400 protein-coding genes, 3 tRNA genes, 2 pseudogenes, 1 CRISPR repeat array and 1 riboswitch (1 of these 407 running past the window's edge) are annotated in these 444405 nt (G+C 32.8%); of the genes and pseudogenes, 152 read left to right on the forward strand and 253 right to left on the reverse strand.

All coding sequences use genetic code 11. From position 1 onward, the window contains the following. Nucleotides 1-968, reverse strand: partial view of a 2Fe-2S iron-sulfur cluster-binding protein gene (locus tag AC2A1C_RS00530; RefSeq protein ID WP_484022424.1) — the 5' portion only. The gene continues 154 nt to the left of window position 1, outside the view; only the first 968 of its 1122 coding nucleotides appear in the window; the start codon lies at nt 966-968; the stop codon falls past the left edge of the window. Nucleotides 969-996: 28 nt separating this feature from the next. Between AC2A1C_RS00530 and AC2A1C_RS00535 the strand changes: the two genes are divergently transcribed. The 12 genes from AC2A1C_RS00535 to AC2A1C_RS00590 all read left to right on the forward strand — a co-directional run bounded on the left by AC2A1C_RS00535 (nt 997) and on the right by AC2A1C_RS00590 (nt 15404). Beyond that, nucleotides 997-1566 (forward strand): TlpA family protein disulfide reductase, encoded by a 570-nt coding sequence (locus tag AC2A1C_RS00535; protein ID WP_484022426.1) that lies wholly within the window; start codon nt 997-999, stop codon nt 1564-1566. Nucleotides 1567-1573: 7 nt separating this feature from the next. After that, nucleotides 1574-2551 carry an iron chelate uptake ABC transporter family permease subunit gene (locus AC2A1C_RS00540; RefSeq protein WP_484022428.1) on the forward strand — a complete coding sequence of 326 codons (978 nt, stop codon included), beginning with the start codon at nt 1574-1576 and terminating at the stop codon, nt 2549-2551. A gap of 9 nt (nt 2552-2560) precedes the next feature. After that, a complete protein-coding gene (locus AC2A1C_RS00545) occupies nt 2561-3424 on the forward strand; it encodes an alpha/beta fold hydrolase (RefSeq protein ID WP_484022430.1) in 864 nt (287 codons plus the stop codon). Between the two features lie 122 nt (nt 3425-3546). Continuing rightward, nucleotides 3547-4470, forward strand: a complete 924-nt coding sequence (locus AC2A1C_RS00550) for an ABC transporter ATP-binding protein (protein ID WP_484022432.1) — start codon at nt 3547-3549, stop codon at nt 4468-4470. A 169-nt stretch (nt 4471-4639) separates the two neighbouring features. Further along, the gene (locus AC2A1C_RS00555; protein ID WP_484022434.1) at nt 4640-5092 is read left to right on the forward strand and encodes a MarR family winged helix-turn-helix transcriptional regulator; all 453 of its coding nucleotides are present in this window, start codon (nt 4640-4642) and stop codon (nt 5090-5092) included. A 3-nt stretch (nt 5093-5095) separates the two neighbouring features. After that, nucleotides 5096-7489, forward strand: coding sequence for a 3-hydroxyacyl-CoA dehydrogenase/enoyl-CoA hydratase family protein (locus AC2A1C_RS00560; RefSeq protein ID WP_484022435.1), 2394 nt, complete (start codon nt 5096-5098; stop codon nt 7487-7489). Between the two features lie 38 nt (nt 7490-7527). After that, the gene (locus AC2A1C_RS00565; RefSeq protein ID WP_484022437.1) at nt 7528-7890 is read left to right on the forward strand and encodes a four helix bundle protein; all 363 of its coding nucleotides are present in this window, start codon (nt 7528-7530) and stop codon (nt 7888-7890) included. Nucleotides 7891-7930: 40 nt separating this feature from the next. Next, on the forward strand, nt 7931-9109 hold the full coding sequence (locus tag AC2A1C_RS00570; protein WP_484022439.1) for an acetyl-CoA C-acyltransferase: 1179 nt from the start codon (nt 7931-7933) through the stop codon (nt 9107-9109). Between the two features lie 36 nt (nt 9110-9145). Beyond that, entirely contained in the window at nt 9146-9502 is a 357-nt protein-coding gene (locus AC2A1C_RS00575) for a four helix bundle protein (RefSeq protein ID WP_484022441.1), read from the forward strand. 48 nt (nt 9503-9550) lie between these two features. Further along, nucleotides 9551-11320 carry an acyl-CoA dehydrogenase family protein gene (locus AC2A1C_RS00580; RefSeq protein WP_484022443.1) on the forward strand — a complete coding sequence of 590 codons (1770 nt, stop codon included), beginning with the start codon at nt 9551-9553 and terminating at the stop codon, nt 11318-11320. A gap of 132 nt (nt 11321-11452) precedes the next feature. Continuing rightward, complete coding sequence (locus AC2A1C_RS00585) at nt 11453-14896, forward strand: trifunctional glycoside hydrolase family 18/polysaccharide deacetylase/glycosyltransferase family 2 protein (RefSeq protein WP_484022445.1); 3444 nt, start codon at nt 11453-11455, stop codon at nt 14894-14896. A gap of 64 nt (nt 14897-14960) precedes the next feature. Beyond that, nucleotides 14961-15404: a phosphohydrolase gene (locus AC2A1C_RS00590; RefSeq protein ID WP_484022447.1), complete on the forward strand. Its 444-nt coding sequence runs from the start codon at nt 14961-14963 to the stop codon at nt 15402-15404. A gap of 117 nt (nt 15405-15521) precedes the next feature. On the opposite strand, the gene truB is transcribed toward AC2A1C_RS00590, so the two are convergent. The 5 genes from truB to AC2A1C_RS00615 all read right to left on the reverse strand — a co-directional run bounded on the left by truB (nt 15522) and on the right by AC2A1C_RS00615 (nt 18810). Next, the gene (gene truB / locus AC2A1C_RS00595; RefSeq protein WP_484022449.1) at nt 15522-16217 is read right to left on the reverse strand and encodes a tRNA pseudouridine(55) synthase TruB; all 696 of its coding nucleotides are present in this window, start codon (nt 16215-16217) and stop codon (nt 15522-15524) included. A gap of 3 nt (nt 16218-16220) precedes the next feature. Further along, nucleotides 16221-16724 carry a hypothetical protein gene (locus AC2A1C_RS00600; protein WP_484022451.1) on the reverse strand — a complete coding sequence of 168 codons (504 nt, stop codon included), beginning with the start codon at nt 16722-16724 and terminating at the stop codon, nt 16221-16223. 3 nt (nt 16725-16727) lie between these two features. Then, nucleotides 16728-17540: an undecaprenyl-diphosphate phosphatase gene (locus AC2A1C_RS00605; RefSeq protein ID WP_484022453.1), complete on the reverse strand. Its 813-nt coding sequence runs from the start codon at nt 17538-17540 to the stop codon at nt 16728-16730. Nucleotides 17541-17602: 62 nt separating this feature from the next. Beyond that, nucleotides 17603-17908, reverse strand: a complete 306-nt coding sequence (locus AC2A1C_RS00610; RefSeq protein ID WP_484022455.1) for a DUF3098 domain-containing protein — start codon at nt 17906-17908, stop codon at nt 17603-17605. A 2-nt stretch (nt 17909-17910) separates the two neighbouring features. Then, nucleotides 17911-18810, reverse strand: a complete 900-nt coding sequence (locus tag AC2A1C_RS00615) for a cell division protein FtsX (protein ID WP_484022457.1) — start codon at nt 18808-18810, stop codon at nt 17911-17913. Between the two features lie 89 nt (nt 18811-18899). Here AC2A1C_RS00615 and rsmA point away from each other — a divergent pair, with 89 nt between their 5' ends. Then, nucleotides 18900-19676: a 16S rRNA (adenine(1518)-N(6)/adenine(1519)-N(6))-dimethyltransferase RsmA gene (gene rsmA, locus AC2A1C_RS00620; protein ID WP_484022459.1), complete on the forward strand. Its 777-nt coding sequence runs from the start codon at nt 18900-18902 to the stop codon at nt 19674-19676. On the opposite strand, the gene AC2A1C_RS00625 is transcribed toward rsmA, so the two are convergent. Then, nucleotides 19673-20440 carry a TIGR02757 family protein gene (locus AC2A1C_RS00625; RefSeq protein ID WP_484022461.1) on the reverse strand — a complete coding sequence of 256 codons (768 nt, stop codon included), beginning with the start codon at nt 20438-20440 and terminating at the stop codon, nt 19673-19675. The genes rsmA and AC2A1C_RS00625 overlap by 4 nt on opposite strands. Before the next feature lie 70 nt (nt 20441-20510). On the opposite strand from AC2A1C_RS00625, the gene AC2A1C_RS00630 reads away from it, so the two are divergent. Beyond that, nucleotides 20511-21437 carry a bifunctional riboflavin kinase/FAD synthetase gene (locus tag AC2A1C_RS00630; protein ID WP_484022462.1) on the forward strand — a complete coding sequence of 309 codons (927 nt, stop codon included), beginning with the start codon at nt 20511-20513 and terminating at the stop codon, nt 21435-21437. 1 nt (nt 21438) lies between these two features. Here the strand turns inward: AC2A1C_RS00630 and AC2A1C_RS00635 are convergent, their stop codons facing one another. Continuing rightward, nucleotides 21439-21795, reverse strand: coding sequence for an MmcQ/YjbR family DNA-binding protein (locus AC2A1C_RS00635; protein WP_484022464.1), 357 nt, complete (start codon nt 21793-21795; stop codon nt 21439-21441). Between the two features lie 104 nt (nt 21796-21899). On the opposite strand from AC2A1C_RS00635, the gene AC2A1C_RS00640 reads away from it, so the two are divergent. Continuing rightward, nucleotides 21900-22556 (forward strand): NAD(P)H-binding protein, encoded by a 657-nt coding sequence (locus tag AC2A1C_RS00640; RefSeq protein WP_484022466.1) that lies wholly within the window; start codon nt 21900-21902, stop codon nt 22554-22556. Between the two features lie 55 nt (nt 22557-22611). Here AC2A1C_RS00640 and AC2A1C_RS00645 read toward each other — a convergent pair whose 3' ends face one another. The 11 genes from AC2A1C_RS00645 to AC2A1C_RS00695 form a co-directional block, all read right to left on the reverse strand. Then, nucleotides 22612-23187, reverse strand: coding sequence for a glutathione peroxidase (locus AC2A1C_RS00645; protein ID WP_484022468.1), 576 nt, complete (start codon nt 23185-23187; stop codon nt 22612-22614). A 42-nt stretch (nt 23188-23229) separates the two neighbouring features. After that, nucleotides 23230-23892, reverse strand: a complete 663-nt coding sequence (locus AC2A1C_RS00650; protein ID WP_484022470.1) for a histidine kinase — start codon at nt 23890-23892, stop codon at nt 23230-23232. A 74-nt stretch (nt 23893-23966) separates the two neighbouring features. Then, nucleotides 23967-24701 carry a 3-deoxy-manno-octulosonate cytidylyltransferase gene (gene kdsB, locus AC2A1C_RS00655; RefSeq protein WP_484022472.1) on the reverse strand — a complete coding sequence of 245 codons (735 nt, stop codon included), beginning with the start codon at nt 24699-24701 and terminating at the stop codon, nt 23967-23969. A 164-nt stretch (nt 24702-24865) separates the two neighbouring features. After that, complete coding sequence (locus AC2A1C_RS00660) at nt 24866-26158, reverse strand: pyridoxal phosphate-dependent aminotransferase (RefSeq protein ID WP_484022474.1); 1293 nt, start codon at nt 26156-26158, stop codon at nt 24866-24868. A 285-nt stretch (nt 26159-26443) separates the two neighbouring features. Beyond that, nucleotides 26444-26863 (reverse strand): nucleoside-diphosphate kinase, encoded by a 420-nt coding sequence (locus tag AC2A1C_RS00665; RefSeq protein ID WP_484022476.1) that lies wholly within the window; start codon nt 26861-26863, stop codon nt 26444-26446. A 179-nt stretch (nt 26864-27042) separates the two neighbouring features. Further along, the gene (rsgA, locus tag AC2A1C_RS00670) at nt 27043-27969 is read right to left on the reverse strand and encodes a ribosome small subunit-dependent GTPase A (protein WP_484023146.1); all 927 of its coding nucleotides are present in this window, start codon (nt 27967-27969) and stop codon (nt 27043-27045) included. A 195-nt stretch (nt 27970-28164) separates the two neighbouring features. Continuing rightward, on the reverse strand, nt 28165-28581 hold the full coding sequence (locus AC2A1C_RS00675) for a VOC family protein (RefSeq protein WP_484022478.1): 417 nt from the start codon (nt 28579-28581) through the stop codon (nt 28165-28167). Between the two features lie 149 nt (nt 28582-28730). Continuing rightward, a complete protein-coding gene (locus AC2A1C_RS00680) occupies nt 28731-29693 on the reverse strand; it encodes a sodium-dependent bicarbonate transport family permease (protein WP_484022480.1) in 963 nt (320 codons plus the stop codon). A gap of 10 nt (nt 29694-29703) precedes the next feature. Continuing rightward, a complete protein-coding gene (locus AC2A1C_RS00685; protein ID WP_484022481.1) occupies nt 29704-30660 on the reverse strand; it encodes an L-threonylcarbamoyladenylate synthase in 957 nt (318 codons plus the stop codon). 6 nt (nt 30661-30666) lie between these two features. Beyond that, the gene (locus tag AC2A1C_RS00690; RefSeq protein WP_484022483.1) at nt 30667-31485 is read right to left on the reverse strand and encodes a DUF6671 family protein; all 819 of its coding nucleotides are present in this window, start codon (nt 31483-31485) and stop codon (nt 30667-30669) included. A gap of 28 nt (nt 31486-31513) precedes the next feature. Beyond that, complete coding sequence (locus AC2A1C_RS00695; RefSeq protein ID WP_484022485.1) at nt 31514-31792, reverse strand: hypothetical protein; 279 nt, start codon at nt 31790-31792, stop codon at nt 31514-31516. A 331-nt stretch (nt 31793-32123) separates the two neighbouring features. Here AC2A1C_RS00695 and AC2A1C_RS00700 point away from each other — a divergent pair, with 331 nt between their 5' ends. Continuing rightward, nucleotides 32124-33047 (forward strand): LysR family transcriptional regulator, encoded by a 924-nt coding sequence (locus AC2A1C_RS00700; RefSeq protein WP_484022487.1) that lies wholly within the window; start codon nt 32124-32126, stop codon nt 33045-33047. A gap of 87 nt (nt 33048-33134) precedes the next feature. Here the strand turns inward: AC2A1C_RS00700 and AC2A1C_RS00705 are convergent, their stop codons facing one another. Then, complete coding sequence (locus tag AC2A1C_RS00705; RefSeq protein ID WP_484022489.1) at nt 33135-34214, reverse strand: chorismate mutase; 1080 nt, start codon at nt 34212-34214, stop codon at nt 33135-33137. 77 nt (nt 34215-34291) lie between these two features. Between AC2A1C_RS00705 and AC2A1C_RS00710 the strand changes: the two genes are divergently transcribed. Next, nucleotides 34292-34444: a hypothetical protein gene (locus AC2A1C_RS00710; protein ID WP_484022491.1), complete on the forward strand. Its 153-nt coding sequence runs from the start codon at nt 34292-34294 to the stop codon at nt 34442-34444. Nucleotides 34445-34596: 152 nt separating this feature from the next. Here the strand turns inward: AC2A1C_RS00710 and AC2A1C_RS00715 are convergent, their stop codons facing one another. The 3 genes from AC2A1C_RS00715 to AC2A1C_RS00725 all read right to left on the reverse strand — a co-directional run bounded on the left by AC2A1C_RS00715 (nt 34597) and on the right by AC2A1C_RS00725 (nt 38081). Beyond that, nucleotides 34597-35166 carry a hypothetical protein gene (locus tag AC2A1C_RS00715; RefSeq protein WP_484022493.1) on the reverse strand — a complete coding sequence of 190 codons (570 nt, stop codon included), beginning with the start codon at nt 35164-35166 and terminating at the stop codon, nt 34597-34599. Between the two features lie 35 nt (nt 35167-35201). Next, nucleotides 35202-36287, reverse strand: a complete 1086-nt coding sequence (gene dnaX / locus AC2A1C_RS00720; RefSeq protein ID WP_484022495.1) for a DNA polymerase III subunit gamma/tau — start codon at nt 36285-36287, stop codon at nt 35202-35204. Nucleotides 36288-36386: 99 nt separating this feature from the next. Beyond that, nucleotides 36387-38081, reverse strand: a complete 1695-nt coding sequence (locus tag AC2A1C_RS00725; RefSeq protein WP_484022497.1) for a hypothetical protein — start codon at nt 38079-38081, stop codon at nt 36387-36389. A 117-nt stretch (nt 38082-38198) separates the two neighbouring features. Here AC2A1C_RS00725 and AC2A1C_RS00730 point away from each other — a divergent pair, with 117 nt between their 5' ends. Next, nucleotides 38199-39338, forward strand: coding sequence for a methionine aminotransferase (locus AC2A1C_RS00730; RefSeq protein WP_484022499.1), 1140 nt, complete (start codon nt 38199-38201; stop codon nt 39336-39338). Nucleotides 39339-39415: 77 nt separating this feature from the next. Here AC2A1C_RS00730 and AC2A1C_RS00735 read toward each other — a convergent pair whose 3' ends face one another. The 8 genes from AC2A1C_RS00735 to AC2A1C_RS00770 all read right to left on the reverse strand — a co-directional run bounded on the left by AC2A1C_RS00735 (nt 39416) and on the right by AC2A1C_RS00770 (nt 47448). Further along, complete coding sequence (locus AC2A1C_RS00735) at nt 39416-42157, reverse strand: sodium-translocating pyrophosphatase (protein WP_484022501.1); 2742 nt, start codon at nt 42155-42157, stop codon at nt 39416-39418. A gap of 176 nt (nt 42158-42333) precedes the next feature. Continuing rightward, a complete protein-coding gene (locus AC2A1C_RS00740; RefSeq protein WP_484022503.1) occupies nt 42334-42945 on the reverse strand; it encodes an inorganic pyrophosphatase in 612 nt (203 codons plus the stop codon). 2 nt (nt 42946-42947) lie between these two features. Then, nucleotides 42948-43469 (reverse strand): DUF7935 family protein, encoded by a 522-nt coding sequence (locus AC2A1C_RS00745; protein WP_484022505.1) that lies wholly within the window; start codon nt 43467-43469, stop codon nt 42948-42950. A gap of 35 nt (nt 43470-43504) precedes the next feature. After that, nucleotides 43505-44437: a phytanoyl-CoA dioxygenase family protein gene (locus AC2A1C_RS00750; RefSeq protein WP_484022507.1), complete on the reverse strand. Its 933-nt coding sequence runs from the start codon at nt 44435-44437 to the stop codon at nt 43505-43507. Nucleotides 44438-44498: 61 nt separating this feature from the next. Then, on the reverse strand, nt 44499-45413 hold the full coding sequence (locus AC2A1C_RS00755; RefSeq protein WP_484022509.1) for a hypothetical protein: 915 nt from the start codon (nt 45411-45413) through the stop codon (nt 44499-44501). Next, nucleotides 45410-46087, reverse strand: a complete 678-nt coding sequence (gene radC / locus AC2A1C_RS00760; RefSeq protein ID WP_484022511.1) for a RadC family protein — start codon at nt 46085-46087, stop codon at nt 45410-45412. The genes AC2A1C_RS00755 and radC overlap by 4 nt, the downstream gene beginning before the upstream one ends. Before the next feature lie 75 nt (nt 46088-46162). Continuing rightward, a complete protein-coding gene (locus AC2A1C_RS00765; protein WP_484022513.1) occupies nt 46163-46762 on the reverse strand; it encodes a murein L,D-transpeptidase catalytic domain-containing protein in 600 nt (199 codons plus the stop codon). A gap of 20 nt (nt 46763-46782) precedes the next feature. Next, a complete protein-coding gene (locus AC2A1C_RS00770) occupies nt 46783-47448 on the reverse strand; it encodes an ABC transporter ATP-binding protein (RefSeq protein WP_484022515.1) in 666 nt (221 codons plus the stop codon). 327 nt (nt 47449-47775) lie between these two features. On the opposite strand from AC2A1C_RS00770, the gene AC2A1C_RS00775 reads away from it, so the two are divergent. From AC2A1C_RS00775 to AC2A1C_RS00790, 4 genes are all read left to right on the forward strand, one after another. Then, nucleotides 47776-48237 (forward strand): DUF262 domain-containing protein, encoded by a 462-nt coding sequence (locus AC2A1C_RS00775; protein ID WP_484022517.1) that lies wholly within the window; start codon nt 47776-47778, stop codon nt 48235-48237. Beyond that, nucleotides 48238-49506: a GmrSD restriction endonuclease domain-containing protein gene (locus AC2A1C_RS00780; RefSeq protein WP_484022519.1), complete on the forward strand. Its 1269-nt coding sequence runs from the start codon at nt 48238-48240 to the stop codon at nt 49504-49506. Nucleotides 49507-49631: 125 nt separating this feature from the next. Then, nucleotides 49632-50405: a TSUP family transporter gene (locus AC2A1C_RS00785; RefSeq protein ID WP_484022521.1), complete on the forward strand. Its 774-nt coding sequence runs from the start codon at nt 49632-49634 to the stop codon at nt 50403-50405. Between the two features lie 125 nt (nt 50406-50530). Next, a complete protein-coding gene (locus AC2A1C_RS00790) occupies nt 50531-51091 on the forward strand; it encodes a hypothetical protein (RefSeq protein WP_484022523.1) in 561 nt (186 codons plus the stop codon). 120 nt (nt 51092-51211) lie between these two features. Here the strand turns inward: AC2A1C_RS00790 and AC2A1C_RS00795 are convergent, their stop codons facing one another. From AC2A1C_RS00795 to AC2A1C_RS00820, 6 genes are all read right to left on the reverse strand, one after another. Further along, entirely contained in the window at nt 51212-52813 is a 1602-nt protein-coding gene (locus AC2A1C_RS00795; RefSeq protein WP_484022525.1) for a 2-oxo acid dehydrogenase subunit E2, read from the reverse strand. 96 nt (nt 52814-52909) lie between these two features. Beyond that, nucleotides 52910-53914 (reverse strand): pyruvate dehydrogenase (acetyl-transferring) E1 component subunit alpha, encoded by a 1005-nt coding sequence (gene pdhA / locus AC2A1C_RS00800; RefSeq protein ID WP_484022527.1) that lies wholly within the window; start codon nt 53912-53914, stop codon nt 52910-52912. Nucleotides 53915-54003: 89 nt separating this feature from the next. Further along, nucleotides 54004-54660 carry a rhomboid family intramembrane serine protease gene (locus tag AC2A1C_RS00805; protein WP_484022529.1) on the reverse strand — a complete coding sequence of 219 codons (657 nt, stop codon included), beginning with the start codon at nt 54658-54660 and terminating at the stop codon, nt 54004-54006. Nucleotides 54661-54723: 63 nt separating this feature from the next. Further along, the gene (locus AC2A1C_RS00810; protein WP_484022531.1) at nt 54724-57327 is read right to left on the reverse strand and encodes a DNA gyrase/topoisomerase IV subunit A; all 2604 of its coding nucleotides are present in this window, start codon (nt 57325-57327) and stop codon (nt 54724-54726) included. Continuing rightward, the gene (locus AC2A1C_RS00815; protein WP_484022533.1) at nt 57327-57815 is read right to left on the reverse strand and encodes a hypothetical protein; all 489 of its coding nucleotides are present in this window, start codon (nt 57813-57815) and stop codon (nt 57327-57329) included. The genes AC2A1C_RS00810 and AC2A1C_RS00815 overlap by 1 nt, the downstream gene beginning before the upstream one ends. Nucleotides 57816-57845: 30 nt before the next feature. Then, entirely contained in the window at nt 57846-59729 is a 1884-nt protein-coding gene (locus tag AC2A1C_RS00820) for a DNA topoisomerase IV subunit B (RefSeq protein ID WP_484022535.1), read from the reverse strand. 389 nt (nt 59730-60118) lie between these two features. Between AC2A1C_RS00820 and AC2A1C_RS00825 the strand changes: the two genes are divergently transcribed. The 7 genes from AC2A1C_RS00825 (at nt 60119) to AC2A1C_RS00855 (ending at nt 70348) form a co-directional block, all read left to right on the forward strand. Next, nucleotides 60119-63043, forward strand: a complete 2925-nt coding sequence (locus AC2A1C_RS00825) for a sensor histidine kinase (protein ID WP_484022537.1) — start codon at nt 60119-60121, stop codon at nt 63041-63043. Further along, a complete protein-coding gene (locus AC2A1C_RS00830; protein ID WP_484022539.1) occupies nt 63012-63746 on the forward strand; it encodes a LytR/AlgR family response regulator transcription factor in 735 nt (244 codons plus the stop codon). Before AC2A1C_RS00825 ends, AC2A1C_RS00830 begins: the two co-directional genes overlap by 32 nt. A 101-nt stretch (nt 63747-63847) precedes the next feature. Beyond that, nucleotides 63848-64015 (forward strand): hypothetical protein, encoded by a 168-nt coding sequence (locus AC2A1C_RS00835; protein WP_484022541.1) that lies wholly within the window; start codon nt 63848-63850, stop codon nt 64013-64015. A 184-nt stretch (nt 64016-64199) separates the two neighbouring features. Beyond that, the gene (locus AC2A1C_RS00840) at nt 64200-66848 is read left to right on the forward strand and encodes a T9SS type A sorting domain-containing protein (protein ID WP_484022543.1); all 2649 of its coding nucleotides are present in this window, start codon (nt 64200-64202) and stop codon (nt 66846-66848) included. Between the two features lie 256 nt (nt 66849-67104). Further along, nucleotides 67105-68304 (forward strand): T9SS type A sorting domain-containing protein, encoded by a 1200-nt coding sequence (locus tag AC2A1C_RS00845; protein ID WP_484022545.1) that lies wholly within the window; start codon nt 67105-67107, stop codon nt 68302-68304. A gap of 293 nt (nt 68305-68597) precedes the next feature. After that, nucleotides 68598-69320 (forward strand): LytR/AlgR family response regulator transcription factor, encoded by a 723-nt coding sequence (locus tag AC2A1C_RS00850; protein WP_484022547.1) that lies wholly within the window; start codon nt 68598-68600, stop codon nt 69318-69320. Nucleotides 69321-69514: 194 nt separating this feature from the next. Next, nucleotides 69515-70348 carry a hypothetical protein gene (locus tag AC2A1C_RS00855; protein WP_484022549.1) on the forward strand — a complete coding sequence of 278 codons (834 nt, stop codon included), beginning with the start codon at nt 69515-69517 and terminating at the stop codon, nt 70346-70348. Between the two features lie 46 nt (nt 70349-70394). Here AC2A1C_RS00855 and AC2A1C_RS00860 read toward each other — a convergent pair whose 3' ends face one another. Then, nucleotides 70395-71183 (reverse strand): TIGR00266 family protein, encoded by a 789-nt coding sequence (locus AC2A1C_RS00860; protein ID WP_484022550.1) that lies wholly within the window; start codon nt 71181-71183, stop codon nt 70395-70397. Nucleotides 71184-71287: 104 nt separating this feature from the next. Here AC2A1C_RS00860 and AC2A1C_RS00865 point away from each other — a divergent pair, with 104 nt between their 5' ends. Next, complete coding sequence (locus AC2A1C_RS00865) at nt 71288-71605, forward strand: DUF6370 family protein (RefSeq protein ID WP_484022552.1); 318 nt, start codon at nt 71288-71290, stop codon at nt 71603-71605. A gap of 83 nt (nt 71606-71688) precedes the next feature. Here AC2A1C_RS00865 and AC2A1C_RS00870 read toward each other — a convergent pair whose 3' ends face one another. The 12 genes from AC2A1C_RS00870 to cas9 form a co-directional block, all read right to left on the reverse strand. After that, nucleotides 71689-71871, reverse strand: a complete 183-nt coding sequence (locus AC2A1C_RS00870) for a hypothetical protein (RefSeq protein ID WP_484022553.1) — start codon at nt 71869-71871, stop codon at nt 71689-71691. After that, on the reverse strand, nt 71853-72596 hold the full coding sequence (locus AC2A1C_RS00875) for a hypothetical protein (protein WP_484022555.1): 744 nt from the start codon (nt 72594-72596) through the stop codon (nt 71853-71855). The genes AC2A1C_RS00870 and AC2A1C_RS00875 overlap by 19 nt, the downstream gene beginning before the upstream one ends. 211 nt (nt 72597-72807) lie before the next feature. Beyond that, nucleotides 72808-73899, reverse strand: coding sequence for a redox-regulated ATPase YchF (ychF, locus tag AC2A1C_RS00880; protein ID WP_484022557.1), 1092 nt, complete (start codon nt 73897-73899; stop codon nt 72808-72810). 187 nt (nt 73900-74086) lie between these two features. Then, nucleotides 74087-74638: a ferritin gene (locus tag AC2A1C_RS00885; protein ID WP_484022559.1), complete on the reverse strand. Its 552-nt coding sequence runs from the start codon at nt 74636-74638 to the stop codon at nt 74087-74089. Between the two features lie 90 nt (nt 74639-74728). Beyond that, nucleotides 74729-75565, reverse strand: a complete 837-nt coding sequence (purU, locus tag AC2A1C_RS00890) for a formyltetrahydrofolate deformylase (RefSeq protein ID WP_484022561.1) — start codon at nt 75563-75565, stop codon at nt 74729-74731. A gap of 75 nt (nt 75566-75640) precedes the next feature. After that, nucleotides 75641-75943, reverse strand: coding sequence for an RNA recognition motif domain-containing protein (locus AC2A1C_RS00895; RefSeq protein WP_484022563.1), 303 nt, complete (start codon nt 75941-75943; stop codon nt 75641-75643). A 125-nt stretch (nt 75944-76068) separates the two neighbouring features. Then, entirely contained in the window at nt 76069-77655 is a 1587-nt protein-coding gene (locus AC2A1C_RS00900; protein ID WP_484022565.1) for a glycoside hydrolase family 10-like protein, read from the reverse strand. A 345-nt stretch (nt 77656-78000) separates the two neighbouring features. Next, nucleotides 78001-79809, reverse strand: coding sequence for a translational GTPase TypA (gene typA, locus AC2A1C_RS00905; RefSeq protein ID WP_484022567.1), 1809 nt, complete (start codon nt 79807-79809; stop codon nt 78001-78003). A gap of 281 nt (nt 79810-80090) precedes the next feature. Then, entirely contained in the window at nt 80091-81731 is a 1641-nt protein-coding gene (locus AC2A1C_RS00910) for a T9SS type A sorting domain-containing protein (protein WP_484022568.1), read from the reverse strand. 187 nt (nt 81732-81918) lie between these two features. Then, nucleotides 81919-84275: a CRISPR direct-repeat array (repeat unit 47 nt; unit sequence GTTGTGAATTGCTTTCAAAATTTTCTAACTTTGTGATTAGTCACAGC). Between the two features lie 58 nt (nt 84276-84333). Next, on the reverse strand, nt 84334-84672 hold the full coding sequence (cas2, locus tag AC2A1C_RS00915) for a CRISPR-associated endonuclease Cas2 (protein ID WP_484022570.1): 339 nt from the start codon (nt 84670-84672) through the stop codon (nt 84334-84336). Nucleotides 84673-84724: 52 nt separating this feature from the next. Beyond that, nucleotides 84725-85618, reverse strand: coding sequence for a type II CRISPR-associated endonuclease Cas1 (cas1, locus tag AC2A1C_RS00920; RefSeq protein WP_484022572.1), 894 nt, complete (start codon nt 85616-85618; stop codon nt 84725-84727). Further along, complete coding sequence (gene cas9 / locus AC2A1C_RS00925) at nt 85615-89187, reverse strand: type II CRISPR RNA-guided endonuclease Cas9 (protein WP_484022574.1); 3573 nt, start codon at nt 89185-89187, stop codon at nt 85615-85617. Before cas9 ends, cas1 begins: the two co-directional genes overlap by 4 nt. Nucleotides 89188-89653: 466 nt before the next feature. Here cas9 and AC2A1C_RS00930 point away from each other — a divergent pair, with 466 nt between their 5' ends. Then, nucleotides 89654-91777, forward strand: coding sequence for a Tex family protein (locus AC2A1C_RS00930; protein WP_484022576.1), 2124 nt, complete (start codon nt 89654-89656; stop codon nt 91775-91777). A 28-nt stretch (nt 91778-91805) separates the two neighbouring features. On the opposite strand, the gene AC2A1C_RS00935 is transcribed toward AC2A1C_RS00930, so the two are convergent. The 5 genes from AC2A1C_RS00935 to AC2A1C_RS00955 all read right to left on the reverse strand — a co-directional run bounded on the left by AC2A1C_RS00935 (nt 91806) and on the right by AC2A1C_RS00955 (nt 97897). Beyond that, nucleotides 91806-92261, reverse strand: coding sequence for a hypothetical protein (locus AC2A1C_RS00935; protein WP_484022578.1), 456 nt, complete (start codon nt 92259-92261; stop codon nt 91806-91808). Between the two features lie 111 nt (nt 92262-92372). Continuing rightward, nucleotides 92373-92444 (reverse strand) — tRNA-Arg (locus tag AC2A1C_RS00940). A gap of 42 nt (nt 92445-92486) precedes the next feature. Beyond that, nucleotides 92487-94262 carry a TonB-dependent receptor gene (locus AC2A1C_RS00945; protein WP_484022580.1) on the reverse strand — a complete coding sequence of 592 codons (1776 nt, stop codon included), beginning with the start codon at nt 94260-94262 and terminating at the stop codon, nt 92487-92489. Then, a complete protein-coding gene (locus AC2A1C_RS00950; RefSeq protein ID WP_484022582.1) occupies nt 94246-94806 on the reverse strand; it encodes a GNAT family N-acetyltransferase in 561 nt (186 codons plus the stop codon). Before AC2A1C_RS00950 ends, AC2A1C_RS00945 begins: the two co-directional genes overlap by 17 nt. Before the next feature lie 130 nt (nt 94807-94936). Further along, a complete protein-coding gene (locus AC2A1C_RS00955; RefSeq protein ID WP_484022584.1) occupies nt 94937-97897 on the reverse strand; it encodes a tetratricopeptide repeat protein in 2961 nt (986 codons plus the stop codon). Between the two features lie 256 nt (nt 97898-98153). Here AC2A1C_RS00955 and AC2A1C_RS00960 point away from each other — a divergent pair, with 256 nt between their 5' ends. Both AC2A1C_RS00960 and AC2A1C_RS00965 read left to right on the forward strand, forming a co-directional pair. Then, nucleotides 98154-99824 (forward strand): APC family permease, encoded by a 1671-nt coding sequence (locus AC2A1C_RS00960; protein ID WP_484022586.1) that lies wholly within the window; start codon nt 98154-98156, stop codon nt 99822-99824. A 24-nt stretch (nt 99825-99848) separates the two neighbouring features. Then, the gene (locus tag AC2A1C_RS00965; protein ID WP_484022588.1) at nt 99849-100160 is read left to right on the forward strand and encodes an Mpo1-like protein; all 312 of its coding nucleotides are present in this window, start codon (nt 99849-99851) and stop codon (nt 100158-100160) included. Nucleotides 100161-100201: 41 nt separating this feature from the next. Here AC2A1C_RS00965 and AC2A1C_RS00970 read toward each other — a convergent pair whose 3' ends face one another. The 3 genes from AC2A1C_RS00970 to AC2A1C_RS00980 all read right to left on the reverse strand — a co-directional run bounded on the left by AC2A1C_RS00970 (nt 100202) and on the right by AC2A1C_RS00980 (nt 103076). Continuing rightward, the gene (locus AC2A1C_RS00970; protein ID WP_484022590.1) at nt 100202-101302 is read right to left on the reverse strand and encodes a tetratricopeptide repeat protein; all 1101 of its coding nucleotides are present in this window, start codon (nt 101300-101302) and stop codon (nt 100202-100204) included. Nucleotides 101303-101530: 228 nt separating this feature from the next. Continuing rightward, entirely contained in the window at nt 101531-101896 is a 366-nt protein-coding gene (locus tag AC2A1C_RS00975; protein ID WP_484022592.1) for a hypothetical protein, read from the reverse strand. 37 nt (nt 101897-101933) lie between these two features. After that, nucleotides 101934-103076, reverse strand: a complete 1143-nt coding sequence (locus tag AC2A1C_RS00980; protein ID WP_484022594.1) for an acyl-CoA dehydrogenase — start codon at nt 103074-103076, stop codon at nt 101934-101936. Between the two features lie 117 nt (nt 103077-103193). Between AC2A1C_RS00980 and AC2A1C_RS00985 the strand changes: the two genes are divergently transcribed. Next, on the forward strand, nt 103194-104969 hold the full coding sequence (locus AC2A1C_RS00985) for an AMP-dependent synthetase/ligase (protein WP_484022596.1): 1776 nt from the start codon (nt 103194-103196) through the stop codon (nt 104967-104969). A gap of 75 nt (nt 104970-105044) precedes the next feature. Here AC2A1C_RS00985 and AC2A1C_RS00990 read toward each other — a convergent pair whose 3' ends face one another. The 5 genes from AC2A1C_RS00990 to AC2A1C_RS01010 form a co-directional block, all read right to left on the reverse strand. Beyond that, the gene (locus tag AC2A1C_RS00990) at nt 105045-105824 is read right to left on the reverse strand and encodes a zinc ribbon domain-containing protein (RefSeq protein ID WP_484022598.1); all 780 of its coding nucleotides are present in this window, start codon (nt 105822-105824) and stop codon (nt 105045-105047) included. 2 nt (nt 105825-105826) lie between these two features. Beyond that, complete coding sequence (locus AC2A1C_RS00995) at nt 105827-106924, reverse strand: Nif3-like dinuclear metal center hexameric protein (RefSeq protein ID WP_484022599.1); 1098 nt, start codon at nt 106922-106924, stop codon at nt 105827-105829. Nucleotides 106925-107083: 159 nt separating this feature from the next. Then, on the reverse strand, nt 107084-108145 hold the full coding sequence (locus tag AC2A1C_RS01000; RefSeq protein WP_484023147.1) for a peptidylprolyl isomerase: 1062 nt from the start codon (nt 108143-108145) through the stop codon (nt 107084-107086). A gap of 80 nt (nt 108146-108225) precedes the next feature. After that, nucleotides 108226-108735: an FKBP-type peptidyl-prolyl cis-trans isomerase gene (locus tag AC2A1C_RS01005; RefSeq protein WP_484022600.1), complete on the reverse strand. Its 510-nt coding sequence runs from the start codon at nt 108733-108735 to the stop codon at nt 108226-108228. A 99-nt stretch (nt 108736-108834) separates the two neighbouring features. Next, nucleotides 108835-109908 carry a branched-chain amino acid aminotransferase gene (locus AC2A1C_RS01010; RefSeq protein ID WP_484022601.1) on the reverse strand — a complete coding sequence of 358 codons (1074 nt, stop codon included), beginning with the start codon at nt 109906-109908 and terminating at the stop codon, nt 108835-108837. A gap of 84 nt (nt 109909-109992) precedes the next feature. On the opposite strand from AC2A1C_RS01010, the gene mnmC2 reads away from it, so the two are divergent. Next, complete coding sequence (gene mnmC2 / locus AC2A1C_RS01015) at nt 109993-110667, forward strand: tRNA (5-methylaminomethyl-2-thiouridine)(34)-methyltransferase MnmC2 (protein ID WP_484022602.1); 675 nt, start codon at nt 109993-109995, stop codon at nt 110665-110667. Nucleotides 110668-110704: 37 nt separating this feature from the next. Further along, nucleotides 110705-111121, forward strand: a complete 417-nt coding sequence (locus tag AC2A1C_RS01020) for an NUDIX hydrolase (protein ID WP_484022603.1) — start codon at nt 110705-110707, stop codon at nt 111119-111121. Between the two features lie 3 nt (nt 111122-111124). On the opposite strand, the gene AC2A1C_RS01025 is transcribed toward AC2A1C_RS01020, so the two are convergent. Beyond that, nucleotides 111125-111973: an AraC family transcriptional regulator gene (locus tag AC2A1C_RS01025; RefSeq protein WP_484022605.1), complete on the reverse strand. Its 849-nt coding sequence runs from the start codon at nt 111971-111973 to the stop codon at nt 111125-111127. 120 nt (nt 111974-112093) lie between these two features. On the opposite strand from AC2A1C_RS01025, the gene AC2A1C_RS01030 reads away from it, so the two are divergent. Genes AC2A1C_RS01030 through AC2A1C_RS01040 form a run of 3 tightly spaced genes read left to right on the forward strand, consistent with a single transcriptional unit; the run spans nt 112094 to nt 117270 of the window. Next, nucleotides 112094-113323, forward strand: coding sequence for an MFS transporter (locus AC2A1C_RS01030; protein ID WP_484022607.1), 1230 nt, complete (start codon nt 112094-112096; stop codon nt 113321-113323). Then, on the forward strand, nt 113323-114810 hold the full coding sequence (locus AC2A1C_RS01035; protein WP_484022609.1) for a trehalase family glycosidase: 1488 nt from the start codon (nt 113323-113325) through the stop codon (nt 114808-114810). Before AC2A1C_RS01030 ends, AC2A1C_RS01035 begins: the two co-directional genes overlap by 1 nt. Before the next feature lie 18 nt (nt 114811-114828). Continuing rightward, on the forward strand, nt 114829-117270 hold the full coding sequence (locus AC2A1C_RS01040; RefSeq protein ID WP_484022611.1) for a TonB-dependent receptor: 2442 nt from the start codon (nt 114829-114831) through the stop codon (nt 117268-117270). A 102-nt stretch (nt 117271-117372) separates the two neighbouring features. Here AC2A1C_RS01040 and AC2A1C_RS01045 read toward each other — a convergent pair whose 3' ends face one another. Next, entirely contained in the window at nt 117373-118077 is a 705-nt protein-coding gene (locus AC2A1C_RS01045; RefSeq protein ID WP_484022613.1) for a DUF4294 domain-containing protein, read from the reverse strand. Nucleotides 118078-118132: 55 nt separating this feature from the next. Here AC2A1C_RS01045 and chrP point away from each other — a divergent pair, with 55 nt between their 5' ends. Beyond that, nucleotides 118133-119206 carry a chryseobasin maturation metalloprotease ChrP gene (chrP, locus tag AC2A1C_RS01050; RefSeq protein WP_484022614.1) on the forward strand — a complete coding sequence of 358 codons (1074 nt, stop codon included), beginning with the start codon at nt 118133-118135 and terminating at the stop codon, nt 119204-119206. 111 nt (nt 119207-119317) lie between these two features. Beyond that, complete coding sequence (gene rpe / locus AC2A1C_RS01055) at nt 119318-119968, forward strand: ribulose-phosphate 3-epimerase (protein WP_484022616.1); 651 nt, start codon at nt 119318-119320, stop codon at nt 119966-119968. A gap of 118 nt (nt 119969-120086) precedes the next feature. On the opposite strand, the gene AC2A1C_RS01060 is transcribed toward rpe, so the two are convergent. The 8 genes from AC2A1C_RS01060 to AC2A1C_RS01095 all read right to left on the reverse strand — a co-directional run bounded on the left by AC2A1C_RS01060 (nt 120087) and on the right by AC2A1C_RS01095 (nt 127370). Further along, nucleotides 120087-120368 carry a FoF1 ATP synthase subunit delta/epsilon gene (locus tag AC2A1C_RS01060; protein ID WP_484022618.1) on the reverse strand — a complete coding sequence of 94 codons (282 nt, stop codon included), beginning with the start codon at nt 120366-120368 and terminating at the stop codon, nt 120087-120089. A 46-nt stretch (nt 120369-120414) separates the two neighbouring features. Continuing rightward, nucleotides 120415-121923, reverse strand: a complete 1509-nt coding sequence (atpD, locus tag AC2A1C_RS01065) for a F0F1 ATP synthase subunit beta (protein ID WP_484022620.1) — start codon at nt 121921-121923, stop codon at nt 120415-120417. Nucleotides 121924-122022: 99 nt separating this feature from the next. Further along, entirely contained in the window at nt 122023-122790 is a 768-nt protein-coding gene (locus AC2A1C_RS01070) for a class I SAM-dependent methyltransferase (RefSeq protein ID WP_484022622.1), read from the reverse strand. Nucleotides 122791-122810: 20 nt separating this feature from the next. Next, nucleotides 122811-123620, reverse strand: a complete 810-nt coding sequence (map, locus tag AC2A1C_RS01075) for a type I methionyl aminopeptidase (protein ID WP_484022624.1) — start codon at nt 123618-123620, stop codon at nt 122811-122813. A gap of 96 nt (nt 123621-123716) precedes the next feature. Further along, nucleotides 123717-124148 (reverse strand): BT0820 family HAD-type phosphatase, encoded by a 432-nt coding sequence (locus AC2A1C_RS01080; RefSeq protein ID WP_484023149.1) that lies wholly within the window; start codon nt 124146-124148, stop codon nt 123717-123719. Nucleotides 124149-124234: 86 nt separating this feature from the next. Continuing rightward, nucleotides 124235-125215: an acyl-ACP desaturase gene (locus AC2A1C_RS01085; protein WP_484022626.1), complete on the reverse strand. Its 981-nt coding sequence runs from the start codon at nt 125213-125215 to the stop codon at nt 124235-124237. A 105-nt stretch (nt 125216-125320) separates the two neighbouring features. Beyond that, the gene (gene gpmI / locus AC2A1C_RS01090; protein ID WP_484022628.1) at nt 125321-126850 is read right to left on the reverse strand and encodes a 2,3-bisphosphoglycerate-independent phosphoglycerate mutase; all 1530 of its coding nucleotides are present in this window, start codon (nt 126848-126850) and stop codon (nt 125321-125323) included. A gap of 91 nt (nt 126851-126941) precedes the next feature. Beyond that, nucleotides 126942-127370, reverse strand: a complete 429-nt coding sequence (locus AC2A1C_RS01095) for a DUF4268 domain-containing protein (RefSeq protein WP_484022630.1) — start codon at nt 127368-127370, stop codon at nt 126942-126944. A gap of 128 nt (nt 127371-127498) precedes the next feature. Between AC2A1C_RS01095 and AC2A1C_RS01100 the strand changes: the two genes are divergently transcribed. Next, nucleotides 127499-127912 (forward strand): RrF2 family transcriptional regulator, encoded by a 414-nt coding sequence (locus AC2A1C_RS01100; protein ID WP_484022632.1) that lies wholly within the window; start codon nt 127499-127501, stop codon nt 127910-127912. A 67-nt stretch (nt 127913-127979) separates the two neighbouring features. Here the strand turns inward: AC2A1C_RS01100 and apaG are convergent, their stop codons facing one another. The 16 genes from apaG to glgB form a co-directional block, all read right to left on the reverse strand. Next, nucleotides 127980-128366 carry a Co2+/Mg2+ efflux protein ApaG gene (gene apaG, locus AC2A1C_RS01105; protein ID WP_484022634.1) on the reverse strand — a complete coding sequence of 129 codons (387 nt, stop codon included), beginning with the start codon at nt 128364-128366 and terminating at the stop codon, nt 127980-127982. Nucleotides 128367-128479: 113 nt separating this feature from the next. After that, nucleotides 128480-129727 carry a 2-oxoglutarate dehydrogenase complex dihydrolipoyllysine-residue succinyltransferase gene (gene odhB / locus AC2A1C_RS01110; RefSeq protein ID WP_484022636.1) on the reverse strand — a complete coding sequence of 416 codons (1248 nt, stop codon included), beginning with the start codon at nt 129725-129727 and terminating at the stop codon, nt 128480-128482. A gap of 22 nt (nt 129728-129749) precedes the next feature. Next, entirely contained in the window at nt 129750-130316 is a 567-nt protein-coding gene (locus AC2A1C_RS01115; protein ID WP_484022638.1) for a hypothetical protein, read from the reverse strand. Between the two features lie 7 nt (nt 130317-130323). Further along, nucleotides 130324-133119, reverse strand: coding sequence for a 2-oxoglutarate dehydrogenase E1 component (locus AC2A1C_RS01120; RefSeq protein WP_484022640.1), 2796 nt, complete (start codon nt 133117-133119; stop codon nt 130324-130326). Between the two features lie 97 nt (nt 133120-133216). Continuing rightward, the gene (locus AC2A1C_RS01125; RefSeq protein WP_484022642.1) at nt 133217-134257 is read right to left on the reverse strand and encodes an SRPBCC family protein; all 1041 of its coding nucleotides are present in this window, start codon (nt 134255-134257) and stop codon (nt 133217-133219) included. Between the two features lie 75 nt (nt 134258-134332). Beyond that, the gene (locus AC2A1C_RS01130) at nt 134333-135601 is read right to left on the reverse strand and encodes a glucose-1-phosphate adenylyltransferase (RefSeq protein ID WP_484022644.1); all 1269 of its coding nucleotides are present in this window, start codon (nt 135599-135601) and stop codon (nt 134333-134335) included. A 317-nt stretch (nt 135602-135918) separates the two neighbouring features. Then, on the reverse strand, nt 135919-136281 hold the full coding sequence (locus AC2A1C_RS01135) for a VOC family protein (RefSeq protein WP_484022646.1): 363 nt from the start codon (nt 136279-136281) through the stop codon (nt 135919-135921). After that, nucleotides 136278-136730 carry a GNAT family N-acetyltransferase gene (locus AC2A1C_RS01140; protein WP_484022647.1) on the reverse strand — a complete coding sequence of 151 codons (453 nt, stop codon included), beginning with the start codon at nt 136728-136730 and terminating at the stop codon, nt 136278-136280. Before AC2A1C_RS01140 ends, AC2A1C_RS01135 begins: the two co-directional genes overlap by 4 nt. 88 nt (nt 136731-136818) lie before the next feature. Further along, entirely contained in the window at nt 136819-137835 is a 1017-nt protein-coding gene (locus tag AC2A1C_RS01145) for a M28 family metallopeptidase (RefSeq protein WP_484022649.1), read from the reverse strand. A gap of 281 nt (nt 137836-138116) precedes the next feature. After that, a complete protein-coding gene (locus AC2A1C_RS01150; RefSeq protein ID WP_484022651.1) occupies nt 138117-138815 on the reverse strand; it encodes a LytR/AlgR family response regulator transcription factor in 699 nt (232 codons plus the stop codon). Further along, on the reverse strand, nt 138808-139851 hold the full coding sequence (locus tag AC2A1C_RS01155) for a sensor histidine kinase (RefSeq protein ID WP_484022653.1): 1044 nt from the start codon (nt 139849-139851) through the stop codon (nt 138808-138810). The genes AC2A1C_RS01150 and AC2A1C_RS01155 overlap by 8 nt, the downstream gene beginning before the upstream one ends. Nucleotides 139852-139964: 113 nt before the next feature. After that, entirely contained in the window at nt 139965-140345 is a 381-nt protein-coding gene (locus AC2A1C_RS01160) for a DoxX family protein (protein ID WP_484022655.1), read from the reverse strand. A gap of 190 nt (nt 140346-140535) precedes the next feature. Next, nucleotides 140536-140706 (reverse strand): lmo0937 family membrane protein, encoded by a 171-nt coding sequence (locus AC2A1C_RS01165; RefSeq protein WP_484022657.1) that lies wholly within the window; start codon nt 140704-140706, stop codon nt 140536-140538. 124 nt (nt 140707-140830) lie between these two features. Next, on the reverse strand, nt 140831-142240 hold the full coding sequence (locus AC2A1C_RS01170) for a glycogen synthase (RefSeq protein ID WP_484022659.1): 1410 nt from the start codon (nt 142238-142240) through the stop codon (nt 140831-140833). A 67-nt stretch (nt 142241-142307) separates the two neighbouring features. After that, on the reverse strand, nt 142308-142871 hold the full coding sequence (locus AC2A1C_RS01175) for an N-acetyltransferase family protein (protein ID WP_484022661.1): 564 nt from the start codon (nt 142869-142871) through the stop codon (nt 142308-142310). A gap of 14 nt (nt 142872-142885) precedes the next feature. Beyond that, nucleotides 142886-145147: a 1,4-alpha-glucan branching protein GlgB gene (gene glgB / locus AC2A1C_RS01180; RefSeq protein WP_484022663.1), complete on the reverse strand. Its 2262-nt coding sequence runs from the start codon at nt 145145-145147 to the stop codon at nt 142886-142888. A 250-nt stretch (nt 145148-145397) separates the two neighbouring features. Between glgB and AC2A1C_RS01185 the strand changes: the two genes are divergently transcribed. The 8 genes from AC2A1C_RS01185 to AC2A1C_RS01220 all read left to right on the forward strand — a co-directional run bounded on the left by AC2A1C_RS01185 (nt 145398) and on the right by AC2A1C_RS01220 (nt 154637). Next, nucleotides 145398-146528, forward strand: coding sequence for an alpha/beta hydrolase (locus tag AC2A1C_RS01185; protein WP_484022665.1), 1131 nt, complete (start codon nt 145398-145400; stop codon nt 146526-146528). Nucleotides 146529-146643: 115 nt separating this feature from the next. After that, complete coding sequence (locus AC2A1C_RS01190) at nt 146644-148062, forward strand: leucyl aminopeptidase family protein (RefSeq protein ID WP_484022667.1); 1419 nt, start codon at nt 146644-146646, stop codon at nt 148060-148062. Nucleotides 148063-148202: 140 nt separating this feature from the next. Then, nucleotides 148203-149411, forward strand: a complete 1209-nt coding sequence (locus tag AC2A1C_RS01195) for an ATP-grasp domain-containing protein (RefSeq protein ID WP_484022669.1) — start codon at nt 148203-148205, stop codon at nt 149409-149411. A gap of 37 nt (nt 149412-149448) precedes the next feature. Continuing rightward, nucleotides 149449-150162, forward strand: coding sequence for an alpha/beta hydrolase-fold protein (locus tag AC2A1C_RS01200; protein ID WP_484022671.1), 714 nt, complete (start codon nt 149449-149451; stop codon nt 150160-150162). A gap of 47 nt (nt 150163-150209) precedes the next feature. Beyond that, nucleotides 150210-151163, forward strand: coding sequence for an ATP-grasp domain-containing protein (locus tag AC2A1C_RS01205; RefSeq protein ID WP_484022673.1), 954 nt, complete (start codon nt 150210-150212; stop codon nt 151161-151163). Between the two features lie 48 nt (nt 151164-151211). Next, entirely contained in the window at nt 151212-152318 is a 1107-nt protein-coding gene (locus AC2A1C_RS01210) for a carboxylate-amine ligase (RefSeq protein ID WP_484022675.1), read from the forward strand. A gap of 56 nt (nt 152319-152374) precedes the next feature. Further along, nucleotides 152375-153208: a type 1 glutamine amidotransferase gene (locus AC2A1C_RS01215; RefSeq protein ID WP_484022677.1), complete on the forward strand. Its 834-nt coding sequence runs from the start codon at nt 152375-152377 to the stop codon at nt 153206-153208. A gap of 247 nt (nt 153209-153455) precedes the next feature. After that, nucleotides 153456-154637 carry a hypothetical protein gene (locus AC2A1C_RS01220; protein WP_484022679.1) on the forward strand — a complete coding sequence of 394 codons (1182 nt, stop codon included), beginning with the start codon at nt 153456-153458 and terminating at the stop codon, nt 154635-154637. A gap of 63 nt (nt 154638-154700) precedes the next feature. On the opposite strand, the gene AC2A1C_RS01225 is transcribed toward AC2A1C_RS01220, so the two are convergent. Next, nucleotides 154701-155981: a replication-associated recombination protein A gene (locus AC2A1C_RS01225; protein WP_484022681.1), complete on the reverse strand. Its 1281-nt coding sequence runs from the start codon at nt 155979-155981 to the stop codon at nt 154701-154703. A 235-nt stretch (nt 155982-156216) separates the two neighbouring features. On the opposite strand from AC2A1C_RS01225, the gene yidD reads away from it, so the two are divergent. Further along, nucleotides 156217-156465 carry a membrane protein insertion efficiency factor YidD gene (gene yidD, locus AC2A1C_RS01230; protein ID WP_484022683.1) on the forward strand — a complete coding sequence of 83 codons (249 nt, stop codon included), beginning with the start codon at nt 156217-156219 and terminating at the stop codon, nt 156463-156465. Nucleotides 156466-156883: 418 nt separating this feature from the next. Next, the gene (gene lgt, locus AC2A1C_RS01235) at nt 156884-157750 is read left to right on the forward strand and encodes a prolipoprotein diacylglyceryl transferase (protein ID WP_484023151.1); all 867 of its coding nucleotides are present in this window, start codon (nt 156884-156886) and stop codon (nt 157748-157750) included. Nucleotides 157751-157804: 54 nt separating this feature from the next. Here the strand turns inward: lgt and AC2A1C_RS01240 are convergent, their stop codons facing one another. The 9 genes from AC2A1C_RS01240 to AC2A1C_RS01280 all read right to left on the reverse strand — a co-directional run bounded on the left by AC2A1C_RS01240 (nt 157805) and on the right by AC2A1C_RS01280 (nt 168440). Next, nucleotides 157805-158410 (reverse strand): DUF2911 domain-containing protein, encoded by a 606-nt coding sequence (locus tag AC2A1C_RS01240; RefSeq protein ID WP_484022685.1) that lies wholly within the window; start codon nt 158408-158410, stop codon nt 157805-157807. Nucleotides 158411-158433: 23 nt separating this feature from the next. After that, entirely contained in the window at nt 158434-160275 is a 1842-nt protein-coding gene (locus tag AC2A1C_RS01245) for a hypothetical protein (protein ID WP_484022687.1), read from the reverse strand. A gap of 17 nt (nt 160276-160292) precedes the next feature. Next, complete coding sequence (locus tag AC2A1C_RS01250) at nt 160293-161444, reverse strand: ABC transporter ATP-binding protein (RefSeq protein WP_484022689.1); 1152 nt, start codon at nt 161442-161444, stop codon at nt 160293-160295. A 141-nt stretch (nt 161445-161585) separates the two neighbouring features. Beyond that, nucleotides 161586-161993: a VOC family protein gene (locus AC2A1C_RS01255; RefSeq protein WP_484022691.1), complete on the reverse strand. Its 408-nt coding sequence runs from the start codon at nt 161991-161993 to the stop codon at nt 161586-161588. 63 nt (nt 161994-162056) lie between these two features. Further along, nucleotides 162057-162470, reverse strand: a complete 414-nt coding sequence (locus tag AC2A1C_RS01260) for a VOC family protein (RefSeq protein WP_484022693.1) — start codon at nt 162468-162470, stop codon at nt 162057-162059. Between the two features lie 69 nt (nt 162471-162539). Beyond that, nucleotides 162540-165737 (reverse strand): carbamoyl-phosphate synthase large subunit, encoded by a 3198-nt coding sequence (carB, locus tag AC2A1C_RS01265; protein WP_484022695.1) that lies wholly within the window; start codon nt 165735-165737, stop codon nt 162540-162542. Nucleotides 165738-165896: 159 nt separating this feature from the next. After that, nucleotides 165897-166361, reverse strand: a complete 465-nt coding sequence (locus AC2A1C_RS01270; RefSeq protein ID WP_484022697.1) for a DinB family protein — start codon at nt 166359-166361, stop codon at nt 165897-165899. Between the two features lie 43 nt (nt 166362-166404). Next, nucleotides 166405-167478, reverse strand: a complete 1074-nt coding sequence (locus AC2A1C_RS01275) for a carbamoyl phosphate synthase small subunit (protein WP_484022699.1) — start codon at nt 167476-167478, stop codon at nt 166405-166407. Nucleotides 167479-167549: 71 nt separating this feature from the next. Beyond that, nucleotides 167550-168440, reverse strand: coding sequence for an aspartate carbamoyltransferase catalytic subunit (locus tag AC2A1C_RS01280; RefSeq protein ID WP_484022701.1), 891 nt, complete (start codon nt 168438-168440; stop codon nt 167550-167552). Nucleotides 168441-168623: 183 nt separating this feature from the next. Between AC2A1C_RS01280 and acs the strand changes: the two genes are divergently transcribed. The 5 genes from acs (at nt 168624) to pheA (ending at nt 174927) form a co-directional block, all read left to right on the forward strand. Continuing rightward, the gene (gene acs / locus AC2A1C_RS01285) at nt 168624-170555 is read left to right on the forward strand and encodes an acetate--CoA ligase (protein WP_484023152.1); all 1932 of its coding nucleotides are present in this window, start codon (nt 168624-168626) and stop codon (nt 170553-170555) included. A 472-nt stretch (nt 170556-171027) separates the two neighbouring features. Then, nucleotides 171028-171399 (forward strand): hypothetical protein, encoded by a 372-nt coding sequence (locus AC2A1C_RS01290; protein ID WP_484022703.1) that lies wholly within the window; start codon nt 171028-171030, stop codon nt 171397-171399. Nucleotides 171400-171530: 131 nt separating this feature from the next. Next, a complete protein-coding gene (locus tag AC2A1C_RS01295; protein WP_484022705.1) occupies nt 171531-171887 on the forward strand; it encodes a hypothetical protein in 357 nt (118 codons plus the stop codon). Between the two features lie 75 nt (nt 171888-171962). Then, complete coding sequence (locus tag AC2A1C_RS01300; protein ID WP_484022707.1) at nt 171963-173723, forward strand: discoidin domain-containing protein; 1761 nt, start codon at nt 171963-171965, stop codon at nt 173721-173723. 364 nt (nt 173724-174087) lie between these two features. Next, complete coding sequence (gene pheA, locus AC2A1C_RS01305; protein WP_484022709.1) at nt 174088-174927, forward strand: prephenate dehydratase; 840 nt, start codon at nt 174088-174090, stop codon at nt 174925-174927. 146 nt (nt 174928-175073) lie between these two features. Here the strand turns inward: pheA and AC2A1C_RS01310 are convergent, their stop codons facing one another. The 7 genes from AC2A1C_RS01310 to AC2A1C_RS01340 form a co-directional block, all read right to left on the reverse strand. Then, complete coding sequence (locus AC2A1C_RS01310; RefSeq protein ID WP_484022711.1) at nt 175074-176312, reverse strand: T9SS type A sorting domain-containing protein; 1239 nt, start codon at nt 176310-176312, stop codon at nt 175074-175076. Nucleotides 176313-176371: 59 nt separating this feature from the next. After that, entirely contained in the window at nt 176372-177571 is a 1200-nt protein-coding gene (kbl, locus tag AC2A1C_RS01315; RefSeq protein WP_484022713.1) for a glycine C-acetyltransferase, read from the reverse strand. Nucleotides 177572-177644: 73 nt separating this feature from the next. Further along, a complete protein-coding gene (locus tag AC2A1C_RS01320; RefSeq protein ID WP_484022715.1) occupies nt 177645-179576 on the reverse strand; it encodes a M1 family metallopeptidase in 1932 nt (643 codons plus the stop codon). A gap of 248 nt (nt 179577-179824) precedes the next feature. Beyond that, a complete protein-coding gene (locus AC2A1C_RS01325) occupies nt 179825-181741 on the reverse strand; it encodes a M1 family aminopeptidase (protein WP_484022717.1) in 1917 nt (638 codons plus the stop codon). A 79-nt stretch (nt 181742-181820) separates the two neighbouring features. Continuing rightward, nucleotides 181821-183278, reverse strand: a complete 1458-nt coding sequence (gene dacB / locus AC2A1C_RS01330; protein WP_484022719.1) for a D-alanyl-D-alanine carboxypeptidase/D-alanyl-D-alanine endopeptidase — start codon at nt 183276-183278, stop codon at nt 181821-181823. Between the two features lie 150 nt (nt 183279-183428). Further along, the gene (priA, locus tag AC2A1C_RS01335) at nt 183429-185876 is read right to left on the reverse strand and encodes a replication restart helicase PriA (RefSeq protein ID WP_484022720.1); all 2448 of its coding nucleotides are present in this window, start codon (nt 185874-185876) and stop codon (nt 183429-183431) included. A 167-nt stretch (nt 185877-186043) separates the two neighbouring features. Beyond that, on the reverse strand, nt 186044-187210 hold the full coding sequence (locus AC2A1C_RS01340) for a proline dehydrogenase family protein (protein ID WP_484022722.1): 1167 nt from the start codon (nt 187208-187210) through the stop codon (nt 186044-186046). A 901-nt stretch (nt 187211-188111) separates the two neighbouring features. On the opposite strand from AC2A1C_RS01340, the gene aroB reads away from it, so the two are divergent. Both aroB and AC2A1C_RS01350 read left to right on the forward strand, forming a co-directional pair. Next, a complete protein-coding gene (aroB, locus tag AC2A1C_RS01345; protein WP_484022724.1) occupies nt 188112-189149 on the forward strand; it encodes a 3-dehydroquinate synthase in 1038 nt (345 codons plus the stop codon). A gap of 268 nt (nt 189150-189417) precedes the next feature. Beyond that, nucleotides 189418-190017 carry a porin family protein gene (locus tag AC2A1C_RS01350; protein WP_484022726.1) on the forward strand — a complete coding sequence of 200 codons (600 nt, stop codon included), beginning with the start codon at nt 189418-189420 and terminating at the stop codon, nt 190015-190017. Between the two features lie 69 nt (nt 190018-190086). Here AC2A1C_RS01350 and purF read toward each other — a convergent pair whose 3' ends face one another. From purF to AC2A1C_RS01380, 6 genes are all read right to left on the reverse strand, one after another. Next, nucleotides 190087-191580 (reverse strand): amidophosphoribosyltransferase, encoded by a 1494-nt coding sequence (gene purF, locus AC2A1C_RS01355; protein WP_484022728.1) that lies wholly within the window; start codon nt 191578-191580, stop codon nt 190087-190089. A 179-nt stretch (nt 191581-191759) separates the two neighbouring features. Then, a complete protein-coding gene (gene purC / locus AC2A1C_RS01360) occupies nt 191760-192479 on the reverse strand; it encodes a phosphoribosylaminoimidazolesuccinocarboxamide synthase (protein ID WP_484022730.1) in 720 nt (239 codons plus the stop codon). Between the two features lie 53 nt (nt 192480-192532). Beyond that, a complete protein-coding gene (locus AC2A1C_RS01365) occupies nt 192533-193447 on the reverse strand; it encodes a TolB family protein (RefSeq protein ID WP_484022732.1) in 915 nt (304 codons plus the stop codon). Nucleotides 193448-193516: 69 nt separating this feature from the next. Beyond that, nucleotides 193517-197212: a phosphoribosylformylglycinamidine synthase gene (locus AC2A1C_RS01370; protein WP_484022734.1), complete on the reverse strand. Its 3696-nt coding sequence runs from the start codon at nt 197210-197212 to the stop codon at nt 193517-193519. Between the two features lie 116 nt (nt 197213-197328). Then, nucleotides 197329-198756, reverse strand: coding sequence for an adenylosuccinate lyase (gene purB / locus AC2A1C_RS01375; protein ID WP_484022736.1), 1428 nt, complete (start codon nt 198754-198756; stop codon nt 197329-197331). 100 nt (nt 198757-198856) lie between these two features. After that, entirely contained in the window at nt 198857-199450 is a 594-nt protein-coding gene (locus tag AC2A1C_RS01380) for a thioredoxin family protein (protein WP_484022738.1), read from the reverse strand. Nucleotides 199451-199542: 92 nt separating this feature from the next. Here AC2A1C_RS01380 and AC2A1C_RS01385 point away from each other — a divergent pair, with 92 nt between their 5' ends. Genes AC2A1C_RS01385 through AC2A1C_RS01400 form a run of 4 tightly spaced genes read left to right on the forward strand, consistent with a single transcriptional unit; the run spans nt 199543 to nt 202635 of the window. Beyond that, complete coding sequence (locus tag AC2A1C_RS01385; protein ID WP_484022740.1) at nt 199543-200421, forward strand: lysophospholipid acyltransferase family protein; 879 nt, start codon at nt 199543-199545, stop codon at nt 200419-200421. A gap of 37 nt (nt 200422-200458) precedes the next feature. Then, a complete protein-coding gene (locus AC2A1C_RS01390) occupies nt 200459-201424 on the forward strand; it encodes a glycosyltransferase family 2 protein (RefSeq protein ID WP_484022741.1) in 966 nt (321 codons plus the stop codon). Between the two features lie 7 nt (nt 201425-201431). Continuing rightward, nucleotides 201432-202073, forward strand: coding sequence for an alpha/beta hydrolase (locus tag AC2A1C_RS01395; RefSeq protein ID WP_484022742.1), 642 nt, complete (start codon nt 201432-201434; stop codon nt 202071-202073). A 4-nt stretch (nt 202074-202077) separates the two neighbouring features. Next, nucleotides 202078-202635 (forward strand): 3'-5' exonuclease, encoded by a 558-nt coding sequence (locus tag AC2A1C_RS01400; protein ID WP_484022744.1) that lies wholly within the window; start codon nt 202078-202080, stop codon nt 202633-202635. Between the two features lie 129 nt (nt 202636-202764). Here the strand turns inward: AC2A1C_RS01400 and AC2A1C_RS01405 are convergent, their stop codons facing one another. The 7 genes from AC2A1C_RS01405 to AC2A1C_RS01435 all read right to left on the reverse strand — a co-directional run bounded on the left by AC2A1C_RS01405 (nt 202765) and on the right by AC2A1C_RS01435 (nt 210382). After that, the gene (locus AC2A1C_RS01405) at nt 202765-205155 is read right to left on the reverse strand and encodes an aldehyde dehydrogenase family protein (protein ID WP_484022746.1); all 2391 of its coding nucleotides are present in this window, start codon (nt 205153-205155) and stop codon (nt 202765-202767) included. Nucleotides 205156-205229: 74 nt separating this feature from the next. Beyond that, nucleotides 205230-206228, reverse strand: coding sequence for a deoxyribose-phosphate aldolase (deoC, locus tag AC2A1C_RS01410; protein WP_484022748.1), 999 nt, complete (start codon nt 206226-206228; stop codon nt 205230-205232). A 288-nt stretch (nt 206229-206516) separates the two neighbouring features. Next, nucleotides 206517-206987, reverse strand: a complete 471-nt coding sequence (locus AC2A1C_RS01415; RefSeq protein WP_484022750.1) for an Lrp/AsnC ligand binding domain-containing protein — start codon at nt 206985-206987, stop codon at nt 206517-206519. Nucleotides 206988-207038: 51 nt separating this feature from the next. Further along, nucleotides 207039-207998 carry an endonuclease/exonuclease/phosphatase family protein gene (locus tag AC2A1C_RS01420; RefSeq protein ID WP_484022751.1) on the reverse strand — a complete coding sequence of 320 codons (960 nt, stop codon included), beginning with the start codon at nt 207996-207998 and terminating at the stop codon, nt 207039-207041. 47 nt (nt 207999-208045) lie between these two features. After that, nucleotides 208046-208717 (reverse strand): tRNA (guanosine(37)-N1)-methyltransferase TrmD, encoded by a 672-nt coding sequence (gene trmD, locus AC2A1C_RS01425; RefSeq protein ID WP_484022753.1) that lies wholly within the window; start codon nt 208715-208717, stop codon nt 208046-208048. Then, on the reverse strand, nt 208714-209973 hold the full coding sequence (locus AC2A1C_RS01430; RefSeq protein WP_484022755.1) for an NAD(P)/FAD-dependent oxidoreductase: 1260 nt from the start codon (nt 209971-209973) through the stop codon (nt 208714-208716). The genes trmD and AC2A1C_RS01430 overlap by 4 nt, the downstream gene beginning before the upstream one ends. A gap of 58 nt (nt 209974-210031) precedes the next feature. Next, nucleotides 210032-210382 (reverse strand): T9SS type A sorting domain-containing protein, encoded by a 351-nt coding sequence (locus AC2A1C_RS01435; RefSeq protein ID WP_484022757.1) that lies wholly within the window; start codon nt 210380-210382, stop codon nt 210032-210034. A gap of 146 nt (nt 210383-210528) precedes the next feature. Here AC2A1C_RS01435 and AC2A1C_RS01440 point away from each other — a divergent pair, with 146 nt between their 5' ends. From AC2A1C_RS01440 to AC2A1C_RS01450, 3 genes and pseudogenes are all read left to right on the forward strand, one after another. Continuing rightward, on the forward strand, nt 210529-211146 hold the full coding sequence (locus AC2A1C_RS01440) for a class I SAM-dependent methyltransferase (protein WP_484022759.1): 618 nt from the start codon (nt 210529-210531) through the stop codon (nt 211144-211146). 55 nt (nt 211147-211201) lie between these two features. Next, nucleotides 211202-211927: pseudogene (gene lptB / locus AC2A1C_RS01445) on the forward strand (LPS export ABC transporter ATP-binding protein); the annotation flags it as partial. A gap of 481 nt (nt 211928-212408) precedes the next feature. After that, nucleotides 212409-213380 (forward strand): helix-turn-helix transcriptional regulator, encoded by a 972-nt coding sequence (locus AC2A1C_RS01450; RefSeq protein ID WP_484022760.1) that lies wholly within the window; start codon nt 212409-212411, stop codon nt 213378-213380. 4 nt (nt 213381-213384) lie between these two features. Here the strand turns inward: AC2A1C_RS01450 and AC2A1C_RS01455 are convergent, their stop codons facing one another. Genes AC2A1C_RS01455 through AC2A1C_RS01475 form a run of 5 tightly spaced genes read right to left on the reverse strand, consistent with a single transcriptional unit; the run spans nt 213385 to nt 216165 of the window. Further along, nucleotides 213385-213948, reverse strand: a complete 564-nt coding sequence (locus AC2A1C_RS01455; protein WP_484022762.1) for an RsmD family RNA methyltransferase — start codon at nt 213946-213948, stop codon at nt 213385-213387. A gap of 36 nt (nt 213949-213984) precedes the next feature. Next, nucleotides 213985-214338 carry a four helix bundle protein gene (locus AC2A1C_RS01460; protein WP_484022764.1) on the reverse strand — a complete coding sequence of 118 codons (354 nt, stop codon included), beginning with the start codon at nt 214336-214338 and terminating at the stop codon, nt 213985-213987. 49 nt (nt 214339-214387) lie between these two features. Then, the gene (locus tag AC2A1C_RS01465) at nt 214388-215101 is read right to left on the reverse strand and encodes a DUF3822 family protein (protein WP_484022766.1); all 714 of its coding nucleotides are present in this window, start codon (nt 215099-215101) and stop codon (nt 214388-214390) included. Between the two features lie 49 nt (nt 215102-215150). Then, nucleotides 215151-215645 (reverse strand): Smr/MutS family protein, encoded by a 495-nt coding sequence (locus AC2A1C_RS01470; protein ID WP_484022768.1) that lies wholly within the window; start codon nt 215643-215645, stop codon nt 215151-215153. Nucleotides 215646-215664: 19 nt separating this feature from the next. Then, entirely contained in the window at nt 215665-216165 is a 501-nt protein-coding gene (locus tag AC2A1C_RS01475; protein WP_484022770.1) for a metallophosphoesterase family protein, read from the reverse strand. 91 nt (nt 216166-216256) lie between these two features. Here AC2A1C_RS01475 and truA point away from each other — a divergent pair, with 91 nt between their 5' ends. The 3 genes from truA (at nt 216257) to AC2A1C_RS01490 (ending at nt 220286) form a co-directional block, all read left to right on the forward strand. Then, nucleotides 216257-216988 carry a tRNA pseudouridine(38-40) synthase TruA gene (truA, locus tag AC2A1C_RS01480; RefSeq protein ID WP_484022772.1) on the forward strand — a complete coding sequence of 244 codons (732 nt, stop codon included), beginning with the start codon at nt 216257-216259 and terminating at the stop codon, nt 216986-216988. A gap of 74 nt (nt 216989-217062) precedes the next feature. Continuing rightward, nucleotides 217063-218823, forward strand: coding sequence for an ABC transporter ATP-binding protein (locus AC2A1C_RS01485; protein ID WP_484022774.1), 1761 nt, complete (start codon nt 217063-217065; stop codon nt 218821-218823). 188 nt (nt 218824-219011) lie between these two features. Continuing rightward, nucleotides 219012-220286, forward strand: a complete 1275-nt coding sequence (locus AC2A1C_RS01490; protein WP_484022776.1) for a Y-family DNA polymerase — start codon at nt 219012-219014, stop codon at nt 220284-220286. A 68-nt stretch (nt 220287-220354) separates the two neighbouring features. Here AC2A1C_RS01490 and AC2A1C_RS01495 read toward each other — a convergent pair whose 3' ends face one another. The 33 genes from AC2A1C_RS01495 to AC2A1C_RS01655 form a co-directional block, all read right to left on the reverse strand. Beyond that, nucleotides 220355-221644 carry an ATP-binding protein gene (locus AC2A1C_RS01495; protein WP_484022778.1) on the reverse strand — a complete coding sequence of 430 codons (1290 nt, stop codon included), beginning with the start codon at nt 221642-221644 and terminating at the stop codon, nt 220355-220357. A gap of 2 nt (nt 221645-221646) precedes the next feature. Beyond that, nucleotides 221647-222969, reverse strand: a complete 1323-nt coding sequence (locus AC2A1C_RS01500; RefSeq protein ID WP_484022780.1) for a hypothetical protein — start codon at nt 222967-222969, stop codon at nt 221647-221649. Between the two features lie 54 nt (nt 222970-223023). Continuing rightward, nucleotides 223024-224091 carry a polysaccharide deacetylase family protein gene (locus AC2A1C_RS01505; protein WP_484022782.1) on the reverse strand — a complete coding sequence of 356 codons (1068 nt, stop codon included), beginning with the start codon at nt 224089-224091 and terminating at the stop codon, nt 223024-223026. 45 nt (nt 224092-224136) lie between these two features. After that, nucleotides 224137-225267, reverse strand: coding sequence for an eCIS core domain-containing protein (locus tag AC2A1C_RS01510; protein ID WP_484022784.1), 1131 nt, complete (start codon nt 225265-225267; stop codon nt 224137-224139). 15 nt (nt 225268-225282) lie between these two features. Then, nucleotides 225283-226413 carry an eCIS core domain-containing M35 family metalloendopeptidase gene (locus AC2A1C_RS01515; protein WP_484022786.1) on the reverse strand — a complete coding sequence of 377 codons (1131 nt, stop codon included), beginning with the start codon at nt 226411-226413 and terminating at the stop codon, nt 225283-225285. A 13-nt stretch (nt 226414-226426) separates the two neighbouring features. Next, complete coding sequence (locus tag AC2A1C_RS01520) at nt 226427-227878, reverse strand: contractile injection system tape measure protein (protein ID WP_484022788.1); 1452 nt, start codon at nt 227876-227878, stop codon at nt 226427-226429. Beyond that, a complete protein-coding gene (locus AC2A1C_RS01525) occupies nt 227878-228441 on the reverse strand; it encodes a hypothetical protein (RefSeq protein WP_484022789.1) in 564 nt (187 codons plus the stop codon). The genes AC2A1C_RS01520 and AC2A1C_RS01525 overlap by 1 nt, the downstream gene beginning before the upstream one ends. A gap of 24 nt (nt 228442-228465) precedes the next feature. Then, nucleotides 228466-230880, reverse strand: coding sequence for a hypothetical protein (locus tag AC2A1C_RS01530; protein WP_484022791.1), 2415 nt, complete (start codon nt 230878-230880; stop codon nt 228466-228468). A gap of 12 nt (nt 230881-230892) precedes the next feature. Continuing rightward, the gene (locus tag AC2A1C_RS01535; protein WP_484022793.1) at nt 230893-233919 is read right to left on the reverse strand and encodes a hypothetical protein; all 3027 of its coding nucleotides are present in this window, start codon (nt 233917-233919) and stop codon (nt 230893-230895) included. Between the two features lie 2 nt (nt 233920-233921). Then, nucleotides 233922-237161, reverse strand: a complete 3240-nt coding sequence (locus tag AC2A1C_RS01540) for a hypothetical protein (protein WP_484022795.1) — start codon at nt 237159-237161, stop codon at nt 233922-233924. A gap of 43 nt (nt 237162-237204) precedes the next feature. Then, nucleotides 237205-237621, reverse strand: a complete 417-nt coding sequence (locus tag AC2A1C_RS01545) for a GPW/gp25 family protein (RefSeq protein WP_484022797.1) — start codon at nt 237619-237621, stop codon at nt 237205-237207. Between the two features lie 354 nt (nt 237622-237975). Beyond that, entirely contained in the window at nt 237976-238266 is a 291-nt protein-coding gene (locus tag AC2A1C_RS01550; RefSeq protein WP_484022799.1) for a PAAR domain-containing protein, read from the reverse strand. Nucleotide 238267: 1 nt separating this feature from the next. After that, nucleotides 238268-239938 (reverse strand): phage baseplate assembly protein V, encoded by a 1671-nt coding sequence (locus AC2A1C_RS01555; protein WP_484022801.1) that lies wholly within the window; start codon nt 239936-239938, stop codon nt 238268-238270. A gap of 7 nt (nt 239939-239945) precedes the next feature. Then, complete coding sequence (locus AC2A1C_RS01560) at nt 239946-240713, reverse strand: CIS tube protein (protein ID WP_484022803.1); 768 nt, start codon at nt 240711-240713, stop codon at nt 239946-239948. Beyond that, nucleotides 240710-240883 (reverse strand): DUF5908 family protein, encoded by a 174-nt coding sequence (locus tag AC2A1C_RS01565; RefSeq protein ID WP_484022805.1) that lies wholly within the window; start codon nt 240881-240883, stop codon nt 240710-240712. Before AC2A1C_RS01565 ends, AC2A1C_RS01560 begins: the two co-directional genes overlap by 4 nt. Nucleotides 240884-240895: 12 nt before the next feature. Continuing rightward, a complete protein-coding gene (locus AC2A1C_RS01570; protein ID WP_484022806.1) occupies nt 240896-241354 on the reverse strand; it encodes a phage tail protein in 459 nt (152 codons plus the stop codon). 10 nt (nt 241355-241364) lie between these two features. Then, nucleotides 241365-241802 (reverse strand): phage tail protein, encoded by a 438-nt coding sequence (locus tag AC2A1C_RS01575; RefSeq protein WP_484022808.1) that lies wholly within the window; start codon nt 241800-241802, stop codon nt 241365-241367. 30 nt (nt 241803-241832) lie between these two features. Then, entirely contained in the window at nt 241833-243785 is a 1953-nt protein-coding gene (locus AC2A1C_RS01580; RefSeq protein ID WP_484022810.1) for a phage tail sheath family protein, read from the reverse strand. Between the two features lie 11 nt (nt 243786-243796). Further along, nucleotides 243797-244468 (reverse strand): Pvc16 family protein, encoded by a 672-nt coding sequence (locus AC2A1C_RS01585; protein WP_484022812.1) that lies wholly within the window; start codon nt 244466-244468, stop codon nt 243797-243799. Between the two features lie 480 nt (nt 244469-244948). Continuing rightward, complete coding sequence (locus tag AC2A1C_RS01590; RefSeq protein WP_484022814.1) at nt 244949-246349, reverse strand: RagB/SusD family nutrient uptake outer membrane protein; 1401 nt, start codon at nt 246347-246349, stop codon at nt 244949-244951. Between the two features lie 20 nt (nt 246350-246369). Beyond that, nucleotides 246370-247395 (reverse strand): T9SS type A sorting domain-containing protein, encoded by a 1026-nt coding sequence (locus tag AC2A1C_RS01595; protein ID WP_484022816.1) that lies wholly within the window; start codon nt 247393-247395, stop codon nt 246370-246372. 838 nt (nt 247396-248233) lie between these two features. Next, on the reverse strand, nt 248234-249562 hold the full coding sequence (locus AC2A1C_RS01600; RefSeq protein WP_484022818.1) for a TolC family protein: 1329 nt from the start codon (nt 249560-249562) through the stop codon (nt 248234-248236). Beyond that, a complete protein-coding gene (locus tag AC2A1C_RS01605; protein WP_484022820.1) occupies nt 249559-250440 on the reverse strand; it encodes a thiopeptide-type bacteriocin biosynthesis protein in 882 nt (293 codons plus the stop codon). Before AC2A1C_RS01605 ends, AC2A1C_RS01600 begins: the two co-directional genes overlap by 4 nt. A gap of 7 nt (nt 250441-250447) precedes the next feature. Then, complete coding sequence (locus tag AC2A1C_RS01610; RefSeq protein WP_484022822.1) at nt 250448-252937, reverse strand: lantibiotic dehydratase; 2490 nt, start codon at nt 252935-252937, stop codon at nt 250448-250450. 12 nt (nt 252938-252949) lie between these two features. After that, on the reverse strand, nt 252950-253423 hold the full coding sequence (locus AC2A1C_RS01615) for a hypothetical protein (RefSeq protein WP_484022824.1): 474 nt from the start codon (nt 253421-253423) through the stop codon (nt 252950-252952). Nucleotides 253424-253430: 7 nt separating this feature from the next. After that, entirely contained in the window at nt 253431-254177 is a 747-nt protein-coding gene (locus AC2A1C_RS01620) for a glycosyltransferase family 2 protein (RefSeq protein ID WP_484022826.1), read from the reverse strand. A gap of 8 nt (nt 254178-254185) precedes the next feature. After that, nucleotides 254186-254854, reverse strand: a complete 669-nt coding sequence (locus AC2A1C_RS01625) for a class I SAM-dependent methyltransferase (RefSeq protein WP_484022828.1) — start codon at nt 254852-254854, stop codon at nt 254186-254188. Continuing rightward, complete coding sequence (locus tag AC2A1C_RS01630; RefSeq protein ID WP_484022830.1) at nt 254851-256086, reverse strand: hypothetical protein; 1236 nt, start codon at nt 256084-256086, stop codon at nt 254851-254853. Before AC2A1C_RS01630 ends, AC2A1C_RS01625 begins: the two co-directional genes overlap by 4 nt. 8 nt (nt 256087-256094) lie before the next feature. Beyond that, nucleotides 256095-257381 carry a DUF2927 domain-containing protein gene (locus AC2A1C_RS01635; RefSeq protein ID WP_484022832.1) on the reverse strand — a complete coding sequence of 429 codons (1287 nt, stop codon included), beginning with the start codon at nt 257379-257381 and terminating at the stop codon, nt 256095-256097. Between the two features lie 72 nt (nt 257382-257453). Continuing rightward, nucleotides 257454-257711 (reverse strand): hypothetical protein, encoded by a 258-nt coding sequence (locus AC2A1C_RS01640; RefSeq protein WP_484022834.1) that lies wholly within the window; start codon nt 257709-257711, stop codon nt 257454-257456. A 93-nt stretch (nt 257712-257804) separates the two neighbouring features. Beyond that, complete coding sequence (locus tag AC2A1C_RS01645; RefSeq protein ID WP_484022836.1) at nt 257805-259094, reverse strand: hypothetical protein; 1290 nt, start codon at nt 259092-259094, stop codon at nt 257805-257807. Continuing rightward, a complete protein-coding gene (locus AC2A1C_RS01650; RefSeq protein WP_484022838.1) occupies nt 259094-261271 on the reverse strand; it encodes a peptidase domain-containing ABC transporter in 2178 nt (725 codons plus the stop codon). The genes AC2A1C_RS01645 and AC2A1C_RS01650 overlap by 1 nt, the downstream gene beginning before the upstream one ends. Before the next feature lie 34 nt (nt 261272-261305). Then, nucleotides 261306-262934, reverse strand: a complete 1629-nt coding sequence (locus AC2A1C_RS01655) for a cysteine peptidase family C39 domain-containing protein (RefSeq protein WP_484022840.1) — start codon at nt 262932-262934, stop codon at nt 261306-261308. Nucleotides 262935-263174: 240 nt separating this feature from the next. Here AC2A1C_RS01655 and AC2A1C_RS01660 point away from each other — a divergent pair, with 240 nt between their 5' ends. Continuing rightward, the gene (locus tag AC2A1C_RS01660) at nt 263175-263432 is read left to right on the forward strand and encodes a helix-turn-helix domain-containing protein (protein ID WP_484022842.1); all 258 of its coding nucleotides are present in this window, start codon (nt 263175-263177) and stop codon (nt 263430-263432) included. A gap of 6 nt (nt 263433-263438) precedes the next feature. On the opposite strand, the gene AC2A1C_RS01665 is transcribed toward AC2A1C_RS01660, so the two are convergent. Genes AC2A1C_RS01665 through AC2A1C_RS01675 form a run of 3 tightly spaced genes read right to left on the reverse strand, consistent with a single transcriptional unit; the run spans nt 263439 to nt 267064 of the window. Beyond that, the gene (locus tag AC2A1C_RS01665; protein WP_484022844.1) at nt 263439-266210 is read right to left on the reverse strand and encodes a T9SS type A sorting domain-containing protein; all 2772 of its coding nucleotides are present in this window, start codon (nt 266208-266210) and stop codon (nt 263439-263441) included. A 29-nt stretch (nt 266211-266239) separates the two neighbouring features. Continuing rightward, nucleotides 266240-266590: a hypothetical protein gene (locus AC2A1C_RS01670; protein ID WP_484022846.1), complete on the reverse strand. Its 351-nt coding sequence runs from the start codon at nt 266588-266590 to the stop codon at nt 266240-266242. Nucleotides 266591-266596: 6 nt separating this feature from the next. After that, nucleotides 266597-267064, reverse strand: coding sequence for a hypothetical protein (locus tag AC2A1C_RS01675; protein ID WP_484022848.1), 468 nt, complete (start codon nt 267062-267064; stop codon nt 266597-266599). A gap of 99 nt (nt 267065-267163) precedes the next feature. Between AC2A1C_RS01675 and AC2A1C_RS01680 the strand changes: the two genes are divergently transcribed. Beyond that, nucleotides 267164-267547 carry a helix-turn-helix domain-containing protein gene (locus tag AC2A1C_RS01680; RefSeq protein ID WP_484022851.1) on the forward strand — a complete coding sequence of 128 codons (384 nt, stop codon included), beginning with the start codon at nt 267164-267166 and terminating at the stop codon, nt 267545-267547. Nucleotides 267548-267595: 48 nt separating this feature from the next. Here the strand turns inward: AC2A1C_RS01680 and AC2A1C_RS01685 are convergent, their stop codons facing one another. The 17 genes and pseudogenes from AC2A1C_RS01685 to AC2A1C_RS01765 all read right to left on the reverse strand — a co-directional run bounded on the left by AC2A1C_RS01685 (nt 267596) and on the right by AC2A1C_RS01765 (nt 276259). Next, nucleotides 267596-267766: a hypothetical protein gene (locus AC2A1C_RS01685; protein WP_484022853.1), complete on the reverse strand. Its 171-nt coding sequence runs from the start codon at nt 267764-267766 to the stop codon at nt 267596-267598. A gap of 63 nt (nt 267767-267829) precedes the next feature. Beyond that, nucleotides 267830-268651, reverse strand: coding sequence for a hypothetical protein (locus tag AC2A1C_RS01690; RefSeq protein WP_484022854.1), 822 nt, complete (start codon nt 268649-268651; stop codon nt 267830-267832). Nucleotides 268652-268765: 114 nt separating this feature from the next. Next, nucleotides 268766-268945, reverse strand: a complete 180-nt coding sequence (locus AC2A1C_RS01695; protein WP_484022856.1) for a hypothetical protein — start codon at nt 268943-268945, stop codon at nt 268766-268768. 949 nt (nt 268946-269894) lie between these two features. After that, a complete protein-coding gene (locus AC2A1C_RS01700; RefSeq protein WP_484023154.1) occupies nt 269895-270476 on the reverse strand; it encodes a DNA cytosine methyltransferase in 582 nt (193 codons plus the stop codon). Nucleotides 270477-270598: 122 nt separating this feature from the next. Further along, the gene (locus AC2A1C_RS01705) at nt 270599-270784 is read right to left on the reverse strand and encodes a DNA cytosine methyltransferase (RefSeq protein ID WP_484023156.1); all 186 of its coding nucleotides are present in this window, start codon (nt 270782-270784) and stop codon (nt 270599-270601) included. A gap of 88 nt (nt 270785-270872) precedes the next feature. Further along, a complete protein-coding gene (locus AC2A1C_RS01710; protein ID WP_484022858.1) occupies nt 270873-271052 on the reverse strand; it encodes a hypothetical protein in 180 nt (59 codons plus the stop codon). A gap of 275 nt (nt 271053-271327) precedes the next feature. Further along, a pseudogene (locus AC2A1C_RS01715) lies at nt 271328-271564 on the reverse strand (DNA adenine methylase); the annotation flags it as partial. Nucleotides 271565-271591: 27 nt separating this feature from the next. Then, a complete protein-coding gene (locus AC2A1C_RS01720) occupies nt 271592-272002 on the reverse strand; it encodes a DNA adenine methylase (protein ID WP_484022859.1) in 411 nt (136 codons plus the stop codon). 118 nt (nt 272003-272120) lie between these two features. Next, a complete protein-coding gene (locus AC2A1C_RS01725; protein WP_484022861.1) occupies nt 272121-272741 on the reverse strand; it encodes a hypothetical protein in 621 nt (206 codons plus the stop codon). A 70-nt stretch (nt 272742-272811) separates the two neighbouring features. Then, nucleotides 272812-273312 (reverse strand): hypothetical protein, encoded by a 501-nt coding sequence (locus tag AC2A1C_RS01730; protein ID WP_484022863.1) that lies wholly within the window; start codon nt 273310-273312, stop codon nt 272812-272814. Nucleotides 273313-273350: 38 nt separating this feature from the next. Then, nucleotides 273351-273566 (reverse strand): hypothetical protein, encoded by a 216-nt coding sequence (locus AC2A1C_RS01735; protein WP_484022865.1) that lies wholly within the window; start codon nt 273564-273566, stop codon nt 273351-273353. After that, nucleotides 273563-273775: a hypothetical protein gene (locus tag AC2A1C_RS01740; protein ID WP_484022867.1), complete on the reverse strand. Its 213-nt coding sequence runs from the start codon at nt 273773-273775 to the stop codon at nt 273563-273565. The genes AC2A1C_RS01735 and AC2A1C_RS01740 overlap by 4 nt, the downstream gene beginning before the upstream one ends. Nucleotides 273776-273803: 28 nt before the next feature. Next, nucleotides 273804-274241: a hypothetical protein gene (locus tag AC2A1C_RS01745; RefSeq protein ID WP_484022869.1), complete on the reverse strand. Its 438-nt coding sequence runs from the start codon at nt 274239-274241 to the stop codon at nt 273804-273806. 31 nt (nt 274242-274272) lie between these two features. Beyond that, a complete protein-coding gene (locus AC2A1C_RS01750) occupies nt 274273-274857 on the reverse strand; it encodes a hypothetical protein (RefSeq protein WP_484022871.1) in 585 nt (194 codons plus the stop codon). A gap of 100 nt (nt 274858-274957) precedes the next feature. After that, a complete protein-coding gene (locus AC2A1C_RS01755; RefSeq protein ID WP_484022872.1) occupies nt 274958-275560 on the reverse strand; it encodes a hypothetical protein in 603 nt (200 codons plus the stop codon). Further along, the gene (locus tag AC2A1C_RS01760) at nt 275560-275799 is read right to left on the reverse strand and encodes a hypothetical protein (RefSeq protein WP_484022874.1); all 240 of its coding nucleotides are present in this window, start codon (nt 275797-275799) and stop codon (nt 275560-275562) included. The genes AC2A1C_RS01755 and AC2A1C_RS01760 overlap by 1 nt, the downstream gene beginning before the upstream one ends. Before the next feature lie 94 nt (nt 275800-275893). Beyond that, entirely contained in the window at nt 275894-276259 is a 366-nt protein-coding gene (locus tag AC2A1C_RS01765) for a hypothetical protein (RefSeq protein WP_484022876.1), read from the reverse strand. A 606-nt stretch (nt 276260-276865) separates the two neighbouring features. On the opposite strand from AC2A1C_RS01765, the gene AC2A1C_RS01770 reads away from it, so the two are divergent. After that, on the forward strand, nt 276866-277432 hold the full coding sequence (locus tag AC2A1C_RS01770; protein WP_484022878.1) for a type IV secretory system conjugative DNA transfer family protein: 567 nt from the start codon (nt 276866-276868) through the stop codon (nt 277430-277432). Between the two features lie 137 nt (nt 277433-277569). Here the strand turns inward: AC2A1C_RS01770 and AC2A1C_RS01775 are convergent, their stop codons facing one another. Next, nucleotides 277570-277794, reverse strand: a complete 225-nt coding sequence (locus AC2A1C_RS01775; protein ID WP_484022879.1) for a hypothetical protein — start codon at nt 277792-277794, stop codon at nt 277570-277572. Between AC2A1C_RS01775 and AC2A1C_RS01780 the strand changes: the two genes are divergently transcribed. From AC2A1C_RS01780 to AC2A1C_RS01790, 3 genes are all read left to right on the forward strand, one after another. Further along, the gene (locus tag AC2A1C_RS01780) at nt 277781-278113 is read left to right on the forward strand and encodes a hypothetical protein (protein ID WP_484022881.1); all 333 of its coding nucleotides are present in this window, start codon (nt 277781-277783) and stop codon (nt 278111-278113) included. The two genes, AC2A1C_RS01775 and AC2A1C_RS01780, sit on opposite strands and share 14 nt — an antisense overlap. 338 nt (nt 278114-278451) lie before the next feature. Continuing rightward, entirely contained in the window at nt 278452-278634 is a 183-nt protein-coding gene (locus AC2A1C_RS01785; protein ID WP_484022883.1) for a hypothetical protein, read from the forward strand. Between the two features lie 120 nt (nt 278635-278754). Further along, a complete protein-coding gene (locus tag AC2A1C_RS01790) occupies nt 278755-279084 on the forward strand; it encodes a hypothetical protein (RefSeq protein WP_484022885.1) in 330 nt (109 codons plus the stop codon). A 79-nt stretch (nt 279085-279163) separates the two neighbouring features. On the opposite strand, the gene AC2A1C_RS01795 is transcribed toward AC2A1C_RS01790, so the two are convergent. The 6 genes from AC2A1C_RS01795 to AC2A1C_RS01820 all read right to left on the reverse strand — a co-directional run bounded on the left by AC2A1C_RS01795 (nt 279164) and on the right by AC2A1C_RS01820 (nt 285046). Then, nucleotides 279164-279499, reverse strand: a complete 336-nt coding sequence (locus AC2A1C_RS01795) for a hypothetical protein (RefSeq protein ID WP_484022887.1) — start codon at nt 279497-279499, stop codon at nt 279164-279166. 129 nt (nt 279500-279628) lie between these two features. Beyond that, entirely contained in the window at nt 279629-280351 is a 723-nt protein-coding gene (locus AC2A1C_RS01800) for an ADP-ribosyltransferase (RefSeq protein ID WP_484022889.1), read from the reverse strand. 16 nt (nt 280352-280367) lie between these two features. Continuing rightward, entirely contained in the window at nt 280368-283847 is a 3480-nt protein-coding gene (locus tag AC2A1C_RS01805) for a tetratricopeptide repeat protein (protein ID WP_484022891.1), read from the reverse strand. A gap of 116 nt (nt 283848-283963) precedes the next feature. After that, on the reverse strand, nt 283964-284170 hold the full coding sequence (locus tag AC2A1C_RS01810) for a hypothetical protein (protein WP_484022893.1): 207 nt from the start codon (nt 284168-284170) through the stop codon (nt 283964-283966). A gap of 69 nt (nt 284171-284239) precedes the next feature. After that, nucleotides 284240-284728: a hypothetical protein gene (locus AC2A1C_RS01815; RefSeq protein WP_484022895.1), complete on the reverse strand. Its 489-nt coding sequence runs from the start codon at nt 284726-284728 to the stop codon at nt 284240-284242. Between the two features lie 42 nt (nt 284729-284770). Further along, nucleotides 284771-285046, reverse strand: a complete 276-nt coding sequence (locus AC2A1C_RS01820) for a hypothetical protein (RefSeq protein WP_484022897.1) — start codon at nt 285044-285046, stop codon at nt 284771-284773. A gap of 764 nt (nt 285047-285810) precedes the next feature. Here AC2A1C_RS01820 and AC2A1C_RS01825 point away from each other — a divergent pair. From AC2A1C_RS01825 to AC2A1C_RS01890, 14 genes are all read left to right on the forward strand, one after another. Further along, nucleotides 285811-286182 (forward strand): hypothetical protein, encoded by a 372-nt coding sequence (locus AC2A1C_RS01825; RefSeq protein ID WP_484022899.1) that lies wholly within the window; start codon nt 285811-285813, stop codon nt 286180-286182. A 27-nt stretch (nt 286183-286209) separates the two neighbouring features. After that, nucleotides 286210-286980 (forward strand): MPN domain-containing protein, encoded by a 771-nt coding sequence (locus AC2A1C_RS01830; protein ID WP_484022901.1) that lies wholly within the window; start codon nt 286210-286212, stop codon nt 286978-286980. A gap of 52 nt (nt 286981-287032) precedes the next feature. Continuing rightward, nucleotides 287033-287971, forward strand: coding sequence for a ThiF family adenylyltransferase (locus tag AC2A1C_RS01835; protein ID WP_484022903.1), 939 nt, complete (start codon nt 287033-287035; stop codon nt 287969-287971). Beyond that, a complete protein-coding gene (locus AC2A1C_RS01840) occupies nt 287958-288245 on the forward strand; it encodes a hypothetical protein (protein ID WP_484022904.1) in 288 nt (95 codons plus the stop codon). Before AC2A1C_RS01835 ends, AC2A1C_RS01840 begins: the two co-directional genes overlap by 14 nt. Further along, nucleotides 288242-289666, forward strand: a complete 1425-nt coding sequence (locus AC2A1C_RS01845; protein ID WP_484022906.1) for a type IV secretory system conjugative DNA transfer family protein — start codon at nt 288242-288244, stop codon at nt 289664-289666. The genes AC2A1C_RS01840 and AC2A1C_RS01845 overlap by 4 nt, the downstream gene beginning before the upstream one ends. 42 nt (nt 289667-289708) lie before the next feature. After that, nucleotides 289709-290035 (forward strand): DUF2958 domain-containing protein, encoded by a 327-nt coding sequence (locus tag AC2A1C_RS01850; RefSeq protein ID WP_484022908.1) that lies wholly within the window; start codon nt 289709-289711, stop codon nt 290033-290035. 18 nt (nt 290036-290053) lie between these two features. Then, nucleotides 290054-290695, forward strand: a complete 642-nt coding sequence (locus AC2A1C_RS01855) for a hypothetical protein (RefSeq protein WP_484022910.1) — start codon at nt 290054-290056, stop codon at nt 290693-290695. A gap of 6 nt (nt 290696-290701) precedes the next feature. Then, nucleotides 290702-291154 carry a hypothetical protein gene (locus tag AC2A1C_RS01860; protein ID WP_484022912.1) on the forward strand — a complete coding sequence of 151 codons (453 nt, stop codon included), beginning with the start codon at nt 290702-290704 and terminating at the stop codon, nt 291152-291154. A 75-nt stretch (nt 291155-291229) separates the two neighbouring features. Next, complete coding sequence (locus AC2A1C_RS01865; protein ID WP_484022914.1) at nt 291230-292087, forward strand: relaxase/mobilization nuclease domain-containing protein; 858 nt, start codon at nt 291230-291232, stop codon at nt 292085-292087. Nucleotides 292088-292102: 15 nt separating this feature from the next. Then, the gene (locus AC2A1C_RS01870) at nt 292103-292225 is read left to right on the forward strand and encodes a hypothetical protein (RefSeq protein ID WP_484022915.1); all 123 of its coding nucleotides are present in this window, start codon (nt 292103-292105) and stop codon (nt 292223-292225) included. A 230-nt stretch (nt 292226-292455) separates the two neighbouring features. Then, on the forward strand, nt 292456-292614 hold the full coding sequence (locus tag AC2A1C_RS01875; RefSeq protein WP_484022917.1) for a hypothetical protein: 159 nt from the start codon (nt 292456-292458) through the stop codon (nt 292612-292614). A gap of 4 nt (nt 292615-292618) precedes the next feature. After that, the gene (locus AC2A1C_RS01880; RefSeq protein WP_484022919.1) at nt 292619-294136 is read left to right on the forward strand and encodes a recombinase family protein; all 1518 of its coding nucleotides are present in this window, start codon (nt 292619-292621) and stop codon (nt 294134-294136) included. A 298-nt stretch (nt 294137-294434) separates the two neighbouring features. Next, nucleotides 294435-295913, forward strand: a complete 1479-nt coding sequence (locus AC2A1C_RS01885) for a hypothetical protein (protein ID WP_484022921.1) — start codon at nt 294435-294437, stop codon at nt 295911-295913. Then, complete coding sequence (locus AC2A1C_RS01890) at nt 295894-296115, forward strand: hypothetical protein (RefSeq protein WP_484022923.1); 222 nt, start codon at nt 295894-295896, stop codon at nt 296113-296115. The genes AC2A1C_RS01885 and AC2A1C_RS01890 overlap by 20 nt, the downstream gene beginning before the upstream one ends. 77 nt (nt 296116-296192) lie before the next feature. Here AC2A1C_RS01890 and AC2A1C_RS01895 read toward each other — a convergent pair whose 3' ends face one another. From AC2A1C_RS01895 to AC2A1C_RS02005, 23 genes are all read right to left on the reverse strand, one after another. Then, nucleotides 296193-298001 carry a hypothetical protein gene (locus tag AC2A1C_RS01895; protein ID WP_484022925.1) on the reverse strand — a complete coding sequence of 603 codons (1809 nt, stop codon included), beginning with the start codon at nt 297999-298001 and terminating at the stop codon, nt 296193-296195. 12 nt (nt 298002-298013) lie between these two features. Further along, nucleotides 298014-298799 carry a caspase family protein gene (locus AC2A1C_RS01900; protein ID WP_484022927.1) on the reverse strand — a complete coding sequence of 262 codons (786 nt, stop codon included), beginning with the start codon at nt 298797-298799 and terminating at the stop codon, nt 298014-298016. 9 nt (nt 298800-298808) lie between these two features. Then, complete coding sequence (locus AC2A1C_RS01905) at nt 298809-300290, reverse strand: hypothetical protein (protein WP_484022929.1); 1482 nt, start codon at nt 300288-300290, stop codon at nt 298809-298811. Between the two features lie 204 nt (nt 300291-300494). Then, complete coding sequence (locus tag AC2A1C_RS01910) at nt 300495-306560, reverse strand: NACHT domain-containing protein (protein WP_484022930.1); 6066 nt, start codon at nt 306558-306560, stop codon at nt 300495-300497. Between the two features lie 303 nt (nt 306561-306863). Beyond that, nucleotides 306864-306937: transfer RNA gene (locus AC2A1C_RS01915), tRNA-Asp, on the reverse strand. A gap of 35 nt (nt 306938-306972) precedes the next feature. After that, nucleotides 306973-307046 (reverse strand) — tRNA-Asp (locus tag AC2A1C_RS01920). Between the two features lie 128 nt (nt 307047-307174). Beyond that, a complete protein-coding gene (gene trxA, locus AC2A1C_RS01925; RefSeq protein ID WP_484022932.1) occupies nt 307175-307492 on the reverse strand; it encodes a thioredoxin in 318 nt (105 codons plus the stop codon). 74 nt (nt 307493-307566) lie between these two features. Beyond that, nucleotides 307567-308739 carry a cysteine desulfurase family protein gene (locus tag AC2A1C_RS01930; RefSeq protein WP_484022933.1) on the reverse strand — a complete coding sequence of 391 codons (1173 nt, stop codon included), beginning with the start codon at nt 308737-308739 and terminating at the stop codon, nt 307567-307569. A 31-nt stretch (nt 308740-308770) separates the two neighbouring features. Continuing rightward, a complete protein-coding gene (locus AC2A1C_RS01935; RefSeq protein WP_484022935.1) occupies nt 308771-309358 on the reverse strand; it encodes an HAD family hydrolase in 588 nt (195 codons plus the stop codon). Nucleotides 309359-309456: 98 nt separating this feature from the next. Continuing rightward, on the reverse strand, nt 309457-310182 hold the full coding sequence (locus AC2A1C_RS01940) for an SDR family NAD(P)-dependent oxidoreductase (RefSeq protein WP_484022937.1): 726 nt from the start codon (nt 310180-310182) through the stop codon (nt 309457-309459). Between the two features lie 45 nt (nt 310183-310227). Then, nucleotides 310228-311541 carry an FAD-binding oxidoreductase gene (locus tag AC2A1C_RS01945; RefSeq protein WP_484022938.1) on the reverse strand — a complete coding sequence of 438 codons (1314 nt, stop codon included), beginning with the start codon at nt 311539-311541 and terminating at the stop codon, nt 310228-310230. Continuing rightward, the gene (locus AC2A1C_RS01950; RefSeq protein WP_484022940.1) at nt 311538-312425 is read right to left on the reverse strand and encodes a decaprenyl-phosphate phosphoribosyltransferase; all 888 of its coding nucleotides are present in this window, start codon (nt 312423-312425) and stop codon (nt 311538-311540) included. The genes AC2A1C_RS01945 and AC2A1C_RS01950 overlap by 4 nt, the downstream gene beginning before the upstream one ends. A gap of 91 nt (nt 312426-312516) precedes the next feature. Continuing rightward, nucleotides 312517-313212 (reverse strand): YiaD family glycine zipper/OmpA-like lipoprotein, encoded by a 696-nt coding sequence (locus AC2A1C_RS01955; protein WP_484022942.1) that lies wholly within the window; start codon nt 313210-313212, stop codon nt 312517-312519. A 29-nt stretch (nt 313213-313241) separates the two neighbouring features. Next, complete coding sequence (locus AC2A1C_RS01960; protein ID WP_484022944.1) at nt 313242-313718, reverse strand: hypothetical protein; 477 nt, start codon at nt 313716-313718, stop codon at nt 313242-313244. A gap of 110 nt (nt 313719-313828) precedes the next feature. Continuing rightward, entirely contained in the window at nt 313829-315565 is a 1737-nt protein-coding gene (locus AC2A1C_RS01965; protein WP_484022945.1) for a S8 family serine peptidase, read from the reverse strand. Continuing rightward, the gene (locus tag AC2A1C_RS01970; RefSeq protein ID WP_484022947.1) at nt 315562-316185 is read right to left on the reverse strand and encodes a WbqC family protein; all 624 of its coding nucleotides are present in this window, start codon (nt 316183-316185) and stop codon (nt 315562-315564) included. Before AC2A1C_RS01970 ends, AC2A1C_RS01965 begins: the two co-directional genes overlap by 4 nt. Before the next feature lie 45 nt (nt 316186-316230). Beyond that, nucleotides 316231-317910: a signal peptidase I gene (gene lepB / locus AC2A1C_RS01975; RefSeq protein WP_484022949.1), complete on the reverse strand. Its 1680-nt coding sequence runs from the start codon at nt 317908-317910 to the stop codon at nt 316231-316233. An 82-nt stretch (nt 317911-317992) separates the two neighbouring features. Next, nucleotides 317993-318694 carry a 4-hydroxy-tetrahydrodipicolinate reductase gene (gene dapB / locus AC2A1C_RS01980; RefSeq protein WP_484022951.1) on the reverse strand — a complete coding sequence of 234 codons (702 nt, stop codon included), beginning with the start codon at nt 318692-318694 and terminating at the stop codon, nt 317993-317995. An 88-nt stretch (nt 318695-318782) separates the two neighbouring features. Beyond that, nucleotides 318783-319373: a DUF5683 domain-containing protein gene (locus AC2A1C_RS01985; RefSeq protein WP_484022953.1), complete on the reverse strand. Its 591-nt coding sequence runs from the start codon at nt 319371-319373 to the stop codon at nt 318783-318785. Beyond that, nucleotides 319373-320260: a ParB/RepB/Spo0J family partition protein gene (locus AC2A1C_RS01990; RefSeq protein WP_484022955.1), complete on the reverse strand. Its 888-nt coding sequence runs from the start codon at nt 320258-320260 to the stop codon at nt 319373-319375. The genes AC2A1C_RS01985 and AC2A1C_RS01990 overlap by 1 nt, the downstream gene beginning before the upstream one ends. 83 nt (nt 320261-320343) lie before the next feature. Next, nucleotides 320344-321117, reverse strand: coding sequence for a ParA family protein (locus AC2A1C_RS01995; RefSeq protein ID WP_484022956.1), 774 nt, complete (start codon nt 321115-321117; stop codon nt 320344-320346). Between the two features lie 167 nt (nt 321118-321284). Continuing rightward, nucleotides 321285-322112, reverse strand: coding sequence for an energy transducer TonB (locus AC2A1C_RS02000; protein WP_484022957.1), 828 nt, complete (start codon nt 322110-322112; stop codon nt 321285-321287). Between the two features lie 216 nt (nt 322113-322328). Beyond that, complete coding sequence (locus AC2A1C_RS02005; RefSeq protein ID WP_484022958.1) at nt 322329-323615, reverse strand: adenylosuccinate synthase; 1287 nt, start codon at nt 323613-323615, stop codon at nt 322329-322331. Nucleotides 323616-323746: 131 nt separating this feature from the next. On the opposite strand from AC2A1C_RS02005, the gene hpt reads away from it, so the two are divergent. The 4 genes from hpt to AC2A1C_RS02025 all read left to right on the forward strand — a co-directional run bounded on the left by hpt (nt 323747) and on the right by AC2A1C_RS02025 (nt 326651). Further along, entirely contained in the window at nt 323747-324301 is a 555-nt protein-coding gene (gene hpt / locus AC2A1C_RS02010) for a hypoxanthine phosphoribosyltransferase (protein WP_484022960.1), read from the forward strand. Nucleotides 324302-324333: 32 nt separating this feature from the next. Continuing rightward, nucleotides 324334-324912 (forward strand): adenylate kinase, encoded by a 579-nt coding sequence (locus AC2A1C_RS02015; RefSeq protein WP_484022961.1) that lies wholly within the window; start codon nt 324334-324336, stop codon nt 324910-324912. 101 nt (nt 324913-325013) lie between these two features. Continuing rightward, complete coding sequence (obgE, locus tag AC2A1C_RS02020) at nt 325014-325997, forward strand: GTPase ObgE (RefSeq protein WP_484022963.1); 984 nt, start codon at nt 325014-325016, stop codon at nt 325995-325997. An 18-nt stretch (nt 325998-326015) separates the two neighbouring features. Further along, nucleotides 326016-326651 carry a porin family protein gene (locus AC2A1C_RS02025; RefSeq protein ID WP_484022965.1) on the forward strand — a complete coding sequence of 212 codons (636 nt, stop codon included), beginning with the start codon at nt 326016-326018 and terminating at the stop codon, nt 326649-326651. Nucleotides 326652-326713: 62 nt separating this feature from the next. Here the strand turns inward: AC2A1C_RS02025 and AC2A1C_RS02030 are convergent, their stop codons facing one another. Next, nucleotides 326714-327736 (reverse strand): 3-oxoacyl-ACP synthase III family protein, encoded by a 1023-nt coding sequence (locus AC2A1C_RS02030; RefSeq protein WP_484022967.1) that lies wholly within the window; start codon nt 327734-327736, stop codon nt 326714-326716. Between the two features lie 159 nt (nt 327737-327895). Here AC2A1C_RS02030 and AC2A1C_RS02035 point away from each other — a divergent pair, with 159 nt between their 5' ends. Beyond that, entirely contained in the window at nt 327896-328795 is a 900-nt protein-coding gene (locus AC2A1C_RS02035; protein WP_484022969.1) for a magnesium transporter CorA family protein, read from the forward strand. 54 nt (nt 328796-328849) lie between these two features. After that, a complete protein-coding gene (locus tag AC2A1C_RS02040) occupies nt 328850-330436 on the forward strand; it encodes a patatin-like phospholipase family protein (RefSeq protein WP_484022971.1) in 1587 nt (528 codons plus the stop codon). Between the two features lie 57 nt (nt 330437-330493). Here AC2A1C_RS02040 and AC2A1C_RS02045 read toward each other — a convergent pair whose 3' ends face one another. The 4 genes from AC2A1C_RS02045 to AC2A1C_RS02060 all read right to left on the reverse strand — a co-directional run bounded on the left by AC2A1C_RS02045 (nt 330494) and on the right by AC2A1C_RS02060 (nt 335245). Beyond that, nucleotides 330494-332074, reverse strand: a complete 1581-nt coding sequence (locus tag AC2A1C_RS02045) for a DHA2 family efflux MFS transporter permease subunit (RefSeq protein WP_484022972.1) — start codon at nt 332072-332074, stop codon at nt 330494-330496. Between the two features lie 105 nt (nt 332075-332179). Further along, nucleotides 332180-333295: an HlyD family secretion protein gene (locus AC2A1C_RS02050; RefSeq protein WP_484022974.1), complete on the reverse strand. Its 1116-nt coding sequence runs from the start codon at nt 333293-333295 to the stop codon at nt 332180-332182. Nucleotides 333296-333315: 20 nt separating this feature from the next. Next, on the reverse strand, nt 333316-334635 hold the full coding sequence (locus tag AC2A1C_RS02055) for a TolC family protein (RefSeq protein WP_484022975.1): 1320 nt from the start codon (nt 334633-334635) through the stop codon (nt 333316-333318). Further along, nucleotides 334619-335245, reverse strand: coding sequence for a TetR/AcrR family transcriptional regulator (locus tag AC2A1C_RS02060; protein WP_484022976.1), 627 nt, complete (start codon nt 335243-335245; stop codon nt 334619-334621). Before AC2A1C_RS02060 ends, AC2A1C_RS02055 begins: the two co-directional genes overlap by 17 nt. A 167-nt stretch (nt 335246-335412) precedes the next feature. Here AC2A1C_RS02060 and AC2A1C_RS02065 point away from each other — a divergent pair, with 167 nt between their 5' ends. Beyond that, a complete protein-coding gene (locus AC2A1C_RS02065) occupies nt 335413-335619 on the forward strand; it encodes a hypothetical protein (RefSeq protein ID WP_484022978.1) in 207 nt (68 codons plus the stop codon). 33 nt (nt 335620-335652) lie between these two features. On the opposite strand, the gene AC2A1C_RS02070 is transcribed toward AC2A1C_RS02065, so the two are convergent. The 9 genes from AC2A1C_RS02070 to AC2A1C_RS02110 form a co-directional block, all read right to left on the reverse strand. Continuing rightward, nucleotides 335653-336771, reverse strand: coding sequence for a DNA polymerase III subunit (locus AC2A1C_RS02070; RefSeq protein WP_484022980.1), 1119 nt, complete (start codon nt 336769-336771; stop codon nt 335653-335655). A gap of 229 nt (nt 336772-337000) precedes the next feature. After that, nucleotides 337001-337852 carry a diacylglycerol/lipid kinase family protein gene (locus AC2A1C_RS02075; RefSeq protein ID WP_484023158.1) on the reverse strand — a complete coding sequence of 284 codons (852 nt, stop codon included), beginning with the start codon at nt 337850-337852 and terminating at the stop codon, nt 337001-337003. Between the two features lie 45 nt (nt 337853-337897). Next, nucleotides 337898-338716, reverse strand: coding sequence for a DUF3298 and DUF4163 domain-containing protein (locus AC2A1C_RS02080; protein ID WP_484022982.1), 819 nt, complete (start codon nt 338714-338716; stop codon nt 337898-337900). A gap of 60 nt (nt 338717-338776) precedes the next feature. Further along, nucleotides 338777-339196, reverse strand: a complete 420-nt coding sequence (locus AC2A1C_RS02085; protein ID WP_484022983.1) for a DUF5684 domain-containing protein — start codon at nt 339194-339196, stop codon at nt 338777-338779. An 89-nt stretch (nt 339197-339285) separates the two neighbouring features. Beyond that, nucleotides 339286-341220, reverse strand: coding sequence for a DNA topoisomerase (ATP-hydrolyzing) subunit B (gene gyrB, locus AC2A1C_RS02090; RefSeq protein ID WP_484022985.1), 1935 nt, complete (start codon nt 341218-341220; stop codon nt 339286-339288). Between the two features lie 232 nt (nt 341221-341452). After that, nucleotides 341453-342874, reverse strand: coding sequence for a T9SS type A sorting domain-containing protein (locus AC2A1C_RS02095; RefSeq protein ID WP_484022987.1), 1422 nt, complete (start codon nt 342872-342874; stop codon nt 341453-341455). Between the two features lie 151 nt (nt 342875-343025). Continuing rightward, nucleotides 343026-344723, reverse strand: a complete 1698-nt coding sequence (lysS, locus tag AC2A1C_RS02100; RefSeq protein WP_484022988.1) for a lysine--tRNA ligase — start codon at nt 344721-344723, stop codon at nt 343026-343028. A gap of 290 nt (nt 344724-345013) precedes the next feature. Further along, nucleotides 345014-345382, reverse strand: coding sequence for a c-type cytochrome (locus AC2A1C_RS02105; RefSeq protein ID WP_484022989.1), 369 nt, complete (start codon nt 345380-345382; stop codon nt 345014-345016). An 8-nt stretch (nt 345383-345390) separates the two neighbouring features. Beyond that, nucleotides 345391-345633, reverse strand: a complete 243-nt coding sequence (locus AC2A1C_RS02110) for a hypothetical protein (protein WP_484022991.1) — start codon at nt 345631-345633, stop codon at nt 345391-345393. Between the two features lie 268 nt (nt 345634-345901). On the opposite strand from AC2A1C_RS02110, the gene AC2A1C_RS02115 reads away from it, so the two are divergent. The 9 genes from AC2A1C_RS02115 to lipB all read left to right on the forward strand — a co-directional run bounded on the left by AC2A1C_RS02115 (nt 345902) and on the right by lipB (nt 354065). Then, nucleotides 345902-347320, forward strand: a complete 1419-nt coding sequence (locus tag AC2A1C_RS02115) for an anthranilate synthase component I family protein (RefSeq protein WP_484022993.1) — start codon at nt 345902-345904, stop codon at nt 347318-347320. A 73-nt stretch (nt 347321-347393) separates the two neighbouring features. Continuing rightward, entirely contained in the window at nt 347394-347987 is a 594-nt protein-coding gene (locus tag AC2A1C_RS02120) for an anthranilate synthase component II (protein ID WP_484022995.1), read from the forward strand. 54 nt (nt 347988-348041) lie between these two features. After that, nucleotides 348042-349031, forward strand: coding sequence for an anthranilate phosphoribosyltransferase (gene trpD, locus AC2A1C_RS02125; RefSeq protein ID WP_484022997.1), 990 nt, complete (start codon nt 348042-348044; stop codon nt 349029-349031). A 169-nt stretch (nt 349032-349200) separates the two neighbouring features. Then, nucleotides 349201-349977 carry an indole-3-glycerol phosphate synthase TrpC gene (gene trpC, locus AC2A1C_RS02130; RefSeq protein ID WP_484022998.1) on the forward strand — a complete coding sequence of 259 codons (777 nt, stop codon included), beginning with the start codon at nt 349201-349203 and terminating at the stop codon, nt 349975-349977. A 13-nt stretch (nt 349978-349990) separates the two neighbouring features. Continuing rightward, nucleotides 349991-350701, forward strand: coding sequence for a phosphoribosylanthranilate isomerase (locus AC2A1C_RS02135; protein WP_484023000.1), 711 nt, complete (start codon nt 349991-349993; stop codon nt 350699-350701). A gap of 47 nt (nt 350702-350748) precedes the next feature. Beyond that, nucleotides 350749-351201 carry an IS200/IS605 family transposase gene (gene tnpA, locus AC2A1C_RS02140; RefSeq protein WP_484023001.1) on the forward strand — a complete coding sequence of 151 codons (453 nt, stop codon included), beginning with the start codon at nt 350749-350751 and terminating at the stop codon, nt 351199-351201. A gap of 93 nt (nt 351202-351294) precedes the next feature. Then, a complete protein-coding gene (trpB, locus tag AC2A1C_RS02145) occupies nt 351295-352482 on the forward strand; it encodes a tryptophan synthase subunit beta (RefSeq protein WP_484023003.1) in 1188 nt (395 codons plus the stop codon). Nucleotides 352483-352570: 88 nt separating this feature from the next. After that, the gene (gene trpA, locus AC2A1C_RS02150) at nt 352571-353302 is read left to right on the forward strand and encodes a tryptophan synthase subunit alpha (RefSeq protein WP_484023005.1); all 732 of its coding nucleotides are present in this window, start codon (nt 352571-352573) and stop codon (nt 353300-353302) included. Between the two features lie 37 nt (nt 353303-353339). Next, a complete protein-coding gene (lipB, locus tag AC2A1C_RS02155; RefSeq protein ID WP_484023007.1) occupies nt 353340-354065 on the forward strand; it encodes a lipoyl(octanoyl) transferase LipB in 726 nt (241 codons plus the stop codon). Nucleotides 354066-354173: 108 nt separating this feature from the next. Here lipB and AC2A1C_RS02160 read toward each other — a convergent pair whose 3' ends face one another. The 3 genes from AC2A1C_RS02160 to AC2A1C_RS02170 all read right to left on the reverse strand — a co-directional run bounded on the left by AC2A1C_RS02160 (nt 354174) and on the right by AC2A1C_RS02170 (nt 356810). Continuing rightward, entirely contained in the window at nt 354174-355730 is a 1557-nt protein-coding gene (locus tag AC2A1C_RS02160) for a glycosyl hydrolase family 28-related protein (protein ID WP_484023009.1), read from the reverse strand. Between the two features lie 162 nt (nt 355731-355892). After that, nucleotides 355893-356516 (reverse strand): peptide deformylase, encoded by a 624-nt coding sequence (locus AC2A1C_RS02165; RefSeq protein ID WP_484023010.1) that lies wholly within the window; start codon nt 356514-356516, stop codon nt 355893-355895. Between the two features lie 3 nt (nt 356517-356519). Continuing rightward, nucleotides 356520-356810 (reverse strand): putative quinol monooxygenase, encoded by a 291-nt coding sequence (locus AC2A1C_RS02170; RefSeq protein ID WP_484023012.1) that lies wholly within the window; start codon nt 356808-356810, stop codon nt 356520-356522. Between the two features lie 151 nt (nt 356811-356961). Here AC2A1C_RS02170 and AC2A1C_RS02175 point away from each other — a divergent pair, with 151 nt between their 5' ends. The 11 genes from AC2A1C_RS02175 (at nt 356962) to AC2A1C_RS02225 (ending at nt 368179) form a co-directional block, all read left to right on the forward strand. Beyond that, nucleotides 356962-358314, forward strand: coding sequence for a dihydrolipoamide acetyltransferase family protein (locus tag AC2A1C_RS02175; protein WP_484023014.1), 1353 nt, complete (start codon nt 356962-356964; stop codon nt 358312-358314). A 197-nt stretch (nt 358315-358511) separates the two neighbouring features. Further along, a complete protein-coding gene (locus tag AC2A1C_RS02180; protein ID WP_484023016.1) occupies nt 358512-359861 on the forward strand; it encodes a chloride channel protein in 1350 nt (449 codons plus the stop codon). Nucleotides 359862-360023: 162 nt separating this feature from the next. After that, entirely contained in the window at nt 360024-361619 is a 1596-nt protein-coding gene (locus tag AC2A1C_RS02185; protein ID WP_484023018.1) for a choice-of-anchor J domain-containing protein, read from the forward strand. A 113-nt stretch (nt 361620-361732) separates the two neighbouring features. Beyond that, a complete protein-coding gene (gene rpsF / locus AC2A1C_RS02190) occupies nt 361733-362074 on the forward strand; it encodes a 30S ribosomal protein S6 (RefSeq protein ID WP_484023019.1) in 342 nt (113 codons plus the stop codon). Between the two features lie 26 nt (nt 362075-362100). Then, nucleotides 362101-362403, forward strand: a complete 303-nt coding sequence (gene rpsR / locus AC2A1C_RS02195) for a 30S ribosomal protein S18 (protein ID WP_484023021.1) — start codon at nt 362101-362103, stop codon at nt 362401-362403. Nucleotides 362404-362583: 180 nt separating this feature from the next. Then, complete coding sequence (gene rplI / locus AC2A1C_RS02200; protein WP_484023023.1) at nt 362584-363078, forward strand: 50S ribosomal protein L9; 495 nt, start codon at nt 362584-362586, stop codon at nt 363076-363078. 99 nt (nt 363079-363177) lie between these two features. Continuing rightward, on the forward strand, nt 363178-363906 hold the full coding sequence (locus AC2A1C_RS02205) for a shikimate dehydrogenase family protein (RefSeq protein WP_484023024.1): 729 nt from the start codon (nt 363178-363180) through the stop codon (nt 363904-363906). 87 nt (nt 363907-363993) lie between these two features. After that, on the forward strand, nt 363994-365874 hold the full coding sequence (locus tag AC2A1C_RS02210; protein ID WP_484023026.1) for a DUF349 domain-containing protein: 1881 nt from the start codon (nt 363994-363996) through the stop codon (nt 365872-365874). After that, nucleotides 365861-366478, forward strand: coding sequence for a hypothetical protein (locus AC2A1C_RS02215; RefSeq protein WP_484023028.1), 618 nt, complete (start codon nt 365861-365863; stop codon nt 366476-366478). The genes AC2A1C_RS02210 and AC2A1C_RS02215 overlap by 14 nt, the downstream gene beginning before the upstream one ends. 60 nt (nt 366479-366538) lie before the next feature. Continuing rightward, the gene (ribD, locus tag AC2A1C_RS02220) at nt 366539-367564 is read left to right on the forward strand and encodes a bifunctional diaminohydroxyphosphoribosylaminopyrimidine deaminase/5-amino-6-(5-phosphoribosylamino)uracil reductase RibD (protein WP_484023029.1); all 1026 of its coding nucleotides are present in this window, start codon (nt 366539-366541) and stop codon (nt 367562-367564) included. Between the two features lie 9 nt (nt 367565-367573). Continuing rightward, complete coding sequence (locus AC2A1C_RS02225) at nt 367574-368179, forward strand: IMPACT family protein (protein WP_484023031.1); 606 nt, start codon at nt 367574-367576, stop codon at nt 368177-368179. Here AC2A1C_RS02225 and AC2A1C_RS02230 read toward each other — a convergent pair. Then, on the reverse strand, nt 368176-368886 hold the full coding sequence (locus AC2A1C_RS02230; RefSeq protein ID WP_484023033.1) for a zinc metallopeptidase: 711 nt from the start codon (nt 368884-368886) through the stop codon (nt 368176-368178). The genes AC2A1C_RS02225 and AC2A1C_RS02230 overlap by 4 nt on opposite strands. A 101-nt stretch (nt 368887-368987) precedes the next feature. Here AC2A1C_RS02230 and AC2A1C_RS02235 point away from each other — a divergent pair, with 101 nt between their 5' ends. The 19 genes from AC2A1C_RS02235 to AC2A1C_RS02325 all read left to right on the forward strand — a co-directional run bounded on the left by AC2A1C_RS02235 (nt 368988) and on the right by AC2A1C_RS02325 (nt 388610). Further along, nucleotides 368988-370127 (forward strand): GNAT family N-acetyltransferase, encoded by a 1140-nt coding sequence (locus AC2A1C_RS02235; RefSeq protein ID WP_484023035.1) that lies wholly within the window; start codon nt 368988-368990, stop codon nt 370125-370127. Between the two features lie 493 nt (nt 370128-370620). Next, nucleotides 370621-370992, forward strand: coding sequence for an NADH-quinone oxidoreductase subunit A (locus AC2A1C_RS02240; RefSeq protein WP_484023037.1), 372 nt, complete (start codon nt 370621-370623; stop codon nt 370990-370992). 58 nt (nt 370993-371050) lie between these two features. Next, nucleotides 371051-371608 (forward strand): NADH-quinone oxidoreductase subunit B, encoded by a 558-nt coding sequence (locus tag AC2A1C_RS02245; protein ID WP_484023039.1) that lies wholly within the window; start codon nt 371051-371053, stop codon nt 371606-371608. 2 nt (nt 371609-371610) lie between these two features. Continuing rightward, on the forward strand, nt 371611-372105 hold the full coding sequence (locus AC2A1C_RS02250) for an NADH-quinone oxidoreductase subunit C (protein WP_484023041.1): 495 nt from the start codon (nt 371611-371613) through the stop codon (nt 372103-372105). Between the two features lie 43 nt (nt 372106-372148). Beyond that, nucleotides 372149-373372 carry an NADH-quinone oxidoreductase subunit D gene (locus AC2A1C_RS02255; protein WP_484023043.1) on the forward strand — a complete coding sequence of 408 codons (1224 nt, stop codon included), beginning with the start codon at nt 372149-372151 and terminating at the stop codon, nt 373370-373372. 98 nt (nt 373373-373470) lie between these two features. After that, nucleotides 373471-373980 (forward strand): NADH-quinone oxidoreductase subunit NuoE family protein, encoded by a 510-nt coding sequence (locus AC2A1C_RS02260; protein ID WP_484023044.1) that lies wholly within the window; start codon nt 373471-373473, stop codon nt 373978-373980. 6 nt (nt 373981-373986) lie between these two features. Beyond that, a complete protein-coding gene (locus AC2A1C_RS02265) occupies nt 373987-374991 on the forward strand; it encodes an AAA family ATPase (RefSeq protein WP_484023046.1) in 1005 nt (334 codons plus the stop codon). Then, nucleotides 374991-375629 carry a DUF3226 domain-containing protein gene (locus AC2A1C_RS02270; protein WP_484023048.1) on the forward strand — a complete coding sequence of 213 codons (639 nt, stop codon included), beginning with the start codon at nt 374991-374993 and terminating at the stop codon, nt 375627-375629. The genes AC2A1C_RS02265 and AC2A1C_RS02270 overlap by 1 nt, the downstream gene beginning before the upstream one ends. A 2-nt stretch (nt 375630-375631) precedes the next feature. Continuing rightward, complete coding sequence (gene nuoF, locus AC2A1C_RS02275; RefSeq protein ID WP_484023050.1) at nt 375632-376984, forward strand: NADH-quinone oxidoreductase subunit NuoF; 1353 nt, start codon at nt 375632-375634, stop codon at nt 376982-376984. A gap of 66 nt (nt 376985-377050) precedes the next feature. Beyond that, nucleotides 377051-377827 (forward strand): hypothetical protein, encoded by a 777-nt coding sequence (locus tag AC2A1C_RS02280; RefSeq protein ID WP_484023052.1) that lies wholly within the window; start codon nt 377051-377053, stop codon nt 377825-377827. A 47-nt stretch (nt 377828-377874) separates the two neighbouring features. Beyond that, nucleotides 377875-378888 (forward strand): NADH-quinone oxidoreductase subunit G, encoded by a 1014-nt coding sequence (locus AC2A1C_RS02285; RefSeq protein WP_484023054.1) that lies wholly within the window; start codon nt 377875-377877, stop codon nt 378886-378888. Between the two features lie 19 nt (nt 378889-378907). Further along, the gene (gene nuoH / locus AC2A1C_RS02290; protein ID WP_484023056.1) at nt 378908-379981 is read left to right on the forward strand and encodes an NADH-quinone oxidoreductase subunit NuoH; all 1074 of its coding nucleotides are present in this window, start codon (nt 378908-378910) and stop codon (nt 379979-379981) included. Nucleotides 379982-380048: 67 nt separating this feature from the next. Further along, nucleotides 380049-380591, forward strand: coding sequence for a NuoI/complex I 23 kDa subunit family protein (locus tag AC2A1C_RS02295; RefSeq protein WP_484023058.1), 543 nt, complete (start codon nt 380049-380051; stop codon nt 380589-380591). After that, nucleotides 380592-381089, forward strand: a complete 498-nt coding sequence (locus AC2A1C_RS02300; RefSeq protein ID WP_484023060.1) for an NADH-quinone oxidoreductase subunit J family protein — start codon at nt 380592-380594, stop codon at nt 381087-381089. Between the two features lie 3 nt (nt 381090-381092). Continuing rightward, nucleotides 381093-381422: an NADH-quinone oxidoreductase subunit NuoK gene (gene nuoK / locus AC2A1C_RS02305; RefSeq protein ID WP_484023062.1), complete on the forward strand. Its 330-nt coding sequence runs from the start codon at nt 381093-381095 to the stop codon at nt 381420-381422. Between the two features lie 3 nt (nt 381423-381425). Continuing rightward, nucleotides 381426-383342 carry an NADH-quinone oxidoreductase subunit L gene (nuoL, locus tag AC2A1C_RS02310; protein ID WP_484023064.1) on the forward strand — a complete coding sequence of 639 codons (1917 nt, stop codon included), beginning with the start codon at nt 381426-381428 and terminating at the stop codon, nt 383340-383342. After that, nucleotides 383342-384835, forward strand: a complete 1494-nt coding sequence (locus tag AC2A1C_RS02315) for a complex I subunit 4 family protein (RefSeq protein WP_484023066.1) — start codon at nt 383342-383344, stop codon at nt 384833-384835. The genes nuoL and AC2A1C_RS02315 overlap by 1 nt, the downstream gene beginning before the upstream one ends. A 16-nt stretch (nt 384836-384851) precedes the next feature. Continuing rightward, nucleotides 384852-386231 (forward strand): NADH-quinone oxidoreductase subunit N, encoded by a 1380-nt coding sequence (locus AC2A1C_RS02320; protein WP_484023068.1) that lies wholly within the window; start codon nt 384852-384854, stop codon nt 386229-386231. A 75-nt stretch (nt 386232-386306) separates the two neighbouring features. After that, nucleotides 386307-388610: a GAF domain-containing protein gene (locus tag AC2A1C_RS02325; RefSeq protein WP_484023070.1), complete on the forward strand. Its 2304-nt coding sequence runs from the start codon at nt 386307-386309 to the stop codon at nt 388608-388610. Here the strand turns inward: AC2A1C_RS02325 and AC2A1C_RS02330 are convergent. Next, nucleotides 388607-389776, reverse strand: coding sequence for a Pycsar system effector family protein (locus AC2A1C_RS02330; protein WP_484023072.1), 1170 nt, complete (start codon nt 389774-389776; stop codon nt 388607-388609). The genes AC2A1C_RS02325 and AC2A1C_RS02330 overlap by 4 nt on opposite strands. Nucleotides 389777-389806: 30 nt before the next feature. On the opposite strand from AC2A1C_RS02330, the gene AC2A1C_RS02335 reads away from it, so the two are divergent. Beyond that, entirely contained in the window at nt 389807-393520 is a 3714-nt protein-coding gene (locus tag AC2A1C_RS02335) for a metallophosphoesterase (RefSeq protein ID WP_484023074.1), read from the forward strand. A 37-nt stretch (nt 393521-393557) separates the two neighbouring features. Here AC2A1C_RS02335 and AC2A1C_RS02340 read toward each other — a convergent pair whose 3' ends face one another. The 6 genes from AC2A1C_RS02340 to AC2A1C_RS02365 all read right to left on the reverse strand — a co-directional run bounded on the left by AC2A1C_RS02340 (nt 393558) and on the right by AC2A1C_RS02365 (nt 397462). Further along, nucleotides 393558-394442 (reverse strand): hypothetical protein, encoded by an 885-nt coding sequence (locus tag AC2A1C_RS02340; protein WP_484023076.1) that lies wholly within the window; start codon nt 394440-394442, stop codon nt 393558-393560. Next, on the reverse strand, nt 394439-395212 hold the full coding sequence (mazG, locus tag AC2A1C_RS02345) for a nucleoside triphosphate pyrophosphohydrolase (RefSeq protein WP_484023078.1): 774 nt from the start codon (nt 395210-395212) through the stop codon (nt 394439-394441). Before mazG ends, AC2A1C_RS02340 begins: the two co-directional genes overlap by 4 nt. A 98-nt stretch (nt 395213-395310) precedes the next feature. Continuing rightward, nucleotides 395311-395874: a DUF5606 family protein gene (locus tag AC2A1C_RS02350; RefSeq protein WP_484023080.1), complete on the reverse strand. Its 564-nt coding sequence runs from the start codon at nt 395872-395874 to the stop codon at nt 395311-395313. Between the two features lie 39 nt (nt 395875-395913). Next, on the reverse strand, nt 395914-396486 hold the full coding sequence (gene def, locus AC2A1C_RS02355) for a peptide deformylase (protein ID WP_484023082.1): 573 nt from the start codon (nt 396484-396486) through the stop codon (nt 395914-395916). Beyond that, nucleotides 396483-396899 (reverse strand): Holliday junction resolvase RuvX, encoded by a 417-nt coding sequence (ruvX, locus tag AC2A1C_RS02360; protein ID WP_484023083.1) that lies wholly within the window; start codon nt 396897-396899, stop codon nt 396483-396485. Before ruvX ends, def begins: the two co-directional genes overlap by 4 nt. Before the next feature lie 86 nt (nt 396900-396985). Further along, complete coding sequence (locus AC2A1C_RS02365; protein ID WP_484023085.1) at nt 396986-397462, reverse strand: hypothetical protein; 477 nt, start codon at nt 397460-397462, stop codon at nt 396986-396988. Between the two features lie 83 nt (nt 397463-397545). Here AC2A1C_RS02365 and AC2A1C_RS02370 point away from each other — a divergent pair, with 83 nt between their 5' ends. After that, entirely contained in the window at nt 397546-398025 is a 480-nt protein-coding gene (locus AC2A1C_RS02370; RefSeq protein ID WP_484023087.1) for a SixA phosphatase family protein, read from the forward strand. A gap of 101 nt (nt 398026-398126) precedes the next feature. Here the strand turns inward: AC2A1C_RS02370 and AC2A1C_RS02375 are convergent, their stop codons facing one another. Continuing rightward, nucleotides 398127-399680, reverse strand: coding sequence for a serine hydrolase (locus tag AC2A1C_RS02375; protein ID WP_484023088.1), 1554 nt, complete (start codon nt 399678-399680; stop codon nt 398127-398129). A 131-nt stretch (nt 399681-399811) separates the two neighbouring features. Here AC2A1C_RS02375 and pyrF point away from each other — a divergent pair, with 131 nt between their 5' ends. Continuing rightward, on the forward strand, nt 399812-401179 hold the full coding sequence (gene pyrF / locus AC2A1C_RS02380) for an orotidine-5'-phosphate decarboxylase (RefSeq protein WP_484023090.1): 1368 nt from the start codon (nt 399812-399814) through the stop codon (nt 401177-401179). 67 nt (nt 401180-401246) lie between these two features. On the opposite strand, the gene AC2A1C_RS02385 is transcribed toward pyrF, so the two are convergent. After that, complete coding sequence (locus AC2A1C_RS02385; protein ID WP_484023091.1) at nt 401247-401435, reverse strand: hypothetical protein; 189 nt, start codon at nt 401433-401435, stop codon at nt 401247-401249. A gap of 113 nt (nt 401436-401548) precedes the next feature. Continuing rightward, on the reverse strand, nt 401549-402412 hold the full coding sequence (locus tag AC2A1C_RS02390; protein ID WP_484023092.1) for a DUF4846 domain-containing protein: 864 nt from the start codon (nt 402410-402412) through the stop codon (nt 401549-401551). A gap of 141 nt (nt 402413-402553) precedes the next feature. Between AC2A1C_RS02390 and AC2A1C_RS02395 the strand changes: the two genes are divergently transcribed. Continuing rightward, nucleotides 402554-405325 (forward strand): aminopeptidase, encoded by a 2772-nt coding sequence (locus AC2A1C_RS02395; RefSeq protein ID WP_484023094.1) that lies wholly within the window; start codon nt 402554-402556, stop codon nt 405323-405325. Between the two features lie 31 nt (nt 405326-405356). Next, nucleotides 405357-406481 carry a hypothetical protein gene (locus tag AC2A1C_RS02400; protein ID WP_484023096.1) on the forward strand — a complete coding sequence of 375 codons (1125 nt, stop codon included), beginning with the start codon at nt 405357-405359 and terminating at the stop codon, nt 406479-406481. Nucleotides 406482-406539: 58 nt separating this feature from the next. Here AC2A1C_RS02400 and AC2A1C_RS02405 read toward each other — a convergent pair whose 3' ends face one another. The 5 genes from AC2A1C_RS02405 to AC2A1C_RS02425 form a co-directional block, all read right to left on the reverse strand. After that, on the reverse strand, nt 406540-407358 hold the full coding sequence (locus AC2A1C_RS02405; RefSeq protein ID WP_484023098.1) for a T9SS type A sorting domain-containing protein: 819 nt from the start codon (nt 407356-407358) through the stop codon (nt 406540-406542). A 110-nt stretch (nt 407359-407468) separates the two neighbouring features. Continuing rightward, nucleotides 407469-408818: an alpha-amylase family glycosyl hydrolase gene (locus AC2A1C_RS02410; RefSeq protein WP_484023099.1), complete on the reverse strand. Its 1350-nt coding sequence runs from the start codon at nt 408816-408818 to the stop codon at nt 407469-407471. Nucleotides 408819-408908: 90 nt separating this feature from the next. Further along, nucleotides 408909-409499 carry an IS1096 element passenger TnpR family protein gene (locus tag AC2A1C_RS02415; RefSeq protein ID WP_484023159.1) on the reverse strand — a complete coding sequence of 197 codons (591 nt, stop codon included), beginning with the start codon at nt 409497-409499 and terminating at the stop codon, nt 408909-408911. Between the two features lie 120 nt (nt 409500-409619). Continuing rightward, nucleotides 409620-410648 carry a sensor histidine kinase gene (locus AC2A1C_RS02420; RefSeq protein ID WP_484023101.1) on the reverse strand — a complete coding sequence of 343 codons (1029 nt, stop codon included), beginning with the start codon at nt 410646-410648 and terminating at the stop codon, nt 409620-409622. A gap of 10 nt (nt 410649-410658) precedes the next feature. Beyond that, nucleotides 410659-411336 (reverse strand): response regulator transcription factor, encoded by a 678-nt coding sequence (locus tag AC2A1C_RS02425; protein WP_484023103.1) that lies wholly within the window; start codon nt 411334-411336, stop codon nt 410659-410661. Between the two features lie 186 nt (nt 411337-411522). Here AC2A1C_RS02425 and AC2A1C_RS02430 point away from each other — a divergent pair, with 186 nt between their 5' ends. Together AC2A1C_RS02430 and AC2A1C_RS02435 are read left to right on the forward strand one after the other, a co-directional pair. Then, on the forward strand, nt 411523-414321 hold the full coding sequence (locus AC2A1C_RS02430; protein ID WP_484023105.1) for a TonB-dependent receptor domain-containing protein: 2799 nt from the start codon (nt 411523-411525) through the stop codon (nt 414319-414321). Between the two features lie 33 nt (nt 414322-414354). Next, nucleotides 414355-415797, forward strand: coding sequence for a hypothetical protein (locus AC2A1C_RS02435; RefSeq protein ID WP_484023107.1), 1443 nt, complete (start codon nt 414355-414357; stop codon nt 415795-415797). A 61-nt stretch (nt 415798-415858) separates the two neighbouring features. On the opposite strand, the gene AC2A1C_RS02440 is transcribed toward AC2A1C_RS02435, so the two are convergent. The 5 genes from AC2A1C_RS02440 to AC2A1C_RS02460 form a co-directional block, all read right to left on the reverse strand. Continuing rightward, on the reverse strand, nt 415859-416149 hold the full coding sequence (locus AC2A1C_RS02440) for a barstar family protein (RefSeq protein WP_484023109.1): 291 nt from the start codon (nt 416147-416149) through the stop codon (nt 415859-415861). Between the two features lie 225 nt (nt 416150-416374). Next, on the reverse strand, nt 416375-417016 hold the full coding sequence (locus AC2A1C_RS02445) for a matrixin family metalloprotease (protein ID WP_484023110.1): 642 nt from the start codon (nt 417014-417016) through the stop codon (nt 416375-416377). Between the two features lie 4 nt (nt 417017-417020). Further along, the gene (locus tag AC2A1C_RS02450) at nt 417021-417542 is read right to left on the reverse strand and encodes a ribonuclease domain-containing protein (protein ID WP_484023111.1); all 522 of its coding nucleotides are present in this window, start codon (nt 417540-417542) and stop codon (nt 417021-417023) included. Nucleotides 417543-417589: 47 nt separating this feature from the next. Next, nucleotides 417590-418378 carry an NAD(+) synthase gene (gene nadE / locus AC2A1C_RS02455; protein WP_484023113.1) on the reverse strand — a complete coding sequence of 263 codons (789 nt, stop codon included), beginning with the start codon at nt 418376-418378 and terminating at the stop codon, nt 417590-417592. A 19-nt stretch (nt 418379-418397) separates the two neighbouring features. Beyond that, the gene (locus AC2A1C_RS02460) at nt 418398-418931 is read right to left on the reverse strand and encodes a GNAT family N-acetyltransferase (protein WP_484023114.1); all 534 of its coding nucleotides are present in this window, start codon (nt 418929-418931) and stop codon (nt 418398-418400) included. 45 nt (nt 418932-418976) lie between these two features. On the opposite strand from AC2A1C_RS02460, the gene gldB reads away from it, so the two are divergent. From gldB to AC2A1C_RS02505, 9 genes are all read left to right on the forward strand, one after another. After that, entirely contained in the window at nt 418977-419957 is a 981-nt protein-coding gene (gene gldB, locus AC2A1C_RS02465; RefSeq protein ID WP_484023115.1) for a gliding motility lipoprotein GldB, read from the forward strand. 92 nt (nt 419958-420049) lie between these two features. After that, entirely contained in the window at nt 420050-420376 is a 327-nt protein-coding gene (gene gldC, locus AC2A1C_RS02470) for a gliding motility protein GldC (RefSeq protein ID WP_484023116.1), read from the forward strand. Between the two features lie 80 nt (nt 420377-420456). Further along, on the forward strand, nt 420457-421599 hold the full coding sequence (locus AC2A1C_RS02475; RefSeq protein WP_484023118.1) for a cystathionine gamma-synthase: 1143 nt from the start codon (nt 420457-420459) through the stop codon (nt 421597-421599). A gap of 8 nt (nt 421600-421607) precedes the next feature. Next, on the forward strand, nt 421608-422054 hold the full coding sequence (locus tag AC2A1C_RS02480; protein WP_484023119.1) for a GNAT family N-acetyltransferase: 447 nt from the start codon (nt 421608-421610) through the stop codon (nt 422052-422054). A 100-nt stretch (nt 422055-422154) separates the two neighbouring features. After that, on the forward strand, nt 422155-422658 hold the full coding sequence (locus AC2A1C_RS02485; RefSeq protein WP_484023121.1) for a DinB family protein: 504 nt from the start codon (nt 422155-422157) through the stop codon (nt 422656-422658). Between the two features lie 89 nt (nt 422659-422747). Then, a complete protein-coding gene (locus AC2A1C_RS02490; protein WP_484023123.1) occupies nt 422748-423257 on the forward strand; it encodes a DinB family protein in 510 nt (169 codons plus the stop codon). Between the two features lie 92 nt (nt 423258-423349). Beyond that, the gene (tnpA, locus tag AC2A1C_RS02495; protein ID WP_484023124.1) at nt 423350-423781 is read left to right on the forward strand and encodes an IS200/IS605 family transposase; all 432 of its coding nucleotides are present in this window, start codon (nt 423350-423352) and stop codon (nt 423779-423781) included. A gap of 64 nt (nt 423782-423845) precedes the next feature. After that, nucleotides 423846-424394, forward strand: a complete 549-nt coding sequence (locus AC2A1C_RS02500) for an L-threonylcarbamoyladenylate synthase (protein WP_484023126.1) — start codon at nt 423846-423848, stop codon at nt 424392-424394. 104 nt (nt 424395-424498) lie between these two features. After that, on the forward strand, nt 424499-425920 hold the full coding sequence (locus tag AC2A1C_RS02505; RefSeq protein ID WP_484023127.1) for a CCA tRNA nucleotidyltransferase: 1422 nt from the start codon (nt 424499-424501) through the stop codon (nt 425918-425920). Between the two features lie 172 nt (nt 425921-426092). On the opposite strand, the gene AC2A1C_RS02510 is transcribed toward AC2A1C_RS02505, so the two are convergent. Next, the gene (locus tag AC2A1C_RS02510; RefSeq protein ID WP_484023129.1) at nt 426093-428009 is read right to left on the reverse strand and encodes a TonB-dependent receptor plug domain-containing protein; all 1917 of its coding nucleotides are present in this window, start codon (nt 428007-428009) and stop codon (nt 426093-426095) included. Nucleotides 428010-428106: 97 nt separating this feature from the next. After that, a riboswitch (cobalamin riboswitch) is annotated at nt 428107-428328 on the reverse strand. A gap of 8 nt (nt 428329-428336) precedes the next feature. Further along, on the reverse strand, nt 428337-428819 hold the full coding sequence (locus AC2A1C_RS02515; protein ID WP_484023161.1) for a cytidine deaminase: 483 nt from the start codon (nt 428817-428819) through the stop codon (nt 428337-428339). A 498-nt stretch (nt 428820-429317) separates the two neighbouring features. Here AC2A1C_RS02515 and AC2A1C_RS02520 point away from each other — a divergent pair, with 498 nt between their 5' ends. Continuing rightward, complete coding sequence (locus AC2A1C_RS02520; protein WP_484023131.1) at nt 429318-432215, forward strand: T9SS type A sorting domain-containing protein; 2898 nt, start codon at nt 429318-429320, stop codon at nt 432213-432215. Nucleotides 432216-432464: 249 nt separating this feature from the next. Here the strand turns inward: AC2A1C_RS02520 and AC2A1C_RS02525 are convergent, their stop codons facing one another. The 6 genes from AC2A1C_RS02525 to AC2A1C_RS02550 all read right to left on the reverse strand — a co-directional run. Then, nucleotides 432465-433970: an FMN-binding glutamate synthase family protein gene (locus AC2A1C_RS02525; RefSeq protein WP_484023132.1), complete on the reverse strand. Its 1506-nt coding sequence runs from the start codon at nt 433968-433970 to the stop codon at nt 432465-432467. A gap of 126 nt (nt 433971-434096) precedes the next feature. Next, the gene (locus AC2A1C_RS02530) at nt 434097-436022 is read right to left on the reverse strand and encodes a hypothetical protein (protein WP_484023134.1); all 1926 of its coding nucleotides are present in this window, start codon (nt 436020-436022) and stop codon (nt 434097-434099) included. 142 nt (nt 436023-436164) lie between these two features. Continuing rightward, the gene (locus tag AC2A1C_RS02535) at nt 436165-437343 is read right to left on the reverse strand and encodes a hypothetical protein (protein WP_484023136.1); all 1179 of its coding nucleotides are present in this window, start codon (nt 437341-437343) and stop codon (nt 436165-436167) included. Nucleotides 437344-437350: 7 nt separating this feature from the next. Beyond that, nucleotides 437351-439261 carry a peptidoglycan DD-metalloendopeptidase family protein gene (locus AC2A1C_RS02540; RefSeq protein ID WP_484023137.1) on the reverse strand — a complete coding sequence of 637 codons (1911 nt, stop codon included), beginning with the start codon at nt 439259-439261 and terminating at the stop codon, nt 437351-437353. Between the two features lie 22 nt (nt 439262-439283). Further along, complete coding sequence (locus AC2A1C_RS02545; RefSeq protein ID WP_484023139.1) at nt 439284-440531, reverse strand: hypothetical protein; 1248 nt, start codon at nt 440529-440531, stop codon at nt 439284-439286. A gap of 4 nt (nt 440532-440535) precedes the next feature. After that, nucleotides 440536-444405 (reverse strand): N-acetylmuramoyl-L-alanine amidase (locus tag AC2A1C_RS02550; RefSeq protein ID WP_484023141.1); only part of this gene is annotated, 3870 nt, incomplete at its 5' end.

Below are 444405 nucleotides of genomic sequence, written 5' to 3' on the forward strand. Positions count from 1 at the left end.
ATACCGGATTTACAAGAATATGGAACAGGAAATTTCTGTATCAATAATTGCTGCAAAAGTCTTGTTTCATTATTCTTAAGAGTTGTGACATACTCTTTACCGAAAAGTTTAAAATCCACTTCGATATCTTCTACCAAAGGAAATTCTTTTTCCTGCGGATAAATATCATCATTAAATTCTTCAAACAATTCAAAATGAATATTTTTTTTAGGAATTCCGTTTTCAAAACAAGCATTTGCAAGAGTTTTAATCATATCGCCTTTTCCACAGATCAATACTTCATCTACAGAATCCCAAATTGTAGATTCTTCATCCGTTTCATCCAAATGCAAAATCTGATTGATAATAAGTTCCAATTTATGTTCATCAATTCTTCCGAAAAGCAAATAATCATTAGTCTTTTCCTGAGATAAAAAATAATAAACCTGCAATCGGTCTCCGTATTTTTCCACCAAATTATGAAGCTCTTTTTTAAATGCAATTTCTTCCGAATTTTTATTACCATAAAACAAAAAAAGCCGGGTTCTTGGTTCGGTATGAAGAATATTTTTGAAATGACTAAGAATGGGTGTAATTCCTATTCCACCAGCGAAACCAAGAATGGTACGAAATTCATGAGGTTTGGAAACAAGTGTAAATCTTCCTTGCGGAGCGCCTACTTCCAAAATTTCTCCTATTTCTTTGGTTATGATTTCATTAGCGGAACTTTCCGGGGAATTTGCTTTTATTCCGAGGGTAATTTTATTTTCATACGGAGCAGAAGTTATGGAATAATCATTCACATAAATGCTTCCTTTATATTGGTATTTTATAGGAACGTATTGCCCCGATTGAAATTTGAAAATTTCTTTTAAATTCTCCGGAACTTCAAATTCCAGAGCAAAGGTGGTTTTGGTAAGTTGATCTTTTTTCGCTAATTTTAGCGGGTAAAAGTTAGTCTTTTTAGTATTTGGTAAATAATTTTCCATATCTGATATTCAAAAATATAAAAAAATTATGAAGAAGCTCATATTCGTATTTTCCTTTAGCATTTTATTAACTTCATGTAAAAAAGAAACGCAATTAGTTGAAGAAAACAATGCTCAAGATTCCGTTTCAGTTGCAAAAAATGATTCAGTTTCTATAGAAAATAAAGAAAACTCTATGATTAAAGAATTCAAACCTAATGAAATTACAGATTTTTTGAAAGGAGAATCTAAAGATACACTATATGTAACTAATTTTTTTGCAACGTGGTGTGGACCTTGCGTAAAAGAAATCCCACATTTTAAGGAAAAAATGGAAGAATTGAAGGGTAAACCTGTGAAATTTACTTTTATCAGTCTTGATAGCAAAGAAGATTGGAATACAAAAGTTTCTGATTTTATAGATGAACAAGGTATCCGAAATCAAACTCTTCTTCTTGATGGGCAACTTCTTGATAGTAATTTCTTTACCTCAAATTTTAAAACTTGGAATGGCGATAGTATTCCATTTACACTAATACGAAAAGGGAAAAAAACAGAAGAAATTATAGGTTCTGTAAATAAAGAAGAATTGGAAGCCAAGTTAAATTCTTTCAACTAAAAATTGGATGGGCAAAAACTTCAAAATTCTTGTAATTATACTGAGTGTTTTTGCTCTTATTTCTATATTCTGGAATTTAAATACCGGTTTTCTAAAACTCAGTTTTACTGATTTTTTTTCGCAAAATTCTCAGCATTCAGAGATTATACAACTTAGAATAAATCGGGCTTTTGTAATGCTTTTAGCAGGAATTTCCATTCCTACTTCAGGATTTCTTTTGCAGGAATATTTTCAGAATCCTTTAGCCGGACCCGATATTTTAGGAATCACTTCAGTAGCAAGTCTTTCTGTGGCATTTTATATTTTCCTTTCTCATGATCTTTTGCTTCCGGAATTTTTGCAAAATAGTTTTATGAGTTTTTCTGCTTTTGCAGGAAGTCTGGTTTTAATGTTTGCTTTAATAGGATTTTCAAAACGCTTTCAAGATAAATCTTTCATTATTATTTTTGGATTTTTGATTTCGGCTTTGGCTGGTGCTGTTGTTTCATTGCTTCAATTTTATTCTGATAATCAAAGTCTTAAAAATTATATTTTATGGAGTTTCGGAGCAAATAGTATGATAAGTTCTTCGCAAATTCCGGTTTTGTGTTTTTTTGTGCTAATTGGCTTGCTTTTAAGTTTTAAAACCATAAAACCATTGATTGGAAATGCTTTAGGATCATCTTATGCACAAAGTTTGGGCGTGAATTTAAATATTTTGAAATATTTAATAATAATTGCTTCTTCTTTGCTTTCGGCATCTATTACTGCTTTCTTAGGCCCAATTTTGTTTATCGGAATTGTAGTTCCGCATTTTTGCAGAATGATTTATAATCCCGCAAAACTTTGGCAGCAATGGATTTTGAATATGATTTTAGGAATCCTGATCATGGAGATTTTTTCTTCGGTTTCAGAAATTTCGCAATTGCCTTTGAATGTGATCACTTCGTTATTTGGAATTCCTGTAATTTTGGCAATGCTACTAAAGCGTAAAAGTTTAACCTAAATTCATTTCATGAAAAAAAAGAGATATAAAACAGTTAAAATCCTGTCATTATTCATTTTAGCACTAATAATAGCTGCAGGAATTATGATGCTTCGGATGTCTTTTTATTCTAGTAATGAAACCATTAAAAATAGTTTTGAATCTAACCATTTTTTGGTCAAAATTAAAAATCTAAACGGTGTCCGTTATATAGAATCTGGAAATTCGGAATCCAATACCGGAATTTTTTTCGTGCATGGAGCTCCAGGAGGATTAACGATGTTTAGCAAAGAGATGCAAGATTCTTTGCTGCAAAAAAAAGCATTTATGATTTCGGCAGATCGTTTAGGATACGGCGGTTCGGGAAACGGAAAATCTGAAGTCTCTATCATAAAACAAGCAGAAGCACTTGCTTCCATCATTAAAATTTATCCTAATAAAAAATGGATTATTTACGGACATTCTTTTGGCGCACCAATAGCAGCATATATAGCATATTTATGTCCCCAAAATACCAAAACTGTTGTATTAGCAGGTGGGGCCATCTCTCCAGAAAAAGAGCAATTTGAATGGCTTGCAAACATCAGTAATTTAAAAATATTGCGTTTGATCGCTTCTGATGATACCAATACAGCAACAGACGAAAAACTTTCACATGTACAATCACTAAAAAATATATTGCCGATTTGGAAAAATATAAAATCGCCCATTATTGCACAGCATGGAACAGCAGATTGGGTAGTCCCATACGAAAATGTGGATTTCCTGAAAAAACAAATAAAAAATAATCAACTTACTATTTATGAAATGAAAGGAGAAAATCATTTTTTTGTGGAAAATAAAGAGAAAGTAAAAATGGTATTATTGCCTTTATTGGAAAAAACAAGTTTTTAATATCTTGAAATTTATAAATAATAATCTTAACTGTTTTAAAATTCAGCGTTTTTGAATTTTAATTTTTTTTAACCTAATCTTTTAATTTTCAAACCACAAAAAACGAAATTCCATCAGCAATCATGTTTTTGCAGCTTAAAAATATAGACATTGGGTACCAATCCTCTTTAATTTCAAAGATTGAAACTTCTTTGGAATTAGGAGATATTTGCTTACTTATTGGAAATAATGGAGTTGGAAAAACGACTTTAATAAAAAGTATTCTCAACCAGACTGCTTTATTGGATGGCAAAATCTTAATCGGTCAAAAAAATATTCAAAATCTTTCTGCTAAAGAAATTGCAAAACAAATTGCTGTGGTTTTTTCCAAATCGCCAATTCCCACAAATTATACCGTTACAGATTTAATTTCTCTTGGAAAATATATTCATTATCCTTTCTATTTTGAATTGAATGATGAAGACAAAAAAGAAGTTGAAAATATAATTGAAGAATTAGATCTATCACAATACCAAGATCTTCCCCTATCAAAACTGTCGGATGGAAATTTACAAAAGGCTTTTATAGGAAGGGCAATTGCGCAAAATTCTCCCTTTATCATTCTGGATGAACCAACCACTCATCTTGACGAAAAAAATAAAATCAGCATTCTCAAACTTCTGAGAAATTTGGCTAAAGAAAAAAATCGTCTCATACTTTTTTCTTCTCACGATTGGCGATTGGCAAAAGAATTCTCAGACAAGATCTGGTATATCAAAGACAAATCTTTATTTTCGGGAATTACGGAAGACATTCTTTCTCAGCATGAGGATTTAACAAAACCCAGTCTTTTTCATTTTAATAACACATTTCTTCCACCACATATTTTAGCACCTGAATTTGAAAAGGAAATGTTGTATTCATTTTTACAGAAAAATTTCGACGAAAATATGACAAATCTCAGTTTTGAATATAAAAATGGGATTTGGGAGATCAAAAACGGGGAAAAAATACAATTCGCAAAAAATTTCTCAGAAATTCTGCATTTAATTCAAAACCTTCATTAATTCTACGTTTCTGAATAATGTTTAAATATTATGCATGCATAATATTATGCATTTCATATTAATTAAATATTTGAATATCAATTATTTAAGCGAAATTTCAACGCTTATATATTATGCATGCATAATATTTGGTATATTTGGTAAAACACTCATAAAGCTCTTTTGAAGTATGGAAAATTACGACAAAACAAAATCAGAAAATATAGACTTAATTTTAAAGCAAACTTGGATTTCTGTACAGAAAATGTATTCAGAATTAGCTCACGAATATGATTCTACCGCTGTTCAGGCTCTTACATTGCTAAAAATAGATCCAAAAGAAGGAACCAGAAGTACCAATCTCGGACCAAAAATGGCAATAGAGCCCACCTCACTTACAAGAATCATAAAACTTTTGGAAGACAATGGCTATATCTATAAAGAAAAAACAACACAAGATAAGCGTGAAGTAATAATCAAACTCACGGAAAAAGGATTAAATTATAGAAACATATCGAAAGAAATAGTTGTGAACTTTAACAAAAAAGTAATAGATAGAATCCCTCATGAAAAACTCGAAATTTTTAAAGAAGTAATGAATGAAATCATGAAAATTTCTGTAGACCTAAACAATAAAAAATAAATAATGAAAAGAAGAATCAAACACATTACAGTTCTTGGTTCAGGAATTATGGGAAGCGGTATTGCAGCGCACTTTGCCAATATTGGTGTAGAAGTTTCGCTGTTGGATATTGTTCCTTTTGAACTGACTGAAGCAGAACAGAAGAAAGGTTTGACCAAAGACGACAAAGCGGTGAGAAACAGAATCGCTTCTGAAAACTTTGAAAAACTGAAAAAAGCAAGTCCGGCTCTACTCTATTCACAGAAATTTGCGGACAGAATAAAAATCGGAAACTTTGATGATGATCTGTCAAAAATAAAAGATACAGACTGGATTATTGAGGTTGTGGTAGAAAGACTCGACATCAAAAAATCAGTTTATGAAAAAATTGAGCAGTTCAGAAAACCGGGAACATTAATTTCTTCTAATACATCAGGAATTCCTATTCATCTATTAACAGAAGGAAGAAGCGATGATTTCAAAAAATATTTTGCAGGAACCCATTTCTTTAATCCTGTAAGATACCTTCCTCTTTTAGAGATTATTCCTACCAATGATACCGATCCTGAAATTGTAGATTTCTACATGAATTACGGAGCAAAATTCTTAGGAAAAACAACCGTTTTAGCAAAAGATACTCCTGCATTTATCGCCAACAGAATCGGAGTTTTCTCTATGATGGATTTGCTTCACAATGTTCAAAAACTTGGATTAACAGTTTCTGAGGTTGATAAATTAACAGGTCCTGTTATTGGAAGACCAAAATCTGCGACATTCAGAACTGCGGATGTTGTAGGTTTAGATACATTGGTTCATGTTGCAAACGGAGTTCGCCAAAGTGGAGCTGAAAGTAATGATTTCAACAATGTTTTTGCTCTTCCTGACTATATCCAGAAAATGGTTGACAACAAATGGTTAGGCTCTAAAACAGAACAAGGATTCTATAAAAAAGTAAAAAATGCAGAAGGAAAATCTGAAATTCACGGATTAAACCTTGATACATTGGAATATGAACTTCAAGGAAAATCTTCTTTCCCAACCTTAGAATTAACCAAAAATATTGATAAACCAATTGACAGATTTAAAGTTTTAATTGGTGGAAAAGATAAAGCCGGAGAATTATACAGAAAATCTTTAGGAGCATTATTTGCTTATATTTCTCATAAAGTTCCTGAAATTTCCGATGAAGTTTATAAAATAGACGATGCGATGAGAGCCGGTTTCGGTTGGGAAAACGGACCATTTGAAATCTGGGATGCTGTTGGTGTTCAAAAAGGTATCGAATTGGCTAAAGAAGCTGGTTACGAAGTTTCAGACTGGGTAAAAAATGTGGAAACCTTCTATAAAGTGAATGATGAAGGACAAAGCATTTATGTCGATAAAAGCTCAGTAGCGTACAATACAATTCCGGGACAGGATTCTTTTATTATTCTAGATAATATCAGAAAAAATAAAACGCTTTGGAGCAACTCCGGTTCTGCTATACAGGATTTAGGAGACGGCATTATCAACTTTGAAATCCGTTCTAAAATGAATTCTTTGGGAGGCGAAGTTTTGGACGGCTTAAACAGAGCAATTGATTTAGCTGAAAAAGAATATGACGGATTGGTTGTAGGAAATCAAGGAACAAATTTCTCCGTCGGAGCGAATTTAGCGATGATCTTAATGATGGCAATCGAACAGGATTGGGATGATTTGAATATGGCAATTGCATATTTCCAGAAATCTATGATGAGAGTTCGCTACTCCTCTATTCCTGTTGTTGTCGCACCGCACGGAATGACGCTTGGTGGCGGTTGTGAAATGACCATGCACGCCGACAGAGTGGTTGCAGCAGCAGAAACTTACATTGGTTTGGTTGAAACCGGAGTTGGTGTAATTCCTGGTGGTGGTGGAACGAAAGAACTGACTTTGAGAACGTCAAGAGAATTCCACAGCGATGATGTGAAAAACAACAGACTTCGTGAAGCTTTTATGAATATCGCCATGGGTAAAGTGGCAACTTCAGCTTACGAAGCTTATGATATGGGAATTCTTGAAAAAGGAAAAGACATTGTTTCCGTAAGCAAAAACAGACAGATCGCTGAAGCTAAAAAAGTCGCAAAATTATTGGCAGAACAAGGTTACACACAACCTATCGAACAGAAAGTAAAAGTTTTAGGTAAAGATGCATTAGGAATGTTCTATGTAGGAACCGACCAAATGTTGACTGGAAACTATATTTCTGAACACGACAAAAAAATAGCTGACAAATTAGCCTATGTAATGGTGGGAGGAAATCTTTCTGAACCAACTGTTGTGACTGAACAATACTTACTGAATCTTGAAAGAGAAACTTTCCTTAAACTTTGTGGAGAAAGAAAAACTTTAGAGAGAATTCAGTACATGTTACAGAATGGTAAACCGTTGAGAAATTAGATTATTTGTAAAATGTAAAAAGTATTAATGTATTAACGATGCACAACTTTAGAGATTTAGAAGTTTGGACAAAATCAATGAAACTTTGTAAAATGTTTTACTTGGCTTCTAATAATTTTCCAAAAGATGAATTATTCGGATTGACTTCTCAGTCGAGAAGAAGTTTATACTCTATCCCTTCTAATATCGCTGAAGGTGCAGGACGAGATACAAACGCACAATTTTCACATTTTCTTAATATTGCATTAGGATCTTCTTTTGAATTTGAAACCCAAATCTTAATTGCTAATGATTTAGGGTTCTTTAAAAATGATGATTTTACTATTATCTATTCTGAAATTAAACATATACAAAATATGTTGGCAAAATTAAAGCTGAAATTTAATACTCAAACATTTTAAATCATAAATACATTTTACGTTAATACATTAATAAAAACAAATGAAAACAGCATATATAGTAAAAGGGTTCAGAACTGCCGTTGGAAAAGCACCAAAAGGAAGTTTGAGATTTACAAGACCCGATGTAATGGCGGCAACCGTGATTGAAAAATTAATGGCTGAACTTCCGCAATTGGATAAAAACAGAATAGACGACCTTATCGTTGGAAATGCAATGCCCGAAGCTGAACAAGGCTTGAATGTAGCACGATTAATTTCCCTGATGGGTTTAAACACAGACAAAGTTCCCGGAGTTACAGTAAATAGATATTGCGCTTCAGGAAGTGAGGCGATTGCCATTGCTTCTGCAAAAATTCAGGCAGGAATGGCAGACTGCATTATTGCAGGAGGAACAGAATCAATGTCTTATATTCCGATGGGAGGTTACAAACCGGTTCCTGAAACGGATATTGCAAAAACAAACCCCGATTATTATTGGGGAATGGGTTACACCGCTGAAGAAGTTGCCAAACAATATAAAATCACAAGAGAAGAACAGGATCAGTTTGCTTTTGAATCCCATAAGAAAGCTTTAAAAGCAAATCAGGAAAGTAAATTTGCGAACCAAATCGTTCCGATTCCTGTAGAATATAATTTTCTGGATGAAAACCAAAAAATTCAGACTAAAAAATTTGACTTTTCAGTAGATGAAGGTCCAAGAGCAGATACTTCTTTGGAAGGTCTGGCTAAACTAAAACCCGTTTTCGCCAACGGAGGAAGCGTAACAGCCGGAAATTCATCTCAAATGAGTGACGGTGCCGCTTTTGTAATGGTGATGAGTGAGGAAATGGTTAAAGAATTAGGATTACAGCCAGAAGCAAGATTAGTGGCTTATGCAGCAGCAGGTTTGGAACCAAGAATTATGGGAATGGGACCTATTTATGCCATTCCAAAAGCGCTAAAACAAGCAGGTTTAGAATTAAAAGATATTGATTTAATCGAATTAAACGAAGCATTCGCATCACAATCGGTTGCTATCAAAAAAGAATTAGGCTTAAATCCTGATATTTTAAACGTAAATGGAGGTGCAATCGCTCTTGGTCATCCACTTGGTTGTACCGGAACAAAATTAACCGTTCAGCTTCTTGACGAAATGAGAAAACGCGGAAACAAATACGGAATGGTTTCAATGTGTGTGGGAACAGGACAAGGAGCGGCGAGTATTTTTGAACTTCTTTAATTAATTATAGATTTTAAATTATAAATTATAGATGAAATGAGTTTTAAGGAAGACAATTTGATTCAGATTAAAACATTTGAATTTGCATTAAGAATTATTAAATTTTATATCCAATGCAAAGCTCAGAATGAATTTATTTTATCAAAACAAATTCTTCGTTGCGGAACTTCAATTGGAGCCAATGTTGAAGAAGGAATTGCAGCTCAATCTAAAAAAGACTTTATTTCCAAACTTTCAATTGCAAACAAAGAAGCTCGGGAAACCAGATATTGGCTGAGACTTTACCAGTCTTCAAATTTAGTTCAAATCGAAATTGATTCTTATTTAAAAGAAATTGAAAGTATCATTAATATTTTAACGAAGATTATTAAAACTTCATCTGAAAATTTATAACTGAAATCTAATTTAAAATTTATAATCTAAAATTTAAAATAAACAATAATGAGCAATATAGTAAAAGGCGGCGAATTCCTGATCAAAGAAATTCCTGCAAGCGAAATTTTCAGTCTTGAAGAACTGAATGAAGAACAAAAAATGCTTCGCGATTCTGCGAAGGAATTTATAGACAGAGAAGTAATCCCTAATAGAGAACGTTTTGAGCATAAAGACTATGCTTTAACGGAAGAAACCATGCGCAAACTTGGTGAAATGGGAATGTTGGGAATTGCCGTTCCCGAAGAATATGGCGGACTCGGAATGGGTTTTGTAACTACCATGTTAGCTTGTGATTATGTTTCTGGTGCAAATGGTTCATTAGCAACAGCTTACGGAGCTCATACAGGAATTGGTACGCTTCCAATACTGCTTTACGGAACTGAAGAACAAAAGAAAAAATATCTTCCGGATTTGGCAACAGGAACAAAATTCGGGGCGTATTGTCTTACCGAACCGGATGCAGGTTCTGATGCCAATTCAGGAAAAACAAGAGCCAAACTTTCTGAAGACGGAAAACATTACATCATCAACGGACAAAAAATGTGGATTTCCAATGCAGGTTTTGCAGAAATTTTTATTGTTTTTGCCAAAATTGATGACGATAAAAATATTACAGGCTTTATTGTAGAAAAAGAAGGAACAGAAGGATTGTCTTTTGGAGAAGAAGAGCACAAACTAGGAATCAGAGCCTCTTCTACCCGTCAGGTTTTCTTCAATGACATGAAAGTTCCTGTAGAAAATCTTTTAGGTGAAAGAAATAACGGATTCAAAATTGCTCTGAATGCTTTGAATGTTGGTAGAATTAAATTAGCTGCAGCAAACCTTGACGGACAAAGAAGAATTTTAAATCATTCCATTCAATATTCTAACGAAAGAAAGCAATTTGGAGTTTCAATTTCCACTTTCGGGGCGATCAGAAAAAAAATTGCTGAAATGGCAACCGGAGTTTTTGTGAGTGAAGCAGGTTCTTACAGGGCCGCTAAAAATATTGAAGATAAGGTTAATGAATTAGTTGCCGGTGGAATGAACCATCAGGCTGCAGAACTGAAAGGTGTAGAAGAATTTGCCGTAGAATGTTCTATTTTAAAAGTATTTGTTTCAGATCTTACACAGAATACCGCAGATGAAGGAATTCAGGTTTATGGAGGAATGGGCTTCTCAGAGGAAACACCAATGGAAACAGCCTGGAGAGATTCCAGAATTGCAAGAATTTATGAAGGAACCAACGAAATAAATAGACTTTTAGCTGTTGGAATGTTAATTAAAAGAGCGATGAAAGGCGAATTAGACCTTTTATCTCCTGCAATGGCTATTTCAAAAGAATTGATGGGCATTCCTTCGTTTGAAGTTCCGGATTATTCTGCATTTATGAGTGAAGAAAAAGCAATTATTGCGAATCTTAAGAAAGTTTTCTTAATGGTTTCCGGTGCTGCACTTCAAAAATATATGATGGATATTGAGAAACAACAACATTTGTTATTAAATGCTTCAGAGATTCTTAATCAGATTTATATGGCTGAATCTGCAGTATTAAGAGCGGAAAAACATTTCTCTCCTGATTCTATAGAAGCATCAATGGCGCAGCTCAACCTTTACAAAGCCGTAGAAAAAATCATTGTGGCTGCAAAAGAAGGTATTATTTCCTTTGCAGAAGGTGATGAACAAAGAATGATGCTTTCCGGATTAAGAAGATTTACAAAGTATACCAACAATCCGAATGTAGTCGCTCTTACAGAGAAAATTGCAGCTCATTATATTGAAAAAGGGACTTATTAAAATATCAATATTACCTTATGAACGTCTCGCAAAAATTTGTGAGACGTTTTTATTTTAATAATTTTATTTTTAACTAAATAATCTTATTAATTTTGGCTTCATTTCTGATATAGAAATGTAAAGAATTATATAATGCCCGATAACAATTTTCAGGTTTTTCAAACTCAAAGTTCCACTCGTTTCAAAGCTACACAGTGGATATTCAGAATTATAAGTTTTGTATTGGCTTTTATTTTTGTATTGGTTGCAATTACGGTAATAAGAGGCAAAAATCCTTCAATGCCCCAAATAAACTCTGTAGGAAATTCATTTAAAACAAAAATAGATCCAACTAATCCTTTCACATTCGAAACCAAACTCAACAAAAAATTTCATGGCTTTAAAGATTTTTTAAACAAACGTATTGATTTAGAAAAACACCAAAATAATTATAATACTTCTAAATTAATTAAAGCTGCGTTTTATACGCCTTGGTCTTCCCTTTCTTTGGTGGATTTGAAAATTAATGGAAATAAGCTTAATACCATTTATCCTGAATGGTTTTTTATTAACCCAAAAACTTTTGAACTTGATTCCAGAATTGATAAAAATGCTTTGGCAGTTATGAGAGAACACAACTTGAGTATTCAACCCATTTTAAATAATTTCATTTCCGTACCTAAAAAACAGGGAGATTTTAGTGGTGAACTTTTGCACACAGTTCTACATAACGAAAAAATTCAGAATAAGCTTATTGCTCAAATGATTAAAACTCTAAAAGACAATAAACTTCAAGGAATAAATATCGATTTTGAGGAAATGAATGAATCGTCTGATATTTATCTTAATGAATTTCAAAAAAAACTATATTCTGAATTTAAGAAAAATGGGTTATTGGTTTCCATTGATATTATGGCCGACAATAATGATTACAATGTAGATTTTCTTAAAAATTATACTGATTATTTTATTTTGATGGCTTATGATCAGTTTAATGATGCAAGTGCAGCTGGCCCAATAAGTGACCAAAAATGGATAGAAAAACAACTGGATATTATTGCTCAGAAAGTTCCTTCCGAAAAAATAATTTTGGGAGTTGGCGCTTATGGAAGGCAATGGATAAAAGACGAAACAGGCACACATACAGAAGATATTACCTATAGTCAGGCTATTGACCGCGCAAAAATTTCAAAATCCGTTATTGATTTTGATAATGATTCTTATAATCTACATTATGCTTATCATTTTGACGGAAGTGAAGACGAATATGAAAGTGATAATGAAATTTGGTTTACAGATGCCATAACAACTTTTAATATTTTAAGATTTAGTGATGATTACCGTAATGCAGGAACTGCAATATGGAGGTTAGGAAGCGAAGATCCAAGAATATGGACTTTCTATGGAAGAGATTTAAGTTCTGAATCTCTGGCAAAAAAACCATTTAATTTTAACCTTTTAGAAGTAATGCCACCCAATTTCAATGCAAAACCAACTGCCATTGGAAGCGGAGAAATTCTTAACATTATCTCTTCTCCCGAAAAAGGACGGACTGAACTTGAAATTGACAAAAACGAAAACTTGATTTCTGAGGAGAACTATTCTCAATTACCTTCAGGATTTTTGTATGAAAAATTTGCTGAAGACACTACAAAAATTGGTCCTGGTCATAAAATTATTTTAACATTCGATGATGGGCCAAATGCAGAATTTACACCCAAAATTTTAGACATTCTTGAAAAAGAAAAAATTCCTGCCACATTTTTCTTAATTGGTGAAAACGCAGAATCCAATATTCCTTTGGTAAAGAGAATTAACCGTGATGGTTTTGAGATTGGAAATCATACCTTCACTCATGGAAATCTTGCAAAAATGTCATCAGAAAGAGCCGATTTGGAACTCAGAACAACACGAGCTTTAATAGAATGTATTACAGGAAAATCTACTATTCTTTTCAGAGCACCATATAATGCGGACTCTGAACCTCAAACCTATGAAGAACTCGAGCCTTTAGCAAGAGGCAAAAAAAGCAATTATATCACTATTGGAGAAAGTATAGATCCAAATGATTGGGATCCAAAAATGAATGCAGATTCGATAGTGAACAGAACCATCAGATTTGCCAATGAAAATAATGCTAGTATAATACTTCTTCATGATTCGGGTGGAGAAACAAGGCAACCAACTGTAGATGCTCTTCCCAGAATTATTAAATATTTTAAAAGCAAAGGTTGCAAATTTACAACAGTTGCAGATTTGATGGGAGTTCCTGAAAAAGAATTAATGCCTCCTGTAAAACAAAGCTGGAAAAATGATCTTAATTTTTATTTTGCTTCAGCAAGTTATTGGGCAGGGCAACTTATATATTCTCTTTTTCTAATAGGAATTATTCTATCCATTGGAAGAATGATAATTATGGCTATTCTCGCATGGAAAGAAAAAGTACGGGATAAAAAATTAAAAGCTCAATTCAAAGGAATTTCTGAAGAGCCAAAAGTATGCGTTATTGTTCCTGCTTACAATGAAGAAGTAAATGCTGTGAGAACAATAAACTCCCTCTTAAAACAGGATTACAAAAATTTGAATATCATTTTCGTGGATGACGGAAGCAAGGACAATACATTTGAGAAAGTAAAAATAAAATTTGAAGGAAATTCAAAAGTAATTGTACTTACTAAATCAAACGGAGGAAAAGCTTCAGCTCTGAATTATGGAATTTCAAAAACGAATTCCGAATTTGTAGTTTGCATTGATGCAGACACTCAACTCAAAAATGATGCTGTTTCGCATCTTATAAAAACATTTTATCTTGATGGAAAACCTTTGGAGACAGCTGCAGTTGCAGGAAATGTAAAAGTAGGCAATGAAATTAATATGATTACCAAATGGCAAAGTATAGAATATATTACTTCCCAGAATTTTGACAGAAGAGCATTCAATTTATTGAATTGCATTACTGTTGTTCCCGGAGCAATTGGAGCTTTCAGAAGACAGGCAATTTTAGATGCAGGTGGTTTTACCACTGATACTTTGGCAGAAGATTGTGATTTAACCATGAGATTACACAAAGCCGGTTATATTATTTCTAATTGTAATGAGGCTATTTCTTATACAGAAGCTCCGGAAACATTAAAACAATTCTTAAAACAAAGATTTCGCTGGAGTTTTGGTATTCTTCAAAGTTTTTGGAAACACAGAGATGCTATTTTCAGAAATCAATATAAAAATTTCGGAAAAGTGGCATTACCTAATATATTACTATATCAAATCATACTTCCATTTTTGGCTCCGTTAGCAGATTTGCTGCTTGTTATAAGTTTAATATTATCAGGATTAGGTTTAATTGTTGCTGATCCTATTCATATTATTTTCTATTATGTTCTCTTTTCTTTAATTGATATTGCAGGTGCAGCTTTGGCATTTGCATTTGAGAAAGAAGATCATAAAAAATTGATTTGGATGATTCCGCAAAGGTTAATTTACAGACAATTAATGTATTACATTTTATTCAAATCCATAAGAAAAGCCGTAAAAGGAGAAATACAAAATTGGGGGGTGCTTAAAATAACCGGACATGTAAAAGCAAATACTATATAAATACTTAATTTATTGTGGTTTTTTTCTGTTTTTTTTATTTTTACAAAAATTCTGATACTAAAAAATGACGAAGGAAGAACTACTAAACAAAGCCATCAAAATTGCAACAAAAGCACATAAAGGACAAACTGACAAATATGATGCTCCCTACATTGGACATATAATGCGTGTAATGGAATATGGTAAAACTTTGGATGAAAAAATTGTAGGTATTTTACATGATGTTGTAGAAGATAATCCGAAATATTCTTTTGAATTTCTTTTAGAAGAAGGCTTCCCAAATTATATTGTCTTTGCGATTGAGTGTCTGACTAAAGCTCATCCAGGCGAAGACTACAATGTATTTATTAAGCGCATCGAAAAATCTCCACTTGCAATTGCCGTAAAACTCAATGATCTTCGTGACAATATGGATTTGCGAAGAATAAACCGCGAACTTACAGAAAAAGATATTAAAAGATTGAATAAATATTTGAAAGCCTATCGGTATTTGTCTGAGAAATATTAATAACTAAGTTGTTATACCAAATAATCTTTTTTAAGATGCTGTAAAGATAGTTTGCTCCGTAGGAGCAACATCTGTATCTCTGTAGCTATATTTATGGGAATTTAATGACAAATAGTTTTAAAATTCCAGAAAATTGAATTCATTCGTGAGATATTTCTCCGAAGCATTTTCTATTCGGTACTCTCCTATTTTAGTTCTTCGCAATTGTGTAAGATAGGCACCAACTCCCAGTTCCTGACCAATATCATGAGCCAGACTACGGATATAAGTTCCTTTGGAACAACCAACTGTAAAACTAATAAAAGGAAAATTTAGTTTTATATCATTGATATAAAAAATAGTCGTTTTTCGGGATTTCATTTCTACTTCTTCTCCTGCTCTTGCTAAATTATAAGCACGTTCTCCATCAATTTTTATTGCTGAAAAAACAGGAGGTTTTTGTTCTATTTCGCCTAAAAATTTTTCTAATGCTTTATAAATAATTTCTTCCGAAATATGTGAGCAATTCTGATGCAAAATTTCCGGCTTTTCAGTGTCATAGCTTTCCGTTTGCGCACCGATTTTTATTTCGGTAAAATATTCCTTTGGAGCATCTTGAATTTCCTGAATTTTTTTGGTTGCCTTTCCGGTACACACAATGAGAAGTCCGGTTGCTTTCGGATCTAAAGTTCCGGCATGTCCTACTTTTATTTTTCTAAGTTTGAACTCTCTTTTAAGTTTGTATTTTATTTTATTTACAGCCTGAAATGATGTCCAATCCAATGGTTTATCCACCAATAGAATTTGTCCGGATTGTATTTCTTCGAGAGTCATATATTAATTTTTTATCTCAATAAAATCAGCAATTTTTTTGGGAGTTTGATCTTTTTTCAATACTTCTTTATGATATATATTGAAATTACAGCTATCATTTTTCTTCAAAGGAACTACAAAACACTTTTGCCCATTTTGAATGTAATATACTTTTTCAAATGGATAAATAGAAATACTATTATTAGGATCTATATTTGTGATTAAGTTTGATTCCAATACAAAATTATATTCCAAGTTCGATGTGAAATTATATTTTTTTTGAGAAACTTTATTTTTAGGGAAATAGAACCTCATCAAATCTAGAGAAAATTCATCAATATTATTGAACTTATTATATTTGTACATAGTTCTCTTTTCGAATATTTTTCTATAATTTTCAGCAAATTTTCTGTCTTTTAACTCCACATATATTTCAACAGAATTTTGAGTATTATTTTGAATATTTAATGTATAAAGAGGCGAACAAGAGACTAAAAGAAAAGGCAAAATAAAAAATATTTTTTTCATTTCTTATTTAAAAACGGTAAAGTAAATCAACAAAGCAATCCCAACAACAATTCTGTACCAACCCCAAGGTTTGAAGCCATATTTCATTAAAACTCCAATAAAAAATTTAATTGCAAGAACAGCCACTACAAAAGCCACTGCATTTCCAACTAAAAATAATACCAGATTATTACCTTGCAATAGAAGTTCATATCCTTTTTGTTCTATTCCGTTGTGATTCCAATCTTTTAAAAATATAGAATACGCAGTTACCGCCAACATAGTAGGAACTGCAAGAAAAAAGGAAAATTCTGCGGCCGCTTTTCGTGTGAGTTTTTGTTGCATTCCGCCAATAATGGAAGCGGCACTTCTGCTCGTTCCGGGCATCATAGCAAGACATTGCCAAAAACCAATTGTGATGGCTGTTTTAAAGGAAATTTCCTTTTCGTCTTCAATGGTATGAATCGTGAAAATTTTATCAATAAAGAGTAAAACAATCCCTCCCAAAATTAATACAAATGCAATAGGAATAGGATCTCCAAGAATTGCTTCTATCTTATCATCAAAAAGTTTTCCCAATACTAAAGCAGGTATTACAGCAGCTGCCAATTTCAGATAGAAATTAAGATTTTTAAAATCAAAGAATTTTTTCCAATATAGAAATACCACCGCCAAAATAGCCCCAAATTGTATGGAAACCTGAAACATTTTTACAAATTCATCTTCCTGAATTCCAAAAATAGAGCTTGTAAAAATCATGTGTGCTGTAGATGAAACAGGTAAATATTCTGTAAGCCCCTCTACAATTGCGATAATAATTGCTTTTATTAAATCCATTATTTTAAAAAAACTTTGCCAAATAACTCTGACAAAGTGTAAATTATATTTTTATAAATTTTCTATTTGTTCCTTTTAAGTATAGCAAATGCTTCCACTGCAAATCCTGCAATCACAAGAAATGGTGCGATTCGGATTCTCAGTACAGAAAAAATACCGTCGTTCCAATAATTGGGATCAAAAGTTCCGTCTGGTCTTGTATTGGCTCCATTCCCCATCATCAGAAGAAATCCTGCTACAATTAGTGCCAATCCGATCAGCATCCATTTAAAATTTTCTTTTCCAAAATAATACGTACTTTCAACAGGAACGTTAGGATCGTTTTTTCCAAACTGATCCGAGGAAAATTGTTGTTTTTTCTTTGCCATGATTAAGAATAATAAAGATCATCAACGTTTGATCTCAGGAATCTCCAGGTCGCAAAAATCGTGCTTAGAACAGTAATCAGAATTCCGAGGAGTACAACTCCAAGAATAAGAAAAATATACTGATTAGAATCCTGAACAAAATCTGTCCCGATTTCTTTTGTGAAGTAATACCAAACTCCGAATAAAGCTAAAAGTCCCACAAATGCACCTATAATTCCTAAAACAACAGCTTCTATAATGAAAGGTTTAAGAATAAATCTTCTCTTTGCACCCACAAGCTGCATGGTTTTGATGATAAAACGTTTTGAAAATATTTTTAGACGTATCGAGTTATTAATCAACACAATAGCTAAAATTAAAAATAATATTGAAAACCCAAAAATCCATTTTAGAATTCTTTCAAGGTTATTAAAAATATCGGCTGTAAAAGAAGAATTATTTTTCACTTCTTTAATTCCTGCTACGGTTCCAAGCTGCTTAATTACACCATCTATTTTGTCAGGAGCTACATATTCAGGCTTTAAGGAAACTTCTACAGAAGAAGGGAAAATATTGGCTTCAAAAAGTGCCTCTCCATCTATTCCTAAACTTTTTTTAGCTTCTTCAGTTGCCATTTCTCTTGAAATATAAGTAGCTTTTTTCACAAACGGCATTTTTTCGATTTGTGATAATGCTTCTTTTTCTATTTTATCAATTTTTGCAGAATCCTTTATATCGTAGTTTTCATCAAAAAAAGCATTTACAACAAGTTGTTCTTTTATATAATCTGAATATTTTTGGGCATTAATCAAAATAAGTCCGAAAAGTCCTACCAAAAACAAAACCAAAGCAATACTAATAGTTACGGTAATGTTGCTGGAACGTAATCTTCTTTTGTTAAAATCATCTACAGTTTTAGCCATCAAGAAAAATTTTTGGCTAAAATAGAAAAAATCTTCCGAAATTTGCGGAGATTCTATAAAAATCAGTGTTAATAAAATCATAAATAATCTTGACTGTAAAAGCAAAAAAACATCTTGGGCAACACTTTCTGAAAGATGAAAATATTGCCCGAAAAATTGTGGAAAGTTTAGGCTTTCATGGCTATGAAAAAATCCTTGAAGTAGGACCGGGAACTGGTGTGCTTACCAAATATCTATTAGAAAAAAATCAGGATCTTTTTCTTGCCGAGATTGATCAGGAATCTATTGATTATTTGAAAATAAATTATCCAAAACTAAATGACACTCATTTTGTTGGGGATTTTCTGAAGCTGGACATTGATGCCTTTTTTAAGGAATCTGTGGCTGTTATCGGAAATTTTCCATATAATATTTCGTCTCAGATTCTTTTCAAAATAGTAGATCATTTTGAAAAAATTCCTGAAATGTGCGGAATGTTTCAAAAAGAAGTAGCTGAAAGAACAGCCGCTTTGCCACGTAATAAAGATTACGGAATTCTCTCCGTTCTTATTCAGGCGTATTATGATGTGGAATATCTTTTTACGGTTTCGGAAAATGTTTTTAATCCTCCTCCAAAAGTAAAATCAGGTGTTATTAGATTGATTCGAAATGTAAAGGAAGGATTAATAGGAAACGAAGAATTGTTCAAAAAAATTGTAAAAGCGGGATTCAACCAAAGGCGGAAAAAACTTTCAAATGCTCTCAAAGTTTTGAATATTCCTGAAAACCTGAAAACCCATCCTTTTTTAGATAAACGAGCGGAAGAGCTTTCGGTGGAAGATTTTATTTATTTTACCAAAATTTGGAAGGAAAACTCCCCGTCCTAAAAATCTTTGGAAACTCCCAATCCGAAAAGTGCAAAATCATATTTTGCAGGATCATTTTCGTCAAATTTTCGTAAAACTAAATCCATTTCTTCCACTGTTTTCCAGTCGTTTTGCTTTCTGGAAATCAGGTTTAGTTTTCGCGAAATATTTCCGGTATGAACATCCAAAGGAACAGACAAATATTTCTGGTCAATATTTTTCCAAATTCCAAAGTCTACTTTGCGGTTGTCTTCACGAATCATCCATCGTAAAAACATCATTAATCGTTTTGCTGAAGAATTTTTGTATGGAGAACTAATGTGCTTTTTTGCTCTATGGATTTCGTCAAACTCTAAAAAAGTTTTTCGGAAACGTTCAAGAGCATGATAAAAGTTGGTCTCATCTTCTTTTAACAAAAATAAATTTTCAAGGCTGTCATTTTGCTGATAGATTCTTTTCAGATTTTGAAGAAAAAATACAAAATCGTCGGAATTAAAAGTTCTGTGAATTGCTTTATTTTCAATTGAATTCAAATCATTTTCTTTAAAATTCATCACAAAATCATACGGAGAATTTCCAAGAATATCCATCATTTTTGATGCACTTTTGATGATGGATTTTCGGTTTCCCCAAGAAATTGTTGCCGTCAAAAATCCCGAAATTTCAATATCCTGTTTCAGAGAAAAACGATGCGGAATCCGAATCGGATCATCTTCAATAAAGAAAGTATGATTGTATTCGTCTGCTTTTTGATTCAGAAAATCTTTTAGTTCCTGTTCATTCATTTCACAAAAATATTCAAAAATATCGAGGCTTATTTCAATAAAATTTTGAAATCCCGTATTTTTGTACTTTATGAATATTTATAAAGAGTTTTCAGATTATACACCAAAAAAACCGTTGGCATTATCTTTAGGAATGTTTGACGGAGTTCATATCGGACACAAATCCATTATTGATGAGCTAAACAAAACCTCCACAGAAAAAAATCTTGAATCTTCCATCCTTACTTTCTGGCCGCATCCAAGATTGGTTTTCAATCCTAATGATGATCTAAAATTGCTGAATACTTTAAAAGAAAAGACAGAACTTTTAGAAAAGTATGGAGTTCAGAATTTATTTTTAAAAAATTTCGATGAAGAATTTAGAAATCTTACAGGAGAAGAATTTGTAAGGCAAATTCTAGTAGAAAAGTTAAATGTAAAATATCTAATGGTAGGCTACGATCATGTTTTCGGGAAAAATAAAAGCGGAAATTTTGAACTCTTGGAAAAATTAGCTCCACAACTTGGTTTTGAAGTAGAACGTATGGAAGCCGTAAATATTCACGACAAAAATATTTCTTCCACAAAAATCCGAAATGCTCTATCTGAAGGAAAAATTTTGGAAGCCAATGAAATGTTAGGCTATTTTTATCCTCTTTCCGGAAAGGTAATTCATGGAAAAAAAATAGGAAGAACTATTGGATATCCAACTGCAAATATCGATACCGAAAATATCAAACTTCTTCCTAAAAAAGGAGCTTATATTGTAGATGTTTTTGTGAAAAATCAGCAATATAAAGGAATGTTGAGTATCGGAACCAATCCTACTATTGATGCCAATGGAAAATCTGTGCATACAGAAGTATATATTCTGGATTTTGACGAGGATATTTATGGAGAAGAAATTACTGTAAAGCTAAGGGATTTTCTTCATAATGAAATACAATTCGACGGTTTGGAAAAATTGATCGAACGATTGGATGAAGATAAAAGACTGACCGAAAAATTTTATCAATAATTTATTCTGAATTTAATATTTCTTCTTTAAGTTTCTTGGTAAGAGATTTAAAAATCAGTTCATAAGAATGATCAATTAATTTTAAGATCAAATCTTTTTTCAAACCTTCGCAGATAACGGAATTCCAATGTGTTTTATTCATGTGATACGCTCCTTTTATTTGATGGTGCTTTTCTCGTAATTCTTCGCTCCATTCCGGATTTGCTTTTGCTGCAAAAGTAGCAGGTCGATTTTCCAGTGGGATGATCAAAAATATTTTTCCTCCTACTTTAAAAACCAAAGTTTCATTATCGAAAGGAAAACTTTCGGTTACTCCCCTTTTTTGTAAACAATATTCACGGATTTCTTCTACTTCCATCTTGTACTATTTTATATTGAATAATAGAACCAATATTAATTAAAAATTTGTAAATTTATTCTACAAAATTCATAAATTTCAATTTAAAAAAATCAAAACACAGCATGAAGGCTTTAGTAATTGGTGCAACTGGCGCTACAGGAAAAGATTTAGTCAATCGATTGCTTCAGGATAAAGATTTTGAAGAAATTCATGCTTTTGTTCGCAGACCTCTAAGTATTGAAAATGAAAAATTAAAATCTCACATCATTGATTTTGAAAAACCTGAACAATGGAAAAATCTTGTAAAAGGAGATGTTGCTTTTTCCTGCCTTGGAACAACACTGAAAGATGCCGGAAGCAAAGAAGCACAGCGAAAAGTGGATTTTGATTACCAGTATAATTTTGCAAAAGCAGCAAAAGAAAATGACGTGGAAGATTATATCTTAGTTTCCGCTTATGGAGCTAATCCTAAGTCTAAAATTTTCTATTCCAGAATGAAAGGAGAATTAGAACAGGCAGTAAAAGATCTTCATTTCAGTAAGATCACGATTTTCAATCCGGGAATGTTGGAAAGAAAAGATTCTGAAAGAAATGGAGAAGTTCTGGGTGGAAAAATTATAAAATTTGCCAATAAATTGGGCTTACTGGAAAGTCAAAAACCTTTACCTACTGATATTCTTGCACAAGCAATGGTGAATTCTGCAAAAATAAAATCGAACGGCTATTCTAAAATAAAATTAGGATGTATTTTTAGTTTTGCTGAGAAAGGGAAAGATTAGTGATACATAAAATGAATGCGCCTTTTTGGCGCATTCCTACAAATGTTTATATATTTTATTTCAAATATTTTGTGATGGCTTCATCTGTGGGTCTTGTAGAACTCACAAAACTGTCGATAAGTTTGCCGTTTTCATCTACTAAAAATTTTGTAAAATTCCAGAGAATATCGGAGTTTTTTACACCGTTCAATTCTTTCTCGGTAAGAAATTTAAAAATCGGAGCTGTATCATCACCTTTCACGGAAACCTTTGCGGCCATCGGAAAAGAAACTCCGTAATTTTTCTGGCAAAATGCACCAATTTCAGCATTAGTTCCCGGTTCTTGTGCTCCAAAATTATTAGCCGGAAAACCAATAATCACGAGTTTATCCTTATATTTTTCGTATAATTCTTCTAAATCTGCATATTGCGGTGTAAAACCACATTCTGATGCCGTATTCACAATCAGTATTTTTTTTCCTTTGAAATCGGCAAAATTGATTTCGCCACCAATAAGACTTTCTACTTTATAGTCATAGATTGTTTTTCCCATAAGTTCTTTGGTTTTTGCTTTGGATACTTCAGATTTTTTCTGTGCACAACTTTGTATCATTGCGACAAATGAAAGCATCAAGATGAATATTTTTCTCATTACGATCTAATTTTATATTCAAATTTACAATTTAATTTTCTTTTAAAATTTAAAAGTATTGGCAGGAAGAGCTTTATTGGTTTCGATTTTATTTAAAAGAATAACATAATCACTATCTTTTTTAGGGGAAGAACTTTCTATGTGAAAAGGAAACATAAGATTTCCCACTTTTTTATAATCAGCATACAAAAGAGTTTCATCTTTTTTGATTTCTTTAATGAGCATATAATTTTTGGTATCAAAAAAATAGAGATTCTTATTCACATTTTTGGTAAGTTCTACCTTGTGACAATAGATATCCCCTACTTTTTCTTTTCCCAAATATTTAGCTTCAAAACCTTTGCTTTCCCAATCAATAAAATCATTATCAAAACTTTCCGCTACATAATTGGGATATTCCTGAAGTTTATTAGCAGCGTAATTCATGGCATATCCTTTTTTCCCGTCATATCCTTCAATTACAGTTTCTTTTTTATTTATAATGATTGAAGTTTTGGTAAGATTAGGTCTCTGTTGGCAAATCTTTATTGGATATTCTTCATTAACACCTAATGTAACTTTGCCACTTAAAATTACGGAATTCAGAAGTTTCCAGTTTGTAAGACCTCCGGAATTTTCAATATTCTGATCTATAATTTCTTTCGCAGTTTGTGAAAATAAAAAAATAGAAAAGAATAAAGCTATGATAAAAAAGAGTCGTTTCATTAAATAAAAATTGGATTCAAATATAATTTTTTTGATTCGAACATTAAAAAATACCGAACATTCTTAACAAAATTTTATGATTGATTTTTCAGAATTTCTTTGGCTTTTTCCAAATCTTCAGGGACATCAATACCCACTCCTACAAAATCCGTTTCCACCATTTTGATTTTCATTCCGTATTCCAAATAGCGGATGCATTCTATTTTTTCAGCAATTTCCAAAGGCTTCATCGGAAGTTTTGAAAAATTTAAAAGAGCTGCTTTCCTAAAAGCATAAACGCCGATATGCTTGAAATATTCTAATGTTTCGGATTTTTCGCGCGGATAAGGAATTACGGAACGACTGAAATACAAAGCAAAATTATCTTTATCGGTAATTACTTTTACATTATTTGGGTTTGAAATTTCTGCCTCGTCCTTCAGTTTTATTTTTAGAGAAGCAAGGGAAATTTTTTCTTCCGAATCTTCATTAAAAACAGAAATGAGTTGTCTTAAAGGTTCTGTTTTCAGAAAAGGTTCATCACCCTGAACATTTACCACAATGTCGCATTCAATATTACGAACCGCTTCTGCAATTCGATCACTTCCTGTTTCATGCTGTGTTGTCATTATTGCATTTCCTCCAATTTTTTGTATTTCATCAAAAATAATTTCGGAATCTGTAGCTACAAAAACATTATCAAACAACCTCGTTTCCACTACATTTTGATACGTTGTGGAAATCACGGTTTTACCTCCCAAAATCTGCATCAATTTTCCAGAAAAACGGCTGGCTTCGTAACGAGCAGGAATAACGGCGATGATTTTCATTATAGTTATGAATGATAATTGATAATTGATAATTGATGAATGAATAACTACTTTTCGAGAAAGAATTTGAAATTAGAAATCCTACTTCAAAAATTTTAAAAAACAGTAAGAAGTATTATTAAAATTTCAAAAAATAAATCTGAAAATTAATTCATAACTCATACTTATTTTAATCGGCTTAAAGCATTTTCCAATTTCGGAAGCATGGTTTGAATTTCTTCTAATGAAAGTCCACCAACAGAAGCGCGAAACCAAGGTTCCGTTTTTTCGTCACCAAAAGCAGAAAAAGGAACCAATGCTACTCCACCTTCATTAATCAGATAAAAAACCAAATCCGAAGAGTTTTCAATTTTTTCTCCGTCCGGTTTTGTTTTTCCAATATAATCTAATTTTATCGTTAAATACAAAGCGCCCATTGGTTCAATACTTTCTACGGAAAGACCTTTGGATTTTAGATCCTGAATTCCTTCATGAAGAACTTTAAGGCTTGCTTCCAATTTATTTTTGAAATTTTCTACAAAAGAGTCTACATTTCCAGAATTTTCAAAAAACTTAGCGGTAGCCTCTTGCTCCGGTTTTGGAGCCCAAGCTCCAACGTGCGTAAGAAGCGCCTTCATTTTATCAATAATATGATCCGGACCAAAACCCCAACCAACACGAACTCCTGTCGCAGCTAAACATTTTGAAATTCCATCAATATAAATAGTAAAGTCCTTCATTTCCGGATAAAGTGAAACCGGATCTACATGTTCTTCACCAAAAGTCAGATTTGAATAAATCTGGTCATACATTAGATAAAGAGCCTTTTCATCTTCATTTCTTTTTGAATTTTCTTCAAGAATCATTTCACAAATTTCCGAAAGCTGTTCTTTGGTGAACATCGTTCCGGTAGGATTCAGAGGTGAGCAAAGGCAAATCAAAACGGCATCTTTCAAATGTGGTTTTAGATCTTCTGCAGTAGGAAGAAAATTATTTTCCGCTGTTGTTTTCACTTCGGTTGCATCAGCAGAAGTAAGATAAGCGTAATGATTATTATTCCATGAAGGAATTGGATAAATCACTTTATCTCCTTCATCTACAATAGTTTTATAAACCGCATAAATCAGCGGTCTGGAACCGGCAGTTATTAAAATATCATTGGGCGAATAATTCAGATTCCATCTGTTTTTCAAATCTATGGAAACTGCTTTTCTAAGCGAAAGCAAACCATTTGCAGGTGGATAATTGGTAAGATTATTCTGATAGGCTTTCTGGATTTCTTCTTTTAGAAGTGCAGGAATGGGATAAATAGTAGAATTCAAATCTCCAATGGTAAGATTGGCAATTTCAGCTCCTTTTGCTTTCAGATCATTCACTTCATTTCCTATCTTCACAATTTCAGATCCTATCAGGTGAGAAGCCAGTTTGGAAACTTTAGTTTTTTTATTATTTATCGAAGTGCTAAATTCATTAGTCATAATGGTAAATTCAAGAAATTTTTAAAAAAAATTCCCAAAAATTAATCATTAATTATTGAGAATATTATTTTTTAAAACATTTATGTTAATACTATTTAATGCAAAAAATATCAATCTACAAAATAACAATCATTTTATTATTCTAAAAATTTAATGCTTTTCGCTTATTCACAAATTTAGGCAAAATTAAAATAAATGCAACTTTTATAATGATTTTTTTTGAATCAAGAACAAAAAAATATTCAGGAAAAGATTCCTGAATATCTTATATATGAGATTATTTTATTAGAAAATTTCTCTTCCTGAAAAATGGAATTTTGCTTCTATCAAAGCATTTTCATCAGAATCAGAACCGTGAACTGCGTTTTCTCCTACACTTCTTGCATACATTTTTCTGATAGTACCTTCAGCAGCATTTTCAGGATTGGTAGCACCGATTAAAGTTCTGAAATCTTCTACAGCATTTTCTTTTTCCAAAACCGCTGCTACAATAGGACCTCTGCTCATAAATTCTACCAATTCTCCATAAAATGGTCTTTCACTATGGATTTCATAGAATTTTTTTGCATCATCTAAAGTAAGCTGAGTAAGTTTTAGTGCTTTGAACTTAAATCCTGCTTCTGCAATTTTTCCTAAAATCGCTCCAATGTGCCCGTCTTCCACTGCATCGGGTTTGATCATTGTAAATGTTAAATTTCCTGACATATTTTTTAAAATTTAGTTGCACAAAAGTAAGAAAAGTTTTTATATTTGTCTTTGAAAATTCTAAATGAGAATTTAATCGGAAATTTTTGGCACACTTGTTGCTTATCTTTTTTCGATTCTCATGTTTAATTTGAGTTTTCATGGTTATTAGTTTTTACCCGGCTTAATTGCCGGGTTTTTTATTTTGCAGAATTTTCTTCCGCTTCATCCATGATTTTAAGATAAGTACTGTATCGGGATTCTTCTATTTCGTCTTGTTCTACACTTTCAAGGACTGCACATTTTGGTTCATTAATATGAAGACAATTATGAAATTTGCATTCTCTTCCTTTTTCAAAGATTTCGGGAAAATAATGCTGAATTTCCTCTTTTTCGACATCAATCATCGCAAATTCCCGAACTCCGGGAGTATCAATTACACTTCCGCCAAAATCCCAAAAATACATTTGTGCAAAGGTTGTAGTATGCTTTCCTTTTAAATGAACTTCAGAAATCTCTGAAGTTTTTAAATTCAATCCGGGCTGTAAAGCATTTACCAAAGTGGATTTTCCGCTTCCTGAATGTCCAAAAAAGACGGATGTTTTATTCCTAATTTTTTCCTCCAAAATTTGAAGATTCAATTTAGAATAAGAAGAAATCTCCAAAGTTTCATAACCTATTTTGTCATAAATTTCTTTAATATTCTGAACAATTTCTTTATCCTCTTCACCCAAAACATCCATTTTGTTAAATAAAATCAAAGGCTGAATAGTATAAGCTTCACAGCAAGCTAAAAAACGATCCAAAAAACCAAGAGAAGTTTCCGGAAAACGCAGGGTGTAAATAAAACATGCAATATCTATATTGGAAGCAATAATATGAGATTCCTTGGAAAGATTTACGGATTTTCGGATAAGGTAGTTTTTCCGAGGTTCAATCTTCGTAATCCACGCAATATCATCTTGTTCCAACTGAAATTCTACAAAATCTCCTACAGCAATCGGATTGGTTAATCGGTTTTTCAAAAGTTTGAATTTCCCCCGAATTCTTGCCTCAAAAACTTTTTTGTCATCAAGATCTAAAACCTGATACCAGCTTCCTGTTGATTTTGTAATAAGTCCTTTCAAATGTACAATATTGAATTTCTGCAAATTTAATTCAAAAAAAATAAAGACATCATTTTATAGACATTAGAATTGAGATGAAAGATATAAGATTGAAAATATAAATAGTATATATTTAAAATAAAAGAATGAGTATTTGAAAAATCTTGGAATATTTAACTGATAATCAATATTTTGAAACTGATTTATTAGTTTTTCTTATTGTTTACCTGTCATTTTTTTAAACTTGTCGATATTCAAATATAATATACTCCAAATATGTCCATCAAGATTTTCAATATTTCTTATTTGCATATATCCTTCATCCAACATCAGTGTATTTTCTACACCGCCAGCTTTCAAAGCATTTTCAATAATTTCATTCACTTTATCAAGACTTTCTACCGAAAGCGTAAAAGTTGTAATTGCATTTTCTTTAGGATTCGGAATACTTTTTTTGTTGCCATATTTAAACATTTCATACGACTGTAACATCACAAATATTTGGTCACACCAAACCATATATTTTTGATCATCGAATGTAAATAAAGGGTTAACCGTAAATCCCATTTGCTGGTAAAACTTCATGGATGCATCTACATTTTTTACTGGCAAATTGATAAATACTTGTTTCATCTTCTACTCCTTTTTATTTTTTAATAGGATCTCATCATATCCTTTGTTAAATCTCCACTTTGTGGCTCTCAGAGAATGTAAGATCAAAAATAAATAAAATTTACAAATTTATTTTTTTGTGAAGAAAAAATATTGATATTAACTCAAGATCATGTATTTTGTGCAATCAGAAAATAGATGGGCATCCCTATTGTTATATTTACAGGGAAAGTTACTGCAAGAGCCATAGGCAATAAAAGTCCTGGATTTGACTGAGGAACCGAAATTTTCATAGCAGCAGGAACGGCAATATAAGAAGCACTTGCCGCCAAAACTGAAAACATAAAACGACTACTTAAGTCTTGCGTTACCATAGAACTTAAAAGAGCAATGACACAACCATTAATAAGAGGAATTAGTATAGCAAAAATAATCGGGAACCATCCGAATGAAAAAAAGGCTTTTAACTTTTTGCCACTAGTTATCCCCATATCAAGTAAAAAAATAGCCAGAAATCCTTTAAAAAGGTCGTTTGTAAATGGTTTTATTCCTTCCGCTTGTTTGGCATTTGCCAGATAGCCTATGATTAAACTTCCAAGAATAAGTAATACACTTCCATTTGTAAAAGAATGCTTGATTGCAGTTCGTTTTTTTATTTTTTCATTTTCGTCCTGATTATAAATCGAAACTAATAAAAGACCAACAATAATTGCAGGAGATTCCATTAAAGCCATAATAGCAACCATATGACCGTGTAAATGTAATTGTTGTGATTCCAAAAAATTTACTCCGGTAACGAAAGTAACGGCACTTACTGAACCATAAGCCGCCGCTACTGCACCCGCATCAAAAACATTCAGTTTTCTTTTTAGAATAAAGAATGTGTAAAACGGAATGGTTAATGAAATCAATATTCCAAACAGCATTGAAAATCCGATTTCGGTTGTCAATGATTCATGAGATAATTCTTGCCCACCTTTGAAGCCAATAGCAAACAAGAGGTATAACGAGATAAACTTTGACGAATTTGGAGGTATTTCCAAATCACTTTTTAAATAAACCGCAACAATTCCGAGTACAAAAAACAGCAACGCTGGGTTTGTAAGATTATCAATAAGTAAACTAAAATTCATAATATTTTTATTATTGCGTTTTTGTTGCTCTTTCTAGCTTATCATTAATGGTTTTTCCTAAACCTCTATCAGGAAGTCTTTCTACTATAATTATATCAAGATTTTTACTATCTAAGCAATGTAAAAAAGCATATAAATTTTTGGCTGCTTCCTCCATATTGGCAGATCTACTCAATATCTCTTGATGAACTACGTTTTCGTTTTCAATTCGATTGTTAAAAAGTAACAAGCCGATTTTTTTTCCTTCAAATGAATTTAAAGATTTTGAAACATCATCTGTTAAGTATGTACTTGTATTTGGAGCATAATGTCTTGAAAGCATACCCGGAGCGTTGGGAGATTGATCATTACTAGTTACAATCGTTAATGTTCCCGTAATTTTTTCTATCTCTTCTACAGAAATTGCACCATGCCTAAAAAGAATGGGATGTCCATTTTCAAACCCAATGATAGTAGATTCTACACCTTTTACACATTGACCGCCATCTAAAATCACTTTGAGTGAATCACCAAAATAATTGAAAACATGTTCTGCACATGTTGGACTAATGGAGCCAAAAGGATTTGCACTCGGAGCAACCAGAGGAAATGTAAGATTCTGTAAAAGCTCCAGTGTAAGAGGATGATCAGGTACTCGTACTGCTACCGTTCTTTTTCCGGCTGTAATTAAATCCGAAATATGTGGTTTTTTTTCTAACAATAAAGTTAGTGGACCAGACCAAAATTTATCCGCCAACTTAAAGGCGATTTCAGGAATATTTTGGGCGATTTCGTTGAGATAAGATGCCGATTTAATATGAATAATTAAGGGATTGTATAGCGGCCTTTTTTTTAAATGAAAAATTTTTTTAACTGCTTGCTCGCTAAATGCATTTGCTGCTAATCCATAAACAGTTTCCGTAGGTATTGCCACTAATTCGTCATTTAGCAAAGTCTGTATCGCTTTATCAATATTTTTTGTTGTCATTGTTTACTAAGGATTACATATATCACAGTACATAGGATCTTCTGCATACTTATTATAAGGGTATTTTTTCTCTTTTGCATAGTGGCAATTTTTGCATATATATACATAAGAAAGTGTGCTACGTGTCGGAAAATTGCACAGTTCACATGGCAAACCTTGTTTGGTATCTGTAATTCCAAATCCAGGTGTTCCACACTGCGGGCAAAGCGAATTTATTTTATCAACCAATTTTATCGCTGCTTTTTCAATCACTTTCATTCGTGTAGGATTGTGCATCGCTCTCATATCAGTTTCTACGTAAGCAGTTCCAAACGAACTTATCATTTCATTAAATGCTATATACAATTTTTTCCAATCATTTATCCCTTTTACAATTTTGGTATTGCTTTCTTTTTCGTTTCGCAAAATCAAAGCATGAGAAGGAAATAAAACTTTTTGTGCGAATTCTTTTAATTGCTTTTCTGTTTTGATTTCGGCACCATTGAAATTTGTTTCTATGCTTAATTCTCTTACAATTATTTCAAGATTATTTTTACTGTCAATGAACATTAGTAATTCATCATCCGCATTTGCAAAAAAAATGGTTGGATGTTGTCCAAACGAACCCTCACTTGCTACTGCCAAGTCGAAATTAAATTTATCCATTGCCATCAGACATTTATTGCGCAGTGTAGTAACAGGATTATCTTTGCGTTCAACTTCTCCAGTAAACGTTCCTAGCAAATCGGTATCTAAAGAAGTTTCAATAATACATTCAACCCCCAATTCTTTTTCTAAAATAGGAGCAATAATTTTTTCCTTTTCATGCTTTGTCGCTATAATCAATTTTCTTCCCTTGAACATATCGAAGTTACTAATCAGATAAGGTGATATTAATTTCAGATGTTACAACAAGTTTTTTATTATGTGTTTTTGCCTCTGATAGAGTAGATTGCAATTTTTCGATTTCTTTTTTTAATTCTGGAATTCTTTTTTGCGCAATTTCATCATCTTTACCAAAACGCTCATTTGAACTCCAGTCTTTTATTTTATGAAAATTCAATTTAGAATTTAGTAAATTCATTAAAATTTCCTTTGCATCTTCATGAGTGAAGACGCCTTCAATTAGAATTAGTTTTTTAGTATTCTCCATTTTTATCGATTTTAAAATTTGATGCAAATTTGTTTACAAAAACTCCTGTTATTATTCCTAAAGCTGTAAAAAGTTGGCTATTTATAGGGTCATTTGTTGTAAAAGCCATTATCAAAAAAGTAATTGTTAGTACTAAGCAAAAAATAGTTTTTATTGTCATTAAATTCATTTTGTTTCATTTTTAGTAATTCGTTTTCTTTAATAACATTGTTACTGTTGCAAGGGTTATTCTTGTCATATTTTTTTAAGATTTTAATTCACATAGCAAAAATGCTAAATCTTAATCATTTATTTTTATTTATATTTGTGATATTAAGTATAAAAATAATTTATGAATTATACATTGAATCAACTACAGATTTTTTTGAAAATAGTACAAACCCAAAGCGTTACAAAGGCTTCTGAAGAATTACATCTTACTCAACCAGCAGTATCTATCCAATTAAAAAATTTTCAAGATCAGTTTGATATTCCATTAACGGAAGTTATTGGACGCAAAATTTATATCACCGATTTCGGCCATGAAATTGCGGAAGCTGCGGAAAGCATTCTTCATCAAGTTCATGCCATTAATTATAAAACATTGGCATACAAAGGACAATTAGCAGGTAGATTAAGGATTTCTGTAGTATCAACGGGAAAATATGTAATGCCTTATTTTCTTACCAATTTCATCCAAAAACATTCAGGAATCGAATTATTGATGGATGTTACTAATAAAAGTAAAGTAGTGGAGAGCTTAGAAAACAATGAAGTGGATTTTGCATTAGTTTCGTTATTACCCGACAACTTGAGTATTGAAAAACTTGATTTACTTCAAAATAAATTGTATTTGGTAGGAAGAACTAAACCAGGATCAAAAAAAACAATTAATGCAAAGGAAATATTTAAAAGCCTACCTTTAATTTTTAGAGAAAAAGGCTCTGGAACGAGGCAAATAATGGAAAAATTTATAGAACGTAATACTATACAGATCTTAAAAAAGATGGAATTAACGTCTAATGAAGCAGTAAAGCAGGCATTATTAGCTGGATTAGGATATTCCATTATGCCTTTAATTGGAATTAAAAACGAATTACACAATGATGAATTGCAAATTATTCCCGTTAAAGGATTGCCTATTAAAACTACCTGGAGTTTAATCTGGCTTAAAAATAAAAAACATTCTCCTGTTTCACTTTCATTTTTAGAATACTTAAAAAATGAAAATTCAAATATTGTACATGAACAATTTAGCTGGTATGAAGATTATTAGGACAGAATAAAACATTTTTGCTGTTTAAAAAATACCCTTTCAGAATTCAAAATCTGAAAGGGTGTGTTCTTTTTAAATGATTCAAAATTATTTCTCGATCATAATACTATTCTGAACCTCAATACTCTCTTCATGAATAGCTTTAAAAACCTTTTCAATAAATTCCTGAGACATTCCTGTTTCAAAGGCTTTTTGAGAAGCATATTCGGTAATTACTTTCCAACGATTCGGTTGAAAAATCGCTATATTATTCTGTTTTTTGATCGTTCCTATTTTTTCTGCGATTTTCATTCTTTGAGAAAGAAGCTCGATCAACTGAAAATCAATATCCGAAATCAAAGTTCTGTGTTTTCCTAAATCTTCTTCATAGCCAGAAACATCCGCATTTCTGATTTTTAAATTCGCAATCAAGTCCGCCAAAACTTCAGGAGTAATTTGCTGGGAAGCGTCACTCCATGCTTCATCAGGATTGCTGTGTGTTTCAATCATCATTCCTTCATAACCAACATTTAACGCTTCCTGCGCAATTCCGGCTAAACCTGTTCTGTTTCCACAAATATGAGAAGGATCTACAACCATTGGAATATTGGGAAACTGATTTTTAAAATCCAGTGCAATCTGCCAATTTGGCGTATTTCTATATTTTGTTTTTTGGTAAGACGAAAAACCTCTGTGAATAGCTCCCAGATTTTCAATACCTTGACCCAAAAGTCTTTCCATTGCCCCAATCCAAAGTGCTAAATCAGGATTTACAGGATTTTTCACTAAAACAGGTTTGTTTGTTCCTCTTAAAGCAACTGCAATTTCCTGAACGGTAAAAGGATTTACAGTAGAACGAGCTCCAATCCATAAAATATCAACATCGGCTTCCAATGCTGCAAAAACATGATGAGCATTTGCAACTTCTGTCGCTGTTTTAAAACCATATTCTTCTTTTACTTTTTTCAGCCAATTGAGACCAATTACTCCTACTCCTTCAAAACCATTTGGTTTTGTTCTTGGTTTCCAAATTCCTGCACGAAAAACAGGAACCGGAGCTCCGGATTCTTTTATTCTTTTTGCCGTTTCTAGCATTTGTGCTTCACTTTCTGCGCTGCAAGGACCTGCAATAACGAGTGGTTCTGAGAATTCTTTGATCCAATCGTTTTTTAGTTCATTCAAGTTCATTTTATCTAATACTTTATTTTTAATTTGTACAATATCTATTCTATTATAAATTTTACTTTATAATTCTTTTTCAAAAAATGTCGTTCAAAATTCTAAATGAGGCTGGAAAATTGAAAATTATTTTCCGTTATTTTTTGAGAAAGAAATTCAGTTTAGCTCAACCAATAAAATCGGTAATAGGTTCTGAAATTTCTGTAATAAAAGCTAAAATAATAATTTCCAAAACCTGAAAACAGATTTTTTACAATCGGGTGATATGGAAATTTTAATGTTTGCACTTTTAATTTTTAAAATTTTTAGCTCAATTTTATTTTAGAGATTGCTCGCAAAAAGTTCAATTTTTCTTTCCACCAACAAAATCTATGGACAAATATAGAAAAAATTATGACAAATCAAACTTCATTAGATCGTCTAAATCTTTCAACAATGGATTAATTTCTACAAATTTTTCAAAAATTTTACGTTTGGTAAGTACTTCTTTTTTAAGAGTAACATCCATTTGATACTCTACAGAAATTCTAAAATGATTGACTTTATGCCTGAAATGGTTGAAAAATTCTGCCTGTACTTTTTCAAATTCTTTCTTTGCCGATTCAGAAGGATAATTCACATATATTGTATTTTCATCTCTTTTGTGAAATTTGAATCCATTGATTGCACTATACAAAATGATATCTTTCGTCTTAATGCTTTCCAAAAATTTATTCCATTCTGTTTGCAAATCGGTTTCTGTAAAGTGATTGGTTGGAAGATTTTCTTCTTTTTCCGTAAGAAGTTTATTTTCTTCTTTCTCCTCTTTTTTATTCAGTGTTTGCTGAATACTGAATTTAGAAACGGTTTTCTGAGCTTGCAACGGAATTGCTGATTTTTCAATTTTCAGCTCCGGTTCTTTTTGTTCGATCTTTGGTTGTGATAGCTCTTTAGTAGAATTCTCTGGTTTTTTTTCAACCAATTTTTCAGAAAATTCTTTAAGGAGCGGCGATAGAATTAAGAACTTTTTTTTTTAGAATCTGTTCCGTTTGCGGTAAGACTTGCCAGTTGCATCAATGCGATTTCCACCGTAAGTCTCGGATTTTTAGAATTTTTATAATTGATGTCTGCGTAATTGCAAATTTCAATGGCATCAATCAATTGTTGAGCAGTCCATTTCTGACTTTGTTCGGAAAACTTGGCTTTTGTTTTTTCTCCTACTTCAATTAAAGCTAAAGTTGAAGAATTTTGTGCCATCATCAGATCACGGAAATGATTTCCCAAACCTGCAATGAAAATATGTGAATCAAATCCTTTTTTTACGATTTCATTAAAAACCGTCAGTGTTTCCGGAATTTTATTTTCGTGAGCCAAATCCACAATTCTCAGATACTGATCGTAATCTAAAATATTGAGAACTTCCGCCGCTTTTGCCAGTGTAATGTTTTTTTGGGAAAATGTAGAAAGTCTGTCAAAAATGGAAAGTGCATCACGAAGTGCACCATCTGCTTTCTGTGCAACAAGATATAACGCATCATCTTCATATTTCACATTTTCCTTTTCTGCAATTTTTCTTAAATGATCCTGAATATCTTCAATTGTGATTCTCTTGAAATCATAAATCTGACAACGTGATAAAATAGTCGGAATAATTTTATGTTTTTCCGTTGTTGCCAAAATGAAAATTGCGTGAGCAGGTGGTTCTTCCAAAGTTTTTAAAAATGCATTGAAAGCCGCAGTAGAAAGCATATGAACCTCATCAATGATATATACTTTATACTTCCCAATTTGCGGAGCAAAACGAACCTGATCGATCAGTTCACGGATATCATCTACGGAATTATTGGAAGCTGCATCCAATTCGTAAATATTGTATGCAAAACCATCTTCTGAAGTAGAACCATCCTGTTCATTAATTTTTCTCGCCAAAATTCTAGCGCAAGTTGTTTTTCCAACACCTCTCGGTCCACAGAAAAGCAATGCCTGTGCAAGCTGACTATTTTCAATGGCATGTTCCAAAGTATCCGTAACATGAGATTGCCCAACAACGGAATCAAATTCCTGTGGACGATATTTGCGTGCAGATACAATGAAGTTTTCCATGTGTCAAAAATAGGGATTATTCTTGGAAAAAGAAAAAATGAAAATCCAAAAAATGATAAACATTTTTTGGATTGATTTTAGATCAAAATATTGATAATATTAACTTAATTCTGTTACAGTTCCATTTACAGCTTTGTATGCTAGCTTTTGTCTATTCGTTGAAAAATATATACAATGGATTGGTGCACTTGCATCTATATAATCATTCGGACGGAAATCCGCTCGTAATAAATCAGCAACAATTTCTCTAAAATTTTGTAACATCAAATATTCTTGATTTTTACCTTTAATAACATCATATGCAGCAACATTATCTTTGATAGTATAAAGTTTAAATCCATTTGATTCATCAGGATTGCTTATTTCAACAAAATTATTTTCATCAGTATACAAATGTCTTAGTGGATTTCTTCTTATTTTATCTGGATGGTAATTGCTAAAGTATTTTTGATAATAAGGTATATGATTACCCATTTTTACAATTCCCAAATTCTTTACATTTTCATTGCTGCAAATAACTGTAGCTGTAGCATTAATATTACTTTGATTATTATTTAAAGAAACTGGAATAAACATTTCTTCAAATTTTCCCTGAAAATTACATCCGTTTATATTTATTGCTGTACTAAAATCTACATTACTATATGCTCCTGAAAGCTTAATTTTCATATTATATCCTTCTGGTAAATTTGTTATTGTAGATCCAACTATATTCATAGTTCCTCCTCCATGAAAAATAAGTACTCCATCCTCTGCAGGTTTAAAGCAATCTGGATGATTTTCTGGAACTAAACCAGAATACCATAAATTTTGAAGAGTAATATTATCTGGCGCATTATGCACTTCTGCTCCAGCATAAGATCCGATTGTTGTGTATATTCTTTTTGTTCCTTCTAGTCTGAAAGAAGATACCAAAAGAGTTTCATTAACTCCTTTTCTTAAAATGAAAGTATCTAAATTTGAGGCACCCCCACCTGTAATGGAACCACCAACTCCAGCAAAAATGAAAGCTGTTTTTACATTAGTAATATAATTATTTTGAAAATTATGAATTAAATTATTTCCTGTATTTCCATTACCAATATAATAAGCGGATTGAAAATATCCTTCTGCATCATTATCTGCTTTCCATTTTCCATTGAAACTACAGTTATACCACATTGATACATCATTTTGATTTTCTCCATCTATTCTTACTGCATGTTTGAATTTCCCAGCTATGTTTCTTATATTTTTAAAAGTATTTTGAGTAGAAGTACGCTTAGGATAATATCCTGGTTGATCTTCAGGATCAGGAGGCTGAATAGTACTTTCTTTATCTCCCCAATAAATATTAAAATAATGATCACAAGAACCTAAATCCCCTCCAAAATAAAAATTTTCATAAACTCCAAATGCTGTACCGTTTAGTTCAAAAACACTATCTACATGCGTATTATTTTTTATACAGAGTAAAGATCCTATTCCACCACCGAAAATATGCATTCCTTCCGTATTTTTTACCACAATTGTTTTATCAATTATATACTCTCCTTGAGGCAAATAAACAGAATACAAAGCTCTATTGTAAGCACCTACATTAAAAACAGCAAAATCAATAGCTTTCTGAATAGCATCAGAATCACTTCCCCACCAAAGAACATTTAAAATTTTGTCTGGTACAATTCTTTCATAAATTGGACTTGTTGGTGTCTCTTGAAAGTAAATGATATTATCTATATAAGGAGCTGAAGTAACTTCCCTTACACTAATCATTTCTTTTGTTTTTGGATCTTCCATTAAAATTGTTGTCATAATAATAAAGTTTTAATTGTTAAACATCTCAAAGGTATTGGTGGATAGCGACAAAACTTGACGCATTATAATTTTGTTAGTAATTAATAATTAAATTTGTTTAGAATAGTCTTTTTTATGAAACTAAAACCAAAACATTCAGCAAGCGACATTACCATTTTCTCAGAAATGACGGCTCTTGCTATTAAAAACAATGCTATAAATCTTGCACAAGGATTTCCGGATTATGAAATTGATGAGAAATTAAAAAAACTTCTGGCAAAAGCAACAGAACAGAATTTCAATCAATATGCTCCAATGTCAGGAAATTCTTTGCTAATCAATAATTTAATTGACTTCAATAAAAAAAGAGAAAATTCGATTGAGTTTTCAAATTCTGAAATCACCGTAATTCCGGGAGCAACATATGGAATTTATACCGCTCTTTCTGCTGTTTTACAACCAAATGATGAAGTGATTATTATAGAACCAGCCTATGATAGCTATCAACCAGCTGTAGAAATGAATGACGGAATTCCTGTTTTTGTTTCCCTAAATGAAAATTTTGAAATGGACTGGAATTTACTTCAATCCAAAATTTCAGAAAAAACCAGAGCCATTATTGTAAATTCACCTCATAATCCGACAGGAAAAATCTGGAAAAAAGATGACTGGGAAAAACTTTGGCAACTGATTAAAAATACTAAAATTATTGTAATTTCAGATGAAGTATATGATCTGATTCATTTCGATGATTTTGAATTTGTAAGCGCACTGCATCATTCGGAAATCAAGAAAAGGTGCTTTTCAGTTTTTTCGTTTGGAAAAATGTTTCATATCACCGGTTGGAAAATTGGATATATAGTTGCTAATGAAGATTTTATGGCAGCTTGCAGAAGAATACATCAATATTTAACATTTTCCGTAAATTCTCCTGCACAACAAGCATTAGCAGAATATATTGAAATTTTTGACCCGAAAAAAAATCAGCAAACGATGCAACAGAAAAGAGATTTTTTTCTTTCAGAAATTAGAGAAACTTCATTTACTTTGAAACATCTTTCAGAAGGAAGTTATTTTCAGGTTTTAGGATATGAAAAAATTTCCAGCCTCGATGAAAAATCTTTTGCCTATTGGCTTACTGAAAATCATAAAGTAGCGACCATTCCTTTAAGCGCTTTTTATAACGATCGAAAAAATACCAATTCTATCCGTTTTTGTTTTTCTAAAAAGGAGGAAACAATTGTAAAGGCAATAAAGAATTTGAAGAATTTATAAAATTTCAAGCAAAAAGCTTATTTCTATCATAAAAAATGCCGGAAAATCCGGCATTTAAAATTTATTAAAAAAGGAAATTACATTTCCAGAACTCTTACATCAATTCTCCTATTTTTCGCTTTGCATTCCTCCGTATCATTTGGAGGACAAACCGGAAATTGTGAACCGTAACCTTCCGCTTCAATTCTGTCTGAAGCAATTCCTGCTTCAATTAATTTCAGTTTAGCAGTTTGAGCTCTTAGATTGGAAAGTTTTTTATTTGCCTCTTCACTTCCTGTATTATCGGTGTAACCACCCAATTTTACCTTTAATTTCGGATAAGCATTTAGTATTTGTGCAAGATTGAGAAGTTGTTCTTCAGAACCCGGTTTCAGTTCACTACTTCCACTTTGGAAATATAAATTTTCAATTGTGAACCACACATTTTTATCCAACAATGCAGGATCATTATTTTTTACCCCATTGTAAAACGCCAATAACTGACTTTCTTTTCCTAAACCAAGTGACTTTCCGCCCACTAATTTTATTTCTTCAATTTCGCCAGTATCGTATACAAAATCTCCATCCGTATTTAGTTGACCTTTAATTACTTTTGGAGGAAGAGGCGCTTCAGGAATAGCCATTCCGGGAGCTGGAGGTGGTGGCATTATCATTCCTTTTCCCATTAGATTTTCGAGTTTTTCTTTTCTGTCAGCCTCAATCTTATCTTTGTGAAGTGAAGCTAAAGTAGGAGCAATTACCAAAGAAACGATAGACATTAGTTTAATCAAAATATTCATGGAAGGGCCAGAAGTATCTTTGAAAGGATCTCCAACTGTATCTCCTGTTACAGAAGCTTTGTGCGGATCAGAACCTTTGTAATAAATTTTTCCATTAATATCTGCTCCTTTTTCAAAAGATTTTTTTGCATTATCCCAAGCTCCACCTGCATTATTCTGGAACATTCCCATCAATACTCCGGAAACTGTAGCTCCTGCCAAAAATCCTCCCAAAACTTCAGGGCCGAAAATAAATCCAATCAAAAGAGGTGAAACAATAGCAATTGCACCCGGAAGCATCATTTTTTTGATGGAAGCATCTGTAGAAATGGCCACACATTTTTCATATTCCGGTTTTCCTTTTCCTTCTAAAATTCCGGGAATTTCGCGGAACTGTCTTCTCACTTCTTCCACCATTGCCATTGCCGCTTGTCCAACTGCCGTAATTGCCAAAGACGAAAAGATGAAAGGAATCATCGCTCCTACAAATAATCCGGCTAAAACATCGGCTCTGTAAATATCAATCCCGTCAATTCCTGCAATTCCCACAAAAGCAGCAAATAAAGCTAAAGCCGTAAGTGCAGCCGAAGCAATAGCAAAGCCTTTTCCAGTTGCAGCAGTGGTATTTCCAACTGCATCCAAAATATCTGTTTTTTCACGGACTTCTTTCGGAAGTTCACTCATTTCTGCAATTCCACCTGCATTATCAGCAATTGGCCCGAAAGCATCAATTGCTAATTGCATTGCTGTTGTCGCCATCATTCCGGCCGCTGCAATTGCTACTCCATAAAGTCCGGCGCAAAGATAGGAACCGTAAATTCCACCTGCCAAAACCAGAATCGGTAAAAGTGTAGATTCCATACCAACAGAAAGTCCGCCAATAATATTAGTAGCGTGACCAGTAGAAGATTGTCTCACAATACTTGAAACCGGTCTTTTTCCCATTGCTGTATAAAATTCTGTAATAAGACTCATCAAAGTTCCTACCACCAAACCAACCATGATAGCACCGAAAACTCCCATTTTAGAAAATTCGTGACCTCTTAAAACCATTTTTTCAGGAAGAAGATAATCCACCAAAAAATAAGAAGCAATTGCCGTAATTACAATACTTCCCCAGTTTCCTAAATTTAAAGCATTCTGAACATTAGAAGTAGACGAGCCTTCATTATCATTAATTCTCACAAAGAAAGTTCCTACGATAGAAAATATAATTCCAAGACCTGCAATAAGCATCGGCAAAAGAATCGGTGCAAAACCTCCAAAAGAATCATCAGAAACCGTTTCTCTTCCTAAAACCATCGTTGCTAATACCGTGGCAACGTAAGAACCAAATAAATCTGCTCCCATTCCTGCAACATCACCTACATTATCACCTACATTATCTGCAATTGTTGCGGGATTTCGCGGATCATCTTCCGGAATTCCAGCCTCCACTTTTCCTACTAAATCTGCACCAACATCAGCAGCTTTTGTATAAATTCCACCTCCTACTCTTGCAAAAAGCGCGATAGATTCTGCACCTAAAGAAAATCCTGTAAGAATTTCAATAGTTCTTTCCATTTCATGAGAGTCTACCCCAGAATGTGGTGCAAAAATTTGCTTAATAATTAGAAATAAAGATCCAAGTCCCAAAACTGCCAATCCGGCAACTCCCATTCCCATTACAGAACCACCTGTAAAAGAGACTTTAAGAGCTTTTGAGAGAGATGATTTTGCTGCTTCTGCTGTTCTTACGTTAGCTTTAGTTGCGATCTTCATTCCTATAAAACCTGCCATTGCTGAAAATATAGCTCCTACAACAAATGCAATTCCTATACTCCAATGCGAATTGGCATTACTCATTCCCATTACTGCAAGTAGAATTGCAACAATAACCACAAAATACATCAGTATCTTATATTCTGCTTTTAAGAAAGCCATTGCTCCATCCGCAATGTGACCACTGATTTCCTTCATTTTTTCGTTTCCGGAATCCTGTTTGCTTACCCAATTACTTTGTAAAAAGGTGTAAAGCAATGCAATAACTCCAAAAATCGGTACTAACACGAATAAGTTCATAGTTTATAGATTTTTAAAATAACTCTTAAATATAATAATTATTCGTAATGTTTTGATAAAATAAATGAATTCTTCATAATTTTCGCAAATATCGAATGTAACCACTTGATTATAAACAAAAAAAGCAAATGAAACGAATTCATTTGCCTTATATTTTTACAAAAATGAGATTAAAATTATCCCCCAAATTTATTAGCGTAATCTCTCTTTGAAGCCTTAATCACTTCTTTTGCATGATCCGCTCCATATACTTCCTGAATTCTGCATTTTGCAGGTTCATTAGGTAAATTTTTATAGGTAAGGAAATAATGCATTAATCTTTTTACTTCTGCCTGTGGAAGTTCAGAAATATCTCTAAAATGACCGAAAGCATGATCTCCAACCATTACTGCTACAATTTTATCGTCAGCTTCACCTTTGTCAATCATTTTAAAACCACCGATAGGAATAGCTTCCATCAACATTCCACCTGCATGGATACTGTGAGAGCTTAAAACGCAAATATCCAATGGATCATGATCTCCTTCTGTAACGTCTTCTGCTCCACTTTCAATAGCCAGTCTCATTACTTCGTCGTGGCAATATGTTCTTGGAACAAACCCATACAAAGCAGGGATAATATTGGAAAATTGCTGAGGACGATCTACTTTAAGATAGCCTGTCTCTTTATCCACTTCATATTTTATAGTGTCTGATGGTACAATTTCTACGAAAACATTTACCACATTTGGTGCATCTTCACCTGCTGAAATTCCATGCCATGGATGTGCTTTAAAATTTGGTATCATTATTATATGTTATAGTTTAGTATTAATAATTCTTTTTTCAATTCCTCAATATTATCAGAAATAAAATCTCCTTCATTGATATAATTCATCATGAAAAGAGTTTTAAAATCTTCCAGATTGGCGTTATTTCCCAAACCTTCGTGTGTACTATGCAAAAGTTTAATTACTTTATCTTTACCGAAAACAATATTCTGCCAATTTGTTTTACTCAAATAAATTTGCTGGGAAGCGTTATAATCAAACTCTTCCTGAATGCTTTTCTCAGTAAGAAAGAGAAATTCGTGAGGAGCAAGATTTTTATCAAATTTCCCTACAAGGTTTGAAGGTTTTATTCTTTCCAGAAATAAGGTCATCCTTTCAAAAGCCTGAAATCGTAAATCATTTCCTGCTTTTATTCCTAAAGCTTTCATTTCTTGCTTTTTAAGAGAAATGTAAGTGTACACAAATTGTCTTAGCAAAACCAAAAAAGGAATTGCAATGATAATTGCTACTGCATAAGGAAGATAATCCGATAGATTTGCCATAATTTGAGGTGGCAAAATTAAGAATTATTTATGAATTATAGCTCAAATAATGCAGGTCTTTCTGTAACTTCGTGATAACAAATGCTGTTTTCATCAAAATAATGATATACAAGACTCTTTCTTGTCCTTGATTTATCAAGGTGAGGCTCGCCTCCATGTAAAATATTGGCATGCCAAATCAAAGCATCCCCTTTTTTAGCACGAAAAATTTCTTTTTTCAAACCAAGCTCTTTCACTTTATTTTCAAGAAATAGCTCATAGCTTTTATAGCCCTTGTTTCCAATCTTTACAGCATTCCCTTCATTATCATAATCTCCATTCATATAATATGGTAGCTTATGGCTTTCCGGGATATAATGCAAAGCTCCATTATTTTCATCAATATCCTCAAGTGCAATCCAAACACCAAGAAGACCTCCAAGTGGATAAGTAGTCATGTGTATACTATCAGAATGCGTTTTTTGCTGGCTTCCATTAATGAAATTAATACTTTGAAATAATTTTGCCTTGCCATCCAAGAGTATAGACAAAAAATCCATAAAATCTTTATTGCTTCCTGTATCCTTAATAAGAGCTGAATGATGTATGGCAAACATGAGCTTGTTTCCATAACGGAATTTTAATGTTCCATTTTCCAGAAACTGATCTATTTCAGAATTGATCTGATCAACAGTTTGAGGAGAAATAAACTCTTTTAAAATAAGATATCCATTTTTATCATAATCATCTACATTCTTTTTGTTCTGTTCAGAAAGTGCTTTATAAAAAACGGAATTTTTTAATCTTTCTATATTTATCAATCTTTCTTTTGCCGGTAAATGCTTGAAATCTTTACTCGAAATCGAAGAATAATATTTTTTCTTCAAACCGAATTTTTTGAATAAAGGAATATTATGTTCCAATTTTTTTTTATGGAAAAAATTGTAAACAACATATGGTAATTTGTAATTTCTAATAGACTTCAGCATAATTAAACCTTTGTATACCTGTCGTAAAATTAAATAATTCTGATAAGATTTTTCAAAAAAACTAAGATTTTCTTAAAAATTTAAGTTTAAGTAAACTGAAAATTAACGACTTTTTGGAATTACTGTAAAAAGGGTACGATTTCATTATTGGACGAAAACCCCGGAAAAATTCTTCTACATTTGGGATATCTCCTCCTTCAAAATCAAAAATCTTATTGTGAATACACTTTTTTATCGCTTCATCAATGAGAACAGAAGCTCCGCTTAACTTTATAAAAGAAGGATCGTTATAAGTTCCAAGCAGTACATTTGCTTGATTATCTTCATATAGTATAATTAAATTTGTAAGGCTATTTTGATAATAATATCCGTACAATTTCAATTTATTTTCTTTATAAAATCCTTTTATGATTTGCAAAAAATCTTCACAATCATTAGGATTGTTGTCCGCCCCTCTCATATTATCCAGAATAAAATCTTCTACCAGATTAATATGTAGGTTTTCTTTAATTTTCGAATTTTCTTTAATTTCTGGTTCCTGACGTATTTTTCGTTTTCTTTTAGGAGAATATCGTTTATAAACGTTTTCATACTCATCCGGAAGAATCAAAAAGTTTTTTCTTGTTGGCAGATTTGTGGAGAAAACATTCTCATCATTAAAAGAATAATATCTTATTATATAGTTTTTTTCTAAAAAACTCAAAAAAGCATCATTTATTTTTGTAGAATCTTCTTTTGAAAAAACTCCCAATTGCTGACAAAGTTTAGGATTATGAACAAATTTAAATCCGAATTTTCTTACAAACGGAACCGGCATCACAGCTTCATAATCGTTATAAACCAACACTTCCCATTGCTTGTCCGAAGTAATATCCAAAAAATCCTTTGTAGCCGAATATTTCCGCTGGGCAGAATTTTCCAGACAAAAGGAATATTTATCAAAATCTATTTCGTTGTATTTCAATATTTTAATCATAATAATCCTTCTTCCGCAAAACTGAAAAATTGATTTTGTGCAATAATAAGATGATCGAGAAGCTGGATATTCAATAATTTTCCGGCTTCACTTATTTTTTTGGTGATGCTGATATCGGCACTACTTGGTTTTAAATTTCCGGATGGATGATTGTGGGCAACGATAATTCCGGTTGCAAAATGCTCAAGCGCAGTCTTAAAAAGAATCCTAATATCAACAATAGATTCACTGATTCCGCCTTTTGTAAGCCCGGTTTTATAAATCACCTGATTATTCTGATTCAGAAAAATTGCCCAAAATTCTTCTGTCTGCAAATCGGAAAGATGCGGACTCAAAATTCTGAATGCACTTTCTGAATTTGAAATTTTTGCACGCTCCGGAATTTCCTGAGCTGCTCTTCGATGTCCGATTTCCAAAGCTGCCGCAATAGAAATTGCCTTAGCCTCACCTACTCCATTGAATTTCATTAAATCTTTTAGGGAAAGTTTAGAAAGATGATTCCAATTATTTCCTACCGAATTCAAAATTTTTCTTGCCAATTCCACCGCAGATTCGTTTCTGTTTCCACTTCCCATAATAATGGCGAGAAGTTCAGAATCCGAAAGCGAATCTTTGCCTTTCAGTAAAAATTTTTCTCTCGGTCTGTCGTCTTCTGCAAGTAGTTTTATGGACATTTTTTTGTTAGTGGTTGTTGGTTATTAGTTGATGGTTGATAGTTGATGGTTGATAGTTGATGGTTTATAATATAATTAATAAAATGCATAAAGAATAATCGGTTGCTTTGATGCATCAATATAATTTTCTGCTTTTTTGAAAAAATTTGGAGAAAGCATCGGACATCCTAAACTTAAACAAGCCGGATTTTCAGATTCTGAATCCGGAACACAACTAAGAGAATGTAAAACAATTGCTCTTTTCATAGCATTACTATTGGTTTTGTCCAAACCTTTCAAACGGTAAGATTTTCCAAAAGTTCCTACATAGCTATTAGTGGCTATTTCGTATTTTCCTAAGGAGGATTGATAAGAGCCTTCGATATTACTAAATATCAATTCGTCAGAATTTTTAATTACAGAACCCGAACCATGAGAAACTATTCCTTTTTCCAGAATTTTGTTGGTTTCGATATCTACAATAAAAAACCTGTATTTTCCGGATGAAATTTTAAAATTGATGAAAAATGCCGTTTTCTGATTGTATTTTTTTCCTTTGATATAATTTTTGATCTCCGAAATTTTTTCAGATGGCAAAACCTCCGATGTTATTTTTACCGAAGAAGCATCATTTCCCTGAGATTTTATTTCACAAGAAATGATGACAATCAAGAGAAGAAAAATAAAATTTCGCATTTTTTTTTGCCAATTAACCGTTACAAAATAAGGCCATCCTTCATTACCAGTTTACGATCTGTAATTTCCGCAAGATGTGGATTGTGGGTTACGATCACAAAAGTTTGGTTGTATTTGTCCCTCAAATCAAAAAATAATTGGTGTAGATCATCCGCATTTTTAGAATCGAGATTTCCGGTAGGTTCATCTGCAAGAATAATTTTTGGGGAATTAATCAAAGCTCTTGCTACCGCCACTCTTTGCGCTTCACCTCCGGAAAGCTGGCTTGGTTTATGATGAAGCCGGTCTGCGATTTTCAAATCTTCAAAAAGTGAATAGGCTTTTTCTGTAGATTCTTTTTCGTTTTTTCCTGAAATACGAGTTGGCAAAAGTACATTTTCCAAAGCTGTAAACTCTGGCAAAAGCTGGTGAAACTGAAATACAAACCCAATATTCTGATTCCTGAATTTGGAAATTTCCTTATCTCTTATGTTGAGAAAGTGCTTTCCGTTGAGTGCTATTTCCGTGTGATAAAAATCCGGATTGGTAGGCTTATCCAATGTACCCAAAATCTGCAAAAGTGTAGATTTTCCAGCACCGGATTCTCCAACTATGGAAACCACCTCTCCCTCTTTGATATGAATATCCACGCCTTTCAGCACTTCCAGATCTCCATAAAATTTATGAATATTTTTTGCTCTGATCATAGTTTTCAAAAATAGTGATTTGCTTTTAGAATACAAATAAGAAAATGAGAAGGATTTTTTGCATGAAAATGTTTAAAAAAATTACTACTTTTAGTATGATTAAAAATAATTTATCAATAGATTTTCGCTATTTTTGGAAAATTAGTTTTTGCAAATTTTTGTTTCTTATTTTTTAATGTAATAACAAAAAAAATATAATAATTTGATTATAAATACAATACGATAGTATTAAAAAACAGATGAACGTATGTTACAAAGATGAAATTGACACAATGCGTACGTTTGGATGTTAGCAGAAATCGCAAACCAAAAAAACTCAAATAAACTATGAAATTTGATTCATTAGATAAATTCTTGAATTATGGAATTTTCATTATTCCAGAATATCAAAGAGGCTATTCTTGGAATAATGCACAATTAACGGATTTTGTAAATGATTTATCTGATGTGCAAGACATTCGAGAACATTATTTTGGAACTGTAACTCTTATAAAAACAGGAATCGAACAATTTGGAATAAGCGATAAAACTGTTTATGATATTGTAGATGGCCAACAAAGAATTACAACAATACATCTTTTTTTAGTTAGCTTATTTTTTAGAATAAAAGAAATAGATAGTTCAAAAGCAGATATAGAAATAATAAAACCTGTTTTTGATAAAGGTAAAACCTTGTTAAGATTAAACAACAAGTCAGACCAAGATTTTTACAATTATCTTATTAATGAAGAGGATATTAATGATATAATGAAAATCAAACCTGCCAGTAAAAGTCAAAAAATCTTTTGAATGCAAGGATCTTTTTTGATAAATACTTTAGAAGCTCAAAAAACTACTTCAATTAATGGTTTAATAGATATTCGTAGAAATTTATTATCAAAATTTAAACTTAATGTTTTTGAATTAGAAGAAGAAAGTGAAGTCGGCTTAGTATTTGAAACAATGAATGACAGAGGTTTACCTTTGTCAGATATGGATAAAATTAAGAACTATCTTATATATTTATCACATAAATTAAATGAAAAAAATCTTGCTAAAGATTTAAATAAAAAATTTGGCGAAATTTATTCAATTCTTATGCAAATCGAAAATGGAGATTCTATTAAAATTGAAAATCAATTTTTGAAAGATTGTTACATTATGTATAAAGGAGAGACAAGAAATTTGAATGATATCCATCAAAGAGTCAAAGAAATGATTTCTCGAAAAAATGTTATAAAAATTCAAAAATCATCTGACCAAAATCTAATATATAAAAAGGCAACGGAAATAAAAGATTTCTCAAGTTTACTTCATAAAAGTGCTTCTAATTATGCAATGCTCTTAAATCGAACATTTGAAAATGAAGAAGTTAATTGTGCATTACTTAGATTAAACATATTAGGGAAATTTGACACATTCATACCTCTCTTTTTAGCAATTTTATCACACAAAGGTTTCAGAAAAGAATTTCTTGTTCCAATTTGCGAAATACTAGAAGTTTTTTGTTTAAAGGTTTACGTATTTGGAAATAAAAAATCAAATACTGGTAACTCTGTAATAAATGATTTTGCACACAAAGTATTTTCAAGCAAATTAAATTTTAATGACTTAAAAAAGCAGCTAAGAATATTAGTTACAAAAAATTCAAACCAAGCTGAAATAAGAAATTCCATTTTAAACAAACCTGTTTATAATGATTTACAAGAAAACATTATAAAACTTGTGTTATATGATTATGAAACTTATTTACAGAAAAATCAAAAATACAAATATGAATTGGGAACTTTAAATGAATTCTTGGAAAACAAAAAAATAACTATTGAACATATCTATCCACAAAAATCACAACCAGGATTTGCGGAAGTAACTAACATTGATACTTTTGGAAATTTAGTTCTAACTTACGACAACTCACCACTAAACAACAGAACATTTATACAAAAGAAAAGTATATATCAAAAATCAAACTTGGAATCAGAAAGACAACTTTTTTATTATGATGATTGGAACGAAAAGACAATTAATGAAAGAGGGAAAAAGATTTCAAAATTTATTTTTGAAAGATGGAGTTTATAAAATTAAACTTAATGTGATTTCTGCTATCAAGTTATTGCCAAAAGTGAGGCTAAACTGCTTCTTTAAACATCTATGCTAAAAACCCACCACGTTTTCCGTTATCCGTGATACTAAAAACAATAATGATGGAGTATGTAATTATTTGCTTATTTGCGCTTTTAAGTTCAGGATTGACTTTGTTTTCTGGTTTTGGATTGGGAACAATTTTAGTTCCTGTGTTTGCCTTATTTTTCCCAATTGATATTGCCATCACTTTGACAGCAATAGTTCATTTCTTAAATAATATTTTCAAACTGATATTACTTGGAAAAAAAGCTGATAAAAAAGTTATCATCAAATTCGGTATTCCATCTATAATTGCTTCTTTTATTGGAGCTTATCTCTTGACCTATATCACCAAACTTGATCCCATATTTAATTACACCATTTTAGATAAGACTTTTTATATTGTCCCTGTAAAACTAACCATTGCCTTTTTGCTTTTTGTTTTTGCACTCTTCGATATCATCCCAAAATTGACCCAGCTACAATTTGATTCAAAATATCTTCCGCTCGGTGGATTTTTGAGTGGCTTTTTTGGTGGGCTTTCCGGAAATCAAGGAGCATTACGAACAGTCTTCTTAATTCGGGCAAACTTGACAAAAGAGGCTTTTATTGCAACAGGAATAGTAATTGCTTGTTTAGTCGATATTTCCAGACTTACAATTTATTTAAATCAAATTATCCGTTTTGGCGATCAATTGAATTATCCTCTCATTATTTCGGCTACGCTTTCTGCTTTTGCCGGAGCTTATTTCGGTAACAAACTTTTGAAAAAAGTGACAATAAAAACAATTCGCTTTATCGTGACGACAATGCTAGTGTTATTTTCAATACTGTTAGGGCTTGGAATAATATGACGAAAAAACTGCAATTTTATCGAAATTTGGTTCCAAAAATCCGTCACATTGCCAAACATCAATCGAAATAAAGAGGTAAAAAACAACTTTAAGACACTGAAAAACAAAAACTTTCAAAATAATATATGAACATAAAAGAATTTAAAGAAAATTTGGGATTAACTGAAATTCCGGAAGCGTTGGAAAAACTAATTGATTTTCAGGAAAATCGTTCAGGTTTTGAAAATTATTCGCATGGTTTTGGTGTGTTGATTGATGATAAATCAGGACTCAAAAGCTGGAGCAATGACAACTTATTTTTAGAAAAATTATTTCCTTTTGCTCAGGCAAATGGTTCAGGTTCGTTTTATGCAATTTGGAATGACGGATCAGCCAAACCTATGAATGAAATGCCTGTTGTAGTATTTGGCGATGAAGGTGGTGTTCATATCGTTGCGGAAAATTTTCTGCAACTATTGCATTTGCTATCGTATGATACTGAAATTTCAGTAGACCATGAAGAGGCATATTTTTATAAAGATGAAGATGATTATGAAGAAAGCGAGGATCTGGATAAATATTTGGAATGGCTCAAAAGTAATTACAATTTAGAACAAATTGATGAACCCGGTGAAATTATAGAAACAGCACGAGAAAAATATAAGTCTGATTTTGATGGGTGGTTTAGTCAATATTATAAAGATTAAAAGATTTAAATATATATAATCAAAGTATATTTTTTAAGGTATAATATAGTATCAGCTACCCACATTTCCATATAAAAAAACCTCTCGTTTTGAGAGGTTTTTATGGTTATATCAAAAAATTTACAGCAATAATGTTAATGGGCTTTCCAAATACGTTCTTAGTGTCTGCAAGAATTGAGCTCCGGTTGCACCATCTACAACTCTGTGATCACAAGCAAGAGAAAGTTTCATGGTATTTCCTACTACAATTTGTCCGTCTTTTACAATTGGTTTTTCTACAATTGCACCAACAGAAAGAATGGCTGAATTCGGCTGATTGATAATTGATGTAAAGGTTTCAATTCCGAACATTCCTAAATTGGAAACTGAGAATGTAGAGCCTTCCATTTCATTAGCTTTCAGAGCTTTGGTTTTTGCTCTTGAAGCCATATCTTTTACAGCAGCAGAAATCTGGTTGTAGTTCATAAAATCAGTATTTTTCAAAACAGGAACAACCAAACCGTCCGGAACTGCTACTGCAACTCCAACGTTGATATTTCCGTGATGAACGATTTTATCTCCAGCCCAAGAAGAATTTACTTGTGGATGTTTTCTTAAAGCCATAGCTACCGCTTTAATCACCATATCATTGAATGAAACTTTAGTGTCCGGTAAAGAATTTATTTCATTTCTGGCTTGGATTGCTTTATCCATATTGATTTCCACCATCAGGTAGTAATGCGGTGCTGTGAATTTACTTTCGGAAAGACGCTTCGCAATTACATTTCTCATTTGAGAATTTGGAGTTTCAGAATCTTCACCGGCAACAAAATTCATTGCAACCTGAGCAGCCGGACTTGCAGAAGGCTTAGCTTCAGTCGCAGGTTTAGCTGAAGGTGTATAATTTTCAATATCTTTTTTTACAATTCTTCCGTTCTCACCAGAACCTTGAAGTGCGGAAACATCAATTCCCTTTTCTTCCGCCATTTTTTTAGCTAATGGAGAAATAGCAACTCTTTCGTTGGATGCTGCTGATTGCTGATTGCTACTTGTTGGTTGTGAAGTATTTTCAGTTTTTTGTTCAGCTTTCGTTTCGGCTTTTGGTGCAGGTTTTCCACCTCCGGAAATAATTCCTGAAACATCAGTTCCAGCTGGGCCAATAATTGCCAATATAGAATCAACAGCTGCAGCATTTCCTTCGGAAACTCCCTGATAGAGAAGAGTTCCGTTGAATTCAGATTCAAAATCCTGAACCGCTTTATCAGTTTCGATCTCTGCAATAATATCGCCTTCTTTTACGCTGTCTCCAACATTTTTATTCCATTTTGCCACTTTACCTTCCGTCATCGTATCAGAAAGTCTTGGCATATTGATAACCTCTACTCCAGCAGGAATTTCAGTTGCAACAGAAACCACTTCTTCAGTTTTACTTTCAGGTTTTACTTCTTCTACAGCTTCAGCTTTTGGGAATGGCGTTCCTCCTTTCAAAGCTGAAACATCTTCTCCTTCATTTCCAATAATCGCCAAAACTGTATCTACAGCTGCAGAACCTCCTTCTTCCACACCAACGTATAAAAGCGTTCCATTGAATTCAGATTCAAAATCCTGAACTGCTTTGTCGGTTTCAATTTCTGCAAGAATGTCTCCTTCTTTTACTGCATCACCTACTTTTTTGTGCCATTTAGCAACTTTACCTTCCGTCATGGTATCGGAAAGACGGGGCATTGTAATTACTTCTGCCATAATTTTATTCGTTAATTTGTTAATGTGACGATGTGATGATAACTTAAAGGTGAAAATTTAATTAACACATCAGCATATCATCCTATCAGCAAATTATTATTGATTTTCTAATTTATCTAAGAATGGATAATCTTCCTGTGCATATACATAATCATATATTTTAGCTGCATCAGGATATGGTGAATTTTCCATAAAATCTACACATTCTTCTACAAAATCTCTGGATTTGTCGTCTAATTCTTCCAGCTCAGCTTCTGTAGCCCAGTTGTTTTGCAAAATTCTGTTTTTCACCAATTCGATAGGATCGTCTTCTTTACGAAGTGCCACTTCTTCTTTTGATCTGTAAGGTTCTGCATCCGACATAGAATGTCCTCTGTAACGGTATGTTCTTGCCTCAATAAAAGTAGGCCCGTCTCCTCTTCTTGCTCTTTCAATAGCTTCAAAAGCGGCTTCTGCTACTTTTACAGGATCCATTGCGTCTACAGGAAGACAAGGCATTTCATATCCAAGTCCTAATTTGTAAATATCTTCATGGTTTGCAGTTCTTTTTACGGAAGTTCCCATTGCGTATTGGTTATTTTCTACAACGAAAACTACAGGAAGTTTCCAATTCATCGCCATATTGAACGTTTCGTGCAATGAACCTTGTCTTGCTGCTCCGTCTCCGAAGAAGCAAATATTCACTGCTTTTCTGTCAAAATACTTATCGGCGAAAGCAATACCTGCTCCCAAAGGAATTTGACCTCCTACAATTCCATGACCTCCATAAAAACGATGTTCTTTGCTGAAAATATGCATAGAACCACCCATTCCTCCGGAAGTTCCGGTAGCTTTTCCGCAAAGCTCTGCCATGATTCTTTTCGGATCTACACCCATTGCCATTGGATGAATATGACATCTGTACGCAGTAATCATACTGTCTTTAGATAGATCCATTGCATGTGTAAAACCAGCAGGAATAGCCTCCTGACCGTTATACAAATGTAAAAAACCTCTGATTTTTTGTTTTAGATATAGAGAACGGCATTTATCTTCAAACCTTCTCCACATTGTCATATCTTCATACCACTTCAGGTATACTTCTTTTGAAAATTCCTTCATGCTTATTTGAAATTATGCAGCAAAAATAGTAAAAAAGAATTTTTTATTAAAGGCATATCAAATTAAATTTAGAAAAATTAAATTTCTATTTATCCTATTCTCTTTTTTACAAAAATTTCATACGCTAAATAAACAAGCGGAAGTGCCATAATTCCTAAATATAAAGCATTTGATATTGCCAATTGCGGAGCAAAAGCAACAGAATACACCAAACCGAAAAATGCTCCTCCCAAATGTGCAGCATGACCAGTATTATCGTGCATTCTTGGATTCAACATACTGTAAACGGAATATCCGAAATATAAAAGTCCAAAAATATAGCCCGGAATTGGAATCGGGATAAAGAAAAACATAATTCCAATCTGTGGATAAACTGCAATTGCCGCAAACAAAACTCCTGAAACACCACCACTTGCACCAATCGCAGAATACCATCCTTGATTTTTATAAATAAATAATGAAAACAAATTTCCTAACAATATCGAAGCAATATAGATAATTAAAAATCCGAAAGTTCCAAAAACCTGTATCACAATTGGTCCAAAGAAATACAAGGTCATCATATTAAAGACCAAATGCATAATATCCGCATGAAGAAATCCTGCCGAAAGCAAACGTATGTATTCTTTTCGATGTACAATTGCGCCTACATTGAATTTATATTTTTCAAAATTTTCCGATCCACTTGGAGCAGCAAAACTTGTGATGGCAGTAATGGCAATGGTAAGTAAAAGTATTGTGTTCATTTTTTATTTGTTATAATTAGAACACGCCAAGAGGCGTGTTCCTACAGATATTTTATTTAAAATTTATTCATCAAAAAGGCTAGGAATTGTTCCTTCTTCAGGAAAATCCCCGTCTTTTATATCATGATCTATGAATGAAATATGTCCGTCAGCAGATTCCACCTCATCAAATCCCGGATTTATTTCTTCTTCCGGTTCGGGAATGGTGATATTGATGGTTTTTACTTTATTTTTTGTCAATTGGTTTCCAATTGCTTTTATTCCTTTTACAGAAATAAACTCATCAATATTGATTGTTTCCGGATCTCTGATCTTATCTTTTTCTTTTGCAAAAACAATTTCGGCGGTAGCTTTATTGGCAACAATTACATTTTCGATAAAAGATTTCGGATGTTCCGAAGGCATAAAAATCTGAACATTCGGAGTATTTTCCAATAGGAATCTTTTAATGAAATAAATTCCTTTATCTCCATCGAAATAAATACAGGTAATCGGCTGTTCCGGATTCCATTTTTCGAGAACCAGATATTCATCATCAAAACGATTTCCTAAGTCAAATGAAACTAATTTTGCTTCGCCATTTGCATTGATGGTCAAAATTTTATCTTCACCTTTGAATGTTCCGAGTAAAGTTCCTCTTGCATCCGCATTCAATCTTTTTACGACATCATCAAACCAGATTTTTCTTGGAGCTAATGTGGAAACCCCTTCTTCCTTCATGTCAATTTTTTTGACTGCATATTTCGTTACCAAATTTCCTTTGGAATCACGACCTTTAATTGCCAGTTCGGAAAAGTCTATTTCCATTTTATTTTTCCGAATTCTTGCATTGGGTTTTAGAAGAACGGTAACCGTTTCGGCTTCACCATTCGGATTTGCTGAAAAATATAGCATTTCGGAGCCTTTTTTATCAGAAGCCAGTTTATAATCCGTATTTCTAGTAACTCCGGTCACAAAAAAACGCTTCATATAATATGGCCCTTCTCTTCCCTCTTTGTAGATCATATTATAAACCGTACGCTTGTCATTTTTTTTGAAAATTCCGACGTGTTCTATATTTTTTCCAATGAAGGTTTTGGCTTCTACTTTTACCACCTTCATAGTTCCGTCTTTCTGAAATGTAATGATATCATCAATATCAGAACAATCGAACAAATATTCATCTTTTTTCAATGAAGTTCCTATGAAGCCTTCTTCACGATTTACATAATATTTTACATTGGCAACTGCTACTTTCGTTGCATCAATGGTATCAAAAATTCGGAGTTCGGTTTTACGTTCCTTTCCTTTTCCGTATTTTTTTTGAATATTCAGGTAATAATCAATCGCATACTGAATAAGATTCGCCAAATGATATTTTACCTGCTCTATTTTTCCTTCAAGAGAAGCAATATTTTCTTTAAATTTATCTAAATCGAATCTTGAAATTCTCTTAATCCTGATTTCGGTTAATTTTACAATATCTTCTTCTGTAACAGCTCTCAGCAAATGTTTGGTGTGAGGTTTCAAACCTTCATCAATAGTTTTGATAACTTCTTCCCAAGATTTTACTTCTTCAATATCGTGATAAATTCTGTTTTCAATAAAGATTCTTTCCAATGAAGCAAAATGCCAGCTTTCCTGAAGCTCGTGAAGCTCAATTTCCAATTCTTTTTTCAGCAATGAAACGGTGTGATCCGTATTCATTCTCAAAATTTCGGAAACATTCAGAAACATCGGTTTGTCTCCAACAATTACACAGGCATTTGGAGAAATAGTAACCTGACAATCGGTGAATGCATACAACGCATCAATAGTTTTATCCGGCGAAACATCGTTGTGAAGATGAATAATAATTTCTACCTGATCCGAAGTGTTATCTTCAATTTTTTTGATTTTGATCTTGCCTTTTTCATTGGCTTTCAAAATGGAATCAATAAGATCACCAGTTGTTTTGGAAAAAGGAAGCTCTGTAATCGTTAATGTATGTTTATCAACCTGAGAAATTCTGGCTCTTGCACGTACTTTTCCTCCTCTTTGTCCGTCATTATATTCCGAAACGTCCAAATATCCTGCTGTCAAAAAATCGGGATAAATTTCAAATTTTTTGCCCTTAAGATGAGCAACAGAAGCATTGATAAGTTCATTAAAATTATGAGGAAGGATTTTTGTGGAAAGTCCGACTCCGATTCCTTCCACACCTTGTGCTAAAAGAAGAGGAAATTTTACAGGCAGATCTATTGGTTCGTTATTTCTTCCGTCATAGGATTTTGCCCATTCCGTAGTTTTAGGATTGAAGACCACTTCTAATGCAAAAGGCGTTAATCTCGCTTCAATATATCTTGCAGCTGCGGCTGAATCTCCTGTGTAAATATTCCCCCAATTTCCTTGGGTATCAATAAGCAGTTCTTTTTGCCCGATCTGAACCATTGCATCCGTAATGGAAGCATCTCCATGAGGATGATACTTCATGGTATTTCCTACAATATTGGCTACCTTATTGTAACGCCCGTCTTCCAGCTCTCGCATAGAATGCATGATTCTTCGCTGTACAGGTTTGAAACCATCATATACAGACGGAATAGCGCGATCAAGAATTACATATGAAGCATAATCCAAAAACCAGTCTTTGTACAGACCGGAAACTTTTTTTAAACTTTCTCCTTCGTGCGAATGTTCTTCTGTCATTATGTATTATTAGCTTTGGTTTTCTCCTGATTAGCTTTTACCACTTTATTCAGAGAGAGTTTCAAATCATATATTTCTCTTCTTGTTAAATATGAGACTTCATATTTCAAAATAGTTGGACCATTGTTTTTACTTGAAATAGTTATGTACAATCTTTTAATAAACAATAAAGAAACGAATTCATATTTTAACAATTTATATTTAGGAAATTCATCATTCAGAGGTTTGCTCAAAAAAGGAATAATATTCCTGTTTTTAAAATGCAACGCTTCTCCATCACTATCATATTCAAAAATTTGTCTTCCATTAAAATAAAATATTCCTAATAAAAAAAACGGAATAATTATGAATAAATAGGACTCCCATCCCAAAACATTAAACTTATATCTTTCTAAAAAAAATGCAGCAACTCCTGCTATCACAATCATTACCAATAATGTATTCACAAAATTGTATACTGGTATTTTGTTACGGTTATTTAATCTCATCTGTATTGTGTTTTTAAATTTTATTATTTTCTAATCATCTGCATCTGCTAAAACTTCTTTTTTGTCTATATCAGTATCTTCCACTACAAGATTATCCAGAATAAATATCTGTCTGTCCGGAGTATTTTTTCCCATGTAAAATTCCAGGAGCTGATCAATGGTTTGATCTTTTCCTATGACTACAGGCTCTAAGCGAATATCCTTTCCTATGAAAAACTTGAATTCGTCGGGAGAAATTTCGCCGAGACCTTTAAAACGTGTAATTTCAGGATTTTTTCCAAGTTCATTCAATGCTTTTACTCTTTCTGCGTCTGTATAACAATATCGCGTTTCTTTTTTGTTTCTTACCCTGAAAAGAGGAGTTTGTAAAATGTAAAGATGTCCATTTTTAATCAAATCCGGAAAAAACTGTAAGAAAAATGTAATCATCAAAAGACGAATATGCATCCCATCTACATCTGCATCTGTTGCAATAATGACCTGATTGTAACGCAAATCTTCTAAACTTTCTTCAATATTCAAAGCTGCCTGAAGCAGATTGAACTCTTCATTTTCATACACTACTTTTTTTGTTAAACCATAGCAGTTCAACGGTTTTCCTTTTAAAGAAAAAACTGCCTGAGTCTCTACATCTCTAGATTTTGTGATAGATCCGGATGCAGAATCTCCTTCTGTGATAAAAATCTGGGTTTCGGATTTTCTTATTGCTTTCTGGTCATTGTAATGCTGTCTGCAATCCCGCAACTTTTTATTGTGAAGCGAAACTTTCTTGGCTCTTTCTCTTGCTAATTTCTGAATTCCAGAAAGTTCTTTTCTTTCTCTTTCGGAGATTAAAATTTTTCGTTGAATAGCTTCGGCAGCTTCAGGATTTTTATGTAAAAAATTATCTAATTTATTTTTTAAAAAATCTATAATGAAAGTTCTGACAGTAGGTCCATTTGGTCCAATATCATTGGAACCCAATTTTGTTTTGGTTTGAGATTCGAAAACAGGCTCTTCCACATTAATGGAAATGGCTGCAATAATGGATTTTCGAATATCTGAAGCATCAAAATTTTTGTTAAAAAACTCTCGAATGGTTTTTACATACGCTTCCCGAAATGCATTCAAATGTGTTCCACCCTGAGTTGTATTTTGCCCATTTACAAAAGAAAAATAGGTCTCTGTCTGAGATTTATCCGAATGTGTAATGGCTACCTCAATATCTTCATCCTTCAAATGAATAATCGGATACAGAATATCATTTTCCAATTCTTCTTCCAAAAGATCTTTCAACCCATTTTCCGAGAAAAAAGTTTCTCCATTAAAAACAATTTTCAGTCCCGGATTAAGATAGGCATAATTGCGAAGCATTCTTTCGATATACTCTTTCCGAAATTTGAAATGAAGAAAAATCTCATGATCCGGAATAAAGGTAATTTCGGTTCCGTTTCTGTCGGAAGTATCTATTTCAGAATGGTTTTCGGTAATATTTCCTCTGGAAAATTCTGCCATTTTCATTTTGCCATCCCGAAAAGACCGTACTTTAAAATAATCTGAAAGTGCATTTACGGCTTTTGTACCAACACCGTTTAATCCAACAGATTTTTTGAAAGCTTTGCTATCATATTTTCCTCCCGTATTCATTTTGGAAACAGCATCTACTACTTTTCCGAGGGGAATTCCACGACCAAAATCTCGAATGACAACCTTTTTTTCATCCAGTTTGATTTCAATTCTTTTTCCCGATTTCATACGGAACTCATCGATGGAATTGTCGATAATTTCTTTCAGCAAAATATAAATTCCGTCATCAGCAGATGAACCATCACCCAATTTTCCGATATACATACCGGGACGCAAACGGATATGCTCCTGCCAATCAAGGGTTCTGATATTATCTTCGGAATAAGTTGGATTCAATTCTTGTGACATATATTTTCTGCAATTTTACAAAAATACAAATTTGGATATTACAAAACCAGTTAATATTCTCATTCATTTCCAGCAAATTCTAAATTGCATTTTGATAATAAAAAAAATACTTTTTACATTTATATTGTAAAAAAAACAACAATATATTGAAATATTTTCCGTTTAATTTTACATTTTAATTGATATTCTTATTTTTCAAATTTTTATATTAGTGAATTATAAAGAAAATAGGGAGTAAATTTCTTTGTTTTTTTAATTATTGAATTTCAACCAAAAAAATAAAAAATTCTAATTCATTTTCAGCATATAATAAAAATATACAGCTATTTTTCATCATATATTATAAAATTCATATTCTTATTCTTTATTTTTATGCTTTATTTTCAAATATGCAGAAAAACATAGTTTCATTTTTTTTATTTTTTATCTCATCCTTGCTTATTTCTCAAATTCCGGGATTAATCAATTATAATCAAGAAGATGGACTGAATAGTTCTAATACATACTTATTACACCAAGACAACAAAGGTTTCATGTGGATTGGAAGTGATAATGGTCTTTTTAGATTTGACGGAAAAGAATTTGTCCAATATGATAAAAAAGATGGACTTAAAAACATTGATATATTAGCAGGTATACCTTTGTCCAACGGAGAAATTTTCGTTGTTCCCTTTCTAAATGGTTTTGCTTATATCAAAAACAATAAGATCATTACTTCCGATTATAATAAAGAACTCGAAAAAATACAGTTTGACAATGCTCTGCCTGTTATTACTCCTAATGGTGAAGAAATATATATGTATAGTAGTGAAGATGTTAAGAGTATTTTCGTTTATAAAAATGGAAAAATAAATAAAATTCCTTTATTTCTACCGAATAAACTTTTTACTCCTTTAAGATTTGATTTTCGTACGAATATTTTGTATTTAGAGAATGAAAAAGCACAAATTGTAGCTTATAATATTATTAAAAGAAAACAAAAGATATGCAGTCCAAACCTACAGCCAAATGAAGGTTACTTAACTTATAAAAATGATGTATTTGTCTTCAAGAAGGATAAAACAATTAATATTTATAAACTTGAAAATCCTTATCAATTCAAAAAAATATATTCTTATACCGTAGAAGAAGGTGTTTATCAGGTATTTATAGATAAAAATAATAAACTATGGGTATCTCTGGAAAATGGTGGAGTATTATATTTTAATCAGTCTCTTTTGGAAGATAGGGCTTATTTGGCTACTCCGATCAAATTACTTGACGATTATATTATCAATGATATTTTAGTAGATAAAGACAATAATGTGTGGTTTTCTTCCAGAAACAGTGGAATTTTTTTTATAGCTGAACCTTATTTCAAAAATTATATTACTCTTCCTATCAAAAACAATTCGTCCTTTATCTCTGCAATTGCAGGAAATCAAAAATATGTTGTTTTGGGATACAATCAGTCTTCCGGTGGAATTTACAATTACAAAACCATACAAGATATTACATTAGTAAAAGATAAAAAACTTGAAAACAAATCAGTTTATGTTGATGATAAAGTTGCCATTTTTGGAGCAAATGGGTATATACTCATATATAATCTTGTCAATCACAAAAATAAAATTCTGAAAGTCCATGGATTGAAAAATGTTTTAGCAGGAAATGATAATACCATCTTTATTTGCAACATAAGTGGACTTACAATTTATGATTATATTAAAAATTCTTCCCGGTTAATTTTGACTAAAGAAAGAATCTATACTGCTTTATCGTATACACAAGATAGCCTATTTATGGGCGGTTTCAAGGATTTATATAAACTTGATCTGAAAACAAAATCAAAAAAAATATTTTTAAGGGACTACTATTTTACAGACATAAAAAAGCTGAAGCATGATCTTTTTGTAGGAGCTACCAATCTTAACGGCATTGTTTTTTTTGACAGAAAAAAGGCTCTGAAAACCATTACAGCAAAAGACGGATTGATCGCCAATCAGATCAAAAAAATAGAAATAGAGAATGAAAATGTATTTTGGGCAAGTACCAATTCAGGATTAAGCCGTATTGAACTAAAGGATAATAAATTTTTGATTAAAAATTTTACTCAGATTGATGGTCTTCCTTCTAATGCAGTAGCCGGATGTGTAATAAGAAATGATACCATCTATGTTGGAACATCCAAAGGATTAGGAATTTTTTCTATAAAAAATTTGCTTGAGCAAGAAAAGATGATTAATAAAAAAGTGATTATCAATTCTGCAATTATTGGCGGAAAAGAACATTTTGATTTTACTCACAATTTAATTGGTAAGACACCTAATAATGATGTTATTTTTAATCTCAGCTTTCTGGATTATGCATCTCAGGGAAAAATAAGTTATAAATACAAAATTGAAGGTTTTGCCAATACATGGCAAACCACGAATTCTTCAAAAATTATTCTCAGTTCAGTACCTCCGGGAAAATATATTTTTAAAGTATTTGGATTGGGGTATAATGGAAAACAGTCTTCTCAATACACACAATTAGCTTTTGAGATAAAGCCACGATTTTGGGAAACTTTATGGTTCAAGCTAATTATCTTATTGTTAGTAATAGCGTGCTTATTATTTATTTTTAATATTTATTCCCAAAAAAAGCGTAACAAAAAACTAAAAAATGCTCTAAATGAAAAAAAGATAGCAGAATTGGAGCTTCAAGCTATTAAAGCACAAATCAACCCACATTTTATTTATAATTGTTTGAATTCTATTCGGTTTTTGCTTTGCAAAGAAGATTATCAGAATGCTGACAATTATCTGAGTGCATTTTCCAAAATGATCAGGAAAACATTGTATTATTCAGAAAAAACATTTATGCCCATAAAAGAAGAAATAGATTATCTGTCCCTATATCTGGATATGGAAAAACTTCGTTTGAAAAATTTGTTTGATTATGAAATTGATGTGGCAAAAGAGGTAAATCCGGAAAGTGTAATTCCGTCATTATTGATTCAGCCTTTTGTAGAAAATGCTATCAAGCATGGCATCTCCAATTTGCAAGACAGAAAAGGAAATATAAAAATCACTTTTGAATACATAAATTCCACACTTTGCATCAGTATTGAAGATAATGGTATTGGTTTTACAGACAAATCCGAATTAACAAAGAAAATAAATTCATTTGGTGTAAAGCTTTCACAAAAAAGAATTGACACTTTTAAACAATTATTCAATACAAACATCATATTAGAAATTCATAATCTTTTAGAAAAACAACAACAAGGAACACAAATTAAACTTTATATATCACCTTATGAAAACACAACTACAAATAGGTATCATTGATGATGAGCAGGATGGAAGAGAGTATATTCGTTTTTTACTGAATAAAGAATTTCCGGAATTAGAGATAGTCTTTGAAGCAGCAAGTGTAGAAAATGCTTATACGTACCTTATTAAAAATACTCCCGATATTATATTTCTGGATATTCAGCTTGCTGATGGTAATGCATTCGACTTGCTTTCAAAATTCAAGGAAATTTCTTCACAGATTATTTTCATTACTGCTTTTGAACAATATGCTATTCAAGCTATTAAAAACGGTGCAACAGATTATCTTTTGAAACCCATTGAAAAAATTGATTTCATGATTGCCGTAAAAAAGGCTTTGGAAAATATTCAAAAAAATAAAACGGTTCTTTCTTTTAATTTACCAGCAAAAAATAAAATCCATTTACCTACTTTACAAGGCTTCAAACGAATAGATATTGATGATATTATCCGTTGCGAAGCAGATGCTAATTATACCACTTTTTATTTGACAGATAAAACTAAAATAATTGTATCAAAAAATTTGAAAGAATTTGAGAACCAACTTACAGGAAATAATTTTTTCAGAATACATAATAAGCATCTTATTAATTTAAAGCATTTCAGGGAGTATATAAAAGGAAAGGGCGGTCAGGTAATTATGTCTGATAATTCTGTTTTGGATATCTCTGTACGTAAAAAACAGGAATTTATGGATGTATTGCAATTATTGGGATAATGTCACAGTTATATGGATAACTGATACACTTATTCATTTCTGATAGGCATTTTCTGAATATTGTTATATTCTTGTAGTAGTATTCAAAAATTCAATTTATTATGAAAAAGATTTTAAAAATTGCCAACAGCAAAGAACTTGGTAGAGAACAGCAAAAACAGGTAAAAGGTGGATTATTAAAATGTTATAGTGCTCCAATTGGTGGAACTCCTTACTGCCCACAAGGAATGGTTTGCGTTAATGGAGTCTGTAGAGTGTTAGCTCCATAATCTTAAGGACATTTACTTCGATTGATAAAGACCATCCCTAAAAGAGATGGTTTTTTTAATATGTAATAATTTTCATAAAAAAATACACGCTTATTCATAAAACAATTACGTTTATACATTATAAGTGGTTTTTTGTATTTAGTTCCGGTAATCTTGTAACTGTTTAACTATAAAAAAAAAACTTATGAAAAAAACTCTTTCTTTGGCAGTTGTATTATCTGCTTTTTTCTTTGCTAAAGCGCAGCAACCGAAATGGACTATTCCACCTAATATGTATGACATATCTGGTCAAAATCCCACTCTTTTATCTTCATCATTGTTATCGAATACTTTGCCTTATCCGGCAACGAATTCAGCATATGATCAGAATGGAAATTTATTGTTTTATATAAAAGAAGGCCATGTCTATGATAATAGCAATAATGAAATAGGTAGTATATATTTATCCGGTACAGAAATACAGATTGTAAAAGTTCCCAATTCTCCTAATAAATTTTACATTATTGGTACAATAGCTTATGTAAATCAATCTCCTAAACTTGTATATTATCAGGTTGAACAAATTGGATCATACTTTTATATGAGTACACAAGCTATTGAGGTAGGTTCTGTAAGTTCAGTACCAACCCAATATAGCGACTCTTCGTATATCGGGATTGCTGTTAGTAAATTAAGATCTGATGGATCAAGATTTTTATTCGCATTTGGGTCAAACAAATCAGGTGGTCCTTTAAATACTACTACTATAATGGGCAAATATAAAATCACTCAAAACGGAATAATGCCTTATTCCAGTACATCGCTGCAAATTCCCAGAGATAAAATATCAGAATTGGATTTATATGAAGATAATAACGGATATAAACTTGTCTGGGGAACAATCGGTAAAGGTCCATTGATGCAATATGCTACGTATGACGGAAAAGGAATAGGAGTACTTACAATGGATTTAAATGCAAATGATATTAGTTATACTTCATTTAATAATGATGGTAATGGTGGTGAAATTGGAAATGTTTCCGGTGTGGAATTTTTAAACAACAATACAATTTTACTTTGCAATTCCCATAAGGGAATAGGAAAACTTAATTTAGATACGGGCTCAATAACTTTTCAATTTCATCCTTATTACAATAAATCTCAAATTGAAAAAGCTAAAAATGGAAAATATTATGTTTCCAGTAATAAAACTACTAATAATGACTTTTGGTTGGGTTTTATAAATATCAACAACCTGTCTGTAACTCCAGAAATTTCTTTCTCTAAAATGCCTTCTTATACTATATGGGATAATATTAATCAAGAAGATATACTCATCAAAACATTACCCGATCAAATACAGAATGAAGATTACATTTCAGCAAGCTATCCTGCAGATCTTATGGCAAGAGATGATGACGGAATGCCTAGCTCACCAGTAGATACAGGTACCGAACCTAATACCAATATTTTGGGATTTTCTCAAATTTGGAATAGCAGAGATTTATGGAACAGAGCTACTTATAGCAATTTATCCGTTGAAGCCAATTATTCTCCAGAAAATGTGGATTGTGCTACTGGTCATAGCAATTTATTACGTTTTAGGGTTAAAAATATTGGTGCAGTAGCTACCACAACATATAAACATGCTAAACTTTACTGGACTGTTGGCACAACAGGAGGTGAACCTTGGCCATCAGCTTGGGATGGAAGCACCTATATTAATAACAATGGAACATATATAGCAGTCGGAAGAGAGATTAAAACGGCATTTCCTACTCCTAATACTGCATTAAATCAATATCAGAATATTACTACAGGTGATGTAAATTTTCCTTCCACTTATGATAATGATGGATTTGTGATTCCTCCTTTACAACCAGGCCAAGAATATATAATTAATGCTTTATGGACTCCATCTTATCTTATCGATTGTGGAAACCATTCTCAAATCTGTTTCCTTGGCAGAATTGTGGAAGATATTTCAATTCCGGAACTGACGGGATTTAATACGATAGGTACTAATGTACAAAACAACAACAATATTGTTACCAGAAATACATCATTCATCAACTTATCTGGACAAAATCAATTTAGCAGAAAATCAGGCTCCATATTTGTAAGTAATTCTACACGTGAGCCAAAAGAATTCAACATTTATCTTGATGAAATTTCTAAACCCGAAAAACCATTTGGAGAAATTGGAAACATTATTCTTACATTGGACGAAATATTATGGGAAAAATGGCTAAATGCAGGAGCGATATCACAAGGAGTCGAAATTATAAATCGTAAAACACATGAATTAAAAGTTACTGATATTAAAAAAGTACAGCTGAATAATATCAACTTAGAACCAAATGAATACAGAAATTTAAAACTTTCATTTGAATTAAAAAAAGAAACAGATATGGTACAAAATTACCATTTTGCTTTATCACAAAGACTTTCGGATCAAACCGATGAAAAATATGGGAGCTACTGTAATTTTTTGGTATCTGTAAATGATAAAGAAGAAAATAAAGGTGAACCTATTTGCGAAGATGGAAAAAATTGCAAAGATGAAAATTCCGATACTTCTGATTCTATTTTTAAAGGTGAAATTAAACTTTCTCCAAATCCTGCATCAGACTATGCTTCTTTAGATTTTGAGTTGATAAAAGACAACCACATTACAGTTCAGATTGCAGATACGTATGGAAAGATTGTAAAAGTTCCTGTGGAACAAGAGTATCTAAAAGAAGGAGCTAATACCATAAAATTCTCAACATCAGACTTACAGAACGGAATTTATGTAGTCGCAATTACTACTAATGGTGAAAGAAAATCTTTACAATTAATAGTAAAACATTAATTTTTTAAACTTTATTATCCAAACAATCCGGTTCTTTTGAACCGGATTGTTCTTTATATCATAATAATATCTGTACAATTTTGTTTTGCAATATCTGTAGCAACGTATTTTCATGTTTTGCAACACTTTATTAAATAGAAATTCTAATTCATATTTATCGAATTCTAAATATTATTCATCTAATTCTAACTAATCGTCTTATAATATTTATTGGTTCTATATATTTGTTGCATAAACCTTTAAAAAACATTAAGTTATGAAAACAACAAAATTTCTTTTAGCACATTTTATGGTATCAAGTATTTTTTATTTTGGCCAATCAGTTTCAAAAAGCAACATTGCTGTGCCACAAACGAATAGCGGATGGCTACGTGCAGGAAATACCATTACCAATGGTAATTTTTTGGGCTCATTAAATAATTTGCCTGTATATTTTAAAAGCAATGCATCATCTACCAATCCGGGACAAGCTTTGTTAAATGAAAAAGGATCTTTTATAGTGGAAAGCATAAATAATTCTAATACTGCAAATACCAAAGGAAGTATAATAACAGGAGCGAGCAATAAATTAGGATATAATGCCAACAGTTCTTTAGTTAGTGGGTGGGAAAATAATCTGTTAGAAAGTGGGGGCGCCAATATTGTAGCAGGACAAGGAAATACCGTTCTGAATGGAGCCAGTAAATCGGTAGCATTGGGATGGGTAAATACTATCCGAAATCATAATCAGTTTGCTTTAGGAGTGGGTGTTGATTTAAGTTCTGAATATTCCGGAGGCTTTGGAATTGATTTAATTGCAACAGGTAATCGTTCTTTTGTTTTTGGTTCAGGGACAGGTTGGGGATCTAAACTAACGAACGATATACCTTTTTCTATGATGTTTGGACTAACAAGTACTTCCACCATGTTTATTCAGGATCAAATGGTAGGAATACGAACCACTGCTCCAACTGCTAATTTCCATACTGTAGGAACTGTTCGGCTTGAAGATCTACCGCAAGGTGAAGGAAATGCATTAGTAATCGATACCGATGGAAATGTAAAAGTGGCCAAAACACAGATATACAAAAATACAAACCAAGATAATCAAATTATAAAAGATTTGCAGGAACAGGTAAATGAGCTTAAACAACAATTAAACGAATTAAAAAATCTTCTGCAGAAAAAGGACGGTGAAGAATTAAAAATTTCATTTGAAGAAGCCAAACTATATCAAAATGTTCCTAATCCTGCAAATGGCGAAACTAAAATAAAATATTATCTACCAAATGATACGAAAAGTGCATCCATAAAAATTTATAACACTTCGGGACAACTTGTAAAATTATTTTCATTAAAAGAAAAAGGAAATGGATATGTTAATATTACAGGTCTTCGCTTTGGTGCTTATATCTATCAGCTAATTGTAGACGGAAAATTAATAGATAGTAAGAAAATTCTTTCCACTGAGAATTGATGTCATAGTATAATTCCTTTAATAACAAATATTTATTAAAAAATCAATTTGATTCTAAAGAATAAGATTGATTTTTTAATATTTTTATTTTCCATCAAATTCTAACCAAATACTATACAATTCTAAATGAAATTAAAAAAATACTAAATAAAAATTGTAAAATTGAAAAAAATTATATAAATTGAGCCATAATTGCATTTTAACAAATATTTATCCATAAAATATTTTAAAGCAATTATCTTTTTCAGAAATGATGGCATAAAAACAAAAACTAATAAAAACGCCATATAACTATGAAATCGAAAACACAAGTATGTATCATTAATGAAAATCCCAAAGAAGAAAATCATATTACTGTATTATTAAAAAGAGAATTTCCGGAACTTCACATTGCTTTTCAGGCAAGCAGTTTAGAAGAAGCCTGTATCTATCTCACCAAAAACTCACTGGATATTTTATTTCTGGATATTGAACTTACAGATATAGCTATATTCAAATTACTTTCAAAAATCCAATCCCAAATCATCTTTGTTACTGCCATAGAGCAATCTGCTATTCAGGCAATTAAAAACGGAATAACAGATTATCTTCTAAAACCTGTGAAAAGATTAGATTTTGTTATAACTGTAAATAAAGTTTTAGAAAATATCGAAAAAAGTAAATATCCATTGATGAGTAATTTTACTCGAAATAAAATCAATTTACCTACCTTACAAGGATTCAAACGTATTGATATCATGGATATTATCCGATGTGAGGCCGACTCAAGTTACACTATTTTTTATCTAACGGATAAAACTAAAATAGTAGTTTCCAAAAGCTTAAAAGAATTTGAAAACCAACTCAATGGAAATGATTTCTTTAGAATTCATAATAAGCATTTAATCAATTTAAAACACTTTAAAGAATATATTAAAGGAAAAGGAGGGCAGGTTATAATGACTGATAACACTACTTTAGATGTATCTGTACGAAAAAAACAAGAATTTATAGGAGCATTACATTTATTAAGTTAATTTAAAAAATTTTAACTTAAAATAAACAATATAAATCCCAATTTGTAAAAATTGGGATTTTAAATTAAAAAAAGTAACAATTACTTACAAATCATCCACACTTATTGATTTTTTTTCTACACTTACAAATTTTAAGTTTATAATTTAATTCATTTAAAGTACTTTTGAAGTACAAACAACTAATATTATTTATCATGAAAAAACGATTTTTACTATTCGCAAGTGTTATCAGCCTATTTATAGGCTGTCAGAATGAAGACCTTGAGACAGGTTCCAGCAAAAATCCTACTGGGAACAAAAGAGAGTCTAAAGGAGAGTACACCTCAAAAGTTACTCATAATTATGAATACAAAGGAGAAAAATTCAGTGTAACGTATGCTGTAGCATATGGAGAAAAAGATACTGATGTTTTGGATGTTGCCGGAGATGTAGAAAAAGCAAAAGAAGTTTTTGACAGAGAAGACAGTCCTGCTTATCTACTTTTTCCAAGTATGGCAGATACTAAAACAGATAATGTAGAAGAAATTATAAATAACATAGATCAATCATATGCAGATGAAGAAATAGATGTTAAAGTATTTGATTCACAAGAAGAGCAAGACGCTTATTTGAAAAAAATATCAGGGGGTAAACTTGTTCAGGGAAATAAATCTGATAAAGGTTCTTGTAGTAGTTATTCTTTTTCAGGAGTGGGAAATTTCTATTTTTATTATCATGCATGGCTTAATACAGAAATGACAGGATTAAGAAAATTGAATACTAATTATTTTCAAACTCATTCGGTAGGACCTGCTTATAATGACCAAATGTCTTCTTTGCTTTGTACAAAACCTTTTTTAGCTTTTACTCAATTAAGCTTATATGAGCATGATTGCTTCAATGGTCATGTTCTTAGTTTCTATCAAGGCTCCGGCAATTATGGATTTTATGTTCCTAATTTAACTAATTACACCCTTTCAGGCTGGTGGTGGTGGAGAAAATCATGGAATGATAAGGTTTCCTCAGTTTGGGGGCGCACATCTTACTAAATAAAAAGCCAGTCAAATTGACTGGCTTTTTATTTATTACAAATTCTTAAAATCCGTCACCATCCAACAAATTACCTAATTTCCCGAGAACACTTCCCTCTTCTCTTCTATCACCCACACTTCCGAATTGTAAAATTTTACTTGCTAACCTACTGATTGGCAATGTCTGTATCCATATTTTTCCGGGACCTTTCAATTGAGCAAAAAATAAACCCTCTCCTCCAAATAGTGTATTTTTAATACCTCCCACAAATTGAATATCATATTGTACACTTTGGGTAAACCCTACAATACAGCCTGTGTCTATTTTCAGAATTTCTCCTGCTTGCAATTCTTTTTCCATAACATAACCGCCGCTATGGACAAAACACATCCCATCACCTTCCAATTTTTGCATAATAAAACCTTCTCCTCCAAAAAGTCCGGTTCCTAATTTTTTCTGCAATTCAATTCCTATAGAAACGCCTTTTGCTGCACAGAGAAAACTATCCTTTTGGCAAATAATTTTACCACCATATTGTGACAAATCTAAAGGAATGATTTTACCGGTATAAGGTGAAGCAAAAGAAACTTGTCTTTTTTCATTTGAAGTGTTGGTAAAAACAGTCATAAAAAGGCTCTCGCCAGTCAAAAGTCTTTTTCCTGCTGTAAAAAGTTTTCCCATCAAACCGCCATTATTATTTCCATCCCCAAAAAGAGTTTCCATTTGAATTCCCTCCGTCATCATCATAAAACTTCCTGGCTCTGCAATGACCGCTTCTTGTGGATCTAATTCAATTTCTACACATTGGAGTTCCTCTCCATAAATTTTGTAGTCTATTTCGTGATTTCTCATTGTTTATTTTATTTATATTAGTTTAAAATTTAGTGCTTCTGTTACATTTCATCAATTTGAGTATTTTTGCTGAAACTTTTTTAGCAATTAATTTATTTCAAAATATGAAAGTAATCATTTCTTTCCTTGCATTCTTTATTTCCATGTCTGCTTTTTCACAAAAAAGTGAAAGAAAAAAGCAAATTGTGGAAGTTGCTTGTGGACAATGTATGTTTCATAAAAATGAAAAAAAAGGGTGCGATCTAGCAGTAAAAATTGATGGAAAGGTTTATTTTGTAGAAGGAACCGGAATTGATGATCATGGTGATGCACATGCTGAAACAGGATTTTGCAACAGAATACGAAAAGCCAAAGTAATTGGAAAAATTAAAGGAGATAAGTTTGTGATTTCGTATTTTAAATTACTTCATTCAAATTCATAAAAAAAACGAGACTGCCTGAAAAAGGCAGCTCTTTTTATTTGACTCATAGTTCAAATTTCCTGTATGTAAAATTTATAAACTGATTAAAAGACTATTAGTTTTCCCTTCCAAGTTCTACCTTGGTTTGTAATAGTATAAAAAAGAATATTGTTTTTACTAGTATTCTTCAAAGTGAAAGCCTTTTTTCCTTTAGTTTGAACTTCTTCTACCAAACGACCTGTAGATTCATAAAAACTAATTTTATAATCTAATAATGGATTACCCATATTTTGTAATCCTGAGTTTCTTTGGAATAATACAAGGTTAAATTTTTGTCAAGAGAACTTTCTGAAGTTGCCAAAACTAGTTGACTATTGCAAGATTTTCCTGAAGTATCTTCAAAGCAGTCCAACCAATAAGCTCCTATTTCAAAAGGTATGCTATCAGGCATAGAAAATAAACCAGATTGTGAACCAATTCCTTCGTAGATATTTCCTCGAAGAGTTTTAAAAGTTTTAACATTTTCTCTTCCAAACACAGATCCATATACAATATCATCTATAGTAATTGGAATATTATAATTATTCTCCCATCTCCAATTACTCTCAAAAACATCGTCATTTTGCACGGCAAAATCATAAATTAATTTTTCCGTATTGGTACTTGCATCTAAGAAATATACCTTTCTATTAATAGTATCTTCACGCATCAGACACTCAAAAACATCAGGATTATTAGTATAATATCCTGGAGAATTTGGAGGTCCGTTATAATCATATGGGTTTATAAAATATAGATTTGAATAAATTTTCTTATAAACTACACCATCAATTGTAGTCTCGCCATTTATAAAGATATAATAGCCTTTATATTGAGGATAACAAACATCGCAATATCCTTCTCTAAAATAAACCCACCATTTATTTCCTTCTTTCAAAAGAGGCGTATAAGATTGTGAAAATAGGCTAAAAGATGCAAAAAAGAGTAATAAAATAAATAGATTTTTTTTCATATGCTAAGTTTTAGGGTATTATTATTTCAACAAATGTAAAAATTAAATTTAGATATTTTCATCACATATTACCGTGATTTTAGAATTTGCGGTAACTTTTTAATAGAATATACTATTTACTAGGTCTTTGTTGCATATATTCCTCTAAAAATCAATAAAAAACACTTCCATTTATGAAAGTGTTTTTGCATTATTTTGAAAACTCTTATATTTATACATTAAACCTGAAATGCATCACATCTCCATCCTGAACCACATATTCTTTTCCTTCCACAGATAGTTTTCCGGCTTCTTTTACCTTGGCTTCAGAACCAAAATTTATAAAATCTTCATACTTGATAACTTCTGCACGGATAAAACCTTTTTCAAAATCGGTGTGAATTACACTTGCTGCTTTAGGAGCAGTCCAGCCTTTTTCAATAGTCCATGCACGAACTTCTTTTTCTCCGGCTGTAAAATATGTTTGAAGTTTTAATAATTCATACGCTTTTCTGATTAATCTGTTTACTCCGGGTTCTTCCAAACCAAGCTCTTCCAAAAACATTTGTCTTTCTTCGAAGGTTTCCAGTTCATTGATGTCTGCTTCTATTTGAGCAGCTAAAACTACAATCTCAGCACCTTCGCTTTTTGCCATTTCCTCAATTTTTCCGATCCATTCATTTCCGTTTTTAATAGAATTTTCATCTACATTACAAACATATAGAACCGGTTTTTTAGTCAGCAAATGAACTTCATCAATAATTGGTTTTGTAAGATCATCTAAAGGAAATTCTCTTGCATTTTTTCCATCCTCAACAAATTTTTGAAGATTTTGTAAAGTTTCATAAACCAAAATATCTTCTTTTTTACCGGATTTAATGAATTTTTTGGCTTTATCTACGGCTTTTCCAATAGTTTCAAGATCTTTTAATTGAAGCTCAATATCAATAATTTCTTTATCTCTCAATGGATCTACAGAACCTTCAACATGGACGATATTTCCGTTTTCAAAACATCTTAAAACATGGATAATAGCTTCACATTCACGGATATTGGCTAAAAATTGGTTTCCAAGACCTTCTCCTTTACTTGCACCTTTCACCAGACCTGCAATATCTACAATTTCTACAACAGCTGGCAAAACTCTTTCCGGTTTTACCAGTTTTTCCAATTCGAAAAGTCTCTGATCCGGAACAGAAACCGTTCCCAAATTAGGTTCTATAGTACAAAAAGGATAATTGGCAGATTGCGCTTTTGCATTGCTCAAGCAGTTAAATAATGTTGATTTACCAACATTCGGAAGTCCAACGATTCCACATTTCATTTTGTCAAAAGTTTAAAGTTCAAAATTTAAAATTCAAGGGTTTTACATTCGGAAAATCAAAACTTTGAAAATCTATGAGTTCCTTCCTTGAATTTTTGATTTGCAAAGATACTTATTTTAGCCAAAATTACATCAATAAAAAAGCCTATCAAAAATTGACAGGCTGAAAAAATTGAGTGTATATATATCATGGGTTTTCACTTGTTGCATTTCTTGCATCTGGTGCATTATCCGGAGCTTTTCCAAGAGTCCGATCTAAGGTGAAGAGCGACTCATCGGTAGCTTTATCTCCTCCTGCAATTTTTAGTTTATGTATCAAATCAAGAGCTAAAGTTTCTTCTTCAATTTGTTCTTTTACAAACCATTGCATAAAATTCCAAGTAGACCAGTCTTTTTCCTCAAAAGACAAATCAACGATTTTGTATATAGAATTGGTATTCTCCACTTCATGTTTAAAAATATTATCAAAACATTCTACTAAATTATGAGGATCGGCAGGTGGTACATCTATAGCATTCACTTTTGGCTTTCCACTTCTGTCCAGAATGTATTTCATAAATTTAATCGAATGGTTCCTTTCTTCCTGAGAATGCCTCCAAAGAAAATTAGAAATCCCGTTATAGCCCTGATCGTTTGCCCATATTCCGTAAGAAAGAAAAATATGTGATGCCTGAATTTCCTTATTCATCTGATCGCTCAATGTTTTTTCCATTTGTGCTGAAAGTCTATTCGTATCCATAAGTGCTATTGTAAATTTTTAATGAATTTACGACAACAACCTAGATCACGAAAGACAATATGGAAATTATGTAAATGATTTCAAGAAAACCTAATCGAAAACCACGGTTTTATTTTCGTCAATAAAAACTTTATCTTCAAAAACCAATTTAAGAGCTTCTGCCAAAACTTTTTTCTCCACATCTTTACCGATTTTTGAAAGATCTTTTGCCGTCATAGAATGGTTTACCTTGATAATATCCTGATAAATAATTGGTCCTTCATCCAAATCATCCGTTACAAAATGCGAAGTGGCACCTATCATTTTTACACCGCGCTGAAATGCTTGTTTGTAAGGATTTGCCCCAATAAAAGCCGGTAAAAAGGAATGATGAATATTCACGATCTGATGCTTGTATCTTTTCACAAAATCCGGAGTCAGTATTCTCATAAATTTTGCCAGAACAATATAATCGAAACGATATTGATTTAGAATTTCAACAATATTTTGTTCATGCGCTTCACGGGAAATATTTTCCGAAGGAATAGTATGAAACTGAATTCCGAATTTTTCTGTAAGATCCTGAAGAATATCATAATTACCAATCACCGCAACAATATTGAAATTCAATTCATTATAATGATTTCTGATCAACAGATCAGAAAGACAATGATGCTCTTTTGTCACTAAAATAATAACGTCTTTTACTTTTTTAGTAGAAATCTGCACTTTCGCATCGGAAGGCAATATATCTGCAACAGAATTTTTGATATGTTCAATTTCGCAAAGTCCGGAGAATTCTGTTCTCATAAAGAAAAGATTCTTTTCCTTGTCTACAAATTCATCGTTTCTCTCAATATTCAGATTATTTTCCAGTAATATTTTTGAAATCTTATAGACAAGCCCCATCTCATCGCTGCAAGTAATTCTTAACGTAAATTTATTCATCAATTTTCATATATTAAACAGGCTGCAAAGATACTTTTTCTAAATAAAAAATCCCTGAAATTCAGGGATTTTATCTTAGTATCTACTTCTTCTGTTATTATCTCTTCTGAAACCACCACCAGAATTGCTTCTCGGTTCTTTTGGTCTTGCCTCGGTTACATTTAAAACTTTAGTTTTAAATTCTCTTTGGTTTAGTTCTTCAATTGCTCTTAATGCTTCTTCATTGTTCGGCATTTCTACGAAACCGAAGCCTCTGCTTCTTCCGGTTTCTCTATCTGTGATAACTTTTGCAGATTCTACTTCTCCGTAATTTTCGAAAAGTGCTTGTAGCTCGGACTCAACAGTGTTGTAGTTGAGATTTGAAATAAAAATGTTCATTGTAAAAAAATAAATAATTGTTGATAAATAAAAGTTTAAAGCGAAGACAACAATTGAATGAACATTAATTGAATTCTTTTTAAAATTTTCTGCAAGCTACGATTAATTTTTAAATTGAACTAATTTTAATTAATTTTTACAGCCGAATAATCACTCTCATTTCCAAGCCTATCAATAGCTCTTATAGCAACCGTATTTAATTTTTTTCCGTTATTCAGTTTTTCTATGGTTTTGTGTGTGATTTCTTTTTCAAAAATTTCGGTTTCCCAAGAATCTCCATATTTTGCATAAAGCACCCACAAAAATGTTGATTTAGGCTGATCGGCTGTCCAATTTAGAACAATGGAATTTCCTGATGAGGTTTGTGCTAATACTGGTTTTGTTAAAGGTTCTATTTTCAGCCATGGAGTTTTCGGAATTAATGCTTTTTGTTTGTAAGGTCCGTTTTTCAGGGCATCCAACATTCCATAATTTTGGGTAAGACCGGCAATACTCCAATGTATTTCTCCTGCATCACTCTTCAAGATCTGTCTTGTTACCTGAATTTGATTTACAATTTCTGTTACTTTGTCAGACGCTTTTATGTCTACTGTATTTAATCCCGGCCAAAGATGTCTTTTCTGGGTATTTTCGCTTTTCCACCAATCGAGAAGAGACGTAAAACTTTGTCCTTTTGATTCAATAGGCCAATACAATTGAGGTGTAAAATAATCTACCCAACCTTGATTCAGCCAAAGTTTTGCATCGGCATACAATTCATCATATTGCGAAGAGCCTGTAATTCCTGAAGGATAACCCGGTTTCCAAATTCCAAAAGGACTAATACCGAATTTTACATAATTTTTTTCCGCTTTTATTTCGGTGTAAATTCTCTGCACGAATTTGTTTACGTTTCCTCTTCTCCAATCTGCTCTGGAAAGTGTTCCGCCGGATTTTATATAATTGTCCCAGCTTGCATGATCCGGAAAATCCGCACCTTTATTGTAAGTAGCATAAGGATAAAAATAATCATCGAAATGAACACCGTCAATATCATACCTTTTCACGATATCTTTTACCACATTGGAAACTTGATCCTGTGTTTTCTGATTTGCGGGATCAAACCAATACATTCCGTTTTTCAGTTTAACTACATTGTCCGGAGATTTTTTAACCATCGATTCATTGGTAATGCTTCCTCCGCTTGAATGATGAGCTCGAAAAGGATTCAACCAAACATGAAATTCCAAACCTCTTTTGTGGGATTCTTCCACCCAAAATTCCAACGGATCATAATTCGGACTTTTCCCAATTTCTCCGGTCAAAAAATATGACCAAGGTTCATAATTACTTTTATATAAAGCATCTGCGGAAGGACGAATCTGTAAGATCACAGCATTGAGATTATTATTTTTCAATATATCCAATAATTGTATCGCTTCTGATTTTTGCTGTTCAGCAGACAAATTATTTTTGGAAGGCCAATTGATATTGGCAACCGAAGCAATCCAAGCTGCACGGAATTCACGTTTTAGTTCCGGTAAAACCAATTTTAAATTTTCGTTATCAGAATCTTTTTTTGTGGTACTTCCGTTCGTTTTATCTGAAGTAGTAGTTTGAACTTTTTTTACAGGAGTTGCTTTTTTAGCTGTTTTTTTAGGTTGTGAAGAACAGGCAATTATTATGATTGATAGTAGTAATAGAGATAAGAATTTGAAAATGCGTTTATTCATATTTGAAATTATTCTTATGTTTCTTGAATTATTAAAAAAGCCTCGAAAAATTCGAGGCTCACAAATATAATATATAATTTTTAAATTCTACTTTTCAAATTCCTAGCTCCATGATGGACTAATAAAATGTAAATTTCAGTTTTGGCTAAAGTCTTTTCAATCTGATATTTTGCATACCTTTAGAATCTAAAGAAATATAGTCGTAAATATCTTTTAAATCTTCTTCTTCAATCGTTTCATTATTTTTAGATTCGCAAAATACGAGATTCTATTTTTTCAAGCATAATATTTCATTAGCTAATTTATAACAAAAAATCTTCCAAAAATTGGAAGATTCTTAATTTTTTATTCTGATTTTGCCATTCTTTCGGCACGTTTTCTATCTTCTTCTGCAAGAACTTTTTTACGCATTCTGATAAAGTTTGGCGTAACTTCGATGCATTCGTCATGCTGAATATATTCCATACATTCTTCTAATGAGAAAAGAATTTTCGGAGCAATATTTCCGTCTTTATCTTTTCCGGCAGCACGCATATTGTTCAATTGCTTTCCTTCCACAATATTTACTACCAAATCTCCCGGTTTATTTTGCTCGCCTACAATCATTCCCATGTAAACATCTTCTCCCGGATCTACAAAAAATCGACCTCTATCCTGTAGTTTTTCTATGGAATATGCAGTTGTTTGTCCCTGATTTTTAGAAATCAAAACGCCATTGTTTCTTCCTGCAATATTTCCTTTGAAAGGTTTATATTCAGAAAAACGGTGCGCCATAATTGCTTCTCCTGCTGTTGCAGTAAGCATCTGAGAACGAAGCCCGATCAAACCTCTTGAAGGAATATCAAATTCCAAATGCTGCATTTCTCCTTTGGTTTCCATAATCAAAAGGTCACCTTTTCTTTGAGTAGCCAAATCAATTACTTTTGAAGAATATTCTTCCGGAACATCGACTACCATTGTTTCATAAGGTTCACATTTTTCTCCGTCGATTTCTTTCAAAATAACTTGCGGCTGCCCGATTGTCATTTCATACCCTTCCCTTCTCATGGTTTCAATCAAAACGGAAAGGTGAAGAATTCCTCTACCAAAAACTAAAAATGTATTAGCATCATCCGTTGTCTGAACTCTCAAAGCAAGATTTTTTTCCAATTCTTTCTCCAATCTTTCTTTTAAGTGATTGGAAGTCACATATTTTCCGTCTTTTCCAAAGAAAGGAGAATTGTTGATGGAAAATGTCATGTTCAAAGTTGGTTCGTCAATTGCAATTCTTGGAAGTGGTTCCGGATTGTCAAGATCCACAAATGTATCTCCGATCTGGAATTTGTCAAAACCTACCACTGCACAAATATCACCCGCAAAAACTTCGCTTACTTTCTTTTTTCCAAGTCCTTCGAAAACGTATAATTCCTTTACTTTACCTTTTATAATATTCCCGCCTTCCTGAGCAAGACCAATCCATTGTCCTTCTTTCACGGAACCTCTTGCTACTTTTCCTACTGCAATTCTTCCCAAGAATGAGGAATAATCCAATGAAGTAACCTGCATTTGCAAAGTTCCTTCTTCTATTTTCGGTTCAGGAACGTATTCTAAAACTCCGTCCAAAATTGGCAAAATATTATCGGTAGGTTCTAAAGATGTATTGAACCAACCTTGCTTGGAAGAACCATAATACGTTGGAAAATCCAATTGCTCTTCAGTCGCATCAAGATTGAAGAACAGATCAAAAACCTGATCGTGAACTTCATCCGGACGGCAGTTTTCTTTGTCTACTTTATTAATAACTACAATTGGTCTTAAACCTAACTGTAATGCTTTGTGCAAAACGAATCTTGTTTGCGGCATCGGTCCTTCAAAAGCATCCACCAACAAAAGAACACCATCTGCCATTTTCAAAACTCTTTCCACTTCTCCACCGAAATCGGCGTGACCGGGAGTATCAATTACATTGATTTTGGTGTCTTTATAGCTTACGGAAATATTTTTGGATAAAATGGTGATTCCTCTTTCTCTTTCCAGATCGTTGTTATCCATGATCAGTTCTCCACTTTCCTGATTTTCCCTGAAAATATTGGTAGCGTGGATAATTTTATCAACCAAGGTTGTTTTTCCGTGGTCTACGTGAGCGATAATCGCAATATTTCTAATGTTTTGCATCGTTAAATTTTACGGGTGCAAAGGTAGGGTTTTTAATTGAGAGTGAAAAATAGTAAAATGAAAGATTAATTTATTGATTATGAAAATTTTAAACTTACTCAGCAGAACCCAAAAGAAATAGGAGTACGAATTGAATGGCAACTATTATAAAAACTTCATCATAAAACAGATAACAACCTATTAAAAACAATTTGTTTTGCGATCTTATAATAAATCTTTGTTAAATAAATTCTGAACAACATGAAAAACTCTTTAATTATAAATAAAAAGGCTTTTTGATTTTATTCTTTAATAAGTTTTTGACTTGTTATTTCTCCTGAAAGCAATATAATTTTGACAATATAAACGCCATTTGCTAAATCTTGTATGTTATATTTTCTTTGTTGTATAAATGTTTTAACCAATTTACCTTCCGAGTTGTAAAGTTGTATTTGCTTTACGTTTTTAGCAGTAGTAGCGAAAAAATCTTTTGCAGGATTAGGCAGTAAAGAAATTTGAATTTTATCATTGATATCTTGTGCTTGCAAAAGGCAATCAGAATTAACAATTGTATTATTCCCTTGACTTGTATAGAAATTTTGTATCGCATTTACAGAGTTTGAATTGGTACAAACATATTTAAGGCTATATAAATTTGCACCATAAAATGATTGCAAAGTATCTAATCCTGAAGTATCAAGACTTGGCTTCCAATTCATCCCATTATTAATGTAGATTGTTGTTAACAATGGATTGTTATAGCAATACAATAAATTAAGTTTTTTCAGATCATTTAAATATAGTGTTTTAATTAGATTTCCGCCTAATCCTAAAGCGTTTAATTGTGATAAATTCGTAATATTCAAATCCGTTAATTTGTTATTATTACACATTAAATAGATAAGATTATTATTATTAGTCATATCCAATGTTTGCAATAGATTGTTGGAGCAGTTAAGTTTTTTAAGTTGGAATAGTAAGCCTAGATCTAAATATGGCAATTGGTTATCCTCACAAAAAAGGAACTCCAAATTAGTATTTCCGCTTAAATTTAATGAGTTAATTTTATTTTTACCACACGATAAAAATTGAAGGTTGGGCAGATTATTTATATTTAAATTTGTGAGTTGATTATATGAACAGTCTAACGAATATAAATTTACACACCCACTTACATCTAAGAAAGTTAATTTTCCTTCAGAGCATAATAAACTTTGCAGGTTTATGTCATTGCTAACATTTAGTTTTTTTAAATTATACATAGAATGACAATCTAAAGATTGAAGATTAGGCAAATTGCTTGCATCTAATTCTTCTAAAGCATAAGATTGAAAACAATTTAAATGAGATAGGTTTACCAATCCACTTACATTTAAGTATTTTAATGTATTATTTATGCCACAATTAAGATCCGTTATTTGGTTATTATGACTTAAATTCAGGGAAACAATGGGATTATTAAAGCAATACAAATAAGAAAGATTGCTTAGATCTTTCGTATCTATTGTTGTTAATTTATTCTGAGAAACATCTAAATATGTAAGATTCACAAGACCACTTAAATCAATGGTGTCGAGCTGATTTCCCCAAAAATCTAAAAACTCAATATTTTTCAATGCACTTGCATCAAATTTTGTAATACCTGTATATCTTACAGTTAGTTTTTTTAAATTTATAAAAGCTTCAATACCTTTTAAATCTGAAATCTGGCTAGCCAAATCACCGTAAATTGAAATAGAAGTAGCAGCTAGTGCTTCATTTACTTGTATTTGCCCATCATTGTTGGTATCTACAGTTGAATCCGTAAATCCGTCATTGTTGGTATCCACACAATACTGGTTGAGCAAATAATTTAAAAAATTAGGATCGGCTATATTTACAGTTTGAGCATGTAATCCAAATGAACCAGCGATTAAAAAAAAATAAAGAATAGCTATTTTCATTTTTATTAATTTAGATGTTTAAAAATAATTAAAATCGTCATTATTAATTACAATTTTTAAAAATTTAACATTTAAATAATATTTCTTTTTAATAATATAATTTGCAAATTAAAAAAATTGATTATCTGTTATTATCATACATTTGATTTTAACGCTGCAAAGCATAATCATTTTAAGGACAACAACCAATCTGAATTGCTTTCAAAATTTTCTAACTTTGTGATTAGTCACAGCAAGTGTATCTATGGTAAATGAATACAATAGGTTGTGAATTGCTTTCAAAATTTTCTAACTTTGTGATTAGTCACAGCGAAAAAGCTAAAAGCCAAACATACCAACGTGTTGTGAATTGCTTTCAAAATTTTCTAACTTTGTGATTAGTCACAGCTTAAGTTTAAAGGAGCAAAAAAAGACCATAGTTGTGAATTGCTTTCAAAATTTTCTAACTTTGTGATTAGTCACAGCATTAAAAGATTACACGTTGAACGACTATAAGTTGTGAATTGCTTTCAAAATTTTCTAACTTTGTGATTAGTCACAGCCTTTTAATTTTGCGTTTGCTCCTGAATGCTGTTGTGAATTGCTTTCAAAATTTTCTAACTTTGTGATTAGTCACAGCAACCTTGAGATTTACAAAGATGATTTTGATGTTGTGAATTGCTTTCAAAATTTTCTAACTTTGTGATTAGTCACAGCATTTTTCATAATGGAACTTTCATCAACTATGTTGTGAATTGCTTTCAAAATTTTCTAACTTTGTGATTAGTCACAGCCGAATTATCAATAATATCAATAGACTTGTTGTTGTGAATTGCTTTCAAAATTTTCTAACTTTGTGATTAGTCACAGCAAATGTGTCGCACAGAATATGGAAGACTTCGTTGTGAATTGCTTTCAAAATTTTCTAACTTTGTGATTAGTCACAGCAAGTGATGAAAACTGGCAAGAAGTCAAACGGTTGTGAATTGCTTTCAAAATTTTCTAACTTTGTGATTAGTCACAGCCCGAAAATTCGTATGCAAAACGTAAGCAAGGTTGTGAATTGCTTTCAAAATTTTCTAACTTTGTGATTAGTCACAGCCAGACTCGCTTATGCTGCATCGGAAGAAGGGTTGTGAATTGCTTTCAAAATTTTCTAACTTTGTGATTAGTCACAGCACAAGAACAAACTGCTCAATGTGTTTTAATGTTGTGAATTGCTTTCAAAATTTTCTAACTTTGTGATTAGTCACAGCATAATTGCCGTAATCGTAGTATTTACTTTAGTTGTGAATTGCTTTCAAAATTTTCTAACTTTGTGATTAGTCACAGCAAAGAAAGGTTCAGGATAAAACCTAAAACCGTTGTGAATTGCTTTCAAAATTTTCTAACTTTGTGATTAGTCACAGCCCTAAGAATATGCAAAGCCCATGAAGTGTAGTTGTGAATTGCTTTCAAAATTTTCTAACTTTGTGATTAGTCACAGCTTTCCTGATTATTACAATCTCATTAACATTGTTGTGAATTGCTTTCAAAATTTTCTAACTTTGTGATTAGTCACAGCTTTCCAAAATTCAAGGTATTTCATTTCTTCGTTGTGAATTGCTTTCAAAATTTTCTAACTTTGTGATTAGTCACAGCAATTATTTGTTTAGCCTACTTAATCATCAAGTTGTGAATTGCTTTCAAAATTTTCTAACTTTGTGATTAGTCACAGCGAAATTAGAAACGTTGTCAGCGTATGGTGTGTTGTGAATTGCTTTCAAAATTTTCTAACTTTGTGATTAGTCACAGCATCCTTTAAATTCCGCTCTTACAGCTTTCGGTTGTGAATTGCTTTCAAAATTTTCTAACTTTGTGATTAGTCACAGCTTTGCCTCTGTTTTTGACAGCTATTGGCATGTTGTGAATTGCTTTCAAAATTTTCTAACTTTGTGATTAGTCACAGCTTAAACGAATAATTACCTAAATATCGTTATGTTGTGAATTGCTTTCAAAATTTTCTAACTTTGTGATTAGTCACAGCTTTAAAGTGAGTTAAAATGGCACGAAGCATGTTGTGAATTGCTTTCAAAATTTTCTAACTTTGTGATTAGTCACAGCGATACTTTGTTAATTCTTCTTTGTAATCATGTTGTGAATTGCTTTCAAAATTTTCTAACTTTGTGATTAGTCACAGCTACAGGGAGAATTAAAAAGTGATCCAATTTGTTGTGAATTGCTTTCAAAATTTTCTAACTTTGTGATTAGTCACAGCTTACAGTAGAAACTCTTGTAAAGAGAATGCGTTGTGAATTGCTTTCAAAATTTTCTAACTTTGTGATTAGTCACAGCCCTTTGATTGTCAGACAATGGAACGCTAATGTTGTGAATTGCTTTCAAAATTTTCTAACTTTGTGATTAGTCACAGCATGATGAAGAATTATTAGATGATGTTGTTGGTTGTGAATTGCTTTCAAAATTTTCTAACTTTGTGATTAGTCACAGCTCCTTTCAGATTTGCTACTCCAGATGCAATGTTGTGAATTGCTTTCAAAATTTTCTAACTTTGTGATTAGTCACAGCCTCAAAATTTAATCCGTTGAAAATCAACGGGTTTTTTATTAATTTAGAATTCGAAAAATTAAAATAATTCTAACTGTTGATAGGTTGGTGGTGGTTCTTCTTTATTTCTAGCAAAGAATATTTCAATATCTCCAAATTGCTTATCTGTAATACACATAATGGCCACTTTTCCCGCTTTCGGCAAAATAGCTTTTACTCTTTTTATATGGACTTCTGCATTTTCACGGCTTGGACAATGCCTTGCATACATTGAAAACTGAAATAAGGTAAAACCATCATCCAATAATCGTTTTCTGAAAAGATTAGCGTCTCTCATATTAGCTTTGGTCTCCGTTGGTAAATCATATAATACTAAAACCCACATAATTCGGTAGGCATTAAACCTTTCGGCGTTCATGTTTTTATCTGTAAAATGTACAATGTAAAAAGTAAAATGTAGCCCAAGTTCATCATATCAGTTCAGGATAAGAGATTTGGCGTTTTTCTCCTGTATAACATTTGTAAAGCGATGAAGCCGTTGTTTTTACTGCCACTAACAATGGTCTTGTTTTACTGTCTATTCGCACATCTTTTGTGGCGATTTGCAGAATATGAGCTTTGAAATCTTTTGTTAATTCTTCGGAATCGGGATTTTTTGTAAGCCAATCCATTACCAATAGATCTACGAATGGACGATATGGTTCCATCAGATCATCAGCAAGACAATAAGGGTTGTATTTATTTTTATGAAAAATTCCAAGAACAGGAAGCAAACCTGTTTCCACAATCGCTCTGGCAACAATACTTCGCAAAACTGAATATCCAAAATTAAAAAACTGATTGGGAGAATTTCCAAAACGTTCCCGAAGAAAATCTAAACTAATAAGATATTTCCAATAATGTTGTGCTGCAATTCCTTCCATATTAGTGACATCTCCACTTTTTACATTTCTCTGGTATTCAAGCATTGGTTCATAGTAATTTCCCAAACATTTTAAAACCTCTTTTTGGTTTTCTATTTTACATTCTACAGTTTGCTTCCAAAGTTGTTTTTTGAGAGGTTCGCTTACTTCTAATTGATCTTTTACCCGGTCGGAATGTTCTGTATGCCCGTAAAGTGGAAGCATAATTCCGTGAGGCAAATGAAAAGCATCACAACTCACTACGACCACATTATTTCCCATCATTTTCTGAATGAGTTGGTGCGAAATGGTAATCTGAAAATGATCTAGCATCAGCAAGCCTAAATCTTCTATAGAAACACTCCCCTTTTCCGCTTTAGTTTCCGGACAGAGAATTTTCATCTGCTCATCTTTGAGTTTGAGATAAGCGGGATTACCAATGTAAATACTTCTGGTAATCATTCTCCAATCTTTATAATTTCTCCTAAATGATTTATTTTAATTTTTTCAAGTCTTTTAAGATTTACATTTGAAGTAAATATTTCCCATGTTATACCTCTTAGTTTATTATTATTCCTTTCAATTGTAGATTCTAAATGATGCCGAAAATGTATCTCAAATGTACCATTTGATTTTTTGCTCATCTTCTGAACTCTGAATAATTTTTTACTGATAATATGCCTGTTCTTTTCGTCAAAAAAATCAAATTCATTTTCTTGTAATGGGTTTTTAGAATGTTTTAAATCCATAACAAACAAATCATTAATCTGCATCGAAAAATTAAATTTTCCTAAAACAGAATCATCATTACGATTTATTATGGGATATGGTTTTCCTATTTGCTTAATGTTTAATTTACCTATTTCAACAGCTTCCCAAAAAGAAATAACTTTCTCATTGTACTTTCCTTTTTCATCAAAATATATAAGTGCGTGATGATTTCCACCAGTTTTCACATAACCATTTCTGATATTTTCAACTTTGCTTTCTTCATAAACTGTGACAGCTTTTATAGAAATATTTTTTTCTTTATCCAGCCAAATCGGATCTTCTTCTAAATTAGAAAAAGCATTTTTAATATTACCTTTCTCTTTAATTCTTGGCTTTATGATTTCTTCCCGTATTCTCTTATCTACAATCTTATCAATCTGGGCTGTAGTTACATTTTCGTTTAACTGAATTCTTTTGGTACAAACATATTCATAAACTGATATTTCTTTTAGTTCTTCATTTTTAAAAATTATCGGATCTGATTTTAAATTTTTGGAACTAAAGGCTTCTTTTGCATTTCCATACTTTTGAATTCTGTTCTGAAGAAATTCTTTTATTCGAGGGTTTATTATAAAATCAATTTCATCAAATTTTTCATTAAGTTTTCTCTTTTTATCTGAGATTCTTTTAATGCATCCCATTACTGTTTCTTCATGTATTCTTCCTCTTGGTGTCCAGGTTATTTGTTCAGGAGCGTTTTTAGGTTTATTAATATTCTTGCTTAGAACTTTTGAAGATTTTTTAATGGAAATAAAAATACTATCCAAATGTTTCTTTGTTTCTTCTCGTAGATTAGGAATTGGCGTTTTAGACCAATCATTAAATTGATCTGCAAAAGCTTTCAAATCAAATTTTTCTGTTTCTAGGAATTTTTCAATTTCAACAATTTGTTCTTTTGTTAAATTTCCTTTTTCATATTGAAAAAGTTTATTCAGATTGTTGAGTTTGAAAATAATTTTTTGATCTGTTAATGCACAAATGAGAGCATCTATTGCATGATGTCTGTGATCGTCTCTTTTTGACCAGTCTTTTATTATTTTTATCTCTTTAGTCTGATTGATTTTGTCTTTAATTTCCTTTGTACCTACTTGTCCGAGTGCTTCATATTTTTCAAAATTTATTTCTTGCAAAAGTTCCCTTAAACCCCATTTATCTCTGAGAAAATCTGTAACCTGACCAGTTGTAGTATATACATTTTCACAAATATTTTTCAGCAGTTTTACTGTTTCTTTTGAGATATATTGTGAATCTTTTTTCATTCTTTCTACAAAATCAGAAGGAATATCTTCTCCTTTACACATTAAATTATCAAATTTTGCTTTAGAGATTTTACCCTTTCCGTCATTATATAATTCATTAACTTTTTCAAGATACTGATCAAAAATTCCGTCTTTTTTGGAACTCATAAAATCATAAGCTGTAAATTGATTTTTATTGGAATTACATTTTTTATGAGCCAAAATATAATTGTTTGTATTGTTTGTAAATGAACGGGATTTTGGAAGAATATGTTCCAAATCTGCCTGACTTGTAATAAAATCTGTCATTGTGATTTCTTTATTACAATACAAGCATTGTCTGTCAGTTTCTTGCCAAAGTCTATATCTTTGGATATCTCTTCCATTCACAATTTTATACTGATACTCATTAAGGAGAAGTTCTCTTATTTTATCATTCTCTTTTTTACTTTTCGAATTATTAAGACTTATCCTTTTTCTTTGTTTAGCACTATTTCTTAACTCTCTGGCTAATTCAACTCTAATTTCGTCAATTCTTCCATATTTTTCTATGATAAGATTAATGATATTTACTACCTGATTTAATATCTGTTCCACAACAGGATTTCTCAGAGAATTCTTAGGAATTGGTAATAATTTTTCAACGATTTGGGGTTTTGTTTTAAATCCACTGTGATCATATCCTACTTTATCACAAGCTTCGCTATATCCAAATCCTTCCTGAAGATAAGGCAATAATTTTTTTATAGCTCTTGTAGACAGATTCCCATAATCTGAAGGATAAGCTATTTCATTCGACAAAATTTTTGATTGCTCAATAGTAAAACCAAATCTTTTAGACAATGTATTTATAATTTCATCTTCTTGTGGTAGAGAATAGGTAATATGCCATAATTCAAACAGCCCACCTTTTTCATCATTTACAAAAGGGTCAAATGACAAAAATTTTTCGTAATCGTTTATTTCAGCTTTAATAAGTACATTTCTAATAACAGAATATGTTCTACTTCCATCAAGTTCAGGAAAATTCAGATACACATTTTTTCCTTTAAACGACAAATTTTTCTTAATTTCTGTCGATGTCATTTTGAATTTGGAATTCAATCCGATTCCTTCAAAAAGGTTTTTTGCCAATAGTTTTTTTTGTTCCAGAGTTGGCTTATATTTAGTTCCGTCTTCAAATGTAACTTCCAGATCATTTACTTTTTGCCAAATTCTGAAAAGCTCAAAATAGGGTGAAGATTTACTTATAGATTTATGATGTTTTTCAAAAGAACAATCTGAAACCAAACCTTTCTGGCTTTTTAGCGGACGTTGATAAAATAGAATTTCATTTTTAATTTTATGATACGTCGTATTTTTATCCTTGCTATTTTCATCACCAGTTAAAACATCAGGATAGAATTTTTTTTGAAAATTCCATATTTTATCAAATTCTCTGATATATGATTTCCTTAAATACGTTCGTTTTCTTAAAACAATATTGTTTAAAACATTTGCTTCATTTAGTTCTGCATATAACTCTTGCCCAATTGTTTTGTTTTCTAATTTACTTTCCAATTCGGCAATTCTCTTTTTATATTCGGTTGAATTCTCTTCTTCTGAATTTGATTTTCTGTTGCTTAGAAAACCTCTCCGTTGATTCAAATGAATTAAAACTCTCCCCAATTCCTGAAGTGTAATTTTTTCAGATACTGCATCATTTCTAAGTTTATACAAACTTAATGCATCTATTTTCATTAAATCTCCAGTAGGAAACATATTTAAATGTTTCAGAAAATTGTAAAGTCTGCTTTTTCTTATTTTGGTTCTTTGATAGCCTCTCCGGATTCCTCTTGATATTGTTCTTGGCAGATTTTTGCTTGCTGTATTTCCTGAATAGAATTTTCCCTGAAAATTTGGATCTTCGGGAACTATTCTCACTGCCATTTCTTTAATGCTTTTTATTCCATCAATCTCCTCTATCACAGAAACTCCTATAGAAGAAACTCCAACATCCAAACCTAAAATTATTTTTTTCATAAATAAAATGCATTGATTATTAGATAATTATATTTTATTTTCAACAAATATACAAATATTTAACCTTAACTTATCAACTAAATATAAAAAATATTATCTTTGTCATAAAATAAGATTCATTCTGACGAGAACGTTTTATTTGTAGTCCAACCCAAATTTATTTAGCTCCCAAGGTTAAATACTTATTTTTTCCTAACATTTATTTTCTATAAGTTGATAAGTGTTGTGGATTGCTTTATTTTCTACACCTTGAACAATGTTCAAGGTGTTTTACGAATTTAAAGAAATTAATTTATAATTATTTATGGGTTTCCGTAAATAATTAATTATAAAAAAAGTGTATATTTGAAATTAGAAATTTTAAAGCAATTCACAATAAGGATTATTCCGTTGTGAAAACATTTAAGGCGGGGCAACTCGCCTTTTTCATTTCAAAATACTATTTTCGCTTTTTCAAAATCTAAAAATGACTTCTTCAGAATTTATACAAAAACAGCTCAATATATCTTCCAAAAGCATAGAAAACACGCTTCAGCTATTATCCGAAGACTGCACTATTCCGTTTATTGCACGTTATAGAAAAGACAAAACCGAAAATCTGGACGAAGTAGCAATTGAGCAAATTGCGAAACTCAATAAACAATTTGAGGAAATCCTTAAAAGAAAAGAAAGCATCCTAAAATCCATTGAAGAACAAAATGCTTTAACCGCAGAACTTCAGCAAAAAATAGAGCAAAGTTTTGATTTGCAGGAATTGGAAGATCTTTACCTTCCCTACAAAAAACGTAAGAAAACCAAAGCCGATGCAGCAAGGGAAAAAGGATTAGAACCTCTGGCTAAAATCATCATGTCTCAAAAATCCGACGATGTGGAATATTTGGCTTCAAAATATGTGAATGATCTGGTTGCTGATGAAGACGAAGCTCTGCAAGGAGCAAGAGATATTATTGCAGAATGGCTGAATGAAAATCTATACATCCGAAAAAATCTGAGACGATTATTCCAACGGAAAGCGGTTATTTCTTCTAAAGCAGTAAAAACAAAAAAAGAGGAAGAAGAAGCTCAGAAATTTTCCCAATATTTTGAATGGGAAGAACCTTTGAATCGAATTCCTTCCCACCGTTTGTTGGCAATGCTTCGTGCGGAAAACGAAGGTTTTGTAAAAATTTCTGTAAATATAGATAAGGAAGAAGCATTGGAAATAATGGAAAAAGCGGTTATAAAAAACAGCAATGCTTCCGGAAAACAAATTGAAATTGCCATTACCGAAAGCTACAAAAGATTATTAGAACCTGCCATTTCCAATGAAATTTTGCAAGAAGCGAAACAAAAAGCAGACATCAAAGCAATTGACGTTTTCGCTGAAAATCTACAGCAACTTTTATTGGCTTCACCTTTGGGCGAAAAAAGAATTTTGGCGATTGATCCCGGTTACAGAACGGGTTGTAAAATCGTCTGTCTGGATGAAAAAGGAGATTTGCTGCACAACGAAACCATTTATCCTCATGCTCCGCAAAACGAGAGCGGAATGGCAATGAAAAAAATTCGTTCTATGGTGAATGCGTATACTATTGAAGCTATTTCCATCGGAAACGGAACGGCAAGTCGGGAAACTGAATTTTTTATCAAAAAAATTGCTTTCGACAAACCGATTCAGGTTTTTGTGGTTTCTGAAGCCGGTGCTTCCGTATATTCTGCAAGCAAAATCGCAAGAGACGAATTTCCGAGTTATGATGTTACGGTTCGTGGTGCGGTTTCCATTGGAAGAAGATTAGCCGATCCTTTGGCAGAATTGGTAAAAATTGATCCTAAATCAATCGGAGTCGGACAATATCAGCATGATGTAGATCAAGCTCTTTTGAAGGAACAATTGGATTCCACAGTGATACGATGCGTAAATTCCGTAGGAATTAATTTGAATACGGCAAGTAAATCTTTACTAAGTTACGTTTCGGGAATTGGTGAAAAAATGGCAGAAAATATTGTGAATTACAGAAGTGAAAACGGAGCATTCACCGAAAGAAGCCAACTGAAAAAAGTGCCGAGATTGGGTGAAAAAGTCTTTCAACAGGCAGCTGCATTCGTGAGAATCAAAAATGCTAAAAATCCTTTGGACAATTCTGCCGTTCATCCGGAAGCGTACAAATTAGTAGAAAAAATTGCAAAAGATTCCGGATTGAAAACCGAAGAATTGATCGGAAATAAAGAGAAAATTTCAGCAATTAATCCAGAAAAATATATTACAACCGAAATCGGAATTTTAGGAATTAAAGATATTCTAAAAGAGCTTGAAAAACCCGGACTTGATCCTAGAAAAGCTGCCAAAATTTTTGAGTTTGACCCGAATGTAAAATCTATAAAAGACTTAAGAACCGGAATGATTCTTCCCGGAATCGTGAATAATATTACAGCTTTTGGGTGCTTTGTAGATTTAGGAATTAAAGAAAGCGGACTGGTTCATATTTCCCAACTGAAAGACGGTTTTGTTTCGGATGTAAATGAAGTCGTAAAACTTCACCAACATGTTCAGGTAAAAGTTCTGGAAATAGATGAGCAAAGAAAAAGAATCCAACTGACCATGATCTTATAAAAAGAATCTTCCAAAATTTTGGAAGATTCTATACTATGATTTTATTGACCTTTGTATCATCAGGATTTGCCATCTCTTTTCCTGTAAGACAGTGGTAGAGATTCTGCAATTGATGCACATATTGACAATCAATATAATTGCCATAAACCATTAATCCTTCTAGAATTTTCTGAAAACAAAGATCAAAATCGTACTTCAAAAATTTTTCAGGTCTTTCAAACCGAACCCTTTCTTTAGATCGATATGTTTCTTGAAATCCTAATTTTTGTAGCCACTTCTCACTAATTTTTATAGGCTTGATAGTGTGGAAACTTACTTTTGCATTGTTATCAAGTTTCACCAGATAATTTCCGGCAGCATCACAAAAAATTTCTTTAATCTTCACTATTTCATCCCGAAAAAACACATAATTGTTAATTCTCAAATCAATTATATCCATAATAGACAGGTATTTATTTTTTTGAGGAATCAATATTTCTGCCATAATTACCCGATCAATTTTTGAAATTGAACCAAGAGTTTATATAATTTCTACCAGAATTTTCCACACAAAAAAAAGCATTTGCAAAAAATACAAATGCTTTACATATAATTGTAGCCCCATGAGGAATCGAACCTCAACCTAAAGAACCGGAATCTTTAATTCTATCCATTAAACTATAGGGCCATTTCTAAATAAGAAATTAGAATTTAGAAATTGGGAAAATGATTAAAAAGTGATCTTTACTCCTCCCAAAATCTGAGCTCCTAAAACTTTGTATCCATTGAAAGTCTGATACTTAGTATTCAGAAGGTTATTTCCGAGCGCAAAAATACTGAAATTTTTGTGAACTTTATACTCCGCAGAAAGGTTTAGATCCGCAAATCCTCCTACTTTTTCATTGGTTTTTTCTGAAGAAACTAAAACATTAGGATTTACTCCATTATTTGAAATATCAAAACTATTGGTAGTTCTGTCGCTCATAAAAATTCCTTTGAAACCAAGATTCAGCTTTTTATCCAACATCGAATATTTTGCGCCTAAAGTTGCTTTTAATAGAGGTTTGTTGTATATATTTTCGTAATTGTCAAGATCGTATTTTTTGAAATTCAGCTCTCCGTCTAAAACCAAATTTTCCAAAGGAAAATACTGAACACTACCCTTCACTTCGCTAATTGTCCCATTATCATACGTTGCAGAAAAAGTATTGGCAAAATCATAAGCAGAGCGATTTGTCGTAGCATTTTCATCAAAGTAAGAATTTCCACGGAAGAAAAGAATATTGTTGGCTTTCGCAAAACCCGCCGAAAAATCATACTTCAAATTTTGGTCAATATCTCCACGAAGTCCCACATAAAAATGATATTTTGTTTCGGTTGGTTTTATGGTTTGATCAGAAACCAGATACGGATTTTCCTGAAGCATTTCTACATAAGAATTCAGTTTCAGACCTCCATCAACTCCGGCATAAAATTTAAATTCGTCTGCTGCTGCAAATTGCAGTTCTGCTCTTGGAAACCAATACATTTTGGAAACTTTTTCCTGTTCCGCAAGCAGCAAATTATTATTTTTTGAATTCAGAAAAGAAAAATCCGAACCGATCATCAAGTATGAATTTCCTTTAAAAAAGGTAAGTTTTGGAGAAGCAATTCCATTAAAAAAACTGGAAGTATTCTTATTCAAAATACTGAAATCTGTGCTTTGCGTATTCAATCCCAAACTTAAATCTCCATTAAAAGAAATCTGATCCGTTACAGCTAATGCGTGTTTAGAAAGATTCACGCCCAAATCTACACTATTCTCTTTTGCATCAAAGGTATCGCTTAAAAACGAGGATTTTACAGTAACATCATTCAAAATATTGTTAGAATAAAAATCGTAATATCCGTTTACTTTGATCTGATTGGTTTTCTGCTGAATATCAATATCAGAACCTGGTTTAAAAGCATAGATTCCGTAATAATTATAATCATTCAGAGAATATTCCGCATTAAGATTGAACTTTCCTTTTTCCCCATAATTATTAAGAAAAACTCCAATATCAGCAGAACTTTGCTTGGATTTCCAATCGTAATCTTTTTTCAAACCATTGGTAGAAAGAAAATGAACATCGGCACCCAATTCCATTTTGTTTTCAAGCATAGTGGAAATATTTCCATCGGCAAGTATTTTTCCATAATTTCCCATTCCGAGCTGGAAATAATTGTTCTGATAATCATTATCAAATTTTGGCGAAATATCCGATCCCTGAATGGTAGACGTTTTAAAATCCGAAACTGCCGGAACATCGGTAATATCATATTTCAAATTGATAGAATCCTGAGTCTTCTTTTCTTTCGGCGGATAATTTTTAATGGTTTCCACAGAAGTTTTTTTCTTCTCAATTTTTTTTACTTCCGGCTCGCGTTTACGATTCAAAACCAGTTTTTCTTCTTTTATTTGGGAGAATGCTACGGTTGAAAATCCGAAAAACAATAAAAAAATTGCTTTATATGTATTGCTCATTTTTGTTTTGAGTTATAATATTTTCTTTATTAATTTGATATAATCTGAATTTTTTTCCTTTATAGATAACGTCTTTTTCATAATCCATTCCTAATTTCCCTACTACATTTTGACTGTTAGTATTTTCTTCATGGATAAGAGAAATTAACCGTTGATGAAAATTGTTTTCGAAGGCAAAATCTATACATTTTCTGGCAACTTCCTTTGCATATCCTTGTTTTCTAAAATTTGGAAGAATAGAATATGCTACTTCTATCTCAAAATTCCCTTCAATTTCTCTTATCAATAATCCAGCGTTTCCAACCATTTTATTAGTGATTCTGTCCACTAAAACATTATGGCCTCCTAAGTTATTTTTATATCGGTTAAAAGTCCATTCAAACCATTTTTCACAACATTCTTCAGAAGTTTTATATTCTTCCATACCGAACATTTTCACTACTTGCCTGTCATCAAATATCGTTTTCCAATTGGCAAAATCACTTTCCTCTAATTCTCTGAATCTTAATCTATCTGTTTCTTCTTGAAACAAGGTATATTTCATATTTCGCTTTTTTTGGAACACATCAAAAAATTGAATTCCTATATTGTTTTGTACAATTCTGATAATCAATTAATTGTAGTTCTACGAATTTTCTTTATTCTGAACACGCCTTTTTGGCGTGTTCCTACATTTATTTTATTTGTTTCTTCACTTCTTTTGCTTCCGTTACAATTTCAGGAAAATCACCGTAATTGACAATAATTTGATCACAAGTATAACTTGCCTGATAATTATCTTTCAAACCCAAATAATTTTTAGCCATTACTACCAGAGCTTTTGCGCCCCAATATTCTTCCGAAGCATAATTGTTTGCCAATTTGAAAATCGTTTCATTAGAAGATTTGAATGCTTTTGCTTTATTTTGATAAAAAGCTTTTGCATACAATGCTTCGGCAGCCACTTCTGTATTTGCAGATTTTTCAAGAGCAGCATAAGCATTTTGAGCATCTCTATCTTTTCCGTTGTTCATCAAACTTCTGGCTTTTATTACTTTAGCACTTTCCAGTACAGTTGCAGAATTTTTGGAATTGGACAAAACTGCATCTGCATATTTCTCCGCTTCTTTGAAATTTTTCTCGTCAGCAAAAATTTTCATCAGCTCTACACTTGCGAAATTCTTAATATTGGCATTTGCAGAATTGGCAAGATTTTGTAAATACCGTTTTGCTTCAGAAGTATTATTTTGATTAAGATAAATTTGAGCTACTCTGGTTGCTGCATCTTCCTGATAATCATTTTGAACATCGGCAACTTCCTTTAAAATCAAGAGTGCTTTTGCAGAATTTTTGGTTTGATAATAACTTTCTCCCAATTCATATTGAGCCTGATAGAAACCATCTCCGGTTGGATTTTGAGAAAGATATTTTTCATAATATGGAATTGCATTCTGATATTCTTTTTTCGCATACAGATTTTTTGCGGTTGTAAGGTTGATTTCGTCAATTTCCGATGCGTCTATTTTTACCCCTAAACTATTGGCAAAATTCTGGTAACCTGAAACATCATTTTTCTTGATAAATGCAGGACGTGCAGCCTGAACAATTTTTGAAGCATACGCAGTATTTTTGTACTGATTTCCGAGAGATCGCAATTCTGCAAGAGCTTTATCATCCTGATTTTGGTCAATATAATTTTGCGCTCTATAAATCTGCGAATTGGCAACCAAATCTTTATCAGAGCTGGATTTTATCACTTTTGAAAAATAATCGTTGGAATTAGTATAATCATCCTGAGCTGCATAAGCTGTCCCGATTTCGTATTGCGCATCATCTGTATATTCGGAATTCGGATATTTGGAAAGCAGGGATTTCAGGTTTGTAATTTTTGATTCTGTATCGCCTTTAAAACCTAAAGCCATTCCTTTTTGGAACAAAGTATAATCGTCTGCATTATCGGTTTTATCATAAATAGCAATTGCTTCATTCAGTTCATTATTAGCATAATATGTATCGGCTAAACGAAGTTCTGCATCGTTTTTAAATTCCGGTTTTGGATCTTCAAGATATTTTTTAAAATAATTTTTCGCCTGATCGAATTTTTTCGATTTGAAATATGCATATCCCAAATCGTAATTCAACTGTTGTTTTTCAGGGAATGCTTCATTTGCTAATTTTTCATAACGAACAATTGCAGAAGGATAGTTTCCTTTCTGATAGTACGTTTGTGCAAGCCAATATATTGCTCTTGGTGTAATTTCTTTATTTTCATTTAATTCAAGACTTCGCATCAAATATTTTTCTGCTTCGTCATAATTTCCTTTGTTGAATTCTTCCGTTCCTAATAAAAAGGAAACTTCCTGATCAATTTTATTGGTTTCCGGTGAAGAATTCGGGAGCTTATCAATTGCGGCAAGCGTTTCTTTATAATTTCCGGAATACAGATAGGATTTCACCAAAAGCGATTTCATTTCTGAAGTTTTCGGACTTAAAGGATATGTATTGATATATTCCTGAATTACTTTAGGAGCAGCTTCAAAAGGATTTCCGATGTCATAACTCAGTTTTGCATACTGTTCGTGAGCCAATTGCTGAACTTTTTTATCATAATTCATCTGATAAGCTGAACGAAAAGCAGAAAGCGCTTCCTGTTTTTTCTTGGTCTGCAAATATGCGTTACCTAATTGATAATAAGCATTTTGCGAAAGTTCAGAATTATTATTGATTAAACGGTTGTAGTATGATACCGCTTCGTCATATTTTCCTAATTTGGACGTAACAAAACCCATTTCGTAAAGATCACTTTCGGAAGGATTGTTTTGGGTTTCCAAATAATTTTTTAAATGCGGATAGGCTTCATCATATTCTCCAAGTCGGAAATAGCTCTCTCCTATTATTTTATGAACTTCAGCTTTATAATCAGGTGAAATATCATAATTCAAAAGTTGATTTCCTTCAGAAATTGCTTTTTCGTAATCTTTCTGGTTGTAGTATAGTTGAACATAATACGGACGCACTAATTGTGCATATTTTTCATTCTCTTTGATCTGATCAAAATATTGAAAAGCCTTTTCATTCTGCCCATCTTGGTAATACAAATGTCCAAGCATATACGCAACATCTCCCTTTTCAGATTCATCTATATTTTTATATGCTTCTTCCAACGCTTCAATTGCGCCTTTGGAATCTCCTGTCATGAATTTCGCATATCCAATTTTAAGGATATATTGCGTATTCTCTTCTTTAGAAAGTTGGTATTGATTTACTTTTTGCAATGTTTCCAGCGCTTTCTCAAAATCTTTCTGAGTAAGATAATAATCTGCCAAAGGAAGATTCGCTTGTGCGAAATAGGCAGAATTCGGATATTCTTTCATAAATGCTTCCAAACCCTGTTCCGCATGATTTTTCTGAAGAATCACTCCAACCACGTTATCAAAAAATTGTGTTGCTTCTTTCTTCGATTTTGAAAGCATTTCGTTATAAAAATACTGTTGGGCATATTCATATTGAGAAGCGTTGTACACTTTTGTTTGGTAAAGATTTTCTGCGAGATTGAATTTGTAATTATCACGATCGCTGAAATATTGAGACTGCTGTGCTTCAGAAAGTCCGAAATAAAAAACAGCTGTAGCCAGTAAGATTTTTTTTGAATTCATTAACGTCATGTTTAAATAACAACGGTTAGTCATTTTAAATCAGGATAAATTTTATTTCAAAAAAAGAAAAAGTTATCCACAATACTGCAACGAAAATATAGAAAAGATATTGTATAAACAACACTTTTCCACATAATGTGAATTTGTGGATAAAACTTGTTTGTTTTGCTAAACTAATTGTATTGAAATGTTAAAGAATAAAAAATTATATCACTGAAATTATTACATTTGTTGAAAACTCAAAATTAAGCATTACATGAATCAACTTTTCAAGCGTAAATTGTATAGTGAAAGCGACCATCCTTCCGGACTTTTGAGAGTACTTGGTGTTTGGGACATTGTATTTTTCGGAATTGCCGCTATTATTGGAGCAGGAAGTTTCAGTAGTTTGGGAGAAGCGGTTTTCAAGGGTGGTCCCGGTGTTATTCTTTTGTATATGATCTGTGGTTTTGCGTGTGCTTTTACGGCGCTTTGCTATGCAGAATTTGCAAGCCGAATTCCAACTGCCGGTTCTGCATACACTTATGCATACGCAAGTTTTGGGGAAATTATGGCTTGGATTATTGGTTGGGCTCTTATTATGGAATATTCTTTCGGGAATATTTATGTTGCTTTTTCATGGTCGGATTATTTTACGAGTTTTCTGGGACGTTTAGGCTATCATATTCCCGATTATTTAACGTGTAGCTATACGGAAGCCAAAAAAGCATTTTTAAACCATTCTGAAAATAAAGAACTAATCAGTGCATGGAATACAGCTCCTTTAATTGGAAGCCTGAAATTTATTGTAGATATTCCTGCATTGGTGATTAACGGATTGATAACGTGGTTGTGTTATATTGGAGTTCGTGAAAGTAAAAATTTCAATAATGCATTGGTTATCTTGAAATTAGCTGTAATTATTTTGGTAATTTTAGTTGGAGTTGCGTATGTAAGTACTGATAATTGGACACCCTTAAATCCTGAAACAGGAGTACAATCGTTCATGCCGAATGGTTTTGCAGGAGTTATGAGTGCCGTTTCCGGAGTTTTCTTTGCTTATATTGGTTTTGATGCGTTGAGCGTACTTTCAGAAGAAACTAAAGATCCACAAAAAAATCTTCCTCGTGGAATGATTATTTCACTGGTTTTGTGTACTGTCATTTATATTGCTTTAACACTCGTGCTTACCGGAATGGTAGATTACCGAAAATTCGACGGAGTTGGAGATCCACTTTCTTATATTTTTGAAAAAGGAAATGCGAATGTTGCATGGATGGAACTTATTGTTTCTTTTGTAGCAATTGTAGCGATTACTACGGTTCTTTTGGTTTTCCAAATGGGACAGCCGAGAATTTGGTATGCGATGAGCAGAGACGGACTAATGCCTCAAAAATTCATGGAAATCCATCCTAAATATAAAACGCCTTCTTTTGCTACAATTGTTACCGGAATTGTGGTAGGTGTTCCTATTTTATTTACGGATAAAAGTTTTATTCTTGATTTTACAAGTATCGGAACTATTTTCGCATTTGTGCTCGTTTGTGGTGGAGTTTTATTGCTTCCTGCAAAAGAAAAACTGAAAGGCAGATTTCATCTTCCTTATGTAAATGGAAAACTAATTTTTCCTGTTTTATTTATCGGTGGTTTGGTTGGTTTTTATTTCTGGCAACCTGAATTTTTTCAAAATTTAATGAACTGGAGCGATCCTGAAGAAGGAGAATTCAGGATTTCAATCTTCTTTTTTATTATTATCAACCTGATATTGTGCATTTTAACTTTCTGGAAAAATCTATCTTTAATTCCACTAATCGGTCTAAGTTCTTGCTTATACCTTTTAACAGGAATGAGCCATAATAATTGGTTTTGGTTCGGGCTTTGGTTTGCGATAGGATTGGTGATTTATTTCTTTTATGGGTATAGAAATAGTAAACTTAGAAAATCGTAAATTTATTGGAAATTTAAAATAACAATGTCTGACAAAATAAAATCTTTCCGTGAATTCTATCCTTTTTATCTCACGGAACACAGCAAAACGGGAACACGGATCTTCCATTTTATTGGAACGTTTTTAGTGTTTTTCGTGATAGGATATGTCATTTATTCCGGGAAGGAACGATTTCTTTGGTATATACCGATTCTCGGATATGGATTTGCATGGATTTCTCATGCTTTTATTGAAAAGAATAAACCCGCTACCTTCAAATATCCGCTTTGGTCATTAATTTCAGATTTCCGCTTGTTTTTTGAATTGCTGATCGGGAAAGAGAAATTTAAAAACTAGAAAAATAAAAAACCTTCCAGAAAATTCTGAAAGGTTTTTTATTATTTGTCCTTAATTATTTCATAATCTTCACAGGCTTTCTTGTTATTATTTTCACAGGCTTTTTTGTACCAATATTTTGCTTTGCTTATATTTTCTTCTACCAATAATCCTTTATAATATATCCAGCCCAAATTTATCATTGCATCTGAATTACCTTTATTTGCAGCTTTCTCGTACCAAATTCTTGCCTGTTCATAGTCTTGTGGAACATCATTTCCATTAAAAAATATTGTGCCCAAAGAGAACATTGCTTCAGAATTGTCATAATATGTAGCTCTTTCGTACCAATATTTAGCCATTGCATAGTCTTGTGAAACTCCATGTCCAAAATAATACATATGACCCAGTTTTAACATTGCATTATCATTATTTTTATCTATTGCCTTTTCGTACCAGTATTTCGCTTTTTCATAATCTTGTATTGTACCTGTCCCCGTGAAATACATATTCCCTAAATTATACATTGAATTTGATTTGCCATTATTTGCAGATTTTTCGTACCAATATTTTGCTTTTTCGTAATTCTGAGGCACCCCTTTTCCGGTGAAATATTGCCATCCAACGATATCCATAGCATCAAAATCATCGTTTATTGCGGCCATTTCGTACCAATATCTTGCATTTGAATAGTCTTCGTCATTGTAATAAAGTGAACCTAGATTTGTCATTGCAGCAACTATTTCCTTTTCAGCTGCTTTTTTAAACCAATATTTCGCTTTTTCATAATTTTTTTCAACACCAATTCCCATATAATATAAATATCCTAAGGCTAACATATTATGTGGTTTTTCATTTACTTTATAATTTAGAAAAACAAAGGATTTTTTTATAATATTTTCTGGTATTTTAAGTTTTTTCCAAGCAGCTGTATACAATACGCTTGTATAAAGATTTAGATTTTTCTCAGTAAGCTTTTCCGGTGTAATATTTTCATCTTCAATAGCTGTTGAAAAATAGCTAAGGTTGGACAACAATTGTTTTTCATCACCTGAATTAGCAGCTTTTAGTGCGTTTTCCAAAAAACCCGTCATCTGTTCTTGCTGAGCAAAACATAGTAAATTAAAAATAAGAGCAGAAATAATTAATAATCTAGTTTTCATTTTTGCTTTTTTAATACGATTTTTTTAAGTAAAAAGAATTTTGCTCCTTTAGGAGCAAAATTTGTGTAGAAATAAGAATACATCCATAAATCCGTAGATTGGTATCGGAATCTAACAGATGTTCCAAATTTAGCGTTCCTATGGAACGCTGAGCTTCTTCCTAATACGTTTTCTACACAGATAAAACTCCATAGAGTTTTCTTACATTTTACTTTGAATCTCAATATTTTATTTCATATTAACCACTTTGTCTACTACATATTTTGTATTTCCACGCCAAGGAATTATTCCGTGATATTCTTTATAATGTAGGTCGAAATATTTCCCACTGTTATTTTCCAATTGTTTGAAAATCGTTTCGTCTTCGATAGAAAATTCAAATTCATAGCTAGTAAGATTTCCTGTTTTCGGATTTCCTCCAAAACCTTGCTGAATCAATTTCCCTTCATACGTTTTGAAAATATTTCCTTTGTAAACTGCATAATTCAGATAGCCGGATTTCACACCCTCACCAAATACAAAAAAATATTTATACCAAACATATCCTCCTAAAAAAAGAAAAATAGCCGCTAGAACGATCCATACATATTTCATGGCAAAGTGTTTTTAATTTTCAATCAAACTTATGAAATTATTTTTTGGAAATCGCTCTTGAAATCACAATTTTCTGAATTTCAGAAGTTCCTTCATAAATTTGGGTAATTTTTGCATCACGCATCATACGTTCCACATGATATTCCTTCACATATCCATAACCTCCATGAATCTGAACCGCTTCCACAGTAGTATCCATTGCAACCTGAGACGCATATAATTTTGCCATTGCTCCGCTTTCGGAAATATCTTTACCTTCATCTTTTTCGGAAGCAGCTTTATACACTAACATTCTTGCAGCCATAATATTCACATGCATATCAGCAAGTTTGAAAGCAATTGCTTGATGGTTTATAATTTCCGTACCAAATGCTTTTCTGGTTTTCGCATATTTTAGAGCCAATTCATACGCTCCGCTTGCAATTCCCAAAGCTTGTGAAGCAATTCCGATTCTTCCTCCATTTAGAACCGCCATCGCAAAATTAAATCCAAAACCGTCTTCACCAATTCTATTTTCTTTCGGAACTTTCACATTATTGAAAATCAAAGAATGAGTATCGCTTCCTCTGATTCCTAATTTATCTTCCTTAAGGCCAATCTCAAAACCTTCCCAACCTTTTTCAACTATAAATGCATTGATTCCTTTATGCTTTTTTTCCGGATCGGTTTGTGCAATTACTACATAATATTGTGCAGTACCACCATTGGTAATCCAATTTTTGATACCGTTTAAGAGATAATGATCTCCTTTATCTTCAGCTGTTGTTTTTTGGGAAGTAGCATCCGATCCAGCTTCAGGCTCAGAAAGCGCGAAAGCTCCAATTACTTCCCCACTTGCAAGAGGAACAAGATATTTCATTTTTTGTTCTTCACTTGCATATTTTTCAATTCCGGCACAAACCAATGAATTATTAACAGACATGATAACGGCAGCAGAAGCATCTACTTTTGCTATTTCTTCCATCGCCACTACATATGAAACTGCATCCAGACCTGCTCCTCCATATTTGGGATCTACCATCATTCCCAGAAAACCCAATTCTGCCATTTTCTTTACCTGTTCATGTGGAAATTTCTGATCTCTGTCTCTTTCTATAACTCCGGGTAAAAGCTCATTTTGAGCAAAATCTCTTGCAGCTTGCTGAATCATCAACTGCTCTTCTGATAGATTAAAATTCATAATATTCTTAAAGTTGTTGTTCGTAAAAATACAATTTTTGGGAAAATCTTAAAAATATATTTTTTTGGGTAATTTTAAAAAATAAATTATATTTACAATTAAAGATTTTTGAACAATATGACTTTTACAAGACTATTTGATATAGCACATTTTGCGGCAAAAAATTTCCCAAAAGCTGATATGTTTGCCACCAAATATCATGGAGAATGGAAGAAAACTTCCTCTCAGGAATATATTTATTCAGGAAACCAATTTTCGAGAGGACTTCTGAAACTTGGTATAAAACCTGGAGACAAAATTGCGCTGATTACCTCTAACTCCCGTACCGAATGGGCTATATGTGATCTTGGAATTTTACAGATAGGTGCTATTTCCGTTCCTGTCTATCCTACTATCTCATCATCCGATTATGAATTTATTTTTAATAATGCAGAAGTAAAATTTTGCTTTGTTTCGGACAGAGAACTTTATGATAAAGTAATTGAAATTAAAGAAAATATTCCAAGTCTTAAAGGTATTTTCTCTTTTGATTCCATCGAAGGTGTACCAAATTGGAAAGAAATACTGGATGCAGGAGAAGATGACGCTTCACAAACTGAAGTGGAAGATATCTCTGCTTCTATCAATCCCACTGATCTTGCTACGATTATCTATACATCCGGAACAACAGGCAAACCTAAAGGTGTAATGCTAAGCCATGACAATATTGTTTCCAACATCAAGGCTTCCGATGAAAGAATTCCGCTAAAAAATGATTTCGATTTCAAAACTGCAAAAGCATTAAGCTTTTTACCTATTTGTCACATTTTTGAGAGAATGCTTTTTTATCTTTATCAGACTAAAGGTATTTCCATTTATTTTGCAGAAAGTGTAGAGAAAATGGGTGAAAATATAAAAGAAGTAAAACCTCATTATATGACTGTGGTTCCGAGACTTTTGGAAAAAGTATATGATAAAATTTATGATAAAGGTGTTTCATCCGGAGGTTTGAAAGCTAAAATTTTTCTATGGGCTTTAAAAATAAACGAGTCTAAAAAGAAAATCTCCAAACCAAGTGGTCTAAAAGAAATTATTGCAGATAAATTGGTTTTCTCAAAATGGAGAGAAGGTTTGGGTGGCGAATTGACAACCCTGGTTTCCGGTTCTGCTGCTTTATCCGAAAGATTGAACAGAATTTTTCAAAATGCAGGAATTCCAGTTTTGGAAGGTTATGGTCTTACTGAAACTTCTCCTGTAATTTCGGTAAATTCTTTTAATCATCTGAAAGTGGGAACCGTTGGAATTCCTTTAAAAAATGTGAAAGTAAAAATTCAGGAGGATGGAGAAATCACGGTAAAAGGTCCAAATGTTTTCTTAGGCTATTATAAAAATGAAGAAATGACCAAAGAAGCTTTTACAAGTGACGGCTATTTTAAAACCGGTGATATCGGGCATATTGATGAAGAAGGATTTTTGAAAATTACAGATCGTAAAAAAGAAATGTTCAAAACTTCCGGTGGAAAATATGTTGCTCCGCAAATTATTGAAAATTTAGCAAAGGCTTCAAAATTTATAGAACAGATTATGGTAGTTGGTGATGGCGAAAAAATGCCATGCGCAATTGTACAACCAGATTATGCTTTTGCAAAAAACTGGGCAGATCTTCATAAAATAAATATCGGCAGTACTCCAGCAGAAATGTCTCAAAGCAAAGAATTGAAAGACAGAATAGAAAAAGAAATCGAAGAAATAAATAAAGGGCTTGGAAACTGGGAACAAATCAAGAGAATTGAACTTTCTCCGAATGTTTGGTCTATCGAAGGAGGCGAACTTACGCCAACTCTTAAATTAAAAAGAAAAATTATTAAGGACAAATACATTGATCTGTACAACAAAATGTATGGACATTCTTAGAAAATAAGTAATGATTAGTAATGAAAAAAACCGCGAAAAATTTCGCGGTTTTATATTTTCACATAAAAGTGTTTATTAAAATTTAATCACTTCTTTCATTCTTTCATTCTCTTCATTTACCAATTCTTCATCTACCAAGATTTTTCCGGAATGCTCATCAATGATAATTTTCTTTCTTTGAGCAATTTCCATTTGCTTTTGTGGCGGAATAGTGAAAAAAGATCCTTTTGCTGCACCTCTTTCCAAACCTACAACAGCAAGACCATTTATAGAATTAGTTCTGATTCTGGTGTAAGATCCCAAAAGTCTCTCATCAATTTTTTCAGAGAATTCTTTAGATTTTTCCAAAAGATATTCTTCTTCTTTTTGAGTTTCTGCTACTAAACCGTCCAACTCTTCTCTCTTGAATTTCAAATGATTCTTCAGCTCTTCAATTTTTGTATTCAGATCATTAAGTGTTTCGTTTTTATGAGAAATTTTTGCTCCGAATTCTTTAATTCTCTTTTCAGCCAACTGAATTTCAAGTTCTTGGTATTCAATTTCTTTTCCAAGAGTTTCAAATTCTTTATTATTTCTTACGTTGTCTTGTTGAGATTTATATTTTTCGATCAAAGATTTAGAATGATTGATTACTTCATTTTTAGTATTAATTTCATCATTCTGTTCCTTGATTTCCTGTTGAAATTTTTCTGCTCTTTTTTCAAGACCAGCAATTTCTACTTCAAGATCTTCTACTTCTATAGGCAATTCTCCTCTTGTATTACGAATTTCGTCCAATCTGGAATCAATAATCTGAAGATCATAAAGTGCTCTTAGTTTTTCTTCAACAGAGATTTCGTTTGTTTTTTTAGTCATATTTATAAAAAATAATTTACAGGATTGGTATTCTTACTTGATTTTGAGATTGCAAATTTAGGAAAATTTTCCGATAATATTTCAAATAATTGTTGAGTTACAAATTGTTCTGATTCGAAATGACCAATATCACAAATCAGCATTTTGTTTTCGGCCTGAAAAAAATCATGATATTTAACATCTCCTGTAAGATAGACATCGCATTTTGCCGAAATTGCAGCCCGAATTCCACTCGCTCCACTTCCGCCCAAAACTCCTACTCTTTTGATTTTCTTTTCATTAAAAGAAGAATGTCTAATAATTTTCAAATTAAATTTTTCTTTTACAAAATGTAAAAAATCATGCTCATCCATTTCATCTTCCAAATCACCATACATTCCCAAACCTGAATACTGATTTTCATTTTCCAACCGAAAAATCTGATAAGCCACTTCTTCATAAGGATGCGCAGATCTCATGGCTGAAAGAATCTGATTTTGCTTATAATTTTCAAAAATAACAGAAATCATTATTTCATCAGCATTTTCACGAATATTTTGCGTTCCTGAAAATGGCTTGGAACCTTCAATTGGACGGAATGTTCCATTTCCTGAAACACTAAAACTGCATTCATCATAAAACCCAATATTTCCTGCACCTGCTTCAAATAGGGCTTCTTTCACTGTTTCGGAATAATCGTGTGGTACATAAACAGAAAGCTGCTTTAAATTGGAAGATTTTGGCATTAATATTTTTTGATTGTTTAAATTCAATGCTTTGCAAATTCCATGATTTACTCCAAAAACATCGTTATCGAAAGCAGTATGAATGGCATAAATGGCAATTTTATTTTCAATTGCTTTCAAAACGGATCTTTCTACATAATTTTTGCCTGTTATGGATTTTAGTCCGGAAAAAATAATAGGATGAAAAACTACAATAAGATTTAAATTTTTAGTAATTGCTTCCTCTACAACATTTTCCAAAGCATCATGGCAAATCAGGATACCTGAAATATCACGTTCCGGATTACCACATAACAAGCCTACATTATCAAAATCTTCCGCTTGGCTGAGCTTGAAAATTTCATCCATTTTTTTTACTGCCTCCCTTATTTTCATCTGAATTTTAAATTAAAAAATCAAAGTACAAAATAAGGAATTATTTCGAGAACAATCTAAATGCGTAATTAAAAAAGGTGAAAAAGAAAATTACAGCCAAAAAAAGAGGCATCGTTTTATAGAATGCCTCTTTTTATGATTAAAATTTATTTCTAAATTTTATTTTACATCTGATGTACTACCACCTGCTATTTTCACAAGTTCCACATCAAATACTAACCACGCATTTGGAGGAATTACACCACCTGCTCCTCTTTCACCATAACCCATTGCAGGCGGAATCAGTAAAGTAGCAGCTTCACCTTCTTTCAATAATAAAATTCCTTCATCCCATCCTCTAATTACTCTTCCTACTCCGATTGGAATATCAATAGGCTCATTTCTTTTGAAAGAAGAATCGAACTCAGTTCCGTCTACTAATTTTCCAGCGTAATGTACGGATACATTATCACCTGCTTTTGGTGCTTTTCCGCTGGTTGCTTTTGTAATTTTATAATATAAACCTGATTCTGTTTTTTGCATTCCCGCTTTTAAATCCTCAACCATTTTTTCCTGATTAGCTTTGAATTCTTCTTCTTTCTTCTTTTTTTCAGCTTCTTCTTTTGCCAGATATACTTTATTTTTTTCCTGAATTTTATCTTTTCCTTCAGTAAAGATTTTTACAGGATCATAATTTTTATATTCATCTCCTTTGCTGAATATGTTTACTTTTTGCAAAACAACATCCGTTTTTGGCTTATCTTGCGCACCTTTTTCCACATTAGCAATAGCATCAATTACTTCTTGTCCTTTCACTACTGCACCAAAAACAGTATGTCTACCATCTAACCAAGGAGTGGCAACTTCAGTAATAAAAAACTGAGAACCATTTGTATTAGGTCCAGAATTAGCCATTGATAAAATACCTTTTCCTGTGTGTTTCAAATCATTTTTTTCATCATCAAATTTGTAGCCGGGATCTCCCATTCCTGTTCCTTGCGGATCACCTCCTTGAATCATAAAATCTTTGATTACTCTATGAAAAATAGTACCATCATAATAAGGAACGCTTTTCGCTTTAGCCTTATTATCAAGTTTTCCTTCAGCAAGACCAACGAAATTAGCCACTGTTACCGGAGATTTTTCATCTTCAAACTTCACAATCATATTCCCTTTGGAAGTCTGAAGATTTGCGTAAAGCCCATCTTTCAGGCTTTCATAAGTTTCTTTGTCTACGTTCATTTTTTTATAAATTGGGGTACAACTTGTTAAAGAAACAGCTACTGCTGCTATCATTAATTTCTTTATCATTATTTTAAAAATTATACAGTTTTAATCTTTATAATTACAGGCATATCATTTGATATCTTTTTATTATCCCCATAAGTTCCGAAAGCCAAAACAGATGGAATAAGTAAAGTAGCCTCCTGATTTTTTTCCATATATCGTAATGCATCTTCCACAGCTTTCAGTTCCTCAAATTTTCCAAACTGCACATTCTTCATTACTTTCGGTTCATTATAAAGTTTCACTTTATCAAAATCATAAATATCATATTGATAGGATACAAATTCACCGTCTTTCTTTTTATTATTTTTATCTAAATCGGGAATATTAATCCAATAATTCATTTTCATCGGATAAAATTTTTCATCCTGCCCATTGATCCAATCCTGAATCTGAGCACGCTCCATCTCATTAAGGCTCTTTGCCCGATTTTTAGAAACTTCTATGTCTTTCTCACTCAAAATTCCTCCAATAGGAGGATGAACCTGCTGCTTATTGCAGGCTGCCAAAATGAGTGCAACTGAAGCCACAATTATTCTCTTCATAAAAACTTTTGCGAAAATACGCATTTTCAAAATTTTAAAAACAAAAAGTCAGGAAGAAAAATCCTGACTTATATCTAATATCTAAAAAAATTGAATTTTTTATACCGTTTCCAATATATGTTTTTCTACCAAAACTCTCCATCCGAAAGGATCTTCAGCTTTATTGGTTTGGATATCAACCAAGTCTTTTTGAAGAGTGAGAGCATAACTTTCCTCATGCTTCAATTGTGGTAATACATATTTTTTATCCTTATAACCAAGAGATTGGAAAACACTGGTAACAACTGCTGTTCCTACTCCCCAAACTTCTTTCAGTTCATTATTTTCATAAGCATCCAAAACTTTTTTTACAGAAATAGGTTCTATTCTTACTTCTATTCCCCTTCTTTTCGCCAATTGAATAAAGCTGTCTCTGGTAACACCATCAAGGATTTTTTCAGAAGTAGGAGGTGTATAAATAACGTCATTGATTCTTACAAAAACATTCATAGTTCCGCTTTCTTCAAAAAATTCGTGAGTAGCATCATCCGTCCAAATTACTTGTTCATATCCTTCGTCATTTGCCAATTTTGTAGGATAGAAAGAAGCCGCATAATTTCCAGCCGCTTTTGCCGAACCTACTCCTCCACTTGCAGCTCTGGAATAGTAATCGGAAATTTTGACGGAAACAGGTTCAGTATAATAATTTTTAGCAGGAGTCGCAACAATGGCAAACATATATTTATTAGCAATTCTGGCTTTCAGAGCTTCTTCTGTGGCGAAAATTAAAGGTCTGATATACAAAGACATTCCTTCTCCATAAGGAACCCAATCTCTGTCAATATCCATCAATGCTTTTAATCCATCAATAAACATTTCTTCCGTTATCTCAGGTATAGCAAGTCTTTTTGCAGATCTATTGATTCTTTCAAAATTTCTTTCCGGTCTGAAAAGAAATACCTGTCCTTCTTTATCCTTATATGCTTTCATTCCTTCAAAGCACGCTTGTCCGTAGTTCACTCCCATCATTGCTGGTGAAAAAGGAAGCGGACCATAAGGCATCAATCTCACATCTCCCCATTTCCCGTTTTCGTACTCACAAATCACCATGTGATCAATAAAAGTATTTCCGAAAGAGAAATTATTAGGATCAAATGTAGAAATTCTGGGGTTAGAAGATTTTTGAATTATCATTTTTTAAATTTTTATTGATGTTCTACAAATATAATATAATTTTTCAAATAAAGAAATTTTAACTTAAATTTGAAAAAAATAACAATGGAAAGAGAAATAAAAACCACTTCAGACGGAAGTAAAACATTATATATCAGTAACTTAAATGAATCTTACCACTCCCAACATGGAGCCTTAAACGAAGCCAATCATGTATTTATCAAAAATGGAATGAATTTGATAAATCATTGCGAAATTAATATTTTAGAACTTGGTTTTGGCACTGGTCTTAACCTTTTAGTAACATTTAATGAATTTTTAAAAAATGACAAAAATCATATCATTCATTATTTTACTGTCGAAAAATATCCCATTTCTGAAACTGAAATCAAAGAATTAAAATATTTTAATTTGTTCGATAATGAAATTATTGAGGATATTTACTATAAAAGTCATGCAGCAGAATGGAATCAACTCACAGAAATATATCCTAATTTTTATCTAAAAAAAATAAAATCCGATTTTTTTGATCTTAAAAATGAAGAGCTTCCAAAAATTAATCTTGTATATTATGATTGTTTTGGTGCGCGTGTACAGCCTGATCTTTGGGAAAAACCGCTTTTCGAAATCGTTACCGACAAAATGAAAACCGGTGGCTTACTGACTACCTATTCTTCTAAAGGAAGTGTAAGAAGAATATTGCAGGAACTTGGCTTTAAAGTAGAAAAAAAACAAGGACCTTCCGGAAAAAGAGAAATGATAAATGCTATAAAACTGTAAACAAAAATTCGCTATTTTAGCTTTACAAAATATTTTTATGATTGATAAAATTAATATTCGGGTATATGCAGCCGTAGTAAAGGAAAAAAAAGTTCTGGCTCTTTTTGAGGAATATGCCGGTGATCATCTGATGAAACTTCCTGGAGGCGGGTTGGAATTAGGAGAAGGAATTCTGGATTGCTTGCATCGTGAATTCGAAGAAGAACTAAATGTAAAAATCCGAATTATTGAACATCTTTATACTCAGGAAGATTTTTTGGTTTCACGTTTCCGTGAGAACGAACAGCTTCTCAGCATTTACTATCTTGTGGAAATAATAGATGAAAATGAATTTCTGATTCTTGATCCCTGCATCGAAAAAATTGACTGGATCTCTATTGATCAGCCGGAAAATCCATTCCCTCTTCCTATCGACAAAATCGTTTTTGAAAAACTAAAAGAACGATTTTTATGAAAATCAATAATTCAATTCTTTTATAAACTCCGATGGTGTTTTCTTAACATATTTTTTAAAAATCCGATTGAAATAAGAAACGTTATTAAAACCACAACTATAACAACATTCCGAAATACTTTTACCTTGTAGCAATAAGAAGCAAGCCTTATTCACGCGATATTGATTCACAAATTCTGTAAACGTGATCCGTGTGGCTTTCTTAAAAAAATTGCAAAAAGCAGGAAGTGTTAGATTTACCATTTCCGCCATATCATCAATACTTATTTCAGTATCATATTTTTTTTCCACGTATGTAAAAATAGTCTGAAGCCTTTCCTTATTCTTTGAAATAATTGTATAGGGCATCACTTCCTTATTCAGTAATGTATAATCCTTCGTCTCTGAAAGTTGGAAAAGTATTTCCAATAAAAGAAAATATCGTTTAGAATTTTCTGCTGCCAAAATCTGGTAAAATTTAGGCAAGAGATTGTCTTTCACATTTGGATGAAACATTATGCCAAGTTTGGATTGGTCAATCATTTTTTTCAATGCAGACGCTTCTTCCACATCATCCGGAAATTTTATGATTTCTTCCTTGAATTGTAATACAATTTCTTCATGCGGATCAATAGAATTTAATCCGAAACCTGAATGCGGAACATTTGATCCTATCAAAACAAGATCGCCATTGATAAAATTACTTTTATGATAACCAACATGGCGAGTTCCGCTTCCGGAAGTTACACAGATCAATTCTACTTCAGGATGATAATGATATTCCCATCTCAATTCTGAAGTCGGAATATTAATATGCAGAGTACGAAAAGAGCTGTTTTTATCCGGAAAAATATTTTCAAAACTGACTTTCATTGAATTAATATGTTATTTAGCAAATATATACAATTTATGTTAATATAGTTCAAATATTGATTTATTAGGTTAAATTACTGTTAACAGATTGGTTTTATCTTGCACCATAAATTTTAAAACATGAATCTCTTTAGAATTAAACTGGTTTTATTTTTAAACTATTTTGTATTTGCAATCTTACTGAATTCTGTCGGAACCGTAATTTTGAAAGTTCAGCAGAATTTTGATATCACCAAATCTCAGGCGAGCGTCTTGGAAGGTTTTAAAGATTTGCCGATTGCTATCTGCTCTTTCCTTCTTGCGTCTTTTCTTCCAAAAATAGGAATCAGAAATTCTATGCTTATTGCTCTTGCAATTGTAACCTGTTTATGTTTTACAATGCCTTTTGCGAATGAATTTTGGTTTTTCAAAATGCTTTTTGCAGGAGTTGGGATTTCATTTGCATTAATTAAAATTTCCGTTTTTACTTCTATTGGTTTGGTTACTAATTCTGAAAAAGAGCATTCCAGTATTATGGGATTTTTGGAAGGTTTTTTTATGGTAGGAGTTTTGTTCGGAAATTTGCTTTTCAGTTGGTTTATAGACGATAAAATGCCAAAATCCAAATCCTGGCTAACTGTATACTGGATTCTTGGAGCAATGACATTAATTGCATTTCTATTTTTATTATTTACAAAATTGGATGAAAGTGAGGCTAAAAACAATCAGTCCAATTTATTAGGAGATCTTAAAAATAGTGCAAGTTTGTTCAGTTACAAAAAAGTATTATTATTTCTATCTTGTGCTTTTCTTTTTGTTTTGGTAGAACAAAGTTTTCAAACATGGACTCCCACTTTTTATAAAGAAATACTAAAAGTTCCTACAAGTATGGGAGTACAAGCAGGGGCTGTTTTGGCAGGAGCTTTTGCAATAGGAAGATTTCTATCCGGTTTTTTTTCAAGAAAATTTAAATGGATATATGTAGTTTCGTTCTGTATTATTGGTTTTGCTGTAAGCATTCTTTTAGTACTTCCGCTTACTCACAACATCCGTATTTCCGAAAACACCAACTGGTTGAATGCACCTTTAGTTGCATATATTTTTCCATTGATGGGAATCTTTCTTGCACCAGTCTACCCAAGTATCAATTCTGTTATTCTTGCTTCTATTCCTAAATATCTTCACAGTGCAATGTCCGGACTAATTGTGGTATTTTCTGCAATTGGAGGAACAATTGGTTCTATCATTACAGGATTTGTATTTCAGGAATTTAGTGGACAGAATGCATTCTATTTTTCATTATTACCACTCTCATTATTGTTTGTAGCAGTGATATCAATGAATAAAATAAAAATAAACGCAGAAAAATAATGAACGATCAACTTTACATAGAAGATATAAAAGAAATATTTGAAAAAGTTCAGGAGTTAGAGGTTTTTGAAGATCAAAAAACGATGACCGATGTGTTGCCAAAATTTCCGACTGAAGAAATTAATAGAAAATATTCTGAACAAAAAAATTCACCGGATTTTGATATTAAAACCTTTGTTCTAGAAAATTTTGATCTTCCAACAAAAAATAGCTCAAACAAAATATCTTCAGAAAATCTTTCTATAAAAGAACATATCGAAAAACTCTGGAATGAGTTAGAAAGATCTTCTCCAAACAACAAAGGAACTCTTATGGAAATTCCTAAACCGTATGTTGTTCCGGGTGGAAGATTTGATGAGTTCTTTTATTGGGATAGTTTTTACATAATGCTTGGTTTGCAGGTTTCCGGAAGGATAGAAATGATGAAAAATATTGTGGAAAACTGTGCCTATCTTATCCGCAATATCGGATTTGTTCCAAATGCGAACAGAACTTATTTTTTAAGTCGATCACAGCCTCCTTATTTTTCTTTAATGCTTGATTTATTGGTGGATACTACAAATGAGGAAAGTATGTATGCACAATATTTCGACATTCTGGAAAAAGAATATCAATTCTGGATGGAAGGTTCTGAAAGCCTGAAAGAAAATGAACCTTACAAAAGAGTGGTGAAAATCTCAAATGATACGATATTAAACCGCCACTATGATGACTTGAACGAGCCAAGACCGGAAAGCTATTCAATTGATAGAAAAGATTTTGATAATGCTAATTCAAAAGAATTTTACAGACATATTCGTGCTGCATGTGAATCAGGTTGGGATTTTTCCAGCAGATGGTTTTCAGATTTAGAAAATATTGAAAGTATTAGAATTCTGGATTTGGCTACGGTAGATCTCAATTGTCTTTTATGGCACTTAGAAAAAACTCTTTCTAAAGCTGCCGGAATAAAAAATGATAAAGAAAAAGAAACCTATTATCATCTAAAATCCGAAAAAAGAAAAACGGCCATTCTACAATATTTTTGGGATGAAGAATCCGGATTATTCAAGGATTATGATTTTGCTAATCAAAAAAGAACTTCCTCTGAACATATAGGTACATTGTATCCCGTATTTCTTAAAATTTCAGATGAAGAAAAATCTTTAAAGGTTCTTCAAAATATTTCTTCAAAATTTTTGAAAACGGGTGGTATTGTAACGACAACCAAGGATTCTGGTCAGCAATGGGATTATCCTAATGCTTGGGCTCCATATCAATGGATGGGATATGTTTCCGCAAAAAATTATCTGCAAAACGATATCGCAGAAAAAATTGCAAAAAACTGGTGCGAAAATGTAGAAAGGATATACAAAAATACAGGAAAATTGATGGAAAAATATAATGCAATAGATACACAAAGTATTGCAGGAGGGGGAGAATATCCAAATCAGGATGGATTTGGGTGGACCAATGCAGTTTATCTTCAACTTAAAGAAAAGTATTAAACCCTAAATAAACATGTTATGAACAAAAAGTCAATTTTTTTGATGGCAGGAATTGCCACTTTTTACTTTCAGGGCATTTACGCACAGGAAACAAATGCAGCTGATACTTTAAGAACTAATACTGTAGAAGAAGTTGTTGTTACTGGTAGTGCAAATCCGAAGAAAAAAATCGAATCCAGTATTGCTATTACAACCATGAAAGCTGCTGAAATTCAAGAACGTGCACCTCAAAGTACAGCAGATCTATTACAGTATGTTCCCGGATTTGTAGCAGAATCTTCGGGTGGTGAAGTTGGTAACAACTTATTCTCAAGAGGTATTCCTTCTGCTGGTGCTTATGAATATGTACAGATTCAGGAAGATGGATTACCAATTTTTGAAGATGGAGCATTGCAATTTGCTAACATTGATAACTTCCAAAGAATAGATCTTACATTAAAAAATGTAGAAGCTGTAAGAGGAGGTACTGCTGCTGTATTTGCTTCAGGAGCACCTGGAGGTATCATCAACTTTATTTCTAATACCGGACAGAATAAATTTAAAGGTATTTTTAAATTAACTACTGGTACCACTAATATGTTCCGTACCGATTTTAATATGGGAGGTGCTATTATTGAGGATAAATTATTTTTCAATGTTGGTGGTTTTTACAGAATGGATGATGGTGTAAGATGGGCAGATTACAAAGCCAATAAAGGTGGGCAATTTAAAATGAATTTAACGTATAAATTCGATAAAGGTTTTGCCAGAGTTTATTATAAGTACTTGAATGACAGAAATATTTTTTATCAAGCAACACCATTCGTAAAAGATGGGGATAAGATAAAAGGATATCCAGGTTTTGATCCTAACTATGGTACTTTTGCTTCCGCAGAAATGGCTCACATCAGAGTACCACAATATGGAGGCGGTTTTTTTGAAGCAAATTTAGAAGATGGTGTTCATCCTATTTCTCACGCTGTAGGAGCAGAATTCCAATATGAAATTTCAGATAAAGTAAAATTCAGCAATAATTTTAAAGTAACCAGTATTGATGAAAATTACAACGCCATTTTTGCACCTTCTTGGATGGGTGGGATAGTAGATCAATATAATTATTTAATGCATAAAGATAACCAAGGAAACTGGGTAGAAACTTATGCAGGTTTCAATCCTAGTAATTCTACTTTTACATATGTAAATGGAGGAGGAACTTTGGCTTCTGATGTGAAATTAAAAAGAGCAGACCTTTGGTACATCAACAAGCAGATGAGCAATTTTGCTAATAATTTAAATTTTAATATTGATTTAAGCCCTGTAAAATTGAATATTGGACATTATTATTCTGATTTTTCTGATCGTCAATACTGGAATTGGAATTCTTTTTTAGTAACAGCATCTGATAGACCAAAGCTAGTTAATATTCAGAATACTGCTGGAATGAATCATACCTACAATGGTATTTCACAAATCACTTGGTTAGAAAGAGATGCACAATTGAAAGGAAACATCAATGCTGTTTTTGCAAATGCAGATTGGAAAATCAATGATAAATTTACCGCTAATTTAGGAGGTAGATATGATTTCAGCAAATATCAAGGTTTCCGTGATAATGCTGGTGATAATGGAAAATGGCAAAGTTACAATGTAGGAGTTTTAGCTAACAGTACTGCAGATGACGCCACAACTTCTATCAATGCTAATCCTTATACTCATTGGAAATATTTAGTGCATGAATTTTCTTACACTGGTGCTTTAAATTATAAAATCAATAATAAAACAGCAGTATATGTACGTCAATCTCATGGTTTCAGAGCTCCTATCGAAGAAGCTTTTTATACTTATGCCAACGATTTATCTCGCGTAAATCCTACTAAAATTGATCAAACAGAAGTAGGTTTCACGGGTCAGCTAAATCCAAATGTAGCAGTATATGCGACCTTATTTAGAATGAAGCTTAGAGATATTTTCTACGGAGATATTAAAACTGGAGGTAAATCAGAAGCATTAACTTCAGATGTAGAGAATTATGGAATTGAATTTGAATCTCAGATGAAATTCTTTAACAAATTGCATATTAATGTTAATGCTACTTATCAAAATCCTGAGTATACAAAATTTGATGCAAATACCACATTTATTGGAAACGAAGCAAGAAGGATACCTAAATTCTATTTCACCGTTAGACCAGATTTTGATATCACTAAAGATTTTAATGTATACGTAAAACTGGCTCATTTTGGTAAAAAATTCAATGACGAAGGAAATACTTCTACATTACCTAATTTTACAACGATAGATGCAGGAGCTTCATATCAGTGGAAAAATGTAAGATTTGCAATTGATGGAACCAACCTTACTAATACTATAGGTATTACAGAAGGCGAAGATGGATGGGATGCTAAACCAAGCGGAAGCGTTGTTTATGGTAGATCCATATTAGGCGCAATGGCGAGAGCATCTATTACTTTAGACTTTTAATTTCTAAAAAAATAGTTTTTTCATATCAGGATTAATTTTACGAGATCCGCTACAAAAATTTTGTAGCGGATTTTTTTATGAAAATAAATTTTTCAGATTGAATTACTTCTGAACTTTAAAATCCAGATATCCTTCATAAGGCTGAAGATATCCTGCATTCCAATTAGATTGAAGAAGAGATTCTAAATATTCGTCTGTTCTGTTTTTGTGTGGATCATAAGGCTCTTTCAGGCTAATATCTGCCATATTTCCTTTTACATTCCACCAAAAAGCGCTCCATCCACCTCTCAATTCTTTGATGATTTCGTATACCGTTTTTCCGGTTGCACGATTCATTAATTTTGCAAAAACCCTTCCTTCCGTTGTAGTAAGGTCTCGAAGTTGAGATTCATATTGATCGGCTAGAGCATCTTGCTTTTGTTTTACAAATTTTCTTTTTACATCACCATTCAATCCTTGCATATCTTTCTGGATATCTCTGTATTGATCTAATGCTTCCAGAAAAAGCGGGTAAACTCTGTAAAGTTTTTTGTTTATAAAATAATAGTAGTTTCTATCTAGCTCGTTATTGAACTTAGGCTTTTGTAATAGTACCAACTCATCCATTACTACTACTGTTTCACCATTAATATCATAAATTTTTGCTTTCTGCTTTTGATCATAATAATATTTTTGACCAAATTCGTCCGTTTTCAAATCACTTTCGGAATATTGACTTAGTGGTTTTGCGATTATAGAATCTTGCTGTGCAAAAGAAAAGAAACCTAAAAACAAAAAAGGGATATATATAATTTTACTGAAATTCATTATTTTTGACGTCATTATTTCAACTCTATTTTACCTCAAAAACTATTCCTTTTTTATGAAATTTGAAAAGAAATCCTTAAAATTTTTAGAAGAATATCTAAATATCTCATCTCCAACCGGCTACGAACATGAAGGTCAAAAAATATGGATGAATTATATCCAACCTTATGTAGACAAAATCGAAGTCGATAACTACGGAACATGCTACGGAATTATCAATCCTGAAGCTGAATTTAAAGTAGTGATCGAAGCTCACGCTGATGAAATTTCGTGGTATGTTAATTATATTACAGATGATGGTTTGATTTATGTAATCCGAAATGGTGGTTCGGATCAAACTATTGCTCCCTCCAAAGTGGTACACATTCATGGTGAAAAAGGAGTTGTAAAGGGTGTTTTCGGTTGGCCGGCTATTCATACAAGAACCAATCAGAATGAACCAACTCCGAAAATTGAAAATATTTTTATTGATTGTGGTGCAACCTCTAAAAAAGAGGTGGAAGATCTTGGAATTTTTGTAGGGTGCATGATTACCTATCCAGACGAATTTTTTGAAATGAACGACCGTTATTTTGTATGTCGAGCTTTGGATAACAGGATTGGCGGATTTATGATTGCAGAAGTTGCAAGATTATTAAAGGAAAACAAAAAGAAAATTCCTTTCGGATTATATATTACCAATTCTGTGCAGGAAGAAGTCGGGCTTTATGGAGCTGATATGATTGCTGATACCATAAAACCCAATATTGCAATTGTAACAGATGTAACACATGATACTACAACTCCAATGATCGAGAAGAAAAAAGAGGGAGATCAAAAATGTGGAGACGGGCCAGTTGTTTTCTTTGCACCAAGTATCCATCACACAATTCGTGAATTGATTATTGATACGGCAAAATCTAAAAAAATTCCATTTCAAAGAGCAGCAGCAAGCAGAGCTACCGGAACTGATACTGATGCATTTGCACACTCAAATGGAGGTGTTCCGAGTGCATTAATTTCCTTACCTTTGAGATATATGCACACTACTGTAGAAATGGTTTCAAAAGAAGATGTAGGAAATGTAATTAAACTTATTTATGAAACTCTTCTGAAAATAAAACCCGATATGAAACTAAAATATCATTAAAAGAGTAATGAGAAAAGAAGTAAGACTTAAATTACAATTTTAAATTTATGTTATTTATCTTTATTCTTTTCTCTTTATTCTAAAATCTAATATTAAGTATAAAAAGTAAAAATGAAAACAAAAATCATCGCTCCTTCCCTATTATCCGCAGATTTTGGAAACTTGCAACGTGACATTGAAATGCTTAATCATTCACAAGCAGATTGGTTTCATGTGGATGTAATGGATGGACGTTTTGTTCCGAATATTTCGTTCGGATTTCCCGTAATGAAAACCATACAGCAACACGCTAAAAAATTTGTAGATGTCCATTTGATGATTGTAGAGCCGGAGAAATATGTGGATGAATTTATCAATCAGGGAGCAGATCTTGTTTCTGTTCATTATGAAGCATGTACACATCTTCACAGAACTATTAATTTCATTCAGGATAAAGGTGCAAAAGCAGGAGTAGTTCTGAATCCGGCAACTCCGGTTCTTTTGTTGGAAGACATTATTTCTGAAGTAGATCTTGTTTTATTGATGAGCGTAAATCCTGGATTTGGAGGACAAAAATTCATCGAAAATACTTACAAAAAAATTGCAGAAACAAAAGATCTAATCTTATCTAATAATTCTACTGCTTTAATAGAAGTAGATGGTGGTGTAAATTTGGATAATGCATCTAAACTTTTTGAAGCAGGTGCTGATGTTTTAGTAGCCGGAAATGCAGTTTTTGCCAGTGAAAATCCTGAAAGAACAATAGAATTATTAAAAATTTAAAATCAATCTATTAATAAAAAATCCCGGTTAATAATAACCGGAATTTTTTTGAAATATTTTGTTTTAGTTTTGTCTAAATTTTGAACGTAAACTAAACTATCGAGTTCTTATAAATGAATTATTCTGCAAGAACAATTCCTTTATTATTGTTAAATTCAATCACGCCACTTTTGATTGGAAAAGAAAATACGCTTTTAGCCTCATTCTCTTTAGTAAAAAATTTAGCAAATTCACCTGAAATCTGGTTGGTATATAGCTTTACTCTTCCTCCCACCAAAGATGATACAATAGCTACGTGATCTTTCATAATCTGGAAATCTCCGTTTTTCCCGGGAAGTAAAACTGAATCTACTTCACCATCAAAAATTACAGATTCCGGAGTTAAAATTTTTATGTTCATATTTTTTAGCTTTAGGCTTTAAGCTTTAGGCATAAAGCAATATAAATTATGCGTTTTCAGCTAACATTTTTTCTCCAGCTTCGATAGCTTCTTCAATTGTTCCTTTAAGGTTGAATGCTGCTTCTGGATATTGGTCTAGTTCACCATCAATAATCATGTTGAATCCTTTAATAGTATCTTTGATATCAACCAAAGCTCCTTTTAGACCTGTAAATTGTTCTGCTACGTGGAAAGGCTGAGACAAGAATCTCTGAACTTTTCTTGCACGATATACAACCAATTTATCTTCTTCAGAAAGTTCTTCCATACCAAGAATGGCAATAATATCCTGAAGCGCTTTATATCTCTGTAGAATTTCTTTTACTCTTTGTGCAGTATCATAATGATCATTTCCTAAAATTTCAGGAGTAAGGATTCTGGAAGTAGAAGCCAATGGATCTACCGCCGGATAAATTCCTAATGAAGCAATTTTTCTATCCAATACCGTAGTTGCATCCAAGTGAGCAAATGTAGTTGCAGGAGCAGGGTCAGTTAAGTCATCCGCAGGAACATAGATAGCCTGAACAGAAGTAATGGAACCATTTTTTGTAGAAGTAATTCTTTCCTGCATTGCACCCATTTCGGAAGCAAGTGTCGGTTGGTAACCTACTGCAGAAGGCATACGTCCCAAAAGTGCAGAAACCTCAGAACCAGCCTGTGTAAAACGGAAAATATTATCTACGAAGAAAAGTACATCTCTTCCCTGTCCTTGTCCATCTCCATCTCTATAATATTCAGCTAATGTAAGACCGGAAAGTGCAACTCTTGCTCTTGCACCTGGAGGTTCATTCATTTGTCCAAAAACGAAAGCAGCTTTAGACTCTTTCATTAGTTCCGTATCTACTTTGGAAAGATCCCAACCTCCATTTTCCATAGAGTGCATGAAATCATCTCCATATTTAATAATTCCGGATTCCAACATTTCTCTCAAAAGGTCGTTTCCTTCTCTTGTTCTTTCACCAACACCGGCAAAAACAGAAAGACCACCGTGTCCTTTTGCAATATTGTTAATTAATTCCTGAATCAATACCGTTTTTCCTACACCAGCACCACCAAACAATCCGATTTTTCCTCCTTTTGCATACGGCTCAATAAGGTCAATTACTTTAATTCCTGTATATAAAACCTCAGCAGAAGTAGAAAGTTGGTCAAATTTCGGAGCTTCTCTGTGGATTGGCAAACCGCCTTCTTTAGATAAATTTTGAAGTCCATCAATTGCATCTCCTACTACATTGAACAATCTTCCATTTACGCCTTCACCAATCGGCATAGTAATTTGTCTTCCTTGTCCTGAAACTTCCTGACCTCTTTTAAGACCATCAGTAGCGTCCATAGAAATACATCTTACAGTGTCTTCACCGATGTGTTGTTCCACTTCAAGAACTACTTTTTCCCCGTTATCTTTAGTTAATTCAAGAGCATCATAAATTTTTGGAAGCTCCTCTATTTCAGTAAATACAACGTCGATAACCGGACCGATAATTTGTGAAATTTTTCCTTTTATTTGGTTTGCCATTGCTAAATTTTTTCGTGATGCAAATATAATGAATCTTCTTAAATCTGCAACCTGCTTAAAAGAAGATTTTTATCATATTTATTTTAAAGATTTCAAGATTTATTTTTTGAATACAACAGGCAGTATTTCGTTTCTGTTTAAACCGAATTTTCTAATTTCTTCATCCGAAAATTTTTGAGAATAGAAATTGATTTCTGTCTCAAAGCCTACATTTTTCAATCGATCGAAATAATCCATTCCGTACCAACGAACATGATCGTACTGTCCAAAATGTTTCTGACGTTCTTTTGGGTCTTTGATACTAAAATCTTCATACGTTTTTTCGAGCGAATTCTTCATCGGAACCTGAAAAATTCCCCAACCACCTTTTTTCATCACACGGAATAATTCTGACATCGCTTTTCGATCGTCTTCTATATGTTCCAAAACATGATTGCAAAAAACGACATCAAAACTTTCATTTTCAAAAGGCAAATCCAAAATATCCGCTTTCACATCGACAATCGGTGAAAATAGATCGGCAGAAATATAATCCAGATTTTTCATTTTTTTGAATTTCCGAAGAAATTCCTGTTCCGGAGCGATATGGAGAACTTTTAATTTTTTTGTAAAAAAATCGGTTTCGTTTTTTAGATACAACCACATTTGGCGGTGTCTTTCCAAAGAAAGTGTACCGGGAGAAAGTGCATTTTCTCTTTGTTTTCCATAACCGTAAGGAAGAAATTTGCGATACGATCTTCCGTCAATCGGATCCGTAAAATTATTTCCTTTGTAAAATTGGTAAATCAACGGACGAGCCCAAATACTCATTTTAATGAGCAACGGACGCGGAATTTTATTCAATAAAAATTTGGTCGTTTTTTTCAAATCAATTTATTTCAAAAAAATTACCAATCATACTGAAAAGCATCTTCTTCATTGCTTTTAATTCCCAATGCTTCATAAATATATTTAAAAGTGGAAAGCAAAACCGGTTTTCCATTGATAATGGTTACATCATGCTCAAAATGTGCAGACGGTTTTTTGTCCAAAGTAGTAACTGTCCAACCATCATTATGAAATTTTACCTTTTCAGTTCCGAGATTTATCATCGGTTCAATGGCAAGAACGATTCCGTCTTTCAAAACTTTACCACTACCTTTTCTCCCATAATTTGGAACTTGTGGATCTTCATGCATTACTCTTCCCAATCCATGCCCCACCAATTCGCGCACAACTCCATAACCTTCTTTTTCACAATAGGTTTGGATGGCATTAGAAATATCACCTACTCTTTTTCCGCGAATGCATTGTTCAATACCTTTATAAAGAGATTCTTTGGTAATTTTCAGAAGTTTTTTGGTTTCCGGAGCAACTTCTCCCACTTCAAAAGTATAAGCATGATCTCCCACAAAACCATTCATATATGTGCCACAATCTACAGAAATAATGTCGCCGTCTTTCAAAGGTTCATCAGTAGGAAATCCGTGAACAACCTGTTCATTTGGTGACATACATAAAGAATTTGGGAAACCGCCATAACCTAAAAATGCAGGTTCGGCTCCATGATCCTTGATAAAATCGTAAGCAAGTTTATCTAAATATTTAGTAGTGATTCCGGGCTTTATCTCTTTGGCAATCATTCCCAATGTTTTAGAAACCAATTGGGCAGATTCACGCATAAGATAAAGTTCTTCGAGAGATTTTAATTGTATCATTTAATCTTAATTAGGATTTAGGAATTAGAATATAGTTATTAAATATTGCACTATCACAAGCAAACTTTAATTCCTAAATCCTAATTTCTAATTAATTTACCAGAATAATCCTTTTTTCTTTTCTTTTTTGATTTTTGAGTAAGCCAAAACTTCTCCGCCATTTACACGAAATTCTATTTTTTCATTAATGATATTATAGATTTCGCCCCATCCCGGAAAGCCACCTAAATTTCTGTCATCAATAAAAAGATCAGCATCAATTTTTCTGGATTGAGTTTCTGAATCAAAAACTTCCCCTTCAAAACTGGAATTTACAGCATAGAATTCAATTCCGTTTTTTCTACAAAATTCAATAGCTTCATCCAAAGTTTTGCCATGTCTGTAAGTCCATAATATAAGTCTGTAACCTTCAGACTGGAGCTTTTTTAAAGTTTCAAAAGCAAAAGTTTTAGGTTTTCCAATTCCCGGATAAGCGTCATCTACAACAGTTCCGTCAAAATCAATAGCTAGTTTTTTGTTACTTTTTATCATTTGTTCAAAAATTAGATTTTGCAAAGATAATTAATTTGTAAAATAAAAATGACTGAAAATTCATCAGTCATTTATTTTATAGATTAAGATTTCACCCATTTAAAGCTATATGGTAATTCGGGTGTTTGGATTCTGTCTGTAATTTTCTGAAGACGTTCAGGAAGTTTTAGAAGATAATCTCTGGCTCTATCCGCAGAATCATTAAGACCTGTAATTGTCTCGATCTTCCATTCTACCAATAAATCTTTTAAAATATTGATATAATCTTGAGCTGTATATACAGTACAACGTTGAGCTGCATCAGAAAAATGTTGCCAAAGCTCTCCTACTTTCTGGCCAGACTCACGCATAAGATGTGCAGGCATTATAATTTTGCTTTTCATCATTTTTTCGAAGGCCATCATCATTTCAGAAGGATCCATTTCAAAAATTTCTGAAACAAAATTTTTATAGGCTTTTGCATGTCGGGCTTCATCTGCCGCAATCATGCCGCACATTTGAGCCAGCTTTTTATTTCCGCTTTGCTTTGCCATACTTCCTACTCTCCGGTGCGAAATATTAGTAGCCGTTTCCTGAAAACTAGTATATACAAAATTTTTATAAGGATCAGTTCCTGTATCAATATCAAATCCATCATTGATTAAATAATGTGTAGTGATCTCCATTTCACGCATATTCACTCTTCCACAGAGATACAGATATTTCCCCAAAAGATCTCCGTGCCTGTTTTCTTCGGCAGTCCATGCTCTTGTCCATTTTGTCCATCCATTATCTTTTTCTATTTGGTTTACACCATCAATCGACATGATCCAAGATTCGTAAGTGGGAAGTGCTTCTTCTGTAATACAGTCACCAATTAATGTAACAAATAAATCATAAGGCATTTCATGTGCAAACTCCCGAAGCTCATCTATTTCATCCTTGAAATTATCTTTAGAGCTATCAGGAAGAAAATCCGAAGGCTGCCATATTTTTTCGATGGGTGTAAGATAGCTGTTTATAAAACTGTCCATCTTTTTCCCAATAGTGTTCATTACATCTATTTTTGTAAGAAGTTCTTTCATTATAAAATTTAATTGGCAAATGTATGTAAATATTATTTAATGCATAATATTTTTTTGAATTAAAAAAACCGGAACAAAATATTCCGGCAATTTTTTTAATATTATTTAAGAAACAATAACATCTCCTGTCATTTTTTCAGGAATATCAATATCCATTACTTTCAGTATGGAAGGTGCAACATCACCTAATTTTCCGGGTTTCAGACTCCAGGTTTTTTCTTTATCCATTACAATTAACGGAACAAGATTTGTGGAATGTTGCGTATTCGGACTTCCATCAGGATTAATCATTACATCAGAATTCCCATGATCTGCAAGAATGAAAACCGTATATCCGTGATTGTAGCCTGCTGTTGCAACTTGTTCTATACATTTATCTACTGTTTCTGCTGCTTTCACTGCCGCTGAAAAAACTCCGGTGTGTCCTACCATATCTGTATTGGCAAAATTCAGACAAATAAAATCCGAAGTTTCATTTTCAATTTCCGGAAGAATATTTTTTGTAATATCAAAAGCTGACATTTCCGGTTTCAAATCATATGTAGGAACATCTTTCGGACTTGGGCAAAGAATTCTTTTTTCACCTTTGAAAGGTTCTTCTCTTCCTCCGGAAAAGAAAAATGTAACGTGAGGATATTTTTCCGTTTCTGCAACTCTGATCTGTGTTTTTCCATTTCTTTCCAAAACTTCGCCTAAAGTATTATCCAAAACTTCTTCATCAAAAACCACTTTTACATTTTTAAAATCCTTATCATAATTGGTCATTGTAACATAATAAAGATCCAAATGATGCATATCATAATCCGGAAAGTTTTGCTGAGAAAGAACTTCCGTTATTTCTCTTCCTCTGTCTGTCCTGAAATTGAAACAGAAAACTACATCGCCATTTTCAATTTTTGCAGTCGGAAGATTATCTTCTTTTAAACAAACTATTGGTTTGATAAATTCATCTGATACGCTATTATCATACGATTCTTGAATAGATACCAAAATATTATGAGACTGTTCTCCCACTCCTTTCGTTAAAGCATCATAAGCCAATTTTACACGCTCCCATCTTTTATCTCTGTCCATTGCATAATATCTTCCTACAACTGTTGCCAGTTTTCCAACAGTTTCATGCATGTGATCCAATAAATTTTCGATGAAGCCTTTTCCTGAATGAGGATCGCAATCTCTTCCATCTGTAAAAGCATGAACATACACTTTATCCTCAAATCCGAATTCTTTTGCCGCTGTAAGCAAGCCTTTCAAGTGATTGATATGTGAATGTACACCTCCATCTGAACAAAGTCCGATGAAATGTAAGTTTTTATTATTGCTTAATGCATATTCAAAAGCCTGGGTAATTACCTTTTCTTTTCCAAGAGTGGCATTATCTACTGCCATATTCAGTTTTACTAAATTTTGATAAACCACTCTTCCTGCTCCAAGATTCATGTGTCCTACTTCAGAATTTCCCATTTGTCCTATAGGAAGCCCAACTGCAAGACCACTTGCTTCTAATGTGGTGTGTGGAAATTTTTGAAAACATGAATCCATAAATGGTGTATTCGCTTGATCAATTGCTGAAACTTTTGGATCTGCACCCAAACCCCAACCATCTAAAATGGCAAGTATTGCTTTTTTTGACATTCTATATATTATTTGATTGTAAAATTACTTTGCAAATTTACGAAATTGTAAAGTGACAGCCGTCTTCTTATCCAAATTATAGGGCTGAAAATTAAATGTCTTTGATAAAATCTTCATATTCGTAATAAAATTCTTCAAAGCCTTTCATTTTTTTAACGAAAAACTCGAAAATCTCCTGCCAACTGTTTTTATTAAAAACTGAAACTCCATGCTTTTCTACCCAGATTCTGGAAATAATTTTTCCATTTTCCAATTCATAAAACTCTTCTTTATAAAACTCTCCAATGTACTCTTCCAAAATATTTTCTAAAGACCAAATTTTTTCAAAATAAGCATTCCTGAAAAGCTCTTCTTTCATTTCTATATCTAAAGAAACTTCTGCTTTTTTGCTATCTACCAAAAACTTAAATGAAAAATCTTTAATTTTGGTATCATACAAAATCCATTTTCTCGGAAAACTTTTCCCGAAAGCAATCCAGAATTCTTTTTTTAATTGTTGGGCTTCCTGTTTACTGAACATTTTATAATAGGTAAAAAGATAAAAATAAAACTTCTGAAATTCAAATCAAAATAGATGGCTTTCAAAAATAAAAAAAGACTTATAAAGTCCTTACATACAAATTATAAAAACTTTATTATTTTTGTGAAATGCTTTCCAAAAAATCTCAATACGCATTCAAAGCTCTTTCTTATCTTGTGGAAAACAGAGATAAAGGGCCATTATTGATTTCCGATATTTCGGAAATGAAAAAAATTCCGCTGAAATTTTTAGAGAATATACTTCTCCATCTAAAAAAAGCGGATATTCTTGATAGTAAAAAAGGAAAAGGAGGAGGCTATTTTCTGAAACAAAATCCTGAAACCGTTTCTCTTGCAAAAATTATCCGATTAGTGAACGGACCCATTGCTTTATTACCATGTGTAAGCCTTAATTTCTACGAAAAATGTGATAATTGCAATGAAGATCATTGCGGACTTCATGATGTACTTATCGAAGTTCGAGATGCTTCACTTCAAATTCTGGAAAGTAAAACATTATTGGATTTGGCCGATCATTCCTAATAAAGCAAATATTGCAATTGTAAAAATGAATTTTAATTGCTTAAAACTTCAGCCATCAAAATGAATTTTAATTGCTTAAAACTTCAGCCATCAAACTGAATTTTGGAATTTCCACTTCAAAATTTTTCTCGGTAAGTGCATTATTCAAAAGATAAGTACCATCCATATTTCCCACTCCGGAACGCAGAACAACATTAGAAAAATAGCTGAATATTTCTCCCGAGCGAATTTCAGGAGTCAAACCAATAACGCCATCTCCTGAAACTTCAGTAAAACCATAGCCTACATCATAAATCGTCCATCTTCTTTTCAATAGTCTGATTGTTTCTTTTCTTTGATTTTCAATAGTTATATGATAACGAAATACAAAACGGTTTTCTGAGGGATAACTATTTTTAGCATCATATTCTGTTACTACTGTCACCTTTACGGAATCAGTTATTTTGGAAACCATAACTATAGATTTTTATTACGGAAAGATAAATACAAATATCTCGCCTTTTTTATCAAACGTATTAAATTTATGTTAAATAAAAAATCCTGTTTTGTAACAGGATTTTTAAAGTATTAAAGTTCAAGTGCTTTTCTTTCATCTCCACCCATCAAAATTTCTACCGGGTTGTCTATTCCTTCTTTCACTGCTACCAAAAATCCTACTGATTCTCTACCATCAATAATTCGGTGATCGTAAGACATGGCAACATACATCATTGGTCTTATTTCCACTTGTCCGTTGATCGCAACTGGTCTCTGGATAATATTATGCATTCCTAAAATTGCGGATTGTGGCGGATTGATAATTGGTGTAGAAAGCATAGATCCGAAAACTCCTCCATTGGTAATGGTAAAAGTTCCTCCTGTCATTTCATCCACTGTAATTCTTCCATCTCTTACTTTGTCAGCAAGATTTTTAATATTCGCTTCCACTCCTCTGAAAGTCATATTTTCTGCATTTCTCAAAACAGGAACCATCAAACCTTTAGGACCGGAAACAGCAATTGAAATATCACAGAAATCATAATTTATTTTAAAATCTCCATCAATAGAAGCATTTACATCAGGATACATCTGAAGTGCTCTTGTTACTGCTTTTGTAAAGAAAGACATGAATCCAAGACCAATTCCGTGTTTTTGAGCAAATTCATCTTTATATTGCTTTCTAAGTCTGAAAATTTCCGACATATCTACTTCATTGAAAGTAGTGAGCATCGCTGTTTCATTCTTTACAGAAACTAATCTGGCAGATAATTTTCTTCTTAGAACTGAAAGTTTTGTAGTGGTAGTTCCTCTGTTTCCATTAGTAGATGAAATTGCTCCCATTGAAGGCACTCCAGTTGCAGATTGAGCATCTTCTTTGGTAATTCTTCCGTCTCTTCCTGAACCTTGTACTGATGAAGCAGAAATACCTTTTTCATCAAGAATTTTTTTAGCGGCAGGAGAAGGCGTTCCTGTTGCATACGTTGCAGATGCAGCCGGCTTCTCTTCTACTTTTGCTGGTTCTTGTTTTGGAGCTTCTGTTTTCGGAGCTTCTTTAGTTTCCGCTTTTGGAGCTTCGGAAGCACCTTCAGGTTTTGCAGCATCCATATCGATAAGACAAACTACTTGCCCAACCTGCACTACTTCTCCTTCTTCTGCTTTCAGAGTGATTACACCGCTTTGTTCCGCAGGAAGTTCCAATGTTGCTTTATCTGAGTCTACCTCTGCAATTGGCTGGTCTTTTTCCACATAATCGCCGTCTTTTACTAACCACGTTGCAATTTCTACTTCTGTGATCGATTCTCCCGGCGAAGGAACTTTCATTTCTAATATTGCCATTTGTACATTATATTTTTTATTGTTAATTCATATTGGTAAGCAGTTCTTTCGGCATAAACTGGGAAAGAAGCTGAAACTGATTTTTTTCCAAAACTGTAAATTTCCAGTTTTTCAGATCAGTAGAACTGGCAATAGCATTTTTATGAGTATGGATTTCATAAAATTTAGTCTGATCGTTAAACTTCACATTATTCGATCCAAATTCTCTTTGCAAAGCTGCAAACAGTTGATCTTTGGGAAGGTCTTTGCTATTGAATTTCAAATCAATTCTTTGATCGTAATTCAGTTTGACGTACGTTTTATTGCGTGATTTCAGTGTACTGTTTTCAGCTATAAAATTTTCAGGATCGTACGTTTTGAATTCCATTTCTTTTGAGTTGAAAACCTGATTCATCGTTTGCAACATTTGCTCTTTTGAAACAAGTTTTAAGAAATCTTCATTAGCATACACATCCAACGCTTTTTCAAAATTTTTATCCATAATCAGCCGAGTATAGTCCCGAAACTGCATTTCTATATCCTTCGAATAATCTTGGGAAAATCCGAAAAGAGATAAAAACAAAAACAGAGTAATTATGAATTTTTTCATTGGATGATTAGGCTGTTACAGGTCTGCTTACAGGAACATCATTACAATTGAAAACTTTATTGATGATGCCCGTCTGTATTTTTTCAAACATTTTATGATTTCCAGGAGCCGGAGTTCCGCTTGCAATCGGCGCGATTACCTGAATTCCCGTATCTCTGAAATTTCTTAAAATATATGACCAAGCTCCCATATTTTCCGGTTCTTCCTGAGCCCAAATCAAATCTTTTCTCTTATTGTATTTTGCAAAAATTTCGTTTATTTTATCCATCTGAAGTGGATACAATTGCTCAAATCTTACAATTGCAATAGTCTCGTCGTTGTTTTCTTCTTTCTTCACCAGTAAATCGAAATACAATTTTCCTGAGCAAAGTACCAATCTTTCTATTTTTTCAGGATTTGCAGTAGGATCGTCTAAAACAGGCTGGAATTCTCCATTTGCCATATCTTCTAATTTTGAAACTACTTTCGGATGTCTCAATAAAGATTTTGGCGTCATCACTACCAAAGGTTTTCTGAAAGGGAATTTCATCTGTCTTCTCAACAAATGGAAATAATTGGCAGGATTGGTCACATTCGCCACAAAAATATTTTCGTTGGCACAAAGTGTTAAAAATCTTTCCAATCTTGCAGAAGAGTGTTCAGCTCCTTGTCCTTCAGAACCGTGAGGAAGAAGCATTACCATTCCGTTCTGGATTTTCCATTTATCTTCCGCAGCTACCAAATATTGGTCTACAATAATTTGAGCTCCATTGGTAAAATCTCCAAATTGTGCTTCCCAAATAGTTAAAGTATTCGGAGCAGCCATTGCATAGCCATAATCGAATCCTAAAACTCCGTATTCAGAAAGATGGGAGTTGTAAATATCAAAATACTGATTTTCGTTTACATGTTTTAGAGGAACATATTCTTCTTCATTATCTTCCGTTTTGATCACAGCGTGACGATGAGAGAAAGTTCCTCTTTCTACGTCTTCACCGGAAATTCTAATATTTGAACCTTCATTTAATAAAGTTGCATAAGCAAGCAATTCTCCCATTGCCCAATCCAAAGAATTATTTTCTACCATTTTCAGGCGACTTTCAAATAATCTTGTGATCTTGCTAATGAATTTTTTATCGGCAGGAAGTGTAGAAATTTTAACCGCTAATTCTTTTAGCTTTTCCAGATCAAATTTTGTGTCATAAGTATTATAAACACTACCTTTTACAGCAATCGGATAATTTTTCCAGGCTTCTTCCATGAAGATGGCCATTGCATTTTTTTCAATTTCTTTTGAAGCATCAAAATCAATATCCAAAAGTGCTTTAAAATCCGCCTCCATTTTTTTCAAAACCTCATCCGAAACAATGTTTTCCTGAATCAGTTTTTGCTTATAAATTTCTCTCGGATTCGGGTGTTTAGCAATAGTTTTATATAAATTCGGTTGAGTAAATCTTGGTTCATCCCCTTCATTATGCCCATATTTTCTATATCCTAATAGATCTATATAGACATCTTTTCCAAATTTTGCTCTGAATTCTGCAGCAAATCTTATTGCATGAACCACAGCTTCTACATCATCTGCATTTACGTGCATTACAGGAGAATCCGTAACTTTTGCAATATCTGTACAATATAATGAAGAACGCGCATCCAAATAATTAGTAGTAAAAGAAACCTGATTGTTCACCACAATATGAACCGTACCTCCCGTTTTATAGCCGTCTAAAGTCATCATTTGTGCCACTTCGTACACAATTCCTTGTCCGGCAATTGCACCATCTCCATGGATAACAATCGGAAGAACTTTTTTATAATCATGATATTCGTTGTCTACTTTTGCACGGCAAATACCTTCCACCAAAGCAGCAACCGTTTCCAAATGTGAAGGATTCGGAGTAAGGTTGATTTTTACCTTTTCGCCAGAAGCTGTTTCTATAGTTTTTGTAGATCCTAAATGATATTTCACATCACCGGAAAATACATCTTCTTCAAATTCTTTTCCTTCAAATTCTGAGAAGATTTGTTTATAGGATTTTCCGAAAATATTGGTCAAAACATTTAATCTTCCTCTGTGAGCCATTCCCAAAACCACTTCATCCACTCCTAATTGGGAAGATTTTGAAATTAACTGATCCAAAGCCGGAATCAATGACTCTCCACCTTCCAGTGAAAAACGTTTTTGTCCCACAAATTTGGTATGAAGATAATTTTCAAATGCAACTGCCTGATTCAGTTTGTGAAGAATTTCTGTTTTTTCAGCAGCAGAAAGCACAGGATGATTTTCATTGACATGCACCCAGTTTTTGATAAACTGCTTTTCTTCCACATTCTGAATATGATAATACTCTACACCGATAGAATCGCAGTAAATATTCTGAAGATGCTTGAGAATATCTCTCAATGTTGCAGCTCCGGACATTCCCGTTTCTACCGCACAATTGAATTTTTTATCCAAATCTGCATCAGAAAGTCCAAAATTGCTTAAATCCAAAGTTGGAGCATGATGTCTTCTTTCACGAACAGGATTGGTTTTTGTAAATAAATGTCCTCTTTGTCTATACGCTTCAATGAGGTTTACTACTTTAAATTCTTTTTGGATATCTTCAGAAATAGCTCCGTTTGCTACAGAATTCTGAGCGTATTGCGAAACCTTTTCTACTGCGTAATCCTGATCATCGCTATAATTTTCCAGTGCGAAATCGAACCCTTGAAAAAAGGCTTTCCATGATGGTTCTAAAGAATCCGGATATTTTAAATATTGTTGGTATAAATCCTCTATAAGCTGAGAATGTGCTGCATTTAGAAATGAAAATCTATCCATTATATACAGTTTTGACTGTGGTTTTTATTAATAATAGTATGAACTACAAAAGTAAGAATTTTTTGCGATTAAATAAAGTATCCAAAAATAGCTTTTCTTAATGAAAAACCGGAAGTGAAATCTTCATCATCACATCTTTTCCTTCTTGTGGTGCTTCCAAAAAAGTCTGCATCATATCTCCGTTTCGCATATTGTCTTTTTTTGCTTTCTGTAAAAGTTTCTGAATACTGCCTATTCTTTTGGCATAATTTCCTTTATAATAAATGACATAAGTTTGCGAAGCATTCATTGTTCTAAAGCTGAAATTGTTATCCGAAATCCCTTCTCTTTTAGAAAGCGGAATACCGTAGAAATAAGAAACTTCTTTGTCCTTATAATTAGACGGTTCAGTAATAAGAACAGGAAATCCAAATTCGTCATCACTTTTACCTAAGTCTGTCGTTACAAAATTATAAACCTTATTATGATTGATCACAATATTTTTAAAAAGTGCATCTTTCTTATTGGAAGTACTCACATTTACTCCTAAAAGTAAAGCTCCTTCCTGATTTTCCACCATAAGGCTGTCGTATTTTATTTCCGCCATTTCGCTATCTCTTTCCACTTTATTTCCGAGTAAATTTTGGAGGTCTATCATACTTTTGTCAAGGTTATCTACAAAGACATCTTCTGTCCAGAAATTGACTGCACGTTTAAGCAATGGCTGTTTCGGAGTATGTACAAACCATGTGATTCTGGTTTTTTGTGGCGAAATTTGTTTAAATTTTATATTAACTTGAGAAGGATTACTATTTTTACCTTCAAACAACTGATATTTTAAAGTACTGTTCTTATTTTCATAACGAATAATCATTTCTCCACTTCTTCCAGATTTTTCATCAAAAAAACTCATACCACTTCCTTGTCCTTCATAAGGTTGGTAATAATCTACATTTAAAGTTTTGGAACCGGAAAAATAATTGTTCCATCGTGTGAAATTCTGGAGATTATTGAATTGTGGAAAAACTTTTTCTATCGGATAATTGATCTCTTTAACCACTGTGAAACTTTTACTTTCTTCAGCAAAAAAATACATCACAGCAGAATAAATTGCAAATAAAATGGCAACAATGGCAAAAACTATTTTTATCAAGCGCATCTGGCAAAATTATAATAAAAATAAAGAGCAGACAATTAATTTTGAATGCTCTTTATATTTAAAAAAAATAAAAATTTATCCGATCTGTGTTCCTGGTTTGATTACAGCATTTTTCTTTACTACCACAATTCCGTCTTTGATGGAATGGGTATCAAAATCGCCATCAGGAAGGTGTTTTCCACCAATAATACGAACATTATTACCTATACTACAATTCTTATCAAGAATAGCTTTTTCTATATAGCAGTATTTTCCTACTCCTAAATTGGGTGCACCAATCTCATCATTGGCAATAATATCTTTGGTATCCTGATAAAAATCGGCTCCCATAATATAAGAACTCACAATTGTGCTTCCTTTATCAATTCTTGTTCTGTTTCCTATAATGGAGTTTTCTATTTTATCCGCCATCACAATACATCCATCTGCAAAAATTGCCCTGTTTACATAAGAACTTAAAATTTTAGAAGGTGGAAGCATCCTTGCTCTTGTATATACCGGAGATGAACTGAAAAGATTGAATTTCGGGAAATCCTGACACAAATCTAAATTGGCATCAAAAAAGGAATCAATTGTTCCTATATCTGTCCAGTATCCATCATATTGATAGCTTAATGTTTTATATTTTCCGATTCCATTCGGGATAAGTTCACCACCAAAATCGTCACCCGGATCTTCTTCAAACATTTTTTTCAAAACTTCTTTGCTGAATACATAAATTCCCATAGAAGCTAAATATACTTTCCCTTCTGCTTTGCTTTTTTCCGAAGTTTCGGATTTCCAATCATCTAAAAGTTCCGCTTTCGGTTTTTCTATAAATGAGGTGATGTTTCCTGCCTCGTCAGACTTCAAAATTCCAAAACCGGAAGCATCTTTCGCATTTACAGGAATTGTAGCAATGGTAATATCTCCACCGTTTTCACAATGAAAATCGATCATTTTACGAAAATCCATCTGATAAAGTTGATCACCGGAAAGTATAAGAATATACTCATACTCATACTTATCCATATGTTTCATGGATTGGCGAACAGCATCTGCAGTTCCCTGATACCACTGATCGTTTTCCACATTTTGTTCGGCTGCGAGAATATCTACAAAACCTTTGCTGAAAATATCAAAATGATACGAATTTTTGATGTGTGAATTAAGTGAAGCGGAATTAAACTGTGTTAAAACTAAAATTTTATTATATCCTGAATTCAGGCAGTTGGATATTGGGATATCCACTAATCTGTATTTTCCGGCAATGGGAACTGCAGGCTTGGAACGGGAATATGTCAATGGAAAAAGCCTTGTTCCTCTACCACCACCTAATACGATTGAAATGACGTTGGGTTTCATACTCATCTATAATTTTTGTTTGATATTAATTTCTCAAATAAAGATAATATTTTTTTTCTTGTTACCTATTTTTATTTGACTTATTTGTTCTTTTTAATGAAATTTTCAGTCTATCGTATTTTGCTTTAATTCAAACTCAATCATTAAAAATAAAATAACACATTGATATTCAAAAAATTAAAATATTATCAAATTATCTTTTTAGCCTAATAATAAGGATCTTATAAAAATAATATTTTTGGTCGAAAATTTTATTTTTAGCTAAATTTTCCCTGAATAAAATCCAATTAAAACCTTATAAAAACCTTTACTATTTCCTAAAAAAATTCTCCAAAATGCCACAAAATTCCTGAAGGATCATGTACAAAACACTCTTTTCCCCAATGCAATGTTTTAATTGGCGTGAGTTTTACATTTTCGTATTTTTCAGTAAGATCCAAAGCTAACAGTTCTTTCCAATATTCTTCTGTATCTTCTATTTCCACAAAAATCATTGTATTATCTATCCAATCTTTTACATACGCGTTCTGAAGATAAAATCCAAAATTCTCCTTTTTGAATAAAGAAAAATTGTGATCTAAAACCACTTCTTCAAAACCAATATCTTTGTAAAAATTTCGGCTTATTTCAAAATTTTTTGCACCTATAAATGGACGTATGGATTTAATGTTTTGGTTCATTTTATTATTTTTTTTAAATTCTTCCAGCTTTCATAGCTCATTTCGAATTTGATTTCATTTTTTCCATGAATGCCTGTTTCCCTCCATCCGGATTTTCTATAAAATATTTCCGCTCTTGTCTCTGGTGATGTTCCGAGCCACAGATCTTCTTTGGTTTTTTGAAAATACCAGTCTAACATCGTATCATGCAATTGCCTTCCAATTCCCTGATTTTCAAATTCCGGATGCACAAACAAAGCCCAGATATTTTTCTCCTGCAAATCTGCGATGGCAAATCCTACAATTCTATCGTTTATTTCACAAACCCAGCCTTTTCCTCTTTTGGTAATGTATTCTTCACAATCTTTATCGGTGACAAGTTCAGGATTTGATAAAATATTTTCTTTTACAGAATTTCGTACTAACTGAATTTGTGAAATATCATCAATTTTGGCTTCTCGGATTTTCATAATCCGTAAATATATTCAAATTTTCCAATAAAAAAACCTACAAGAAAATCTTATAGGTCATATTATTTTAAAATATAGAAATTTAATTCTATTTCTTGTCCACAACTATTCTGGCCTCTCTATTGGCCAATTCCCAAGCAGTAGAAAAAACAAGTTGAGCTCGCTTTGATAAGAGTGGATAGTCTATTTTCTCAGGATCATCTGTTGGTTTATGATAATCTTCATGAATGCCATCAAAGAAAAATGCTACAGGAATTCCGTGTTTTGCAAAATTATAATGATCGGATCTGTAATACAATCTTTCAGGGTCTTTCGGATCATCATATTTATAATTCAACTCCAGTTTTACCGTACTATTATTTGCATTTTCATTAATCTTTTTTAGTTCTGAACTCAGCATTTCCGATCCGATTACATACACATATTGCTTTCCTCTATTTTCAGCATCGTCTCTTCCGATCATATCAATATTTAAATCTACTACTGTTTTTTCTATCGGGAAAATAGGGTTTTCAGAATACCATTCCGAACCAAAAAGCCCATGTTCTTCACCCGTCACATGCAAAAATAAGATCGACCGTTTTGGTCCGTGACCTGCTTTTTTTGCAGTTTGGAAAGCTTCTGCAATTTCCATTACTCCAACTGTTCCACTTCCATCATCATCTGCACCATTGTATACTACTCCGTTTTTTGTTCCAACATGGTCGTAATGTGCAGAAATTACAATAATCTCATCCGGTTTTTCACTTCCGGGAATAAAGGCAAGAATATTTTCTGAATCCGGAAGTTCTTCGCCCCATCCATTGCTATTCATAAAATCTGCCGGAACTTTCTGAAAATACGAATCCATGGAAGCAGGATGTCCGATTCCCAAATTTTTGTAAAAATTAACGATATATTCTCCTGCTTTTTTTTGTCCGGGACTACCGGTATCTCTTCCCTGCATTTCATCGGAAGCAATGGTGTAAAGATGTTTTTTTAGATCATCAGCTTTAATGGTAGTATACGATTGTTGGAAAGCCTTTCCTCCCAACCCAAGATTTGCAGCACAACTCTGAAGAAGTACAGCTCCAAATGCGACAATGTAGATTTTGTAATGTTTCATATCTTATTTTTGAGATGATTAAACTGGTTTTAAACTATTGGTAGTCCAAAAATGAATTATGTTACTCTTGCCTTGCTTATCATTTTTGAAAAAATCTTAGAATACAAAAAATCCGCTTTACAGAGCGGATTATAAAACCATAGAATGAGAAAAAATTTATTATTAAAACAAAATTCACTAATTACTAATACAGCAGGAAAACTTATCTATAAACAACTATTGCTGGTCTATTAAAAAAGAAACTTAATAAAATAACGCTTTAGAAATTTGACTGTAAATTCTTAAAACTCTATTGAATTTTTATAGGTTCTGCCAATTGGAAGTTTTTTCCCATTTACTTGTATTTCATTGGCAGATTTTATATCAATTTTAGATTTTGAAATAATATAAGATTTATGAATTCTGATAAACAAATTTTTGTCTAACACTTCTTCAATTTTACTTATGGGCATTTTTACTACATGTGTTTCATTTTTTACATGTATTTTGATGTATTCTCTCAGGCTTTCGATATAATAGATGTCTTGTAGAAATATTTTGATTTGCTTTTTGCCAATATGGATATAGATGTAGTCTCTATCTGCAAGTTCCGCAATTGCTTCTTCTGCCTGCATCAGATGTTTGAATCTATCTGTAGATGTTAAAAATCTGCTGTACGGAATTGGCTTTAGAAGATAATCTACAATATCCAATTCATAACCTTCCAAAGCATATTCGTGGTATGCTGTTGTTACAATCACAAATGGTGGATTTTTCAATTTTTTAAGAAAATCAAATCCTTTCAGAACGGGCAAATGCAAGTCCAGAAACATCAAGTCTACATCATAAATATTTAGCAAACTGGATGCGTAAACTGCATCAGAACATTTGCCTACTAACTGTAATTCAGGATCTTTAGAAACAAAATTTTCTATAATTTCTGCGGCAAGAGGTTCATCTTCTACAATAATGCATTTGTATTTTTTGTTTTGATTATTCATGGCTAAAGTTTATTTTCAATATAATTTTATATTTATCATCCGTATCTTCAATGTATAGATTGTGTTCCGGATACAGAATATCCAATTGCCTCATAATATTTTTAAAACCGATTTGGGTAGAGTCTTTTTTGCTAATTTTTTCTTTGGAATTTTCTACTTCAAATTCCAATAACTTGTTTTTCAATACAAGATTAACGTGGATGTAAGAATCATTAAAACTTTCGGAAGCGCCGTGTTTAAAAGCATTTTCGATAAAGTGTAATAAAATAAGTGGCGAGATTTCCTGAAACGGATTATCTATATCACTTTCAAATAAGATTTCCAGTTTTGAATGTCTGATTTTCTGAATATCAATAAAATCATGTATATTTTCTATTTCTTTTTCTAAAGTCACCTTCGTGTTTGCAGAATCATAAATATTGTAACGCATAATCTTGGATAGCTTAAGAATAATTTCCGGAGTATCTTCCGATTTTTTCATGGCAAGTCCGTAAATATTATTAAGAGTATTAAAAAGAAAATGCGGATTGATCTGGCTTTTGAGAAACTTAAGCTCCGTGTCTGATTTTTCTTTAAAAAATTCAGCTATTTTCTTTTGAGATTCATTTTGCTGAATAAATTTTTCAAAACCAAACGCCAAAGCTACTGCAAACGCTACATTCATAATAGAATTCATAATGCCATATTGTGAAAATCTGGAAATGTCTTCTGGAATATGGTAGTAGTAGGGATAGACCCAATCATGGCACAAAACTCTAAAAAGTATCACAAAAAGAACAAAAACGAACAAAACAGCTATAGTCTTGCCAAATTTAGAAGTAAAAAATTTTCCGTCAGCAATTGCCAATATCAAATAAAATGCAGGAATTTCAGCAAACAAAAATGTAAATTCTGAAATGATGGAAAAATATAATATTTTCAGCCAAGAAAACTGCTTGTATAATTCACGCAAAAACATGAATTCCGCATTGATTTCAAATAGAAAATATGCCAGCCAAAAATAAAAATGATATCTGATTTTTTGTGTAAGTTTCAAAATAAAACAAATCTTTAATTAAGAAAATAAACATACAAATTTCTTTACAAAGTTTTCATTTTGCCAATATCAGTCTATCAAAATGATTTTGAAGTCTACAAACTACATGAAAATTACAAATCCTTATAAAGTCCTTTTGGAAAAATAAAAGATAAAAAACAAAAAATCAGAAGAAAATTAAACTCAATACCATTTCTTCCTGCACCTACAACGTACCAACCTTCCGCTCCATGTATCATTAAAATACCGGAAACAAAAATGGCAATATTTAAAATGGAGATAATCTTCAGGTATTTATTCATTATAAGTAAAGGAATGCTTATCAGATGAATTCCTTTTACTAAAAAAGCCAGAGGCAATCCAAAAATTCCAAAGCCTTCCTGCGCCAGATATTCATTTCCAAAAACAATTACATTTCCTGAAATAATAGATGGAACAGAGTGCATCACCATAATCACAGCCAAACCAAAACGAAGTAAGAATGTATTTAGCATCTTTTTTATTTCAAACTTAGGATAACATTTAGATACTTCAATATCAATAAGTATCACTTACTATTTTCCATCTATCATCTACCAGACTAAAATATTTTTTAGCCTAAAAACGGGTAATTACTATGAACAAAAAAAGGTAACCATTAAGCTACCTTTATTTAAAATGCATTTTTAGTCTTTTTTGAAAAATTCAATCAATTGGTCTCCTTCCCGAAATAAGATTATAAAGAATTACAATAATTGCAATAACCAACAAAATATGAATTAAATAACCTGTGCTAATTCCCGGTACAATACCTAACATTCCTAAAAGCCAAACAACAATACAAATGACTGCAACTAACCATAAAATATTTCTCATGATAATAATATTTAAAGTTATCAATTACATCACTGCATATATTATACCTTTATTATCAAGTATATAGACTATTTAATAACTTTATAAAATATGATGAATATTTTGTAAAATCATTGACAAAAATCTACTTTTTGTATAAGTTCAAATAATTTTCCGCCGATTTTTCCCAAGAAAAATCTGCATTCATATTAGCATGAACCAGTTGTTCCATTAAACCTTTACTATGATAAATACTTAGCGCACGATGAATGGCATGAACAGCATCATCAGAACCTGCATTTACAAAATTAATACCTGCTCCTCCTAAAGAAATATCCTGAACTGTATCTCGCAAACCACCAATATAACGAACAACAGGAATAGTACCATAACGCATTGCATACATTTGGTTCAGACCACAAGGTTCTACTCTTGAAGGCATGAGAAGAAAATCTGCGGAAGCATAGATTTTATGGGAAAGATATTCTTTATATCCTAAATCCAGAGCAAAATTTGAAAAACTATGATCCATTTCTTTCAAACGATTTTCGACTCCTTTTTCTCCAGAACCCAAAATCATTATATTGATATTTCCCTGACTTTGCTGGATACTTTTCCAAACAATATCAGGAAGCAGATCAGCTCCTTTTTCTCCGGCAAATCTCCCGATAAACGCAAATAATGGTAAATCAGGATTAAGGCCATATTCTTTACAAAGTTCATTTTTATTTTTCCATTTTCCTTCCAGTACATTTTCCTGATTGTAATGAAAATCAAGAAAATCGTCAGTTTTAGGATTCCATACTTCGGTATCTATTCCGTTTATTATTCCATAGGCTTTTGCATGTTCTTGCCGAACCAAATTCTCCAAACCTTTGAAACTGTAATACAATTCTTCCATATATCCTTCGGAAACCGCATTGAAAGCATGACAACATTTAATCATTGCAGCTAATGGATTGATCCAACCTGCCCAATCCAAAAGTCCCAGATTGGCAGCTCCGTCTATCCATGGAAAATATTCCAGCATTTCCCAACGCATCTGTCCCTGATATTCTCCGTTATGAATGGTTCCGATGGTTTTTACTCCTTTCAAAAATTCAAATTCAGGACTGTGTTCTATTAAAAAGGGAACTAAACCGGTGTGATAATCATGACAATGCAAAACATCAGGACGAATCTTCATCGCCGAAAGCCAATGCAAAACTGCATGCTGAAATGCGAGAAACTGCTGGCTTTCATCCCAATATCCGTAAGGATTTTCCCGATCAAGAAGTCCCGGAATTTTCACTAAAAACAAGTCAAAACCCAAAACTGCCGATCGTTCCTTCATCACCTGAACCTGAAACATCTGATCTTTCTGATGAATAAATCCATCAAAAACAATTTCAAATTTTTGATCATGAATAAAAGGTTTATTATACCAAGGCATTACAACTTTGGCATTAATTCCTTTTATTTTATTCTGATATTTTGGTAATGCTCCTACTACATCTGCCAAACCGCCGACTTTTGCAACAGGATAACATTCCATGCTTAAATGGTAGATCGTCATGCTATACTTTATAATTTAATTTCTGGTTTTGATTATTTTTTTATTCTGAATTCAGTAAAACTCATCATTACTGATTTTTATGTTCTTTGTTTTTATAAATATCATACATCATATCGTAGTTTTTTCCATTGTACAAAAACTCACCGAGAGTATAAAATCCATTTTTTTGATAAAATTTAACCGCCTTATCATTGTCTGCCTGAACTCCACCCCAAAGAATAATTCGGTCTACTTCCAAATTTTCTAAATCCGATAAAATAAAATGAAACATCGTATTTCCCAAATTCTGACTTTGCCATGAATCGGCAACAGAAGGAGCAAAAGTTGCATCTTTTTGGTGATCCAAACTCAAACCGTAAGATTGAAGTCGAAAACTATCATGCTCTAAAAATCCTTTTCGAATAATGGAATATGCCACAAAATCCGATGTTTCCAAATCTTCAGCAATATATCCTAAATGATTTGGGTCATTGTAAAAATCAGCAACAGCATGCCAATCAAAACGATGCGGCTCGAATCTACTTTTTGTTTGATGACTCAACTGATCCAAATAATTGCACAATTTATGATAATCATGATCCGTTAGTCTACGAATTCTTACTTCCTTGTCATGTTTGGTTTTTACGATCATTTTTCACAAAGAAATTATGGATTTTTCTTTTTTACTTCACCGTCAGCTTTTTTTACACGAGAAGTTTTCGGTTTTACTTCTTCTTTCGGTGAAGAAGTAGATTTTTCGGAAATTTTAGGAGCTTTTACTACAGAAGTTTTTTTCTCCGGAGTAGCTTTGGCTTTTTCAACAGGAGTCTTTTTGGGTTTCGGAGTTTCCGTTTTATCGGCTTTTGTAGTTTTTTTACTTGCTGGTTTTAACGGTTTTTCCGCAGTTGTTTTCTCTAAAGAAGCATTTTTTACGGCCTTAGTTTTCGTTTCTTTTGCAGCAATTTCCCCATCAATAGTAGGTTTGGTAATTTCTAAATGCTTTTTAGAAACTTTAGCTTTCTTAATTTTTTTTTGTTTCAAAACAATTCCTGCAAGTGGTGGAAGTTTCAGAACGATATTATTCGGACGGAACATCCATTCATCATCTTCTTCATCTACAATTTCGGCTGCTACTCCACTTCCTCCATATTTTTCATCATCAGAATTTAAAATAACGTCCCAATTGGTACCTTCATCTACTCCAATTTTATAATCGAAAACTCTTGGTGTAAGATTTAGCACCGTCATCGTTACATCATCTTCATGTTTTCCTTTTCTTAAATAGACGTAAATAGAATTCAGTCCGTCATTGGCTTCGATCCATTCAAAACCTTTTGAATTGAACTGGTTTTCGTAAAGCGAAGTCTCCGTCTGATAAAGATGATTCAAATCTTTTACAAATCGCTGCAAACCTTTATGAACCGTATGTTCCAACAAATGCCAATCCAAAGAAGCTCCAAAATACCATTCATTAGTTTGCCCGAATTCATTTCCCATAAATAGCAATTTTGCGCCGGGATGCGTAAACATATAAGTATAAAGTGCACGAAGATTTGCAAATTTTTGCCATTCGTCTCCAGTCATTTTATAGATCATACTTGCTTTTCCATGCACCACTTCGTCATGAGAAAGCGGCATCATATAATTTTCATTATACATATACATGGAAGCAAAAGTGAGCTTATTGTGATGATATTTTCTGTTGATAGGATCTTCTTTAAAATATTTTAATGTATCATGCATCCATCCCATCATCCATTTCATTCCGAAACCAATTCCTCCATCATGAACGGGAGTTGTAAGCATCGGAAAATCCGAACTTTCTTCGGCAATCGTCATTACATCAGGATAATTTTTATATACATTGATATTAAACTCCTGAAGAAAATCTTTCGCTTCAAGATTCACATTTCCTCCAAACATATTCGGTTCCCACTCTCCTTCATTTCGTGCATAATCCAAATATAGCATAGAAGTTACTGCATCCACACGAAGTCCGTCTGCATGATAACGATCCAACCAAAATAATGCATTTGAAATTAAGAATGATTTTACTTCCGGTCTTCCGTAATTGAATAAATGTGAATTCCATTGCGGATGAAATCCTTTTCTCGGATCTTCATGCTCGTAAAGGAAAGTTCCGTCGAAATAATGCAATCCGTTTGCATCTCCCGGAAAATGGGACGGAACCCAGTCCAGAATTACTCCGATATCATTTTTGTGAAGTTCATCAATTAAAAACATCAAATCCTGTGGAGAACCAAATCTCGAATTTGCAGCATAAAATCCCGTAACCTGATATCCCCAACTTGGTTCATAAGGATGTTCCATTACCGGCATGAATTCTACATGAGTGAATTCCATTTCTTTTAAATAAGGAATCAGACGTTCTGCTATTTCCCGATAATTAAAAAACCGTTTTGGATCATCCGTTCCGCGCATCCACGAACCAAGATGCATTTCGTAAACAGAAATAGGAGCTTTAAGATTATTTTTTTTGTGGCGTTCTTTCATCCAGTTTTCATCTGTCCATTCATACCAATTGGTAGAAACTAAAGAAGCTGCCTGTAAATTTTGTTCCCAACTCAAAGCATAAGGATCGCTTTTTTCCAGAAGTTCGCCTTTATAGCTTCGGATGGCATATTTGTACAATGTTCCCCAAGTTAAACCAGGAATAAAGCCTTCCCAGATTCCGGACTGATCCCATCTTGGAAAAAGTTTGTGCGTTTCGGAATGCCATCGGTTAAAATTTCCGATTACCGAAACTTCTGTAGCATTGGGAGCCCAAACTGCAAAGTATACTCCGGACTGACCTTCTTGTTCCATTGAGTGAGAACCAAATTTTTCATAAAGCCTGAAGTGCTTTCCTTCACGAAAAAGATAAACATCTTGTTCTGTAAAACGTGTTGCGGGGCGGACAGAATTCATCAATAAAAAGTTTTTAAAAAATATTTATGCTCTAAAGTTAAATAAAATAACCCTTAATTAAGACTATATTTTTATCTATTAGAAAAGATTTTGTTTAAAAATTTATTTTCTAACTTCAATATTAAAAAATATACTTTTCAGAAACAATTAATTCCATCAATTTAGATAAAAAATCTTGATATGACGATTAGAATTTTTACCTGCCAAAAATATTTTCTAATTTTACCCCTTAAATACAGAAAACAGGGGAATGAGATTTAATCTTTTTACGGATGATTTGGATGCAAGAGATATATACATTACTGGAAATTTCAACTCTTGGAATCCAAAAGACCCAAACTTTAAACTTACAAAAAAAGACAACAACAATTTTTATATTGATATTGCTGATGAACGTCTTGCCGAAAAAATAGAATATAAATTCACAAAAGGAGGTTGGGAAAATGTAGAACTCGACCTACACGGAAATATTACACCTAACCGGAAAACTGAGAAAAAACTAAAGGAAACAAAAGATAAAGTCAAAAAATGGCGTTTGAACTGGGGACCTTTTAAACAGGAGTTTTTCCCGATTGTAGAAGTCATTTCGGAAGAATTTTACATTCCGCAATTGGATCGATACAGAAAAGTTTGGGCTTTGCTTCCTTATGATTATTACACTTCTGAAAAATCTTATCCTGTTTTATATCTTCAGGATGCTCAAAATCTTTTTAACGAAGGTAGCGAATACGGAAATTGGGAAATTGACAAAAAACTTTCGCTTTTAGCTGAATATGGAAGAGGCGATGTTATTGTAATAGCAATCGATCATGGAAAAGAATCCCGAATCAGTGAATATATTTTTGACAACGATACCGTTTCCAAAGGTTCGGAAGGCAAAAAATACATCCGTTTCATTACCGATACTCTAAAACCTTATGTAGATCAAAAATATCGAACAAAGAAGGAACGCGAATTCACCGGAATTGGCGGAAGTTCTTTAGGTGGATTGATTAGTATTTATAGTGGTTTTCTGTATCCTGAAGTCTATTCCAAACTTTTAATTTTTTCGCCGTCACTTTGGGTAGAGCCTCACAATAATTTTCCGATGCTCAGTTTCCGAAAACCTTTCAAAACCAAAGTATATCTTTATGGAGGCGAACTGGAAGGCTCTAAAATGGTAAAACGGATTCATATTTTTGAAGAAAGCCTTCATTTTTGGGAAGAAAAAAATCTTTTCGATTTTGAAATCCGCACCAATATCAATCCGGAAGGAACACACAACGAATTTTATTGGTCTCAGGAATTTCCAAGAGCAATAGAATGGCTATTTTACGACAATACGGAAAATCCTGTAGAAGTTACTCCGAAGCAAAATATGCAATATGAAGCGGATGATTAAAACATCAACCCTTTCAAAATTTGAAACTATGAAAAAGTTTATATAAAATTTAGTTTGTCAGGCTGAGCGAAGTCGAAGCCTCTTTCAAAAACTGTTCACACATTAAAAATCAAAAATGAAACTATCTCTTTCCTCAAAATCTCAAAAAAATTACAATCAGATTTTTTCTTTTTTCACTGAAAAAACATGGAAAAAAGCAAAGAAAAATTACCCGAAAAATACAGAACATTTTTTCTCCGGAAAAAAGAGTGAAACGTTCATTATCATCACTGAAAAATCGGCAAACTATCTGATTGGTTTGGGAAGTGATTTTCAAAATTTTGAAATCCAGAAAGTTGCAAACGATTTTTCACAAAAAAATAAAAAAAACCTCCAATCTGTTTCTACAAAAATTGAGGCTGAAGATTTGGATGAAAACCAATTTCAAGAAGTTATAAAAGGATTGTTTTTAGGAACGTATCAATACCCTTTCCAACCGGAACACCCATTTTGGAATGAAAAATTTGAAATTCATTTTGAAAATTCAGATCAAAAAAAACTGGACGAAATTTCAAAAAATACATTAGCAATTTGCAATGGGCAATTTGCGTGTATGGATTGGCTGAACAAACCGGCAAACTTCAAAAAAACAGATGATGTTTCTGCTTTTTTGAAAGATATTTCCAAAAAATATAAATTCAAATACACTGCATTTGATAGAAAAGAATCCAAAAAATTAGGTTTAGGTGCTTTTCTTTCCGTCAATCAGGGAAGTTCAATGGATTGTGCTTTCACGATTATCGAATATAAATCTTCAGCAAAAAATGCAAAAACAATCGGGCTTGTAGGAAAATGCGTTTTATTCGATACGGGAGGAATTTCTATAAAACCTTCCGATAATATGCATTACATGAAATCGGATATGGGAGGTGCAACCGCAGTAATCGGGACATTAATTGCTGCTGCTGAAATGAAACTCCCTGTTAATATAATTGCCATTTTGCCAATTACAGATAATGCAGTTTCCGAAAAATCCTATCTTCCAAGCGATGTTATTACAGCTTACAACGGAAAAACCATTGAAGTTCTGAATACTGATGCAGAAGGAAGAATGACACTTGCAGATGGACTCTCCTATATTTCCAAAAATTACAAGACCGATGTACTTATTGATTTAGCCACATTGACGGGAAGCGCAGTACGAATGTTCGGAGATACTTGCGGAGCTTTATTTTCTAACAATGAAAACCTGAAAAGTTCTTTGATAGAATCTGCTGATAAAACCAATCAAAGATTATGGAATCTTCCGCTTTGGGAAATATGGAAAGAAGATTTCAAATCGGATGTAGCAGATTTTAAAAATATTTCAATGAAACCAATTGGTGATTGCATTATTGCAGCCAAATTTTTAGAACAATTTATTGAAAATCATCCGAACTGGGCACATCTTGATATTGCAGGTGTAGCTTTTGGAAACGTAAATTACGCCAAAGAAAAGGCGGCAACAGGATATGGAGTTCAACTTTTGGTAAATTTCATAGAAAATTTACGCTAAAAATTAGGGTATTAAAAAAATTCTCTGTATAATTGAAAGGAGATTTTCAAATCTGAAGGTTTTTTGAAAAATCAATATTGATTATTTAATAAAAAAAATATTTCTTTTTTGAAAATTCATTAATTCTTTAAAAAAAGTATATGGAGGAGAAAACAATTGTTTGCATTTCTTGTTATTACAAAGGATATGATTTTATGGATGAGATGAAAAAACTCGGAAATAAAATAATCCTTATTACATCAGAAAATTTACGTGAAAAAAACTGGCCTTGGCATGCAATAGACGAAGTTTTTTATATGCCCGAAATTTCGCCTTCTGTCTGGAATTTGGAACACTTGGTTCAGGGATTTTCTCATCTGATGACCACCAGAAAGATTGATGCTATTGTTGCTTTAGATGATTATGATGTAGAAAAAGCGGCTCTCGTTCGGGAAACTTTCAGAATTCCGGGAATGGGACAAACAACACATCGATATTTCCGTGATAAACTGGCAATGCGACAACAGGCAAAAGATACAGGAATCAGCGTTCCCGAATTCACTTCCATATTTAACAACGATGTCGTTCACGAATTTACGCAAAAAGTTCCGGCTCCTTGGGTTTTAAAACCTCGTTCCGAGGCTTCAGCAAGCGGAATCAAAAAACTGAATTCTGCCGAAGAACTTTGGGCTGTTATTGATACATTGGGAGAAGAGCGTCATCTTTTCCTTTTGGAAAGTTTTAAACCGGGAGATGTATATCATGTTGATAGTTTGGTTTACAATAAGGAAATTGTTTTTACCTGTTGTTCAAAATATCTTGCAACACCAATGAAAGTTTCGCATGAAGGCGGTGTTTTCAGAACCAAAACATTGAATCGTTATTCGGAAGAATTCAAATCTTTGAATGAAATCAATACTGCTGTTCTTACAAAATTTGGTTTGGTAAACGGTGCTACTCACAGCGAATTCATAAAAGGAGAAGACGGAAAATATTATTTTCTGGAAACTTCTTCCAGAGTTGGTGGTGCACACATTCCTGATCTAGTGGAAGCTGCAACGGGAATCAATATTTGGAGAGAATGGGCAATTTTAGAAAATGCCCTTTTGAGAAGCCAAAAATATGAAGTAGGCAAACCAACCGGTTTTTTTGCAGGTCTAATTGTAGCTTTGGCAAAAGAACTACATCCTGATACTTCCGAGTTTGAATGCGAGGAAATATATCAGTTTCTTCCAATAGATTACCATATCGGTATTGTTTACAAATCTGACAGTGAAGAAAAAATTCAGGAAAAATTGGATGAAGCTACTGCAAAAATCACCGAAAAAATTCTAAACATTCTTCCTCCGAAGGATAAACCAACCTCATAAAAATAGAAATTAGAAAATAAATTTTAAAAAGTAAAAAATGCCGAGAATAGAGCACACCGATTATTATTCGCACATTTTAGGAATGAGTCTGAAAGTGGAAGTAACCGGACATTATGGATATCCGATTATAATGTTTCCCACTTCGCAAGGTTCTTATACACAAAATCACGATTTTCATCTTAATGACAGCATCAATTGGTTTGTAGATCAGGGAATTGTAAAATTATACAATGTACAGACAATAGATGGCTTAAGTTTTTATGATAAAGGAATTCATCCTCATGACAGAATCCGAAATTATGAATTATGGGTACAATTCATGCATCAGGAATTTATTCCTTATATTCAGAAAGTTCATCAGACACATAGAGTTGCATTAGCCGGAGCAAGTTTTGGTGGTTATCACGCTGCCAACTTAGCATTTCGTTTTCCGGATCTGGTTTCGCATCTTTTTTGTCTTTCCGGTGCATTTTCGATAAGGAATTTTATGGATGGATATTCCGGTGATTATGTTTACTTCAACTGCCCAAGAGAATTCGTAAAAAATGACGAAGCCTGGAAATACAAACACATGCACATTGTTCTAAGTACTTCCGATGAAGACATTTGCTTGGAACCAACTCGTGAAATGGCGGGACTTTTAAATTCCAAAGGAATCAACAATTGGTATGATGAACGAAAATGGATCAACCATGACTGGCCACTTTGGAGAATGGTTTTCCCAATGTTTATTGGTCGCTTTTTTGGGTAAAAGCGATGAAATTTAAATTAAAAAAATAAAATCTTTAAATAATAACTATGGCAAAAAAAGTAGGAATTTTATTCGGTATGGAAGACACATTTCCGTGGGCTTTCATTGATAAAGTAAATGAACTCGGAAACGGCGAGATTGTTGCAGAACCTGTTTCTATTGATAAATTGGAACAAGGAGCAGATTATGGTTATGCTGTAATCATCGACAGAATTTCGCAAGACGTTCCTTTTTACAGAGCATATTTGAAAAATGCTGCATTGAATGGAACTTACGTTATCAACAATCCTTTTTGGTGGAGTGCAGACGAAAAATTTTTTAATAATGCTTTGATGACAAAACTTGGAGTTCCGCTTCCGAAAACAGTTCTGCTTCCTTCACACGAAAGACCGACTAATACTACGGAAACTTCTTTCAGAAATTTGAAATTCCCTCATGATTGGGATTATATTTTCAATTATGTTGGCTTCCCGGCTTATATGAAACCTCATGACGGAGGTGGCTGGAGAAATGTTTACAGAGTTGAAAATCCTGAAGATATGTGGAATAAATTGGGCGAAACGGAACAATTGGTAATGATGGTTCAGGAAGAAATAATTTTTGAAGATTATTATAGAGTATATTGTCTTGGCAAAAAATACGTCCACATTATGCCTTATGAACCAAGAAATCCGCATCATTTAAGATATGCAACCACCCATAAAACAGAAGGTGAAGCAAGAGAAAAACTGTTAAAAGAAATCCATGATTTAACGATCAAAATGAATGAAGCATTGGGTTATGATTTCAATACAGTAGAATTTGCGGTAAGAGATGGAGTTCCTTATGCAATTGATTTTTGCAACCCAGCTCCTGATGCAGACAGAAATTCTGTAGGCGAAGAAAATTTTGCATGGATTGTAGAACATGCTGCAAAATTAGCTGTAGAAAAAGCAAAAGAATATGTTCCGGGAAAACCGAATATTTCATGGGGTAATTTTGTAAAAGATTCCGTTAAGTAAAAATATTCTGGTTTTGATATATCAATAATTGTAAAGAACACAAATATTATGCACACATTCACAATAGGCGTAGAAGAAGAATATCAGATCATTGATGCAGAATCTAGGGATTTGGTTTCGCACGTTTCCAAAATAATCGAAGGCGGAAAAGCAACCTTGAGCGAACACCTCAAACACGAAATGCATGAATCCGTTGTAGAAATGGAAACAGGAATTTGTGAGAATATCCAGCAGGCAAGAGACGAGCTGTATTCCTTGAGAAGAAGACTTATCAAAACTGCTCATGATCAAAATCTGCGTGTTTCCGGAGGCGGAACTCACCCATTTTCCAGATGGCAGGATATGACCATTACAAAACATGATCGTTACGACAAAATTGTGAATGATCTCGGAGACGTAGCAAGGTCAAATCTAATTTTTGGATTACACGTCCATATAGGGATTCCGGATCGTGAAGAAGGAGTAAGAATCCAGAATGTGATGCGGTATTTTCTACCCCACGTTTATACACTTTCTACCAACTCTCCTTTTTGGTTGGGAAGACAAACCGGATTCAAATCCTATCGTCAGGAAGTTTTTGCAAAATTTCCAAGAACGGGAATTCCAAGCTATTTTGCCAGTGTTGCAGAATTTGATGCTTATGTAAATTTGATGATCAAAACCGGAACCATCGACAATGCTAAAAAAATATGGTGGGATTTAAGAGTTCATCCCTTCTATCCTACTATAGAATTCAGAATTTGCGATATGCCTTTACGTGTAGATGAAACCGTTTGTCTTGCTGCAATTATGCAGGCTCTTACTGCAAAAATCTACAAACTTCATCAGCAAAACCTTACATTCCGCCCGTACAGAAGACTTCTTCTGAATGAAAATAAATGGCGTGCTTCCAAAGACGGAATCCATGCACATCTAATTGACTTCGGAAAAGAAGAAAGTGTACCTTATGAAAGTCTTTTGCAAGAACTTCTGGAATTTATAGATGATGTAGTAGATGATTTAGGATGCAGAAAAGAAGTAGAATATGCATGGGAAATTATGAAGCGTGGAACTGGGGCAGACAGACAACTAAAAGTTTTTGAAGAAACCGGAGATTTGAAAAGTGTTGTTGATTATATGATTTCTGAAACAGAATACGGAATTACACATCATTAGAATTTTAAATTCATTTTTATTAATTTTGCACCAGAATTAAATTATATTTAAAAATAATGAAGAAGATAAAACTTGCGCTTTTGGACATGAATAACAATACTGTCAATCAGGGTATGCGCAATATCAGGGAAATTTCTCAGTCTTTCAAGGAAAACTCCGAAGAAGATATAGAAATTGAAATTTTTGATGTACGCTACAAAAATGAAATTCCCAATGTAGCAGATTTTGATATTTTCATTTCATCAGGAGGTCCTGGAAATCCTCATCGCGAAGGTTATGAATGGGAACAAAAATTTGCCGATTTTCTTGATGAAATCTGGACTCACAATAAAAACAACGAAAACAAAAAATATTTGTTTCTGATTTGCCATTCTTTCCAATTGGCAAGTATCCATTGGAAATTGGGAAATATTTGTAAAAGAAAATCCTATTCTTTTGGTGTAATGCCTATTCATAAAACGGAAGAAGGAAAAGAAGATTTCCTTTTCAAAAATCTTCCTGATCCTTTCTATGCAGTAGATTCTAGAGCATATCAATTTATAGAACCAAACGAAGACCGTTTTGAAGAAATGGGTATGAAAATCGTGGCTCTCGAAAAAATTCGTCCACACATTAATCTGGAAAGAGCAGTGATGGCTATTCGTTTTTCCGACGAAATTTTCGGAACACAATTCCATCCGGAAGCTAATCCTGACGGTTTTTTGAAAAATCTGGAAGACGAAAAAAACAAGCAAGCCATGATTGATAATTACGGAATGGAAAAATATCTGGAAACTATCGACAGAATGGATGATCCTGATAAAATTCTTTTAACACAAGCACAAATCCTACCTCGCTTTTTGCAAGATGCTACTGAGCAAATTTTGCAGAAAGAATGCAGTATTTGTTAGATCATTTTAGAAGCTGTTTGAATTATATAATCCTTATTTAAAACCACAAAAGACACAAAAATTTTGTTAAGTTTAAAAACTTTGAAGACAAAAGTTCGCATAAGAAAATCTTTGATTTTCAAAACTTAAATGTTCTTTAATGAGCTTTTTAATAGTTTTAAATTTAACTTAAGTGTATAAAACTTTTGTGCCTTTTGTGGTCTTATTTTTGTCAATTTTAAATCTTTATTGAAACCAATTACCAACTATGATTCCAAAATACAGAGAGCAATTCAACAGTGAGTTTACTCCGGAAAAATATAACGAAGTTCTTGACAAACTTAAAGAAAAAGGCAGAATAAGACCTCTTTTCCGTGTTTCTGAAAGTCCGGTTTTCATGACAAAAGATTTTAAAGAAAAACTGAATGATGCCTGTGAAAGCATTATTACTCAAATTAAAAACATGGGTGATGAAGAACTGCAGAAAGCCATTCCTGAAAACTGTAATGTTCCGAATGATACAAAACAGCCTCATTTTTTCACTATAGATTTTGGAATTTGTGAAAATGAAAAAGGAGAAGTAATTCCGCAACTGATTGAACTTCAAGCATTCCCTACTTTATACGCTTTTCAAAAAGAACTTCAGAACGCTCTTTGCGAAGTGTATCCTTTTATTAATGAACTGAAGCCGGAGATGAATGATGAAGAATATTATCAGGAATTAAAAGAACTTTTAATCGGTGATGAAAATCCTGAAAATGTAATTCTTCTCGAAATATACCCTCACAAGCAGAAAACCAATATTGATTTCTATCTTACCGAAAATAAATTAGGAATCAGACCTGTTTGTCTTACCGAAGTAAAAAAAGACGGCAGAAAACTGTATTACGAAAAAGACGGAAAAAATATTGAAATTAAAAGAATCTACAATCGTGTGATTTTTGATGAACTGGACAATATTCCCGATTTGAAAACCGATTTCGATTTCCGTGAAGATGTGGATGTAAAATGGATAACGCATCCGAATTGGTTTTTCAAGATCTCAAAATTTCTTCTTCCAAAATTAGAGCATACTTATGTTCCGAAAAGTTATTTCCTGAATGAGTTCCCTGAAAATGAAAATCTTTCCGATTTTGTTTTAAAACCTCTATTTTCTTTTGCAGGAAGTGGTGTAAATCTCAATCCAACTCAGGAAGTTATTAATGAAATTTCTGATAAGGAAAATTATATCATGCAGCGAAAAGTTTCTTATGCTCCACTTTTCAAAGATCCGAACGGAGAATTTTCAAAAGCAGAAATTCGATTGCTATATATTTGGAAAGAAGATGAAGACCGTCCAAAACTAATGGAACATTTAGTAAGAATGACAAAAGTGGCAATGGTAAATGTAGATTTCAATAAAAAAGATGCAATCTGGATTGGCGGAACTACCGCTTTTTTTGAGAAATAGATTTACAATTCAAAAGTAATAATTACGAATTACGGCAAAGCAAAATCAACCGTAATTCGTAATTTATTTATACTTTCCTTTCCATTTCTTCTCAAGTTCTTCCTTAATTTTTTTCTCTGTAGAATTATTTCCCGGTTCGTAAAATTTAGTTCCGGAAATTTCGTTTGGCAAAAACTCTAAATCCACAAAATTCCCTTCATGAGAATGGGCATAATCATAATTTTTTCCATAATCCAAATCTTTCATTAGTTTGGTAGGTGCATTCCGCAAATGAAGCGGAACAGCTAGATTTCCTGTTTTTTTTACAAAATCCAATGCTTCATTTATGGCTAAATATGTAGAATTACTCTTTGGTGAAACCGCAAGATAAACCGCACATTCACTCAAAATAATTCTGGCTTCCGGATTTCCGATTACATTTATTGCCTGAAAACAATTATTGGCAATCACCAAAGCATTCGGATTTGCCAAACCGATATCTTCTGCTGCAAGAATCAACATTCTTCGTGCTATAAATTTAATATCTTCGCCACCTGCAATCATTCTGGCTAACCAATAAACAGCACCATTCGGATCACTTCCACGCATGGATTTTATAAAAGCCGAAATAATATCGTAATGCTGCTCTCCATTTTTGTCGTAAAGTGCCATTGTTTCTTGCAAAACACCCATTACATCATCATTGGAAATTTCTTTATTTTTAGAATTTTTGAACTGATTCAGAACCAATTCCACAGAATTAATCAATTTTCTGGCATCACCTCCGGAATATTGGATAAATGCTTCCTTGTCCTTGATTTTAAAATTTGCTCCTTCTTCTTCATTGAATTTCTCTAATGCAATCTCCACAAGTTCTTCTAATTTTTCATAGCTCAACGATTTCAGAACATAAACTTGTGAGCGTGAAAGCAAAGCGGAAACCACCTCAAAACTTGGATTTTCGGTAGTAGCACCAATCAATATGATCCAACCTTTTTCCACGGCATGAAGCAAAGAATCCTGCTGAGATTTATTAAAGCGGTGAATTTCATCAATAAACAAAATCGGAGATTTTCCTGAAAAAAGGTTTTGTTTTTTTGCCTCTTCAATCACATCACGAACGTCTTTTACTCCTGAAGAAACGGCTGAAAGCTTGAAAAATTTTCTACCGGATTTTTCAGAAATAATTTCTGCAAGAGTGGTTTTTCCGGTTCCGGGTGGTCCCCAGAAAATAAGGGAATTCAGAGTATCATTTTCCAGCATTTTACGGATTGTTCCGCTTTTTCCGGTAAGGTGTTCCTGTCCGAGAACTTCATCAAGTGTTTTCGGGCGTAGTTTTTCAGCAAGAGGAATATTAGAGTTCAAAATTTAAAGTTTATTGTTAAAAGTTCTGACATCCGAAAAATAGATACCCGAAATAATTAAAATTTTAAAGCACTTGATTTTAAAGCGAATATCTAAAATCTGAATTTTGCTACTAATTATTTTAAAATGAGGTGTAACATTTTTCAAAATGAGTTACTAACTGATGGGTGAAGCAACAGTATTTCAAACAAATTTACATTAATTTTAAAAAATTTTAGCCTATTTTTGCATTGTTTTGAAACTGACATTCAATAAAATCATTACTTTTCCTCTGGTAGTTTTCATCAAAATTTACCAATGGTTCATTTCGCCCCTACTTCCGAAAAATTGCCGCTACGAACCTACTTGTTCCCATTATATGGTGGAAGCATTGCACGTTCATGGAATTTTTAAAGGATTTTGGCTGGGACTGAAGAGAATCGGAAGATGTCATCCATGGGGCGGAAGCGGATATGATCCTGTCCCTCCAAAACACAATCATTAATTTTAAATTTTTACTAAAAAACATGAATACTATCTTTTTGAAACTTTGGATCATTATTTTATCCTTTTCTGTTCAGAGTTTTATTGCACAGGTTTATCCTGATGGACTTTCCGATGCGACGCTTCAGATAAATTCAGAAAAAATTCCGGTGAAGGTTTTTTCTTCCACTGATTTTTCGACTTTTCGGGATTTTTCTGAAAAAAATCTGAATAACTCATTGGTAATTGTAAATGAAATCAATTTCGAACCGGGAGATGAGGCTAAAAATGAATATAATAAAAATACGATTGCAAAATATCAGAAAGATGGCTATCAATTTTTAGATGAAAACTTCAAACCTTCTGCACCAGAAAATATTTCTACAGTAAAATATTTATTAAAAAGCGATAAAAAAATAACGACTACCGACAAAGTAGATTTGGAAACCGAATATAAAATCTGGGATCCATCAAAAGGCATTAAATTAGGACCAATCACGCTGCATTTTTATAGTCTGATGTTTATTTTTGCTTTCGGATTAGGCTATGTTTTGATGACCAAAATTTTCAAAATTGATAATGTAAACATAAAATATCTTGATCCTCTTTTTACATGGACTTTGATCGGAACCATTCTCGGAGCAAGATTAGGACACGTAATATTTTATCAACCGGAACTTTTCAAGCAGGATTTTTGGAGCGTTTTTCTTCCGATTCAGACAAAACCTGAATTCAAATTCACAGGATTTGCCGGATTGGCAAGTCATGGAGCTACAATCGCACTGATTTTCACCACTCTTTATTATTCCATTAAAATTATTAAGAAAAATCCTTTTTGGGTTTATGACAGATTGGGAATTGTAGTCGCTTTAGGCGGTGCTTTTGTGAGAATGGGAAATTTTTTCAATTCCGAAATCATTGGAAAACCTGTTGCCGAAACATCTCCATTTGCTTTTCTTTTTCCACAAATGAGTGATGAATACGGAGTGACCGTTCCACGTTATCCTACTCAGCTTTTTGAAGCAGCCGGATATTTTCTATTGTTTATTTTGCTTTGGTTTCTTTATAAAAAAACGGATAAAAAATATCAGCAAGGATGGCTTTTCGGATTATTTTTTATCATTCTTTGGGCAATACGTTTTTTTGTAGAATTTTTAAAAGAACCTCAAGGCGACGAATTCATCAGCTTTGCCGGATTGAATACGGGACAAATTCTTTCTATTCCATTCATCATTGCCGGATTTGTCATTATGATCACGTCTAAAAAATTCAGAATTACGCAAGCCGAAAACGAAAAACCAGAATAAAAATAAAACCGGAAATTTCCGGTTTTTTTATTTACTCAATAGATAAAAATGTTGTTATTCTTTTGTTTTCGCAGCATCTCTTTCTATCTGCTTTATATCTTTCAATTTTTCTATAATTTTTGTTACCACTTCCGGTTTTCCTTCTTTTACCGGTACAACTACTTTTGTAGTATCCCAAGTGAAAACAAGATTAGCAGAACGTTCATCAATTGGATCCAGAGCTATTTCGAACCATTCCTGCTTTTCATTCAACTTTTGTACAGGAACTGTAATTTCCAAAACGTTCAGTTTTTCATTATAATCAAAAGCGCCCCATTGTTGGGAATCTTTGTTCAGAATCACTTTCCACTCTTTTTCGGTAGGAATCACAAATAATGCATACGTTCCGGAAGGAACATATTTCCCTCCAAAATTTAAAGACTGACCAAACGAAATTTTAGTACTAGAATTAGCTCCGGCTCTCCAAACTTTTCCATAAGGAACCAAATCTCCGAAAATTTTTCTTCCTTTTACTCTTGGTCTTCCATAATCAATTGAAATTTTCGTTATTGAAAACTGTTGCTCTACTTTTTGTCTCGGACTTGCCGGTGACAAAGCAAATTCCTGAGAATAAGCAAAAACAGAAGCAGATAAAAATACAGTAAATATTAGCTTTTTCATTTGAATAAATTATAGGTTAAAAATTATTGTGGTAATGCTTTCCATTTCTGAAGAACAGCCGTGTAAAAATACATAAACAAAAAACCACAAACCAAAATAATGTAACTCAAATTAAATCCAAGATATTCAATAATATTTTGAGGACAATGAACATTAATTGCTCTATCACAATATTCTTTCTGGTGGATCGATATAATTCCGAAAAGAAGAAAAACAAAAAATACAAATCCGTTCATACTGATATTTACAAAAATAGAAAGCACAAATTTTCGGACACTTTTTATCATAAATACCGGAACAGAAAGTATAACACTACCCACAAATAAAAGCAGATAGGTTATAAAAAACTCTTCGTTACTTCCTACAGATACAGAATACAGAACTGAAATCAAAGTGATAATCAAAGTCAAAATCCCAGCGGAAACAACACTGAATAATAATGATCTCAAACCTGTTATCCTGAAACTAAACACCAACGCAGAAAACAAAAAAGCCAACCATAAATAAATATGAATGTTTTCCGAAACAAAATCGGTATTCTTAATGGTATCCACATTTGCTAAAACCTCTTTCAAATCCTTTGAATAATAATAGTAAGCTGTAAGATTTTCCTTAAAATAATTTTCCGGCGATAGCTGGCTATCTACATCCGGATTAAAATCTTTCACATTTATGGAATCATCTTGTACAGGAGCTGCTGCTTGATAATCAGGATAATTTTCTTCGTAATATCCATTAGGATTATAGCTTTCTTCATTTTGAGCTTTATATTTCATTATGAAATGACGCACTTCAAAATTTTCCGGATGATTCACCATTTTCGCCCATGCTTTTGCATCCAGATTATTTCTTATCTGATACTCTTTTGAAATTTTTAAAAAGTCTGAAAATAGTTTTTCAATTTCTGCAGGATTTTTCCGATTCAAGAGTTCTGTCGTTTCCTTATTAATTCTATAACTTTCTCTTTTATAAACATTGTCCACAATTGATCTCTGCTCATAATTTTCAGTATAGTAGCGATCAATAGTAAAGAAAGATCTGGGTGTTTTATCAATTTGATAAAAGACATTAGAAAAATTATAATAGCTTAAGCCTGTTGTTTTAATGTACGGAGAAACATCTACTACTTCTTTTTTAAAATAATATGTACATAAATTGCCTTTATCATCCCTAAAAACTTCTTCTATTCCGTTGCTTTTCTCCGGTTGCGGAATTTCAAAATCTCTATAACCTTCCTTACTATAAACCGTTTTGGAATAAAGAGAATAAAACTGATAAACTCTATTACTGAAAACAAAATATTTTTTGGTGCGATCTATCTTACTAATATCTCTTTCGCAATATAAATTGTAAAAAACATTGGGATACAGCCTGTTTTCCAAAGTATAATTTTCTAAATCCTGAGACAAGAAAGGTTGTACTCTATTGATAATTTCTACATTTTTCTTCATTGTTTCATCATCATATTTCTGGAAAATAAAAAGCCTGAAACCAAACATATAGGAAAAATAAAATGTGGTACACGCAAAAACAATGACAAAATATTGAAAAAATTGGGAAAAAAGTTTCCATCTTGATGAAGGATAAAAATTCTTGAATGCATTATTCCTGAACATCGTTACCAGCCAAATCACAATCAGTAAAAGTGAAATAATAAGGTGAATGAAAACAATCCCATTTTCGAAATAATCGAAAATAGCATTAGAATAGTGAAGCGAAACAGGATTATAATGAGAAAAATAGCCAACAGTAAAAAAGATAATATGAATAACTAAGCTCACCAGAAGCATCCATACTATTTTTGTATTCCATGTTGTAGGATAGTTTTCCAGAAGGTATTGATTGATTGTATTAATTTTTTTCATTTGTGATCGATTGAAAATTAGTTTACAAAAAATCTTCTCGTAGAAGAAGAAATATTGCGGATATAAATAATTTCGATTTTGGCATTTCCCAAAGCTACCATTATAGTAGAAAAATCGGTTTCAGGAGAAAAATACGCTACATACACTCCTCCATTGAAATTAAGTTTTTCAAGGCTGAAATTTTTGAAAATTTCCAATAAATCTTCTCTTGAATTTGGAGTATCAATTTCAATAATCAAACTATCACTTTCATTATTTTTCAATTCGGAATTGTCTTTGTATTGACCGTTTTTCAGGAAAATTACCTTATCTGAAACTTTTTCTACTTCATACAATTGTTGAGAACTTAAAATCAACGCAATTGGGTGATTCACAGAATTAGCTATTGATTTTAAATCTTCCAAAATGACCTGTTGTGCAAGAACGTCAAGATTTGCTAAAGGCTCATCCAAAAGCAGAATTTCAGGTTTTCGAAGAAGAGTTCGGGCTAGTTCAAAACGCATTTTGTATCCGGAAGAAAGTTCGCTCCATTTCAGATGCTTATAATTCCAAAGACCAAGACGTGCAATCATCATCAGTGTTCGTGTTTCGTTTTCATCAGGATGTATTCCGTAATTGGAAAGTACAAATTTTAGATTATCTTTCAGACTTCCGTACCATTTTGCCGTTCTTTGCGGAATGTAGACCAATTTTGTGCGGAGATCAAATTCATTTTTCGGTTCAATATCGAATGAATAATGAAGCTCACCTTCATTAAAAGAAATTTCTTTTGCTAAAATTCTTAAAAGTGTGGTTTTTCCGTTTCCGTTCTCTCCCACCAATCCGTAAACCTGCCCTTTATTGATTTCCAAAGAAACTGGACCTAAAGAAAACCGATTGCTTCCATAAGATTTCAAAATATTTCTTGCTCTCAACACGGATTTTTCCAGTGATTGTTCTTTCACCGGAATTTTTTCAATTTCCTGAAGAAGATTTTTTGATCTTTCAATAAGCTCATCTGTGTAGGTTGGATATTGCTCTTTCCAGTCGGTTAATGCGATGGTTTTTTTATAGATTTCCATATTTTGGGTATCCATTGCACAATCGAGCAATTTCCGAAAACCAAGAACAGTGTCTTTGTTGTCGAAAAAGTGATATACTTCACTCACACGTTGCTGATGTTTCGTCATTTGGTTTTTAATTATTAATTGTATTGCTTAAAGATAGAAATTTTTGAATCTGATTTCAATAATTCACAAAAAAAGAACGCAAAAATGCATTCTTTTATATTTAATATTCAAAAATTTAAAAATTCTAAATCTTATCTGAATTTAACTGGGTTCCCAAAGCTCTAGTTTATTTCCATCAGCATCCATAATATGAATGAATTTTCCATATTCATAGTTTTGGATTTCGTCTACAATGGTAACACCATTTTCTCTCAATTTTTCTACAAGTGCTTCCATATTCTGAACTCTGTAATTAATCATAAATTCTTTTTTTGAAAGTGCAAAATATTCGCTGCCATCTTTAAAAGGAGACCATTGAAGTTGATTGATCTTATCAGGATTTTCTATATCTCTGGATTCAAAAGTTGAGCCCCATTCATTGACATCAAGTCCTAAGTTTTTAGCATACCATTCTCTGGTTTCTTTTGGATTTTCTGTGAAAAAGAAAATTCCGCCAATTCCGGTTACTTTTGGAGTTTCATCCTCAGTTTTGTGATTTGATGCTTCCATATTGCTTTATTTTTTATTTATAATTCGTAAAAATATAAATATTCAAGTTTCTTTTTTAAATATTTACTTCATTTTGAGTTGTTTAAATTTATCTATATCCAAACAAATTATTCCCCAAATATTCCCATCCAAATCTTCAATTCCTCTCAATATCATAAAATCTTCATTCAAAATTTGCGCGGGTTCTTTCCCGCCAGCTTTTAAGCCATTTTCAATCATTTCATTCACTTTTTCAATGCTTTCTACAGGAAGTGTAAAAGTTGCTGCCAAATTATTTTTTATATCTGCTAAAGGCTTTTTAATCCACGAATTAAAGAATTTTTTGGACTGAAGCATCACATAAATTTGTTCACTCCAAACCATACACTTTTGATTTTCATCTGTAAATAAAGGATTACTTGTAAACCCTAATTGGATATAGAAATTCATTGATTTTTCTAAATCCTCTACCGGAAGATTAATAAAAATTTGTTTCATTTTGACATCCTGATTTATGTTATAAACGAGATTTTTTTACAAAACACTTAAAAATATATTAATCGAAAATTACATCGTTTCCATTTTGAAACTCATGCTTTCAATCACTTTCAAAATTGCTTCTACTGTATCCATCGATGTTAAACAAGGAACACCGTTTTCCACACTCATCCTTCTGATCTGAAAACCGTCTCTTTCTGCTTGTTTTCCTTTTGTCATGGTATTAACTACATATTGTACTTTTCCTTTTTGGATAAGATCAATAAGATTTACACTTTCCTCTCCTATTTTATATCCTATTTTGCAGGGAATTCCTTTTTCAGCAAAGAATTTTGCTGTTCCTTCCGTTGCCCAGATTCTGAAACCTATTTCGTGGAACCTTGCTGCTAAATCTGCTGCTTCCTGCTTATGTTTGTCTGCTACTGTAAATAAGATAGAACCATGCATCGGAACTTTTCTTCCCGCTGCAATCAGTCCTTTGTACAAGGCTTTTTCCAACGTGGTGTCTTTTCCCATCACTTCTCCTGTAGATTTCATTTCGGGACCTAGAGAAATATCCACTTTCGTTAGTTTTGAGAAAGAGAATACCGGAACTTTTACAAATACTCCTTCTTTATCGGGAACTAAACCACTTTCGTAGCCGAGATCTTTTAGTTTTTTTCCTAAAATAGCTTTTGTCGCAAGATTTGCCATCGGAACATTGGTAATTTTGGATAAGAAAGGAACGGTTCTGGATGAGCGTGGATTTACTTCAATTACATACACATTTCCTTCAAACAAAACGTATTGGATATTCATTAATCCTATCACATTCAATCCTTTAGCTAATCTTTTGGTATAGTCTACCAGTGTTTCTATCTGCTTTTGCGAAATATTTTGTGGTGGATAAACTGCAATTGAATCTCCAGAATGAACTCCGGCTCTTTCGATGTGTTCCATAATTCCGGGAATCACTACTGTTTCCCCATCACAGATCGCATCAATTTCCACTTCTTTTCCTACCATATATTTGTCTACCAAAACAGGGTGTTCCGGGCTTGCTTCTACCGCATTTTCCATATAATGAGCCAACTCGGTTTCTGTATAAACAATTTCCATTGCTCTACCTCCCAAAACGTAACTTGGACGTACCAAAACCGGGTAACCAATCTCATTGGCAATTTTTATTGCTTCTTCTTTGGATGTGGAAGTTTTTCCTAAAGGTTGAGGAATTCCCAATTCCTGAAGTGCTTTTTCAAATTTATCCCTGTTTTCTGCTCTGTCTAAATCTTCCAGTGATGTTCCTAAAATCTGAACTCCATGAGCAGCTAATTTATCAGCTAAATTGATGGCTGTTTGTCCGCCAAATTGTACAACAACTCCTTTTGGTTTTTCCAGCTCAATGATGTTCATTACATCTTCTTCCGTCAACGGTTCAAAGTACAATTTATCTGAGATCGAGAAGTCTGTAGAAACTGTTTCAGGGTTATTGTTGATGATAATTGCTTCATACCCCATTTCCTTAATTGCCCAAACTGAGTGAACTGTTGCATAATCAAATTCAACTCCCTGTCCGATTCTGATGGGTCCTGAACCTAAAACAATGATCTTTTCTTTATCCGAAACTACACTTTCATTTTCTTCTTCATACGTTCCGTAGAAGTATGGAGTTTCACTTTCAAATTCTGCGGCGCAAGTGTCTACCATTTTGTAAACCGGCATGACACCGTTTTCTTTTCTGAAATTGAAAACCTCCCGCTCAGTTTTACCCCAAAGATGAGCAATATTTATATCTGCAAAACCTATTTTTTTCGCTTCTCTGATGGTTTCTATCTGCTCAAACTTTGTCAAAGATTCTAACTTTGACAAAGTGCTTTCAAAATCAATTAGTTTTTTTAATTTCCAAATGAAGAATTTATCAATTTTACTCCATTCTACGATCTGTTCCCAATCATAACCTTTTCTTAAAGCATCTCCGATGATGAATAGTCTTTCGTCATCACAAACTCTGATTCTTCTCTCAATTTCCTCTGGTGTAAGAGCTTGAGCCTGTTTAGTTTTTAATCCTAAATGTCTTATTCCTGTTTCTAAGGAACGTATCGCTTTCTGTAATGATTCTTCAAAGTTTCTTCCGATTGCCATGACTTCTCCTGTTGCTTTCATTTGTGTTGAAAGTCTTCTGTCTGCTGTTTCAAATTTATCAAACGGGAATCTTGGGAATTTTGTTACTACATAATCCAGAGCCGGTTCGAAACAAGCGTAAGTCTTTCCTGTAACCGGATTCATGATTTCATCAAGCGTTAATCCTACGGCAATTTTTGCGGCAATTTTTGCGATCGGATACCCAGTTGCTTTTGACGCTAAAGCTGATGAACGGGAAACTCTTGGGTTTACCTCAATTACATAATAATCAAAGGAATTTGGGTCTAAAGCTAACTGTACGTTACATCCTCCTTCAATTCCTAATGCTCTGATAATCTTTAAGGAAGCATTTCTCAGCAACTGATATTCTCTGTCTGAAAGCGTCTGAGATGGTGCTACTACAATTGAGTCTCCTGTGTGAACTCCTACCGGATCTATATTTTCCATGTTACAAACCACAATCGCGTTGTCGTTTGCATCACGCATTACTTCATATTCTATTTCTTTGAAACCTGCAATTGATTTCTCTATTAGACATTGTGTAACAGGACTGTGTTTTAGTCCTAATTCCGCAATTTCCTTCAATTCTGTTTCGTTGGAAGCGATACCTCCTCCTGTTCCACCCATCGTGAAAGCGGGACGAACAATGACAGGATATCCAATTTCATCAGCAAAATTTAATGCTCCTTCTACAGTATTTACGATGTCAGATTCCGGAACGGGTTCGTTTAATTCTCTCATCAGTTCACGGAAAAGATCTCTGTCTTCTGCTCTGTTGATCGCTGAAAGTTTTGTTCCCAAAACCTCAACTTTACATTCTTCAAGAATTCCTGATTTTTCCAATTCTACTGCCATGTTCAGTCCAGTTTGTCCTCCAAGAGTCGGTAAAAGCGCATCAGGACGTTCTTTTCTGATGATATGACTTACAAACTGAAGTGAAATCGGCTCGATATATACTTTATCTGCGATTTCAACATCCGTCATAATGGTTGCAGGATTTGAATTGATCAAAATAACCTTGTAGCCTTCTTCTTTCAGAGAAAGACAAGCCTGCGTTCCTGCGTAATCAAATTCTGCTGCCTGACCAATGATAATGGGACCTGAACCGATTACTAAAATTGTTTTTATGTCTGTACGTTTTGCCATTTTTAATTTTGGATTAAAGAACCAATGACAAAGAGCCAAGATTCTAAACTTTATTTTTACTTTTTACTTGATTTATTTTCCAAACTTTGTCATTCCGAAGAATCCCCTTTTTGAGATTCTTCACTTCGCTACGCTTCGTTCAAAATAACAGGATAAATTTTATTTTACTAACTTTTTAATTAAAATAATCTGTCCCAAATGGTAATATCCATGTTCAATTAAAGCGTTGATGTTTTTAATTTTGGTTCCGTATTTATTTTCAGAAAAATCTTCTTCTAACTCTTCATCAGTCATCTTCTCTACAGTATTTGCAAATCTTTCACAATCATTCATAAATTTTGTGAAAAATTCTCTCCATTCTTCCTCTGATTCGGTAGGAGGAAAATCGAAACTGTATTTATCTCTGATATCTAATGTTCCGCCTTCTAAAACTCTTAGAACACCAGAAATATAATAATGAATATGAAATGATAACATTTCAATTGTATTCAATCCATCAATTTTTTTTGTCAGGATTTCTCTTGGTAGTTCAGAAAGCTGAGCTTTAAAGTTAGTACATACTACCCATTCTCCATTTAAATAGACCTCTCGAAAACGATTGGCTAATTGTGATGAAATATCCATGTTTAATATTTATTTTAGTAATCTTTACGTTTTAACAGGAAAATTATTTTTTAAAATTCTCCATTAGTTCAATAAACTCATCAAATAAATAGTTCGCGTCTTCCGGACCCGGACTTGCTTCCGGATGATACTGAACGGAGAAACAAGGGTGAATTTTGTGTTTCAGGCCTTCGTTGGTTCTGTCGTTCAATGCGATGTGCGTTTCTATTAAATCTGTTTCTTTCAAACTTTCTTGATCTACTGCATATCCGTGGTTTTGAGAAGTGATTGCCACTTTATTTTTTTCTAAATCCAAGACTGGATGATTTCCTCCTCTGTGTCCGAATTTTAGTTTGAACGTTTTTGCACCACAAGCCAAACCAATCAATTGATGTCCTAAACAAATCCCGAAAATTGGGACTTTTCCTAAGATTCCTCTAATCATTTCAAGAGCCTGCTGGTTATCTTCTGGATCACCGGGACCGTTTGACAACATTACTCCGTCCGGATTCATCAACAGAATTTCTTCTGCCGTTACATCTTGAGAAACTACCGTAATATCACAGTTTCTTTGAGATAATTCTCTTATAATTCCTAATTTTGAACCAAAATCCACCAAAACTACTTTCAAACCTCTTCCCGGATTTGCATAAGGCGTTTTTGTAGAAACCATTGCCACTTGGTTTGTAGGAAAATTTGTTGATTTTAATTCTGCAACTACTTCACTTTCGTTTGCATCTTCATTTACAATTTTTCCTTTTACTACTCCATGTTTACGAAGAATTCTTGTCAATCTTCTGGTATCAATTCCTGAAATTCCTGAAAGCCTTTTCTTTTTAAATAACTCATCTAAAGTGATCTGTGTCCGAAAGTTGGAGGGAAAATCACAAAGTTCTTTTACAATAAGACCTTTGATAGCCGGCTCAATACTCTCATAATCATCACGGTTAATACCATAATTTCCAATCAAAGGATAGGTCATACAAACGATTTGTCCGCAATAACTTGGGTCAGAAATCAGTTCCTGATATCCCGTCATTCCGGTATTGAAAACCACTTCTCCTTCGGTTTCCAATTCTGCTCCGAAACCTTCTCCATGAAATACTTCCCCGGATTCCAGTATTAGCTTTTTCTTCATTTCTTTTTATTTAGATTTCTATTTATTTTGTACAATGTCGGCTGTAAAATGTACATTGTACTTTCTACATTTTACTTAAAGGTAAATCCTTTTTCTTCCAAAATATCTTTAATGATTGCCATTCTTGCGAAAACGCCGTTCTGCATTTGTTTAAATATTCTTGATCTTTCGCATTCCACTAAATCAGTATCAATTTCAACACCTCTATTTATGGGAGCCGGATGCATTACAATGGCTTCTTTTTTCATGTTTTTTTCTCTTTCTTTTGTTAAACCATATTTTCTATGGTATTCTGAAGCCGAGAAACTCATTGCGGTATCATGTCTTTCGTGTTGGATTCTTAACAACATTAAAACATCCACTTCTCTTATTAATTCATCTACATTTAAGTATGTTCCGTTGATTAAAGCGCCTTCATCAAACCATTGTTCCGGTTCTGAAAAATAGACTTTAGCGCCTAATCTTCTTAATGCTTCTGCATTGGAATTGGCAACTCGACTGTGTTTTATGTCTCCTACAATTCCAACTTTCAGCCCTTCAAACTTTCCAAATTCCTGAAAAATCGTCATTAAATCTAACATACATTGTGATGGGTGGTTTCCTGTTCCGTCGCCACCGTTAATTATGGGGATTGTAATATTTTTTAATTCATCAAAATATCGGTCTTTTTTATCTCTGATTACAACGAGATTTACACCAAGACTTTCAATAGTTTTTACTGTGTCATAAAGACTTTCTCCTTTGTTTACCGAACTATGGGAAGTATCAAAAGGAATGACCTGCAATCCTAATTTTCTTTGGGCGATATCAAAACTGGTCTTTGTTCTTGTGCTGTCTTCAAAGAAAAGATTAGAACAAAAAACTTCCCCTTCTATTTTGGCTGTTTTTCCGTTTGCAAACTCAAGAGCTTCATTTAAAATTTTATGAATCCTCTCCAAACTCAATTCTTGTATTGTAAACATATTTCAAAATTTTGCAAAAAAAAACGAAGCCTAAATGACTTCGTTTAATAAAAATATCGTTATAATCGGCTCTTTGCCTATTAAAATAGCATCAAGTGGTTTCAATGTTTTCATTGAGTGCAAATATACCATTTATTTTCTGTAATCTAAAAAATTGTTTTTAAATTTAGTTTGAAAACTACTATCTTTAGTTGCAAACAATTTTATATGAAAAGCTATCAAATCAATAGTCTTCCTGAATATTTCAAAGAGTACAAAAAATCAATAAAGAATCCAAAAAAATTCTGGGACAAAATAGCCGATGAAAATTTCGTTTGGTATCAAAGATGGAATAAGGTGGTAAAATACGATATGAGTGAAGCCAAAATAAAATGGTTTAAAAATGCCAAACTCAACATTACCAAAAACTGTCTTGACAGGCATCTTTCTACCAGAGGAAATAAAACGGCTATCATTTGGGAACCTAATGATCCTAAAGAAACTGCCCAACATATTTCTTATCAGGATTTGTACGAACGGGTGAATAAAACTGCTAATATTCTGAAAGAAATGGGAATAAAAAAAGGAGATCGTGTTTGTATTTATCTTCCCATGATTCCGGAGCTTGCGGTTTCTATGCTGGCTTGTGCAAAACTGGGAGCCGTACATTCTGTTATTTTTGCGGGTTTTTCAGCTTCTGCTGTTGCTTCCAGAGTAAATGATTGTGAGGCGAAAATGATTATCACTTCCGACGGAAGTTATCGTGGAAATAAAATTCTGGATTTAAAAAGCATTATTGATGAAGCCTTAGAAAAATGTCCAAGTGTAGAAAAAGTTTTGGTGGTGAAAAGAACTCAAAACGATATCAAAATGCAACCCGAAAGAGATTTTTGGATGGAAGATTTGTACAATAAGGCTTCTCCAGATTTTGTAACACAAATTATGGATGCTGAAGATCCTTTATTTATATTATATACTTCCGGATCAACAGGAAAACCAAAAGGAATGCTTCATACTTGTGCCGGTTATATGGTTTATACAGCCTATACGTTCAAAAATGTTTTCAATTATCAGGAAAATGATATCTATTGGTGTACTGCCGATATTGGCTGGATTACCGGACATTCTTACATTCTTTATGGGCCATTATTGAACGGAGCAACCACTGTACTATTTGAAGGAATTCCTACATATCCTGAACCGGACAGATTTTGGGAAGTGATTGAAAAACATAAAATTACACAATTTTATACTGCTCCAACTGCCATTCGTTCTTTAGCAAAAGAAAGCGTAGATTGGGTAGAAAAGCACGATTTAAGTTCTTTAAAAGTGATTGGTTCTGTTGGTGAACCTATCAATGAAGAAGCTTGGCATTGGTACAACGATCATGTCGGAAAGAAAAAATGCCCGATTGTGGATACTTGGTGGCAAACGGAAACCGGCGGAATTATGATTTCACCCATTCCTTTTGTAACGCCTACAAAACCAACCTACGCTACTCTTCCACTTCCGGGAATACAGCCTGTTCTCATGGATGATAAACGCAACGAAATTACAGGAAATCAGGTTACGGGAAATTTATGCATCCGTTTTCCTTGGCCGGGAATTGCGAGAACTATTTGGGGAGATCATCAACGATATAAAGAAACATATTTCACTGCTTTTCCGGGAAAATATTTTACAGGAGACGGAGCTTTACGAGATGAAGTTGGATATTACAGAATTACGGGTCGGGTTGATGATGTGATTATTGTTTCGGGACATAATCTCGGAACTGCTCCAATTGAAGACAGCATCAATGAACATCCTGCTGTTGCAGAATCTGCCATTGTTGGCTATCCTCACGATATTAAAGGAAATGCTTTATATGGTTTTGTAATTTTAAAAGAAACAGGTGAAAGCCGAGATAAAGAAAATGTGAGAAAGGAAATCAATCAATTAATTTCTGATCAAATTGGTCCAATTGCAAAATTGGATAAAATACAATTCGTTTCCGGGTTGCCAAAAACACGTTCAGGAAAAATCATGCGTAGAATTTTACGAAAAATCGCTGAAGGAGATTTCAGTAATTTCGGAGATATTTCCACTTTATTGAATCCCGAAATTGTAGAAGAAATTAAAAATGAAAAAATTTAGATTTTAGATTATATTTTTATGAAGAGACCGTCTCAAAAGTATCATTCAGAAGGTAATGAAATGAAGTGAAGAATCTGTTTTATTGATTTACAAAAGATTTCTCCTTCGTCGAAATGACAAAATCCTAAGTTTTATGACTTTTGAGACAGTCTATTTTTGTAAATTTTTTCTACTCCAAAGGAGAATACACTTTCTTTTGATAATGAAGATGCAACCTATAAAATTTTCAATGATAAAATAGAAGTCAATTTTAGAGGAAAAAAGACCATTCTTTCTGCTGAACTCAATAGTAAAAAAGGAAATATTTCTGATATCTATCAAAATTTTAAAGAAGAAGGTGTAGAAAATATGGAAATCATTGATTGATTTTTGAATTTATATCTATCTGTTTTTTTAACAAAACTTTATCATTCTAAATACCGCTTTTGCATTAATCTTGATGGGACTTAAAAAATCACAAAATTAAAAAACCATGTCCAACATTATTGCCGGCTATTTTGCCAAAGAAAACGACTACAAAACTCTTGAAAGAGATTTGGAAAGTGCAGGTTTTACAGATTCTGATTATGTTGTATTTTTGGACGACAATACAGATAACTATCTTACCAGCGTAAAAGTAAAAGACAATGTAGAAATGCATACAGCTAAAGAGATATTTGCAGAAAACAGTGTACGCAAAACCTATTATTTCCAAAATCTTACGAATGACATTACATATAATGAATTGAAAACCCTAATACACGAAAGATCCAGAGCTGAAATTATTACTTCTCCGGAAGTCCATGTCAAATCTCCTTCTGATGGAATGGACTCTCAGGTTGGTTTCGGTGAAAAAAAGGAATAATTTTTCATTATAAAAAATAAAGACCGTTTCTGTATAGACGGTCTTTTTATATTTTTATCATACAAAAAATTTGTATAATTAAAATATTTTTCTTAATATTATTAAGAAATTAATAATTAAAAACATATGTAATGAAAACAACCAATGTTATTGGCTTATTTGTGAACAGCCAAAAAGCCAATAAAATTTCAAACAGTCTTCAAATTGCCGGTATTCAATCACAAGACTTTTCCTCACAGATTATTGATGAAAATGTAATTGCTGTTAATGTTGCAATAAAAGACCATTATGAACTACAGATGGTGAATAATATTTTTGATTTTTACAAAGCTTCAAAAATTTACGAAACAGACCATCCTATAGATAACTCTGACCTTAAAAATTTTATCCATGCCCATTCCAGAGCAGAAGTGCATGAGTCTCCTTTAATAAGACACAGAACTCCTCACGAAGGAATTAGTTCTGAAGTAAATTTCGGAGGGCATTAATTAAAAAATTTTAACCGGAGAAATCTCCGGTTTTTTTATGAAAAATTTTTATATTTACTCGCAAAACTCCTATTTATGAAGTATTCGCGCATTTTTGCATTTTTTGCGGTAGCTTTTTCTGCATTATTTTTTTCTCAGCAGAAAACCTATTGCAATCCTATTAACATAGATTATGGTTATACTCCTTTCGAGGTATTTTCAAAACAGGGAAAACATCGTGCTACAGCCGATCCTGTGATTGTCAATTTTCAGAAAAAATTATTTCTTTTCTCCACCAATCAGGAAGGTTACTGGTATAGTGATGATATGTTGAAATGGAATTTTGTTCACCGAAAATTTTTAAGGGACAATAAATATATCCATGATCTTAATGCTCCTGCAGTTTGGGCAATGAAGGATACATTGTATGTTTTCGGTTCCACTTGGGAACAAGATTTTCCAATTTGGAAATCTACAAATCCTACCAAAGACGATTGGAAAATTGCAGTAGATACACTGAAAGTCGGAGCTTGGGATCCCGCATTTCATTATGATGAAGATAAAAATAAATTGTATTTATATTGGGGTTCCAGCAATGATTGGCCGCTTTTAGGAACAGAAGTAAAAGTAAAAACTTTGCAATCCGAAGGTTTTGTAAAACCTGTTATCCGATTAAAACCTGAAGATCATGGCTGGGAAAGATTCGGGGAATATAATGACAATGTTTTCTTGCAACCTTTTGTAGAAGGAGCTTGGATGACGAAACATAACGATAAATATTATCTTCAATATGGAGCTCCGGCTACCGAATTTAGTGGATATTCTGATGGAGTTTATGTTTCTAAAAATCCTTTGGAAGGTTTTGAATACCAACAGCATAATCCTTTTTCTTATAAACCGGGAGGTTTTGCAAGAGGAGCCGGACATGGTGCTACTTTTCAGGATAATTATGGAAACTGGTGGCACATTTCAACCATTTTTGTTTCAGTAAAAAATAATTTTGAAAGACGTTTAGGAATTTGGCCTACCGGTTTTGACAAAGATGATGTCATGTACTGCAATACAGCGTATGGAGATTATCCTACTTTGCTTCCGCAATTTGCACAAGGAAAAGATTTTACAAAAGGATTATTTACAGGATGGATGCTTTTGAATTATAATAAACCTGTTCAGACTTCTTCTACTTTAGGAGGATATCAACCGAATTTTGCTGTGGATGAAGACATTAAAACCTATTGGTCGGCAAAAACAGCCAATTCCGGAGAGTGGTTTCAGACAGATTTAGGAGAAATTTCTACCATTAATGCAATACAGATCAATTATGCAGATCAGGATGTAGAATTTATGGGAAAAACCTTGGGGAAAATGCATCAATACAAAATTTACGGTTCTAATGACGGTAAAAAATGGGATGTAATTGTCGATAAATCTAAAAACCAGATGGATGTTCCGCATGATTATATCGAACTTGACAAACCTGCAAAAGCACGATTCCTGAAAATGGAAAATCTAAAAATGCCAACAGGAAAATTTGCATTAAGTGGATTCCGTGTTTTTGGAAAAGGAGGCGGAAAAGCTCCCGGAAAAGTAGAAGATTTTGTTCCTCTTCGTTCCGATCCTAAAAAATATGGAGAGAGAAGAAGCATTTGGATGAAATGGAAACAAAATTCCGAAGCAGATGGATACGTTATTTATTGGGGAAAATCTCCTGACAAACTATACGGAAATATTATGGTTTATGGAAAAAATGAATATTTCTTTACCGGGGCAGACAGAAACGATGCATATTATTTCCAGATTGAAGCATTCAATAATAACGGAATTTCAGAAAGAACCCAGATTGCAAAATCTGAATAAAATTTTGATTATCTGTTATCAATCATAATGCTTGATTTTAACGCTAAGTACGCAAAGATTTTTTACAAACAAACTGTTTTTAAGGTTCACAAAGACGTTAAAATTTAACCAAGATTGCAGAGGTTTTTTATTATGACAAATTGCGGACAATCAGAATAAAATTTAATGAAAATCTTTTAAATCATTAAAAAAAGCGAAGTTATTAAGAAGCATTAGGGTCAATAGTTAAAACTCGAATTCATCTGAAATTTAATAACGCTTAAAACCTAAATGCTCTTAATGATTTAATTAATTTTTGTAAAATTAAAGAGACTCCAAATTCTAAAAACCTCTCCAATTGAGAGGTTTTCTTTATTTTTGCTGAATGAAAATTGCATTTCTTGGTCCGGAAGCCAGCTTTACACAATTGGCGACTTCACAAATTTTTCAGGATGAAACTTTTTTGCCACAATCCAGTATTTTGGACTGTTTCAATGCTGTAAAAAACGGAATCGCCGACAAAGCCGTTGTTCCTTTGGAAAATTCTATTGAAGGAACGGTTTCCATGACATTGGATTATCTCTACGATTTTTCGACTATCTACATTGAAACGGAAGTTGTAATGCCGATTGCTCATCATTTGATGGTTCATCCGGAAAATGAAAACTTTGAAAAAGTGTTTTCTCATCCGCAAGCTCTAGCTCAAACGTTTCATTTCCGAAATGACCATTTTAAAGGAATTCCGACACAGGATTACAGCTCTACTGCTGCTTCTGCAAAATTGGTTTCCGAAAATCCTAAAGAAAAATGGGCAGCAGTTGCCAATCATTATGCTGCAAAATTATATGGTTTGAAAATTCTCCATGAAAATATTCAGGATTTTGAGCAAAACCACACCAAATTTATTGTAATCTCAAAAAAGAAAAATTCTCTGGAATTAAATTTCAAAAAAACTTCCGAAAAAACATCTTTGCTTGTCACGCTTCCGGAAGATCATGCAGGTGGATTGCATCAGGTTTTATCCGTTTTTGCATGGCGAAAAATGAATCTTTCCAAAATTGAAAGCCGAACTTTAAAAACAGGTTTGGGAAATTATTTTTTCTTCATCAATGTCGCCAATGAATGGCACCCTGTTTTAGCCAAAAATGTCCTTCAAGAACTACGTTCGCTTAATATCAGCGTGAAGTTTTTGGGGCATTATAATGAGTATTTGATTAGTGAATGATCCGAAAGCATGTTGTATGTCTTACAAAAATACACTTATACAGTAATACATTAAACTAATTAAATACAAATAATCAGTTTAAAACTAAAATGAATTGATTCAAAAAATAATCGTAAAATTATTCTTACACCAATTCATCAAAATACTTATTTTTTTATAATTTTTAACGTTTCTGAGGTATTGTCTGAGTATTGTACTTGTACTGTATAGATTCCGGAAGGGTATGAAGATAAATTAATTTTAGATTCTTTTTTATTAAAAATAAGTTGCCCTTCCATATTGAAAACAGCTACCGTTTTGATGCTTTTTTTAGACTGGATATTCAAAAAGTCTTTTGTAGGATTTGGATAGACAACACTATAGAAATTGGTATTATAATTTTGTACCGATAATTGTGTATCTACTAATTTATGCGGATCAGAATTTCCTTCTACACCAAAAGAACTATACAAAGCATTTTCCGTAGGATTTGCATTAAAAAGTCCTCCGAAAGGATATCCGGAAGTAGAAACTCCGGGAGGTAATGCTTTTTTCCATACAGAAGCAGATTCGTCATAGTAATATATTTCATCTAAAGTAGCAGCAAACAGGGAGTTTCCATATTTTGCAAAAGAAAAAGAATCATCTCCGCTGGAAGGTTTTGCCATAGTTGTCCATTGTGTTCCATCCCAAACATCATATTCTGAAGTTATCAGTTTATTATTCCAAACAAAAATTGTTCTCAAATAGGGAGTAGTAGGTTGTTGAACAGTTGTGCCTAGTGAAGACCATTCTACTCCATTCCATTTAGCAATATTTTTAACAGTAGTATTTTGACCCACCAAATTGAAATGTCCAAATGCATAGAGTTCATTATTAAACACCTCTAAACCACCATAATCATTGCCTCCTCTTGGAAGATTAGGCAAAACCTGCCAATTTCCATTCACTAATTTTGAAATATTCCCAACCCCGTCACTTACTTCTCCTATTGCATAGATTTCGCCTTTATATTCCTCAATATCATTTACCTGATCAGTAGGGAAAGAAGGCAAAGCTGTCCATACAATTCCATCATAAGAAGCAATATTTGTAAGCGAGCCATTCACAGTAATTCCGGTACCTCCAATATACATTTTACTATTAATAACTTTAATAACACTAACAGAAGAATTGATGCCGTTAAATTGAATTTGAGGCACATCCTGATAGCCATTTTCCGTTAATACTGCCAACTTGAACCATCCTCCGAAATAAGTATTGCCTTGATAATTTTGTATTGCATACAAATCTTTGCAGAAACATTCTTCACCGGAAGAAATAGGTTTAAACTCAAAATTATAAGTCTGTGCATTGCTAAAATTTGCTAAAAAAGCAAATAATAAAAAGATAATAAATTTTCTCATTTTATATTTTTTAAAGATTAAAGATAATTGTTATAATTTAATTTTTCTTAATTTACAAATTAAATATCAATCACTCCCAATTCCTTCCCTACTTTTTCAAAAGCTGCAATTGCTTTATCTAAATGTTCCTTAGTATGAGCAGCAGAAAGCTGAACTCTAATTCTTGCCTTTCCTTTCGGAACAACGGGATAAAAGAAGCCAATTACATAAATTCCTTCATCCATTAGTTTTTCTGCCATTTTTTGAGAAAGTGGAGCATCGTATAACATTACCGGAACTATTGCCGCATCTCCATCAGGAATATCAAAACCTTTGGCTTTCATTTCCGTTCTGAAATATTCTGCATTTTCCATTACTCTATCTCGCAGCGAGGTATCATCGGAAATCATATCCAAAACTTTCATCGCTGCACCTACAATTCCGGGAGCAAGAGAATTGGAAAATAAATACGGACGAGAACGCTGTCTCAGCATATCAATAATTTCTTTTTTTCCGGAAGTGAATCCGCCTAAAGCGCCACCCAAAGCTTTTCCCAAAGTGGAAGTAATAATATCCACTCTTCCCATTACTTCATTCGCTTCATGAGTTCCACGACCGGTTTTTCCGATAAATCCGGTTGCATGAGAATCATCAACCATCACCAAAGCATCATATTTTTCAGCTAAATCGCAAACTCCTTTTAGATCTGCTACAATTCCGTCCATTGAGAAAACTCCGTCCGTTACAATAATTTTAAAACGGTGATTTTTTTCTGAAGCAGCTTTTAACTGAGCTTCCAAATCTTCCATATTATTATTTTTATAACGATATCGTGCCGCTTTACAAAGACGTACTCCATCAATAATCGAAGCATGATTCAGTTCATCAGAAATAATGGCATCTTCTTCGGAAAATAATGGTTCGAAAACTCCTCCATTTGCATCAAAACAAGCAGCATACAAAATGGTATCTTCCATTCCCAAAAATTTTGAAATTTTATCCTCCAGTTCTTTATGAATATCCTGAGTTCCACAAATAAAACGGACGGACGACATTCCGTAGCCACGAGAAGCAATCATCTCCTGAGATGCTTTCATTACTTCCGGATGATTGGAAAGTCCCAAATAATTGTTGGCACAGAAATTTAAAAGTGTTTTTCCATTGGCTACAATTTCTGCCGATTGTTGGGAAACAATGATGCGTTCACGCTTATAAAGTCCTTCTTTATCAATATTTTGAAGCTCGTTCTGGATGTTTTCAAGAAATTTTTGAGAGATCATTTTTAGTTGTTTTCGATTTTAACAAAAATAAAAAAAAGCTCTGACAAACAGAGCTTCCTTATTAAGTTTAATTTTAGTCTTTAATAATCTTGACTGCTTTATTATCTATTTTCAGAATATAGTTTCCTTTTACTAAACTGGAAATATCAATTTGGGAATCTTTGTTTACGTTTCCTTTTTTCACCAATTTTCCGTCAGAAGAATACATTTCAAAAGCAGGATTTTTCACTCCGGAAATTTGTATATAGGATTTTGCAGGATTAGGAAATACCTGTAAACTTTCTTTTTCAACATCATCAACGGCAAGAGTATTATCTTTAATAACTGTAGATCCTTTTGTAATCATTTGGTTTTCATAATTGAATATCACACTTGTTACAGCAAAACCTACATCTTGTGTAAAATATTGATTATTAGAATTATTATCCAAAACAAAATATGCTGTTTGCCCACTAGAACCTGAAACTTTAATTGGCAAAGGCATTTCAAAAAAGCTAACGGTAGAACTGCTTTGAGTTTGGGAAACTTTAAAAGTTATTTTGTTGTTTGTTGTACTCTGCTTCCAACGGATTTGATAAATCGGATAGCCTTCTCCATAGATCCAATCATTGAAAAATTCTGTAAAATTTTTCCCAGTATAAGAAGTAAGAAAATCCCTGAAATCATTTGTTTTAACATATTTGTAAGCAAATGCAGGATTGCTGTTATATGCTTTAAGAGCATTGTAAAATTGAGTATCTCCTAAAACCCATTTTATCATTCTCAATACAAAACCTCCTTTGGAATACGACAATCTTCCATCAAAAATTCTATAAAAATCCAAGTCACCATCAGGAATATAAACGCTACCATCCGGAGAACTAGTGATATCATTGATTTCACTAGCCAGATAACTTTGAAATGCAGTAGGCGTCATTGTCAATTTTTCATAGGTAAGATGCTCTCCAAATGTTGCAAAACCTTCATTCAGCCAGATGTCATTCCATGCTCCACACGTCAATTTATCTCCAAACCATTGGTGCGCCATTTCGTGGGCAATCAATCCTTTTCCAAAACTAATCATAGAACTCATTGTTGCATGTTCCATTCCGCCTCCCCAATTAAACTGCATATGCCCATATTTTTCATTTCTGTAAGGATATGGTCCAAAATAATCTTCATAAAGCTGCATATCGGTTTTAGTCCAATCGAGATTACTAATAACACTACTACTTGAAGCTGATGCAGGATAAAGATAATTGACAAAAGGAAATTCATTTCCTGTAGATCCTAATGTAGACAAGATTTTAGTATAATTTGTAATTCCTAATGCAAAAAGATAAGCAGGAATTGGATAATTGGTTTGCCAGTATGTCAATTTTTTTCCGTTGGGAAGAATAGTTTCTGAAATTAATTTACCATTGGATGCAACATTATATTGAGAAGGAGTGGTAATTTTAATATCCATTTTCTCAATTTTATCGTTAAGGCTTTGTTTTGTAGGCCACCATTCCATCGCTCCAAAAGGTTCTGAAAGAGTTGCTAAAACAGGAGCTGTTCCGTTATATTGTGTAGAAGCTACAAAAGCATCTGCACTTGTATCGGGAACTCCGGAATAGGTAATAGCCAAAGTATCTAATGTTTGAGCTGTAACAGTGGAAGGAAATGTGATTTTGATCTCATCAGTAGCTAATTGCTGGAAAGTAAGATTCTGACCATGATACACCACTTTTGAAACAACCAAATTATCTGCAAGATCAAAATAAATGGTATTGGAGTTTTGCAGCATTTTAAAATTAAATGTAATAGTACCGGAAACATATTGCTGCGTAGGATCAAGATCCATTTCTACCAAAGCGTACTGTAAATCATAGTTAAGAGTATTAGGATTCACATTCACATCCTGAATATTCTTAAAAGATTTCATCTCAGATTTTATGAGATTTTTTCTTTCTACTTTATCTATCGTCTGAGAGAAAACCGAAGCGGAAAATAAACTACACAGAACAAAATAAAAATTCTTCATTATTATTAAAAATTTAAGTTAATGATGTTGAAAAACTTCAAAAAAAAATTTTCTAAGAGTAATATGCAATTCCTTTAATTACCTTAAAAACAATAAAACATTTTTTCTCTATAACCCTTTATTTTCCAATATTTTAAAGAATATCTAGAAACATTTGAGAAATTATCTTTCTTATTGAAGTTTTAATTTTGCTAATTTACTAAAAAAAGCCCTCAAAAGAAGGCTTCTAATTATTAAATATTTGATTTCTACTCTTTAATGAATTTATAACTCTGCCCCAGAAGTTTTATGATATAAGTTCCTTTGGATAATTCAGAAACTGATAAAGATTTTGTAACGGATCCTTTTCTTAGCAATCTTCCGTCAATAGAAAAAATTTCATAACTCTGTTTCGATGATATTCCTTCGATATTAAGAATATCCCTAACAGGATTTGGATAAATCTTTATGGTGTTTTGCGAAATATTTTCAACAGAAAGTAAAGGATCCATAGCAACAGTAGAATTACGCTCCAATATTTGATATTCATAATTGAATTCAACAGAGGAAACGGTAAAATTCACAATTTCATCAAAATATTGATCATTTGTGGTATTATTCAATGCAAAATACGCCACTTCTCCATTCGTTCCGTTCACTTTTATAGGTAATAGCATTTCAAAAAAACTTACAGAAGCATTGCTTTGTGTCTGGCTTACTTTAAAAACAATATGATTTGCTCCTTGTTTCCATTTTATAGTATATGTTGGATACCCTTCTCCATAAATCCAGTCATTGAAAAATCCTGTAAAATCCTTTCCTGTAGATTGAAACAATGATGCATTCAGATCCGGAGTTTTTGCATAGTTGTAAGCTAAATTTGAACGGCTTGCATAATCTTTTAGGGATTGATAAAAGATAGTATCACCAAGAATCCATTTCAGCATTCTCAGTACAAAACCGCCTTTGGAATAGGTAAGTCTTCCATCAAAAATTCTGAATTCACTTCCCAGATTATTATCCGGAACATATACCGAACCATTAGGATTGGAAGTAATATAATCCTTCTGACCGGCAAGATAATTCATAAATTCTGTATAAGTATTGAATAATTTTTCTTTTGCAAGATGTTGCCCGAATGTTGCAAAACCTTCATTCAGCCAAATGTCATTCCAAGCTCCACAAGTAATTTTATCTCCAAACCATTGATGAGCGAGTTCATGAGCAATAATATCTTTTCCCCAAGATCCCATTGTTGACATCGTTGCATGTTCCATTCCTGCTCCTAAAAATGTCATTTCCATGTGTCCATATTTTTCATTACGATATGGATAAGATCCAAAATATTCTTCAAAAGTATTCATTACTGTTTTTGTCCATTCAATTTCACTCATGCTTGATGTATTGGTAGCTGTAGAAGGAAATACATAATTCACAAAAGGAAACGGCGGATTCCCGATTGTATCATTGAATTTTACATAATTGGTAACTCCGATAGCTACAAGATATGCCGGAATTGGATAATTTGTTCTCCAAAATGTTTCTATTTTATTATTGGGCAAAACCGTTACAGAAACCAAAGTTCCATTTCCGGCAGTGCTGTATTGCGATGGAGAAGTTATTTTTAAGTCTACACGTTCTATTTTATCATTCAGACTTTGTTTGGTTGGAAACCATTCTTGAGGTCCATAAGGTTCTGTTATTGAAAAAGCAATAGATCCGTTTGCATGAGTTTTAAAATATAATCCTCGGGTAGACGAATTTGGAACTCCTGAATAAGATATAGAAAGCGAATCCAAAACATTTGCAGACAAAGCAGATGGAAAATCAATTTTAATCTCTTTGGAAGAAAGCTGAGAAAAAGAAAGATTGGTATTGTGATATTTCACTTCAGAAACGGTAAGTGTGTTTGTAAGATCAAAATAAATACTGGAAATATTCTGATTCGGAGTGAAATGTGAAGTTACTTTTCCTGAAATAAATACCTGACTCGGATCTATTTCTAATTCCAATCTCTGATACCGCAAATCATAATTTAATGTATTTGGATTTACATTATAATCTACCATTTTTAAAAAATTCTTCGCCTCTGCTGCAATGAGACCTTTCATCTCTGCCTCCTCATTTTTCTGCGAAAAGGCAAACATGTAGAAAAGAAAAAAGAGTACAAAATAGATATTTTTCATCCCGATAATTTTAGATTAAAGATACAAAAAAACCTTTCAGAAAATTCCCGAAAGGTTTTGTATTGTGTTTAAAAAAATTTTAATAGCTCAAAACAGGTTCCAATATTTGCTCCATTCTGGATTTCACCTGATCTACAGAACCTGAATAATTGTTAATCAACAAAGAAAAAACCAGTGTTTTTCCTGTGTTTGTTTTCAAATATCCGGCTAAAGTTTTTACTTTGCTCAGCGTTCCGGTTTTTGCATTTATATTTCCGTAGCCACTTCCGAAAAACATTCTTTTCAAAGTTCCGTCTTGTCCACCAATCGGAAGAGATTCAAAATACGATTTGAAATATTTTTTATCCATTAAAGAAGACAGAAATTTCACCTGTGAAATAGGTGTTACAGTATTACTTCTGGAAAGCCCGCTTCCGTCTGCATAATTAAATCCTGAAGCATCAAAACCAATATTTTGCAAATGCTCTATCACAGTACTTCTTCCGGAATCCAACGTCTGATCTCCTTTTTTCTGGAAGCCAACCATTCTAAGAGTAGCTTCAGCCAAAGAATTATCACTGTGTTTATTGGTGTAATTTACAATTTCTTCCAGAGTTGGAGATTTGTAAGATGAGATAATTTTTCTGTTTTCCGGCTGTGCATCTACCATTTTGGAAACCACTTTTCCTGAAATTCCTACTCCGTTTTTCAACATTGATGTTCTCATGTTATTCGCAAGATAAGCCGGTGCATCAGGAAGTTTTGTTTCGATGTAATTCCCATTAAATTCTTCAGCATACACAATTTTTTGCGTATAAGGAGAAATATAGAAATATCTTTTGGTTTCAGAAAAAGGACTGGATTGTTTCACCACCAGTTTTTCTTTTCTTGGATCAATATTTAGTGTACTTCCTACTGGTAAATAATAATTCCCATGCTCCATCCATACAATTTTTTCAGGCAGGCTTTCCAATTTATTTTCTTTAAAAACAGCCGTCTGAATGATGATATCTCCGTTTACTTTCTTTATACCTTCGTATTTGATACTATTGATAAAGTCAGAAATTATACTACTATATGTCGCTGCTCCTGCTTTTCCGGTACCAATAGAAGGATCTCCACTTCCTACTACATATAAATTTCCGTTCAGAATGCCATTTTCATCAATAGATCCGGAATACTCCAACTGCGTTACCCAACGAAATTTTTCGCCTAAAAGGCTCATTGCTGTTTCTGTTGTAAGAAGTTTGGTTGTAGATGCAGGAATTAATGGTGTATTCTCATTATAAGAGCTAATTACTTTTTTAGACTTCGGATCATAAACTACAAAACCCCAGTTTGCATTTCTCAGAACCGGATCATTCATCATTCCTTCAAGATTTACATCAATTTTTTCTTTTGGAGATAAAATGATATTTTCAGATAACGGAGTCTTTAATAAAGGATTAATATGATTATCATAAGAAGGAGCAAATGATGTAGAATAACTTCCCTGCCCAAAAGCAATTGCAGAAATTGCTAATGAAAAACCTGTTAAATAATTTTTAAGCCTACCCATCAAATATTTTTTCAATTATGAATTAAAAAATAATTATGTCAAATCAAAAAAGACAAACATAACATAGTTTCCAACGATCAAAAGTAAAAATTATTATTAAAAATCAATACGTTGAAATTATAAAACAGGCATAAATACTGTTAAAGTTTGTTAAAAATCAACAAAAACATTCTTTTTGATAGAATGATAAGCAGTAATATCATCAAATTCATCAAAACTCTGCAAAACCAGATTTTTAAATTCAGAATAGTTTTTTCCTCTCGGAAGTTTAAGCAAAATTTGATATTGATAAAGTGTATTGATTCTTGCAATCGGCGATTTTTCCGGACCAAAAACACATTCTTCCGGAAGATATTTTCGCAAAACCGAACCCATGAATTGTGAAGCTCGAAAAACTTTATCTTCTTTACGGTGTTTCAGTTCGATGAGGATTAGTTTGGAAAAAGGAGGATAATGAAATTTGTTTCGTTCCTCTAAAAAATAATGATAAATTTTTTCAGGATTATTTTCTTTAATTAATTGAAAAACAGAATGATTTGGATTAAATGTTTGAATCAGAATTTTCCCTTTTCCGGAGAATCTTCCTGCTCTTCCTGCAACTTGGGTAATTAATTGATACGCTTTTTCTTCCGCACGAAAATCCTGAACATACACCAATTGATCCGCCCTCGGAATTCCCACCAATTCTATACAATCGAAATCCAAACCTTTGGAAATCATTTGTGTACCGACTATAATATCCGTTTCTCTTTCTTCAATTTTTTCGTACAATTTTTCATACGCAAATTTTTTCCGCATAGAATCTACATCCATTCTGTCTACTTCTGCATCAGGAAAAACTTTAGAAATTTCTTCATGGATTTGCTCTACTCCAACTCCACGTTCGTTCAGATTTTGCGAATGGCATTTCGGGCAAAATGCTGGTTTTGAAGCTCTTTGTCCACAATAGTGGCATTTCATTTCGTTGGAAGATTTGTGATACGTCATCACCACATCACAATTGGAGCAATAGGTAACATATCCGCAACTTTCACATTCCACAACATTGGCATAGCCGCGACGATTGTGCAAAAGCATCACCTGATTTTTTTCTTCCAGATTTTTTCGGATTTCTTCTATTAATTCAAATGAAAAATTTCCGGAAACTTTTTTCAAATCCTGAGCTTCTTTAAAATTAACCAGTTCAAATTCAGGAAGTTTCACATTTCCGAAACGTTGCCCCAGAAAAACATACTGTAATTTATTTTTTTGGGCAGCGTAATAACTTTCAATAGAGGGAGTTGCAGAACCAAGAATGCACTTTGCATCGTAAAAATTTCCCAAAACCAAAGCTGCATCTTTCGCATTGAAATAAGGGGAAACTTCTTTCGGTTTGTAAGCGGAATCGTGCTCTTCATCCACAATAATTAGTCCTAAATTCTGAAACGGAAGAAAAAGTGAATTTCGGGTTCCGATAAGAATTTTTAATTCATTATTTTTAATTTTTCGCCAAACTTCAACTCTTTCAAAATCCGTAAGTTTCTGATGATAAAAACCTAATTGCTTTCCGTATTTTTTTTCAAGCCTTTGAGTAATTTGTTTGGTCAAAGAAATTTCGGGAAGCAGAAACAAAACATTTTTTCCTTCGGAAATGGTTCCTTCTATTTTCTCTAAATAAATATGCGTTTTTCCGGAAGAAGTAACGCCATGAAGCAACACATTTTTGTTTTCAGAAAAGGCTTTATCAATTTCGTTTTTTGCCAAAATCTGCGTTTCAGAAAGTTTTTCCAATTCTTCCGTTTCGCCTTCATAACCTTCAATTCTATCTTTCTGAAGAAGAAATTCCTGAACCAGATTTTTGTCAATCAAGGATTTTAAATGTACATTAGCGAAATTTCCATCAGCAAAAAGTTCTGATTTCCGAATCAGAGTTCCGGGATTTTCTACCTGTTTGGAAAGAATGAGAAGGAAAAGTTCTTTTTGTTTTGGGGCTTTATTCAGTTTAGATAAAATTTCCGAAAGTCTTTCATTCTGCAACAGTTCTTCTTCAATTTTTACATAGGAAATTTCTTTGGCTTTATATTTTTCCGAGATTTTTTCGTCTACTTCAATGTACTGTAAATCAATTAAAGAATTAATAGTTCTTACAATATCTTTTTTCGGGATAAAAGCCTCAATATCCGTAAGATTAATCAATTGCCGAACTTCCAGAGCCTGAATAAGATACATTTCGTTCACATCCAGAATTTCAAAATCTACAACAACGTTTGGTTTTAATTTCAAATACGTTTCACTTTCCAATTTCAAAGAACCGGGAAATGCAAAACGATAAATTTCGCCTAAAGTACAGAGATAATATTCGGAAAGCCAGTTCCAAAATTGAATTTGAGGCTTCGGCAAAATAGCAGCTTCGTCGAGCAAACTTATGATTTCCTTCGGAATAAAGTTTTCAGGCTGATTTTGATGAATTTCAAAAATGATTCCTGTATAAATTTTCTTGCCACGAAACGAAACCAAAACCCGCATTCCAATTTCAGTTTTCTCCAGAAGTTCTTCAGGAATTTTGTATGTAAAAGTTCCTTTCAGATTGAGCGGTAAAATGATTTCGGCAAAGTACATTTAATTACAAAAGTAAAATAAGTTTCGGCTAAAGCCAAATTGAGCATGAATAAAAAAAGCAGGCAAAAGCCCACTTCATTTTTGTATAGATAATAATTGATATGAATATTTATATTTTTATCTATGAAAGAATTGACACGCGATAAATCGCGTCTCTACAATTATTTTTATTTTTTTCTACGTTCTAATTCTTTTTGAATCAATCCCAATTCTCTTCCGGTTTGTCCAGCAACAGAAGTATTTTCCTGAGCTCTTCTCGTAAGATACGGAACTACATCTTTTACAGGACCATAAGGTAAATATTTGGCTACATTATATCCTTTGTCGGAAAGATAAAATGTGATATTGTCGCTCATTCCGTACAATTGTCCGAAATAAATATGCGGATTATCGTTTTCCAGATTTCGAGCTTCCATTTTATCCATTACCAATTCCGTAGATTTTTCGTTATGAGTTCCGAAAAAAGCAGAAACTCTATCCAGATTTTCCATTACGAAATCTATTCCGGCATTATAATTATGATCTGTTGCTTCCTTAGTTGGCTGAATCGGATCTTCATAATTTCTTTCTTCCGCTCTTGCTCTTTCTTTTTCCATGTATGCACCACGAACAATTTTATAACCGATAAAATATCCATTTTCTTTTGCACGATTCAGATGTTCCTGCATATATTCCAAACGTTTGGTTCTGTACATTTGAATGGTATTCCAGACAATAGGTTTTTCTTTATTGTATTTTTCCATCATTTCTTCACAAAGCTGATCGGCTGCATCTTGCATCCATGTTTCTTCCGCATCGATCATCACTTTTTTATCATTTTCCCAACATAGTTTGCACACCTCATCAAAACGCTGTACTACTCTATTCCATTCTTCCTTTTGACTGGTTGTAAGTTCTGCATTTTTTCCAATTTCTTCATACAATTCAATTCTTCCGAAAGCCGTCGGTTTGAAAACAATAAACGGAATGGCCGGATTGCCCATAGAAAATCGTACAATATCTTTAATCTCTTTGCAAACCGCATCAAACGTTTCTTCTTCTTCTTTTCCTTCAATGGAATAATCGAAAATGCTTCCTACTCTACGCTTGAAAAGTTGTTTTACCACTTTCATGCTTTCTTCTCTGGTCTCACCACCACAAAATTGTTCAAAAAGAGTTTTTTTTACGATTCCGCCTACAAAAGGAAAATTATTGTGAACCGTAAAATTAAGAACGGAAGTTCCCAATTTTGTAAGTTGCGGCTGCTCAATCATCTTAAACATCCAATATGCTTTTTTGAGTTGGGCATCCGTTTTGTCGGCAAAAGCGACTCTAGTATCATTGAAAATGGACATTATTTTGCTAAATTTTCTATTTCCCAAATCTACTAATAGTTCAAGAATTGGTAAAAATAAATTTTGAAAACTTTGTTTTTCTTTTCATACTAATAAAGTAACAAAAAAATTATGATTATCCGTATTTAATCATAACGTTTAACCTTAACGCAAAGTTTGCAAAGATTTTTATAACAAATATCCGTTTTTTTAAGCTCGCAAAGGCGTTTCATTTAACAAAGAACAAAACAACTTTTTCAATTATGACAAATTACGGACAATCATTAAAAAATTTATGGTTCTTCGCTAAAAACTGTGGAATTGAGTTTCAAATGTTTTTCATGATCTTCAATTCTCTGTTCTTTTGTCTTGAAACAAATCTTCGACTCCGCTCAGATTGACCAAAAGTTCAAGACTTGAAAACTCGGCTAAAATTTTGAAGAATTTCCTAAAATCTCCAAAACTCGGGCGGAAGCAAGGCTTGTCCTTCATAAAAAGAGTAGTGACGCCACTCAAACAGTGGAGATTTTTTAACGGAAATTCTTCAAAATTTTTTAACGCCTCCGTTTCCTATGTCGAGATAAATCCAATGGATAATAATTTAATTTCCATACTTTTTGGCGAAGAGTCAAATTTTTAATTACATACTATTATATATTTACAATTTTGATTTTCTATAAATTACAAAAATATGCACGAAATTTGTCATGCTGAAAGCATCTCTACAAAGATTATTTAGATTCCTACGGAATGACAAACTCCCTGTTTATAAGGATTTTTAAATATGAAGTTAAGTTATGGCCTCAAAAAATTTATTAAAAAAGTAATTCAAAGTTCAAAAAGCAATCTTACAAATAAATGAATTTACTCTTCGTAATTCAAAAAACTTTTGTGACTTTTGTAGTATTAATAATTCTATAAAATGATTTCTGTTTTAGATCAAAATTTTTCTCAACTCAATGGTTTTTTAGAAAAACAAAAACCAAGCAAAATTTTTATTCTTTGTGATGAAAATACCCATGAATATTGCCTTCCTTCACTTTTAGCCAATCTGGAAACAGAGATTCCTTTTGAAATTATTGAGATTGAACCGGGTGAAGAATTAAAAACCATAGAAACGGCAACACAATTGTGGGAAATCCTTTCAGAATTTGAAGCAGACAGAAAAGCATTAATGCTGAATTTAGGGGGCGGTGTTATTACGGATTTAGGCGGTTTTGTTGCTTCTACGTATAAAAGAGGAATTAAATTCATCAACATTCCGACTACTTTATTGGGAATGTGTGATGCTTCCATTGGCGGAAAAACGGGAATTGACCATCAGTTTCTGAAAAATATTGTCGGAACTTTTGCAATGCCGGAACAAATTTTTGTCTATCCGAAATTTTTGGAAACTCTTCCTTTTACAGAATTAAGAAGTGGTTTTGCAGAAATGCTGAAACACGGATTGATTGCCGATGAAAAACACTGGAATGACCTCATTTCCATTGAAGAACTGACAGCTGAACATATTGCTCCTTTCATCGAAAAATCTATGCAAATCAAACAAAATGTGGTGAATATAGATTTTAAAGAGCAAAACATTCGTAAAAATCTGAATTTCGGGCATACGATTGGTCATGCTTTGGAAAGTTTGTTTCTGCAAAAAGGAACTTTAATTCCTCATGGAGAAGCAGTTGCATTAGGAATGATTTGTGAAGCGAGGCTTTCTCTTTCAGAAAATCTGATTCCGGAAAATATCTTTCAAACTGTTGTTGAAAATATCCAAAAATTCTTTCCGTATATTTCTATCAATGAATTTCAAGATGAAGAAATAGTATCTTTAATGCAAAACGACAAAAAAAATACGGATGGGAATATCAGCTTTTCCCTAATTGATAAAATTGGAAGTTGCCAATACGATTACAAAGTAAAAAAAGAACACCTTATTTCCAGTTTGGCATACTATCGAAATCTTTGATTTTTTAAATAATTTCAATTTTAAAGATCAAATTTGGGGCGAAAAAAACAATTTTTTTTGCACTATTTTCTGTGTTACAAAATATTTTTCATTTTTCTCGAATTTTAAAAACAACAACTTGACAATCAACTATTTAATTCATCAATTTATTTAATCATTTGTTTAATTTTTGGCGTAATTTCTTTCATTTTTTCTTTTTTGGCAAGCATTTTGGAAACACCATTTCATATTAATCTTCTAAATATTTAGGAATTAAAATCAAAAAATTATGAAAAAGATTTTTTTAGGAATGGCAATCGCCATAAGTTCTTTGACATTCGCACAGACATTTGGTTTGAAAGCAGGAATAAACGTTTCATCCATTTCCGATGAAGGATTTGATGACACCAAATCAAAAGTAGGATTTGCAGGTGGTCTTTTTATGAATGCCCCACTTGGTGATAGTTTTAGCATTCAGCCAGAGGTGATGTATAGCCAATTAGGAGCAAAAACAGATTACACTATTGGCAATACAAAAGCATCCAGCGAATTAAAATTAGACTATATTACAGTTCCTGTAATGTTCCAATACAAAGCAACTCCACAATTCTATCTTGAAGCAGGACCAGAATTTGGATTTCTAGTGAGTGCAAAAGGTAAATCGACGGTGAACAACAATAGCTCCACTGTAGATTTGAAAACTGATAATTTTAATAAATTCAATTTTGGCTTAGGTTTAGGTGCAGGGTTTGACATTACCAAAAATTTTGGAGTCAATGCGAGATATATTGCAGGTTTCAGTGATGTAACAAAACCAGAATCCGATCCAAGCACAGATGCGAATAACAAAAACAATAATTTCCAAGCAGGAGTTTATTTTAAATTTTAATAAAAAACACAAATTCTTCATAAATAAAAAAGCCGTGAATTGTAATAATTCCCGGCTTTTTTCATTTTATTAGTTGAATAAGTCTATCTCTTCTCCTTTTTCTACAGGGTAATTTTCTGTAAAACATCCAAAACAATGATTGGGACTTCCCAGAATCTCTTTCAAATTTTCCAAACTTAAAAATTCTAAAGAATCAACACCCAAGTATTTACGCAATTCATTAATGGACATATTTGCCGAAATAAGATCATCTTTGGAAGGGGTATCAATTCCTAAAAAACAAGGTGCAATAATCGGTGGTGAAACGCTTCTGAAATGAATTTCCTTAACACCAGCATCTTTAAGAATTTTTACAAGTCGTTTTGAAGTTGTTCCGCGTACAATGGAATCATCAATAATTACTACTCTTTTTCCTTTTATTTCGGAAATGATGGGATTCAGTTTCAGATTTACCACTCTTTCTCTCATTTCCTGTGTAGGAATAATAAAACTTCTTCCAATATATCGGTTCTTGATTAAAACCGGACGGAAAGGAATGCCCGAAGCTTTGGAAAAACCAATAGCAGCCGGAACTCCGGAATCCGGAACTCCAATTACAATATCGGCTTCCACAGGTGCTTGTTCCCAAATTTTTTCACCGGATTTTTCACGGATCTCATATACATTTATTCCTTCCAATGTAGTGTCGGGACGAGCAAAATAAATATATTCAAAAGCACAAAGTCGCCTCTCACAATTTTCTTTCACCAAAAACGATTGTAATCCTTTTTCCGTATCACTGGTATATACGATCTCTCCCGGCAAAATATCTCGCACATATTGAGCACCAACTGCGTCCAAAGCTGCAGATTCTGAAGCTGCAACAAAAGTTTTTTCATCAATTGCTCCTAAAACCAAAGGACGTATTCCGCAAAAATCACGAAAAGCAAAAAATTTATTTCTCGTCATTCCTACTACAGAATAGGCTCCTTCTATTTTCTCCATGGTTGCTTTGATAGCACCTCTCAATCCCAAATCAAGATTTTTCTGAATTAGCCTCAAAATAACTTCGGAATCCGAAGTCGCTTTGAAAACCACCCCTTCATCTTCCAATTCTTTTTTCAGCTGCTTTGCATTGGTAAGATTGCCGTTGTGAGCAATGGAAAGAATAATCTGATCCCATTCGTTTTTTGCAAAAAATGGCTGAAAATTATATTTCTTTTTGTCTCCTGCTGTTGTATATCTGGTATGTCCGATCACTCCGTTTCCCATAAAAGTTTCCGGATCGCCGATACTTTTGAAAACATCCAACACCAAACCTTCATCCTTTACATTCAAAATTTTTCCATCTTTCGATACGGAAATTCCACACGCTTCCTGTCCACGATGCTGAAGTGCAAACAAACCAAACTGTGCAAGTGAAAATGTATCGATTTCCGCTTCGGAATAGAGACCGAAAATTCCACATTCTTCCTGTGGAGAATCTAATCTTTCTTCCTGTATGTTCCGAAAAAGATTTCTTCCATAATTTCTTTCCCGAAATTGTTTCAGATAGTTTCCTTTCTGAATTTTTAAATCTTTCATTTTTAAAATTCTACCGTTTTTTTGTATATATTTTTTAAATTTTATTCTACCACAAAAGTCACAAAAGATTTAAATCATTCAAAAGAACAAAAAGGCATTATTAAAAAACCAACAATTTTTTGTTCTTTGTTCATTCTTAAATGTATTCAAGTATTCTTTTGTGATTTTTGTGGTAGAATTTATTTATTCAAAGCTATTTTTAATCGTTCATAAATTTCTACATACGCTTCCGTAACTTCACCCAAATCTCTTCTGAAACGATCTTTGTCTAATTTTTTCAGGGTATCTTTATCCCAAAGTCTGCACGTATCGGGAGAAATTTCATCTGCAAGAATAATTTTTCCATCAGAGGTTTTTCCCAATTCTATTTTGAAATCCACAAGAATGATATTCATTTTGTCGAATAATTCTATTAATGCTTCATTGATGCTATCGGCAAGCTCATACATTTCGTCCAGTTCTTCATACGTTGCTGCACCAAGAAAAACTGCATGATGATCGTTAATAAGCGGATCTCCCAATTCATCTTTTTTATAGCAAATATCAAAAATGGTAACCGGAGATTTAATGCCTTCTTCTACGCCTAATCTTTGCGCCATACTTCCAGCCGAATAATTCCTAACCACCACTTCCAAAGGAATGATGGAAACTTTTTTTACCAATTGTTCACGTTCACTAATTTGTTTGATGAAATGAGTTTCAATTCCTTTTTCTTTCAGATAATCGAAAATTAAGGTGGTGATCGCATTATTCATTTCACCTTTTTTGTCTACCTGTCCACGTTTTTGTGCATTGAACGCAGTAGCATCATCTTTAAAATATACAATTACTTCCTCCGGATCATCGGTAATAAATATTTGTTTTGCTTTGCCTTCATATAGCATTTCTCTTTTTTCCATTTTTATTTTTGTATTAGCAATTTATTATACTTCAATTATACTATAATTTGTTATTAATTTAATTTGATTTTGATCTTATAAATTTTACTTAATCCATTCTCATTTTTCATTATATATTCCTGAAAATCATCCGTGTTTTTAAATTTTCTAGCAACCAAACTTTCTCTTTTACTTGTAAAATATAAAATACCTGTTCTGGCATCATAAAACGGGCAGTATTCCATATATTTTGAATTAACCGAATTTCCAAGATTTTCAGCTTTATTCCAGTTTCCCGATTTATCTTTTCGGGAAATATATAAATCTCCACTTCCGAAACCATCTTTCTCATTGTATTTGGTAAAAATTAAAAAGTCTTCTTTTGGAGAAACAAACGCATTGAATTCATATCCTGAACTATTAATACCCTCTCCAAGAAGTTGTGGCTTATCATAATTCCCTGATTTATAATTACTAAAATAAATATCATCTTTTCCTAAACCGCTCGGAGATTCCAGAGTAAAATATAAATTTCCGTTATCGGCAAGTGTAGGATAGAATTCATTCAATTCTGTATTTATAGGACTTCCGATATTTTTAGGCTCACTCCATTTTCCATTTAGTTCTCGCTCTACAAACCAAATATCAAAATTCTTTGCTTTAAACGAATTTGGACGATCCGAAACGAAAAAAAGTTTTTTCCCGTCAGATGAAAGAAACGGTTCAAGATATTGAAAATCATCACAAAAAGATAAAATTTCAGGTTTTGTCCATTTTCCATTTTGCTTTCTGGTAAACACAATCTGGGAAATTTGCTGAGATGGACTCTGGATAGAATAATACGCTTCCTTTCCATCTTTTGAAAGGGTAAAATCCCGAACATTCAGAAATTGATTGATTTGCGCATCAAACAATTCAACGTTTTCTGGATTCTGACCAAACAAAAAAGCTGAACCAAAAAGGAAAATCAAAATTTTTAAGATATTCATTTTTTTACTATAAATGTAAGAATTATACTATTTTAAAAATTATCAATCGTATTTAAAAACTTCATATTTCTATTTAAAATACTCCACTCCGTTTTTGAAAATATTATGATAATTGGCAGTTGGGATATTTTTCATCAAGCCTTCCGAAAAACGTTCCGGATGTCCCATTCTTCCATATATTTTTCCGTTCGGACTTGTGATTCCTTCAATTCCGAAAAGTGAATTATTGGGATTGAAAGGCATTCCATGAGCAATATTTCCGTCAAAATCAACATATTGAGTGGCGATTTGTCCTTTTTCATATAAATTTTTCAAAACTTCTTCCGAAGCCATAAATCTACCTTCACCGTGAGAAATCGGAATTGTATAGATATTTCCTTTCATTCCTTTCAGCCAAGGCGAATCATCGTTGGTCACTTTTACATTTACCATTTGAGAAATATGTCTTCCGATTGCATTATGAGCCAAAGTCGGCGAATTTTCATCCAAATTTCTGATTTCTCCGTAAGGAAGCAGCCCCGATTTCACCAAAGCCTGAAATCCGTTACAAATCCCAAGAATCATTCCGTCTCTTTCCAAAAACCGGTGAACCGCTTCCTTCATTTTTTCATTTTTCAGAACATTCACAATGAATTTTGCAGAACCATCAGGTTCATCACCGGCAGAAAATCCTCCTGAAAAAACAAGAATTTGAGATTTTCCAATTTCTGAAATCCATACATTCAGACTTTCATCAAGAAGCTGATGATTCAAATTGAGAAGTGGCAGACTTGACACTTCTGCACCTTCTTTTCGGAAAGCATTTTGCGTTTCGTATTCGCAATTGGTTCCCGGAAAAATTGGGGCAAAAATTTTAGGTTTCGCAATCAAATGTTTCTTAATGCTAATATTTCTTGGATGGATAGAATTCAGTTTTTCATCAAATTCTACTACTTTCTTTTCCAGTTCTTTTGTTGGAAAAACAGTTTCAAATGTTTTTGTATTTATTTCGAGTAAATTTGAAATATTAAATTCTAAATCACTGATTTTGATAATTTTTAAATTTGATACTTCACCTATTAATTGAAGTAAATCATTTTCTAATTTTTCTGTACTTTCAAGAATTAATCCTCCAATATTCTTCTCCAGAATTTTATTTTCATCCAAATGAATTTCAGCTCCTAAATGATTTCCGAAACTCATTTTTGCAACGGCAACAGCAACACCTCCATCTTTAATAGTCTTTACCGAAACAATCTTTTTGTCCTGAATTTTAGAATGGATAAATTCAAAAATTTCTTTTAATTTTTCATAATCCGGAAGCCCGTTTTCCTTTGATTGATGGTAAAAATGATAAATGTAATTTCCCGCTTTTTTAAATTCCGGAGAAATGACATCCTCTTTTTTTCCGTTTGCACAAGCAAAGGAAATCAAAGTTGGTGGCACATTGAGATTCTGATATGTCCCGCTCATGGAATCTTTTCCGCCAATTGCAGCTAAACCAAGATTTATCTGTGCATCATAAGCTCCCAAAAGTGAAGCAAGAGGTTTTCCCCATTTTTCAGGGCTGTTTCCTAACTTTTCAAAATATTCCTGAAAACTCAATCTGATTTTTTTGTAATTTCCGCCCATTGCAACAATTTTTGCAACACTTTCTACCACTGCATTTGCTGCACCAATCATTGAATTTTGAGAAGAAATATCCGCATCAAATCCCCAACTTGCCAATGAAACGGTTTCTATATTTTTTGCATTCAGAACGGGCAAAGTTTGGACACTTCCTTCCGTTTCTGTAAGCTGGTATTTTCCGCCAAAAGGCATTGCTACGGTAGTTCCACCAACTGAAGCGTCGAACATTTCCGATAAGCCTTTTTGTAAAGCTGAATTTTTACTGGAAAGAAGATTATCAAAATTTTCTTTATTGAAGTTTATACTTTGATTTTCAATATTTTGCAAGTGCGAAACTTCTACTCGCTGCGATTTCGGGCAACCGTTCGTATCTAGAAATTCTCGGCTGAGATCCACAATTTTAGTTCCCTTCCAAAACATCTGCATTCTCCCCGAATCCGTAACTTTCGCTACTTCTACCGCTTTTATATTTTCTTTTTCACAATATTTAATGAATATTTCTTTATGGTTTTTATCAATTACAACCGCCATTCTTTCCTGAGATTCGGAAATGGCTAATTCTGTTCCGTTCAAACCTTCATATTTTACAGGAAGAATATCTAAGTTAATTTCCAGTGAATCAGCAATTTCCCCAATTGCAACAGAAACACCACCAGCTCCAAAATCATTGGATTTTTTTATCAGTTTTGTGACTTCCGGATTTCTGAATAATCGCTGAATTTTTCTTTCTTCCACCGCATTTCCTTTCTGAACTTCCGTAGACATGGTATGAATACTGTTTTCGTCCTGTTCTTTGGAACTTCCGGTTGCACCACCAACTCCGTCTCTTCCGGTTGCACCACCCAAAAGAATTACAATATCTCCCGATTTTGGTTTTTCACGTTTTACCCAATCTTTCGGAACTGCTCCCACCACAAAACCGACTTCCATTCTTTTTGCTTTATAACCTTCATGGTAAATTTCATTCACCAAAGTAGTGGCCAAACCAATTTGATTTCCATAAGAAGAATAACCATTCGCCGCTTGTTTGGAAATAATTTTTTGAGGAAGTTTTCCGGGCAAAGTTTCAGAAACAGGCTCTAAAATATTGGCAGCTCCTGTCAATCTCATCGCCTGATATACAAAAGCTCTTCCTGACAACGGATCTCTGATTGCACCACCTAAACACGTAGAAGCACCACCAAAAGGTTCAATTTCTGTAGGATGATTATGTGTTTCATTTTTGAAAAGCAAATACCAAGGTTCTTTTTTTCCGTCAAATTCTGCTTCAATTTCAATTGTACAGGCATTGATTTCATCAGAAACAACCAAATTTTCCAGATTTCCGGTTTTATGAAAATAACGAGCGCAAACTGTAGCCAAATCCATTAAAGAAATAGGCTTTAATTCACGACCTAAAAATTTTCTTTTTTCTATGTAATCGTTAAAAATAGTTTCTAACGTATGTCTAAAATTTCCTTCGAATATAATGTCGCTAAGTTCTGTCTCAAAAGTGGTGTGACGGCAATGATCGCTCCAATAGGTATCCAAAACTTTCAGCTCAGTTTCGGTAGGATTTCTATTTTCTGATTTAAAATAATTCTGAATGAATTCCAGATCGTCGAATCCGAAAGCAAAACCATGCTGATTGTAAAATTCCTTGAGCTGTTGAGTTGTAAAATCGTTAAATTGCTCATAAACAACTACTTCATTAGGAATTTCATTGTCAGGAATTTCTAAAATCCCGAGATTTTTTTCCTGAGATTCTACTTTATTAATTAAATGATTTTTGATTTTTGATACATCAGCTTCTGAAACTCCGGAAACTTCGATTAGTTTTCCGCTTCGTACCATTGAATCTTCAATTCCAGTCAAAAGAGCAATGCATTGCTGTGCAGAATCGGCTCTCTGATCGTATTGTCCCGGTAAAAATTCCGTAGCGAAATGTAAAGATTTTGCAGGATTTTCGAGGTGAAGAATATCTGTGACAGGATCAACAAAAGTATTGCTTATTACTTTTTCAAAACCTTCCTCATCAAGACCAAAAACATCATAAATATTATACACTTTTACATTCTGAACATGAGGAATGATGTCTTTAATTTCATTAAAAATTTTCGGACTTTCTACATCGAAAATTTCTTTTTTTTCTACGAAAATTCTTTTACTATTAGACATTAGATTTGTATGATTTTATAAATTTTGGCTAAAGCCCATTTGTTTTTCTTTTTTGTGAACGGGCTAAAGCCCGTTCCTATTAATAAAAAAATTGCAGCCGACAAGGCTGCAACATGCTATACTTTTAAATCTGCTTCCAAGCCTATCAAGCCGGCATATTTATCTATAATTGGCTTCACTTCATTTTTGATAAACTCTTCTGTCTGAATCGGTGCAAATCCAATAAAATTTTTAGGATCAAGAACCTCCATAATTCTGGACTTGTCCATTTTCAGGGAGCTGTCATTCATTATTCTTTCGATCAAATCATTTTCCTTGCCTTCCATTTTCACTTTTTTGGACGCTTCCATAGAATGTTGTCTTATGGTTTCATGGATTTCCTGACGATCACCTCCTGCTTTCACTTCCTCCATAATAATATATTCCGTTGCCATGAAAGGTAGCTCTTCCATAATATGTTTATTGATCCTGTTTTCGTACACAACAAGTCCGTCCATAATGTTATTCCAAATCAATAAAATAGCATCAATTGCTAAAAATGCTTGTGGAATGGTCAATCTTTTATTAGCAGAATCGTCCAAAGTTCTTTCAAACCATTGTGTAGAAGCGACCATTGCAGAACTTGTGGATAAGGACATTACAAATTTTGCTAAGGCTCCGATTCTTTCAGAACGCATCGGATTTCTTTTATAAGCCATTGCTGAAGAACCGATCTGATGTTTTTCAAAAGGTTCTTCTATTTCTTTTAAATTTTGTAAAAGACGAATATCATTGGTAAATTTATGCGCAGATTGTGCAATATTGGAAAGCAAAGCCACCACTTTTGCATCTATTTTACGGTCATACGTTTGCCCGGAAACTCCGAAAACTTTATCAAAACCAAATCTCTTGGAAAGTTCCTTATCCAAATGTTTTACTTTGGAATAATCTCCGTTGAAAAGTTCGAGAAAACTTGCGGCAGTTCCAGTTGTTCCTTTTACACCACGAAATCTTAAAGTTTCCAGAAAAAATTCCAATTCTTCAAAATCCAGAATCAAGGATTGTAACCAAAGAGTAGCTCTTTTTCCAACCGTTGTCAATTGAGCCGGCTGAAAATGAGTAAAACCTAATGTTGGTAAATCTTTGAATTTCAGGGCAAAATCGGATAATTTTTGAATGACATTCACCAATTGTTTTCGGATAATCAAAAGTCCGTCACGAATCTGGATCAAATCCGTATTGTCTCCAACAAAAGCAGAAGTAGCTCCTAAATGTATAATTCCTTTTGCTGAAGGTGCAACATCTCCATATGTATGAACATGAGCCATTACATCATGACGAAATTTTTTTTCATATTCCGCAGCTTTTTCAAAGTCGATGTTTTCGGCTTGTTCTTTTAGCTCTGTAATCTGCTCATCGGAAATGTCAAGACCTAAATCTTTTTCAATTTCAGCCAGTGCAATCCAAAGTTTTCGCCAAGTTTTGAACTTATTATTTGGTGAAAAATTATAGAGCATTTCCTCACTTGAATAGCGTTCTTCAAGAGGGTTTTTATAGGAATTCATTTTTACTTTTACTTTTTAGATGCACAAATTTACGGAAATATGATGACAGTTGAAAATCCAAAAAAACAAATAAAAAAGCTCCGTAAAACAGAGCTTAAATTTATTGACTATATTTTGATATCCAAGTATTGAAGAAATCTTTTACTTTTTCCAAACTATATCCATTTCCTTCTTCTAAAACTCCAGAATCCTGAGTATGAATCTGTTTTCCATTTTTATCCAAAATTATAAAAACTGGATAGCCATATTGATCTCCTGGATTTCCATATTCTGAAAATATCTTTTCATTTTTATTTTCGGGAGAGTAATTAAGATGGTAATACAAATAATTTTTTTCTACCAATTCCTTAAGCTCCGGAGTTTGCTGAACAAAATTATTAAATCTCAAACACCAAACACACCAGTTTCCACCTGCCTGAATTATGATATTTTTGTTTTCTTTCTGAGCCAATTTTATGAGTTCTGCAATTTTTTCTTCAGCATTTTCTTCAGGATGATAGGGTTTTGAAAATTTTGCTTTTTCATCAACAGCAGCTTTTTTCTTGGCTTCAGCTATTGCTTTTTCATCCGTTTTTACAATCAGTGATTTGTCTTTTTTTTCGGACAAATCTTTACGATCCATATTCTGTCCAAATCCAAAGAAACCCACAAACAAAAAAGCAAAGCTTATATTTTTGATACAATATTTTTCCATTTTAATTTAGATTACTTTTCAAAGTTAAACAATTTTTCTTCTGCAAAAAATAAAGCGGATGTTATATTATTATCTTTAAATTTGCAAATTCTATGAATATACTTTTCCGACTTGTACTGCTTATTTCAAAACTTCCACTGAGAATACAATACTTTTTCTCAGACATCATTTTTGTGGTAAGCTACTACATTATTGGATACAGGAAAAAGATTGTAAAAGAAAATCTTAGTCTTTCTTTTCCTCAAAAATCGGAGAACGAAATCGAGAAAATTCAAAAACAATTTTATTGGAATTTTTCTGATTATCTGGTAGAAACCATTCGTTCATTTACCATTTCTTCCCATGAATTGAAAGTACGCGTTCAGCATATCAATCAAGATATTTTTCACGATGCCAAAAAAGAAGGAAAAAATGTAATTCTATTGGCTGGTCATGTATTTAACTGGGAGTGGTTCAATGCTTTAGCTACGATTATTCCACAAGAAAAATGCTATCCGGTTTACAGAAAAGTAAACAACAGCTTTTGGGAAGAAAAAATTAAAAATATTCGGAACAGTTATGGAAATCACGCACTGGAAGCTCGCGAGGTAATCCGCCATATTTTTAAAAATCCAAACGATGGAAACTCTGTGTATATGTTTGTTGCAGATCAAACTCCGCATTTTTCAGATATTACTTACGGATTAAAGTTTTTAAACCAAAAAACTCCCGCCTTTATTGGGTATGATAAACTTGCCACAAGATTGGATCTTGCCTTTGTATATTGTGAAATGAAGAAAGTGAAACGTGGCTATTATCAGGTAAATTATTATCGGATTTATCCTGATAATGAAAAATTTACAGAATATGAAGTTGTGAAAAAATTTCATAAACTTTTGGAAAATACTATCCATAAAAATCCTGATAATTATCTCTGGTCTCACCGAAAATGGAAATACAAAGATTCAGTAAAACTCTATGACGGAGAATAAAAAAATACTGGAAAAATAGAAATTTTAAATCTTCATTTTGAATACACTCGCTATTATCATATTAAACTGGAATGGAACATCATGGTTGGAAAAATTTCTTCCCAGTGTTTTGAAGCATTCGCAAAATGCTGATATCTATGTGATAGACAATGCATCTACAGATCATTCTGTTCAGTTTTTGAAACAAAATTTTCCTACGGTAAAAATTATTATCAATGAAAAAAATTTAGGATTTGCCGGTGGCTATAATGAAGGTCTGAAAAAAGTAAATGCCGAATTCTACTGCCTTTTGAATTCCGACGTAGAAGTTACAGAAAATTGGATTGAACCTATATTACAACTATACTACAAAGACGAAAATATTTCTGCCATCCAACCCAAAATATTATCCTACTCAGAAAAAGAAAAATTTGAATTTGCAGGAGCAGCTGGTGGTTTGATGGATAATTTAGGATATCCATATTGCAGAGGAAGAATTTTTGATGATCTGGAAAATGACAACGGACAATATGACGATGAATGCGAAATTTTCTGGGCTTCCGGTTGCGCATTTTTTATTCGTTCTAAAGATTTCTGGGAGCAAAATGGCTTTGATGAACGATTTTTTGCTCATCAGGAAGAAATAGATCTTTGCTGGAGATTGAAAAATTCCGGAAAGAAAATTTTTTATACCTACAAGTCCACTGTTTATCATGTAGGAGGTGGAACTTTGCAGAAACAAAATCCTCAAAAAACCTATCTTAATTTTCGTAATAATCTTTCTATGATGCTGAAAAACCTTCCTTTTCCACAATTGATCTGGATTATATTTTTTCGGCTTTCTCTTGACGGAATTGCCGGAATTTATTTTGGAATAAAAAATGGTTTTCCCCATCTTTGGGCAATTGTACGAGCGCATTTTGGATTTTATGCACAACTTCCGGGAACTTTAAAACTTCGACAAAAAAAACAAATCAAAAATTATTTCCAAACAAAATGGTTGATTTTCAAGCATTTTGTTTAACAAAATAATGAGGAAAATCTTTATTCTGAGTGGATTAGGAGTTGATCACAGAGTTTTTGACAGTATTGATTTCGGAAATTTTGAAATTCAACACATTCCTTGGATTGCTCCGAATAAAAATGAGAGTTTAGAAAAGTATGCAAATAGAATTTCTGAAAAAATAAATGATGAAAATCCAATATTAATCGGGCTTTCATTTGGTGGAATGGTTGCAACGGAAATTTCAAAAATCAGAAAAATAAATACACTCATCCTTATCGCTTCTGCAAAAACAAAATATGAATTACCATTGACTTATAGAATTATCGGAAAGCTAAAAATTTACAAAATTTTGCCTTCATATCTTTTGAAAAAAGCTAATTTTATTTCTTATTATTTGTTCGGAATTACAGAAATGGAAGATAAAATTTTATTTAAATCTATTTTAAATGACACTGATCCACAGTTTCTGAAATGGGCAATAAGCAAAATTGTAAATTGGAAAAACAATTCCCTTCCTGAAAATTACTATCACATTCACGGAGATAGAGATAAAATAATTCCGATTAAAAATGTGAAATTTAGCCACAAAATTAAAGATGCAGGCCATTTTATGACTGTTACAAATGCAATGGAAATTTCAAAAATTTTGAATACGATTTTAACCTGAAACTATGATTGATTTTTGCGCCATAGATTTTGAAACCGCAACTTACGAAAGGCATTCCGCTTGCGAAATGGGAATCTGTGTTGTAGAAAACGGCGAAATTGTACAAACTAAAACATGGCTCATCAAACCTCCTAGTTTTCCTTATTTTAACAAACATAATATTGCTGTTCATGGTATTCATCCTGAAGAAGTAGCAGATTCACCAACTTTTGATGAAATCTGGTATGAAGCTGAAGAACTGATGTATGGAAATTTGATGATTGCACATAATGCTTCCTTTGATGCAGCAGTTTTACGAGGTTGTCTTGATTATTATGGACTTTTTAAACCTAAATTAAAATATCTTTGCAGCATTCAGATTGCCAAAAAATCATGGAAGCATTTACCCAGATACGGACTTAAATCTTTGGCAGAACATCATCAGATTTCATTCAACCACCACAGAGCCGGAGATGATGCGGAAGTCTGTGCAAAAATTTCACTTTTGGGTTTTGAAAAACTAATGCTTACAAGAAACGATGAAATTCAGGAAGTAATGAAAAAGAATATGAAAATTTTATAAATCTAAGTGTCATCATTTATAACTTTTTCCTAAAATAAACCAACCATTTTTCTGTACATCACCATAATGCAAAAATAACAACTCCCGAAAATTAAATTTCGAGAGTTTGCTTTATTTATTTTCAAAAATCTAAGCTCCGTAAGGAATCCAGATATTTTTAATTTCTGTTGCGTGACGAAGAAATTCTTCACCTTCACCTTGAGCATTATCCAGCCAATTTCTATATTTTCCGAAATTCAGCCAAGTACGTTTCATACTATCACACGCTAAAAACTCAATATCTTTGCAACCTTCATTTGTTCCGAAATACCAAATTCCATCAACATTATAATGTTTTGTCATTTCTTTTGCTAATTCGTCTTTGTGTCCGGTTACAATATTTACCGTTCCACCCGGAACATCTGAGGTTTCCAAAATTTGGTAAAAATCTGTCGCAGAAAAAGGATGCTTTTCTGATGGAACCACCACAACATTATTTCCCATTGCAATTGCAGGAATTACCGTTGAAATAAATCCAAGTAAAGGATTTTCATCAGGACAAACAATTCCCATCACACCGACAGCTTCAGGCATGGCCAAAGTTACCATTCTCTGAACTGTAGAATGCGCCTGTCCATCATATTTATCCGCAAAAGCTGCATAAGTATAGATTCTTTCAATGGATTTTTCCACTTCTTCCTGAGCAGATTCCGGAGATTGATTGGTCATTTCCACAATTCTTTCCGCAAATTCTTCTGCGCGAATTGCCAGATTTTCAGCAACATAATACAAAACCTGAGCTCTTGCATGACCCGTCATTCCAGCCCAAGATTTTTCTGCGTGAGCCGCTTCCACTGCATTTCTGATGTCTTTTCTGTTTCCTTCGGAAACTTCGCCGATATATTCTCCGAAAGCATTTTTCACATCCAAACTATATCCTCCATCTGGTCGAGCTTGTTTTCCACCGATATACATTTTTGCAGTACGGTCAATATCTTCAAGAATATTTTTAGATTTTTTCTCGGTTTTAGATTTTACAGCTTTTGGAACGATTGGTTTTGCAGAAAATTCTTCTTCGATTTTTGGTTTTGTATATTCATATAAACCTTCTTTTCCGCCTTCCCTTCCAAAACCTGATTCTCTGTAACCACCAAAACCAGAAGATGCATCAAACTGATTGGTACAATTGATCCAAACACTTCCTGCTTTAATTTTAGGAGCAATATCAAGAGCTAAATTGATATTTTCCGTCCAAATACTTGCTGCTAATCCGTATCTTGTATTGTTTGCCAAAGCAACTGCTTCATTGTGCGAACGGAACGTCATTGCTACTAAAACCGGCCCAAAAATTTCTTCCTGAGCAATAGTAGAAGATGTAGAAACATCGGTAAATAAAGTCGGTGGATAATAATATCCGTTTTTCGGAACTGAATTTGGCTGATATATTTCACAGCCTTCTTTTATTCCAATTTTTACCAATTCATCAATGGTTTTCACCTGAACTTTGTCCACAATTGCACCCATATCAACTGCTTTATCCAAAGGATCTCCAACTCTCAATTTGGACATTCTTGCTTTTAATTTTTTATAAAATTTTTCAGCAATGCTTTCCTGTACCAAAAGTCTGGAGCCTGCACAACAAACCTGTCCCTGATTGAACCAAATTGCGTCCACAATTCCTTCGATTGCAGAATCTATATCTGCATCTTCAAAAACGATAAAAGGTGATTTTCCGCCTAATTCAAGGGAAATTTTCTTTCCACTTCCGGCTATTTCCCTTCTTATAATTTTTCCAACTTCCGTAGAACCTGTAAAAGCTACTTTATTTACGTCTTTATGATTCACCAAAGCTGTACCTGCAATAGTTCCTTTTCCGGTGATAATATTGATAACTCCTTTCGGAAGACCTACTTTTTCACAAATTTCTGCAAAGAGAAGTGCCGTTAATGAAGTATATTCCGCAGGTTTAAGAACAATGGTATTTCCCATTGCAAGAGCAGGAGCTACTTTCCAAGCCAACATCATCAATGGAAAATTCCAAGGAATGATTTGCCCGATTACTCCCACTTCTTTGTACTCTTTCAGTTCGGTTTCCATTAATTTTGCCCAACCTGCATGATGATAAAAATGTCTTGCAACAATTGGAATATCAATATCTCTGGTTTCACGGATTGGTTTTCCGTTGTCCAGAGTTTCCAAAACTGCAAACAATCGGGAATGTTTCTGAATTTGTCTTGCAATTGCATACAGATATTTTGCTCTTTCAAAGCCGCCAATTTCCACCCATTTTGGAAGAGCTTCTTTTGCGGCTTTTACAGCATTATCCACATCTTTAGCATCAGCTTCTGCAAATTTTGCTAAAAACTCCTTATTTGCAGGATTGTGAGAATCCATATATTTTTTGGAATTCGGTTTTGTCCATTCTCCATTGATGAATAAATCAAAAGATCTTTTATGAGATTCCAGATAATCATAAGCCGGCTTTGCAGCTTCAGGAGCGGGACCGTAAACCATTGTATCGAATATTTCTTTTATTTCCATTTTTTCAGTTGTTAGTTGATAGTTGTTGGTTGATAGCTATCCGTTTTCATAAAATCCATCAACCATTATCCGAATTAAGCCATCGGATGACGGAATCCCGCAGAATAACTTCCGGTAACGTAATGTTCAAGCTGTCTTTCAATATCTCCCAAAAGCGAACTCGCACCAAAACGGAACAATTCCGGAGTGAGCCAATCATTTCCTAATTCTTCTTTCATCAGAATAAGATAATCTAATGCTTGTTTTGCTTTCTGAATTCCGCCAGCTGGTTTGTAGCCTACTTTTACACCTGTTAATTCATAATAATCTCTGATGCAGCGAATCATCACTAAACTCACCGCTAAAGTCGCGTTCACCGATTCTTTTCCTGTAGAAGTTTTGATAAAATCTGAACCTGCCATCATTGCTACCCAACTTGCTTTAGCCACTTTGGTATAAGTCGGAATTTCACCGGTTGCCAAAATAGTTTTCATGTGTGCATCACCACACGCTTGTCGGCATAATTTTACTTCATTGTAAAGTTCTTTCCATTTGCTTTCCAGAACAAGATCACGACTGATTACAATATCTATTTCGGTAGCTCCCGCTTCTACAGATTTTTTGATTTCAGCAAGTTTTTCCTCCAAAGAATTTTTCCCTGCCGGAAATCCCGTAGAAACTGCAGCAATAGGAATTTTTGTTCCTTCCAGAGCTTCTTTTGCATAAGGAATCAGATTATGATATACGCAAACAGCTCCGGTGGTTAATCCGGAATCTGCCATTCCTAATTTTTCCAAAATATCGTGACGAACAGGATTTTTTGCTTTTTCGCAAAGACGAAGCACATTTCCACGAGTATCATCACCTGCTAAAGTGGTAAGATCGATCATAGAAATAGCTTTGAGCAACCAAGCTGCTTGAAATTCTTTTTTTACGGATCTTCTTCCTGTGAGTGTATTGACACGGCGTTCTATTGCACTACGATTGATGCTGATATCATCAAAATATTTCTCATTGTAAGGAATTCCTTCATTTCTTTCTATTGCATGATCAGCCGAATTTTTTGAAGGATTTTTTTCCAAGACCTTAGTCATAAATATTTGATTTATAATTTATAAATAGTTTAAAATTTGGGAAAAGTAAAAGTACATAAATGTAGCGAATTGAAAAAGAAAAACAGCATAAACTTCAAAATAAAAGACACTGTCTTAAAAGACAAAATTTGAATTTCTGCATTAATGAAAATTTAAAAAACAGATCTCATTTTTAGTAATTTCTAAAATAAACAAGTGAAATTCATTAATTATTTGGGAATATGACAACGAAAAAAGAGGCGTGTCTATTTTTGAGACAGCCTCTTTTATAGATTTATAGTATATAAATCACACTTTTAATTGTCTGCTGATACTTTGCTCCAGAGATATAAAAGTTTCTGTTCTGGTTACACCTTTTAATTTCTGAATTTTGTTAAGTATCTTCATCAAATGATCGTTGTCTTTGCAAAGAACTTTCAGGAAAATAGTGTAATTTCCTGTAGTGTAATGTGCTTCTACAACCTCATTTACTTCTTTCAAGGCTTTCACAGCATCTTGATAATGTCCCGGTTGCTCTAAAAAAACACCAATATAGGATACTACTTTATATCCTATTTTTCTTGGATTAAGGAAGGAAACTGAATTTTCAATAATTCCTGCTTGTTCCAGTTTTTTAATTCTTTGGTGCACAGCTGTTGTGGAGATACCCACATTTTTAGAGATCAACGCTAACGATGTCTTGGCATTATCCATTAACATATAGATAATATCTTTATCTATTTCGTCTAAATAATACCCTAAGTTGGTTTCTGTTTTCATAATTTTTCTTCTTTTTTCTGCTAAATTTTCAAATGTTATATTTCTGTAGTTCTAGATCTTTTCTGTCGTTCTAAACTCTGTTATTACAGGAAAATGATCACTATATCCTCCCAGATATCGGGTTCCTGCATAAGTTCTAAATGGTCTTCCACTATATTTTTTGTCCCAGTTGCTTATTTTTTCATGCTTGAAGACCATTGCATTTTTAAATATAATTGGTGAACTATGATTAAAAAAATGCTCTGATAGTAAAATTTGGTCAAAAAGTAGACCATTCTTATAATGAAACGTCGAAAAAATATTCTTCTTGTATAGTTCTAAGTAAGGATTAGTTAAAGTTGTATTAAAAGTCTTATTAAATGTTAAATTTTCTAAAGTTTTTTCGTCAGGATTAGAATTAAAATCGCCTAAAACGATAACTGCTTCATTTTTTTCTTTAATCAGTTCGTAAACCCTGTTACCAATCTCTTCCGTGATATATTCCCTTTTAGGAAGATTAATATCTTTTTCTCTTTTTGAAGGAAGATGCAAAACAAAAATATGAAAAGATAAGTTATTATACAAAAATTTACAATAAAGTACGTCTCGAGTTGTATCATAATCTTCAGGATCGTCATTCACAATCTCAAATAAAAATGAAATTGGCTCTGAAGATTGTATCTGGATTTTAGTAGTATCATACAACAAAGCCACATCTACACCTCTTTCATCCATAGATTCATAATGGACATAATCATAGCCTTCAAAAATCTGATGCTTCAATAAGTCTTTGAGCACTTGTTTTCCCTGAACTTCTGACAGCCCAATCAAAAAAGGAATTTGAGAATACTGTTCTTTTACCAATTCTACAACACGAGCTATTTTAAATATTTTATTATAATATCTTTTTTCATTCCAGTTTCGAAGTCCCGATCTTGTAGGATCCAATTTATGCACTGGTTTTGGATCTGGCAAAAACAAATTTTCCACATTGTAAAACATTATCATTTCTTTCGAATTTATTTTTTCCATTAATCTTGATTTCGATTTTTCAAAAATAAATGATTATTTTAATATAATCACAAAATATCTGGTCTTTTTTTTCGTGTAATTTCTAAAGCTTGTTGATATTGCCATTCTTCAATTTTCGCAAAGTTGCCACTCAACAGTATTTCAGGCACTTTTAGGCCTTTATAATTTTCCGGTCTTGTATAGATTGGAGGTGAAAGAAGATTGTCCTGAAAACTATCTGTAAGTGCACTTGTTTCATCATTCAGAACTCCCGGAATAAGACGAATAATAGAATCTGCCAAAACACAAGCTGCCAATTCTCCACCAGTGAGCACATAATCGCCTATTGAAATTTCTTTTGTAATATGCAAATCACGAACTCGCTGATCGATTCCTTTATAATGACCACAAAGAAAAAGAAGGTTATTTTTTACGGAAAATGTATTGGCCATTTTCTGATTTAATGTTTCACCATCCGGAGTAAGATAAATAATTTCATCATATTCTCTTTGCGATTTTAGTTCAGAAATGCATAAATCCAAAGGTTCTACCATCATTACCATTCCCGCATTTCCTCCATAAGCTTCATCATCGATACGACGATGCTTATTATTTGCCCAATTTCGCAATTGATGAAAATGAACTTCTACCAAACCTTTTTCTATAGCTCGTTTCAAAATTGAAGTTCGGAACGGGCTTTCCATAAGTTCCGGTAAAACACTTATAATATCAATTCTCATTGTTCCGTTTTATTTTTTTTGTTGGGCAATATAATCAGTCTTAATGAAGAATCTCCATTGAAATAACTCCACATCCAATTAAAAAATATAGCCAATTTATTTCGTACCGAAAGAATAAGCATCAAATGAAGAAACATCCAAAAATACCACGCCAATAATCCCTGAAAACGAAAATTCGGCAAATCTACTACCGCTCTGTGTTTCCCTATTGTCGCCATACTTCCTTTATCATCATATTCATATTCTTTCCATTTTTCTCCTGATTTTTTGAGAAAATTATTAGCCAAATTTTTTCCTTGATTGATGGCTACATTTGCTAACTGAGGATGACCAGTAGGATATTTTGGAGTTTCCATAAATGCAATATCTCCAATTGCATAGATGTTTTCATATCCTTTTATTCGGTTAAAACGATCTACAATATATCGGTTTTTAATGATCTTTTCAGCAGCTATTCCTTTAATGACATTTCCTGTGACTCCAGCTGCCCAGATTACATTATTGCTCGGAATACTTTCTCCGCTTTTTAGAAAAACACGATCTCCATCATAATCTACTACCATTTTATCACTCATAAATTCTACTCCAAGCTGTTTGAGATATAGCTCGGCTTTATTCTGAGCTTCAGGACTCATTACATTCAAAGGTTTTTCGGTTCCGCTTACCAAAATAATTTTGAGCTGATTAAAATTCATGTGAGGGTAATCTTTGGGAAGAATTTCCTTTTTCATTTCTGCAAAAGCACCTGCCAATTCAACACCAGTGGGACCACTTCCAACAATTACAATATTCCAGTTTCCATTATCACTTCTTTTTTTCTCATTAATCAATTTTTCGAAAGTAAGCAAAACGTGATTCCGAATACTGATAGCTTCTTGTGTATTTTTCATTCCAAACGTAAGGCTCTCCATTTTTTCGTTACCAAAAAAATTGGTTTTGCAACCTGTTGCAATCACTAGTTTATCGTAGGTGAATACTCCGTCGTTGGTAATGATCTTATTTTCTTCCGGAACAATGGATTCTACTTCCAAAAGACGAAACTGAATATTTCTGGATTTCTGAAAAATTTTCCTAAAAGGAAATGAAATATTAGACGGTTCTATCCTTCCACAAGCTACCTGATAGAAAAGCGGCTGGAACATGTGGTGATTCACCTTATCAATCACAATTACTTTTTGCCCTGATTTTCCATTGAGTTTTCTGGCAAAACGTAATCCTGCAAAACCTCCACCTATTACAATTATCTTATCTCTCATGGATTTTTATTTTCTTCAAATCGGTTTCAAAAAAAAACCCCTGAAAATTCAGGGTATTTTATTGTTTTATAATTTGTGTGACTTTCTGAGTATTGTCACTTAAAGTATACCGCATCAGATACTTTCCGGGTCTTAGTTTATCAAGTCTTATTTCCCCAGAATTCATATTAACACTTACTTCTGCTACCTGCATTCCTAAAATAGAGTAGAAAGCAACTGACTTAATTTTTAAAGACGAATCTTTCGACTTTATAATTATATAGTCTTTGGCAGGATTAGGATACGCTACCAAGACACCATCGTCTGATTTTTGTGTAATATTTGCCACATCTCTTGATGCTTGTGCCTTCAGAGAAGAAAAACCAGAAAAAAGGCTTACTAAAAAAATCAACAATAAATTTCTTTTCATACTAATGATATGTATATTATACACTTCAACATAGCAAAATTATTTAATATTAAAATACTATGCAAGAGTTTTAAATTATTTTTGTAAAATATTTCCAAAATTTGTTCCAAAACGTATTTTAAAAAACTTTTAAGAAAAATTTAACTATGAAAACTTCTTTTCAAAAAGAGCATTGGGAAACCGTATATAAAAACAAATCTCCCCAAGAAGTGAGTTGGACACAGAAATTCTCGAAAACTTCTTTAGACTTAATTAGAAATTTGAGTACTGATAAAAATATAAAAATCATTGACATAGGTGGCGGAGACAGTACACTTGTCGATTTTTTGCTCAAAGACGGATATACTGATATCACTGTTTTGGATATTTCTTCCAAAGCATTGGAAAAGGCAAAAAATCGTTTAGGAGAAAAAGCCAGCCAAGTAAAATGGATCGAAACTGACATTACAGAATTCATCCCAGAAAATCAATATGATATCTGGCACGACAGAGCAGCTTTTCATTTTTTAACCATTGAAGAACAAATTTCAAAATATCTGGAAATCACAAAAAAAGCTGTAACTCAAAATATAATTCTCGGAACTTTTTCTAAAAACGGACCATTGAAATGCAGTGGATTGGACATCATACAGTATGACGAAAACACCATGAGCAAAATATTTGAAGAAAATTTTGAAAAAATTAAATGCTTCACAGAAGATCACACTACTCCATTTGGAACTATTCAGAATTTTCAGTTTTGTGTTTTTAAAAGAAAAAATTGATATTGGCATACATTCTGCCCATTACTGCATGTAAAAAATATTTATCTTTGCCGTCATGATTCTGCGCGGAGAAAATTTAATTAAAGAATACGGTCCGAAAAAAGTTGTAAAAGGAGTTTCTGTACAGGTAGAACAGGGAGAAATTGTAGGTTTACTGGGACCAAACGGAGCCGGAAAAACGACTTCCTTTTATATGATTGTAGGATTGGTAAAACCCACTTCCGGAAAAATATTTCTGGATGATAAGGAAATTACAAGCGATGCCATGTACAGAAGAGCGCAGAAAGGAATCGGATATCTTGCACAAGAAGCATCGGTTTTCCGAAAACTTTCCGTAGAAGAAAATATTATGGGAGTTCTTCAGCTTACCAAACTTTCAAAACGTGAACAGCAAATAAAATGCGATGAACTGATTGAGGAATTTTCTTTGCAACACGTTCGTAAAAATCGTGGAGATTTACTTTCCGGAGGAGAAAGACGTAGAACCGAAATTGCCCGTTGTTTGGCAACTAGCCCGAATTTTATTCTTCTTGATGAGCCTTTTGCAGGAGTAGATCCAATTGCTGTGGAAGACATCCAAAAAATTGTAAGAAGTTTGGTCGATAAAAATATCGGAATCTTGATTACCGACCACAATGTTCAGCAAACTCTCGCTATTACTCATAAAACATATATCATGTTTGAAGGAAGAATTTTGAAAGAAGGCCTTCCGCATGATCTGGCAAACGATCCACAGGTTCGGGAAGCCTATCTTGGAGAAAATTTTGTGTATCAGGATATTCTCAACAAACCGAAAAGAAAATCGTTAGTCTATAATATTTGGGCAGGAAATTTCGATTCGAAAGCTAAATTTCAGGAATTTGTGGATGAAAATTTTTCGGATGCAGACAATCTTCGTCTAATGTATGGCTTTGAAGATATCAGTTTTGCTTCTTTGGCAAATTCTGAAATTGAACATATATTCAATGAGATAGTTGATAAAAATGCGAATAATTCTTTCCTTTTCCAGAAAAAAGAAATAAATTCCAATTACAGCAAGGAACAAGCGGAAAGCGAATCAAAATCTCTTTCAAAAACTGAGCTTCATTATCTTACTTCTTATATTTACGAAGCATAGATCGTTTTTTAAATTAGTTTTCCAAAGATTTTAAAAATCTGTCACCATTTTAGTATTTTTGAATATGGTAAAAACTGGCCATTCTCGAAATTTACTGGCAATTTTTTTTCGTTAAATTGGTAAATTCATATCAGGAAAATTAAAAATGCAAAACCAATATTTCAAAAAAATTGATCGTGTTACTGCAATTCTCACCCATTTGCAAAGCAAGCCTTTGGTTCGTGCACAAGATTTGGCTGAAAAATTTGAGGTCAGCATAAGAACCATTTATCGTGATATTAAAACTTTGGAAAATGCCGGAATTCCCATCATCGGAGAAGCCGGAAATGGTTATTCATTGATGGAAGGTTACAAACTTCCGCCTATTATGTTTACCAAAGAAGAAGTTTTAAGTTTCATCACTGCTGAAAAACTGATGCAAAAATTTTCTCATGAAAGTTTGGGAAATCATTATTATTCCGCAATGGAAAAAGTACGTTCAGTTTTGAAATTTTCGGACAAAAGCATGATACAAAATATTGAAAATCAAATCAGTATTTATGGCTATCGTCCAAAATCCGAAGATGTGGTAAAAAACAGTGTTCCGATAATTTTGGAAAGTATCGCTGAAAAAAAACAATTGAAACTCGAATATCAAAATATAAACGGAGACATAACGGAACGAACTATTGAAGCAGTCGGAATTTTTTTTGAATTCAATTATTGGTACATATTGGCTTTTTGTACAATGAGAAAAGATTTTCGGCAGTTTCGTGTGGATCGGATTCTGAAAATTTTAAAAACTGAAAATCCTTTTCATCAGGAATATGGAAATGTGGGAGATTACAGACAAAAATCTAAAAATCCGAAAACAACAGCAAAAATCCTCGTCGAAAAAAAAATAATACCTTACATTTCCAATTCTAAAAAATATTATGGTTTAGTTTCTGAAGAACCCACTGAAAATGGAATTTTGCTCACTTTTGAAACAGAATGGATCAAAGATGGATTTCCACGTTGGCTGATTACTTTTGCAGATTATATCAAGATTTTAGAACCTGAAAGTCTGAAAATAAACATGAAAAAACTGGTTTCGGATATTTCTAAAAATTTAGATGCTTTAACAAAGACATCCTAATCATTTAATTTTCTTTTTCCAAAGGTTTAAAAAAGCTAAAGCTCACATTTCCATATTTTCTGGTATCTGCAAGCTGGGGATGTTCTAGTTTTAATCTGCTTTGATGTTCCAAAATAAAAACTCCATTTTCCTTTAAAAAATTATTATTCAGAACCAAAGAAATCATTTCGTGGTATTTTTTTTCTTCCGTTTCAAAAGGTGCATCTGCAAAAATAATGTGATATTGCTTTTTGTTACGGTTTTTCTTTAGCCAGTCATAAACATCAGCTCTCTGAACATTGATTTGCAAAGCCATATCCAATTCAGAAGCTATGGAATTGATAAAACCGGTATGTTTCGGATTCATTTCCACAGAAGTAATATCCTGACAATCTCTCGATGCAAACTCCAAAGAAATAGAGCCAATTCCTGCAAAGAGATCCAAAACAGAGCAAAATTCCAAATCATATCGATTTTCCAAAATGCTGAACAAGGCTTCTTTTGCAAAATCGGTAGTCGGTCTTACATCAAAATTTTTCGGAGCTGCAATTTTTTTAGCTTTCCATTTTCCGGAGATGATTCGGTACATAAAAGTGTTGGGTGTTAGATGTTAGATGATGGATGATTAATTCAATTTATTTCTGAATGCTATTATTTGGTTCATCAATTTATATGCTTCTTGATAAAGTTCGGAGAATAAGTTTTCATCAATATATTTTCTATTTTTTGCTTTATAGAGACAAGTCACAACTTCTGCAAGTGAACGAATAGAATAATTTAGAAATCTTTTAAATTCTATATTACTCTGAAGAATACAACCTTCAGAAATATTTAATGCAATAGAATCTACGGCTCTTCTGATTTGCGAAGTAAGATTAAAGGTTTCATCTTTAGGAAAATTTAATGAAATTTGAAAAACTTTTTCTCCAAAATTCATAGATTCTTGCCAAATAATTAATTTTTCAAATTTAAAACTCATTTAATAAATTTTGGAGTAAACATTAACCTCCAGCTTCCAACATCCATCATCAAGCAAAAATAAAATTTCTGTTCGGGATATTGTCAAAAGAAATTTTCAAATACTTTACAAACTTTCTTAATTCAGATATGAACGTTTCATTTTCGGTGGTTTCGCCGTACACATAAAAATGAGTTTCATCAATTCCGAATTCAATTTTGCTCAACGTAAACATGATGAAATAAAGAAAATCAACTTCTGAATTCACATCCAGATTATTATATAAGATCACTTTTTTATTGTCGAATGCAAAAAATTCGCACTGATGATGATATAGATTAATATGGATTTCTTTTTTATTTTTCGGATTCAAAGAATTCAGGAATTTTTCTCCCGAAAAATTGAAATGAACAGGCTTGTTTAGAGTCTTAATTTTCTGATAATTTTCTTTGGGAAAAGCATAATAAAACTGTACTCCGAATTTTTTATTCACCGAAAGCATCAGTTCTTCCTTATCTTTTTCTACCGGTGCATTGTAGCCGATCAGCTCATATCCCAAATCATGCTGAGAAAAACCTTCCGGCATTAACGTAAAATGATTGAGTGCAGAAATTACGGAAATTTCAGAAAAATCTTTTTGCAAAAGCTCATCCAGTTTTTCATTAAGAAAATTTTCCAGAGTTTCTTCGGATACAAACCATGCCTTTTCTTCTCTCACATTTCTGCTTTTGGAAATCTGATATTGCAATCCGTCTTTTGTGAAAAGTAAATTGAGTTTTTTCATAATGAGTTCCCGCAAATTTAGTAAAATTGTCGGGATGTTTGAAAATTGTCTATTGAAAGTTTACCATAACAGAACCTGAAGAATGATAAAAAAATTCATCATCTTCAAATTCTACATGAAGTTGGCTTTTCAAGATATCAAAAACCATATTTTGCAAAACACCGTCTCCAATCCCGTGAATAATTTCCAATTTTTTGATATTGTTTTTACGACAAAAATCCAACGTTTCCAACAATTTTTCTTTCTGAATAAAAAGCCGCTCAAAACTCTCATAATCAATTGGATTGCTCACTAATTTTTCAAAATGAAGATCAAGAACAAGATGGTTTTTGTTATGTTTTTGAGATTTCGGTTTTGTTTGTTCAAACTTTTTCTCAATTTTTATGTTTTTGTAAATATCTGTATTTCTCAATACAACATTTTCTTTCGGATATTGATAGATAAAACCGAATTCATCTTCAAAAGACACCATATTTCCGTAAATAGAAGTAATGATTCCATTCAGATTTTCGTCAATCACAGAAATTTTGTCTCCGATTTTCATTTGTCCAGATTTTAGATTTTTAAGTGTTTCTTGTACCAAGTTCTATAATTTCCAAATCTTTAATTTCTTTTCCATCAATTTTGAATCTCATCATTGTTCGTACTTTGTGCCAACCGGATTTTCCACAAGCTCCCGGATTCAAGTGTAGAAGTTTAAAATTTTCGTCATACATCGCCTTCAAAATATGAGAATGCCCGGAAATAAAAAGTTGCGGAGATTTTACCAAAATTTCTTTTTTTGCCAAAGGTGTATATTTTCCGGGATAACCACCGATATGAATCATCAAAACCTCTACATCTTCACACATAAAACGATTAATTTCAGGAAATTCGGAACGGATTTTAGTGTCGTCAATATTTCCGTAAACTCCCTTTAAAGGTCTTATTTTTTCCAGTTCTTCGATTACATTCATATTTCCGAAATCTCCGCAATGCCATATTTCATCGGCTTCTTTTGCATAATCAATAATTCTGCTGTCGATATAAGAATGTGAGTCGGAAAGAAGTAAAATATTTTTCAAAATTTAAAATTATTTTTCAAAAATACCATCAATTCATTTATACATTAATCGTAAATCAAAATCCGTATTTTTGTCCTGCAAATTTAGTAAATTGAGATATTTTATAGAATTTTCTTATAACGGTAAAAATTATTTCGGATACCAGATACAACCCAATGAAAACTCTGTGCAGGAAGAGTTGGAAAAAGCACTATCCACAATTCTGAGGGAAGAAATAAAAACTACAGGAGCAGGAAGAACCGACACCGGAGTTCATGCAAAAAAAATGTTTGCCCATTTTGAGACGGAACAAATTTTAGACGAAAAATTGCCACAAAAACTGAATAGCTTTCTTCCACCGGATATTTCTATTAAAAGAATTTTTAAAGTGAATAATGATTTTCATGCCCGTTTTGATGCAACTTTCAGGACGTATGAATATTATATTTCTCTTGAAAAAAATCCTTTTACGCTGGATTCTGCTTGGCAACATTGGAAAAGATCTTTGGATATTGACAAAATGAATGAAGCCTGTAAAATCCTTTTTGAATATGAAGATTTCACCAGTTTTGCAAAACTGAAAACCGACAACAAAACCAATCTCTGCAAAATTTACAAAGCAGAATGGGAACAAAACGGAACTGAACTAAAATTTACCATTTCAGCGAACCGATTTCTAAGAAATATGGTGAGAGCAATTGTAGGAACAATGGTGGAAATCGGCTCAGGAAAACTAAAACCGGAAGATCTAAGAAACGTGATAGAAGACAAAAACCGAAATTCTGCCGGAACTTCCGCTCCAGCTCAAGGATTGTTTTTGGTGGATGTCGGGTATGAATTTTAAAATAAAAATTACTCTATGACTTTAAAATTGTATTTTTGCATATACTTTTTTGAAGTAGTTTACCTTTCTTTTTGATGAAAAAACAAACCACCTGGAACATTATACAAAGGCTTTTCAAGATTGGGATGAAGTTCCGTTCTTGGTTTATTGCTGCATTGTTTATTTCCATTTTACTTTCCATAGTTTCTACATATCGACCGTATCTTTCTATGGAAATTGTAGATTCGGATATCATCAAACTTCGTGATAAATCTTTGATGATGAAGCATATCTATATCTTCATCGCCTTAGTTTTTGCGGAAACAATTCTGAATTTTTTTCTGGTTTATTTTTCCAATTTTATTTCGCAGAACGTTATTCGTGATCTTCGTGAACGATTGTATCATAAACTTATCTATTTCAAAACTTCATTTTTTGATAAAACTCCGATCGGCCAATTGGTAACTCGTGCTGTAGGTGATGTAGAAACCATCTCTACTGTGTATACAGATGGTTTTCTGATGGTCTTCGGTGATGTTCTGAGGATTATTTTTGTTTTGATAATGATGTTTCAGGTGAATGTACATTTAAGCTATATTTCACTGGCAATATTGCCTATCATGGTTCTTATTACACGATTTTTCCAAAAAAGATTGAAAAAAGCATTCGGAGACGAAAGAACGTGGACAGCCAATCAAAATTCTTTTGTACAAGAACGTTTAGCAGGAATGCCTCTGATTCAGGTTTTTGGGAGGGAAGAAGCAGAATTCAAAAAATTTGATACTATCAATACCATTCTGAAATCTGCACTTTTAAGGACTGTCTATATTTTCTCATTGTTTTTCCCGGTTGTTGAATTAATTTCTTCTTTATTCATCGGATTTATTTTATTTTATGGAGGATATATCACGATTACAGCAGGAGAAGTAATTGCATTTATCCAATATATTTCGATGCTGATTCGTCCGTTGAGACAAATTGCGGACAGATTCAATAATATTCAGCGCGGAATAGTAGGTGCAGAAAGAGTTTTGGGCGTAATGGACGAAGATTATTCCATGCCAAATCAAGGAAAAATTACGAAAGATCATTTTGATGGAAAAATAGAATTCCAGAATGTACATTTTGCTTATGATGAAAAGCAGGAAGTTTTAAAAGGTATTGATTTTAAAGTAAATCCGGGAGAAACCGTTGCAATAGTGGGTGCAACCGGAGCCGGAAAATCGACAATCATCAGTTTGATTACCCGATTGTATGACATTAATTCCGGGAAAATATTGATTGATGATATTGAACTTAAAGATTATGAACTTTACAACTTGAGAAGTCATATTGGTGTGGTTTTGCAGGATGTTTTTCTTTTTCATGGAAGTATTTTTGAAAATCTTGCTTTCGGAGATGAAACCATTACTTTGGAAAAAATAAAAAAAGCAGCAAGAGAAATTGAAGTTGATGAATTTATAGAACAGCTTCCGGAAAATTATAATTTCGTAGTCAGTGAAAGAGGTTCTTCTATTTCTCTGGGACAAAGGCAATTGCTTTCATTTTTAAGAGCCTATCTTTCCGATCCTAAAATTTTGATTCTGGACGAAGCAACTTCTTCCATTGACCACGAAAGTGAAAAACTGATCCAAAGAGCTACTGAAAAAATTACCAAAAACCGAACTTCCATTATTATTGCCCACCGACTTTCCACCATAGAAAAAGCCGATAAAATTATTGTAATGGATGGCGGAAAAATAGTAGAAGAAGGAAAACATGCAGAACTCCTCCGAAACAACGGCTACTACTCTACTCTTTATAAAGCCCAACTAAAACATGAAGTGGAGGAAAATGAAAATTCAATGCATAGATAATCTAATGTATTTGCTAAAATTATTCCCGAAGATTCAAATTCAACAATTACATTATTTCCAGAATGATAGAGATTTATCATATTGTCTTGTATATCAGCTATCGTTTGATTAAGTTCAGTATGAAATTTGTATATTTGAATAAGCCGTTATTTCAATTCATTTAGATTAATTATTGATACGCTTGTTCCATGTTTGCACTTGTAGATTGTAATAATTTCTTTGTTTCCTGTGAGAGAACTTTGGATAATTCTCTTATAGGAAAACCTGTTGTGGTACTTTCCAATAATGATGGTTGTGTAGTTTCACGAAGTAATGAAGCTAAAGAATTAGGAATTCCGATGGGTGCACCCGTTTTCAAATACAAAGATCTACTGGAAAAAAATGATGTAAAAAGTTTTTCTGCAAAATTTGAATTGTACAATTTCAAAAGCCAACAGGTAATTGAAATAGCTAAAAATTATGCTCCGGAATTTGAAGTGTATAGTATAGATGAGCTCTTTTTAGATTTTCACGGCTTTAAGTATATTGACCTGAATTCTTATTGTCAGGAAATAAAGAATAAGATCTACGAAAGTTCAAAAATCCCTACAAGTATTGGAATAGCCCCCACAAAAACGCTTTGCAAAATTGCCAACAGAATAGCAAAAAAATATCCTGAAAAATTTCAGGGAATCTATTTTCTGGATACATCTGAAAAAATTGAAAAAGCATTAAAATGGTTACCTATTGAAGACGTTTGGGGAATTGGAAGAAGATTAAGTACCAAAATGCAGGATCACGGAATTTACAAAGCCTGGGATCTTTTGCAAAAGCCGGAAATGTGGGTAAAAAAAATCATGGGAATTCAGGGAATCCGGATGATTAATGAGTTAAAAGGAATCCGTCAATATGAATTGGAGAAAGTCTCTTCAGGAAAAAAATCTATTGCTGTCACCAGAAGCTTTATGAAAATGATTACCGAAAAAGAGGAATTGCGAGAGCGAATAGAAACTTTTGCAATGTATTGTGCAGAAAAATTGAGAAAGCAGGAAAGCTGCTGCAAATCTATCACTGTTTTTGTTAGAACCAATCGATACAGACCAGACCTTCCCGAATATAAAAACGGATTAACTATCATTTTGGACAACCCTTCCAGCTCATCTATTATTTTGGCAAAATATGCTTCCATGATTTTTGATGAAATTTTCAAAGAAGGTTTCAGCTACAAAAAAGCGGGTGTTATTGTTTCGGATTTTGTTCCGGAAAATGAAAGACTGACCAGCCTATTTGAAAAGGATATTCAAGGTAAACACCTGCCTATTATGAAAGCAATGGATATGCTCAATAAAAAATATGGAAAAGACAAAATCAGACTGGGATCAATGACCGGAAAAAATACATACGAGCGAGAGAAACTTTCCCCTGAATATGAACAATTTTTAAAAAACAATACGCTTCCCGAAGCTAATTTTCGATTCCATTAATTTGACTTCGTCGAACCTAAAAGATTTAAAATTTAAACATTCTCTAAAAATGTGAACAATTTGATGATTTACATTAAAGAATTATAAGTTTTCTCTTCCTTTATATATTCAGCTTCTATTCCTTTCAACAGAAAAATATTTTTAAGAACCTGAACACCTTCTTCAATTGCCTGAAGACATGCATAAGCCATAGCGGAAACTATCTGTGCACCTGTTAATTCATATTGCACTGCCAGTTTATTCAGAATATCAGAATCTTCCAAAGTAATATCTTTCGGAAGAATTTTTTGCCACAGCAACAATCTTTCTTCGGAATTAGGTTTGCTATAGCTGATTAAACAATTGAAACGCCGCAGAAATGCATCATCAATATTATTCTTAAAATTTGAGGTAAGAATAATCAATCCGTTAAAATTTTCCACTCTTTGCAATAAATAGCTCACTTCCTGATTGGCATATCGGTCATTAGATGATTTGGTCTGGGTTCTTTTCCCAAATAAAGCATCGGCTTCGTCAAAAATCAGTATCCAGTTTTTGTTTTCAGCTTGAGTAAATATCTTTTCTAAATTTTTTTCTGTTTCGCCAATGTATTTGGAAACTATTTGAGACAGATCTATGCGATACACTTCCCGCTGAAATTCCTTTCCTAAAAGAGTGGCAGTAAGTGTTTTCCCTGTTCCGGAAGGGCCATAAAATAACGTTCTGTAACCGGGTAAAATATGTTTTCCCATTCCCCAATTTTCTCGAAGAGTTTGATGGTGTTTTATCCACAATCTCATCTGATGTATTTGATTTTGAATAGTAGAACTTACCACGAGATCCTTCCATTCTAACTGGGTAGAAACTTCTTTTGCAGGAAAATCCGGGCTGAATTTTGGTTTCATTTTTTCTCCAAACAATAATAAATGGACAGCTTCCGGTTTTAGGATAAGCCTTCCGCTCATTAATGGTTCTCCTTCTTTTACAGAGTCTATACTCATTATTTGATTTTTGAAAAACCAATGCGAAGTTTCAAATAATCTCTGAATTTGCAATCTTTTTTCAATATTTTCTCCTGCTAAAATGTACTGAACAGTTTCTCCGGTAGGCAACATTCCTCTATGATTTTCCAATCTTATTCCTCCCCATTCCGGAAATTCTCCACCTTCCGGATGAAATTCTTTTACAATCTCATCAAAAAAGTGAGGCAAAACGTGTGGAGCTAAAGCCATTAGCAAAACTACGGCTTCTTCGTGCGTAGTCGCTCTTTCCAAAACTTCGGAAAAAGTATTCTGAAAATTAAGATTCGTAGTTATTGTTTCTTCACTTTGAGGAGCAAGAGAATTTATAATGAAAGATTTTAGGTTTTGGAAAAGCATAATTATTTTTCAAAGATTAGAGATTTAAGAATTTTGAGTGATTCTTGTTGTTCACTGTTCCAATAATCTGTATGGGACCAAACCGGCAGCTTCTTTTTTGCCCAGCTTCCCTCTGGTTTTAGTTGATAGTTTGTAATTCCTTTACCCAAACAATCTATATTTCCTCCTACAAAATCATTGGTAAAATATATATTAGTCCATTGAATGAATGAAAATTGTGCTGCATGGTTGATTACTTTTACATTCACTTTTTCTTTTGCAGTAGTATTAAACTGTTTTTCAAAATAAATAGGTTTTTCATAATTTTTGATGAGCACTCCTTTTATATTAATCATATCTATTTCCGGAGGAGAAGTAGGCAATTCTCTATAATTAATTTTACTTTTAAAAACAGTATCATTTTTTGCAAATAAAAAACCTCCGTGAGACAACGGACTTCCAAGCGTGATAAAATCTGATACGAGCCAAGGATTGTTTAAGGTTTTGAGTTCTAAAAACAATTTATTTTGCAGTTTTTTATATTCATCTAAATCCAATGCATCTTCTTGATGTGATTTAGATACAAACTCCGACATTTTTTCCAACGTTTCTTGTGTAATATCTTGATTTTGTATTTTGTATTCATATACATATTCACTCCAAAGATTAGAGATTATATCATATCCTACTACACTTCCTAAACTATGCCCTACAATAACAATCCTGTCATACAGCTGTTCTCCATTTTCGTCTTTCTGCTCATGAAGTTTTTTCAATAAATTTATTCCTTTACTGCGTATTTTAAAACGGGCATCTATATTCTTTGGAAATGGCGAAAGATACTTAAATGCATCTCCTACACTATTAGAAATTTGGGAATTAATTTTAGGTATTATATATTTAAAAAGACCAAAACCTAATACCCCACTTATTGCTGTTGAACTTAACAAATTAAGTATAATTTTCCCATCAAAAATGGATTTATTTATTATATAAAGTACAGGTATCAATAATAATAGGGCGATCAAAATACCTCTGATACCATATATAATATTTTGCAATCGAATGGGAATATTTTTTTTAAAAAATAAGCGAAATACCCAACTGTAAATTTCCGTTAGAGAAGGTTCAGACATTAAATTAGCCCAATAAAACTCATAAAAATCGGTTTTCTTTCCACTTAAACTCAGTCTGCGTGTTTCGTAAAAATTAGCAATTCTATCAGGACTACTGTATAATGCTTCTTCCTTTTCTTTTATGTTTTCTACAAATTCTCTAGCGGTATCCATTGGATTTTGATCACCAATACCGTGAATAATAACTACTGCTTGTTTTTTACTGCTCATGGAAAAAAGGTTTTTCGAAAAGAATTAATGCTTATATTATTTTAGTTTTTTACATTACGGCTTATCAAAATTAGCAGTTCCACCTCCCAAAGCTTTTACCTGATCTCTAATATATTGAATGAGAGTTCTCAAATTATTGGCTGTACCTTTTTGAATATCATGATACAAAATAACTATTTTGGAAGATAATTTTTGTACCCAAGGTTTCCATCCTTTTGATTTGGCGGCTGCCAAACCTGTATCTAAGCGAGATTTAAGATCTTTTAAAGGTAAATCTTTCCCTTGATCTCCATCTATATCCCACATAAGATTCTGAAGATTGGTTTTTGCATAAATACTGGAAACATCTGCATTAAATGCTCCAGTAGGAGGCCTTACTAATGTGGGATTACTTCCTGTTTCTGTATTTATATAGCTTTTTGCACTTTCTAATTCTTTTTCTAATGTACCTTCTTTAGCTGAAGTAGTATGCAATTTATGGTCTTCTGTACTTCCTGTATGCACTCCTACAATATGTCCGTCTTTCTGCATTCTTTTTACAAGTGCTTTTCCTACAGTACTTGCACCTCTGTAAGTAACTCCTGTTTGAATAAAAAAAGCGGCTTTAATTCCTTCCGTCTGTAAATCATCCAATACTTTTTCCGTACGATTTATAGATTTTCCCAACTCGGCGGAATGAGGTCCATCATCAAATGTTAAAGCAAATGTAGGAGAAGGTATAGATGCTTTAGATTCAACAGGTGCTTTTGCAGTTTCTTCTTTCTGTTTTGGGGATTCCACTTTTTTCTTTTGGGAGTCTTCTTTTGTTTTTTCCTGTTCAACATTTTGCTTACCTCTCATCTTTACTCTCCAAAAAATGGTTTTATTGATTTCAAAACTTTCTATTTTATATTCTTTCCACTCTCCTTTTGCCTTTAGTTTTTTCATGCGAGCTTCTGCCTCTTTTTGCGTCTTATAATATCTTGCAGTACTGCCATCCGTATCATTTATCCAAGAGTCTTCTGCATCTTTTTTTTTCATAATGATTTTTTCCGGAACTTTTTGGGCAAAAAAGGATTTGTCTTCGCCGTTTTTATAAGGAAGTTGAGATGCTGTTTTTGGAAAAGAATCGTAAAAATTCATTATTTTAAAATTTAATTATAAGTAGCCCTCATTTCAGATTATATATTATGATGCACTGCAATTATCACTTCCATGACAATTTGAAAAAGTAGGGTCTCTCCAGAAAGGTCTATTATAGATTCTAACGCAATCGCCCATCTGTACAGAATTATAAAATTCGTTTGACCGACTGCTTGCTGTGGAATTTTCGTCTACATCAGGTATTCTGGCACATCCCGCAGATTGACTACCGGGTATAAGTGTAGGTGTTGTTGGTCTTGGATTACCGTGTCTCCAATAGTTACTATGGAAACCAAAATCACCACAATAATTAACAAAATTAATCAATCCATGACCTGATAATCTCTGGAATCCTTTTATTGAATATAAATGACACCAATCATTATTCCTTGCCAAACCGGAAGTACTTGGTCCGGTAATCAGGTTGTCATACTGATGTAATACCGAAAAACCAGTGCCGCTTCTTTGGTAAATTCTCACGGAATTTAAATTTAGATTAAGATGTATCTCTCTATCCTTTACATTCGCTGTTCTGTAAGTACATGGGTCACCTTCTTCTTGTTTTTGTAATTTTCTCTCAACTCCGCCGCTTTGCTGTACCGTATGCGTCAATTCATGGGCTAATAAATGTTTTCCAGTATCAGAATTAGGACTGTACTTTCCTTCATTAAAATAAATGTCATTTCCTACAGTAAACGCTTGTGCATTCAGTTCTCGGCTCATTTGTACCGCTTCACTTCCGGTGTGGATTTTAACCTCCGAAAAATCTATTCCGAAACGGCTTTCCATAAAATTTTTAGTTCCGCTATCCATACTGTCTCCGCCTCCTTTGCTGGAATTGATCCGGCTTTCTACATGATCTGAAGCAACTCCCCCATTTTCTGAAGAAGAACGCTGAATCAATGGAGAAATACTTTCAGCTAAAGGCTTTTTTTGTAATTTTTCTTCTTCTTCACAAGCTGCACATTTCCTTTGCACTAAAGATCCGGTATGTGTAATTTGTGTAGAAGGTTCGGGCATTTTCATTACTTTATCTGCTACTTTGTCGGCTTCTACTTCATAAGAATCATTAGCAGAACCTACACTCAGTTTTTTCTGAATGACAGGTTGAAAGAAATTCGTAGTACTTTTTTTTTCTACAATTCTTTTTTTCTGTAAGGTCTCTGAAAATTTCATTTTCTAAAATTTTATTTAACTTAATTCTCGTACAAAGTGTGCATAGGAATCTGCATTTATTAATGGTTCAGAACCTGCACCAGGATAACCGGCATTACCTTGATAATGATCTATATTCATAAATGACATTCCAGCGTGAAACGATTCGTGGAGCAAACACTCTGTTCCAAAAGCGTTGGGCAAAGTAAGCGTACTTGGAGGATTTGTGCATATAGTAGCAGCATTTGAACCTGCTACAGACCAGCCACAATGATTTGCTATACATAAAGCTGTTGTTCCTGCTGTATCACAAGAAACTTCCATATTTCCAAGAGTTCTAAAGGCTACTCTTATTCTGGAAGTAATTAAAGGAAGATTAGCTTCTACTCCATGAGTTCCTCCAAAATTTCTTCTTAAACTTGGCAAAACTCTCGAATGAATAGGGTTACTCTCTATTTTTTTTAAAGCATTTATTATCCAACCTCGCGCATTAAAAATCGCTTGATGGACTTGTCTTATTTCGGCAGCTGTACAGTTAGGATTAGCTCCCAATTTCTGTACCTTTCTTCCAATTCCGCCACTTTGCTGCACCGTATGCGTCAATTCATGGGCTAATAAATGTTTTCCACTATCAGAATTGGGATTGTACTTTCCTTCATTAAAATAAATATCATTTCCTACAGTAAACGCTTGTGCATTCAATTCTCGGCTCATTTGTACCGCTTCGCTTCCGTTGTGGATTTTTACATCCGAAAAATCTGTTCCGAAACGGCTCTCCATAAAATTTTTAGTTCCGCTATCCATACTGTTTCCGCCTCCTTTACTGGAATTGATCCGGCTTTCTACATGATCTGAAGCAACTCCCCCATTTTCTGAAGAGGAACGTTGAATTAATGGAGAAATAGTTTCCGCTAAAGGTTTCATCTGAAGTTTTTCTTCCTGTTCACAATGCGCACATTTCCGTTGTACTAAAGATCCGGTATGTGTAATTTGTGTAGAAGGTTCGGGCATTTTCATTACTTTATCCGCTACTTTGTCAGCTTCTACTTCATAGGAATCATTAGCAGAACCTACACTCAGTTTTTTCTGAATGACAGGTTGGAAAAAATTTGACTTTTTTGCTTTTGCTTGTATTTTCTGCTCTTTTTGAGCGGTTAGCGTTTCCATAATTTTTGCTTTTTTAATTCCAATAACAATGTAAAAAATTGTCCATCCAAGGAGTTTGTATTAATCCGATTCCCCAAGGTAATTGTTCCAACAAAATATCTACTCCTTTTTCTTCTACCCAAAGCTCGTAAGAACCAGATTCCGAGATTGATAATTTGCCCATTCTTTGCAAAAAGGTTTCGCGAAATGCTTCAATAGATGTACCTTTCAGTATTGTCCAGTGATCTATAACTGCTAATAATAAGTCTTTACACATTTCTTTTTCCCTTTTATTTATTTTTTGCTTAGTATTTACTACATCATCAAGAGGAAAACCGCAAAGCAGTTTATTTAAAACCAGTTCGTTTTCAAAAAAAATTTCCTGACCGGTAATCAAGTATTGAGTCAATGCAATAGCTTTATGCTGATTTTTTTTATCAGTCCATAATTCCTCTTTACACAGATTGAGTTTTTCAAAAAGTGTGGAAAGAAACGGATGCAAAATCACCAATCCCGCATTTTCAATATAAAGAGATGAATTTACAAGTATAGAACTCTTGGCTTCCTGTTTTTCTATTGTAAAATCATTTCTAAATTCCATTTCATTTGCAATTTCATTATCGCTTTTTCTCTTATTTTTATTTACTTCAAGATTTCTATCTTTTAGATTCTGGTCTTTTTCTGGCTCATTTTTTATTTCTGATTCATTTTCATTATCTAAATTTTGATCCTGATCATATTCCTCATTTGAAGACAGGTCAAAATCCTTTTCCAATTTTTCGGAATATCGATCCGGATTTTCAGAATTCATCTTTGTATTTTCGAAATACAATCCTGAATTTTCTATCCATTCTTCCATTTCTTCCACAGAAGAAAATTCAATTTCAGAATTGAAAAAATTAATAAATCTGACGAATTTGTCTTGATAAGAATAGTTAAGTATTTCAGATTGTACTTTTTTCCGGAAAAAATCAGGAATGTTGAAATAATAGCGTATAAGAGCTTTTTTATGGCTATAAAATACCATAAATAGTTTTTCGATAAAAGCGTCGGAAATCTTTATTGCCTTTACTATTTCATCAATATTACGAGAAAGCGTGTTCTCTGCAATTACTCCTGTTTTTAAATACCCAATCAGTAAATTTACAAGATGAGAATCTTTTGTTTCAAAACCCAGTTCTTCTAAATTTTCTTCATTATTATTGAAGCTGACATTCCGAAAATGATTCTTCAGATAATTCTCTATTTGGATCAGTGACTGATTGACCAGCTCTTTTTTCCAATCTTTTCGAGATATATCAGGCAATTGAATTGTCAATTGATCTATAGTCCAAGTATAATTTTTGACAGAATATTGATAGAGCAAAACTTCCAATTTCGGGTAAAATTCTTTCTCCAATATATCGGATAATGTATTCTGTATCTCTTTTCCCAAAGGTTGGGAAGAGCATTGTATATCCATGATATGTTTCTGGAGAAGATGCATTATTCTTGAGAATCAAAGTTAAATGGCGGACAATGGAAATGAATAGATGTGAAAATATTAAATCCATTATCATAATTATTTTCATTGAAATTGGTGTTAGAAAAATGTAATTCTAAAAACCTATCTTCCATAATAGAAATATTAAGACATACATGATTGGCATAAAAATTTCCATAGCAGCCTGGTACCAAAAATCTCAAATTATCTCCATCATTCTGCATAATTTTCTTTAATTCTGTAATTATTTTGCTTGGAAGTTTATAAAAAAAACTTATTTTCTCTCGCTGTTGCGACGGATTAAGCAATAAAAATTTGAAAGTGAAATTCACAGTTTGCTCGCTAATTCCTTTAAATGAATACAATAAAGATGAAAAACCATCTTGATCTTTTATAGGCTTATCACTCCAAAAATGGAAAAATTCAACTTTTTCATTTGTCGGAAAAGGTACATTTTCTGTGTAGTCCAATATTTCGTTCAGTACTTCCCGCACTTCTTTTGCGGTATTGTTACCACCATCGTTAATGGTTTCTATTTTTGCGATTACATCTGCTTTTGTTGTCATGATATTTAGTTTTTAGATCGGTTATTATTTTTGAGTAAAAAAATCTTTTTCATCGAAATCAGGATAATAAAAATCACCGATTTTTTCTTTTTCAAGTATAAAGTTGATAGTATCTCCTTCTCCACAACAAATGTAAGGCAGATAAAAATCGGCAATTACCGTATTCTGAACCACAGTTTCCCTAATGCTATTATCATAAAACATGTATTGATCCACATATTGCATAAAGGAAAGTCTATACTCATAAGGTAAAACATTGTATGAAAATTTTTCAAAATCTGCTTTCAATTTGATTAGCTTATCGCTACAATCCGGACTTGTTTTTTGCACTGTAGACACAACTAATGGTTTTGCTGTTTCTGGTACTATTCCAAGTACCGGGTTCGCATTTATTACCCCAGTATTTATTTTTATATTTTTTCTTACGCTCTCGTAGATAAGGATAAAAGTTCCTCCTTTGCATACCCCTGCTTTATGTTCGATTCCTGAATGGGTTTCAAAGAATTTTTTCACAGTAAGATTTTGGCTGATTTCTTTCCATTTTAGTATAGCTGCTTGATACAATGCTCTAAACTCACCTTTCTGGCAAACCATTATCACTTCATCTAAATGATCGATAAGGTCTTCTGCAAAGATTTTATTATCATCATTGGCTAATCCATTAAAAATATCCTTACGATAAAAATCAGCAATAAGTTCAATTTTTTCATAGATTATAATAAATTTAGAATAGATTTTTAAAAATTCAGAGAAAGACTCCACCATAGAGTTTCTGCCTAATTTTAATTGTCTTATAAAATCATTCAGCTCATTTTTTCTTTTTCTCTGAAAGTAGGGTAAAATGGAATTATAATTATCTTCAATCCATTCTATAGACTTGCCTATTACATTTTCCCAATTTCTTCTTACCAAATCATAATCCAACTCAATATCTCCCCAATCTCCTGTATATGTTGTGATGCTCGGAATATGATTTTCTAAATCTACCGCATTGAGAGCAATTACTTTAAATGGCAAATTATTATAGTCTTTAATTGCTAAAATTTCTTTGAGAGCCTCTTGATAATTTTTCCCGATATGTCCTTCAATTCTAAAGAAATTATAGGGTTCAATATCATACAGCAAAGGTTTTTTTACACATTCTAAAGAAGTGTAATTGGCAACTTCGGAATGGTAAGAAAGTACTTCATTGTTTTTATTCTTTAAAGTTTTTTTAGGATTCCATTTTTTATTTAAGTCTAAAATATGGTCGTAATAAAACGGAATCGATTTTTTAGAAAGTGGAATGTCTCCATACAAAGAAGGTGTTACTTTGATGCCGTTGTTTTGTATTTTCCATGATTTGATAATGTGAACCAGCCTTTCAAATAATAGAGTAAGTTCCTGTTTTTTCTTATTATTTTTTCCTGAATTGTTTTGCATTGAGAAAAAAGGAGTTCTATATTCTGTACTTAAACTATCGGCTCTACCTAAAACAACGTGAAAAGGGAATAAAGTTTCGTCCACACAACATAAAGATGGATTTTTAGTACTAAATTCTACAATCTCGTTGTATGCAAAAGATATATCGAAAATCCAATCCCATAAATACTGAACATTGATGCTGCTCTTATTGGCATTAAGCACAGTTTCCAAATCTGTTTTCACATTATTTAATCCATTAAGACCAGCATGATTGTTTATCATCGGTTTATAATTATTGTAAGCATTGCTTATCTTATCTGATAAATCCTGAATGATAGAATCCGTCATCAATTTTTTAAATTCATTCAAAACCTGTGAGCCGGTCACTAACTGAGTAGTCGGAACATTGTATCTTGGAAGGCAAATCTTATCCAATGACGCAACTTCCGGATATTCAGGAAATAAGAAAGCATTTAATTTATCTACTGAAACCAGCAATGGTCTTATTTTAAACTCTAATCTTTTGCCTTTGTCATCACAATTGGTTGTTACACAGTTTTTCTCATCTATTAAAGATGCCTCTAATAAAAGAACCACGATTTTATTCTCGAAAAACTGATCGGGAATAGCAATTCTATCCGGTTCCAAAGTGTTGGTCGGGAGCAATTCTATAGAATTTTTTAGCGGTTCATATATTTTGGTATGAGATAAAATCATCTCCAAATACTCACCATCTATGTAAGCAGGTGCTAAAAAATCGGAAGATAATTCTATGGAATGATAATAAGAAAAGGTCTGCTCTTCCCACTGAATCTGATATCCCAAAGATGTAATTGCAGTTCCGCAACTTATGGTGATCTGGTTGGTTTTCGGGTGTGAGATTTCCAAACCGCAAAGAATTCCGATTCCGATACCTCCAACTCGGGTAAGCCTGTCTTGTTCTTCCAGATAACTTATGGCACGATTCAAATGTTTTTGACTGAGCACTTGGTCTGCCTCAAAAACGGGATATTTGGATGGGATATATGCTTTCATGGTAATGTATTTTTAAAGTGTTCCTAATGAAGTGCTTCCTAATATGATGGGATTAGTGGTTTCGCTGAGCTGACAATCATATAAATTTCCTTCAGGATAGATGGTATTGAGCTGTTTAAGTTTGGCAAGCAAAATTCTGTGGTATTTGGTAAAATTGGTATAATCTCTTTTAGTGAGGGTTTTATTGCAATATCCGAGTCGGAAACTTCTGTAGTTTTCCAGCCAGTTTTTATAGGCTGTCTGGAATTCTTCCATATCTTTGGGATTTACCCAACAAATTTTTAACAGTACATGAGCCGGAGCTTCCTGTCTGAAAATCTGTTCTGCATATCTTCTGAAGGTAATATTTTTAAATCTTGACAGATATCCCGGTAAAACAATGGTAGCTTTAAATGAGTAAGGATCATTATTGGCTTCATCTTTACAGTCGTCTTTCAGGCAAACGGTCAGCAGATCTTCTGCATCATTATCAAAATGAGGAAAAGGTCTTAATAAAATATGTTCCAGGCAGTAAAAGTTTTCGTATGCTTCATTGAGAGCCTGCATTAGTTTATAAAGATATTCTGATGCTTCCTGATTACTTGTAAACGTTTTATCTACAGTAGCTATTTTTTTTGGTTTTATTCCTAAATAGATATAAAATTTACTGCCCTGCTTATGGATGAAGTAAACAGTCGGGTTGAGCAGATTCTGTTGCGTCCATTTCCATTTTTCTTCCAGATCTATGGCTGGTTGTACTATTTTATAGACTACACTTTGATTATCAATTTCTACAGGCAATGTCCATTGAGCTTGTACTTCGGTTTCGGTTACAATATCTCTGAGTCCTATATTGTTTATTCCTAATAATCTGGCTGTTCTTTTTTCGTATCCGCCTCTGTGATCTGTGTTCCAGAAATCCTGAAAATCAAATTTGTTATTGACGATTTCGGCATGCAGATAATCTATTCCCAATCCTCTTTTATAGCTGGTTTCTGCATAATCTTTTATGAATGCTTCTTTATCGTTGATAAGATCCTGCGGCTGAAAAGATAGTTCTCCCAATCCACCTGCATCCTGACTTACGCGATACATCATAAAGACATAATCATTAAAACTTTCGCTGAAGCGTGACATCAGATGATCTAAAACCCGATTTCTCCTGTCATAAAAAACGGTATGCGTTTCTTCTAAGGAAATATCAAATTCTGTTTCTCCAAACAATAGTTTATTCTGAAAATCATCGCCGTATATTTCTTTTCCATAAAAATCTTCTCCTGTTTTCGGATCTATGCTCAGATAATTAGGATAATAGGTTTGTTGAATTGGTTTTAAGTCAAATATACTTTTAGCATTGTACAATTGACTGAAAAAATCTGCCAATACCTGATCGTAGAAGTGAAGATAGGCTTTGAGCTGTTTTACCTGAGCTTTTCTTTTTTCCGGAACTTTATCGGAAAGCTGGTTTTTGCCTAATCCGTAAGTAATGGGAAATTCTTCCTGAATGCTGTAATATTCATCCAATTGGTAAAATTGTCCCTGCGGAACCGGAAGATCGCCTTGAGTTGAGTACAGTTTATAATTCTGTATCTGAGCTTTAAGCTGCAACACCTTCTGCTCTACCAACATCTGATTGTTTTCAGATAAAAGGAAAGGAATATTTTTCTGGAATAATAATATTTTTGATTTTTCACTGGAAAAAATGGGTTTTTCTTCTCCAGATAATTGTAAGCACCATTTCTGGTTGGTACTTCCTGCAATAGGTTTTCCCAAAGAATTGTAAGCGGTCATTAAAAGGTTTTCTACTGAAACTATTCCTTTAATTTCCATAAGGGCAGCAATGATATCCGAAGCATGGATGCATTTAGGCAATTGGGCTTTTTTAAGCTCTTCATCTTTTAAAAAACCATGTTCCAGTTTCGGGCCTAAAAATATTTCGGTAGAATTTAATCCCTGCTCTATCAATTGTGATAAGGTGTAAAAACGTACGGGTGGATTCAAAACTTTTTCAATCGCCATTTGGATTTGAGCCATCACTTCCACCGAATCGGTTTCTGGAGCCAGTTCTACATCTACACAAAAACTTACCTCAACAGTTCCGATGGTTTCTACACATAAAAAATCTTCTGTAAGGTTCCTGTTCTGATGTAATCGTTGCTGAACGGTCTGGAAAATACGATCTGATTCTATTTTTTTATTTTTTAACAGCGTAATGATCTCACAAATAGGTTTTTCGGTACTGAAATGTTCTTTTACTTCATTAATTTCACCTGGATCAATTGGTTCTATGACGAATTTCAGGATGTCATTAACCTGGGTTGTCCGTACTACTGTGATGATAACGGCATTGTCTTTTATTTCTACTTTTTTGTTTTTTATTTTGTTGGGTTTATCCATTTTGCTCAGAAGGAGCGCTTCAGGATCATTCCATGAGGAAAAATTGGGGGTGATTTTTACCTGTACCCATTTTTCATCCTTCAAAAATGCAAATTCCAGTTCTGTGGTGTTCAGATTTCCAAGAACGGGGTCTTCTTCCAATTCTATTTTTATTTTATTCAAGCCTCTTACGGATAATTGCTCCAAGAACTTGTTGTGTTTATCTTTTGAGGTAAAGCTCAGTTTATCTTCTAAAACATTGATGTAAATATTTTTCTCTGCTTTATGAGGCAAATTGTAGCCGTAAAGGTCAGTTTCTTTTTTTGTTGCCAAAAACCAAGCATTGGAAACGCCTTCAATATCAATTAAAAGTTTTCGGTAATCCAGTTCTGTTAATGGTGCATTGGTCAGAATGTTTCTGGCTGTGAAAAATGATTGGTTTTGTATCTGTCCGTTTTTGTTAGCCAATAAATCTTTGATGTCAAAATCAGTTCTGTAGCCTAACTCTGTAATCATAAAAGACAATGCTTCCAAAATCGTAATTCCCGGATCGTGGGCATTATAATCTGTCCATAATCTGTTTCCGAGTTTTTCAATATACTTTAATCCTTCTTTGCGCAACAATTCATAATCCTGCGATGGTTTCAGTATTCTTTCTGATGGTATGTAATATGTAGGATTCATGGTTAGCAATTGTTTTTAAGTTCTTCTATTTCATGTACATCATTAGGAATAAATAAAGTATAATCGGTTTGAGGAACGATCTCATTTACATCGGATATGGTTCTTTTTACAATATTCTCCGTATCATCAAGGATCAGCTGATCAACCTGAAAATCAACTACATAATCTACAAAACTCTGATTATCGATCAACTGAATAAGTGCAGAAAGCTCTATTTTTTTTGCAAAATCAATATCAATGTCGTTGTACGCCCACGGACTGATGAATTTATTGAGGGTTTCTTTTAAAATATCTGCATATAACCGTGTATCTGCTCCCGGAATTTCTCTGTATTTTACTTTGCATTTAATCTGTATTTTTTCTAAAACAGGCGGTTTCACACATAAGCGTACATGAGGTGAACACAGTTCCATCACTCTGTTTTTAATGCGTTGCAATGTACTCAGGCTCAGTAAAGGTTTCCACTCCCAAACTGCTGATGAATTGAGGGATCTCGCAATGGGAATAAGGGTTACATATCCTGCGGAAACATTGGAAACACTGCCTGTATCATATCTGTAATGGTTTAAACATTTGATTCTGTATACTTCCGGAAATTCCTGTAAAACAATTCTCTCGTGATCCCATGAAGTGATGGCTCTTTGTTTGTGTCGCAGTCTTTCGCTGCTTCTTTGGTACAGCAAGCTGTCGTCTTCCTGTTTTTTACCTCCGAAAGAGGAATAAGGCTGTTTTACTTTTTTAACTGACGGATGTGGTTGATACAGCTTTGAAATGGTTCCTTGCGGTGTCACTTCAAGAAAATAGCTTCCATTATTTTCAAAATCAAACAAAACGGCTTTTAAAGCCTGTTCATGGATGCCCACAAAATGGCAGATCCTGTCTAATCCGTCTACAGAGATTTTTATCCAGAAAAGAGATGCAGGAAGTACGGTGGTCTGTGAATTGTCAAATTCAGGGATAGTCAGTTGTACGATTCCTGATTGCAGCAAACCCATAGTTTCATCTCCTATATCGTGGGAATCTATGGTTTCCCATTCGTTATTGTTTAAATATTTCCAGGAGAGTTTTGCCGGTTCTTTTCTGGGATTGGCTGTTCCTTCGGCTAACTGAAAAAGAATGCTTAATCCGTTTCCTTCCTGTGCGTTTTCAAGTCCTATGTAAATTTCTCCCTGCTCCGGTAAAGAGGGAATGACTGATAAAGAGGATTTCGGAGTGAATTTTTCGTATCCGAAAGGTAATAAATGATAATATTCTACCGGATTTAATGTATCATCCGAATTCTTGAAAGTATAGGTATTTGCAACGGAATAATTCATTACAATCGACTGAATAACGGGAGCAACAGGTAAAACCGGACTTGGTTTTTTAGTTTCTGCAATATAATCCTGTAAGAATTTTTCTTTTTCATAGGCCGGATCATTCAACTGAATCCTTATATATCCTGAAATGCTTTTTTTATCGGGTATTGCATCTTCCAGATATTCTTTTACAGGGTAATTGTTAGTATAAACAGAATTAAAATGATCAGAATCTTTAACAAACTGTCCGTCTTTCATTTCATATAACAAAGAATCATCTACAACGGTTAATGTAGTATTCAATACTGAGATAAATTCCTGAGAAGCAATATTATCGAAAGATGTTGCTATATTTTCTGCTTCAAATGACTGTACTTTTGCAACAGTATTGAAAGTTTGAGAATTATCACTTAATAAAGTTGAAACCTGCGAAGTGATATTACTCTGGGATGCAGAGACATTGGTATCGATTGAAAATGTGGCAACTGCTCCTTTTTTGAGGAAAAACTCGTTACAGCCTATGGTAAAGCCATTTCCGTTTTTTGGAAAGTCTCCGAAAGGTTTAAACGGTTTATTGATATCCACAATTCCCGTATCTGTAGCAACGATGAAGTTTTTCAATCCCACAACATTTATTTTTACCGCCAAACTGCTGCATTTTATAGGTAATTTATTGTTTTTAGGAATTATTTTAAGGATGGGATGTGTTGTATTAATAATATCTCCGTCATGAATTTTTTGATCAAAAGGTACAACGGCTTTCTCCGTAGCAGGAATGGTAAGCTGAATACTTTTATCCTGAGTGAGTTCTTTCAGACTGATCTCGATCCATTTTTTTTCTCCGGTGATCCAGAATTCAAATAAATCGGGGCTTAGATTTTGGGTATCGAATTTAAGTGTGATGGTTCTTGTTCCGCCTCTCAGATAGAATAGCGGACTGGCTAAAAGCAGTCCTGTTTTTGTATTTTCTGCCGAAGCGGAAAAGGCAGAGAAAGGAGTATTGGTTCCGTTAAGAGGAAATAGATCTGTTTTTCTCCATGCAGTATCTGTATGATGGCTTAAAAAGGATTTTATTTTTATGGAATTAACTGCCTGATTTGATGTGGAAGCATAGAATTTATTTTTTCCCAATGAGTTTTTCTTTGCCGGGAAAACGGTATTTTTCGGTAGTAAAAAAGTGCCTGCCTGAGCAAAAGGTTCTATGAGTAAATGTACATAGTCCGGTTTTGCTTTTTCAGGAAGCAATTGTAAAATTTCTTTATAGTAAAAGTCCAGATGTCTTTTGGTAAATTCATTCAGGTGGTTTTTTGCAATACCCAATAATTTTAGAAAAGCCAAAAACAATGCATAATGTGGTGAATGTGCGGGATAATTTTCTAATTGCTGTTTTAGTGTTTCTTCGGTGGTATTTCTCCAATGTAAAAGCAACCCGAAAAGCTGCTGAACGCTTTTGTTAAACTGATAACTGCTTATTAAGGTAATGATCGAGTTTTCATTATTTATTTTTGTGAGAAGGGCATTTAACTGATTTTCAATGGTGATCTGAGAACCTGTTAAAAATTCTTTTACTTTTATTGAATCATCTAATGTGGTTACTTTTTCAGTCAGCTTAGTAAAATCCTTTTGAAGATCTTCAAAAATTTTTTTTAGTATTTCTTTTTGTCCTTCATTGTCACTGATCAGCGGAATCAGTTTTCTGCCATTTTCATATCTTTTCTCATATTCCTGAATATTCCATGTGAAAATTTTCGCTAAAACAGCCGTAGATTCCCAAGCAAAAAATAAAGACCAGTTACCTTGTTCTAAATTAAATTCATTAAAATATCTAAGATAATCCGACATTTTTTGAGCCAAAACAATGTGATCTACCTCAGTCCTCTCGTCCAATAAAAAATAATTGGTTTCAAGGGCAGGTAAAAACCTGTTGCTCTGGGTAGTTCCCATGCCTTGGTGAATTGATATTTTTGAAGAACAATTTTCCATGATGCTACGATTTTATATAAGTTCCTTCTTCTAAATAATAAGGAAATACATAGTTGTGCCTTGAATTGGTTGCCCGAATGGTGTATTCAACTTCAATCCTGACAATACCTTGTGTTTCATTGTTTTCTGAAGCGAAATAAATGTTGTTCAGGTCAATTCTGGGTTCATACTTTAAAATAGAGTGTTCAATAATACCTTTGATTTTTGTAAGCAGGGTCACGGTAATATTTTCAAACATCAACGGAGAAAGGTCACAACCAAAATCTGATCGCATTACTCTTTCTGTCAGTTGAGTATTTAGGAGTATCTGCAGGCTTTGATGTATATCTACTTCATCCGAAACGGTCTCCACTGTTCTTATAATGGGATTAAATGTCGGAGGAAAACTCCATCCTGTTCCTAAAAAGTCATCTGTTTTCATGGTATCTTATTTTAAACCTGTTTACATTTATTTTTTGAACCATTAAAATTTATTTCAAACACATGAGTCACATGAGATTTAATATATTATTTTGAAAAAGATCACATGAGTTTAAAAAATCTTTGATTTTTCTTCTTATGTGTTCTTATGTTTTCTTTTATTCTCAATGCTGATAGACGACTTATGTGTTAAAAATTTAGCGTATTTCTAAATAATTTTTAATGGTTTAAAAATATTGGTTATATCGTATAAACTTTGAAAATATCTTTTATAATAGGATTTCATCCTATCCTTTGTTATTTCGCCACTTCGTGGCTCAAGGTAAATCCAAAGATTGAATGGTATAACTTTTTATTATCCTCCGATAATTACTGTGGGGCATCCTGCTACAATACTTCCTCCGTGTGCTGTGGAATCTCCCATCCTTGCGGCGGGCATTCCGCCTATCAGTACTGTGGATGAGCCTTTTACAATGGTATCGGGAGGTCCTGTGCAGACACAGCTGTCTCCTACTACTGATGCGGGCATTCCGCCTATCAATACAGTGGAATTTCCTCCGGACAGTAACGGACCTCCTACATGAGGTACTGTTCCTGTGGTCATTGGACATACATGCATGTCACCTGTTCTTGCTGCTGCGGGCATATTAATTGAGTTTTATGATTGAACCTTTTATATCTAAAGTGGCATCGGCAGAAATTTCGCCTTTTGCCCCTTTTATGCTAAAGTCTTTTGCTGCCTTTAGAATAATATCTTTGCTGCTGTCTAAAGTAATTCCGTCCGCATTCATCATAATTTTGTTTCCGTTTTCATCTTCCAGAACAAAGCCTTTTTCGTCATCGCTTATAAGGAGTTTATTTCCTTTTTTTGTGCTTAGTTCAATGGATTTTTTCTCATCGTCCAGTTCTATTTTTGTTCCTTCTTTGGTTATTAAGCCTTTTTTATAATTTTCCTGCTGAACAGGAACCGGCATGGCGTGCTGTGAACTGTACAGACTTCCTAATATTACAGGTGTATCAGGATTATTTCCTAAACAGCCGACAATGACCTCATCATCTACATCGGGGATAAAATAGCTTCCCATTTCATTTCCTGCAAATATTGTTGCCAATCTAGCCCAGATTCCTTCTCCGTTTTCAGAAAGCGTGGGTATTCTTACTTTTATTCTGAATTCGTTGTCCGGATCTTCTTCTATCTGGGTAACAATCCCGATCTGTAATCCGCTTACAAAATTGGTTTGTCCGGTCTGCGCCTGTTGAGCAGGTATTGCAGGTGAGCTGTTTTCTGCAAATGACTGTTCTATTTCTACTCCTAAAGTATACTCTGTTTTCCAGCATCCGCTTTCAAACGTATGCAGCTCCTTGCTTATCAACAGTTTTTCTTTGTCTATATCTCTGTTTACTTTATTGCAGGTGAGAAAATCTCCTATTTTGGCTTCTATATTTCCAAAAGTGGTAAGCTGAGCCTGTATTACTGCATGATTGCTTCTTTGAAGGAATGTTTTTGCCATTCTTGTCATCGTGGAAGTCAGAAGACGGCTTTCATTAAGGGTTACCGTTTTGATGTTTTTTTCTGCGTCCTGTTCTGCTTCAATTTTTTCCATTGCCTGAGAAGAGGCATCCCAATATTCTATAGAGGCTTTGCTGAGTTTTTTGGACTCGTCTTCTCTGCCTGAAAAGCTGAATACATTAATGCCGTTCTCTGCTGCATATTTTTCTTCGGGAATGGCATCCAATATATCGATACCACTGAATTCTCCGTTCCGAACCACTACCAATATTCCGATTGAGTCTAAAAATCCTACTAAATAATCCCACGGAATGGTATGAGGATTACGGGTAATCATTTCTTCTTCCCACTCTTTTTCTTTGGTATCCAGATTATTAGCAACTTTTGCCTGACTCAGAAATGCATCTAATTTGGTTCTGAAAGTTTCAGTGCTGTTATCAGGATTCTCTGAAGGTGTGGTAAGCTGATAAGCATCGTCTTTGCATTCTATTTTTACCGTAACACATTCACCGCTTATATTTTTTTCAATAGATTTAATGAATCCTTTGAACAGGGTTTGTTTTTTTTGATCAACGGCTACTTTCAGTTCTATTTTCTGTCCTTTTTTAAGTTCATCTGCGGGAAGGGTTGTTTCCGGATCTACATTGGGATCTGATGCTGTAAATGTGAATTTTGCAAAGGGTATTTTATTTAACTCAAAAGCTACCTGTCCTTCTTTCAGTAAAACATCAAGACCATTACTTTCCCCGTCAATTAAAAACTCCAGGTTTAACAAATTATCTGCAGGTATGTATGGCTGAACAGGCATAATCTTTTTATTTAACAGGCGGAAATGATATATTCTGCCCGGTTTCTGTTTTTCTAAAACTTAATAATCGGTTGGTTTGGGCTACATCTATATAATACGATGGGTTTTCATAGATATTTTCAGCTATAAGTGCCAGTTTATCATTCATTCCCAGCGTTCTTATATGAGTGAGATCCGGAGAACTTTTATTTTGCTGTGCAGCCATTACTTCATAAGTGGCAGTTCCTTTAAAAATGCATTTCACCTTAGCTCTGATCGGTCTGCCATCTTTTCTGAAAAGCATATATTCTATATCCATGCTTTTTAACCGGCATTGTAATTTGTATCCTCCCCAAAGAAGCTGAAGATAAGCTGTCTGATGGGTAGTTCCATTATAACCCATGATGAGGTTTTTAAATTCTTCCACATCTTCCTCTACTGATTTTACTTCAGCAAAAGGATTAACTATGGCAGGAGCTAAAGCATCCAAAACGTCTCCGGCTTTGTCCAGTAAGGATAATTCGCCTTTTCCGTCTTTTATTTTCCCGGGTGGTACAACACCAGAACTGTCAAAAACAAAATCAAATGTCACTTCCTCTCCCTCTATTCTGTTAAAACTTAAATTATTAGAAGAGGCCCCCATCGGCTGTCCCTCGCAAAACATTACATTATGCTTAAGGGTGTACTTTTCCGGATTTAGTTGGACAAAAATTGTTTTTTTAGGAGAGGTATATTTACTGTTCTCATATACTTCTATCCTCATTTTGTCTATGATTCCTAAGGCTGCTTGTATCATCTCTCACTTTTTTCTTTAAGTTTTTCTAATACTTCTTTGGTACACTCTTTAATGAGCTGCGATTTTAATTCCTGTATTTTCAAAGGATCTATTGGCTGTGAACGGGCAGAATTTACCTGCTCTTCTTCTATTTTTACTTTGATATGTAATTCTTTAATCTGAATAGCCATTGTAGTATATTATTAAAAACTAGGTACAGGTAACTCTTTGAAAAAATTATATTTCAATGTGATGGTTTCAATGACAATTTTATTTTCTTCGGCATTGAAGTCACTGAATTCATAGCTCAACGGAATGGCATGTGATACATACCAGACTTTCAGAGGATTTCCTTTTTCATTTAATAAGGAAATGACCAGATTGGCAGGATAGAAAACAAAATCTTCCAATGCCTGATTGCACCACATGGATAAACCGGACATATCTGAAGTTAATCCTCTTTTTAAAACCAAATCCTGATAACCGGAACGAAGGGGTAAATTGTGTTTGAATTTATTCTGTCCTCCTTCGGTATAAGGTTCGGTTTCCATGGTAACTTTTAATCCGTTAACGCTTTGAAATTTTGTATCAATACTGAATTGCGGCAAAAGCTCAAAGATCACAGAAAAGTAAAAACCGGGAATGGGATTGCTGTCAGGCATGATATTCAGTTTATACGTGTTCTACTGTAAATCCGTGATTGGCAATTTCCACTGTATCTATAGCTGCTTCATTGGCATCGGATTTCATATCGGTGCATTTTAAAGAAACTATGAAACAGTCTTTTACTTTCCATACCACCTTAGGTTCGTGATTTTCATCCAGCAATGAGATCGTGATATTCCTTCGCTCTACAGTATTGAGAGCTACAGTATTGTACCAGTCATAGAATTCATTATCTCCTGCAAATACTCCCCTTTTCAGGGTAATATTGCTGAGTTTCAGCATTCCGGGCATTTTCTTTTTAAAGAATTCCGGGCTTGATCCTACCCGATGTTCAATAACATCCATTTCTTTATTTAATCCTGATACTTCCGTAAAAGCTATTTTACTGCCGCCCCATTCTACACTGAAATGAAACTTTGGTAGCGGAAAATCTGTATTTGGCATGATGTATAGTTTTAGAGTTTAAAAAAATAATTAAGATTTCTGTTGCATTTGTTTGAATTCAAGTATGATGAATTCTGCTGGTCTTGAAGGAGCATATCCTATTTTTACGATCATTCTTCCCTCTAAAATATCTTGTGCAGACATGGTCTGGTTAAGTCCCACTGCAACAAAAAATGCATGTTCCGGCTTGGCTCCTGCCAAAGCGCCGTCATTCCAAAGAGTGGTGAGATAGTTTTCAATCATCCCTTTTACATTGACCCATGTTTGTGCTACATTCGGCTCAAAAACAAACTGCATACAGGCTTTTTTCACAGACTCTTCAATCATATTGGCGAGTCGTCTTACATTTACATATCGCCAGTCATTGCTATTTCCTGCTAATGTTCTTGCGCCCCAAACAAGGTTTCCTCTACCAGTAAATTTCCGGATTGCGTTGATGGATTTTCCTGTTTCATGGATGTTCATATCTTCCTGATCTTTGTCATTGATGTCATCTGTTAAGCCAATTATTCCATTCACGCTTACATTAGCCGGAGCTTTCCATACGCCTCTTGTGGCATCGGTCTGAGCATAAATTCCGGCAATAGCTCCTGACGGAGGTACGGTGTTCATAGATTGTGAAAGTTTTGAAACTATGGCGGCATAGATCGGGATATTAGAAGTCAGATTGTTTTCTTCTGTGGATACATAATTTTCTAATGCACTGATTGCAGAATTCATTGCTGCTATGATCTGAGCGTGCAACTTGTCTAAAGCTGCCTGAATTTTTGTTTTGTCTGCAAGTCCTCCTGTAACCAATGCTCCTGTATATGGATTAGGAGCTGAAGCTGCGAAAGCACCATTTCTCCAGACGAGGTCTTCAAATGCAGTATTGGGATCTGTAGTAAGAACAATATCTGCCAGATCATCAGGATTGGTGTCAACATCCGGTCCGTCAACGGTTTGTAAACCGTCATAAACTGCTTTAAAATCTACCAGTTTTTGAGCATATTGCTTAAGTGATACAGCAATAAGACCTTGAACATAGGTTTTGAAAGGATTGACCAAAGAGGTAGTTTGCCCAAGAATGGCAAGGAATCTCTGCAATTTATTTACATAATCACTTGTATTGCTGAAATCATTGGCAATGACAATTTTGTCTTTGTTTTTTTCACCCCATTTCACACTGAAACCGTTATTCACATCATTAGGAGCAATATTCTGATATACTTTTTTATAGGTTACATCAAATCCTGCTAATAAAGGAGCTATTGTTAAATCAGTTGCATAAATAGAAGCAAAATCCACTTTTCCCGGAGCTGTTCCATTAATATCATTAAACCTGAACTGATACGGAAAATTAGCCTGAAGATATGGATAATAGGCTGCTCCGTATTTAAGGTTCTGGTTTCCTACTTCATCTCTGAAATCTGCACTGTCATCATCTAGGTTTGCCGCTTGCTTTACATCCATAATAGTGAATCTGTCCATAAGGTTATTGCATTGCATTAATGAATGAACCTGTACAGCTCCTAAGTTGGCTGCGGATAAATTAATGGCATCCGGGAATAGTATGAGAGTAGGCTCATCATATTTTTCCAATGTAGTAATACCATCTGTAAATTTAGTTTTTGTTGCCGCATCAAATGCCGGATTATCTGTGTAAAGCCCAATGGAAACGATATAGCATTCTCCACCACCATTGGCATAAAATAACCGCATGCTGTTGTAGAGCTTGAATTTACTTTCCGTAACGGCACTGTCATCAGTAGGTAATAAATTACTGTCCAGATCTACTGTAATACTTGCAGGAGACGGAGCTCCTCCAAAAATCTGTTCATATTCTAATAATGAAGAAATTCTGGTGGGAACATTCTGAGAAACTGCTTTTTGTGTGTATCCTACAAATGCAGGAATTGCAGTAGCTACCTGAGCAATGGAGGGAGGAAACGCATCAATTTCATTGACGTACACTCCCGGAGTTTTGATTGCACTAATATTCATGATAATTAATTTTAATTAGTTGTTATAATTTGGTTATTAGCATCTTTTGTGAAGGTACCTGATTCAAGATGCCCTGTAGAATCGTTAGGATTGTTTTCCCAAAGTTGTATCGTAGCTTTTTTGATGATTTCATCCGGAGCGGTTTCTTCTACCTGAATAGGAATCATTTGTACTTGGTATAATACCGAAGGCATATATTTGGCTCCCAAATAAGACCACATCTGGTTGAGTTGATCTATTTTTAAACTTACCATGTCAAATATAAGTTTATCGTAAGAACCACTACCAGGAACATTTTCTAATAAATTTGGAGCCTGCCAGTAAAAAACACGTTTGTTTTGAAAATATCGGATCACAACTTCCAGTTTATCTATTCCTTCTGAATATTTGGACTGATCGATATTATAAGAGGCAAATAAGAGTGATAAAATTAAATTTTGAGTAGGATTTTTATATTTTTCTATGGTATCGCTCGGAGATACATAATTTTTGTAAAGGGTTTGATTTTTGAGTATTTTATCTTCTTCAATGTTTACGATTGATAAAATAATGGAAGATTTGGAAGACAGAAATTCATCCCCATCATTAAGTGTAGCGATGTTTGCCAGTTCAACAACAGGCGTTCCTGTTATCTCAGCATTTACTGCAATAACAAGTTTCGAAAGGAACTCCGTAACTTTCATGGTAATTAGTTTCTGCTATCAAAGTTGCATTTTAAATTTTATTTAAAGTGCATGAAAAACACCTTTTTTAGAACAGTAAAAACACCATATTTTTAGTCGGAATCCTCAAAATGATTTATAGAAATTGGAATATAATGAAGAAATTCAAAGTTGAATTATGTACAAATTATAAAAACAACTTTGTTTAGAAGAAAAGAAATTTTCAGAATTGAAAACGAAGATATTCTATTAATTTACAGAATTTTATAGCTGAATTTTAATTCTTTACCATTTATGCTTTTCAAGGGTATTTTCAAAATACTTTAATCATATCTAAAGCAAAGATGAAAATCCATTCTCGGGATTTATAAAGTAACTAAAATTTTGTATAAAATTACAATTCTATAATACCTAATTATTACCATCAGTGTAAACTAAAATCCGTACACACTGATGGTAAATAATTTATTTTTAAAAGATTTATAACAAAGACTTTCCTTTTTAATATCCAGGATTTTGTGTTGTTAAACCGCCACTTTCTGTTATTATCTGTTGTGGGATTGGAAAAACATTATAATGACTTTGGAACGTTTTCCCATCGGCTGCCATTACAGAAGCAGCTTGACCTGTACGAATAATATCAAACCATCTATCGTGTTCCATAGCCAATTCTAGTTTTCGCTCCTTTCTAATAGCATCTCTTACAGTTGTGTAACCAGAAACTGAAAGAGACGTAAGTCCCGCTCTGTTTCTTACTTGATTAACTAACGCTAATGCAGGAACTTGCTGCTGTGTTTCATTTAAAGCTTCGGCTTTCATTAATAAAACTTCTGAATAACGAAGTACTTTAATATTTACATCAGTTTCCCAAGCATCAGCATGTGAACCTGGGTACGCTTTATAATTATATCTAGGGTTTTCAAGGCTAGTTGGTACATATCTTTGATCCCAAAGTGTAGTTCCTAAAGTTATAACAGTAGCATTTTTTCTTGTGTCTCCGTTTTCATAAGCATTTTGTAACGTAGCAGAAGGAGAATTAAAACCCCAACCCCAACCACCGGAACCTCTACCTCCTTGTACAACACTATAACCTGCAACTCCATTATAATAGTTATTAGAATCATAAGTTCCTTGAATTTCAAAAAGGGACTCAATATTATTTTCACCGCTTGGTTTAAAATTATCCTGATAATTTGAAGCCAAAGCATAGCCCGTAATTTGATTAGCATAATCAATAACGCTCGCCCATTGACCTTGATACAGCTTTACTTTTGCCATGAGAGCTAAAGCTGAACCTTTAGAAGCTCTCCATTTATAAGATGTTCCGTAAGCATCTTTGGTTGGTAATAGAGAAATTGCTTGTGTAAGGTCGCTTTCTATTTGTGCATAAACTTGTGATTTTGGTTTTCTTATATATTTAGAAACTTTCGAATCATAAGTATCATCAGGAGAAAAATAAGGAATAGGAACATCCCCAAATAAACGAACCAAATTAAAATAATAGTAGGCGCGTAAAAAATAGGCTTCACCATTCAAGATATTCCCCTCAGTAGAGTTTGGATTCATTTGTGAAAGGTAGTATAAAGCACGATTACAATTATAAACTCCTTGATATTGTCCATTCCAAACCTCATAAAGCGAAAGCATACTGGCATTGAAAGAAAGATTATCAAGTAAGTTTTTGTCTGCACCTGCATCTCCTAATGCACTTCCTTTATCGGCTTCATCAGAAGTTATGCTGGTAAGACCAATCCAAGAAAATGAACTTGCTTCCCATGTTTTAGCTTGTTGATAACAAGCACCTATCAAATTTGCCGCATATTCTTGTTGTGTTTGTGCATTGAAGTGAGTGCAGCTTATAACAGTTGCTATTGCAAGAAAATATATTTTAGAAATTTTCATATATTAAATTTGATAGATTATTATTTTTTAATGAATTGTATTGATTTGGTTTGGGTATCATCTTTTATAGTTAAAAAATAAACACCTGTTTTTAAATTAGATACATCAATAGATTTAGAATTTGTGAAAACCTTTTTAATCATTTTTCCAGAAACATCGGTAATTGTAGCTTCGTTAATTTTTGAAGAAAATGGCCATAAAACATTAAGTATTTCATCTGCAGGATTAGGAAAGACTCTAAAACTATTATCAAAATTTTTCACTTCATCAGTTCCTAAAGTGGAATAAACAAGCTGAAAAGGAAAATCTTGTGCTACATCTGCCACAGAATTAGGATACCCTCCATCTAAAGCATTTCTTACAGAACCAATTGGCTCTAAAAATTGTTTTGCATTCCAACCTTGCATTGTTCTCACTCCAGAAATGGTAATAGGTGGACAATATAAATTTAGATAGTCATTCAATAAATGATTGAACGTATCTTGTGCTTGTAATTGCCAAAATACCCAATAATGACCTGCTGGTAAAGTAGTACCGATATTTGCGGTAACTTTTAGAACAGGTTTATTCAAATTTACAGCGGAATTATTAGACGCGGGAATAGAAGAATTAAATATCCTGTAAGCAATAGGATTAGATACACTAGAAAAACGATTGGTAGTAAAATCTCCAAAAATCGGAGTTGCATAAGGATCTTCTACATTATAAATTGCCACTTTCATAATAGAAGGAACTACATCAGCAGAATTGGAATATGCAAAAACACTCAATTGACTAATATTCCAAGATTGTCCTACCGGAACAGTAAAATCATCTGCTAAATAATAGCTCTCTAATGGATTTTTAAAACAAGCGAATCCTGCGGTTCCATTTGTTTCTAAAGTACTTCCAGTGTCATTTGAGCATTCCGACCATACTAAATTATTAGGTGCTGTTGAACCACTATGGGAAATATTTCCTGTTGTAAAATTTCCGTTTGTATATGTTTGAGAAAACAAACTACATGCAGATACAACAGCAATAAAAAAGGTAATTTTTTTAATCATGCTTCTTGTTATTTTTAAATTTTAGTAAAATTTGTCGAATATAATAAAATCTATTCACTTAATAAATAAAATAGATACTTCTTGCACATTTTTTGACTTTTTTGTTCTATTATGTTTAAAGCGAAAAATCCAATAAGCAAAAATATTATGGGGAAATAATTTAGATATCATAGTATTAATAATTGGATAGAAAAACGCACAATATTATGTTTAGCAAATTTATTTTTTATCCTACTACAAAAAAATACCATAAAAAAGGTATTTTTTTATGAATATATTATAATTGAAGCATGATTAAAGTTTGTTTATTATGGAATACAAATAAAAAAAGTCACCAAATTGGCGACTTTTACATTCATGCGATCCGGACTGACATAATCTCGAACCAATTATCTTTATAAATCAGAATGTTAGCTAAATTTATACTACCCGACTGGGCTCGAAACATCTGATTTTATATTTTTCTTATCAAACACCTTTATAAATATTATCTAAATATTTCTTTAGGCGAAAATTTCTGGTGCAAAGATATAGAGATCTTTCTTAATCTACAACAAAAAATTATGAAAATTTTAAATTAAACTTCTGATTTAATTTTATGTAATGAAAAGCTTCTGTTATTAAATCTTCTTTTATAGTTTAAGGGTGTAAATCAGTTGAAATTCCTAATCCTCTACAGTTCTAAGACTATTTTATTATGACATGACAATATGCGTATTATTGTCTGATGGCAAGTAACTCGTATTCCAAAATACATGCTGTAATAAAGGATTAACTTTTTAGCAGGTTTTTTTATCTCAACATCTGTTTGTGAGATGGAGATGAAGCAGAAAGAAAGTTATTCTAATCTAAAAACATTATTCATATAAAAATTTATAACAGATTGATTATAAAGAAGCTCATATTTTGACTGAATTAATTGAGACAGTGCATTTACAAAATTATTCTTTGTAATCAATAAGTCATTTACAGATATTTTACCCAATTCAAATTTTAATAAGTCCGCTTCATAACTTTTTTGTGAAAACTCATAAGATAATAATGAAGATTCATATTTTGTAAAAGATGCATTAGCATCATTAATTGCTTGTATAATTACTTTTGATAATCTGTTTTTCTCTATTTGTGTTTCGTTTTTTGATTTTTCATAAAATAGTTTACTTTCTTTTATTTTATAATGATTATTTAATTGTGAAAATATTGGTATCAAAATTGAAAAAGATAAACCATAAGAAAGATTATTATTAACCTGATCACTAAAGTTCTGAAAAGGGTTACTATTTGAATAAGTAGAACCAAGATTAAAGTTACTAGCAACTGTTGGATATCTTGAAGATTTTGTATAGGCAATATTGAGTTTTGCTTTTTGTTCGTTAATCTTCATAATCAAATATGCCGGATTTGAGGATGCTGCATGTTCTACCATGACAATATTACTTGATTGAATATCTATTTTTGAAAATAGTTTTTCTTGTGGTGAAATCAATAGAATTTCTTCCTCTAAAGGTAGATTCAAAAACTGTTTGATATCTAAGAGATTCATTGATAGTAGATTTTTATTGTTTATCAATGTAAGTTCTTCTGATGCTTTCTGAGATTTCATTTTAAAAACTTCACTTTCTAGAACATATCCTTGCTCAAATTTTATATGAATAAGTTCCAATTGTCTTGTTGAAGATTTTATTTGGTCCTCATTTGATTTTATTATTTCCTGAAGGAAAAGTGCATTGATAAACTTAGAGGCTATATCAATTGTAATCTCATTCTTTATTTTTTGTGTAATAGTTTTATTAAGTTCTAATTCTTGTTTTGCTATTTTAATACCTGTAATATTTGAAAATCCGTTGAATAATATCAAACTTGAGCTAATATTTCCATTATATGATTTAAATTGTTGATTAATATATGAGTTAGTATTTGGATCTACACCCCTTCCCCAAGAATAGTTGTTACTTACTGATGCATCAATAGATGGCAATAGCTTTGTCTTGGAATTATTTAATTGATAATTCGCAATTTGCTCAGAAATTCTAGAGTTCTTTAAAGTAAGGTTATTTTCTACAGCAATATTTATACAATCTTCAAAAGTTAATGTCCTTTGTGCAGAAACTATTGAACAAAATAATAACCAAAAAAATGAATACCAAAATTTATTTTTACCCTTCATGAAAGTGAATTTTTATAATTAATCAAACCATTGAAAATCAGAAATGCAATAAAAGATTCATCTCTTAGATAAATGCCTAATCTGTTATTTGTCATATGTATAAGACTATCATAAATAGCAAATAATGTTAAATCATCACAGTTTTTAAAACTATAATGGTTGTTATTAATCAAATTGCTTTCTAAAAACCATTTAGTACTAACTGAAATTTCTATCTTTTCCTGTAGTAAATGCTTAATAATATTATTAATTACTGTACTTTGTTTACTATATGATTCTTCAAAAGCCTGACTTATTTTTTTGACTTCATCATCTATATTTCCTTCTGTCTCATCTATCTTAATAGAATAATAAAACCAGTTTGAATACACTTTTTGGAAAAAGCTAATCATAGTGTTCAAATCATTTTTAAATAATAATTTTGCAAGAACTAAATGGATTTGAATGGCATGAGATATAGCCAAACTATAATCCCAATTATTATAATTATCATCAATTATATCCAAAATTGTTTTAGAAGATATTTCAAATATTTTTTCAGCTTTAGTAATATTAACATCTCCTCCATAACGTTCTATTTCTCGAACATAATCTATAAATTCTACACGAAATGATGAGTCCGAATTACATTTATCAAAAAATAGTCTGGTTGTAGTATTCAATAATGACATGATATAAACTTTATTACTGTGATTTTTTGGTAATAAACGCAATCTTACATGTGGACCATCTTCCCAATACCTAATAAAAAAAAAGGTTGATATGTAATCTTTTTTTTCTAATTTTTCCATTAAAGGTTTTATCAATTCGATTAAAACTTTCTCAAATGAAATATTATGGAAAATATATGCTGATATCCAGTTTGATTCAGTTTGCATGATTATCTTAATAACAATTTAAAATATATTCTTTTACTTTTCCTCCATGATGGATAACATCAGACAATGTAGGAAACATCTCTGTTATCTCAATTATATCATCTGCTTTATCAATTAAGTTTGACAATAACAATATAAAAATAGGAGATCTAAAATCTATGTATTGTGGCTTATAATTATCATTTTGAGAGTTACCAGCACTTGGAGACCTTTCTGCAATTTTAAGATAAACTTCATTTGGAATCAGATTTTTTTTAATGAAATTATTTATCTGAAGAAACATTTCTTGTAAGGATTTGTTTTTTTCATCTAATATGTTTTTTAAAAAATCCTTTTTTATAAACCATTTTTTACGTTGAATTATTAGTTTATTCCCAAATTTCAATCTAGGAACATAACAAAAATCACTATTAGCAAGTTTAAATTCTTTAAAATAAAAATTAATTCTATCCAATACAGATATGTACCCATAGTTATCAACTTCATTGAAAAGATCAATAAATTGCATAAATTTAGATCGTCTGTTTAATCCTTCTAATGAAAAATTTATAATATTAACTGGTGTACCTTTCTTATCAATTAAAGAAATGTTTCCAAGTTTATCAAAATAGATAAATATATCTGTTAAAGGTATGAGACTAAATGTCTTATTTACTGTATTATCATCACATAAATCAATTAAACCATCAGAAAGCTGTGGAAAAGTATTAACATTATGAATAGAAGCATCTTTTATTTCAATGATTAAATTTTCAGGAATCAAATCTTCAAGATATTTTTTAACAGTGGTACTATAATTATCTGGTAAAAAATTTAAAAACCTAGAAATGTTAGCTCCATACCCATTTGAAAAAGTGTTTAATACTATATTGTCAAAATTTACATTATCTGTTTGTATATAAGCTCCAAAAGAGACTGTTTTCTTTTCTTTATTATTTTCAAAATAGTTAGAAATATTTATTGAATTTACATAGTTATCTAAGTTTTCAATATGACTTAAAAAATTATTAAAGTCAAACATTTCAATATCATTTATAGTAAAGTCATCAATATTTTTCAGGTATATCTTTTTATAAAATTCTAAAACGGAAATTTTACTTTCTCTTTTTAAACTTTTATTTAGCCATTCTTTTTTTGCTTCTTTTAAAGAAAAACTATTAAGAGTATGATACGCTTTCTTTAATTCTGAAGATAAATCCGCTATTTTAACTACAGAAATGCTATCATTATTTGTAACAATCGTGTCCTCATAAAAAAGATCTTGTAACTGTACTTTTTTAAAAAAATCCAAATTGTATTTTTTTGAAATAAAGAATTCTTCAATCTTTTTATAAGACTTTAAAACAATTCGATACCGGATATCAGTATCATTACGAGTCTTTTCTAAAATTTCTATGGTTTCTAAAATAGAATTAAGTAGATCTATTACATCAGGAAATCTATCCTCTAAATTATTAATATTTATAAAATTGATTAAGTCTATTATCCAATCTTTGTTACTACATGACGAAGGATATACAATTTTGAGAAATCCTTCTTTTAAAAGTTCATCAATGAAATGTTCTATATTAGTCTTATTTTCATTTGTAATAGTTTCTAATTTTGCTACCAAAGAACAATATTTAACATTTTTTAGTTTTAATTGTTCCTGTATAAAACACAAGATTGGAGAAATATTTATTTTTTTTAATGCTTCATTGTTATTACTATTTTGAAAAAAATGAAATTCTTCAGGTGATTCATTTTCTTGCCATATTGTATTATTACACCGTATTTCTAATTCATTTTTAAAATGTAAATCTTTTATCAGAATTTCTTTCAAATAATAATAAAATACATTAGTAACCTGAAAATTCGATCTCTTAATGTTTTCTTTAATAGGTGCAAAGTTTTTGCTATTCATCTCCAGACAGAAGATTGTATTGAAAGTGCTGAATGGGGTTGTTTTTGTAATGCTTCGTGTTAGATATTTTAGCGTGGATATTATTAAGCGTTTATCCTTTTTGTTAGATATAACAAAAGAACTGGTTTTTTTTTGAATTTCATCATATAATACTGTGGATGAAAATAAAATCCCATTTTTTAGGAAAAAAGAATTAGTCATCTCCTTTAATTCAGCTATGGATACTTTTAAAGCCGAATCAAATTCTATAATATACTTTTCATATGCTAAATCGAGTGTGTTTTTTTTGTAAAAATATTCAGAGAATCTACTTTTTAAACAATCATTACTTTTTATTAGATAATCGTACTTTTCTATATTTCGATCATTAAAAAAATCTCTTTTGAAATTTATGAATTGTTTTTTTTTCTGCTCATCACCCTCATTACCAATAAGATTAAATAGTATATCTATTAATTCATTTTTAATATAATCAACATTATTCTGAAGTTCAAGCAATGATTCAATACAATCAATCTTTTTGAAATGGTTTAATTTTTCTATTGAAGCACCTCCTTCTCTCCCAAAAATAAGAGGAAATAATTTATTTTTCATTAACAGAGTATGTTAAAAATAATGTACTGATTTTATTGATCTTCCTTGCTTCTTAATTGTCGAGTCGAATACTGCTCCAGTAAAACCACCAACAAACATCAATATTAAACCGGAATAAAAATTTATGAAACTTTCTTTTATATAAATAAGACTTAGTGATTGAATACAAAGACCAAGCATCAGTCCGAGAAAGCCTAAAAGGAAAGCATAATGATTTTCTGGAAACAAAAATAAATTTTTCTTTAAAAACTCAATTAATTCATTATATTTTTTTTTCAATTCTTTATTTGAAACTTCACTAAAATCAGTCACAATAAATAAATAATCTAAATGTTCTTCTAGTAAAGTATTTTGCTTTGTAGTTAAATCTTTTTCTAGTAAATCTTGTAGAACACTTATTAGATGTTTTTTTAGTTTTAGATCTGATTTATTAGTCGTTAATTTAACTGACTCATTTAATTGAGTTATTATGATCTCTATCTTCATTTTATTTTCAATTTATTACTTTTATTAAATAGTAAGAAAGACTAAAAAATTTGTCAATAAAATCATTTCCTAATAAATATTCATATCCATATCTTTTTTCTTTATTTACACTACTCATTCTATCAGAATAGTTTTTGTGTTTTTGATATAAATACTCTTTATCTAAATATTTATAATGCAATAGTTTAATTTCTACTAAAGCATCCATCACCACTAACCCATGAAACTCCGGACTACATGAATGAGAGCCAGGCCCAAAATTGATATTATGGAGCATTTTGGGATTGAAAATTATAGATTTATCGAACATTCTGTCTCTAATTCCATACTTCACTTGCTCTGTAATTAATGTCTCATAATTGTCAGGAAAACAATCACTCATCATGTTATATCCAGCCACAATAGGCATAATAACTTGATTTTTTTTAGCATATTTTAATTTTTCTATTAAATTTTCATCGTACAAAAACTCGTCCATATCACAAACGATTACATAATCAGCATTGCTTTCTTTCCAGCAGTTATTTCGAATATCAATCATTAAATCTTCCCGATGCTCTCCATTGGTAAGTAGAGTGATAACCTCTATATTAGAATCAAATTTTTCAACAATGTCTAATGTATTGTCTGTACTTTCATTATCTATAATAGTAATTTTATTGCAAAATCTAGAGTAATAATTTAAGGTATGCAAAATCATTTTTTCTTCGTTATAACAAAGTAAAAATAGCTCTATTTGAAGATCCTTTTCCATTTTTTCCATTATATCATTAATCTCCCATTTTTAACAACCACTGACTCACGTGAATTATCCCCTTTTACAATTATTACTGCATTCCTGAAAAAGTGTATTGATTTAATATTTTCATCAAAATAATTAGGTTCATAATTTTGAATTAAAAATTCTTTATGATTTAAACAATCAGTAAGTCTTTTGAAAAAATTCATTGAAGTATCACCATCAAAACCACCCCCAAATTGAGGCCAATAAGACGTGCCTACATCCTCAATTATGTATAAACCATTATTTTTCAGTCTTGGAAAAAAAAACTTAAATGATTCTATTACATCACCACTGACATGGCTCCCATCATCAATTACAATATCTAACAGATCAGTTTTCTGAAAAACATGTTCAAGAAAAATACTATCAGACTGGTTTCCTTTAAAAGTTTTTATTCTCTCGCTTTCTACCCCAATTTTATCAAAAATATCAATCCCAAAAATATTTGCATATTCAAAATAATCTCTCCACATTCTTAGTGAATTTCCCCCTTCAGTAGGTTTATCATACCCGCCAATCCCAATTTCCAAAAGTTGAATTTTTTCATCTCTGAAAGCTTTCAAAAAGGGTTCATATATTTCAGAAAATTCAAAACCAAATTTGTCAACATTATTGAATTCCGCGATCTCCTTCAAACTTTTTTTCATATTAATTTATTTTTATTTTTAAAGGCATATTTTATAACTTCTCCAATATCGAAACTTAACATTGTTTCATAAATTTCCTCTTTTAACTTCTTTAAAATATTAAAATCACACAATTGATTCTTTTCAAATAAATCTAAGCAATCTTTAAAAACTTCAATACATTTTGGATCATCTAGTTTGTGCGGAATATGTTTTGAGACATTTAAAGACTCTAATCTAAGAGCAATATCTTCTCTATCATAACATCTTGTTCCTATTGTAATTGAAGCAACATCATTCATAATTGGGTAATGATAAATACCGGAACCGCATTGATGGATTACTAAATCTACTTTAGAACAAACGTAATTTAAAGGTAGTATTCTACTATATAGAAGTCTGTCTTTATTTTTATCATTAACGATTATATCAACCGTAGAGATTATTGCATAATCTTTATCAAAAAGAATATCTATAAACTCATTGATAGAGGTATTATCAACCAAACCTGTCGTTATAAAGACAAGCTTATTCCCTTTATTTGATTCGAAAAAGACTTGTAAATCTTCTAACATTTTTTTTGACGGATTATCTTCAACAGTTAGTGGACCACAATAAAAGTATGAATCTTGATCTTGAATATCAGGAGGTAAAACCTCAATTGATTTAATGCCTGGAATAATTTTAGCATCTGAATTCGGATATTGATAGATTAAATTCAAATCCTCATTTTGAGTGCTATAATCAGGGATGCTATTTCCTAACATTATTGAAGCGTCACAAATTTTACTATCAAAGTTACTTTTCTCACAACTATGAATATGATCAGAATTTCTTTTGGATTCTGGCAATGATCTGAATTGTCCAGTCCTTCTAATAGATATTCGGGGAATATTATACTCTTTACATGGTAAAACTGTATAAGGCTCTAAATCTTCAATCACTAATTCGGGCTTTACGCGTTCTATAGCTTTGTAAATATTTTTCTTTAATTTATTACCCATAAACAACTTTTCCTCAATATTGCTATCGTGATCTTCTGCTAAGAATTTTGATAGTTTATCATGATCAATTGAATTATCAATGTCGACAACATTAATATCATTCTTTTTTAAATCGTCATGATAATATGATGGTACTAAAAAAAAGTTTTTAATATTTTTTTGTCTTTTGATATACCTTTTATCCAATACATATAGAGGTATTAACCGAGAAGCTCCTGAACCAGCAGGATGTATCGTCAATATTTTCATTCTTGAATTTAGTCTATTATTTTTTCAAACTCATCTGTTTTCAAACCATCAACAAATTCATCTTGATAAATCATTTTTATAATATCTGTATATTGTTTTGCTATTATAATTTCATCATTCTTATAAACATACCAATTTGTTCCGAAGCTATGCATTTCAGTAGGCCCTAATGCCTTGTAAATAGACTTTAAAATAACATTTTGCATTTTAGTATTATTAATTGATTCTTTATAATCGATATCCACAATACTTTTATACCTTTTGGGTTTAAACACTTCACCTTTTACATTTGACACAGAAGTTTGTGTATCTGAAGCTTGAAGATTGTTTGGTTTTAGAGTAATAAATATTCCAGCATCTGGAGATAATTCAGTTTTTCTTGCTACAACTAAAGAAAGATTATCAGATATTTTATTAAGTGATTTTATTGATTTTTCAACAAATATTGAATCTGAATGATTAAATCCATATAAATAAATAAAAACAACTTTTGGGTGCTTATAAAACTCTTTATCAATAAAACTTGTTTTCTTTATTTCATCTAATATTTCTGTTTTTATCTTTGCTTCTGCAACGTAATTCTTTAGCTTTAAAGATGTGTCAACATAGTTCAACTTATCTCCAAAATCTTTTTCAAATTGCTTTAAAGTATATCCTTTAGGGATCAATGGATCATATGCCAAGTTAATTACTTCTGTATCTAACTTTGTAAAGCCAAGACTTGTTTTTTTTCCTTGATAAAAAATACTTTCAGGATAAGAAAAACTATCAGAGCCCCCAACAAATATTTGAGTTAGTTCCTCTAAAATCATGGATTCTCTTTCTTGCTCTTTCTGAATTTTATCCAAAATAAAAATTTCAGCTTTATAAATATTATTATCTTTAGAAAAAACCTTCCCTATTGCATCATCGGTGGGTAGAATATCAATGTTTTTAAAATCAGAAATATTCCCAAAGTTAATAATCACATTAGCTTCGTTAATCTGTTGTGTCAGGGAAAAGTGAATATGTAACCCCAAGTTATTAAACTTATTAATTGCCTTTTTAACAAATTCCTCATCATTCGGAAGAGGGTTACCTTGTATATAAAATGACACATTTGATTTCCATTTATTTAGTGGAATTATTTCTTTTTGCACTTCATCATAAAAACTAATTTCATAAAAATAATTTAATGCTTCCTTAGAGTATTTTTTACTAATTTTATCTATTATATCTTTATTTAATACTGTTTCTTCTTTGGAACAGCTTGTAAAAAATAGTGGAAATAATACTAAAATAATGAAATGTTTCATTTTATATAATTTAAAAATTAAAAAAGATATACAGGAGATATTGCTATCTCCTGCATATTTTGCACTATGCTGTTATTCGTGACATATATGTTTTACTGTTGTAGTTGTACTACCATCAGCATTTTTTTTAACAGTTGTCACAGTATCACATTCTTTGTGATCATTAGCACCTGCACTTATTGCAGTAACAACTGCTGCTACTGCTGTAACAGCTGCTATACCAACGTCTACGCAAACAAGCGTAGTACCTCCTTTTACATCAGTAAGTTCCGCCTCACTTAATTGAGTAGCATAACTGTCTACTCTTAATTGATCTAATGTCAATTTCATAATAAATAATATTTAATATTTGTTCCTACTCTTTGAAAAGGGTTTTTCGGATACCACCCAATCATTGCGCAATGATATTTTGTAAAATTTTATCTATTTTTTATTGAAAGCATATAAAAATCTTTCAAAGATTCGTTCTAATAAATTTCGATCATTTGTTACTATTTCTGCAATACCTATCATATTCTCTTTTATAATAATCTTTTTATTATAACTAGAATAATTCGCATCAAAAAACTTTACCTTTCCCACATATGTTTTTTCATTGGCAACAGGATAAAGCTCCTCTAATTTTCCTGTCAAAACACCAAACTCTCTATATGGATAATCATTGAGTTTTATGATGACTTTTTGTCCAATTTTTAATTTTCCTGCACCCACAATAGGAATATTTACTAATCCATAAAATGAATTACCTTTTGGAGTTATAATAATAGCATTACCATCCATAAATTTTTTATCTTCTAAATTTTGGATAAATGATGCCTTACCATTAATCGGAGAAATAAGCATAAAATTTTCTTTCCAAGTAGCTATAGATGATCGTAATTTATTTAATGACTTTCTTATATTTAATTGCTGAGTTAGTAAACCTTCTCTTTCATTATTTTTAAAGTTCTTAATACTATTCTGTAATCTTGTAATTTCTAGGTCAGTTCTGCTTAAAGCCAATCTGTTTTGTTCCAAATCAGACTTTCTTGAATAATAATTTTGTTGGTAGGTATTATATTCTAATTGGCTAGTAACATTTTTTGAAAATAAAATAGAATCGGTTCTTAGCTTCGCACCTATAAGTTTTTTTTGCTTTTCATCGTTTATCATTAAACTTCTGTATAACTCTTTCAAGCTATTTTGTTTCTTAAGTTCTTCTTCTAAAAAGTTTATTTGAGATTGATATGAATTTAACTTCTTTATTTTATAAAAAGTTAACAACTCATTTGAGAATGCTATCCAATCATTTTCGATAATATTGCCTAGTTGTAAATTTTTTGACAAAAATCTATCAAAAAAATTTATGACATATTCATTATTTTCTAAAGAAAAACCTTGCAATTCATGATCTAAGAGTAATACATCTTTATAAGATGCATTACTCTTTAATACTACCATATTTTCATTAATTAATACATCTGAATTATTTTTTACCAAAACCCTTTCTATTTGAGCCCCTTTCGCAATAGGAAGAGTGATGCTCGGTTCGTTAGTTGTTAATTTTATTTCAGAACTAATCACATCAGGATATTTAATCAAATATCCTAATATAAAAATTATAGTAATGACTATAAAAACAATCAAAATTCCCCACCTCATCCACCATCTAGGTTTCATATCATGAATGTGAGTATTAAATTCTTCTCTAAAATCAGAATTATGTAGTTCCATTATCCTTCTAATTCTAATTGGTTATTTATTAACGTAAAGTAAAACCCTTTTAAATTTAGCAACTCACTATGAGTTCCTTTTTCTACAATTTCACCTTTATCAAGAACAATTATCAAATCGGCAGATTTAACGGTGCTTAATCTGTGTGCAATCACAACAGTTGTTTTTCCTTCTAAAGTATTATTAAGATTTCGTGTTATTTCATTTTCGTTTTTTGTATCTAAAGAATTAGTTGCCTCGTCAAAAAATAGAAAATCGGGGTTCTTATACAAGGCCCTAGCTATTAATATCCTTTGTTTTTGTCCGCCACTTATTCCTACACCACCTCTACCAATAATGGTATATATTTTCTGATTTGTTTGATTAATAAATTCTCCTAAATTAGTCAATCTAATAACTTCTGTAAGTTTATCAATATCAATTTCTTCATCATCTAAAATTATATTTTTCAAAATAGTATCGTCTAAAATTTTACCTTCCTGAAGTACTGCACCAGACTTATTTCTCCAACGGTGAATATTTATAGACTTGAAATTTACATTATTTACAAAAATTTCTCCTTCATAATCCTGGTAAAGACGTAATAATATTTTCATTAAGGTAGTTTTCCCACTACCACTCTGCCCTACAATTGCAATCATTTTTCCTTGTGGAATTTCTAAATTAATATTTTGTAGGACATAGGAATCATTTGTATGATATTTAAATGACAAATTGTTTATAATTATTGTTGCATCTTTAGGGACATCCATCTCTAATCCTTCCGAAACTTTCTCTATTTCTTCTTCATAAACAACTTCATTAACCCTCTCTAAACTTATTTTGGCATCTTGGTATGATTGAATTAGTCCAATTAATTGTGACACTGGACCATTCATCTGTCCAATAATATATTGAGCAGATAGCATCATACCCAAACTCATATCACCATTAATTACTGCTTTTGCAGCAAAAAAAGTTATAAATACGTTTTTTAGCTTATCAATTATTGTTGTGCCGATATTTTGAGTTTGAGTTAAGTTTAACATTTTTATGTTTAAATCGTAAATATCTAACCTACTTCTTTCCCAATCCCATCTCTTTTTTTGCTGTAAATTATTAACTTTAATTTCAGTACTATTATCAGCAATTTGCATTATTTCATTTTGATTGGCTATATTACTATCAAAGAACTTGAAGTCAAGAACTCTTCTCCTTTTCAAAAAAAGAAAGATCCAAACAATATATAAAACAGTACCTAAAATAAAAATTAAAAATAAATTCAAATTATAATAAACGAGTATTATTGCATAGACAATGAAACTAAGTCCGGATATTATTATTCCTAAAAAAGAATTTAGTATGAATATTTGTATACGATCATGGTCGTTGATTCTATTTAAAATATCACTTGTCATTTTACGCTCATAAAAAGTAATAGGTAATTGAAGTGTTTTCTTTATAAAATCGGAAACCATACTGATATTTACTTTATCTGCAACATACAACATCATTCTTTTTTGAACAAATTCAGAAAAAACAGAACTAATAGTTAATATAATGGTAGCTAATAATAGCAAATGAATAAAGTCAAAATCTTTCGTTTCAATACCTATATCAACAATAGATTGGGTTATAAAAGGAAAAATCAGACTAATAGCTATACCTAAAATCATACCTAGTAATACCTGCAATATTAAAGAATAATGTGGTTTTAAATATCTAATGTAATTATAAAAACTACCTTTTGTTTTAACCTCTTCTTTTTCGTAAAATGAAGGACTAGGCTCTAATACAAGTATTACTCCTTTTTCATTATTCTTTTTCCAACCAAATTGAAAATCTACTACACTATATTTTACTAAACCTATTTGTGGATCAGAAATATAAACTGTATTATTCTTTATTTTATATAATACAACAAAGTGAGAATAATTCCAGTGGATAATACAAGGCAGTGTTATTTTGTTCACTAAATCCTCATAACCTAATTTAAGTGGCAAGTTTCTAAATCCAATTTCTTCAGATACCTTGCTTAAATCCTTCATTGAAACTCCTTCTTTTGTAATATTACATTTATCTCTCAAATATTTCATTGAGAAATCTTTTCCGTAATATTTAGAAATAATTTTTAAAGAAGCAGGACCGCAATCCATAGCGTCCAGCTGTTTAAAGAAAGGAAAATTTTTAATTTTCAAGTTGTTTTTTATTTTTAGTATTATTTAATAAGTATCAAATAAAATATTTTAACTCTTTTATTTGGTATTCATCAGGTAAAACCTTTCTATTAAAAAGTTTTACTGGAGAGTAATCAAATCCATTTTCATTACACCAATTATAATGAGATATTATAGCATTAGTGGCTTCTTCATTAATCTGAATATTGTACTCTTTGACAAATTCCTCTAAATCAATTTCTTCTATAAACCATCGTTTTAACAAGTTTAATGTGATTTCTCCTCCATTATTAATATATGTTTGCATTAATATTTTAGCTATGATCCTATGTTTATTATTTTCATTATTTAGATTAACATTCAAATAAATAGACAATTTAATTCGTCTTTTATTTTTTTCATACAGCTTGTAAGCCTCCTTAAAAACCTTATAGCAATGAACACATTTCGGACTTAAAAATAGACTCAATTCAGATTCAGCATTTTTCTCGTTTATTTCAATCTTTGTTAGCTTTTCTAATGAATTAGAGTTAATTTCTGTGGTAGAATTGATTAAGGAACTAAATACTATATGATTTTTCTTGAAATATTTGTCCTTTTTATTTTTCTTCTTAAATTTAAAATATCCATAAATAAATGGCTTTAAACTAATCCAAATAATAAAGAAAAAGCATAGTGATAATATAAAAAAAATTGTAGAATATAATAACTCAAAAATATTTAAGCTACTAAAAGCAAACACAGTATTTGTAATTATACACACTAAAATAAAAGATACCAATAGGCATAATCGACACCACTGTTTTATTTTGAACATTTGATAAAAAAACGTGTAAGCGATAATTGGTATTGAAAATATACTTATAATAATAAAATAAGATAGATTAATTGTAGAAAAAACAGATAGAAAAGATATTGTAGTAAAAAAAATTAGGGATAAATCTCCCAATGTATAGTTTTTATAAATAAAAGAAGATTCATCTAATATTACTTTTTGACACTTACTAATATTTATTTCTGAATTCCCACACACCTTAGATGCTAAGCCATTTTTTACGCCAAGACTCTCTTGAAGTATTAATAAACTAGTTAAAAGACCAGTAAAAGATAGTAAACCATATACTAATTGAAATATTGAAAAGTCTGTCAGAAATTGTCTGTATGCTAATAGAACAATCAATAAAGTCAAAATAGTAAATAATAATTTTCTACTTTTTATATTTATTCTGTTCTTACTAACAGTTTCATTATTTTTATAGAAATCCTCAGTCGCTTCAATTACTAATACTACTCCTTTTTCGTCATTAGTAGTCCAAGAATATATAAACTCTTCTTTACTGTATTGAACCAAGCCTAACACAGGATCAGAAATGTATACAATGTTGCTTTCAATTTTGTATGGAACGACAAAATAAGATGAACTCCAATTTATTATACATGGTAAAGGAATTTTTTCAGCCAAATCTTGAAAAGAAATTTTTATTGGTAAATTTTTTAACCCCAACTTTTCACAAGTATTAACAATTTCCTTCAAAGAATTTCTTTCATCAATATTATGAGACTTATCTTGCAAATATTTCATGGAAAAGTCTTTGCCATAGTATTTTGCAAGAATTCTCAAACAAACAAGGCCAGAATCTATTATATTTAATTGCTTAAAATAGGGGAATGTATTTTGTTTCAAAAGTTTTGTGTTTTTTTGGTTGAAAATCTCAAAAATTTATACAATTTTAAGTTGATTTATAAAATATTTTCATGCAAATATGTATTTCATCAATATGAACTTTTATTAAAATTTGGTTTTAAATTCGACTAACTGTAATATTAAAATACAAAAATATAAAATTTAGGCTAATTACAAAAAATCAAAAAGAAGTATTTTAAGGTTACAATAATGTAGTGCTTTATGTTTCATTTTGCATACATGCAAGAACTAGAGGAACATAAAAGCCTCGAACTTAAGGAGAAAATTCCTATCGTTGTAGGAGAGCGTATCCGAAAGGCACGAAAGAAAAACAAACTTTCGCAAACCGAACTTGCCCTCTTGCTCGGTAAAGACCGACAATATATGTACAAAATCGAGAAAGGAAAAGTCACCCCATCCATCTTTACTATCGCCTCCATATGCTATGTGCTTGAAATTTCATTATCTGAACTCCTTAGAGGTATACGATTGGAATAAAATTCTTTACTTCTTTATTATTTTTGATGTTATCATTCCTTTATCCATCATTACCTTCACAAGATAAGTCCCATTAGGAAGCTCTTGAATGGAGAACTGAACTTTATCAGAATTAGACCTTACGGTTTTCAATAATTGTCCACTCATATCAAATGCCTGTACAGTATTGATTGTTCCTTCTTTTGATTCGAGGTTTACAAAATCTGAAGTTGGGTTAGGATAAAGCAAAATATTTTTAGGCTTTTGTTGTTTAATTTCATTTGTTGCCAGAAAACTGGTGCTAATTGTTTTAATTGAATTGGTATTGGCAAAAAACAATTTATTCAATGATGAATTAAACACGATATGCTGATAACTATTCGGAGTAATTAATTCCCATTGTCCGTTTTTCAGCACATACACTCCTTGGTCGGTAGAAATAACCAAATAGGTTGCTCCTGAAACCGTAACTGTAATTATCGTTTTGATAGTGCTGTTATAAACTGGAGGCGTTACCGATGTCCAAGTTGTACCTAAATCTGTACTTTTCAATAAGGATGAGTTGGTACAAGCATACAATTCATTAGTACCAAAGATAGAGATGATTTTATTGAATGCATGGGAGGAAACCGTTTGCCATGTTCCTCCATTGTTGGTTGATTTCAAAAGTTTGCTTGGAAGTGCTATGAATATGGTATTGGTATCATAAAAAAGGACATCGTTTGCCAATTCATTATCTATAGGTGTGGCATAACCTCCCGAAATTACGCCAAAGGAATTTCCTCCGTCAACAGAAAGAAAAGTTCCTTTATAGTTTGTGGAAGGATTGTCGGGAGCATTGGAGGTAATGATCAACCTATTGGAATTATTTTTATCCGCAAAAACATTCCTCACCGTATAAGGTGTATGTTGGTTTGTTGAAGAAAAATTCCAGTTAATACCTGAATTGACAGATTTATTTACTTTTCCAGGATCGTATGCAGTTGCATAAATCGTATTATTGTTAGAAACCGAAAAAGTATATTGTGTTAAATATGCGTCGGATAAGTTTTTATCTTTCGTCCATGAACTTCCTCCATTATCAGATATAAATAATCCATATCCCGAACCTGAATAAGGGAAATAACTTCCATTAAAATCTCCTCCTAAAGCATACAGCTTACCCGATGGGTCAGTATCTAATTTCAGAATGTGATGGGGAACTATATTGTTTACTCCATTATTAAAATCAATTACTGAAGTATTGGAAATGGATAATTTTTTAAATCCATTGTATTCAGAACTTACATAAACATTCGAATTATCAGACGCAAAACCAATAATCCTTTGATTATCCCAAAAACTTAACTGGTCATTCAGTTTGGTAAAATTGAGTCCGTTATCGGTGCTGATATAGATTCCATCAGTAAGAGAAGCTTGTCCGTTCGTTCCATAATTGATGTTACACAATATGGCATTTTGATAAAACAATAACCCTCTAATGGGTCTATTGAAAGGAAGACCCTGTGATTGGACATAAGCAACTCCAGCATTACTACTCACAAATAATTTGTAATTATTGTAGAATGAGGTATACATAATCTTTTGCTTATCTGGAGAAATATAAAGTATTGGACTTTGAAGTGCAGAAGGAACATTGAAGGTTTCGGTAGTCCAAGTTGTACCATTATCGAAACTTATTTTTTTGGTATCCCTTCTGTAGATGCTTCCGTCTTCAAACACATCAAAGAATCCTTGATAAAGTCCATAAGAATATCCCGAAGTGGCATTGAGTGGCAATGAAGTCCATGAACCTGATGTATTGGCTGTGTCTAAAGTATAGATAAATCCTGTCATAGTATTGGTTGTATCAGACCAACCCATAATGCTGTAATACAATTTATTATTTCTGAAAAAAAGTGAAAGATCCTGCTGTTGGGTGGCTGTTACTGTAGGAGGATTTATGGTTGTCCACGTTATTCCTAAATCGGTTGATTTGATGATTTTATTGGTGGTACTATTATAGCCCCATACCACATTGTTATTGTCCACAAATAGATTAGTCAGTGTATTGCCAGAGAAATTATAGACCTCTGACCAATTGGACGAAGTGGCTTTGTACAGTTTACTGTTCTTGGTCATCAACATTTGTGTTGCATTGGGATAAGAGTTGACCAAATTTCCTGCAAAGTAAGAATAACCATCTGGAACAACGGGAGTTTCTGCCCCAGCATTGGATGAGTACAGAGAATATACTTTTACATCGTCTAAATAGAGTCTTGATGTTCCCGAAGGCAATGTAGATGGGAGCGTGAGAGTAAAACGTAACCTTACATTCTGATAATCTCCTGTATTGCTAACGGTATAATTGTATGCTAATGATTGAGCTGTTAGGTTGAACAATTGAGCGCCTTGATAAGTAGTTCCTCCATCTGTTGAAAAATCCACCGTTAGCTTGAGTCCGTTGGTATTGGCGGCATTGAACTCTATTCGTTTTACTTTTTGAACATCGAAATTCATATAGGTTTGTCCTAATGAACTTGGGGTTGACGTGTACCATCTCATTTGTAAAGACTGTCCTCCCGTTAAAGGAGAAGTATTGGACGGTATTCCAAATACAGTTCCCCACTGTGAGTTGGCTGTCCCTGAATAAGAGACTGCGGTATTGTTGTACACAGAACCTGCTGTGAAGCCTTCTGTCGACTCAAAACCGGTCTCATAGGTCATTACTTCTTGTGCAGAAATATTTCCAAAGGATAAAAATAGAAGAAGATATACTGTGATACTTCTGAGGATTGAAAAGAGATAAAATTGTTTCATATTTTGTAACGATTATTTTTTTTGAATTTCTAAAAGGATTTTGTATCACGTAAGCCATTGGCATCGATATAGAAAATACTGACTAGCCTTCCTGAAGAGGTAAGTTTTGCAGAAAAAGTTCCTGAAAAATTTTGAAAAACTCTTTTATAGCTAAACGTACCATATACTTTGATATCTCCGTAATCTTCATCCACAGTAATAGAATTAATTTTGGCACTTCTAAGAATATAGGTGTCGTAGCTCCAACTCTCACTCCAGTTTTTAAAGCCTTCATCAATGATCGGGTTAATCGCTTGTTTTTCTTCATTACTTGGTGTTCGGGATTGACTGAAAACAGTAATGGTAAAGAATGCAAATAAGAATGGTAATAAAATTTTCATAATTTATTATTTTTTAGGTTTCTTTTGATTTCCGTAGTAGGCAATGCCTTTGCCATCACAGTTTCTGCACACTCCATTATTGCACCATATCACACTGCACGTTCCGTCTATTGATTTGCAATAGTCGCAGGGTTCTTGTATTTTGCATTTATCTCTACATCGCAATCTACACTCTTCTGAAGATTCATCCTCGTCAAACCATTCTTCATCATCAGCTTCGTAACATTTACAATTTTTAAAACAGTCATTGTCTATTCTTGAATAGACCTGATGATTTTGGCATCGGCTTGTCCCATTACATCGGGGATCTTTTCCTGTTCCCTTGCAAAGTCCGCAGGTTTTGTAGCCTGATGCGGAAGAATTTCCTTTTTTCTGGGTTATTGAGGTTTTTGCTTTCGGTTTTGTTGTTTTCTTTTGTTGTGCAGATAATCCCAATGCCAGAAAGCAAAATACAAGCAGGAGTAGTTTTTTCATGTTCATAAATTTTTTATGTACAAAAGTCGATACATCTCGTTGATTTTATTACATTTGCATACTCATAATATATGAGCAAACCTGCATAATTTATGCGTTATGATCGGAAACAACATTAAGAATATCAGAGAACTTAAGAATCTGACACAAGAATTTGTGGCAGAAAAATTGGATATTTCCCAATCCGCTTATAGCAGATTGGAGAAGGGAGAAACTAAAATTTCCAAAGAAAAATTAGTTCAAATAGCTGAAATTTTAGAGGTAAAGCCCGAAGATATCAAAGAATTTGATGGTCAGAAGTATTTTAACAGTTTCAATAATGTAAGTGATAGCAATATTGAAAGTATTGTCAGTGGAATGGGAAGCGAAGAAGTTCAACTGCTAAAAAAACTCTATGAAGATAAAATTTCACTACTTGAAAAATTGCTTAATCAATCTGAAAAAGTAGTTGAAAAATACCAGTCAAAATACGGAGAGCTTTAAAGTTCTTTTTCCGATTGGATTTTCAAAATATTTGCAGTTTGTTATTTTTTATCTCTCTTTTACATCTTCTTTTATATCAACTTGATTCTCTTCATCCAATCCATATAACATTTTTTGATTGGAAGTAATCTTATGATTCTGATCAAAAAAACTCTTGTTGAGTCCATAAGAAAATTGAATAATTGGCTTTATAACAGCGAAATCTATCTCCTTGATCATACTATAAATACGTTCGAAACTCTCCCGAGTACCCTGATTATCTTGGATAAACACTTCATCTAATCAAGGTTTAGTGTTGAATACAAGTAGCTTTTCGGAGGTTATTGTGATGTTCGAAAAGAATAATAATGTAATTTTTCTCTTTCGAACATATTCAGCATCGTCATACATCTCGTTTATTTTTACGAGTCCTCCAATAAATGCATCCAGTTCTAATATAGCATTTCTGTGGCTCACAGCAAGTTTTCCTATTTCTTTTTGTAAATAATCTATTTGATCCTGATATTTTTGGATATCTTCTTGAAATACTTTTTTTTGTAATTCATCAGGGTTATTTTGCCTGTTAAAATTTCTTGCATAATTTTCCATTAGTGAACTGACGTGATTGATCTGAAGTTGCAGTTTCCTTCTTTTTTCATTAATATTTTTAATGGTTTTGTCATACTCATTAATTTGGAACTCCCTGTATTTTTCATAGTTGTTTTCGTTAATTTGAAAATGTTTTTTGAAAAAATCCGAAATCAAAATAATTAGTTCTTCTCCACTGATTGAGAATTGTTTGCCATTTACTTTTTCTCCTGTCGTTAATTTGTAATTAAATTGATGTGGCTTGACAATATCCTTTAACGTTGCATTAGGGTTGCTAACTTTGAGTTTAGCCAATGCAGTGCGATGTCTTTTAGGATTGGGCAGTTCAAAAATCATCCCGTGCTGACCTTCATAACGTAGAAACTTGTTGGGTATGAGTTTTAATTCATCATATTCATCCTTAGTTTTAAATTCTCTTAAGGAAGTTGGGTTTGCCTGCAAATGCCTGTCTAGTAATATTTTATGTTCTTCTTCAGTTATAAGTGGTTGGAAGTACGGACTTGCTCCATCACGCAAATCTACCTCATTGTTTCAACTGATAAGCACTCCATAATAAAATGGGTCTAATCGTATTCTATACAATAACTTGGCATTAAATTTTGTCTCTTTATTTTTGAATTTTCTTTTAAATCAGCTTGAAACAATAAATTTTCCAATGGTTTCATCGGTTTGATTTTCATATATCTTTCTTCTGAAGGCTTCTTTCCAGACTTCAAAATATTCAGGATCAGGTTCGTGGTATTTCTCCTGATTGATAATGTATCCATATTTGTGTTTACCATCTGCCTGTCCTCTTTCAATAACTCCCATCTTTCAGCGACCGACATTCTTACTAAGTACATCCGAGTAATTGTATGAAATTACAAAGTTAATTCACAAAATCATTCTGCCGTTTTCATTATTCTCAAAAGTAAAGTTGGTGTATTGTACATCCAAATAGTTTTGATCGATTAGCTGAACCAATTCTCCACTTTCAACAAGATTTCTTGCGTGTCTGTCGGGGGCATAACTAAGTATTCATTGGATCTTTCATTTCTTAACCAAACTAATCAGTTTGCTTCGAAGTGGTCTGTTGTTGGGGGTCTTTGCAGATTTTTGTTCTACTATATAAAATAATCCATTTGCTCTTTCAAGTACGGCTTGTTCGTAAGATCCTTTGCATTCATTGACTCGCCTGTGATAACTTTCATCACGAAAAAAAGCATCGGTTAAGTCATTATGGTACTCTACATTAATATCTCTTTGTTTGGCGTAATCCAAACAAGTTCTCAATTGGTCTAACAAACTTTGTTTTTGTCAGTCACCGCTCTCCTCTCTTGATTTCCTGCAATAAATGACATATTTAATCTGACTTCTGTCTAAAGCAGGGTTTTTCTTAGGTGCTTTCTTGTTCTTGAGCATTCTTGATATTTATAAAATAAAATGTTCGATTATAACAGAGAAATTATAGCAATTTTGATTAGAAAAGCAAACAATAATCGAACAAATCAGCTACAAAAAAACTATCCCACTTTTGAGATAGTTCTGCTTTCTTTTTCTTTCTGTATTTGTTCAAAGATTCGTAGTAATTCAGATAAGACCTGCCCTTCAGAAACGGGTCTTGCTTTTTTATCGAACGCTAATCTAAATCATTTTATCACAAATTTTTTACGCCTTTCTTCAATTCCCTTTTCTTGAATTTTCCATGCTACATTATCATTACTTCTTTTCATGTCATTTTTGTTTTAAATGGTAAAAATTGATCGTCTGATATTTGTCTTTAATCAAACCACTGCCTCCTAATTTCCTCCGCAATCCTTGCTGTCATCAATGGTGGAACACTCATTCCGCAGACATAACGGACGGAAGTATTGCAGAAATCAAAATCAGTAGGAAAACTGCTGATGCGGATGTATTCAGTATCATTCAGATTGCGGACTTCGTTGTAATAGACATTCGCCCCGCTTGAAGTCAATGTGGGTGCAACAATATTATCATACAAAATATAAGTACTGAAAAATGCATTAAAAGTATTGAGGTTTCTGTACTTGGCATCTGCAAACTTGATGTTCTGGTCGCCGTATTCCACATACGATCGTCTTTTAACGATAGAAGGTCGTAGATGAGGATGTGTTGTTGAATTTTTATCGGCAATTTCTCCAAAATACACGGGTGGTTCGTTAAAGTCTAATTGCAAATCTGGAAGTTGTAAATCCTTCCTCCTTGCAATAAAGAAGATGCGTTCACGGGCTTGTGGAACTCCCATCGTTGCTGAATTGAGTCTGAATATTTGGACTTGGTATCCGATATTTTCCAATCTTTCAAAGACTTCAATCGCATATTTCTTAGCTCTCCCTGCAATGAGTCATGGTACATTTTCCATAATCACAACCTTTGGTTTTAATTTTTCTACAGTATCGCAGAATACGAGAACCAACTCATCCAAGACTTTTTTTTCTGCCCTTCTTTGAACATTTTTTGTTTTCATCGGGTTTCTTCACGTTTACCGGACATTGAAAATGCACTGCAAGGAGGCGAACCATCCAAAATGTCCAAATGGTATAATTCTTCGGGAAGATCGGTACGAAGATTAAAATCTCTGATGTCTTCGAGGTAGAAATAGGTAGGAGTGTGATTGGTTTGATAGATTTTTGCCATTTTGGGGTCGATTTCTACCCCTCACAAATGTTGGAATCCTGCGAGTTTGTATCCCATTGTAGAACCACCGCCGCCGACAAAAGTTCAGAAGACTTTTAAATTATGGGGAGGTGGATAATCTTGGAGCTTTCGGTTGTACTTTAAATTTTTCGTAATCCTTTCTGATTTTATGGATGGGTATTTCTTCATTTTTAAAGGCTCTCTGCTTCATTCTTGGCTTGATTTTGCGGAATGTGGTATTTTTTCTTGGATGATTGTATTTAGGTTTTGAATTGTTCATTTCATTTTTGTTTTAATCAATTAAAAGATTTAGAAATTAAGAGATTGAATGATTGAAAATTAACATATTCTCTCCATAGGTAAACTGTTACATTGATATATTGCTATAATTTATATCGGATAATTCGCCACCAATACTTCTGTTTTCCTTCTTGATTTTCCTGCATTATTATTGTGACTTGCCGACAAAGGTTTGTCAAACGTTTTCACATACCGATTGTATTTTTTGATGTAGGCGTTGAGGATTTCTCAAGGATAATTGGATAGTAAAAATTTTCATTTAATGTTAGCGAGAACTTCCAAGTCGCGCTTGAAGTCATCTTCAGAATACATTTTGGAATAATGAGCACAGTTGGTGTTGATGTAGGGAGGGTCACAATAGATGAACGCATTTTCTGAATCCCTGCTTTGAATCACTTTGTAGGCTTCATTTTGCTCGATCTGCGTATAGCGTATTCTATCAATGAGATTGGTCCCAAATAAATCCACTTTATTTTTGAAAACTTGCGAAGATCTTTTTTCTTTGTCGAAGCCTCGTGATCAAACACGATGAAGGAAGCCTTGGTTAGTAACTATGTACATTGCCCGAGCTCTAATTACAGGATCATCTGCAAAGAGTCGTGGACAATCGTAAATCAGCATTGCTTTTTTGTAGGTTTCTCTGCTGTGAAGCGTATCTTTTATTTTCGTTTCGAGTTGCTTCCCATTATTTTTCAAGACTTGATAGAAGTTAACCAGATTCATATTTACATCGTTGATCACTTCACATTTGGCTGGTTCTTTCGCTCGGTACAATGATCCCCCGCCAAAGTAAGGCTCTATGTAAATTTTATGTTCGGGAACTAATGGAAGGATGTGTTTCAGCATATTTTGCTTTCCGCCGTAATAGGAGATAGGTGTTTTCAGCAGAATTTTTGATTTCTTCTGATTGTTTTCATTGGCTTTTGTCATTTTGTTTTAAGGCAATTATAAGATAAAAATATGTAAGAATCTCACTTTTCGAATGAAAATGGCTCGTAGAAAACAAGCCATTAAATGGTTGAAAAAGGTTTAAAATCAGAGAATCTCTTTAATTCTTCGCCTTTTCGGGTCTTTTGGAAGATGGTTTTTCTTCCGTTTTCTTTTCAGGTAACTGCTTATCCGAAGACTTCGGAGATTCCGAACCTTCAGGATTTCTATTCCCTTCGGTTTCCACAGATTGCTGTGTTGCCGTTGTATCCGTTATTGGTTTTTCAGATACTGATCCATTCACTTCCTCATTTTCCACAGTACCTGATTCCATAGAAGTATTCAGGTTTTCCTGAGCAATTCCTTCGGCAAACACCTGTGAATCAGAAGAAATTGCAGGTTCACGGATCGAGTTGATTTTGGCATCCAGCCATTCCTGTTTCGTGGGAAGTTGTGAAACTTCTTTGCTCCATCGGCTCATGACATAGGAAATAATCCTATAATCATCGCCTATAAGAAGCAAAATTTCTTCATTTTCCATTTCCACAAGATTGTACTGCGATACATTTCCATTAAAATTGTGGGTAACAATTTCAATGAGTTCCTTACGGGTAAAGAACTTTACCATTTCTGGAGTAATGGTCTGGAACTGCTGTTCCGACTTACTTCGGTCTTTCAGCACCGTTGAAAATATTTTCAACAGGGAGGTTTGTGCCGTTGGTTCGGCTTTGTTTTCTTTCATACGGTTAAAATTTTAATTGTTAGACATTCGATTTTTGTTTTTAATTTTGTTTTTGAGTTTTGTTGCGAATCTATTTCTCTTGTTCATAAGAGAATATAAACTTCGGATTTTCTACTTCGTAGATTTCCGTGGCATTCTTCTCACTCACCCATACGTCATACGCTTTGTAAGGCTTTAGCAACAGGTGGGTGACGATGCGTCCTTCCGTCTCTACGAGATGACATTGGGGCAATTGTTTTTCTTTTTCATAGCCTTCAGGATCGGTTCTTGAATAATTGATAATTTTTACTTTCTTTTCAGATATTTTCTCATATTCAACCGTCCATACAGCATCGATCAGTCTTTTGGTGGCTTTCATACTTTTCATTAATAAAGTTGATTCAGGTAAGTTTTCCCATGAAATAACTTCCAGTGTAAAGCAAGTATGAATGGTCGCATGTGACCAGTGCCATCCTAGCACAGTATCTTGGGATGCAATTCTTCTGATCTTATGCTCTTCGATACTGCCATCGCCTCTTTTGCATTTTGCAAGGACTACGGTTTCCAGTTCGGGTAGTTTTTCTGTTTCCATTGATTGGATTTTTTGTTTTGTTTTTTATTTTACCTATTTTAATTCATGCAAAGCACCATAAAGTGAACCCCTTGAACAGAGGAACTTTTTTCCGATAGCGTTCCGTTGTCGATGAGACGCTCCCTTGTATCTTCTGCCTGTTGCAGAGATCCGTAAAAAGGTTTAGGGTGGAAATACACAATGTCTGCATACCTTGTTTTCTGAACGATAACATAATGGATGCAGATAAACACACAATGATTCAGCCTGTTCATATCTTTATCGAATAAATGATGACAAACTGAGTGGCATTCTCATTGGGAATAATCTGTTCAATTTTTCGCTCTTCATCAAAGAGATTTCCGAGTTCAAAATTGACAAACTCTTCAAAATCCAAAGGTTCTTCCTTGTAATCCTTCAAATAGTCGCAGTGTTTTCTCCAGTCAAGAACCAGCACTTGTTTTACAATTTTTTTATTTTCCATTTTGTTTAAGTTTTGCGATTTTAATTTATTATTCCTTCGTCCAATACTTTTCCGCTTCATCAAAACCAATCCATTGTCCACCTTGGTCAAACCCACGGTTTGCCAACTCGTGGCGGATTATTTTTTCGAGCGGAACTTTATATTGCAGGACAAAACGCAATAATTCTCCTTCCATTACCGAAAACTTGCCGAGCAAATCTTCCCAATGTTCTAGCATCTGCGTATCACGGGATATTTCCTTCAGTTCCTCATACGAAAGGTGTTCATAAGTTTCGGGAAGGGAATAATGATGACTGTGGATGTCCATTTCTTCTGCCGTCTGTAAATCGGCAACCGCATAATTATCTTCCGGCCCGTCAAACACCATAAAATGTTTGGGGATATTTCTGTACTCAAACTCCAGCCATAAAGCCCTGTCTCTGGCTTTGTCCAAATGGTCGTAAAATTCTAAGAAGCTTTGTTTCATTATTTTTTGTTTAGTTAAATAGAATAAAAGATTACAGGCTTAGGATCTGGAGCTGATGTTCCTCAAACTGTTCTTCCGAAATGAGAAGCGATTTTTTAGACGCTGCTTCCCATTCGGTTGCATAATATTTGGAAAGAGGAACAGAAATATATTTGTCTTCTTCGTTTACCGAAGATTCAAATACGGCATACAGTGGTTCTGGAGTTCCCGCCTTTCGGCAAAGTGCCTTGAAGTTGCCGTGGTCGTACTCGTCCCAATCCGCCAAAATTTTGGTCATCAGGTAATGGGTTTCGAGTTGGAGTTGACAAAGTACCTCGTAGACTTTCTGTGGCGTGATTTTCTTCTCCAATTCCTTTTTCCATTTTTCGATGGAATATGACAGAATATGAATATCATCTCCGATGGCTTCCAATAAATCCTGACTGTCCATCGTTTTCAAATTGTAGTGTTCAGGCACTTTATCTAAGTACAGCCACTTCAAAATGTTTTGAAGTTCTTCTTTACTTAAGATACTTCCGAATACAGGACTTAGGGTTTCCACTTTGTCTCTTTCTATTCTTTGCTGTAGCATTTTCATAAAGCATTGCACCAAAAGGCGGTTTTTGTTGTTGTTCATTGTTGTAGGATTTAGGTTATAGGGATTAGATATTAGGTGGCATTGCGTAGACAGGAATGCGAGGTAGCAGAATAAACCGCTACCTGAAACCTGCTACTTTTTACCCCAGTTGAAGTAAAAATTCGGTTTCATCAGGAAGTTGATCCAAAGGAAATGAAGCGATGATTTTGACAGGATAATAATCGTTTTCTCCATCATAGAGATGAAAGAAACGGTCTTCTTCTGAAATCCCAGAGGTGTTGAGACCTTTGTACACTTCAAAAGAATTTTTATCGTAGTCAATCACATACGCCCATTCGCAGAATAAGCTGTCGGAAGCAAAATCATAAGCATCAGTGGTTGTCAGTTCATCAAGATGACCCAACTCCAGCAATACTTCCAAGATTTGTCCTTCTCTTAATCTTCCGTAGCGTTCACGATAGCGGAAAGGATACTTCATTTTGAATTGTTCTTTTTGCTTGTCGTTGAGTATTCCGTTGGTAAAACCGATAGATTCCAGAAATTCATCCTGTAGCTTTTGGTCTTGTTCATTCCAAAGGCGTACTTTGGGTAGAATTTCTTTCAGGTTTTCGGTGTTCTTAGGGTTGCTAAAGAATTTTAACAGCTTAATTCCCAATGAATCGGGGAATCCATCGAATTGTCCATAGCTTGCGACTTTCACTTCTTGGTTTTGTACCACCACGGTTAAGTTTCTTGTTCCCATTAGTCTTCTTCGTTTTCTGAATTAGAATCGTCTTCAGGGTCACAATAATCGCAGATGGTAGCAATCGCATGATCGTAGTCTCGGCTTTTGGCTTCTTCGAGGACGGCATCAATTTCCTGTTGCGTCCACTTCTCACGTCTTGCCTGTCTGGAGAAAGCTCCAAAGATGGCGAAGATGTTGCTGTCGATAGTCGTCAAGTCTAAATTGACCGTTTTGCCCGTTTCGTTTTTGTTTTCCATTTTGTTTTAGGGTTTTAAAGGGGGTAATAATTGTTGTTGGTTGATGGTTGTTGGTTGATGGTCTTTTTAATGAATCATTGATTAGAATATTCATTTACATGACCATCCTGATGGTAAAACTTTCTCCCGAAAGCAGTTCTTTAAGTTCTTCTTTCAGGATGTCGTGAAAGTCTTCTTTGAGTTCTTCCCTGAGTTCTTTAATTTCACTTTTAAGTTCATCACGGAGTTCATCTTTGATGCTGTCTTTAAAATCATTATTGATTTCTTCCAGCACCTCTTTTTTGATGTCGTTGGTAATGTCGTTTTTGATTTCATCAGTAATCTCGTCTTTGAAGCCTTCTGTCATTTCATCTCTGACATAGTCTTTCACTTCCTGAGTAAATTCATTTTTAACTTCATTTCTGAAGTCTTCGATAAACTCTTTCTTAATTTCTTTTTTGATCTTCTTTTTTAGTTTCATAGCTTGAATGATTTTTTAATTCTTCTTTCTTGACTCTTGGTTCTTGTTTCTTTGTTCTTGTTTCTTTTAGCATTTACATTTTTGTTTTTGATGATTTGGTAGGTTTTGCCGGCGATGGTGCTTCTATGGATTTTTGTTCCAGATGCAAGAGAATGTGGTTGATATTGACTTTACACTTTTTTATTTTAGAGATAAAGAAAATAGTATGTAGAAATAGAAGAAATGATGGTATTATTGCAAACAAAAACGAGCGTATATCCTTGTAATAATGGGGTGTTTCGTGCCTTCTTTAGAGGTAGCCAAAAAGGTAGTCATAAAGGTAGTTATAACGGTACGGAGCAGTATATTGACATTTTTAGACTGTTTTTGAAAAGGACTTGCAATTTTGAAAATAAAAGATATGTACCACCTCCGTTTTATTCTATAACAACATTGAAAGATGAACCTTAAAAAAGTCTACCATCATGTAAAAATGTCCCTGAAATTTTATTTTTTAGCCCCAAACCTGTTCTGCCAATTCCAATGGAATCGTTAAGAAGACACCTTCTTATCACGGGTAGAACAGGTTCGTGAAAATCCGTTTTTCTCAAATCCTTATTTTATTTTTTGGAATACCAATCGCATAAAAAACAACAATACAGCCTAATCTTACTTGATCCTCACGGAGATTTAGCGGAAGAAATTCTAAAATTTCGTTTGAACGAACTTAAACCTGAACGCATTGTCTACATCGATCCACATCGGGAGAAAGGAAAAATTCCCTGCATCAACCCATTCCGACAGCGTGTCGCTGATCCGACAATGATTGACTTACTTTCTCAACAATTCGCAAAGACTTTTTCAGAACTCATTTCAGAGGCAGGATTGTCCCTCCAAATGGAAACCATCCTAAAACCCTGTCTTTCAGTATTATTGGAACAAGGAGAATGCGGATTGCAGGATTTACAAGTCTTTATGGATGATACCCAAAATGAACATTGGGTGGAACTCGGGAAACAATCTTCGTTTTCGGTATATAGAAAATTCTTTGAAACCGCATTCCTTAAGAAAAAGTATGCACCCACCAAACTGGCAATCTATACCAGATTACAGCATTTGCAAAATAATTACTCTTTCTACCATATGATGAATGGAGAGAGCCAATTCAACCTTAAAAGCCTGATGAAGCAGTGAAAAGTGATTATTTTTAATCTCAGCAAAGGAAAATTAGGAAACGATACGAGTAAGGTGCTCGGAAGATTTATCTCGGCTACACTCGTGAGTATTGCCCTGCAAAGAGCGTATGAACCCGAATATACCAGAAAACCTACCTATGTATTTGTGGATGAGTTCCACAACTTCGCCTCGGAAAGTATGGAAACGGTGTTTTCGGAAATGAGGAAATTTAAGCTCCATTTCATCGTATGAACCCAAAGCGTGAACCAACTTCCAGTATCGTTAAAAGAAACCGTGCTGAACAATACTGCCGTTAAATTGGTGTGAATCAATGGAATCTCAGCACTCAAGGCACAGGCTGGAGATTTGGGCGTTCCCATACAGCAACTGCAAAGTCTTTTCCCGTTTTGGTTTTATCTCAAATACGATCATTATCCCGCCAAAAGGATGAGAAGTCCGGATTTTCTGATTAAAAAATCAACCCTTCGACAAGCTCAGGGCAAGGAAAAATATTCGATGAACTATAGGGAATTAAAAGTAATGAAAAAGAAAATATTGGATGATTCAACACTCTACAGAACAATATCTTCTGACTCATACCAAACGAAACAGACTAACGATAAGGAAAATGTAACTGATGATTTTTTAACTAAAAATCTCGTTTCTGACGAGAATAATGCAAGCAAGAGCCCCAACTGATATCAAAACAAAAGAGTGTCCACAAATAATTGTAAACCTGAGTTTAAATTATAATCGGTTCTTGCTATAAAAATACAAGACGGATTTTCGTCTCTTTATTTTTTTTACCCCAAGAAACTATGATTACCAAAAGACTTTTTTTCAGAACCATTTCCCCAACCCAAGAGAAAATCCTTACTCAATTGGCGAAGTATAAATTTTTAACCTCGTGACAAATGCTTCGTTTGGGAATAATGACTGACAGAGCCAACTTGAACAAGCAGATTTCTGAACTCAGAAGTTGGAGCAAGTCACTGATTGGTTCGGTTACGTTTGGCACTCATCCTAGATTTTGAAGATTGGAGAGCGTCCATCATTTGACCTTTTATGGAGCCAATCTCATCAAAGAACGTCTTGATTTTGATAATCCGGTAAGATTCCCAAAAGGAAAAGGAGTTTTGTTTCAACAGGATTATCTTCACAGAATCTCTACCGTAGATGTCCATATCGCACTACAAGAGCAGTCTTCCCAAAATAATTGAGGACTACTCTTTTTTTTAGCCTATTTTGATAAAGGTACTTCGGCAAAGAAAAGAGGGTACAAAGCAGAATCTACCATTACCATTTCAAGGAATGAGCTTCTGATTGCTGATGCTTTGTGTATGATTCAAACTTTAGCAAGAAAAGAACTTTATGCTATAGAAGTTTTTAATGGAAACGACACCAACAGAGTCCACAAGTCACTTCTGCAACATCTGAAAGCCTTATCGGTGGGACAACCGAGTAAAATGTTTGGTTTACATTATGGTTCTCGTGTTTTATGCGTATTTGAAACGGAAAACGGAAAACTTAATGTGATGAAAAGATTAAATGAAGACGCACGTTTTTCGGAAGCAAAACGTCATTTTCTCTTCAAAACTATCGGGGAAGTCAGAGAGAATGTTTTTGAAGATTGGCAGTGGTTTGATGGAGAACTTGTAAACCTGTTTTAAAAGAAAGGAGAGCTTTAACGGCTATTTGATAAAAAAAATCCGAAAAACAAGATACTTTTATTGTTTGATGCCGAAAATTTTACCGCTCCAAGTCCAAATCTTTACTGATTTTTTCGGCGGTTTTTTCTAAAGCAAACCAAGAGCGGTCTCTGTCGGTTTGAAGCTCAACTTGGTTTTCCTGTTGAATTTGCAGTATTTCTTTAGAATAAGTGTTATAAAATTCTTCTATCTCCTGCTCGCTTAAATCCTCGTAATCGTAATGGTAAATCGTCTCCATTCCGAATTTCTTCGCCAAAGCAAAGAAATCCAATGGTTCATCATAGGTCAGGATTTCCTTTGCCAAAAATTTTTTGAGGCTGTCTTTGGAATCTTCTGCCATCGACTGTAATTTTTCAAGTGCTTTTTTTTCGTTCATGTGATTGGTTTGTACAAAGTTAGTGAAAATCTCAATCGTTTGTATGGGTGTGTATATCTGAAATTTTAAAAATTGCAAGGGGTTTTATAAAAAAACGCAAGTGTGAAACGGATAAGAAAAAACCTCAAGTTACTTTGATAAACTTCTTGCCACCACAACTCTGTTTCCAAAAATAGTTTTGGTTTTCTCGACAACAAATTCAATTTCATTTTTTAGGAGCAATTCGTATTCTTCTCTTTTGCTAATTGGTTCTAAATACATCGCATTAATCCCTTTTTTTAATTTCAAAACTAATAACGTTTCATTCTTGAGAGGTCGATGATTACTTTCATTATCTTTTCTGTAAAAAAAATCCAACGATGTACTCACAAAGGCACTATCAGAAAATACAACCCCCGTTTTTGGTTTTTTGTTCTTCAAAAGATAGTTTTCAAAAAATATGTTGCTGACTCTTCTAACACAAACAACATCTTGTTTTAGGGCAAATTTATTGATCTCATTAGTGATTATTTCAATCCTTTTATTTTCTTCATCAGATGAAAAGCCTCGTAAATATTTATTGATCGGTATATAATAATATCCACTATACCAATTGAATACAGGGTGCGAGTAAGAAATTTCTCTGTTATGCGAAGATTCATAAAATATCGACTCGTTATATTCTTTCTCCTTTTCATTGAAATAATCAACATACTCTTTTCCCCAACTATTTATCTCTTCAGGTGTTGTAAAAACGGTATAATTATGAGGAACAAAATCATCTGCAATGAGCTGTTTAAGGTAGTTGTTGATTTTATTTTCTGAAATTTGCAACTTAAAGCCTTCAAATTTCTTCAAGTATTTTTTTATCATTAATCTTTATTGTGAATCATTTTTTGAATTTTTCCAGTTCTTCTTTTATCATTTTTTCCAAGGCAAAAGCATTTTTAAAAAGCATTTTTATCTGCTCTTTTGTATCTGGACTATTATTTCTGTCCTCAGAAGCATTACCATAGATTTGTAAAACTTTATGAAGAGTCTCCAAAGCTAATTCATATTGTTTTAAATTGAAATGACAACAACTGATATCATAATAAATAGCTCCTATAGTTTTGGGATCTTCAGAATATTTTTGATTGAGAAACAGTCTCTTATGAAAATATTGGATAACAACTTCCCATTTTTCATACTTAAGAAATAAAGACATCACAGTGTGATAATATTCATCTAAAATAGTGTATTGTATTCTGCTTGTGGAAATATAATATTCAGTAGCTGTAGACTCTATTATCATGCTATCCACTAAAGAATTATAACTTTCTAAAAACTCCTCCATTTTTCTTTCAGTAGTTTCAATTCCTTCTAATGTTTCTTGTAATTCGGACAACTCAAATAAAAAAGAAAATATTCTTTTTATTATTATCAAGAGATTATCTTTAGAAGAAGTCTCGGAAACAATATCTATGTATTTTTTTTCTAATACATTTAATTCTACATTAATTAAACTACTAATTATGGGAATATTATTAATATTAAAGGCACATCCTGTTATTGTTTCATAAAAATTAGAAAGGATGCTCTCTATTTCTGGATTATAGACTTCTTCTTCCTTATACAAAGCCAAAGCTTTGTTATATGATTCTAATCCTCCATCAAAATCATCTAAATGAAGGTAGCACATCCCAGATTTTATATAAAGATTGACTACAATATGACAATCCACATTATCTCTACCTAATAAAATATCAATTTCCTTCGTGGTATATTGATTAGCCTTTTCATAGGCTTCATGCTCAAAATATATAGAAGATAGTTCATTATAATATTCGGGATCTTGATTTCCCTCATCCAAAATGTTAAATCTTGACTTGATAATCTTTTCTAAATTTTCAGCCATAATTTTTTTATGTACTAATTCTTCAAAGATAGTAGCACATTGTATATATAAACTAACTGATGAATGATTTGAAGGGAGTTTACTACAAATTTCTTTGCTTTTTTGTAAAAGATGTTTCGCTTCTTCCAGATTTTCACGTTTCAGATGAACTGCTGCAAGTTGACAGTATAGATGAGAAAAATAATGATGATTCTTATTAATAAATATTTTTTCTTGAATTTTTAACGCTTTTTTGAATAATGCTTCTGCATTATCATATTCTCCTAATTCGAGATAGTATAATCCGATGTAACATAAAAGGGCGATGTTATGAAATAAAACTCCTTTATATACTTTAATAGAAGATAATAATTGTTCGGAAATATTTTTTTCAAAAATACTCACGATTTCTTGCCTACGTAAAATTACACTTTCCAAATCTCTAATTTTTGCAGTTAGCTCTTTATTCTCATCTTTAAGCATAAGAACTTCAGAGTGTGCATATAATATCACATCAACTATTTGAGTATTCGGTGTCAAGCTAAATTTACTTTCAAAATCCAATAAATTATTAATTTTATTTTCATTGAAAAAGAAATTCAAGGAATCTATCAAAGAGGTGTATAGCTTTTCTTTTGTATGATCATCAAATAAAGAATACAACTCCTGACTATATTGTAAAGAATCTTCATACTTACTTTGAGAAATAGAAATACTTGATAAAGTATGTAAGTTTGCTATTATTTCAATCGCGTTATCTGATATATTTTCTGTTTTTTTTAATTGATTCAAATAATAGATCATCTCCTTTTTTTGGGCTTTTTCATATAACCCCATTTCAATATAAAATGTAGAAGTTTCTAGTTTCAAGTATTTTATATCTTCAGTTTCTTCTGTAATATTTTCCAGTAGAGACTCAGCTAATGTCACATATTCTATATATTCTAAGGAATCTTCTTCTGGACTACTTGCCAAAACTTTTCTCAAATATTTTACAGTCGAATCAAAAAACTCATTTCTATGCAAAAACCTTTTAAGAATAATGTTTTTTACTAAACTTTGAAGTCGCATTCTTTGATTTTCAACTTTAACCCAACCTTTTTTTACAAGAACTTTGAGGTTATAATCAAATGCATCTAAAATTTCTTCTTCAGAAGTATTATTCAAGTAAACTTCCTCAAATAAATCCAAAGGAATAGAGTCTTCTTGCAACAATGCTATATTCAGGAGTATTTTGCATTGCTCTTCTTTTAATGAAGAGGTATCGAAGATAATATTGAGATATTCTTCGATATTTTCAATAGTAGTCTTTTTTCTTTCAACGCCATGCTCTGCCTCTATTTCAACCTGCTCCACGACATTGATCCCTTTTTTAATAAACCGATTAACTAGCGCTATAATGCTGAGACCTCTTTCATTAGCGGTTTTTGCCAATAATTCAATGACTAAAGTATGATACTCTATAGCCGAAAGCAGTCGGATTACATTGTCATCATCTTTTTCAACCGTATAAAAAGTGTAAAATAAATCCAATGATTCCCTTTTAAAATCGGGAGCAATATAATTTTCAAAACCTTTTAAATGCTGTTGCGAAGTCCCTAGAATATTCCAGTTTTTACTGAGAAGCGCCAATTCGTCTTTGTAGCTGGAGATGCTGTCGTCTAAATTATCTAAAACCAAAAGGTTGTTTCCTTCAATTTTTGCCAAATTCCCAATGACTAAATTCATCAATCCTTTTTCATTTTTCAAATAAGAATCATATTCCTTGGCAAGTCCCAAACCTCCAAGAAGCCCTATCCCTTTTTCCTGAGAAAAAGCCTTTGGAAAACCTTCTGCACAATTGAGCCAGACCATATTGGTAAATTGCTCAGCGTAGTGTTGCGAAAAGTGTTTGGCTAAAAATGTCTTTCCAATACCTGAAATTCCTGTAATATTCACTTTTCTGCTATTTTCAAAAAGAGAAAAAACGTCTTCAAGAACATCCATTCTTAACACAGATTCTTCCGAATCTATAGTAGGAATAACGTTGAGCTTTTTATGAGACACTTCATTATCTTGAAATTCAACAGGTTCTTCCAAATCTTCCTTTCTTGAAGAGAGAATCTCCTTTAGGAAAGTTTTGTCATCATCAAGCATTTTTCTTAAAAACTTTACAGGAAAAACATTGAAGAGTTCCTTATAGCCTCCGAAATAAAAGCTGTAAAGTTCAATAGGTTGTCGAGGATATTTTGAAGGAATCCCTTTTTTGAGGTGTCCCTGAATTGTTTTTATACTATACCCTACATTTTTAGAACCTTTTTTACCCTCTAAAAATTTTTTTAAAGGCGCATACTTAATTTTGTCATTGATTTTGGTCTGAAAATACTTTTGAGACTCTCCATAACAATTTTTTAATCGTGCCAGTTTATTTTCCATAAAATGGGCGACTTCATTTACTTTATCGGGAGAAATACTCTTAACAAGTTCCTCAAGTTCTTCAAATGTCTTTTGCATAAGGGTTTAAGTATTACGTGGGTATAAATATACCAAATATTGCGTCTTTAAAAAAAGGAGCATTAAAACTCCTTACATGATTGATATTTTTCTATAATGACGTCAAAAATATGCTTCTATGATTGTTTATTTTTTGTTTTACCAAGCGAAGAATCCACTTTCAGCAAAAATGATAAGGGAATTTCATCTTCTTTATCTCCATTAGAATGCAAGATCGAAGCTTTGTTTTCACTATCATATCTAACAATAGAAACAATTCCTTTTTCATCAATCTTATACGGAATCGATAAGTTTGCCCCTGTCAAAGCATGAAGAACTGTCATAATTAAATTAATCTTTTCTTCATTCTTGGGATTGTCCAAAAAACGCTCAAATATGTAATCTTCTTCATATCACAATTGGTCTGCAACCGCCTGCATGAGCCTGAAATGAAATTCGTTGCTTTCTTCAATGTTTTCAAAAGACTTCGCATCTGCCTTTTTCAAAAGTGCGGTATAGTTTTTATTTTTTTTCAGATTGGTAAATAATTTTTCTTTGCTGTAATCTCTCAAATCATTTTTTAGGTCATTGAGCATATAGGATTCTCCAGATGCTTCCAACGAGCAAAATGCCATCCCATTTAGGTTATGAATGGTAACTCCTTGTTTATTAATTCTATTACTGTAATTGATTCCTAAATATTTCATATACATTTCATAGCTGGATTTGTTACCTAAATCAAAATGTGGTAGTCCTCTTTCCTCAAGCAATTGAAAAAAACCTTCACTACGCCATTCCTCTTGCTCTCCTTTGATGCGTGATTTTATATAGTTCTTCAGCTTGTCCAAAGAGATGAATTTACCATTTTTGTACAAAATATGGTCTTCTTGTTTAGCCTCCATCATTTTCGGATTTGAATCAAACTGAACTCGTGCCGGAAATTTTCATTGGTATCTTTTGATTAGCCCATCAAAAAAATCTTTATTTTCCTGCATAAATTCGAGAAAGTCTTTTCCTTCTTCTGGGGTAAGTGTTTCGGTTTCATCTTCTAGTTTTTGGGCAATTCCTTTGATATGCTCCTCTTTAAATTTGCTTTGCGGTAGAAGATGATCCACCAGCTTTTTTGCAAAATTACTTTGCAGGGCTTCATAAGGTTGGGTAATTGCACATTGTTTAATTTCTTTATCCAGTTGGAGATGACTTTCGGGAGTTTTGGACATTGGAGGGTAATACATATAAAAACAGCTTACTTATAGAAATTTTACTCATTTTTTTCAGCCTGTCAAGAAAATGACGAGAATTTTCACTTCTTTTTCTCAAATCTTAATAGAAAAAATTTGGTTTTTATGTTGAAAAACAACCTTTTTTCAGAATTTTTGAATAAAACATCAAAAATTTTATTTTCAATCATTTAATTTAAAACATTGAATACAAGGCATTTACTTAAATTCATTATTTTCTTCATCAGGTAAAAACCAAAATTTATTTTGATTTCCCGTGTTATGGGTGCTTTACAGCACCTTTCATTTTCAAATTTTCCTTGAATTTTCCCAAATCTTAAATTTTTCCCCAAATATTCTTTAAATTTTCTCTTAATTTTCCACTTAACTAATTGGTAATCAATGTTTTAAATTTTATTATATGGTTCTTAATGCTCTACATTTGTAAGGTAAAACATCAGCAAATAAGTTTTTAAAAATTTCAGCATAAAATTTAAAAACTATTGCAATAGATACAAAACAGGTTACTCTTTTGAGTCCTTAAAAAGGAGAAATGAATGTCTAATCTTAAATCATTACTACAATGAGAAAATCTATCAAAGGCGTGGATCAATTAGAGCCTGGCGTATTGCACGCTTAATCCACGTATCGGGAACAAGTGAAGCACAGTAGCTTACCCGGCAGTTCAGGAGCAGGTACACTGCCTGCTCCTTTTTTAAAAACAAGAATTAAAAAAAATTCAACAACCATTTAAAATTAAAAAAATGAAACCTATTTATCAAACAATCAATTCACTAACAGCAGGAACTTTATACAGTTCGCAAGTTTATCAGTACAAAACCAAAGATGGGAGAGCCGTATTTGCCTTCTCCTATGAATACCAACCTGAAGGCTTTTATGAAATTGCCATTCATCATTTACCAAGCTATCAAGGCAGAGATGAAAGAGCTTCTGTTGCTCATTGGCTCGATGAATGTGACGAATCACCCTTAGACAAAAAAATATGCTTCCATGAAGGGAAAGAGCCTACTACGTTGGAGAAAGCCAAAAACTTCTCTGTGCAATGGGCTGAACTCACATGGAATTACATAAGAACCGGGGTTACCATTGATGAACAAATCATCAGAAACAACTAATTACAAATCACTATTAAATTTTTTACAATGAAAAAGCCAAAATTTAGAATTACAACCATTGCCTATCATCACATCGTCCAAAAACTGGGCTCTAGCGTTCCCGAACAAGGTGGCATCCTTATGGGTAGAAATGGAATCATTACCGATTTTATCCATGATGAGTTTGCAGAAACTACGGGTTCAACTTACAGCTTAAATGTAGCTTATCTGAATCCCATCATTAAAGAGCTGAAACTTCAAGGCAAACAATTGCTTGGAATAATTCACAGTCATCCAAACGGATATTCAAAATTAAGTGACCCAGATAGAGAATACTTTTCCAGCCAATTTAAAAATTTTCCCGATTTGGAATTTATGTACACCCCGATTGTGTTTTCTGCAAAACAACGAGAATTTGAGATTTTTCCCTACATATTCCACAAAAACGGAAGTGTAGAAAAAGCAGAATTGGAAGTCATCCCCAATAACTATGAGGACTACACCACCAAAGAAAAAAAATCGGAGGTAAATACAGAGGATGTTTCTAACGCCCAAAATCCAGACTTACCTCCAACTCCAGATGCAGAGACAATTGAAGACCGTAAAAGAATTTTTGTGAACATCAGACAACATATTGCTATTCCTAAAGTGGAAGCAGAACAAGTGTTATCCCAAAAAATGGCAACACTGATGTTAGTCCTCTCTTGGGTGCATTTCTTTATCCTAGGAGTTTTTGCAGGAGTTCTTCATATAGCGGTTCTCTATTTCGTTAAAAACCACATCGATTTCTCAAAACTTGCTGATTATTTCAGTTTTTGAAGAAATAAAAAATTGACCATCAACTAACAACAATCAACCAAAAACCAATAGTATGGACTATTCAAGAATACAAGACAGCGTAGATATGGGGCTCATCAGAGCCTCCCATATCGTCATCGTAGGAGCAGGAGGTTCTTACAGTTTAATCACTTCTTTTGCAAGAACAGGAATCGGCAAATTAACGGTACTCGATTTTGATACCGTAGAAGAAACCAATATCGTTCGCCAAGGTTACAAGCAAGCGGACATAGGTAAATTTAAAGTAGACGCTTTGGGAGAAGAAGTGCAAAGCATCAATACCGAAGTGGAATACACTGGAATTACCAAGAATTTTTTTGAGATGAATGACGAAGAATTGGATGCTATTTTCAGTAAAGCCAATTTACTGTTATTTCTTACGGATTCTTTTCAAGCACAGTCTTTTGGAAATATTTTAGCTCTTCGCTATAACAAGCCTGCGATTTGGAGCGGCTGGTATGAAGGCTCTAGAACCGCAGAATTATTTTTCCAAGTACCAGATTACACCACAGCGTGTTTTAGATGCGCTTGCTCTTCAAGATATCTTGCCAATGAAAAGGAAGAAGTAAAGGCAAGCTCTAATTCCAACACGATATTCCATTCACAACTTCTCGATAGTTTCATCGGTATAATGAGCCTTTCAATATTACACCGAAGCAGAGTTAAAAGCGGTTTTGTTTCCATGATTGATTTAGGATTGAGAAAATGCAACGAGTTTGAAAAATTCTGGAGAGGTATGTTGGATGAAAACGATCAGGTTTCTTACAACTTCTTTCAGTTTAAAGCACATCCTTTTGGCGGAAACAAATTGTTTGAAGAGGCTTACAACTCTTTAGGACATCACAGTGAAAACTTTATTTCCTTCTGGCAAGAGGCCGAGGCAGAGTTGAAAATTAATGGATATAGCTACGACTGCCCCGACTGCAATGGTGCTTTGCATCACAAAATACATGCTCACCATGACAACCAATAACAATGGACAAGCCAATCCCAATGCAAGAACACGGAGGACAAGTTCCTCCCGTTCTTCAACCGCAAATACTACTGAAACGACAAACCCTAACCCTCAATCTCCTCAAACCACTATGAACCCAACATTTCAACTCCTAATGAATGCCATCGGAAAACTGATTGTCTCTATTATACGGTTTATCCTTGCAATGTTTTACTCGGGCTTTAAGTTCGTGAACACCATTTGTGTCTTCTTCATCAATATGATTCAGGAAATCCTAAACCGTTTGCCATGATTAAAAAATTTCTTTTAAAACAGATTAAAAATCAACTCAGCAATAGTTCTCCCGTGGGAAAACAAGTCGTTGAAACAATTTGGGGTATAGATCATTCATTGAAAGCCTCCTTTGGCAAAGCAAATAAAATATTATCTCCGTATGAAGAAGGTTTTTGTATTGATGGAAAGAATTATTTTATGTCCATTTCTAAAAGCAGAGAAAATCTACTTGTCGTGGGTGGGTCAGGAAGGGGCAAGTCACAAATTATAGCAATTCCAACGCTTCTCAATGCAAAGAGCAAATACAGTATTATCGTTAATGATCCAAGCCGTGAATTATCAGTTGCTGCAATTCCTTATCTGCAATCGGTTGGTTATAAATGCTCTATTCTTGATTTTGGAAAGAAAACAGGCTCGTACTTTAACGTTTTAGATGGTTGTCGAGGAAATTTGATTCAAATGAGAAAAGTGGCTAAAACCTTAGTTTCTGCCACATCCCACGAGAAGGAGGACTTCTTCACACTTAGTGCAGAAGACTGCATTACGCTTTTTATTCAGTATGTAACCGAATCCGAAAATTATGAATTTCAAAATCTCGCCAATGTTTATCGGTTATTGTTGGAGTACCAAGCTAATCCGCATTTGATTGAAAATTTAATTGCAACCAAAGGAAGTGAGGAACTATTCAGAAAATTTCGTGCTCTTGCTGGAACTTCAGAAAATACTAGAAAATCCATTATTGCTTCTGCTTTGGCTGCACTATCGTTTATTGGCGAAGATCCAATGCTGTGCGATATTACGTCCAGAACCACGATTCAATTTGAAGATTTCAGAAGACAGCCTCATGCGTTGTTTTTACAGATTCCCGTAGGTGATACTAAATTTCACGCTAATATTTTATCACTTTTTTATCAAGAATTTTACCGATACTGTTTTTCTTATCTCCCGTCAGCGGAGGAAAAGGACATCTTTATGATTATGGATGAGTTCAGTTTGTTAAATATTCAGGGTTATTCTGAAATCATCAGTAATGCCAGAAAATTTAAGATTCCTCAACTGCTTATTCTCCAATCGGAAGCTCTTTTATATGCAAAATATGGCGAAAATGTCGCTAAAAACATATTAAACAATTGCAACACCAAAATTTATTTCGGAGGACTGACTAACGAAATTTATGATTTAGAAAAAATCCTTGGCAACTACGAATACAAGGATAAAGAAACAGGAAGTATGCGACAACGTCCACTCATGACAGCTTCGGAGATTCGGGAAATGAACGATATTTTGGTGCTGATTTCGGGAGAAAAACCACTGAAAGTTCCAATCACACCTGCCTATAAACAACCAGAACTGGTTCGCAAACTCAATCTCCGCTTGAGAAATCAGCAACAACCAATGAATTATAACGTCCGCTACATAGACCTTTCGCCTTTTAGATAGCGGCATAAGAGATTAAATACTTCTCATTAAAAATTATAAAAAATGAAATTAATGACATCCGCTTTAGAAAAACGCTTTGCCGAGATTGGCGACCAGTCCGAAACCCTCGACCCGATTATCGTTGCAAAATTCTTTAATCCCTGCGGTTCTGCTACATGGTATGCCACAGAATACGATGCCGAGAATCAAATTTGTTTTGGTTATGTAACAGGGATGACCTTCGATGAGTGGGGTACATTTTCCATTCCTGAACTGGAATCAATAAAATTACCCCTTGGATTAGGCATTGAAAGGGATATTTACTTCAAAGAAAAACGATTTAATGAACTAGTCAAAGAACACGAACAAGATAATAATCTGGAACATTAATCAAAAAATAAAACAATTATGGGAACACGAAATCTTACGATGGTTATTCAAGACCACGAAACCAAAATTTCTCAATATGGACAATGGGACGGTTATCCTGAAGGTCAGGGCCTTACCATACTTTCTTTTTTAGAGGAAAAAGAAAATATAGAAACCCTTAAGCAAATGCTTCCGAAAATACGCTTTGAAAATGAACAAGACATCAAAGAAAAAACTGAATTTTCAAAATCAATCGGAGCCAGAGAAGGTTGGGTAAACATTCCTCAATCTGAACTCTACGATCAAAAATATCCTTTGGATTCCCGAAATCTTGGTGGAGGGATTTTGGAAAAACTCTTGGAATACCAAAACGAATCTGAAATTGTACTCGTTGATTCTGAAAAATTCGCAGCGGATAGTTTGTTCTGCGAATGGGCATATGTTGTGGATTTGGACAATAACACACTAGAAGTCTATCGTGGTTTTAACGAATCCCGACTGACTTCCAAAGACCGATTCTATAATCTCCACAAGGGACATCAGCAATTTTATCCCATTAAAATTTTAAAGACTTTTTCATTGGATCAACTTCCCGATGCTGAAAAATTCATCTCGGAATGTTATCAGTTGGAAAAAAACAAAAGAATCTCTAAAGACAAAGATACAGAACAAGAATTGTAAAATCCAATGCTACCTGAACCCTGGACATATAACAACCTGCACGACTATTTGGACGATCTCTTCAATGGTAAAAATCCTAGTGATGAAGAGATTATTCAGGCAAAGAAAACGTATTGGCGGAGTTATAATAAACGGCTCAAACAAATCCAACGACAAAAAAACAAAGAAGTGACCATTTCTTTAAATAAAGAATTGCTTGAATTATTAAAAAGGAAATTAGAACCCAAACAGTCGATCATTGATTACATCAAAACTCTTTTAGAAAACCACTTACAAAGCAACGAAAATATCAATTCTAATCAGAAAAAGGAGCTTTTGCAGTTTGAACAGCAGTTATTCATCGTGATAGATTATTTAGAAAGCCTCCTCTACCAAAGAAAATTGATTGACATACAGCAAATGCAACAATTGGAAAAGTATCTCCAAAATCTGCAATTCGTATTAGAAAAGAATTTTTAAGAAATCAAGACAAAAGAACCAAGAACCAAGAAAAAAAGCCAATAACAATCAACTGACAACCACCAACTAAACAAAATGATTATCAAAAGCAAATCCTACAAAACCACCCGAAGTTTTAGCACGGTTTTGAATTATGTCTTTCGTGAAAACGAAAGGGATAACGGATTTGTTTTAACCAAATTCATCAAAGGTAAAGATTTATCAGTGGAAAAATTAGGACAACAATTGCTTTCTAATGAGCAAATAAGATTGAATAAAAGGAAAAATAATGTGCGTCTGTATATGGATATTTTGTCATTTCATCCGAGAGATGCGGAAAGGCTAAATAATGAAAAGCTCCACCAAATCGCCCTCAAATATTTATCACTTCGTGCTCCCAAGTCAATTGCGATTGCTACAGTGCATAAAAACGAGAAAAATCATACCCATCTCCATATTTGTTTTAGTGCTATAGAGTATAAAACTGGAAAATCAATACGGATTTCTAAGGAAGATTTTCAGCACAAAGTAAAATTAGAGATGGAAAAATACCAACAAGAAGTTTTTCCAGAGTTGATACTTTCCAAAATTAAGCATGAAAAATCTCTTGTTCCTAAAAAAGAAATGAAGAAGGAAAATGAGAAAATTCTGGAAGAGTTCGGAGAAATTTCCGAGAAGCAAGAACTTTTAAAAGTTTTGGAAGAAGCATTTAATCTTTCAAAATCTGAGAAGGATTTTTATAGAAAATTAGAGGAAAAAGGACTTCAATTATACTCCCGAAATGGAAAGGTTACTGGTATCCAAGGTAACCGAAGATTCAGGTTTAAAACGCTTGGATATACCTCCGAAATTCTACAACAATTAGAGCTTGACCCAACCCTTAGAAAACGAAAAGAACTACTCCAAAATATACACGAATATGAACACGAAAAAAACAAACGATATGAACTTTAAAAATATTTTTTACCAATGGACAAGCGGGGGTTCAGGGGAACTCCCCTGACAGGATCGCATTGGGTAAGGTCTGCAAGACCGTCACAATGCAATCCTGCACACGGAGTCCGTGAGCCAATAATTTTTTACAGAATTTAAGTTCCACTTTGGAAAAGTATTGTTTTTGAAAAACAATTTTTAGTGAATGCAAAGACCATTTTACAACAACCCATTTTAATTTTTCACAAGAATATAGGCAATAAAAACAGAGGTTTAGTTGCTGAATTTGCCCCAAATTCTCCGCAAATTTCGCCTCGTTTTTTAAGAGCTAAAGTTCTCTTAAAGTTGGAGAAGTTTCTTTTTTATACCCCAATAAAGTGTTAAGTTTCATGAAATATCCACCCCGAAATACCACCCAAAATGAAGCGAAAAAACAGCCCGTTTTTTCGGATAAAATGATGGGTAATATTCGGATCAAATTGAAACAATTGGCGGAAATCGAATTCCTGCTTCACGCAGAAAAAAAATCGCCAAGTAAGAAAAAATAAGAAGATGAAAAATGTTATTATCTATACACGGGTTTCCACTTCAGAGCAAAAACAACACGGTTATAGTCTCAGAGCACAAAAGGAACAATTGGAAAATTATTGTTCTCAAAAAGACTATCGCATCGTTGCTCATTTTGAGGAAGACCATTCGGCGAAAAATTTTTCTGCAAGACCTGAGTTTCAGAAACTCCTGCGTTATGTGGAATCCAACAAAAATAAAGTCGATGTAATTTTATTCTCAAAGTGGGATCGCTTTTCCAGAAATTTAGAAGCCGCCTTCAAGATGATCCGCCACTTTAAAGAGCTTGGTATTGAGGTAAATAGCGTGGAACAACCACTGGATATGACACAAGTCGATTCTAAATTGATGCTTGCGGTCTACCTTATTATACCGGAGGTAGAGAATGATAAAATCAGTCTCAGAGTGATGCAGGGAACTCGAAAAGCCAACAAAGAAGGAAGTTATACCACCACTGCACCAAGAGGTTATTTGAATACCCGAAATTCTGAAGGCAAGGCAACGCTTATACCCGACCCTACTACCGCTCCTATTATAGAAGCCATATTCAGAGATTACGGAACGGGATTGTATTCGGCAGAAGAAGTTAGACTAAAATATTATAAAAAACTAAAAATATCTCGTAATGGTTTTTTCTGTATCCTGAAAAATCCAACTTACATCGGAAAAATTTTAATAAAAGCAACCAAAAAGGAAGAGGAAATACTGGTGGAAGGGTTGCATCCTGCTCTTATCGACGTAGAAACATTTGAACGGGTTCAGTTAATTTTGAAAGGAAAATTTAAACCTCAGTTCAGAACAGTGACGGAGATTGATGAAGCATTACCTCTTCGTGGGTTTTTGGTTTGTCCTGAATGTGGAAAAACATTAACGGGTTCTGGAAGTAAGGGACGCGCCGGAAGAAACACTTACTTCTATTATCACTGTACAAGGTATTGTAAAACACGTCATAAAGCCAGAGAAGTAAATGCGTTGTTTGAGGAGCTTTTATCGGAAATGAGCATTGAGGAGGATAAACAGACAGTTTATAAATCAATTTTAGAGGAAAGGTTTTCTGAACGATATGAGGATAAACAAACGATCATCAATTCGCTAAATCGGGAGCAGGACAATTTGTATAATCGTTTAGAAATGGCGGAAGATTCTTTTTTTGAAAAACAGATTGATGCTTCTACTTTCAATTCTATGAAACAAAGAATCGATTCCCGCTTGGCAGAAATTAAAACTGAACTGAAAGCTCTTCAGCATAAGGAACGGTTCTTTGAAAAACATCTCAATGAGGGGATTGGCTTTTTAAAAGGGATTGATATTGTTTACAGTGAAGCCTCTGCGGAACTGAAAAGGAAAACGATTCAGACTTTGTTCTGTGATAAGCTTGTATATCACGGACATTATTTTTCCACGCCTGCTCTTGAAGATACCATTGAAGTCATTCTTTTTAGGAATAGAAGGTTGAGATTGCTCAAGATAATGGATATACAGGAGGAAATTTTGGTGTCGTAATTTGTAATAACTCATATTAGGTATTATGTAATTTATAAACACAGAAGTTGTTTAAAGTAAATTATATTCTTTTGAAATTCGATCATTCCCTATTGGGAAAAGGCTTCCCAAATTGCCTGAATTACTATAATATTTCCAATTTTGATGCAATTTGATATTTTAGGTATTTCCCTTGAAAATAATCCAAACTAAAAATTAGGGTCATTTTAGAACCTCAAATTTTTACTTTAAACTTCACAATGTATTTAACCATGTGTCGAATATAAATAAAATTTTATATCTTTATTTTTTAGTGAGTATGAAAGACATATCGACAGTATTGGTAGACAAATCGGAAATTCAAGAAAAGTTGAAAGCATGGTATCAAACTTTTTATAATATAGAATATGATAAAAGTTTGCAAAAAATAATAGCTGCTATAACAGACTTTACAGATTATTTAAGGGACGATTTAAAATTTTTGATTGAATATCCATATGTGGATAAATTATATAGAAATTCTTATTATAATTATTATGCGTCTAAAACTATCTCATATTCTAGAGACTGTATGCGAGTATCTATTTTTAAATCTAAAATTACGAATGAGAATCAATATGATACGGAGATAATAAAAGAAAATTATTTGGGCTTTTTAATTTTAAGACCTACTTTTCCAAAAGTTATTGGCAGGAATGTAATAAGTCCTAATGCTTTTAAGGAAAATAATATAAATATTTGCAGTGTAAGCGTTAATACAACATCTAATTATTTAAAATTATCCGCAGAAGGTTTCCCGCACTCTACCCAAGATGTTGAAACTATTTCTTGTGCTGAAACAACTATATGGTCTTTGTCAGAATATTTTAGCAGTAAATATGCTGACTATTCACACATATTACCATCTAAAATTCACAATATCTTATCCCAATCTACCTTTGAAAGACAAGTTCCATCAAAAGGACTTCAGGTTCATCAAATTTCGTACGCATTAAAAAAACTTGATTTTGGAGTAAAAATATATAAAAAGGAAGCATTCGGTGATGCGTTTGAATCATATCTAAGAATATATATTGAATCTGGAATCCCAATTATAGGAATAATACAGAAGGGAACATCAATTGCTCATGCTGTAAATATTATTGGAAGAACTGATTATAATGATGATAATTATTCTAATATTCTTGTTGAAACATTAACACCAGATCTTCATATTAAAGATATTTCCAATTGTAAAACTAATCTTGTTTTAGTGGATGATAATTATCCACCCTACAGAACTTCCGAAATCACCAATCCAATAAGCTATTATAAATCAACACGTTGGGAAGGTTGCAGTATAACTTCCTTTATTGTACCTTTGCATACTAGAATTTATATGGAAGCTGGGGAGGCAAGAAAAGTTTCAAGAGATTTTCTTAAGAAATTCTCTCCTATATACAAAAATAGGAATATAGCAGTCAGAACTTACCTAACATCAAGCAGATCATATAAAAACTATTTATTAAATTTGAAAGATATTGATAATGGAATAAAGAATCTTTTATTAAGTTTCTCAATGCCAAAGTTCATATGGATTACTGAAATATTTGATGAAGACCAATTTCTCAAAGAAAAATGTGAAGGATTAATTATTATGGATGCAACAGAACCTAAAGAACTTAATATAATTGGTTCAATTCTTGGAAATATTTTTATAAGACAAAATAATAATCGTGATTATAAAACGTTATTACCGAAGACCATTACATTTACATCTTTTATTAACTTAAAACAATATGGAAACAGTAAAAACTAATTTTGAGGTAGCTATTGAAGAACTTAAAGCTAATCCAAAGGATTGCAATATTGATGAAAATATAATTTCTTTTTTTAATAATTTGGATTTAGGACAAGTTTTTGAAGAAATTGAAATCTCTTTAGAAGAATACAGGTTAGAATCTGAAAAAAAATATTATGAATCTGAAAAACACCTTGTTGATGTTTTTCTTAGTGAGTGAGCCCGTATGAATGCTTCTCTATAAAATTTCATACTTTTTAAAATAGCTTTTTACAACTATTCTTTAAATACCTAAAATTAAAACAAATTTTCTAAACTGTTATTCTTAGGTGGATACAGTTTAAATGTATCACGTATTCTAGAAATAGTCACTATGGGAAATTTTAACCTATCTGCGATTATCACATCTGATATATTTGTATTTTCCAAAACCATTTTTGCAATTAAAAAACCAACTCTTCCTAATTTTTGAGGAGTGGAAATTTGTTTTTCAAGTCTTTTCTTGAAATTAGATACTTCATTTTCATATCTATCCTTGTTATTTCTAGCAAAATAGTCGGTGACATAAATATCATCATCACTATGTGGGAAATTGAGATTCTGATGATCAAAATCATTCATTTGTAAATAATTTTGTAAAGGATTAAAATCTGATTCTTGATTAGAGGATGGATATTTAATAAAGGGATTTTCTAATGGCTTATTAGCTAGTTTGTCTTTGGGTTTATTTAAATCAGGCAAATAGCCCTCTACAGAAGCTATTGTCGTTTGTTCACTAAAAGATTTATAAGTATTGAATGGTGAATCAAAATATTGGCATTCTGCAATTTTATCATTCAAGCTATTCTGAGGGATTACCCAATCTAATTTTGATGCAGCATTTCGAAGAATATCATACGCTATCCGAAGCATAGGAGTGCCTTCTACAGGAAGGGTATCATCATTAACAACACTTCCAAAACGTTCCAGACTTAAAAAATTCAGAGCATAGATATCTTGTGAGTTTGCACTATTCAAAAGTATTTTATATCTCAAATTACGAATAATCGTATGAAATAATTCATCATTTTCATCATTTTTTTTCTTTTTACCTTTCAAGTAAATAAAAGCTCCTAGTAATCCTAACATTGGTGAATCATACTTGCCATAAGCTATCATATTGAGTAACTCAGAATCCAGTGTAAAGTCATGATTTTGCAATTTGGAAAGACAGACATCTATATATAAGAGGTTTTTGTTTGTAGGATTAAAAGCCATTTTCTTTTCAATAAAGATTCTTAACGATCCAAAAAGAGGTTGTTCTGTAACGGTCATAAAAACCTTTGTAAACCAATTTTCATAAACATAAATTGGAACTGTTCTTTTGTCTTTTCTTGTATATTCTAAAAAATAAAGTCCAGGCTTCAGATAAGCGGAAAAACCTAAATATCCATATTTTTCATTACCAAAATCTGTTATGGCTCCTTCAGGGAATTTAGTAACTAATTTTCTGTCTGTATCATATAATACAAATTCATTCCAATAATCTTTCTCTTTAAATTCGTTTCTGAATATTTCAGCGCTAGGATATCTGAAAAATATGAAAATTCCTCCTTTATGTAATTTTCTATTATCTGTTAGAAAAGTTCTTTTTCTTCCAGTTTTTCTTGCGGCGTTGAGATAATAATCATAAGTGGAGTTATATTTTATTTCGCCTTTCAGCGGAATAGAAGAATATAAATTGGGGACATCCAATATGTGATCAATATTTTCATGAAGAAAAAGAGAACTTGCACCTGCAATACAGACTTTGTTTCTATCAAGCTCTATAAAATTTTCACGAATCTGTCCGTCAATAACAAGTCTGATGGTATACGTCCCTGATGGAAGAGAAAAGCTTTTGCGATAATATCCAAAATCATCGTTATTGTCATTACTTTGTTGATTAGGGTTATATATAATAGTGTTATCATTGGAAAAAACCCAAAGTTTACAAAAATACTTATAAACACCCTTCAAAATAATAATCAGTTCATGTTTTCTATTTCTAATTTGAAAATGCATATAATTATTAAGGGGACTGCTATTGTATATTGTTTGAGGTAGCTGTTCAAATTCTTGTTCCATACTTGTAGACTATTAAAATACTAAAGGATTAATATGGCTGGTATTATGGCTTATCTCTGGCTCTTGGGAAAAACCTTCTTTTGCGGCCTCTAAAGGAACATTTTTGTAAAGATACGCACTTAAACTCTCAGCGTCAATACTTCCGTTTGAATTTACTGCAGCTCCTTTTAATCCATCTAAAAGAACCTTAGTGAATATCCCTCTAAATTCTTTTTTCCCATCAACAGTAAAAGTCGATTCAAAAGCTGAATTTTCATAAGTCGTTGCTATAGCACCAAAAACTTTGGGTCTTATATTCTGTCCCCGAAAATTAATTCCTGGACCTGCTCCAGGGTTCAATCGCAGCTTAGTATTTCGACAACAATCTAACCAGATGACCACTTCTTTAAAAAAACCTTCATTTATAAACTTTCGCTTGTAATCTGATGATGATAAAGTTGCAGAATCAAAAAGGAATTCACTCCAATTGGAAAGACAAAGCCCATTGTTTTCCATATCACTTTCAACACCCATTCCATGACCTGCGAAGTAAAAATAAAGACGATTGGCATCTCCTCCATTTTTTAAAACTTCTAAAACTATGGATGCAATTACACTATCAATATCATTTTTTATAACTGGTTGTAAGCTTTCATTCGAAACGATCAGTTTAATATTTTTTCTAGGAACATTTCCATAACGTAAAAGCCACTTTGCGATACATGTAGCATCTCCTATTGCCCCATTTAATGATTCTAATCCATATTCATCTGGAGGTGCATAATGATTAACCCCCACTACGATAGCATAATTACTCATGAAAGACTATTAGTTAATTAGAATTTGTGTTATACTTTTAAGTGTAAAAGAATCATTATCAAAATCCCCATGTTTGACCGAACGTGTAACTAGACCTTCCTTGGCATTATCATCAGTTGGCGAAAAACAAACCCTGTTAAAGCCTGATTCATACAGATATTCATGAACAGGTTTAAAGTCAACCTTATTATATGGAAATCTGAAATCAATATGTCTCTGCAACCCAAGTACAGGAGCATCAAAAGAATTTCCTTCATTTTCCAAAATACCGGATATAAAATAGAGAAGAGATCTTGTATAAAAATATGGGACTAATACATCATTACATTCTGACTCATCATTCATCGTAAATATACGGATATCCTGATATCGCTCAGGGTCTGCCAAAACTTCATCATGAAAAAGTTCCATACGACAAGCTGGTGCAAGGAAAATAATGTGATTGAACCTAAAAATATCTTTGTCTTTTTGATGGGAGGTTTGTTTTAGAAGATTACAAATTGCTATAGAACCTGCGCTATGCCCTACAAGATTGACTTTAGTATTTGGAAATTCAGTAAGATGGTTTCTTAATTTGCTTATAAAATATCCTCCAACATACATTTCATTCTCGTTTTCATTAAGGTTATCTGACCACATATTATAGGATTTGTCTTTCATGGATTTCCATATCCAAGCTCCTAATTCAGCAATATAGAATTTTCGTAAGATTTCTTCAATGATAGTAGGATAAAATCCATGATCGGTTTTGTTTATAAATCGTTTTATTATTTTATACGCTACTTTTGCAATATGTATAAAAACAGTTCCTCCTATAACGCCTCTTGAATTTGTCGTTTTATTTTCATCATAAATGGATAAACTGGCACTCTCCAGCTCTCGTTTTAAATTAAAATCCCCAGCAATCTCTTTTTTAATCTCATCTTCCAGTGTAGGCTCAAGTAAATTGATTTGATCCATCGCCTCTAAACTTTTAAGATTACTCCCACCTCTTGCTTTATTGGTTATATCTTGACGGTCAAAAGCCCTGAAAGGCTCTTCTTTCGCAAGCTCTGTTTCAATTACATCTTCTCTAAAACCATTTCCATTTCCACGACCAGAAACTACATCGACTCCCGTTTTCTGCGAAACTTTCTTCAACAAAAACCTTAATAATGTTTGAAAAAATGATGTTTCTCCTATTTTAGTAAGATTGGTAGATACAGTTTCTACCAATCCTGTTTCCCAAACAAAACAAATCGGATGGCTTTTGGCATCAATAATATGTGGCATCATATTTCTTGCAGCATTTAGACCGGATGTTTCGTTGACCAGTCCGCCATGAAAAAAAATGGACAAATTGCTTTTATTATCATTTTTAAGAGCTTCACTCCTGAAAGATTCAAACATGGCGTCAATATGATCAGATGGGGTATGATAATTTCCTGATTTTTGAAAGGTTCCCCGTGGACCAACATTAACTATAAATTGTTTATCTGCTAATAAGCTCATAGATTCAGTTTTTAATTTTTACAAATTAAATTTAAAAAAAATATTTGAATAATTAAAAAAGCATTACATTGTGATTATTAAACGTAAAATAAAACAACATTATGATATTGTGACAGGCTGTTAATGTCATGATATAGTCTTACAGACGACTGTTAATATGATAAATTATAATTACATATATACACTAATTTTGATTATGATAATTTACAACTCAAATGCTATGATCTTTTCATTTTCAATTAGCTCACCATTGTCAAATATTGATTTAACCAATTTTTTTTGAAAAAATAGTTTTTTCTCAACAGTTTGAATTTCTGCTATTGCTTTATCAGAAGCAATAACAAACCACCCCTCTCCAACTTCCCCATCTTTCCTAGGAGTCATATTCATATTACCATTTGCCCAATAAATAGACTCAACCATCAATTCTCCTGATTCATTTCTCCATGCAAATAATTTTGTAGGCTCTGGAATCCAATCAAGGTGTCTGGCTAGAACAGGATTTATTGCTATCCATCTTGATTTTATATCAAACTGACTAAATCTATGGTCTCTATGAACAATTATAAAATGACCGCCTCCATTTAGATTGTGATAATTATCACTAAGCTCATGAAATACTTTACCAAAGATATAGGGTTCAGAATTGTCTATATTATTCGTAACTGTAACTTGCGATGAAAATTCCTCAGATGGACTTCCCCAATCCAAATTTTTAATAACATTATATTCTCCTATAATTTTAAAACCATTGTCATAATTAATAAAAGTATTTTCCTGCAATCTTACATTATCATCAATTTTATCAATCCAATCTTTTCTTACAAATTCCTCTTTTTCAATTTTTGGAATGAAAGCAGGCTTTTTTATGATGGGAAAAAATGATACGTTTCTATCTTTAGCTTTTAATATTTCGCTAAGTTCTTTAGAAAAACAAGTGTTAGAATCTATTAATTCGGTTGCTAATTGATTAATTGCTCTTAATGCTGTGATAACTCGAGGTCTATGAAATGAATATTTTAAATTAATTTCTTCCAGATGACTCCTTATTTCTTTTTCAAACTCAACAGTCCATTCGTTTCTATTACCTAACTCTTTCATCAAAGATTCTGTTCTTATCAATAGATTAGACTTATCTACTCCGGAGATTTTTGATATGTAGTTAATTATATAGCCGAATGGTCTTATTAAATCATTAGGATTATTAGCATCTAAAATTGGAAAATATGGATCATTTTCTCTTCCAGATTTTAATGATTTTATTTCTGGAATTTCTAAAGAGTAAATAGCAGGTAGTATAGTAAACTTACTCTGCGGAACATCTCTTCCTAAAAAATTAAGAATTTCGATAGAATCATTCCTAATCTCTAAATCTTTAGAAACTGCATATTCTTCAATTAATGGAACAAAATCAACAGTCTGCTCTGGGTTGAGGTGAAATAAAGAAGCTATGATTTCAATAATAGAGTAATCATTAAGTTTTCCCTCTATAAGATAATCGCCTGCATATTTAATATTAGCTACAATACACTTTGCAAATAGTATTATTGCTTTTTCTCTTATGATATTTATGGGGGATTTTAAAAGCTCAGCCAAATAATCAATATAGACCTTTTCATGTGGAATATCCAATGAGTTTAACAAAGGTAAATCCGCTAAAGGTTTACTATTAGACATTAGTCTTTGGAGATATTCAAAAACTTCATTCCAGATTTCTACTTCTGGGAAACTTTCTGTTAATAAATCCATTATGTTTCTTAAATCATAGAAATATGAACTGGGATAACCTGTTTCTATTACATTGTAGGAGAAAACTTCAAAAGCTTTTTTTGTTGCTGCTGAGGAATCAATTTTTTTTAAAGCAGCAAAAGCTTCTATCCTAGAGCCTCCATCATAATGTTTTACCCATCCCGATTCGCTCGACAATTCAATACTTTTCTCAGCCAAATCTCTTGCTAAATCAGAATCTCCTTTATTCAAAGCTATTTCACTCATTTTCGAGTAAAATATTGATTCCCTTTTTGTGATTTTTGCAAAGCCTTTAATATCTTTGATATTTTCGAGAGAGATTATTGCCTCTAATTTATCTATGACTTTTGACCAGTTAAAATATGAGTTACCCTTATCTTCATTTTGTAACATTTCTTTAAAATCATCATAACTCTTTATACGTTCAAGAACTTGATTTTCAGATAATCTTTTATAATTTGGTTTTAGGACTAATTCATTTGAGGATGAATCAGTTTTTTCATCACCTTTTGGAAGAATAAAGTCCGGAAAATAATCTATAATATTCAAATTTTGGTTTACAAAAAAATCATCTATCTCTTTTAAAAGATATATCCTGTCTGACTCAAATGCATTTATATTTATACTGTCTAAAATGTATGGAAGGTGGTTTTTGAAAAAATTTTCACCACATATTTCAAATCCTTTTTTAAGGATTTCTTTAAGTAATTTTATACTCGTGGATTCTGATAAGAGTAAATATAAATCACAATATAGGTTAACAGCATTATTATAATTTTGTTCTGTATTTATCTGTTTAGTAAAATACTTTATAAAAAGAGCCAAAGCCTCATTAAAGTCTATTAGCCCATTTTCTATTTGCCAAATAGACTGTTGTACTCCATCACTTAAATTGTTTTCATAACCTACCTCCAATAAATCTTCTGAAGCATCCCAATATGCTCTTCCCTCTGTAGTCTCTTTAATGTGATTAAGGTGTGATAAGAACCATACAATTCTATCAGAAGCACCCATAGGATTCACTTTATTTATTTCTCGCAACCACCTTATCCAAGTATTAAACTGATAGTCTTTACGGTAGCCTATTCCTATTGATTCCTGTATTGCCTGTTTTAACCATTTTTCATTTTCATTAATCTCATTAATTTGAAAGTATATATTTGCCTGATCGATACATTCTTTTACACGCCCATCAATGTCATGATTATCTAACATGAAACTTTCAATTGTTTGCAATCGTTCTATACAAACATCTTTTGAATAGTTTTCTTCAATAAGAGATGAAACTATATTTCGTTGAGTTTTACTATTCCAGTATTTTTTATTGTTATCAAATTCTAAAAAAAGATGTTGTGCAATTTTATCTATATTTTCTTTACCCGTAAATGATACAGCATGAATTAAGAAATTAAAATATTCCTCTCTGCACTGTTGTATCTTATACCAATAACTATTGCGTGGAGAAATTTCTTTATAATAAAATTTGATAACAGGAATCATCCTTTTAGTAATCTCTCCTGAGAAATTCCCCATTATTCCCTCACTTAATACCCGAGAAATTAAACATAACATTCTTTCAAACTCAACTAATACTTCTTCATCACTTCCTGAAGCAGCAGAAGGAATAGCAGAAGTAATAGGTATTCCTTTATTGCAAAGATTAAGTAATTTATTGAACTTTATTAATGGAATAAATGGATCTAAAGAATCACTATATCCCAAATCTACTTCTTTTGTTGTCGTTTTTGAGGGGTGTTCAATATTCTCAATCCACTTCCAAACTTCAGTAATATCCTGAGTGACTTTGAAAATTAAGTCGGCAATAAATATTTTTCCAATTGGTGACGTATTCTCTATTGTGAAATGTCTTTTTATAGAAGATATAAATGCAATTGCACGATTATTATCATTCGTATCAATGCATTCTTCAATTGCATTTTGGAAAAGATGAAATATTACATTCTTACCTTTTTTTGTTTTAATATTGATATTACTTAAAATTTTGCTGAAATCATCCCATTTATTTTGCTGAATAATACTATAGCCCAGACTTTCTAATATTTGAATCCGTAAATCGGATTCTTTTTCTTCAAATCTATTATTTTCAGTATCATTAGTAAATTCAATACTATTAACAACTAATAAAATATTGTCTATCGATTCAAAATATGCGGCAGTTGTTGCCCATTCTTGCAAGGAATCTTTTATCTCCCTATAAGTATGTGAATTTTCAATTAATATCTTCTGATTAGTAATGATTTCAGGGTAAGCTAGATTGTACAATAACTCAGCTTCTGATTTGTAGCCAAAATTAAAAAAAATCCTAGAGGCTTTTAAGGCATAAGATTCTGAACAATGCAGCACATTTCCTGATCTTAAGTATCCTACAGCTTCCTTAAATTTGTTCATTTGTAAAAGTTCTTCTGTAAGAGATGCGGGATCAATATTAAATAACCTCCTTTCAATCTCAGCAGAACAAAACAAATATTTTAGTAGAACAATTAAATTATTTTGCTTTCTGCTAATTTCAACACCCAAATTTATATCTTTCTTAATTTCATCTGTAGGTCTAAAATTTAATAACTGATCCGTGAAATCTTCCGGAGTTGCAACCGATAAAAATGTATCATAATCTTCTGCTTCAAACAAATGATAATTCTGATTCCATCTTTGTTCGATTAAGGATTTATTATAATATTCTGCTAGCTGCTTATGATAACTTCGATGTAAGTCGAAATCAAAATCGTTATTTAAATAATTTATTGATGTTTGAGTTAACAAAAACTGCTTGAATGAATTATGAAAAAAAGACAATGCACTATTCTCTTCATTAAACAAAATTTTTGCTTTTTCATTAAATGATTTGTGAGTCGCTCTGTCAAAAGACCATTCGTGTAAAAAACTTATGTTTATTAAACCTTTTATTCTTGTAATTAAACCTAAAAAACTAACTAATTTTTCATCTTGACTAATCGGCTCCCAAATCTTTTTATAATAATTATCTATATCACCTTCAATTGTTGGAAGAGAATCAATAGCTTTTTCTATGCTTTCAATTTTTGATAATTTTTCTGTCAGATATGATAAATACAAAGGATGACCTTGCGATTTTTCATATATTTTTGATTTTATACCAATAGTTATTTCTGCAATGAAATCAATATTATCAATATAATTGTAAACATCTTCTTTTCTTAAAGAATCAATTTTTATAGATCTCTCAGAATTCTGATATTCACTTTTAACTTCTTGTGGAATGTCGTTTAAATCATAAGATTGACTACCTAAAATAATAATAACACCATTTGGTAATGTGGTGGGCAATGGAAGTTCTCTAAGGAAACTGGTTGAAGCTGATTTATATTCTCTCGGAACATGGTCTAATCCATCAATAATGATAATTGTTTTTTGTTGAGACTCATTATATTCTTCACCAATGTATTTTATTTGTTCGTAAAATACATCTTTCAGAAAAACAAGATCCTTATAAGGTAAAATATCTCTTTTATATATACCTTCTTCTTTTATTTGGAAAACTAAATCAAAAAATAAATGAATTGCATTCCCTCTTTCATAATAATTTAAGTGTGATGATGGATTTGCAAAGTCAAAAGCATAATATTTAATAATTCTTTCAGTGGATGCTTTAGACCATTGGTTTAGTAATGTAGATTTACCTGAGCCCGGTCCTCCTGAAAGAAAAATATAACCGCATTCTAAATCATTAACCTTAGAATCTAATAATTCTAAACTACTGGTTATAGGTTGATACTTCTTCCTATCAATTACTATATCATGATTGAATGTTGTTTTAAAGCGGTTTTCCCAGCCTAGTTCTTGGATTATCTGAAGTCTTGAGAATTCTACGAGCCGCATTGGACTTGCCACTTTTTCTATAATGAATCTGCTCAAGTCTTGTAAATCATTATCCTCTCTTAAGTACTTAGAGTTTGTAACACTAAATTCTCTTTGTTTATAGTTATACTGAAAGTCAAAACATTCAACAAATTCGTTAAATTCTTCCTCTTCTACATTAAGTATTTCTTTTAAATTTTCAAGGACAGGTTTCCATTTATCACTAATAGTATTCTTATTGCGTAGTTTTTTCCAAACCTCATTTATAAAATCCTGAAAACTTCCAATCTTATCATTTCCGATTTTTATATTGTCATTTTCTGATAATTTTTTATTTGTAATTAAATGTGGAATGACTTTTTTACTTACATTAAGCCTTTTCAAATTTTGCCAACTTGATAGTATTAATGGCAAAAGGCTAATAAAATTAGTGTATGATATATTTGCCTCCGCAGTTGTCCATTTAACTTGATATGCATGAACCTCTGAAGATGTAGAATATTGGATATCATCAAGTTTTTCGGCTTTTGGGTCTGCAACTTTTATCCAAGAAAGGCTCTTATTTATTAAATTAAGATAAACAAACCATGCAAATTCATCAAATTGAGGTAAATATCCTCCCATAGCAGCTCTTTCTCCTCTTGCGGAAATCATTTCATTATCCATTGAAGTCAGTTTTATTACAAAAATAATTATTTAAATCGAGGATGAAGCTCTACCATTTTATAATAAAGACAATATTGTAATATAGATTCTTATATGAGTTGAAAAATTGAGAAAGATTAGCTGATTTCGAAAAATATGTAACCTTTTGATTATCTGTCATTTGGATTAGCGGTTCGAGAATTGCCCTTAAAATCCCATAATTTTATTATGGACTTCTCGAACCCGTTTGTAATCGGATATAACTTTGTTTATCAAATAGTTACAAATGAAAAAAGTCGCCAAATTGGCGACTTTTCACTCGGGCGATCCGGACGGGACTCGAACCCGCGACCTCCGCCGTGACAGGGCGGCATTCTAACCAACTGAACTACCGGATCAATTTTTTTTAAAAGTAAAAATTGTAAAACTTTTGCGATCCGGACGGGACTCGAACCCGCGACCTCCGCCGTGACAGGGCGGCATTCTAACCAACTGAACTACCGGATCTGGTTTTATAAAGAACTTCTTTCTTTTTGGTGAGTGCAAAAATACAACTTTTATGATATTATACAAATATTTTTCAAAAAAAATGCTCTCCAAATAAGGAAAGCATTCATTTTCAATTGAATTATTTTTTATAAATACGCTGAAAGTTTTTCAGCAATCACTTCTTTTGGAGCAACTCCTACAATTTTATCTACTACTTCCCCGTTTTTGAAGATCAATACAGTAGGAATATTTCTGATTCCATAATCCACAGAAACCTGCTGATTATTGTCAACATCAACTTTTCCTACTACCGCTTTCCCTTCAAAATCCTGAGCAACTTCTTCGATAATTGGACCCAACATTCTACAAGGTCCACACCACACTGCCCAAAAGTCAACCAATACTGGTTTATCAGATTTTAAAACTACATCGTGAAATGAGTTATCTGTAATTTCTAAAGCCATTTTTTATTTTTTAATTAAAATTAATTGTTTTCCTATTACAAATTTACAAAAAAGTTATTATCAGCAAGATTTGTTCATCTATGCTCAATATTTGTATTTTCTATAACTTCTACAGGCGAAATTTCTTTTAGAGCATTTACCAATTTATCGATATCTTCCTTAGTCGTAAAATGGCTAAAAGATACTCTTAATGGTGTTGAATGTTCCATTTCGTCTTCACTTAGAAGCATCATCATTACCATAGAAGGTTTTGAAGCTCCGGAAGAACAAGCGCTTCCCTGAGAAACTGCAATTCCTTTCATATCCAACTGAAGACCGATCAAAGGATTTTTATACGGCAAAAGAATACTCAAAACCGTATAAAGACTCTCTTTTTCAGCACTTCTTCCATTAAATTTTATTCCGGGAATTTCTTTGGAAAGCCGTTCAATAGCATAATTTTTTATTTCCTGAATATATTTTGTATATTTTTCCAAATTGGTCATGGCAAGTTCTAATGCTTTTCCTAAGCCTGCAATTCCGCAAACATTTTCAGTTCCGGCTCTTAAACTTCTTTCTTGAGGCCCACCAATAATAATTCCCTTTAATCCGGTAGATTTACGAATAAATGCAAACCCAACTCCTTTCGGTCCATGAAATTTATGTGCACTACACGACGCAAAATCTATAGGGATTTTTGAAAAATCCAAATCCATGTGCGCCAACGTTTGTACAGTATCCGAATGAAACAATGCATTATTTTCTTTGCAAATTTTGCTTACTTTTTCAATATCAAGGATGTTTCCGACTTCATTATTGGCGTGCATTAATGAAACCAAAGTCTTTTTATCTGAATTTTTTAGGAGTTCTTCCAATTTATTCAAATCAAAATCTCCTTTAGAATCGGGACGCAGATATACTACTTCTACTCCTTTTCTTTTCTTCATATCCATTACTGATTCTGCCACGCATTTATGTTCCAAAGGCGAAGTAATAATACGCTCCACACCAAGATGTGTGACAGCAGATTTGATGATCATATTATTGGATTCTGTTCCACAAGATGTGAAAATGATTTCTGCAGGAGATACCTTCAGATAATCTGCAATTTCTCTTCTTACTTTTTCGAGGAGAATTTTGGCTTCCTGTCCAAAACTGTGAGTAGATGAAGGATTTCCGTAATTGAATTTCAGAACATCTACCATTTCATCTATCACTTCCGGAGAAAGCGGAGTGGTAGCAGCATTATCCAAATAAACTTTTTCCATTTTTATTTATTCGATTTTTATCTTTACGAAATTAGTGAAAAAAACGGAAATGACTTTCGTTTGCAAAATTCAGCATTGGTTTGTCTCCTTCCGTATCTCCAAATGCTATTTTTTTGTCAAATTTTTTTCCGTTTATTGCTTCTTTTATGCGGTTTACTTTTTCGATACCGTTGCAATTGGGAGTCGTGAAACTACCCGTAAACGTATCATTTACAAATTCTGCTTCGGTAGCAAGCAGATTCATTTTAAAATTTTCTGCAAAAGGTTTTACCCAAATATCAAGCGAAGCAGAAACTATATAAGATTCCGTAGCGTTGCGATCAATATTCTTGATAAAATCTAATGCGTTTTCCCTGAAAAGTTCAGGATAAAATCTTTCAAAAAACAATTGGGATTGCTTTTCGATTTTTTTTTTGGATTCACCTTTTAATATCGAAGAAATAAAACTTTTCTTTACTTTTTCTGCATCAGCCAGTTTCAATTTCAATAATACAAAAAGCGGAATATGCTTGATAAATTGCACTCTGAATTTTGAGGGATTATAAAATTTAAGATACAAAAACATGGTGTCTTTATAGGTCAAAGTTCCATCAAAATCAAAGAGATACAGTTTTTTCATAATTTATAGTTTGCAGATAATAGATAACAGGTGATAGCTTCGTAATAAACTTTAGCAATGAAATTCTAAAAACTATCAACTAAAAACTATTATCTAACTTATAGTTTAAGTTTTTTAAAAATAAATTCTGGGATATTACGGATAATCAACATAATAATTGCCCAAATCGGAAGAACATACGCTACATTCTTTTGTTTTTTCCAAGCCTTGTAAATACCATTTGCTGCCTGTTTCGGAGTGGCAGTCAGTTTTGGATTCAAAGGTAAACCTTCTGTCATTTTGGTTTCCATAAAGCCTGGTTTTACCGTAAGAACATGAACTTTTTTAGAAAACAGATAGTTTCGAAGTCCACTTAAATAGGCTGTTAATCCCGCTTTTGCACTTCCGTAAATGAAATTACTTTGCCTTCCTCTTTCTCCTGCAACAGACGAAAGTACAATCATGGTTCCACTTCTTTTGGCTTCCATTTTTTTTGCAAAAAAGTTGAGAACGGGAACCAGCTTTGCGTAATTGATATCAATTATTCTTTCCGTGTTACGATTGTCATACAATCCTTCTTCCGTACCTTCTCCTAAAAATCCTGATGCACAGAAAAGCAGATCCGAAGAAATGGATTCCAGTTTTGTATAATCAATTTCGGACATCAGATCCAAAGGAACTACTTCCGAATTCTGGAAATATTTTACCTCAATATGTTTTGCAAATTTTTCTGTAGTTTCAGGGCTTGAGCTGAAAAGATATATTTTTTCAAATTTTTCGTTTGAACTTAGAACCTTTTCCACAAAAGCTTGTGCCACTTCGGAATTACTCCCTAAAACAATCATTTTTATAGTGTTAAGTTATTGAATTGTATTCGTTTAATCAAAAAATTAATTATTCAAAATTCTTTTATGTTGTAATGAAACAAATTTCGGATTCTGAACATTTTTAAGATAATTGGTGAGTGAAGATTTGCTCATACTATCTTTGGTGAGATATATTCTTCCGTCAAATTCTTCCACAATATCATCTAATTTTTCAATAAGTTTTTTTAGTTTGGAGTTTACTTTAAAATCCAAAGCCAAAGTATATCCTTCAAACGGAAAAGAATTGTAGGCTTCAGGATTGTTTTTACCAAAAAGTTTCAGAACGGCAAGAAAAGAACCATTCCCGGAATTGGCAATTGTTTCCAAAATTTTCTTCATTCCTTCTTTTCCTTTTTCCTTCGGAATTACCATTTGATACTGAATAAATCCACTTTTCCCGTAAATTTTGTTCCAATCATTAATCACATCCAAAGGATAGAAAAACGTCTCATAATCCACAAAATTTTTAATTTCCTTTTTGGTCTGTTTTCCATAATACAGCCAATTGAAAATCTTGACTGTAAGATTATTCAGCACAAAACCCGGAAAATAAAACGGTACCGTTGGATTTAATTTTTCTTTTAAACGAAGTGGATTTTCTGTAAGATTTTTAGGAAGTTCGGCTTTCAGAGCGTGTTCTCCTCTCATCAAAATACTTCTTCCGATAGTTGTGCCTTTCTGAAGACAATCGATCCATGCCACATTATACGTCCAATCTTCGCTTTCTTCAAAAAGTTTAAAAATTTCGTCCAGATTTTCAGCTTTTATACTTTCCTGACGAATGTATGCCGTTTCAATATTTTTGAGCTTGAATTTTGCCGAAAGAATAATTCCCGTAAGTCCCATTCCGCCAATAGTTGCCCAGAATTTTTCAGAATTTTCTTCCCGGGAACATTTCAGAACGTCTCCATTTTCATTAAGCAAATTAAATTCGATCACATATTCTGAAAAACATCCTTCCGCATGATGATTTTTACCATGAACATCGGAAGCAATAGCACCACCAACAGAAACGAATTTCGTTCCCGGAGTTACATACAAAAAATATCCTTGCGGAACTGCCACTTCCAAAACTTCGGAAAGCAATACACCGGATTCGCATTCGATAATTCCGTTCAACCGATCAAAGCTGATGAATTTATTTAATCTTTTTGTGGAAAAAATATTTTCTCCAAGTGAAGCATCTCCGTAACATCTTCCGTTTCCTCTCGCAATCACTTCATTGTGATTTTTCACAAATTCTTGGATTCGGGCAAGAGAATCTTCCGACTTCATTTCTTTTTCCACCACTGGGAAATTCCCCCAATTGGTTACCTTCTGTACAAAATTCGGACTCATTTTTTAAAATAAATTTGAAGTAAGAATGCAATTACCCAAAGTACAAGCGTAATCTGAATATAACGGTCTTTATATACAATTTTAGTTGGAGATTCGGTTTTGTTGTAAACAAGTGTCTGTTGCAAATACCGTAAAAATGCAAAAACTACAAAAATTACAGTATAAAAAACTCTTTCATGGAATCTCTGTTGAACTTCTGCCGATAGCGTAAACATCACATAACACACAATCGCCAATGTACAACTAATCGAAAGTGCAATATCCGCAAACTGAACATTATATCCATCCAATGCTTTTCTGGTCTTTCCTGAAGTTTGAGCATTGATAAGCTCTCCTCTTCTTTTTCCGATTGCTAAAACCAACGCCAAAACAAACGTCAATAAAATTGCCCATTGCGAAACTATAATTTCTGTAATATAACCTCCTGCTAAAACCCGTAAAACAAAACCGATAGCAATAATGGTGACATCAATAATGGCAACGTGTTTGAGCTTAAAAGTATACGCTATATTCATAAAGAAATAGGCCAGAATAATGATTGAAAACTTCCAAATATTTATTTTAAAGAAATACTGTCCAGCAAAAACAAGAACAATATCCAAAAGAATAAGCAATGCAAATATGGCTTTTGCAAAATTTTTAGAAATCGCACCACTTGCTAAAGGACGGTGTTTTTTTTCCGGATGTTTTTTATCCGATTCAATATCACTGTAATCATTAATAATATAAATGGTACTGGCAGCAAACGAAAAAACAAAAAAAGCAAAAATACTTTTAATGAATAAATCAACATTTGTAATATTTCCGGAAAAGAATAAAGGTGTAAAAACAAAAAGATTTTTCACCCACTGTTCTACCCGAAGAAGTTTTAAATATTTTGTCATTTATAGAACTAAAAAGCGAATGCAAAAATAATCATTTTAAAATAAAAAACCGCCGAAGCGGTTTCAAGGTTAATATATTGATGCAAAAAAATTAATTTGTTCCACCTTGTGCATCTTTTATCATTTCTTCATTAGCTGTAATAGCAAATTCTACACGGCGATTTTGCGCTCTTCCTGCATCTGTATCATTGGAAGCCACCGGTTCTTTTTCACCTACTCCCATCGCAATCAATCTACTTCCGGAAATTCCTTTAGATATTAAATAATTTTTCACAGAATTCGCTCTTTTTTCAGAAAGTGTCTGATTATATTCATCAGTCCCTTTACTATCTGTGTGACCGTAAATATTAATATTGGTATCAGGATTATTAATCAAAACTTCTGCAAGTTTATCAAGATTAGCTTTTGCTGTAGAAGTAAGATCCGAAGCGTTGAAAGCAAAATTTACCATATTTTCCTTTAGCGTAATTTTAATTCCGTCTCCTACTCTTTCCACTTCAGCTCCCGGCAAAGTTTCCTTAATTTCTTTTGCCTGCTTATCCATTTTTTTACCAATGACATTACCTGCAACTCCACCTATTACACCTCCTAAAACTGCACCAAGTGGAGCATTTTTACCTTTTCCGATATTATTTCCTAAAATACCTCCGATTACTGCACCTGCAGCCGCACCTATTGCGGTACCTTTTTGTTGGTTATTTGCATTCTGTATACTTTCACAACTTGTTAATACTAAACTTGTCGATAAAAATAAAGCTGCAATATTTGTTTTATTAAAGATTTTCATAGCTTATGATTTAAGATAATTTTGATTTTTTATTGAGAAACTTTCTGGAAATTGTAAACTACTCTTACATTTTCACCTCCTGAAGGAATATTTTGCTCTAAGCTAAACTGATCATCAGACTGACTGATAAGATTCAGTACATATCCTGAGATATTTTGCTTAGCTTTTGTACCGGCTGCAATTTTTTTAAATTGAAATTGAGTACCATTTACCACTTCAAATTTAATTGGCTGAGATACGGAAGGACAATTCCCGCCTCCATTAATAGTATAAGAACCTGTCCAGTTATTAGGAACAAGTTTCCATTCACTTCCAACCCAACATTGTGCATCAGCTCCTTCATCAAAAGGTTTTACCTTGTAGTTTTTATCATAATTCACTGAAGTAATCTGCCAGTTTCCTTTCATTTTCAAAAATTCTGAACGATTACTTTGAGCTGTTTTTGCACCGGAACATGAAACGCTGATTGCCGCTCCCACTATTCCTACTAATAATAAATTTTTCATAGTATTCAATTTAAGGCCTATAAAGTTAATTAAAAAATTAACTATATAAAACCGTGCCATTTTAGGATATTCAAAAAAAAACCTGACTTTTTCAGTCAGGTCTATTTTATTTAAAGTTTTGTTTTTTTATAAGTGGTCTTCTTTTTAACGGGAGCTTTTTTCTTAGTAACAGTCTTGGTAGTTGAACTTTGAGAAGAACTTTTATAGAAATTTTTATACGCATATTCTGCTGCTTTTTCCAAATCAATTACTCCACCCGATTCCGAAATCATATCAAATCTATTATTGGTATTGGTACTCAACATCGCATTAACAGATGATTTATTAACCGTTTTTACTAAAGATTCAATAACTTGTTCCGGTTTCAGATTCGGCATATACGCTAAAAGAACTGCAGCAGCTCCTGCTACAACAGGCGAAGCCATGGAAGTTCCCTGAAGATATTCATATTTTCCGTCCGGAACTGTGGAATAGATTTTTTCTCCAGGAGCGAAAACATTTACCATTTTTTGGTTATAATTAGAGAAATCTGCTCTCAGCATTTCGTTATTATTAGTACTTGCACCAACCACAATCATATTATTGATAAAAGGTTTTGCATCATTCACATTTTTGAAATTTGTAGGGAAATAAGTGTGCTCCGCAAGATCTTCATTCTCATTTCCGGCTGCTTTTACTAAAAGTACACCTTTATCCTGAGCATATTTGAAAGCATCCCAAACATATTGTTTTCCAGGAGAAACTGGTTTTCCGAAACTCATATTCAGGATTTTTGCACCATTATCTACAGCATAACGGATTGCATTTGCCACATCTTTGTCTCTTTCGTCACCATCCGGAACTGCTCTTACCGTCATAATTTTGGCAACTTTAGAAGCTACTCCGTATTGAACCTCACCACCTTGTGCAGCTCCTGCAATAATTCCGGCAACATGTGTTCCGTGTTTTGCATCCGGACCTTCGTAATGATTATTTCCATAATTTTTTTCAGAATAATTATCATAACTGTCTCCTACAATATCTTTTCTTGGGTCAAAATCCAAGTTATATTGTTTAGTAGCTTGTGGACCATAATAATCCAACGCTTCTTTCATCTGGTCGCTCATATATTTTCCAACTTCCTCTCCTGATTTTCCTGCAACTGCAGGATCATTGGCAAGTTGTTGCAAAATCTGAGCAGCAAAACCTTCATCCTGATTAGAAGGTTTAAGAGAGGATAAAGTTTCTGCAGTAAGTGTTTTTCCATTCAATAACTGCTTCATTACCGGAACTAAATTATTCAGCTTTGTATAAAATTCAAAGTTCTTTTTAGCATCAGCGCTTTTTTTGGTGAAGATTTCTTTGGATTTCATATACATTTCAAATTCTTCCGGCATTTTAGCTTGATTGGCTTTGTTTTGGGCAGAATCAGATCCTTCAAAAACAGACTGATATTTTTTAACAACACGGGTAACTTCCATATTGTCTACATCTGTATCTCCATTTTTACCTCCAAGAAAATTCCATCCATAGATATCATCTACATAGCCATTTCCATCATCATCTTTTCCGTTATTCGGAACTTCATTAGGATTTTTCCACATATTTTTTACCAAACCAGGGTGATCTACTTCCACACCGCTATCCAAAACTCCCACTACTACTGTTTTCGGTTTTAGACCTTTTGATTCCAAATATTTGTAAGCCTTACCTGTATTGACTCCATATACATGATCGGTACCAAAATCTTTATGATACCAAGTCATCAAATCTTTATCTTTCATAGGATCGATAACAGCTTCCGTACCTTGCGAAAATGCAAAGCCTATTCCTGCAAAAAACGATGCGGCAATGATTATTTTTTTCATTTGGTGATATTTATTTTATTGTTTTTGAGATATGTATAACTTTCCGGGCCTTTGTTACAAATAAGATCCAAAATAGATAAATTTTCCAGAAAGCCCAATTTATCGGAAAATGTTTGATAGTATTCTTCAAAATTATATTTCTCCGAAGATTTTGCCAAAAATTCGTTGCGATAGTCTGCTGCTTCAGGATTTTCAGAATATTCAGTATTCAAATGATACGGTTTTTCTGATTTTAAAATTTTTAGAATTACATCTAAAGCATGAAGATTGAACTGGAGAAGAGAAGTTTCCTGATTTTCAAAAATTTTCCTGAACTGATCCTCATAATATTCGAAATAAGGTGAACTTTGATATGCGTTTTTTATAGATTTCCAATGAAGTGCCCTCCAATTTTCTGCATCAGAAACTTCTATATCTTTCATGGCTCTTTTTCCGTTATGTTTAATAGGAATGATAAGCGAAAGTTTTCCATTCGCACCATAAATATTGGCTCGATTGCGATAGGTTTGTTTCGGAAAGTTCTCAAACTGCTCAAATTCAGCTTCTATGTTTTCATCCAGAAAAGCTGAAAACCATGAAACAGGTGGTAAATAAAAAACCGGAAATAATATCTTTGTCATTTTTTAATTAGTTCTGACACGCGATAAATCGCGACTCTACAGATTCTACTCTTCTTTTTCTTTCTTCTTAAATAATTTCACAAAATATTCCCAACCAAAGAATAAAATAAGAATGATTGCCGCAATCCACCAATAGGATGTTTTATTGGCTTCACCTGTATTGGCTGCTTTGAACATTCTGTCCCAACGAACTTTAAATTTTGGCTGATATTCGGAGAAGTTGTCGTCGAATGCTCCTTGCAAACTCATCCATGTAAACATAGGCTTTCCAATGATGTTTTCTTCCGGAACAAATCCAAAGAAACGAGCATCCAAAGAAGCATCTCGATTGTCCCCAATCATCATATAATAATTCTGCTGAATGGTATATTGATTGGTTTCTTTTCCGTTGATAAAAATTTTGTTGTTTTTCTCTTCCAGATGATTGTGCTCATATTTTGAGATAATCCATCTATAAGTAGGAAGTGTTTCCGAGTTAAGAGTAACGACATCGCCTTTTTTCGGAACTTTTAAAGGTCCGTACCAATCTACATTCCATGGTTTATTGAAAGGAAAAATAGTATTGGAAGTGTCTACTTTTTTGGATAAAAGAGCTCTTCCATCTTCACCATACGAAATTTTACCATTTTCTTTTACAGCATAATAGGCTATATTTTTTTCACCTTTTGGCTCGATCATTTCTTTTACCTCAACAACTGTTGGAATAGCTTTAATTTCTTTTACTATCTTATCCGTCAATCCTTGAAAATAATAACCATAACCACCTTCCACCGGAACATCTCTTACCGGCAAAAAACCATAAATTTTATACAATCCCTGAATATCCAATGCATCTCTTGACTGAACTAAATATCCATGCTGCTCTTCCTGATCTCCCAGAATTTGTTCCGGTTTTCCGTTCACCAATAGCTTTCCTGCACGAAACTCAAGGACATCACCACCAACAGCCACACATCTTTTTACATAAGGATCTTTTCTGTCTATTGCCGTATGTACAGAATCTTGCGGATAATTGAAAACCACAATATCATTTTTCTTTACAGTTTCCCATCCCGGAAATCTGAAATATGGAAGTTGTACAGCATCTACATACGATTTGGGATCATCTTTGGGATTACCTTTTTCTCCGGTATCTTTGATCGTTCCCTGCAAAAATGGAATTGCCAATGGACGCATCGGCATTCTGTATCCATAATTGAGTTTATTCACAAAAAGAAAATCTCCCACCAAAAGTGTTCTTTCCATAGAACCAGTAGGAATACCAAAAGGCTGAATAAAAAATACATGAATAATAGTAGCAAATACTACAGCAAATGTGATAGAACTAATAAAACCTTCTTTTTTCTTTTTCGGTTTCTCTCCCGGAAGTAGAAATTCTTTTTCAGGCTCTTTGATTTTAACATCTTTGCTGTAATTTGTTATAGCCATATAAATAAACGGAAGAAATACTGTCAAAAGTTTATCCGTAAGCGAATCTTTTCCAAATTTTTTCATCAAGAAAAGATGAAACACCGTCATCATAATCGGGCCCACTATTGGAAAATAAGACATTACAACCCACCATTTCGGATTCTCGGTTTCTTTCAGAATGATAAAATAATTGTAAAAGGGAACGAATGCAAATAATGGATTGTATCCCATTTTTTTAAATAATTTCCATGTGGAAACTCCCATCAATACGGAAAGTATAAGAACGTAAATAGTGTAGGTAATAAAATAATTCATGTGTGTTGCTTTTTTTAGCTTTTTAATGGCTTCTCGCCGATTCTGTCAATTAGTTTTTGTGTTGAGCGATTTGTTACATTTTTTATAGTCCCAAAACATCCTTCATTGTAAAATTTCCTGATTTTCCTTTGATCCATTCTGCGGCAATTACCGCTCCCAAAGCAAAACCATTTCTGTTAAAAGCAGTATGTTTTATTTCAATTTCGTCTACTTCGCTTCTATAGAAAATACTGTGCGTTCCGGGAACTTCGTCTTCACGAATAGCAAAAATCCCTAACTGATTATCTTTGGTCTCGTCCAGTTTCCACGCATCAAATTTTGAATTATTCTTCATAATTCCTTCTGCTAAAGTGATGGCCGTTCCGCTTGGAGCATCTTTTTTATGAGTGTGATGAATTTCTTCCAACTGAACATTATATTCATCAAAATTTTTCATCATTTCGGATAGTTTTTCATTAAGAGCAAAAAAGAGATTCACTCCCAAACTAAAATTAGAACCGTATAAAAATGCGGTATCATTTTCTTCAGCAATTTTTTCGATTTCAGGTTTTTTATTGAGCCAACCTGTTGTTCCACAAACTACAGGAATTTTATTTTCAAGACAAATTTTTATATTGCTAAATGCAGCTTCCGGCTGGGAAAATTCTATTACTACATCAGGATTATTCAAGTTTTCGAGAGTGGGTGTCTCAGTTAAACGAGCAACAATCTCATGACCTCTTTTGGTAGCAATTTCATCAATGATCTTTCCCATTTTCCCGTAACCTACTAATGCTATTCTCATTTTTTATTTTTTTTAACACAAAAAGTGTAAAGATTTTTGATTTTTTTAATGGACACGCGATAAATCGCGTCTCTACTTTTGGCAACTTTTAAAATTTAAAACTCAAACTTAGTCCGGCCTTTGTATTTTGCTGAGCAAATTCATCATAAATTACTGTTGGCTGCAAAGCAAGATCAGGATCATGTTTTCCTTCGTAAAGATGAGCATCTACTACCGCATCTACAATATTGAGAATATAAACAAGACCGGTAACTGCAATAGCATAATCTCTTTGCCTTTTTGAACGATCCTGAGTTCTTCCCAAAGCTTCAGCAGTAATTCCTTTGATATCCGAAAACTCATGAGGCTGTCCATTCAGTTGCGCCACAAAAGCATTTCTATATCGTTTATATTGCTTATCATTCCATAAAATAATTCCTACTCCAGTTCCAATTGCTCCCCAAACTATAGGAATTTTCCAATATTTTTTATTATAGTATTGTCCAAGTCCCGGTAAAACAGCAGAATACAAACCTGCTTTTGTAGGATTAAGTTTTAGAATTTTTGCAGGAGCATTTACTGAATCTATTTCGGAAAGAAACTTCGTTTCCGATTTTGGAGTTGCAGTAGAAATACTATCCACTTGCGAAAAAACCGGAATCACAAAAAGTAAAAAGATTAAGAAAAAGAAATGCTTCATCATTTGATGTGAGAAAGTATATGTTCCAATTCTTCTTCGTTTTTAAAATCAAGAATAATTTTTCCTTTTTTTCCGTTGGAAGCTGTCTTTATTTCCACTTTTACATCCAAGGTATCGGAAAGCGTTTTTTGAGCTTTTTTATGAAAATTGGAAAGTGCAGGTTTTGCAGATTTTGCTTTATTTAAAGGATTTTTCAATTGATTTGCTGCCACTTCGGCTTGTCTCACATTTAATCCTTCTTTCACTATTTTTTGGAAAAGTAAATCCTGCGATTCTGCATTTTCCAGACTGATAATAGCACGTCCATGTCCTGCAGAAATTTCTCCACTTCTAATAGCGTTCTGAACATCAGGATTCAGCCTCAAAAGACGGATGGAATTGGTAATTGTACTTCTCTCCTTTCCTACTCTTTGGCTCAGATTTTCTTGTGTCATTCCGATTTCGTCAAGCAATCTTTGATAGGTTAAAGCAATTTCAATCGGGTCAAGATCTTCACGCTGGATATTTTCAACAAGAGCCATTTCCAAAAGTTCCTGATCATTCACCAAACGGATATATGCCGGAATGGTTTCCAATCCTGCAATTTTGGAAGCACGATATCTTCTTTCTCCGGAAATAATCTCAAATTTTTCGCCGTCTTTCCTTAAAGTAATCGGCTGGATTATTCCCAAATTTTTGATGGACTGCGCAAGATCATTCAATGCTTGTTCATCAAAATATGTTCTTGGCTGTGTTGGATTCGGGTAGATATCCTCAATGGAAATTTCTACAATATTTCCTAAAAATTTTTCGGCTCCTTCATCAGTAGCAGAATTGACAGCTGCTTTGGATTCAGCGCTTAAAATAGCGCCCAAACCACGACCCATCGCTCTTTTTTTATCTTTCATATTTTCTAAGTTGGATGAGGGAAGTTGGATGAAAGAAGTTTCAAAAATAACTTCCTATCTCCAGCTTCTAACTTCCTGCCTTTTTAATTTTTTACTAAATTTTCGTTCTTCAATAAAACTTCTTCCGCCAATTGCAAATATTGAATCGCTCCTTTGCTTTCCGCATCATAATTCAGGATACTTTCTCCAAAACTTGGTGCCTCACTTAAGCGGACATTTCTGCTGATAATGGTTTCAAAAACCATTTCGGGAAAATGAGAATTCACTTCTTCCACTACCTGATTGGATAAACGCAATCTACTGTCATACATTGTAAGAAGCAATCCTTCAATATCCAAATCCGGATTATGAATCTTCTGAACATTTTTGATGGTATTCAATAATTTTCCTAACCCTTCCAAAGCAAAATATTCACACTGAATCGGAATAATCACCGAATCAGAAGTTGTTAAAGCATTAACGGTAATAAGTCCCAAACTTGGTGCACAATCTATAATGATAAAATCGTAATCGCTTTTCACGGATTTCAATGCTTCTTTCAGCATATATTCACGATTTTCACGATCTACAAGTTCTATTTCCGCAGCCACCAAATCTATGTGGGAAGGAACAATATCTAAATTGGGAGAAGTTGTTTTTTTAATACATTTTTTAACATCTACACTGTGTTCCAAAAGATTATAAGTGGAAAACTCTACATCTTCTACACCTAAACCGGAGGTTGCATTTGCTTGTGGATCTGCATCAATCAATAAAATTTTCTTTTCTAAAACACCTAATGCTGCTGCAAGATTTACAGCTGTAGTTGTTTTTCCGACACCGCCTTTCTGATTGGCAATACCAATGATTTTAGCCATATTTGATTTTTAACTACACAAAAATACATTTTTTTTAATGCAAGGATAGATGTTGATAACTTGAGGAACGTTAAAATATTGTTAATTAAACGGTTACATATTAAAAAAATTATCCACAAATTTTTAAAACTTGTGGATAACTTAGAGTACATCGGTTATCAAAAAATTTATTCGAACATCATGGAAATCGGAAACCTGAAATAACTGCGAACAGGTTCGCCTTTAATCTGAGCAGGAATCCATTTTCCTTTTACTTTTTTAATTGTTGCTTCAGCTTCCTTGTTAAAATTGGCATCATTTCCATTAGCTTTTATACCCGAAATAGTACCGTCTTTTTCTACAATAAATGTAATTGTGGTGGAAATTTTTTCACCCGAACCTTCGAAATCAGAAGTATCAAAATTCTGAACCACTTTGTCTCTGAAAGCTTTTATTCCACCAGTAAAATCTGCTTCCACATCTACTTTTGTCGGAATAGAGTTGCCATTATCAACTTTTTTTGGAACAACAGGTGGATCTGTAATAGTTTTGTTTCCTTCTCCCGGAATTGTAGTCGGAGGCTGAACATTTACAACAGGCGGATTTCCTACAATTTTTTTAAATCCATCCACTGCATTTTGTCTTTCCTTATCAGTAGCAGGCGGATCTTCTTTTAAAGGTTTACTTGTCGGTGTTGGAATCTGTGTGTTTGCTGTATTTACTTTTTGCTGCTGTTGCGGTTCTTCTTTTGGAGGCTTTATTTCAGGGACTTCTTCAACATTAATAATTTCAAAAGGACCAGTTGGTGTTTCGATAATTACTTTATCGCTCTTAAAAGCGTTCATCACGAAAGGTGTTGCTGCAAATAATCCAAAAAGTGCAACTCCAACCATCATGGATTTGGTCAATATCCAATCTGATTCCTGTCGCAAAGTGTACGCTCCATAGGCTTTATTCCGCCCTTGAAAAACAATTTCATTTAATCGAAATTCTGTGTTGTGTAGTAGATGTTTCATCATTAAAAAATTTTGGTTAAAAAATAAAAATTCAATGATGATTATTAGTTTTGTAAAACTTATCGATAAGTACTAAAATCCATATCAAAAGTTTTGCCAAAATTTTAATAATAAATTAAACGTTATTTAAAATCATTAGAATATTAATAATTTTACATTTCTAAAAAATAAAAAATCTCCCATTTTCAGGGAGATTCTATGCTATTAAAAAATTTTTTAAAATAATTCTTTCCGTATAATATTTTGGCTTCTTTCTGGCCCTACGGAAACGAGATATACATTAATACCTAAATATTGTTCGATAAATTCTATGTACTTTTTTGCATTTTCAGGAAGTTCGTCATAGCTTCTTACTTTCGTAAGATCTTCTTCCCAACCCGGCAAGTCTTCATAAATAGATTCGTAATGATACAATTTGGTAGTGGAAGAGGTGAAATAATCTATAATTTTTCCGTCTTCGGTTTTATATTTTGTAACAATTTTCAGGGTTGGAATTCCTGTAAGAACGTCTAATTTAGTAATCACCAAATTATTGATTCCGTTAATCATACAAGCGTGTTTCAGAGAAACCAAATCCAGCCAACCTGTTCTTCTTGGTCTTCCTGTTGTTGCTCCAAATTCATGCCCGACTTTTCGGATATGCTCTCCCAGTTCATTATCCAATTCGGAAGGAAAAGGCCCGTTTCCAACTCTTGTACAATAGGCTTTTGCAACGCCAATCAAATTCTGTAAACTTGTAGGCGGAACTCCGGCTCCTGTACAAACTCCACCTGTAGAAGGCGACGAAGATGTAACATAAGGATACGTTCCGAAGTCAATATCCAACATCAGAGCTTGCGCTCCTTCAAATAAAATATTTTTCCCGTCATAGATTGCCTGATTAATTTCCAATTCCGTATCTACAATTCTGTCTTGGAGTTTTTTCCCAATTTCTAAAAATTCATTGTAAATTTCATCAACATTCAGAGTTGGTTTTTCAAAATATTTTTCGAAAAGAGAATTTTTTACTTTGAGATTCTTTTCAATTTTTTCCCTTAAAACTTCAGGATTTAAAAGATCGACCATTCGGATTCCCACTCTTGCAATTTTGTCTTCATAGCAAGGTCCGATTCCTTTTTTGGTCGTTCCGATTTGCGTTCCGCCTTGCTCTTCTTCTCGATATGTGTCGAGCAAAATATGGTAAGGCATAATAACATGCGCTCTCCTGCTGATGAAAACGTGATCGGTTTTCATGCCTTTACTTTCAATTTGCTCAATTTCTTTGATGAACGATTTTGGATTAACTACTACTCCGTTTGCAATGATACACTTTCCTTTGCATTGCAAAACTCCGGAAGGAAGCAGGTGAAGAACAAATTTTTCATCGCCTACATAAACCGTATGACCCGCGTTATCACCTCCCTGAAAACGCACTACATAATCTGATTTTGCCGATAAAACATCCGTGATTTTTCCTTTTCCTTCGTCTCCATATTGAAGACCTACAACTACGTAAGTTGACATATTTTTACTTTTTATTAGATTCTCACAAAAATAGTTTTAAAATAAGTGGCTGCCAAAAATTGTGGAAAACAATATCTTATAATTTCACCAAAACCTCAAAAATCCTTAAATTTGCACTTTGTAAAAACTTTATGGAAAGTATTCAAATTCACGACAAAACTTTCGTTCCTTATCTACAGGACGCTGAAATTCAGGAAATCGTAAAAGAAACAGCTCTTAAAATTTATGAAGATTACAAAGACGAAACCCCAGTTTTTATTGGTGTTTTGAATGGAGTCATCATGTTTTTTTCAGACCTTCTGAAACATTATCCCGGAAAATGCGAAATTGCCTTTATCCAAATGAGCTCTTATGCCGGAACAGAATCTACAGGAATCGTTTACCAAAAAATGGAACTGACAAAAGATGTGAAAGACCGTCACATTATTTTGGTAGAAGACATAGTAGACACGGGAAATACCGTGGAAAGCCTTTTCAAATATTTCAAAGAAACACAACGTCCGAAATCTGTAAAGTTGGCTTCATTATTATTAAAACCGGAAGTGTATAAAAAAGACTTCAAAATAGATTATGTAGGAAAAGAAATTCCTAACAAATTTGTTCTCGGCTATGGTTTAGATTATGATGAATTGGGAAGAAATCTTTCTGATTTGTACCAACTGGAAGACGGAAGAATTAATAACTAATCTTTAAATCACAAAACTATAAATTTTATAAAATGATCAACATTGTTCTCTTTGGTCCTCCCGGAAGTGGAAAAGGAACTCAGGCACAAAATTTAATTGAAAAATTCAACCTGAAACAAATTTCAACAGGCGACCTTTTCAGATACAACATGAAAAATGATACTGAACTGGGAAAACTGGCAAAATCGTATATTGATAAAGGCGAATTGGTTCCGGATCAGGTTACCATAGATATGTTGGTGGAAGAATTAAGAAAACCTACTGATGCTAACGGATTTATTTTTGACGGATATCCAAGAACGGTAGCGCAAACCGAAGCATTAGAAAAAATTGTGAAAGATGAACTGAATGATGAAATCGATATTTGTCTTTCCTTAGTTGTGGAAGATGAAGCATTAGTTCAAAGGCTCTTAAAAAGAGGTGAAACCAGCGGAAGAACAGACGACAGCAATGAGGAAATCATCCGAAACAGAATAAAGGAATACTATGCAAAAACGGCAGAAGTAGCCGAACTTTATAAGCAGCAGGGAAAATATGTTGAAATCAACGGAGTTGGTGAAATCAACGAAATTTCCGAAAAACTTTTTGCAGAAGTACAAAAATTTAGTTGATAGTTTTTAGTTGATGGTTAATCGTTTTTTGAATCTGAACAAATCATTAACCTTATTAAAATCTAACAACTGACAACTATTAACCGACAACTAAAAATTATATGTCCAATTTTGTAGATTACGTAAAAATACATTGTCAATCCGGACACGGAGGTGCTGGTTCTGCACATCTTCGTCGGGAAAAATACATTCCGAAAGGCGGACCTGATGGTGGAGACGGAGGAAGAGGCGGCCATATCATTATGAAAGGAAATTCCCATGAATGGACACTGCTTCCGCTTCGCTATACACGACATGTAAAAGCTGAACGTGGCGAAAACGGAGGAAAAAGCCAACTAACCGGAGCAGACGGAAATGATGTCTACATAGAAGTTCCCATTGGTACTATTGCTAAAAATGAATATGGTGAAATCATCGGAGAAATTCTGGAAGACGGACAAGAAGTAATTTTGATGAAAGGCGGAAAAGGCGGACTCGGAAACGAGCATTTCAAATCTTCTACCAACCAAACTCCGAGATATGCACAACCCGGACTTCCCGGTGAAGAAGGTTATATTACTTTCGAGCTAAAAATTCTGGCCGATGTTGGTTTAGTCGGATTTCCAAATGCCGGAAAATCTACACTTCTGTCAGCAGTTTCAGCAGCAAAACCAAAAATTGCAGATTATGCTTTTACTACTCTAACTCCAAATCTGGGAATTGTAGATTACAGAAATTACAAATCTTTTGTAATGGCGGATATTCCGGGAATTATTGAAGGAGCTGCGGAAGGAAAAGGTCTCGGTCATCGTTTTTTAAGACATATTGAACGAAATTCTATTCTACTATTTTTGATTCCGGCTGATTCTGAGGATCATTTTCAGGAATTTAAAATTTTGGAAAATGAATTAAAGGAATATAATCCTGAACTTTTAGATAAAGATTTTATCATCACCATTTCCAAATCTGATCTTCTGGACAATGAACTAAAAAATGAAATCTCCGCCGAATTTCCTGAAAACAGACAACCAATTTTTATTTCCGGAGTTACGGGAGAAGGTCTAACAGAAATGAAAGACGTAATCTGGAAAAAACTGCACGGATAAAAATTTAAAAAAATTTATATGAAGAAAATTTTATTATCATTTTTAATGCTCACAGCTTCTTTGGCTTTTTCGCAAACACATTTTGGTGTAAAAGCGGGATATATCAATTCAAAATTAAAATGGGGTTCTTCTGCAGATAGTTTTTGGGAAGAATATGGAAATTTTCAATCCAAATCTTATTTTTATGTTGGAGGTTTTGTAGAACATTTTTTCACTGAAAAGTTTGCAATTCAAGGAGAACTAATTTATACAGAATTAGGTTCTAAAACAAAAGTGGAAATGCATCAACTCGTTGGAAATGAAGTAGTCGATATTGGAACTGTAGCCTATACTTTTCACTATCCTCAGTTGCAAATTCCTATTTCCGGAAAATATTATTTTGATAAAAAATTTAATCTTCTTGGAGGAATGAATTTCGGGCTCAATCTTAATCCGACTGTCAAATCAGATTTTGTGATTAATGGAAGTAATGGCGGAAAACAGGAAAATGCAAAAACCTTAAACCTATTTCCTTTTGTGGGAGCTGAATATTATTTTACCGAAAAAATATTTGCAGATGCTCGATATAATTTTGGGGTGTTTAAGATCAACAATTCTGGAATTGATACTAAAATCAATTCATTCCAAGTTGGATTGGGTTATCGTTTTAAATAATCTTTAATAAATTTAAAAACATAACAAAAAAATCCGCTTTTTTTCAAGCGGATTTTATTTTTTTAATATTCAAACAAAATACTTCCCCAAGTAAAACCACTTCCGAAAGCTGAAAGCAAAACGAGATCTCCCCTTTTCACTTTTCCTTGTTCTATTGCTTCACTCAAAGCAAGCGGAATAGAAGCCGCTGTTGTATTTCCGTATTTCTGGATATTATTGAAAATTTTTTTCTCCGGTAATCCGAATTTTTGCTGAACAAACTGTGCAATTCTCAAATTTGCCTGATGTGGAATAAACATATCCAAATCGTCAATTGTTTTTCCGGCAGATTTCAGAGCCTCCTCCATCGTTTCCGGGAATCGTGTTACCGCATGTTTGAAAACAAAATTTCCATTCATAATCGGATACACTTCTTTATTCGTAACATTTTCCGGTTCTTTTCTCATTCTGTCGCTCCATCCGAATTTTGAACCCGGAAATTGGGTACACAATTCATCTGCATATTTCCCTTCAGAATGCATATTTACAGATAAAATATTTCCGGCATTTTCATCCTCTGTTGCTGATAAAACAACAGCACCGGCTCCATCACCAAAAATTACGGAAACACCTCTTCCTTCATCGGAAAAATCCAATCCAAAAGAATGTATCTCTGCACCTACCACCAAAATATTTTTATAAATACCTGATTTTATAAATGCATGGGCAACACTAAGAGCATACACAAAACCCGAACATTGGTTTCTTACATCCAAAGCTCCGATTGTATCACAACCTAGCATTTCCTGCAAAAGAACTCCACAACCCGGAAAATAATAATCCGGTGAAAGGGTGGCAAAAATGATATAATCAATATCTTTTGCTGTGAGGCCTGCATTTTTGATCGCTTTTTCAGAAGCCTTGAAACCAAGATATGCAGTGGTTTCTTCAGAATCATATCTGTTTTTGCGATGGCGTCTTTCTTTTATACCTGTTCTTTCCGTGATCCATTCATCATTGGTGGTCATCAATTGGGAAAGATCATTATTGGTAACGATATTTTCAGGAACGTAATGTCCAATTCCTTTGATAATACTTTTAATCATAAATCGGGATAATTTTCGCAAATATAAATTATATTTAAAACATAGTAAAAATTGGAAGAAACTTATTTTTAGATAATTAAAAATGAAAAATATTTTAAATACTTTGCTGCTTTTGCTACTATTGTAGCTCTGTATAAGATTTTACATTAAATTTGTGAAATGCCAATCGAAATTATTTACCGAAACGATTATTGTGAATGGATTGATGTAGAAGCACCAACCACAGAAGATCTTAATTTTCTCCATGAGCGTTACAACATTAATAGTCTGCTGTTGGAAGATACTATAGATCCTAATCATCTTCCTAAATATGAGGAAGACGGAAATGTGAAATTTTTTCTCACCCGTGAAAATACAGAACTCGAAAGAAGTAATCTGAACAGCATTAGTGATATTACTACCAAGCTGGGAATTTTCCTTGTAGATAACCTCATTATTACCATCCATCGGATGCGAAACAGAAGTATCTATGAATATAAAAAAGAAATATTGGTAGAAAAAACAGAGATTACTCCCGATAAAATTGCTTTACGGCTGGTTTTGAAGGTAATGAAATCTTTTGATGATGAAAGCAAAAGTCTTTTGGAAATTCTTGATAATCTTGAAAATGAAATTTTTCTAAAAAACACCAATACTTCTGCACAAATCCGTCGCTTGTACAGACTTAAAAGAAAAGCAGGACTGAATTCCCGTATTCTAAATATCTCTTCAGCATGGGTAGAAAATCTGAAAAAACTAAAACTTTCAGAAACAGAAGTTATGGATCTTAATGATAAATATAAAGATGTAATTGCAGATTTTGATCATCTTAATGCACAGATCACCAATCTTATCTCGATGTTTCTGGCACTTACAGACCAAAAAGCCAATCAGGTGATGAAACTTCTTGCCATGTATTCGGTTTATTTTTTACCCATCACTTTCATTGCTGGAATTTATGGAATGAACTTCGATTATATGCCTGAACTTCGACATAAATACGGATATTTTTTAGCATGGGGTTTAATGGCTGTGATTGTAATAGTGACATTTATTTATTTCCGGAGAAAAAAATGGTGATTTCACCCTGAAAATAGTTAGCAAGATCATCAAAAATAGTAGTAATTTTAGTTAATGAAAACTGATGATCTTACTACAATTCTCAAAGAAAAGATTCTTTCTCAGGAGTCTAAAGACAAACTTATAGCTCTTCATGAAAATATCTCATCCAAAGAATTTTCAGATATTTTGGATGTTCACGGAAACCAATATGTAGAATTTGTACAGGAAGGAGGCGGAGTTTGGGGAAGTGCATTAGTAGGATATCTATACGGACTGGAAATTTTCGGAATCCGTTTTTTAAGAATAGCCGGTACCAGTGCAGGAGCCATCAATACAATGCTGATTGCTGCCTGCAAAACCAAAGAAGAACCCAAAAGCAAGATCATAAGTGAAATTCTTTTTAATTGGAATTTTGCAGATTTCATGGATGGAAAAACGTATATAAAAACCACCATCCATTCTATGTTGAACAATAAAAATTTCTTTAAAATAAATGCCATTATTATTGGTTTTATTGCGTTTATCTTTCTCGTAGCTCCATTTGTTATTCCATTTCAGACACCACTGATTACGAAATTGCTATTTCTTTTGCCATTAATTCCCATTACCATTGTATTTTTTTGCTTCAGAAAAGTATATAATGATTTCAAAAAAAGAAACAGCGGACTGAATCCCGGAGTCATTTTTTCAAATACTATGAAAAAAGCTCTTGACGATTTCGGAATAAAAACCGTGGCCGATCTCAACAATAAATTTGTGCAAAAAGATTGGAAACTCAACCTACTCTATCGCTACGGAAATGAACAAGAATTTTATGATATTGCTCTGAAAAAAATTCAGGACATCAAAAATAAGAATGCGGAACATATTGATGAAACACGCTACAGAACTTTTTATGAAAGTGCCGTTGATAATATCTATTATAAAAATAATCCTTTCTATCGACTGAAATCTGAATATACTGTAATAACCACCGATATCAATGCAAAAATAAAAGTTGAACTCCCGAGAATGGCCAATCTCTATTGGCCTGAAGAAGAGCTGAAACACATCAGTCCCGCAGAATTTGTGAGAGCATCCATGTCAGTTCCTTTCTTTTTTGAGCCGATGCAGAAGAGAATCAACAAAGATGATGATTCTGTAAAATATGCATGGAAATTCTGGATGAATACACCACCGGAAGATATTTCTCCCATCGGAATTTTTATTGATGGTGGAAGCATATCCAACTTTCCTATTGATGTTTTTCATACCAGTGACATCTTCTATCCGAGGTTACCTTTGTTTGGAGTGCAACTGACGGGTGATTCCGAAATCGTATCTGAAAAAGGAAAAACCAGTGAACAGATTTTAAAAACTCCGTTTTCGTACGCAGGAAATATTATTGGTACTCTGAAAGGTTTCAATGATAAGTCTTTTCTTATGAAGCATACTTTTTACCATTTATTCAGCATTAAAACCGTGAATTGCGGAACAAGCAACTGGCTGAATTTCTTTATGAAAAAAGAAGAAAAGGAACAGCTTTTCAATGCCGGATTTTCTGCCGCTCTGGATTTCCTTAATAATTTTGATTGGGAAAAATATAAATATGAACGTATGATGGTAGCCATGAAAGAGAAAAAAATCCTGAAGGAAGAAGATACTCCAAGTGTGGGATAAGGAATATGAATTGGTTTATTAAAAATAAGAAAAACCTCCTTTTTGGAGGTTTTATATCTAATGCATGGCTTCACCCAGATCTACCTTTTCTTTTCCTTTTCTTTGTTTTACAAATAATACAAATGGAATACAAATAAGAAACATAATTCCCAAATAGAGGAACACATCCATATACGAAAGAACGGAAGCCTGCTTCAAAACAGATAAATTAAGAATTTTATAAGCCGACTGCAAGGCAACATCAGGTGTCATTCCTTTTGCCATAAAATTGGCTTTCAAAGCGACAATTCTCTGCTGAACATCAAAATCATTTACATTCAAATTTTCTGCAAGATATGCCGAATGTTTAGAAGTTTCATTGGCTATAAATGTAGTAATCACCGCAATTCCGAAAGAACCTCCCAATTGTCTCATCATTCCTGTAAATGCTGCTCCTTGTCCTATTTCTTGTCCTTTTAATGTACTTAATGCTAAAGTTGTAATCGGGATAAATAATAATCCCAGTCCCATTCCACGAACGATCAGCATCCAAAAAAAATCACTTTTTCCTACATCAGGTGTCAAAATTTTGTACCCCCAAAAACTGTAAACAAAGAAAATCAAAAATCCTAATGCTACAAGATATTGCTGTTTTACACCTTTTGATAAAAGCCTACCAATCAGTGGCATCATAAAAGCGGTAGTCAAAGCTGCCGGAATCATTAAAGCTCCTGATTGTAAAGCAGTCCAACCTAAAATACTTTGTGTAAACAACGGAATAATAAATGTAGAACCATATAATCCAAATCCTAAAATAAAGGACATTACGGTTCCGATCCTCAGATTACCATTTTTTAAAACCCTTAATTCCACAATTGGATAGCGGAATGTAAGCTCTCTCCACAAAAATAATATAAATCCGAGCGATGCAGCTATGGTTAAAATAATAATAGTATTACTTTCAAACCAATCATCTTCATGTCCTTTTTCCAGAATATATTGCAGTGAACCTACAAAAACAGCAAGTAATCCGATTCCCAACCAATCCACATCTTTTGCTTTTCTTTTTTCCGCATATTTCGGACTTCTTACAAACTGAAGTGTCATAATCGCTGCAACAATCCCAATCGGAATATTGATGTAAAAAATATAAGGCCAGCTGAAATTATCCACAATATATCCTCCTAAAGGTGGACCTAAAGTAGGACCAATAATAACACCCAATCCATAAATTGCTTGAGCCATACTTCTTTTTTCAACAGGATAAGATTCCGTAATAATCGTTTGTGAAGTTACCAGCAATGCTCCTCCTCCAATTCCCTGCATCAATCTGAAAAATACCAATTCCCAAATATTGGTAGCATTTCCGCAAAGAAAAGAACAAATGGTAAATATCATAATGGAAGCTGCAAAATAATTTCTCCTTCCAAATTGTTGCGAAAGCCAGCTTGTCATCGGAACAATTATTACATTCCCGATCGCATAAGCTGTAATTACCCAACCTACTTCAGAAAGTGTGGCTCCTAAATTTCCTTTCATTTCGTTCAGAGCAACATTCACGATTGTAGTATCCACAATTTCCAAAAGTGCACACAGAATTGCGGTAATGGTGATAATTACACGTCGTACTCCAAATTCAACTAAATTATTCTGATCCATTTATTATAGGACTTTTTTAGTTTATGAAAACTGCTTTCAATCCTTTCAATATTTTTGAATTCTGAAAGAACTTTTAATCATAAGAAAACAGTTCAAAATTTAATATTATAGTGATACTTCAGCAGAAACATTCATTCCGGCACGAAGTTTTTTGGCAATTTCTTTATTTAGATTTACAAAATCTATTCTTACCGGAACTCTTTGCACCACTTTTACAAAATTTCCGCTTGCATTATCCGGAGGTAAAATAGAGAATGAAGAACCTGTTCCAGGAGAGAAAGAAGTAACAACTCCTTCAAATTTTTCTTTTGGAAAAGCATCAATTTTTATTTCCACTTTTTGTCCTTCTATCATTTTATTCAATTGAGTTTCTTTAAAATTAGCAACCACCCAAACATTATTATTTCTAATCAAGCTAAAAAGCTGAGCACCTGCCTGAATAAACTGCCCCGTCTGAACAGGAATTTTGGAAACATACCCATCTTCCGGAGCTACAATTACAGTGTAAGAAAGGTTTAATCTTGCATTTTCTACATCTACTTCTTTTTGCTTTACCATCGCATCTGCTGAACCAATTTGTTGAGATGTAGCATTCGTTTGAGAAGCAACCACTCCTATTTGCTGAGCAGCCTGATTTTTCTGATCTATCAAAACCTGAAGTTGTCTGTCCGCAGATTGTTTTGCAGCCAAAACCTGCTCATATTGTTGCTGAGTAATAGAATGATCTTTTATAAGGTTGGAATACCTGTTCAAATCCTGAGTTGTTTTCCAAACATTTACTTTTGCTGCTTCTATTTGCGCATTGGCTGTAGCTACTGCCGCATTGGAAATATTAATATTTTTAGAAGCTGCATTTGCTGTAGCATGTGCAATAGCAACATTACTTTGTGCTGTTCCTAATGCTGCTTGTGCTTGTTCCACTGCCATTTTTTGATCTCTGTTATCCAAAACTACCAAAGTATCACCTTTATGTACAAACTGATTATCTTTTACTTTTACTTCCTTAATATATCCGGAAATTTTAGAAACGACAGGTGCCATATTGGTTGTGATCTGAGCATCATCAGTTTCTTCATGATATTGGCTGTATGTAATCTGTCTGTAAGCAAAATATCCAATTGCAAGGATGAAGACTCCTAAAATTATCGGAAAAACAATAGATCTCTTTTTTTTAGTTTCCTGAATTGGTTGGTTTTCCTGCATTGTATTCGTATTTTCCATTTTATTTTTTATAGTTTTTACTATTGATTTGAAATTGAAATTCCTGTGGTTTGTAATAATTTTCTGTATGCTAAAGCGGCATCTGCTTTTGCATTGACTACATTTACGTTTGCTGAAATCTGCGCTGCATCTGCATCAAGCAAATTGGTAATGGTTTCCAGACCGTTATTGTATTTATTTTTTGTAATTCTGAAATTTTCATTAGCCTGATCTACTGCTTTTTCATAAACGTCAATCTTTTTTTTAGCTAAAAGATAATTCTGAAAGTCACGATTCACTTCCAATTTTATCTGATCATTGATCATTTCATTGGTTGCATCCAATTTTTTAATTTGAGCTTCTGCATTCATCAGTGAAGCATTCTTTTTCCAAAGATTGGAAAGATTGTACTGAATTCCCAGTCCGATATTCGCTGCATTATAAACGGTAAGAATTTTTGGAACATCTGCCGCAATATAGCCCGCTGTCAAAGCAATTGTGGGAAGATTTTCGGCTTTTGCTGCTTTCGTTCCCAATTCTGCTGCTTTTTTCTGATAATCCAAAGCCTGCAAATCTTTTCTGTTTTTAAAGGCTTCATCTAAATAATAAGACACATTTTCTTCCTTAAGATTTTCAGAAATGTACGTCTGATCTACTTCAATAGCTGTACTTTCCGGAAGTCCCAAAAGCAAATCCATATTGATATTGGCAATATTGTAATTGTTTTCAGCATCCAAAAGCTGAAGTTCGATATTAGAAGTCTGTAGATTAGCTTTCAACCGGTCATTTCTTGCAATTACACCATTATTTTCAAGATTCAGAAAATTTTTGTCTCTTTCTTCGGCAGCTTTCAAATTTTCCTTTAAAACTTTTATTGTCTGATTCGCTTTAAATAAATTGTTATACGCTTGCGCTACATTATAAGCAATTGCTGTTTTATCATTTTCAGCAGAAAGTTTGGCAGCTTCTACAAGATATTCGGCAGATTGTATTCCGTATTTTATTTTTCCTCCTGCGTAAAGTGGTAACGAAAAATTTGCACTTCCAAAAAATGCAGAGTTGGCTTTCGGTGTGCTATTTCCTCCCTGCGATTTTGGTAAAATTTTCAAATCTACCTCAGCATTTGCCAATGCAAGTGCCGAAGCAGAAACTTTAAAATTTGGTAATTTATTATTTTTAGCATTTAGATAATTGGCTGTAGCTTCATCTATTTTAGCCGCATCTATTTTCAGTGATTTGGAATTTTGAATTCCTAAATTCACAGCTTCATCCAGTGTCAGCATTTTGGTTTCCTGAGCGTAATACAAGGTTCCAAAAGCAGTAAGCATCATTAATAATGCCTGATTATACATTCTCTTCATAACCTAAAAGGTCTTTTAATAAATATTTTATATGTTGATTAAGTTCCTGATAATATTTCTCTTCAAAAATTTCATCGTCTTCTTCATTATTCAGAAATTCTTTGTACATTTCCTTTCCATTGGAAGCATAAAACAATGTTCCACTCACTGTGGAATGTAATAGATAGATTGCCGGATTTTTCTTAAAAATTCCTTTTTCTAGTCCACTTTCCAGAATTTTTGAATACATAGAAATAAAACCCATTTTTGCTTGCTTAAGAAATTCAACAATTTGCGGATTTTCTGCATGCAGCTGCTCTCTTTGCATGATTCTGTAAAAACACTTTTGTTTTCGTACTCTGTCTATAAACTGATCAACTATTCTCTCTATTTTTTCCCATTCATTGAGGTCAGTTCTCTCCAAAATATCTTCTGAAAAAAAGCGCCCTTCATTCATCCTGAATTCTACCAGTTTCTCATATAATTTTTCTTTCGAACCAAAATAATAGGAAATCATAGAGATATTCACATTCGCCGCTTTGGAAATTTCTCGAGTGGAAGTCCCATCAAAACCCTTTTCAGCAAAGAGTTTTTCGGCACTCAATAATATATTTTCTTCTTTTGAAACCATATTCTTTAATGAAATTCGAATGCAAATGTAAACAATTATTTAAAATAATCAAACGATTGATTGAATTTCTTTTTATTAAATTATTCTTAAAATGATTTAGAGATTTAAGTATCGGCTAAAACATATTCAAAAAATCATTATCTTTGGAACTATAAAAAATTTAAAATATGAAAAAAGTAATCTCAATTCTGGCAATCGGCCTATTTACTTTAGGTTTTGCACAAGAAACACCAAAGAAAGATGGATGTTGTGCCGGTAAAAACAAAAAAGAATGTTCTACAAAAGACAAAAAAGCATGTGCAGACAATCACAAAAGTTGTGATTCCAAAGATGCAAAAGACAAGAAAGCAACAAAAGCTAAAAAAGTAGCTTAAATTATAAAAAGTGAACCGATTGGTTCACTTTTTTTATGAATTTTTGTGGATGTATCTGGATAATTTTATTCCCAAATCTGTCCATACTATTTTGGAATTTCCATTGCGTTCCAAGTGATAATCCGCTGTGGAAATTTCCTCAAGAATATGTTCAATATTAGCTCCGTGAACGTATCCTGAAAATTTTTCCCAGTTAAAATTATTGATATTGATTTTTTTGTAAACCAAATTCATAGAACCATAATTCTGCATCAGTGCAAGGCGAAAAATCTCCGAACAGTATTCCAGAAAACTTTTCTGCTTTTCCCGATTCCAGGATGCAATTTCTCTCGCCCATCGAATGATATTTTTCAGAAGCTCAGGTTTTTTCTTCACCATAAAGGCTTCCCGAACCCACTGAACAAAAAGTTCTTCAAATTCCGAGACTACATTTCCGGAGCGAATTTGCTTCAAAGCATCATTAAAATTTCCCTGAGACTGAAACACAATTTCATGAATTCTGTCTCCTTCCTGATTAAATTTTTCCTGTAGAACCTCAACTATTTTTTCTTCATCTATTCTCGGAATTTCAACAATTTGTGTTCGGGAAAGAATCGTTGGCAAAATGCTGTCTGTACTTTCAGCATTGAGAATAATAATGGTTTTTGCAGGAGGTTCTTCCAAAAATTTTAAAAATTTATTGGCAGCAGATTGGTTCATTTTATCGGCTCTCCATACAATCAGGATTTTTGTACCGCCTTCAAAACTTTTAAGGGAAAATTTTTGACCGATCTCGTCCATTTCATCAGCAGAAATAAAGAACTGTTTGTTTTCGGATTCTAAAATTCTGGTAAAATCTTCAAAATCAGAATACGGATTTTCAAGGATCATTTCCCGGAATTCTTCAAAAAAACGTTTGCTCAAAGAATTATTTTTTTCGGTAAAAACAGGGAAACTAAAATGCAGATCCAGATGATTAAGATGCTGAACTTTAGAAGCTGCATGCTCATTTTCACGAGACAAAATTTCCTGTGCATAAGCCAAAGCCAATGGAAAAACTCCATAACCTTCTTTACCTACAAAAAGCTGAGCGTGGCTCACTCTATTATTATCAATACTTTCTTTGAGGAGATTTTTAAGATTTTCCTGCCCTACAATATCTTGCCAGTTCATGCATCAAAGATAATGATTTGCAAAGACTATTTTTCAATTTCTAAAAAAATGCTCCGAAAGTTTCGAAGTGTTTTTAAGAGCTTGTTTAAGTTCTAATCAATAGTATTTCTCTTAATTTCCTAAAATAAACTTTGCTTATTATTATTTCTAACATTAAGATTTTTAGACAGATTACATTTTGTAAGCTCTATTTTTCATTCTTCAAATTAGTAATCAAAAGTTACTGAAATCAAACCAAAACTCTAAGACTTTTAGGCGAAACTTTAACATGAACAGGAGAAGGAATTTTATTGAATTCTCCATCAATATGCCAATTCTTGGTATTCACTTTAAATTCTGCCTCGGAAACAGGAAGATAAGTAACGTATTGATCGTCTTTCAACGTTTTATTAAACATTCTAAAAGCAAACAACAAAGCATAATGCATCGGAAATTTTTTCACCAAAACAATATCTACCAAACCGTCACTTTTGCTGGCTTTTGGTGCGATATAAGCATTGTTTCCGAATTGTCTTGTATTGGCGACATTCAGCATCAGATATTTACCGCTATATTGTTTCAAATTTTCGGTGATAAATTTCACTTTGATCGGCTTGTAATTCAAGAAAGTAGTGATGGAAACTTTCACATAATTTTTAAATCCCCGACTTGTTTTTTCAAATTCTTTCACAACTTTACCATCAAAACCCGTCCCTGAAACGTTGATTGAAAGTTTTTCATTGACGGTGAAAGTATCAATCAATCTGTAGTTTTTGCTTTCAATTTTAGATAAAAGTTTATCCAAATTCTTATTAAAATTGGTTTCTCGGGAAAAACCATTCCCTGAACCTGCAGGAAATATTGCCAGAATTTTTTCCGTATCAATAAGGTTTTTTGCAACCGTAGAAATAGTGCCGTCTCCACCGATAGCCACGAAAATATCCGTTTTATCAAAATTTCTACGAATAAACTCATCCGTTCCTTCGATAGAATCTGAAATATAATAGTTGGGATTTTTTACTTTCCTTTTCAATTCTTCAAGAAAAGGTTTGTAATTTTTTTTTGCCGAAAAAGGATTGATTATAAAAGCGACTCTTTCCATCGGAACAAAAATATAAAAATGCTTCCTGTTGAGAAGCATTCTTTATCATAATTTCATTCTTTTCTTAAATTCCGGGTTCAAATTGTTTCCAATTTCTTGCCATGATATTGGAATTACAATATCTCCGGCTGCAAAAGCTGCAATTTCATAAGGACTGTAGTGAAAGTAAAGGTTTTTTCTATCAAAATAAAAATTCTCTGTTGCAGGAATTTTTTCTACTAAAAGCATTTCAATATTATCTACGTTTCCATTTTCATCAGTAGTTCCACTTGGCATTTTGTTGATGTTTTTCATCAAAATTTTAGAAATTGCTTCATTGTTCATAGAAGTAATATCTGATAATACCAGCCTTTTCTTATTTTTTAAATCAAAAACTCTTTCATTGAAATAATAATTATCATGCGCTCCACCCATATATGAACTACCACTATATTGGATGTGCAAATACTCATTCTGAATAGAAACGACCTCCATATCGCTATTCTGATACCATTCTTGGGAATAATCTATCTGTGCAAGCCAGTCTTTATTTTCTTTTTGGGTAGATTCATAAAAATTGGATCTCTCTGTTTCCAGATAAGTTTTAATTCCTTTTTTTGAAAAATCTTGTAGTTTCGGTACAAAAAAGTAAATACTGTCTAATAGAGCTTTTTCCTTAATAGAAGGAAATACTAATGTTTTATCATAATATTTTAAAACAAGAGAATCTGTAATTTTAGCAGAATCTTTTACCACAACAGAATCTATTTCAAATTTTTGCGGAGCATTTTCTTTAATGGTAACGCTCTCTGATTTTGATTCCTTTTTTTTACAAGAAACTGCAAAAAGCGTGGAAATTAAAAATAAAAATACAAGTTTTTTCATAAGGCAAAATTTAAAAAACCGTTCAAAATTTGAACGGTTTTGTTATTTATGTTTTATTGTTTAGTCATTAGGAATTCTATTCTTATCAAATGTATCACTTCCAAAAGCTAAAACAGGAATAAAAATAAAGCCTAAAAAGAAAAGCAAAATAGTGTATAAAGGAGTTTCTTTTCCAAAACCTTTAGCTAATCTGTCGTTCGTAACCCAACTGGCATAAAGATTAACGAATGGAATTAAAAACAGAACAATCCACCAAAGCGGCTTTTTTATGATATCCAAAAGTACAATAATATTGTAAAATGGAATAAATGCAGCCCAAGCATCATCTCTTCCTGCTTTTTGGAAAATTTTGTACATACAAAATCCATAAAATAAATACACAATCAAATAGAAAATCATTATTCCGATTCCCATACCTGCAGCTGCAGCTGCACCAGCTCCGTCATAAGAAGCATCATACTGTAAAATAGTAAGATTCATAATTTGAGTTTTAAAAGTTTATGCTAAAATAAAAAAACTATTGAAATATTCAATAGTTTTTTTAAAAATTTAATATACTTTTTTTGCTTCTATGCATCAATATTAGCATAAACTGCATTTTTTTCGATAAATTCTCTTCTTGGCGGAACTTCATCTCCCATCAACATGGAGAAAACAGAATCTGCTTCCACTGCATTTTCTATTGTTACCTGCTTCAAAGTTCTGTTTTCAGGATTAAGAGTGGTTTCCCAAAGTTGCTCCGGATTCATCTCTCCAAGACCTTTATAACGCTGAACTTCAACACCTTTTCCATCTGCAGACATATCAAGAGTTTTTTCTTCACGCTCTTTTTCGTTCCACGCATAGATTTTTTTATTACCTTTTTTCAACAAATATAATGGTGGTGAAGCTATATAAACATAACCATTTTCAATCAACTCTTTCATATATCTAAAGAAGAAAGTAAGAATAAGGGTAGAAATGTGAGAACCATCAATATCAGCATCGGTCATAATCACAATTTTGTGATAGCGAAGTTTAGACATATTCAATGCTTTGGAATCTTCTTCCGTTCCTACAGAAACTCCTAAAGCAGTATAAATATTTTTGATTTCTTCATTATCATAAACTTTATGAAGCATTGATTTTTCGACATTCAAAATTTTACCTCTCAATGGTAAAATTGCCTGAAAATGTCGATCACGACCTTGTTTTGCAGTTCCACCTGCGGAATCTCCCTCTACTAAAAAAATCTCTGATTCTGCCGGATCTTTTGAAGAACAGTCGGAAAGTTTTCCCGGAAGTCCGCTTCCGCCCATTGGTGATTTTCTTTGCACCATTTCGCGGGCTTTTTTTGCAGCTTGTCTTGCTTTTGCAGCTAAAACAACTTTCTGAACGATCGTCTTCGCTTCATTCGGATTTTCTTCAAGGAAATTGGTAAGCATTTCGCCTACAATTTTATCTACTGCTCCGGAAACTTCAGAATTTCCTAATTTTGTTTTGGTTTGCCCCTCAAACTGCGGCTCCATTACTTTTACGGAAACAATTGCAGTAAGACCTTCACGGAAATCATCACCTGTGATGTCTACTTTTTCTTTTTGTGGAATTCCCAAATCATCCGCATACTTTTTCAAAGTTCTTGTTAAAGCTCTTCTAAAACCTGCTAAATGTGTTCCTCCTTCATGTGTATTAATATTATTCACATAAGAATGTAGATTTTCATTAAAAGAAGTATTGTAACGCATCGCAACTTCTACCGGAATATCATCACGTTCTCCTTCCATGAAGATTACATGTTCCATGATTGATTCACGGCTTCCATCGATATATTCTACAAATTCTTTTAATCCACCTTCCGAATGGAAAACTTCTGTTTTGAAAGAACCGTCTTCCAGTTTTTCTCTTTCATCTGTTAAAGTAATGGTAATTCCTTTATTAAGATAAGAAAGTTCTCTTAAACGATTTGCTAATGTATCGTAATTGTAAACTAATTCCGTAAAAATAGTATCATCCGGCTGAAAAAACTGTTTGGTTCCTCTTTTGTCGCTTTTTCCAATTTCTTCTACTTCCGTTTGCGCTTTTCCTCTGGAATATACTTGCTGATAAACGTTTCCGTCTCTGTAAACAGTGGTAATCATTTCATTAGAAAGAGCATTCACACAGGAAACTCCAACTCCGTGAAGACCTCCGGAAACTTTGTAAGAATCTTTATCAAATTTACCTCCTGCTCCGATTTTGGTCATTACCACCTCAAGAGCAGATTTTTGTTCTTTCTCGTGAAAATCTACAGGAATACCACGACCGTTATCTGTAACTTCGATAGCATTACCTTCTTTTATGGAGACTGTAATGGTATCACAATATCCCGCCAAAGCTTCATCTATGGAATTATCCACTACTTCATAAACCAAGTGGTGAAGACCTCTCACTCCTACATCACCAATGTACATGGAAGGACGCATACGAACGTGCTCCATTCCTTCCAATGCCTGAATACTACTTGCTGTATATTGTTTTTGACTCATATATATTTTTTAGACTTTTTAGAAAAAAGAAGTAAGAATAAAGACTTTTTCATCGATCTTTTTTCTTGCTTCTTTACTGTTTTTCTTTTTAAAAGAATGCTCACAAATATCGTAAAAAAAATCGGGATATGAAAGTTTTAAAAACTCTCTAAAATAAGAAGTTTTCCACAAATATTCAGCGAAATTTTTTAAAATAAAAAAGCGGAATATCAATTCCACTTTTAAGCTCTTATCATTCTTTGATTCCCTTTTTTATTATTTGTTTGTTAGATTCTGTTGTTATTTTGATGATGTACATTCCTTTTGCAAGACTTTCAGTATTTATATTTTGTACTTGATGATATGAGAGCACAATTCTACCACTCATATCTACAATTTCAACTTTCTTAATTTTTTCATTTGATTTAATAGTTAGTTGATCTTTAAATGGATTATTTATTTGAATTGAATTTTCAGCATTATTTTCAGAAATGGATAATGCATCATAATTAATGATATATCTTACTACAATTCCTGACAAATAAAATAAATAGAGATAATTATCTTTTACAATTAAATTAGTATCTATTGCACTAAATGGAAACGAATTTGTATCCACAATATGCATTAGCTCATTATTGATCAATAATTGATTACCTGAACGAGAGTAACAAGTAATGCCATTATAAAATTCCCCTGTTTTGGGTTGCTCTAAAACAAATGTGTTATCATTATGATCTGAAGCTAATAATACATGAAAGTGCGATCCGTTAGAATAGCTATCATTAATATTTATCTCACCCATATTTCCAAAGTTCAAATCCAAATTACCGTCCGGCTTTGTTCTGGTAAGATAATAGTGACCAGAATAATCATCTTTGTCACTAATCATATTTATTATAGAACCGTCATTTTCATTTACAGAATAGCCTTTATGAAAAACTGGAATATCTGATATTCTTCCTTTTCCGTTATCTCCATAAGAAAGATCCAAATTACCTGAATTGATATCAATTTTTCTGTAATAGGTGACTTCTTTAGCATTTGAATTAGGACGCTCGTAGATATAATTATCTTTGAGTAAAATATCGTTGAAACCAATACTAAACGGATCAGAAATTGGTGGTATTGAGCTATCTATCAATTGACAACCGTTATTACCATAAGTAATATCTATATTTCCAGTAGATGTATACTTACAAAATTTATTTTCGGTTCTTAGCAAAATTTTATTATCTGGTAATACTTTAAAGTATCTATGTTCTCCATTAATATCTAATGCGCCAGAATTACCAAAGCTATAGTCTAACATTCCATTTGCTAGATATTTTCTTCCGGGATAAAGATATACATACGATTCGTTAGCAAAAAAAGGCAATTGCTCATCAAATCCCAATTTCGTAACAGAAATCTTACCATCAATTCCGAAAGTAGAATCTAAAGTTCCATTGTTGTTTATTCTTATAAATTTAACTGCAATACCATCTGTATCTGGACCCCATGGATAAGATAGTATAATCTTATCATTTTCAAAATAAATAGACAAGAAGTATTGTATACCATTTTCTATAACTACAACACCATTATTTCCAAAACTAGTATCTTTTTTAAGTGTAATTTGTGCTTTAGAGCTTGCTAAAGCCAACAAAAAGAAAGTAATAATTATTTTTTTCATGATTTATATTTTTTGTTTAATTCAAATGTAAAAAACAATAACTATACATTTATGTGCAAATGAGTATTCAATACATCTGAATTAGAATTCGTTAAAAACAAAAAAAGCGAACTTTAAAGTCCGCTTTTTCAAATAAATATAATAAGATAACTTACACCAATTTCATTAAAAGATTCTCATCAATTTTCTCCACTTTCACCAAATTATGTTTGGTTAGATTTTTAGAAGCCTTGTCCCATTTTTTACCGGAAAGTTGACTTCTTTCTTTCACTTCAGCCAAAGCAAACGGTTCTTCCTGAGAATTCAAAATCTCAAGAATTACTTTTTCATCTTCGCCTAATTCCACTTGTGGAGTAGTTTTTTCAGGACGCATTTGCGGGAAAAATAACACTTCCTGAATCGATTCGTTATTCGTTAAAAACATTATTAAACGATCCATGCCAATTCCTAATCCGGAAGTTGGAGGCATTCCGTATTCTAAAGCTCTTAGGAAATCCTGATCAATAAACATGGCTTCATCATCACCTTTTTCAGAAAGTTTTAATTGTTCTTCAAAACGTTCTCTCTGGTCAATCGGGTCGTTTAATTCTGAATAAGCATTTGCAATTTCTTTTCCACAAACCATTAATTCAAAACGTTCTGTAAGACCTTCTTTGCTTCGGTGTTTTTTGGTTAAAGGGGACATCTCGATCGGATAATCGGTAATGAAAGTAGGCTGAATAAAATTTCCTTCACATTTTTCGCCGAAAATCTCATCAATCAATTTTCCTTTACCCATTGTTTCATTCACTTCAATTCCGATAGATTTTGCAAATTCTCTAAGTTCGTCTTCCGTTTTTCCTGTAATGTCAAAACCTGTAAATTTTTGTATCGCTTCCGTCATGGAAATTCTTGGATATGGAGCTTTCCAATTAATTGTATGTTCTCCAAATTGAAATTCTGTAGTTCCATTAACGGAAACTGCGCAGAATTCCAACAATTTCTCCGTAAAATCCATCATCCAGTTGTAATCTTTGTAAGCTACATAAATTTCCATTGCTGTAAATTCCGGATTGTGGGTTCTGTCCATTCCTTCATTACGGAAATTTTTAGAAAATTCGTACACACCGTCAAATCCACCAACAATAAGTCTTTTCAGATATAATTCGTTTGCAATTCTTAAATATAAAGGAATATCCAAAGCATTATGATGCGTGATGAAAGGTCTTGCTGCCGCTCCACCAGGAATTGATTGTAAAATAGGAGTTTCCACTTCAAAATATCCTGCATCATTGAAAAAAGTACGCATCGCATTGAACAATTTTGTTCTTTTCACAAAAACTTCTTTGATATGAGGATTCACCACCAAATCTGCATAACGCTGTCTGTAACGTAATTCAGGATCAACGAAAGCGTCGTGCACATTTCCTTCTGCATCTACTTTTGGAAGCGGAAGCGGACGAAGAGATTTTGTTAAAAGCGTAAAATTTTTCACCATAACAGTCTTTTCTCCAACTTGTGTAGTGAACAACTCACCTTCAACACCAATAATATCACCAATATCTAAAAGGTGTTTATACACTTCGTTATATAACGTTTTATCTTCTCCAGTACAAATTTCGTCTCGATTAAAATATACCTGAATTCTTCCTTTAGAATCCTGAAGTTCAGCAAATGAAGCCTTTCCCTGAATTCTTCGAGACATTAATCTTCCGGCGATTTTCACAGATTTTCCTTCAGAAAAATCCTGTTTTATAGATTCTGTAGTATCAGTGATGGTATATTCATCTGCCGGGAATGCATTAATTCCCATTTTCCCAAGTTCTTCAAGTTTTTGTCGGCGTATAATTTCCTGTTCAGATAATGACATTTTTTTCTGTTTTTTTCGAGTGGCAAAATTAAGAATTTTCAGTTTAAATATATGACAAAAATTCGCCACAATAGAAACAAAAGATTTTTATACTTTTTTAAGTTTTTCAAAAGTCCAAAAAAGCAGACAATGAAGGCAATTCACTTTTTTCTATTTTGAAAATTTCTTATTTTATTTAAAACCTTTCTTTTGTGGTAAAATATATTTTTAGATTTCTGCCATGCATTGAAAATTTCCAAATAAAAAAGACAGCCGAAATTGCTGTCTTTCAAAATATATTGCTAAAAAAATTATTTCTTTTTCAGAGACAAAATATATTCTGCCATTTTTTTGGCATCTTCTTTAGAAATCTGCGGATGTGGCTGCATCGGAACTTCTCCCCAATTTCCACTTCCACCTTCTATTATTTTAGAAGACAGTAATTCTATGTCTTTTTCAGAATATTTTGCAGCAATTTCAGAATAAGAAGGCCCTACAAATGGTTCATTATCTTTATGACAACTCAGACAATCAGAACCCAAAATCAACTGATATCCGGGAAGATTTTTATTACCTTCAGCTATTTCCTTTTTTAAAGGTGTTCCCTCAACTGGTTTTTCTTCTTTTTTAGAACAGGAAAAAACAGCAATGAAGCCCAATAAAAAAATGGTTTTTCTCATTTTAAAAATTATTTTGCAGCAGCAGAATCAACTTTTGCCGGTGCTGCAGAATTTTCCGCAGGTTTTGCAGAAGGTGTATTGGCACTTTCAGCTCCTTGATCGACAGGTGCTTTCATGGCAGCAGAATCTACTACTTTATTTTCCGGTTCCTGCAACATAGTATTGCTGTCTTGTAATGAATGATCCGGCGCTTTTTTACAACCTACTAATGATAAACTTCCTATAAATGCAATTGCTAATACTTTTTTCATTGTTTTTAAAATTTTTACAAAAATAAGATTTTCGGTTTTAGATTCCATTTAAATTTTCCAAAAAATTATTTGTTTATTCAAAAATGATAGTTAAATTTGCCTTAATGAAAATTGCAGTAAACAAAACTTGGTGGTGGAACTCAAAATCTTGTCAAAGGTCTTGAAGCATTATCGTTTTGTTTGAAATACATAATTAAAACATCAAAAGACTTTGACAAATTCTTGTTAAAGTCTTTTTTTTATTGAAACTTTTAAAAATTTGAATCTGATGGAATTCAGTACAACCATAAAACTCAAAACCAACGTAAAATCCCAATTAGCAGATCTTTTTACACCGATCGGAATTTATCTGCGTTTGCGGGATCAGTTTCGTGATACCATTCTTCTGGAAAGTGCCGGAAATCAAAATTCTGAAAACAGTTTTTCATTCATTTGTGTGAATGCAATTGCAGGAATTGAGATCCGTAATTATGAAGAAGCCGAGCTAAAATTTCCGCTACAAAACCCTGAAAAAATTAGTCTTCAAGATCAAAAATTGTCTGATTTGCTTCAAGATTTTTCCAAATGTTTTGAATGTGAAACACCCAATCTGGAAATAGGAAAACAAGCACAGGGATTTTTCGGATATACCAGTTATGATGCGATTCCTTTTTTTGAAAACATAAAATTCAAGGAACAATCGGAAGAAAATAAAATTCCGCTGATGCGCTACAGATTGTATCAATATGTAATTGCCATTAATCATTTTAATGATGAAATGTTCCTGATCGAAAATAAAATTGAAGGTCTGAACTCTGAAATTTCTACGATAGAAAATTTAATTCACCAAAAAAATGCGCCGGTTTTTCCTTTTGAAACCATCGATGACGAAACTTCTAATTTAACCGATGAAGAATATCTGCAATCTGTGGAATTTGCAAAAAAACATTGTTTTCGTGGCGATGTTTTTCAGTTGGTTTTGAGCCGAAGATTTGAGCAAAAATTCAGAGGTGATGAATTCAATGTATATCGTGCTTTACGAAATATCAATCCGTCTCCTTATTTATTTTTCTTCGATTATGGAGATTATAAATTAATCGGATCAAGCCCTGAAAGTCAATTAATTATAAAAAACAAAAAAGCGATTGTCCATCCGATTGCAGGAACTTTCCGAAGAACAGGAAATGTAGAAAAAGACTTCGAAAACGCAGAAGAACTCAAGAAAGATCCGAAAGAAAATGCGGAACATACTATGCTTGTAGATTTAGCAAGAAACGATTTGAGCATTCATGGAAAAAATACAACTGTGACCAAACTCAAAGAAATTCATTTTTTTTCGCACGTTATTCACATGGTTTCTGAAGTAGTTACAGAAATTTCAGAAAATCAGAATCCGTACGAAATGATTGCCACCACTTTTCCACAAGGAACTTTAAGCGGTGCTCCAAAATATCGAGCAATGCAACTGATTGACGAACACGAGAAAACTTCCAGAAGTTATTATGCTGGTTGTATTGGTTTTGTAGGATTTGACGGAAGTTGCAATCAGGCAATTATGATCCGTACTTTTTTGAGTAAGAACAATACATTATTCTATCAAGCAGGAGCCGGATTAGTTGCAAAATCAAATCCCGAAAGTGAACTTCAGGAAGTGAATAATAAATTAGGAGCTTTGAAAAAAGCAATTAGTAAAGCAGAAAAAATTTAACCACAGAGACACAGTGTATTCCACAGTGCTCACTGTGAAATCTCCATTACTCCGTGGTAAAAAAATAAAAATTATGAAAATATTAGTCTTCGATAATTATGATAGTTTTACTTACAATCTCGTTCAAATGATTGAGCAGATTGTGGGTGAAAAAGTAGATGTTTTCCGAAACGACCAAATTCCTTTGGAAGAAATTGAAAAATACGATAAAATTATTCTTTCTCCAGGTCCAGGAATTCCGGAAGAAGCAGGAATTTTGTTAGAATTAATTAAAAAATATGCGCCAAAAAAATCTATTTTCGGGGTTTGTCTCGGACAACAAGCTATTGCGGAAGCCTTTGGCGGAAGTTTGATTAATCTTACGGAAATCTATCACGGAGTGGCAACTGAAGCTACCCAAACCAAAGAACACAAAATTTTCAAAAATTTACCTGAAACTTTGGAAGTTGGACGTTACCATTCTTGGGCAGTAAATCCCGATGATTTTCCTGCCGAATTGGAAATTACAAGTATTGATAAAAACGGAATGATTATGAGCTTGAAACATAAAGAATATGATGTACATGCTGTTCAGTATCATCCGGAAAGTATTTTAACACCAAAAGGAAAACAGATTTTAGAGAATTTTCTAAAGTCGGAAGCCGGAAGCCGGAAGTCAGAAGAATAAGTATAACGCAAAAAAACTTCCGACTTCAGACACCTGACTTCGGACTTAAAAATTATGAAACAAATCCTACAATATCTTTTCAATCATCAGACTTTGACGAAAGCCGAAGCAAAAGCAATAATGATTGAAATCGCTCAGAATAAATTCAACGAAAGTGAAGTCACAGCTTTTGTTACTGTATTTTTGATGCGAAATATTACACTCGAAGAACTCGAAGGTTTTCGGGAAGCATTCCTACAATTAGCTAAACCTGTAGATTTAGAAACCAAAGATTTGGTCGATATTGTCGGAACTGGCGGTGATGGAAAAAACACTTTTAATATTTCCACATTGGCAAGTTTCATCGTTGCCGGAACCGGACAAAAAGTAGCAAAACAGGGAAATTATGGGGCTTCTACAATCAGCGGAGCTTCCAATGTTTTGGAAGAATTAGGGTACAAATTCAAGGATAATTCCGAAGATTTGAAAAAAGATCTAGAAAAAGGGAACATTTGTTTTCTTCACGCTCCTCTTTTTCATCCTGCTTTGAAATCTGTAGCTCCACTTCGGAAACAACTTGGATTGAAAACATTTTTCAATCTTTTGGGTCCATTGGTAAATCCTGTTCGTCCCGATTATACTATGATTGGAGTTGCCAATCTGGAAATTGCAAGATTGTATCAATACTTGCTTCAGAAAAAATCTGAACAATTTATGTTGGTTCATGCTTTGGATGGTTATGATGAAATTTCATTGACCAGTGATACCAAAATTTTTGATAAAAATGGAGAAAAAATCTACTCTGCCGAAGATTTGAAATTTAAAAATATTGCTCCCGAAACTATTTTCGGTGGAAACACAAAAGAAGAAGCTGCTAAAATTTTCCTCAATATTTTAGAAGGAAACGGAACGGAAGAACAAAATTCTGTCGTTCTTGCCAATGCTGCGCTTGCTTTGGAAAACACCAGAAAATATGGAAATTATGATGGTTGTTTAGCTTTGGCAAAAGAAAGTCTGGAAAGCGGAAAAGCATTTCGCAGTTTACAGTTGATAGTTGCCAGTTGATAGTTGTCAGTCTGAGCGAAGTCGAAGACTTTTTCAATAGTAGTAAAATCTGACAACCGACAACCAACAACCAACAACCAAATTTATAAAATAATATAAACATTGAGACACAAAGTTTTTCACAGTGTTCGCTGTTAGATCTCTGTTTTCTCTGTGGTAAAAAATAAAAATGACAATACTTGATAGAATAATAGAACGAAAAAAACAGGAAGTTGCAGAAGCAAAATCCAAAATTTCTATTGAACAGCTAAAAGATTCTGAATTTTTTGGAAGAAAAACTTTTTCTCTGAAAGAAACCATCAAAACAAAATCCGGAATTATTACTGAATTCAAAAGAAAATCACCAAGCAAAGGAATCATCAATGATAAAGTTTTGCCTTTGGAAGTCGTTTCTCAATATGAAAAATTTGGAGCAAGCGCAGTTTCAATTTTGACAGACAAAGATTTTTTTGGAGGAAATTTTGAGGATATTTTAGATGTCAGAAATCATATCAACATTCCGATTTTGCGAAAAGATTTTATGATTGATGAGTATCAGTTTTACGAAGCAAAATCAATTGGAGCAGATGTTATTTTATTGATTGCGGCTTGTCTTTCTCCAAATCAGGTTTCGGAATTTACAGAATTAGCACATTCTTTAAATCTTGAAGTTTTATTGGAAATTCATTCCGAAGAAGAATTGAAACATATTAATAAAGATGTAGATTTTGTCGGAATTAATAATAGAAATTTGAAAGATTTCAAAGTAGATCTACAACATTCTGTAAATCTCAAAAATATGCTTCCAGAAAATATTTTTTCGATCGCAGAAAGCGGAATTTACAATGAAGAAGATTTCAAATTTTTGAAAGAAAAAGGATTTGATGGATTTTTGATGGGCGAATATTTTATGAAAAATGAAAATCCAGGCCAAAAATTCCAAACTTTTGTAAAAAGTATAATGTAAAATGTACAAAGTAATGAGTACAAATAAACACCAACCGACAACTATCAACTATCAACCAAAGCTAAAAGTCTGTGGTTTAACAAAACTTGATCAGATTCAGGAATTGATTGATTTGAATATTGATTTTCTGGGATTTATCTTTTATGAAAAATCTCCAAGATTTGTTTTGAATCATTTGAATTTAGAACAAATTGCAGAAATTCCGCATTTTAGAAAAGTTGGCGTTTTTGTGAATGAAAATGTAGAGAAAGTTATAGAAATTTCAGAAAAAGCAGGATTAAATTTTATTCAGCTTCACGGTGACGAAACAGAAGATTTCATTTCAGAATTAAGACAAAAACTGAATCCGAAAATAGGAATTATTAAAGTAATTAGAATCGGAAGTCAGAAATCGGAAGTAAGAAGTAAAATTGAAAAAGTCTTCGACTTCACTCAGACTGACAACTATCAACCATCAACTATCAACTATTTCCTTTTCGACACCGATTCCAAAGCTTTCGGTGGAACAGGAAAAACCTTTGATTGGAACATTCTGAACGACATCGAAATTCCAATTCCTTATTTTTTAAGTGGTGGAATTTCTTTGGAAAACATCCATCAACTATCAACTATTAACCATCAACCATTTTCTCTCGACATTAATTCAAAATTTGAAATCGAACCAGGAAATAAAGATTTAGAAAAAATAAAAGAATTTGTAAATTCATTGAAAGTCACGAAGTGACGATTTAACAAAGCATAGGATAAAATCCTATGGAAATAAAGTAAAATATGCCACAGTCATTAGTAAAAAATTATATTCACATTGTTTTCAGCACGAAGCATAGGAATAGTTTTATAGATGAAAATATAGAAAGTCAATTATTTTCCTACATAGCAACAATTTGCACAGATTTTGAAAGTCCCGCAATACAAATTGGAGGAACAGATGATCATATACATATTCTATGTTTGCTTTCGAGAAAAATTACTTTAATGAAATTGGTTCAGGAAGTAAAAGCACATTCTTCAAAATGGATGAAAACAAAAGGGAAAAAATACGAAAATTTCTTTTGGCAAAATGGTTACGGTGCATTTTCAGTAAGTCCGAAAAATGTTTTTCACGTGGTCAATTATATACGAAATCAAAGGGAACATCATAAAGAATTTGATTTCAAAAAAGAAATAATCAATTATTACAAAAAATACGAAATTGAATATGATGAAAAATATCTTTGGGATTAATATGTGGGAAATATTCATTCATAGGAATAACTTCCTATGCTTTGTTAAATCGTTCCTTCGGAACTCTTTTATTGGTAATTAAATTTAAAAATCATGAACTTTCAGAATCCAGATAAAAATGGCTATTATGGAGATTTCGGCGGAGCTTTCATTCCCGAAATGCTTTACCCGAATGTTGCCGAATTACAGCGCAATTATTTACAAATCATCGAATCTGAGGAATTTCAGAATGAATTTCAGGATTTGCTGAAAAACTATGTTGGTCGCTCTACTCCACTCTATTTTGCTAAGAATTTGAGCGAAAAATACCAAACTCAAATTTATTTGAAAAGAGAAGATTTAAATCACACTGGTGCGCATAAAATTAACAATGCATTAGGTCAGGCTTTATTGGCAAAAAAATTAGGAAAATATAGAATTATTGCCGAAACCGGAGCCGGACAACACGGTGTTGCAACCGCAACTGCTTGTGCACTTTTGGGTTTGGAGTGTATCGTTTATATGGGTGAAATCGATATTCAGAGGCAAGCTCCGAATGTTGCACGAATGAAAATGTTAGGAGCAACCGTTGTTCCTGCAACTTCTGGATCAAAAACTTTGAAAGACGCTGTAAATGAAGCATTAAGAGATTGGATCAATAATCCAGAAACTACACATTATATTATCGGAAGTGTAGTCGGCCCGCATCCTTTTCCGGATTTGGTAGCGAGATTTCAAAGTGTAATTTCCAAAGAAATTAAACTTCAATTAAAAGAAAAAATCGGAAGAGAAAATCCTGATTATGTGATTGCTTGTGTTGGTGGTGGAAGTAATGCAGCCGGAACTTTTTATCATTTTGTGAATGACGAAAATGTAAAATTAATTGCAGCAGAAGCTGGCGGTTTAGGCGTGAATTCCGGAAAATCTGCTGCTACAACATTTCTCGGAACTTTAGGAATTTTGCACGGAAGTAAAAGTTTGGTAATGCAGACTGAAGACGGACAAGTCGTTGAGCCACATTCTATTTCCGCAGGTTTGGATTATCCCGGAATCGGGCCTTTTCATGCCAATTTATTTAAAGAAAAACGGGCAGAATTTTTCAGTATTAATGATGATGAAGCATTAGAATCAGCCTTTGAATTAACGAAAATAGAAGGCATTATTCCTGCTTTGGAAAGTTCTCACGCTTTACACGTGTTGAAAAAGAAAAAATTTGAAAAAAATGATGTCGTGGTGATTACTTTAAGCGGTCGTGGTGATAAAGACATGGAAACTTATCTTCGGGTACAAAGTACAATGTAATATGTACAAAGTATCTATTATTAAACAATTTTAAAATACATTGTATTTTGTACGTATTACATTGTACATTATACTTTTTACAAATTCTATGAAAAAACTAAATATATATTTCACAGCCGGAATTCCCAATCTGAAAGATACCGGAAAAATTGCAAAACTGATTCAGGAAAGTGGAGCCGATATGATGGAAATCGGAATTCCCTATTCTGATCCTGTTGCGGATGGACCCGTAATTCAGGATGCACATTCTTTAGCTTTGAAAAACGGAATGACCATCAAAAAACTGTTTGAGCAATTAGCAGAAATTAAAGATTCTGTAACCATTCCTAAAATATTAATGGGATATCTAAATCCTGTTTTGCAATTCGGTTTTGAAAATTTTTGTGAAAAATGTAAAGAAACAGGGATTTCAGGCTTAATTATTCCTGATCTACCACCTTACGAATTTGAAAAAAAATATAGTGAAATTTTAAAGAAATATAATTTAAATTTCACATTCCTTGTTACTCCCGAAACTTCGGAAGAACGAATCAAATATCTGGATTCTTTGAGTTCCGGATTTTTATACGCTGTGAGTTCTTCTTCCACTACAGGAAAGGAAAATGCAGTTCTAAAAAATGAAAATTACCTGAACCGATTGGCTTCATTACAATTAAAAAATCCGGTTTTCATTGGATTTGGAATTAAGAATAAATCTGATTTTGAAAACGTTACCGAAAAAGCAAACGGCGGAATTATCGGAACTGCTTTTGTAAAAATCCTTCTAGAAAATGAAGATTGGGAGATAAAAGCCAAAAATTTTATTCATAGCATAAAGTAGTATTTTTTTGTAAATTTGGACATCAATTTTTCATAAAATGACAATTACACAAAATAAAAAAATTCAGTTTCAAGATTTAGGTTTAATGGATTATCTTCCTGCATTCGAAACTCAGGAAAAACTAATGAATGAAATTATTGCTCTGAAACTCAAAAACAGGGACAGAACGGACGAAATTTTTGAAGAAACGCCTAATTATTTTTTATTTGTAGAACATCCTCATGTTTATACTTTAGGAAAATCCGGAGACGAAAATAATATGCTTGCACGAGAAGAACAACTGAAAAAAATTGATGCCACTTTCGTAAAAACCAATCGTGGTGGTGATATTACCTATCATGGTTTTGGGCAGATTGTTGGTTATCCGATTCTGGATTTGGATAATTTTAAATCCGACATTCATTTGTATATGCGAAATTTGGAAGAAGTGATTATCCGTGTAATTGCAGAATATGGACTGAAAGGTGAAAGAAGCGAAGGCGAAACCGGAGTTTGGCTGGATGTGGGAAAACCTTACGCCCGAAAAATTTGTGCAATGGGCGTGAAAACTTCAAAATGGGTAACCATGCATGGTTTTGCACTGAATGTGAACACAGATTTACGATATTTTGAATACATCATTCCATGCGGAATTAAGGATAAAACTGTAACTTCCTTGAAACGTGAACTGGAAAGAGAATTTTCGCCGAAAGAAGTAAATGAAGTAAAAACAAAAATTAAGAAACATTTCGCAGATGTTTTCGGGGCAGAGTTTGTGAATTAATTCTTATAGAAAAGCGTTGTTAGAGCTTAAAGCTCTAACAACGCTCAAATTAATTTTTGAAATTTATAAAATTAAGAGGCTATCTTTTGAATAGCCTCTTTTATTATATTATTGAACAATAGTCCAATTAGGCATTCTTAATTGCCTGTTAGCAAAATCAAATTCTATACCTGCAAAATGACCTGGAACATGAAGTTTTAACACATCTCCTTTCCATTCAAAAGTTGCCGATTTAAAACTTGGTAGCTGTGAAAGCTTTAATTCAGGAATTTCTCCTGCTACCTGAAGATTTCCACCTCCCTTATTATTAATATCTGCTGAAGAACCTACCACCGGAAGATTTCCATATTTACTTCCATAAAAAATTACACGATGAGGCCAAGAATCTGGTGATACATTTGCTGAATCCGTACCTACAATAACTATTGAGCCTCCTTTATCATAATGCAAATGATAGTTATCAAGATTTACACCTCTCATTTTTTCTTGAGAAAAACTGTACGAATAAAATCCACCTGAAACAAACAGTGTTTTATTTGTTCGATTTTCAACTAAATAATTTGTTGGAAAATCAACTACATGGGTAACAGGATCTTCATTAACATGAGCCATTACATTACAAGCAATCAAATTAGAGGTACAATTTTCATTATTATGCAAAGTAGATTTCCAAACAAAGAAAGGCGCATTGTGAGTTTCCGCATAGATATTATACAAATTACAATACCCCTGATTCACCTCTACAGCAACACCATCTCTTCCTCCAACACTGTTTTTATCTTTTAAAGGTCCTAAATAAGAATCAGACATTTCTGCATGTCCCCTTAAAATTAATAAATGATGTTTTGTAAATTTCAATGAACTATAAAAAGAACATCTGCTGATTAAAGCATTATATACATTCGATTGTTCTACTTTTACCGCTACAACACAAGCACGAAAATCTGATCTATCAACATAATTAGTATCCATATTATAATCAGGACTATAGTCATGACCGTCATTATAGCCAGGATCTATAACTGGACTGTAATAATGAACTCCTATATCTAATAAATGGAAGAGACAATTTCTGATCTCATTTCGAACGGTAGCTGATTCATTAATGTACTTGATTCCTATAATTCCCGGAATTTGAATCTTCATCTCCTTATCTTGGTAAAAAAGATTAGAATAAGTGTCAAAACAAAGATTTTCTATTGTAACTCCCATAACGTTATTTAGAAGTAAAATAGTATTGTTTGCTGCTCCATTCCAACGAATAATTGTAGAGTTATCTAATATAGCTCCTCCCTTCTTCAATTTCTTCTCACCTCCTTGTCCTTTAAGACTTATCCCTGCTGTAATTTCCAATGTCTCATTTACTAAATAAACTCCTGTTTCAAATTCTAATACGGAAGTTTTAAAATTCGCCTTTGAATTAAGTGAAGCTATAGCTTTTTTTATAGCATTAGTATCATCTGTTATACCATCTCCTTTTGCACCGAACCATTTCACAGAAATACTTCCTGTAAAGGCTCTTTTATAATATTTAGTTACTCCGGTAGTAGTATCTAATATTTCTTTATATAATACATCATCTATAGTACCATCTACCTCTGAAAAAGGAATTTCATGGTAATTTACTTGTTCAAATGTGTACGGGTCGGTTACTGTAATAATCATTTTTTTGTTTTTAATTGTTAAACTGTTATTAAAAATTCTCAATAAATTCTTGCAAGATTTATTATCAAAACAAAGATAAATGCTGCTAACGACAGAACTTGACGCAATATTTTTTAAATCAAAATATTTTTTCAAAGAAAAACCACCTCAGTTTTGAAGTGGCTATTTAGGAGTAGTTATTTGATAAGAATCTAATTTTTGATAGACCTCATTCTTTTCTTTTTCTTTTTTATCCGAAATCAGAATTCCTGAGAGATGATCTATTTCATGCTGAAAAATTACGGCTGTAAAACCTTCTACAATTTCTGTATTTTTTTTTCCATTTAAATCAAAATATTCTAACTGAATAACTTGACTTCTGTAAAATTGATCCCGAAAATCTGAAATGGATAAATCGCCTTCCGGATCAAGTCTCAATAATTTTGATTTCCATAAAATTTTAGGATTTATAAAATATTCTACAGGATGCTGGTCTTTGTCAAAACGCATTACCAAGACAATATTTCTATTAATTCCGACTTGTGGAGCCGCGATTCCGACACCTCCATCTGTTGCAGCCAAAGATTTTTTCATTCTTTCAATAAGAATGGCAGTATTTTTATCTTTCGGATTTGCATTCAATGATTGAGAAAGCAAAACATGATGTTGCTTTTCATCATTAGTCTGATAAATAGGAAGTGCCGTTGAAATATCATCACTATTAATCAAAGTAATTTCCTCTTTAGAATACTTCTGAGCAGAAATAAAACTACCTATCAATATAGCAATAATGGTAAAAAATTTCATTTTCTAAAATGTCTTGAAACCTTTAAAAACTCTTGTCGATTCATCCAACATAGGAATGGACTGCATTCGGAAATTCGCTAAATGTTCCGTAGTACCGTGTTTAAAGTGATGTTCTTCTGTTTCCCAAAGTTCAACTATAAAGAAAACGCCTTTATCTTGTTTATCTTCAATCAGATCATACTGAAGGCATCCTTCTTCTTTTCTGGTTTCATTTACCAGTTTTTTCAGCAGTTCAATAGCATCCATCAAATAATTTTCCTTAAAACGAAAAAGAGCAACAATGTATAGTTTCATTAAAAAAATTTATTGGCAAATTTAGAAAAATGGAGTAAAAGATTTCAATAAAATTTATTTTTTTACAGAATTACGGAATTCGTAATTTTTTTGAATTAAATTGTAAATTTTTCAAAATTGCTTATATTTGTAGAAATCCAAAAAGTATAGAATGGCAGAGTATAAATTATTACTTCCCTCAATGGGAGAAGGCGTGATGGAAGCTACAATTATCAGCTGGCTTGCTAATGAAGGAGACATGGTGAGAGAAGATGATTCTGTAGTAGAAATTGCAACAGACAAAGTAGATTCTGATGTTCCGACGCCTGTTTCGGGGAAAATTGTAAAAATTCTGAAACAAAAAGATGAAGTGGCCAAAATAGGTGAAGCCATTGCTATTCTTAACATTTCGACTTCTCTCAATGAGACAAATGAAGGCGAAACCATAGCCGAACAATCTCAGGATCCAAAATCCCATGAAGAAATAAAAACAGAATTGCCCCAACCTACTCAAGAAGATATCAGAGAACTGGAAAAACCATTACAAAATATTTCGACGGTATCTTTTTCAGGAGATTTATACTTATCTCCGTTGGTGAAGTCTATTGCTCAGGAAGAAAATATTTCAGAAACCGAATTAAAATCTATAAAAGGAAGCGGATCTGAAGGAAGGATTACCAAAGAAGATATTTTAGCGTATGTTAAAAACAGAGGAACTGTTTCTGCAATTTCTGAAGTTAAAATTGAAGATAAACCGACTATTCAAACCGTTCAAAATCAGCAAACCTTTTCTTCTACTACAATTCCGGTTTCTTCCGCTGATGAAGTAATTCCGATGGACAGAATGCGGAAAATCATTGCGGAAAATATGGTAAAAGCAAAACAAATTGCTCCGCACGTTACTTCTTTCATCGAAACAGACGTTACCAATATTGTAAAATGGAGAAACAAAAACAAAAATATTTTTGAGCAAAGAGAAGGTGAAAAACTGACTTTCATGCCGATTTTTGTAAAAGCCGTAGTAAAAGCAATTCAGGATTATCCATTGATTAATGTTTCGGTAAACGGAGATACTATTATCAAAAAGAAAAACATCAATATCGGAATGGCAACTGCACTTCCGGATGGAAATCTTATTGTTCCGGTTATCAAAAATGCAGATCAGCTTTCGCTTTCAGGTTTGGCAAAAGCAATCAATGATTTAGCCTTCAGAGCGAGAAACAAAAAACTGAAACCGGAAGATACTCAAGGTGCTACTTATACCATTTCTAATGTTGGAAGTTTTGGAAATTTGATGGGTACTCCTATTATTCCTCAGCCTCAGGTTGCCATTCTTGCAATTGGTGCTATTGTAAAAAAACCTGCTGTTTTAGAAACCAAAGACGGAGATGTAATTGCGATTAGAAATTTGATGTTTATGTCTCATTCTTACGATCATCGAGTTGTAGATGGTTCACTTGGCGGGATGTTCCTGAAACATGTCAATGATTATCTCGAAAACTGGGACATGAATACCGAAATATAAAAATTTTTCAAAATACGAACCTTCGAAAATTTCGAAGGTTTTTTTATTTTTAGGAGCTATTTCCCGCTTTTCGCTATTACTCCTCATTTCGCCGCTCCACTTCGTTCCGCGGCTTCATTGCGGGGTAGCCGCTGCAATCGGGGCTAAAAAACATTAGAAAAATGATTTTATAAATTCTTTTCATTATCTTTGAAACTATGCGTAGAATATTGATCTACATTCGTAAAAGCCTCAAAAAATCTTTTGACAATATTAGAAATGAAAAACTGAAGTATACTTTGCTTCAGGCAATTCCTTTTTGGATTGGTTCTATTATTACGGGAGTTTTTGCTGTGATGTATGCCAAGATTTTCCAGTGGGGAGAAGATTTGATGCATATAATAATGAATTGGCATTCTTGGCTGATTTTTATTATAGCTCCAATATGTTTTGTAATTTCATGGTGGCTGGTAAAAGAATTTGCACCTTATGCAAAAGGCAGCGGAATACCACAAGTAATGGCTGCTGTTGAACTTGCCAATCCAAAAGAACATACAAAAATAAGAAGCCTTCTAAGTTTGAAAATCATCGTTTTCAAAATTATTTCATCAGTAATTTTGATTATAGGAGGTGGTGCAATAGGTCGGGAAGGTCCTACTATCCAGATTGCAGGTTCTATTTTCCGAAAAGTCTATGAATATTTGCCTCAATGGTGGCCAAAAATTTCCAGAAAAAATATGATTATGACGGGTGCTGCAGCCGGACTTTCGGCGGCATTCAACACACCACTTGGTGGAGTTGTTTTTGCTGTGGAAGAACTTTCAAAAACACATATCAATTATTTTAAGACGGCATTATTCACTGCCGTTATTATTGCAGGACTTACTGCACAGACTTTGGCAGGTTCTTATTTATATTTAGGATATCCAAAAACTCAACATACTACTTTAATGGTCATGTTTCCTGTTATGTTAGTTTCAGGAGTCTCAGGAATTCTTGCAAGCCAGCTTTCACAATTCATGCTTTATATTAACAAATGGAGAAAAAAATTAAAAACCAATAATGCAAATATTATTTTCCTAACTATATCAGCACTAATAATGGCATCCATAGCTTTCTTTTTAAGCAAAGAAGTTTTAGGCTCTGGTAAAGAAATAATGGAAAGAGTTTTATTTACAAGTAATAAGCACGAAGATTGGTACATTCCTTTATTAAGAATGTTTGGACCTGCTCTTTCATTTACCTCAGGAGGTGCCGGTGGAATTTTTGCTCCGGCTTTGTCTGCGGGTGCAAGTATTGGTTCAGTACTATCAGGATGGCTAGATCTCAACCAAAATGAAACGAACGTTGTCATACTTGCCGGTATGGTCGCTTTTCTTACAGGAATTACAAGAGCACCTTTTACTTCTGCAATACTCGTTTTGGAAATGACTGATAGGCATTCTTTAATTTTTCATCTAATGCTTGCAGGAATGGTTTCATCTCTATTCTCTATTTTGATTAATAAAAAATCATTGTATGATCAATTAAAAGAAAATTATCTGCAAGAGATACAAAAAGAAATATAATATATCACATTAATTTACAAACACTTATTACTCTTCTTATAAATTTATTCTCTTTAATAAAAGAGATTAGCCTTTAAAGTTAATACATTTTTTTCATACAAAAAATTAGGATAAGTTCATTTTTTTTTCTAATTTGTGGTCGAATTAATAAAATTATATACTATGAGAAAATTTTTACTCTCGGCTTTCATGCTAACAGTTCCTTTATTTGGTTTCAGCCAAGTATTTCAGGAAGATTTTGATGGGAATGGTCCCGGCATTGGTTCATGGACTGTAATTGACAATGATGGTCAAACTCCAAACGCAGCAGTTTCCTTTATAAGTAGCGGATGGAATGCTATAGACAGACAAGGAGCTAATGGTAATTTTGGAGGTCCTGCTGGAAATTATGCTGCAATGAGTACTTCTTGGTATGAGCCTGTTGGAACTGCTGATGATTGGCTTATTACGCCATCTATTGCCCTACCTGCAGGAGCATCTACTTTAAAATGGGATGCTAAAGCTCAAGATGCGTCTTTTCCAGATGGATATAAAGTAATGCTTTCTACCAATGGAGGAAATACAATTGCAGATTTTGATGTACAACTTTACAGCACTGCTGCAGAAAGTGCAACTTGGACAACGAGAAGCGCTGATCTTACTCCATATGCTGGTACTTCTGTAAGAGTAGCTTTTGTAAACAATTCTAATGATAAGTTTGTACTATTAGTAGATAATGTAAAAGTTACTGTTCCTCCGGCTACACCTCCGAATTGTGCAACATTAACTTCTCCAGCTGATGCTTCAACAGGAGTTTCTTACAATTCAATTGCTTTAACTTGGACTGCCCCAACTACTGGTACATCAGTAGATTCCTATGATGTTTATTTAGATACTAATCCTAATCCTACCACTTTATTAGGTAATACAGTTGCAACCACATATACTGCAACTAATTTGACAGGCTCTACTACATATTACTGGAAGGCTGTTCCTAAAAACGGAGCAGGTAGTGCAAGTGGATGTACAGTATTCTCATTTACTACAGCAGTTAATCCGGTTGCTCCTTATTGTGGACCATTGCAATTTACTACTGACGTAGAGCCAATTACATTAGTGAACTTTGCAGGTATTAACAACACAACTGATGCGACTGTTGATGGAAACCCAGCTCACGAAGTATTTTTAGATCAAACGGCTACTGTTACTACAGGTCAAACGTATACTATTACTTTAAAAGGAAATACAGCAGGCAATTATACTAATAGATTCGTTGTATTCTTTGACTGGAATCAAGATGGAGATTTTGGTGATGCTGATGAAACATATCAAGTAACTCAAACTATTTTAAACTCTACAGGAACCGATGCTACACAAGCTACACATTCTATCTTAGTTCCTTCTACAGCTACAACAGGATCTACCAGAATGAGAGTGAAGAAAATTTTTGGTACTAGTAACTATCTTAACCCATGTTCAGGTGCATCTTATGGACAAGCTGAAGAATATACAGTACAAGTAAATACTTTTGCTGTTTCTGAAGCAAACAAAGTAAAAGTAAATACATATCCAAACCCAGTAACTGATGTATTAAATATTGAATCTCCTTCTAAAGTAAAAACAGTTTCTGTATTTGATGCTTCTGGTAAAGGTGTTGCTAATTTTGAATTGAACGCTACTAAATCTCAAGTAAATCTATCTAGATTGACTCCAGGAATGTATGTTGTGAAAATTGAAACTGAAAACGGTACCAACACTGTGAAAGTTATCAAGAAATAACAATTCTTAGAAACGTTAAATATAAAGACCTGCATTTTGTAGGTCTTTTTATTTGGTTGTGTATTAAAAAAATAATTCCTACTTTTGCACCTCGAAATAAATATTTTAACATTATGAACAATTACGAAACTGTTTTCATTTTAACTCCCGTTCTATCTGATGCACAGGTGGAGGAAGCAGTGAAAAAATTTGAAGATCTTTTGACTTCTCACAATTGCGAAATCGTTGCCAGAGAAAACTGGGGATTAAAAAAATTAGCTTATCCAATTCAATTGAAAAAGAATGGATTCTACACTTTGATCGAATTCAAAGGTGAAGGTAGTGTAGTAGCAGAACTTGAACTTGCTTTCAAACGTGATGAAAGAGTTATCCGTTACTTAACTACTAAATTGGACAAACACGCTGTAGATTATGCTGTAACAAGAAGAGCAAAATTAAAAACAGCTAAAGCTTAATTATTTAACCTTAAAAAAAGAAAAACATGGCAATAGACGAAATGGCACAACAAGCCGCAGCTGGAGGTGAATCAGAAGTAAAATTCCTTACTCCACTTGATATCAATACAAAATCTGAAAAAAAATATTGTAGATTCAAGAAATATGGAATCAAGCATGTAGATTACAAAGATGCTGATTTCTTATTACAATTCGTGAACGAACAAGGTAAAATCCTTCCAAGAAGATATACAGGAACTTCTTTAAAATATCAAAGAAAAGTTTCTGCAGCTATCAAAAGAGCAAGACATCTTGCTTTAATGCCTTACGTTGCAGATTTATTAAAATAAGATAAAAAGAAACAAGAGAAAAGAGAAAAGATTTTGATATTTTCTCTTTTTTTAAGTTGCTGAATAAATAATTAATTCTAACGATTTTTAGATTAAAGGAAAGAAATAGTTTCTAATGACATCAGTCTTTGTTCTTTTTTCTTTGTTCTTTTCTCTAAAACTAAAAAACGGACAACAACAATGGAAATCATCCTAAAAAAAGATGTAGAGAATTTAGGTCTTGAATTCGATACAGTAAATGTAAAGCCTGGATATGCTAGAAATTTCTTAATTCCACAAGGAATTGCAGTTTTAGCTACTCCTAAAAACAGAGCTACTTTGGAAGCTACTTTGGAAGCAAGAAAAGAAGAAGAAGCTAAACTTGTTGCTGAAGCTAACTCAAAAGTAGAACAATTGAAGAAAACTCCTGTTACTATCACTGCAAAAGCAGGAACTGGTGACAAACTTTTCGGATCTGTAAATAATGCTACTCTTTCTGAAGCTCTAGCAAAAGCTGGGGTAGAAATTGACAGAAAATACATTAAAATACCTGGAAACTCGATCAAGAGAACTGGTAAGTTTTCAGCTGTTATCAGACTTCACAGAAATGTGGAATACAACTACGAATTCGATATTGTATCTGATGCTCCTGTTACTGAATCTGCTCCAAAAGCAGAAGAATCTACCGAAGCATAAGAAATTTCAATTTCAATAGCATAAAACTGTTTCACAATGTGAAACAGTTTTTTTATTTTCAAAAAAGGATAAATACTCAATAATTCTTATTTTTGAAATATGGAAACTACACGACAATTCGGCCTTATCGGCAAAAACATCTCCTATTCTTTTTCAAAAAAATATTTTGAAGAAAAATTTCAGAAACTTTTATTAAAAAATCATTCTTATGAACTATTCCATTTAGCTACTATTGATGAGTTTCAAAATCTGGTTCAGAAAAATAATTTTATTGGCTTAAATGTTACAATTCCCTATAAAACCGAAGTCATTCCATTTCTTGATGAATTGAGTGAAGAAGCTGAAAAAATAGGAGCTGTAAATTGTATTCTTTTCAAGGATGGAAAGAAAAAAGGATTCAATACAGATGTTTACGGATTTGAAAAAACGTTGCTTATTCACAAAAAAGATCATCATACATCGGCACTTATCCTCGGAAATGGAGGTGCTGCAAAAGCGGTAAAATATATTTTGGAAAAGCATCAGATACCTTATAAAGTTGTCGCCAGAAAAAAAGAATTAAATTTTGAAAATCTTTCAAAAGAAGATGTTTTGCAAAATTCATTAATAATACAAACCACACCTGTAGGCACATTTCCTAATGTGGAAGATGTTCTTCAATTTCCATTTGAAGCACTTTCTGACAAGCATCTCATTATTGATCTAATCTACAATCCTACCTACACAGAATTCATAAAACAAGCCTCCAAAAGAAACGCAAAAACAGTGAATGGGTATTATATGCTGGAACAACAGGCAGAAAAAGCGTGGGAAATTTGGAATTTTTAGTAAAAATAAATTATATTAGTACTTTAATTACTAAAATAGTAGTTAAAATCACCAAATTTTAAAGCCAATACACAAAAAGATTTTGCCATGATTACAGAAAACAATTTTTCTGAAAACGAAGAAGAAAAAAATTCGGAAGAAAACGTACTAAATCCATCAGGAGAACATCAAGAGGATGTTGATACACAAAAATCCGTAAAAATGTCGGAAGAAGACAAAGTACTTTCCGAAATTGACTCGGAAAAAGAAGAACCGGAGCATTCCGAAGAAGAGGATCTGGATCACACTACTGATGAAAGAAGTGTGGAAACTATAGTATCCGAAATGGAAAAAATTGTAAACAAGGCAAATGCAGGTTCTGAATTTAAAACCTTCAACCAGCTAAAAAACTTGGCTCTTCAAAAAATAAATGAAGAACGTGAAGAAAAGAAACACAACTTCATAGAGGAAGGAAACGCCGAAGAAAATTTTTCCTGGGAACATCCTCAACAGCAAAAACTCACTGCTTTAGTCAATATTTTTAAAGAAAAGCATGATGCTTTTCAGAAAGATCAGGAAGAAGAACAAGGAAAAAATCTGGAGTATAGAAAAAATATTATAGAAAGACTTAAAAACCTTTATACCAATACCGAACCGGGAACTAATCTCTTCAAAGCAATCAGGGAAATAAAAGACGATTGGAAAAATGCAGGTCAGGTTGCAAAATCCGAATTCCGTTTATTGAATAACAATTATTTCCACCATTTGAATCAATTTTATCAAATGTTGGATTTAAATAAAGAATATTTGGAACAGGAATACATACATAATTTGGAAACCAGACAACATATTATCCAACGTGCAAAAGAATTGGAAAACGAGCCTATAGTTCAGAAAGCATTGAATGAGCTTCAATATCTACATAAACTGTGGAAAGAGGAAGCAGAACCCGTTGCTGAAGAATTTCGTGAAAAAACTTGGGAAGAATTCCGTGAAGTTTCCAATAGAATACATCTTCGTAAATCTGAACTTTCTGCCCAGATTGAAGCCGACCAAAATCTAAATCTCGAAAAGAAGAATGATATAATAGAAAGCATAAAAAAACTTTCTAATCCGCCACAAGATGTTAATCACAGCTATTGGCAAGAGGCTATAAAAAAAGTAGAAGAACTTCGAAGTGAGTTTTTGAAAACTGGAAGTGTTCCTAAAAAACTATCAAACCAAAATTGGAATGACTTCAAGGTGACGCTTCGTGCATTCAATTCTAAAAAGAATGATTTTTATAAAGGATTAAAAGGCTCTCAGCAAACCAATCTGGAAGAAAAATTGAAACTTGTACAGACAGCAAAAGACAATATGCTTTCCGAAGATTGGGATACAGCAGTACCTTTATTCAAAAAACTTCAGGAAGATTGGAAAAAAATAGGACATGTACCAAGAAGCATGACCAATAAAGTTTGGGATGAATTCCGTGATGCATGCAATACTTTTTTCAATAATTTCAGAGAAAAAAACAACACTTCCGCAGATAATTGGAAAGACAATTATAAACAGAAAAAGCATATTCTGGATGAATTGAAAACTGTAACCAATGAAGAAGGTAGTATTGAAAGAATTGAAGCTCTGAAAACAGCATGGAATAATATAGGAAAAGTTCCGAGAGATAAGATCAATATCAATTCTGAATTTAATAAAACTCTTAAAGAAAAATTAAAACTTAATAAAATAAATGAGTTTGATCTTAAAGAGGAAGGACTTTCCGGAAACCAACTCACAGATAAGGCCAGAAAGATTAAAAATCAGATATCAGATATGGAAGCCGAAGTGGTAAAACTTGAAAATAATCTTGGTTTTTTCAATAATCCAACTCGTGAAAATCCATTATTAAGAGATACTTTTGATAAAATTGATGAATATAAAGTTCAGATTGAAAGTCTAAAGCAAAATCTTCACAATATAATTTCGGAAAATAAAGATGCAGAACTTTAAGAAACTGTTTTTAACTTTTTTTATTTTAATTTTGGGATTTGCAAAAGCTCAAGATTCCGTTGTTGATTTGTTGTCTATTCCCGGCCCAATAGAATATGACGGAACAGAATTTTTATTAAGCTGGTCTAAACAATCTTCTAAAACACTTAGCCTTCAGCAATATCTTCCAAGAGACGAAAAAATTGAAGATTTTACGCAACTTATTAGTTTTTCATATTTCAATAAAGAAATTGAAATGGATTTGGCGGTTCGACAAAAAGTAGAATCTGTACAAAAAAAGATGGAAAATGACAAATTTGCAAATGTAGATGTAACTGAAAGCCCGGATGGAAAAGAATACATTGTAGATTTTACCATTTCCGAAACTCCTGAAAAAGGAGAGCCTTTTCTTGAATATAATATCTATCGCTTCAAAAGTTATGAAAATGCAGGAGCAAAATCTTTTCTAATCCTTTCTTATGCAAAAAGAATGTATGGTGATGATATTAAAGCTGCATCCAAAGCAATTTCTAAACAGAGAAACCAATTGATGAATACCATGATCGAATACAAAATTCCGGAAATAAAACTCATCAATCAGGAAAGTTCAAACATAAAAAAATAAAATTTTAAAATATTTTTGAAAACACTTGACAAAAATCCTGTTAAGTGTTTTTTCATTAAAATGACAGACGAATTTTACATCCAACGCTGCATCGAACTGGCCAATAAAGCCAAAGGTAACACCTATCCAAATCCTTTGGTGGGAAGTGTAATTGTACATAATGGAGAAATAATTGGTGAAGGTTATCACAAAAAAGCGGGTGAACCTCATGCCGAAATCAACGCCATTAATTCTGTAAAAAATCCGGAACTTCTTCCCTATTCTACTATTTACGTTTCTTTGGAGCCTTGTGCTCATTATGGAAAAACACCACCATGTGCATTGAAAATTACAGAAATTGGTTTCAAAAAAGTAGTAATTGGAGCTATGGATTCTCATGAAAAAGTAAATGGAAAAGGAAAACAAATACTAGAAAATGCCGGAATTGAAGTTGTTTCCGGAATTTTAGAAGAAGAATGTAAAGAACTCAATAAAAGATTTTTCACCTTTCATCAGAAAAAAAGACCATATATTATTCTGAAGTGGGCGGAATCCGAAGATGGCTTTTTGGATAAAGATTTTAAACCTTACCAGATCGGAAACGCACTCACCAAACAATTTGTTCATCAACTTAGAAGCGAAGAACACGCTATTTTAGTAGGAACACAAACTGCTTTGACGGATAATCCGAGCTTAACAACACGGGAAGTTTCAGGAAGAAATCCTGTAAGAGTTTTAATTGATTTTGATCTGAAAGTTCCGAAAAACTATAATTTATTCAATAATGAATCCGAAACTTTGATTTTCAATTCCATAAAGGATTCTGTAGAAGAAAATCTGAAATTCATAAAAATTGAAAAAGAAAACTTTCTCCAAAACCTGATGGATAAATTGTATGAAAATCAAATCCAATCCATAATTATTGAAGGTGGGAGGTTTACTTTACAGCAATTCATTGATGCCAATCTTTGGGATGAAGCACTAATTATTAAAAATGAAAATCTGAAATTGGAAAACGGAACTAAAGCACCAAGTTTCAATTTTGAGTCCCACGAAATTTCAGAAATAAGGGACAATAAAATATATTTTTATAAAAAATCGATTTAATTTTTTTTCATGCTTTACGAATTTCAAACCATAGAAAAATCTGTTGAAAATATTTTACTGAAAGAAAAAGGAAGCAAATTCATCGGGTTTGCTTATCCTGTACATAATGAAAAAGAATTAAAAACAGCTTTAGAAAAAATAAAAACAGAACATCCTAAAGCAACACATCATTGTTATGCTTTCAGAATGGGTTTAAACGGCGAAAATTATCGTGCCAATGATGATGGAGAACCAAATGGAAGCGCAGGTTTGCCTATTTTTAATCAATTATTAGCGCATGAAATAACCAATATTTTAGTAATTGTCGTTCGATATTATGGTGGTACAAAACTGGGAGTTTCAGGTTTGGTAAAAGCTTATAAAGAAACAGCAAAACTTACATTGGATGAAACAAACATCATTACTAAGGAATTAGAATCACAAATAGAAATTGGATTTAATTTTAATCAGCAAAATATCATTTTCACTTTGTTGTCAAAATTTGATGCAAAAGTATTGGACTTTAAAACTGAAGAAAATTGCGTTCTCATTGCATCATTAAAAACCTCAATGAAAGAAAAAATCTCGGACAAATTGTCCGAGATGCAAAATATTTCTTTTGAATTCAAAGATTAATTTCTTCTTCCTCCCATCAATAAAGAAGCCCAATATAAAAGTTGAGCCAAAGATCCTATAGCAGCTACAACATACGTTCTTGCCGCCCATTTCAAACTATCTTGTACACCTACAAATTCTTCAGAAGTTACAGTTCCCGTATCTTTTAGCCATTTCATAGCTCTATTGCTTGCATCATATTCTACAGGAAGAGTAATAAAAGCAAAAAGTGTCGTCAATGCAAACATTCCTACTCCGATTGCCAAAACCATCGTATTTCCGCTCGGATTTTGAATAGACCTAGTTGCAGCCATAATTCCTAAACCTGCCAAAAGCACAAACTGCATCAAGTTTGAACTAATATTAACAACCGGAACTAATTTTGAACGCAACTGAAGCATAGAATATCCAACTGCATGCTGAACTGCATGTCCACATTCATGTGCAGCAACTGCAGCTGCTGCTGCATTCCTTTGCATATAAACTCCCTCTGAAAGATTAACCGTTTTATTTGCCGGATTGTAATGATCGGTGAGTTGCCCTGGAACAGAAACAACCTGAACATCATAAATACCATTATCTCTCAACATTTTTTCGGCTACCTCTTTTCCAGAAAGTCCGTTTTTAAGATGGACATTAGAATAATGAGCAAACTTAGATTTTAGTCTTGAAGAAATCAGCCAGCTTACAAGCATTGTAATCCCTATAATAACATAATAACCATTCATCGAATTTTTATTTTTTTTAAAATTACTAAAAATCTGTAAAAAGTATGCCAAAGTATGGATAATATTTAGGTTTTAAATTATATTTGTCTTTTCAGATTTATATGGGAAAAATTGTCATTAAAGAAGTCCTGAATGATACACAATTAAAGGATTTTATTAAATTTCCGATGTCACTTTATAAGGAAAACCCGAACTATGTTCCGCCTTTGATAAAAGATGAAAAAGAAATTTGGGATTCCAATGAAAATCCTGCTCTTTCGTATTCAGAAGCCAAACAATTTTTGGCATATAAAGACAACAAAGTTGTGGGTAGAATTGCTGTGATGATTAATCGTAAAGAAAAAGAAGAATTAGGCATCAACAAAGTTCGGTTTGGATGGTTGGATTTTATTGATGATTACGAAGTTTCAAAATCTTTAGTAAATACAGCGATAGAATTTGCCAAAGAAAAAGGAATTCCGAAAATTGAAGGACCAATGGGATTTACTAATCTCGATAAAGCAGGAATGCTGATTCAGGGTTTTGATAAATTGGCAACCATGATTGGTATATACAATTTCAAATATTATCCGGAACATTTAGAAAAATTGGGATTAGTAAAGGAAAAAGAATGGGTAGAATTTGAAATTTTATTTCCTGAAACCCTTCCTGAAAAAGTAGTAAAATTCAATGATCTGATTAAACAAAAATACAATCTAAAAGTTTTGAAGTTCCAATCCAAAAAAGACCTTCTTCCTTTGGTAGAACCCATGTTCAGGCTTTTAGATGAAACCTATAAAAATCTTTCGTCGTATACACCAATTACAGACGAGCAAATAAAAACGTATAAAGAAAAATATTTCAGTTTTATCGATAAAGATTTCATTATTTGCATTGCGGATGAAAATGAAAAACTTATTTCTTTTGCCATAACTATGCCTTCTTATTCCAAAGCTTTGCAAAAAGCCAACGGAAAACTTCTACCTTTCGGATGGTGGCATTTTTTACAGGCGGGAAAAAAGAATGATCGTGCTAATTTTTATTTAATAGGCATTCATCCTGATTATCAGCGAAGAGGTGTTACTTCTATTATTTTTAAAGAAATTTATGATATTTTTAAAAAGAAAGGAGTGAAATATCTGGAAACCAATCCGGAATTGGAAGAAAACAAGAATATTCAATTGCTTTGGCAGGACTATAACCCTGAAAATCATAAAAGAAGAAGAACATATTCTATCTTTGTTGAAAATTGGAAAAATTAATTTCCTATTATTAAAGCTATCTTGATGCTTATTTCTTTTTTTTACGAACAAAAAAGAAGAAATCAAATATGTTGGTTCTGGCTATGATTTAAAAAAAGATAAAAAAAATGAAAAAGCACCTTATCATATACGCTATACTAATCCTGATATTTATCATTTACAATTTTTTTTTCAGGATTGAAGATGAAAGAACCAATACAGCTGTTAATATTTTGTTTGCAAGTTTTCTTTTTGGCTACATTGCATTTATGGCTTTTGTTCTCATTAAAAAAATGGGAAAAAATAAGTAATTTTTAATCATTCTAAATTAGAGATTTCTTCTTTTATTCATCATATTTTCGTTCAGTAAATTTCCACTTTTATACTTTATTGAGTAAATTTGCAAATTGATAAAAATATGTAGATAATAAAACTAAAATTCTAACTATAAAATTCATTTTAATATTTAGAATAATGGTTTCGCTGATTTAAAATTAAAAATAGAAATCAACACATGAATTTACCTGATCATTATATTCCTATTCTTATTCAGGCTGCTGTTGCGTTAGGATTTGTAGCTATTTCATTATTAGGAGCACACTTTTTAGGGCCTCGCCAAAAGAAAGGAGATTCTATAAAAAACCAGAGTTTTGAATGTGGTATCGAATCGGAAGGAAATGCAAGAACACCATTTTCTATCAAATATTTTCTGACAGCAGTTTTGTTTGTACTTTTTGATATTGAGATTGTATTCTTCTATCCTTATGCTGTTAATTTCCGTGAATTCGGAGTTGAGGGATTCATCGCTGTTTTAACATTTGTTGCAATATTTTTTCTTGGCTTCATCTATGTTCTTAAACGAGGAGCTTTAGATTGGGATAAATAATATTTAAAGGAATGATATTTTCATTCATTTAATTATAAAATTTTAAATTTAAATCAAAATGTCACACAATAAACCAACCATAAAAACAGATGTAGCCGCACCTGAAGGCTATCAAGGAGAAGGCTTTTTCGCCACAAAACTTTCCAGCCTTATTGGTATGGCACGTTCTTATTCACTTTGGCCATTACCTTTCGCAACATCTTGCTGTGGAATAGAATTTATGGCGACAATGGGACCTAATTATGATTTGGCAAGATTCGGTGCCGAAAGAATGAGTTTTTCTCCAAGACAGGCAGATTGCCTTCTTGTATGTGGAACAATTTCTAAAAAATTAGGCCCGATTTTGAAAGAAGTATATACTCAGATGGCAGAACCAAAATGGGTAATTGCTGTTGGAGCGTGTGCTTCCAGCGGTGGAATTTTTGATTCTTATTCCGTACTTCAGGGAATCGACAAAGTAATTCCTGTAGATGTTTATGTTCCTGGCTGTCCACCAAGACCCGAGCAAATTTTAGAAGGTTTTATGCAGGTTCAGGCACTTTCCGAAAGTGAAAGTTTAAGAAGAAGAGATATGCCGGAATATAAAAAATTATTAGAATCTTACGATATCAACTAAGTATGACGAACGAATTTGTTTTAGAAGCGATACAAAGAGAATTTCCGGATTCTGTTATTTCAAGTTCTGAACCTTATGGTTTTTTGACCGTGGAATTGAAGAAAGAAGAAGTGAAGAAAATTATTCACCATCTGAAAACTTCTACTCTGAAATTTATCTTTCTTACTGATATCTGCGGAATTCATTATCCTGAAGATAAACAAAAAGAACTTGGTGTAATCTATCATCTTCATAATTTGGAAGATAACATCAGAATTCGTCTGAAAACATTTATGCCGAGAGAAAATGCAGAAGTAGATTCTATTGTGGATTTATATTCTGGAGCCAATTGGATGGAAAGAGAAACTTTCGATTTCTATGGGATCAAATTCAAAGGTCATCCCGATTTAAGAATTATTTTAAATGATCCGGAATTAGGATATCATCCAATGTTGAAAGAATATCGACTTGAAGACGGGACCAGAACTGATAAAGACGATACCATGTTTGGAAGATAAACTTGCTTAGAGCTTACAGCTTAAAGCCAAAAGCATTAAAATTATGAAAGACAACGCACTCTCAAATATATTAAACCAATACGATGCAAAAGAGCAGATTGACGGGCAATTGTATACCCTCAATCTTGGTCCGACTCACCCTGCAACTCATGGAATTTTCCAAAATATCCTGACGATGGATGGTGAACGTATTTTGCATTCCGAACAGACGGTTGGCTACATTCACCGTGCATTCGAAAAAATTTGTGAACGAAGAAATTTTACACAAATTACCACTCTTACTGATCGTATGAACTATTGTTCTGCACCAATCAACAATTTGGGTTGGCACATGACAGTAGAAAAACTGATTGGCTGTAAAGTTCCAAAACGTGTAGACTATATGCGTGTAATTATGATGGAACTTGCGAGAATCGCCGATCATTTGGTTTGTAATGCAGTAATCGGTGTAGATACTGGTGCTTTAACGGGTTTTACCTATATGTTTCAGGAAAGAGAGCGTATTTACGATATTTATGAGCAGGTTTGTGGTGCAAGGATGACCACAAATATGGGAAGAATTGGAGGATTCGAAAGAGATTTCACTCCAAAATTCCACGAATTGCTTAAAGATTTCCTTAAAACTTTTCCGAAAAGATTTCAAGAATTTTGCAATCTTTTGGAAAGAAATAGAATCTTTATGGATAGAACCATCGGAGCAGGGCCAATTTCAGCAGAACGTGCTATAAATTATAGTTTTGCGGGACCAAACCTTCGTGCTGCAGGTGTAGATTATGATGTTCGTGTGGCAACTCCTTATTCTTCTTATGAAGATTTTGATTTTATAATTCCTGTTGGAACCGGTGGTGATACGTATGATCGCTTCATGGTTCGTCAGCAGGAAATTTGGGAAAGTCTAAAAATAATTAATCAAGCCTATAATAACCTTCCGGCAGGAGATTTCCATGCAGACGTTCCGGAATTTTATCTTCCTGAAAAAGCAGATGTATATACCAAAATGGAAGCTCTGATTTACCATTTCAAAATTGTAATGGGAGAAACTGAAATTCCTAAGGGTGAAGTGTATCATGCTGTAGAAGGTGGAAATGGAGAATTAGGCTTTTATTTGGTAAGCGATGGAGGAAGAAGCCCTTACAGATTACATTTCAGAAGGCCGTGTTTTATTTATTATCAGGCATATCCAGAAATGATAACAGGAGCTGTTATTTCCGATGCAGTGGTTACTTTAAGTAGCATGAATGTAATTGCGGGAGAATTGGATGCATAAAATCGTAAAAAGTACAATGTAGAATGTACAATGTACTTGAAAATATAAATAGTTAATAAAAAATACTTTGTACAAAGTACATTTTACAACAAAATAAAATGAGCGAAACAATTGCTTTTAAACCTGAAACTTTAGAACAGGTACATAAAATTATCGCAAGATATCCGGAAGGAAGACAAAAATCTGCTCTGATTCCGGTATTGCATATTGCACAGAAGGAATTCGGAGGTTGGCTGGATGTTCCGGTAATGGATTATGTAGCAGAAATTCTTTCCATAAAACCAATTGAAGTATACGAAGTAGCTACTTTTTATACCATGTTTAATATGAAACCGGTTGGTAAATATGTTTTGGAAGTTTGCAGAACCGGACCTTGTATGGTTCGTGGAAGTGAAAAAATTCTGAATCATATTCGCACAAAATTGAACATTAAAGACGGCGAAACTACGGAAGACGGAATGTTCACCTTAAAACCTGCTGAATGTTTGGGAGCTTGTGGTTATGCTCCAATGATGCAATTAGGAAAATTTTATCACGAAAATTTAACGATAGAAAAAGTAGACGAAATCCTAGATCTTTGCAGACAAGGACAAGTGGCTTTAGATTAATAAAAAATGGAAAACCAACATCTTACATACTTTAAAGTAGAAAACTTCAAGAAATTTGATTCTCTTGAGGTGAAAGATATTGGTCAATTTAATCTAATTGTTGGAGATAATAATGTTGGGAAGACTTGTTTGTTGGAGGCTTTGTTGGTTGATAAGGATATTAAAACCAATCAATTAAATTTTATATTATCCTTAATTAACAGAAAGATTATAAATTTTAATAAAATTTTCAACATTACTGATTCCATTTTTTTTATTAATAATCAATTAAAAAAAGATGAATTAAAAGAAATTTTATTTTTAAAAAATAATGACAAAATCGAATTTAATATTGGTACATTAAAATTAGATAGTGAATTTTCTAAAGTTTTAAAAGGGGTAGTCAATAATTTTTCAAAAGTTGATTTTGATTTTAATTTTTTTAAAAAATATGATGAAAATTTTAATTATCCATTAATTTCTTTCAATTCAAGAGAAGATGATATTGTTGATTTATATAATTCATTAACGACAAAAAAAGATAAAGAAAATTTAATAGAAGTTCTTAAAGTTATTTTCCCATTAATTTTAGATGTAGAATATAAAATTGAATTTAAACAAATTTTTGACACATTTATTTTTTCATTTAAAGATAAAGACGAATTTATTCCTCTAAATTATTTAGGAGACGGTTTTAAAAGAATATTTTACATCGTTTTAAAGGCTTTATCACTAAAAGGAAAAAGATTGATGATTGACGAAGTTGAAATAGGCATTCATCATTCAAGACAAAAAGACTTTTTTATAAATTTATTTAAGATTTGTAAAGAATTAGATGTTCAGCTCTTCGCTACAACCCATTCAGAAGAATGTATTAAAGCATTTTATGAAGCATCTTTAGAACTCGAACAGGAAGAAAATATTAGATTAATCAGTTTAGAAGAAGGAAAAAACGAAAAAATATATGCTACAACCAATCGCTCCGAAAATATAAAAGCAGGTTTAATTTCTAATGTAGAATTTAGAAAATAATGAAAGATTATGCTTTAAATAAGATTTTCGTGGAAGGAGAATCGGATAAACGATTTATAGATTTTCTTTTACAAAAATTTTATGGTATTATTGATGAAGAATTGGTTATTGACGTAAAAGGAAAAGATAAATTAAAAGATAACCCTTTGTTAATTGATGAAAGGAGAAAAAATGAAGAAGCAAAAAATTTGGTGATTTTTGACACCGATTTTAATGATTCCTTTTCAGGAGGAGGAAGACAAAAGAGATTAGAAGAGTATAAAAAAATTGGAGAAGATTTAAATTTAGATTTTAAAATTTTTCTACTTCCATTTGATGATGAAAACGATGGTATTTTAGAAAATCTAATTAATACTTGTTTTAAAAAAGAGTATGATTTTTTTGATAAATGTTGGAATGGAATGATTGATTGCATTAAAACAGAAAGTATAGAAGGAGTCAATCTACCAGCTCAAAAAGCATTTATTTATTCTAAAATAGATTTATTTAAGAATAATAGAATTTTACCCAAATGGGATTATAAATCTTCTTCAAAATATGAATATCTTGATGACGGTATTTGGGATTTTGATAGAGAAAACAATAAAAAATTAGATAAACTTTTGAAGTTTATAGAAGATAATTTATTTAATGATTAGTAATGAGTAAAAAACTTTTACTTAAAGACGCACATATAGAAGGAATACGTTTTTTTGACGTTTACCGGAAACAAGGCGGTTATGAAGCTGCTGAAAAAGCATTAAAAATGACTCCTGAACAAATTCTGGAAGAAGTAAAAGCATCCGGACTTCGTGGTCGTGGTGGAGCTGGATTCCCAACCGGAATGAAGTGGAGTTTTCTTGCAAAACCGGAAGGTGTACCAAGACATTTGGTTGTAAATGCAGATGAATCAGAACCCGGAACTTTTAAGGATAGATATTTAATGGAATTTCTTCCTCACTTATTAATTGAGGGAATGTTGATTTCATCTTATTGTCTTGGTTCTAATACTTCTTACATATACATTCGTGGAGAATATTCCTGGATTCCTGACATTTTAGAAGAAGCTATTGAAGAAGCTAAAAAAGCTGGTTTTCTTGGAAAAAATATTTTAGGAACAGGATTCGATTGCGAAATTTATGTACAAAGAGGAGCTGGAGCTTACATTTGTGGTGAAGAAACTGCTCTTCTTGAGTCGCTTGAAGGAAAAAGAGGAAATCCAAGATTAAAACCACCTTTTCCAGCAGTAAAAGGACTTTGGGAAAGACCAACTGTGGTCAATAATGTAGAATCTATTGCAGCAGTTGTACCAATTATCAATATTACAGGAGCTGAATACGCAAAAATTGGAGTAGGTCGTTCAACAGGAACAAAATTAATTTCAGCTTGTGGAAATATCAATAAACCGGGAGTTTATGAAATTGATATGACCATCACAGTGGAAGAATTTATTTATTCTGATGAATATTGTGGAGGAATTCCAAATGGTAAAAAATTAAAAGCGTGCATTCCTGGTGGAAGCTCTGTTCCTATCGTTCCTGCAAATTTATTATTGAAAACCATCAATGGAGAACCAAGATATATGAATTATGAATCTCTTGCGGATGGTGGTTTTGCTACCGGAACAATGATGGGTTCTGGAGGTTTCATTGTTTTGGATGAAGATCAGTGTATCGTAGAACATACTATGACTTTAGCAAGATTTTACAATCATGAAAGTTGCGGACAGTGTACTCCTTGTAGAGAAGGAACGGGCTGGATGTATAAAATATTGAAAAAAATAGAAAACGGACAAGGCGAAATGAAAGACATTGATCTGCTTTGGGATATCCAAAGAAAGATTGAAGGTAATACCATTTGTCCATTGGGTGATGCAGCAGCTTGGCCTGTTGCAGCGGCAATTCGCCACTTTAGAGATGAGTTTGAATGGCATGTCAACAATCCTGAATTATGTTTAAAACAAAACTATGGTTTAGCAAATTATGCTGATCCAATTCCGGTTGTAGCAAAGTAAAAAGAAGATAGAGAGCAGAAAGAAGTGAAGAAAAAGAATTTGATGTTATTGTTTACAATAGCAAATATGCTGTACATAAAAGCACAAACAGAACCATTTAAAAAAGGATCAATAATGTTATTTTGGGGTTGGAATTTTTCAACGTATTCGAAATCTGATATACATTTCAAAGGAAATGGATATGATTTTCAGTTGAATAATGTCGTCGCTCATGATAGACAAACTCCTTTTTCATTCGATAAGTATTGTAATCCGGCCAATATCACTATTCCACAGGTAAACTATAGAATCACCTATTTTATTAAAGATAATTTAGGAATTACACTTGGAATGGATCACATGAAATACGTGATGGATCAGGATCAGACAGTAAGTTTTGAGGGCTATATCAATAATCCAGAATACAGTTCATTAATAAAAGACGGAAAAGTAGATTTAAGTGATGCTAAGTTGCTTACCTTTGAGCATACTGACGGACTCAACTACATCAATATTGGAACTCAAAAATATGAGCATATCCTCAATACTAAAAAATTTGATGTTTTTTGGAGCTATGGTGCAGGTTTTGGCGTTATGTTGCCAAAATCTAATATTCAATTAATGGGCAATGAAAGGAGCGATAGATTTCATTTGGCAGGTTTTGGTACTGATATAAGAACAGCTATTAGCTTTATTTTCTGGAAACATATTGTAGTACAAGCAGAAGGCAAATACGGATACATCAATATGTCCGATATAAAAACTACTCTTAATAATAAACCGGATAAGGCTTCACAAGATTTTATCTATGGAGAGGTCGATTTTGGGATTGGATATACATTTAATACAAAAAAAAATAATTAAATAACGCTTCAAGGCTGCCAAAAAGCTGTAAGCTAAATGCATAAAGTATGAGCGAAGAAGTTAAAAAATTTAAAGTAACCATTGATGGACAGACTACCGAAGTTTTGCCAGGTACTTCTATTTTAGAAGCAGCAAGACAAATCGGAGGCAAAGTTGCACCACCTGCAATGTGTTATTATAGTAAACTGGAAACCAGTGGAGGAAGATGTAGAACTTGTTTGGTAGAAGTTTCCAAAGGTTCCGAAGCAGATCCAAGACCAATGCCAAAATTGGTAGCAAGTTGCAGAACAGGAGTAATGGACGGAATGGAAGTAAAAAACCTAACATCCGAAAAAGCTCAGGAAGGAAGGAAAGCGGTTACAGAATTTCTATTAATCAACCATCCTTTGGATTGTCCAATTTGCGATCAGGCTGGAGAATGTTCTCTTCAGGATTTAGGATATGAACATGGTGTGGAAGAAACGCGAACCGAGTTTGAAAGAAATACTTATGAAGCTGATGATCTTGGTCCTTACATTAAACTGAACATGAATCGATGCATTCTTTGTGCAAGATGTGTTTTAGCAGCTAATCAGTTGACGGAAAAAAGAGAACACGGAATTCTTTTCAGAGGAGATCATGCAGAAATTTCCACCTATTTGAACAAAGCTCTGGATAATGATTTCATTGGAAATGTAATTGATGTTTGTCCTGTTGGAGCTTTAACGGATAGAACGTCCCGTTTTGCAAGCAGAGTTTGGTTTACTAAACCTATGAATGCTACCTGCAAATGCGAAAAATGCTCTGGAAAAGCTGTTCTTTGGATGAAAGGTGAAGAAATTATCCGTGTTACTGCAAGGAAAGATCAATGGGGAGAAGTGGAAGAATGGATATGTAATGAATGTCGTTTCGAAAGAAAAGATTTAAAATATTGGAATATTGAAGGTCCGAGACATATCGACAGACATTCTGTAATTTCATTGAATCATTACGAAAAACATACAGACAGTTATACTCTTTTAGATAATCCTGATGCTAAGGAAATCAGTGAAAAAGATGAACAACAAATTGAAAACCAATAACTAATTTGGCAATAACAAAATGGAGTTACTTACTTTTAAAATTATATTAGTTTTTGCCCTATTTCTTCTGGCACTTACTGTTGCAGCTTATTCTACTTGGGCAGAACGTAAAGTTGCAGCTGTAATGCAGGATAGAATCGGGCCAAACAGAACCGGACCTTTTGGTTTATTACAGCCTCTTGCAGATGGTGGAAAATTTTTCTTTAAAGAAGATTTTACTCCGGCTGGAGCAGAAAAATTTCTGTTCATTATCGGGCCATCTTTAGTAATGTTTATTTCATTAATTACCGGAGCTGTAATTCCATGGGGAAGATCATTGAATATCGGTGGACAATCTTTTGATTTACAAGTTGCTCATATCGATGTAGGTGTACTTTATCTTATTGGGATGGTTTCCATTGGTGTATACGGAATTATGCTCGGAGGTTGGGCTTCCAACAATAAATATTCTTTGATGGGAGCTATCCGTGCTAGTTCGCAGATGATTTCATACGAATTGGCAATGGGGCTTTCTTTGCTCGCTATTATTATGATGAGCGGAAGTTTAGATTTAAGAGAAATTGTAAATCAGCAAGGAAACGGAAAAATTTGGGGAATAATTCCCGAAATTTCCGGAATGAACTGGAATATTTTCTACCAGCCTTTAGCGTTTTTAATATTTTTCGTAGCAGCTTTGGCTGAAACCAACAGAGCACCTTTCGATTTGCCGGAATGTGAATCTGAACTTGTAAACGGATATCACACAGAATATTCTTCCATGAAGTTAGGATTATATATGTTTGGTGAATATGTGAATATGTTTATTTCCAACGCATTTCTTACCTGTCTTTTCTTTGGAGGTTTCAATTATCCGGGAATTGATTGGGTTACAGAAAACTGGGGAGAAAATTTAGCCGGAATTTTAAGTATTGTTGCTTTACTTACCAAAACTTTCTTTGGGATTTTTGTATTCATGTGGATCAGATGGACATTGCCGAGATTCCGTTATGATCAATTGATGCACTTAGGTTGGAAAAAATTAATTCCAATGGCACTCATTAATTTAATGGTAACGGGAGCTGTAATTTTGGCTTTTCAACATTTTGTAAAATAGTAAAGACGCGATTAATCGCGTCCCAATAAAAAGAAGTTATTTCTAAAAATAAATATATTTCTGAAAAATGAAATTAACCAATAGATCTAAAGTAGTTTCCAACAAAAAGATGACTTTTGGAGAAAGTATTTACCTTCCTGCTGTTTTGAAAGGAATGGGAATTACCTTCAGCCATATGTTCAAAAAATCGGCAACTATATCATATCCGGAGCAAGTTCGGCCACGTGCAAAAATCTGGAGAGGATTACACGTATTGAAACGTGATGAAGAAGGAAGGGAAAGATGTACAGCTTGCGGACTTTGTGCTGTTGCTTGTCCTGCTGAAGCAATTACAATGACTTCTGCAGAAAGAACGAAAGACGAAAAACACTTATATCGTGAGGAAAAATATGCATCCGTATATGAAATCAATATGCTGAGATGTATTTTCTGCGGGATGTGTGAAGAGGCTTGTCCGAAATCTGCCATCTACCTTACCGACAGATTGGTAAATGTAGAAGAAAACAGAGGATCTTTTATATACGGAAAAGATAAATTGGTTGAAAAAATCAACGAGAGAATAGACATTACAGGCAGACAGTCTGAAAAACAAAAAAAAGCAGTGAAATAAATGGAACAGTTTCTTTTTTATTTAGTTTCAGGAATTGCACTTATTAGTGCCGGATATTTTGTCTTTGCAAAAAATCCTTTGTATGCCATTCTTTCGCTTATTGTTACATTTTTTTCGATTGCAGGTTTGTATATTCTGATGAATGCCCAATTTTTGGGAATCGTTCAGATTATTGTATATGCCGGTGCAATCATGGTACTTTTCCTTTACATATTGATGATGCTGAATCTCAATAAAGAAGATGAAAGTAAAAAGAATAACATCAATAAATTTATCGGAATTTTTGCAGCCGGAATTCTATTCATTGGAATTTTAGGAGCTTATAGAGGACTTTCCGGAGATCAAGTAGCTGCATCCAATATTGATTTCAGTGCTGGTCTTACTAAAAATCTTGGAAAATTATTATTCGACAAATATGTTTTACCTTTTGAGCTTGCTTCCATCCTTATATTGGCAGGAATCGTAGGATCAGTATTAATCGGTAAAAAAGATTTATAAAATATGGAATCTACAAATACTTTTATACAAAGCGTCCCTTTGGAATATTTTATTATTCTGAGTTCTGTTTTGTTTTGTCTCGGTGTTTTGGGAGTATTGCTCCGCAAAAATGCCATTGTAATTTTAGGTTGTGTGGAACTGATGCTGAACTCTGTAAATCTTTTGCTTGCTGCATTTTCAGCATACAAAGGAAACGGAGACGGACAAATTTTGGTGTTTTTCATCATGGTGGTTGCGGCTGCGGAAGTTGCCGTTGGTTTGGCAATTATTGCTATGATGTACCGCAATACCCGTTCCGTAGATGTAAGTATTTTTAATAAATTAAGAGGATAACGGATGGAGAATTTAGTTTACGCAATTATACTTTTACCACTTGCAGGATTTCTGATTAATGGATTATTCGGAAAAAAACTTCCGAAAATTTTGGTTGGAGCTTTAGGTACATTAGTCGTTTTCGCATCATTCTGTATTGCGGTTTATTTATTTTTCAATTTTGATGGAGAATCGAGGCAGCCCTTTGTTGTAAAGGCTTTTGAATGGTTTCGTGTAAACGGAATGCAGGTGAATTTCGGATTCCAGATCGATCAATTATCTTTAATGATGATTATGATCATTACCGGAATCGGTTCATTAATTCACCTCTACTCTATTGGATATATGAGCCATGATTCTGGTTTTTACAAATTTTTTACATATCTGAATCTTTTCGTTTTCTCCATGTTACTTTTAGTAATGGGAAGCAATTATCTGATACTTTTCATTGGTTGGGAAGGAGTTGGAGTTTGCTCTTATTTACTGATCGGTTTCTGGTATCAAAACTGGGAATATGGAAAAGCAGCAAGAAAAGCATTCATCATGAACAGAATCGGTGATCTTGGATTGTTGATCGGAATTTTCCTTATTGCTCAGCAAACCAATGCATTAGATTATCTTTCTGTAGCGAATAATGCTTCAAAATTTGCCATCGACAGTCCAGTTATTATTTTCATCACGGCAAGTTTATTTATTGGAGCAACAGGAAAATCTGCACAGGTTCCGCTTTACACATGGCTTCCTGATGCAATGGCTGGTCCAACTCCGGTTTCAGCATTGATCCACGCTGCAACCATGGTTACTGCCGGAATTTATTTAGTAGTTCGTTCCAACTTTTTATATACTTTAGCTCCAACAGTTCAGGGAGGAATTTTATTCGTTGGATTATTAACGGCAGCTTTGGCAGCATTTTACGCATTAAGACAAAACGATATTAAAAAAGTTTTAGCCTACTCTACTGTTTCACAATTAGGATTTATGTTCGTAGCTTTAGGAGTGGGTGCATATACAACTGCGATGTTCCACTTGATGACGCACGCATTTTTTAAAGCCTTATTATTCTTAGGTTCAGGTTCTGTAATTCACGCTATGAGTGGTGAACAAGACATGAGATTAATGGGAGGATTGAAGAAAAAAATTCCGATCACACATATTACATTTTTAATAGGAACATTGGCAATTTCAGGATTTCCGTTACTTTCTGGTATGATTTCCAAAGATGAAATTTTGACTTCTGCTTTCGCAAAAAGCCCTGTTTACTGGGGAATTTTGTTCCTGATTGCTGCAACTACTGCAACATATATGTTCCGTTTGTATTATCTTACTTTCCATGGGGAATTCAGAGGAACTGAAGAACAAAAACACCATCTTCACGAGAGTCCACTAAATATGACTTTACCTTTAATGGTTCTTGCCTTTTTATCCGTAGTTGGTGGTTTTATCAATTTGCCTCACATTGTTGGACACGGACATTATTCAAAATTAGCACATTGGTTAGATCCATTGATTACTGAACAGGGATTAAGCCAACATGAAGCAGATTTGCAAGGGATAAGTTTCAGTACAGAAATGATACTTCTTGCGGTAACTGTTCTTATGTTTTTCACTGTTTGGTTCATCGTTAAAAATATTTATGTCAATAAAAAGAAAGTTGCTTTACCGGAAAACGAATATACCGGTTGGGAAAAACTTTCTGCACGCAAATTATATATTGATGAAATTTACAATGTACTTTTTGTAAAAACAGTGGAAGGTTTGGGAAGAGCCGGAAAAATGTTTGACAAAGATATTTTAGATCCTGCAGTAGAATTTGTAGGTGATGGCGCTGAAGAATCTGGTGATGCCATGAAGAGATTCCAGAACGGAAATGTGGAGAACTATGTTCTTATTATGTCTTTGGCAATAGGAATACTATTAATTGTTAACTTTTTATTACAATAATGTCAGGTTTATTATTAGCATTATTGCTATTACCTCTTGCAGGTTCGGTTTTAGTTTTCGCTTTTAGAAATTCTAACAGCAAATATCTGGCTTTGGCTTTGGCTTTTGCGCAAATGTTCCTTACATTTTATGCATTAGCAGATTTTAATTTTGCTCCAACTGTGGACTCAAAATTACAGTATGAAATCACTGAGCCTTGGTCTAATTATATTAAAAGCAGCATCCATTTCGGAATTGACGGAATGAGTATGCTTCTGCTTTTGCTTACCAATATTTTGGTTCCGTTAATCATTCTTTCCTCTTTCAATGAAGGAAAACCGTATAAGAATTCTTTCTATGCACTAATTCTTTTAATGCAATTCGGATTAGTGGGAGTTTTCACGGCATTAGACGGTTTATTGTTTTATGCTTTTTGGGAAATCACTTTGATTCCGATCTGGTTTATTGCAGGAATTTGGGGACAAGATGATAAAAAATTCAAATTCACGACTAAATTCTTTGTGTACACATTTGTTGGTTCCTTGTTTATGTTGGCCGGATTGATTTTTGTGTATACACATTCTGCTTCATTTGCAGTTACGGATTTATACAATGCTAATTTAACACTAACCGATCAAGTAGTCGTTTTCTGGTTTATTTTCTTTGCATTTGCAGTGAAATTACCAATATTTCCTTTTCATACTTGGCAGCCGGATACATATACATATTCTCCAACTCAAGGTTCAATGCTTCTTTCCGGAATTATGTTGAAAATGGCCGTTTTCGGATTATTAAGATATTTATTGCCGATTACACCAGATGCAATTGCCGGAACTTCCGGAGGAATTGTACTTATGCTTTGCGTTTTCGGGGTGATTTATGGAGCATTGATTGCGATTGTTCAGAATGACAGTAAAAGAATTATTGCCTATTCTTCCCTTTCTCACGTTGGTTTAATTGCTGCTGGAATTTTTGCTTCAGCGCTTTTAACACTAACCGGAAAATCTACTATTGAAGGAGGTGAAGGTGCAATGATACAAACATTTGCACACGGTATTAATGTGGTGGGTTTATTTTACTGTGCTGATATTTTATACAAAAGATTCAAAACAAGAGACATTCGTCAAATGGGAGGTCTGGCTAAAGTAGCTCCAAAATTTGCGGTTCTCTTTATGATTATTCTTTTCGGTTCTCTTGGAGTTCCTTTGACTAATGGATTTATTGGGGAATTTATCCTTATAAAATCAGTGTATGATTATAGTCCGCTTTTAGGAATTGTTTCCGGATTGACCATCATTCTTGCAGCCGTTTATCTTTTAAGATGGTATGCTAAAGCGATGTTCGGAAAAGGGAATGACGATATCCTGAATTCAGCAAAAGATGTTTCCAATGTAGAATTTACGGTATTGGCAAGTTTATCCGTATTTGTGATTTTGTTGGGAATTTTCCCACAAAGTGTTTTGGATATGGTAAATAGTTCGTTGAAGTTTATCTACCAATCAATGGTAATTTAATTTTGATAGTAAAGAAATGAGTGTATTAATTATTGTTTTCCTTACCGCAGTTGTAGCCTTATTTTCAGGTGTTTTTGAACAGGGAAAATTTGCAAGATATATCGGAATTTTAGGATTGCTGGTTGCGCTTTATGTAAGTTTCCTACCTGAATGTGGATTTTTTAATCAGTATAAATCCATGTACGAATATGGAAACAACACTGCTCTATTTACAAAAATTTCCATTGTTATTACTGTACTGATTTTCTTTTTGGGTGGTTTTGCATTCAGCAATCACAGAAGTCATCAATCGGAATTGTATGCATTGATGCTTTTTGCGCTTTGTGGTGGAATTATCCTGTTTGGATATCAGAATTTAGTGACGCTATTTTTAGGAATTGAGATACTTTCCATCCCTTTATATGTAATGGCTGGAAGCAAAAAAACAGATCTTCGCTCTATAGAAGCCTCTATGAAATATTTCCTGATGGGAGCTTTTGCAACAGGTTTTCTTCTTTTTGGAGTGGCTTTGGTCTATGGAACTTCCGGAAGTTTTGACATTTACCAAATCCATGACTTTGGTGCAAAAAATACCAAAGACATGATGTTTGTAATGGGAGCTGTTTTAATGCTTGCTGCTTTAGCATTTAAAGTTTCATTAGCACCTTTCCACATGTGGAGTCCGGATGTTTATCAAGGTTCTCCTTCCATCATTACTTCCTTTATGGCAAGTGTGGTAAAAATTTCTGCATTCTATGCATTTTTCAGATTGATGACGATTTGTTTTTCAGGAATTTTGCCAAGTTGGATTAATATAATAGGAGTTTTAATTATTATTACGCTTTTCCTTGCCAATGCAATGGGTCTTGCACAAACGAATGCAAAAAGAATGTTGGCGTATTCATCCGTTTCTCATGCCGGTTATATTGCCATGATTTTCTTTGGAGTAACTGCTGTTTCTACTTATAATCTTGCTTTCTATTTATTTGCATATTCTTTGTCTACTATTGGTGTTTTCATGTGTTTGATCTGGGTAGAAAAAATAAAAAGAGAAGTTTCTTACAACGCATTCAAAGGATTGGCTAAAACTGAGCCTATTTTGGCTGTAACTGCATCAGTATCATTATTATCAATGGCAGGAATTCCTTTAACAGCAGGATTTATCGGAAAATTCGGATTGTTTTCTCAAGCAATTCAGACCAATCCGTTTATTGTACTGATTGCCGTTTTAGGTTCAGCAATCTCAATTGCTTATTACCTTAGGTTGATAATTTCTATGTTTTTCTTTAAAGAAAGCAGTTTTAAAAATTCTGAAAAGGTAACAATTACATATGATATTGTAGCGATTTTCATCATTGCAGCATTGGTTATTTTAGGTATCTATCCTGATCTATTTTCAATGCAGTTTGGATTATAGCTTTAAAAAATATTCTATAAAAAAGTACAACATAAAGTTGTACTTTTTTCTTACATTTAAATTCAAATTATCACATTGTCCGATTTTTACAAAAGAGATTCCCCGTTTCAGGTTATTATATCATTCAAAAAATATTTGGATGTGTTGGAACATATTCGTCATAATGATCCTTTGGATTATCGTGCCAATTATGCCGAATCCTTAATCAATTCTACTAAAAATTTTCAGGAACTGCGAGATGGTTTTACAGATACTTCCCTATTGCAAAAACATGAAGATCTTATTCGCATCTTATTATCCGATTTGTTTCCGACAGGTTTAACGAATAATGAAATAAAAACGGCAAGTATTCCGCTTTCCAATATTACTTTTAACTATACGGAAAGATTTAAAAATATTCTGAAAAATGCTGGAAAAGATTTTGAAATTACACTCCGAGATATTGATGATGACGAGTTTTATATTTTCTGTTGTTGCATTATTTTGCAATCGTATTTTGGAAAGCAGATCAGGATCACGCTTCCGTTTTATTATGACATTCCTGATAAAAAAGGAATTATAAAACATTATAAAATAACCATTAATTCAGATTTTACGGAAATATATCCTACTGAAAATGCTAAGATCCTAACCGACGATATTATAAACCTTCTGCTGGAAAATCTGGAAGACATCCATTTATGGAGAAAATATTTTCCATCAAAATCTTGGATATTAAGAGGATTTAATATTATTTCTCTGGTAGATTCTACTCCGGAAGTTGCTTTGTCGGATTTGAAATCTATTTTGATAAAATTAAATCCCGAAAATCTGTTTCCGGATGAAAATTTGAGGGAAATTTTCAAATCGTATTTTGACGTTCCGGAACTTAATTTCGGGTTGATGCTTTTCAATAGCAAAAGCCAACGTTTTGAAAAAGCTCCAGTATATGAAAATCTTTTTTCCAATTATATCCTCGATTTCTGGATAAACACGTTGGAAGAAGAAATTCGCAAGACTGCATTCAAAAATTTGCATCATAATTCCAAACCCATTGTTGTTTCCAATGTGGAAAATCTGGATGAAGAAATAAAACAGAAACTTTCTTTCAGACTATTAAAAGAAAATAATATTAATAGTTTTATGATTATTCCCATCATGCAAAACGGAGAGTTGCTTGCAATGATGGAATTTTCTTCTCCAGAACCCAACAGTTTTGATGGGCTAAAACTGAAAAGAATGGAATTTTTTGCAGATATCATTCTGTTTTCCATCAGTCGATTCAGTTTTGAAAAAAATAATCATATCGAAGCCATTATTCAGCGGGAATATACTACGATACATGATAGTGTGGCATGGAAATTCAGAAACGAAGCCGAAAAATATTTTAATGCTTCTTTGGCAAAAAAAATCTATACGCTTAAAGAGATTTCTTTCAAAAATTTAGTTCCTCTATTTAGTTTTTCGGATATTCGATCTTCTTCGGAAAAAAGATTTTTATTTATGCAGGAAGATCTCAATGAGCAAATTTCCTGCTTGTGTCATATCATTTCAGACATCGAAAATCCAGAGTCAGAAAAATACATAATGGCTCTTGAAGTTTTTAAAAATGAATTAAAACAAAATGTTCGAGCTGATACAGAGACACGCTTTCAGCGATTGCTTCGGGAAAAAATTCATCCTTTTTTAAGAGAAATCCTTCAAACAAAAATTTTAGAAGAATCAAAAAATAAGATTGAAAATTACTTCTCACAGGTTTTTTCACAGAATGAGGTTTTTTACCTTCAAAGAAAAAAACTGGATGATTCTATCATGCTTACCAACAGAAAATTAGCTGATATTCTTGATGAAAGCCAAACTAAAGCACAAGAAATTTTTCCGCACTATTATGAACGATTCAAGTCTGATGGTGTCGAACATAATCTGTATATTGGTTCTACAATTTCTCCGGAATTTTCCTATTCTTCCGAAATTGTACAGCAGCTTCGATTTTGGCAATTGAGAACGGTTTGTAAAATGGAACTGGAGTTCAAAAATTTTAAACCGGAACTTCCTGTCTATTTAGATGTTGCTTCATTGATTTTTGTTTACAGTGAAAAAATTGACATTCGTTTCCGAATGGACGAAAAACGTTTTGATGTAGACGGAGCACACAATTCTTATTATGAAATTGTGAAAAAAAGATTAGACAAAGCCCACATCAAAAATTCTAATGAAAGACTTACAATTCCGGGAAAAATTGCAATTGTCTATTTTGGTAAAGAACATGAAAAAGAATATCTGAACTACATCAAGCAATTGCAGGAAAAAAACATTCTGACATCCGAAATAGAATTTTTAGAAGTAGAAGATTTACAAGGTGTTACAGGTTTGCTTGCATTGCGGGTTTCTCTTATCTAAAGAGTCATAAAAGCATACGCAAAAGCAAGAACAGAAAGAATAATCCCTGCCATAAAAATCTTATATGTTATGGAAAGTAGCTTATATTTCCTGTTCAGAACTTTTCCTAAAAAATATAAATCTTTGGTTAAGGATTCGTAAATGTAATCCCGATCATGAGTAAGATCATTCATTGCATTTTGAAAATCTTCCAGTTTCATACTTTGAAAATTTCCGAAAAATAAAAGATTTACTTTTCTGTCTTCAATATCTTGTTGTGTAAAAGAAGATTTGGTTACTTTCGGCTTGGTGGAAAGAATCGCAAAAATTATAGAAAGTACACTGGAAAGCACCAACATAAAAGTGGGAAGAATGAGATATGAATTTTTAGGCACATCCAACTTCGGAACCAAAACACTCAAACAAACCGAAATAATAATTGCATTTACAGAAAGTAAAATATTGGCTTTGCTGTCTGCAATATCGCTCAATCGGGTATGATTATTCAGTGTTACTCGAAACAAAGTATCAACACTTCTGTCGGATTTATTATCTTTTTTCGTTTCGGAAGTTTCTTTTTTATCGTGCTTATCGTGGTCTTTTTCCAACTTCTTCATAATTTTTTTGATATTCTTTTTCTTTTCAGGTTCCCAATTTTCTTTTGCATAATCGGTGTAATACTCATGAAGATTACTTAGGACATTCAGATTTTCCTGATTCCATTCTTCATTGGTAAAGGTTCTAAAGTTGGTGAGTTCCCATTCTTTTCGGAGATTATCTGCAATATCATTGTAATGATCGCTAGAAAAATGGCTGCAATCTGCATCTTTTATAATTTTTTCCAAAAAATTTTCAGGTTTATACTGAATTTTTGTAGCCAAAATCAGTTTTGAGATCTCGGCAATATCACTCTCCGGATAATGGTTTTCCAGAAGGAAATTTCGTACAATTTCAGCTCCCTTTTCTTCGTGATTTTCAGGACTTTCTATATATCCCGTATCGTGAAACCAGAGTGCAAGCAAAACTTTTTCTTTGTCTTTTTCCGAAACAGAAGAATTTTGTAGAATCTCTTCTGCTTTATTTACAGTAAAGGTAGTATGTACAAAATTATGGTAAAGATATACGGAAGATAACTTATCTTTGAACAATCGTTCCACATGATCTTTGGCCTGGTTCAAAATACTCATTAGTGATCGAAATTTTGTTAATGTAAATGTATGAATTTATACTTGAAAAACTACTCCCGAGAAACATTCCTTTTACTGAAATTGTTCATCTTTTCCGGATTCCTTTTTTCCTGTGCTACCTATAACGTGCAAAAAGGAAAAATCGTGCAGGAAATAAAAAATTCTGAAATAAAATCTGAAAAAGAATACGAACTATTTCTTGTAGGAGACTCCGGAAATGCTGAAGAATTGCAAGCACAGCACACACTTACACATCTAAAAAGCAAACTGGATTCTGCCAACGAAAATTCTATGCTTATTTTTTTAGGAGACAATATCTATCCTTTAGGAATGCCTAAAGAAAAAGATAAAGGATATTCTTTGGCAAAAGAAAAAATGGAAAATCAGCTTTCCGTTACGAAAAATTTTAAAGGAAAAACATTGGTCATTCCCGGAAATCATGATTGGTATCACGGATTGGAAGGATTGAAAGCTCAGGAAGAATTCGTAAAAAAATATTTGGGTGACAAGAAAACTTTTCTTCCTAAATCCGGCTGTCCGATTGATGATATGGATCTTACGGATAACATAAAACTCATCGTAATTGATTCTGAATGGAGTTTGGTCGATTGGGATAAATTTCCGGGAATCAACAAAAACTGCGCTATAAAAACACGCGAAGATTTTTTTGCGGAATTCAAAGATTTGATCATCAAAAATCAGGATAAAAGGATTATTGTGGCAATGCATCATCCTATTATCAGTAGCGGAACACATGCAGGTTTCAATTCTGTGAAATCTCATATTTATCCTTTCAATATGGAAATTCCTGTTCCTATTTTCACAAGTATCATCAATATTTTAAGAAGTTCTTCCGGAGCAAGTATTGAAGACATCAACAACCGACATTATACCGATTTTGCAAATAGGATAAAAAGTATGGTTCAGGATAAGGAAAATGTGATCTTCGTTTCCGGACACGATCATAATCTGCAATTTCATACCGATGGAAATATTAAACAAATCGTAAGTGGAGCCGGCTCTAAAACAAATCCTTCTACAATTGTGGAACAAACGGATTTTTCTTTTGGAGGAAGTGGATTTGCAGTCCTTAATTTAAGAAAAGACGAAAGTTCCGATGTTGAGTTTTTCTCCACGAAAAACAATAATTTACAGAAATTGATCCAGATTTCCGTAAATCCAAAACCAAATACGTTTGAAAATACTTTCCCAAATCATTTTCCAGAAACATTCAAAGCAAGTGTCTATCACGAGAAAATGACACAAAAAAGCAAAGTGTACGAATTTTTCTTCGGAAAACATTATCGTAAATATTACGGAATTCCTATTGAAGCACCAGTTGCCAATCTTTCTGAACTAAATGGAGGATTAATTCCCGGAAAAGAAGGAGGCGGAAACCAGTCGAACAGTTTACGACTAAAAAATAATGAGGGACAAGAATTTGTAATGAGAGGCATAAAGAAAAGTGCTGTCCGTTTTCTGAATAATCAGGCTTTCAATAAAAGTACATTCGGAAATGAGCTGAACGGAATTTTCCCGGAAAGATTCTTAATGGATTTCTATACCACCAATCATCCTTTCACACCTTTTTCTGTAGGAAATCTGGCTGAAAAAGTAGGAATATTCCACAGCAATCCAAAGTTGTATTACATCCCGAAACAACAGGCTTTGGGAAAATACAATAAAAATTACGGAGACGAATTATACATGATTGAAGAACGTTTCTCTACAGACCCAAAAACGTTGCAATCTCTCAACAATGCTACGGATATTCTTTCGACTGACGATGTTATAAAAAATTTGACGAAAAGTCCGAAATATTCTATGGATAAGGAATCTTACATTCGTGCAAGAATTTTTGATATGCTGGTCGGAGACTGGGATCGCCATTCCGATCAATGGAAATGGGCAGAATATAAGAACGGAGATAGCGTAATTTATAAACCTATACCTAAAGATCGGGATCAGGCATTCAGTAAATACGATGGATTGGCGTTTTCATTTATTATGACCTTCCCTGCAATTCGGCATATGAAAACGTTCAAAAATGATCTTAAAAATGTAAAATGGTTCAATACCGAGCCTTATCCTTTGGATCTTATTTTTGCAAAAAATTCTACACAAGAAGACTGGATACAGCAAGCAAATTATATTCAGCAAACTCTTTCTGATACCGATATTGACAATGCTTTTCATAATTTGCCTAAAGAAATGCAAGATGAAACCATTACCGATATTCAGAAAAAATTAAAATCACGAAAAAAAAATCTGGAAACATACGCACGAAAATATTTTGATGTTCTTCAATATAAAGTTCCTTTAACGGGAACGGTAGATCGTGATAAATTTGTTATCGTAAAAAATAAAAACTCAGTTGAAGTAAAGCAATACAAAATCGGCAAGCATAAAGAAGATCTGGTTTTTGAGAAAGTATATGATGATGCTAAAACTAAAGAACTCTGGATTTATGGTTTAGAAGATGATGATGTTTATGAAGTTTCAGGAAACGGAAGTCCTAAAATCAACATTCGCTTAGTTGGTGGGAACAATAATGATACGTATACTATTACAAATGGTAGAAAAGTAAAAATCTACGATTTCAAGTCTCAGAAAAACACCTATGATACTGACAATTCTACAACAAAAAGAATAACAGATGATTATGAAGTGAATACCTATAACTATAAACATCCGAAACACAGCTATTCAACGGCAACCGGTGCACTTGGTTATAATCCTGATGATGGACTTATTCTCAGTTTTGTCAATACTTATGTTATCAATAATTTTATTCGAGATCCGTTTTCACAGAAGCATACTTTGAAAGCCAGCTTTTATACCGCAACTAATGGCTTCAATCTTATGTATCAGGGAATTTTCAAAAAAGCAATTTCCGATTGGGATTTTAATTTGAATGCAAATTATACTACTTCACTTTTCACTTATAATTTCTTCGGACTATCCAATGAAAGCTATTACAATGATGAAGAATCTGAAGAATCCTATAACAGGGCAAGAATTTCCCAATTCCGCTTTTCGCCGTCAATTTCCAAAACCAACTGGATGAATCTAACCCACAAATTTCAGCTTACTTTTGAAAATAATAAGGTACAGAAAAATGAAGATCGCTTTGTAGTGGTTTCTCCGGATGTAAATCCTGAAGTTTTTAAAAATCAGCAATTTGGAGGAGCTAATTACAGCTTTAGCTTTCAAAATGCAGACAATAATTCTTTCCCGAAAATGGGTATGAATTTTATCTTGAGTGCAGACTGGAAAGCCAATCTTTCGGAATTCAGAAGGAATTTTTTAACTCTAAAAGGAAACTTGAATGTAGACCACAGAATTGATAAAAAAGGAATTTTCGTTTTTGCCAATTCTATCAACGGAATGTGGATCAGCTCCAACAAATTTGAATTTTATCAAAGTGCGAGTATTGGTGGAAACAACGGTTTACGATCTTTTAGAAATGAGAGATTTTCAGGAAAGTCATATTTAGCGAACAATTCAGAAATCCGCTGGAATTTTGGAAGAATAAAAAATCAGGTTGCTCCTGCCAATCTGGGAATTGCTTTAGGATATGATTTTGGCCGAGTTTGGAATGATGGTGAAGATTCCAGAAAATGGCATCAATCAGTCGGAGGTGGAATTTGGATCAATGTTCTGGAAATGCTTTCCGCAAGAATCAATTATTTTACAGGTTCGGACGGAGGAAGAATTTCGGCAGGTTTGGGAATGAATTTTTAGGAACTAACCCTTTCAAAGTTTTGAAACATTGAAAGGGTTAGTCTTTTTTCAAAGAAAATTCGTATACATTTCCCCCTGTATTTTTTTCCTTTTCATCGGCAATAAGTAAGGTGGAATTATTTAGAAAAACAGCAGCTTCTTTCTGCGAATTATCATTCAGAGGAATTTTTTCAATTTTTGACGAACTAAAATCATCTGCTGAAAACCCTGAAAGCAAATGTATGTTCTTATGTGTGAGTAAAGCAATCTGGTTTTTAGTATTAATACTTGCAGAAGTGATGGCCGCATCGTTATAACCACCATCCAATTTCAGTTTTCCAATTAATTTTGCTTCAAAATTTCCTTCTTTATTCGGAATTTTAAATACAAGAAAAGTTCCGTCAAAACCTTTGCTTCGATTTTTGGTAAAAAGATAAAAATTGCCATTCTGTTCTACGAAGGCCTCGCAATCATACAACCAATCCGATTTTTTAGGAGGAAATTCCGTTTGTCCTTCGTAATGAAATTTTGTGGTCTGGATTACTTTAGTCGTTTGTTTCGAATCATTATTAATATCCAATTTCAAAATTGAAAGATCCTGCCTGTCATTATCATTATTTCCGAAATCCCCGATGTAAATATTTCCTTCGGAATCTTTCGTAATATCTTCCCAATCACGGTTTTCAGCATTTTCTACAACAATTTCAGACTCCAAATTACCGTTATCAGTAATCTTATATATACTGTTTTTATTTCCCTGATCTTCAATTGCATATATCGCTTTTTGATCTTTGGATAAAGTAATTCCGGAAACTTCCTTCAGATTTTTTGGTAAAGCAAATTTCGCTTTCAAAGTATCTGTTTTCGGAGTTTCATTTTGGCTTTTAGGATTACATCCCACAAATGCAAGAATAATTGCTATTGGTAGATACTTTTTTCTCATTTTTTATTGATTAGTTTTGCTTCGTCCCAAAGAACATCCATTTCTTTTAGCGTTAAATTTTCCAGTTTTAAATTTCTCTCCAAAGCCAATTCTTCCATTTTCTGAAAACGTGAAATAAATTTGAGATTGGTTCTTTCCAAAGCCGAATCAGGATTGATGCCTGTAATTCTCGCATAATTAATTAAAGAAAAAAATACGTCTCCCAATTCTTCTTCTTTTTCTTTTTCGGTATTGGCTTCCAAAAATTCTGCAAATTCTTCTTCTACTTTTTTCCATGCATCATGCTCATTATCGAAATCGAAACCGATCCCTTTTACTTTATCCTGAATTCTGTATGCTTTCACCATACTTGGCAAACTTTTCGGAACTCCGGAAAGTATGGATTTATTTCCTTCCTTCAGTTTTAGTTTTTCCCAATTTTGTTTCACTTCCTCCTCATCTTTTACTTCTATATCACCATAAATATGCGGATGGCGGAAAATCAATTTTTCATTTAAAGAAGTAATAACATCTGCAATATCAAAACTTCCATTTTCAGAACCTATTCTTGCATAAAAAACCAAGTGCAGAAGAACATCTCCTAATTCCTTTTTTATTTCTTGCAAATCTTCATTGAGAATAGCGTCTGAAAGCTCATACGTTTCCTCCAAAGTAAGATGACGCAGCGATTGCCAAGTTTGCTTTTTATCCCAAGGACATTTTTCCCGCAAATCATCCATAATATCGAGGAGCTTTCCAAACGCTTCCAGTTTCTGTTCTTTGGTGTTCATAAATTCTGTAGTTAGAATCAGATATAGATTTAAAATAAAAAAACTTTATCAAAGTTCCGAACTTTGATAAAGCTATGCAAACAAAATATTTGTAATATTTATCCTTGTTTTCTATGTGTACTTTTAGGAGCAGATTTTGCAGCAGCAGTAGCTTTTACTTTAGGAGCTAACGGTTTATCTGCTTTAGGAGCTGCTTTTTTTGCTTCTGCTTTTTTTTCTGTTTTCTCTTCTGCTGCATTTGCAGATTCTGCTGTTTCCGGTTCAGCTTTTACAAAACTTTCCGGTGTAATATATCCTGCTTTGTTCAGAATATTGTACCATTGAGCAAGTTTTTTAATATCAGAAACGTACACTCTTTCTACATCATAATTTGGCAAAGAAGTGTCCATAAAACTTTTCAGTTCTTTTTCATCAGATTTATGAGAAATTGCTTCTTTATAATCATTATTTTTTGCAATATTTTCAAAAACCTCAAATAGTGGCACCTCTTTATCAAAAGTATAAATGGAAATATTATCCAACAAACTTACCTGGGAAGAATTTCCTATACTTATTTTCTTTTTCGTGATTACATCTTCAATGATAAACCCGTTTCTTAATTGGGAAACGAGCTTGTAAAGCCCCGGTTTACCGGAAATGGAAATAATTTTTTCTAACTGCATGTTTTTTATATTTCTTTAATTTAAAATAAATCTTTATATCTATTTCGAGAAACGCATTTTATAATTCGTATTAACGTCTCCTTGTGAAATTTTACTTAGCTTTCCTTTTATAAGTTTCTTTTTCAATACACTAAGATGATCCGTGAAAAGCACACCTTCAATATGATCATATTCATGCTGAATAACACGAGCACGAATATCGGAAAAAGTTTCCGTATGCTTAACGAAATTTTCGTCAAAATATTCTATTAAAATTGTTTCCTTTCTTTTTACATCTTCCCGAACATCCGGAATAGAAAGACATCCTTCATTGAATTTCCATTCTTCCCCACTTTCTTCCAAAATTTTTGCATTGATGAAAACTTTCCTGAAATCTTTCAGCTCATTTGCGATATCTTCATAATCTTCATCTTCAGCTAAAGGTGAAACATCCACAACAAAAAGACGAATATCCAGTCCGATCTGCGGTGCAGCCAGACCAATACCATTTGCATTGTGCATCGTTTCAAACATATTGTTGATAAGATCCTGCAACTGAGGATAATTTTTATCAATTTCCAGACCTTTCTTTCGAAGAACAGGATCTCCAAATGCTCGTATCGGTAATATCATTTCTGCTTTTGTTCTAAAAAATTTTGTAAAATAATTGTGGCACTTACTTTATCTATCAAACCTTTCTGTTGCTTCTGTTTTTTACTTTTTCCACTTTGACTGATAAAAAAAGAGGCCATTTTTGACGTAAATCTTTCATCCAGTCTTTCTACGGAAATATGTGGAAAATCAATTTTGAAATTCTCTATAAATTTCTGAATATCCACTTCAATCTCAGAAATATTTCCTTTCAAATCTGTAGGAAGACCAACTACAATTGTCTCCACATGATTTTCTGCAAAATATTTCTTCAAGAAAATCATCAGAACAGAAGTTTCCACTGTTTCCAAAGCACTTGCAATAATTTGAAAATCGTCCGTTGCAGCAATTCCACAACGCGCTTTTCCGTAATCAATCGCAAGAATTTGTGCCATAAGTTGCAAATTTAGTAAAATTAAAACTAAAACAACAATGACTCCCTAAAATAAGGAAGCCATTATGTTCTAAATTTTGAAAAATATTATTTAATTAATTTTTCTGTATCCTTTTCCAAAGAAAAAGTAAGGGTATCACGGAAAAGATTGATTGCCTTTACAAAAGATGGCATTGAAAATCCACCTTCCACCATAAAATAATAAGAAACGCCAAAAGTTTTGGAAGGTTCATCATAATCCATTTTTATAACAGCAACCTCCTGATTGATTATATTGCATAATTCATAAGCTTTTAGGCTGGTTGCATTACTGCTCGCCGGATAAACCCCTGAAAAAGTAATGTAACCTTTAGATTTGTCGTTATAAATATTCCATGTAAAAGTATTTCTGATTTTGATATAATCATCACCAGTTTCTTCAACTGTAAAGCCCGCATCTTCCACTAAACCTTTTAAGCTAGTTAGTGTTATTTCATCTTTTTTTATAAACCTTTGAGCGGAAACCATTATTCCTATCCCAAATAGTAATACAAATAGGGTCTTAAAAATAATAGAATTTTTCATTTTTATTTTTTTAAATAATATTTAACAAATATATTTGAAAATATTTTATCTGAAATACATTATTAATATTATTATTAAGAAATATGAAAAGGTTATTACTAATACGCCATGCCAAAAGTGATTGGACACACGATGTTTCGGATTTTGACAGACCATTAAACGAAAGAGGACATAAAGATGCTCCTAAAATGACAAAATTTTTAAAAGATCAGGATATTGATATTCAACATTTCATAAGTAGTCCTGCAAAAAGAGCTTTAACAACTTGCCGATACTTTGCAGAAACATACGGAAATTCTAAAATACAGAAAGCAGAAGATCTGTATGAGCCTCATTATGAAGATTTTGTAAATACTATTTTGAATATCAAGGATGAATATTCAAGTGTTGCTCTTTTTTCGCACAATTTTGGAATCTCAGAATTTGCCAGTTCTCTTACGGAGAACATGATACAATTTCCAACATGCGGTGTAGCTATTTTGGAAATTAATTGCGAAGAATGGTCGCAATTTGAAGGAGCTGATAAAAAATTGTTGCATTTTTTTATTCCTAAAGAAATTTAAAAATATTGCTTTCAATATAATATAGATGAACACGCTTTAGTAGCGTGTTCCTACATTGAGTAGATGAACATGTCTAATATTGTGTTCCTACATTGATTAAATCATTTTGTCCTTCTCAAATCCAAATCCTCAAAATCAAAACTAAAATCGGTACTTGGCGAGATGGGTTTCATCTTTGCAGAAACAGCCTTGCCGTTTTCGTCAAAATTAAATGTGATAAAAGCATCTGCATCATAACTTCTATCGTCCCAAACCGCAACAAATGTATTTCCTGAATATGGAAGCAATTCTCCTTTCAGTTTTGGAGAGTTTTTACAAGAAATTCTTAAATCACCATCCTGAACAAAAACATCTACATCTCCAAACCAAGCGTCTGTATAAGTTCCTAAAAATTGCTCCGTTTTAGGCAAAAGCATTTTGTTTTTAGAAAACTCCTGAGATTTTGAAAAAATTTCTTTTTTATTTTTTTCTATTTCGGTTTGATAAGCTATCATCCGATCTCCATATACTTTCAGCCAGTTTCGGTCTGCAATTCCAAGATAAGAATCTTTAACAGTATTGGTAATGGTATTGAAAGCTGATCCGCTTTGCTGATTAGTAAGAACTACAATTCCCAGTTTTAGATCAGGAATCAAAGTAAATTGAGTTACGGTTCCAATCAATCCACCAGTATGCTGAATCTGTTTATGTCCTTTTACATCACTCAAAAACCAACCCAAACCATATCCGTAAAAAGAAGAATCGTAAGAATTTTTTAGAGCAACCGGAATAGGCTGCTGAATTTGCCACAATTGCTGGATCTGCTTATCCGAAACTATTTTTTTTCCATCTTTTGTCGTAAATCCGTTCATCAAAAATTCTGCCCAAGAAAGCATATCTTGAACGTTACTTATAATTCCACCGGCTGCATTTGCACTTTCGCTCCAGTCGTGGGAAATTTGAGTTGCTTTTCCATTTACAGGAGCATGAGCATCAATAATATTGGCGACAGAAGCTGCTTTTGCACGCGAATAACTTCCATAACTGAAATTCATGCCGATGGGTTTAAAAATTCTTTTTTCTATAAATTCTGCCCAACTCATCCCGGAAATTCTATGGATAATTTCTCCGGCAACGATATACATGATATTGTTGTAATCCATCTCATTTCGGAAAGGATGTTCCGGTTTCAGATAACGGACATTGCGTACAATATCATTTACGCTTAGATTTCCACCTTCAGGAAAAAACATCAAATCCCCTTCTCCTAATCCTAATCCTGATCTGTGTGTAAGCAAATCTTTTACTGTAATTTCCTGCGAAACGTAAGGATCATGCATCTGAAATTCAGGGATGAATTTTGAAACTTTATCGTCCCAATTCAACCTTCCTTCATCTGCTAAGATTGCTAATGCGGTACAAGTAAAACCTTTTGAATTGGAAGCAATTCCCACCAAAGTCTGGTCATTCATCACCAAATTATTGGAAAGAGAACGTACACCAAAACCTTTAGAATAGATTATTTTTCCATCTTTTATAATTCCGACGGACATTCCCGGAACGTCAAAAGTCTTTAATGTATTTTTGATGAGTTCATCTAATTTTTTCTCCTCAACTTGTGCATAAAGCATTGAAAAGGAAACAAAAAAGAACATAAAAAATAGTTTATAGTTCATCCTAATTTTTATTTTACCAAATATAATGAAAACTTGAATTGATTAATTTAAGTTTTATAACCTTTTTTATAGATGAAATCTGTTTAGATTCCATTTTTTCCATGTAAATTTGTAGAAATCGTAAAAAGTAAATGGAAAGCAAAAAAGATTTTTTTTTAGAGTGTTATAAACTTGGGATTATAAAATTTGGACGATTTACCCTTAAAAGTGGCATCGAAAGCCCATTTTATGTAGATCTTCGTCCACTTGCATCCGAGCCTAAAATCCTGAAAAATCTTGCCGATTACCTTCTCGAAATGTTGCCATTGGATAATTTTGATCTGATTTGCGGAGTTCCTTATGCTGCGCTTCCAATGGCAACCGCAATGTCTCTGGAAAGCTACATCCCGCTAATTATCAAAAGAAAAGAAGCAAAAGAATACGGTACAAAAAAATTGATTGAAGGAATTTTTAAAAAAGGACAAAATTGCCTTTTGGTAGAAGATGTTATCACGTCCGGAAAATCTCTTTTGGAAACCATTCCTGAAATTGAAAACGAAGGCATTTCGGTCTCTGATATTGTAGTGGTTTTGGATAGAGAACAAGGTGGAAAAGAACTTCTGGAAAGCAAAGGCTATCGTGTACATACTCTTTTTAAAATTTCCGAAATTGTAAAACTTCTCGAAGAAGAAAATCATCTTACTATTGATGAAGTGGAAAGAATCAACGATTTTCTTGCCGGAAATGTGATAAAATTTGAAGAAACAAAAAGACTTTCCTACGAACAAAAACTGGAAAAAGCTGAACATTCCGTTTCTAAAAAACTTCTGAAAATTGCCATTGAAAAAAAATCTAATCTTATTGCTTCCGCCGATGTTACCACAACACAAGAGCTTTTGGATCTTGCAGAAAAAGTAGGCTCCCATATCGTAGCCTTGAAAACCCATATTGACATCATTACCGATTTCAACTACGAAAAAACCATACTTCCTTTAAAAGAAATTGCTTCAAAACACCATTTTCTCTTGATGGAAGACCGCAAATTTGCCGACATTGGAAACACTCAGGAATTACAGTTTTCTTTTGGAATTTACAAAATTTCCGACTGGGCAGATTTTGTAACCTCACAGGTAATTGGCGGATACGCTTCTCTTGACTGTTTCAAAAATGTAGGTGTAGTTGCTATTCTCAGCATGTCTTCTAAAGGAACATTAACCGATAATCATTATTTTGAGGAAGCTCAAAAAATAGCACTTTCGCATCCGAATGTAATTGGCGGGGTTTCCCAAAAACAAATTTCGGAAGAACTTTTACTTTTTACACCTGGTGTAAATCTGGATGACAAAGGCGATGGAAAAGGGCAACAATACAATACTCCGGAACATGTTTTTAAAAATCTGAAAACCGATTTTATAATCGTAGGAAGAGGAATTTACGCTTCCCAAGATTCTGAAAAATTTGCATCAAACTATAAAATTGTTGGTTGGAATGCGTATTTGGAAAGTTTAGATGGTAATTAAAGTAATTTTATACGGGTTTATTGAAATATCTTTTTTTTGATGAGGAACTTTTTCTTTTTCTGAATTTCTATTTTTCTGAATTTCTGTCTTTTTGATTTTTTGAATTTCCGTTTTCCCGACTTTCTGACTTTTGCAGACCTCCTGACTTTCTGCTTTTTACTGTTCTACACTTTTGCATTTCCACATTGTCACCCTGAGCGGAGTCGAAGGGTTGTTTTTCTGAATTTCCGTCTTTCCGATTTCTGCGGACTTGCAAACTTCCCGACTTTCTGCATTTTTACCGTTCTACATTTTTGCATTTTTGTAAATGCCCCTATTTGTTGGACATTTTTAGCTCTATTATTTTGAAATATTCCAACTCTTTTCAGGTTATTTCTGATCCTCAAATAAACTGTAAAATCTCTTTACCAAAGTAGGTTTGAAAGTGTACATCGCTGTTTTGGTAATAGGCGCTTTCACATCCAGCTCGTACCAAGGCGAAATTTTTTTGTTGAAAGGATTTTTTATAATGTGGATATCTTGTGCAGGCATATAACTTTCGGCTAAAAGATAGAGCTTTTTTCCCTCTTTATTTTTAGAAATTCCTACAATAAAAACCGAATGTCCCGGACTTCCCGGAGTGATGAGAAAATCTCCCGTTTTTATATCCTCATTCTGGGTAATGGCAAAAGATTCCCGGTCCAAAGAAATAGTTCCTGCATAATTGAACACCAAATTCAGATAATTTCTAAAATTTGCGTAAGAATCATCATATTTATTTGTGGAATAAAACTTCACCTTGTTTCCTACTTCGGATGCACGTTCTCCTTTTTTGTAATCGTTCCAAGAAATTGTTTGTCTGCTGGTAAGCTGAAAGCTGATTTTATCATACTCTTTCTCCGCCCAAAGATATTCTGCATAAAGACGCATCCAAGAATCGGCGCACTGCTGCAGATCTTTTCCACCTACATCAATTTTTAATGTAGCGGCGCGATGCTTCTGATATTCTACAGGAACAAGCTCGTAATCACGAATCGGAAAATCTTCCGGATATAAAGGAAAATTTGAAAGAAAATCGCCAAAAGAACCCTCTTCTTCCTTCACCCAAGAATATCCGGCTGGTGGAACAAATCTGGCTTTTACTGTTGCTTTATTATAATCTACATCCAAGCCTTCCGTAGTTTCTTCTATAATCTGAGAAAAAGAAAAAGAAAAAAAAATGAGAAAAATAAAAGCTGATATTTTTGTCGCCAACCTCAAAAATTTAAATTTATTCAAAATTAATGTATTAAATATGAATAAACCAAATCATATTCAATAGTTAATTAATATATTTGGTTGTTCAATATGAAGAAGAGCTTATTATTTCTCACCATTTTTTTCTGTTTTGCAAAAATGAATGCACAACAGGACAGTATTTTCATTCAGGCAAAAGTCTCTGAAGATAAAAAGTATATCTCTGTACATCAAGAAATTGCGTATCACAATCCGCTGGAACAAGATATAAATAAAATAAAACTTCTCAACTGGATTGCAGCGTATAAAAAGCGCAAAACACCTCTCCTTTTCCGTCAGATAGAAGACCGTAAAAAAGATCTTTATTTTGCAAAACCAGAAGAACTTGGAAGTTTGAGTGATCTTAATGCTAAGATAGAAAATTCCCCTATTTTAGATTTGGATACCGAACGGGAAAACATTTACCTACCGCTTTCTCATCCTTTAGAAAAAGGTAAAACTATAAAAATAACGTTAGACTATAAGCTAAAACTGCCTTCTGCAAAATTTACGGCTTACGGAATTTCTGAAAATAAAATCAATCTGAAATACTTTTTCCTTGCTCCCGATAGTTTTGAGACAGAAAAACAATCCGAAAAACATTATATCAATATCGAAGAGATACAGAACTATAATACTTTTTGGAAAGTCATTCTGGAAGTTCCTGTTGGTTATTATTCCAAGAGTAATCTACCGGAAAAATATCCTCATTATTTTGAAGGTACTTTAAAAACAGATCCCGAATTTTTGATCTCAGAAAAAGATTTCCCTTCGACAGAAATAAACGTAAACGATAAAAATATTCGGGTAGATTTCGGATATGAGTTGAATGAAAAAGAAAAGGAAAACCTTGAATTTTACCTACCACTCCATCTTAAATTTATTGAAAGTAAAACAGGACTTCTTCCTCAAAAAATATTTTTTAGCGAAAAATTTAAGAAGGAAGAAAATTTTATAGGGAATAATGACATTAATTTTTGGAAATTCCATTACAAATTATTTTCTGATGCAGAAAATGCGGACTTGGATTATTTCGGAATGGTTTCTAAAAAAGTTCTGAATCAAAATATCGCCTATGAAAAAAATGAAGATCATTGGCTGGTTAATGGTTTAAAGACGTATTTGGAAATTCAATACATCCACCAGTTTTACGAAAAAAGAAAACTTTTGGGAGATCTTCCGGAACAAGTAAAAATTTTCGGAATTAAACCTTTAAAATGGTTTTATGCCTCAAAAGTGAATCTTTCGGAACGCTATGGTTTGGGCTATCAATATATTGAAAGCCAAAATTTTGATCAAAAAATAAACGAGCCTTACAGAAAACTGAGCAATTTTAATAAAACTGTAATCAGCAATTTTGAAACTGGAATGCTTTTCAATTTCATTTCTGAAAAAATGGGAAGTCAGAGTTTTGAAGATTTCCTCAAAAAATATTTGGAAGAAATGGGTAATAAAAGAGTGGAAACGTCTGATTTTCTTGATAAATTAGCTGTTTCTTCTCAATATTCTTCCGATTTTTTCGATACCTATATATCGAAAAAGCAAAGATTGAATTTCAAATTAAAAAAGTATAAAAAAATTGGGGATGATTTTGAAATTAATATATCTAAAAACACTCCCGAAAAAATACCTTTCAAAATAGAAACTGAAGAAAAAAACGGAGACATCAAAACATTTTGGTTTGATACTAATAATTCTGAAACTCCCGTTGCATACAATATACCGCAATCCAACGCTTCCAAAATTTTGTTAAATAAGGATTATACCTTCCCTGAAAGTAATTTTCGGGATAATTATCTGTATACAACCGGACTTTTTGCCAATGCAAAAAAAATAAAATTCAAACTTTTCCGCGATATTCCCAATCCCGAATATAATGAGATCTACCTGAGTCCAAAATTTAATTTCAATGCTTACGATAAACTTCTTTTAGGCTTGAATTTTAAAAATACTGCATTTTTTCAGAGAAAATTTGCCTATTCTGTAACACCGTATTACAGTACCGGAACTCAGACAATAACGGGTACCGGAGGTGTTTCCTATACATTTATGCCACCGGAATCTTTTTTCAGATTTTTGCAGTTAGGAGTTTCCGGCTCTTATTTTCATTATGATTTTGATTTGACATACAAAAGGCTTACAACGTATGCAAACATTAATTTTACTAAAAATCCGAGAAGCGACATCAACCGTTCATTAGGTTTTTCTTATAGTTATTATGAAAAAGATTTGAATCCGGAAATGATCCTAAAGAAAGAATATGGAAAATATAATCTTTGGAATCTGAACTACAACTATATAGATCAAAGATTAATCCATGAAAGTTATATTGGTGGCGGACTACAGTGGATGGAAGATTTCCAAAAAATTTCGGCAGAAGTCTTTTACCGATACGAGTATGCAAAAAATAAAAAGATTAGCCTTAGGTTTTTTGGCGGATATTTTTTGAGCAATAAGACTCAAAACAATTTCTTTGATTTTGGGGTTGCCCGTGTTTCCAACTACTCTTTTTCGTATGGATTGATAGGACAAAGTGCAACTTCCGGAATATTTTCCCAACAGTTGGTAATTGCTGATGGAGGTTTTAAATCGTATGTTGCTCCTTTTGTAAATCAGTGGATCGGTGCAATTAATATGGATTCTAATATCTGGAAATGGTTCAATATTTATGCAGATGCGGGAATCTATAAAAACAAATATAGCGATCCGAAATTTATTTGGGATAGCGGAATAAAACTGGCCGTAATTCCGGATTTTCTGGAATTGTACTTCCCTATTCAGTCTTCTTTAGGTTTTGAGCCTTCATTCAAAGATTATGGACGAAGGATACGTTTTACGTTGGTTCTAAATTTAGGTGCGATTTCCAATTATTTCAGGAGAGGTGTTTTTTAAAAATTTTAGAAATTGACTGATTATCATTTTTATGAAACCAATCTATAAACAAAGCATCATTATCATCAGTTTATTTTTAGTTTCCTATTCTTTTTATCTTACTAAAATATACGGTTGGGATATGATTGCCTATGTAGGTTGTGTTTTGAAAAAAAATAATGTACCTGAATCCGCAATACATTCCGAAACCTACGAGATTATTCGGAACGATATTCCCCAAAAAGATTATCTGAATCTTTCCGGAAACCAAGAACCCATAAAATTTCGGAGATACATCTACAAAAACAGTAATGCTTTTATCCAACAACTAAAGTATTACGAAATAAAAGAAATGTATGTAGATATGCTATTTTTTGTAAACATAATAACAAAAGATATCATAAAAAGTATATATCTACTGAATATGATTTGTGCTTTTCTAACCGGTCTTTTTATTTTTATTATTTTTAATCGGTATTGTAAATTAAATTTCTGGATTTCGTATTTGCTTACTCTTTCTCTGTTATTATTCTCACCTCTTTCTCATATTGCCAGAATAGCATCTCCTGATGCAATGGCTGTAGCAATTTTTGTTTATTTGCTTTATGCTTATGTCAAAAATTATAGTTTCATTTTCCAGTTTGTCATAGTATTACTGATTATATTGACAAGACCCGATTATCTGACGTTTGCAATACCTTTTTTGACTTTTACTTTTTTCACCAAACCAATACCTTTCTATCAGTTTTTACTATCAATCTCAATAGTGTTGGGTGTATATTTTTTAATACTTCATCTTTATGGATATCCAAGCTGGTCAGATGTATTTTATGATTCATTTGTACATCGAAGATTGGATATTGAAAAAGAGAAAGTTTTGTTTAATAAGGATATTTATTTTTCAGTATTATTTAATAATTTACTACACTTCAAAAAGTTCACTCTTGCAAGTATTGTATTAGTCTTGGTCTCTTATTTTCTTTATTATCACAAAAGGCTTAAAAAAGAGAATTTTCTATTGATTGTTTTAATGTTTTTAAGTTTGTATATTAAGTTTGCATTTTTCCCTGCTTCTGGCGAAACCAGATTTTTTGTTCCCTATCTGATTGCAATGTTTATTTTAATATTTAACCCTTATAGAAAAAAAGAGCTAATTAGTAAGAATTCTTTGAACTAGTTCAAATATAAAAGCCGCTAAAAAAGCGGCTTTTATATATTTTTTAATTTCAATAAAATTATTTTTTGATAATTTTCTGAGAAGCACCTGCTCCGTTTACTATATATACTCCTTTTGGAAATGCAGAAATATCTAAAGAAGAATTTTCTTTTACTGATGCAGATTTTACCAATTGTCCATTTGTATTGTAAATTTTAACATCTGCATTAGTACCAAATACTAATGTATTATCTACTATTGTATTTTTAACAAGAGTGGATTTAGATTTAGTAATGTCTGATACTGCTAATGTACCACTATAAATAGTTACATTATCAACTCTTGTTGTTCCAGTTACCGCATAAGTACTTGCTGCACCTATTGGAGTATAAGTTGCTCCGTTAGCAGGATCAAATACAGAAACAACTCTAAAAGCAAAGTTAGCACTGTTTCCAGCATTTGCAGGAAGGTTAGCACTCATTGTAACCCAAGCTGCAGGAGCTGCAGTCTGACCAATTGCAGTAACAGAACCTACATTATTCCAAGTAGTACCGTTAGTAGTATATTGCATTTGATAGTATTTAGAAGCTGTATTAGAGCCGGCAATATCAATAGAAACAGATATAGTAGAACTTCCTACTGTACTTGTAGCAAAAGAAAATCCAGCCGTTCCGGAACCACTACCTTGTGCAGGAAATCCTGAAGTGCTCCAAGCTTTTCCTGTACTAGGATTTCCAGCAGGGAAAGAAGGTGTACCTGTAGCTGTTAATATTGATGCAGTACCTGTTCCCGTAGTTGCGGCATTAGAACTAGCATCGAAATTCCACTGTGTTAAAACTGTTTGCGCAGACATTGAAATTGCAGCAGAAATACTTAAAATAGTAAAGATTTTTTTCATTTTAAAAAATTTTTTTTATACTTTTTTGTTGCGGCTAAATTACAAAAAATAATAAATCACAAAAAAACTATATCTATTATTTAACATATTATTAAACTTTCGTTTAAAAACTATTTTTTGGAAAGCACCAAATAACCTGCTTTTTTCAATTGAAAATCACGCTTTTCATCAATATTGAGACGAGACTCATCAAATATATTAACAAAAGTTCCCAAAACATTTTCATCTTGTAAGCTAAAATTTACATCTTCTTTAGACATATTAAGAATGACCAATACCTCATCTTTTCCATTTTTTCGCACATACGCCAATATTTTATCATTCGCAGTAGTATTTAAAATATAAGTAGTAACAGCAGAATCTCCTCCCTTTAAAGCAGGGTTTGTTGATTTTAATTCTAATAATGTTTTGTAAAAATCTGCTAACTGATAAGTACCATTCCAATTAATCGGATCTTTTTCAAAAAACTCAAGACGTTTCATATTTGGTAATTCCTGTCCGGAATACATGAGAGGAACTCCATTCCATGTAATCGAAAATACAGCAAGTGGTTTTGCAATTGCTCCGTATTTTTCATATTCGGTTCCGTTCCAGGAGTTTTCATCGTGATTGGCCGTAAACCAAGCTCTCATGGAATTATCTCCAATAGAAGAATATTTGAAAAGCAAATCTTTAAGCTCCTGAAGAGGAAGATTTTTTTTGTAATAATCCTCCGTTTTGTGCATCCAAGTCCAAGAATAGCTTGCATCAAAAACTTTCCCATATTCCGGAGTTTCCAGTTCATCAAATTCTCCAAGCCAGAAAAGCGGTTTTACTTTTTCCACTTCAGGTCTTGCCTGTTTCCAAAAATCTACTTCCACCCAGCTTGCAAGATCGCATCGGAAACCATCAATATTTGTTTCTTGTACCCAAAATTTCATGGCATCAATCATTGCCAGTCTCATTTCCTGATTTTTATAGTCCAATTCTATAATATCATCCATACCGGAAGCTATATGAAACCGCCCATCCGAATCATGTAAATAATATTCCGGATGCGATTTGGTCCATACATGATCCCAACCGGTATGATTAGCCACCCAATCGATGATTACTTTCAACCCTAGCTTATGAGCTGCATCTACCAAGTCTTTGAAGTCCTGCATTGTTCCAAATTCCGGATTAATAGCAGTATAGTCGTATGCAGCATAAGGACTTCCCAAACTTCCTTTTTTATTTTGCTGAGCAATTGGCGTGATCGGCATAAACCAAATTGTTTCCACACCCATAGCTTTTAATCGGGGCAACTCTTTTTCAAATGCTTTAAAAGTTCCTTCTTTGGTATATTGTCTTACATTTACTTCATAAATATTGGTGGTATGTTTCCACACTTCAGGTTTGTCCATATTTGTTAAATTTTTTCTATTGGTGCAGGAAATGATCCCTAAACCTATGATGGCTAAAAGAATATGTTTTTTCATTTGAAAAAAATTTACACAAAAGTAATAAAATTGGATTCAAAAAAGTGAAGCCATAAAAAAAACCTGAAAAATTCAGGTTCTTGTTTATTTTTATGCTTCTTCGGAATCTTCTTCATCGAAGAAATCATCATTATCATTGTAGTCTTCTTCTTCGTCATCAAAATTTTCATCATCCTCATCTGCAAAATTTCCTGCTGATTCAAATTCTGAAAAATCATCGTTAAAATCCAAATCCATCAAAGGCATCGCTGCTTTTTTAGATGAGCCAGAGTTCTTTCCGGGTGCTTTCAAAGGAACATTTCCGAATCTGTAAACTGTAATCGGATAATTTACAGCAGGTTTTTCATCAATAATTTCCACAAGTTCACAGAAAAACTCCCACAAATCCAAAAGACCATATTGAAATTGTGCTTTACTTTCTTTTGATGCAAATGCTTCATCTATATAGATATCAGACATTATTTCGCCATCTCCATCGTCGCTCATATCTTCTAAAGGAACTGATTTTACAATTGTACCATCTTCCTCTAAAAGATTGAATGCAGAAAGCTCATCTCCTTGAAGACTGAACGCACTTTTAATCCCCAGATGCAAATTCCAAAGTGTTTGTTTTGCTTTTATTTCGATATCTCTGAAAATATCTTCTTTTGTATCCAATATGACACGGATCTTATATACCATATAATTACTGATTACTTTTGTAGACTGATTTCTGTGCAAATATAAAACAAATGAAAAATGACCAAAAAATTTTTTAGCTATTTTTTTAAAAAAAGTTTTTTCTAAATTTTAGGGCTGTTCTTATCTCGCTTTATCCAAAAGAAAACTAAATTTTGTACCTTCCAGATATTCGCTTTCCACTCTAATATTTTCTCCGTGTGCTTCAAGAATGTGTTTCACGATGGCAAGTCCTAATCCGGAACCTCCATCTTTACGGTTTCTGCTGGTTTCCACCCTATAAAAACGTTCAAAAATTCTGGGAAGAATTTCGGGTTTTATCCCCATTCCGTTGTCTTCAACTTCTATTAAAACCTTATTCTCGGAAATAGTGGTTTTTACTAAAATTCTGGCTTCCTGTCTATTAGCATAATGAATAGCATTAGAAACAAGATTAATCAATACCTGCGAAATTTTTTGTTTATCTGCCCTCACAAAAATCTGGTTTTGAGAAGTCTGTAGTTTCAGTGATGCATTTTTCTTTTCAGCATCAAGATCCAGCAAATCAAAAACTTCTCGAACAAGTGTATTAATATCAAATTCCGATAAATTGAGATTAATTTCTCCCGCTTCCAAACGGTTGATCATGTCTAAATCATTGACAATAGCAATCAGTCTTTCCACAGAAATACCGATTCTTTCCAGATATTTGTTCCGGATATTTAAATTTTCTACAGCTCCGTCACGAAGCGTTTCTACATATCCCTGAATGGAAAAAAGTGGCGTTTTCAATTCATGCGATATATTTCCGATGTATTCTTTCCGGTAATCTTCCATTTCCTTCATCATATCCATTTCGGATTCGTTTTTCTGACGGAGAACAAATATTTTTTCGGAAAATTCTTTAAAACCTATATTTTGGTTGTCTTTAAAAATCTCATCCGGAAGTTTGTCTGCCATTTTACGAATTTGTCTCTTTCCATAAAATCTGAAAAGAATTTCGATTCCGATATAAGTGGTAATAAAAATCAGTAGAATACTGATGGCGAAAAGAATAGTGAAATTAATGGAATGATTATCCAACCGATTTGCATAATCAAAAACCATTACTATTACTGCAATGGCTACTGTCATTAATAAAGCTGAGATAAATGAAAGGCGATTCAGTTTCATTCCTGAAAATCTAAACTAACAATTTATATCCGATTCCCTTTAATGTTTGAATGGATTGATCTCCCAATTTTTCCCGTAATCTTCGGATATGTACATCAATAGTTCTTTCTCCTACTACCACGTCATTTCCCCAAACTTTTTCCAGAATTTCTTCTCTTTTGAAAACTTTATCCGTATTGGAAGCCAAAAGATACAGAAGATCAAATTCCTTTTTGGGAAGAAGAAAAACCTGCCCGTTTTTAGAAACCCTGAAATTATCTTTATCTATAACAAGATCTCCGATATTCAAATTTTTTGGACTTTCATCGTTAAAAGAAGCTAGATGTAAAAGTGCATTTACTTTAGAAATTAAAACTTTAGGTTTAATCACTTTTACTACATAATCATTAGCACCAGCCTGATATCCTGCTAATTGTGAAAACTCTTCTCCTCTTGCCGAAAGGAAAACAATGAGTGTACGTTGCAATTTTTTAATTTTTCGTAAATCCTGACATGTTTCAATTCCGTCTTTTTCCGGCATCATTACATCCAAAAGGATAAGATCTGGAATAATTTCTTTTGCTTTTTCAATACCTTCTACTCCATTATCGGCTATATGAACTTCATATCCTTCCTTTTCCAGATTATACGAAAGTATTTCGAGAATATCTTGTTCATCATCAATCAGGAGGATTTTTTTTGAGTTCATTTTTACAATTTTATTCTTCTTTAGCTTTCAAATTTACTCAAAAACAAGATACCATTCTTTAAGGAAGACAGTATTTACATAAAATTAATATTACATCCAATTTCTTAAAAAAAATTTAAATATTAATTAAAAAATTATAAACCAAATAAGCCCTTTGAAAATTCTTTCTTTGCACAAATTATTTCTATGAACATGCTACTAAACAAAAGTTTTATTGTATTCTGTTTACTGTTTTTTGGATATATTTTTTCTCAAAATCAATTTTTGGAAGGTCGTGTTTTGGATGATAGAGACAACTCTCCTGTGCAAGGTGCAATTGTAAAAGTGAATGACAAAGAAGCGCAAACCGATATTTCGGGATATTACAAAATTTCTTTAGAGTCCGGAAATAGCTATAACGCAATAATTTCTTATAATGGATATACCCAAAAAGAAATTACTGAAATATCTGTAAAACCTAATGAAAATACTTATCTTGATATTCTGCTTAGCAAATCTTCAAAAGCCGAGAAAATTTCGGATATTGATGCTGTTGTTATAAAATCCAGTGCAAAGAAGGAAAGCATAGCTTCCACTATCAATTTGCAGAAAAATTCGGCTGTAGTTTCGCAAGTAATAGGAACGGAAGCCATCAAGAAAAGTCCGGACAGAAATACGGGAGAAGTACTGAAAAGAGTTTCGGGGGTGAGTTTATTTGAAGGAAAATATATTGTAGTAAGAGGACTTTCTGACCGATATAATCAGGCTATGCTGAACGGAATCCAACTATCCAGTACGGAACCCGACAAAAAAACTTTTTCTTTTGATCTTTTCCCTGCAAATGTAATTGAAACCTTGATCATCAATAAAACATTCATTCCGGAATATACCGGAGAATGGGGAGGTGGTCTTATTCAGATAAATACTAAAGACATTCCCACCAATAGATTTTTTAATTTGCAGGTGGGTGTTGGTGCCAATTTACAAACCATTAATAAAGAATTTTATACCAACAATGGCGGCAATCTAGATTTCATAGGGATTGATGACGGATATAGAAAACTTCCGGCCGGATTTCCTGCAAGAAACCAGTTCAGTTTACTTACAGATCAAGAAAAGACTGATTTTGGAAAAAAATATCTTAAAAACTTCGGATATGGTACTATTGGCTATCCGGAAAATGTAAGCTTGCAGTTGGATGGTGGGTTCAATACTAAATTATTTGGAAAAGATCTTGGTGTAATTGCGGTTCTCAATTACAGCAACAATAAGAGAAGAATTGAAAACAAAAACCGATTTTTTACCATCAACGGAGAGCAGGCGGACGTTAATTTCGATTATTTTACGGAGAGATACAACAACGATATTGTATTGGGAGGATTGCTGAATCTCGCTTTGAAACTGAATGCAAACAACAAAATCTCCTTGAAAAATATTATTACCAATAATGCTGTAAGCCATGTTTCTATACGTACAGGAAAAGATTTTGAATTTGATCCGGAAAACGGAACCAATATCATGGCACGAGAATTAGGTTTCAAACAAACAACTTTTTATAATTCTACCCTCAATGGTAATCATAAAACAAATTGGTTGGGAGGGTTGAATATAAACTGGTACGGAAGTTTCGGAATTCTGGATCAATATATTCCGATGTTGCAGCGTTTGCAGTACAATCAGCAATCTACTATTACCGGAAGTCCCTATATTGCATTGATTTCTAATGGACTTTCCCAAAAATCAGGAAGTTTTTTCTATTCTACACTTAGTGATTATTTATATAATGCAGGTGGTGATATCTCTAAAACATTTACCCTTTTCGGAAAAAAACAAACGATAAAGGGAGGTTATCTTTTTCAAGTAAAGGATAGAATTTATAATTCAAGGCCTTTCTCCGTAAAGTTGGAAAATTATAACCAAAATATCCTGACACAATCTTTTGAAAACATTTTTAATCATGAAAATTTCGGAACGACGGGAAACCTTTTTGAGTTTGATGAAATAGCAGGAAACCAATACAGATATATTGCAAATACCATTCTGAATGCCGGATATATTCAGTTTGATAATAATTTCACCTCTTGGATGAGAACTGTTTGGGGATTGAGAGTAGAAAATTTTGATCAATTAGTGGGTAGTACAAAAAAAAGTGATCCTAGATTTGTAAATTCAGAAGTGACAGATTTTATGCCCGCATTGAACATCACCTTCAAGTTGAACAATAAAATGAATCTTCGTTTGGCAGGTTCGCAAACTGTTGTGAGACCAGAATTTCGAGAGCTTTCTCCTTTGGCTTATTATGATTTTGATCTTGGTGCTACTGTCATAGGAAACAAAAACCTCCAAAGAACCAAAATTTCCAGTGGAGATATACGGTGGGAGTATTATCCGAGTGTGGGAGAGATACTTTCCGTAGCCGGATTTTATAAAAATTTTAAAAACCCGATCGAATTATACTTCAACCAATCGGGAGTAGGAACCAGCAATACATTCAATTATCTGAATGTAGACAAAGCCAATGCTTACGGAATCGAATTGGAGTTCAGAAAAAAATTAGATTTTACAAACGTATTTAAAAATTTTACTTTCGGGGGTAATATTTCGCTTATAAAAAATAAAGTAACCGATAAAGAAACCAATGTAGACCGCCCAATGCAAGGTCAGTCTCCTTATACTCTTAACCTGAACTTGCAGTACGATTCCGAAAAATACGGCATATCTTCTACTATATTGTTCAATGTGATTGGGAGAAGAATTCTTTATGTAGGAAACGATCAAGTTCCCCCTATTTGGGAAAATCCACGTCCTCTTTTAGATTATCAAATCGCTAAAAAAATATTGAAAAACAAAGGAGAACTGAAACTAAATGTTTCCGATATTCTGAATCAAAAAGCCAAATATTATCACGATCTGAACAACAATAAAAAATACGATAGCAAAGATGCCATTGCTATAGAAAGACTTACCGGCACAAATATTAATCTGATTATAAGCTACAGCTTCTAATTTTTTCGGAAAAATTTATAAATAATACATAATATGAAACTAAAAATTGTTTTTTATTCCTTATTGGTAGGACTTCTTACTACTGCAAATTCTTGCAGAAAAATTGAAGAAGATGGAGAAACCATTGTAAATAATACTAACGGAAACGGAGAAACTACGGAAAACGTTATCCTTACAGGAAAAATCACTACCAACAGAACGCTTAAAGCAAACTATATTTACAAATTAAGAGGTTTGGTTTATGTTACTAATGGAGCAACTCTAACCATTGAGCCCGGAACAAAAATTGTAGGAGAAGCCGACAAAAACGGAGGACTTGTGATTACGAGAGGATCCAAAATTATGGCAGAAGGTACAGCTTCTTCGCCAATTATATTCACCTCAGAAAAAGGAAATCCAAAAAGAGGAGATTGGTCAGGAATTGTACTTCTCGGAAAAGCGCCAACCAATGCTTCTTATAACGGACAAGCCGGAGTTGGAGAGATTGAAGGTGGAATCAACGACTCGGATGGAAACGGACTTTACGGAGGAACTGATCCTGCTGATAACAGTGGAGTTCTAAAATATGTAAGAATTGAGTACGCTGGATATGCTTTTTTACCGGATAAAGAAATCAACGGGCTCACATTTGGCGGTGTAGGTAATGGTACAACGATAGATTATGTAGAAGTTGCCTATGCAAACGATGATAGTTTTGAGTGGTTCGGAGGAACTGTAAACTGCAAACATCTTATTGCTTATAAAGGTCTTGATGATGACTTTGATACCGACAACGGATTTTCCGGAAATATACAATTTGGAATTATCGTGAGAGACCCCTCTGTTGCAGATGTTTCCGGATCCAATGCTTTTGAATCGGATAATGATGCCAATGGTTCTTCACTCACACCAAAAACCTCAGCTGTTTTTTCCAATATTACGGTACTAGGACCTATCCAAAACTCTTCTACAAATAGTAATGCTGCTACCATCAATACTTTGTTTCAAAATGCCCTTCAAATCAGAAGAAATTCTTCCATTTCTGTATTCAATTCTGTATTTATAGGCTTTCCGGTAGGTTTGTTTATAGATGCTTCCAAAGGCACACCAACCGATAACAATATTACCACTACCAATCCAACCTTATTTTTCCAAAATAATATACTTGCAGGTAATACCGCGAATTTCAAATATGCAGCATCAGCTTCTACACCAACAGGTTGGAATACGTCTAATGTAGAAAATTGGTTCAATACGGCCTCTTATAGCAATTCTGTATATGCTTATTCTTCGGATCTGAAAATTAATGTAGGAGCTACTGCATGGCCGCCTTCAGGAACTACACCTAATTTTTCTCCAAATACAGGGTCTCCTTTATTGATGGGTGCTTCGTTTACACATCCCAAATTATCCGGATTCACACAGGTTGAATATAGAGGTGCTGTAAAAAATTCTACCGATTTTTGGTACGCAGGTTGGACCAACTGGAATCTTTAGAAATTTTTTTTCAAATTAATTTTTTTCAATAAAGCTGTTATCAATTTTGAAACAGCTTTTTTTATTCTTCATCGTCTTCGTATTGTTCCAAATAATATGAAAATGAAAAACCTTCCGTTTCATCTTCTGCATCTTCAAGAGTAGTAAGCAAATCTTCAAAAATTTCCAGTTGTTCTACACTCATATTTACAAATTCTATGTGAAGAGGAAGTTCTGCAAAACCTGTAATGCTATCATAAAGTGCATCCAAATTGTCTCCAAAAAATTCCTGCAGAGTCAATTTTTCCTTTAATTGAGAATAGAAATCTTCATAATCTCCAATGTCCGTAAAATCAATATATATTTCTTTCATTGTGGTTGATGGTTGTTAGTTGTTCGTTGTTCGTTGTTGGTTGTTGGTTGTTAGTTGATAGTTGATGGTTGTTTATCAGTAAAATAATTCATAATTCATAATTCATAATTCATAATTCATAATTCATAATTCATAATTCATAATTCATAATTCATAATTCATAATTCATAATTCATAATTCATGATTCATAATTCATAATTCATAATTCATGATTCATGATTATTTCAACTGAATTTCCAATGTTTAGCTTTCAGATAATTTTTGCATTTTTTACAAAAATCTTTTTCTTCATCGGTAGGATTTCCACCTTCCGCATCTCTCATAAAACAGGTTTTCTCCGGACAATGTTTCAAACCTTGTGTATGTCCAAGTTCATGTATAGCAATTTTATAAAACTGTGAATTTTTATTATTTGAATTCAACCTAAAATTGGAAGCCACACATGCTTTTCCGGGACGATAACCAAGTCCCATAATTCCAAAATCCGGGTTTTTTCCCTTTGTTGCACTGATGTCTTTTGTTGTAAGTCCGATTTTCACGAATCCATTTTGAGTTTCGGAATCTAAAAATTTTATGATAGAATCTGCTCTGTAACGGTTTCGTGGTTTGTAATAGGTACTTTCTGGAAGATCAATTGGAGCAAGGATTTCAACATGTGGATAAACTTCCTTTATTTTTTCAAAAATTAAATGCGTTTCTTTATTCTTCATATCTGAAAACGGCTGGATCTGAATGACCAAAGGATTTTCAATACTTTGCTTCTGTGAAGAACTATCCTTGCAATTCAAAAGAAACAAGCAAAATAGGAGAAGAAAAATTCTGTTTAGCCGAACAAAATTTACAGATGAATGTTCACAGCCTGTCATTGTTTTACTGTTTTTCAAAAGTTTTATAATGATTTTTTGTAAGCCAAACTTCTCCGTTTTTGGTAAAAACAATTCGATCTGCGTTACGGTTTCCACAATTATAATTCACGTCTGCTTCGTAATATTGATTGCCTTTTGGAAGCTGTTTTTCACGATTACTGAATCTATCTCCACCAATTGCTTTTCCGGGCAAGACTTCACAAAGATTTCCTTCAGAAGGGTTCCAACCTTGCTGTTTTGCTTCAGATTTTGTAATGTAATATTCCGGAAGTTCGTGATGCTCTTTTACATATTCGACGACAATATTTTCATTCGTAAGTTCATCTATATTTCCTTTTGGAGTTTCGAGATTTTCGGGAAGACCTAAACTTTTTACTTCGTCAGAATTTTTACTGGTGTTAATTTGTGAAGAGTTTTTTTCCGGATTCTTCTTTTCAATTTTATAATTACTGAAAAGATACATGGCAAAAAATCCTGCCAACGCACCTACAGTGAATATTAAAAATGTTTTTGTTTTTTGATTCATGATTTTTCATTTTATTGAACATGCCTTTTTGGCATGTTCCTACAGAATTATCTCCATTCTTCCAGAATATCACAAACAGGAATTGGATTCATTTTATGTTGTGCTGCTTTGTGCATACGGTCAAAAATAAGGAAAACCTCTTTTTCGCGTCCCTCATATTCATCAACGGGTTTTGTTCCGTATTCTTTCTGAATTTTTTCCAATTCCGGATAAGTCGCTCCAATTTGCTGCTCATCGGTTCTGTCTACATCCCAGAGTCCGTCAGTAGGAATTGCATTTTTTATGCTTTCTGGCAAATTGAGAAATCTTGCCAATTCATACACTTCTGTTTTGTATAGATCTGCAATTGGCGATACATCTACACCTCCATCACCATATTTCGTATAAAACCCAATTCCGAAATCTTCCACTTTATTCCCTGTTCCACAAACTAGAAGTCCATTAATTTGTCCATAATAGTACAATGTAAGCATTCTTAAACGGGAACGTGTATTAGCAAAAGCCAGTTTTTCATTTGGATAAAGATCATCGTGTACATTCAGTACATTGTGAAGTTCTTCAAAAGCAGGAGTAAGATTCACAGTAAAACCTTCTACATTCGGGAATTTATTTTTTAAAAATTCGATATGTTCCTGAGCTCGATCTACCTGATCCATTTTTTGACGAATCGGCATCTCCAAAACCAATACTTTAAGTCCCGTCATTGCACAAAGTGTAGAAACCACTCCGGAATCCACACCTCCGGAAACTCCAACTACATATCCTTTTACATTTGCTTTGTGAGCATAATCTTTCAGCCAGCTTACAATATGATTTACAATTTTTTCAGTTTGCATAATACTATATTTTCAATATTTAATTTTTATAATTTTCTTTTTTCAGTTCATACCAAAAACAAATTCCGTCCGGTTCTACAAAATCTCCGGTTTTTTGGAAGCCGAGTTTTCGCAACGTATGATTAGAGGCATTATTTTCGGAATGAGCATGAGCATAAATAACATCCAGATTCATTTCATTAAATCCTAAATCCAAAAACGCTTTTGAAGATTCGGTTGCATATCCTTTCCCCCAAAATTCGGGAAGAAAACGATAGCCTAAATCGTAGATATTTTTGTAACCGTTAATTTCGTCCGTAAGAAGTTTCAGTCCGCTCCAACCGATCAGAAGATTGCTTTCTTTTTCTATTACTGCAAATCTTCCTATTCCGTTTTCTGTATATTGATTTTGAATTTTTTCAATAATTTCTTTGGATTCCGATAGTTCGGAAACAGGCTTTACACCAACATAGCGCACTACATCAGGATTTTTATCTAAAAGAAAAAGTCTTTCCGCATCATTTTTTTCTAAAGGTCTTAATAGTAATCTTAGCGTTTCTATAGGTTTCAACATGATTAAAATTTGTATTTTTGTGCATCTAAATTCGTTGTAAAAATAATGAAGTTTTTCAGAAATATAGCTATTGCTTCCGTTTTAGTTTTCAGTTTGAGTTCCTGCAAAAAAGATCAGGAAACCAACTGGAAAGTAGAAATTAAAAAACCGGTACAAAATGTAGAAATCATTGATATTTCTAAAGAATTTTATAATCCAAGCGTTTCTCTTGACGTTTTCAAAAGCAAATATCCGTGGTTTCAGGGAACTGTTCCTGATGAAGATTATGCAATTCGCAGACAAGATCAGGAAGAAATAAAAATTTACAAAGAAGCGATTTTAAAAATTGACCAAAATAAATTGAAAAAAGATTTGTCCGGACTTTTTTCGCACATTCAATATTACTTTCCGGATTTTAAAATTCCGAAAGTCTATCTTTATTCATCAGCTTTGCAAGGCATAAAAGATCCTATTTTTTATCATCAGCAGGAAAATCTTTTATTCATAGACATTACAGCATTTATGGGCGAAAACAATCCGAACTATAAAGGTCTGGAGCAATATTTCCAAAAATCCATGAATCCGGTAAATATCGTTCCGAAGGCTTCAGAAATATTTGCTGAAAATTTTGTTCCTGCAAACAGGGATCATCAAAAATTTATCGACCAGCTTGTATATCAAGGAAAATTGATGACTTTACAAGATGCTTTTCTACCGGAATTTCCGGACTATCTGAAAATAAATTACACCCAAAAACAATACGAATGGGCAGTTGCCAATGAAGTGAATATTTGGGATTATTTTGTAGAAAACAATCTGGTTTTCAGTGATGATGCGAGATTAACAGAGAGATTCATTATGCCGGGTCCGTTTTCAAAATTCTACACCGAAATTGATAATGAATCTTCTCCGCAAATCGGAATTTTTGTGGGATGGCAAATTTGTAAAAAATTCTTTCAGGAAAAACCTGATACAAAGATGAAAGATTTTCTGAATATGAATGCTCAAGAAATTTTCAATGCAGCACAATATAAACCTAAATTTTAACTATTGTAAAATCGAGAAGTCGTTTATTTATCAATTATAAATTAACAATTCAACAACTTTACAACTTTACAACTTTACAACTTAAAAAAAATATGAGAAAAACCCAAATAACAATAGAAGTAGAACTGGATGAAAACCACATTCCCGAAAAACTAACATGGAATGCTGAAGATGGTGGTGTGGAAAAACAGGAAACCAAAGCAGCCATGATTTCTGTTTGGGACGATCAAAAAATGGAAGCTCTTAGAATCGATTTATGGACGAAAGAAATGCCGGTAGATCACATGAAGAGATTTTTTCACCAGATTTTAATTTCTTTGGGAGATACTTATCAAAGAGCGACCGGTGAAGAAGATGTAACCGCATGGATGCATGAAGTAGCCGAAGAATTTGCCGTGAAGTCTGCTATTAAAATGTGATAAAAAAGTAAAATCGTTAAGTTGTTAATTCGTTTGTAAAAAAACAGCTTAACTTCTTAACAACTTAACAAATCAACTTTATGAAATTCAATACAAAAGTTATACATGGTGGTCAGCATCACGAATCTGCAACAGGAGCTGTAAATGTGCCTGTATTTTTAACCTCCACTTTTGCTCAGAAAAGTCCGGGAATCCACTCCGGATATGAATATTCCAGAGCTGCAAATCCTACAAGACAAGCTCTGGAAGACAGTCTTGCAAGTATCGAAAACGGAGCCAGAGGTTTGGCTTTTGCTTCCGGATTGGCTGCAACAGACTGCGTTTTAAAAGTATTAAATCCAGGTGATGAAGTAATTGCTTGTGATGATTTGTATGGTGGAACATACAGAATGTTTACCAAAATGTTTGAAAAATATCAACTGAAATTTCATTTTGTAAATTTTGATGATGTTTCCAAAATTGAAGAATTAATCAATGATAAAACCAAATTGATCTGGATTGAAACTCCTACTAATCCGCTAATGAAATTGGTAGACATCAAAGCTGTAACAGATTTGGTAAAAGGAAAGGATATTTTGGTGGCGGTAGATAATACTTTCGCAACGCCTTATCTGCAAAAACCTTTGGATTTGGGAGCTGATATTGTGATGCATTCTGCTACCAAATATTTGGGCGGACATTCTGATGTAATTGCCGGTGCGTTGGTTACAAAAGACAGAGAACTTGGCGAAAAGCTCCATTTTATTCAGTTTGCTTCAGGAGGAATTCTTGGTCCGCACGATTCTTATCTTGTTTTGAGAGGAATTAAAACATTGGCTTTACGAGTTCAGAGACATTCTGAAAACGGATTAAAAATTGCTGAATATTTGCAAAATCATCCAAAAGTGAATCAGGTTTTTTATCCCGGTTTAGCTTCTCATCCACAATATGATTTGGCAAAAAAACAAATGGCAAATGGTTCCGGAGGAATGGTTTCGTTTAATCTAAAATCGGGAAATAAAAAAGATGCGGTTGAATTTTTAGAAAGGATAAAAGTATTCACTTTAGCTGAAAGTTTGGGCGGTGTAGAATCTTTGGCCAATCATCCTGCAACGATGACGCATGCTTCCATTCCAGCGGAAATTCGTGCTGAAGCTGGAATTACAGATGATTTAATCAGACTAAGTGTTGGTATCGAAGACATCGAAGATTTGATTGAAGGACTCAACAAAGGATTTCAATAAGCAAAAAAATGACTAGAAAAGCAACATTAGAAGATATAGAACAACTTTCGGAATTGTTTGACCAATATCGGATTTTTTATCATAAAGAATCCGATATAAAAAATGCTCAAAATTTTCTCAAAGAAAGACTGCAAAATCACGATTCCGAAATTTTTGTTTCGGAAGAAGATAGTGTTCTTACAGGATTCACACAACTCTACCCTATTTTTTCTTCTACCAGAATGAAAAGATATTGGCTTCTAAATGATTTGTATGTGAATGAAAACCATCGTGGAAAAGGACATTCAAAAGAGCTAATCGAAAAAGCGAAAGAACTTTGCAAAGAAACAAATGCAGCCGGAATTTTATTGGAAACAGGAAAAACAAATGAAATTGGAAATCAGCTTTATCCAACTTGTGGTTTTGAGTTGTATGATTCCGTTAATTTTTATGAATGGAGTAATCCCGAAAATTAAATAAAACTATTTTAAAAAATTTAAGGAAAATTTAAGAAATATTAAAAACAGAATACTTAAATATTTTATAAATTAGCCTCTACAACTAAATAAATAAAAAATGATTAAGCAAGCTCTTCTCGGCGAATTTCTACACGAAGCTGAAAACACAAGAAAATTATTAAACGCTATTCCTGATTCTGCATTGGAATACAAACCTCAACCTCATCTTTGGTCAGTAGGACAATTAGCTTCACATATTGCAGAGATATATAATTGGTACGAAGTAACCTTCAATCAGGATGTTTTTGATATGGGATCATATAAGTATGATAAAGGCGATATTTCAAAAGCATCTAATATTGTTCAAAAATTTGAAGAAAATGTTGCTAAAGCAAAAGAAGTTTTAGAAAATTCTGATGAGTCTCAATATTTCAATGAATGGAATATGCAAGTGGAAGGTCAAAACGTATTTCCTGCAATGCCGAAAATGCAAGTAATTCGTGGTTTTTTATACAACCATCTTTATCACCATCGTGGAGAATTGGTGGCGCATCTGCGTGCAACAGGAAATAAAGTTCCCGGTATGTATGGACCGACTTATGAGGAATCTCCAGGACAATAAAAAAAATTTAAACCGCTCTTTTGAGTGGTTTTTTTATTTATGAAAAACTGGGTTTTTTGTAATTTTGAGATTCAAAAATTTGAAAAAATATGACTGAATTTGAAAAATATATTCAACGGTATCTTGATTTAGTTCCTTCGGAAAACTGGATTCAAGAGATGAAAAATACCTCTAACCAAACGTTGGAAATCTACACCAAACTTTCTGAAGAACAAGGAAACTTTGCCTATGCTGAAGGAAAATGGTCTTTAAAAGTTCTTTTGGAACATTTAACCGACGCTGAAAAAATTTTCAATTACCGCGCTTTGAGATTTGCCAGAAAAGATACCACTGATCTTTCAGGTTTCGATGAAGAATTATATGCAAAAAACGGAATTGCGGATCGATTATCTTTAAAAGAACTGATTGAAGAGTTTCAGTTGAACAGGCTTTGTTCATTAGCATTTTTCAGTAAACTGACCGATGAACAACTTTCGCAAAAAGGAAAAGCAAACGGAAACGAAATTTCGGTAGAAACTATCGGAAAACTGATTGTAGGTCATAATCTGCATCATTTGAATGTAATTAAAGAGAGGTATTTGCTTAGCACAAAAATTTGAATCAATAGGAACGGGCTTTAGCCCGTTTATTTTTGTAACATCTTCAGGCTTTAGCCAAAACTTAAAAATAATATATTTGATAAAAAAAAGATATGCCATTCATTAAAATTTATATTCATTTGGTATTTTCAACACACAATAGAATTCCTTATTTAAAATCTCCTGATATAAGAATAAAAGTCTGGAAGCACATTAAAGAAAATGCCACAGAAAAAGGAATATTCATAGATATGGTAAATGGTTATTCCGATCATTGCCATTGTTTATTATCTTTATCTTCAAATCAAAATATTGAAAAAGTTGTTCAAATGATTAAAGGAGAGTCTTCTCATTGGATAAATAAAAATCAGATTACAGATGAAAAATTTTATTGGCAAGATGGATATTTTGCAGTTTCAGTATCCGAATCAATGATAGAAAATGTGCGAAAATATATCAAAAAACAAGAAATTCATCACTATAAAAAAACATTTGCTGAAGAATATACTGAGTTTATAAAAAAATACAATTTTGAAATTAAATAAGTTTTGGCTAAAGCCAAATGTAATTATAACTTTGAAAGCGGGCTAAAGCCCACTCCTACTGAATATGGAAAACATCATTGAAATTTTAAAAAACGGCGGAACCATTCTCTATCCAACTGACACCATTTGGGGAATTGGTTGTGACGCTACAAATACAGAAGCCATCAACAAAATTTTTGAAATCAAAAAACGCGACAAAAACAAATCCATGATTATTCTTGTGGAGAGTGAAAAACGTTTGCAGGATTTGGTGGATGTTCCGGAAATGGCTTGGGAAATTATTGATCTATCTGAAAAACCAGTTACTATTGTTTACGAAAATCCGAGAAATCTTCCCAAAGAAATCCTTGCAGAAGATGGAAGCATCGGAATTCGTTTGGTAAAGGATGATTTCTGCAAAAAGCTCATCGGAAAACTGAATAAACCTTTGGTTTCTACTTCGGCAAATTTTAGTGGAGAAAAATCACCATTAAAATTTTCGGATATTTCGCAGGAATTAGTAGATGCAGTAGATTATGCAATGGAAGAAAACAGAGATAAAGTTTCCAAATATTCGGGTTCTTCCGTAATCAAAATTTGGAATGATGGCAGAGTAAAAGTTTTAAGAGAATAAAAAATAAGATTTTCGTTATCTTTGCAAGTAACCATTAAGACATTAGGAATGTTGAGTAAAACTTAATAGACTTAATGTCTTAATGGTTTTAAATTGAATATAAAATGTTTATCAACCTCAATCAAAATAAAAATCTAAAACTTTTTAAAATTATTTCTGAAGTAGCGGAGAAAAACCATCAGACGGTTTTTGCAGTTGGTGGTTATGTTCGCGATCTACTGATGAAGCGAAAAGCTCCGACAGATATAGATTTTGTAACTGAACAAAACGGAATGGAACTCGCAAAAAAAATTGCACAGGAAATTGATCCGAAAATCAAAGTCTCCCTATTCAAAACGTATGGAACAGCAATGTTTAAATACAACGATCTGGATTTGGAATTTGTAGGAGCCAGAAAGGAAAGTTATAGTGAAGATTCCAGAAAGCCATCGGTAGAAACCGGAACTTTGGAAGACGACCAAATGCGTCGGGATTTTACCATTAATGCAATGGCAATTTCATTGAATAAAGAAAATTTCGGAGAACTAATTGACCCTTTCAACGGAAAGGAAGATCTACAGAACAAAATCTTGCGAACTCCGATGGAACCTCATCAAACGTATTCTGATGATCCTTTGAGAATGATGAGAGCCATTCGTTTTGCGTCTACTCTTGATTTTGAAATTGAGGAAAATTCTTTGGAAGCCATCAAAAAAGAAGTAAACCGAATTGAAATTGTTTCCATGGAAAGAATTATGGTGGAATTCAACAAAGTCATGCTTTCAGGGAAACCATCAAAAGGATTGAAATTGATGGAAGAAACTGGACTTTTACAAAGAATTCTTCCTGAACTTACTGCTCTGAAAGGAATCGAAGAAATCGAAGGACAAACACATAAAGACAATTTTTATCACACTTTGGAAGTGGTCGATAATATTTCTCAAAACACGGATAAACTTTGGCTTCGCTGGTCAGCATTGTTGCATGATATAGGAAAAGCGCCGACTAAAAAATTTGTAGAAGGAACAGGGTGGACATTTCACGGACATGAATTTTTGGGATCGAAAATGATAAAAAACATTTTCAAACGCTTGAAACTTCCGTTAGGTTCGGATCTGAAATTTGTAGAAAAAATGGTTCAGATGCATGCTCGTCCGATTGCTCTGATTACAGACGATGCTTCCGATTCAGCATTGAGGAGATTGCTTTTTGATGCGGGAGAAGATCTGGAAGATTTGTTTACTCTTTGCAAAGCAGATATCACAACCAAGAACTATTCGAAACAGGAAAAATTCAAGAAAAATTTTGAATATGTTGCTTCTAAAATAAAAGAAGTAGAAGAAAAGGACAAAATCCGAAATTTTCAGCCACCGGTTTCCGGAGAAGAAATTATGGAAATGTTCCATCTAAAACCGGGTCGTGAAATCGGAATCCTAAAAGAAAAAGTGAAAGAAGCCATTCTGGAAGGTGAAATTGAAAATGATAAAGAACAGGCAAAGAATTTTGTAATCGGAGAAGCGAAAAAATTAGGATTGAAATTAGCATAAAACCAAATTCAGCAATAGGGAAATTTGAGCCACGAAGTGGCGATTTAGTAAAGAATAGGACGCTAATCCTATTACAATAATAAAGATAATGCATAATTTGGGATAAAACGAAACCCCTTTCTTCATTACAAAGAAAAGGGGTTTCTAAAAAAACACAAATGAAAAAAAAAATTTAAAATTGATAGTGTATTCCTACTGTATAATTTCTCGGTTTGGTTGTATACCCGATCACATCTACATAGGAAGTATTAAAAAGATTTCCGATATTCGCAAACGCTTCAATTTTAGTATTAATTTTCTGATTAATATTTAAATTGAATAAATGAAAACTTTTGTTAGTGAGATTCACTGTTGCAAAAGTGGCGGAATCGAAATAAGCATCAGTTCTTTTTCCAACAAACTGATGGGTAAAATAAATTCTGGTAGTTTTGAATGGTAAAATTTCAAGATAAGAATTCACTCTTTGTTTTGGCTGTCTCAGCGTTTTGGTTTCATCTTTATTTTCGACAAAACTGAAATTCCCTCCCAAATTCAAATATTGATTGATTTTATAATCGAAGCCTATTTCAAAACCTTTTACTTTATTTTCTTCTACATTTTGAAATTTTCCGATAAAGTTAGCTGGATCTATAACCGTATAAGCAAAAGCATCTTTTTCCTTTCTCTGAAAAAGACTTGCATTGAAAACCAAACTTTTATCTTTTTTTCCAATACTTAGATCTATTTCATGGGATTGATTGGTTTCCGGCTTCAAATCAAAATTGGAAAGAGTATAAGGTAATTGCCCGTAATTCTGATACAAAGTTGGGGCAATAAAAGCAGTTGCAAAAGAATATCCTACTTTATAAAAAATTTCTCCGGCTTCTCCTAAATAATAAGGATTTACACTATAAACCCAATGATTTCCAAATTTGGAATTATCCGTCATTCTGGTTCCGGCTTCTAAATTAAAACCTTGATAATTAAAATGAAAATTGGCAAAAGCATCAAAATTATGGAGCTTTGTATCATTGTCATCCAAATGAATTTGCAATTCCGTTCCGCCCCAAGGTAAAGATTTGTATTCCATTTTCTGGTTTTCAAACTGAATTCCTGTCGTAAAATTGAAAAAATCAGAAACTTTATAATGATTATACAATTCTAAAAAAAGATTGTTTCCTGCATAAGAATATTGGTCATTATACTTGTCATTATAATAAGACTGCCCTATTCTTTCCGTTCCGGAATATCTGGAGTTGAAAATCAGATTTCCCTTATCATATTTAAATCCGGCATTTACACCTCCAAAAAATTGTTGGTCATTTCCTCTGTAAAGTCCATCAGAAAACGCTCCGGAATCATAGAGAAAAAGATTATGATTCCAGCCTCCGGAAAGATTTACGTTAAATTGTTCATTTTCAAAACCGACATTTCCGGAAATATTTTGTTTTTCCCAACCATCATTATCGAACGAATCATTGCCTTGAGCAGAAGAAATTCCTTTGGATTTTTCGTTAAAACCATTGACTTGGTAATAAAAATGATTGATTTTCCCTTTTACAGTGGCATTTTGGGCAAAAGTTGAAAACGATCCGCCTCTTGCAGAAAGTAAGCCTTCAATCTGCTTCTTTGCTGCTTTTTTAGTTTTGATATTAATTACGGAAACCGTTGCATTAGAACCATACAAAACTGATGAAGCACCGTTCAAAACCTCTATAGATTCTATATTTTCCAAAGCAATCAATCGGAGATCCGAAACAGTATAATCATTTCCTGTTACATCTTTTAAAGGAATTCCATCCAGAAGAATCAGCACGTTTGCGCTTTTCCCACCTCGTATTTTTATTAATTTTGGCTCGTTTTGATTGCTAAAATTTCCTGTAATCTGAAAACCCGTAATCTGATTCAGAACATCGTTGAGATTTTGTCCTTTAAATTTTTGTAAATCTTCTTCCGTCAAAAGTTTTACATTCTTACCGGTTTTAGTAATGTCTTGCTGGGTTTTGGAAGCAATAGTTACTTCCTCAATCTGGGTTTCATTTTCCTGTTGGGCGAAACAGTTTGTTACTACGACAAGCATCGCTCCAACTAAAATTAATTTTTTGTTCATAAAAAATTAGTAAAGTTAAAGGTAAACTTATCGGAAAAATTAAGCTAAAAATAATGAATACGATATCCATCAGAATCAGGCTTTTCCTCCGAAAGCTGTAATTAATAAATTTCAGCAAGGTCTCCTGACTTTCACATTTTCTGCACCTTCTCACCTTAAAAAAGCAATGGTTTGTTTTGCAGAAAATTTATTTTTTGTTCAGATTTTTTATAATTTTTGTCTGACAAAAAGTGATTTACAGTTGCGGGGACAGTTCACGATTTGCACGTGATTCCCTTTTCTAAAATTTTTACGAAATTACTAAAAATTATTGATTATTTTGAATTTTTATAAAAAAGATGCATCAAAAGAAAATGGCAATAAATCTCTAATGGATTTGGTTTTGAATATTTCTCCTGTTAATGAAGCGAAATAAATTTCAATATTTTCATTTTGCTTTACTTCATATTCCAAAATACTCTGTCTGCAACCTCCACAAGGTGGTATTGGCGCAGAAGTAAGAGCATCTTTTGGTGCGCCGATTACGAAAAGTTTTTTGATTTTTACATTGGGAAAATTGGCAGATGTCCAGAATATAGTAGTTCTTTCAGCACACAAACCAGAAGGATATGCTGCATTTTCCTGATTGTTTCCAGTAATGATTTCTCCATTTTCCAATAAAATCGCACATCCAACGTAGAAGTTGGAATAATTGGCATACGCATTTTTTCTGGCTTCAAATGCAGCATCGTACAACTTTTTTTCTGTTTCGTCCAAATCATTAAAGCCGGAAATAATCTGGAATTTGACTTTCAGTTCTTTTTCTTCCATATCCAAAAAAAGGGAGTTAAATATACTATTTTTCTTGATAGTAGCAATAAAGATACAAGATAATGTTTCTAAAATATTCTTTAGAGTCTGATTAAATTTCAAAATTTCACTCCGGAAAAAATTTTCCTACTTTTCATTTTCCTTGAATATTTCTTCATCATGCTTTGAAAAGACATAACAATAAAAAGATTTCAGTATTACAATATGTTCAGAGAAAGTCATAAATAAAAAATTGCGTATTATATTTTAACTTTATAAATAAATCCTTTTGTAGAAAAGAAAAAAAATATAGTTTTGCAACGATTTTTTTAAAACATACACAGTTTTATATAGAAGGATTTTCATTTCCAAGGTTTATCTTTTTTGGTTACTCCTGTTTTTTGTTCATCTAAAAAATCAAAATAATGCCTGAAAAAACTTCAGGCAATAGTATTTTAATGAATGTCTAATCAAAATTTTTGACTTTTTTAAAACTGATATATTAACAAACAACAATAAATGAAAAACATGAAATCTATTTTCTTTTGTGCAGCATTGTTAGGTACAGCAATTTTGGGCAAAGCACAAACATCGGGTACTTTGGATACCGGCTTTGGTACCAATGGTAGAGTAACCACAGACATTGGTTATGCAAGTAACACTGCCTATAAAGAATTGATACAACCTGATGGTAAAATCATCATAGTGGGCTATAATAATAATCAAGGAGGTATTATCGCAAGGTATAATTCCAATGGTACATTGGATACTACTTTTAACGGAACAGGAAGAGTATTCAGCAATTATAACTATTTCAATAGTGCTGTTTTACAAACGGATGGTAAAATAGTAGTCGTTAGTGGTAATCGTAAGGTGTTTCGTTACAATAGTAATGGTACGCTAGATACCACTTTTGGCACCAATGGTATATTTACTTACAGCGCAACATCGGGTACTTCAATATATTTCTATGATGTCGCTTTACAAAGCGACGGGAAAATAGCGATTGCAGGTCCTGAATATATAAATGCTACTAGTAACCAGGATTTTGCAATCATACGCTTGAATAGTAATGGTACATTGGATACCAGCTTTAACGGAACAGGGAAAGTAACTAAAGATATAAATTCGAGTGATCAAGTACAAAAACTAGTCGTGCAAACTGATGGTAAAATTATCATAGCAGGATATACCTACGGCACAAATACCACAAATTATGTCGCGATACGTTATAACACCAATGGCACTATAGATAATACCTTTGGTACCGCAGGAGTTGTAAATATTAATGATAATTCCTATAACGAATTATCAGCTATTGCCCTACAAATTGATGGAAAAATAATAATGACAGGTAGTACAAACAATAATAATATAAAAACGGTACGCCTTAATACCAATGGCACATTGGATACCTCCTTTAATGGTACAGGTAGTGTAATTACAAACCTTGCCGATTATAGAGCTAATGCAGTTACCACACAGGCTGATGGAAAAATAGTGGTAGTAGGTAGAAAATACAATTCTACAGCACATACCTGCGAATATCTTGTAATAAGATATAATACCAATGGTACATTGGATACTACCTTCAATTCCACTGGTGTTGCTACCGCAAGTATTGACATCACTAAACCCAATACCGCTTATGATGTAAAAATACAAGCTGATGGCAAAATAGTAGTAGGTGGAACATCTTATGTGGAGGGCAATTTTGACATTGCCGTTATTCGGTTTAATACCAATGGTAGTTTAGATACTACATTTAATGGTACAGGAAAAATAACTTCAGGAATCAAAATAAGCGGATATGATGATATAAGAAAACTTACCTTGCAAACCGATGGGAAAATAGTAGCAGCAGGTTATACTGAAAACAATAACTTTTCTATTGCCCGCTACAATGCCAATGGAAGTTTAGATACTACTTTTAACACCAAAGGATATGTAACAGCTAATTTTCAGCATACCTATTATGCAAATTCACCAGACTTAGCGGCTATACTTGCACAATCAGACGGGAAAGTAGTATTAGTAGGAGATTATTACAGTACCAATAAACAAGAAATTTTTATCCGTAGGTATAATAGCAATGGTACTTTAGATACCACCTTTAATGGATCAGGAATGGTGAGCCTTAATATTAATAATAATTGGGTTTATGCTAATTCTGCAATTCTGCAATCCGATGGTAAAATAGTAATCATAGGTCAATCTTACAATACAAGTTTCGGAAAATCTGTTATTACTTTGGTAAGATATAATAGCAATGGGGTTTTAGATACTACTTTTAATGGATCAGGTTTTTTGAATACAAGTATCAATGCTACCTCTAAAGGCAATAGCATTGTACTGCAATCGGATGGTAAAATACTTGTAGGAGGTAGCATATACAATGGCGCAGATAATGATCTTTTGCTTGTGCGTTATAATAGCAATGGTACCTTAGATACAACCTTTAATGGAAATGGTATGGTAACCCAAGGAGTAGGCACTAGTACTGATGAAATTTTAAAAATAGCCCTGCAAACCGATGGAAAAATAGCAGTATTAAGCAACTCTTCCTCTAAATTAGCGTTATTACGTTATAATAGCAATGGCTCTTTAGATACTACTTTTAATACTACAGGACAATTGTTAACAAATTTTTCAGGGTATGATAATAGTGATTTAGTACTGGATTCTTCAAACAAGATGATTATCTCCAATAATGCTAGCCAAATCATAAGATACAATACCAATGGTACTTTAGACAGTACTTTTGGAAACAATGGTATTGCTAATAGTACTATATATGTAGGACCTTTATTAATTACTAATAATCGTTTAATCGCTGGAGGCAATTATTATTCAGTAAATGGTAGTTCTGATTTTGCATTATCTTCTTACTATCTTTTCCGTACTATCGGTATTGTTGGTGCATTTAATGCATGGGGAAGTACACCTGATGTTGCAATGACTACTACTGATGGTAATAATTATACTGCAAGCAATTATACGTTCCCAACAACTCAAGTTAAGTTTAGAGAAAATAATTCATGGAGTTTTAATTGGGGAGGTCTTAGCTTTCCTAATGGCTCGGCAACATTAAACGGCGAAAATATTTCAGTTCCAGCAGGTACATATACTGTTAAATTTAATATTATTTCAGGAGATTATAGCTTTACTAAAACATTAGGAACTGTGGATTTGGAGAAACGTGCAGATCTTTCTTTTGCACCTAATCCTGCAAAAGAAAAAATCATCTTCAATGAAGATCTTAAAACGATGGATGTTTATACTTTAGATGGTAAAAAAGTAAATGTAAATTATTCTAAAAAAGAAGCTAATGTTTCTAATTTACCAAAAGGAATGTATATCATAAGAGCTACTTCAAGTAATGGTAATATAATGAGCAAGAAACTCATTAAAGAATAAGAAATTTAATTCTATGAATCAATAAAACCTTTGCAAAAGTGTACTCTTGCAAAGGTTTTTTCTTTCCTATAGATTAAAAAACCAACCCAATGTCTTCTTATTGAAGATATATTTTTATTTAATAATTTCAAAATCCGGTATAAGTATTAAAACAAAAATGCTTTAGGTATTTTTAATTTCAGTACACTTTATAACAGAATAAAATAATCGCTTGATTTTTTGAGAAATCAAGCGATTCATGTGATATTTTTAGGTTTTTACATTCCCTAAATTATCCGGAAAATATAAATCTGATAAATGCTCAAATTCGTCACCTCTCATAAACATGGAAGCATCAACTTCTTCATAAGAACTTCTTCCTGCTGCTGCAATCAGCTCATTGCATGTATGTAAAGTATTCTTATGGAAATGATAGACCCTTTCGCTTTTATCCGTCACATCCAATCCTTTTATCAACATTTTATCTTGCGTTGCCACTCCTGTCGGACATTTATTATTGTTACATCTCAGTGCCTGAATGCAACCTAAAGCAAACATAAATCCTCTCGCATTATTACACATATCTGCTCCCATTGCAACAGCCCGTAAAATATCCAGAGATGTCAAAACTTTTCCTGAAGCAATGATTCTTAATTTTTCACGAATTTTATAATTTTTCAAAATACGATTAACATAAATAAGAGCCGGTTCTAAAGGCATTCCTACTCCATCGGAAAATTCCGGAGGAGCAGCTCCTGTTCCTCCTTCTGCTCCATCCACTGTAATAAAATCAGGATAAATTTGCAACGCATTCATTTTTTCACAAATTTCTTCAAATTCCTTCGTATCGCCTATGCAAAGTTTAAAACCAACAGGTTTTCCTCCTGAAAGCTCCCGAAGCTGCTGAACAAACCTCAATAATCCTTCTGCATTCGAAAATGCTGAATGTGAAGGTGGCGAAATAATAGTCATCCCTGGTTTTACATGACGAATAGCCGCAATTTCCGGTGTATTTTTCACTCCTGGTAAAACTCCTCCATGTCCGGGTTTCGCACCTTGAGAAAGTTTGATTTCTATCATTTTTACATTAGGAAGCTGGGAATATTTTTTGAAAAGTTCCGGATTGAATTTTCCTTCATCATCACGACAACCAAAATATCCGGTTCCAATCTGCCAACATAAATCACCGCCTTCCATGTGATGAGGAGAAATTCCACCTTCACCTGTATTATGATAGAAATTTCCTTTTTTGGCACCGCGATTGAGCGAAATCTGTGCTCTGTCGCTTAAAGACCCAAAACTCATGGCCGAAATATTAAAAAGAGAGGCATGATATGGAAGTTTACACTGATCTCCGCCCACCCAAACTCTTGGAAGTTCTTCATTCGGAGATTTTGCATAAATGGAATGTTTTATTCCTTCATATTTTCTATGATTGATTTCTAGCTGAGTTCCAAAGGGAACTGTATCTCCCAAATTTTTTGCACGTCTGTACACAGAAGATCGTTGATTTCTCGGAAAAGGTTTTCCATCAGTTTCTCTTTCAATAAAATACTGTTGCATTTCGGGAGAAATGCTTTCAAAAAAATAACGGAAATACCCCAGTACAGGAAAATTTCTTAAAATAGTATGCTTACTCTGAAAAGTATTATACAAACCTAATGCATAGATACATGTCAAAAGAATAGGAATCCAAAAATACGTTTTAAGCAAAAGAGCAACAGTCCAAGTCACAATAAGAACTATAATTCCCAAATAGATGAATTTATCCCTCATAATTTTTTAAAATTTTCCTTCTCACCAAATGTAGAAATAATTTTTCTAAAGTATAATTTTGGAATTAATTTTAATGTTTAGTTTTTAATCTTTCAATATTAAATCTTTTAAAATGGAAACTATTTTTTATTTTGCTTTAGAGTGTTGCTTTCGCCATTCAATAATATTCATGGGTTGATTATCTTTTTCACAAGTTCCAAGATATTCACATTCCGTAACATAATACTCGTCATAATCCGCATTATCCCACCATTCTTTGAATTTTGGTAAATTAAAATAATTATTCTTTTTTAAATAATCTAAATCATCAGAATTAAGAAAAAATCTCAATCTTCCCATCATTCTATTTATATCATCATTATAGTTTGGATTATATTTATATTGCTCTGCAAAATAAACTACATTAGCTAATATTCTTATTTTTTCCTGTCTAGTAAGATTTTCATATTTAGACTCTTCTTCATTTCCGAGATACTCAAGGTAATTTTGGATATTATCTAAAATAAATCTATTTTCAGATGGATCATTGGGCAAGTAGAGTTTTTGCAAAACTTTAAAAGTATTTGCATGGAGCTTTAAAGTACCATCACATTGCTTCATCCAAAACAGTTTACCATAATCTTGAGGATTATTTTTGTCAAATTTTGTTCTTTCTATTACCCATTTTAGCAAATCCAAATCTTGTGTATATCCAAAAGTCTTCACCAAGTTTTCCATGAAATTTTGATCGTTAAGAATAAGCCATTTGAATTGAGCTTTGTTATCATTGAACAAATAAATATTGCGGGCAATAATAGTTTGAATATTTTTTTTTCGCATTTCTTTTAAATTTGGAACATCTTTCCAATGAGGTATTTCAATATCCAAATCATCAATACTTGATTTTCTTAATATCTTAATATTTTCAACATCTATTAATTTTGGAAATTCTTTTTGATAATCAATGATTTCAGGAATATAATAAAATTCAGAAATAATTTTTCTTTTTTTATCTATAAATATTCCTGAATAGTCTACTCCATTATTTTTGTACATGATCATTTCTCGACTACATTTATCAAAATTATTAATATACAAATACTTATTTTCAGAATTGGGATTAATTATCCTTCCAAAAATATCTTTTATTTTCTGATTGAAATTTTCATTGCTCAGTTCTGTAAAACCGTTTGATTTTAAAATGTTACTAACAACTTGTGTCATCGCATCTAATTCTTTTATTTCAAATGGAACTTTTGGCAACCCAGCTCCAACTTCGTCAATTGTATATATCGTTCCTTGTTTAAGTTGTTTTTCTAATACTTTTTCAATTGGAATCACTTCTTGAAAATTATCTTCGCCTACAGATTCAGAGATATAATAGTTTATATCATAAATTTGTGAAGATATCTTTTTACCATTTTGATATGTTTCTTTTTTCAAAATATTATCGTGATTATCGTAAACATATAAGTTTTTTTCAATCTTTAATGGTATCCCTTCTGTTTCCGTTTCTAAATGAGTAATATTATTTTTTTCATCATATTTTGTTTTGTATTTATCCCGACTCATTATTACTCCATTTTTCATAATAATATTTGAGCATGAATTATTTTTATTATCCTGATAGTCATATTTATATATAAAAACTTCACTAGTATCAGATGCATCAATAAATTTAGTTTGTATAATCCTATTATTTGTATCATACATGTATTCAACTACATTGTCATAGTCAGTTGTTTTAATAATCTGATTTTTTGAGTTGTATTCATACTCCTTTATATTTTCAACTTCATCTTTATTTTCATTGTACCTGCCATAATTTATTTCTTTGATTAATCTATTCGTGTCATCATAATGGAATATTTTTTTGCCTGTCCCATTACTTTCTAATGATGACATTAGTTTTCCGTTTTGGTAATTATAAACTATAACACTAATATCTTCCTTATCTAAACTCGTATAGTATTCGCTCTTGGTAAGAAAACCCTCTTTTGAAAAATACAAATTTTGATAGCTTACAAAATTATTTTCATAGTGGTTAGTGGTAATTTTAAGTGACTTTACCATACCATGTAATTTGTAATCTTTTTTTAATATTGGTTCTCTAAAAAGTAATTCCTGCTTTAGATATAACAAATCCTCTGTTTCTTGAGAAAACACAGATGAAAAAGATAAAAAGAACCCTATAAGAAATAGAATTACCCTTACGTTAATCTGGCGCACCAACACTGTCAAATTCTTCTGCATATTCTATCATTGCTTTTAAATTAGGCAAATCGTAATAATTATTTTTTATTATTTCTTCCTTCAACTGATTCCATTTTATATTGCTTTGAGAATCATCTTCAAAATGTCCGCCTAATATATTCCACCTCATATCCCATCCTTCTTGATCTTTATGATATTTTTTGAATAAAAAGTCGTATGTATTTGCTATAAAACTAATTATTTTAATTTTCTCATTATCTGTATAATCGCTATATATATTGGTATTTAATATATCTCTACCAATATCAAAAAGAGGCTTCATATACTTCACATTATTATTTTCTTTATACAGAGCTTCTATACTTTTTAAAACTCCTTCCCTTATTTCCAATTTATTAAAACAATTTTTTGAATATATTAATTCATGAATTTTTTTATCATTTTGTGAGTTTAAATATTCATTAATAAAGTATTCGTTTATTTTTTGATTCTTATCATAACCAAACTCTTTTACGAGATTTTTCATAAACGGCGTGTCATTTTTTAATAACCAAAGTAATTTGCTTTTGTCATCATTAAATAGAAAAAGATTTCGATAAATAATATTAGTTGGTACATTAATAATGACTTTATCATTTTTTAATTCCGTAAAAAATTCCACTTTTGGTAAAGATGTTAAAGCAGAATAATTGCTTACAAAAAAAACATTATCATCATACAAAAACTCCATAAGTTTTGCATTTTCATTACAGTCGGGTAGATTCATACCCATCTGTTTGCAGTCTTGCACAACATAAGTTAAAAAATTAGAATGCCTAAAAATGGTTGGACATTTTGTATCGTAAGAAATATTGAAAATCTCTTTAAGCTTTTTTCTATATGTTTCTTTATCTAGAAATTTAAAACCATTATTTTTTAACCCATCTAAAAGTACAGGAATCATTAAGTCCACATCTTTTTCTGTTATAAAATAGTCTTCTTCTTCGTCTTGATGCATAGATACTGAAAGATGTTTTCTATAGTAATTTTTTATTGCCTGTTCGTCTATTTTCATTTTAGGAACTTTTATTGTATCAACATATATTGCACTACTTTTATTTATCACAAAATTTTTCTCTGTTTTATCACATGCATAAATATTGACAAAACAGATAAGTAATATTAGATTATTTTTTTTCATAATGAATTTATCTTTTACCTATTTTTATTCTATTTTCTTGGATCTTTTTTTCATCGGCAGTCATATCAGATTCATTTTTATAATAAACATAAAATCCTGGGTTCACTCTATTTATAAGTCCAGAACTTGATTGTGATGATGCAATTTCAAAATGAACATGAGGTCCGCATGTTCCACCATTGGGAATCCCAGAAGTTCCAGATATAGCAATCACTTTACCTGAATCTACCTCATCATTAAGAGATACTTTTATTTCTTTTAAATGTGCATATTTAATATAAATGTTCCCTGTATCAGTAAAACCGGAACCTTGATTTTTTTCTCCATTATTTGCATATCTAAGAGTGTAATTTCGTTTTCTTTTTTTAAAAATATTAAGCTGATCAGATTTGCTAATCTCTAGGATTACCATTTTTCCATACGCTCCTGCTTTTCCTGCAAATACAATTTTACCAGACAAACAAGCATATACTTTAGTTGTTCCATCATCCATAGCAAAAATATCTAATCCTTGATGAACTCCTGATGCTCTGGTTTCAGTACGTGTTAATCCAAATGAAGCGTATTTTGGCCAATATCCTCCACTTTGCATATACATTGCTATTTGAGGATTATCAACTGGTTCATGCCAACCATCTGTTTTTAAATCTAATATTTCTTCCTTATTGCATTCATCTACCCTAAAAACTGCTTTCATAGATTCGCTTGATTTTACTTCCCAATTTCCTAATTTTCCTCCTCGATACCATATTTTTCGTTGTGGTCTTGAGGGAGTATGTGTGTTAAGGATATTAACAATAAGGTCTACAACGTCATCGTCAGGCAGCTTTCCAGCAAAATCTGCTTGTATATACATTGAATCTTTAAACCAATCTGCCATTCCTGTTACTGCAGCTTCTTTCGGAGTATAGTCTCTATCAATACCATCCGAAATTTTTACTCCAGAATCACTTGCTTTCTCATCTATCTTTTTTTGGATTTCTTTATAGTTTCCTCTTCCTGTTATTTGTAATAGCCCTCTTCCCCTAAAATTCCATGTATCTTCAACTGACTCGTTCCCCAATCTTCCTCCATAGGCAATTTCAGCAATTTTCTTTTCGTTAGCTACATAACCATTTCTAGAGCTTCTTCCATATTGATAAGCTAAATCATTTGGTGGACTATTTTTTCCCAAACTTGGATTAGCCCTAAATTTTGAAAAATGTTTTGGTAAATCTTCAGCAGCATAATTTAAACTTTCACCATGTAATCCTCCTTTTAAATTTGTACCTGCTTCTTGTAATGATTGTGCAAAGAAATGAGCTTTTCTAGCACATGTATTTAACTGAAAAATATTTTTATACTTATTTAGAGAAGTTACTAATTCTTGCAAATCTGAATCATTAGCATTCTTATAAACTTTCCTTAATATTGCAACTGTGAAATCTTCTTTACATCTTGGACATGTTCCACTTTCAACTTCTTTTTGAACCTCTGCCATTTCCACTTTTACAGGAACTACATCATTATCAATAGCTTCCGGTGTGGTTAATTGTGATACTTTCAAACAGCCTTGTTGATAGAATATAAACTGTTTTCGTAGTTCCAACATTTCTGCCTGTGTGAAAGGTGTTCCGTCTTGTTTGTAAGCTTTTATACCCAGCTTTTCCATATCCTCTGTTCTTACCAAATCGGCTGAAAGAGTATCATTTATGGTTACTTGTATTTTTTCTGCTTTCCAGATTTTTTTGTTAGGATCTGCAGGATCTTTTAATTGTCGAGAAACTTGAGCTATGTAATAATCAAAATTCTTTGGTGGCGTCTTCCATTCTTCTTTTGCAGTGAAAGAAACTTCCAACAAACCATCTTTGCCTACTTTTTCTTCGTTGTAGCTTTGTTTGCTTTCGTGGGTGTAAATGATGTGATTCACTTCATTCATTGCTTCTTTCGGAACTTCTATTTTAAAGCTTAATAATATCCATTTTTTTTACAAATGGGTTTAAATCTTCAATTGAAGAACCAGATATATTATAATTATTATCCGTCCTTTTTATTATGTACTGTTCCTGCTGTCCGTTTTTTACATAACCTATTCTAAATTCGTTGTCATTTATAGTGCCTTCTGATTTTATATTGTCAGTTATTTTGTTATTGACAAAAGTTTCTATAATAACATCTTTATTATTTGAAATTTTAAAAATTATTTTAAGTTCTGGAGAATTTTCTCTTACGATTCCATTTGGAATTATTAATTGATAAGAACCATTAAAATCCAAATAAGTTTTAGATAATTCTTTTTTAATACTATCTATTTCTTCATAAATTTTTTTTCGCTCATTCCATGGTAAAAAATACATATACAATGCGATATGATATTTAAGTGTCTCCGATTCAAAACCATCTCCATAAGATTTGTCTTTATAAAGATTGTATATATTACCAACTGATTTTATCTGATTATATGGATATCTCCAATTACTTTCCAAACTATTTTCTGAACAAACATCTGAAAAGTCTAAGTATTGATTGCAAGTTTTCCATATATTCATTTGCTCAGAATTTAACTTTACTTGTGATTTATTTGATTCTCTATCAAGAAAACTCTTTGTCCCATAATCTTCTTGTTCGGTAAACTGAAATATTATAGACTCTATTTTTTCAATAGTTTTTTTGCTTAAGATATTTTTTAAATTAATTTCTCTCAAAAAAACATTTCCATATAAAAATAAAACTTGTTCTTCAGTCGCATAATTATGGTCTAAATCTCCATCATCTACACAAGTTTCTTTTACAAAAGAAAACTTATTTTTATTTTTTTCCTCAACAAAAATTTCATTATTAATATACCAGATTCCCCTTTCTTCATTTAAACAATAGAAGATAATAGAGGTTTTTTTTATAAGTTTATTATTAAATTCATAATTTCCATCACAAATAAGTTTATCCTTCGTTATTTTCGCTGAAATTATTTTTAAGGTATAAAATTCTTGCCCCCAATGATGAAAAATGCTATCCTTATATACAATGTATTTTGGTATTACTGCATCACAGGGTTGAAATAAGATTAGTTTGCCATTTTCTTTTTCTAATTTTAAAAATGTTTTTCCTATAATTCTATCAAAAGAAGTTTTATTTGCAAAATTTTCTTTCTTTTGACATGATATTATTGAAAATGTTAGTAATAAAAAAAATAATACTGATTGCTTCATAAATTTAATTGTTTTTTCGTACCTCTGTTACAGTATAATTATGGGTACCTCCTGCACTTTTACCTTGTAATAAATTGTTATCTTGTAGATATAGCTTACTGTTCTCACTTGTACCACTTTCTCGTGTATGTGCTCCAACATCAAAAAATCTGTAATAAGATTTTCCATTATCACATCCTTTACCAACTATTACAAAAAAATGATCTGTTGCTTTATGTGAATTATATGTAGTTTGCCTCAAATTATCATCTAAACCTACCACAACGGGTTTATTAATTTTAAGTTGGGAATCTATATAATTTAACGCTTCCTTGGTATTCATCGGCGTTAAAATAGAATTAGATTGATTTGCCATTATTATTCTATTTGCAGAAGAGCCACCAATTATACCATAATTCTTCAAAATTTTTACACTAGCTGCCCAACATTCTCCTGGTTCTTGATGTACCCAATTTTCAGATTTTGCAATATCATAATGATCCGACTTGCAAATTTGACAACTTCCTTCAGTAATTGTTGCGGTTTGAGAATTTGATGTTGCATCTTCACATTCACTATAAAATCCATTATCTTGATTACTTGCTCCTAAATAATTAGCAATTGCTGTTGCGATAGCTTTACCTATTGCCTCATTGTTTTCCTTACAGAATTTTACATTTTCATTTGATATTTCTCCATGTTCTATTAAAATTGATGCATTTTCAGAACCATCAGTATCCCTTAAAACTCCGACTGAACGAGCCCTATAATTAGGATAAGTTGCTGCATAAGGTACAATTTTACGGCCATCATTAAACACCTTACCAAGTTCTATTTTTAAACACTCCAGCAATTTTTGAGAATTATTAAAGTATTTTTCTGTGGCACCAGAGCTAGTATTACCATTTTTATCACGAAGAATTTTAGGATGATACATTAACAAAATATTATTTGAAGAACCAATTGAATTAAAATGATGACTTACAAATACTTTAGCATTATTATCCTTAAAAACTTTAACTCTATAAGATATTTGCTCCATTCCATGTACTTCACTTGAGGTTAATGCTTTTGTTCTTGTTCTTACATTTTTAATTCCAAATGATGTTAAATATTTTGACGTTTGAGTTTCCATTAGTAATGCCATTTCTGATTCTGTCAATTCATTGCCTTGTGCACCAGAATCCCCTCCAATACCATGTCCTGCGTCAGTAACAACAACTGATGTAGAGCTCAAATTTATATTAACTTGATTTTTGTTAAGCTTAAACATAAAATCCGCTCCTTTAGCTTTCCATTCAGTCATTGCAGCAGTTACTTCCCAAACAAATGTGTTTCCATCTGTATATCCGTATTTCTCAATTTTTTCACCAAATGGACGATTATCTCTTTCTTTTTTACCATTTTTTTCCTCATACATTAAAGCAGGATTTCGATAGTATGCTTCTTTTGGTGCTCCATATAAAATATCATTTGGCTTATTTCTGTCTGTTTTTATCATTGTAGGATAATTAACAGCCAAATACATATCAGTTATTGTCTTTATTTTACCTGAGAAAATAGACTGTGCAAAATATGCTTTAACATAATTTAATTGCTCTAAATCAGTCATTACTTTAAGCTTATCTGTTGTTGTACCTACATCACTTGCTGCTTCAGTGCCAAATTGTATTAATCCTGTAAATCCATATTTATTTTGTTTTGCAGGATTGAATGTTTTGATAGTTTCAAAAGCCATAACTGTCATTAAATTATGAGCCATATTTCTCCAATCTTCTGACCATAATTCTTTCGCAATGTTTACTACCTTTTTTCTAAATTGACATGATACTTTTGTTCCCCAAACTAATTTTATATCATTACATTCACATGGTTTTTTCTGCTCTATTTCAGCCATTTCATCCACCATTACAGGACATGTTTCATTATCAATGCTTTCAGGAGTACTTCCTTTTGGTAAAATCTTTAATGCTGTACAATCATAAGAAATGGCTTTTTTTCTTAGGACTAATTTTTCATCTTCCGTAAATGAGCTATTATCGGTTTTCTTTGCTTTTATACCAACTTCTTTTAAATCAACTGATTTAACTACTTCAAATACTCCAGGCATAATGTTCAGTTGATCTCTAAGGAAAACAAAACCATTTTCTATTTTTTTACTTACTTGTGCTTCAATATAATGGAATTTATTTTCTTCTATTCTATCCTTTATTTCATCTGTAAACTCTACACTCAACTCTAAAAGCCCATCTTTTCCTACCTTTTCTTCAGTAAAATCCTTTACAGATTTAAGACATAAAAAGATTCCGTCTTTATCTGTCATTTCCTTAGGTTTTACATTTGCCAATAAATCTACCTTCAATACTTCTTCCTGCATATTTACCGTATGCACCCAAAGTTTGTGGGTTTTTCCGTAGAAGGTTTGTGTCCGCTGAATGTCTTTTCCGTCTTCCGTAGAAAACATAATGGAAACTATTTTCTGTTCTGTAGTTAGGGTAAGTTCTTCATTCGGCTCTAAAACTTCCAGTAACGTAGCTCCACCTTGTATTGTAACTGGTTTTGTTCCTTCAATAGAAAGATTGGAAGGGAAGATAATATCTCCAGAAGATGGTAATTGTGGTTCTATGGTAAAAACCAACCTGTATTGCGGATTGGGATTGTCTGCAGTTTTCGGGATGGCTTTTTCTATTTTTTCTTTATAGGTTGCATTTGTGGTTATTTGGAAGGATGCTTTACCTTCGCTGTTCAGCGTTACCGGCTTTTCTTCCAACATATATTTTGCTGGTTCTTGGTAAAAACCATCTGTTTCTCCTTTTACCCAAATTTTCACTTTCAGGGCTTGGTTTTGCAGTCCTTCTATTTCCAAAAAACCATAGGTTTCTTCTTCGTAACCGGTTTCGGTTCTCTTTACTCCAGTTCTGTAAGCCCAAAGTGCTCGTTTGAGTTTAGGTTGGGCAACTTTTATTTTAACATCTACATTTTTAGAATCAGTGTGTTGACCTTCCATGTGAGCAGAAATGGTAAATTCTCCCAACTCGGTAAAAGTAAGTGTACCATCTCCGTTGTTGGTAACTCCTTGCGGTACTTCTACTCTTATGGTTTCTCCGCTTATTAGTGGGGAGATTCTTGCAGTGGCTGTATATTTTACTTTTGTTCCTTGTGGTACTGTAGTTGCAGGGATAGCAAGTTGATCTATTGAATTCCTGATAACCTCAAAATTAAAACAGTCTGCCCCACTAAATTGGGGTTGTTTTCCGGCTCCCAAAGGATTTGCGTAGGCTTCTATGGAATATTTCCCGAAATAATTACCATCCGTAATCCCTGCATCAGAATACAAAAATTGGTCTACTCTTTTGTTAATTTTTAATGCCTTGAAAGATGCTGAACTTTCAAGAGCTCGTAATCTTCCGGTTCCTTCTTTTTTCAGATACCAATTCACGGTTTTAAAGGCTCCATCAGGAATATAGATAGCATTATAGTTTTTTACCCAAACCGAAAAATTATCGTTATATCTTAATAAAGAACTCCCATGATCTATGGTTTCTATTCCCAAAGTACTTTTAATTTCTATGGTGGCAGATTCCGGTTTGGTTTCGTTTGGATTGGTAAATGCTTCTATCGTATATTTTCCTTTATTTTTGAAGATTACTAAAATTCCTGATGGTGAGGATATTACAGACACTATATTTGGAGAAGTAGTTCCTGCAAAAGTATTATGCAAAATATTATTTCCTTCTTTTATTCTCCAATAAGCAGAAGGAATAACTGAAGTTTGTATTGATTTATTTAAAATTCTGCTTTGCTCTAATGGAGATCCAACCTTACGTTCAAGAGATACAGGAACGGGAATATTGATAATAGAAGAGGCAGGAATGGTTATTTTTTTTACAAAATC

The organism is Chryseobacterium sp. HNCC26DJ241 (assembly GCF_057180505.1).

Excerpts from the sequence above, each read along its gene's own strand:
- AC2A1C_RS00535 (WP_484022426.1), top strand. The coding sequence starts at position 997 with ATGAAGAAGCTCATATTCGTATTTTCCTTTAGCATTTTATTAACTTCA.
- AC2A1C_RS00540 (WP_484022428.1), top strand. The coding sequence starts at position 1,574 with ATGGGCAAAAACTTCAAAATTCTTGTAATTATACTGAGTGTTTTTGCT.
- AC2A1C_RS00545 (WP_484022430.1), top strand. The coding sequence starts at position 2,561 with ATGAAAAAAAAGAGATATAAAACAGTTAAAATCCTGTCATTATTCATT.
- AC2A1C_RS00550 (WP_484022432.1), top strand. The coding sequence starts at position 3,547 with ATGTTTTTGCAGCTTAAAAATATAGACATTGGGTACCAATCCTCTTTA.
- AC2A1C_RS00555 (WP_484022434.1), top strand. The coding sequence starts at position 4,640 with ATGGAAAATTACGACAAAACAAAATCAGAAAATATAGACTTAATTTTA.
- AC2A1C_RS00560 (WP_484022435.1), top strand. The coding sequence starts at position 5,096 with ATGAAAAGAAGAATCAAACACATTACAGTTCTTGGTTCAGGAATTATG.
- AC2A1C_RS00565 (WP_484022437.1), top strand. The coding sequence starts at position 7,528 with ATGCACAACTTTAGAGATTTAGAAGTTTGGACAAAATCAATGAAACTT.
- AC2A1C_RS00570 (WP_484022439.1), top strand. The coding sequence starts at position 7,931 with ATGAAAACAGCATATATAGTAAAAGGGTTCAGAACTGCCGTTGGAAAA.
- AC2A1C_RS00575 (WP_484022441.1), top strand. The coding sequence starts at position 9,146 with ATGAGTTTTAAGGAAGACAATTTGATTCAGATTAAAACATTTGAATTT.
- AC2A1C_RS00580 (WP_484022443.1), top strand. The coding sequence starts at position 9,551 with ATGAGCAATATAGTAAAAGGCGGCGAATTCCTGATCAAAGAAATTCCT.
- AC2A1C_RS00585 (WP_484022445.1), top strand. The coding sequence starts at position 11,453 with ATGCCCGATAACAATTTTCAGGTTTTTCAAACTCAAAGTTCCACTCGT.
- AC2A1C_RS00590 (WP_484022447.1), top strand. The coding sequence starts at position 14,961 with ATGACGAAGGAAGAACTACTAAACAAAGCCATCAAAATTGCAACAAAA.
- truB (WP_484022449.1), bottom strand. The coding sequence starts at position 16,217 with ATGACTCTCGAAGAAATACAATCCGGACAAATTCTATTGGTGGATAAA.
- AC2A1C_RS00600 (WP_484022451.1), bottom strand. The coding sequence starts at position 16,724 with ATGAAAAAAATATTTTTTATTTTGCCTTTTCTTTTAGTCTCTTGTTCG.
- AC2A1C_RS00605 (WP_484022453.1), bottom strand. The coding sequence starts at position 17,540 with ATGGATTTAATAAAAGCAATTATTATCGCAATTGTAGAGGGGCTTACA.
- AC2A1C_RS00610 (WP_484022455.1), bottom strand. The coding sequence starts at position 17,908 with ATGGCAAAGAAAAAACAACAATTTTCCTCGGATCAGTTTGGAAAAAAC.
- AC2A1C_RS00615 (WP_484022457.1), bottom strand. The coding sequence starts at position 18,810 with ATGGCTAAAACTGTAGATGATTTTAACAAAAGAAGATTACGTTCCAGC.
- AC2A1C_RS00625 (WP_484022461.1), bottom strand. The coding sequence starts at position 20,440 with ATGAATGAACAGGAACTAAAAGATTTTCTGAATCAAAAAGCAGACGAA.
- AC2A1C_RS00630 (WP_484022462.1), top strand. The coding sequence starts at position 20,511 with ATGAATATTTATAAAGAGTTTTCAGATTATACACCAAAAAAACCGTTG.
- AC2A1C_RS00635 (WP_484022464.1), bottom strand. The coding sequence starts at position 21,795 with ATGGAAGTAGAAGAAATCCGTGAATATTGTTTACAAAAAAGGGGAGTA.
- AC2A1C_RS00640 (WP_484022466.1), top strand. The coding sequence starts at position 21,900 with ATGAAGGCTTTAGTAATTGGTGCAACTGGCGCTACAGGAAAAGATTTA.
- AC2A1C_RS00645 (WP_484022468.1), bottom strand. The coding sequence starts at position 23,187 with ATGAGAAAAATATTCATCTTGATGCTTTCATTTGTCGCAATGATACAA.
- AC2A1C_RS00650 (WP_484022470.1), bottom strand. The coding sequence starts at position 23,892 with ATGAAACGACTCTTTTTTATCATAGCTTTATTCTTTTCTATTTTTTTA.
- kdsB (WP_484022472.1), bottom strand. The coding sequence starts at position 24,701 with ATGAAAATCATCGCCGTTATTCCTGCTCGTTACGAAGCCAGCCGTTTT.
- AC2A1C_RS00660 (WP_484022474.1), bottom strand. The coding sequence starts at position 26,158 with ATGACTAATGAATTTAGCACTTCGATAAATAATAAAAAAACTAAAGTT.
- AC2A1C_RS00665 (WP_484022476.1), bottom strand. The coding sequence starts at position 26,863 with ATGTCAGGAAATTTAACATTTACAATGATCAAACCCGATGCAGTGGAA.
- AC2A1C_RS00675 (WP_484022478.1), bottom strand. The coding sequence starts at position 28,581 with ATGAAACAAGTATTTATCAATTTGCCAGTAAAAAATGTAGATGCATCC.
- AC2A1C_RS00680 (WP_484022480.1), bottom strand. The coding sequence starts at position 29,693 with ATGAATTTTAGTTTACTTATTGATAATCTTACAAACCCAGCGTTGCTG.
- AC2A1C_RS00685 (WP_484022481.1), bottom strand. The coding sequence starts at position 30,660 with ATGACAACAAAAAATATTGATAAAGCGATACAGACTTTGCTAAATGAC.
- AC2A1C_RS00695 (WP_484022485.1), bottom strand. The coding sequence starts at position 31,792 with ATGGAGAATACTAAAAAACTAATTCTAATTGAAGGCGTCTTCACTCAT.
- AC2A1C_RS00700 (WP_484022487.1), top strand. The coding sequence starts at position 32,124 with ATGAATTATACATTGAATCAACTACAGATTTTTTTGAAAATAGTACAA.
- AC2A1C_RS00705 (WP_484022489.1), bottom strand. The coding sequence starts at position 34,214 with ATGAACTTGAATGAACTAAAAAACGATTGGATCAAAGAATTCTCAGAA.
- AC2A1C_RS00710 (WP_484022491.1), top strand. The coding sequence starts at position 34,292 with ATGTCGTTCAAAATTCTAAATGAGGCTGGAAAATTGAAAATTATTTTC.
- dnaX (WP_484022495.1), bottom strand. The coding sequence starts at position 36,287 with ATGGAAAACTTCATTGTATCTGCACGCAAATATCGTCCACAGGAATTT.
- AC2A1C_RS00725 (WP_484022497.1), bottom strand. The coding sequence starts at position 38,081 with ATGACAACAATTTTAATGGAAGATCCAAAAACAAAAGAAATGATTAGT.
- AC2A1C_RS00730 (WP_484022499.1), top strand. The coding sequence starts at position 38,199 with ATGAAACTAAAACCAAAACATTCAGCAAGCGACATTACCATTTTCTCA.
- AC2A1C_RS00735 (WP_484022501.1), bottom strand. The coding sequence starts at position 42,157 with ATGAACTTATTCGTGTTAGTACCGATTTTTGGAGTTATTGCATTGCTT.
- AC2A1C_RS00740 (WP_484022503.1), bottom strand. The coding sequence starts at position 42,945 with ATGATACCAAATTTTAAAGCACATCCATGGCATGGAATTTCAGCAGGT.
- AC2A1C_RS00745 (WP_484022505.1), bottom strand. The coding sequence starts at position 43,469 with ATGGCAAATCTATCGGATTATCTTCCTTATGCAGTAGCAATTATCATT.
- AC2A1C_RS00750 (WP_484022507.1), bottom strand. The coding sequence starts at position 44,437 with ATGCTGAAGTCTATTAGAAATTACAAATTACCATATGTTGTTTACAAT.
- AC2A1C_RS00755 (WP_484022509.1), bottom strand. The coding sequence starts at position 45,413 with ATGATTAAAATATTGAAATACAACGAAATAGATTTTGATAAATATTCC.
- radC (WP_484022511.1), bottom strand. The coding sequence starts at position 46,087 with ATGTCCATAAAACTACTTGCAGAAGACGACAGACCGAGAGAAAAATTT.
- AC2A1C_RS00765 (WP_484022513.1), bottom strand. The coding sequence starts at position 46,762 with ATGCGAAATTTTATTTTTCTTCTCTTGATTGTCATCATTTCTTGTGAA.
- AC2A1C_RS00770 (WP_484022515.1), bottom strand. The coding sequence starts at position 47,448 with ATGATCAGAGCAAAAAATATTCATAAATTTTATGGAGATCTGGAAGTG.
- AC2A1C_RS00775 (WP_484022517.1), top strand. The coding sequence starts at position 47,776 with ATGAAATTTGATTCATTAGATAAATTCTTGAATTATGGAATTTTCATT.
- AC2A1C_RS00780 (WP_484022519.1), top strand. The coding sequence starts at position 48,238 with ATGCAAGGATCTTTTTTGATAAATACTTTAGAAGCTCAAAAAACTACT.
- AC2A1C_RS00785 (WP_484022521.1), top strand. The coding sequence starts at position 49,632 with ATGGAGTATGTAATTATTTGCTTATTTGCGCTTTTAAGTTCAGGATTG.
- AC2A1C_RS00790 (WP_484022523.1), top strand. The coding sequence starts at position 50,531 with ATGAACATAAAAGAATTTAAAGAAAATTTGGGATTAACTGAAATTCCG.
- AC2A1C_RS00795 (WP_484022525.1), bottom strand. The coding sequence starts at position 52,813 with ATGGCAGAAGTAATTACAATGCCCCGTCTTTCCGATACCATGACGGAA.
- pdhA (WP_484022527.1), bottom strand. The coding sequence starts at position 53,914 with ATGAAGGAATTTTCAAAAGAAGTATACCTGAAGTGGTATGAAGATATG.
- AC2A1C_RS00805 (WP_484022529.1), bottom strand. The coding sequence starts at position 54,660 with ATGAACACAATACTTTTACTTACCATTGCCATTACTGCCATCACAAGT.
- AC2A1C_RS00810 (WP_484022531.1), bottom strand. The coding sequence starts at position 57,327 with ATGACAGAAGAACATTCGCACGAAGGAGAAAGTTTAAAAAAAGTTTCC.
- AC2A1C_RS00815 (WP_484022533.1), bottom strand. The coding sequence starts at position 57,815 with ATGAGATTAAATAACCGTAACAAAATACCAGTATACAATTTTGTGAAT.
- AC2A1C_RS00820 (WP_484022535.1), bottom strand. The coding sequence starts at position 59,729 with ATGTCACAAGAATTGAATCCAACTTATTCCGAAGATAATATCAGAACC.
- AC2A1C_RS00825 (WP_484022537.1), top strand. The coding sequence starts at position 60,119 with ATGCAGAAAAACATAGTTTCATTTTTTTTATTTTTTATCTCATCCTTG.
- AC2A1C_RS00830 (WP_484022539.1), top strand. The coding sequence starts at position 63,012 with ATGAAAACACAACTACAAATAGGTATCATTGATGATGAGCAGGATGGA.
- AC2A1C_RS00835 (WP_484022541.1), top strand. The coding sequence starts at position 63,848 with ATGAAAAAGATTTTAAAAATTGCCAACAGCAAAGAACTTGGTAGAGAA.
- AC2A1C_RS00840 (WP_484022543.1), top strand. The coding sequence starts at position 64,200 with ATGAAAAAAACTCTTTCTTTGGCAGTTGTATTATCTGCTTTTTTCTTT.
- AC2A1C_RS00845 (WP_484022545.1), top strand. The coding sequence starts at position 67,105 with ATGAAAACAACAAAATTTCTTTTAGCACATTTTATGGTATCAAGTATT.
- AC2A1C_RS00850 (WP_484022547.1), top strand. The coding sequence starts at position 68,598 with ATGAAATCGAAAACACAAGTATGTATCATTAATGAAAATCCCAAAGAA.
- AC2A1C_RS00855 (WP_484022549.1), top strand. The coding sequence starts at position 69,515 with ATGAAAAAACGATTTTTACTATTCGCAAGTGTTATCAGCCTATTTATA.
- AC2A1C_RS00860 (WP_484022550.1), bottom strand. The coding sequence starts at position 71,183 with ATGAGAAATCACGAAATAGACTACAAAATTTATGGAGAGGAACTCCAA.
- AC2A1C_RS00865 (WP_484022552.1), top strand. The coding sequence starts at position 71,288 with ATGAAAGTAATCATTTCTTTCCTTGCATTCTTTATTTCCATGTCTGCT.
- AC2A1C_RS00870 (WP_484022553.1), bottom strand. The coding sequence starts at position 71,871 with ATGGGTAATCCATTATTAGATTATAAAATTAGTTTTTATGAATCTACA.
- AC2A1C_RS00875 (WP_484022555.1), bottom strand. The coding sequence starts at position 72,596 with ATGAAAAAAAATCTATTTATTTTATTACTCTTTTTTGCATCTTTTAGC.
- ychF (WP_484022557.1), bottom strand. The coding sequence starts at position 73,899 with ATGAAATGTGGAATCGTTGGACTTCCGAATGTTGGTAAATCAACATTA.
- AC2A1C_RS00885 (WP_484022559.1), bottom strand. The coding sequence starts at position 74,638 with ATGGATACGAATAGACTTTCAGCACAAATGGAAAAAACATTGAGCGAT.
- purU (WP_484022561.1), bottom strand. The coding sequence starts at position 75,565 with ATGAATAAATTTACGTTAAGAATTACTTGCAGCGATGAGATGGGGCTT.
- AC2A1C_RS00895 (WP_484022563.1), bottom strand. The coding sequence starts at position 75,943 with ATGAACATTTTTATTTCAAATCTCAACTACAACACTGTTGAGTCCGAG.
- AC2A1C_RS00900 (WP_484022565.1), bottom strand. The coding sequence starts at position 77,655 with ATGAATAAACGCATTTTCAAATTCTTATCTCTATTACTACTATCAATC.
- typA (WP_484022567.1), bottom strand. The coding sequence starts at position 79,809 with ATGCAAAACATTAGAAATATTGCGATTATCGCTCACGTAGACCACGGA.
- AC2A1C_RS00910 (WP_484022568.1), bottom strand. The coding sequence starts at position 81,731 with ATGAAAATAGCTATTCTTTATTTTTTTTTAATCGCTGGTTCATTTGGA.
- cas2 (WP_484022570.1), bottom strand. The coding sequence starts at position 84,672 with ATGAACGCCGAAAGGTTTAATGCCTACCGAATTATGTGGGTTTTAGTA.
- cas1 (WP_484022572.1), bottom strand. The coding sequence starts at position 85,618 with ATGATTACCAGAAGTATTTACATTGGTAATCCCGCTTATCTCAAACTC.
- cas9 (WP_484022574.1), bottom strand. The coding sequence starts at position 89,187 with ATGAAAAAAATAATTTTAGGTTTGGATGTTGGAGTTTCTTCTATAGGA.
- AC2A1C_RS00930 (WP_484022576.1), top strand. The coding sequence starts at position 89,654 with ATGACTTCTTCAGAATTTATACAAAAACAGCTCAATATATCTTCCAAA.
- AC2A1C_RS00935 (WP_484022578.1), bottom strand. The coding sequence starts at position 92,261 with ATGGCAGAAATATTGATTCCTCAAAAAAATAAATACCTGTCTATTATG.
- AC2A1C_RS00945 (WP_484022580.1), bottom strand. The coding sequence starts at position 94,262 with ATGAGCAATACATATAAAGCAATTTTTTTATTGTTTTTCGGATTTTCA.
- AC2A1C_RS00950 (WP_484022582.1), bottom strand. The coding sequence starts at position 94,806 with ATGAAATATACCTTGTTTCAAGAAGAAACAGATAGATTAAGATTCAGA.
- AC2A1C_RS00955 (WP_484022584.1), bottom strand. The coding sequence starts at position 97,897 with ATGAATTCAAAAAAAATCTTACTGGCTACAGCTGTTTTTTATTTCGGA.
- AC2A1C_RS00960 (WP_484022586.1), top strand. The coding sequence starts at position 98,154 with ATGAATCAACTTTTCAAGCGTAAATTGTATAGTGAAAGCGACCATCCT.
- AC2A1C_RS00965 (WP_484022588.1), top strand. The coding sequence starts at position 99,849 with ATGTCTGACAAAATAAAATCTTTCCGTGAATTCTATCCTTTTTATCTC.
- AC2A1C_RS00970 (WP_484022590.1), bottom strand. The coding sequence starts at position 101,302 with ATGAAAACTAGATTATTAATTATTTCTGCTCTTATTTTTAATTTACTA.
- AC2A1C_RS00975 (WP_484022592.1), bottom strand. The coding sequence starts at position 101,896 with ATGAAATATGTATGGATCGTTCTAGCGGCTATTTTTCTTTTTTTAGGA.
- AC2A1C_RS00980 (WP_484022594.1), bottom strand. The coding sequence starts at position 103,076 with ATGAATTTTAATCTATCAGAAGAGCAGTTGATGATTCAGCAAGCTGCA.
- AC2A1C_RS00985 (WP_484022596.1), top strand. The coding sequence starts at position 103,194 with ATGACTTTTACAAGACTATTTGATATAGCACATTTTGCGGCAAAAAAT.
- AC2A1C_RS00990 (WP_484022598.1), bottom strand. The coding sequence starts at position 105,824 with ATGACTAAAAAAACAAACGAAATCTCTGTTGAAGAAAAACTAAGAGCA.
- AC2A1C_RS00995 (WP_484022599.1), bottom strand. The coding sequence starts at position 106,924 with ATGAAAATAAGGGAGGCAGTAAAAAAAATGGATGAAATTTTCAAGCTC.
- AC2A1C_RS01000 (WP_484023147.1), bottom strand. The coding sequence starts at position 108,145 with ATGAACGTAGACAAAGAAACTTATGAAAGCCTGAAAGATGGGCTTTAC.
- AC2A1C_RS01005 (WP_484022600.1), bottom strand. The coding sequence starts at position 108,735 with ATGAAGAGAATAATTGTGGCTTCAGTTGCACTCATTTTGGCAGCCTGC.
- AC2A1C_RS01010 (WP_484022601.1), bottom strand. The coding sequence starts at position 109,908 with ATGATAATTCAAAAATCTTCTAACCCCAGAATTTCTACATTTGATCCT.
- mnmC2 (WP_484022602.1), top strand. The coding sequence starts at position 109,993 with ATGGAAAGAGAAATAAAAACCACTTCAGACGGAAGTAAAACATTATAT.
- AC2A1C_RS01020 (WP_484022603.1), top strand. The coding sequence starts at position 110,705 with ATGATTGATAAAATTAATATTCGGGTATATGCAGCCGTAGTAAAGGAA.
- AC2A1C_RS01025 (WP_484022605.1), bottom strand. The coding sequence starts at position 111,973 with ATGAAAGTCAGTTTTGAAAATATTTTTCCGGATAAAAACAGCTCTTTT.
- AC2A1C_RS01030 (WP_484022607.1), top strand. The coding sequence starts at position 112,094 with ATGAATCTCTTTAGAATTAAACTGGTTTTATTTTTAAACTATTTTGTA.
- AC2A1C_RS01035 (WP_484022609.1), top strand. The coding sequence starts at position 113,323 with ATGAACGATCAACTTTACATAGAAGATATAAAAGAAATATTTGAAAAA.
- AC2A1C_RS01040 (WP_484022611.1), top strand. The coding sequence starts at position 114,829 with ATGAACAAAAAGTCAATTTTTTTGATGGCAGGAATTGCCACTTTTTAC.
- AC2A1C_RS01045 (WP_484022613.1), bottom strand. The coding sequence starts at position 118,077 with ATGAATTTCAGTAAAATTATATATATCCCTTTTTTGTTTTTAGGTTTC.
- chrP (WP_484022614.1), top strand. The coding sequence starts at position 118,133 with ATGAAATTTGAAAAGAAATCCTTAAAATTTTTAGAAGAATATCTAAAT.
- rpe (WP_484022616.1), top strand. The coding sequence starts at position 119,318 with ATGAAAACAAAAATCATCGCTCCTTCCCTATTATCCGCAGATTTTGGA.
- AC2A1C_RS01060 (WP_484022618.1), bottom strand. The coding sequence starts at position 120,368 with ATGAACATAAAAATTTTAACTCCGGAATCTGTAATTTTTGATGGTGAA.
- atpD (WP_484022620.1), bottom strand. The coding sequence starts at position 121,923 with ATGGCAAACCAAATAAAAGGAAAAATTTCACAAATTATCGGTCCGGTT.
- map (WP_484022624.1), bottom strand. The coding sequence starts at position 123,620 with ATGATACAATTAAAATCTCTCGAAGAACTTTATCTTATGCGTGAATCT.
- AC2A1C_RS01085 (WP_484022626.1), bottom strand. The coding sequence starts at position 125,215 with ATGAAAGAACTTCTTACAAAAATAGATGTAATGAACACTATTGGGAAA.
- gpmI (WP_484022628.1), bottom strand. The coding sequence starts at position 126,850 with ATGTCAAAAAAAGCAATACTTGCCATTTTAGATGGTTGGGGTTTGGGT.
- AC2A1C_RS01095 (WP_484022630.1), bottom strand. The coding sequence starts at position 127,370 with ATGTTCAGTAAACAGGAAGCCCAACAATTAAAAAAAGAATTCTGGATT.
- AC2A1C_RS01100 (WP_484022632.1), top strand. The coding sequence starts at position 127,499 with ATGCTTTCCAAAAAATCTCAATACGCATTCAAAGCTCTTTCTTATCTT.
- apaG (WP_484022634.1), bottom strand. The coding sequence starts at position 128,366 with ATGGTTTCCAAAATAACTGATTCCGTAAAGGTGACAGTAGTAACAGAA.
- odhB (WP_484022636.1), bottom strand. The coding sequence starts at position 129,727 with ATGGCAATATTAGAAATGAAAGTTCCTTCGCCGGGAGAATCGATCACA.
- AC2A1C_RS01115 (WP_484022638.1), bottom strand. The coding sequence starts at position 130,316 with ATGAAAAAATTCATAATTACTCTGTTTTTGTTTTTATCTCTTTTCGGA.
- AC2A1C_RS01120 (WP_484022640.1), bottom strand. The coding sequence starts at position 133,119 with ATGGATAGATTTTCATTTCTAAATGCAGCACATTCTCAGCTTATAGAG.
- AC2A1C_RS01125 (WP_484022642.1), bottom strand. The coding sequence starts at position 134,257 with ATGCGCTTGATAAAAATAGTTTTTGCCATTGTTGCCATTTTATTTGCA.
- AC2A1C_RS01130 (WP_484022644.1), bottom strand. The coding sequence starts at position 135,601 with ATGAAACCCAACGTCATTTCAATCGTATTAGGTGGTGGTAGAGGAACA.
- AC2A1C_RS01135 (WP_484022646.1), bottom strand. The coding sequence starts at position 136,281 with ATGAACCAAAACATTAAATCCATACGTCCATTTATAGGTGCAAAAAAT.
- AC2A1C_RS01140 (WP_484022647.1), bottom strand. The coding sequence starts at position 136,730 with ATGAAAATCCGAGAAGCCAAAATTGATGATATTTCACAAATTCAGTTA.
- AC2A1C_RS01145 (WP_484022649.1), bottom strand. The coding sequence starts at position 137,835 with ATGAAACATTACAAAATCTACATTGTCGCATTTGGAGCTGTACTTCTT.
- AC2A1C_RS01150 (WP_484022651.1), bottom strand. The coding sequence starts at position 138,815 with ATGAATAATCAAAACAAAAAATACAAATGCATTATTGTAGAAGATGAA.
- AC2A1C_RS01160 (WP_484022655.1), bottom strand. The coding sequence starts at position 140,345 with ATGCTAAATACATTCTTACTTCGTTTTGGTTTGGCTGTGATTATGGTG.
- AC2A1C_RS01165 (WP_484022657.1), bottom strand. The coding sequence starts at position 140,706 with ATGAGAAATATTTTATGGTTAGTTGCAGTCATTTGTATTGTTGTTTGG.
- AC2A1C_RS01170 (WP_484022659.1), bottom strand. The coding sequence starts at position 142,240 with ATGACGATCTACCATTTAAGCATGGAATGTTATCCTGTTGCAAAAGTC.
- AC2A1C_RS01175 (WP_484022661.1), bottom strand. The coding sequence starts at position 142,871 with ATGATCGTAAAAACCAAACATGACAAGGAAGTAAGAATTCGTAGACTA.
- glgB (WP_484022663.1), bottom strand. The coding sequence starts at position 145,147 with ATGAATTCTGTCCGCCCCGCAACACGTTTTACAGAACAAGATGTTTAT.
- AC2A1C_RS01185 (WP_484022665.1), top strand. The coding sequence starts at position 145,398 with ATGAGATTTAATCTTTTTACGGATGATTTGGATGCAAGAGATATATAC.
- AC2A1C_RS01190 (WP_484022667.1), top strand. The coding sequence starts at position 146,644 with ATGAAACTATCTCTTTCCTCAAAATCTCAAAAAAATTACAATCAGATT.
- AC2A1C_RS01195 (WP_484022669.1), top strand. The coding sequence starts at position 148,203 with ATGGAGGAGAAAACAATTGTTTGCATTTCTTGTTATTACAAAGGATAT.
- AC2A1C_RS01200 (WP_484022671.1), top strand. The coding sequence starts at position 149,449 with ATGCCGAGAATAGAGCACACCGATTATTATTCGCACATTTTAGGAATG.
- AC2A1C_RS01205 (WP_484022673.1), top strand. The coding sequence starts at position 150,210 with ATGGCAAAAAAAGTAGGAATTTTATTCGGTATGGAAGACACATTTCCG.
- AC2A1C_RS01210 (WP_484022675.1), top strand. The coding sequence starts at position 151,212 with ATGCACACATTCACAATAGGCGTAGAAGAAGAATATCAGATCATTGAT.
- AC2A1C_RS01215 (WP_484022677.1), top strand. The coding sequence starts at position 152,375 with ATGAAGAAGATAAAACTTGCGCTTTTGGACATGAATAACAATACTGTC.
- AC2A1C_RS01220 (WP_484022679.1), top strand. The coding sequence starts at position 153,456 with ATGATTCCAAAATACAGAGAGCAATTCAACAGTGAGTTTACTCCGGAA.
- AC2A1C_RS01240 (WP_484022685.1), bottom strand. The coding sequence starts at position 158,410 with ATGAAAAAGCTAATATTTACTGTATTTTTATCTGCTTCTGTTTTTGCT.
- AC2A1C_RS01245 (WP_484022687.1), bottom strand. The coding sequence starts at position 160,275 with ATGAAAAAAATTAATACAATCAATCAATACCTTCTGGAAAACTATCCT.
- AC2A1C_RS01250 (WP_484022689.1), bottom strand. The coding sequence starts at position 161,444 with ATGACGAAACATCAGCAACGTGTGAGTGAAGTATATCACTTTTTCGAC.
- AC2A1C_RS01255 (WP_484022691.1), bottom strand. The coding sequence starts at position 161,993 with ATGGAAGCATCAAATCACAAAACTGAGGATGAAACTCCAAAAGTAACC.
- AC2A1C_RS01260 (WP_484022693.1), bottom strand. The coding sequence starts at position 162,470 with ATGAAACAAATTTTTATTAATCTTCCGGTAGAGGATTTAGAAAAATCA.
- carB (WP_484022695.1), bottom strand. The coding sequence starts at position 165,737 with ATGGCAAAACGTACAGACATAAAAACAATTTTAGTAATCGGTTCAGGT.
- AC2A1C_RS01270 (WP_484022697.1), bottom strand. The coding sequence starts at position 166,361 with ATGGATATTTCATCACAATTAGCCAATCGTTTTCGAGAGGTCTATTTA.
- AC2A1C_RS01275 (WP_484022699.1), bottom strand. The coding sequence starts at position 167,478 with ATGAAGAAAAAGCTAATACTGGAATCCGGGGAAGTATTTCATGGAGAA.
- AC2A1C_RS01280 (WP_484022701.1), bottom strand. The coding sequence starts at position 168,440 with ATGTTTACAATACAAGAATTGAGTTTGGAGAGGATTCATAAAATTTTA.
- AC2A1C_RS01290 (WP_484022703.1), top strand. The coding sequence starts at position 171,028 with ATGTCCAACATTATTGCCGGCTATTTTGCCAAAGAAAACGACTACAAA.
- AC2A1C_RS01295 (WP_484022705.1), top strand. The coding sequence starts at position 171,531 with ATGAAAACAACCAATGTTATTGGCTTATTTGTGAACAGCCAAAAAGCC.
- AC2A1C_RS01300 (WP_484022707.1), top strand. The coding sequence starts at position 171,963 with ATGAAGTATTCGCGCATTTTTGCATTTTTTGCGGTAGCTTTTTCTGCA.
- pheA (WP_484022709.1), top strand. The coding sequence starts at position 174,088 with ATGAAAATTGCATTTCTTGGTCCGGAAGCCAGCTTTACACAATTGGCG.
- AC2A1C_RS01310 (WP_484022711.1), bottom strand. The coding sequence starts at position 176,312 with ATGAGAAAATTTATTATCTTTTTATTATTTGCTTTTTTAGCAAATTTT.
- kbl (WP_484022713.1), bottom strand. The coding sequence starts at position 177,571 with ATGATCTCTCAAAAATTTCTTGAAAACATCCAGAACGAGCTTCAAAAT.
- AC2A1C_RS01320 (WP_484022715.1), bottom strand. The coding sequence starts at position 179,576 with ATGAAGAATTTTTATTTTGTTCTGTGTAGTTTATTTTCCGCTTCGGTT.
- AC2A1C_RS01325 (WP_484022717.1), bottom strand. The coding sequence starts at position 181,741 with ATGAAAAATATCTATTTTGTACTCTTTTTTCTTTTCTACATGTTTGCC.
- dacB (WP_484022719.1), bottom strand. The coding sequence starts at position 183,278 with ATGGGTAGGCTTAAAAATTATTTAACAGGTTTTTCATTAGCAATTTCT.
- priA (WP_484022720.1), bottom strand. The coding sequence starts at position 185,876 with ATGTACTTTGCCGAAATCATTTTACCGCTCAATCTGAAAGGAACTTTT.
- AC2A1C_RS01340 (WP_484022722.1), bottom strand. The coding sequence starts at position 187,210 with ATGTCCATTTTCAATGATACTAGAGTCGCTTTTGCCGACAAAACGGAT.
- aroB (WP_484022724.1), top strand. The coding sequence starts at position 188,112 with ATGATTTCTGTTTTAGATCAAAATTTTTCTCAACTCAATGGTTTTTTA.
- AC2A1C_RS01350 (WP_484022726.1), top strand. The coding sequence starts at position 189,418 with ATGAAAAAGATTTTTTTAGGAATGGCAATCGCCATAAGTTCTTTGACA.
- purF (WP_484022728.1), bottom strand. The coding sequence starts at position 191,580 with ATGAAAGATTTAAAAATTCAGAAAGGAAACTATCTGAAACAATTTCGG.
- purC (WP_484022730.1), bottom strand. The coding sequence starts at position 192,479 with ATGGAAAAAAGAGAAATGCTATATGAAGGCAAAGCAAAACAAATATTT.
- AC2A1C_RS01365 (WP_484022732.1), bottom strand. The coding sequence starts at position 193,447 with ATGAATATCTTAAAAATTTTGATTTTCCTTTTTGGTTCAGCTTTTTTG.
- AC2A1C_RS01370 (WP_484022734.1), bottom strand. The coding sequence starts at position 197,212 with ATGTCTAATAGTAAAAGAATTTTCGTAGAAAAAAAAGAAATTTTCGAT.
- purB (WP_484022736.1), bottom strand. The coding sequence starts at position 198,756 with ATGAATTCCTATAAAAACCCTCTTGAAGAACGCTATTCAAGTGAGGAA.
- AC2A1C_RS01380 (WP_484022738.1), bottom strand. The coding sequence starts at position 199,450 with ATGGAAAAATATTGTATCAAAAATATAAGCTTTGCTTTTTTGTTTGTG.
- AC2A1C_RS01385 (WP_484022740.1), top strand. The coding sequence starts at position 199,543 with ATGAATATACTTTTCCGACTTGTACTGCTTATTTCAAAACTTCCACTG.
- AC2A1C_RS01395 (WP_484022742.1), top strand. The coding sequence starts at position 201,432 with ATGAGGAAAATCTTTATTCTGAGTGGATTAGGAGTTGATCACAGAGTT.
- AC2A1C_RS01400 (WP_484022744.1), top strand. The coding sequence starts at position 202,078 with ATGATTGATTTTTGCGCCATAGATTTTGAAACCGCAACTTACGAAAGG.
- AC2A1C_RS01405 (WP_484022746.1), bottom strand. The coding sequence starts at position 205,155 with ATGGAAATAAAAGAAATATTCGATACAATGGTTTACGGTCCCGCTCCT.
- deoC (WP_484022748.1), bottom strand. The coding sequence starts at position 206,228 with ATGACTAAGGTCTTGGAAAAAAATCCTTCAAAAAATTCGGCTGATCAT.
- AC2A1C_RS01415 (WP_484022750.1), bottom strand. The coding sequence starts at position 206,987 with ATGAAAACAGAAACCAACTTAGGGTATTATTTAGACGAAATAGATAAA.
- AC2A1C_RS01420 (WP_484022751.1), bottom strand. The coding sequence starts at position 207,998 with ATGGAAAAAATAAATTCGAAAGAAATGATAATGTTTTACAATGTGGAA.
- trmD (WP_484022753.1), bottom strand. The coding sequence starts at position 208,717 with ATGAGAATTGATATTATAAGTGTTTTACCGGAACTTATGGAAAGCCCG.
- AC2A1C_RS01430 (WP_484022755.1), bottom strand. The coding sequence starts at position 209,973 with ATGAGAGATAAGATAATTGTAATAGGTGGAGGTTTTGCAGGATTACGT.
- AC2A1C_RS01435 (WP_484022757.1), bottom strand. The coding sequence starts at position 210,382 with ATGAAAAGAAATTTATTGTTGATTTTTTTAGTAAGCCTTTTTTCTGGT.
- AC2A1C_RS01440 (WP_484022759.1), top strand. The coding sequence starts at position 210,529 with ATGAAAACTTCTTTTCAAAAAGAGCATTGGGAAACCGTATATAAAAAC.
- AC2A1C_RS01450 (WP_484022760.1), top strand. The coding sequence starts at position 212,409 with ATGCAAAACCAATATTTCAAAAAAATTGATCGTGTTACTGCAATTCTC.
- AC2A1C_RS01455 (WP_484022762.1), bottom strand. The coding sequence starts at position 213,948 with ATGTACCGAATCATCTCCGGAAAATGGAAAGCTAAAAAAATTGCAGCT.
- AC2A1C_RS01460 (WP_484022764.1), bottom strand. The coding sequence starts at position 214,338 with ATGAGTTTTAAATTTGAAAAATTAATTATTTGGCAAGAATCTATGAAT.
- AC2A1C_RS01465 (WP_484022766.1), bottom strand. The coding sequence starts at position 215,101 with ATGAAAAAACTCAATTTACTTTTCACAAAAGACGGATTGCAATATCAG.
- AC2A1C_RS01470 (WP_484022768.1), bottom strand. The coding sequence starts at position 215,645 with ATGAAAATCGGAGACAAAATTTCTGTGATTGACGAAAATCTGAATGGA.
- AC2A1C_RS01485 (WP_484022774.1), top strand. The coding sequence starts at position 217,063 with ATGAAAAAACAAACCACCTGGAACATTATACAAAGGCTTTTCAAGATT.
- AC2A1C_RS01490 (WP_484022776.1), top strand. The coding sequence starts at position 219,012 with ATGTTTGCACTTGTAGATTGTAATAATTTCTTTGTTTCCTGTGAGAGA.
- AC2A1C_RS01495 (WP_484022778.1), bottom strand. The coding sequence starts at position 221,644 with ATGCTTTTCCAAAACCTAAAATCTTTCATTATAAATTCTCTTGCTCCT.
- AC2A1C_RS01500 (WP_484022780.1), bottom strand. The coding sequence starts at position 222,969 with ATGAGCAGTAAAAAACAAGCAGTAGTTATTATTCACGGTATTGGTGAT.
- AC2A1C_RS01505 (WP_484022782.1), bottom strand. The coding sequence starts at position 224,091 with ATGAATTTTTACGATTCTTTTCCAAAAACAGCATCTCAACTTCCTTAT.
- AC2A1C_RS01510 (WP_484022784.1), bottom strand. The coding sequence starts at position 225,267 with ATGAAATTTTCAGAGACCTTACAGAAAAAAAGAATTGTAGAAAAAAAA.
- AC2A1C_RS01515 (WP_484022786.1), bottom strand. The coding sequence starts at position 226,413 with ATGGAAACGCTAACCGCTCAAAAAGAGCAGAAAATACAAGCAAAAGCA.
- AC2A1C_RS01520 (WP_484022788.1), bottom strand. The coding sequence starts at position 227,878 with ATGCATCTTCTCCAGAAACATATCATGGATATACAATGCTCTTCCCAA.
- AC2A1C_RS01525 (WP_484022789.1), bottom strand. The coding sequence starts at position 228,441 with ATGACAACAAAAGCAGATGTAATCGCAAAAATAGAAACCATTAACGAT.
- AC2A1C_RS01530 (WP_484022791.1), bottom strand. The coding sequence starts at position 230,880 with ATGAAAGCATATATCCCATCCAAATATCCCGTTTTTGAGGCAGACCAA.
- AC2A1C_RS01535 (WP_484022793.1), bottom strand. The coding sequence starts at position 233,919 with ATGAATCCTACATATTACATACCATCAGAAAGAATACTGAAACCATCG.
- AC2A1C_RS01540 (WP_484022795.1), bottom strand. The coding sequence starts at position 237,161 with ATGGGAACTACCCAGAGCAACAGGTTTTTACCTGCCCTTGAAACCAAT.
- AC2A1C_RS01545 (WP_484022797.1), bottom strand. The coding sequence starts at position 237,621 with ATGAAAACAGATGACTTTTTAGGAACAGGATGGAGTTTTCCTCCGACA.
- AC2A1C_RS01550 (WP_484022799.1), bottom strand. The coding sequence starts at position 238,266 with ATGCCCGCAGCAGCAAGAACAGGTGACATGCATGTATGTCCAATGACC.
- AC2A1C_RS01555 (WP_484022801.1), bottom strand. The coding sequence starts at position 239,938 with ATGCCTGTTCAGCCATACATACCTGCAGATAATTTGTTAAACCTGGAG.
- AC2A1C_RS01560 (WP_484022803.1), bottom strand. The coding sequence starts at position 240,713 with ATGATACAAGCAGCCTTAGGAATCATAGACAAAATGAGGATAGAAGTA.
- AC2A1C_RS01565 (WP_484022805.1), bottom strand. The coding sequence starts at position 240,883 with ATGGCTATTCAGATTAAAGAATTACATATCAAAGTAAAAATAGAAGAA.
- AC2A1C_RS01570 (WP_484022806.1), bottom strand. The coding sequence starts at position 241,354 with ATGCCTGACAGCAATCCCATTCCCGGTTTTTACTTTTCTGTGATCTTT.
- AC2A1C_RS01575 (WP_484022808.1), bottom strand. The coding sequence starts at position 241,802 with ATGCCAAATACAGATTTTCCGCTACCAAAGTTTCATTTCAGTGTAGAA.
- AC2A1C_RS01580 (WP_484022810.1), bottom strand. The coding sequence starts at position 243,785 with ATGAATATTAGTGCAATCAAAACTCCGGGAGTGTACGTCAATGAAATT.
- AC2A1C_RS01585 (WP_484022812.1), bottom strand. The coding sequence starts at position 244,468 with ATGAAAGTTACGGAGTTCCTTTCGAAACTTGTTATTGCAGTAAATGCT.
- AC2A1C_RS01590 (WP_484022814.1), bottom strand. The coding sequence starts at position 246,349 with ATGAAAATTTCTAAAATATATTTTCTTGCAATAGCAACTGTTATAAGC.
- AC2A1C_RS01595 (WP_484022816.1), bottom strand. The coding sequence starts at position 247,395 with ATGATTAAAAAAATTACCTTTTTTATTGCTGTTGTATCTGCATGTAGT.
- AC2A1C_RS01600 (WP_484022818.1), bottom strand. The coding sequence starts at position 249,562 with ATGAAGGGTAAAAATAAATTTTGGTATTCATTTTTTTGGTTATTATTT.
- AC2A1C_RS01605 (WP_484022820.1), bottom strand. The coding sequence starts at position 250,440 with ATGCAAACTGAATCAAACTGGATATCAGCATATATTTTCCATAATATT.
- AC2A1C_RS01610 (WP_484022822.1), bottom strand. The coding sequence starts at position 252,937 with ATGAAAAATAAATTATTTCCTCTTATTTTTGGGAGAGAAGGAGGTGCT.
- AC2A1C_RS01615 (WP_484022824.1), bottom strand. The coding sequence starts at position 253,423 with ATGAAGATAGAGATCATAATAACTCAATTAAATGAGTCAGTTAAATTA.
- AC2A1C_RS01620 (WP_484022826.1), bottom strand. The coding sequence starts at position 254,177 with ATGGAAAAGGATCTTCAAATAGAGCTATTTTTACTTTGTTATAACGAA.
- AC2A1C_RS01625 (WP_484022828.1), bottom strand. The coding sequence starts at position 254,854 with ATGAAAAAAAGTTTGAAGGAGATCGCGGAATTCAATAATGTTGACAAA.
- AC2A1C_RS01630 (WP_484022830.1), bottom strand. The coding sequence starts at position 256,086 with ATGAAAATATTGACGATACATCCTGCTGGTTCAGGAGCTTCTCGGTTA.
- AC2A1C_RS01635 (WP_484022832.1), bottom strand. The coding sequence starts at position 257,381 with ATGAAACATTTCATTATTTTAGTATTATTTCCACTATTTTTTACAAGC.
- AC2A1C_RS01640 (WP_484022834.1), bottom strand. The coding sequence starts at position 257,711 with ATGAAATTGACATTAGATCAATTAAGAGTAGACAGTTATGCTACTCAA.
- AC2A1C_RS01645 (WP_484022836.1), bottom strand. The coding sequence starts at position 259,094 with ATGGAACTACATAATTCTGATTTTAGAGAAGAATTTAATACTCACATT.
- AC2A1C_RS01660 (WP_484022842.1), top strand. The coding sequence starts at position 263,175 with ATGCAAGAACTAGAGGAACATAAAAGCCTCGAACTTAAGGAGAAAATT.
- AC2A1C_RS01665 (WP_484022844.1), bottom strand. The coding sequence starts at position 266,210 with ATGAAACAATTTTATCTCTTTTCAATCCTCAGAAGTATCACAGTATAT.
- AC2A1C_RS01670 (WP_484022846.1), bottom strand. The coding sequence starts at position 266,590 with ATGAAAATTTTATTACCATTCTTATTTGCATTCTTTACCATTACTGTT.
- AC2A1C_RS01675 (WP_484022848.1), bottom strand. The coding sequence starts at position 267,064 with ATGAAAAAACTACTCCTGCTTGTATTTTGCTTTCTGGCATTGGGATTA.
- AC2A1C_RS01680 (WP_484022851.1), top strand. The coding sequence starts at position 267,164 with ATGATCGGAAACAACATTAAGAATATCAGAGAACTTAAGAATCTGACA.
- AC2A1C_RS01685 (WP_484022853.1), bottom strand. The coding sequence starts at position 267,766 with ATGATCAAGGAGATAGATTTCGCTGTTATAAAGCCAATTATTCAATTT.
- AC2A1C_RS01695 (WP_484022856.1), bottom strand. The coding sequence starts at position 268,945 with ATGGGAGTTATTGAAAGAGGACAGGCAGATGGTAAACACAAATATGGA.
- AC2A1C_RS01710 (WP_484022858.1), bottom strand. The coding sequence starts at position 271,052 with ATGAACAATTCAAAACCTAAATACAATCATCCAAGAAAAAATACCACA.
- AC2A1C_RS01720 (WP_484022859.1), bottom strand. The coding sequence starts at position 272,002 with ATGACAAAAGCCAATGAAAACAATCAGAAGAAATCAAAAATTCTGCTG.
- AC2A1C_RS01725 (WP_484022861.1), bottom strand. The coding sequence starts at position 272,741 with ATGAAAGAAAACAAAGCCGAACCAACGGCACAAACCTCCCTGTTGAAA.
- AC2A1C_RS01730 (WP_484022863.1), bottom strand. The coding sequence starts at position 273,312 with ATGGAAACAGAAAAACTACCCGAACTGGAAACCGTAGTCCTTGCAAAA.
- AC2A1C_RS01735 (WP_484022865.1), bottom strand. The coding sequence starts at position 273,566 with ATGAACAGGCTGAATCATTGTGTGTTTATCTGCATCCATTATGTTATC.
- AC2A1C_RS01740 (WP_484022867.1), bottom strand. The coding sequence starts at position 273,775 with ATGGAAAATAAAAAAATTGTAAAACAAGTGCTGGTTCTTGACTGGAGA.
- AC2A1C_RS01745 (WP_484022869.1), bottom strand. The coding sequence starts at position 274,241 with ATGAAACAAAGCTTCTTAGAATTTTACGACCATTTGGACAAAGCCAGA.
- AC2A1C_RS01750 (WP_484022871.1), bottom strand. The coding sequence starts at position 274,857 with ATGAACAACAACAAAAACCGCCTTTTGGTGCAATGCTTTATGAAAATG.
- AC2A1C_RS01755 (WP_484022872.1), bottom strand. The coding sequence starts at position 275,560 with ATGGGAACAAGAAACTTAACCGTGGTGGTACAAAACCAAGAAGTGAAA.
- AC2A1C_RS01760 (WP_484022874.1), bottom strand. The coding sequence starts at position 275,799 with ATGGAAAACAAAAACGAAACGGGCAAAACGGTCAATTTAGACTTGACG.
- AC2A1C_RS01765 (WP_484022876.1), bottom strand. The coding sequence starts at position 276,259 with ATGAAACTAAAAAAGAAGATCAAAAAAGAAATTAAGAAAGAGTTTATC.
- AC2A1C_RS01775 (WP_484022879.1), bottom strand. The coding sequence starts at position 277,794 with ATGGGAACGCCCAAATCTCCAGCCTGTGCCTTGAGTGCTGAGATTCCA.
- AC2A1C_RS01790 (WP_484022885.1), top strand. The coding sequence starts at position 278,755 with ATGATTCAAACTTTAGCAAGAAAAGAACTTTATGCTATAGAAGTTTTT.
- AC2A1C_RS01795 (WP_484022887.1), bottom strand. The coding sequence starts at position 279,499 with ATGAACGAAAAAAAAGCACTTGAAAAATTACAGTCGATGGCAGAAGAT.
- AC2A1C_RS01800 (WP_484022889.1), bottom strand. The coding sequence starts at position 280,351 with ATGATAAAAAAATACTTGAAGAAATTTGAAGGCTTTAAGTTGCAAATT.
- AC2A1C_RS01805 (WP_484022891.1), bottom strand. The coding sequence starts at position 283,847 with ATGCAAAAGACATTTGAAGAACTTGAGGAACTTGTTAAGAGTATTTCT.
- AC2A1C_RS01810 (WP_484022893.1), bottom strand. The coding sequence starts at position 284,170 with ATGACAGTTCTTCATGCTTTGACAGGGGCAAACTTATCGATTCCGTAT.
- AC2A1C_RS01815 (WP_484022895.1), bottom strand. The coding sequence starts at position 284,728 with ATGGAGGCTAAACAAGAAGACCATATTTTGTACAAAAATGGTAAATTC.
- AC2A1C_RS01820 (WP_484022897.1), bottom strand. The coding sequence starts at position 285,046 with ATGTCCAAAACTCCCGAAAGTCATCTCCAACTGGATAAAGAAATTAAA.
- AC2A1C_RS01825 (WP_484022899.1), top strand. The coding sequence starts at position 285,811 with ATGAAACCTATTTATCAAACAATCAATTCACTAACAGCAGGAACTTTA.
- AC2A1C_RS01830 (WP_484022901.1), top strand. The coding sequence starts at position 286,210 with ATGAAAAAGCCAAAATTTAGAATTACAACCATTGCCTATCATCACATC.
- AC2A1C_RS01835 (WP_484022903.1), top strand. The coding sequence starts at position 287,033 with ATGGACTATTCAAGAATACAAGACAGCGTAGATATGGGGCTCATCAGA.
- AC2A1C_RS01840 (WP_484022904.1), top strand. The coding sequence starts at position 287,958 with ATGACAACCAATAACAATGGACAAGCCAATCCCAATGCAAGAACACGG.
- AC2A1C_RS01845 (WP_484022906.1), top strand. The coding sequence starts at position 288,242 with ATGATTAAAAAATTTCTTTTAAAACAGATTAAAAATCAACTCAGCAAT.
- AC2A1C_RS01850 (WP_484022908.1), top strand. The coding sequence starts at position 289,709 with ATGAAATTAATGACATCCGCTTTAGAAAAACGCTTTGCCGAGATTGGC.
- AC2A1C_RS01855 (WP_484022910.1), top strand. The coding sequence starts at position 290,054 with ATGGGAACACGAAATCTTACGATGGTTATTCAAGACCACGAAACCAAA.
- AC2A1C_RS01860 (WP_484022912.1), top strand. The coding sequence starts at position 290,702 with ATGCTACCTGAACCCTGGACATATAACAACCTGCACGACTATTTGGAC.
- AC2A1C_RS01865 (WP_484022914.1), top strand. The coding sequence starts at position 291,230 with ATGATTATCAAAAGCAAATCCTACAAAACCACCCGAAGTTTTAGCACG.
- AC2A1C_RS01870 (WP_484022915.1), top strand. The coding sequence starts at position 292,103 with ATGGACAAGCGGGGGTTCAGGGGAACTCCCCTGACAGGATCGCATTGG.
- AC2A1C_RS01875 (WP_484022917.1), top strand. The coding sequence starts at position 292,456 with ATGAAATATCCACCCCGAAATACCACCCAAAATGAAGCGAAAAAACAG.
- AC2A1C_RS01880 (WP_484022919.1), top strand. The coding sequence starts at position 292,619 with ATGAAAAATGTTATTATCTATACACGGGTTTCCACTTCAGAGCAAAAA.
- AC2A1C_RS01885 (WP_484022921.1), top strand. The coding sequence starts at position 294,435 with ATGAAAGACATATCGACAGTATTGGTAGACAAATCGGAAATTCAAGAA.
- AC2A1C_RS01890 (WP_484022923.1), top strand. The coding sequence starts at position 295,894 with ATGGAAACAGTAAAAACTAATTTTGAGGTAGCTATTGAAGAACTTAAA.
- AC2A1C_RS01895 (WP_484022925.1), bottom strand. The coding sequence starts at position 298,001 with ATGGAACAAGAATTTGAACAGCTACCTCAAACAATATACAATAGCAGT.
- AC2A1C_RS01900 (WP_484022927.1), bottom strand. The coding sequence starts at position 298,799 with ATGAGTAATTATGCTATCGTAGTGGGGGTTAATCATTATGCACCTCCA.
- AC2A1C_RS01905 (WP_484022929.1), bottom strand. The coding sequence starts at position 300,290 with ATGAGCTTATTAGCAGATAAACAATTTATAGTTAATGTTGGTCCACGG.
- AC2A1C_RS01910 (WP_484022930.1), bottom strand. The coding sequence starts at position 306,560 with ATGGATAATGAAATGATTTCCGCAAGAGGAGAAAGAGCTGCTATGGGA.
- trxA (WP_484022932.1), bottom strand. The coding sequence starts at position 307,492 with ATGGCTTTAGAAATTACAGATAACTCATTTCACGATGTAGTTTTAAAA.
- AC2A1C_RS01930 (WP_484022933.1), bottom strand. The coding sequence starts at position 308,739 with ATGGAAAAAGTTTATTTGGATAATGCTGCTACCACTCCGCTTTCTCCG.
- AC2A1C_RS01935 (WP_484022935.1), bottom strand. The coding sequence starts at position 309,358 with ATGAAAAAACTGTATCTCTTTGATTTTGATGGAACTTTGACCTATAAA.
- AC2A1C_RS01940 (WP_484022937.1), bottom strand. The coding sequence starts at position 310,182 with ATGATTGTTTTAGGGAGTAATTCCGAAGTGGCACAAGCTTTTGTGGAA.
- AC2A1C_RS01945 (WP_484022938.1), bottom strand. The coding sequence starts at position 311,541 with ATGAGTCCGAATTTTGTACAGAAGGTAACCAATTGGGGGAATTTCCCA.
- AC2A1C_RS01950 (WP_484022940.1), bottom strand. The coding sequence starts at position 312,425 with ATGACAAAATATTTAAAACTTCTTCGGGTAGAACAGTGGGTGAAAAAT.
- AC2A1C_RS01955 (WP_484022942.1), bottom strand. The coding sequence starts at position 313,212 with ATGAAAATCTTTAATAAAACAAATATTGCAGCTTTATTTTTATCGACA.
- AC2A1C_RS01960 (WP_484022944.1), bottom strand. The coding sequence starts at position 313,718 with ATGAAAAATTTATTATTAGTAGGAATAGTGGGAGCGGCAATCAGCGTT.
- AC2A1C_RS01965 (WP_484022945.1), bottom strand. The coding sequence starts at position 315,565 with ATGAAAAAAATAATCATTGCCGCATCGTTTTTTGCAGGAATAGGCTTT.
- AC2A1C_RS01970 (WP_484022947.1), bottom strand. The coding sequence starts at position 316,185 with ATGACAAAGATATTATTTCCGGTTTTTTATTTACCACCTGTTTCATGG.
- lepB (WP_484022949.1), bottom strand. The coding sequence starts at position 317,910 with ATGAATTATTTTATTACCTACACTATTTACGTTCTTATACTTTCCGTA.
- dapB (WP_484022951.1), bottom strand. The coding sequence starts at position 318,694 with ATGAGAATAGCATTAGTAGGTTACGGGAAAATGGGAAAGATCATTGAT.
- AC2A1C_RS01985 (WP_484022953.1), bottom strand. The coding sequence starts at position 319,373 with ATGAAGCATTTCTTTTTCTTAATCTTTTTACTTTTTGTGATTCCGGTT.
- AC2A1C_RS01990 (WP_484022955.1), bottom strand. The coding sequence starts at position 320,260 with ATGAAAGATAAAAAAAGAGCGATGGGTCGTGGTTTGGGCGCTATTTTA.
- AC2A1C_RS01995 (WP_484022956.1), bottom strand. The coding sequence starts at position 321,117 with ATGGCTAAAATCATTGGTATTGCCAATCAGAAAGGCGGTGTCGGAAAA.
- AC2A1C_RS02000 (WP_484022957.1), bottom strand. The coding sequence starts at position 322,112 with ATGAAACATCTACTACACAACACAGAATTTCGATTAAATGAAATTGTT.
- AC2A1C_RS02005 (WP_484022958.1), bottom strand. The coding sequence starts at position 323,615 with ATGTCAACTTACGTAGTTGTAGGTCTTCAATATGGAGACGAAGGAAAA.
- hpt (WP_484022960.1), top strand. The coding sequence starts at position 323,747 with ATGGAAAGTATTCAAATTCACGACAAAACTTTCGTTCCTTATCTACAG.
- AC2A1C_RS02015 (WP_484022961.1), top strand. The coding sequence starts at position 324,334 with ATGATCAACATTGTTCTCTTTGGTCCTCCCGGAAGTGGAAAAGGAACT.
- obgE (WP_484022963.1), top strand. The coding sequence starts at position 325,014 with ATGTCCAATTTTGTAGATTACGTAAAAATACATTGTCAATCCGGACAC.
- AC2A1C_RS02025 (WP_484022965.1), top strand. The coding sequence starts at position 326,016 with ATGAAGAAAATTTTATTATCATTTTTAATGCTCACAGCTTCTTTGGCT.
- AC2A1C_RS02030 (WP_484022967.1), bottom strand. The coding sequence starts at position 327,736 with ATGATTAAAAGTATTATCAAAGGAATTGGACATTACGTTCCTGAAAAT.
- AC2A1C_RS02035 (WP_484022969.1), top strand. The coding sequence starts at position 327,896 with ATGCCAATCGAAATTATTTACCGAAACGATTATTGTGAATGGATTGAT.
- AC2A1C_RS02040 (WP_484022971.1), top strand. The coding sequence starts at position 328,850 with ATGAAAACTGATGATCTTACTACAATTCTCAAAGAAAAGATTCTTTCT.
- AC2A1C_RS02045 (WP_484022972.1), bottom strand. The coding sequence starts at position 332,074 with ATGGATCAGAATAATTTAGTTGAATTTGGAGTACGACGTGTAATTATC.
- AC2A1C_RS02050 (WP_484022974.1), bottom strand. The coding sequence starts at position 333,295 with ATGGAAAATACGAATACAATGCAGGAAAACCAACCAATTCAGGAAACT.
- AC2A1C_RS02055 (WP_484022975.1), bottom strand. The coding sequence starts at position 334,635 with ATGAAGAGAATGTATAATCAGGCATTATTAATGATGCTTACTGCTTTT.
- AC2A1C_RS02060 (WP_484022976.1), bottom strand. The coding sequence starts at position 335,245 with ATGGTTTCAAAAGAAGAAAATATATTATTGAGTGCCGAAAAACTCTTT.
- AC2A1C_RS02065 (WP_484022978.1), top strand. The coding sequence starts at position 335,413 with ATGAAAAAAGTAATCTCAATTCTGGCAATCGGCCTATTTACTTTAGGT.
- AC2A1C_RS02070 (WP_484022980.1), bottom strand. The coding sequence starts at position 336,771 with ATGAACTGGCAAGATATTGTAGGGCAGGAAAATCTTAAAAATCTCCTC.
- AC2A1C_RS02075 (WP_484023158.1), bottom strand. The coding sequence starts at position 337,852 with ATGGAAAGAGTCGCTTTTATAATCAATCCTTTTTCGGCAAAAAAAAAT.
- AC2A1C_RS02080 (WP_484022982.1), bottom strand. The coding sequence starts at position 338,716 with ATGAAAAAACTTGTATTTTTATTTTTAATTTCCACGCTTTTTGCAGTT.
- AC2A1C_RS02085 (WP_484022983.1), bottom strand. The coding sequence starts at position 339,196 with ATGAATCTTACTATTTTACAGTATGATGCTTCTTATGACGGAGCTGGT.
- gyrB (WP_484022985.1), bottom strand. The coding sequence starts at position 341,220 with ATGAGTCAAAAACAATATACAGCAAGTAGTATTCAGGCATTGGAAGGA.
- AC2A1C_RS02095 (WP_484022987.1), bottom strand. The coding sequence starts at position 342,874 with ATGAAAAAAATAATTATTACTTTCTTTTTGTTGGCTTTAGCAAGCTCT.
- lysS (WP_484022988.1), bottom strand. The coding sequence starts at position 344,723 with ATGTCATTATCTGAACAGGAAATTATACGCCGACAAAAACTTGAAGAA.
- AC2A1C_RS02105 (WP_484022989.1), bottom strand. The coding sequence starts at position 345,382 with ATGAGAAAAACCATTTTTTTATTGGGCTTCATTGCTGTTTTTTCCTGT.
- AC2A1C_RS02110 (WP_484022991.1), bottom strand. The coding sequence starts at position 345,633 with ATGAAAAAAGTATTAGCAATTGCATTTATAGGAAGTTTATCATTAGTA.
- AC2A1C_RS02115 (WP_484022993.1), top strand. The coding sequence starts at position 345,902 with ATGGAATTCAGTACAACCATAAAACTCAAAACCAACGTAAAATCCCAA.
- AC2A1C_RS02120 (WP_484022995.1), top strand. The coding sequence starts at position 347,394 with ATGAAAATATTAGTCTTCGATAATTATGATAGTTTTACTTACAATCTC.
- trpD (WP_484022997.1), top strand. The coding sequence starts at position 348,042 with ATGAAACAAATCCTACAATATCTTTTCAATCATCAGACTTTGACGAAA.
- trpC (WP_484022998.1), top strand. The coding sequence starts at position 349,201 with ATGACAATACTTGATAGAATAATAGAACGAAAAAAACAGGAAGTTGCA.
- AC2A1C_RS02135 (WP_484023000.1), top strand. The coding sequence starts at position 349,991 with ATGAGTACAAATAAACACCAACCGACAACTATCAACTATCAACCAAAG.
- tnpA (WP_484023001.1), top strand. The coding sequence starts at position 350,749 with ATGCCACAGTCATTAGTAAAAAATTATATTCACATTGTTTTCAGCACG.
- trpB (WP_484023003.1), top strand. The coding sequence starts at position 351,295 with ATGAACTTTCAGAATCCAGATAAAAATGGCTATTATGGAGATTTCGGC.
- trpA (WP_484023005.1), top strand. The coding sequence starts at position 352,571 with ATGAAAAAACTAAATATATATTTCACAGCCGGAATTCCCAATCTGAAA.
- lipB (WP_484023007.1), top strand. The coding sequence starts at position 353,340 with ATGACAATTACACAAAATAAAAAAATTCAGTTTCAAGATTTAGGTTTA.
- AC2A1C_RS02160 (WP_484023009.1), bottom strand. The coding sequence starts at position 355,730 with ATGATTATTACAGTAACCGACCCGTACACATTTGAACAAGTAAATTAC.
- AC2A1C_RS02165 (WP_484023010.1), bottom strand. The coding sequence starts at position 356,516 with ATGAAATTTTTTACCATTATTGCTATATTGATAGGTAGTTTTATTTCT.
- AC2A1C_RS02170 (WP_484023012.1), bottom strand. The coding sequence starts at position 356,810 with ATGAAACTATACATTGTTGCTCTTTTTCGTTTTAAGGAAAATTATTTG.
- AC2A1C_RS02175 (WP_484023014.1), top strand. The coding sequence starts at position 356,962 with ATGGCAGAGTATAAATTATTACTTCCCTCAATGGGAGAAGGCGTGATG.
- AC2A1C_RS02180 (WP_484023016.1), top strand. The coding sequence starts at position 358,512 with ATGCGTAGAATATTGATCTACATTCGTAAAAGCCTCAAAAAATCTTTT.
- AC2A1C_RS02185 (WP_484023018.1), top strand. The coding sequence starts at position 360,024 with ATGAGAAAATTTTTACTCTCGGCTTTCATGCTAACAGTTCCTTTATTT.
- rpsF (WP_484023019.1), top strand. The coding sequence starts at position 361,733 with ATGAACAATTACGAAACTGTTTTCATTTTAACTCCCGTTCTATCTGAT.
- rpsR (WP_484023021.1), top strand. The coding sequence starts at position 362,101 with ATGGCAATAGACGAAATGGCACAACAAGCCGCAGCTGGAGGTGAATCA.
- rplI (WP_484023023.1), top strand. The coding sequence starts at position 362,584 with ATGGAAATCATCCTAAAAAAAGATGTAGAGAATTTAGGTCTTGAATTC.
- AC2A1C_RS02205 (WP_484023024.1), top strand. The coding sequence starts at position 363,178 with ATGGAAACTACACGACAATTCGGCCTTATCGGCAAAAACATCTCCTAT.
- AC2A1C_RS02210 (WP_484023026.1), top strand. The coding sequence starts at position 363,994 with ATGATTACAGAAAACAATTTTTCTGAAAACGAAGAAGAAAAAAATTCG.
- AC2A1C_RS02215 (WP_484023028.1), top strand. The coding sequence starts at position 365,861 with ATGCAGAACTTTAAGAAACTGTTTTTAACTTTTTTTATTTTAATTTTG.
- ribD (WP_484023029.1), top strand. The coding sequence starts at position 366,539 with ATGACAGACGAATTTTACATCCAACGCTGCATCGAACTGGCCAATAAA.
- AC2A1C_RS02225 (WP_484023031.1), top strand. The coding sequence starts at position 367,574 with ATGCTTTACGAATTTCAAACCATAGAAAAATCTGTTGAAAATATTTTA.
- AC2A1C_RS02230 (WP_484023033.1), bottom strand. The coding sequence starts at position 368,886 with ATGAATGGTTATTATGTTATTATAGGGATTACAATGCTTGTAAGCTGG.
- AC2A1C_RS02235 (WP_484023035.1), top strand. The coding sequence starts at position 368,988 with ATGGGAAAAATTGTCATTAAAGAAGTCCTGAATGATACACAATTAAAG.
- AC2A1C_RS02240 (WP_484023037.1), top strand. The coding sequence starts at position 370,621 with ATGAATTTACCTGATCATTATATTCCTATTCTTATTCAGGCTGCTGTT.
- AC2A1C_RS02245 (WP_484023039.1), top strand. The coding sequence starts at position 371,051 with ATGTCACACAATAAACCAACCATAAAAACAGATGTAGCCGCACCTGAA.
- AC2A1C_RS02250 (WP_484023041.1), top strand. The coding sequence starts at position 371,611 with ATGACGAACGAATTTGTTTTAGAAGCGATACAAAGAGAATTTCCGGAT.
- AC2A1C_RS02255 (WP_484023043.1), top strand. The coding sequence starts at position 372,149 with ATGAAAGACAACGCACTCTCAAATATATTAAACCAATACGATGCAAAA.
- AC2A1C_RS02260 (WP_484023044.1), top strand. The coding sequence starts at position 373,471 with ATGAGCGAAACAATTGCTTTTAAACCTGAAACTTTAGAACAGGTACAT.
- AC2A1C_RS02265 (WP_484023046.1), top strand. The coding sequence starts at position 373,987 with ATGGAAAACCAACATCTTACATACTTTAAAGTAGAAAACTTCAAGAAA.
- AC2A1C_RS02270 (WP_484023048.1), top strand. The coding sequence starts at position 374,991 with ATGAAAGATTATGCTTTAAATAAGATTTTCGTGGAAGGAGAATCGGAT.
- nuoF (WP_484023050.1), top strand. The coding sequence starts at position 375,632 with ATGAGTAAAAAACTTTTACTTAAAGACGCACATATAGAAGGAATACGT.
- AC2A1C_RS02280 (WP_484023052.1), top strand. The coding sequence starts at position 377,051 with ATGCTGTACATAAAAGCACAAACAGAACCATTTAAAAAAGGATCAATA.
- AC2A1C_RS02285 (WP_484023054.1), top strand. The coding sequence starts at position 377,875 with ATGAGCGAAGAAGTTAAAAAATTTAAAGTAACCATTGATGGACAGACT.
- nuoH (WP_484023056.1), top strand. The coding sequence starts at position 378,908 with ATGGAGTTACTTACTTTTAAAATTATATTAGTTTTTGCCCTATTTCTT.
- AC2A1C_RS02295 (WP_484023058.1), top strand. The coding sequence starts at position 380,049 with ATGAAATTAACCAATAGATCTAAAGTAGTTTCCAACAAAAAGATGACT.
- AC2A1C_RS02300 (WP_484023060.1), top strand. The coding sequence starts at position 380,592 with ATGGAACAGTTTCTTTTTTATTTAGTTTCAGGAATTGCACTTATTAGT.
- nuoK (WP_484023062.1), top strand. The coding sequence starts at position 381,093 with ATGGAATCTACAAATACTTTTATACAAAGCGTCCCTTTGGAATATTTT.
- nuoL (WP_484023064.1), top strand. The coding sequence starts at position 381,426 with ATGGAGAATTTAGTTTACGCAATTATACTTTTACCACTTGCAGGATTT.
- AC2A1C_RS02315 (WP_484023066.1), top strand. The coding sequence starts at position 383,342 with ATGTCAGGTTTATTATTAGCATTATTGCTATTACCTCTTGCAGGTTCG.
- AC2A1C_RS02320 (WP_484023068.1), top strand. The coding sequence starts at position 384,852 with ATGAGTGTATTAATTATTGTTTTCCTTACCGCAGTTGTAGCCTTATTT.
- AC2A1C_RS02330 (WP_484023072.1), bottom strand. The coding sequence starts at position 389,776 with ATGAGTATTTTGAACCAGGCCAAAGATCATGTGGAACGATTGTTCAAA.
- AC2A1C_RS02335 (WP_484023074.1), top strand. The coding sequence starts at position 389,807 with ATGAATTTATACTTGAAAAACTACTCCCGAGAAACATTCCTTTTACTG.
- AC2A1C_RS02340 (WP_484023076.1), bottom strand. The coding sequence starts at position 394,442 with ATGAGAAAAAAGTATCTACCAATAGCAATTATTCTTGCATTTGTGGGA.
- mazG (WP_484023078.1), bottom strand. The coding sequence starts at position 395,212 with ATGAACACCAAAGAACAGAAACTGGAAGCGTTTGGAAAGCTCCTCGAT.
- AC2A1C_RS02350 (WP_484023080.1), bottom strand. The coding sequence starts at position 395,874 with ATGCAGTTAGAAAAAATTATTTCCATTTCCGGTAAACCGGGGCTTTAC.
- def (WP_484023082.1), bottom strand. The coding sequence starts at position 396,486 with ATGATATTACCGATACGAGCATTTGGAGATCCTGTTCTTCGAAAGAAA.
- ruvX (WP_484023083.1), bottom strand. The coding sequence starts at position 396,899 with ATGGCACAAATTCTTGCGATTGATTACGGAAAAGCGCGTTGTGGAATT.
- AC2A1C_RS02365 (WP_484023085.1), bottom strand. The coding sequence starts at position 397,462 with ATGAAAAATTCTATTATTTTTAAGACCCTATTTGTATTACTATTTGGG.
- AC2A1C_RS02370 (WP_484023087.1), top strand. The coding sequence starts at position 397,546 with ATGAAAAGGTTATTACTAATACGCCATGCCAAAAGTGATTGGACACAC.
- AC2A1C_RS02375 (WP_484023088.1), bottom strand. The coding sequence starts at position 399,680 with ATGAACTATAAACTATTTTTTATGTTCTTTTTTGTTTCCTTTTCAATG.
- pyrF (WP_484023090.1), top strand. The coding sequence starts at position 399,812 with ATGGAAAGCAAAAAAGATTTTTTTTTAGAGTGTTATAAACTTGGGATT.
- AC2A1C_RS02395 (WP_484023094.1), top strand. The coding sequence starts at position 402,554 with ATGAATGCACAACAGGACAGTATTTTCATTCAGGCAAAAGTCTCTGAA.
- AC2A1C_RS02400 (WP_484023096.1), top strand. The coding sequence starts at position 405,357 with ATGAAACCAATCTATAAACAAAGCATCATTATCATCAGTTTATTTTTA.
- AC2A1C_RS02405 (WP_484023098.1), bottom strand. The coding sequence starts at position 407,358 with ATGAAAAAAATCTTTACTATTTTAAGTATTTCTGCTGCAATTTCAATG.
- AC2A1C_RS02410 (WP_484023099.1), bottom strand. The coding sequence starts at position 408,818 with ATGAAAAAACATATTCTTTTAGCCATCATAGGTTTAGGGATCATTTCC.
- AC2A1C_RS02415 (WP_484023159.1), bottom strand. The coding sequence starts at position 409,499 with ATGGTATATAAGATCCGTGTCATATTGGATACAAAAGAAGATATTTTC.
- AC2A1C_RS02420 (WP_484023101.1), bottom strand. The coding sequence starts at position 410,648 with ATGAAACTGAATCGCCTTTCATTTATCTCAGCTTTATTAATGACAGTA.
- AC2A1C_RS02425 (WP_484023103.1), bottom strand. The coding sequence starts at position 411,336 with ATGAACTCAAAAAAAATCCTCCTGATTGATGATGAACAAGATATTCTC.
- AC2A1C_RS02430 (WP_484023105.1), top strand. The coding sequence starts at position 411,523 with ATGAACATGCTACTAAACAAAAGTTTTATTGTATTCTGTTTACTGTTT.
- AC2A1C_RS02435 (WP_484023107.1), top strand. The coding sequence starts at position 414,355 with ATGAAACTAAAAATTGTTTTTTATTCCTTATTGGTAGGACTTCTTACT.
- AC2A1C_RS02440 (WP_484023109.1), bottom strand. The coding sequence starts at position 416,149 with ATGAAAGAAATATATATTGATTTTACGGACATTGGAGATTATGAAGAT.
- AC2A1C_RS02445 (WP_484023110.1), bottom strand. The coding sequence starts at position 417,016 with ATGACAGGCTGTGAACATTCATCTGTAAATTTTGTTCGGCTAAACAGA.
- AC2A1C_RS02450 (WP_484023111.1), bottom strand. The coding sequence starts at position 417,542 with ATGAATCAAAAAACAAAAACATTTTTAATATTCACTGTAGGTGCGTTG.
- nadE (WP_484023113.1), bottom strand. The coding sequence starts at position 418,378 with ATGCAAACTGAAAAAATTGTAAATCATATTGTAAGCTGGCTGAAAGAT.
- AC2A1C_RS02460 (WP_484023114.1), bottom strand. The coding sequence starts at position 418,931 with ATGTTGAAACCTATAGAAACGCTAAGATTACTATTAAGACCTTTAGAA.
- gldB (WP_484023115.1), top strand. The coding sequence starts at position 418,977 with ATGAAGTTTTTCAGAAATATAGCTATTGCTTCCGTTTTAGTTTTCAGT.
- gldC (WP_484023116.1), top strand. The coding sequence starts at position 420,050 with ATGAGAAAAACCCAAATAACAATAGAAGTAGAACTGGATGAAAACCAC.
- AC2A1C_RS02475 (WP_484023118.1), top strand. The coding sequence starts at position 420,457 with ATGAAATTCAATACAAAAGTTATACATGGTGGTCAGCATCACGAATCT.
- AC2A1C_RS02480 (WP_484023119.1), top strand. The coding sequence starts at position 421,608 with ATGACTAGAAAAGCAACATTAGAAGATATAGAACAACTTTCGGAATTG.
- AC2A1C_RS02485 (WP_484023121.1), top strand. The coding sequence starts at position 422,155 with ATGATTAAGCAAGCTCTTCTCGGCGAATTTCTACACGAAGCTGAAAAC.
- AC2A1C_RS02490 (WP_484023123.1), top strand. The coding sequence starts at position 422,748 with ATGACTGAATTTGAAAAATATATTCAACGGTATCTTGATTTAGTTCCT.
- tnpA (WP_484023124.1), top strand. The coding sequence starts at position 423,350 with ATGCCATTCATTAAAATTTATATTCATTTGGTATTTTCAACACACAAT.
- AC2A1C_RS02500 (WP_484023126.1), top strand. The coding sequence starts at position 423,846 with ATGGAAAACATCATTGAAATTTTAAAAAACGGCGGAACCATTCTCTAT.
- AC2A1C_RS02505 (WP_484023127.1), top strand. The coding sequence starts at position 424,499 with ATGTTTATCAACCTCAATCAAAATAAAAATCTAAAACTTTTTAAAATT.
- AC2A1C_RS02510 (WP_484023129.1), bottom strand. The coding sequence starts at position 428,009 with ATGAACAAAAAATTAATTTTAGTTGGAGCGATGCTTGTCGTAGTAACA.
- AC2A1C_RS02515 (WP_484023161.1), bottom strand. The coding sequence starts at position 428,819 with ATGGAAGAAAAAGAACTGAAAGTCAAATTCCAGATTATTTCCGGCTTT.
- AC2A1C_RS02520 (WP_484023131.1), top strand. The coding sequence starts at position 429,318 with ATGAAAAACATGAAATCTATTTTCTTTTGTGCAGCATTGTTAGGTACA.
- AC2A1C_RS02525 (WP_484023132.1), bottom strand. The coding sequence starts at position 433,970 with ATGAGGGATAAATTCATCTATTTGGGAATTATAGTTCTTATTGTGACT.
- AC2A1C_RS02530 (WP_484023134.1), bottom strand. The coding sequence starts at position 436,022 with ATGGTAAAGTCACTTAAAATTACCACTAACCACTATGAAAATAATTTT.
- AC2A1C_RS02535 (WP_484023136.1), bottom strand. The coding sequence starts at position 437,343 with ATGAAAAAAAATAATCTAATATTACTTATCTGTTTTGTCAATATTTAT.
- AC2A1C_RS02540 (WP_484023137.1), bottom strand. The coding sequence starts at position 439,261 with ATGAATGAAGTGAATCACATCATTTACACCCACGAAAGCAAACAAAGC.
- AC2A1C_RS02545 (WP_484023139.1), bottom strand. The coding sequence starts at position 440,531 with ATGAAGCAATCAGTATTATTTTTTTTATTACTAACATTTTCAATAATA.